The organism is Kribbella qitaiheensis (assembly GCF_014217565.1).
Taxonomy (GTDB): Bacteria; Actinomycetota; Actinomycetes; order Propionibacteriales; family Kribbellaceae; genus Kribbella; species Kribbella qitaiheensis_A.
Window position 1 is genome coordinate 6393927 of the sequence record NZ_CP043661.1, and the last position, 457163, is coordinate 6851089.

General features: G+C 67.6%; 404 protein-coding genes, 5 tRNA genes and 18 pseudogenes (2 of these 427 cut by a window edge). 234 read left to right on the forward strand and 193 right to left on the reverse strand.

The genetic code is table 11. From position 1 onward, the window contains the following. From F1D05_RS30555 to orn, 7 genes are all read right to left on the reverse strand, one after another. Positions 1–696: the 5' portion of an SIS domain-containing protein gene (locus tag F1D05_RS30555; RefSeq protein ID WP_185443851.1), read on the reverse strand. The gene continues 345 nt to the left of window position 1, outside the view; only the first 696 of its 1041 coding nucleotides appear in the window; it begins with the start codon at positions 694–696; its stop codon lies off the left edge, out of view. Between the two features lie 54 nt (positions 697–750). After that, positions 751–2307: a GMC family oxidoreductase gene (locus tag F1D05_RS30560; protein WP_185443852.1), complete on the reverse strand. Its 1557-nt coding sequence runs from the start codon at positions 2305–2307 to the stop codon at positions 751–753. 21 nt (positions 2308–2328) lie between these two features. Continuing rightward, a complete protein-coding gene (locus F1D05_RS30565) occupies positions 2329–3084 on the reverse strand; it encodes a DeoR/GlpR family DNA-binding transcription regulator (RefSeq protein ID WP_185443853.1) in 756 nt (251 codons plus the stop codon). A 15-nt stretch (positions 3085–3099) separates the two neighbouring features. Continuing rightward, positions 3100–4551, reverse strand: a complete 1452-nt coding sequence (locus F1D05_RS30570; RefSeq protein WP_185443854.1) for an APC family permease — start codon at positions 4549–4551, stop codon at positions 3100–3102. Positions 4552–5105: 554 nt separating this feature from the next. After that, complete coding sequence (locus F1D05_RS30580) at positions 5106–6260, reverse strand: IS30 family transposase (RefSeq protein WP_185449627.1); 1155 nt, start codon at positions 6258–6260, stop codon at positions 5106–5108. A 525-nt stretch (positions 6261–6785) separates the two neighbouring features. Beyond that, a tRNA-His gene (locus F1D05_RS30585) sits at positions 6786–6858 on the reverse strand. 59 nt (positions 6859–6917) lie between these two features. Next, a complete protein-coding gene (gene orn, locus F1D05_RS30590) occupies positions 6918–7526 on the reverse strand; it encodes an oligoribonuclease (protein ID WP_185443856.1) in 609 nt (202 codons plus the stop codon). Positions 7527–7704: 178 nt separating this feature from the next. Between orn and F1D05_RS30595 the strand changes: the two genes are divergently transcribed. From F1D05_RS30595 to F1D05_RS30605, 3 genes are all read left to right on the forward strand, one after another. Next, on the forward strand, positions 7705–10923 hold the full coding sequence (locus F1D05_RS30595) for a tetratricopeptide repeat protein (protein ID WP_185443857.1): 3219 nt from the start codon (positions 7705–7707) through the stop codon (positions 10921–10923). Between the two features lie 33 nt (positions 10924–10956). Beyond that, positions 10957–11322, forward strand: a complete 366-nt coding sequence (locus tag F1D05_RS30600; RefSeq protein ID WP_185443858.1) for a M23 family metallopeptidase — start codon at positions 10957–10959, stop codon at positions 11320–11322. 116 nt (positions 11323–11438) lie between these two features. Beyond that, entirely contained in the window at positions 11439–11933 is a 495-nt protein-coding gene (locus F1D05_RS30605) for a GNAT family N-acetyltransferase (RefSeq protein WP_185443859.1), read from the forward strand. Between the two features lie 74 nt (positions 11934–12007). On the opposite strand, the gene F1D05_RS30610 is transcribed toward F1D05_RS30605, so the two are convergent. Together F1D05_RS30610 and F1D05_RS30615 are read right to left on the reverse strand one after the other, a co-directional pair. Continuing rightward, on the reverse strand, positions 12008–12211 hold the full coding sequence (locus F1D05_RS30610; protein ID WP_185443860.1) for a cold-shock protein: 204 nt from the start codon (positions 12209–12211) through the stop codon (positions 12008–12010). A gap of 230 nt (positions 12212–12441) precedes the next feature. Continuing rightward, a complete protein-coding gene (locus F1D05_RS30615; protein WP_185443861.1) occupies positions 12442–12777 on the reverse strand; it encodes a hypothetical protein in 336 nt (111 codons plus the stop codon). 49 nt (positions 12778–12826) lie between these two features. Between F1D05_RS30615 and F1D05_RS30620 the strand changes: the two genes are divergently transcribed. Together F1D05_RS30620 and F1D05_RS30625 are read left to right on the forward strand one after the other, a co-directional pair. Then, positions 12827–13747, forward strand: coding sequence for an FAD/NAD(P)-binding protein (locus F1D05_RS30620; RefSeq protein ID WP_185443862.1), 921 nt, complete (start codon positions 12827–12829; stop codon positions 13745–13747). After that, the gene (locus F1D05_RS30625; protein WP_185443863.1) at positions 13699–14079 is read left to right on the forward strand and encodes a hypothetical protein; all 381 of its coding nucleotides are present in this window, start codon (positions 13699–13701) and stop codon (positions 14077–14079) included. The genes F1D05_RS30620 and F1D05_RS30625 overlap by 49 nt, the downstream gene beginning before the upstream one ends. A gap of 54 nt (positions 14080–14133) precedes the next feature. Here the strand turns inward: F1D05_RS30625 and F1D05_RS30630 are convergent, their stop codons facing one another. The 5 genes from F1D05_RS30630 to F1D05_RS30650 form a co-directional block, all read right to left on the reverse strand. Further along, entirely contained in the window at positions 14134–15876 is a 1743-nt protein-coding gene (locus tag F1D05_RS30630; RefSeq protein ID WP_185443864.1) for a glycoside hydrolase family 35 protein, read from the reverse strand. A 141-nt stretch (positions 15877–16017) separates the two neighbouring features. Continuing rightward, the gene (locus F1D05_RS30635; protein ID WP_246486102.1) at positions 16018–17262 is read right to left on the reverse strand and encodes an ABC transporter substrate-binding protein; all 1245 of its coding nucleotides are present in this window, start codon (positions 17260–17262) and stop codon (positions 16018–16020) included. 31 nt (positions 17263–17293) lie between these two features. Beyond that, positions 17294–18712 carry a ricin-type beta-trefoil lectin domain protein gene (locus F1D05_RS30640; RefSeq protein ID WP_185443865.1) on the reverse strand — a complete coding sequence of 473 codons (1419 nt, stop codon included), beginning with the start codon at positions 18710–18712 and terminating at the stop codon, positions 17294–17296. Positions 18713–18744: 32 nt separating this feature from the next. Next, positions 18745–19611: a carbohydrate ABC transporter permease gene (locus tag F1D05_RS30645; protein WP_428995042.1), complete on the reverse strand. Its 867-nt coding sequence runs from the start codon at positions 19609–19611 to the stop codon at positions 18745–18747. Next, complete coding sequence (locus F1D05_RS30650; RefSeq protein ID WP_185443866.1) at positions 19605–20471, reverse strand: carbohydrate ABC transporter permease; 867 nt, start codon at positions 20469–20471, stop codon at positions 19605–19607. Before F1D05_RS30650 ends, F1D05_RS30645 begins: the two co-directional genes overlap by 7 nt. 102 nt (positions 20472–20573) lie before the next feature. On the opposite strand from F1D05_RS30650, the gene F1D05_RS30655 reads away from it, so the two are divergent. Continuing rightward, a complete protein-coding gene (locus F1D05_RS30655; RefSeq protein ID WP_185443867.1) occupies positions 20574–21605 on the forward strand; it encodes a LacI family DNA-binding transcriptional regulator in 1032 nt (343 codons plus the stop codon). 98 nt (positions 21606–21703) lie between these two features. Here the strand turns inward: F1D05_RS30655 and F1D05_RS30660 are convergent, their stop codons facing one another. The 10 genes from F1D05_RS30660 to F1D05_RS30705 all read right to left on the reverse strand — a co-directional run bounded on the left by F1D05_RS30660 (position 21704) and on the right by F1D05_RS30705 (position 35535). After that, positions 21704–22231, reverse strand: coding sequence for a hypothetical protein (locus F1D05_RS30660; RefSeq protein ID WP_185443868.1), 528 nt, complete (start codon positions 22229–22231; stop codon positions 21704–21706). Between the two features lie 144 nt (positions 22232–22375). After that, a complete protein-coding gene (locus F1D05_RS30665) occupies positions 22376–23116 on the reverse strand; it encodes a GntR family transcriptional regulator (protein ID WP_185443869.1) in 741 nt (246 codons plus the stop codon). A gap of 182 nt (positions 23117–23298) precedes the next feature. Further along, a complete protein-coding gene (locus F1D05_RS30670) occupies positions 23299–24252 on the reverse strand; it encodes a PKD domain-containing protein (protein WP_185443870.1) in 954 nt (317 codons plus the stop codon). Next, on the reverse strand, positions 24167–28813 hold the full coding sequence (locus F1D05_RS30675) for a PKD domain-containing protein (protein ID WP_185443871.1): 4647 nt from the start codon (positions 28811–28813) through the stop codon (positions 24167–24169). The genes F1D05_RS30670 and F1D05_RS30675 overlap by 86 nt, the downstream gene beginning before the upstream one ends. Before the next feature lie 343 nt (positions 28814–29156). Next, positions 29157–30212, reverse strand: coding sequence for an acyltransferase family protein (locus F1D05_RS30680; protein WP_185443872.1), 1056 nt, complete (start codon positions 30210–30212; stop codon positions 29157–29159). Positions 30213–30302: 90 nt separating this feature from the next. Next, positions 30303–30983, reverse strand: a complete 681-nt coding sequence (locus F1D05_RS30685; protein ID WP_185443873.1) for a YdcF family protein — start codon at positions 30981–30983, stop codon at positions 30303–30305. A 205-nt stretch (positions 30984–31188) separates the two neighbouring features. Next, complete coding sequence (xylA, locus tag F1D05_RS30690; protein WP_185443874.1) at positions 31189–32352, reverse strand: xylose isomerase; 1164 nt, start codon at positions 32350–32352, stop codon at positions 31189–31191. 26 nt (positions 32353–32378) lie between these two features. Continuing rightward, positions 32379–33263: a carbohydrate ABC transporter permease gene (locus F1D05_RS30695; RefSeq protein WP_185443875.1), complete on the reverse strand. Its 885-nt coding sequence runs from the start codon at positions 33261–33263 to the stop codon at positions 32379–32381. A 1-nt stretch (position 33264) separates the two neighbouring features. Then, positions 33265–33834: a carbohydrate ABC transporter permease gene (locus F1D05_RS41225; protein WP_246486103.1), complete on the reverse strand. Its 570-nt coding sequence runs from the start codon at positions 33832–33834 to the stop codon at positions 33265–33267. Positions 33835–34188: 354 nt separating this feature from the next. Further along, positions 34189–35535, reverse strand: coding sequence for an extracellular solute-binding protein (locus tag F1D05_RS30705; protein WP_185443876.1), 1347 nt, complete (start codon positions 35533–35535; stop codon positions 34189–34191). A gap of 265 nt (positions 35536–35800) precedes the next feature. Between F1D05_RS30705 and F1D05_RS30710 the strand changes: the two genes are divergently transcribed. Then, positions 35801–38197: a glycoside hydrolase family 3 N-terminal domain-containing protein gene (locus F1D05_RS30710; RefSeq protein ID WP_206685896.1), complete on the forward strand. Its 2397-nt coding sequence runs from the start codon at positions 35801–35803 to the stop codon at positions 38195–38197. Between the two features lie 4 nt (positions 38198–38201). Beyond that, on the forward strand, positions 38202–39245 hold the full coding sequence (locus tag F1D05_RS30715) for a LacI family DNA-binding transcriptional regulator (protein WP_185443877.1): 1044 nt from the start codon (positions 38202–38204) through the stop codon (positions 39243–39245). Here the strand turns inward: F1D05_RS30715 and F1D05_RS30720 are convergent. After that, entirely contained in the window at positions 39242–39637 is a 396-nt protein-coding gene (locus tag F1D05_RS30720) for a DUF1707 SHOCT-like domain-containing protein (RefSeq protein ID WP_185443878.1), read from the reverse strand. The two genes, F1D05_RS30715 and F1D05_RS30720, sit on opposite strands and share 4 nt — an antisense overlap. Next, positions 39634–40368, reverse strand: a complete 735-nt coding sequence (locus tag F1D05_RS30725) for a PadR family transcriptional regulator (RefSeq protein ID WP_185443879.1) — start codon at positions 40366–40368, stop codon at positions 39634–39636. The genes F1D05_RS30720 and F1D05_RS30725 overlap by 4 nt, the downstream gene beginning before the upstream one ends. Positions 40369–40519: 151 nt before the next feature. Between F1D05_RS30725 and F1D05_RS30730 the strand changes: the two genes are divergently transcribed. Further along, positions 40520–41788 (forward strand): MFS transporter, encoded by a 1269-nt coding sequence (locus F1D05_RS30730; RefSeq protein WP_185443880.1) that lies wholly within the window; start codon positions 40520–40522, stop codon positions 41786–41788. A gap of 124 nt (positions 41789–41912) precedes the next feature. Here F1D05_RS30730 and F1D05_RS30735 read toward each other — a convergent pair whose 3' ends face one another. Beyond that, positions 41913–42116 carry a hypothetical protein gene (locus F1D05_RS30735; protein WP_185443881.1) on the reverse strand — a complete coding sequence of 68 codons (204 nt, stop codon included), beginning with the start codon at positions 42114–42116 and terminating at the stop codon, positions 41913–41915. A gap of 198 nt (positions 42117–42314) precedes the next feature. Between F1D05_RS30735 and F1D05_RS30740 the strand changes: the two genes are divergently transcribed. The 3 genes from F1D05_RS30740 (at position 42315) to F1D05_RS30750 (ending at position 44474) form a co-directional block, all read left to right on the forward strand. Continuing rightward, entirely contained in the window at positions 42315–43253 is a 939-nt protein-coding gene (locus F1D05_RS30740; RefSeq protein WP_246486104.1) for an aldo/keto reductase, read from the forward strand. Between the two features lie 59 nt (positions 43254–43312). Further along, positions 43313–43567 (forward strand): hypothetical protein, encoded by a 255-nt coding sequence (locus F1D05_RS30745; protein WP_185443883.1) that lies wholly within the window; start codon positions 43313–43315, stop codon positions 43565–43567. Positions 43568–43964: 397 nt separating this feature from the next. Beyond that, complete coding sequence (locus F1D05_RS30750) at positions 43965–44474, forward strand: methyltransferase family protein (protein WP_281388796.1); 510 nt, start codon at positions 43965–43967, stop codon at positions 44472–44474. Between the two features lie 5 nt (positions 44475–44479). On the opposite strand, the gene F1D05_RS30755 is transcribed toward F1D05_RS30750, so the two are convergent. After that, complete coding sequence (locus F1D05_RS30755; RefSeq protein WP_185443885.1) at positions 44480–44917, reverse strand: GNAT family N-acetyltransferase; 438 nt, start codon at positions 44915–44917, stop codon at positions 44480–44482. 10 nt (positions 44918–44927) lie between these two features. After that, on the reverse strand, positions 44928–45836 hold the full coding sequence (locus F1D05_RS30760) for a LysR family transcriptional regulator (protein WP_185443886.1): 909 nt from the start codon (positions 45834–45836) through the stop codon (positions 44928–44930). A gap of 86 nt (positions 45837–45922) precedes the next feature. On the opposite strand from F1D05_RS30760, the gene F1D05_RS30765 reads away from it, so the two are divergent. Next, entirely contained in the window at positions 45923–46705 is a 783-nt protein-coding gene (locus F1D05_RS30765; protein ID WP_185443887.1) for a class I SAM-dependent methyltransferase, read from the forward strand. 124 nt (positions 46706–46829) lie between these two features. Here F1D05_RS30765 and smpB read toward each other — a convergent pair whose 3' ends face one another. Beyond that, positions 46830–47309, reverse strand: coding sequence for an SsrA-binding protein SmpB (smpB, locus tag F1D05_RS30770; protein WP_185443888.1), 480 nt, complete (start codon positions 47307–47309; stop codon positions 46830–46832). A gap of 80 nt (positions 47310–47389) precedes the next feature. Beyond that, positions 47390–47466, reverse strand: a tRNA-Arg gene (locus tag F1D05_RS30775). A 241-nt stretch (positions 47467–47707) separates the two neighbouring features. On the opposite strand from F1D05_RS30775, the pseudogene F1D05_RS41230 reads away from it, so the two are divergent. The 6 genes and pseudogenes from F1D05_RS41230 to F1D05_RS30795 all read left to right on the forward strand — a co-directional run. Then, positions 47708–48487, forward strand: a pseudogene (locus F1D05_RS41230) (PrsW family intramembrane metalloprotease); the annotation flags it as partial. 49 nt (positions 48488–48536) lie between these two features. After that, positions 48537–49205, forward strand: coding sequence for a hypothetical protein (locus F1D05_RS41235; RefSeq protein WP_246486978.1), 669 nt, complete (start codon positions 48537–48539; stop codon positions 49203–49205). Positions 49206–49294: 89 nt separating this feature from the next. Continuing rightward, complete coding sequence (locus F1D05_RS41240) at positions 49295–53257, forward strand: dynamin family protein (RefSeq protein ID WP_246486105.1); 3963 nt, start codon at positions 49295–49297, stop codon at positions 53255–53257. Beyond that, positions 53254–54048 (forward strand): GTPase, encoded by a 795-nt coding sequence (locus F1D05_RS41245; RefSeq protein WP_246486106.1) that lies wholly within the window; start codon positions 53254–53256, stop codon positions 54046–54048. The genes F1D05_RS41240 and F1D05_RS41245 overlap by 4 nt, the downstream gene beginning before the upstream one ends. Before the next feature lie 37 nt (positions 54049–54085). Then, a complete protein-coding gene (locus F1D05_RS41250) occupies positions 54086–54925 on the forward strand; it encodes a hypothetical protein (protein ID WP_246486107.1) in 840 nt (279 codons plus the stop codon). 192 nt (positions 54926–55117) lie between these two features. Next, positions 55118–55612, forward strand: coding sequence for a single-stranded DNA-binding protein (locus F1D05_RS30795; RefSeq protein ID WP_185443889.1), 495 nt, complete (start codon positions 55118–55120; stop codon positions 55610–55612). Positions 55613–55665: 53 nt separating this feature from the next. Here the strand turns inward: F1D05_RS30795 and F1D05_RS42305 are convergent, their stop codons facing one another. Further along, complete coding sequence (locus tag F1D05_RS42305; protein WP_281388797.1) at positions 55666–55794, reverse strand: hypothetical protein; 129 nt, start codon at positions 55792–55794, stop codon at positions 55666–55668. 245 nt (positions 55795–56039) lie between these two features. Between F1D05_RS42305 and ettA the strand changes: the two genes are divergently transcribed. Further along, entirely contained in the window at positions 56040–57722 is a 1683-nt protein-coding gene (gene ettA / locus F1D05_RS30800; RefSeq protein ID WP_185443890.1) for an energy-dependent translational throttle protein EttA, read from the forward strand. Between the two features lie 40 nt (positions 57723–57762). Here ettA and F1D05_RS30805 read toward each other — a convergent pair whose 3' ends face one another. From F1D05_RS30805 to F1D05_RS30815, 3 genes are all read right to left on the reverse strand, one after another. Continuing rightward, the gene (locus tag F1D05_RS30805; RefSeq protein ID WP_185443891.1) at positions 57763–58071 is read right to left on the reverse strand and encodes a hypothetical protein; all 309 of its coding nucleotides are present in this window, start codon (positions 58069–58071) and stop codon (positions 57763–57765) included. Between the two features lie 85 nt (positions 58072–58156). Next, entirely contained in the window at positions 58157–58912 is a 756-nt protein-coding gene (locus tag F1D05_RS30810) for a hypothetical protein (RefSeq protein WP_185443892.1), read from the reverse strand. Positions 58913–58976: 64 nt separating this feature from the next. Then, complete coding sequence (locus tag F1D05_RS30815; RefSeq protein ID WP_206685897.1) at positions 58977–59420, reverse strand: MarR family winged helix-turn-helix transcriptional regulator; 444 nt, start codon at positions 59418–59420, stop codon at positions 58977–58979. Positions 59421–59534: 114 nt separating this feature from the next. On the opposite strand from F1D05_RS30815, the gene F1D05_RS30820 reads away from it, so the two are divergent. Continuing rightward, positions 59535–60896, forward strand: coding sequence for an FAD-dependent oxidoreductase (locus F1D05_RS30820; protein WP_185443893.1), 1362 nt, complete (start codon positions 59535–59537; stop codon positions 60894–60896). Here the strand turns inward: F1D05_RS30820 and F1D05_RS30825 are convergent. Together F1D05_RS30825 and F1D05_RS30830 are read right to left on the reverse strand one after the other, a co-directional pair. After that, positions 60877–61266: a GDSL-type esterase/lipase family protein gene (locus F1D05_RS30825; RefSeq protein ID WP_185443894.1), complete on the reverse strand. Its 390-nt coding sequence runs from the start codon at positions 61264–61266 to the stop codon at positions 60877–60879. The two genes, F1D05_RS30820 and F1D05_RS30825, sit on opposite strands and share 20 nt — an antisense overlap. Positions 61267–61280: 14 nt before the next feature. Continuing rightward, complete coding sequence (locus F1D05_RS30830) at positions 61281–61739, reverse strand: MarR family winged helix-turn-helix transcriptional regulator (protein ID WP_185449635.1); 459 nt, start codon at positions 61737–61739, stop codon at positions 61281–61283. Positions 61740–61878: 139 nt separating this feature from the next. Here F1D05_RS30830 and F1D05_RS30835 point away from each other — a divergent pair, with 139 nt between their 5' ends. Then, on the forward strand, positions 61879–62442 hold the full coding sequence (locus F1D05_RS30835; RefSeq protein ID WP_185443895.1) for a YceI family protein: 564 nt from the start codon (positions 61879–61881) through the stop codon (positions 62440–62442). A 58-nt stretch (positions 62443–62500) separates the two neighbouring features. Here F1D05_RS30835 and F1D05_RS30840 read toward each other — a convergent pair whose 3' ends face one another. Beyond that, positions 62501–63145, reverse strand: coding sequence for a TetR/AcrR family transcriptional regulator (locus F1D05_RS30840; protein ID WP_206685898.1), 645 nt, complete (start codon positions 63143–63145; stop codon positions 62501–62503). 76 nt (positions 63146–63221) lie between these two features. Here F1D05_RS30840 and F1D05_RS30845 point away from each other — a divergent pair, with 76 nt between their 5' ends. The 3 genes from F1D05_RS30845 to F1D05_RS30855 are packed head-to-tail and all read left to right on the forward strand — an operon-like array spanning position 63222 to position 66374. Further along, on the forward strand, positions 63222–64367 hold the full coding sequence (locus F1D05_RS30845) for an acyl-CoA dehydrogenase family protein (RefSeq protein ID WP_185443897.1): 1146 nt from the start codon (positions 63222–63224) through the stop codon (positions 64365–64367). Between the two features lie 31 nt (positions 64368–64398). Continuing rightward, positions 64399–65619 carry an acetyl-CoA C-acetyltransferase gene (locus tag F1D05_RS30850; protein WP_185443898.1) on the forward strand — a complete coding sequence of 407 codons (1221 nt, stop codon included), beginning with the start codon at positions 64399–64401 and terminating at the stop codon, positions 65617–65619. After that, positions 65619–66374 carry an SDR family oxidoreductase gene (locus F1D05_RS30855; protein WP_185443899.1) on the forward strand — a complete coding sequence of 252 codons (756 nt, stop codon included), beginning with the start codon at positions 65619–65621 and terminating at the stop codon, positions 66372–66374. The genes F1D05_RS30850 and F1D05_RS30855 overlap by 1 nt, the downstream gene beginning before the upstream one ends. Positions 66375–66383: 9 nt before the next feature. Here the strand turns inward: F1D05_RS30855 and F1D05_RS30860 are convergent, their stop codons facing one another. From F1D05_RS30860 to F1D05_RS30880, 5 genes are read right to left on the reverse strand one after another with little or no spacing between them, the layout of a single operon-like run. Beyond that, the gene (locus F1D05_RS30860) at positions 66384–66926 is read right to left on the reverse strand and encodes a hypothetical protein (protein WP_185443900.1); all 543 of its coding nucleotides are present in this window, start codon (positions 66924–66926) and stop codon (positions 66384–66386) included. Between the two features lie 38 nt (positions 66927–66964). Continuing rightward, on the reverse strand, positions 66965–67681 hold the full coding sequence (locus F1D05_RS30865; protein WP_185443901.1) for an ABC transporter permease: 717 nt from the start codon (positions 67679–67681) through the stop codon (positions 66965–66967). Positions 67682–67683: 2 nt separating this feature from the next. Continuing rightward, entirely contained in the window at positions 67684–68598 is a 915-nt protein-coding gene (locus tag F1D05_RS30870; RefSeq protein WP_185443902.1) for an ABC transporter ATP-binding protein, read from the reverse strand. Then, positions 68595–69488: an ABC transporter permease subunit gene (locus F1D05_RS30875; protein ID WP_185443903.1), complete on the reverse strand. Its 894-nt coding sequence runs from the start codon at positions 69486–69488 to the stop codon at positions 68595–68597. Before F1D05_RS30875 ends, F1D05_RS30870 begins: the two co-directional genes overlap by 4 nt. After that, positions 69481–70380, reverse strand: coding sequence for an ABC transporter ATP-binding protein (locus tag F1D05_RS30880; protein WP_185443904.1), 900 nt, complete (start codon positions 70378–70380; stop codon positions 69481–69483). Before F1D05_RS30880 ends, F1D05_RS30875 begins: the two co-directional genes overlap by 8 nt. A 130-nt stretch (positions 70381–70510) precedes the next feature. Between F1D05_RS30880 and F1D05_RS30885 the strand changes: the two genes are divergently transcribed. From F1D05_RS30885 to F1D05_RS30895, 3 genes are read left to right on the forward strand one after another with little or no spacing between them, the layout of a single operon-like run. Continuing rightward, positions 70511–70708: a hypothetical protein gene (locus F1D05_RS30885; protein WP_185443905.1), complete on the forward strand. Its 198-nt coding sequence runs from the start codon at positions 70511–70513 to the stop codon at positions 70706–70708. Then, positions 70708–71598, forward strand: coding sequence for a GNAT family N-acetyltransferase (locus F1D05_RS30890; RefSeq protein ID WP_185443906.1), 891 nt, complete (start codon positions 70708–70710; stop codon positions 71596–71598). The genes F1D05_RS30885 and F1D05_RS30890 overlap by 1 nt, the downstream gene beginning before the upstream one ends. A gap of 52 nt (positions 71599–71650) precedes the next feature. After that, on the forward strand, positions 71651–72538 hold the full coding sequence (locus F1D05_RS30895) for a GNAT family N-acetyltransferase (protein WP_185443907.1): 888 nt from the start codon (positions 71651–71653) through the stop codon (positions 72536–72538). A 58-nt stretch (positions 72539–72596) separates the two neighbouring features. Here the strand turns inward: F1D05_RS30895 and F1D05_RS30900 are convergent, their stop codons facing one another. Beyond that, the gene (locus F1D05_RS30900) at positions 72597–73049 is read right to left on the reverse strand and encodes a MaoC family dehydratase (protein WP_185443908.1); all 453 of its coding nucleotides are present in this window, start codon (positions 73047–73049) and stop codon (positions 72597–72599) included. 15 nt (positions 73050–73064) lie between these two features. Continuing rightward, complete coding sequence (gene fabG, locus F1D05_RS30905) at positions 73065–73823, reverse strand: 3-oxoacyl-ACP reductase FabG (RefSeq protein ID WP_185443909.1); 759 nt, start codon at positions 73821–73823, stop codon at positions 73065–73067. 181 nt (positions 73824–74004) lie between these two features. Here fabG and F1D05_RS30910 point away from each other — a divergent pair, with 181 nt between their 5' ends. The 7 genes from F1D05_RS30910 (at position 74005) to F1D05_RS30940 (ending at position 78053) form a co-directional block, all read left to right on the forward strand. Continuing rightward, positions 74005–74376, forward strand: coding sequence for an acyl-CoA thioesterase (locus F1D05_RS30910; RefSeq protein WP_246486108.1), 372 nt, complete (start codon positions 74005–74007; stop codon positions 74374–74376). Beyond that, the gene (locus tag F1D05_RS30915) at positions 74373–74792 is read left to right on the forward strand and encodes an acyl-CoA thioesterase (RefSeq protein ID WP_185443911.1); all 420 of its coding nucleotides are present in this window, start codon (positions 74373–74375) and stop codon (positions 74790–74792) included. The genes F1D05_RS30910 and F1D05_RS30915 overlap by 4 nt, the downstream gene beginning before the upstream one ends. Before the next feature lie 13 nt (positions 74793–74805). Next, positions 74806–75225: a globin gene (locus tag F1D05_RS30920; protein ID WP_185443912.1), complete on the forward strand. Its 420-nt coding sequence runs from the start codon at positions 74806–74808 to the stop codon at positions 75223–75225. 23 nt (positions 75226–75248) lie between these two features. Then, a complete protein-coding gene (locus F1D05_RS30925) occupies positions 75249–75680 on the forward strand; it encodes an OsmC family protein (protein WP_185443913.1) in 432 nt (143 codons plus the stop codon). Between the two features lie 157 nt (positions 75681–75837). Then, a complete protein-coding gene (locus F1D05_RS30930) occupies positions 75838–76326 on the forward strand; it encodes a MarR family winged helix-turn-helix transcriptional regulator (RefSeq protein WP_246486109.1) in 489 nt (162 codons plus the stop codon). Positions 76327–76337: 11 nt separating this feature from the next. Continuing rightward, on the forward strand, positions 76338–77726 hold the full coding sequence (locus F1D05_RS30935; protein ID WP_206685900.1) for an MFS transporter: 1389 nt from the start codon (positions 76338–76340) through the stop codon (positions 77724–77726). Between the two features lie 33 nt (positions 77727–77759). Beyond that, complete coding sequence (locus F1D05_RS30940; RefSeq protein WP_185443915.1) at positions 77760–78053, forward strand: DUF1330 domain-containing protein; 294 nt, start codon at positions 77760–77762, stop codon at positions 78051–78053. 488 nt (positions 78054–78541) lie between these two features. Here the strand turns inward: F1D05_RS30940 and F1D05_RS30945 are convergent, their stop codons facing one another. Next, positions 78542–79756 (reverse strand): ROK family transcriptional regulator, encoded by a 1215-nt coding sequence (locus tag F1D05_RS30945; protein ID WP_185443916.1) that lies wholly within the window; start codon positions 79754–79756, stop codon positions 78542–78544. A gap of 91 nt (positions 79757–79847) precedes the next feature. Next, positions 79848–80684 (reverse strand): mechanosensitive ion channel family protein, encoded by an 837-nt coding sequence (locus F1D05_RS30950; RefSeq protein ID WP_185443917.1) that lies wholly within the window; start codon positions 80682–80684, stop codon positions 79848–79850. Positions 80685–80763: 79 nt separating this feature from the next. Between F1D05_RS30950 and F1D05_RS30955 the strand changes: the two genes are divergently transcribed. The 3 genes from F1D05_RS30955 to F1D05_RS30965 all read left to right on the forward strand — a co-directional run bounded on the left by F1D05_RS30955 (position 80764) and on the right by F1D05_RS30965 (position 85194). Beyond that, positions 80764–81744, forward strand: coding sequence for a DUF2157 domain-containing protein (locus tag F1D05_RS30955; protein WP_185443918.1), 981 nt, complete (start codon positions 80764–80766; stop codon positions 81742–81744). Between the two features lie 67 nt (positions 81745–81811). Further along, positions 81812–83929: a 4-alpha-glucanotransferase gene (gene malQ, locus F1D05_RS30960; protein WP_185443919.1), complete on the forward strand. Its 2118-nt coding sequence runs from the start codon at positions 81812–81814 to the stop codon at positions 83927–83929. A gap of 224 nt (positions 83930–84153) precedes the next feature. After that, positions 84154–85194, forward strand: coding sequence for a helix-turn-helix transcriptional regulator (locus tag F1D05_RS30965; protein ID WP_185443920.1), 1041 nt, complete (start codon positions 84154–84156; stop codon positions 85192–85194). Here the strand turns inward: F1D05_RS30965 and F1D05_RS30970 are convergent. From F1D05_RS30970 to F1D05_RS31000, 7 genes are all read right to left on the reverse strand, one after another. After that, entirely contained in the window at positions 85186–86817 is a 1632-nt protein-coding gene (locus F1D05_RS30970; protein ID WP_185443921.1) for a hypothetical protein, read from the reverse strand. The two genes, F1D05_RS30965 and F1D05_RS30970, sit on opposite strands and share 9 nt — an antisense overlap. Then, a complete protein-coding gene (locus F1D05_RS30975; protein WP_185443922.1) occupies positions 86814–88502 on the reverse strand; it encodes an acyl-CoA dehydrogenase family protein in 1689 nt (562 codons plus the stop codon). Before F1D05_RS30975 ends, F1D05_RS30970 begins: the two co-directional genes overlap by 4 nt. Next, on the reverse strand, positions 88502–90217 hold the full coding sequence (locus tag F1D05_RS30980; RefSeq protein ID WP_185443923.1) for an AMP-binding protein: 1716 nt from the start codon (positions 90215–90217) through the stop codon (positions 88502–88504). The genes F1D05_RS30975 and F1D05_RS30980 overlap by 1 nt, the downstream gene beginning before the upstream one ends. Positions 90218–90316: 99 nt before the next feature. Continuing rightward, a complete protein-coding gene (locus F1D05_RS30985; RefSeq protein ID WP_185443924.1) occupies positions 90317–91084 on the reverse strand; it encodes a 4'-phosphopantetheinyl transferase family protein in 768 nt (255 codons plus the stop codon). 1 nt (position 91085) lies between these two features. Beyond that, positions 91086–92870 (reverse strand): fatty acyl-AMP ligase, encoded by a 1785-nt coding sequence (locus F1D05_RS30990; protein WP_185443925.1) that lies wholly within the window; start codon positions 92868–92870, stop codon positions 91086–91088. 29 nt (positions 92871–92899) lie between these two features. Next, positions 92900–94654 carry an acyl-CoA dehydrogenase family protein gene (locus F1D05_RS30995; RefSeq protein ID WP_185443926.1) on the reverse strand — a complete coding sequence of 585 codons (1755 nt, stop codon included), beginning with the start codon at positions 94652–94654 and terminating at the stop codon, positions 92900–92902. Continuing rightward, positions 94654–94965: an acyl carrier protein gene (locus F1D05_RS31000; RefSeq protein ID WP_185443927.1), complete on the reverse strand. Its 312-nt coding sequence runs from the start codon at positions 94963–94965 to the stop codon at positions 94654–94656. Before F1D05_RS31000 ends, F1D05_RS30995 begins: the two co-directional genes overlap by 1 nt. 735 nt (positions 94966–95700) lie before the next feature. On the opposite strand from F1D05_RS31000, the gene sbnA reads away from it, so the two are divergent. The 16 genes from sbnA (at position 95701) to F1D05_RS31075 (ending at position 130944) form a co-directional block, all read left to right on the forward strand. Beyond that, the gene (gene sbnA, locus F1D05_RS31005) at positions 95701–96705 is read left to right on the forward strand and encodes a 2,3-diaminopropionate biosynthesis protein SbnA (protein WP_185443928.1); all 1005 of its coding nucleotides are present in this window, start codon (positions 95701–95703) and stop codon (positions 96703–96705) included. Further along, entirely contained in the window at positions 96702–97691 is a 990-nt protein-coding gene (gene sbnB, locus F1D05_RS31010) for a 2,3-diaminopropionate biosynthesis protein SbnB (protein ID WP_185443929.1), read from the forward strand. Before sbnA ends, sbnB begins: the two co-directional genes overlap by 4 nt. 16 nt (positions 97692–97707) lie before the next feature. After that, complete coding sequence (locus tag F1D05_RS31015) at positions 97708–97926, forward strand: MbtH family protein (protein WP_185443930.1); 219 nt, start codon at positions 97708–97710, stop codon at positions 97924–97926. A 37-nt stretch (positions 97927–97963) separates the two neighbouring features. Further along, entirely contained in the window at positions 97964–99013 is a 1050-nt protein-coding gene (locus tag F1D05_RS42310; protein ID WP_206685902.1) for an AMP-binding protein, read from the forward strand. Then, the gene (locus F1D05_RS31020) at positions 98925–102869 is read left to right on the forward strand and encodes a non-ribosomal peptide synthetase (protein WP_206685903.1); all 3945 of its coding nucleotides are present in this window, start codon (positions 98925–98927) and stop codon (positions 102867–102869) included. The genes F1D05_RS42310 and F1D05_RS31020 overlap by 89 nt, the downstream gene beginning before the upstream one ends. Before the next feature lie 3 nt (positions 102870–102872). Continuing rightward, the gene (locus tag F1D05_RS31025; protein WP_185443931.1) at positions 102873–112001 is read left to right on the forward strand and encodes a non-ribosomal peptide synthetase; all 9129 of its coding nucleotides are present in this window, start codon (positions 102873–102875) and stop codon (positions 111999–112001) included. Between the two features lie 72 nt (positions 112002–112073). Continuing rightward, complete coding sequence (locus tag F1D05_RS31030) at positions 112074–113000, forward strand: ornithine carbamoyltransferase (protein WP_246486110.1); 927 nt, start codon at positions 112074–112076, stop codon at positions 112998–113000. A gap of 185 nt (positions 113001–113185) precedes the next feature. After that, a complete protein-coding gene (locus F1D05_RS31035; protein WP_185443933.1) occupies positions 113186–114415 on the forward strand; it encodes an MFS transporter in 1230 nt (409 codons plus the stop codon). A gap of 580 nt (positions 114416–114995) precedes the next feature. After that, positions 114996–115934, forward strand: coding sequence for a hypothetical protein (locus F1D05_RS31040; protein WP_185443934.1), 939 nt, complete (start codon positions 114996–114998; stop codon positions 115932–115934). After that, entirely contained in the window at positions 115931–116680 is a 750-nt protein-coding gene (locus F1D05_RS31045) for a DUF6182 family protein (RefSeq protein ID WP_185443935.1), read from the forward strand. Before F1D05_RS31040 ends, F1D05_RS31045 begins: the two co-directional genes overlap by 4 nt. Positions 116681–116753: 73 nt before the next feature. Further along, on the forward strand, positions 116754–117704 hold the full coding sequence (locus F1D05_RS31050) for a TauD/TfdA family dioxygenase (protein WP_185443936.1): 951 nt from the start codon (positions 116754–116756) through the stop codon (positions 117702–117704). A gap of 32 nt (positions 117705–117736) precedes the next feature. Continuing rightward, positions 117737–118747 carry a TauD/TfdA family dioxygenase gene (locus F1D05_RS31055; RefSeq protein ID WP_185443937.1) on the forward strand — a complete coding sequence of 337 codons (1011 nt, stop codon included), beginning with the start codon at positions 117737–117739 and terminating at the stop codon, positions 118745–118747. Further along, positions 118744–119481, forward strand: coding sequence for a thioesterase II family protein (locus tag F1D05_RS31060; protein ID WP_185443938.1), 738 nt, complete (start codon positions 118744–118746; stop codon positions 119479–119481). Before F1D05_RS31055 ends, F1D05_RS31060 begins: the two co-directional genes overlap by 4 nt. Beyond that, a complete protein-coding gene (locus tag F1D05_RS31065) occupies positions 119478–119678 on the forward strand; it encodes an MbtH family protein (protein WP_185443939.1) in 201 nt (66 codons plus the stop codon). Before F1D05_RS31060 ends, F1D05_RS31065 begins: the two co-directional genes overlap by 4 nt. A gap of 84 nt (positions 119679–119762) precedes the next feature. Next, positions 119763–129899: a non-ribosomal peptide synthetase gene (locus F1D05_RS31070; RefSeq protein WP_185443940.1), complete on the forward strand. Its 10137-nt coding sequence runs from the start codon at positions 119763–119765 to the stop codon at positions 129897–129899. Positions 129900–129948: 49 nt separating this feature from the next. Continuing rightward, positions 129949–130944 carry a TauD/TfdA family dioxygenase gene (locus tag F1D05_RS31075; RefSeq protein ID WP_185443941.1) on the forward strand — a complete coding sequence of 332 codons (996 nt, stop codon included), beginning with the start codon at positions 129949–129951 and terminating at the stop codon, positions 130942–130944. A gap of 641 nt (positions 130945–131585) precedes the next feature. Here F1D05_RS31075 and F1D05_RS31080 read toward each other — a convergent pair. Then, positions 131586–132200: a TetR/AcrR family transcriptional regulator gene (locus F1D05_RS31080; RefSeq protein ID WP_185443942.1), complete on the reverse strand. Its 615-nt coding sequence runs from the start codon at positions 132198–132200 to the stop codon at positions 131586–131588. 116 nt (positions 132201–132316) lie between these two features. On the opposite strand from F1D05_RS31080, the gene F1D05_RS31085 reads away from it, so the two are divergent. Beyond that, positions 132317–133063, forward strand: coding sequence for an SDR family oxidoreductase (locus F1D05_RS31085; protein WP_185443943.1), 747 nt, complete (start codon positions 132317–132319; stop codon positions 133061–133063). A 281-nt stretch (positions 133064–133344) separates the two neighbouring features. On the opposite strand, the gene F1D05_RS31090 is transcribed toward F1D05_RS31085, so the two are convergent. The 3 genes from F1D05_RS31090 to F1D05_RS31100 form a co-directional block, all read right to left on the reverse strand. Beyond that, entirely contained in the window at positions 133345–134448 is a 1104-nt protein-coding gene (locus tag F1D05_RS31090; RefSeq protein ID WP_185443944.1) for an amidase, read from the reverse strand. A 100-nt stretch (positions 134449–134548) separates the two neighbouring features. Further along, positions 134549–136393 (reverse strand): AfsR/SARP family transcriptional regulator, encoded by a 1845-nt coding sequence (locus F1D05_RS31095; RefSeq protein ID WP_185443945.1) that lies wholly within the window; start codon positions 136391–136393, stop codon positions 134549–134551. Between the two features lie 27 nt (positions 136394–136420). Then, positions 136421–136600 (reverse strand): hypothetical protein, encoded by a 180-nt coding sequence (locus F1D05_RS31100; RefSeq protein ID WP_185443946.1) that lies wholly within the window; start codon positions 136598–136600, stop codon positions 136421–136423. Positions 136601–137233: 633 nt separating this feature from the next. Here F1D05_RS31100 and F1D05_RS31105 point away from each other — a divergent pair. The 6 genes from F1D05_RS31105 to F1D05_RS31130 all read left to right on the forward strand — a co-directional run bounded on the left by F1D05_RS31105 (position 137234) and on the right by F1D05_RS31130 (position 140525). Further along, complete coding sequence (locus F1D05_RS31105; RefSeq protein WP_206685905.1) at positions 137234–137830, forward strand: lytic polysaccharide monooxygenase auxiliary activity family 9 protein; 597 nt, start codon at positions 137234–137236, stop codon at positions 137828–137830. A 106-nt stretch (positions 137831–137936) separates the two neighbouring features. After that, a complete protein-coding gene (locus F1D05_RS31110; RefSeq protein WP_185443947.1) occupies positions 137937–138440 on the forward strand; it encodes a hypothetical protein in 504 nt (167 codons plus the stop codon). An 88-nt stretch (positions 138441–138528) separates the two neighbouring features. Continuing rightward, positions 138529–138822 (forward strand): aa3-type cytochrome oxidase subunit CtaJ, encoded by a 294-nt coding sequence (gene ctaJ, locus F1D05_RS31115; RefSeq protein ID WP_185443948.1) that lies wholly within the window; start codon positions 138529–138531, stop codon positions 138820–138822. After that, a complete protein-coding gene (locus F1D05_RS31120) occupies positions 138809–139207 on the forward strand; it encodes a DUF5130 family protein (protein ID WP_185443949.1) in 399 nt (132 codons plus the stop codon). The genes ctaJ and F1D05_RS31120 overlap by 14 nt, the downstream gene beginning before the upstream one ends. 82 nt (positions 139208–139289) lie before the next feature. Beyond that, on the forward strand, positions 139290–139808 hold the full coding sequence (locus F1D05_RS31125) for a GNAT family N-acetyltransferase (RefSeq protein WP_206685906.1): 519 nt from the start codon (positions 139290–139292) through the stop codon (positions 139806–139808). Positions 139809–139898: 90 nt separating this feature from the next. Next, positions 139899–140525 carry a response regulator transcription factor gene (locus tag F1D05_RS31130; protein WP_185443950.1) on the forward strand — a complete coding sequence of 209 codons (627 nt, stop codon included), beginning with the start codon at positions 139899–139901 and terminating at the stop codon, positions 140523–140525. Here the strand turns inward: F1D05_RS31130 and F1D05_RS31135 are convergent. Further along, positions 140522–141979 carry a dynamin family protein gene (locus F1D05_RS31135; protein ID WP_185443951.1) on the reverse strand — a complete coding sequence of 486 codons (1458 nt, stop codon included), beginning with the start codon at positions 141977–141979 and terminating at the stop codon, positions 140522–140524. The two genes, F1D05_RS31130 and F1D05_RS31135, sit on opposite strands and share 4 nt — an antisense overlap. Further along, positions 141976–144234 carry a dynamin family protein gene (locus tag F1D05_RS31140; protein WP_185443952.1) on the reverse strand — a complete coding sequence of 753 codons (2259 nt, stop codon included), beginning with the start codon at positions 144232–144234 and terminating at the stop codon, positions 141976–141978. Before F1D05_RS31140 ends, F1D05_RS31135 begins: the two co-directional genes overlap by 4 nt. 160 nt (positions 144235–144394) lie before the next feature. On the opposite strand from F1D05_RS31140, the gene F1D05_RS31145 reads away from it, so the two are divergent. Continuing rightward, positions 144395–146473, forward strand: a complete 2079-nt coding sequence (locus tag F1D05_RS31145) for an Hsp70 family protein (RefSeq protein ID WP_185443953.1) — start codon at positions 144395–144397, stop codon at positions 146471–146473. Here F1D05_RS31145 and F1D05_RS31150 read toward each other — a convergent pair. Beyond that, complete coding sequence (locus tag F1D05_RS31150; protein WP_185443954.1) at positions 146459–147988, reverse strand: Ig-like domain-containing protein; 1530 nt, start codon at positions 147986–147988, stop codon at positions 146459–146461. The two genes, F1D05_RS31145 and F1D05_RS31150, sit on opposite strands and share 15 nt — an antisense overlap. Further along, on the reverse strand, positions 147988–148812 hold the full coding sequence (locus tag F1D05_RS31155; RefSeq protein WP_185443955.1) for a hypothetical protein: 825 nt from the start codon (positions 148810–148812) through the stop codon (positions 147988–147990). The genes F1D05_RS31150 and F1D05_RS31155 overlap by 1 nt, the downstream gene beginning before the upstream one ends. Positions 148813–148888: 76 nt before the next feature. Between F1D05_RS31155 and F1D05_RS31160 the strand changes: the two genes are divergently transcribed. Next, on the forward strand, positions 148889–149986 hold the full coding sequence (locus F1D05_RS31160) for a DUF7577 domain-containing protein (RefSeq protein WP_185443956.1): 1098 nt from the start codon (positions 148889–148891) through the stop codon (positions 149984–149986). A gap of 26 nt (positions 149987–150012) precedes the next feature. Here the strand turns inward: F1D05_RS31160 and F1D05_RS31165 are convergent, their stop codons facing one another. Beyond that, on the reverse strand, positions 150013–151560 hold the full coding sequence (locus F1D05_RS31165; RefSeq protein ID WP_185443957.1) for a fibronectin type III domain-containing protein: 1548 nt from the start codon (positions 151558–151560) through the stop codon (positions 150013–150015). 198 nt (positions 151561–151758) lie between these two features. On the opposite strand from F1D05_RS31165, the gene F1D05_RS31170 reads away from it, so the two are divergent. Together F1D05_RS31170 and F1D05_RS31175 are read left to right on the forward strand one after the other, a co-directional pair. Continuing rightward, complete coding sequence (locus tag F1D05_RS31170) at positions 151759–152421, forward strand: DUF4255 domain-containing protein (protein WP_185443958.1); 663 nt, start codon at positions 151759–151761, stop codon at positions 152419–152421. Beyond that, positions 152418–154478 (forward strand): ATP-binding protein, encoded by a 2061-nt coding sequence (locus tag F1D05_RS31175; protein ID WP_206685907.1) that lies wholly within the window; start codon positions 152418–152420, stop codon positions 154476–154478. Before F1D05_RS31170 ends, F1D05_RS31175 begins: the two co-directional genes overlap by 4 nt. A 19-nt stretch (positions 154479–154497) precedes the next feature. Here F1D05_RS31175 and F1D05_RS31180 read toward each other — a convergent pair whose 3' ends face one another. Beyond that, positions 154498–155310, reverse strand: coding sequence for a hypothetical protein (locus F1D05_RS31180; RefSeq protein ID WP_185443959.1), 813 nt, complete (start codon positions 155308–155310; stop codon positions 154498–154500). Positions 155311–155613: 303 nt separating this feature from the next. Between F1D05_RS31180 and F1D05_RS31190 the strand changes: the two genes are divergently transcribed. The 7 genes from F1D05_RS31190 to F1D05_RS31220 all read left to right on the forward strand — a co-directional run bounded on the left by F1D05_RS31190 (position 155614) and on the right by F1D05_RS31220 (position 163657). Beyond that, positions 155614–159567 (forward strand): phage tail protein, encoded by a 3954-nt coding sequence (locus F1D05_RS31190; protein ID WP_206685908.1) that lies wholly within the window; start codon positions 155614–155616, stop codon positions 159565–159567. Positions 159568–159693: 126 nt separating this feature from the next. Beyond that, entirely contained in the window at positions 159694–160542 is an 849-nt protein-coding gene (locus tag F1D05_RS31195) for a DUF4157 domain-containing protein (protein WP_185443960.1), read from the forward strand. 74 nt (positions 160543–160616) lie between these two features. Further along, the gene (locus F1D05_RS31200; RefSeq protein ID WP_185443961.1) at positions 160617–160778 is read left to right on the forward strand and encodes a hypothetical protein; all 162 of its coding nucleotides are present in this window, start codon (positions 160617–160619) and stop codon (positions 160776–160778) included. Positions 160779–160993: 215 nt separating this feature from the next. After that, positions 160994–162550 carry a phage tail sheath family protein gene (locus F1D05_RS31205; RefSeq protein WP_185443962.1) on the forward strand — a complete coding sequence of 519 codons (1557 nt, stop codon included), beginning with the start codon at positions 160994–160996 and terminating at the stop codon, positions 162548–162550. Between the two features lie 41 nt (positions 162551–162591). Beyond that, positions 162592–163035 (forward strand): phage tail protein, encoded by a 444-nt coding sequence (locus F1D05_RS31210; protein WP_185443963.1) that lies wholly within the window; start codon positions 162592–162594, stop codon positions 163033–163035. Continuing rightward, complete coding sequence (locus tag F1D05_RS31215) at positions 163035–163502, forward strand: hypothetical protein (protein ID WP_185443964.1); 468 nt, start codon at positions 163035–163037, stop codon at positions 163500–163502. Before F1D05_RS31210 ends, F1D05_RS31215 begins: the two co-directional genes overlap by 1 nt. Then, positions 163499–163657 (forward strand): DUF6760 family protein, encoded by a 159-nt coding sequence (locus F1D05_RS31220; protein ID WP_185443965.1) that lies wholly within the window; start codon positions 163499–163501, stop codon positions 163655–163657. Before F1D05_RS31215 ends, F1D05_RS31220 begins: the two co-directional genes overlap by 4 nt. A 1246-nt stretch (positions 163658–164903) precedes the next feature. On the opposite strand, the gene F1D05_RS31225 is transcribed toward F1D05_RS31220, so the two are convergent. Continuing rightward, a complete protein-coding gene (locus tag F1D05_RS31225; RefSeq protein WP_185443966.1) occupies positions 164904–165350 on the reverse strand; it encodes a hypothetical protein in 447 nt (148 codons plus the stop codon). A 795-nt stretch (positions 165351–166145) separates the two neighbouring features. Between F1D05_RS31225 and F1D05_RS31230 the strand changes: the two genes are divergently transcribed. The 9 genes and pseudogenes from F1D05_RS31230 (at position 166146) to F1D05_RS31265 (ending at position 172699) form a co-directional block, all read left to right on the forward strand. Further along, a complete protein-coding gene (locus F1D05_RS31230; protein WP_185443967.1) occupies positions 166146–166529 on the forward strand; it encodes a hypothetical protein in 384 nt (127 codons plus the stop codon). A 25-nt stretch (positions 166530–166554) separates the two neighbouring features. Further along, positions 166555–166698, forward strand: a pseudogene (locus F1D05_RS43245) (hypothetical protein); the annotation flags it as partial. A gap of 82 nt (positions 166699–166780) precedes the next feature. Beyond that, positions 166781–166996, forward strand: a complete 216-nt coding sequence (locus F1D05_RS42315; RefSeq protein WP_281388802.1) for a phage tail protein — start codon at positions 166781–166783, stop codon at positions 166994–166996. Continuing rightward, complete coding sequence (locus F1D05_RS41265; protein ID WP_185443968.1) at positions 166996–167730, forward strand: peptidase M23; 735 nt, start codon at positions 166996–166998, stop codon at positions 167728–167730. The genes F1D05_RS42315 and F1D05_RS41265 overlap by 1 nt, the downstream gene beginning before the upstream one ends. Further along, positions 167730–169481, forward strand: a complete 1752-nt coding sequence (locus F1D05_RS31245) for a VgrG-related protein (RefSeq protein WP_185443969.1) — start codon at positions 167730–167732, stop codon at positions 169479–169481. Before F1D05_RS41265 ends, F1D05_RS31245 begins: the two co-directional genes overlap by 1 nt. Before the next feature lie 10 nt (positions 169482–169491). Beyond that, positions 169492–169773, forward strand: coding sequence for a PAAR domain-containing protein (locus F1D05_RS31250; protein WP_185443970.1), 282 nt, complete (start codon positions 169492–169494; stop codon positions 169771–169773). A gap of 1 nt (position 169774) precedes the next feature. Beyond that, positions 169775–170209, forward strand: coding sequence for a GPW/gp25 family protein (locus F1D05_RS31255; RefSeq protein WP_185443971.1), 435 nt, complete (start codon positions 169775–169777; stop codon positions 170207–170209). A 1-nt stretch (position 170210) separates the two neighbouring features. Beyond that, the gene (locus F1D05_RS31260) at positions 170211–172157 is read left to right on the forward strand and encodes a putative baseplate assembly protein (protein WP_185443972.1); all 1947 of its coding nucleotides are present in this window, start codon (positions 170211–170213) and stop codon (positions 172155–172157) included. Further along, the gene (locus F1D05_RS31265) at positions 172157–172699 is read left to right on the forward strand and encodes a phage tail protein (protein WP_185443973.1); all 543 of its coding nucleotides are present in this window, start codon (positions 172157–172159) and stop codon (positions 172697–172699) included. Before F1D05_RS31260 ends, F1D05_RS31265 begins: the two co-directional genes overlap by 1 nt. On the opposite strand, the gene F1D05_RS31270 is transcribed toward F1D05_RS31265, so the two are convergent. Both F1D05_RS31270 and F1D05_RS31275 read right to left on the reverse strand, forming a co-directional pair. Then, positions 172665–175397: a winged helix-turn-helix domain-containing protein gene (locus F1D05_RS31270; protein ID WP_185443974.1), complete on the reverse strand. Its 2733-nt coding sequence runs from the start codon at positions 175395–175397 to the stop codon at positions 172665–172667. The genes F1D05_RS31265 and F1D05_RS31270 overlap by 35 nt on opposite strands. Positions 175398–175498: 101 nt before the next feature. Next, positions 175499–177523 carry an NlpC/P60 family protein gene (locus F1D05_RS31275; protein WP_185443975.1) on the reverse strand — a complete coding sequence of 675 codons (2025 nt, stop codon included), beginning with the start codon at positions 177521–177523 and terminating at the stop codon, positions 175499–175501. A 134-nt stretch (positions 177524–177657) separates the two neighbouring features. On the opposite strand from F1D05_RS31275, the gene F1D05_RS31280 reads away from it, so the two are divergent. Then, positions 177658–179991 (forward strand): Hsp70 family protein, encoded by a 2334-nt coding sequence (locus tag F1D05_RS31280; RefSeq protein WP_185443976.1) that lies wholly within the window; start codon positions 177658–177660, stop codon positions 179989–179991. Positions 179992–179998: 7 nt separating this feature from the next. Here F1D05_RS31280 and F1D05_RS31285 read toward each other — a convergent pair whose 3' ends face one another. The 3 genes from F1D05_RS31285 to pepN form a co-directional block, all read right to left on the reverse strand. After that, positions 179999–180562, reverse strand: coding sequence for a hypothetical protein (locus tag F1D05_RS31285; RefSeq protein ID WP_185443977.1), 564 nt, complete (start codon positions 180560–180562; stop codon positions 179999–180001). Positions 180563–181088: 526 nt separating this feature from the next. Further along, positions 181089–181619 carry a hypothetical protein gene (locus tag F1D05_RS31290; protein WP_246486111.1) on the reverse strand — a complete coding sequence of 177 codons (531 nt, stop codon included), beginning with the start codon at positions 181617–181619 and terminating at the stop codon, positions 181089–181091. A gap of 57 nt (positions 181620–181676) precedes the next feature. Beyond that, entirely contained in the window at positions 181677–184250 is a 2574-nt protein-coding gene (gene pepN / locus F1D05_RS31295) for an aminopeptidase N (RefSeq protein WP_185443979.1), read from the reverse strand. A gap of 184 nt (positions 184251–184434) precedes the next feature. Here pepN and F1D05_RS31300 point away from each other — a divergent pair, with 184 nt between their 5' ends. The 10 genes from F1D05_RS31300 to F1D05_RS31345 all read left to right on the forward strand — a co-directional run bounded on the left by F1D05_RS31300 (position 184435) and on the right by F1D05_RS31345 (position 192248). Continuing rightward, positions 184435–185031, forward strand: a complete 597-nt coding sequence (locus F1D05_RS31300) for a DsbA family protein (RefSeq protein WP_185443980.1) — start codon at positions 184435–184437, stop codon at positions 185029–185031. 109 nt (positions 185032–185140) lie between these two features. Further along, positions 185141–186178 carry a hypothetical protein gene (locus tag F1D05_RS31305; RefSeq protein WP_185443981.1) on the forward strand — a complete coding sequence of 346 codons (1038 nt, stop codon included), beginning with the start codon at positions 185141–185143 and terminating at the stop codon, positions 186176–186178. Positions 186179–186289: 111 nt separating this feature from the next. After that, on the forward strand, positions 186290–186763 hold the full coding sequence (locus F1D05_RS31310; RefSeq protein ID WP_185443982.1) for a ribose-5-phosphate isomerase: 474 nt from the start codon (positions 186290–186292) through the stop codon (positions 186761–186763). Positions 186764–186910: 147 nt separating this feature from the next. Further along, positions 186911–187741, forward strand: a complete 831-nt coding sequence (locus F1D05_RS31315; RefSeq protein ID WP_185443983.1) for an Fpg/Nei family DNA glycosylase — start codon at positions 186911–186913, stop codon at positions 187739–187741. Between the two features lie 102 nt (positions 187742–187843). Beyond that, complete coding sequence (locus F1D05_RS31320) at positions 187844–188989, forward strand: SpoIIE family protein phosphatase (protein WP_246486112.1); 1146 nt, start codon at positions 187844–187846, stop codon at positions 188987–188989. Between the two features lie 41 nt (positions 188990–189030). Further along, a complete protein-coding gene (locus F1D05_RS31325; protein WP_246486113.1) occupies positions 189031–189486 on the forward strand; it encodes a hypothetical protein in 456 nt (151 codons plus the stop codon). Positions 189487–189587: 101 nt separating this feature from the next. Beyond that, a complete protein-coding gene (locus F1D05_RS31330) occupies positions 189588–190025 on the forward strand; it encodes a nitroreductase family deazaflavin-dependent oxidoreductase (RefSeq protein ID WP_185443985.1) in 438 nt (145 codons plus the stop codon). 54 nt (positions 190026–190079) lie between these two features. Then, complete coding sequence (locus tag F1D05_RS31335) at positions 190080–190517, forward strand: nitroreductase family deazaflavin-dependent oxidoreductase (RefSeq protein ID WP_185443986.1); 438 nt, start codon at positions 190080–190082, stop codon at positions 190515–190517. Positions 190518–190646: 129 nt separating this feature from the next. Further along, entirely contained in the window at positions 190647–191378 is a 732-nt protein-coding gene (locus F1D05_RS31340; RefSeq protein ID WP_185443987.1) for a CDP-alcohol phosphatidyltransferase family protein, read from the forward strand. Then, positions 191379–192248: a hypothetical protein gene (locus F1D05_RS31345; RefSeq protein WP_185443988.1), complete on the forward strand. Its 870-nt coding sequence runs from the start codon at positions 191379–191381 to the stop codon at positions 192246–192248. Here F1D05_RS31345 and F1D05_RS31350 read toward each other — a convergent pair. Together F1D05_RS31350 and F1D05_RS31355 are read right to left on the reverse strand one after the other, a co-directional pair. Then, positions 192245–193441, reverse strand: coding sequence for an AAA family ATPase (locus F1D05_RS31350; protein WP_185443989.1), 1197 nt, complete (start codon positions 193439–193441; stop codon positions 192245–192247). The genes F1D05_RS31345 and F1D05_RS31350 overlap by 4 nt on opposite strands. Before the next feature lie 33 nt (positions 193442–193474). Further along, the gene (locus tag F1D05_RS31355) at positions 193475–194395 is read right to left on the reverse strand and encodes a LysR family transcriptional regulator (protein WP_246486114.1); all 921 of its coding nucleotides are present in this window, start codon (positions 194393–194395) and stop codon (positions 193475–193477) included. Positions 194396–194445: 50 nt separating this feature from the next. On the opposite strand from F1D05_RS31355, the gene F1D05_RS31360 reads away from it, so the two are divergent. After that, entirely contained in the window at positions 194446–195393 is a 948-nt protein-coding gene (locus F1D05_RS31360) for a Gfo/Idh/MocA family protein (protein WP_185443990.1), read from the forward strand. A 51-nt stretch (positions 195394–195444) separates the two neighbouring features. Here F1D05_RS31360 and F1D05_RS41270 read toward each other — a convergent pair whose 3' ends face one another. The 3 genes and pseudogenes from F1D05_RS41270 to F1D05_RS31370 form a co-directional block, all read right to left on the reverse strand. Then, on the reverse strand, positions 195445–195699 hold the full coding sequence (locus F1D05_RS41270) for a hypothetical protein (RefSeq protein ID WP_246486115.1): 255 nt from the start codon (positions 195697–195699) through the stop codon (positions 195445–195447). 64 nt (positions 195700–195763) lie between these two features. Next, positions 195764–197302, reverse strand: a pseudogene (locus F1D05_RS31365) (ABC transporter ATP-binding protein); the annotation flags it as partial. Next, positions 197299–198963 carry an ABC transporter ATP-binding protein gene (locus tag F1D05_RS31370; RefSeq protein WP_246486116.1) on the reverse strand — a complete coding sequence of 555 codons (1665 nt, stop codon included), beginning with the start codon at positions 198961–198963 and terminating at the stop codon, positions 197299–197301. The pseudogene F1D05_RS31365 and the gene F1D05_RS31370, both read right to left, overlap by 4 nt. A 429-nt stretch (positions 198964–199392) precedes the next feature. Between F1D05_RS31370 and F1D05_RS31375 the strand changes: the two genes are divergently transcribed. The 6 genes from F1D05_RS31375 to F1D05_RS43250 all read left to right on the forward strand — a co-directional run bounded on the left by F1D05_RS31375 (position 199393) and on the right by F1D05_RS43250 (position 205220). Next, on the forward strand, positions 199393–200454 hold the full coding sequence (locus tag F1D05_RS31375; RefSeq protein WP_185443992.1) for an AAA family ATPase: 1062 nt from the start codon (positions 199393–199395) through the stop codon (positions 200452–200454). Between the two features lie 4 nt (positions 200455–200458). Next, positions 200459–202231 (forward strand): vWA domain-containing protein, encoded by a 1773-nt coding sequence (locus F1D05_RS31380; protein ID WP_185443993.1) that lies wholly within the window; start codon positions 200459–200461, stop codon positions 202229–202231. A gap of 83 nt (positions 202232–202314) precedes the next feature. After that, the gene (locus F1D05_RS31385) at positions 202315–203553 is read left to right on the forward strand and encodes an MFS transporter (RefSeq protein ID WP_185443994.1); all 1239 of its coding nucleotides are present in this window, start codon (positions 202315–202317) and stop codon (positions 203551–203553) included. 27 nt (positions 203554–203580) lie between these two features. Further along, positions 203581–204306 carry a transporter substrate-binding domain-containing protein gene (locus tag F1D05_RS31390; RefSeq protein ID WP_185443995.1) on the forward strand — a complete coding sequence of 242 codons (726 nt, stop codon included), beginning with the start codon at positions 203581–203583 and terminating at the stop codon, positions 204304–204306. Next, the gene (locus tag F1D05_RS31395; RefSeq protein ID WP_185443996.1) at positions 204303–204803 is read left to right on the forward strand and encodes a GNAT family N-acetyltransferase; all 501 of its coding nucleotides are present in this window, start codon (positions 204303–204305) and stop codon (positions 204801–204803) included. The genes F1D05_RS31390 and F1D05_RS31395 overlap by 4 nt, the downstream gene beginning before the upstream one ends. A 93-nt stretch (positions 204804–204896) precedes the next feature. Continuing rightward, complete coding sequence (locus F1D05_RS43250) at positions 204897–205220, forward strand: tyrosine-type recombinase/integrase (protein ID WP_185443997.1); 324 nt, start codon at positions 204897–204899, stop codon at positions 205218–205220. A 154-nt stretch (positions 205221–205374) separates the two neighbouring features. Here F1D05_RS43250 and F1D05_RS31405 read toward each other — a convergent pair. After that, positions 205375–205445 (reverse strand) — tRNA-Gly (locus F1D05_RS31405). Between the two features lie 123 nt (positions 205446–205568). On the opposite strand from F1D05_RS31405, the gene F1D05_RS31410 reads away from it, so the two are divergent. From F1D05_RS31410 to F1D05_RS31440, 7 genes and pseudogenes are all read left to right on the forward strand, one after another. Continuing rightward, positions 205569–205641, forward strand: a tRNA-Pro gene (locus F1D05_RS31410). Between the two features lie 77 nt (positions 205642–205718). Then, positions 205719–207110, forward strand: a complete 1392-nt coding sequence (gene tig / locus F1D05_RS31415; protein ID WP_185443998.1) for a trigger factor — start codon at positions 205719–205721, stop codon at positions 207108–207110. 232 nt (positions 207111–207342) lie between these two features. After that, positions 207343–207966, forward strand: a complete 624-nt coding sequence (locus F1D05_RS31420; RefSeq protein ID WP_206685909.1) for a ClpP family protease — start codon at positions 207343–207345, stop codon at positions 207964–207966. Between the two features lie 28 nt (positions 207967–207994). Continuing rightward, positions 207995–208607: pseudogene (locus tag F1D05_RS31425) on the forward strand (ATP-dependent Clp protease proteolytic subunit). 176 nt (positions 208608–208783) lie between these two features. Beyond that, on the forward strand, positions 208784–210079 hold the full coding sequence (gene clpX / locus F1D05_RS31430) for an ATP-dependent Clp protease ATP-binding subunit ClpX (protein WP_185443999.1): 1296 nt from the start codon (positions 208784–208786) through the stop codon (positions 210077–210079). Between the two features lie 132 nt (positions 210080–210211). Continuing rightward, complete coding sequence (locus F1D05_RS31435; protein ID WP_185444000.1) at positions 210212–210538, forward strand: ArsR/SmtB family transcription factor; 327 nt, start codon at positions 210212–210214, stop codon at positions 210536–210538. Beyond that, complete coding sequence (locus tag F1D05_RS31440; protein WP_185444001.1) at positions 210535–211053, forward strand: SRPBCC family protein; 519 nt, start codon at positions 210535–210537, stop codon at positions 211051–211053. Before F1D05_RS31435 ends, F1D05_RS31440 begins: the two co-directional genes overlap by 4 nt. A 274-nt stretch (positions 211054–211327) precedes the next feature. Here F1D05_RS31440 and F1D05_RS31445 read toward each other — a convergent pair whose 3' ends face one another. Further along, complete coding sequence (locus tag F1D05_RS31445) at positions 211328–211969, reverse strand: hypothetical protein (RefSeq protein ID WP_246486117.1); 642 nt, start codon at positions 211967–211969, stop codon at positions 211328–211330. A 130-nt stretch (positions 211970–212099) separates the two neighbouring features. On the opposite strand from F1D05_RS31445, the gene F1D05_RS31450 reads away from it, so the two are divergent. After that, positions 212100–213836 (forward strand): hypothetical protein, encoded by a 1737-nt coding sequence (locus F1D05_RS31450; protein WP_185444002.1) that lies wholly within the window; start codon positions 212100–212102, stop codon positions 213834–213836. 159 nt (positions 213837–213995) lie between these two features. On the opposite strand, the gene valS is transcribed toward F1D05_RS31450, so the two are convergent. Further along, a complete protein-coding gene (gene valS / locus F1D05_RS31455) occupies positions 213996–216551 on the reverse strand; it encodes a valine--tRNA ligase (protein ID WP_185444003.1) in 2556 nt (851 codons plus the stop codon). 72 nt (positions 216552–216623) lie between these two features. Here valS and F1D05_RS31460 point away from each other — a divergent pair, with 72 nt between their 5' ends. From F1D05_RS31460 to ndk, 3 genes are all read left to right on the forward strand, one after another. Further along, complete coding sequence (locus tag F1D05_RS31460) at positions 216624–218000, forward strand: bifunctional folylpolyglutamate synthase/dihydrofolate synthase (protein WP_185444004.1); 1377 nt, start codon at positions 216624–216626, stop codon at positions 217998–218000. Continuing rightward, positions 217997–218332 carry a DUF4233 domain-containing protein gene (locus tag F1D05_RS31465; RefSeq protein WP_185444005.1) on the forward strand — a complete coding sequence of 112 codons (336 nt, stop codon included), beginning with the start codon at positions 217997–217999 and terminating at the stop codon, positions 218330–218332. Before F1D05_RS31460 ends, F1D05_RS31465 begins: the two co-directional genes overlap by 4 nt. 64 nt (positions 218333–218396) lie before the next feature. Then, positions 218397–218807 carry a nucleoside-diphosphate kinase gene (gene ndk / locus F1D05_RS31470; protein WP_185444006.1) on the forward strand — a complete coding sequence of 137 codons (411 nt, stop codon included), beginning with the start codon at positions 218397–218399 and terminating at the stop codon, positions 218805–218807. 28 nt (positions 218808–218835) lie between these two features. On the opposite strand, the gene F1D05_RS31475 is transcribed toward ndk, so the two are convergent. Together F1D05_RS31475 and F1D05_RS31480 are read right to left on the reverse strand one after the other, a co-directional pair. Then, positions 218836–220500: a tetratricopeptide repeat protein gene (locus F1D05_RS31475; protein ID WP_185444007.1), complete on the reverse strand. Its 1665-nt coding sequence runs from the start codon at positions 220498–220500 to the stop codon at positions 218836–218838. Further along, entirely contained in the window at positions 220394–221599 is a 1206-nt protein-coding gene (locus F1D05_RS31480; protein ID WP_185444008.1) for an AfsR/SARP family transcriptional regulator, read from the reverse strand. Before F1D05_RS31480 ends, F1D05_RS31475 begins: the two co-directional genes overlap by 107 nt. A 375-nt stretch (positions 221600–221974) precedes the next feature. Between F1D05_RS31480 and F1D05_RS31485 the strand changes: the two genes are divergently transcribed. From F1D05_RS31485 to rodA, 6 genes and pseudogenes are all read left to right on the forward strand, one after another. Further along, complete coding sequence (locus tag F1D05_RS31485; protein WP_281388811.1) at positions 221975–223000, forward strand: rod shape-determining protein; 1026 nt, start codon at positions 221975–221977, stop codon at positions 222998–223000. 13 nt (positions 223001–223013) lie between these two features. Beyond that, entirely contained in the window at positions 223014–223934 is a 921-nt protein-coding gene (mreC, locus tag F1D05_RS31490; RefSeq protein WP_185444009.1) for a rod shape-determining protein MreC, read from the forward strand. 1 nt (position 223935) lies between these two features. After that, the gene (mreD, locus tag F1D05_RS31495) at positions 223936–224466 is read left to right on the forward strand and encodes a rod shape-determining protein MreD (protein WP_185444010.1); all 531 of its coding nucleotides are present in this window, start codon (positions 223936–223938) and stop codon (positions 224464–224466) included. A 107-nt stretch (positions 224467–224573) separates the two neighbouring features. Next, positions 224574–225071 (forward strand): annotated as a pseudogene (locus tag F1D05_RS41275) (penicillin-binding protein 2); the annotation flags it as partial. Between the two features lie 82 nt (positions 225072–225153). After that, a complete protein-coding gene (locus F1D05_RS41280; RefSeq protein WP_246486118.1) occupies positions 225154–226422 on the forward strand; it encodes a penicillin-binding transpeptidase domain-containing protein in 1269 nt (422 codons plus the stop codon). Between the two features lie 122 nt (positions 226423–226544). Continuing rightward, the gene (gene rodA, locus F1D05_RS31505; protein WP_185444011.1) at positions 226545–227711 is read left to right on the forward strand and encodes a rod shape-determining protein RodA; all 1167 of its coding nucleotides are present in this window, start codon (positions 226545–226547) and stop codon (positions 227709–227711) included. 52 nt (positions 227712–227763) lie between these two features. Here rodA and F1D05_RS31510 read toward each other — a convergent pair whose 3' ends face one another. From F1D05_RS31510 to F1D05_RS43255, 3 genes and pseudogenes are all read right to left on the reverse strand, one after another. Then, the gene (locus F1D05_RS31510) at positions 227764–228612 is read right to left on the reverse strand and encodes a hypothetical protein (RefSeq protein ID WP_185444012.1); all 849 of its coding nucleotides are present in this window, start codon (positions 228610–228612) and stop codon (positions 227764–227766) included. After that, positions 228609–228884: an RNA polymerase sigma factor gene (locus F1D05_RS39190; RefSeq protein WP_206686422.1), complete on the reverse strand. Its 276-nt coding sequence runs from the start codon at positions 228882–228884 to the stop codon at positions 228609–228611. The genes F1D05_RS31510 and F1D05_RS39190 overlap by 4 nt, the downstream gene beginning before the upstream one ends. Before the next feature lie 130 nt (positions 228885–229014). Then, positions 229015–229203 (reverse strand): annotated as a pseudogene (locus tag F1D05_RS43255) (RNA polymerase sigma factor); the annotation flags it as partial. Positions 229204–229422: 219 nt separating this feature from the next. On the opposite strand from F1D05_RS43255, the gene F1D05_RS31520 reads away from it, so the two are divergent. Then, positions 229423–230187 carry a sensor domain-containing protein gene (locus F1D05_RS31520; RefSeq protein WP_185444013.1) on the forward strand — a complete coding sequence of 255 codons (765 nt, stop codon included), beginning with the start codon at positions 229423–229425 and terminating at the stop codon, positions 230185–230187. Between the two features lie 183 nt (positions 230188–230370). Here F1D05_RS31520 and F1D05_RS31525 read toward each other — a convergent pair whose 3' ends face one another. Beyond that, positions 230371–231336: an asparaginase gene (locus F1D05_RS31525; protein ID WP_185444014.1), complete on the reverse strand. Its 966-nt coding sequence runs from the start codon at positions 231334–231336 to the stop codon at positions 230371–230373. Between the two features lie 36 nt (positions 231337–231372). On the opposite strand from F1D05_RS31525, the gene pcaD reads away from it, so the two are divergent. Together pcaD and F1D05_RS31535 are read left to right on the forward strand one after the other, a co-directional pair. Then, on the forward strand, positions 231373–232131 hold the full coding sequence (pcaD, locus tag F1D05_RS31530) for a 3-oxoadipate enol-lactonase (protein ID WP_185444015.1): 759 nt from the start codon (positions 231373–231375) through the stop codon (positions 232129–232131). 93 nt (positions 232132–232224) lie between these two features. Further along, positions 232225–234157 (forward strand): annotated as a pseudogene (locus tag F1D05_RS31535) (TIGR03960 family B12-binding radical SAM protein). Between the two features lie 10 nt (positions 234158–234167). On the opposite strand, the gene F1D05_RS42320 reads toward F1D05_RS31535, so the two are convergent. Next, positions 234168–235511 carry an HAD-IA family hydrolase gene (locus F1D05_RS42320; RefSeq protein ID WP_185444016.1) on the reverse strand — a complete coding sequence of 448 codons (1344 nt, stop codon included), beginning with the start codon at positions 235509–235511 and terminating at the stop codon, positions 234168–234170. A 93-nt stretch (positions 235512–235604) separates the two neighbouring features. Continuing rightward, entirely contained in the window at positions 235605–236915 is a 1311-nt protein-coding gene (locus F1D05_RS31545; RefSeq protein ID WP_185444017.1) for a M28 family metallopeptidase, read from the reverse strand. 30 nt (positions 236916–236945) lie between these two features. Here F1D05_RS31545 and F1D05_RS31550 point away from each other — a divergent pair, with 30 nt between their 5' ends. Continuing rightward, the gene (locus F1D05_RS31550) at positions 236946–237140 is read left to right on the forward strand and encodes a hypothetical protein (protein ID WP_185444018.1); all 195 of its coding nucleotides are present in this window, start codon (positions 236946–236948) and stop codon (positions 237138–237140) included. A gap of 64 nt (positions 237141–237204) precedes the next feature. Here F1D05_RS31550 and F1D05_RS31555 read toward each other — a convergent pair whose 3' ends face one another. After that, positions 237205–239430 (reverse strand): M43 family zinc metalloprotease, encoded by a 2226-nt coding sequence (locus F1D05_RS31555; RefSeq protein WP_246486119.1) that lies wholly within the window; start codon positions 239428–239430, stop codon positions 237205–237207. 298 nt (positions 239431–239728) lie between these two features. Between F1D05_RS31555 and F1D05_RS31560 the strand changes: the two genes are divergently transcribed. Further along, the gene (locus F1D05_RS31560) at positions 239729–240277 is read left to right on the forward strand and encodes a hypothetical protein (RefSeq protein ID WP_246486120.1); all 549 of its coding nucleotides are present in this window, start codon (positions 239729–239731) and stop codon (positions 240275–240277) included. A gap of 49 nt (positions 240278–240326) precedes the next feature. Here the strand turns inward: F1D05_RS31560 and F1D05_RS31565 are convergent, their stop codons facing one another. The 7 genes from F1D05_RS31565 to F1D05_RS31595 all read right to left on the reverse strand — a co-directional run bounded on the left by F1D05_RS31565 (position 240327) and on the right by F1D05_RS31595 (position 248543). After that, a complete protein-coding gene (locus F1D05_RS31565) occupies positions 240327–240953 on the reverse strand; it encodes a GNAT family N-acetyltransferase (RefSeq protein WP_246486121.1) in 627 nt (208 codons plus the stop codon). Between the two features lie 235 nt (positions 240954–241188). Further along, positions 241189–241536, reverse strand: coding sequence for a hypothetical protein (locus tag F1D05_RS31570; RefSeq protein ID WP_185444019.1), 348 nt, complete (start codon positions 241534–241536; stop codon positions 241189–241191). After that, entirely contained in the window at positions 241536–244091 is a 2556-nt protein-coding gene (locus F1D05_RS31575; RefSeq protein WP_185444020.1) for a CHAT domain-containing protein, read from the reverse strand. Before F1D05_RS31575 ends, F1D05_RS31570 begins: the two co-directional genes overlap by 1 nt. A gap of 61 nt (positions 244092–244152) precedes the next feature. Further along, on the reverse strand, positions 244153–245148 hold the full coding sequence (locus F1D05_RS31580; RefSeq protein ID WP_185444021.1) for a GNAT family N-acetyltransferase: 996 nt from the start codon (positions 245146–245148) through the stop codon (positions 244153–244155). Between the two features lie 171 nt (positions 245149–245319). Then, positions 245320–246198 carry a prephenate dehydratase gene (locus F1D05_RS31585; protein WP_185444022.1) on the reverse strand — a complete coding sequence of 293 codons (879 nt, stop codon included), beginning with the start codon at positions 246196–246198 and terminating at the stop codon, positions 245320–245322. A gap of 39 nt (positions 246199–246237) precedes the next feature. Then, positions 246238–247041 (reverse strand): lysophospholipid acyltransferase family protein, encoded by an 804-nt coding sequence (locus tag F1D05_RS31590; RefSeq protein WP_185444023.1) that lies wholly within the window; start codon positions 247039–247041, stop codon positions 246238–246240. A 521-nt stretch (positions 247042–247562) separates the two neighbouring features. Next, positions 247563–248543: a quinone oxidoreductase family protein gene (locus F1D05_RS31595; RefSeq protein ID WP_185444024.1), complete on the reverse strand. Its 981-nt coding sequence runs from the start codon at positions 248541–248543 to the stop codon at positions 247563–247565. A 122-nt stretch (positions 248544–248665) separates the two neighbouring features. On the opposite strand from F1D05_RS31595, the gene F1D05_RS31600 reads away from it, so the two are divergent. From F1D05_RS31600 to proB, 6 genes and pseudogenes are all read left to right on the forward strand, one after another. Further along, positions 248666–249493: a TIGR03936 family radical SAM-associated protein gene (locus tag F1D05_RS31600; protein WP_185444025.1), complete on the forward strand. Its 828-nt coding sequence runs from the start codon at positions 248666–248668 to the stop codon at positions 249491–249493. Between the two features lie 145 nt (positions 249494–249638). Then, complete coding sequence (locus F1D05_RS31605) at positions 249639–253169, forward strand: Rne/Rng family ribonuclease (protein WP_185444026.1); 3531 nt, start codon at positions 249639–249641, stop codon at positions 253167–253169. Between the two features lie 129 nt (positions 253170–253298). Further along, the gene (gene rplU / locus F1D05_RS31610; RefSeq protein WP_012919954.1) at positions 253299–253616 is read left to right on the forward strand and encodes a 50S ribosomal protein L21; all 318 of its coding nucleotides are present in this window, start codon (positions 253299–253301) and stop codon (positions 253614–253616) included. Positions 253617–253628: 12 nt separating this feature from the next. Then, entirely contained in the window at positions 253629–253889 is a 261-nt protein-coding gene (rpmA, locus tag F1D05_RS31615) for a 50S ribosomal protein L27 (RefSeq protein WP_185444027.1), read from the forward strand. A 168-nt stretch (positions 253890–254057) separates the two neighbouring features. Next, the gene (gene obgE / locus F1D05_RS31620; protein ID WP_185444028.1) at positions 254058–255713 is read left to right on the forward strand and encodes a GTPase ObgE; all 1656 of its coding nucleotides are present in this window, start codon (positions 254058–254060) and stop codon (positions 255711–255713) included. Positions 255714–255718: 5 nt separating this feature from the next. Further along, positions 255719–256832, forward strand: a pseudogene (gene proB / locus F1D05_RS31625) (glutamate 5-kinase). A 196-nt stretch (positions 256833–257028) separates the two neighbouring features. Here the strand turns inward: proB and F1D05_RS31630 are convergent. Genes F1D05_RS31630 through F1D05_RS31645 form a run of 4 tightly spaced genes read right to left on the reverse strand, consistent with a single transcriptional unit; the run spans position 257029 to position 260498 of the window. Next, a complete protein-coding gene (locus F1D05_RS31630; protein ID WP_185444029.1) occupies positions 257029–257421 on the reverse strand; it encodes a universal stress protein in 393 nt (130 codons plus the stop codon). A gap of 1 nt (position 257422) precedes the next feature. Then, positions 257423–258937: a tripartite tricarboxylate transporter permease gene (locus F1D05_RS31635; protein ID WP_185444030.1), complete on the reverse strand. Its 1515-nt coding sequence runs from the start codon at positions 258935–258937 to the stop codon at positions 257423–257425. Then, complete coding sequence (locus F1D05_RS31640) at positions 258937–259428, reverse strand: tripartite tricarboxylate transporter TctB family protein (protein ID WP_185444031.1); 492 nt, start codon at positions 259426–259428, stop codon at positions 258937–258939. Before F1D05_RS31640 ends, F1D05_RS31635 begins: the two co-directional genes overlap by 1 nt. Continuing rightward, positions 259428–260498: a Bug family tripartite tricarboxylate transporter substrate binding protein gene (locus tag F1D05_RS31645; protein WP_246486122.1), complete on the reverse strand. Its 1071-nt coding sequence runs from the start codon at positions 260496–260498 to the stop codon at positions 259428–259430. The genes F1D05_RS31640 and F1D05_RS31645 overlap by 1 nt, the downstream gene beginning before the upstream one ends. Positions 260499–260580: 82 nt before the next feature. On the opposite strand from F1D05_RS31645, the gene F1D05_RS31650 reads away from it, so the two are divergent. The 3 genes from F1D05_RS31650 (at position 260581) to F1D05_RS31660 (ending at position 264300) form a co-directional block, all read left to right on the forward strand. Beyond that, positions 260581–262200, forward strand: coding sequence for a sensor histidine kinase (locus tag F1D05_RS31650; RefSeq protein ID WP_206685910.1), 1620 nt, complete (start codon positions 260581–260583; stop codon positions 262198–262200). Beyond that, complete coding sequence (locus F1D05_RS31655) at positions 262197–262874, forward strand: response regulator (protein WP_185444033.1); 678 nt, start codon at positions 262197–262199, stop codon at positions 262872–262874. The genes F1D05_RS31650 and F1D05_RS31655 overlap by 4 nt, the downstream gene beginning before the upstream one ends. A gap of 166 nt (positions 262875–263040) precedes the next feature. Then, positions 263041–264300, forward strand: coding sequence for a glutamate-5-semialdehyde dehydrogenase (locus tag F1D05_RS31660; protein WP_185444034.1), 1260 nt, complete (start codon positions 263041–263043; stop codon positions 264298–264300). 32 nt (positions 264301–264332) lie between these two features. Here F1D05_RS31660 and F1D05_RS41295 read toward each other — a convergent pair whose 3' ends face one another. The 3 genes and pseudogenes from F1D05_RS41295 to F1D05_RS43260 all read right to left on the reverse strand — a co-directional run. Further along, positions 264333–265040, reverse strand: coding sequence for a 4'-phosphopantetheinyl transferase family protein (locus F1D05_RS41295; RefSeq protein ID WP_185444035.1), 708 nt, complete (start codon positions 265038–265040; stop codon positions 264333–264335). Continuing rightward, positions 265037–265294 carry a hypothetical protein gene (locus tag F1D05_RS41300; protein WP_246486124.1) on the reverse strand — a complete coding sequence of 86 codons (258 nt, stop codon included), beginning with the start codon at positions 265292–265294 and terminating at the stop codon, positions 265037–265039. The genes F1D05_RS41295 and F1D05_RS41300 overlap by 4 nt, the downstream gene beginning before the upstream one ends. 94 nt (positions 265295–265388) lie before the next feature. Then, positions 265389–265637 (reverse strand): annotated as a pseudogene (locus F1D05_RS43260) (PadR family transcriptional regulator); the annotation flags it as partial. Between the two features lie 66 nt (positions 265638–265703). On the opposite strand from F1D05_RS43260, the gene F1D05_RS31675 reads away from it, so the two are divergent. Continuing rightward, positions 265704–266591 (forward strand): alpha/beta fold hydrolase, encoded by an 888-nt coding sequence (locus tag F1D05_RS31675; RefSeq protein ID WP_185444036.1) that lies wholly within the window; start codon positions 265704–265706, stop codon positions 266589–266591. A 99-nt stretch (positions 266592–266690) separates the two neighbouring features. Here F1D05_RS31675 and F1D05_RS31680 read toward each other — a convergent pair whose 3' ends face one another. Beyond that, positions 266691–267575, reverse strand: a complete 885-nt coding sequence (locus F1D05_RS31680) for a winged helix-turn-helix transcriptional regulator (RefSeq protein ID WP_185444037.1) — start codon at positions 267573–267575, stop codon at positions 266691–266693. A gap of 84 nt (positions 267576–267659) precedes the next feature. Here F1D05_RS31680 and F1D05_RS31685 point away from each other — a divergent pair, with 84 nt between their 5' ends. Beyond that, positions 267660–268844 carry an MFS transporter gene (locus F1D05_RS31685; protein WP_246486125.1) on the forward strand — a complete coding sequence of 395 codons (1185 nt, stop codon included), beginning with the start codon at positions 267660–267662 and terminating at the stop codon, positions 268842–268844. Between the two features lie 39 nt (positions 268845–268883). On the opposite strand, the gene F1D05_RS31690 is transcribed toward F1D05_RS31685, so the two are convergent. Further along, on the reverse strand, positions 268884–269333 hold the full coding sequence (locus F1D05_RS31690) for an Lrp/AsnC family transcriptional regulator (RefSeq protein ID WP_185444038.1): 450 nt from the start codon (positions 269331–269333) through the stop codon (positions 268884–268886). A gap of 148 nt (positions 269334–269481) precedes the next feature. On the opposite strand from F1D05_RS31690, the gene F1D05_RS42325 reads away from it, so the two are divergent. The 6 genes and pseudogenes from F1D05_RS42325 (at position 269482) to F1D05_RS31715 (ending at position 272241) form a co-directional block, all read left to right on the forward strand. Continuing rightward, entirely contained in the window at positions 269482–269610 is a 129-nt protein-coding gene (locus F1D05_RS42325; protein ID WP_281388817.1) for a hypothetical protein, read from the forward strand. A 99-nt stretch (positions 269611–269709) separates the two neighbouring features. Continuing rightward, positions 269710–269868, forward strand: coding sequence for a hypothetical protein (locus F1D05_RS31695; protein WP_185444039.1), 159 nt, complete (start codon positions 269710–269712; stop codon positions 269866–269868). A gap of 21 nt (positions 269869–269889) precedes the next feature. Beyond that, on the forward strand, positions 269890–270507 hold the full coding sequence (gene nadD / locus F1D05_RS31700; RefSeq protein WP_281388818.1) for a nicotinate-nucleotide adenylyltransferase: 618 nt from the start codon (positions 269890–269892) through the stop codon (positions 270505–270507). A gap of 14 nt (positions 270508–270521) precedes the next feature. Next, positions 270522–270881 (forward strand): annotated as a pseudogene (gene rsfS / locus F1D05_RS31705) (ribosome silencing factor); the annotation flags it as partial. 164 nt (positions 270882–271045) lie between these two features. Then, positions 271046–271690 (forward strand): histidine phosphatase family protein, encoded by a 645-nt coding sequence (locus tag F1D05_RS31710; RefSeq protein ID WP_185444042.1) that lies wholly within the window; start codon positions 271046–271048, stop codon positions 271688–271690. A 478-nt stretch (positions 271691–272168) separates the two neighbouring features. After that, a tRNA-Ala gene (locus F1D05_RS31715) sits at positions 272169–272241 on the forward strand. 433 nt (positions 272242–272674) lie between these two features. On the opposite strand, the gene F1D05_RS31720 is transcribed toward F1D05_RS31715, so the two are convergent. Further along, the gene (locus F1D05_RS31720; RefSeq protein ID WP_428994975.1) at positions 272675–273412 is read right to left on the reverse strand and encodes a YaaC family protein; all 738 of its coding nucleotides are present in this window, start codon (positions 273410–273412) and stop codon (positions 272675–272677) included. Positions 273413–273710: 298 nt separating this feature from the next. On the opposite strand from F1D05_RS31720, the gene F1D05_RS31725 reads away from it, so the two are divergent. Beyond that, a complete protein-coding gene (locus tag F1D05_RS31725) occupies positions 273711–273866 on the forward strand; it encodes an ATP-binding cassette domain-containing protein (RefSeq protein ID WP_428994976.1) in 156 nt (51 codons plus the stop codon). A gap of 48 nt (positions 273867–273914) precedes the next feature. Next, positions 273915–275486: a recombinase family protein gene (locus F1D05_RS31730; RefSeq protein ID WP_246486851.1), complete on the forward strand. Its 1572-nt coding sequence runs from the start codon at positions 273915–273917 to the stop codon at positions 275484–275486. A 524-nt stretch (positions 275487–276010) separates the two neighbouring features. Here F1D05_RS31730 and F1D05_RS31735 read toward each other — a convergent pair. From F1D05_RS31735 to F1D05_RS31755, 5 genes are all read right to left on the reverse strand, one after another. Further along, positions 276011–277831: an FtsK/SpoIIIE domain-containing protein gene (locus F1D05_RS31735; RefSeq protein WP_185444045.1), complete on the reverse strand. Its 1821-nt coding sequence runs from the start codon at positions 277829–277831 to the stop codon at positions 276011–276013. Between the two features lie 71 nt (positions 277832–277902). After that, positions 277903–278250, reverse strand: coding sequence for a hypothetical protein (locus F1D05_RS31740; RefSeq protein ID WP_185444046.1), 348 nt, complete (start codon positions 278248–278250; stop codon positions 277903–277905). A 188-nt stretch (positions 278251–278438) separates the two neighbouring features. After that, positions 278439–278606 carry a hypothetical protein gene (locus F1D05_RS31745; RefSeq protein WP_206685912.1) on the reverse strand — a complete coding sequence of 56 codons (168 nt, stop codon included), beginning with the start codon at positions 278604–278606 and terminating at the stop codon, positions 278439–278441. A gap of 674 nt (positions 278607–279280) precedes the next feature. After that, the gene (locus F1D05_RS31750) at positions 279281–279637 is read right to left on the reverse strand and encodes a hypothetical protein (RefSeq protein WP_185444047.1); all 357 of its coding nucleotides are present in this window, start codon (positions 279635–279637) and stop codon (positions 279281–279283) included. Next, a complete protein-coding gene (locus tag F1D05_RS31755; protein WP_185444048.1) occupies positions 279634–280008 on the reverse strand; it encodes a hypothetical protein in 375 nt (124 codons plus the stop codon). The genes F1D05_RS31750 and F1D05_RS31755 overlap by 4 nt, the downstream gene beginning before the upstream one ends. A gap of 302 nt (positions 280009–280310) precedes the next feature. Here F1D05_RS31755 and F1D05_RS31760 point away from each other — a divergent pair, with 302 nt between their 5' ends. Genes F1D05_RS31760 through F1D05_RS31770 form a run of 3 tightly spaced genes read left to right on the forward strand, consistent with a single transcriptional unit; the run spans position 280311 to position 283218 of the window. Then, on the forward strand, positions 280311–281528 hold the full coding sequence (locus tag F1D05_RS31760) for a helix-turn-helix domain-containing protein (RefSeq protein ID WP_185444049.1): 1218 nt from the start codon (positions 280311–280313) through the stop codon (positions 281526–281528). Positions 281529–281530: 2 nt separating this feature from the next. Beyond that, positions 281531–282472, forward strand: a complete 942-nt coding sequence (locus F1D05_RS31765) for an ATP-binding cassette domain-containing protein (RefSeq protein ID WP_185444050.1) — start codon at positions 281531–281533, stop codon at positions 282470–282472. Beyond that, a complete protein-coding gene (locus tag F1D05_RS31770) occupies positions 282469–283218 on the forward strand; it encodes an ABC transporter permease (RefSeq protein ID WP_185444051.1) in 750 nt (249 codons plus the stop codon). Before F1D05_RS31765 ends, F1D05_RS31770 begins: the two co-directional genes overlap by 4 nt. On the opposite strand, the gene F1D05_RS31775 is transcribed toward F1D05_RS31770, so the two are convergent. Beyond that, entirely contained in the window at positions 283179–286334 is a 3156-nt protein-coding gene (locus F1D05_RS31775) for a BTAD domain-containing putative transcriptional regulator (protein WP_246486127.1), read from the reverse strand. The genes F1D05_RS31770 and F1D05_RS31775 overlap by 40 nt on opposite strands. A 60-nt stretch (positions 286335–286394) precedes the next feature. Then, positions 286395–287273 (reverse strand): sigma-70 family RNA polymerase sigma factor, encoded by an 879-nt coding sequence (locus F1D05_RS31780; protein ID WP_185444052.1) that lies wholly within the window; start codon positions 287271–287273, stop codon positions 286395–286397. An 80-nt stretch (positions 287274–287353) separates the two neighbouring features. Between F1D05_RS31780 and F1D05_RS31785 the strand changes: the two genes are divergently transcribed. Next, a complete protein-coding gene (locus tag F1D05_RS31785) occupies positions 287354–287734 on the forward strand; it encodes a DoxX family protein (RefSeq protein WP_185444053.1) in 381 nt (126 codons plus the stop codon). A gap of 23 nt (positions 287735–287757) precedes the next feature. Here the strand turns inward: F1D05_RS31785 and F1D05_RS31790 are convergent, their stop codons facing one another. Continuing rightward, a complete protein-coding gene (locus tag F1D05_RS31790) occupies positions 287758–288624 on the reverse strand; it encodes a LysR family transcriptional regulator (protein ID WP_185444054.1) in 867 nt (288 codons plus the stop codon). Positions 288625–288698: 74 nt separating this feature from the next. Here F1D05_RS31790 and F1D05_RS31795 point away from each other — a divergent pair, with 74 nt between their 5' ends. Further along, positions 288699–289214 carry a cysteine dioxygenase family protein gene (locus F1D05_RS31795; protein WP_185444055.1) on the forward strand — a complete coding sequence of 172 codons (516 nt, stop codon included), beginning with the start codon at positions 288699–288701 and terminating at the stop codon, positions 289212–289214. A gap of 22 nt (positions 289215–289236) precedes the next feature. Here F1D05_RS31795 and F1D05_RS31800 read toward each other — a convergent pair whose 3' ends face one another. The 3 genes from F1D05_RS31800 to F1D05_RS31810 all read right to left on the reverse strand — a co-directional run bounded on the left by F1D05_RS31800 (position 289237) and on the right by F1D05_RS31810 (position 291496). After that, positions 289237–289686: a GNAT family N-acetyltransferase gene (locus F1D05_RS31800; RefSeq protein WP_246486128.1), complete on the reverse strand. Its 450-nt coding sequence runs from the start codon at positions 289684–289686 to the stop codon at positions 289237–289239. A 21-nt stretch (positions 289687–289707) separates the two neighbouring features. Then, on the reverse strand, positions 289708–290400 hold the full coding sequence (locus F1D05_RS31805) for a hypothetical protein (protein WP_185444056.1): 693 nt from the start codon (positions 290398–290400) through the stop codon (positions 289708–289710). 94 nt (positions 290401–290494) lie between these two features. Beyond that, positions 290495–291496 carry a helix-turn-helix transcriptional regulator gene (locus F1D05_RS31810; RefSeq protein ID WP_185444057.1) on the reverse strand — a complete coding sequence of 334 codons (1002 nt, stop codon included), beginning with the start codon at positions 291494–291496 and terminating at the stop codon, positions 290495–290497. Between the two features lie 917 nt (positions 291497–292413). On the opposite strand from F1D05_RS31810, the gene F1D05_RS31815 reads away from it, so the two are divergent. From F1D05_RS31815 to F1D05_RS31825, 3 genes are all read left to right on the forward strand, one after another. Then, positions 292414–293310 carry a phospholipase D-like domain-containing protein gene (locus tag F1D05_RS31815; RefSeq protein ID WP_185444058.1) on the forward strand — a complete coding sequence of 299 codons (897 nt, stop codon included), beginning with the start codon at positions 292414–292416 and terminating at the stop codon, positions 293308–293310. Positions 293311–293513: 203 nt separating this feature from the next. Beyond that, entirely contained in the window at positions 293514–294950 is a 1437-nt protein-coding gene (locus F1D05_RS31820; protein ID WP_185444059.1) for a GuaB1 family IMP dehydrogenase-related protein, read from the forward strand. 90 nt (positions 294951–295040) lie between these two features. After that, positions 295041–295805 (forward strand): SDR family oxidoreductase, encoded by a 765-nt coding sequence (locus F1D05_RS31825; protein WP_246486129.1) that lies wholly within the window; start codon positions 295041–295043, stop codon positions 295803–295805. On the opposite strand, the gene F1D05_RS31830 is transcribed toward F1D05_RS31825, so the two are convergent. From F1D05_RS31830 to F1D05_RS31850, 6 genes are all read right to left on the reverse strand, one after another. Continuing rightward, positions 295776–296444, reverse strand: a complete 669-nt coding sequence (locus tag F1D05_RS31830; protein WP_246486130.1) for a formylglycine-generating enzyme family protein — start codon at positions 296442–296444, stop codon at positions 295776–295778. The genes F1D05_RS31825 and F1D05_RS31830 overlap by 30 nt on opposite strands. Before the next feature lie 7 nt (positions 296445–296451). Then, positions 296452–297219: a class I SAM-dependent methyltransferase gene (locus F1D05_RS31835; RefSeq protein WP_185444061.1), complete on the reverse strand. Its 768-nt coding sequence runs from the start codon at positions 297217–297219 to the stop codon at positions 296452–296454. Positions 297220–297263: 44 nt separating this feature from the next. Then, entirely contained in the window at positions 297264–299366 is a 2103-nt protein-coding gene (locus tag F1D05_RS31840; RefSeq protein ID WP_185444062.1) for a PQQ-dependent sugar dehydrogenase, read from the reverse strand. Positions 299367–299586: 220 nt separating this feature from the next. Then, positions 299587–300117, reverse strand: coding sequence for a zinc-binding dehydrogenase (locus F1D05_RS41305; protein ID WP_246486131.1), 531 nt, complete (start codon positions 300115–300117; stop codon positions 299587–299589). 83 nt (positions 300118–300200) lie between these two features. Beyond that, positions 300201–300614: an alcohol dehydrogenase catalytic domain-containing protein gene (locus F1D05_RS41310; RefSeq protein ID WP_246486132.1), complete on the reverse strand. Its 414-nt coding sequence runs from the start codon at positions 300612–300614 to the stop codon at positions 300201–300203. A 103-nt stretch (positions 300615–300717) separates the two neighbouring features. Continuing rightward, on the reverse strand, positions 300718–300942 hold the full coding sequence (locus F1D05_RS31850) for a DUF6458 family protein (protein WP_185444063.1): 225 nt from the start codon (positions 300940–300942) through the stop codon (positions 300718–300720). Positions 300943–301281: 339 nt separating this feature from the next. Between F1D05_RS31850 and F1D05_RS31855 the strand changes: the two genes are divergently transcribed. Continuing rightward, entirely contained in the window at positions 301282–302259 is a 978-nt protein-coding gene (locus F1D05_RS31855; RefSeq protein WP_185444064.1) for a TerC/Alx family metal homeostasis membrane protein, read from the forward strand. Here the strand turns inward: F1D05_RS31855 and F1D05_RS31860 are convergent. After that, the gene (locus F1D05_RS31860) at positions 302213–303475 is read right to left on the reverse strand and encodes an MFS transporter (RefSeq protein WP_185444065.1); all 1263 of its coding nucleotides are present in this window, start codon (positions 303473–303475) and stop codon (positions 302213–302215) included. The two genes, F1D05_RS31855 and F1D05_RS31860, sit on opposite strands and share 47 nt — an antisense overlap. Positions 303476–303854: 379 nt before the next feature. Here F1D05_RS31860 and F1D05_RS31865 point away from each other — a divergent pair, with 379 nt between their 5' ends. Continuing rightward, entirely contained in the window at positions 303855–304844 is a 990-nt protein-coding gene (locus tag F1D05_RS31865) for a collagen-like protein (protein ID WP_185444066.1), read from the forward strand. Between the two features lie 214 nt (positions 304845–305058). Here the strand turns inward: F1D05_RS31865 and F1D05_RS31870 are convergent, their stop codons facing one another. The 3 genes from F1D05_RS31870 to F1D05_RS31880 form a co-directional block, all read right to left on the reverse strand. Continuing rightward, complete coding sequence (locus tag F1D05_RS31870) at positions 305059–305439, reverse strand: hypothetical protein (RefSeq protein ID WP_185444067.1); 381 nt, start codon at positions 305437–305439, stop codon at positions 305059–305061. Positions 305440–306091: 652 nt separating this feature from the next. Next, positions 306092–306331: a hypothetical protein gene (locus F1D05_RS31875; RefSeq protein WP_185444068.1), complete on the reverse strand. Its 240-nt coding sequence runs from the start codon at positions 306329–306331 to the stop codon at positions 306092–306094. Between the two features lie 25 nt (positions 306332–306356). Continuing rightward, positions 306357–306842: a PaaI family thioesterase gene (locus F1D05_RS31880; protein WP_185444069.1), complete on the reverse strand. Its 486-nt coding sequence runs from the start codon at positions 306840–306842 to the stop codon at positions 306357–306359. A 440-nt stretch (positions 306843–307282) separates the two neighbouring features. Between F1D05_RS31880 and F1D05_RS31885 the strand changes: the two genes are divergently transcribed. Continuing rightward, the gene (locus tag F1D05_RS31885) at positions 307283–307975 is read left to right on the forward strand and encodes an endonuclease/exonuclease/phosphatase family protein (RefSeq protein ID WP_246486133.1); all 693 of its coding nucleotides are present in this window, start codon (positions 307283–307285) and stop codon (positions 307973–307975) included. A gap of 34 nt (positions 307976–308009) precedes the next feature. Here F1D05_RS31885 and F1D05_RS31890 read toward each other — a convergent pair whose 3' ends face one another. Genes F1D05_RS31890 through F1D05_RS31900 form a run of 3 tightly spaced genes read right to left on the reverse strand, consistent with a single transcriptional unit; the run spans position 308010 to position 309959 of the window. Then, the gene (locus tag F1D05_RS31890; RefSeq protein WP_185444070.1) at positions 308010–308654 is read right to left on the reverse strand and encodes a response regulator; all 645 of its coding nucleotides are present in this window, start codon (positions 308652–308654) and stop codon (positions 308010–308012) included. Continuing rightward, on the reverse strand, positions 308647–309756 hold the full coding sequence (locus F1D05_RS31895; RefSeq protein WP_206685913.1) for a sensor histidine kinase: 1110 nt from the start codon (positions 309754–309756) through the stop codon (positions 308647–308649). The genes F1D05_RS31890 and F1D05_RS31895 overlap by 8 nt, the downstream gene beginning before the upstream one ends. Next, positions 309753–309959, reverse strand: coding sequence for a hypothetical protein (locus F1D05_RS31900; RefSeq protein ID WP_185444071.1), 207 nt, complete (start codon positions 309957–309959; stop codon positions 309753–309755). Before F1D05_RS31900 ends, F1D05_RS31895 begins: the two co-directional genes overlap by 4 nt. A 186-nt stretch (positions 309960–310145) precedes the next feature. On the opposite strand from F1D05_RS31900, the pseudogene F1D05_RS31905 reads away from it, so the two are divergent. The 11 genes and pseudogenes from F1D05_RS31905 (at position 310146) to F1D05_RS31955 (ending at position 323627) form a co-directional block, all read left to right on the forward strand. Next, a pseudogene (locus F1D05_RS31905) lies at positions 310146–311826 on the forward strand (sodium:solute symporter family protein). 18 nt (positions 311827–311844) lie between these two features. Then, positions 311845–312102 (forward strand): hypothetical protein, encoded by a 258-nt coding sequence (locus F1D05_RS31910; protein WP_185444072.1) that lies wholly within the window; start codon positions 311845–311847, stop codon positions 312100–312102. A gap of 314 nt (positions 312103–312416) precedes the next feature. Then, positions 312417–312899 carry a hypothetical protein gene (locus F1D05_RS31915; RefSeq protein ID WP_185444073.1) on the forward strand — a complete coding sequence of 161 codons (483 nt, stop codon included), beginning with the start codon at positions 312417–312419 and terminating at the stop codon, positions 312897–312899. 8 nt (positions 312900–312907) lie between these two features. Next, the gene (locus F1D05_RS31920) at positions 312908–313447 is read left to right on the forward strand and encodes a GMC oxidoreductase (protein ID WP_185444074.1); all 540 of its coding nucleotides are present in this window, start codon (positions 312908–312910) and stop codon (positions 313445–313447) included. 355 nt (positions 313448–313802) lie between these two features. Then, a complete protein-coding gene (locus F1D05_RS31925; RefSeq protein WP_185444075.1) occupies positions 313803–315614 on the forward strand; it encodes a hypothetical protein in 1812 nt (603 codons plus the stop codon). Positions 315615–315734: 120 nt separating this feature from the next. Then, positions 315735–316502 carry a phytanoyl-CoA dioxygenase family protein gene (locus tag F1D05_RS31930; protein WP_185444076.1) on the forward strand — a complete coding sequence of 256 codons (768 nt, stop codon included), beginning with the start codon at positions 315735–315737 and terminating at the stop codon, positions 316500–316502. Next, positions 316499–317407 (forward strand): helix-turn-helix domain-containing protein, encoded by a 909-nt coding sequence (locus F1D05_RS31935; RefSeq protein ID WP_185444077.1) that lies wholly within the window; start codon positions 316499–316501, stop codon positions 317405–317407. Before F1D05_RS31930 ends, F1D05_RS31935 begins: the two co-directional genes overlap by 4 nt. A 196-nt stretch (positions 317408–317603) precedes the next feature. Beyond that, positions 317604–320093: a leucine--tRNA ligase gene (leuS, locus tag F1D05_RS31940; protein WP_185444078.1), complete on the forward strand. Its 2490-nt coding sequence runs from the start codon at positions 317604–317606 to the stop codon at positions 320091–320093. Positions 320094–320104: 11 nt separating this feature from the next. Then, entirely contained in the window at positions 320105–320524 is a 420-nt protein-coding gene (locus tag F1D05_RS31945; RefSeq protein ID WP_185444079.1) for a YjbQ family protein, read from the forward strand. A 116-nt stretch (positions 320525–320640) separates the two neighbouring features. Further along, positions 320641–320868 (forward strand): hypothetical protein, encoded by a 228-nt coding sequence (locus F1D05_RS31950; protein ID WP_185444080.1) that lies wholly within the window; start codon positions 320641–320643, stop codon positions 320866–320868. Positions 320869–321116: 248 nt separating this feature from the next. Then, complete coding sequence (locus tag F1D05_RS31955) at positions 321117–323627, forward strand: ATP-binding protein (protein ID WP_246486134.1); 2511 nt, start codon at positions 321117–321119, stop codon at positions 323625–323627. Between the two features lie 712 nt (positions 323628–324339). Here the strand turns inward: F1D05_RS31955 and F1D05_RS31960 are convergent. Further along, positions 324340–324852, reverse strand: coding sequence for a pyridoxamine 5'-phosphate oxidase family protein (locus F1D05_RS31960; protein WP_185444082.1), 513 nt, complete (start codon positions 324850–324852; stop codon positions 324340–324342). Positions 324853–324905: 53 nt separating this feature from the next. Here F1D05_RS31960 and F1D05_RS31965 point away from each other — a divergent pair, with 53 nt between their 5' ends. The 4 genes from F1D05_RS31965 to holA all read left to right on the forward strand — a co-directional run bounded on the left by F1D05_RS31965 (position 324906) and on the right by holA (position 330307). Beyond that, positions 324906–325748, forward strand: coding sequence for a DegV family protein (locus F1D05_RS31965; protein ID WP_185444083.1), 843 nt, complete (start codon positions 324906–324908; stop codon positions 325746–325748). Between the two features lie 105 nt (positions 325749–325853). After that, positions 325854–326756: a ComEA family DNA-binding protein gene (locus tag F1D05_RS31970; protein ID WP_246486135.1), complete on the forward strand. Its 903-nt coding sequence runs from the start codon at positions 325854–325856 to the stop codon at positions 326754–326756. 85 nt (positions 326757–326841) lie between these two features. After that, on the forward strand, positions 326842–329193 hold the full coding sequence (locus F1D05_RS31975; protein WP_246486136.1) for a ComEC/Rec2 family competence protein: 2352 nt from the start codon (positions 326842–326844) through the stop codon (positions 329191–329193). Between the two features lie 130 nt (positions 329194–329323). Further along, positions 329324–330307 (forward strand): DNA polymerase III subunit delta, encoded by a 984-nt coding sequence (gene holA, locus F1D05_RS31980; protein ID WP_185444085.1) that lies wholly within the window; start codon positions 329324–329326, stop codon positions 330305–330307. 140 nt (positions 330308–330447) lie between these two features. Here holA and rpsT read toward each other — a convergent pair whose 3' ends face one another. Both rpsT and F1D05_RS31990 read right to left on the reverse strand, forming a co-directional pair. Further along, positions 330448–330708 carry a 30S ribosomal protein S20 gene (gene rpsT, locus F1D05_RS31985; RefSeq protein WP_185444086.1) on the reverse strand — a complete coding sequence of 87 codons (261 nt, stop codon included), beginning with the start codon at positions 330706–330708 and terminating at the stop codon, positions 330448–330450. A gap of 210 nt (positions 330709–330918) precedes the next feature. After that, positions 330919–331338: an SRPBCC family protein gene (locus F1D05_RS31990; RefSeq protein WP_185444087.1), complete on the reverse strand. Its 420-nt coding sequence runs from the start codon at positions 331336–331338 to the stop codon at positions 330919–330921. Between the two features lie 11 nt (positions 331339–331349). Here F1D05_RS31990 and F1D05_RS31995 point away from each other — a divergent pair. Both F1D05_RS31995 and F1D05_RS41315 read left to right on the forward strand, forming a co-directional pair. Continuing rightward, positions 331350–333212, forward strand: a pseudogene (locus F1D05_RS31995) (S8 family serine peptidase); the annotation flags it as partial. A gap of 151 nt (positions 333213–333363) precedes the next feature. After that, the gene (locus F1D05_RS41315) at positions 333364–333783 is read left to right on the forward strand and encodes a hypothetical protein (RefSeq protein WP_246486928.1); all 420 of its coding nucleotides are present in this window, start codon (positions 333364–333366) and stop codon (positions 333781–333783) included. A gap of 56 nt (positions 333784–333839) precedes the next feature. On the opposite strand, the gene F1D05_RS32000 is transcribed toward F1D05_RS41315, so the two are convergent. The 3 genes from F1D05_RS32000 to F1D05_RS32010 form a co-directional block, all read right to left on the reverse strand. Further along, positions 333840–334814, reverse strand: a complete 975-nt coding sequence (locus tag F1D05_RS32000; protein WP_185444088.1) for a hypothetical protein — start codon at positions 334812–334814, stop codon at positions 333840–333842. Between the two features lie 246 nt (positions 334815–335060). After that, positions 335061–335582, reverse strand: a complete 522-nt coding sequence (locus F1D05_RS32005) for an RNA polymerase sigma factor (protein WP_246486137.1) — start codon at positions 335580–335582, stop codon at positions 335061–335063. Positions 335583–335620: 38 nt separating this feature from the next. After that, positions 335621–336526: an aminoglycoside phosphotransferase family protein gene (locus F1D05_RS32010; RefSeq protein WP_185444090.1), complete on the reverse strand. Its 906-nt coding sequence runs from the start codon at positions 336524–336526 to the stop codon at positions 335621–335623. 217 nt (positions 336527–336743) lie between these two features. Between F1D05_RS32010 and lepA the strand changes: the two genes are divergently transcribed. Then, a complete protein-coding gene (lepA, locus tag F1D05_RS32015) occupies positions 336744–338630 on the forward strand; it encodes a translation elongation factor 4 (RefSeq protein WP_185444091.1) in 1887 nt (628 codons plus the stop codon). Then, complete coding sequence (locus F1D05_RS32020) at positions 338630–339541, forward strand: aminoglycoside phosphotransferase family protein (RefSeq protein ID WP_185444092.1); 912 nt, start codon at positions 338630–338632, stop codon at positions 339539–339541. Before lepA ends, F1D05_RS32020 begins: the two co-directional genes overlap by 1 nt. A gap of 2 nt (positions 339542–339543) precedes the next feature. Here the strand turns inward: F1D05_RS32020 and F1D05_RS32025 are convergent, their stop codons facing one another. Further along, on the reverse strand, positions 339544–339729 hold the full coding sequence (locus tag F1D05_RS32025) for a DUF4253 domain-containing protein (RefSeq protein ID WP_185444093.1): 186 nt from the start codon (positions 339727–339729) through the stop codon (positions 339544–339546). Between the two features lie 167 nt (positions 339730–339896). Here F1D05_RS32025 and F1D05_RS32030 point away from each other — a divergent pair, with 167 nt between their 5' ends. After that, the gene (locus tag F1D05_RS32030) at positions 339897–340523 is read left to right on the forward strand and encodes an MOSC domain-containing protein (protein ID WP_185444094.1); all 627 of its coding nucleotides are present in this window, start codon (positions 339897–339899) and stop codon (positions 340521–340523) included. 173 nt (positions 340524–340696) lie between these two features. Here the strand turns inward: F1D05_RS32030 and F1D05_RS32035 are convergent, their stop codons facing one another. The 5 genes and pseudogenes from F1D05_RS32035 to kduI form a co-directional block, all read right to left on the reverse strand. After that, positions 340697–343777, reverse strand: a complete 3081-nt coding sequence (locus tag F1D05_RS32035; RefSeq protein ID WP_185444095.1) for a glycosyl hydrolase 2 galactose-binding domain-containing protein — start codon at positions 343775–343777, stop codon at positions 340697–340699. Between the two features lie 776 nt (positions 343778–344553). Beyond that, the gene (locus F1D05_RS42330) at positions 344554–344838 is read right to left on the reverse strand and encodes an IclR family transcriptional regulator domain-containing protein (RefSeq protein ID WP_343066655.1); all 285 of its coding nucleotides are present in this window, start codon (positions 344836–344838) and stop codon (positions 344554–344556) included. Positions 344839–344908: 70 nt separating this feature from the next. Continuing rightward, positions 344909–345316, reverse strand: a pseudogene (locus F1D05_RS43265) (IclR family transcriptional regulator); the annotation flags it as partial. 11 nt (positions 345317–345327) lie between these two features. Next, on the reverse strand, positions 345328–346104 hold the full coding sequence (locus F1D05_RS32045) for an SDR family oxidoreductase (protein ID WP_246486138.1): 777 nt from the start codon (positions 346102–346104) through the stop codon (positions 345328–345330). Next, the gene (kduI, locus tag F1D05_RS32050) at positions 346101–346940 is read right to left on the reverse strand and encodes a 5-dehydro-4-deoxy-D-glucuronate isomerase (protein ID WP_206685914.1); all 840 of its coding nucleotides are present in this window, start codon (positions 346938–346940) and stop codon (positions 346101–346103) included. Before kduI ends, F1D05_RS32045 begins: the two co-directional genes overlap by 4 nt. 154 nt (positions 346941–347094) lie before the next feature. On the opposite strand from kduI, the gene F1D05_RS42340 reads away from it, so the two are divergent. The 3 genes from F1D05_RS42340 to F1D05_RS32060 all read left to right on the forward strand — a co-directional run bounded on the left by F1D05_RS42340 (position 347095) and on the right by F1D05_RS32060 (position 348593). Then, positions 347095–347220, forward strand: coding sequence for a hypothetical protein (locus F1D05_RS42340; RefSeq protein ID WP_281388820.1), 126 nt, complete (start codon positions 347095–347097; stop codon positions 347218–347220). 241 nt (positions 347221–347461) lie between these two features. Then, entirely contained in the window at positions 347462–348352 is an 891-nt protein-coding gene (locus F1D05_RS32055) for a sodium:solute symporter family transporter (RefSeq protein WP_246486139.1), read from the forward strand. Positions 348353–348407: 55 nt separating this feature from the next. Next, entirely contained in the window at positions 348408–348593 is a 186-nt protein-coding gene (locus F1D05_RS32060) for a tautomerase family protein (RefSeq protein WP_185444097.1), read from the forward strand. 46 nt (positions 348594–348639) lie between these two features. On the opposite strand, the gene F1D05_RS32065 is transcribed toward F1D05_RS32060, so the two are convergent. Next, the gene (locus tag F1D05_RS32065) at positions 348640–348786 is read right to left on the reverse strand and encodes a hypothetical protein (protein ID WP_185444098.1); all 147 of its coding nucleotides are present in this window, start codon (positions 348784–348786) and stop codon (positions 348640–348642) included. 242 nt (positions 348787–349028) lie between these two features. Here F1D05_RS32065 and F1D05_RS32070 point away from each other — a divergent pair, with 242 nt between their 5' ends. Continuing rightward, on the forward strand, positions 349029–350057 hold the full coding sequence (locus tag F1D05_RS32070; RefSeq protein WP_185444099.1) for an aspartate-semialdehyde dehydrogenase: 1029 nt from the start codon (positions 349029–349031) through the stop codon (positions 350055–350057). 131 nt (positions 350058–350188) lie between these two features. On the opposite strand, the gene F1D05_RS39205 is transcribed toward F1D05_RS32070, so the two are convergent. Both F1D05_RS39205 and F1D05_RS32075 read right to left on the reverse strand, forming a co-directional pair. Then, positions 350189–350548, reverse strand: coding sequence for a hypothetical protein (locus F1D05_RS39205; RefSeq protein ID WP_206685915.1), 360 nt, complete (start codon positions 350546–350548; stop codon positions 350189–350191). After that, positions 350517–351845: a peptide-N4-asparagine amidase gene (locus tag F1D05_RS32075; protein ID WP_206685916.1), complete on the reverse strand. Its 1329-nt coding sequence runs from the start codon at positions 351843–351845 to the stop codon at positions 350517–350519. Before F1D05_RS32075 ends, F1D05_RS39205 begins: the two co-directional genes overlap by 32 nt. A gap of 108 nt (positions 351846–351953) precedes the next feature. On the opposite strand from F1D05_RS32075, the gene F1D05_RS32080 reads away from it, so the two are divergent. After that, positions 351954–353795: an AMP-dependent synthetase/ligase gene (locus tag F1D05_RS32080; protein WP_185444100.1), complete on the forward strand. Its 1842-nt coding sequence runs from the start codon at positions 351954–351956 to the stop codon at positions 353793–353795. 65 nt (positions 353796–353860) lie between these two features. Then, complete coding sequence (locus F1D05_RS32085) at positions 353861–354718, forward strand: amidase family protein (RefSeq protein ID WP_206685917.1); 858 nt, start codon at positions 353861–353863, stop codon at positions 354716–354718. A gap of 40 nt (positions 354719–354758) precedes the next feature. Here F1D05_RS32085 and F1D05_RS32090 read toward each other — a convergent pair whose 3' ends face one another. Then, positions 354759–355094: an ArsR/SmtB family transcription factor gene (locus F1D05_RS32090; protein WP_185444101.1), complete on the reverse strand. Its 336-nt coding sequence runs from the start codon at positions 355092–355094 to the stop codon at positions 354759–354761. Positions 355095–355214: 120 nt separating this feature from the next. Between F1D05_RS32090 and F1D05_RS32095 the strand changes: the two genes are divergently transcribed. Continuing rightward, a complete protein-coding gene (locus tag F1D05_RS32095) occupies positions 355215–356657 on the forward strand; it encodes an MFS transporter (protein ID WP_185444102.1) in 1443 nt (480 codons plus the stop codon). Positions 356658–356720: 63 nt separating this feature from the next. On the opposite strand, the gene F1D05_RS32100 is transcribed toward F1D05_RS32095, so the two are convergent. Next, positions 356721–358739, reverse strand: a complete 2019-nt coding sequence (locus tag F1D05_RS32100; RefSeq protein WP_185444103.1) for an MDR family MFS transporter — start codon at positions 358737–358739, stop codon at positions 356721–356723. A gap of 106 nt (positions 358740–358845) precedes the next feature. Here F1D05_RS32100 and hemW point away from each other — a divergent pair, with 106 nt between their 5' ends. The 3 genes from hemW to F1D05_RS32115 all read left to right on the forward strand — a co-directional run bounded on the left by hemW (position 358846) and on the right by F1D05_RS32115 (position 362725). Beyond that, positions 358846–360057 (forward strand): radical SAM family heme chaperone HemW, encoded by a 1212-nt coding sequence (gene hemW / locus F1D05_RS32105; RefSeq protein WP_185444104.1) that lies wholly within the window; start codon positions 358846–358848, stop codon positions 360055–360057. Positions 360058–360282: 225 nt separating this feature from the next. Further along, a complete protein-coding gene (locus F1D05_RS32110) occupies positions 360283–361605 on the forward strand; it encodes an extracellular solute-binding protein (protein WP_185444105.1) in 1323 nt (440 codons plus the stop codon). A 100-nt stretch (positions 361606–361705) separates the two neighbouring features. Further along, entirely contained in the window at positions 361706–362725 is a 1020-nt protein-coding gene (locus F1D05_RS32115) for a LacI family DNA-binding transcriptional regulator (RefSeq protein WP_246486140.1), read from the forward strand. Positions 362726–362728: 3 nt separating this feature from the next. On the opposite strand, the gene F1D05_RS32120 is transcribed toward F1D05_RS32115, so the two are convergent. Further along, positions 362729–363571, reverse strand: a complete 843-nt coding sequence (locus tag F1D05_RS32120) for a hypothetical protein (protein ID WP_185444106.1) — start codon at positions 363569–363571, stop codon at positions 362729–362731. A 4-nt stretch (positions 363572–363575) separates the two neighbouring features. Continuing rightward, positions 363576–364154, reverse strand: coding sequence for a hypothetical protein (locus tag F1D05_RS32125; protein ID WP_185444107.1), 579 nt, complete (start codon positions 364152–364154; stop codon positions 363576–363578). Positions 364155–364309: 155 nt separating this feature from the next. Between F1D05_RS32125 and F1D05_RS32130 the strand changes: the two genes are divergently transcribed. Then, entirely contained in the window at positions 364310–366895 is a 2586-nt protein-coding gene (locus F1D05_RS32130; RefSeq protein WP_185444108.1) for a DUF3376 domain-containing protein, read from the forward strand. A gap of 9 nt (positions 366896–366904) precedes the next feature. Here F1D05_RS32130 and F1D05_RS32135 read toward each other — a convergent pair whose 3' ends face one another. The 12 genes and pseudogenes from F1D05_RS32135 to F1D05_RS32185 form a co-directional block, all read right to left on the reverse strand. Beyond that, on the reverse strand, positions 366905–367729 hold the full coding sequence (locus tag F1D05_RS32135; RefSeq protein WP_185444109.1) for a DUF3097 domain-containing protein: 825 nt from the start codon (positions 367727–367729) through the stop codon (positions 366905–366907). After that, on the reverse strand, positions 367722–368096 hold the full coding sequence (locus F1D05_RS42345) for an AMP-binding protein (protein WP_185444110.1): 375 nt from the start codon (positions 368094–368096) through the stop codon (positions 367722–367724). The genes F1D05_RS32135 and F1D05_RS42345 overlap by 8 nt, the downstream gene beginning before the upstream one ends. A 22-nt stretch (positions 368097–368118) precedes the next feature. Further along, positions 368119–368259, reverse strand: a complete 141-nt coding sequence (locus F1D05_RS32145) for a hypothetical protein (protein WP_185444111.1) — start codon at positions 368257–368259, stop codon at positions 368119–368121. A gap of 115 nt (positions 368260–368374) precedes the next feature. Beyond that, positions 368375–369016 (reverse strand): annotated as a pseudogene (locus tag F1D05_RS43270) (AMP-binding protein); the annotation flags it as partial. Continuing rightward, positions 368911–369252 (reverse strand): AMP-binding protein, encoded by a 342-nt coding sequence (locus F1D05_RS32155; RefSeq protein WP_185444112.1) that lies wholly within the window; start codon positions 369250–369252, stop codon positions 368911–368913. The gene F1D05_RS32155 and the pseudogene F1D05_RS43270, both read right to left, overlap by 106 nt. Beyond that, on the reverse strand, positions 369249–369497 hold the full coding sequence (locus F1D05_RS32160) for an acyltransferase domain-containing protein (RefSeq protein WP_185444113.1): 249 nt from the start codon (positions 369495–369497) through the stop codon (positions 369249–369251). Before F1D05_RS32160 ends, F1D05_RS32155 begins: the two co-directional genes overlap by 4 nt. 65 nt (positions 369498–369562) lie before the next feature. After that, a complete protein-coding gene (locus tag F1D05_RS32165) occupies positions 369563–370144 on the reverse strand; it encodes a hypothetical protein (RefSeq protein ID WP_185444114.1) in 582 nt (193 codons plus the stop codon). Then, on the reverse strand, positions 370132–370584 hold the full coding sequence (locus F1D05_RS42350; protein ID WP_281388821.1) for a beta-ketoacyl synthase N-terminal-like domain-containing protein: 453 nt from the start codon (positions 370582–370584) through the stop codon (positions 370132–370134). The genes F1D05_RS32165 and F1D05_RS42350 overlap by 13 nt, the downstream gene beginning before the upstream one ends. A gap of 16 nt (positions 370585–370600) precedes the next feature. Further along, a pseudogene (locus F1D05_RS43275) lies at positions 370601–370918 on the reverse strand (acyl carrier protein); the annotation flags it as partial. 213 nt (positions 370919–371131) lie between these two features. Further along, a complete protein-coding gene (locus F1D05_RS32175) occupies positions 371132–372721 on the reverse strand; it encodes an HNH endonuclease signature motif containing protein (protein ID WP_185444116.1) in 1590 nt (529 codons plus the stop codon). 151 nt (positions 372722–372872) lie between these two features. After that, positions 372873–374195: an NCS1 family nucleobase:cation symporter-1 gene (locus F1D05_RS32180; RefSeq protein WP_246486142.1), complete on the reverse strand. Its 1323-nt coding sequence runs from the start codon at positions 374193–374195 to the stop codon at positions 372873–372875. A 358-nt stretch (positions 374196–374553) separates the two neighbouring features. After that, positions 374554–375438: an MBL fold metallo-hydrolase gene (locus F1D05_RS32185; RefSeq protein WP_185444117.1), complete on the reverse strand. Its 885-nt coding sequence runs from the start codon at positions 375436–375438 to the stop codon at positions 374554–374556. 213 nt (positions 375439–375651) lie between these two features. Here F1D05_RS32185 and F1D05_RS32190 point away from each other — a divergent pair, with 213 nt between their 5' ends. The 5 genes and pseudogenes from F1D05_RS32190 to F1D05_RS32210 all read left to right on the forward strand — a co-directional run bounded on the left by F1D05_RS32190 (position 375652) and on the right by F1D05_RS32210 (position 380427). Next, positions 375652–376293 (forward strand): ThuA domain-containing protein, encoded by a 642-nt coding sequence (locus F1D05_RS32190; protein ID WP_246486143.1) that lies wholly within the window; start codon positions 375652–375654, stop codon positions 376291–376293. Continuing rightward, a complete protein-coding gene (locus F1D05_RS32195) occupies positions 376278–377381 on the forward strand; it encodes a Gfo/Idh/MocA family protein (RefSeq protein WP_185444118.1) in 1104 nt (367 codons plus the stop codon). The genes F1D05_RS32190 and F1D05_RS32195 overlap by 16 nt, the downstream gene beginning before the upstream one ends. Positions 377382–377511: 130 nt before the next feature. Beyond that, positions 377512–378531 (forward strand): heat-inducible transcriptional repressor HrcA, encoded by a 1020-nt coding sequence (hrcA, locus tag F1D05_RS32200; RefSeq protein ID WP_185444119.1) that lies wholly within the window; start codon positions 377512–377514, stop codon positions 378529–378531. Between the two features lie 31 nt (positions 378532–378562). Continuing rightward, positions 378563–379706 (forward strand): annotated as a pseudogene (dnaJ, locus tag F1D05_RS42355) (molecular chaperone DnaJ). Positions 379707–379710: 4 nt separating this feature from the next. Further along, entirely contained in the window at positions 379711–380427 is a 717-nt protein-coding gene (locus F1D05_RS32210; RefSeq protein WP_185444120.1) for a 16S rRNA (uracil(1498)-N(3))-methyltransferase, read from the forward strand. On the opposite strand, the gene F1D05_RS32215 is transcribed toward F1D05_RS32210, so the two are convergent. Continuing rightward, complete coding sequence (locus tag F1D05_RS32215) at positions 380428–380916, reverse strand: YybH family protein (RefSeq protein WP_185444121.1); 489 nt, start codon at positions 380914–380916, stop codon at positions 380428–380430. A 65-nt stretch (positions 380917–380981) separates the two neighbouring features. On the opposite strand from F1D05_RS32215, the gene F1D05_RS32220 reads away from it, so the two are divergent. Further along, positions 380982–381308, forward strand: coding sequence for an ArsR/SmtB family transcription factor (locus F1D05_RS32220; RefSeq protein WP_185444122.1), 327 nt, complete (start codon positions 380982–380984; stop codon positions 381306–381308). On the opposite strand, the gene F1D05_RS32225 is transcribed toward F1D05_RS32220, so the two are convergent. From F1D05_RS32225 to F1D05_RS41345, 3 genes are all read right to left on the reverse strand, one after another. Continuing rightward, entirely contained in the window at positions 381295–382395 is a 1101-nt protein-coding gene (locus tag F1D05_RS32225; RefSeq protein WP_185444123.1) for a Gmad2 immunoglobulin-like domain-containing protein, read from the reverse strand. The genes F1D05_RS32220 and F1D05_RS32225 overlap by 14 nt on opposite strands. Next, positions 382392–382901 (reverse strand): SigE family RNA polymerase sigma factor, encoded by a 510-nt coding sequence (locus F1D05_RS32230; protein ID WP_246486145.1) that lies wholly within the window; start codon positions 382899–382901, stop codon positions 382392–382394. The genes F1D05_RS32225 and F1D05_RS32230 overlap by 4 nt, the downstream gene beginning before the upstream one ends. A 312-nt stretch (positions 382902–383213) precedes the next feature. Further along, complete coding sequence (locus F1D05_RS41345) at positions 383214–383360, reverse strand: hypothetical protein (protein ID WP_246486146.1); 147 nt, start codon at positions 383358–383360, stop codon at positions 383214–383216. On the opposite strand from F1D05_RS41345, the gene F1D05_RS32235 reads away from it, so the two are divergent. From F1D05_RS32235 to F1D05_RS32260, 6 genes are read left to right on the forward strand one after another with little or no spacing between them, the layout of a single operon-like run. Next, positions 383359–384285 carry a PhoH family protein gene (locus F1D05_RS32235; RefSeq protein WP_246486147.1) on the forward strand — a complete coding sequence of 309 codons (927 nt, stop codon included), beginning with the start codon at positions 383359–383361 and terminating at the stop codon, positions 384283–384285. The genes F1D05_RS41345 and F1D05_RS32235 overlap by 2 nt on opposite strands. Beyond that, positions 384282–384761, forward strand: coding sequence for an rRNA maturation RNase YbeY (ybeY, locus tag F1D05_RS32240; protein ID WP_185444124.1), 480 nt, complete (start codon positions 384282–384284; stop codon positions 384759–384761). Before F1D05_RS32235 ends, ybeY begins: the two co-directional genes overlap by 4 nt. 7 nt (positions 384762–384768) lie before the next feature. Further along, positions 384769–386079 (forward strand): hemolysin family protein, encoded by a 1311-nt coding sequence (locus F1D05_RS32245; RefSeq protein WP_185444125.1) that lies wholly within the window; start codon positions 384769–384771, stop codon positions 386077–386079. Between the two features lie 18 nt (positions 386080–386097). After that, on the forward strand, positions 386098–386433 hold the full coding sequence (locus tag F1D05_RS32250; RefSeq protein WP_133977235.1) for a cytidine deaminase: 336 nt from the start codon (positions 386098–386100) through the stop codon (positions 386431–386433). Beyond that, positions 386417–387355: a GTPase Era gene (era, locus tag F1D05_RS32255; RefSeq protein WP_185444126.1), complete on the forward strand. Its 939-nt coding sequence runs from the start codon at positions 386417–386419 to the stop codon at positions 387353–387355. Before F1D05_RS32250 ends, era begins: the two co-directional genes overlap by 17 nt. Before the next feature lie 33 nt (positions 387356–387388). Beyond that, positions 387389–388045, forward strand: coding sequence for a GNAT family N-acetyltransferase (locus F1D05_RS32260; RefSeq protein ID WP_246486148.1), 657 nt, complete (start codon positions 387389–387391; stop codon positions 388043–388045). Here F1D05_RS32260 and F1D05_RS32265 read toward each other — a convergent pair. After that, positions 388017–388721, reverse strand: a complete 705-nt coding sequence (locus F1D05_RS32265) for a nitroreductase family protein (RefSeq protein ID WP_185444127.1) — start codon at positions 388719–388721, stop codon at positions 388017–388019. The genes F1D05_RS32260 and F1D05_RS32265 overlap by 29 nt on opposite strands. 70 nt (positions 388722–388791) lie before the next feature. Here F1D05_RS32265 and F1D05_RS32270 point away from each other — a divergent pair, with 70 nt between their 5' ends. Then, entirely contained in the window at positions 388792–389691 is a 900-nt protein-coding gene (locus tag F1D05_RS32270) for a LysR family transcriptional regulator (protein ID WP_185444128.1), read from the forward strand. A gap of 75 nt (positions 389692–389766) precedes the next feature. On the opposite strand, the gene F1D05_RS41350 is transcribed toward F1D05_RS32270, so the two are convergent. From F1D05_RS41350 to F1D05_RS32280, 3 genes and pseudogenes are all read right to left on the reverse strand, one after another. Next, the gene (locus F1D05_RS41350; protein WP_246486979.1) at positions 389767–390330 is read right to left on the reverse strand and encodes a hypothetical protein; all 564 of its coding nucleotides are present in this window, start codon (positions 390328–390330) and stop codon (positions 389767–389769) included. 145 nt (positions 390331–390475) lie between these two features. Continuing rightward, positions 390476–390757, reverse strand: a pseudogene (locus tag F1D05_RS41355) (GNAT family N-acetyltransferase); the annotation flags it as partial. A gap of 67 nt (positions 390758–390824) precedes the next feature. Then, positions 390825–391229: a PPOX class F420-dependent oxidoreductase gene (locus F1D05_RS32280; protein WP_185444129.1), complete on the reverse strand. Its 405-nt coding sequence runs from the start codon at positions 391227–391229 to the stop codon at positions 390825–390827. A 438-nt stretch (positions 391230–391667) separates the two neighbouring features. Here F1D05_RS32280 and leuA point away from each other — a divergent pair, with 438 nt between their 5' ends. Both leuA and F1D05_RS32290 read left to right on the forward strand, forming a co-directional pair. Beyond that, on the forward strand, positions 391668–393386 hold the full coding sequence (gene leuA, locus F1D05_RS32285) for a 2-isopropylmalate synthase (RefSeq protein WP_185444130.1): 1719 nt from the start codon (positions 391668–391670) through the stop codon (positions 393384–393386). Positions 393387–393454: 68 nt separating this feature from the next. After that, complete coding sequence (locus tag F1D05_RS32290; RefSeq protein WP_185444131.1) at positions 393455–394447, forward strand: GNAT family N-acetyltransferase; 993 nt, start codon at positions 393455–393457, stop codon at positions 394445–394447. Positions 394448–394475: 28 nt separating this feature from the next. Here F1D05_RS32290 and F1D05_RS32295 read toward each other — a convergent pair whose 3' ends face one another. From F1D05_RS32295 to F1D05_RS32305, 3 genes are read right to left on the reverse strand one after another with little or no spacing between them, the layout of a single operon-like run. After that, entirely contained in the window at positions 394476–395177 is a 702-nt protein-coding gene (locus F1D05_RS32295; protein ID WP_185444132.1) for an ABC transporter ATP-binding protein, read from the reverse strand. Then, the gene (locus tag F1D05_RS32300; protein WP_185444133.1) at positions 395174–396019 is read right to left on the reverse strand and encodes an ABC transporter ATP-binding protein; all 846 of its coding nucleotides are present in this window, start codon (positions 396017–396019) and stop codon (positions 395174–395176) included. The genes F1D05_RS32295 and F1D05_RS32300 overlap by 4 nt, the downstream gene beginning before the upstream one ends. Beyond that, positions 396016–398835, reverse strand: coding sequence for an FtsX-like permease family protein (locus F1D05_RS32305; RefSeq protein ID WP_343066656.1), 2820 nt, complete (start codon positions 398833–398835; stop codon positions 396016–396018). Before F1D05_RS32305 ends, F1D05_RS32300 begins: the two co-directional genes overlap by 4 nt. A gap of 518 nt (positions 398836–399353) precedes the next feature. On the opposite strand from F1D05_RS32305, the gene F1D05_RS32310 reads away from it, so the two are divergent. From F1D05_RS32310 to F1D05_RS32335, 6 genes are all read left to right on the forward strand, one after another. Continuing rightward, positions 399354–400343 carry an aldo/keto reductase gene (locus F1D05_RS32310; protein WP_185444134.1) on the forward strand — a complete coding sequence of 330 codons (990 nt, stop codon included), beginning with the start codon at positions 399354–399356 and terminating at the stop codon, positions 400341–400343. Next, positions 400340–401239, forward strand: coding sequence for an SDR family oxidoreductase (locus tag F1D05_RS32315; RefSeq protein WP_185444135.1), 900 nt, complete (start codon positions 400340–400342; stop codon positions 401237–401239). The genes F1D05_RS32310 and F1D05_RS32315 overlap by 4 nt, the downstream gene beginning before the upstream one ends. A 135-nt stretch (positions 401240–401374) precedes the next feature. Then, a complete protein-coding gene (recO, locus tag F1D05_RS32320) occupies positions 401375–402124 on the forward strand; it encodes a DNA repair protein RecO (protein WP_185444136.1) in 750 nt (249 codons plus the stop codon). A gap of 106 nt (positions 402125–402230) precedes the next feature. Continuing rightward, a complete protein-coding gene (locus F1D05_RS32325) occupies positions 402231–402806 on the forward strand; it encodes a hypothetical protein (RefSeq protein ID WP_185444137.1) in 576 nt (191 codons plus the stop codon). Between the two features lie 212 nt (positions 402807–403018). Continuing rightward, entirely contained in the window at positions 403019–403837 is an 819-nt protein-coding gene (locus F1D05_RS32330) for a hypothetical protein (RefSeq protein WP_185444138.1), read from the forward strand. Between the two features lie 369 nt (positions 403838–404206). Then, positions 404207–405037 carry an isoprenyl transferase gene (locus F1D05_RS32335; RefSeq protein WP_185444139.1) on the forward strand — a complete coding sequence of 277 codons (831 nt, stop codon included), beginning with the start codon at positions 404207–404209 and terminating at the stop codon, positions 405035–405037. Between the two features lie 174 nt (positions 405038–405211). On the opposite strand, the gene F1D05_RS32340 is transcribed toward F1D05_RS32335, so the two are convergent. Continuing rightward, a complete protein-coding gene (locus F1D05_RS32340; RefSeq protein WP_185444140.1) occupies positions 405212–405799 on the reverse strand; it encodes a GNAT family N-acetyltransferase in 588 nt (195 codons plus the stop codon). Positions 405800–405963: 164 nt separating this feature from the next. Between F1D05_RS32340 and F1D05_RS39210 the strand changes: the two genes are divergently transcribed. Both F1D05_RS39210 and F1D05_RS32345 read left to right on the forward strand, forming a co-directional pair. Continuing rightward, on the forward strand, positions 405964–406299 hold the full coding sequence (locus F1D05_RS39210) for an LLM class flavin-dependent oxidoreductase (RefSeq protein ID WP_206685918.1): 336 nt from the start codon (positions 405964–405966) through the stop codon (positions 406297–406299). Next, positions 406256–406831: an LLM class flavin-dependent oxidoreductase gene (locus F1D05_RS32345; protein ID WP_206685919.1), complete on the forward strand. Its 576-nt coding sequence runs from the start codon at positions 406256–406258 to the stop codon at positions 406829–406831. The genes F1D05_RS39210 and F1D05_RS32345 overlap by 44 nt, the downstream gene beginning before the upstream one ends. A 6-nt stretch (positions 406832–406837) precedes the next feature. Here F1D05_RS32345 and F1D05_RS32350 read toward each other — a convergent pair whose 3' ends face one another. Genes F1D05_RS32350 through F1D05_RS32365 form a run of 4 tightly spaced genes read right to left on the reverse strand, consistent with a single transcriptional unit; the run spans position 406838 to position 410485 of the window. Further along, positions 406838–407482, reverse strand: a complete 645-nt coding sequence (locus F1D05_RS32350) for a response regulator (protein ID WP_185444141.1) — start codon at positions 407480–407482, stop codon at positions 406838–406840. After that, positions 407479–408774 (reverse strand): sensor histidine kinase, encoded by a 1296-nt coding sequence (locus F1D05_RS32355; RefSeq protein WP_246486150.1) that lies wholly within the window; start codon positions 408772–408774, stop codon positions 407479–407481. The genes F1D05_RS32350 and F1D05_RS32355 overlap by 4 nt, the downstream gene beginning before the upstream one ends. Beyond that, positions 408774–409598 carry an ABC transporter permease gene (locus tag F1D05_RS32360; RefSeq protein WP_185444142.1) on the reverse strand — a complete coding sequence of 275 codons (825 nt, stop codon included), beginning with the start codon at positions 409596–409598 and terminating at the stop codon, positions 408774–408776. Before F1D05_RS32360 ends, F1D05_RS32355 begins: the two co-directional genes overlap by 1 nt. Continuing rightward, positions 409598–410485, reverse strand: a complete 888-nt coding sequence (locus F1D05_RS32365; protein ID WP_185444143.1) for an ABC transporter ATP-binding protein — start codon at positions 410483–410485, stop codon at positions 409598–409600. Before F1D05_RS32365 ends, F1D05_RS32360 begins: the two co-directional genes overlap by 1 nt. A gap of 158 nt (positions 410486–410643) precedes the next feature. Between F1D05_RS32365 and F1D05_RS32370 the strand changes: the two genes are divergently transcribed. Together F1D05_RS32370 and F1D05_RS32375 are read left to right on the forward strand one after the other, a co-directional pair. Then, positions 410644–411738, forward strand: coding sequence for an S-(hydroxymethyl)mycothiol dehydrogenase (locus F1D05_RS32370; protein ID WP_185444144.1), 1095 nt, complete (start codon positions 410644–410646; stop codon positions 411736–411738). Next, positions 411738–412343, forward strand: a complete 606-nt coding sequence (locus tag F1D05_RS32375; protein ID WP_185444145.1) for an MBL fold metallo-hydrolase — start codon at positions 411738–411740, stop codon at positions 412341–412343. The genes F1D05_RS32370 and F1D05_RS32375 overlap by 1 nt, the downstream gene beginning before the upstream one ends. Here F1D05_RS32375 and F1D05_RS32380 read toward each other — a convergent pair. The 5 genes and pseudogenes from F1D05_RS32380 to F1D05_RS42635 all read right to left on the reverse strand — a co-directional run bounded on the left by F1D05_RS32380 (position 412336) and on the right by F1D05_RS42635 (position 415550). Next, complete coding sequence (locus F1D05_RS32380) at positions 412336–412731, reverse strand: Fur family transcriptional regulator (RefSeq protein ID WP_246486151.1); 396 nt, start codon at positions 412729–412731, stop codon at positions 412336–412338. The genes F1D05_RS32375 and F1D05_RS32380 overlap by 8 nt on opposite strands. Positions 412732–412821: 90 nt before the next feature. Beyond that, positions 412822–413826: a metal ABC transporter permease gene (locus F1D05_RS32385; protein ID WP_206685920.1), complete on the reverse strand. Its 1005-nt coding sequence runs from the start codon at positions 413824–413826 to the stop codon at positions 412822–412824. Next, the gene (locus tag F1D05_RS32390; RefSeq protein ID WP_185444147.1) at positions 413823–414587 is read right to left on the reverse strand and encodes a metal ABC transporter ATP-binding protein; all 765 of its coding nucleotides are present in this window, start codon (positions 414585–414587) and stop codon (positions 413823–413825) included. Before F1D05_RS32390 ends, F1D05_RS32385 begins: the two co-directional genes overlap by 4 nt. Further along, positions 414584–415090 (reverse strand): annotated as a pseudogene (locus F1D05_RS32395) (metal ABC transporter substrate-binding protein); the annotation flags it as partial. The gene F1D05_RS32390 and the pseudogene F1D05_RS32395, both read right to left, overlap by 4 nt. A gap of 16 nt (positions 415091–415106) precedes the next feature. Next, complete coding sequence (locus F1D05_RS42635; RefSeq protein WP_343066546.1) at positions 415107–415550, reverse strand: metal ABC transporter substrate-binding protein; 444 nt, start codon at positions 415548–415550, stop codon at positions 415107–415109. A gap of 86 nt (positions 415551–415636) precedes the next feature. Here F1D05_RS42635 and F1D05_RS32400 point away from each other — a divergent pair, with 86 nt between their 5' ends. The 3 genes from F1D05_RS32400 to F1D05_RS32415 are packed head-to-tail and all read left to right on the forward strand — an operon-like array spanning position 415637 to position 420083. After that, positions 415637–417550 (forward strand): YibE/F family protein, encoded by a 1914-nt coding sequence (locus F1D05_RS32400; RefSeq protein ID WP_246486152.1) that lies wholly within the window; start codon positions 415637–415639, stop codon positions 417548–417550. Further along, positions 417547–418692, forward strand: coding sequence for a metabolite traffic protein EboE (eboE, locus tag F1D05_RS32410; protein WP_185444149.1), 1146 nt, complete (start codon positions 417547–417549; stop codon positions 418690–418692). The genes F1D05_RS32400 and eboE overlap by 4 nt, the downstream gene beginning before the upstream one ends. 17 nt (positions 418693–418709) lie before the next feature. After that, a complete protein-coding gene (locus F1D05_RS32415; RefSeq protein WP_185444150.1) occupies positions 418710–420083 on the forward strand; it encodes an alkaline phosphatase family protein in 1374 nt (457 codons plus the stop codon). On the opposite strand, the gene F1D05_RS32420 is transcribed toward F1D05_RS32415, so the two are convergent. Then, on the reverse strand, positions 420064–421059 hold the full coding sequence (locus F1D05_RS32420) for a LacI family DNA-binding transcriptional regulator (protein ID WP_185444151.1): 996 nt from the start codon (positions 421057–421059) through the stop codon (positions 420064–420066). The two genes, F1D05_RS32415 and F1D05_RS32420, sit on opposite strands and share 20 nt — an antisense overlap. Positions 421060–421289: 230 nt before the next feature. Between F1D05_RS32420 and F1D05_RS32425 the strand changes: the two genes are divergently transcribed. The 3 genes from F1D05_RS32425 to F1D05_RS32435 all read left to right on the forward strand — a co-directional run bounded on the left by F1D05_RS32425 (position 421290) and on the right by F1D05_RS32435 (position 424920). Beyond that, positions 421290–423026: a discoidin domain-containing protein gene (locus F1D05_RS32425; RefSeq protein WP_185444152.1), complete on the forward strand. Its 1737-nt coding sequence runs from the start codon at positions 421290–421292 to the stop codon at positions 423024–423026. Then, positions 423023–424282 (forward strand): DUF1996 domain-containing protein, encoded by a 1260-nt coding sequence (locus tag F1D05_RS32430; RefSeq protein ID WP_185444153.1) that lies wholly within the window; start codon positions 423023–423025, stop codon positions 424280–424282. Before F1D05_RS32425 ends, F1D05_RS32430 begins: the two co-directional genes overlap by 4 nt. A 77-nt stretch (positions 424283–424359) precedes the next feature. After that, positions 424360–424920, forward strand: coding sequence for a DUF305 domain-containing protein (locus tag F1D05_RS32435; protein ID WP_185444154.1), 561 nt, complete (start codon positions 424360–424362; stop codon positions 424918–424920). A gap of 60 nt (positions 424921–424980) precedes the next feature. Here the strand turns inward: F1D05_RS32435 and F1D05_RS32440 are convergent, their stop codons facing one another. Continuing rightward, positions 424981–426060 (reverse strand): FAD-dependent monooxygenase, encoded by a 1080-nt coding sequence (locus tag F1D05_RS32440; protein ID WP_206685922.1) that lies wholly within the window; start codon positions 426058–426060, stop codon positions 424981–424983. Positions 426061–426334: 274 nt separating this feature from the next. On the opposite strand from F1D05_RS32440, the gene F1D05_RS32445 reads away from it, so the two are divergent. Then, positions 426335–426874, forward strand: coding sequence for a TetR/AcrR family transcriptional regulator (locus F1D05_RS32445; protein WP_185444155.1), 540 nt, complete (start codon positions 426335–426337; stop codon positions 426872–426874). 6 nt (positions 426875–426880) lie between these two features. Here the strand turns inward: F1D05_RS32445 and F1D05_RS32450 are convergent, their stop codons facing one another. Continuing rightward, positions 426881–427189 carry a DUF6703 family protein gene (locus tag F1D05_RS32450; RefSeq protein WP_185444156.1) on the reverse strand — a complete coding sequence of 103 codons (309 nt, stop codon included), beginning with the start codon at positions 427187–427189 and terminating at the stop codon, positions 426881–426883. A gap of 133 nt (positions 427190–427322) precedes the next feature. On the opposite strand from F1D05_RS32450, the gene F1D05_RS32455 reads away from it, so the two are divergent. The 4 genes from F1D05_RS32455 to dusB all read left to right on the forward strand — a co-directional run bounded on the left by F1D05_RS32455 (position 427323) and on the right by dusB (position 430861). Continuing rightward, entirely contained in the window at positions 427323–427619 is a 297-nt protein-coding gene (locus tag F1D05_RS32455) for an antibiotic biosynthesis monooxygenase family protein (protein ID WP_185444157.1), read from the forward strand. Positions 427620–427691: 72 nt separating this feature from the next. Continuing rightward, positions 427692–429077, forward strand: a complete 1386-nt coding sequence (locus F1D05_RS32460) for a glycine--tRNA ligase (protein WP_185444158.1) — start codon at positions 427692–427694, stop codon at positions 429075–429077. Positions 429078–429079: 2 nt separating this feature from the next. Beyond that, positions 429080–429736 (forward strand): hypothetical protein, encoded by a 657-nt coding sequence (locus tag F1D05_RS32465; RefSeq protein WP_185444159.1) that lies wholly within the window; start codon positions 429080–429082, stop codon positions 429734–429736. Positions 429737–429739: 3 nt separating this feature from the next. Next, positions 429740–430861, forward strand: coding sequence for a tRNA dihydrouridine synthase DusB (dusB, locus tag F1D05_RS32470; protein WP_185444160.1), 1122 nt, complete (start codon positions 429740–429742; stop codon positions 430859–430861). Here the strand turns inward: dusB and F1D05_RS32475 are convergent. Further along, positions 430815–434234, reverse strand: a complete 3420-nt coding sequence (locus F1D05_RS32475; protein WP_246486153.1) for a hypothetical protein — start codon at positions 434232–434234, stop codon at positions 430815–430817. The two genes, dusB and F1D05_RS32475, sit on opposite strands and share 47 nt — an antisense overlap. Before the next feature lie 46 nt (positions 434235–434280). Here F1D05_RS32475 and ligD point away from each other — a divergent pair, with 46 nt between their 5' ends. Both ligD and F1D05_RS32485 read left to right on the forward strand, forming a co-directional pair. After that, positions 434281–435252, forward strand: coding sequence for a non-homologous end-joining DNA ligase (gene ligD / locus F1D05_RS32480; RefSeq protein ID WP_185444161.1), 972 nt, complete (start codon positions 434281–434283; stop codon positions 435250–435252). A gap of 61 nt (positions 435253–435313) precedes the next feature. Continuing rightward, entirely contained in the window at positions 435314–435541 is a 228-nt protein-coding gene (locus F1D05_RS32485) for an alpha/beta hydrolase fold domain-containing protein (RefSeq protein WP_428995043.1), read from the forward strand. Here F1D05_RS32485 and mug read toward each other — a convergent pair. From mug to F1D05_RS32505, 4 genes are all read right to left on the reverse strand, one after another. Beyond that, on the reverse strand, positions 435535–436038 hold the full coding sequence (gene mug, locus F1D05_RS32490) for a G/U mismatch-specific DNA glycosylase (RefSeq protein ID WP_185444162.1): 504 nt from the start codon (positions 436036–436038) through the stop codon (positions 435535–435537). The genes F1D05_RS32485 and mug overlap by 7 nt on opposite strands. Positions 436039–436290: 252 nt before the next feature. Then, the gene (locus tag F1D05_RS32495) at positions 436291–436986 is read right to left on the reverse strand and encodes a hypothetical protein (RefSeq protein WP_185444163.1); all 696 of its coding nucleotides are present in this window, start codon (positions 436984–436986) and stop codon (positions 436291–436293) included. 2 nt (positions 436987–436988) lie between these two features. Next, positions 436989–437273 (reverse strand): hypothetical protein, encoded by a 285-nt coding sequence (locus F1D05_RS32500; RefSeq protein WP_185444164.1) that lies wholly within the window; start codon positions 437271–437273, stop codon positions 436989–436991. A gap of 69 nt (positions 437274–437342) precedes the next feature. Continuing rightward, on the reverse strand, positions 437343–437669 hold the full coding sequence (locus F1D05_RS32505; protein WP_185444165.1) for a hypothetical protein: 327 nt from the start codon (positions 437667–437669) through the stop codon (positions 437343–437345). 89 nt (positions 437670–437758) lie between these two features. Between F1D05_RS32505 and F1D05_RS32510 the strand changes: the two genes are divergently transcribed. From F1D05_RS32510 to F1D05_RS32555, 10 genes are all read left to right on the forward strand, one after another. Then, the gene (locus tag F1D05_RS32510) at positions 437759–438349 is read left to right on the forward strand and encodes a hypothetical protein (RefSeq protein WP_185444166.1); all 591 of its coding nucleotides are present in this window, start codon (positions 437759–437761) and stop codon (positions 438347–438349) included. Positions 438350–438359: 10 nt separating this feature from the next. Then, positions 438360–439592: a serine/threonine protein kinase gene (locus F1D05_RS32515; RefSeq protein WP_185444167.1), complete on the forward strand. Its 1233-nt coding sequence runs from the start codon at positions 438360–438362 to the stop codon at positions 439590–439592. A gap of 64 nt (positions 439593–439656) precedes the next feature. Continuing rightward, positions 439657–440385: a Clp protease N-terminal domain-containing protein gene (locus F1D05_RS32520; protein WP_185444168.1), complete on the forward strand. Its 729-nt coding sequence runs from the start codon at positions 439657–439659 to the stop codon at positions 440383–440385. Next, on the forward strand, positions 440342–441139 hold the full coding sequence (locus F1D05_RS32525; RefSeq protein WP_185444169.1) for a serine hydrolase domain-containing protein: 798 nt from the start codon (positions 440342–440344) through the stop codon (positions 441137–441139). Before F1D05_RS32520 ends, F1D05_RS32525 begins: the two co-directional genes overlap by 44 nt. A 562-nt stretch (positions 441140–441701) precedes the next feature. After that, a complete protein-coding gene (locus F1D05_RS32530) occupies positions 441702–443099 on the forward strand; it encodes an ATP-binding protein (RefSeq protein ID WP_185444170.1) in 1398 nt (465 codons plus the stop codon). Positions 443100–443101: 2 nt separating this feature from the next. Beyond that, on the forward strand, positions 443102–445069 hold the full coding sequence (locus F1D05_RS32535; protein ID WP_185444171.1) for a vWA domain-containing protein: 1968 nt from the start codon (positions 443102–443104) through the stop codon (positions 445067–445069). Between the two features lie 295 nt (positions 445070–445364). Beyond that, entirely contained in the window at positions 445365–448031 is a 2667-nt protein-coding gene (ppdK, locus tag F1D05_RS32540; RefSeq protein WP_185444172.1) for a pyruvate, phosphate dikinase, read from the forward strand. Between the two features lie 157 nt (positions 448032–448188). Continuing rightward, positions 448189–448980, forward strand: a complete 792-nt coding sequence (locus F1D05_RS32545; protein WP_185444173.1) for a class I SAM-dependent methyltransferase — start codon at positions 448189–448191, stop codon at positions 448978–448980. Positions 448981–449131: 151 nt separating this feature from the next. Beyond that, a complete protein-coding gene (locus F1D05_RS32550; protein ID WP_185444174.1) occupies positions 449132–449407 on the forward strand; it encodes a YciI family protein in 276 nt (91 codons plus the stop codon). 51 nt (positions 449408–449458) lie between these two features. Continuing rightward, a complete protein-coding gene (locus F1D05_RS32555; protein WP_185444175.1) occupies positions 449459–450604 on the forward strand; it encodes a Fic family protein in 1146 nt (381 codons plus the stop codon). A gap of 4 nt (positions 450605–450608) precedes the next feature. On the opposite strand, the gene F1D05_RS41360 is transcribed toward F1D05_RS32555, so the two are convergent. After that, positions 450609–451172, reverse strand: a complete 564-nt coding sequence (locus F1D05_RS41360; protein ID WP_246486154.1) for a hypothetical protein — start codon at positions 451170–451172, stop codon at positions 450609–450611. 53 nt (positions 451173–451225) lie between these two features. Here F1D05_RS41360 and F1D05_RS41365 point away from each other — a divergent pair, with 53 nt between their 5' ends. The 3 genes from F1D05_RS41365 (at position 451226) to F1D05_RS32565 (ending at position 453521) form a co-directional block, all read left to right on the forward strand. Continuing rightward, positions 451226–451462, forward strand: a complete 237-nt coding sequence (locus F1D05_RS41365; protein ID WP_246486155.1) for a hypothetical protein — start codon at positions 451226–451228, stop codon at positions 451460–451462. A 59-nt stretch (positions 451463–451521) separates the two neighbouring features. Continuing rightward, the gene (locus tag F1D05_RS41370) at positions 451522–451788 is read left to right on the forward strand and encodes a hypothetical protein (RefSeq protein ID WP_246486156.1); all 267 of its coding nucleotides are present in this window, start codon (positions 451522–451524) and stop codon (positions 451786–451788) included. A 206-nt stretch (positions 451789–451994) separates the two neighbouring features. Further along, positions 451995–453521 carry a helix-turn-helix domain-containing protein gene (locus F1D05_RS32565; RefSeq protein WP_185444176.1) on the forward strand — a complete coding sequence of 509 codons (1527 nt, stop codon included), beginning with the start codon at positions 451995–451997 and terminating at the stop codon, positions 453519–453521. On the opposite strand, the gene F1D05_RS32570 is transcribed toward F1D05_RS32565, so the two are convergent. Further along, entirely contained in the window at positions 453486–454358 is an 873-nt protein-coding gene (locus F1D05_RS32570) for an alpha/beta hydrolase family protein (protein WP_185444177.1), read from the reverse strand. The genes F1D05_RS32565 and F1D05_RS32570 overlap by 36 nt on opposite strands. Further along, positions 454355–454981: a TIGR03086 family metal-binding protein gene (locus F1D05_RS32575; RefSeq protein ID WP_185444178.1), complete on the reverse strand. Its 627-nt coding sequence runs from the start codon at positions 454979–454981 to the stop codon at positions 454355–454357. The genes F1D05_RS32570 and F1D05_RS32575 overlap by 4 nt, the downstream gene beginning before the upstream one ends. A 120-nt stretch (positions 454982–455101) precedes the next feature. Here F1D05_RS32575 and F1D05_RS32580 point away from each other — a divergent pair, with 120 nt between their 5' ends. Further along, positions 455102–455773: a TetR/AcrR family transcriptional regulator gene (locus F1D05_RS32580; protein ID WP_185444179.1), complete on the forward strand. Its 672-nt coding sequence runs from the start codon at positions 455102–455104 to the stop codon at positions 455771–455773. Here the strand turns inward: F1D05_RS32580 and F1D05_RS32585 are convergent. Next, positions 455710–456999 (reverse strand): MFS transporter, encoded by a 1290-nt coding sequence (locus F1D05_RS32585; protein WP_185444180.1) that lies wholly within the window; start codon positions 456997–456999, stop codon positions 455710–455712. The genes F1D05_RS32580 and F1D05_RS32585 overlap by 64 nt on opposite strands. Then, on the reverse strand, positions 456996–457163 hold the end of the coding sequence (locus tag F1D05_RS32590) for a winged helix-turn-helix domain-containing protein (protein WP_185444181.1). It continues 444 nt past the right edge of the window; only the last 168 of its 612 coding nucleotides appear in the window; its start codon lies beyond the right edge, outside the window; the stop codon is at positions 456996–456998. The genes F1D05_RS32585 and F1D05_RS32590 overlap by 4 nt, the downstream gene beginning before the upstream one ends.

Sequence of the window (457163 nt, forward strand, 5' to 3'; positions counted from 1 at the left end):
TGCGGCCTCCTTCATGATGAGAGCGGCATAGAGCGCTGTGGCGGTTGCGTCCCGCTTCCCGACCGCCACCAGACGCGGGGCCGCGGCGGAAAGCATCGTCGACCCGATGTCCGCCGCCAGACGGTTCTGCACCACCACGGCAACCTGTTCGGTCGCTCCTGCCAGTTCATCGTCCAGTTCGCTGGCGGAGGTCTGCCGGAAGATCCCGGTCAGGCGGTGATGGACGCCGAGCGTGTTGAGGTAGCTCTTCGTGCTGACCGTCGCCTCCGGCCCGCTGTGCAGCAGAACAGCAAGGTCCGCGGTATCGGCGAGTGGGCTCGTCGCATCCGCGGTGATGCCGAGAATGCCGATCCGGCTCGACCACCGCTCTCGTAGCCGGCTCGTCGCCTCGACCACTTCGCCGCTGGCACCCGACTGCGACGTCGCGATGACGAGTGTGTTCGGCGTGACAAGTTCTGGCGTCTCGAGGAGCGTCCCCGCATCGACCAGCCAGCACGGCAGGCCGAGTTGGGTGAGTGCGCGCCAGGTCGGGATCCCGGCGAAATGGCTGCTCCCCATGCCGGTGAGCACTACTCGGTCCCAGCCGCGACGAATGAAGTCGTCGGCGCCGGCCGTCGGCCCTGCGCCGAGCAGGTCGGACAGAGCGCCGGGCTGCGCGAGCATGTCTTGTTCGAACGGAGTCAGCTGAGGGGACATGGAGAAGCACTCATTTCATGACGTCGACGAGGTGAGGACGAATTACACGTTCGGCTATCGCAGGGTGCGCTGGTGAAACAGACCGGCCACGCGATCGGGGGACACGCCCGCGAGTTTCGCCGCGATGTTCGCGCCGATCATCGCCGTGGGCAGGTTGATGTTCCCGCGGGTGATCGCCGGCATGATCGACGCGTCGGCGACGTACAGGCCGGGTACGCCGTGGACGCCACCGTCGGCGGAGACCACGGCCGCCGGATCCGACGCCGGGCCCATCTTGCAGCTGCCGGCCGGGTGGCAATAGCTCACGATTCGATCGAGTGGATCCGCTCCCTGCTGGACTCGCCGGCCAAGAATCTCGGCCAGTCCAGGTTGAGCGACCATGCTCTCGAGGAGTTCGAGAGCCTCGGCGAGGACGACCCGGTCGTGGCCCGCGGGATCGGTGCCGTAGCGATGGTCGATCACTGGCGAACCGTCGGCGGCGAGCGTCACGGTTCCTTCCGACTGACCTCGCATCGCGCCGCCGTACAAGCTGATCGGAGGCAGACCGGGGTGGCCGCTGTTGGCGCCGGCGACCATGAAGACGTGGCCGTCGTAGGGGCCCGGGTCGCACACGCTGGAACGGAATCGTCCGATCGACTGTTCGTCCGGGCTCCAGGCGCCGAGGCTCAACTCGTCGACGAGACCGGGCCGGCCGGCGAAGTCGAGTTGCACGCAGACGTGGTCGAGCAGATGCTTGCCCACCCCCGCCAACTCCGCCGTCACGTCGATCCCGAGCTGCTCGAGCCGAGCTGCCTCGCCAATGCCGGACCGCAGCAGCAGGGCCGGCGAGTGGTAGGCGCCTGCGGCAACGACAACCTTGTCCGAGGCAATGAACGTGGGTTGCTGGTGGGGATCGTCCGACGTTGCCACCAGTACTCCGGTGACGCGTCCTCCTTCGATGACGAGCCGCACGACCTCCGTACCGGGGAGGATCTCGAGGTTGCGGCGGTGCCTGACGCTGTCCAGGAACGCGAACGCGCTGTTCCACCGGACGCCGTCGACGATGTTCACCGGCATCGGGCCGATCCCGACAGCTGCCTCGATATGGTCCAGGTCGTCCGCGAACGGGAGGCCGACGCCTTGGCCGGCTCCCACGAAGGCCCGTTGTGGTGCGGTCAGTTCGTCCATCCCGTACCGGCGTACGCGGAAGCGATCGTGGACCCAATCGAGCAAGGGCTCGACGTCCGCTGCCGACCAGCCGTCATTGCCCCAGGTGGCCCACTCGTCGTAGTCGTAGCGCGCGCCGATCGAAGCGGTGCAGCCGTTGTGCGCCGAACAGCCGCCGAGAATGCGGGCTCTGGGCAGGTCCAGGGGTGGTGTGGCCGCCGACAGTAGTTCGTAGTCGTGGGACAGCGGGATCGAGCGTGCGTCGAGCATGTCGGCCGGCCACTGGCCTTTGCCGAAGGGGCCGTAGTCGGGTCCTGCTTCGATGAGAAGAACAGACGTGTCACCCAAAGCAGCCAGCGTGGCGGCGCAGGCGGCTCCGCCCGAGCCTCCGCCGATCACGACGACATCCGCGTGTCTCGGAAGCTCTGCCTGGCGGGATTCCTGCTCGGGGGATGGGTTGTCCATGGTCTGCTCTCCTCGGGTGTGTCAGGCGATGACGAGTTCGGTCCCGGCCATCGTGAGCCGCCGGTGTTCCGCGGCATCGACTGCTGTGTCGGTCACCACTAGGTCGACGTCGGCCGGACCGCAGAGCCGGGCGAACGCCTCGCGGCCGAACTTGGATGAATCGACCGCGACAACGGTGCGTTTGGCGCTCCGCAACGCGGTTCGCTTGACGGCGGCGTCGTCGAGGTTCCATTCGGTGAAGCCGTTGATCCCCACGCCCGACGCCGTCATGACGAACTGGTCGAACCTGAAGTTGCCCAGCATCGCCTCGACCTCGGCGCCGATGACGCTGAGCTCCCCGGTGCGAACGATTCCACCGGGGACCATCACCCTGGTAGCGCTGTCGGCTGCCAGGATCTCGACGAAGCGAAGGTTGAGGACGCAGACGGTGATGCTGCGCCCGACCAACTGCTGAGCCACCGCCAGGCCGGTCGTCCCACCGTCGAGGATGATCGTCTGACCGTCGAGCACCTGCTCGGCGACCTTCGCGGCGATGCTCTGCTTGGCCTCCACCTGCTCGCGGGCACGGAGCGCGAACGGGGGTTCGAAACTGCCTCTGGCTGTCAGCGCCAGCCCGCCCCGGGTGCGCACCGCCAGCCCTTCGGAGGCCAGTTGGTTCACGTCGCGGCGGATCGTCATCTCGGACACGTCGAACCGCTTGCTCAGTTCGCCGATCGTCAGCTCGCCGCGCGAGGTCAGTTGGTCGAGTATCTCCTGCTGCCGTGCCTTAGAGTTCATCGATTCCCTCTCCGTTCAGTCGACGTCCGGGAGTTGGCCGGCTTTTGCCATCCAGCCTGTTCTCCCGGGCTTCAGATTACGGACGTAGAGAACGGTGAGGCCTGCCGCCGCGTAGGCGATCGCGAGGACGGGTGCGAGGCGGATGGGGAAGTCGGGGAGCGGGTTCAGGCTGTAGCCCGCGATGAGCAACAGAGCGGCAGTCGAGATCACCGGTGCGACCACGTGGGCGAGCACACTGAACTCGGCCGGGAAACGGCGGCGGAAGAACCGGAAGGCCGCGATGTTCATCAGGATGAAGATCGGGATGTAGACGAAGGTCCCGGTGGCGCCGAGCAGGTTGAACAGGTTGTACGGGCCGATCGGAATCCCGACCGCCAGACAGATCCCCAGCGCGATTCCGGACTGCAGGAGCACTGCCGCCACCGGGGTCCGGTGAGTGGGATTGACCTTGGCCAGCCAGGCGGGAAGTGCGCCGGTGCGGGCGATTCCGAAGACGGTGCGGGTCGCGCTCGTCGTACAGGCGATACAGACACCGAGGCCCGAGTTCACCAAGGCGATCAGGACCACGACCGAGGCGCCGTTCCAGAGCCGGTCGGCGAGGACGAAGGCCGGAGCGGTCGGGGACGCGGCCAGTTCGTCCAGGTTGTCGGTTCCCCAGCCGATCTGGAGGCCCCAGGCGGTGACGACGTAGAAGGCGCCGATGAGGATCAGCGAGCCGAAGATCGCCAGCGGAATGATCCGGCGCGGATCTTTGGACTCCTCGCCGACGACGGCCGCGCTCTCGAACCCGGTGAAGGCGAAGATCGACAAGACGATGGCGAGGAAGAACCCTGAACCGTCGGTGATGTTGGCAGGGTTGAAGCCGCTCATGTTCACGCCCCCCGGTCCGGGATTCGCCAGCCCCGTGAAGGCGAGCCCCAGCCCGACCAGCATCTCGAAGCACGTCATCACCACCAGGAACCTGATCGAGATCGAGATACCTCGGTAGGCGCAGGCGAAGCAGACCGCCAGGATCGCCGTGGAGTAGATCCACCAGGGGATACCGATGCCGTACTTGCCGTCGAGCTCGTCGTGGATGATCGCGCCGGTGAAGGATGCGAGTGCCGCGGGAACGACGGTCACCATCAGCGCGTACAGCCAGCCGGTCATGAACCCGGCTTTGGGGCCGATACCGGCGGAGATGTAGGTGTAGAAGCCGCCCGCCGACGGCAGATGCCGGGCCAGGCCGAGCATCGGGACGGCGATCGTCAGACAGACCAGGAACGCCGCGAGATAGGTCAGCGGAGCGGCCACGCCGGCGTGACTGGTGGTGAAAGCGATCGTGTAGAAGATGCCCAGCGTCGGCGAGATCTGCGCGATGGACTGCATCAACGCACCGGGCAGCCCGATCGCATCCCGCTTCAGTTGGACGTCTTCTGCTGGGTGGCTCGGAACACGTACGCCCTGAGCAGGAGCCGAATCCGCCATTTTGGTCCTCCGATGAGCATTCGATCCCCGAGCTGGTTCACACTCTATTTGAGAGTTTTAACATATTTGATGTCCAGTTGTCACCTACTGGAACAGGATTCCGCACAGATTGAGAGGTGCTCTTTTCGGACTCGGCCCAAGGTGCACGAGTCCCAGCGAAGGCTGAGGCGGTCGGAGAGTCGAGAGTTGAGACCCTTGTCAGAAATCGGACGGGGGGCTTCTGGTGCAAGCCGGCACTGCCGATCGAGTAGGCACCGCCGACGGGATCGGCAAGCGGGCATGAGGTTCGGAGAGCTTCTGCTTCGTCATCGACGAGCGGCACGGCTGACCCAGGCGGCTCTGGCCGAAACCTCGGGGATCAGCATACGGGCGTTGCGAGATCTGGAGAATGGTCGCGCTCAGGGGGCTTGGCAGCACTCGGCAACGATCGTGGTTGTCGGCCAGCCCGGTGTCGGCAAGACGACCCTGGCGGTCTTCGCTGCGGACCGGTCGCAAACCTCAACCCCAGCAAGGGGGGGCGGTTTCTAGGGGTCGTTGCAACACCGTGTTGGTTTCTAGGTAGTGAGTAGATCACGTAAGCGCTCGGCTGGGGTGTCCCAGCCGAGCGTTTTGCGTGGTCGTTGGTTGAGTTCTTGGGCGACGTGTTCGAGGTCTTCGGGTCCGTGGACGGACAGGTCGGTGCCTTTGGGGAAGTACTGGCGGAGCAGCCCGTTGGTGTTCTCGTTGGTGCCGCGCTGCCAGGGCGAGTGCGGGTCGCAGAAGTAGACGGCCATGTCGGTAGCGATGGAGAACTGTTTGTGGCGCGCCATCTCGCAGCCTTGGTCCCAGGTCAGTGAACCGCGCAGATGCTCGGGCAGGGTCTGCATCGCTTTGATGAGGCCGTCACGGACCGGTTCGGCCTCGTGGCTGCCGGGCAGGTGAACCAGCAGCGTGTAGCGGGTAGTGCGTTCGACCAGGGTCGCGATCGCGGACCGGTTGCCCTCGCCCATGATCAGGTCGCCTTCCCAGTGACCAGGGACCGCGCGGTCTTCGACCTCGGCAGGGCGCTCAGAGATCATGATCATCTCGTCGACGAACCGGTGCTGGCGCTGGCCTGGTTGGCGTTGGGGTTTGCGGCGGGTCCGGCCGGTCCGCAACGCTGTCTGAACTTCGCGTTTCAGGCCGCCGCGGGCCTGGAAGTAGAGCGCCTGGTAGATCGTTTCGTGGCTCACACGCATGCTCTCGTCGTCGGGGAAGTCTTTGACGAGCCTGTGCGAGATCTGTTCTGGTGACAACTTCGTCTCCAAGCCCTGCTCGACCCGCTCCCGTAGTACCGGATCAACGGCCAGCTTGGAGGTCTTGGGCCGGGCCCTGGCCGACGCGGCGTCACGGTGGGCCTGGTGCGGCAGGTAGATGCCCTCGACGCTGTGCGCGCGGATCTCGCGGCAGATCGTGGACTTGTGCTTGCCGATACCGGCCGCGATCGCGGTCAACGTGTGCTTGTTGACCAGCCCGTCAGCGATCGCCAGCCGATCGTCCAACGACAGGTAACGGTCACTGATCACAGCATCAGCCGGTCGGGTCATGGAAATGAAGTACCGGGTTCCGGTGCCGTAGTCCACGACCATCCCATCCGGACGGACCCGCGTGTTGCCCACCTTGCGGACCCCTCGACGCCAGTCCCGCCCGGTGCGCACGTTCACGCCCACCTCGCCGGCCGCACGAGTGATCGACCAGCCCGCCTCAACCAGCTCTGCGAACCGCGCCTTGGCCCGCGCCTTGCCATACCCAGCCTTCGCCGCGCCGACCAGCCCGGCCGCGACCAGGATCCGCCGGGCAGCGTCATGACTCAACCCGCCGGCGATCGCGGCCCGGTTGATACTCCCCGACCGGCCGAACACCGCCACCACCTGGCCACGCAACTCCTCGGTGATCACGGTCTTCCTGCCCCGTCCACGCCCCAGAGCCCGCAACATCTCATACCCACGACCACGCGTGATCTCCAACGACCCACACGCCGCAGCTACTCCCACACCCGCATCCACCAACCGCAACAACGCCTCACCGTGACGCTCAAGGTCCTCCACAAACAACATGGCCGCCGCAACTCCTCAGATCGAGGTGTTGCGACGACCACGTGAACCCGCCGGGGTGCGGGTGGCGAAGCCCCCGCTCGCGCGGAGCGAAGCGACCGCGCACCAAATGACGAGGCCGACTGATGTCTGCGCTTTCCGCAGACACAGTCGGCCAATTCGGGTGAGTAACGGGACTTGAACCCGCGGCCCCCTGGACCACAACCAGGTGCTCTACCAGCTGAGCTATACCCACCATGTTTCGGTACTGCTACCGCCCTGACTGCAACGGCTCGGTAATCATAGCGACGATCGTCAGTTCCCTGAAATCGGCCCCGAGATGGCGCTGGCGGCGGCCTTCGCGGTGTCGGTGTCGGGGCCTGGCTGGGGCACGAACACGGTCTGCCGGTAGTACCGCAGCTCCGCGATGCTCTCGGTGATGTCGGCCAGCGCGCGGTGGTTGCCGTTCTTGGCGGGGGTCGCGTAGTAGACGCGCGGGTACCACCGGCGGACGAGTTCCTTGATCGAGCTGACGTCGACGTTGCGGTAGTGCAGGTGGGACTCGACCTTCGGCATGTCCCGGACCAGGAAGGTGCGGTCCGTGCCGACCGAGTTGCCGGCCAGCGCGGCCTTGCGCGGGTCGGCCACGTAGCCGGAGATGAAGTCGAGCACCTGCTGCTCGGCGTCGGCCAGCTCGATGCCGTGCTCCAGTTCGGCCAGCAGGCCGGAGCCGGTGTGCATGTCGCGGACGAATTCGCCCATCTGTTCCAGTGCCGCCGGGGGCGGTGCGATCACCAGGTCGATCCCTTCGCCGAGCACGTTCAATTCGTAGTCGGTCACCAGGACCGCCACCTCGATCAAGGCGTCCGCCACCAGATCGAGTCCGGTCATCTCACAGTCGATCCACACCAGCCGGTCGTTCATGGGCACCCACCTTACGGCGACACGCCGACACGCTCGCACGCGGCAGCCTCAACAGCCGGGCGTGGCGCACCGTGGGATCAGCGGCGACACTGTTGCAGACCGGCTACTCACGGTGCTGTTGTATCTGAAGCCCCTGTCGCGACACTAATCTGCCGACAGGGGATAGGAAGGTGACCAGATGCCTGGGGACGGGGCGACTCTGCAGGGGACTGTCGCGCGGCCGCGCCTGCTCGCGCTGCTCGACGAGGGTGCGCAGCGGCGGCTGGTGACGGTTGTCGCCGACGCCGGGTTCGGCAAGTCCACCCTGCTCGGTTCCTGGGCAGCCGGACGCCCTTGCGCCTGGCACACCGTGCGCGCCGAGGACCGCTCCCTCGTTGCCATGGTCACCGCGCTGGCGGAGGCTCTCCGGCGCCAGGTCCCGGCGCTGTCCGCAGTGCTGGCCGAGCTCCAAGGGCCTCGCGGGCCCGACGCGGACGCGGAGCAGGAGACCAGGGCACTCGCGTACGCCGCTGTGCTGGCTGAGGCGCTCGAGCAGAACCTGAACGACGACCTCGTGCTCGTCCTGGACGACCTCCACGAACTCCACGTGCACGACCCCGCAGCCAAGTTGATCGAGGGGCTGGTCCGGGTCGCGCCGTCGTCGCTGCACCTCGTGGTGGCTTCCCGTACTGCGATGCCGTTCGGGATCGACCGCCTGCGGGGGCGCGGCCAGGTGCTCGAGATCGACGCGACCGCGGTGGCGTTCACCGTGCCCGAGACTGCCGAGGTGCTCCACGCAGTACTGGGTGAAGGCGTCGAGGAGCTCGCAGAGCCGCTCCAAGCCGCAGTGCAGGGGTGGCCTGCGGCTACGCGCCTTGCAGTGGAGGCTTTGCGGACTGTGCCGGCCGCCGAGCGCTCGATCCGCTTGAGGCGCGCGCTGCGTTCGGACGGGCCGCTGTACGACTACCTGGCCGAGGAGGTCTTCTCTGTCGAGCCTCCTTCCGTACGTCGACTGGTGGCCGCCGTCGCAGTGCTGCCCCGGTTCGGTGCCGAGCTGTGCCAGGCCATCGGTCTCATCGACAGCGCCGAAACCCTTCAACAGCTTCGTACGAGAGGCCTGCTCGTCTCTGCCGGCGAAGCGGATGGGTACGAGCTCAACCCGCTGGTCCGCGACTTCGCCACCGACCGGTTGGCCACTGACGACGCGGAGATCACCGAGCTGACCCTGCAGGCAGGCAACTGGTTCGAGTCGGTCGGGGATCACCGGGACGCGCTCGCGTGCTACCAGGCAGCTGACCCGGCGCAAGCGGCTCGCATGCTGGCCGAGCGCGGGCACGCGATGGTTTCTGGCGGCCTGGCCGAGATGGTGGTCGCTGCTGTCACCATGCTGCCGCAGGAGCTGCGGGACGGCGCGATGGACCAACTGGAAGGCGAAGCCAGACAGGTCCTGGGTGACTGGCAAGGTGCCGAGGACTGCTTCGACCGGATCATCGAGCCCGACGGTGAGATCCCGGTTGCCATCGCCTGGCGGCTGGGGCTGATCCATCACCTGCGCGGCCGGACCGATGTCGCCATCGCCACCTACCGGCGGGGCAGGATCGACGGCGGGCAGCCGACTGACGAGGCCCTGCTGCAGGCGTGGTGGGCCGGCGCGCACTGGTTGCGTGGCGAGTTCGACGACTGCCGCAAGCTCATCGAAGCAGCTCACCAGGCAGCCAAGGTGTCTCGTGACGACCGTGCGCTGGCGATCGTCCACACGGTGCTTGCCATGTTGGCCGCTGTCGACAGCGACCCACGCGGCAACGCCTCCCATTACCTACGGGCCTTGGACCATGCAGAGCGCGCCGGCGACCTACTGCAGTCGATCCGCATCCGGGTGAACCGCGGATCCCATCACATCGCCGAAGGGGACTACACGCTTGGTCTGGAGGAGCTGGACCGTGCACTGGAGCTAGCGGACCGCGCGGGCTTCGCCGTGTTCCGCGCACTGGCTCTGAACAATCGCGGTGAGGCACTGCTGAGGCTAGGCCGGCTGGACGAGGCTATCGGTGAGCTGGAAGGTTCTCGGGCGCTCTACCAGAAGCTGGAATCCAAGCGGGTCGCGCAACCTCTGTCTGTCCTGGGCGAGGTGTACCGCGAGCGTGGCGACCGTGCCATGGCCAGAGCCTGCTTCGAAGAGGCAATCACGATGGCCGACGACACCAAGGACATGCAGTCGCTGGTGCCGTCCCTGGCGGGGCTGGCGCGAGTGCTGGCAGGGGAGGAGCCCGAGAGAGCAGCAGAGCTGGCCGAGATCGCCAAGCAGGCGGTCGCTTACGGGCCGGTGCTCGGTCAGTCCAGCGCACTGGTTGCCCTGGGCTGGGTGAGCTTGCATGCAGGCGACATGGGCGAGGCGGCAGCCGCTGCGGAGCAAGCAGCCGCTCTCTGTCGCAAGCGACGTGACCGGGCCGGCCTGGCCGATGCTCTGGAGCTCCTCGCAGCAGCAGACGGCGGCGCCGAGCCGCTGCACGAAGTACTGAACATCCGTACTGAGCTTGGGGATCCGCTAGGGCAGGCGCGGGCCGAGTTGATGCTGTCCCGGCGGACGCACGGTCCCGAGGCGCGGGACTTGGCTCTGCGTGCCCACAAGCAGTTCCTCGCCGCAGGAGCGACCCGCTACGCCGCAGCAGCTCTGGCTGCCGGTGAAGAGACAGGCCCCGCTCCGGTGCGCATCGAGTGCCTTGGCGGTTTCCGCGTACTGCGTGCAGGCAAGCCCGTGCAGCTGGGTGAGTGGCCGTCCAAGAAGGCCCGTGACCTGCTGAAGATCCTTGTGGCTCGTCGCTGCCGGCCAGTTGCTCGCGTGCAACTGCTCGACCTGCTCTGGCCCGACCAGGGTGAGTCGGTCGCGTCGCCGCGGTTGTCGGTGGCGCTGTCGACCGTGCGCTCCGTGCTGGACCCCGGCAAGTCGTACGGCGCAGATCACTTCATCGGCGCCGACCGCGCGACCATCTGGCTGGACGGCGAGCGGACTGCCGTCGACGTAGAGGGCTTCTTGCGGGATGCGCGAGCCGGGCTCGACAGCAACGAGCTGGCTCTGTGCCGCGCGGCAGAGGCGTCGTACAGCGGCGACTTCCTCGAAGAGGACGTGTACGCCGACTGGGCGGCGGGGATGCGCGAGGAAGCCCGTGCCCTGTACGTCCGAGTCGCCCGAGTGCTGGCCGATCGCAGCAAGCGCGACCCCGACGTAACAGCCGGCTATCTGCTCCGGATCCTCCAGCGCGACCAGTACGACGAGCGGGCGCACCTGGGACTCGTAGCGGCGTTCCAGGGCAGCGGCGCCCACGGAGAAGCACGCCGGGCCTACCGCACCTACGTGCAGCGAATGACCGAGCTGGAGGTCGAGCCGGCCCCCTACCCGACCGCCCCGGTCCGCCTTTAAGGATTTCTGAAGGTCGGTCCGCAGGATCGAGACATGGCGGCGCCGGTGCACAACCCGAGAGTGACCTGTGAGTTCGGGGTGTCGGGGGAGCACGGGCCACACTCGGGCCGGGATTACGGGGCCGAACCGGGTACGCCGGTCAGGGCGACTCTTGCGGGGGTAGTCGTCCGGACGGGGGGCGACGAGGTCGTGGTCGAGTCGAACGCGATCTGGCACTTCTACGGTCACCTGTCCGAGGTGGAGGTCAGGCACGGGGACACGGTGGAGACGGGGGATCGCCTGGGCGTCGCGACGGGACCGCACCTGCACTACGAGGAGCGGATCACGCCGTACCGGCCCGGCGACCACCGCAGTCCCCGGTTCGACCTCCATCCGAACGCCCGGCTGCCGTCGAAGTAGCAACAGGGGAGAAGTAGTAACGGGGGAGTGGCGTGGGGCGGATCGGCCGTGGAGGGAGCGGCCGGACCGCTCGGCGTGAGTGCCCTGCGTCGGACGCGGGGCACTACCGTTCAGCGATGATCGCTACTGAGGTCGAGACCGCGCGACTGGCTCTGTTGCCGTTGCGGGTGGAGTACGCCGAGGAGATGGCCGGCGTACTGGGCGCTCCTGAGCTCTATGAATTCACCGGTGGTGAGCCGCCGACAGTGGCGGACCTCACAGCGCGGTACGGGCGCCAGGTGGCTGGACCAGACCGGCCCGGCGAGTACTGGCTCAACTGGGTGCTGCGGTCACTCCAGGACGATGCTCTGGTGGGCTACGTGCAGGCGACGGTCACCAGCGACGAGGCAGAGATCGCCTGGGTCGTCGGGACGGCCTGGCAGGGCCACGGGTATGCCAAGGAGGCCGCAGCGGGCCTGGTGAGCTGGCTGGAAGCACACGGCGTACGGCGGATCGTCGCGCATGTCCATCCGGAGCACGGGGCGTCGGCAGCAGTCTCAGCGGCAGCGGGCCTGAGTCGCACCGAGGTGGTCCAGGACGGCGAGTATCGCTGGGAACGCGACCTGCTGTAACGGGCCGTGGGAGAACTGCAGGGGAAATGAAACAGGCCCGGCCGAAGCCGGGCCTGCTCACGTCATGCGGTGATTCAGAGCGGGCGGACGTTCTCCGCCTGCGGGCCCTTCGGGCCCTGGGTCAGGTCGAACTCGACCTTCTGGTTCTCATCCAGCGAACGGTAGCCGTCCGTCGTGATCGCCGAGTAGTGCACGAACACGTCGGCGCCGCCGCCGTCCTGCGCGATGAAGCCGAAGCCCTTTTCGCTGTTGAACCACTTCACTGTTCCGTTAGCCATGATCTGCTCCTTTGTGGGGCGAGTTGACGAGTCCCGGCGAATACCGGTTCCCGGGCTGCCGAACGAGCCCTCCCACATCGGACCAAGGCCCGGAAATGAGAAAACGCCCTGCGGATCACAAACTCCGCGGGCGTCTCAAAACGAACGTGGAACTGCAAAACTGCAACCGGAGAAAACGGTAGCACACAATGCCGGGCGAGCTACCGGCAGCACGCACAGCGCGTCGGGGATCACCAGGAGCCGCGATGGTCGGGCACCAGGAAGGTGAACGGAACGATCAGCAGCAGCACCGCGGCGAAGATCGTGAAGGTGTGCGCTTGGGTGCCGCCGGGGTCGGTGCTGTGCGCGAGCAGCGTGGTGGTGATCGAGACCGCGATGATGCCGCCGGACTGACGGAACATCCCGCGCAGCCCGGCGATCGCCGAGATCTGGTCGGGCGCGGACTGCAGGCCGGCGTTGTTCGAGGCCGGGATCGACAGGTCCGGACACCCGACGACGGATCCGGTCGGCGCCCGTAGTACGGGCAGGACCTGCTGGCGATAGTGGTCGGGATCGGCTACCTTCAACCCAGTAAGTCTATTGATTCAGTGCAGTTTTACGCCTGTGGGGGGCAGCATGACCGAAGGGGAAGCCGGCTGTACGGTGGCGGTGATCGGCGCGGGGGCCGTCCGCTGGTTGCACGCGAACGTCGACGCCGGGATCAAGCCTTCGACCTTCGTCGCAAGGGCCCGGTACGGCGACTACCTCGCTGACCACCTCGCCGCCAGCGCAGCCCACTCTGCCGATTCGCTGGAGCGCATCCACGCCCGCGTGACCGCAGTCGACCACGTTGGCCGCCGTGTAGCCCTGCATCTCGACACTGGCGAGACCCTGGTCGCCGACGCCGCTGTAGTAGCCAGCGGTACGGCGCCTGGCGTCGCTTGGGCTCCTGCGGACTTGCAGACCTCCGACCGCTTCGTCGCGAACCCATGGCTGCCAGGTGCGCTCGACAACCTGCCCGACGCGGATGTGTTGCTGGTCGGCACCGGGCTCACCGCGATCGACGGGCTGCGGCCGATCACCGCGCGAGTGTGGAAGCGCCTGTCAGCAGGGGACAAGCAGGAGTTCCTCCGCATCGATGCGCGGACCTGGGATGCGCACCGGTATCGCATGGCGCCGATCACCGCGGAACGGCTGGCCGTACTACGCGAGTCCGGGCGGCTCTGCCAGCACACCAGCGAAGTCGTAACAGCCGAGGACACCGGCGACGCCGTCAGGGTGTTGCTCAGCGACGGCACGGTCATGACGGTCGGTGCCGTGGTCAACTGCACCGGCCCTGTCGGCGACGCCACTGCCGATCCGTTCCTGCGTGGGCTGCTGGCTTGCGGCCTCGCCAGGGCCGGTGAGGTCGGGCTTGGCCTCGAAACGGCCGATGATGGGCGAGTCCTGGGAGCTACTGGACGTCGTGCGCCGCTCTGGACGCTCGGAGCCCTGCGACGCGGCAGCCTGTGGGAGTCGACCGCGATGCCGGAGATCCGCTCGCAGGCGCCGACGTAGCGAAGGCCGTCGTCGCCCACCTGAGCCTTCCCGCCGTACGCCGGCAGCTGGATGTCTACGGCCAAGGCCTCACCACGACGGCCGATGCGGCAGCCACCTACAATGAGGCGCTGGGCCGCTTGCTGCGGTTGCAAGGCGGTGCCGAGGAACTGGTATCGCAGCAGTCGAGGAAGACCCTGACTTCGCAGTGGGGCATGCAGCACTGGCCCTGCTCGGACACGAGTGGGGCGCAGGCGTTGACGTTGCAGCGGCGCTTGCCAATGCGCAGACTGCCGCAGAGCGTCGCCTGCTCGACGACCGCGACGGAGTCCTGCACCGCACCGCCTGAGTAAGGAACGAGGATGCGTGACCTGCCAGCCCCCTCGGACTCACCTGTTCCAAGCCGGCTACAGCTCGAGCGGTCCCAAGGACGGGCCTGGTACGAAGCGAGCGGTCGGGTCGGACACTGCATTGAGTTCCAGGACGACGAGTTCGTTGCTGCCGGCCCGGATGATCGGGCCTGGTACGAAGAGGGTCTGCTGCGGACCGCGGCGCCAGTAGCGGCCCAGACAGAAGCCGTTGATCCACGCCAGACCCTTGCCCCAGGCATCGGTTCGCAGGAAGTGGTCGGTGGCTTCCGCGGCTGAAAAGCTTGCCCGCCAGGCAGTAGGGCCGACGCCTGGATCGGCGGTGTCCGCCGAGTCCCACAGTCCAGGGACAGCGTCCAGGTCGATGGCGCAGACCGACCAGTCGGACAACGCCTCCGGACCCAGCCGGATCGGACCGATCAGACCCTTGGGCTCGCCGATCCGCGGGCCGTAATTGACCCGGCCTTGGTCCTCGACGACGAGCTCGAGCCGGCCTCGCCCGCGCGGCAGGAAAATGGTCTGATCATGTTGTTCACGGTCGAGGACACCGACCGGGTCCCCGTTCAGGAAGACCAGTGCTCTGTCCCGTACTTCGGTGACGCTGAGCGCCACGGGACCGTCAACGTCGATCTCCGTCCGGAACAGAGCCAGCCGCGCGGCGAGTTCGTCGAGAGACGGCGCGGTCTCATGGTCACTCCAGTCACCCCAGCGGCCCGGATTCGCCAGCAGGCGGATCGGTTCACCGAGCGGCACCTCGAACGCCGGTGCCGGTGCGGCCGGTCGCACGGTCGCGGGTGGAACCTCGGCGTACCGCGAGATCACCTCGCGGAACGCGTCGTACTTCGGAGTCGGGTTGCCGGCCTCGTCCAGCGGAGCGTCGTAGTCGTAGGACGTGACGGTCGGCCGGTAGACGCCCTTGTCGTTGGCCCCACTGGTCAGGCCGAAGTTCGTTCCACCGTGGAACATGTACACGTTGACCGACGCGCCGGTCGCCAGCAACGCGTCCAACTCGGCCGCGGCCTCCGCCACCGAGGTCGTGTGATGCGGACCGCCCCAGTGGTCGAACCAGCCGTCCCAGAACTCCATGCACATCAGCGGTCCTGAGGTCTGGTGAGCCCTCAGAGTGCGGAGCCGCTCGGCGCTTCGCGACCCGAAGGATCCCGTTCGCAGTACGCCGTCCAGACCGCCGGCGGCCAGCATGGCGTCGTTCGGCTGGTCCACCGTCACGAGCGGCACCGTGATGCCCGCCTGCCGGGTGACCTCGACGAGGAACTTCAGGTACTCCGGGTCGTCGCCGAACGCGCCGTACTCGTTCTCGACCTGGACCAGCAGCACCGGTCCGCCCTGGTCGACCTGGAGCGGCCGGACGATCCGCAGTACCTGCTGCAGGTACTCCTCGACCGCTACCAGGAACTTCTTATCGTACCGGCGGACCCCGACGCCTGGCTCGGCGAAGAGCCAGGCGGGGAGCCCACCGTTGTCCCATTCCGCACAGATGTAGGGACCTGGGCGGACGATGGCATACATGCCGGCCTCGGCGACCTGCCGCAGGAACGACCCGAGGTCGAGCATCCCCGCGGTGTCGAACACCCCGCGGACCGGGCTGTGGGCGTTCCAGGGCACGTAGGTCTCGATGGTGTTGAGCCCCATCAGGCGGGCCTTCTCGATCCGGTCCGCCCAGGACTGCGGGTGGACCCGGAAGTAGTGCAGCGCACCGGACAGGATCCGGAACGGCTCACCGTCGAGCAGGAAATCGGACTCACCGATCGCGAAGTCGGACATGCGTCTCTTTCTTCAGTACTGCGGGGAGGTCAGCCGTTGACCTGGAAGCCTTGCTGATTGCCGTAGCTGACCAAGGCGTCCTGCCAAGCCTTCAGCCCGGTGTTCAGGTCGGACTTGGACTGGTACGACTTGCCGACCGTGTCACCGAAGATGCTGTTCGCATAGAGCTGGAACGGCAGGTAGCTCCAGTCCTTGACGACCGAACCGGCCCGCGCCGGTCAGGACCTGATTGATCTGCTGACCGCCGAAGTAGGCGCTCTTCTTGTCGAGGAACGCGGGATCGGCGAGATCGGCAGTCGTGGACGGGAAGCCGCCGCTGGCCAGGAACGGCTTCACGCCACCGTCGTGGTTGAGCCACCGGACGAAACCGGCTGCCAGCGCCGGGTTCGCGCTCTGCTTGAGTACCGATTCGGTGCTGCCGCCGTTCTCCGCGGTGGCCGGCTGACCGTCGTACGTCGGCAGCGGTGCGACCTGCCACTTGCCGGCCCCGGCCTTGACCGACGACTCCAGGACGCCCGGCATCCAGGCGCCGATGGCGAGGGAGGCGATGGTGCCGTCCCCGAGCGCCTTGAACCACTCGTCCGACCAGCCCGGGATGTTCGCGACCAGGCCGCCGGTGACGAGCTGGTTCCAGACGCCGGTCCACTTCTGCGTGCCGGCGTCCTCCAGGTTGACGGTGACGTTCTTACCCGCCGTACTGAAGGGCTTGCCGCCGGCCTGCCAGATCATGCTGGTGGCGAAACCCGCGTCGCCGGTGTCGTTGGTCAGGTACTTCTTCGGGTCGGCCGTGTGCAGCTTCTTGGCCGCGGCGATGTACTCGTCCCAGGTCTTCGGTACGGCGATGGCGTACTTGTCGAAGACCTCCTTGTTGTAGAACAGGGCCATCGGGCCGGAATCCTGGGGCAGCCCGAAGAGGCCGTCACCGGCATTTACGGCCGTCCAGGTCGACGGTGTGTAAGCGGACTGGAAGGTGTCGAAGCCGTACTGGCGCAGATCGACCAGCGAGCCCGGCAAGGCGAACTGCGGCAGCGCCTGGTACTCGATCTGGGCGACGTCCGGCGCGCCGGAGCCGGCCTTGATGACGTTCTGCAGCTTGGTGTACTGGTCGTTGCCGGTACCGGCGTTGACGTAGTTCACCTTGACGTTCGGATAAGCCTGCTCGAAGGCCTTCACCTGCGCTTCGGCGGACGGCGTCCAGCTCCAGTAGGTGAGCGTGCCGCCCTTCTCCAGCGCGGCGTTGACGGCATCCGGCGATCCTTGCGCCTGCCCACTGCTGGTGGGGGTCTTGTCGGAGCCGCCGCAAGCGGCCAGCAGAACCGACGCGGCCGTGACGGCGGCGCCGACGGCGACGAGTCGCCTCAGGCCGTGCCGATGACTGGTCTTCATGGGTGTTCCTTTCACTGATGAAGGACGAGCGCTACGAGCGCGTCCACTGCTGATTTGCTTGCCCGTTGCAGGTCCCGACCGCGACCGGCGTTCCGTTGTCCGTACCGACGGCCTCGAGGCAGAGCGCCGGGTGGCCGACACTGACGACCGACAGGTCCGCGCGGACATCCCATGCCTGGATCGACGCGCCGGTGCAGTTCTCGATGGTGACCGGGCTGCCTGCGCTCGATCCATCGCCGCCGATCGTCAGGCACTTGTCGGCGTAGACGGTCAGCTGCTCGGCGGCCGTGTAGTTCCACGACTGGTTGCCGCCGTTGTTGCAGTCCCACAGATCCAGCGCCGTCCCGGGAGCCGTCGAGAAACCTGGTACGTCGGCACAGCGGCCGCCGGCCACGCTTCGCAGCGGTTCACCCGGAGGCGCCGGCGGCAGGTTGTTGGACGGCTCCGTTTTGAGCAGTCCCCATCCCCACTGCAACTGCGCGAGACCGCTGCGGCTGTTGACCACGAGGTCCTTCTCGGCCACCTGGGTGGTCATCGAGTACGAGTCGCCGTTGCGCAGGCCGGGCCAGTAGACGATGCCCATGCCCTGTTCGCGCGCGGTCTGGGTGAGGGCGCCGAGGTACGCCGTGTACACGTTGCCCTCGTGGTTGCCGTAGTTCAGGCCGATGGTCATCGGTGAGCCGGCTTCGTCGATGATCGTCCGCCAGCCGTACGAACCGATCCGGGGCCGCAGGTTCGCCAGCCACGCGGCCTCGGTCGTGTCGGAGGCCCAGAAGCCGTAGAAATGCAGCGAGAGCAGGGTCCCCTTCAGTTCCGGGGCCGCACCGACGCCGGTGACGTTGTCGTTGTAGCCCGTACCGGAGATGACCACCCGGCCGCGCGGGACGTCCCGGTGCCGTGCCAGCCAGGACGAGGTGAGACCGACCCACTCGTCGAGGGAGTAGCCGAACGGCTCGTTCATCGGCTCGAAGTACACCCGCGGGTTCTTCGCGTACTTCTTGACCACCGTGTCCCACATACCGGCGTACGCCGTGGGGTCGTCGACCCGGCCGTCCTTGGCATCGTTCGCCTCCCAGTAGCTGAGGATCACCTTGAAGCCGTTGTTGACGGAGGCATCGATCGCTGCCTGGTAGGACCGCCACCAGGCGGTCCCGACACTCGACGGATTGATCGGCAGCCGGATCGTGTTGGCCTTCAACTCGTGGCGGAACTCCAGCACGATGCCGGTGGCCTTGCGGTACGTCGTGGCGTAATCGTCCGCGCTGTCGAGCCCGGACGGGACGACCGCGTCGGACGCGTAGTTGTCGCGCGGGTCCGCCCAGTTCACGCCCCGGAACTCACTCGTCCCGGCCGGACCGGTACTCGGCGCCGCGGCTGCCGCAGGGATCGCTGCCGTGGTGGTCACCAGGACGACCGCGGTCAGGACTCTTCGCCAAACTGCAGTTTTCATCAGAACTCGGATTCCCTTCACTGATTGACACCTCACTGTTTGACGCCGCCCGCGGCCAGGCCCGACTGCCAGAACCGCTGGAGCAGCAGGAAGGCGACGACGAGGGGCACGATGGTCAGTAGCGACCCTGTGATCACCAGGTTGTAGATGGGATGTGCGCCCACGCCGCTCGCCTGATTGCTCCACTGGGTCAGGCCGACGGTGAGCGGGTAGAGATTCGGTTTGCTGAGCATGATCAGCGGCAGGAAGTAGTTGTTCCAGGTCGACACCACCGCGAACAGCAGGACCGTGACGATGCCCGGGGCAAGCAGTCGCAGCGCGACCGTGAAGAAGATCCGGACCTCGCCGGCGCCGTCGATCCGGGCCGCCTCGAGCAGGTCGTGCGGTACGGCGTCGGAGGCGTAGACCCACATCAGATAAAGGCCGAACGGGCTGACCAGGGACGGGATGATGATCGCCCAGATCGTGTTCGTCAGGCCGAGATTGGAGAACATGAGGAAGGTCGGCACGGCCAGCGCCGTACCGGGCACCGCCACGGCGCCGAGCAGGACAGCGAAGACGGCACGCCTGCCCGCGAACTTGTACTTCGCCAGTCCGTAGCCGGCGGCGGTCGCGAGCAGTGTTGCCCCGCCCGCGCCGACAACCACATAGAGCAAGGTGTTTCCGAGCCAGCGAAGGAAGATGCCGTCGTCGTACGTCAGCGTGTCGCGGATGTTGGCGAACAACGCGAAGCGGTGGCCGAACCACAGCCCGGGGCTGGCGAGCAGATCGCCCTGGGTCTTGGTGGCGCTCAGGAACAGCCAGAGCAGCGGGACCAGGGTGTAGATCAGGTAGAGAAGCATCAGCCCGGTCAGTAGCGGGGAACGCTTGGGCCGCAACGGCGACGTCCTGCTCACAATGCCTCCCGCGAGCCGCGCAGTTGGACGACGTACGCGATCACGGCGGTGATGACGCCCATCACGATGGCGACTGTCGCGGAGTAGTTGAACTGCTGGCCGGCGAAGGAAAGGTTGTAGGCGTACATGTTCGGCGTGTAGTAAGTCGTGATCACGTTGGGCGCCAGCGGGCGCAGGATGTTCGGCTCGTTGAACAACTGGAAGCTGCCGATGATCGAGAAGATGGTGGCGATCACGACCGCGCCGCGCAGCGCCGGCAGCTTGACCGCCCGGATCGTCCGCATCGCTCCCGCGCCGTCGATCGCGGCCGCCTCGTACAACTCCTCCGGCACCGTCCGCAGCGCCGAGTAGAAGATCAGCATGTTGTAGCCGACGAACTCCCAGGTCACGATGTTGGCGATCGACGGGAGCATCCAGTGGCCGCTGAGCGGCTGGATCGCGGTAGTGCCGAGCAGGTCGTTGAGGTCGGCCGCCAGCCCGAAGTTGTTGCCGTAGATGAAGCCCCACATCAAGACGGCGACGACACCCGGTACGGCGTACGGCAGGAAGATCACGATCCGGAAGAAGTTCGCGCCGTGCAGCCGGGCGCTGTCGATCGCGAGCGCGGCCAGCAACGCCAGGATGAGCATCACCGGCACCTGGACGACCAGGAACGCCAGCACGCGGAGGAACGACTCCCAGAACTTCGAGTCGCCGATCGCTTCGGCGTAGTTGTCGAGGCCGACGAACACGTTCCCGCCGAAGAACGCCTGCTCGCGGAACAGGCTCAGGTAGATCGCGTACCCGATCGGGGCCAGGAACGTGAGCGTGAAAACGGCCAGGAACGGGCCGACGAAGACCCATCCCTTGGTATCTCGGTGCATCTGGTCGCCGACCTCCGATGTTTACGTCAACATGACTCGCCGGGACGCTAACGTGTTTACGTCAACATGTCTATAGTTCGGCTGGAGCGAAAGGAGCCGCCGATGACAGCGGACGAAACGCCGGTCCGCCGCCGGCGCGGCCCGTCGATGGCCGACGTCGCCCAGCTCGCGGGGGTCTCCGGGCAGACCGTTTCACGGGTGGCGAACGGGCGGCGCAACGTCGACGAGGCCACCCGCGACCGGGTGCTGGCAGCCATGCGGGAGGTCGGCTACCGGCCGAACAGCGCGGCTCGCGCGCTCCGCAACGGGCAGTTCCGCAGCATCGGCGTGATCGTGTTCGAGCTGTCCAGCTTCGGTAACACGCGCACCCTCGACGCGATCGCCAGGGCGGCGACGGCCAGCGGCTACGCGGTGAACCTGATACCGGTGCTGGACGCCACCCAGGGCGCCCTGTCGGGTGCCTTCGATCGGCTCGGCGAGCAGGCCGTGGACGGCGTGATCATCCTGATCGAGGCGCACCAGCTCGACGAGGCCGAGGTGCTGTTGCCGGACGGACTGCCGGTGGTCGTGGTGGACTCGAATGCCGACTTCGACTATCCGATCGTCGACACCGACCAGGCCCAGGGCGCCCGGCTCGCCACCGAGCATCTGCTCGACCTCGGGCACCGGACGGTGTGGCACCTGGGCGGACCGGCTGAGTCCTTCGCCGCCTCGCGCCGGTTGCGATCCTGGCGGCAGACGTTGACTGATCGCGGCTGCCCGGTGCCGCCGGTGCTGACCGGCGACTGGTCAGCCGGTTCCGGGTACGACGCCGGCCGCGAGCTCGCCGCGGATCCAGAGGTCACCGCGGTCTTCGTCGCCAACGACCAGATGGCCCTCGGCCTGTTGCGGGCGCTGCACGAGCACGGCCGGGCGGTCCCCGGCGACATCAGCGTCGTCGGTTTCGACGACATGGAAGAGGCCGCACACTTCTGGCCTCCGCTGACCACGATCCGGCAGTCCTTCGCGGAGGTCGGCCGCCGCAGCGTCGATGCCCTGGTCAACGAGATGCAGGCGGGCGAGCATCACCACCAGCCCGTCGCTGTGGCGACGGAACTGGTGGTGCGGGCGAGCACAGCGCCACCTCGTAGCTGACGAGTTTGCTGCCGGCCTGGCTGCCCAGGCCGATCCGCCCGGGACCGGCGATGTCGGGCCGGGACGATCCCGGCGTTCGCGCGGCCGGGGCTGTTTGGCTACGCGTCGGGTGCCTTGCGGCGACGGAACCTCGAACGGAACTTCGAGTCGTACTCCAACTGCACATAGCCCGAAGAATGCACTCCGGTCGCGACGAACCCCATCGCCAGGAACACGATCCCCGTCAGCATGGAGATATGCCAGAAGGCCGCCGTGATGCCGGCGAACGCCGAGCCTTGCGCCACCGCCCTGGCCAACTCGACGAACGGCGATCTGGACGCCCGCCGACGAAACGCCTCCTGCCGATTCAGCACCAGGAGCGCTGCGAGCAACGGAATCGAGACAGCGAACGCAACAACGCATACCGTCGCAGACGGATCGAGCGAGGACTCGGTCAGGAACGGCTGCACCACCACCAACCCCGCGGCCGCCAGCCCGCCATAAACCAGGTTGGACTGCCGAATCGACTCTTCCTGAACCGCCGGATCAGCTGCGGTGTCCTCAGTCTCCTGCCTGATCCGCTCAGCTTCAGCATCGGCTTCCATCAGCTGAGCCTGCGCGGCCTGAAAGTCCTCATCCTCGTTCATGCGCACATCTTCCCCCGAACCCCGTCATTCACGGCGCCGGAAGTCCAGGGCGACCGCCGACGCCGCCGGCCCGCAGTTCGCGGTCGGAAGACTCCGCATCAGTTGAGGGATCGGGGCGCGGCGGCGTTGCCGACGTACGAGGTGTCAGCGGCGGCGGGTGGTGGGTTTCTTGTCTGTCGCGGCCGGGGCGGGAGCGTCGTTGCTTGCCTGGTACTCGTGGTACGCCTTGCGGGTGTGTTCGGTGTGCTCGCGCATGATCTGGGCGGCCTTGTCCTCGTCGCCGTCGCTGATCGCTTTTACCAGGCGGGTGTGCTCACGCCAGGAGGCAGCGCCGCGGACGGGGGCGAGCGGGGTGTAGTACCAGCGGACGCGGCGGTCGACCTGACCGGCAAAGTCGACCAGGAAGCGGTTCCCGGACAGCTGGGTGATCAGGCTGTGCAGCTCGCCGTTGGTCCGGACGGCGCCGTCTGTGTCGCCGGCCTCGTGGAAGGCGGCGCCGACCTTGCAGAGGTCCTTGAGCTTCGCGAGGTTTTCCTTAGTGGCGTGCCGGGCGGCCAGCCGGGCCGACTCCGACTCGAGCGCCGCGCGGGCGGCCAGCAGTTGGTCGACCTCGTCTTCCGCGGGCACGTGCACCATCGCGCCGAAACCGGGCCGCAGATCGACCCAGCCCTCGTTGTTGAGCCGCTGGAGCGCCTCGCGGACCGGCTGCCGGGAGACACCGAGGATGCCGGCCAGCTCAACCTCGACCAGGTGCCTGCCGCGCTCCAGGGTGCCGTCGATGATCATCTCGGTGAGTGCCTCGTAGACCGACTCACGCAGCGGCGTCGGCCGCTTGACGTGGCGCACACCGGGGGAATCGGCGGATTCCGTGCTGAGAGCGGTCATGAGGTCCTTCCCCGGTGTTCCGCGGACGTTCGGTCGAGAAAATCACCAGTCTGGACCACACCTGATGGCACTTGGTAGACAGTCTACCAAGTGCCATCAGGTGTTTTTACGGGTGAGCCAGGCGTGCGAGACATGGAAGAGGGGGCGCCGTCACCGGCGCCCCCTCCTTTGGATCACTTCAGTCAGACGGTCACCTGCCTGGTGATGCTGGCAGCCTTGCCCCAGCCGTCCGTCGTGGTCAGCGTGACCGTGTAGGTACCGGCTGCCGGGAACGTGTGCGACATGGCCGAGGCGGTGCTCGTGGCCGTACCGTCGCCGAAGTTCCACAGATAGGTGAAGGTGTCGCCGACGTTGGAGTCGGTGGAACCCACCCCCGAGATGTTGCAGGACAGCCCTGCGCAGGAAGGCGGGTTGATCACCGGGGTCGGAGCAACGTTGTTCGTCGGCTCGGTGATCGTCAGCGTCTGAGTCGCCGTTCCAACTGCGCCCCACTCATCGGTCGCCGTCAGGACGACGGTGTAGGTGGTGGCACTGGTGTAGGTCCTGGTCGCCACCGCGCCGCTGCCGGTGCCGTTGCCGAAGTTCCAGGAGTAGGTCAGCGCCGTGGGGTTCTCGTCGGTCGAACTGCGGCCGTCGAAGGTGCAGACGTTCTGGTTACACGCGATGGTGAAGGCCGCCACCGGCGGGTTGTTGCCCGGCGGGATCGACACCGTCACATGCCGCACGGACGGGATCGGCGTGATCTGGTCGTGCTGGTCGACCCCCCGGACTTGCACGGTGTACGAGCCCGCTGGGATGACCGGCGTGGTGTAGGAGAAGTTCGACCCCGGCGTTCCCGGGCTGGTGAGGAACGACGTCCGCCAGCTGGCCGTAGTACTCGTGAATGTTCCGGTCGAGCTCATGTACCTGCCCAGGGAGTCCACGACGGCGATCTCGACCCGCTGCATGGCCTGGTCGTCCTCGGCGCGGCCGCTGATGAAGATCTTGCCGTCGGTGAATGCCGTGCCCTCGGTAGGCGTGAGCAGGGACTCGTTGAGCACCGGCGGGTTGTCACCCGGGTAGACCGGGTAGCGCGACGTCGCTCCGGTGCTCGAGATGTCCTGTTGCCCTGCGGTGTCGAAGGCATAGGCCGTCACCGCCCAGTCGCCTGCCGTCGGCAGGTCGATCGGTAACGTCCAGGTCGTAGAAGTGGCGTTCGGCGATGCCAGGCTGGCCGGCAGCGTCGCGAAAGCGGCGGCCATGGTGCCGTTGGGCTGCAGGTAGCGACTGGTGTCCTGGTCCCGCAGCGAGACCCGTACCTCCGCCACTCCCTGGCCGTCGGTGGCCGAACCGGTCAGGTCGAGGTGCAGCACCTGGACACCCGTGATCGTGCCGGTCGGCGTGATCGTGGTGTCCGGGGGCGTGTCGCCGGGGATCTGGGCGTTGATCGTGAGCTTGCCCTGGTTGGTCGATGCCGTGATCAGACCCAGTTCGTCCGTGCCCCGGACCGAGAAGGTGTACGTGCCGGGCTTGAGGTTGAACGGTGTCGTGTAGGACCAGTTGTAGCTCGGCGCGCTGACGTGCACCGGTGAGACCCGGTACCAGCCCGCGGTCACATCGGTGCTCCAGGTCCCGTCGGAGGCCAGGTTCTCGCGCGTGGTGGTGTTTCGCAGCTGAATCTCGACGGTGTCCAGCGACTGGTCGTCGTTGGCCGAGCCCGCGAACGTCATCGGGCTGCCCGGCGCCACTGTCAGCGGCTGGGCCGCGGTCGGTGGCACCATCGTGACCGGCGAGCTGATCGACACCGATGGTGCGATACCGGTGGTGGAGACGATCCAGGACCGGTCGGCGGTGTCCAGGGCGGCCCTGGCCGGTGGTGTCAGTGGCCCTGGCCTGTGCCTGCCAGGTGCCCTCGAACGGCACCGTCACCTCGTAGGACCAGGTGGTGTTGGTTCCGCCCACGACGTCCGGCGTGATCCGGAAGGCGTTGTACGTCGCCGAAACGGTCCCGTCGTCCTGCAGGTAGCGGTTGCTGGAATCGCGGAGCGTCAGGCTCAGGGAATTCACGCCCAGGTCGTCGGTGGCCCGGCCGGTGATGACGAAGGTGGTCGTCGAGACGACGTTCGTGGTCGGCCCGGTGATCGTGGCGATCGGTTGCGCATCGGTCGTGCCGAACGTCTCGAACTTCTTCGTCGCCTTGGAGGTGTCCGCGGCATTGGTGTTCGCGATCGTGCGGGCAAGTACCTTCAGCGCCCGGTTCTGCGGGATCGTCAGCGGCAGCGACCAGCCGGTCGACGCCGCGTTCGGCGTCGCCAGGGTGGCGTTGATCGTGTTGCTGGTGGTCGTTCCCCAGGTCGTCAGGTCGTCGTTGAGGTAGCGCCGGCTGTCCCGGTCCTGGATCTCGACCTCGACCCGCTGGACGGTCCGGCCCTGGTTGGCCGAGGCATTGCCGGTGATGGTGAACTCCTGGTTGATCGGCTTGACCCGGCCCTCGATCGGATCGGTGATCGTCGTCTCGACCCCGTTCGTCGCCGGCACCGAGTTGAAGTCGTAGAACGCCATCCGTCCGACGTTGTACTCGCCCTGCGTGGTCGCGTCACCGCCGGTGATCAACCCGCGGGGAGTGACCTCCATCGCCTTGTTGCCCTCGAAGGAGTTCGATCCTGGATTGAACTCCAGCGCGGTACCGTCCACCGGATTCAGCGCGCCGATGTGCTCGCGGTGGACCACGGAGTCACCGAGCCCGTAGCCGGACAGGCCCTGGCCGGTGCCATAACCGACATCGTCCAGACCTGGCCACGGCTGCGGGGACGTCGGGGATTCGTTCCAGGCGAAGTGGCCGCCGATGTAGACCGCCACCTCGGAGATCGCGATGGAGTAGGTGCTGTCGAAGTTGCGCGAGATCCACAGCGGCTGGGCGTTGTCGCCACCGGCGAAGGAGTAGGCGACCACGGTGTCGTTGATCGGCGGACGGTCGCCACCTGAACCGCTGGTGACGGCGAAGTACGAGTCGTCAGGCGAGATGTCGCCGCCGTAGATGCGCTGGATGCCGCCGACGAACTGCAGGTTGTCGTCCCAGAGCCTGGTCCGCCAGGGCAGCAGTTTCTGAGTGCGGGCGTTGATCAGCGCGATGCCGTACCGATCCTGGCCGTTGACCTGGCGACCGGTGTGCACCACCATCAGCGTGCCCTCGTCATGGGTCAGCTTGAGTCGCTGCACCGTGAGCTCACCGTTGCTGCCGATACCGCCGGTGATGTTGTTGACGAAGTCGGTACGGACCACGCCGGTGTTGCCGTCGACCGCGGCCAGCGCGTTGCGCGGGACGCCGTTGACGGTGCTGAACCGGCCGCCGATGTAGACGGTCGAGTTGGTGACGGCCAGTTCGGTCGCCTTGATGTCGGTGTTGGCCGTGAAGGTCGTCACCGGTGCGCCGGTGGCCGGGGTCAAGCGGGCGACGCCGCGCTTGGTGACCCCGTTGACGGCATTGAAGCTACCGGCGACGTACAGCTTGGTGCCGTCGGGCGAGGCCTCGACAGACTCGACACCACCGCCGCCGAAGGTCGGCCGGAAGCTGGTGTCGACCAGGCCGGTGGCCAGGTCGTACGCCGCCAGGTTCGCCTGCGGGATCGAGGTGGTGGTGCCGGTGGTGTTGCGGATCGAGGTGAAGCCGCCCGCGACGTAGACGCGATTGCCGACGATCTCGATGTCCCAGATCTCGCCGTCGTCGATCTGCGGCATGTTCGTCCGCGGGATGTCCGGCACGATCCGGTTGTGGCCCGGGCCGGGCAGCTTGGCCGTCGTGACGGCCGTGCCGGTCTTCGTGGCGGTGTGGGTGCCGTCGCTGACCGTCAGGGTGACGGTACGGGTGCCGACGGTGGAGTAGGTGTGGGTCGGGCTGTCGCCGGTCCCGGTCTGGCCGTCACCGAAGTTCCAGCTGTAGGTCAGCGGGTCGGCGTCCGGGTCGTAGGAGCGGCTCGCGTCGAACTCACACGTCATCGTGGCGCAGCCGAGGGTGAAGTCCGGGATCGGCGCCTCGTTGGTCGCGGTCTGGTCCGGACCCGGATCCAGGACGACGGAGAAGTCGATGTCGCGTGAAGTCGCGGCGCTGGTGGTCGCGGTCCGGGCGGCAGCGGTGCCGATGGCGATCGGGGCGTTCGAGTCGCCGACGACCGAGCTCACCTTGCCGGTGCCGGTGCTGGCTCCGGTACTGCGCTGGGTCACGCCGGCCGGCAGCGTCCAGGTCTGGTCGACCGAGGACTTCTCGGACCATACGTTCACCAGCCACGAGTTGCCCTTGGCCACCGGGGCCGTCGGGCTTACGTGGCTCGACGTGGAGGTGTCGAGCCCGCGAACGGCCGAGGCCGACACGGAGGCGACGCCGGTACTGCGGTACGCCGCGACGCTGATCACGGACTTGGTGAGCGCGCTGCCGTCGACGGTCACGTCGGTGCCGGCATCGGTGGCAGTGGCCTGCCTGGTCCAGACGCGGCCGCGAACTCCGTTGCCGTCACGCGACTGCAGCAGGGTCCAGCCCGGCACGGTGTCGGTGATGGTGCTGGCGGTGTCGTTGGTCGTGAGGAAGAGCAGCAGCCGGTCCTGGGGCCGCACGTTCGCGGGGATCTTGACCGAGTGGGACTGCCGGTTGCCCGCCGTACTGGCCGCGCCGACGTAGGAGACGTCGCCTTGGTTGACCGTGGCGATCGGGCTGACCGTACCGGTGACGGCGTTGGTGAGAGAGCCGTCGCTGACCGTCAGGGTCACGGTCCGGGCGCCGTCGCTGGCGTAGGTGTGGTTCGGATTGACGCCGGTGCCGGTCTGGCCGTCACCGAAGTTCCAGGCGTAGGTGAGCGTGTTGCCGTCCGGGTCGCTCGAGCCAGACGCGTCGAATCCGCAGAGCAGCCCGTTGCAGCTGGAGACGAAGGCGGCATGCGGAGCCTGGTTCACGGGGTCCGCGACCTGGCCGGGACTGATCGCGATCGAGAACTGCACGTCCCGTGAGGTGGATGCGCTGGTGGTCGCGACCTTGGCTGCCGCCGTACCGGCCGGCACTGCGCCTGCGGAGTCGGCGAAGACCGAGCTGATCTTGCCCGAGCCGGTGATCGCGGCGGTGGTCCGCTGGGTCGAACCGGCCGGCAGGGTCCAGGTGAGGTCGACCGAGGACTTCTCGGACCACACGTTCACCAACCAGGAGTTCGTGTCGGCCACTGCCACGGCCGGAGCCGTGTGGCTGGTGGCCACCACGTCCGATCCGGCGACTGCCGAGGCGGACACCGTCGCGTTCCCCGTACTGCGGTACGCGGCGACCCCGATCACGGACTTGGCCGCGAGGCTGGTGGTCACCGTGACGTTGGCGTTGACGTCGGCGGCGACAGCGGTCTTCGTCCAGAGCCGGCCGCGAACTCCGCTGCCGTTCCGGGACTGCAGCAACGTCCAGCCGGTCACGGTGTCGCTCATGACGCTGGTCGTCTCGTTGGTGGTGATGTACAGCAGCAGTGCGTCCCCGGCCTGGGCCGTCGCAGGCACCCGGACCGTATGAGCTGTTCGGTTTCCGCCGTTGCTGGTGGCCGCGACAAAGGACAACTGCCCTGCGGCCGCCGAGGCGGACCCCGCGAGCACAGTGGTCAAAGCGACCGCCGGCACGAGCGCGACTAGCGCGGCGAGCAGCAGGCTGACGGGCCGCCTTCGGCCGCGAACGGATCGAGCGAAGAGCTGGGACACAATCACTCACCAACCAGATTCAGAGAACAGGACGCGGCCCGGCATGCTGCCGGGCCGATGGTGGAGTTCCCTTTGGTGAGGCGTCTTGAATGGAATGTGCCGAAGCTGTGGATTCAGGCACGCGTGTAACAACGACGTCGACAAACATTGCCCGTCACCCCCCAGTGACCACGAATCCCACCCCAAAGATCCGCCCCCGGATCCCCAGGGCTGACTGTGGCAGTCCGCCACGCTGCGTGCAAGTCTTCCGGCGGATATTGGGCATTCCAACCCGTTATCGCTACCGAGCGTGAGGGTTTTGGCGGCTCCTGTTAGGTCACTCGGTACCGAATCCACCGGTATTTCAGGTAGTGACTTTCGCCCGCTGGGGCAGTCTTTCGAGCAGCTGCTTGAGGCGGGGTGCCAGTGGCTTTTCGACGCCGTAGTGGAGTGCTGCCGCGACGCCGATCATGAGCGCCATCGTCGCGAGGACGAGGAGAATCGCGTTCACGTGCGGGCCGACGCGCTCGAAGATGATGAAACCGACGTGCGCGTGGACCAGGTACAGGGGATAGGTCAGGGCGCCCAGTACTGCGAACCACGGCTTGCCGAGGTTCTGGGTCTTGCCCAGAGCGACCAGCAGCATGACCGCGAAGATCACCACGACGATGGTGACGACCACCCAACTGTGGAGCGTGGTCTGGTAGCGGACGCCGACGCGGTCCGCGAACCCGATGGCGCGGGGGACGGCGTTGCCGAGGGCAATGACGAAGATGGCCAGCGACTGCAGACCGGGTCCGTTGCGGTAGATCATGCACAGGGCCATGCCGGCGATGAAGTAGTGCGAGAACTGGGTGTTCAGGACCAGGTCCGCAGCGTGCGGAAGGACGCCGGTCTCGAAGATGAAGGTGGCGGCCAGCCAGCCCCAGAGGAAGATCGTGACCCGCTTGGTCGTGACGCCGATCCAGGTCAGGACCAGGATCATCGCGTAGAACCTGAGCTCGGCCCACAGCGTCCAGTAGACGACGTCGACGTTCTCGATGTTCGGCAGCGAGTTGAACATCGTCAGGTTGGCCAGGTACTGCCCGATCGATACCGGGAACCTGCCCTGACTGAAGGCCACCGAGACGACCGCCGTGACCGTGACCGCGATCCAGTACGCCGGGTAGAGCCGGACGATCCGGGAGATCAGGAATGATCGCGGCGGCCGGTTCCACGCGCTCAGCAGCACGACGAAGCCGCTGATGGTGAAGAAGAGGTCGACACCGAGGTAGCCGTACCGGGCGATCGGGTCCGCGTGCGGGAAGTGGAGGCCGGACAGACCACCGGCGTACGCGGAGAACAGGTAGTGGTAGGCCATCACGGAGATGGCCGCGATGATTCGGAGCAGGTCGATCTCGTGCAAGCGTGGGCGGTTCACGACGGACACTCCATCGTATTGACGGCCTGAGATCAAACCACCACGGCCTGATCTCGGCCCACGACCATCGGATGATGTCGGCACGGCGGGTCAACCTCCGGGTGGACGGACGAGTTCGGGATGCTCCGCCGCGACGTTGCGGTAGGCAAGGAGTACATGGGGTGGGACGTCGACATGGCCGATATGGTTGGCGCCGCGCGGACCGTATCCCTCGGGCGTGTCGTGCAGCCGCCGGATCTCGCCGAGCACGAGCGAGACGAATCGCCGGCCCGACCAGCCGTCGGGGATGACCGGGGCGAAGCTGATCAGCTCGGTGCCGGGGAAGGCGCGCTCGAAAGACGCGTGGGTACGCCGCTGCATGGTCGGATCCTGAATCAGCAGCAATGACGTCGCGGTCTGGACCAGTTGGCGGGAGAATTCCGCGTTCTCCCCGCAATTCGTCGACCGGTCCTCGACCTCGATCGCGGCGGGGCTGACTCCCCTTCCGATCAGCAGGTCCCGGAAGATGTGCGACTCCGGCCGCCCCGCGGTGTCCACCTGGCCGAGCCCACGCAGCTCGATCGCCTCGATCAGATATCGGGTCGAGTGCCCGATCCCGCCGCTGATCAGGATGCGCTCGGTCACCTTCTGATGGAACGCGCTCGCCGTGACCTCGACCGACTCCAGCACGGCGCTCCCCATCAGCACCAGCAGATCGACCTTGCGGCCCAGTTCGTCGATATCCCGCCTCGCCAGATACCGCCCAAGAGTGCGGAGATCGTCGTCAATCATCCGAACCAGCATGCCGAACCAACAGCCCACATTCCACCCCCGACGGGTGGGACCTACAAACCAGCACCCACCAACTTGCCGTTCCCGCCCCGGAAGCGGTCCGCGCAGGCTTGGCCGAATCCAAGCAGCGGAGGTTGGTGAGTGCTGGCAGTTCAGGTCCACCCCGACGACCTAGGAGGTGCGACGGGGTGGGCGCTTGTAGGGGTTAGCGGGTGCCGTAGAGGTGGTCCAGGGCTAGTTGGTCCAGGTGTTCGAAGGCCATGCCGCGTTGGCCGGCTTCGTCCGGGTCGAAGGAGTCGGTGCGGAGGGTGGCGATGGTTTCGTCGGGGGCGAGGGTGGGCTGGGCGAGTTGGTCGAGGCGGGCGTCGAGGAGGGCCTGCTGGACCTCTGGGTCGGCGCGGAAGGCTTGCACCTTGGCGCGGAGGACGAGGTAGTTGTGCATGCAGCCCGCGGCCGAGGCCCAGACGCCGTCCATGTCCTCGGTCCGGGGCGGCTTGAAGTCGAAGTGGCGAGGGCCGTCGTAGCCGCCGTTCTCCAGGATGTCGACGGTCCAGAAGGCGCCGCGGGCGTTGCCGGCGCCGAAACGGAGGTCCTGGTCGTAGCGGGGACCGTTCTGGCCGTTCAGGTCGGCATGGAAGAGCTTGCCGTGCCACAACGCCTGCGCGATCCCGTGCGCGTAGTTGAGGCCGGCCATCTCCTCGTGCCCGACCTCGGGGTTCAGGCCGACCCGCTCGGAGTGTTCCAGCGACTCGATGAACGCGAGCGCGTGACCGATCGTCGGCAGCAGGATGTCGCCGCGCGGCTCGTTCGGCTTGGGCTCGATCGCGAACCGGATGTCGTAGCCCTGCTCGATCGCGTAGGAACCCAGCACGTCGAAGGCTTCCTTGTACCGGTCGAGTGCCGCCCGGACATCCTTGGCCGCACCCGATTCAGCGCCTTCGCGGCCGCCCCACGCCACGAACGTCTCCGCGCCCAGTTCCGCCGCGAGGTCGAGCTGGTCGGCCGCCTTGCGGATCGCGTACCGGCGTACGTCGCGGTCGTTGTTCGTGAAGCCGCCGTCGCGGAAGACCGGGTGGGCGAACAGGTTCGTCGTCACCATCGGTACGGCGAGTCCGGTCTCCTCCAATGCGGCCCGGAACGGCTTCAGGTGCGCGTCGCGCTCGGCGATCGAACTACCGAAGGGAAACACGTCGTTGTCGTGGAAAGTGATGCCGTAGGCACCCATATCGCTCAACCGGCGGACAGCCTCGGCCGGGTCGAGCACCGGCCGGACGGGACCGCCGAAGACATCGACGCCTTGCCAGCCGACGGTCCACAAGCCGAAGGAGAACTTGTCCTCTCGGGTGGGCGTGAAGTCGGCATCGGTCATGGTGGTTCCTCCTACCAGGAATGGGATTACCGGCTGAAGCCGGCCGTGAGTCCGCTCAGCAGTTGGCGACGGCCGAGCGCGTAAAGGATGACGATGGGAAGTGTGGTCAGTACGACGGAGGCCAGCACTGCGGGCACGTTGACGCTGTACTGCCCCTGGAATGTCCACAACGCCAGGGGAAGTGTCCGTTTGTCCGGGCTCTGGGTCAGGATCAGCGGCAGCAGGAACCCGTTCCAGACACCAAGCCCGTTGTAGATGCTGACCGTCACCAGCGCCGGCCTGGTCAGGGGAAGCGTGAGCTTGCGGAGCATTCCCCACTCGGTGGCGCCGTCGACGCGCATCGACTCGAAGAGTTCCTTCGGCACGTCGCGGATGAAGTTCGTCAGCACCAGCACGGACAGCGGGATCGAGAACGCGATCGACGGCAGGATCAGCGCCAGCAGGCTGTCGTACAGATGCATTTTGATGATCAGCAGATAGACCGGAATGATCGTCGCCTGCAACGGGATCGCCAGTCCCATCAGGAACAGACCGTTGATCCCGGCCAGGAACCGGCTACCGGCGCCGCGGACGATCGCGTACGCCGCCATGAAGGAGATCGCCACCGCGGGCAGGATCGTGCCGGCCGTGACGATCACGCTGTTCACGAAGTACCGCGGGAAATCGGACTCGATCACGAGCCGGTAGTTCGCGATGGTCGGATCGGTGGGCAGCGCGAACGGGTTCTGGGTGAAGAACGCGCCCTGGTCCTTGAAGCTGGTCACGACGATCCAGTAAAGCGGGATCAACACGATCACCAGCCACAGCCAGCCCGCCGCACCGCCGAACCAGTTCAGCTGGGTGAGCCGGCGCAGGCCCAACGGCCTCGCGCCCGACGGCCGGGTCGCCGTGCTTGTGGTCAGCACTGCCATCTCATGCACCTTCCTGCTGGCTGGCCGTCGTGCTGCCGCCGAGTCGTCGCAGCAGCAGGGCGAGCAACAGGCCCAGTACGACGAGAAGCACGGCGATCACGCTGGCAGGACCCATCAGGTTCGCCTGGAACCCGCGTTTGTACATGTCGAGTGCGAGCACGCGGGTGGCATCACCAGGTCCACCGGCGGTCAGCACGAAGATCAGGTCGAAGAAGGTCAGCGAGCCGACCACCATCAGCGTCGACGACGTGATGATCGTGTACTTGAGTTGCGGCACCGTGATGCTGAAGAACTGCCGGATCCGCCCGGCCCCGTCGATCGAGGCCGCCTCGTACATGGTGGTCGGGATCTGCCGGACGCCGCCTTGATAGATCAGCGAGTGGAACGGGATGAACTGCCAGGAGACGACGAAGATCACGACGCCGACAGCCAGATTGCCCTTGCCCAGCCAGTCCTGGCTCAGGAACTCCAGGTGCAGCCCGGCCCCCAGCCCGAAGTTCGGGTCGAGCAACGCCTTGTAGGTGATCGCGATCGCCGCCGAGCTGAGCAGCAGCGGAACGAAGTAGAGCACCGCCAGCAGCGCGCGGTACCGCTGGCGGCCCGGCCAGGAAGACCCCGAGCAGCAGGCTCAGCGGGGTCTGCACGGCCCACGAGAGGAACATGATCTCGAACGTCACCAGGACCGTGTGCGGCAGCGCGGGATCGCGAAGAACCGTGCTCCAGTTGGACAGACCGGCGGTGTGGATGTCACCGAGACCGTCCCACTGGGCAAAGCTGAGCAGCAGTACGCCGGCCAGCGGGACGACGCCGAACATGACGAACATGATCAGCGCCGGGACCACCATCCAGCCGACCGAGCCGCTCCGCCCGGCGCGCGAGGAGGAAGGCCGCAAGACAGCCGGTACGCCGGGGGGAGCGGCCGCCGTCACTTGCCGATCACCAGGTTCATGCTGTCCGCGAACTGCTGCGGCGAGATCGACAGCTGGAAGAGCTTCGCGATGTTGTCGAGCAGCGTCTCCGCGGCGGTCGGGCTGAGCGCCTGGTCCCAGGACTGGGCGAAGTTCTTCGCGCCGGACGAGGTCTCGTACACGAACTTCAGCCAGGCGGCGTCGTTCGGGTCCGTCACGCTAGCCAGCTTGTCCTTGGCGCTCTTGACCACCGGGATGTTGCCGGACTTGACCCAGGCGTCCACCGATGCGTCGTCCAGGGTGGAGGTGGACAGGAACTTCTTCGCGGTGTCCTTCTCGGCCTGGCTCGCCTTGGAGGAGATCGACAGGTATTGGCCCGGGTTGCCGACGGTGTCGCTCGGGTCGCCCTTGCCGCCGTCGACCGGCGGGAAGTTCATGTAGCCGAGATCGCCGCCGGTGACGAACTTGCCGCCGGCGCCCTTCATGCCGCCGTAGGTCCAGGCGCCGTGCACCATCATCGCGGCCTTGCCCGTGTAGAGCAGCGCCTGGTCGGCGTTGGAGTCCGCGGTGATCGAGGAGAAGCCCTTGATGAAGCCGTTCGCCTTGATCAGCTTCTGCATCTCGTCGAGGGCCTTGAGCGCCGACGGGTCGGACCAGGCCTTCGCCTGGCCGTCGAAGATGTTCTGGAACACCTCGCTGCCGCCGATCCGGTCGAACAGGAACTCCAGCCACATCATGTTGGTCCAGCGCGATTGTCCACCGAGGGAGAAGGGCGCGATCTTCTTCTCGTTGAACTTGGGGACCAGGTCCATGATGTCGCCCCACGACTGCGGTGGCTGCGCGCCGATCTGATCGAAGGCCTTCTTGTTGTAGAACAGGACGATCGGCGTGGTGGTCTCGACCGGCATGGCGTAGATCTTGCCGCCGACCGTGGCCGCGCCGAAGGCGGACGGGAAGATCGAGTTCTTCAGTTCGGCGTTCTCACCGAACCAGCCGGTCAGGTCCTCGACCTGGTTGGCGTCGACGTAGCTCTTCAGCCCGCCACCGCCCCAGCCCCAGATCAGCGTCGGGCCCTGGCCGGCGCCGATCGCCGTCTTGATCTTCTGCTTGAACGCGTCGTTCTGGAACTCGGTCTGCTTGATCTGGGTGCCCGAGTTCGCGTCGTTGAACCGCTTGACCTGCGCCTCCCGGATGGCCTGCTGGGGAGCGCCGGTGAGGGACCAATAGGTGGCCCCGGAACCGCTCGCGGTGCCGCCGGTCGAGCTGCCGGAACTTTTCGGGCCGGAGGTGCCGCAGGCCGCGAGCCCCGCGGCGACGGCGCCGCCGGCGGTCAGGCGGAGAAAGGTACGCCGGGATGTCGTCATGGGATCCACTGTGATCTCCGTACTCCGTGCCGAAGCACTAACCGGTTAAGAACTGCGATGTTTCGTAACGTAGGTTTCGAGCGTGTTGCTGTCAAGGTCTTGAACTCAGGACAATCACGAGTCAGAGTTACGATGCGGATACGCCGTATGAGCAGGGGAAACACAGCGTTGCTCTGGAGCCGCTCGGTATTCACAGCATGCACGCAAAGTCTCGAAATGTTTCGATACTTTCTTACTGCCTCGGCCGACAACTAGGGAGAATTTCGTGACGACCTCTGTTCCGCCGGTGATCCCGGACGAGCGTCCGTGGCAGAACGTCTCGCTGCCGGCCGAGAAGCGGGCCGACCTCCTGCTGGAGGCGATGACGCTCGCCGAGAAGGTCGCTCAACTCGGTAGTCGCTGGGCCGGTAACGACATGGCCGAGGCCGAACTGCCCTCCGACGAGCAGCTCAACGTCGCGCCGATGCAGGACGTCTTCGCGGCCGGCGGATCGGTCTCGCTCGAGGACGCGAGCCGGCACGGACTCGGCCACCTCACCCGGGTCTGGGGGAGTGTCCCGCTGACGGTCGAGGAGGGCGTGGCGGAGCTGGTCCGTCAGCACGAGGTCGTCCTCAAGGGATCGCGGCTGGGTGTCCCGGCGTTGGTTCACGAGGAGTGCTTGACGGGCTTCACGGCGTACGGCGCGACTGTCTACCCGACCGCGCTCGCGTGGGGTGCGACCTTCGATCCCGAGCTGGTGCGGCGGATGGCCGCGACGATCGGGCGCGACATGGCCGCTGTCGGTGTCCACCAAGGTCTGTCGCCGGTGCTCGACGTGGTCCGCGACTATCGCTGGGGCCGGGTCGAGGAGACGATGGGTGAGGATCCGTATCTCATCGCGATTCTCGGCTCGGCGTACGTGCGTGGTCTGCAGAGCGCCGGCGTCATCGCAACGCTGAAGCACTTCGCGGGCTACTCCGCCGCCCGCGGTGGGCGCAACCATGGGCCGGTGTCGATCGGGCGCCGCGAGCTGCTCGACATCATCCTGCCGACCTTCGAGACCGCGATCGCGACCGCCGGCGCGGATTCGGTGATGAGCTCGTACTCCGATGTGGACGGACTCCCGGCCGGTGCGGATCCGTGGTTGTTCACCGAGCTGCTTCGAGACCATTGGGGTTTCGAAGGCACCGTCGTCTCGGACTACTGGGCGGTCCCGTTCCTTGCCACCATGCATCGCGTCGCCGCCTCGACCGATGCCGCGGGCGCCCTTGCCCTGACCGCCGGAACCGACGTGGAGCTGCCCGACACGATCGGTTTCGGAGCGGGTCTGATCGAGCGGGTCGAGTCGGGGGAGCTGTCGGAGGACCTCGTCGATCGAGCGGCCCGACGCCTGCTTCTGCAGAAGATTCGGCTCGGCCTGCTCGATCAGGACTGGACCCCGGCCGGCTCCGTCGCCGACGGGGTGGACCTCGACTCGCCGGCGAACCGTGCTCTCGCTCGTGAATTGGCCGAACGCTCGATCGTCCTGCTCGACGCCGGTACCGCACTTCCGCTGCTCGGTGACGATCGCCCCGCGCTGCAACGGATTGCCGTCGTCGGGCCCTGTGCCGACGACCCGCGGACGTTCATGGGCTGCTACGCCTTCCCCAACCATGTCCTACCTCGCTATCCCGATCGCGACCTCGGCATCGAGGTCCTGTCCGCAGTAGATGCCCTGGGCAATGAGCTTCCGGGCGCTGAACTCCTGTACTCAAAAGGATGCCCGGTTCTCGGTGATGATCGATCGGGATTCTCCGAGGCTGTGGACAAAGCCCGTGACGCCGATCTCTGCATCGCCTACGTCGGTGACCTGTCCGGCCTGTTCGGGCACGGTTCGTCGGGCGAGGGATGCGACGCCGAGGACCTGCGCCTCCCCGGCGTACAGGCTGAATTGCTCGCACAACTCCTGGACACCGGTACGCCGGTGCTCGTGGTGGTCGTGTCCGGTAGGCCCTACGCGTTGGGCGACATCGCGGAGCGCGCGGCCGGCCTCGTCCAGGCCTTCATCCCTGGCCAGGAAGGCGGCGCTGCGATCGCGGGCGTGCTCAGTGGAAGGGTCGTGCCTGGCGGCAAGCTTCCGGTGCAGATCCCGCGCCACGTGGGCGGGCAGCCTGCGACCTACCTGCAGCCGCCGCTCGGCAGCGTGGAGAGTGCCGGGATCAGCGGTCTCGAGACCGTGCCGCTGTTCCCGTTCGGCTTCGGGTCGTCGTACACGACTTTCGAGGTCGGCGATCTGCGCCTCAGCGACACCGAGATCGCGACCGACGGCGAGTTCACCGCGACCGTCAGGGTTCGCAACACCGGTTCGCGGGCGGGCGACGAGGTCGTCCAGCTCTACCTGCACGACGTGGTGGCCCAGGTCGCCCGGCCGGTGAAGCTGCTGACCGGCTTTGCGCGGATATCGCTCGAGCCAGGCGCCGCGATGGACGTCACCTTCCACGTCCACGCCGACCGTACGGCGTACAGCGGGCCGGACCTTCGCCGCATCGTCGAGGCAGGCGACCTCGAAGTACTGGTGGGAACTTCGTCGGCTGATCTGCCGTGTCGCGCGAGCGTGCGGCTGACCGGAAATACGCGCGTCGTCGGACACGATCGTAGGATGATCACCCCTGTCGACCTGACGCCCATAACCCGAGAAGTGTGAGGAGGTGCCGCGCTTGACCGGCCGCCCAACGTTGGCCACCGTCGCCGCCTCGGCAGGGGTGTCGGTCGCGACGGTCTCCAAGGTGCTCAACGGACGCAGCGACGTCTCGGAGGCGACCCGCGCGCGGGTGCAGGACGTGCTCCGCGAACACGAGTACGTCGGGCGCCGGCCCGAGCCGGTCGAGCGGCAGACGGTCGAGCTGTTCTACCAGGGCTTCCTCAACAGCTATTCGGTCGAGGTGATCCAGGGCGTGGTCGAAGCCGCCCAGGCTGCCGATGTGGATGTGGTGGTGAGTTCCAGGCCGCCGCACCCGCAAGGGGGTGGTTCAGGGCGGGCACAGCCGTGGGTGCGCGCGATGGCGGCAACCGGGCGCCGTGCCGCGATCGGAATCACGTGTGAGCTGACGACCGCCGACCTGGCCGCGTTGTCGCGGGCGAGGCTGCCGCTTGTCGTCGTCGACCCGGTCAACATCGCGCAGCCGGACGTGACCAGCGTGGGCTCGACGAACTTCGCGGGCGGGATGGCGGCGACCCAGCACCTGCTGTCACTCGGCCACCGACGCATCGCGTACCTCGGCGGCCCACCGACGTCGGGCTGCAACCAGGCCCGGATGAACGGATTCCGCGGCGCGATGGAGGCAGCCGGCGCGCCGGTGCCCAAGGAATACGTGTGGCTGCGCGAGTTCCTGTACAACGACGGGCTGGCGGGCGGGGCGGCCCTGCTCGACCTACCGGAACCGCCGACCGCGATCTTCGCCGGCAGCGACGAGGTCGCCCTCGGCGCGATCGAAGCCGCTCGGGCGCGGGGGCTACGCGTTCCCGAGGAGCTCAGTGTGGTCGGCTTCGACGACACGCAGGTCGCCCGCCTCGCGTCGCCCCAACTGACGACCATCCGGCAGCCGCTGCGCGAGATGGGCGCTGTCGCGCTCCGGACCGCCCTTCAGCTCGCAGCCGGTGAGAAGGTCGACTCGCACCATGTCGAACTTGCCACCCGGCTGATCGTCCGGAGCTCGGCGAACGAACCTGCGTTGGAGTCTGTCGGCTCCTAGTGCGGCTGGTGGCGGCGGTAGCGGGCACGCGGGCCGCCGATCATGACGACCCAGAAGAGGATCCAGAAGACCCACGGCGCCGCGAAGGTGATGCTGGCGACGACCAGGCCCATCATCAGGATCGGTAGTAGCCAGAACAACGGCGGTGGGTTGAACCGCTGCGGACCAGGCCGCCCGGGGCGCCGGGCGACGGCGTACGCGAACTGTGGTTGCAGGGCGGCTTCCGGCCCGGGGAGGTCGGCGAACAGCGGCCCGAGGTCCTCGTCGTACCGGGCTCGCGTCGCCTGATCGCTGCGTTCCTCGAACTCCGTCTGGGTGATCCGGCCGGCCACGAAGTGTTCGCTGAGCGCGGCCACGGCTTGGTCGCGTTCGGCGTCGCCGATCCGGATCATGACCGGCCCCGGTCGTTCGGTCGGTCCGACGCGTCCGAGTCGTCCGGCTCGTCGTCGGCGAGGATCGAGTAGAGGGTGCGACGGAGCTCGGACAGGGCCTTGCGGGCCTTCTCCTGCTGGTCGGGGTTACCGGCGGCGAGGATCTGCCAGAGCGCGGCGCCGACCTGGCCGAGAAGCGGCTTCAGGCTGTTGTCGTCGTCGCCTTGTGGCGCGGCCATCGCTTCCCATGGCGCCGATACCTCGTCGGCGTGCTCGGCGACGTACGCACGGCCCTCGTCGGTGAGCGTGAACGTCCGGCGCCCGACCGCGGCATCCGCCGTCACCAGGCCTTCGTCCTCGAGTTGCTGCAGGGTCGGGTAGATAGAGCCTGGGCTGGGCTTCCAGGCGCCGCCACTGCGCTCGGCGACCTCCTGGATGATCTGGTAGCCGTTCATGGGCTGCTCAGCCAGTACTGCGAGGATCGCGGCCCGCACGTCGCCGCGGCGAGCCTTCGGCCCACGCCCCCAGTTGCGCTGTCCACCCCAGCCCGGGCCTGGACCTGGACCGAAGCCAGGGCCGCCGCCGAACATGGCGCCCCATTGCCCGAACGGGTGCTGCCCGGCGAACGCGCTGTGTCCGCGCCGCCCGCCGCTCATCGCGGCGAACCATTCCCTCTTGATGTCGTCGACGAACGAACAATGCTGTGCCATCCGCTGCCAGGGCCACCCGGCCGCGTACGTCGATCCGGTCATGCTGGACCACCGTTCCCTCAGGAGCTGTTCCGATACGTCGACGATATATCGCGAACCAATCGCAACCAAGGAATCAGCCGGTCGAATCTCCTGTCGAGTACGTGTTGCCGGCTCCGACGTTGCAGGTGACAACGCGACCGAGGAGATCCTGATGAGAGCCGATCAGCTTTTGCGGACGTACGTGACGCTCACGGTGGTGTCGACGGGGGCCTCGTCGATGATCTGGGGGATCAATACGTTGTTCCTGCTCGATGCCGGGCTGAGTGTCGGCGAGGCATTTGCGGCGAATGCGTTCTTCACGGCGGGGATGGTGCTGTTCGAGGTGCCGACCGGAGTCGTCGCCGATACGGTCGGCCGGCGCGCGTCGTACCTGCTCGGTGCAGCGACTCTCTCCGGATCGACGCTGCTCTACCTGTTGTTGTGGCAGACGGGTGCGCCGTTCGCAGCGTGGGCGGGTTCGTCGATCCTGCTCGGGCTGGGGTTCACCTTCTTCAGCGGTGCCACGGAGGCCTGGCTGGTCGACGGTCTGGCCGCTACCGGGTACACAGGCTCGCTCGAGTCGGCGTTCGCCAAGGGCCAGATCGCGAGTGGTATCGCGATGATGGTCGGCACGATCGCGGGCGGCGTACTGGCTCAATCGACCAACCTCGGCGTTCCGTACCTCGTCCGGGCGGTGCTGCTCGGGGTCACCTTCGTGGTGGCTTGGCGGTCGATGTACGACGTCGGCTTCGTGCCGAAACCGCGGGTCTCGATCGGCTCCGAGATGCGCGGCATCGTGCGGTCGTCGCTGGATCACGGTCTGCGGAACCCACCCGTGCGCTGGCTGATGCTCGCCGCGCCTTTCAGTATGGGCGTGAGTGGATACGGCTTCTACGCCGCTCAGCCCTACCTGCTCCAGTTGTACGGCAGCCGCGACTCGTACGCCGTCGCCGGCTTCGCTGCCGCGTTGATAGCAGCAGCGCAGATCATCGGCGGAGCTTCGGCGCCCTTGGTGGCTCGTGCATTCAGACGCCGTACCTCGGTATTGCTCATCACCTCGATCGGCACGGCGGCCGTGCTCGCGCTGATGGGATTGGTCCACAACTTCTGGGCAGTGCTGGCACTGCTGGCGGTTTGGGGGATCATGTTCGCCGCCACCGGGCCGGTGCGGCAGGCGTACCTCAACGCGCTGATCCCTTCGGCGCAGCGGGCCACTGTTTTGTCGTCGGACAATCTGCTGGCGTCCGCCGGAGGCGTGGTCATCCAGCCGGGTCTCGGCAGGGCCGCGGATGCTTGGAGCTACGGACCGTCCTACCTGATCGGTGCCGGCGTTCAGTTGTTCGTCCTGCCATTCATCCTGATGGCCCGGGCCGAACGCGCCAGTGCCGAAGCCCCGGCCGACAGCAAACCCGCGCCCGAGCGCATCGCCGTACCGGCCTAGTGCCCCGAGTCCGAAGTTCTTTGACATGGACCGGCGCCCAGGCAAGCACCCCGATGCACGCACCTGGGCACCGCCCACTGTCAAACAACTTCGAACTCGGGGCACTAGTTGCTAACGGCAACTGTCAGAGATCCTCGGGGGAAGGCAGTGGCTTCTTGCGTTCGGTCTGGACCTGGATCTCGAGGTGCGACGCAGCGGCGGTCGGGTGCCACATCTCGTCGAAAGGTCCCGTCATCGAGCCGCTGATCCCACGCCGCCGGGCGCGAGCCGCCGCCTTCGCGAGCAGACCGAGAAACCCCGTAACCACTACCAGGCTGGCGAAAAGCATCCAGATACCGTTGATTGCCACCACCCCCTTTGCTGCGGAACGCTGAGCTCCGGCCGGTCGTTCCCGCGACTGTCGCGGCCTCGTTGAAAGCGTCCGATCCGGACCCTGCTTTGACGCAGGGCTTTGATTCGCGGCAGAAGAATTTGGGTCCGGAGCTGGACCGGAAAGGCAGCTCTGACGTACCCTGCAAGGATGCATATGAGTGAATTGGGCAAACAACTCATTCCAACCATATCACTTGAATCCGAAGAGTACAAATCGCCACATGCGGGGAGCTGGCGACTGGGGGACCTGACGGTCCGCCGGATCGGATTCGGTGCGAAGCGGCTCGGCGGAGGCGAGGGCGACGCCAACGCCGCCGAGCAGGTGAGAAGCCTGCTTAGGCGGGCTGTTGACCTCGGCGTCAACCACATCGACACCGCCGCCTTTTACCCGACCTTCGGACACCTCGGCGAGAAGCATGACTTCACCGGCCTGAACTGGGCCAACGACGCCATCGGGCAAGCTCTCGCCCCATACTCCAGCGACTTGGTCATCGCGACCAAGGTGGGCCCTACCGAAACCGGCCTCGCGAAGCCGGATCAGCTGCGCGGGCTGGTCGAGGAGAACCTGCGCCAACTCAGGCTGGACTGCCTGGACCTGGTGTATCTGCGCCAAACCGGCTTGGAGTCCGTCGCCGAGCACTTCGGAGTACTGGCTTCGCTCCGTGAGGCCGGGATGATCCGGAACCTGGGGCTGTCCAACGTGCGTTCGGAACACCTTTCGCAAGCTCAGGAGATCGCGCCCGTGGTCGCAGTACAGAACCGGTACGGCGTCGACTTCGGTCGTGTCAACGACGCGATGCTGACGTCGTGCGGCGAACAGGGCATCGCCTTCGTTCCGTTCTTCGCCCTGACCGGCGTTGGTCGAGAGGCCGGCGGAGTCAACCATTCCGACCAGGTCCGAACCATCGCAGACAACCACGGCGCGACACCCGCCCAGATCCGGATCGCCTGGACCCTCGCCCAGGGTCCCCACGTCCTCGCCATCCCAGGCACGGGAAACCCGGACCACCTCACCGAGAACGTCGCCGCCGGCACGATCCAGCTCACCGCCGATGAGTTGGCCATCCTGAATGCTCTGCCCAGCATCGACTAGCAAACCACTTCCCGGCATACGCTGGGATGAAGAGTAGGGACGACGGGAAGGGATCGGGTATGGATCCCCTTCCCTTCGTCGACGGGCGCGCGGGTCTGGCGTTCACGATCGCGGTCGGGCTCTTCGTCGTACTGCAGGCGGGTTCTACCCTGGTGGCAGCCGTACGGCGGGGGAGGTCGCGGGCGAGCCACGTCCGGATGGATCGCGGCACCTTGCCGCTGGTGATCCTGTTCGTTGCCGCCGGATTCATCGGCGCCGCGCAAAGCGCTGGCCGGGTCGGAGGCGCGACGATCGCGCTAGTGCCCTGTTTCTGAAGTTCGCTGGATAAGTTGGTCTCGGGTGTTTTGTCCTGTGCCGCATTGGCGGTAGCGGCTTCGGCTGCGTGGCAGTAGTCCTTCGCCCGCCGGGATCGGGTGGGAGTTCGTTCGCCGTCGGGGCACCGGGGTCTGGTGGGGTTGGTCAAGTGCGCGGAGCGTGATTGGGCGGGTCGGCTGGCTCCGAGGCTGTGTGTGTCTGGGATGCTCGCTGTTGCCTGCGGTGTGGGCGTCTTTGTGCATCGGCTGAGTGTTCCGGGCCGATCGCGTGCTCAGGGCGTGCACAAGGGCGCGGAACGCCCGCGTCGGTTGCCGGCCTCTGTGCATCCGCTGAGCGTTTTCCGCGGGTGGAATACTCAGCCGGTGCACAAAGACGCCCGCACTTGGGGCGTCGGGGTTGGCTGCCATCGGTGCGGCCTCAGACACCTTCCGGGGAGCGGGGGGGGCCGGGGGCCGGGGAAGGCCTCGTCCCCCGCGCCCGGCATGGTGTCAGACTTATCCAGCGAACTTCAGAAGCAGGACACTAGGTCATCCCGCCGTCCGATGGACGGTCTTTGCCCTAGGCATCGTCATGATCCTCGTCGGAGCCGCTCTGAGACTCTGGGCGATCGTCACCCTGGGCAGGTGGTTCACGTACGACGTACGCGTGACCGCTGGTCAGCCGGTCGTTCAGTCCGGTCCCTATCGGTGGATTCGGCACCCGAGTTACACCGGGATCGTGCTCCTTCTCCTTGGCGTCGGCCTCACCTTGGGGAACTGGCTCTCGTTGCTGCTGATCGCCTCCCTGCCCACCATCGGCCTCGTTGTCCGCATCCGCGTGGAGGAGGCTGCCCTCCTCGCCAGACTCGGCGCACCCTACGAGCGGTACGCCGCCACCAGGCGCCGTCTGGTCCCCGGCATCTGGTGATCAGCTCAGGACGGACGAGCCAGGTAGGCCGTTTTGGCATCGGCCGAGAAACCACAGGCGCGGTAGAAGGCGTGCGTCGCTGGTGTGCGTGAGCCAGTCATCAACATCGCCTTGTAGCAACCGGCATCCCAGGCGGCTGCGAGCGTGCCGGCCATCGCCTGCTTACCCAATCCCGTGCCCCGCCGGGACTTCTCCACGACGACGTTCTCGATCACGGCGTACGGCGAAGCTGAGCGGGTGAGATTCGGGATCACGTTCAAGTAGGTCGTGGCGACGGCCGCACCGTCCTCCTCGAGCAAGAAGATCCGCAGTCCGGGGGTGGCGAGGATCTGCTCGAAGGCCGCCGCGTCGGACCCGTCCAGCAGGACTGGATCGCCCGGATGCAGCTGACGGTAGAGACGGACGATGTCGTCGAAGTCCTCAAGCCGCGCCTCTCGGAACATGTCCCGAACCCTATCGGGGCTCGGCATCGCCCAGCTCGGCCGACTTCGCGGCGACGATCGCTGCGATTTCGATGGCTCGTTTGGTGAGGGGTGACTGGGTGCGTCCGGCTCGCCAGAGCAGATAGATCTCGCGTTGTGGTGGCGCGGGGCGGAGCTCGTGAATGGACAGGGCCGGGTCGACGGCGGCGCTGCCTAGGACGAGCCGGGGGAGTACGGCGGAGCCCAGGCCCGAACGGACCATCGCCAGGACAGCTTCGTTGCCGGCGGCGCGAAACACGATCTGGGGCTGGACGTCGTTGTGGGCGAACATCTGCTCCACACGGGGCTGGTCGCAGGTCGGCGGCCAGGCCACCATCGGTGCGCGGTGGAGGCTGCTGAGCTGGACCGGGCCCGCCGGGAAGGCGCCGCGCGGGGCGACGAGGACGTACGGATCGTCGAGGAGTTTGAGATGTTCGATGTCGCCGCCCTCGAGCCGGCTGTCGTGGAACATCAGGTCCACTTTGTCGACCGGCGGGGAATCGGATTCGTCCTCCGATAGCCGGATGTCGCAGCCGGGGTGCTCCTCGCGCAACTGGCGGATGACGAGCGGCAGCAGCACGTTGGAGACACTTTGGAAGGTGCCGATGTCGATGCGCCCGTCGCCGGCCTTGAATCGTTCGACCGCGACGGTCATCGCCTGGCTCCTGTCCAGCAGGTCCCGGCCATGGGAGAGCACGACCGAGCCGAGCGGAGTGAGCCGTACCGGTTTCGGTCCACCGGGCCGGTCGAACACCGTGCCGCCGACGACCCTTTCCAGTACGGCGATGTGCTGGCTCACCGTCGATTGGGTGTATCCGAGCCGGGCGGCCGCCCGGCCGAACGACCCCTCGTCATCGATCGCGGCCATGGTCGCCAGATGACGTAACTCAACCTCGGACATGCGTCGACGGTATATCGGATCCTGCGATCGGATCAATCGAAACCAATCGCTTTTCCCAATGCAGTCGTAGGCCTAGGGTCGAAGCCATGACCGGAGAACACGAGAGCCGCCCGTTCGACTACGACGCCGAGCTGCGTCGCTATCACCAACGGCTGCAGGCGGCCGCGGCGGTCGGACCCGATGACCACGTGCTCGACATCGGCTGCGGCACCGGGCTCACCACCCGCGAAGCCGCTAGCGCAGCCGTTCGAGGAAGTGCGGTAGGAGTCGACATCTCCGCCGAGAGGTTGGCGACTGCCCGCCGGCTCAGCAAGCTGGACGGCCTCCGCAACATCCACTTCGAACAGGCCGACGCGCAGACTCACCCTTTTCAAGCTGATCTCTTCTCCGTCGCCGTCGGTCGCTTCGGCACGATGTTCTTCAGCGACCCACAAACCGCCTTCACCAACATCGCCCGGGCGCTGCGCCCCGGAGCACGATTTGTCCAGTTGGTGTGGCAGGACAGCAAGCACCAGGACTGGTACGCCGTGTTCCGCCAGACCCTCGCAACAGGACGCACCTTGCCCGGACGCGGCGGCGCCTTCTCCCTAGCCGACCCAGCAACCGCGGAACATCTCCTCACAACCGCCGGCTTCACCAACATCCAGATCACCGACACCCGCGAGCCCGTGTACTGGGGGCCAACCCCCGAAGCCGCCCTCGCCGCCGCACACAGCCTCGGCATGACCCAAGACCTCCTCGCAGACCTCACCCCACCCCAACGCGACGAGGCCCTCCAGCATCTTCACGCCAGCGTCGCCGCCCACCACACCCCCGACGGCGTCTGGTTCAACTCCCGAGCCTGGCTGATCACCGCCCACCGCCGGTGAGGACGGGCATGAAGACCAACTGCCGCTTGCCGCAGCGAGAGGGAGGTGCTCTCGACGGTGATGATCGTGCCATTGCCCACGGCAACTACTGCGCCTGTGTGAACACTGTCGCGCAGGCGCTGATTCAGTCCGTGCGACCCTTCAGCCGACGGCTGACCGCGCGCTCGACCTCCCGGCCCGCCTCCCGCTCGGCGAGCGCGTGCCGCTTGTCCCAGTTCTTCTTGCCACGGCCCAGGGCGATCTCGACCTTCGCGCGACCGTCCTTGAAGTAGAGAGTCAACGGGACGATCGTCAGCTCGCTCTCGTTGACCTTGCGCTCGATCTTGTCGATCTGGGCACGATGCAGCAGCAGCTTCCGCTTGCGGCGTGAGCCGCCGTCGAACCAGCGGGCCTGCGAGTACTGCGGGATATGCACGCCGTGCAGCCAGATCTCCCGGTCCTCCACAATGGCGAAGCCTCCGACCAGAGACGCCCGCCCGGCCCGGAGCCCCTTCACCTCCATCCCCTGCAACACGATCCCCGCCTCCCAAGACTCACCCAACTGATATTCATGGGCAGCCTTACGATTGCGCGCGACCACAGGGTCGACCTCAGCCTTCTTCACACGCTGATTCTGCCCCGCCACCCCGACCTCCGACCCAACCGAGGCCGAGCCGAGTTGCACGGGTGACCTGCGGGTTTGGTTGGCGCGCCCGGCAGGATTCGAACCTGCGACCCACAGATTAGAAGTCTGTCGCTCTATCCAGCTGAGCTACGGGCGCATTGCCGGGCGCTGGGCCGCGGCAGGATCAGAGTCTCTCAGATCCGGGGGCGATCGTGCTTGTAGGTTAGGGGGTGGGTCGGTGGAACCGGGCGCCGGGCGGGCGTGCGTAGTACAGGAAAGATCGGGAAATGTGGGTTGGGGCGGGCACGGGGAGTGAGATGTACCGGATGTCGTTCCATCCCGGTAACGCTGAGTGGGCTGTTCTGCCACCTTGAGCGCTCTACAACTAGGCTGCGGGCATGAGTTACCCCTCAGGAGGCCCGGCCGAGTCGCCACAAGCGGCGGCAGGGCCGACTTACCCGCCCGGTGGCCCCCAACCGCAGCCGAACGTGCTCGGGACCCATCCGGTCCCCGGTCAGCGGCGGAATCAGGGTGTCCTGATCGGTGTCGTGATCGCCGTGGTGTTCGCCGTCGCCGGGCTGCTGATCTTCGGGATCGTGGCCAGGTCGACCGGCCTCGGTGGGTTCGCCTGGGGTCTTCTGTTCGCGTTCGTGCCGGTCGTACCGGTGATCGCGCTCTACCTGTGGCTCGACCGGTACGAGCCGGAGCCGGCCAAGACCATTCTGTTCGCGTTCTGCTGGGGTGCGTTCATCGCGACCCTGGCCGCGATCTTCATCAACACCCGGGTCGCCGACCTGTTGCATGAGGCGCATAGCGGCGGGAACAGGTCGGCCGTGTTCGTCGCGCCGGTCGTCGAGGAGTTCGCCAAGGGGTCCGTGATCCTGCTGCTGGCGCTTGTCCGGCGGAAGGAGTTCGACGGGATCATCGACGGGCTCGTGTACGCCGGGATGGTGGGCGTCGGCTTCGCCTTCACCGAGAACATCCTGTACATCGGCCGCATCTTCGACGAGCTCTCCAAGGAGTCCGGGAGCGCCGCCGGTTTGCGGGGCGCGTTCCTGCTGTTCCTCTTGCGCTGCCTGGCGACACCGTTCGCGCACCCACTCTTCACGTCGTTCACAGCGATAGGTATCGGCGTCGCGGTCCGACATCGCAGTACTGCGGTGCGCTACCTGGCCCCGATCGTCGGATACCTGACCGCAGTACTGGCTCACGGGCTGTGGAACGCCGGTGCGGGCTGGGGCCGGCGGTGGCGGCTTCATCGCCGTCTACCTGGTGCTGATGGTCCCGATCTTCATCGCGATGGTTGCCTTCGCCCTCGTGATGCGGTCCCGCGAGGGGCAGATGATCGCGTCCCGGCTGTACGACTATGTGCGGTTCGGCTGGCTCATCCCGCAGGACGTGCCGCTGATCGCCACCTTGCGCGGTCGCAAGGCGCTCAGGCAGAACGCCAAGCGGTACGGCTCGCAGGCGGAAGCCGCGGCCAAGGCGTTCCAGCACAACGCCACCGAGCTGGCGTACCTGCGGGACAAGATTGTCCGCCAGGTGATCGGCCCGGACGCGCTGGAGACCGAGAAGCAGCTGCTGGACGAGCTCCGGACCCGGCGGGCGAGTGTGCCGTTCCCGCCGATGCCGGCGTTCGCCCAGGCGGTGCCGCAGGGGGTCGTTGGGTACGGCGGTCCGGGTGGTCCTGGTCCTGGTCAGGGTGGTCCTGGGCCCGGGGGGCCTGGTCCGGGCACCGGTGGATATCCGTCAGGGCCGGGGGGATATCAACCCGCCCAGCAGGTTTATCCGACGGGCCAACCCGGCTACCCTGCGACCCAGCCCGGTTACCCACAGGGACCCCCTGGGGCACAAGGATCGCCGGGAGGATACGGTCCGTATCCACCGTCGCAGTGAATGCCACCCGTCCACGCCGCCAAACGGGATCAAGATGACTTTGCTTCTGCGCTGTCCGACCGGGCACTCTGTGCTCGTGGGCGGAAGCCGTGGCTGACACCAGGTCAGCAGCAGGCGAGGGTTCGGAGCCGAAAGCTCCGGCCCAGGTCGAGCCTGCCCACGATCTGGCGAAGTTGATCGCCGAGTCGGATGCCAAGAGCAAGGGCTTCTGGCGCCGCCTACGCAAACCGAAGGCCGGTACTACGTCCGCCACGCCCCCGTCGGCCGAGCCGGCAGACGCGACCGCGCCGCCGAAGCCTGACGTCGACGAGGCGAAGGGTGCCGTCGACGAACTGAAGCCGGCTGTCGACGATGCGAAGCCGGTAGAGGCGTCGGGGTCGAGCGCGGAGCCTGGTACGGACAAGACCGACCCGACAGCCCCGGACGCAGGTACTGCCGCTGCTGAGTCGAAGGCTGGAGCAGAGCCCGAGGCCGACTCGAAGCCGGAAGCCGAGGCCGCCGACGCAAACGCACCGGCGAAGTCGAGCCAGGAGTCCGGCGCTGAATCTGCGGCGAGGCCTGAGCACGCGGTTGACGCCGGAGCTGAAGCGGAGTCGGACCAGGAATCTGGAGCCGAAGGTGTCGCGAAGCCCGCGGTGGAGTCTGGCGCTGAAGCTGCCGTGAAGTCGCAGCAGGACGCTGATGCTGAGGCGGAAGGGTCTGACGCCGCTGCCCCGAAGTCGGGGCAGGAGCCTGAAGCCGGAACTGGCGCGAAGACTGAGCTGGATGCTGACGTGCAGGGGTCCGACGCAGAGGCGGGGGCCGGCCAGGCGTCTGGCTCGAAGTCGGCTGCGGCGGATGTCGAGGCTGGATCTGGGTCTGGGTCTGAGTCAAAGGCTGGATCGGAATCGGCTGAAATGCCTGACGTGAAGTCTGGTGTGGAGTCGGGGGAGTCTGCCGAGGTAGTGGCGGGAGGCAACGACTCTGAGAGTGGCGGGTCTGCTGGCGAGGGCGCCGGGGCTGAGGCGTCTGCTGGTGACGTTTCGGCGGAGACGGCCGCGAGCGAGGGTTCCGTTGGGGACAGCGCTGGCGAGAGGGCTTCTGCTGAAGAGTCTGCTGGAGTAGTTGCCTCGGACGGCTTGGTTGCCGAAGGTGAGTCGGTCGAGCTTGAGGACGAGCCGCGGCCGACTGTCGGTGTGGTGTACGAGCCGGACGAGTCGCCTGATGGGTTCCCGCTGGAGTTCGGCGACATCATCATCGGGCTGCCGAAGCCGCCCGAGCCGCAGAAGAGAAACGCCAAGCACACTCCTGACGACTCCCCGAGTTCCGCCCAGCCGGGCAGCGAGGCAGAGCCCGAGAAATTCGGTGCGGACGCCGATCTCGCCGAGGCGGAGGCCGAGCAGGCGGAGATCAACCAGGCCGCGAACGAGCAGGCTGACCCGGCACCGGAAGCTGCCGACGCAGAGCCTGAGGCAGCCGAGGCCGACGCCCAGCATGAATCGGCTGAGATGACGGCCGACGCTGCTGAGGTTGAGGCTGACGAAACAGCGCCGGAGGGTGCGGAGGTCAAGTCCGAGACGGTCGAGGCAGAAGGCGAGCACACCGAGGCGGAGGCCGAGCAGGCCCAACCGACGGCTGACGGCGCCGAGGTGGAGGCAGAGCGCGCCGGAGACGCGGCTGAGGCCGAGGTCGGCGGCATGGAGTCCGAGGACGCTGACGCGGCGTCTGAGGGCCCGGGGGCGGAGTCTGGGCGGGACGAGGCTGAGCCGGAGAAGGCTGAGGCGGAAGTTGAGCGTGTGGAGCCGGAAGGTGCGGCGGCCGCGGATTCAGCTGATGCAGGCGAGTCTGAGTCGGACGACGACTCGGCGCCAGAAGGTGCTGTGGCTGAGCAGGGTGCAGAGCATGAGCAGGTAGACGGCTCGGCTTCGGAAGACGGCGAGCAGGCGTCAGAGGCCGGCGCGGAGGATGGCGCCGCTGACGAGGACCCTGTCGGCGAGAGCGAGAGCGAGAGCGGGACCGCGGTCGAGGGTGAGTCTGCTGGCGAAGTCGCAGCGACCGCAGAAGCTGGGTCGGCGGGAGAAGGTAACCCGGCCGCGGAGGGTAACCCGGGTGCTGAAGGTGAGAAGGGCGCTGAAGGCGGGTCGGTTGCCGAGGGGGCACTGGCTGGCGGAGGTTCCGTAGTACCGGGTGGTGAGGCGGCGGGGGCCAGCGAAGGCGTGGCTACTGCAGAAGCTGGGTCGAGCGAGGACACGGCTGCCGAAGCTGGGTCTGGCGAGGACGCGGCTGCCGAAGCTGGGTCTGGCGAGGACGCGGCTGCCGAGACTGAGTTCAGCGAGGATGCGGCAGAGGCGGCGGGGAGGGCGGCTGCTGAGCAAGCCGCTATGGCGTTGATTACTGCGTTGATGCGGTTGCGGGGGGCTCTTGCTAGTAGCAAGTTGCCGATTGATGTGGTTGGAGCCGATGAGGCTCGGCAGCAGCAGAAGGCGATGCTGGATCAGCTGGACGACTACATTTTGCCGCGGCTGGTGCAGCTCGAGGCGCCGGTGCTTGCAGTTGTCGGTGGGTCGACCGGGGCCGGCAAGTCGACCCTGGTGAACTCCCTGATCGGTCAGGTCGTCAGCGAGCCTGGCGTACTGCGGCCGACTACGCGTTCCCCTGTGCTGATCCACAACCCGGTCGATGCCGAGTGGTTCACCGGCGATCGGGTGCTGCCCGGGATGGCTCGTTCCAGCGGTGAGAAGCCGGGCGGGACGGAGGACCCAGGCCAGATCCGTTTGGTCGCCGCCGACACCGTTCCGCAGGGGCTGGCGATCCTCGACGCACCCGACATCGACTCGGTGGTCGAGGCGAACCGCGAGCTCGCGACGCAGTTGCTCGCGGCTGCCGACCTCTGGCTGTTCGTGACCACCGCCGCGCGGTACGCCGATGCTGTCCCGTGGGAGTTCCTGCAGAGCGCGTCAGATCGCAGTACGGCGGTAGCCGTCGTGCTGGACCGTGCTCCGGCCGACACGATCGACGACATCACCGGTCACCTCGCGCAGATGCTGCTCGAGCGCGGTCTGGGTGACTCGCCGCTGTTCAGCATCAAGGAGACCGTTGTCGACGGCAACGGCATGCTGCCGGCCGAGACGGTTGCCTCGATCAAGGACTGGCTGGTCGACCTGGCTGCTGACGCCGAGGGCCGGTCGGCCGTAGTGCGGCGTACTCTGCACGGCGCCGTCACGGCGATGACGAAGAAGACGCCCGCGTTCGCGACCGCAGTACGGGCTCAGGCTGACACCGTGGTCGAGCTGCGCTCCAACGCTGAGACGGCGTACGAGCGCTCGGTCAAGGACATCGCGAAGGCGACTCAGGACGGCACGATGCTGCGCGGTGAGGTGCTTGCCCGCTGGCAGGAGTTCGTCGGCACAGGTGAGTTGCTGAAGGGCCTGCAGACCAACGTAGGCCGACTGCGCGACAAGGTCCGTACTGCGGTGGTCGGCAAGCCGCCGCCGACGCGTGACCTGAACGATGCGGTCGAGTCCGGCCTGGAGTCGCTGCTGCGCGAGCACGCTGAAGCAGCGGCCGAGCGGGCCGAGGAGTCCTGGCAGTCGTTGGCCGCTGGACGCCAGTTGCTCGCAGCGGGGGACAAGGACATGGGTCGCATGTCCAAGGAGTTCCCTGCAGCCGCTAGCCGCGCAGTACGGGACTGGCAGGGCTACGTGCTCGACCTGGTCCGCAAGGAAGGCGCAGACAAGCGGTCCACCGCCCGGCTCCTGGCGTACGGCGTCAACGGCCTCGGCCTGGCGCTGATGATCGTCATCTTCGCCAGTACCGCGGGAGTGACCGGCGCCGAGATCGGCCTGGGAGCTGGTACCGCTGTGGTCGGGCAGAAGCTGCTGGAGGCCGTCTTCGGCGACCAAGCGGTTCGGAGCCTGGCCGCGAAGGCCCGCGACGATCTTGACGGTAGGGTTCATGCGTTGATGGATGCCGAATTCGCCCGGTACCTGGCAGTGCTCGACCAGCATCCGGTCGATCCCGATGCACCCAGGCGACTGACTGAGGCCGCGCGCGCGGTGGAGGACTGCACGTGACGGGAATTGTGGATACGGTCAAGGGCCTGGTGAGGGGCTCTACCGATGTCCTGACGAAGATCGAGGCACTCGAGGACGCCGCGGCAGCCGGTCAAGGCCGGCTGGACCCCGTCGTACTGAGTGAGGCCTCGCAGATCGTGGACCGGGCCAGCCAACGGCTCCGGATGTCCGGCGACCTCACCGTGGTGGCTCTGGCCGGTGCGACCGGTTCTGGGAAGTCGTCGTTGTTCAACGCGCTCACCGGGCTCGACCTGGCAGCGATCGGTACGCGACGGCCGACCAGCTCGATGCCACTGGCCTGTGTGTGGGGCGAGGAGCCTGCCGGTGAGCTGCTGAACTGGCTGGGGATCCCGCGACGTCACCAGGTCTCGCACCGCAGCTCACTCGAAGACGCGCTGTCGGAGGACCTCGACGGCCTGGTGCTGCTGGACCTGCCGGACCATGACTCCACCGAGGTAGAGCACCGGCTGATCGTGGACCGCCTGGTCGAGCTGGTCGACGTACTGGTGTGGGTGGTTGATCCGCAGAAGTACGCGGACGCCGCACTGCACAACCGCTACATCAAGCCGTTCGCGTCGCACTCGTCAGTGATGGTGTTCGCGCTGAACCACGCCGACAAGCTGACCGACGAGCAGCGCAAAAGCTGTGTGGGCGACCTGACCCGACTGCTGAAGTCGGACGGGCTGAAGTCGCCATCGATCGTTGCCACCTCTGCAGTGAGCGGTACCGGCCCTGGACGACCTGCGCACGCTGCTGGTCAAGCGGGTCAACGCCAAGCGCGCGGCGCGTGAGCGGCTAGCCGCGGACGTCGACCGGGTGTCCGACCGGATGGCGAGCCAGTGTGGCAACGCCAAGACGCCGGAGATCGCCAGGTCCGATATCGCCGAGCTGATCGAAGCACTGTCCGATGCCTCTGGTGTTCCGGTGGTTGTCGAGGCTGTTCGCCGGTCGTACCTGCAGCGGGCTCGTGCGGCGACCGGCTGGCCGGTCACCAAGTGGCTCGGGCGGTTCAAGCCGGACCCGCTGCGGCGGCTCCACCTGGACCAGAGCACCAAGCAGCAGGGCAAGGCGGCGCGGAAGTCCGCCTCCAACGAGGTGTCGATCGCTCGGTCCTCGTTGCCTGCGGCAACACCCGTGCAGCGCGCCCGGATGGACACAGCGGTCCGCAACATCACCACCAAGGCCGCGGACGGGCTGTCTCGCCCGTGGGCCGATTCAGTCCGTACGGCGATTCGCCGGCGGGAGGAGTCGCTCGGGGATGAGCTGGACCAGGCAGTAGCTCGTACTGACCTCGGATCGAACAACAGTCCGGGGTGGTGGACCGCAGCCCGGTTCCTGCAGTGGCTGCTGTTCTTGGTGGCACTGGGTGGTGCTGTGTGGCTGGCACTCGTCGGGTTCCTGCAGATCGGTGACCTGGTGCTGCCGAGGTGGGAGAGCATCCCGTACGCGACGATCATGTTGGTCGGTGGCGTCGTGCTCGGTGTGGCCGTCTCCATCGCCTGCAGGCTCTTCGCCAGCAGCGGAGCGAGCCGCCGCGCCCGGCTGGTAGCGAAGGCTCTCCGTACCGAGCTGGAAAAGGTTGCCGACAGCCACGTTGTCGCACCGGCACGCGAGGAACTCAACGCCTACAGCCTCTGCCGCGACAAACTGGCCATCGCCCGCCGGTAACAGTACGCCCGCGCGGTACGGCGGATCAGTCGTGGGTGCCGCCTGCCTGGTTTGAGTTCGTCGGTGGTCGGTTGAACCACCGCTGGATGAAGTTGGTTATCCCCAGTTGCGAATTCGCCGGCCGGAGTGGGCGGTGCCGGGTGCATCTTCTCTGTCGACAGGACTTCTGCGACTGAAAGGAAGGTGACCGGCGTGAGCGTCAACGAGACCACTGTGACCGTGCTCGGCTGGGTCGGCGGAGACGTCGACTATCGGGAGGTGTCGGGCGGCGTCGGGGTGGCGAACTTCCGGGTCGGTACGACGCCGCGGCACTTCGACAAGACCGTCGGCGGCTGGGTCGACCGGCCGACCACCTGGTTCCAGGTCGAATGCTGGCGGGGCCTGGCCGAGCATGTGCGCCAATCGGTCCAGCGCGGCCATCCGGTGCTCGTCACCGGCCGGCTGAAGACGACCGAATGGGACGATGGGGAAGGGGGCAAGAGGACCAAGACCGTGATCGATGCCTTCTCCGTCGGTCACGACCTCGCCCGCGGCACCGCTGCCTTCACCAAGGCGGCGCGACGGCCTTATCGCACCGAAACCAGCTCCCTCGACGAGGACCCGACGGAGTTCCCGGAAGAACCCACGCCGGACTTCTCCACCACCGATTCCACTGACCCCTACGAGTCTGTGCCGAAGGCGGCCTGACTCTCCCTTTGCCCCGAGCTACTGGCGGTGGCGCTGTTGGTGGGTGCCGCGAGCTACTGGTGGTCGGCGGCGTCAGTGGGTGCCGCGAGGTGCTGGCGGTGGCGCCGGCCGGCGGCAGCCGGAGTACCGGCGCCGCCACCGCCGTCGCCCTGCGCGCAGGTATGGGCGTCATCCTCACCCACCACAACAATCCTGATCGGCGGCGGACGTCGTCGGCAGGATCGCCGAACAGGGTGGTACGGCGGTGGCCCTGCGCCTCGACGTCGGCGCCCTGGAGCACGGCTTCACTACGATCCGCGCTACTACGCCGCCAACGTCCTCGACCCGGACGGCCACAGTCTCGAATTCGTCTACCAGAGCTGGCAGCACTGGCCGGGCGTGGACGTCGGTTGGGTCCGGGTGGGGGTGTGGACATAGGCTCTGGGGTATGGCGGAATTCATCTACACCCTTCGCAACGTCCGGAAAGCGCACGGCGACAAGGTCGTTCTCGACAACGTCACGCTGAACTTCCTGACCGGGGCGAAGATCGGCGTGGTCGGGCCGAACGGCACCGGCAAGTCCTCGTTGTTCAAGATCATGGCCGGGCTGGACCAGCCCTCCAACGGTGAGGGCAGGCTGGCCGAGGGCGCGACGGTGGGGATCCTGCTGCAGGAGCCTCCGCTGACCGAGGGCAAGACGGTGCTGGAGAACGTCGAGGAAGGCGTCGGCGACACCAAGGCGAAGCTGGATCGCTTCAACGAGATCTCCGCCGAGCTCGCGGATCCGGACGCCGACTACGACACGCTGCTGGCCGAGATGGGTGACCTGCAGACCGAGCTGGACCACCGCAACGCCTGGGATGTGGACGCGCAGCTCGAGCAGGCGATGGACGCACTGCGTTGCCCGCCGGCCGACGCGATCGTGGACACGCTGTCCGGTGGTGAGCGCCGCCGGGTGGCACTGTGCAAGCTGCTTCTGCAGCAGCCCGACCTGCTGCTGCTCGACGAGCCCACCAACCACCTCGACGCCGAGTCGGTGCTGTGGCTCGAGCAGCACCTGCAGAAGTACCCGGGCGCCGTCCTGGCGATCACCCACGACCGGTACTTCCTGGACAACGTGGCCGAGTGGATCCTGGAAATGGACCGCGGCAAGACGTACGGGTACGAGGGCAACTACTCGAAGTACCTGGAGACCAAGCAGCAGCGGCTGGTCGTCGAAGGCGCGAAGGACGCGAAGCGCGCGAAGATCCTGGAACGCGAGCTCGAGTGGGTCCGGTCGAACGCGAAGGCGCGGCAGACCAAGAGCAAGTCCCGGCTGGCCCGGTACGAGGAGCTCGCGACCGAGGCCGAGCGGTCCAAGAAGCTGGACATCGACGAGATCAACATCCCGGCCGGCCCGCGCCTGGGCAGCACCGTTCTCGAGGTCAGCAAGCTGGAGAAGGGCTTCGGCGATCGCAAGCTGATCGACGGCCTGAGCTTCTCGCTGCCACGGGCCGGCATCGTCGGCATCGTCGGTCCGAACGGCGTCGGCAAGTCGACGCTGTTCCGGATGATCGTCGGCGAGGAGACCCCGGACAAGGGTTCGCTGCGGCTCGGCGAGACGGTCCGGATCTCGTACGTCGACCAGTCGCGCGGCGGCCTGGAGCCGAAGAAGACGGTCTGGCAGCAGGTGTCGGACGAGCTCGACTACATCAAGGTCGCCAACTTCGAGATGCCGAGCCGCGCGTATGTGGCGTCGTTCGGGTTCAAGGGCCCGGACCAGCAGAAGCCGACCGGCGTACTGTCCGGCGGTGAGCGGAACCGGCTGAACCTGGCCCTGACGCTGAAGATGGGCGGCAACCTGCTGCTCCTCGACGAACCGACCAACGACCTGGACGTCGAGACCCTGCAGTCGCTCGAGGACGCGCTGCTGGAGTTCCCGGGCTGCGCTGTGGTGATCTCCCACGACCGGTGGTTCCTCGACCGCGTCGCGACCCACATCCTCGCCTGGGAAGGTACCGACGATGACCCGTCGAACTGGTTCTGGTTCGAGGGCAACTTCGCCGCCTACGAGGCGAACAAGGTAGAGCGCCTAGGCGCCGAAGCCGCCCGCCCCCACCGAGTCACCTACCGCAAACTCACCCGCGACTGATCGACCTCGTCCGACCCCAGGCTGGATTGCCTGGGGTCGATCAAGTTTTGAGCTTGCCGAGGGCATCCTGCAAGGCGGAGCCGATCGCGTCCTGGCTGGCCTTGTTGACCGGCAGCAGGCCGAGCAGGGCCGGCAGGAGCAGGCTCAGCTGGATGGTGAACAGACTGTCCGGATCGATCCCCGGCAGGTAACCGACCGCGAACGCGGCGACGACCAGGATCAGCGGCACGACCGATCGGCCGAGCCATCGCTTCACGGTCAGGCGCGGCTTGGCATCGCCGACGGCCTCGAACGAAGCCCACGAGTCGCTGCAAAGCTCGATGGTCTGCCGCCGCACGGTCGCGATCAATTCGTCGTACTGCGGGGTGCGGTCGATCTGCAGCAGCAGATGACTGTGGTCGTGCAGTGATCGGGTGAGTCGCCACGCATAGGACTCAGCCCAGAGCCGGGCGCGGGCCGTCGTCGCTGTTCGCCCGAACAGAGCGGTCGATCCGGAGCGGCACCACCTCTTCCAGGGCGGCGAGCCTGGCCAGCAGGTGTCTTCTGATCACCGGGCGGCGCCAGTACGGCCGGTTCTCCCGCAGTAGGTGCCATTCGTCGACGAGCACCAGGGCGGCGGTGTGGTTCAGCCCCTGAGCGCCGACAGCTCGCCGGCGTTTCGCGTCCGTCCGGACGATGCCCGCCACGGTCGTCAGGGTGATCGCGAGAACGAGGACGGTGGCGGCGAAGACGGCACCGGGAAGGACGGCCTCCGATCGGCGCAGCTGGTTGAAGAGCACGATCAGGCCGGCGGTGGTCACGGCGATCAGGACGGAGGTGATCACCGATCCGCGGTTCGGCCAGCCCTCGGACCAGACGGTACCCATTCCCAAGGCGATCGTCCCCACGACGAAGGCCACCACCAAGACGAACAGCAGATACAGCAGATGGATCCGGATCAGGTTGGAGACAGTGAGCTCCCGTCCCGCCAGGATCATCGTGACGGTGGGAAGTCCGATCCACAGCAGAAACAAGGGGATCAGCTTGAGGTCGGAGTCACGGCCGAGCTGAGGCCTGGCTCCGTCCAACACTGCCTTGCGCCGCAGGACCGGGACGAGGGCGCGTCGCTCCTCATCGGTAGCCCCGAGCTCCGCGATCCGTTCCCTGGCTGCGGCCCAAGCGATCCGGGCACTCTCCAACCCGGGCCACATCCCCGGCTCCTCAGGTGCTGGTACAGCAGCCGGAACCACAGGATCCACCATCACCCTCGCCCCCTCAGTCCATCGGTTGGGCGTTGGTGGTGGCGTCTGCGAGGAAGGTGGAGATGGTTTGGAGTTCGGATTCGGTGCGGGTGGCGAGGACGGCTTGGATGCGGCGGCCCTGTTCCTCGTAGAGGGGGATCAGTTTTTCCTGGATGGCCTCGAAGCTCGGGGTTACCAGGACTTTGCGGCGGTCGTTCGGGTCGGGCTGGCGGGTGATCAGGCCTAGGGATTCGAGGCGGTCGATCACGCCGGTGACTGTGCCTGAGGTTAGGCCGGTGTGTTCGGAGAGTTGGCGTGGAGTGAGGGGGCCGTGTGACTGGAGCAAGGTCATGAACTGGGAGTCGCTCGCGCCCAGGCCGAGCTTGGCCGAGACCGCGTGGTTGAACAGGATCACGTTCGCGATGAAGCGGATCATCCGCTCCTGCAGTTCGGTACTGATCTCTTCCCTGCTGCTCATGGCGCACACCTCGCTGGAAGTCTGACTCTTGCATTTCTCTCGGATCTCCAAGATACTCGGTTTACCGAGATACTTGTGAAGCCGAGAGAACTGATCTTAGAGGAGTTGAGTGGGATGAAGGTGCTGGTGATCGGTGGTGGGACCGGCGGACTCGCGCTGGCGCACGGGCTGAAGCGGGCCGGCATCGGCGTGACGGTGTTCGAGCGCGACGTACTGCGGACCGATGGGCTGCACGGCTACCGGGTGGGCATCGACCCCGACGGCAGCCGGGCGCTGAACGCGTTGCTGCCCAAGGACCTGTACGACACGTTCGTGGCCACCAAGGCCCGCGACCCGAAGTACTTCAACATGCTGACCGAGGACCTCAAGGAGGTGCTCTCGATGGACATCCTGCCCTCGACCGACCCGGTGGAGAGCGAGAAGTCGATCAGCCGGATGACGCTGCGGCAGGTGCTGCTGACCGGTCTGGATGAGGTCGTCGAGTTCGGCAAGGAGTTCGTCCGCTTCGAGCAGCGCGCCGACAGTGTCACGGCCTACTTCGCGGACGGGTCGGAGGCGACCGGTGATCTGCTGGTGGCCGCGGACGGATCAGGCTCGCGGGTACGCCGGCAGTACCTGCCGCAGGCGAAGACCGAGGAGACCGGCATCATCGCGATCGCCGGCAAGCTCGCGCTGACCGACGAGAGCGCGAAACTCGTTCCGCCGAAGGTGTTCGAGGGCATCTCGCTGGTGAGCGCGCCGCATGGCATCGCCTGCATCATCCACGTGATGGAGTTCCAGTGGGACCGCGACGGCAAGGTCAAGCAGGGGATCGGCGGCAACACTGAGGATCTGATCCGGCAATGGCCCGGGCTGCAGTTCGACAACACCCGCGACTACATCAACTGGGGCCTGTCGGCGACCGCGGACAAGCTGCCGGCGAACGTGATGGACCTTCGCGGCCAGGAACTGATCGACCTGGCACTGCGGATCACTCCCGATTGGCACCCGAACTTCCGCCGGATGCTCGAGCTGACCGACCCGGGCACCTGCTTCCCGGTGAACATCTCCACCTCGGTGCCGCTGGATCCGTGGCCGAGCAGCAATGTGACCCTTCTGGGTGACGCCATTCACACGATGACGCCAGGTCGCGGCGTCGGTGCGAACACCGCGCTCCGCGACGCGCTGCTGCTGTGCCGCAAGTTGATCGAGGTACGCGACAACAAGGCCGAACTGGTCGCTGCCGTCCATGAGTACGAGGCGAAGATGATCGAGTACGGCTTCGACGCGGTACTGAAGTCGCGCGCCCAGATGAGCGCGAGCGACCCGATGCACAAGCCCGTGATCGGCCGGATCGTGCTGGCAGGCATGCGTACTGCGATGCGCACGATCAACCATCTGCCGCCGGTGAAGCGCCGGATGCGCGACTCGATGATGGCCTACCGCGGCGAAGGCCGGGACGAAGCAGCCTTCGAGATCACGCCACCGGTGAGCTGACCGCATCGAGCCAGGCATCCGCGAGGATCCGCTGCCCGGCGTACGTCGGATGGATTCCGTCCCAGATCCAGTGCGATGCCGGGGCGCGATCGGCGCCGGCATCGTTGGCGCCGATCAGAATGCTCAGTACTGCGGGTCGCAGGTCGACCGCGTCGCGCTGGCACCGAGATGCCATCGCGGCCACCGTGTCGCCGCTGACCCCGCGGTTGACGAATCGCCAGCCGCTGCCCGGGGCCTGGGCGCCGGCCTCGCCCGCGATCAGGAACGGGTACGAGTGACCGAGGATGTGGTTGGGGTCATCGGTAGGACCGCGGCCGCCGCGCGTGATCGAGTCGCCCTGGAACAGCACCAGGGCGCCCGGCTCCAGCACCGCGGTCAGTCTGGTCAGCGTTGGCCGACGTGTTCGGCGACAGCGTCGAAGACGCGCCCGATCGCCGCGAAATCCTCGGGTGAGGCCACGTCGACCAGGTTCTCGCGCACACCGTCCACGTGGTACGGCGCGGCTTGCTCGAGCAGCGACATCCCGGCGTCGGTGAGCTCGGCCCAGACGCCGCGCTTGTCGCTCTTGCACGACGTACGCCGCACGAGCTCCGCGGCTTCGAGCCTGCCGACGGTGTGAGTCAGGCGGGAGCGGCTCTGGTGCAGCCGGTCAGCCAGTTCAGCCATCCGTAGTCGCCGATCGGGCGTCTCGGAGAGCCGGACCAGGATCTCGTAGTCGTTGATGCCCAGGCCGAACTGACGTAGGTCGTCGTCGAGCTTGGCCATCAGGCGCGCGGTGCCCAGCAGGTACGCGCGCCACGCCACCTGCTGTTCGGAGGTCAGCCACCGGGTCCCAGTCGTCATCGTCACGGGACCAGTGTACCGGGAATGTAATTGACTTTTAAACCGTTTCTGTCTACCGTCGTAGCCATCGGTTGATGCATCAACCCATTGGTTGAGAGTTACGACGCCCCCACCCAGATTTGCTCGAGAGGAACCAGTAATGACTGAGACCGCGACCGCTGCCAACACCATCCCCGGCCTGGTGACCGGCACGTACGCGCTGGACGTTGCGCACACCGAGATCGGCTTCACCGTCCGGCACCTGATGACCAAGGTCCGTGGCGTCTTCAAGGACTTCTCCGGCGAGATCGTCGTCGACGACTCCCTGGAGCAGTCGACCGCCAACGTCACTGTCGAGCTGGCATCGGTGTCCACCCGCAGCGAGCAGCGCGACGGGCACCTGCGCTCCGGCGACTTCTTCGACGCCGAGAACAGCCCGAAGATGACCTTCGTCAGCACCGGCTTCAAGCCCGAAGGTGACGACTACATCCTGGCCGGCGAGCTGACCGTCAAGGACGTCACCAAGCCGATCGAGTTCGGTGTCGAGTTCCTCGGTGTCGACCAGAACGCCTACGGCCAGACCATCATCGGTTTCGAGGCCTCCACCTCGATCAGCCGCAAGGACTGGGGCATCGACTTCAACATCCCGCTCGAGGGCGGCAAGCTCCTGATCGGCGACAAGGTCGACATCCACCTCGACGTCCAGGCCGCACTCCAGGCCTGATCTTCCGTACGCCGAAAGGCCCCGCCCTCCCGATTCCTGGGGGCGGGGCCTTCGTCGTCTAGACCTGGACCATCCGGAGCGCCAGGTCGGCATAGAGCGCACCGAGTTCGGTGGGGTCCTGGCGGGCCGGTGAGTACCAGCGGGCCACGTCGATCGAGAGGGAGAGTACGGCGAGCGTCGTACCGTGCAGGTCGTCGACGGCGAAGGAGCCGTCCGCGATGCCGTCGGTCAGCACCTGCTCGATGAGCGCCGAGATCGCTCGCCTGATGGTCGCCACCTCGGCGAAGTGCTCGGGGCTGAGCGCTGCCAGCTCGTACTGCACAACCCGGGCGATCGTGTGGTGCTCGGCATGCCACGCAGTAAAGGCCGAAACCATCGCCCGCAGGCGATCGGCGGGCGTCCGGCCGGATCCGGCGGTTACTGCGAGGGGGGCGCTGCCGGACGCATCGCCAGATTCCGCCTGGCTAAGGATTTCTAGCGCGGCTCGGTGGCCGTAGAGGCTGATTTCGAAGAGGAGGCGTTCTTTGGAGGGGTAGTGGACGTAGAGGGCGGCTGGGCTCATGCCGGCGCGGGAGGCGATGTCGCGGGTGGTGGTGGCCTGGAAGCCGCGTTCGGCGAAGGCGTCGATGGCGCCGGTGAGCAGCCGCCGGGCTGCCGGCGGCTGGACATGCTCCCAGACGAGGGGACTGGTGACGGCGGACACGTTGACACCCTGCCCTAGATTGGTAAAGCTAAGCAAGCGCTTAGCCACAGATCTCAGAGTTCGGGGAGGCCCAACGATGGACCGCATCATCTTCGGCGAAGACCACCACGCCTTCCGGGCCAGTGCGAAGGAGTACGCCGACCGCTCGCTGGTGCCGCGGATGGAGCAGTTCCTCGAGGAGAAGACGATCGAGCGGGCCGCCTGGCTCGAAGCCGGCAAGCAGGGCTTCCTCGGTCTCGACGTACCGGAGGAGTACGGCGGTTCGTCCGTCGGCGACTACCGCTTCAACGCGGTGTTCGCCGAGGAGGTCTCGAAGGTCTCGGCCTCTTTGTCGAGCTGCTTCGGCATCCACTTCGACTGCGCCGCGCCGTACCTGGTCGACCTGGGCACCGAGGAGCAGAAGCAGCGTTGGCTGCCGAAGTTCTGCTCCGGTGAGCTGATCGCCGCGATCGGGATGACCGAGCCGTCCGGCGGCTCCGACCTGGCCGCGCTGAAGACGACCGCGAAGAAGACTGACGGCGGTTGGGTGGTGAACGGGTCGAAGACCTTCATCACCAACGGCGACATGGCCGACCTCACCATCACCGCCGCCCGGACCGATCCGAGCAAGGGCGCCAAGGGCATCACCTTGTTCGCGATCGAGGAGGGGATGGAGGGCTTCGCCCGCGGCCGCAAGCTGGACAAGGTCGGCCAGACCGAGTCCGGTACGTCGGAACTCTTCTTCGAGGACGTATTCGTCCCGGACGAGAACGTGATCGGCGAGATCGACCGCGGCTTCATCCACATGATGGAGCGGCTGGCCCAGGAGCGGATCGGTGCCGCGGTGTCGAACATCGCGCACGCGACCCAGATCCTCGACGAGACGATCGAGTACGTGAAGCAGCGCAAGGCCTTCGGTCAGCCGGTCGGCTCGTTCCAGTACAACAAGTTCGTGATCGCCGAGCTCGTCACCAAGGCCGAGGTCACCCAGGCGTACGTCGACAACGCGATCGTCGCGCACGACGAGGACCGGCTGTCCGCGGTCGACGCGGCCAAGGCGAAGTGGTGGAGCGCGCAGATCCAGAACGAGATCCTGGACGCCTGCGTCCAGTTGCACGGTGGCTACGGTTACATGAACGAGTACCGGGTCGCGCGTGCCTGGCGGGACGCCCGGGTGACGAAGATCTGGGCCGGTTCGAACGAGATCATGAAGGAACTCATCGGCCGCGATCTGGGCCTCTGAAGTCAGTGCACTCTGAAAAGGAAGGCTGAAGATGCCGGAAGCAGTCATCGTCTCCACCGCGCGGTCGCCGATCGGCCGGGCCGGTAAGGGTTCGCTGAAGGAGATCCGGCCGGACGACCTGGCCGTGCAGATGATCAAGGCGGCCGTCGAGAAGGCCGGCCTGACCGGGGACCAGATCGAGGACCTGATGCTCGGTTGCGCCGAGCCGCACGACGAGCACGGTGGCAACATGGCCCGCCGGGTCGCGATCCAGCTCGGCTGGGACACCACCGCGGCCACCACGATCAACCGGTTCTGCGCCTCGTCGACGCAGACCGCGCGGATGGCATTCCACGCGATCAAGGCCGGCGAGGGCGACATCTTCGTCAGCGCGGGCGTCGAGTGCGTCTCGCGATACAAGAACTTCGGGTCGGCGGGCGTCGGTGATCCGAGCTCGTTCAACGAGGCCTTCGCCGACGCGGTGCAGCGCACCGAGAAGTACGCCGAGACCAACGAGACCTGGCACGACCCGCGCGAGGACGGCCTGATGCCGGACGTCTACATCTCGATGGGCCAGACCGCGGAGAACGTCGCGACGCTCAAGGGGATCAGTCGCGCCGACCAGGACGCGTTCGGCGTACGGTCGCAGAACCTTGCGGAGAAGGCGATCAACAACGGCTTCTTCGAGCGCGAGATCACGCCGGTGACGCTGCCGGACGGCACGGTTGTCAGCAAGGACGACGGTCCGCGCGCCGGTACGACGCTGGAGAAGGTCAGCCAGCTGCAGCCGGTGTTCCGGCCCGACGGCACGGTCACGGCCGGCAACTGCTGCCCGCTGAACGACGGCGCCGCGGCAGTCGTGATCATGAGTGACACCAAGGCCCGCGAGCTCGGTCTGACGCCGCTGGCGCGGATCGTCTCCACCGGCGTGAGCGGCCTGTCGCCGGAGATCATGGGCCTCGGGCCGGTCGACGCGACCAAGCAGGCGCTGGCCCGGGCCGGGATGAGCATCGGCGACATCGACCTGGTCGAGATCAACGAGGCCTTCGCGGTCCAGGTGATCGGCTCGGCTCGCGAGCTCGGCATCGACGAGGACCGGCTGAACGTGCACGGCGGCGCGATCGCGCTCGGCCACCCGTTCGGCTCGACCGGTGCGCGGATCATGACGACGCTGGTCAACGGACTGCAGTTCGAGGACAAGCAGTTCGGCCTGGAGACGATGTGCGTCGGTGGCGGCCAGGGTATGGCCGTCATCCTGGAGCGCCTCACCTGATGAGTCTCAAGGACCGTACGGCGATCGTCACCGGCGCCTCCCGAGGAATCGGCCTGGCGATCGCCCAGCGCCTGGTGGCCGATGGTGCCCACGTGGTGATCACCGGACGTACGCAGGAGACGCTGGACCAGGCAGTGGAGTCCCTTGGCGGCAGGGAGAACGCACTGGCCGTTGCAGGGAAGGCGGCCGACCCGGAGCATCGGGCAAGCGTCGTAGCCGCTGCGGTAGCGACGTACGGATCGGTGGATCTGCTGGTGAACAACACCGGCATCAACCCGATCTACGGTTCGCTGCTGGATGTCGACCAGGCCGTGGCGACCAAGATGGTCGATACGAACGTGCTGGCGACCATCGCTTGGGTGAAGGCCTGCCGGGATGCCTGGATGGGCATCCATGGCGGTGCTGTGGTGAACCTGTCGTCGGTGGCCGGACTGTCGCCGTCACCCGGCATCGGCTGGTACGGCGCCACCAAGGCGATGCTGTCCCGGGTGACGAGCGAGCTGGCCGTCGAGCTGGCGCCGGTGATCCGGATCAACGCGGTCGCACCGGCGGTGGTGAAGACCAAGTTCGCGGGCGCTCTCTACGAGGGCCGCGAGGACAAGGTCGCCGCGTCGTACCCGATGAAGCGTCTCGGCCGGCCCGAGGACGTCGCCTCGCTCGTGTGGTTCCTGCTGTCCGACGAGGCCTCCTGGATCACCGGCCAGACCATCACCATCGATGGCGGCCTGACCCTCAACGGCGGCATCGTCGGCTAGTCGCCTGTACTACGGACTGACGGCTGCAGCGCGGCGGGCGGCGAAGCGCTGGCGGACGATGACGGTGCCGTCGGGTGCTTCGTCTTCGTTGCGCCAGTTGAAGGTGCTGTCAGTCAGGTCGGTGAAGATCCAGCGGGTCTTCGTCGACGTGGGGTCGTTGGTTTCGAGGGTGATCGAGTTGTCGCCGGCACGGGCGACGAAGGTCTTCACCATGGCGTACTTCGGGCCCATCCAGGTGGAGCGGAAGGCGTTCAGGTCGGGGTCGTGGAGGCGGACGCTGAGCCCCCATTCGCCGTCGCCGTCGAGCTCGCGCCGGGCGCGGCTCGGGGTGATCCAGATGTCGGCCACCGCGCGGCCGTCGAGGGCCCAGGCGAAATGCCATTCGCCTTGGGTCTCGCGGATCGGCCGGCCGTCGTCGTCGTACCAGGAGACGTCGAGATCCCAGCTGCCGATCAAGGAGGCGAAGGGTTCGAAGACTTGCTCGAACTCGGGTCGCGGCCGGTCGGAGACCATCAGACTTGCCAGGACCGAAGCTGGGTTTGCTGCTGTCATGGAGACAGTGTGCCTCGAAGTCCGCCTGGGTGCAGAGGTTATTCCGCAGTTGAAAGGCTGAGGGACCGGAGCCGGGTGATGGCGACCGTGATGCCGATGGCGGTGACCGCGATGAGCAGGATCAAGGCGATCGGGAGTTTGACGGCCGACGTCACGTGCGGGGCGTCGGTGAGTTGGTGGATGACTGCCAACGACCACTGCTGGACGCTGAGGGCCTTCGCGCCGCCGACGTACTGGCCCATCACGCCTTCCCAGAGCAGCGCGTAGAGCAGGCCGATCGTCACCGCGTTGCCCGAGGTCGCCGACAGGGCGATGAAGATGGCGGTGTAGGCGATCCCGGCCACCACGGTGCCGGCGCCGAAGGCGAGGGCGGTCTGCGGATCGTGTACGTCGAGGATCAGGGAGGCGATCACCATCGGCACCGCGCCGAGGGCGACGATCACCGCGATGGCGACGAGCGCCTTGGTCACGATGATGGTGGACCGCTTGATCGGCTTGCTGAGCAGGTAGACGATCGAGCCGTCGTCGATCTCGGACGACAGCGCACCGGTCGCCGCGAGCAGCGAGATCAGCGGGACGATCACCGCCAGGCCGAACATCTGCAGCAGCGCCGTACTGAAGTCGGGGGAGTTGTCGACCGTCAGCGCCAGCAGCACGCACAGCGCGAGCAGAACGACGGGCAGGATGAAGAGCAGCAGTCCCCGCCGGTGCCCGAACAGGGTGGACATCGTCAACCGCGCGATCGTCGCGTTCATCGTCAGCGCCTTCCGACCAGGTAGGAGAAGACGCTTTCGAGCGACTCGTCGGTCGGGGCGACCTCCAGCAACCGGATGCCGAGGTCGCGTGCCGTCGACGGCACGATCCGGCTGAACCGTTCGAAGTCGGCCACCTGCACCTGCAGCGCGTCACCGTCCAGATCGGCCCCGGACGTACAGGGGTCGGCGATCAGTGCGGACGCCAGCCGGCGGTCGTCGGACGAGCGCAGCCGGTAGAGCACCGGCCGGTCCGTCATCAGGGTGCGGATCGCCCGGTAGTCGCCCGAGGCCGCGTGCCGCCCGGACACCACCACCTCGATGTGGGTCGCGACCTGCTGCACCTCCTCGAGGATGTGCGAGCTGAACAGAACAGTCCGGCCGTCCGCGCCCATCTTGCGGAGCAAGTCCATCAGGTGCAGCCGCTGCCGCGGATCCATTCCGTTGAACGGTTCGTCCAGCAGCAGTACTGACGGTTCGTGCACGAGTGCCGCGGCCATCTTGATCCGCTGCTTCATGCCCTTGGAGTACGTCGAGATGCGGCGCTTGGCCGCGTCGACCAGCTCGACCGTCGCGATCGCCGTCGTGGTCGCGGCCGCTGGGTTCGGCAACCCTTGGAGCTCGGCATTGGCGCGGACGAACTGGGTGCCGGTGAGCGTGTCGTAGACCGCCTCGGTCTCGGGCACCAGGCCGATGTGCCGGTAGGCGGCCTGATTCCGCCAGACGGGGACACCGTCGAGGGTGACGGTCCCGGTCGACGGCGGCAGGAAGCCGGCCATCATGGTGATCAGCGTGGACTTGCCGGCGCCGTTGGGCCCGAGCAGGCCGGTGACACCCGGGCCGATCGTCATCGTGACGTCGTTGACCGCCACGACATTGCCGTACCAGCGGGAGACTTTGTCGATCTGGATCACGCTCATCCGCGCGCCACCTTGGCGTAGCGGGCGTTGACGCCCCAGCTGCAGATCCCCACCACGGCCACGTAGACGGCCGCGAAGACGAGCCCCTCGCTCGTGCTAGGCACCCAGTCGCCGCCGCCGCGCAGGATGAACGTCGACAACACCTCGACCAGGCTGAACGGCGAGCCCAGGTTGGCGTACCGGGAGGCGACGCTGCGGTGTGTGCCCTCGGGATCGAGGATCGCTGTGACGACGATGACGGCGGTGAACGACACGATCAGGACCGCGATGATCGCCGCGACGGCGAAGCCCCGGCGCGGAGTCGCGGCCGCGATCAGCCCGCCGATCGCGGCCAGCAGGATCGACAGCAGCAACGCGGTGACCAGGCCGCTGAGGAACTCCTTCGTCATCAGCGTGAAGTTGAACTTGGCCAGCAGCGCACCGGCGTACAGGATCACCATCGGCAGGCCCATCAGGACCATCAGCGCGAGCACCAGAGCGCTCAGCTTCGCCAGCGCGTAGTCCGTCCGGCGCAGGGGCCTGGCCAGGTAGAGGACGATCGAGCGGTAGCGCAGATCCCTGGAGAACAGCTGCGGTGCTTGCGAGGCCAGGTAGAGCGCGATGACGGCCTGCAGGAAGAAGATGTACCGCATCTGGGACAGCGGCGGGTTGTCGAAGTCCAGTGCGTTCTCGATGCCGACCATGATCGCGACCGGGACGACCATCACCGCGAGCAGCAGCAGCGGCATCACCTTTGACTTGCCGGATCGGCCCAGCCCGTACGCGTGCCGCAAACTGCTGACGGTCAATGCCTGGGCGATCGCGAACCGGCCCAGCCGAGGACCGTCGTAATGCCGGTAACCGATGTCGTGGATGACACCAACTGCGGGCGGAGGCAGCTGATCAGACACTGAAGACCTCTTCCAGCCGATGTCGATGCTGCTCGATCCGGACCAGCCCGAGCCCCAACTCGGCCACGGTGTCGCGGACCACGTCGTACGTCGCCTCGCCACTGATCTCGACCAGCACCAGCGGACCGTCGGCCCTGGCCCGCGCACCAGCACGCGCCAGCGCGGCACTCAGCCGATCCCGCCCGCTCAGATCCCGTACTTCGACAGCCAGTACGCCGGTCACGCCGGTCAGCGCCGCCTTGGACTCCGACCGGAGCAGCCGGCCACCGTCCAGTACGACGATGTGGTCGCAGACGTGCTCGAGCTCGCCGAGCAGGTGCGAGGTGATCAGGACCGGGATGCCGAACTCGGTGCCGATCCGGCGGACCAGCGTCAGCATCTCGTCGCGGCCGGCCGGGTCCAGGCCGTTGGTCGGCTCGTCGAGGAGAACCAACTGAGGATCGTGGGTGAGTGCCTGGGCCAGCTTGACCCGCTGCTTCATACCGGTCGAGTAGCCGCCCATCGGGCGGTAGCGCGCCTCGTCGAGCCCGACGTGCCGCAGTACGTCGGCCGCTCGTTCGCGAGCCGCGGTCGCGGGCAGGCCGGACATCTGGCCGAGGTGGACGACGAACTCGGTCGCTGACACGTCCGGCGGAAGGCAGTCGTGCTCTGGCATGTAGCCGACGAGGGCTCGGACCGCCTCGCCGCCGGTGACCACGTCGTGTCCCAGCACGATGGCACTTCCGGCGGTCGGGGCGATCAGTCCGAGCAGGATCTTCAGCAGGGTCGACTTGCCGGCACCGTTGGCTCCGACCAGTCCGGTCACGCCGGACCCCACCTCGACTGTCAGCTCGTCCAGGGCCGTGACGCGCGGGTAGCGCTTGGTCAACGCAGTGGTCGCGATCACGGGCACCGGCCAACCCTAGTGCCCCTACGGCTCCGGACAGAATCACAGCCACCGCACAGCTGTTGCGATCACGTTCCAACTGCCCGATCTGGTTATTGCGTGGCGACTCCCCGGGCTGGTGGTTATCGTCCGAAGCATGGAAATCAGACCGGTCGTGGCGGATGACGCTGAGGAGATCGCCAGGCTGCGCCGGGAGACCTTCGCCTACAAGGTGATGTCGCCCGCGGCGGCCCGGAACATGATCGACGACGAGAACGGTCCGATGCTTGCCATCAACAACTGGCTCGGCTATCGCCGGATCGCGACGGAGCACGGACTGCTGAGGACGCTCTGATGCCGGTCAGGTCCGGCCGGCCGACGGACGCTGAAGGACTACTGACCTTGCGGAGCCGGGTTTTCCCGTACCGCGTGATGGCGCTGGCCGATGTCCGCAGCGGCCTGGACGAGGCGGCCGCCGATGAGCGCTTCGGCAGTTTCGCGGTCGAGGACGGCGACCGGCTGATCGGCTGGGGAGCGGCTTCGCCGGGGACCTGGTCGCCGGATCCGGGGGAGTTCCACGTGTTGCTGGTGGTCCATCCGGAGTTTCGTCGGCAGGGCATCGGTACGACGCTGGCCGAGGCCGTCGATGCGCACCTGGCCAAGTACGACGCCCGGCGCACGCTCTCCAGTGCGACCGAGGACGGCGTGGAATTCGCGCTCCGGCAGGGCTTTCAGGCTACCGACGTGCTGCACTACGCCAGGACCGATCCGCGGCTCGTACCGGACCCGCCCGCGGCTCCGGCCGGCGTCGAGCTGACCAATCTGGCCGCGCTCGACCTGGAGTCCGTGTATGCCGCGTTCGTGGCGACCGCGGCCGACGTACCGGGGGACCAGGACTTCGGCCAGATCCCGCTGGAGGTGTTCGAGCGGGAGGTCTGGAAATCGGCCGGGCTCAACCGCGAGCTCAGTACGGCGGCAGTTGCCGACGGCAAGGTCGTCTGCTTCACCACGGTGCTGACCACCGGTGACCGGCTCTGGACCGACATGACCGGCACGCTTTCGGCGTACCGGGGCAGGGGATTGGCGAAGGTGGTCAAGACCATCGGCCTGCGAGCCGCCGCCGCGGCGGGGATCACCAGCGCCTACACGGTGAACCATGACGTGAATCGTCCGATGCGGGCCATCAACGAATGGCTCGGATACTCGCGGGTCGCGAGCCACACCGGTATGGTCCGGATGAGCTGACTTTGCCGCTCGCAAGGGTTATCTTCGCCAGAACTTCGCAGAAGGAGTTCCGATGCAGATCAGGCCTGCGGAACTGAGTGACGTCGAGAGCGCGATCGCACTGCACGACGCCCTCGTGCCCTACCTCGCCTACACCAGCACCGCGTTGCGGCACCGGCTGAGTCGCGATCCCGTGCCCGGCCGCGCCACCTTCGCCGCGTTCGCCGACGACGGCGAGCTGGTCGGCTGGGCGGTCACCGGGGTGATCCCGGGGTCCTACCCGCTCGACGGCGAGCTCAGGGTGCTCGTGCATCCGGACCACCGCGGCCACGGGATCGGGACGAAGTTGCTGGCGGCAACGCACGAGGCCCTGCAGACCGCCGGGGCGACCAGTGCCCGGGTATTCGCAGATCCGGCGTCGGTCGACTGGGCGGCCCCCTGGGGATATGTGCAGACCCGGCAGGTGCACTACGCGGAGATCGATCCGAGCACGGCGCCCGCACTGCCCCCGGTGCCGGCCGGGGTGAGCCTGGTGGCGTTGGACGAGCTGGACCCGCGGCTGGTCTACGAGGCCGACGTGGTGGCCCAGCGGACCAAGCCGGGCGACGCGAAGATCACCGCGCGCCCGTACGACGACTGGTTCGCGACCGTCTGGCAATCGCCGGCGGTAGTGCTGGACCTGAGCATGGCCGCGGTCGAGGGCGGCAGAGTGCTCGGGTTCACGCTCGGCGACGGCGACCACAGCAAGATCTGGTCGAAGATGACGGCGACGATGCCGGAGTACCGCGGGCAGGGGCTGGCCAAGCTGGTGAAGTGTGCCGCTCTGCATCGGGCCGCCGCGGCCGGCGTACGAGGTGCTTACACCGCGAACTACGACGGCAACCGACCGATGCTGGCCGTCAACGACTGGCTCGGCTACCGCCGTACCGCGACCCACTCGGTGCTGATCTGCCCGCTCTGACATCGCTTACGTCCGAAGTACCCGAGGTCCTGCCCCTCGGTTGTTCGGACGCAAGGCTTTAGGGGACGAGCAGTACTACGGTTTCGGCGACGCAGGCCGGCTTGGTGGAGTTCTCCAGCTCGATCACCCATTGCAGCGAGACCTGGACGCCGGCCGGGGTCTCTTGCGCGCCGGCGATCGACGCACCGGCGCGGACCCGGGAGCCGACCGGGACAGGGGCCGGGAAGCGGACCTTGTTGACGCCGTAGTTCAGCTTCGCGGTGACGCCGGAGACGGAGAACAGCTCCTCGCCGAAGCGCGCGATCAGGCTCAGCGTGAGGTAGCCGTGCGCGATCGTCCCGCCGTACGGGCCCTTCGCGGCGCGGTCCACGTCGACGTGGATCCACTGGTGGTCGCCGGTCGCCTCGGCGAACTGGTTCACCTGCTCCTGGGTGATCTCCAGCCACTGGGTCTCGCCGAGCTGGGTGCCGACCGCGTGAACGACCTCGTCGACACCGGTGAAGGTCTGCATCTTCTGGAACTCCCTTTAGTTTCTGGGTCCGCCGGCGACGTACAGGACCTGGCCGGAGACGAAGCCGGCCTCCTCGCTGCAGAAGAACGACGCGGCGGCGGCGATGTCCGCCGGCTTGCCGGTCCGGTTCACCGGGATGGCCGCCGCGGTCGCCTTCTTGAACTCCTCGAAGTCGACCCCGACCCGGGCCGCGGTGGCAGCCGTCATGTCGGTCTCGATGAAGCCCGGCGCGATCGCGTTCGAGGTGACGCCGAACTTGCCCAGCTCGATCGCCAGCGTCTTGGCCAGCCCCTGCAGCCCGGCCTTGGCGGCGGCGTAGTTCGACTGGCCGCGGTTACCCAGCGCCGAGGTGGAGGACAGGAACACGATCCGGCCGTAGGCGGCCTCGACCATGTGGGCCTGGCACGCCTTCGACATCAGGAAGCTGCCGCGCAGGTGCACCGACATGACGGTGTCCCAGTCGTCCTCGGTCATCTTGAAGAGCAGGTTGTCGCGCAGTACGCCGGCATTGTTCACCAGGATCGTGGGCGCGCCCAGCTCGGCGACGACCCGCTCGACCGCGGCGGCGACCTGGTCGCTCTTGCTCACGTCGCAGCCGATCGCGACAGCCTTGCCGCCCGCGGCGGTGATCGCGTCGACCGTCCCGGCGCAGGCCGCCTCGTCGAGGTCCAGCACCGCGATCGCGTTGCCGTCGGCGGCGAGCCGCTGGGCCACGGCGGCGCCGATTCCCCGGGCCGCCCCGGTCACGATCGCCACCCTCTGCTGCTCGCTCATCCGCCGAACTCCTTCGTTAGCTGACTACAGGTCCGGGATGCACACTACCGACGCCAGCTCGGCACTGGTGTGCCCCGGATGGGATGATCGTCGTGTGCATGATCACAGCGCTGATCACGATGCTGGTCACGAGGGCCCCCTCAACCGGCACGTCTATCACTGTCCGCTCCGATGGGGCGACATGGACGCACTCGGTCATGTGAACAACGGCCGGTATGTCGACTACCTCCAGGACGCCCGGGTGGATTTCCTCTTCCGGACGGCCAAGGAGCTCGGCGCGGACGACCTGGAGACGGGCCTGCTGGTCGCCCGGCACGAGGTCCAGTACCGCGCGCCGCTCGTGTTCCGGGCCGAACCGGTCCGGATCGAGCTGTGGATCAGCGAGATCAAGGCCGCGTCCTTCATGGTCGACTACGAGATCCTGGACGCCGAGCCACGGCGTACGTACGTCGAGGCGCGGACCCGGCTGGTCCCGTTCGACTTCGCCGCCAACCGGCTGCGCCGGATCACTCCGGTCGAGCGCGAAGCGCTGTCGAAGCTGGTGGGCCGATGACCTTCACGCATCCGGTCCTGGTCCGCTGGTCCGACATCGATTCCTACGACCACGTCAACAACGTCCGGTACTTCGACTACTTCCAGGAAGCCCGGATCCTGTTCCTGGCGGAGGCTGCCGGGACCGGGCCGGACTACTTCGCCAAGTACCCGTGCGTGCTGGTCAGCCAGACGATCGACTACCTGCGGCCGATCCTGCTCCGGCACCCGCCGTACGACGTGGATGTCTGGGTCGAGTCGGTCGGCAATACGTCGTACACGCTGGGTTCGAGGATCGTCGATCGCGACGGTGAGACCGAGATCGTCTATGCCCGGGCCGCGTCGGTGATCGTCGCCGTTGACGCCGAGACGCAGGCCAAGCGGCCGCTCGGCGCGGTCGAACGGGAGTCCCTCGTCCGGCACGTTTCGGCGACTTGAGACACTGTTGGTGATGACCGAATCGATGAGTTTCTACGACGCCGTCGGCGGGGCGGACACCTTCCACCGGCTGGTGGCGGCGTTCTATCGCGGCGTCGCCGCCGACCCGGAGCTGCGGGCGATGTACCCGGAGGAGGACCTCGGCCCGGCCGAGGAGCGCTTCCGGATGTTCCTCGAGCAGTATTGGGGCGGCCCCCGGACGTACTCCGAACAGCGTGGTCACCCCCGGCTGCGGATGCGGCACAACCCGTTCGCCGTCACCCCGAGCGCGCGGGACAGCTGGCTGGGCCACATGCGGGCCGCGCTCGACGAGATCAAGCTCGAGCCGGAGCGCGACACCGAGATCTGGACGTACATGGTGATGGCCGCGCACAGCATGGTGAACACCGACGAACCGCAGTACCCCGGCGCGATCGACGTGTCCGGCAAGTGACCTCTTAGGGAGACACAAAGAGCATGGCTGCTATTCGCACCGCCAAGGCCCACTGGGAAGGTTCGCTGCTGGAGGGGGCCGGTCAGGTCAACCTCGAGTCGTCCAACCTGGGCTCCTTCGACGTCACCTGGGCCGCCCGGTCCAACGACAAGGCCGAGGGCAAGACCAGCCCGGAAGAGCTGATCGCGGCCGCGCACTCGACCTGCTTCTCGATGGCGCTCTCGCACGCGCTGGCCGGCGCCGGCAACGCGCCGGAGGCGATCGACACCACCGCCGACGTCACCTTCGTCCCGGGTGAGGGCATCACCGGCATCAAGCTGTCGGTGAACGGCAAGGTCCCCGGCCTGACCGCCGACCAGTTCGCCGAGTTCGCCGAAGAGGCGAAGAAGAACTGCCCGGTCTCGCAGGCGCTGACCGGCACCACGATCACCCTGGACGTCACCTTCACAGCCTGACGCTCCTTGCGAGGCGCCGGAACCTGTCATGGCTCCGGCGCCTTTCGCTTGCCGCGCGAGGGAGGCTTTCGCCCACCCCGACTCGCGTTCCGGGAGAGGCGTTGTGCCCACCGACCATTTCCATAGACTATGAATATAAAAATGCTATGCTTCGAGCATGAGTCGTCAAGACACCGCTCCTGGAGCGTCCGCCGCCATCGGGGCAGCCCTCTACGGCCTGGCCACTAGGGCCGCGAGACGCCTGCCCCGGGATATGAGCCTGACGTCCGCCGCCACCCTGGCCACCCTGGACCGGACCGGCCCGCGGCGCATCACCGATCTGACCGCGGTCGAGGGCATCACCCAGCCCGCGATGACCACCCTGGTCCGGGTGATGGAGGAGTCCGGACTGGTCGAGCGGCGGGGCGACGCGTCCGACAAGCGGGTCACGCTGGTGTGCCTGACCGAGGCCGGCGCCTCCTATGTCCGGACGCGGCGCCAGGCGGGCGTCCACGCGTTCGAGCGGTTGATCGGCGAGCTCACCGGCGACGAGGTCGAGGCGCTGGTGGCGGCCCTTCCGGCGCTGAAGCATCTGGCAGAGCTCGAAAGCCAGGACCGCGAAGGGCCGAAGCAGCTACCGGGCAGCCGGTCGGCGGGGTCGCGGTGAAGGCGTTCCCGGTGGCGCGTTCCGAGGCGCGGCTGCTGGTCCCCGCCCTGATGTTCGTCGCTCTGGTCGTGGCGGCGGTCGCCAGCCTCGGGACGCCGCTCATCACCAGCGTGGCGACCTCGTTCCACGTCTCGCTCGGCAGCGCGCAGTGGACGCTGACCGTCGCGCTGCTCAGCGGCGCCGTCGCCACGCCGCTCCTGGGCCGGCTCGGAGCCGGCCCGCACCGGCGGGCCACGATCCTCGCCACGCTGGCGGTCGTCGTCGCCGGCAGCGCGCTCACCGTGCTGCCGCTGCCGTTCGCGTGGCTGCTGGCCGGCAGGGCGGCCCAGGGCGTCGGGCTCGGGCTGACGGCGCTGATGATGGGCGTGGCCCGGGACCACCTCCCCGAGGAGCGCAGCGCGGCCGTGATCGCCCTGATCTCGGTGGTCTCGATCATCGGGGCCGGCGTCGGCTACCCGCTGGCCGCACTGCTCGCCGAACTCGGCGGGGTACGGGCCGCCTACGGCCTCGGCCTGGTCGTCACCGCCGCCGCCCTCCTGACCGCGTGGCGCTCCATGCCCGAAGCCCCCGAAGGCCGCTCCGCCCACGTGGACGTGGCAGGCGCGGTCGTCCTGTCCGCTGCGCTGCTCCTGGTGCTGTTCCTCGCCGGCGAACGGAATCTGTGGAGCCGGCACCTCGCCGTGGCGGCGGGCCTCGCCGTCGTCGCGGTGGTGCTGCTCTGCATCTGGGCCGTCATCGAGCTGCGCAGCACGACGCCCCTGATCGATGTACGGGCGCTGCGGCACCCGGCGGTCGCCGGGACGAACCTCGCCATGTTCGTCGGCGGGATCGGCATGTACCTCCTGCTCACGCTCATCACCCGGTTCGCGCAGACGCCGCACGGCGCCGGCTACGGCTTTGGGCTGACGACCTTCGTCGCCGGGCTGGTCCTCATCCCGTTCTCGGTGCTGGGGTTCGTCGCAGGCAAGCTCACGCCGCGGGTCCGGACGCGGATCGCCGACCCCCTGGTCCTGGCCGGCAGCGCCGTCGTGGTCGGCGGCGGGTTCGCCCTGTTCGCGGCCGCCCGGTCGGACCTGGCCGAACTGTTCGCGGCGATGGGCGTGCTCGGCTTCGGCGTCGGCGGCTTCTCGGCCGCGATGCCCGGCGTCATCCTGGCCGTCACCCCCAAGAGCGAGACGTCGAGCGCCATGAGCTTCAACTACGTCGTCCGCAGCGTCGGGTACTCCCTGGGCAGTGCCATCGGCGGCCTGATCCTCGCCGCGGGCACCGGCCCCGGCCACCTCTTCCCCGACGACAGCGCCTACACCACCGCGGCGCTGGTCGGCATCGGCGCCATGGCGATCGCGACGCTGACAAGCCTCGCTCTCGCCCGCCGACGGTCGTCCGAGACCAACCCGTAAGTCAGATGCACTCATCCCAACACTGGAGGTTCCATGCCCAAGGGCTACTGGGTCAGCGCCTACCGCACCATTTCAGACCCTGAGAAGCTGGCTGCTTACAACAAGCTGGCGGCTCCGGCCGTCAAGGCCGGGGGCGGTCGGACCCTCGTCCGTGGCAGTCGGGTCGTGGCGTATGACGCCGGAATCGCCGAGCGCACCGTCCTGGTCGAGTTCGACAGCTTCGAGCAGGCCGTCGCGGCGCACGAGAGTGCGGCCTATCAGGAGGCGCTGGTCGCCCTCTCCGACGGCGTCGAGCGCGACTTCCGCATCGTCGAAGGCATCGACTGACCGAGGTCCCAGTCGGATCTTCACTGAAGGACCAGGCGAGCTGTCCCAGTCGGCATCTGGTACGGACAAGTGGGTCAGCTCGCCGACCAGTTAGTGCGCTGGCCGACCTCCGCCCGGCCCGTCAAGGGAACCATCGTGTGGTGTGGAATGCGGTCGCGGCTGCTAACGGGCTTGCTAACAGTGGCCACGAATCGGCAGGACAGCCCTGGACAGTCCGCAAATTCGGCGGGTGCTCTCAGGAGCGCTGTGATCGAGGACGAATCCTCTGAAATCGACTACGGCTCCGGCCGGTCAGTAACGGTCACTCTCCAGCCGAACCCCACACCCATCACTGCACCGCTCACCTAGGCGCAACAGCTCGTTTTGCCATAGTACGGAGAAGGATCAGAGGCGACGCGAGTTTGATCGGCGTGACCGCCGCCCCGCCATGGGGCCGGGTGGGCACAACGCCGCCGCCCGCGACGTGAGTCGGGGTGGGCGAGAGGCGCTCAGCTGGGGACGGCAGCGGGCTGCGGGGAGGTAAGTGCCGCCAGCAGGCGGTCTTGTACTGCGGTGGTCGCGGAGCTCACCGCGCCGAGGAGGACGGCGTCGCCGGTTACACCGGTGACCTCCAACTGGGTGCCGAGTGGGGAACGAGCGGCCAAGGCGTCGACGACCTCGTCGCGCAGGGCCGTGCCGCCGGCCTGGGAGACTTCGCCTGCCAGCACGATCAGCGGTGGGTCGATCAGCGTGATGACCGACATCAGCCCGATCGCGACCCGCTCGGCCAGGACCTTCAGGAACTCGCGGGCGCGGTCGTCGTCGAGCGCCTCGACGGCCGCGGCGACCACTTCCTGCGGCGTACCGCCGGTGAGGCCGAACTGCTCACCGAGGTCGAGGACCGGACCGCCACCAACCAGGTCGTGGAAGTCGCGTGCTTCGGTCCCGATCGCCGGGACGGGCATGTAGCCGAGCTCACCCGCGCAGCCGTGAGCTCCGCGCATCAGCGTGCCGCCCTGGTCGATCGCGAAGCCGGAACCCCCGGCCAGCCAGAGCACCGTGAACGCGTCGACGTCAGCCGCGACGCCGTGCGAACGCTCGGCGATCGCCGCCAGGTTCACGTCGTTGTCGACCATCACCTCGGTCTCCAGCCGGGCCCGGATCTCGTTCACCAACCCGGGCCGGTCCAGCCCCGGCACGTCGATGTAGCGGATGTCGCCGGTACGCGGATCAGGCGAACCCGGTACGCCGAGTTGCACCTGCAGCAGCAGGTCGCGTGGGATCCGCGCCTGCCGGCAGAGCTCGCTGACGATGTCCGCCACGATGTCGACCGGGTCCGCGCCGTCGAAGGTCACATTGCTCTCGACGGTCGCCCGCACCTCGCCGGCCAGGTCCGCGATGATCGCCGAGACCGACGGCTGGTGGCTTCCCCCGACATCGCGGCCGCTGACATCGCGGATCGACAGCGCCGCGATGTAGCCGGCGTCGGCGTTCGCGGCGTACATGGCCGCGTTGGGCCCGGGGCCGCCGCTGGAGTGCCCGACGACGATCGCCAGCCCGGCATCCTCCAGCCGCCGCAGCACCTCGGACGCGGTCGGCTTCGACAGCCCGGTCAGGTCCCGTAAGTCTGTCCGCGTCAACGGCCCGCGCTCGAACAGGTACGCCAGGGCGGCGGCCTCGTTCATTCCGCGCAGCAATCGCGCCGAACCTGCCGGTCGAGCCACCCCGAGTCCTTCCGCCAACCAAAGTCACCAGTCGGTCAACGATATCCCGCTGAGACCGCTCTCAAACCGGAATCGCTCCCGGACGCGCTGGTCAGCTCTCCCGTTCGTGCCCACCGACCCCGCGATGCGGTGCGGCCGGGTCGGACGCCGTACTGCGGCTCTCGGCCGGCTCGTCACTCGGTGTGTCGATCGAGACCAGTCCGTCGGCGGCCTCAGCGGCGCTACCCACGCCGGTCGTCGACGACCGCGGAGCGTCGGGGTCACGGGTGGTCAGGTTGCCGACCCGGAGCACCTCGCCGTTCCGCACGTACCAGGTGGTGCCGTCCTCGCCGCGCAGCTGGGTGACGCGCAGGCCGACCGCCTCGACGACGCCGGTGGCCTTCTCCATGTCGACCAGGTCGCCGACGGCGTACTGGTCCTCGAAGATCATGAACACGCCGGCCAGGAAGTCCTTCACCAGCGTCTGCGCGCCGAATCCGAGCGCGACGCCGATGATGCTCGCCGACGCCACCACCGGCAGGATGTTGAAGCCGAGCTCGGCCAGCACCATCACCACCAGGATGGCGGTCAGGATGATAGTGACCGTGCTGCACAGCAGCGACCCGATGGTCTCGGCGCGCTGGGTCCGGCGCTCGTTCAGCAGGTTCTGCTCGACGAACTCCTGGCCGCGCTTGGACCTGGCCAGGACGCCGGCCACGGCGCCGTTCCCGGTCCGCCGGGCGAATCGCCGGATCGCCTTGTGCAGCACCCATCGGATCACGAAGAAGGCCACGATCAGCCCGGCGATCCGGGCCGGCACGGCGACGATCTGATCGGTCACTTCCAGCTTGCCGTCGTTGCCTCTACGGAAGAACGTCGGGAACGCTGCTGGGAGCGAAAACAGGGGGTGACTGAGCAGGGACACGGGGTGACTGAGCAGAATAGGCATCTCGCCGCCCTACTGTAGTGATCCGTTCGCCGCTCAGGTTCCCCCACCCCGAGAAGTCCGCGAGGAGGAAGACAAGGTCATGCCGACCCGGCTGGATGACGAGCTGCGCAGGCTGGTGAGTGCGGGTGTGCTCCGCGAGTACCAGGCGGACGCACTGCGCGACGCAGCCGAGGCCGACTCCTCCCAGCCCAGCTCCGGTACTGCGGACGCGGAGCCGCGTGCGCCAAGGACGCCACCTGCCGCCACCCACTCGTCCGCGTTGACCGAGGTGCTCGGCTACCTAGGCGGTGCGCTCCTCCTGGGCGCTGTGGCGCTCCTCACGCTCGCGAACTGGGGTGAGATGAGCCGCGCCGCCAGGATCAGTACGGGCGGCAGTGCGGCAGTCATCCTGCTCGGAACAGCCGTTGTCCTCGCCGTGCTCCAGCGCCGCGAACAGCTCAGCTCCGCGTTGGCTTCACTCGGCTGCTGCGTCGCCGGCTTCGCCACGTACGTCGCCGTCGAGGGTGAGGCGGGCCGGGTCATCGGCGTCGCCGTCGCGCTCGCCCTGGCCGCCGTCGGGCTCTGGTGGCTCGCGGGCTCATCGTTGCTAGTGGCAACTTTCGCGGTGATGGGCGTCGGGGTCGTGGTGCTCACCGCGGACGTGTTGACACCCGACAACGGCACGGCCACCAACTCGGCCGGTATCGCCGGGACGGGGTTCATCCTGGTCGCGTTCGTGATGTCCATGCTCGGCCTGGTCCGGGATCAGGTGACCGCGTGGGCGCTGGGTGGGGCCGCGATGTTCAGCTCGTCGATCTGCTGGCTCATCCAGGAGCGCGGCGAGGTGATGGCCCTCGCTGTCGGTACTGCGGGCCCGGCGGCTCTCCTGGTCGCCTACGGTCGCCGCCACGCGTCGGCGTACGCGGTGGTCGGCTGCTCGATCCTGCTGGTCATCTGGCCAACAGCGCTCTACCAGTTGACCGACAACGTCGCCGGCGTCGCCATCGGCCTAGTGGTCGCCAGCGCTGCCTTGCTCATCTCAGTACTCCTCCTGACCCGCCGCCAACGCCAGGTCACCTGATCGAGACGACACCCCGGTTGCTGTGGTCTGTTCACCGGGGCGGCCTCCATACGGCAGACTCGCTCGCGTGACTGCTCCTACTCCTGACCTTGTCGAGCTCGCCGTCGCCCATGGGGTGGCGACTGAGTACTGGGACTGGCAGGGGGAACATGTGCTGGTCTCCAGCGAGGTGGTCGCCGCTGTGCTGGCCGCGCTCGGGGTGGATGCGTCGACGCCACAGCGGGCCGCTGATGCTCTGGCGGTGCACCGCCAAGTTCGCTGGCGCCGGGTGCTGCCCGCCACTGTCGTGCTGCGAGAAGGCTGGACGCCGTGGTTCGCCGTACACCTGCCGCATGGCTCGACGGCCGAGGTCTGGCTCGATCTGGAGGACGGCGGTCAGCGCCGGGATATCGCGCAGCAGGACCACCTGGTCGAGCCGGAGTGGGTGGACGGCGTGCAGATCGGCGAGGCCACCTTCCAGTTGCCCGGTGATCTACCGCTCGGCTACCACCGGCTGTGCGCACGGATCGGCAGCAACCCGGAGATCTCCGTCGGCACGGTGATCGTCACCCCGCAGAAGCTCGAGCCGCAGAAGTTGCAGCGGACCTGGGGATGGGTGCTGCAGCTGTACTCCGTTCGCTCGCGCCGCTCCTGGGGGATCGGCGACCTGCACGACCTCGCGGATCTCGCCGCCTGGTCCGCCAACGACCTCGGCGCCGGCTTTGTCCTGATCAATCCGCTGCACGCCGCCGAGACGGCCGGCCGGATGGAGCCCTCGCCGTACCTGCCGGCGTCGCGGCGGTTCTCGAACCCGCTGTACCTGCGGATCGAGGACATCGACGAGTACGGCGATCTCGCGCCGGCCGAGCGCGATCAGGTCCGGGCGCTCAGCCTGCAGACCCGCGCGCTGAGCGAGGACGCGAACGCACTGGACCGCGACACCGTCTGGGCCGCCAAGCGGGAGGCGCTGCAGTTGCTGTTCGGCGCCCGACCGTCGATCGGCCGGATCGCGGAGTACGGCGCGTACTGCGACCGGGAGGGCCAGGGGCTGATCGACTTCGCCACCTGGGCCGCGATCGCCGACGTGCACGGGCCGGAGTGGAGCAAATGGCCCGAAGAGCTGCGCGATCCGTCCTCGGGACCAGTGGTTGCCTTTCGCAACGACAATCCGGATGCGGTCGAGTTCCACTGCTGGTTGCAGTGGCAGCTGGACGAGCAGCTGGCCAGGACCCAGGCGCGGGCGAAGGGCGCGGGAATGTCGCTCGGGATCCTGCACGACCTCGCGGTCGGCGTGCACCCGGACGGCGCCGACGCGTGGGCCTTGCAGCGGGTGCTCGCCGCTGGAATCCACGTCGGCGCTCCGCCGGACGCGTTCAACCAGCAGGGCCAGGACTGGTCCCAGCCGCCGTGGCGGCCGGACGCCCTGGCCGAGACCGGCTACGCGCCGTGGCGGGACCTGGTCCGGGCGGTGATCCGGCACGGCGGCGGCCTGCGGATCGACCACATCCTGGGGATGTTCCGGCTCTGGTGGGTGACCTCGCCCGAGTCGCCGACCGCCGGCACCTACGTCCGCTACGACCACGAAGCCTTGATCGGGATCCTCGTCCTCGAAGCGGCCCGGGCCGGCATCGTCGTGGTGGGAGAGGACCTCGGCACGGTCGAGCCATGGGTGCGCGACTACCTCACCGAACGCGGCATCCTCGGTACGTCGGTGCTCTGGTTCGAGCGCGACGCCGATGGTCAGCCGCTGGCACCCGAGAGGTGGCGGGAACTCTGCCTGGCAACGGTGACGACGCATGACCTTCCGCCCACAGCGGGTTACCTGGCCGGCGATCATGTCGAACTCCGCGATCGCCTCGGCCTGCTGACCCGGCCGGTCGCCGAAGAGCTCGCTGTGGACGAGGCGGATCGCGATGCGTGGCTGAACGCCTTGCGGGAAAGGCATTTGCTCGGCAATGCCGACGGTGACGTGGAACGGATCGTGGAAGCCCTGCACCGGTACGTCGCGCACACCCCGGCCAAATTGGTCGGTGTCGCGTTGACCGACGCGGTGGGCGAACGGCGTACGCAGAACCAGCCGGGCACCACCGACGAGTACCCGAACTGGCGGATCCCGCTCGGCGGCCCGGACGGAATGCCTGTCATGCTTGAGGATCTGCCCACCAACCACCGGTTGCGGCGACTGATCGGGACTTTGTCCATATAGCCCGAAACCCCCACCCTGCAAGCTTTTCGATCCTGATCGAATCGTTGTCACACCAGTGCCGCCCGGGTCTGATCAAATGCGCGCGATGGCCCGGCGGGTCAGTACTGTCGTTCGTAATGGCTCTTGGAGTTGATGCGAAGAGGCGGTCGAGGAAGGTGTCCGTCGACCGGGAGCCGGCTGCTTGGGGAGGCATATCGGTGAGAAGCGGATCCGTGGACGAACACATGCTCAGACCGTTGGGACTGTCGGCCGACGCCGAGAAGATCTACCGGTGTCTGCTGGAGGACCCCCGGACCGAGATTCCACCGCTGGCCGCCCGGGTGGGCTGGCCGGTCGACCGCCTCGAGGTCGGCGTCAACGAACTGCTCGAGCTCGCCCTGGTGCGCTACTCCTGGGAACGCCCGCACGAACTGCATCTGGTCAGCCCCGAGGTCAGCCTGGTGCCGCTGCTGACCCAGCAGGAGCTGGCGCTGCTGGACAAGCAGAAGGAGGTCGTGGCCAGCCGGGTCGCGATCGAGGAGATCGTCGCCGAGTACGGCGACCGCGCCGCCGCCAGCGGGTACCACGACGCCGAGCGGCTGGTCGGGCTGGACAATATCCGGCTCCGGCTGGAGGCGCTGATGGCCGGCGTCGAGACCGAGATTCTGGCCTTCTCCGACGGCGGTCCGCAGTCCGCGGCCAGCATGGAGGCGGGCCGGCCGCTGGACGAGTCGATGCTGGAGCGTGGGGTCCGGATGCGGGGTGTCTACCTGGACAGCCTGGCCAACGACGGTCCCACCGCCCGCTACGTCGGCTGGTTGCACGAGCGGGGTGCGCGGATCCGCACCACCGCGACGCTGCCGTTGCGGATGCTGATCACGGACCGCAAGTGCGTGATGGTGCCGATGGACGTCACCGACAGCGCACAGGGCGCGCTGCTGATCCGCGACACCGGTGTCGTCGCGGCTCTCTGCGCCCTCTTCGAAGCCGTCTGGGAGAAGAGCGCCGCGTTCGGCGGCAGCCGGTCCGGCCGCGACGACGTCGGTCTGACCCGGCAGGAACGGGCGGTCGTCCAATTGCTCGCCGAGGGTCACACCGACGAGGTGGTGGCTCGCCGGCTCGGTGTCTCGGTCCGGACCAGTCGCCGGCTGACGGCCGACCTGATGGTCCGGCTCGATGCCCGCAGCCGTTTCCAGGCCGGGGTCCGGGCGATTCGCGCCGGCTGGCTGCCGGTCGACGACGACGACCAGTTCCTGCCGGCGCCCGCGAGCTCCGACTCAGCCTGAGCCGAGGTGGCAGGCGGCAAGGTCGAAGGCCTGCCGGTCGCGGTGCCGGGCGAGCAATTCGGTCATCACGCGGTTCTCTACGTCGGCCGGCAGGCTGGGGGTCGACTCGCCGAGCCGCTGCACCAGCCGATGCAGTGCCGCCGTCAGCCAGGCCGGGTCCTGGACGAAACCTCGCTGGTTGTGACGCCAGACCCCGATGCAGGAAGCCGCCGCGACCAGCACCGCATACCGTCCGGCCAACGCGAACGAGTCCGGGGTGGCCAGCGGCGTTCTGTCCCTCGGGGGCAGCGTCCTACTCCGCGCCTGCACCTGCCGTACGCCGGTGGCGAGCTGATCGCCGTACGACGCGAGCAGGTCCCCGGGGAGCAGCTCGGCTGTGATGGCGGCCAACGGATCTCCCGGACTGGCCCGGGCCCTCGCCAGGTGGGCGAAGTCGAGATCCGGCAGCGGTTCGCCGAGACCGAACAGCGTGGCCGGGTCGGGGGAGTCGCGCTCGGACGCACCACCCGGTAGCTCCGGAATCAGAGCTGATCGACGCCGGGCGCCACCTGTCGCGACCAGCGGAGCGGCCTGCAGATCGCGCCGGTGCTTCTGGAAGATCGCGTACCGCCCGTCCCGCCGATGCGCCTCAATTCCGAGGACGCCGTCGAGTGCGGCGATCACGTCACGAGCCAGTACGACGGCCAGTCGGTCTACAGCGTCCAGATAGCTCGCGGGGCGCCCAGGCATCAGGTGCAGCGCGCGTCCCGCGACGGTGGCCAGACAGTCGAGCACCAAGAGATCGACGAAAGCTCCGGCCAGCGCGGACCGTACGTACGGCAGGCGCTGCCGTCGTTGAGCCGACTCGACAGCTGCCCGCAGTTGCGTGTCCAGCAGTCCAACGGTGGCGCCGGCCAAGGTGGTCCGGGTGACAGCCAAGGCAGTCCTGGCCAGCTCGATGCCGCCGTTGAAGCCGCCGACCAGCTGTGCGTCCTGCCGCTGTTCTCCCAGGTCCAGGTCGCCGAACCGCAGTCCTCGAACGCCTGTGTGTTGCCGCGGTGCCGGAGGCGTCTGCCCATGCGGCAACAGCAGCACCGAGTACTTCGTACTGCCCAGCGCGGAGCCTGTTCGCGCTACGACGGCGACCGGCGCATCCCAGCCGGTCAGGCCCGACACCGCGGGGCGCGATCCCTCCAGCGCCAGCTCGTCGCCGTACCGGCGTGCCACCAGCTCCGACCCGGCCAGCTGGCTGTCGGGCTCGCCGTACGACGCCAGCGGCAGGCGGTTGACGAGCATGGTCTTAGCGAGCGGCTCCTGCTGACTGGGATCGCCGGAGGACCAGACGAGCGATGAGCTGAGTAGTGGCGCTATCCCGGCACCGAGGCCGACTGTGGCGTCTCTGCGAAACAGCGGGCGCAGCAACTGAACCAGACGATCGGTCGTGCTCAGCCGTCCGCCGTGGATCCGCGGCACCAGCTCGGCACTCCAGTTGATCGCCTTCAGGAGTTCACTGGCACCAGGCAGCGGTACGGCGGCCTCGTCGGCACCGATGACAGCGTCGAAGCTGAACGGGTTGTGGGCGTCGGCCGCATCCCCGAGGGCCGACTCGACCTCGGCAGGCTGCAGTGTCGCGGTCGACGTCATGGCCGGCTCTCTTCGGAAAGGGGGTAGGGGAACAGGGACAGCAGCCGGCCGGAGCGCAGTTGCTGAACCATGGCAGGCATCAGCCGGCCGTAGGCGATCTGCACGGTCTCGGCGAGTCCCGCCGGCGGGACCCGCATCAGGCCGAGCAGCCGGACCAGACAGGCCTCCAGCCAGACGCCGCCGGTCCAGAGATCGTCTTTGGGATGGTCCGCGTAGTTCCGCAACCAGACCTGCAGGCAGGCGGACGCGGCGAAGCAGAGCGAGTACCTCTTGCCCAGCTCCAGCGCGACCGTCGGGTCGATGGCGTCGGCCAGCTGACAGTGCAGGTCGTTGGCGACACTCAGTACTACCTCGGCGCTCCCGGCGAGCTGATGGCTGACCACTCCCGCGTTGGCCAGCGATTCGAGCTCGGCCACCGCGACCGGCAGACCGTTCATCAGTGACGAGCCGTTGCGGGACAACAGTTGCAGTTGATCCGCACGCAGCTCGGGCAGGTCGGTGGTCAGGGCCGCGGCAGGTGCTAGCGGCGCCGGTTGTCCATAGGTGCGGACCAGCAACGGCAGCTGTCCCGCAAGGCTTCGCAGCACCCGGACCCCGCCAGAGACGGCACCGGCTGTCTGGTGATCGCGTAGCGCCTTGCCGACTCTGCCTTCGTCCGTCGTGAGTTCCGCGGCGAGCCGGATCAGGTCGTCGGCCCGGTCGCGAAGGAACACTGTCGCGGCCGGTCCGACCACCGCCAGTTCGTCCGTGCTGACCTGCACGCTCCTGGTGGCGACCAACGCCACCGCCTCGGCCGCGAGCAGATCCGCATAGGCCTCGGTGAGTCGCCGGCGCACCTGCGGCAGGTCGACCAGACGAAGGTCGTAGACGGTGTCCTCGATCACCCGGTCGAGGGCCAGCCGCAGTACCTGGTCGATGCCGCCCAGCGAGACCGCCGCGTCGACGATCCAGGTCAGCTGCCGGCTCTTCATGGCCAGCTCGACGCCTGAACCCTCGGTCCCGATCAGGTCGGTGGCCGCCACCTCGGTGTCGTGCAGGGTGAGGCTGCCGTGGTCCGTACCGCGAATGCCGTGCAGCCGGGCGGGCGGCGCGAGCTGAGCGCGCTCTGTCTCGACCAGGAACATCGACATTTCCATGAGGTCGTCACCGGTTCGAGCCAGCAGCCCGGTGAGCCCGCCACGAGTCCGCGGCGCTGCCGGTGTTGTTCCGGTCAGTACGTAGCCGGCCGGCGAGGCCGCTGCCACAGGTGGACCGATCGGATCCGGTGGACTGCTGGCCATGTCCAACGCGTCGCCCACCCCACCGCCCCGGAACCGCCGCTCGGCCCTGTGACCTCGCACCAGTTCGACCCCGAGTCGCAAGGCCAGCGGGGGTGCGGCGGCGATCCAGGTCGGCACCGCATCGACGTACGCCGCTCCGTGGGCGACCGCGACAGTCATGTCCCGCCGAGCCACCGTGCGCAGCAGCTGGAAGAGGTCCTCGTAGTTCTGCAACGCGCCGCCGTACTGCGGTGGCACGTAGTACGTCGATAGGCCCAGGCCGTCGAGCTGGTCGCAGATGGCGGCCGGGAACTCGTCCCGTGCGTCCAGGCCTGCGCAGTTCTCGTACGAGAAGAGCTGATCGGGGTCGGTGGGGTCGCCCAGCCTGGCCTCGAGCTCGGCAGCCAACTGGTGCGGCTTGAGCATCACTGCGCCGCCACGGCCGGGACAGCGGCGTTCCTGCGTCGGGCCGGCACCGCGGGTGCCGGCAGTGGCTCGGTGAAGCGGAACCGTTGACGGGTCTGACGGCCCAGCACCTCGTAGACGGGAGCGAGCGCGTCACTGCGGAACAGCTCGCGCATCAGCGTGCGCTGCACCCGCCCAGCGACTCGGTGGATCTGCCCTGGCCTCAGGAAGACGACATTGGCGACCCGCACCCGGTACCGATCCCGTAGCGCGTCGCGGACGGCAGTCGCCAGCGCGGTCAGATCTCCGTTGCTGGTGCGTGCCGGGACCTCCTGCAGGACAACGAGTTCTTCCCGCGGTACGTCGACCGCGCAGACGCAGCCGGGCAGGTCGGCGAAGGCAGGCTCGAGCTGGCTGAGCTCCTGCTCGATGTCGTGGGCGTAGAGGCTGCGGCCGTCGATGGCCAGCCGGTCGTTGACCCGGCCGGTCCGGTACAGCTGGCCGCCGTGGATCACGCCGAGATCGCCGGTCGGCGCATAGCCGTCCAGCCAGATCTCACCGACCAGGCCGTCCAGCAGCTCGGTCTGGGTCGCGGAGTTGAAGACCTGCAGCCCGGTGCCTTCCACGGGACCGCAGCTGACCAGGTCGAGTCCACCGGCCGCGGGCTGCAGGGTGTCGCGTTCGAGGGCCCAGCGATCGGCCGGCGTGACGAGCGGGCCGTCGATCCGGTCGCCGGGTGGGGAGACGGTGATCAGCCGGGCGCCGTCGGCCGGACCGTAGGCGGGCGTGAGCGCACGCGGGTTCAGCCCGGACGGCGCGAAGCGCTCAGCGAAGGCAGTCAGGGTGGCTGCCGAGACCGGCTCCGGCCCGTTCACCGCAGTACGAAGCCTGGACAGGTCGAAGATGCTCGCGACCTCGGCGGAGATCCTGCGGACGCAGTGGTCGTAGGCGAAGTTCGGCGCCGCGGTCAGCCGGATGTCGAAGGTGTCGATCAGCTGCAGCCACCGCTGCGGGTGCTTCAGGAACTCCGTCGGGGACATCAGCACGCTGGTCGCGCCGACCGCCAGCGGCGCCAGCAGCAGGCCGACCAGGCCGAGGTTGTGGTGCATCGGCAGCCAGCCGCCGATCGTGCCGTGCGCGGCCAGGTCCAGCGTGTTGTCGAGCATCTCGATGTCTCGGGCCAGGCCCGCATGCGAGATCGAGTGCCCGGCCAGGTCCGTGCCGGTCGAGGTGTACTGCACGAATGCCGGCGACGACCCGTGCACCTCGATCGGTCCGGCGGCCTGCACCCGGGACAGGTCGACCAGGTCGGTGGCGAACAGGGCCAGCTCGTTCAGCCGGTCCTGGATCAGCCAGTCCGCCACCCCGTCCAGGTGCTCGGTGTCGGTCAGCACCAGCCGCGGCCCGGCATCCAGGGCGATGCCGGTGGTGAGCGACAGGTGATGACCGAAGGTGCCGGGCAGCGGAGCCGGTACCGGCACGCAACCGGCGTACAGACAACCCCAGAACGCCTTGGCGAAGTCGATCGAGGACGGGTAGAGCAGCAGCACCCGGTCGCCGGGGACCGCGTGGGCCCGCAGCCACCCGGCGATCGCCCTGGCCCCGTCATGCAGTTCCCCGTACGTCGCGGTGCCGGTGGCGGCCCGCCCGTCCCGGTGGCTGACCTCGATCAGCGCCGGGCGGGACGGGTCGTCCCGCACCTGCCGGCCGAACCTGGTGACCAGATCCTCGTTCACGTCATCGCCTCCTACCGAACTGTTACGACTGGTGTGGCCGTTCGTCGTCCTATCGGTGAGTATTGACGACTTCATCAGCTCGAAGTGCGGTTCCGACTGTCATGAAACGCCGACTGCAAGTTGCTGCCAATCGATCGCCGGCCAGCTGATCTCGACCGGTGGCAGACCCGCTTGAAGTGCCAGTGCGGCGACACAGCGCGACCCCGCGGACAGGTCCTGGACCGACCAGGCAGAGGCGCCGACGATGGCTTCGTGGGACACCGTCACCAGCCCGTTGGAGGCAGGCTGGACGTCGATCTCGCGCAGTGGTGCCATCAGACCGATCCCGCTGGCTTTCAGCACCGCCTCCTTTCTGGTCCAGCAGCGCAGGAACAATGCCTTCCGGGCCTGTGCGTCAGGTTCGGCGCGCAGCGCTGCCAGCTCGGCAGGTGTCATCACCATCGGCGCGACCCGATCGAAATCGACCGCGGCGGCACCTTCGATGTCGACCCCGACCAAGCGGTCCTTGGTAACCGCGAGCAGCCAGTCGTAGTCGGATCTGGAGAGGCTGAACGCCAGCCCTGTCCGTGGCTTGATCAGCTCTGGCGGTCCGTGGTCAGGACTGCCACAGCCAGGACAGATCCGTCGACCGAAGCCCAGCCGGCCCGGCGTCTCCCGGACGTACGCGGCCAGGATTCGCCGTACCGCGGCCCGTGAACCGGCGAACTGCGCGCCGGCCGACGGCACCATCCGGGCGAACCGCTCCAGCTCGGCGGCATCCAGCACCGCCAGGTCGGCCGCGTCCGGCTCGGTCGGGGCCCTGCCCCGGAACAGGTGCACCGCGCCGCTTGTCGGCGGTGGTGGGAACCCATGGGTGTACACGGTCATCTCACACTCCGGCTCCGGCGAGTGCCTCCATGACGCTTGCCCGGTGCAACTTCTTGACCGAGGGCTCGAGGTCCTCGAAGTGCGGCTGCAGCCGGTCGGTGACGAACAACTCCCGCATGCTGGTCCGGCGGACCTTGCCGCTGGTGGTGCGGAGTACGCCGCCGCGCTTGACGAAGCACACGTTCGCGACCGGGCTGCCGGCGTACGCCGAGAGCTCGGACTTGACCAGATCGGCGAGCTGCTGGAGCTCGGTCGGCGCGGCCGCTCCGGCGGTCCGGATCTCCTGGATGACGACGATCCGCTCGGCGCCGTCACCGGGAACACCGAACGCGGCGCTGGCACCCTCGGACAGGGCCGGGTGCAGCAGGCCGAGCTTGCGCTCCAAGTCCTGCGGATAGATGTTGCGGCCGTTGACGATGATGAGTTCCTTGATCCGGCCGGTGATGTAGAGATCGCCGTCGTGGCAGACGCCCAGGTCGCCGGTCCGCAGGTACGGGCCTTCGTCGTCGTTGGTGTAGGCGTCGAACACGGCCGCGCTCTCGTCCGGCTTGCCCCAGTAGCCCAGGGCGACACTCGGACCGCTCAGCCAGATCTCGCCGATCCGGCCGTCCTCCAGCGGGGTGCGGGAGTCCGGATCGACGATCCGCAGGTCGAAGCCGGTCGGGACCGGCCCGCTGCTGGTCAGCTCGCGGCCGGCGGCCACGTCGTCGGTGGGAGTGAACAGGCGGCGCTCGATGTCGGCGGCGTCGACCCGGACCGGTTGCGCCCGCCGGTTCTCGTCGGTGCCGGTGACCAGCAGGCCGACCTCGGCCATCCCGTAGCAGGGCCGGATCGTCTCCGGCCGCAGGCCGGCCGGGGCGAAGTGCAGCTCGAACCGCCTCAGGGTGGCGGGGTCGACCGGCTCAGCGCCGTTGAGTGCGTGCCGCCAGCGGCTCAGGTCGAGCTGCTCGACCTGAGCCGGCTTGATCCGCCGTACGCAGAGGTCGTAGGCGAAGTTCGGCGCCGGGCTGATGTGGATGCCTTCTTGGTCGATCAGGTCGAGCCAGCGGTACGGGTCGCGCAGGAAGCTCATCGGCGACATCAGCCAGAGCGTGCCGCCGAGGAAGATCGTCGACAGTGACCCGCCGATCAGGCCCATGTCGTGATAGTGCGGCAGCCAGGACGCGACCTTCGCGCAGGTCGGCAGGCCGAAGGTCCGCTTGATCAGGTCGAGGTTGGCCCAGAGGCTCTCGTGCGAAACCATCACGCCCCGTGGCTCGCTGGTCGAACCCGACGTGAACTGCAGCAGGGCAAGCGTTTCCGGCCGGATCACCGGCTCGCGCCAGCCGTCCGGGTCGCCGAGGTCGTCGGCGTCGGTGGCGGCGCAGAGGATGTCGTGGTCGATCAGTTCAGCGAGCTGCTCCTGCAGGTCGGCGAGGTTCGCGTGGTCGGTGAAGAGCACGGAACAGCCGGCCGCGTTGACGATCGTGCGGAGCCGGTCGACCTTGCCCTTGCCGTCACCGGCGGGCAATGGGGCCGGCACCGGGATCATCCCGGCGTACAGGCAGGCGAAGAAGGCAGTCACGAAGGCGGCACCGGGCGGATAGAGGAGCAGCACGCGGTCGCCCGCGGCGCGGTGCTCCTGCAGCCAGGAGGCCAGTCGCCGCGACCGGAGGTCGAGCTCGCCGTAGCTGAGCTCGGTCCGTACCGCCGAACCGGGACCGTCGGGCAGGAAGACGATCGCGTTCTGATCGCCGATCACCTGCGCGTACTCCCGGGTCGAGTGGAAGATGTCGTTGTGCTGCATGGGTTTCCTTCCTAGGGGCGTCGGTCGGGTCAGGCAGCCGCGGTGCCGCCGAGCCGGAGCGGGACGAGGGAGAAGAGCCGCTCGTCCTCCCAGCTGCTGAGCATCTCGGCCTCGACCACGACGAGGCTGTCCGGATCGAGCTGCTGGTCGGGGATGAGCCGGGTGAGGATCCGCTGCAGGGCGAGCACGACCCACTCGGGCCGGCCGACGAATCCGCCACGGCCCGCGTTGGCGTTCCAGGTGTGCAGACAGGCCGCCGCCGCATGGACCAGGCAGTGCTGTCGCGCCAGGGTGAAGCCGCGTGAGTTGGAGTGCAGGTCATTGCCCTGCTTCACCAGTTCCCGGACGCCTTGCTGCAGTTTCTCCTGTACCGCAAGGACTTCTCCGGCCACCTGCTCGAGCGTCACGTACTCCGCCGGGATCGCCGCGACGACGTCCGGAAGGCTCTGCGTGATCTCGTCCAGGCCACCGTTGGTGAGCTTGAACCGGTCGAAGCGCAGATCCCACTCCGGCGGCTCGTACTCATGGTCGTAGAGGTCCTGCAGCAGGGCCTCGGTGTTCAGGTCGTACTCGGGCCGCAGCAACAGCGAAGGTAACTGGCTGGCCACCACGTGCTGGTGGACGTGGCTGGTTCCTTCGAAGATGCTGACGATCCTGTTGTCCCGCAGCATCTTCTGGAAGATGCCGTCGTTCACGCCCTCGCGCATGAAGTGCCGCGCGGCCAGGACCGAGCCGAGACTGCTCAGCACCTCGTCGATCAGACCAGGGACCAGGTACTTCGTGACCGACGACCACAGGCTGAGCCGCGCCGGCATGACCGAGATGGCCCGTGCCGTGGCTGCCGTGGTGCATTCGGCGACCAGCAGATCGACGTACGCCGCCAGTACTTGTTCGCGGATCACCTGGATCTCGTGCACGGTGCGGCCGTAGAGCCGGCGGCCGCGGATGTGGTCGAGAGTGGTGCGGAGACCGGTGTCGGCGACTCCCATCGACATCGCGGTCACCAGGGTCCGGCTGATCTGCAGGGTCTTGATGGCCTCTTCCATCCCGCGACCACGGCTGCCGATGACGGCACTGGCCGGGACCGGGCAGTCGTTCAGGGTGATCCCGGAGACGTCCGCGCCGCGCAGGCCGAGCGTCTTCACCCGCGGCTCGGTTGCCCAGTGCAACGGGTTGAGATTCTCCTTGTCCACCAGGAAGGCGGAGAAGCCGCGCGGTCCGGCCGGCCCGGTCCGGGCGAAGATGGTGGCGAACGTACTGCGGATGCCGTTCCCGATCGGCCACTTGGTCCCGGTCAGCAGGTAGCCCGCCTCATCGCCGCCCTCGGCGAGCACCTCGCCGGCCACGACGTCACAACCGTGATCAGCCTCGGACAGGCCGAAAGCTCCGAACGCACCGCCCTTGATCAGCTCGGCGACCCGGGCCCGCTGGGCATCGTCACCCCAGCCCCAGACCGGCATCGCACCGAGGAAGGTGGCGCCCGAGCTCAGCGCCGGGGTCATGTCACGGCGGGCCAGCGAACGGATCAGCCCGAACATCCGCTCCATGTCGTGGAACCGGCCACCCTCGGCCGCCGGTACGTAGTGCAGTGGATAGCCCCACTCGGCCAGCGCGTCGAACGCCGGGACGGCCTTCTCCTCGCGCTCGTCGTACTCCATCTGCTCCGCGAACGTGATCCGGGAGCCCGGGGCGCGCGGGTCGCCGAGGAACTCCTCGAAGTCCTCGACGGTTTCGTGTACCGAGCTCCGGCCCGCTCTCACCTCCGGGTGAGTGGCGGTGGACATCAGGCGAGGCTCTCGGCGCTCGCCAGCTGCTCGGAGATCAGCGCGATGGTCGGGTAGGACCAGGCCAGGTGGTCCGGCACGTGCGTGCCCAGCCACTCCTCCAGCTCGGCCACCAGCTCCATCGCGTGCACCGAGTCGACGCCGATCGACGCCAGCGGTGCCGTCGGGTCCACCTCGTCCGGCGTCACCCCGATCATCCGCGCCACCCGGCCGCGCAGGAACTCGCTGAGTTCGGCGGCGGTGACCACCCGGTTCACGACCGGGGTCTCGGTTTCCCCCGGCGTAGAACCTTTCCAGTCTATCTGCGACATGTCGTCTCGCTCCTTCTGCGCACACCTTCGTGCTTTCGGCTACTCGGATGCCGAGCACCATCCAGGGGTCTCCGGCCGGACCCACGATCCAGAGCGCGCCTATATTCCGCCGATAGCTCTCGGAGCGGCGGGGGAGGTAAAGGGCCTCTCCTGACGCATGTGCGGATCAGAGTCAGCGGCAGGCACGCCGCTCGTCCGTCCTGTTTTCACGTTCTGTGGCCGGGTGGCTGGACCTTGGACAGGATGTCGGGGGCTCGGACAAGCTATTTCGTGTCCCAGCCGCCGGCAGGGTGTCCCAGCCCCCGGCAGGGTGTCCCAGCCCCCGGCAGGGTGTCCCAGCCCCCGGCAGCACGTCCCGGGTTCGGGCGGGGTGCGACTTTGTGCACCGGGATCTGTGATTGCCCGGCCGGTATCTGCTCAGACCGTGCACAGAGTCTCGCTGCGGATGGCTGACGCCGGTGGGGGTCGGTGCGGCGGCTGGGCGGCGTACTGGTCCGGCGGGGTCGACTACCAATTCCGACCTCAACGCCTTTATCGCGGCACTGGCCCACCGGAGTGGTGTACGACGTCCGGCTGAACGGCGGTTCTGGCCCGCATGTACGTCAGGAGAGCCCGTATAGGGGCGATATGGCGGTGCCGGTGAGTCTTCAAGGGAGTTCGTGAGTCCCCTGAAAGGTCGCCCGGGCACTGTCCCGGCCGGCCACCGGCGAAGCAGTGAGGTTGGTGGTGACAAAGATGACGCGAAAAGTTGTGCCGAGCATTCTCGACAGCATCGGTGACACGCCTCTGGTGGAGCTGGGGAACCTGATCCCCGGTTTCCACTCCCGCGTTTTCGCGAAGATGGAACGGTTCAATCCCAGCGGCAGCATCAAGGACCGGACGGCTTACAGCATGATCCGGGCGGCACTGGCGTCAGGCGAGCTGGTTCCCGGGCGGTCGGTGGTGGTGGAGTCGAGCTCGGGCAACCTCGCCATCGGGCTGGCCCAGATCTGCCGGTACTTCGGCCTGCGGTTCATCTGCGTGGTCGACCGGAACACGACGGAGCGCAACCTGGCGATCCTGGACGCGTTCAAGGTCGAGGTGGAGGTGGTCACCGAGCCCGATCCGGCCGGTGGGCTGCTCGCCGCCCGGCTGCGGCGGGTCCGCGAGCTGGCCGCGACCGTCCCGAACGCCTACTGGCCGAACCAGTACGCCAATCCGATGAACCCCCGCGCACACCACGAGACGATGCGCGAGATCGAAGAAGCCCTGGCCGGCAAGGTCGACTACCTGTTCGCCTCGGTGAGCACGTTCGGCACCCTGCGCGGCTGCGCCGACCACATCCGCCGGGCCGGCCTGCCGACCACGGTGGTCGGGGTCGACGCCGTGGGCAGCGTGATCTTCGGCGGGTCGCCGGCGTCGCGACTGCTGCCGGGGCACGGCGCCTCGGTCCGGCCGCCGCTGGCCGACAACTCGATGGTCGACGAGGTGGTGCACATCTCCGACCTGGAGGCGGTGGTCTCCTGCCGCCGGCTGCTGATGACCGAGGCGATCCTCGGCGGCGGTTCGTCCGGCGCGACCGTGGCCGCGCTGGAGAAGTTCTCCGACCGGGTCCCGGCCGGCTCGAACTGCGTCCTGATCTTCCCCGACGGCGGCGACCGCTACGTCGACACCGTCTACTCCGACACCTGGGTCCGCCGGAACTTCGGCGAAGTCTCCCACCTCTGGAAGGAACCCTTTGAGATGAGCGTTCCCGCATGATCATCCTCGGTCATTCGGACGTGCGGGAGATCCTGTCCGGCAGCGAGCAGCAGACCCTCGAGGTGGTCCGGTCGGCGTACCGGCGGCACGACGAGGGCCGCTCCGCGGTACCGCACTCGGTCTTCCTGCGATTCCCCGGCGACAACCGCAACCGGATCATCGGGCTGCCTGCCTTCGCGGGTGGCGACAAGCCGGTCGCGGGCATGAAGTGGATCGCCTCCTTCCCTGGCAACGTGGAGCGGGGGCTGCAGCGCGCCAGCGCCGCGATCTTGCTCAACTCGCTGGAGAACGGTCACCCGGAAGCCCTGATCGAGGGCTCCCAGATCTCTGCCCGCCGTACGGCGGCGAGCGCGGCCGTCGCGGCCCAGGAGCTGACCGCGGGCGACCCGCCGACCGGCGTCACGCTGATCGGCACCGGCGTCATCAACCTGGAGGTGTTCCGGTTCCTCACCGAGGCGTTGCCCTCGATCGAGGAGCTCACCGTCTTCGACACCGACGCCGAGCGGGCCGCGTCGTTCGCCGAGAAGTGCCAGGAGATCAAGCCGGTCAAGGCCAACCAGGCCGCCACCATCGACGAGGCCATGGCCGCGCAGAAGCTGATCTCCTTCGCCACCACGGCGATCGAGCCGCACACAGGTCTTGACGCCTGCCAGCCGGGCACCGTCGTACTGCACCTGTCGCTGCGTGACCTGTACGCCGACGCGATCGTTGCCGCGCGCAATGTTGTCGACGACGCGGACCACGTCTGCCGGGAGGGCACCTCGCTCTACCTGGCCCAGCAGCAGACCGGCGGCCGCGCCTTCATCGACGCGCCGATCGGCGCCCTGCTCCGCGGTACGGCGAACGTCGACCGTGGCCCGGACGAGATCGTCGTCTACTCGCCATTCGGCCTCGGCGTACTGGACATGGCGCTGGCCGACTTCGTCCGGACAGAGGCGGAGCAGCGCGGTCTGGGCGCGACCTTCAACGACTTCATTCCTGCCTGAGAGAGGAGCAAGAAAGATGCCTGAAGCAACTGACGACCGCTCCTATCTGGTGGTCCGCAACGACGAGGAGCAGTACTCGCTACTGCTCGCTGACCGGCCGCTTCCGAAGGGCTGGCGGCCGGCTGGGTTCGAAGGCGACCGTGAGGCCTGCCTGGCGCACATCGGTGCGACCTGGACCGACCTGCGCCCGCTGAGCCTGCGCCGCCGCCTGGCGAGCGCGTCCACCACTGCCTGAAACCCGTTCCATCCTTTCCCGCCAGGAGACGACTGCCATGAGTGTGCAGACCACCGACAACTCTTTGATCCCTGCCCTCGTGGCCCAGCAGGCGGCGAGCTCGCCGAACGCGACGGCTGTCGTCGACGGTGATCGTGAGCTCAGCTATGCCGAGCTGGACCAGCGGGCCGGCCGGCTCGCCCACCTCCTGCTGGAGGAAGGCGCCGGGCCGGAGACCGTGGTCGGTGTCGCGCTGGAGCGCGGCATCGACCTGGTGGTCGCACTGCTCGCGGTGTGGCGGACCGGGGCCGGCTTCGTGACCATCGACCCGTCGTATCCGGCCGCGAGGTTGCAGTGGCTGCTGAGCGACACCGGCGCCGAGCTGGTGCTCGCCGAGCACCAGCTCACCGAGGCGATCGAGAGCACCGGCGCACGAGTGATCGTGCCGTCCCGGCTGGTGACCGCGATCGCCGTCCGGCCGATCGAGCCGGCCCGGACGCCGGACCCGGACGGGCTCGCCTACGTGATGTACACGTCCGGTTCGACCGGTCAGCCCAAGGGCGTCGCGGTCACCCATGCCGGGATCGCGAACCGGGTCCGCTGGGCCGTCGACGCGCAGGCGCTGACCGAGAACGACCGGATCCTGCAGAAGACCCGGATCACCTTCGACGCCATGGTGTGGGAGTTCTTCGGACCTCTCGTCAGTGGCGGCACCGTCGTACTGGCGCCCGCGGGCTCCGAGAGCGACCCCAAGGCCTTGCTGGAGGCGGTAACCCGGCAGCGCATCACCGTGCTCCAGGTCGTCCCGTCCGTACTGCGGTTGCTGGTGGACGAGTCCGGCTGGGATGCGACCGGTTCGCTGCGACTCGTGTCCTGCGCGGGCGAACCGCTGCACGCCGAGCTGGCTCAGCGGTTGCTGAAGTGCACCGATGTCGAGCTGTGGAACACCTACGGACCGACCGAGTGCTCGATCGACGTGACGGCGTTCCGTTTCGACGCGGAGCAGAAGACGGGGGCCGGTGCCGATCGGCCGGCCGATCAAGGGCATGCGCGTGCTGGTCCTCGACCCGGTCACCGGTTCGCCGGCAGCGGTCGGTGCCGTCGGTGAGCTGTTCGCCGGTGGTGTGGGCGTGGCCCGTGGCTACCTGAACCGGCCCGACCTGACTGCCGAGCGGTTCGTGCCGGACCCGTACGGCAAGGACGGCTGGCGGCTGTACCGGACCGGCGACCTGGTCCGCTGGCGCGAGGACGGCAACCTCGAGTACGTCGGCCGCACCGACGACCAGGTCAAGATCAACGGAGTCAGGTTGGAGCCGGGCGAGATCGAGGCCGCGCTGACGGCTCACTCGAATGTCGCGGGAGCAGTAGTCACCGCGAAGGCCAAGGCGGACGGCAGCACTCAGCTGATCGCCTATGTGACGGCAGTCAGCACCGACGGGCTACGCAACCACCTGCTGGACCGCCTTCCCGAGACCCACGTACCGAGCGTGTTCGTTGCCGTCGACGAGTTCCCCCTGACGCCCAACGGCAAGGTGGACAAGCAGGCCCTGCCTGACCCGTTCAGCCGCGACGACCGCGAGTACATCGCGCCGCGGACGACCGCGGAACAGTTGGTCGCCGACGTCTGGCGGCAGTTGCTCGGCGTCGAGCAGATCAGCGTCCACGACAGCTTCTTCGAATTGGGCGGCACCTCGCTGACCCTGACCCGGTTGGCCAACCAGCTGCGCGCGACCGCGGGTGGCGAGATCCAGCTCCGCGGGTTGCTTCGGGCAACGACCGTCGAGGCCCAGGCGAAGCTCATCTCCGTCGTGATGGACGACGGCACCCAGCTCACCGCCGTACCGCGGACCGGCGCCCTGCCGCTGTCCGCGAGCCAGCGACGCCTGTGGTTCATGGAGCAGCTGGAGACGGGTAGCAGCGAGTGGGTCGCCCCGACCTTCCTCCGGGTCCCCTCGGACACTCCCTTCGCCGCCGTTCAGAAGGCCGTCGACGCATTGGTCGCCCGGCACGAGCCGCTGCGTACCCGCTATCACGTGGTCGATGGTGAACCCACGCAGGTGATCGACGCGCCGGTGCCAGTCGAGCTTCGCGTGCTGGACATCGAGGTCGACGAGTTGGCCGCCATCCTGACCGAGGAGTTCAGCACCGGCTTCGACCTGGTCAACGGCCCTGTACTGCGGGTGCTGCTGACCCGTTCGAGCCGCGAACACCTGCTCACGCTCGCGATTCACCACATCGCCACGGACGGCTGGTCAGCTTCTGTCCTTGCTCGCGACTTCGCTGCCCTGCTGGAAGGCAAGACGCTCGAGCCGCTGGAGTTCCAGTACGCCGACTACGCGGCCTGGCAGCAGCGGACCCTGACCGAAGAGGTCGTCGCCCAGGAGCTCGACCACTGGCGCACCGCGCTCGACGGGGTCGTCCCGCTCGACCTGCCGACCGACCACACCCGGCCGCTGACTCGCGACCCGCACGGCGCGATGGTGACCTTCACGATCCCCGCCGAACTGGCCACCGCGCTCGACGCGCTTGGCCGCAAGCACGGCTGTACTCCGTTCAGCACCCTGCTGACCGCGTACGCAGGAGTGCTCGCCCGGTTCAGCGGGACCTGGGACGTGACCGTCGGCGCACCGGTCGCCGGTCGTGACCTCGGTCAGCTGGAGGACCTGGTCGGCTTCTTCCTGAACACCGTCGTACTGCGCTGCAAGCTGACCGCCGACGTGTCGTTCGACGAGGCGCTCGACCTGGTCCGGGCCTCCTGCGAGGACGCATTCGCCCACTCGGGTCTGCCCTTCGACCGGCTGGTCGACGAGCTGGCCCCGGACCGCGACCTGTCCCGTACGCCGCTCTACCAGGCCGCCTTCGACTTCCACGGTGAAGGCTTCTCCGGTGCCGAGGGCGACGAGGCGGACCTGGCCACGATCGAGGCGGCCCTGCAGGTGGCCAAGACCGACCTGACGCTGAACATGCGCAAGCTCGCCGACGGTTCATTGCTAGGAGCAATGGAATACGCGACGGCCCTGTTCGACCGCGGCACCATCGAGCGGATCACCGCGGCCTTCCTGCAGTTGCTGGAAAGCTTCGCCGCGGCGCCGGCAACGGCACTCGGAGCGGTGGATCTCCTCTCGGCGGCCGACCGGCACCAGCTGATCGTCGGTTGGAACGAGACGACCATCGAGGTACCGGCTCTGACCGCCGCAGAGCGGTTCGAGGCACAGGCTGCCGAAACGCCGGACGCGATCGCGGTCTCGAGTGAGACCGGCGAAAAGTCGTACAAGTGTCTGGACAGGAACGCCAACCGGGTAGCGCATCACCTGGCAGCTCGTGGAGTCAAGCCGGGCGATGTCGTAGCCGTCCTGCTCGATCGTGGTCCGCTGTTGCTTGCCTCGATGCTGGGCGCATGGAAGGCGGGTGCGGCGTACCTGCCGATCGACCCGTCGACTCCGGACGACCGGATCGCTTACCTGCAAGAGGATGCGGCCGTCCACACCACCATCAGCCAGAGCCGGTACGCCGAGGTTGCCGGGAGCAACGTATTACTGGTCGACCAGGATGCCGACCTGATCGCCGCACGATCGAGCGAGCCGCTTGAGGTCGAGGCCGACCTGGATGCGGCGGCATACGTGATCTACACGTCCGGCTCGACCGGCAAGCCGAAGGGCGTCGAGGTTCCGCATCGCGGCCTGGTGAACCACCTGGACTGGGCGGCGCGGGAGCTGGCCGGTGCGGGCACGGGCGGAGCGCCGGTGTTCTCGTCGGTCGCCTTCGACCTGGGCGTGCCGAACCTCTGGGCACCGCTGCTGGCGGGACAGACCGTGCACATGATGCCGGCGGACCTCGACCTCGGCGACCTTGGCAAGGCGATGGCCGACCACGCGCCGTACAGCTTCGTGAAGCTGACCCCGTCGCACCTGGAGATCCTGTCCGCACAGCTGACCGCTGAGCAGGCACAAGGACTGGCCGAAGTACTGGTAGTAGCCGGGGAGCCGTTCACCCGCCGCGCGCTGGAGGCCTGGCGCGCACTGGCGCCGGACGTCCGGGTCATCAACGAATACGGACCCACCGAGGCCTCGGTCGGTACTTCGATCTACCCGGTGCCGGCGGACGACAAGTCCGACGTCCTGCCGATCGGGCTGCCGCTGCCGAACATGGCGATGTACGTCCTTGACGCCAACCAGCACTTGGTGCCGGTCGGAGTGGTGGGGGAGCTGTACGTCGGCGGCACCGGCGTCGCCAACGGCTACATCAACCGCCCCGAGCTGACCGCCGAGCGGTTCGTCAAGAGCCCGTACGGTCGTCTCTACCGCACCGGTGACGTGGTCCGGCGCCGGCCCGATGGGAACGTCGAGTTCCTCGGCCGGACCGACCACCAGGTGAAGATCCGCGGCTATCGGATCGAGCCGGAGGAGATCCAGATCGTCCTGGCCGGTCACGCCGGCGTCACCGACGCCCTGGTGATCGCCCGCGAGGACAAGCCCGGCGACCTGCGGCTCGTCGCGTACTACGTGGGCACGGCCGGCGAGGAAGACCTGGCCGCGCACGCGACCAAGTCGCTCCCGGACTACCTGGTCCCGGCCGCGTTCGTGGTGCTCGACAAGCTGCCGCTGAACGCCAACGGCAAGGTCGACCGCGCCGCACTGCCGGTCCCGGAGAACACTGCGGCCGGCGAGCTGGAACTGCCGGGCACCGTCGTCGAGGAGCGGATCGCCGAGATCTGGGCCGAACTGCTCGACCGCGAGGTCGGCATCCGGGAGAACTTCTTCCGTAGCGGCGGCAACTCGATCCTGGCGATCCGGCTGATCGCGAAGCTCCAGAACGCGTTCGAGATCGACCTGCCGGTCCGGGCCGTCTTCGAGGGCCCGACGGTCGCCGAGTTGGCAGCAGCCGTCGAGGACCGGATCCGGGCCGAGATCGAGGCACTTACCGACACCGAAGTAGCACTCGCATCCACCGTTGAGGAGAACTAGGCGATGAGCACCGCTGACGCCCGCGAAGAACTGCTCCGCCGCCGGCTGGCCGGCGCGCGGGGAGGCAACCGGTCCACGATCGCCCGTGCGGACCGGGACAAGCCACTGCCGTTGTCCTTCGGCCAGCAGCAGATGTGGTTCCTGAACCGGCTCGACACCGACAGCTCGGAGTACCTGCTGCCGGCGGCCCTACGGATGCGTGGGCCGCTCGACCTGGACGCCCTGCGCCGGGCATGGTCGGAGCTGCTGGCCAGGCACGAGATTCTCCGCACCCGGTACGAACTGCGCGATGGCGAGCCGGTCCAGGTCGTCGACGTTACCGGCGGGAGCGAACTCGGCCTGGTGGACGTCAGTGATGTACCGGCCGCCGAACGCGAGGCCAGGCTGACCGATCTGGTCACGCTGGAGACCTCGGCGGGCTTCGACCTCGAACGGGAGTGGCCGGCCCGCGCGACTCTGTTGCGTGCGGCAACCGACGATCACCTGCTGGTCGTGGTGTTGCACCACATCGCCGGTGACGCCTGGTCGACCGAGCAGCTGTCGGCCGAGTTGAGCGAGCTGTACGGCGCTCACGCAGCCGGCATCACGCCGTCTCTCGACGAGCTGCCGCTGCAGTACGCCGACTTCGCCTCCTGGCAGCGGTCACAGGATCTGACCAAGGAGATCGGCTGGTGGCGTGAGCAGCTGGCCGGTATCCGACCGGTGGACCTGCCTTCGGACCGGCCGCGTCCGGCGGTCCGGAGCAAGGCCGGTGCCGACCTTCCCTTCGCCCTGCCGGACGGCCTGGCCGGGAAGGTGCGCGAGCTGGCCAGGAAGCACGACACCACGCCGTTCGTGGTCATGCTGACGGCGTACCAGCTGATGTTGTCTCGCTACACCGGCGAGCAGGACGTTGCCGTCGGCACCGTTGTTTCCGGCCGCACCCGGCCCGAGCTGCAGCAGATGATCGGCTACGGCATCAACACGCTGGTGATCCGCAACCAGTGGTCGGGCGACCCGACCTTTGACGCGCTGGTCAAGGAAACGCGGGCTCGCGTGCTCGACGCCCACGACCATCAGACCGTGCCGTTCGCCAAGCTGGTGGACGACTTGCGGCCCGAGCGGGACATGTCCCGGCCGCCGCTGTTCCAGGTCGCCTTCATCGTGCGGCAGGCGCAGCCCGACGCGTTCACGCTGGGCGAGGTGGTGGTCGAGCCGGTTCAGAGCGACTTCACCGTGGCGAAGTTCGACCTCAACCTGAAGCTCACCGAGACGACCGACGGTGCGCTGGACGGCGTACTGACCTATGCGACCGCGCTGTTCGACCAGTCGACCGTGCAGCGGATGGCCGGTCACTTCGTCCGGCTGCTGGCCGCTTCGGTCGAAGCACCGCAGACCCGGCTGTCTGCACTGGAGATGTTCGGCGCAGACGAGTTCGACCAGCTGACCATCGGCTTCGCGAGCAGTGGCGGCGAGCTGGAGATCACCGAGCCGGTGTACCTCCAGGTGGCTCGCCAGGCTGCCGGCGAACTCGCAGTCGTCGACGGCGAGTCCCGGTTGTCGTACGGCGAGTTGAACGGCCGCGCCAACCGGTTGGCCCGGTTCCTGGTCGACGAGGGCGTCGGACCCGAGTCGCGGGTCGCTGTCGCGATGCCGCGGTCCGCCGACCTGATCGTTGCCGTACTCGCCGTTCTCAAGGCCGGCGGCGCTTATGTTCCGATCGATCCGGACTACCCGGCCGACCGGAACAGCTACATCCTCGAGGACTCCGACCCGGAGCTGATCCTGGTCTCGGGCGCTTCGACTTCGGGGCTGCCGGCAACTTCCGTACCGACCGTGGCCGTCGACTACCAGGCCCGCTTCGCCGGCTTCTCCACCGAGGATCTCGGCATCACGGCCGGCCCCGACAACCCGGCTTACCTGATCTACACCTCCGGCTCGACCGGGCGGCCGAAAGGCGTAGTGATCGAGAACCGGCAGCTGTCGGGCTACCTCGCCTGGTGCGCCCGCGAGTACGACGGTCTGGCCGGCTCCTCGCTGCTTCACTCGTCGGTCTCGTTCGACCTGACGGTGAACGCATTGTGGGGCCCGCTGGTGCTCGGCGGGCACGTTGTCATCGGCTCCCTGGACGGCAGCGCGCCCGCCCCTGCAGTGGCACCCACGTTCGTCAAGGTGACCCCCAGCCACCTGCCGTTCCTGGTCGAACTGCCGGCCGGGTTCTCCCCGACGGTCGACCTGATGACCGGTGGTGAGGCGCTGACCGGCGAGTCGGTCGACGCGTGGCGGGCCAAGTTCCCCGGCGTCACGGTGATCAACGAGTACGGGCCGACCGAGACGACCGTCGGCTGTACCGCGCTGCGGATCGAGCCGGACGACGAGCTGCCCGCGGGCGGACTGGCGATCGGCAAGCCGATGCCGAACTCGCGCATCTACGTGCTCGACGCGTTCCTGCGGCCGGCCCCGGTCGGCGTCGTCGGCGAGGTCTACGTCGCCGGTGACTGCGTCGCTCGCGGCTACCTGAACCGTCCCGATCTGACCGCGGAGAAGTTCGTCGCTTGCCCGTGGGGTGCTCCCGGTGAGCGGATGTACCGCACCGGCGACCTGGCGGCCTGGGACCTCGACGGCACGCTGACCTGCCCGAGCCGGGTGGACAACCAGGTCAAGATCCACGGCTACCGCATCGAGCTCGGCGAGATCGAGACGACGCTGCAGCGGCATACCGGGATCAGTCAGGCGATCGTGATCGCTCGCGACGGGCTGGCCGGCGACAAGCGGCTGGTCGCGTACGTCGTACCGGCGGCCGGTGTGGAGCTGAACCAGGCCGGGTTGCGTGGGCACGTGCAGGAGTGGCTGCCGGAGTACATGGTGCCGTCGGCGTTCGTCGTCCTGGACGCGATCCCGCTGACCGAGAACGGAAAGTCCGACCTTCGCGCGCTGCCGGCTCCGGGTGCTCCCGAGCAGACCTCGGCGCAGACGGTCGTTGCCCGGACCACGACCGAGGAGCAGTTGGCCGCGGTCTGGGGCAAGGTGCTCGGCCTGACCGAGGTCGATGTCCACACCAGCTTCTTCGAGCTCGGCGGCGACTCGCTCAGCGCGGTCGCGGTGGTCGGCGCACTGCGCGAGACCGGCGTGGACGTGGCGGTCTGGGACGTCTTCGAGTACCGCACCGTCGCGGCGCTGGCGGAGAAGCTGACCGGCCGGGCAGCGAAGGGGGAGACGTTCGTCGCTCCCTTCGCGCTGATCCCGGCCGACGACCGCGAACAGCTGCCGGAGGGGGTGACCGATGCCTATCCGTTGTCTCAAGCGCAGACCGGCATGGTGGCGGAGATGCTGGCTGGAGAAGACGAGGCGCACTACCACAACACGACCTCGCACCGGATCCTCGACGATCAGCCACTCGCGCCCGCCGCGCTGCAGCGAGCGGCCGACGTACTGGTCGAACGACACGCGAACCTGCGCACGTCGATCGATCTAGGCACCTACTCACGACCGCTGCAGCTGATTCACGCCACCGCCGCGATGCCGATCGGGATCACCGACCTCGGTGCCGTGACGGCCGAGCAGCGGGACGAAGCGCTGCGGGCGTTCCGTGCCGCGGAGCGCTCCAACCCCTTCGACCTCACATCGCCCGCCCTGCTGCGCTTCCACGTGCACACGACGGCGGAGACCGACGGCTGGTGGCTGACCAGCACCGAGTGCCACGCGGTTTCCGAGGGGTGGAGCTACCACTCGCTGCTGATGGAGCTCGTGACCACCTACCGCGCGATCCGCGACGGCGTCGAACTGGAGCCGGTCGAGACGCCGAAGGTCCGGTACGCCGACTTCATCGCCGGCGAACTCGCCGCCGTCGCCTCCGAAGAGGACAAGGCCTACTGGCTGAACGTTGCCACCGGCTACACCCCGGTCGAGTTGCCCGCGGGCTGGGGCGAGCAGGGAGAGGCCCACGTCCTGTACGCCGGTGCGCGCAGCATGGATCTGGAGGACGGTCTCCGGGCGCTGGCCGCAAAGGCCGACGCGTCTCTCAAGAGCGTGATGCTTGCCGCGCACATCAAGGTGATGAGCCTGCTGAGCGCCGAGACCAGCTTCACTACCGGACTGGTCTGCGACGCCCGGCCCGAGGCCGCCGGCGCCGACCGCGTGCACGGGATGTACCTGAACACGTTGCCGTTCCCGGTCGAGCGTGGCGCCCGGACCTGGCTCGAGCTGGTCGAGCAGACCTTCGCGCGTGAGCTGGAGCTCTGGCCGCACCGCCGCTACCCGATGCCGCAGATCCAGCGCGACGCCGGCCAGCGGCTGATCAACGTGTTCTTCAACTACCAGGACTTCCGTCAGCTCGACGACAACCTGGTCGACCCGTACGCCGGTGAGACCTACGAGTCGATGGACGACATGCCTGTCGTCGCCTCGCGCCGGACCAGCCTGCAGAACGAGAGCATCACCGAGGTCCCGCTGACGGTCTCGTCCCGTGGCGGCTACATCATCCTGACCGCCGACTCCCGCGTCATCAGCCGGGAGAACGCCGAGCGGCTGGCCGGCATCTACCGGTCGGTGCTCGAAGCGATGGCCGCCGATCCCGATGGCGACGCGCGTCTCGGTCACCTGCCGGCCGGTGAGGCTGCCCAGGTGTTGAAGGAGTTTGCCGAGGGGCCGGACGGCGACCCGGAGCCGCCGATCCTGCTCGACCTGATCGAGCAGTCGGTGCTGCAGAACCCGCACAAGACCGCGCTGCTCGCGCCCCGGCTCGAGCTGACGTATGCCGAACTGGACGAGCAGGCGAACAAGCTGGCCCGGTTGCTGATCACTCGTGGCGTCGGCCCGGAGTCGCGGGTCGCCGTGGCGCTGCCGCGGTCGCCTGAGCTGATCGTCGCGCTGCTCGCGGTGATCAAGGCCGGTGGCGTCTACGTGCCGATCGACCCGGAGAACCCGGCCGATCGGGTGGAGTACGTCCTCGCCGACTCGACGCCGCTCCTGCTGCTCACGGCCGACAACTTGCTCGACCGGCTGCCCGTCGGCGACGTACCGGTGCTGCTGACCGACGCAGCGTCGTACGCCGATCAGTCGGGTGAGCCCGTCACGAATGCGGACCGGCTGCAGCCGCTGCGGCGGGAGAACGCGATCTACGTGATCTACACGTCCGGCTCGACGGGCAAGCCGAAGGGTGCCGTCCTCGAACACCGCCAGGTCGCGAACTACCTGGCCTGGGTGGCTCAGGACTGCGCCGCACTCGGCGAGTCGTCGCTGCTGCACTCGTCGGCTTCGTTCGACCTGACGGTCAACGCCCTCTGGGGGCCGCTGATTCTCGGTGGCACCGTGATCGTCGGGGTGCTGGACGGGACCGAGGAAGAGCCGATGGCCAAGCCGGCCTTCGTCAAGGTGACCCCGAGTCACCTGCCGATGCTGGCCGAGCTGTCCCAGGACTGGTCGCCCGCTTGGCATTTGATGACCGGCGGAGAACCCCTGCTCGGTGAGGTCGTGCAGACCTGGCGGGCGGCCAACCCCAGAGGTGTCGTGACCAACGAATACGGCCCGACCGAGACCACGGTCGCCTGTACGGCGATCACCTTCGCGCCGGGCGATCCGCTGGCCGACGGCCCGGTCGGCATCGGCCGGCCGATGCCGAATATCCGGATCTACGTGCTGGACGCCAATCTGCAGCCCACGCCGATCGGCGTGACAGGCGAGATCTACATCGCCGGACCGCAGGTCGCTCGTGGCTACCTGAACCGCCCGGACCTGTCGGCGGCCAAGTTCGTCGCCTGCCCGTGGGGCGCGCCAGGGGAGCGGATGTACCGCTCGGGTGACCTCGCGGCCTGGAACGCGGACGGGACGCTGAGCTGCCCGACCCGGGTGGACGACCAAGTCAAGATCCACGGTTACCGGATCGAGCTCGGCGAGGTCGAGACGACGATCCTGCGGCACCCGGCGGTCGGGCATGCGACGGTGATCGCCCGTGAGGACCGGCCCGGCGACAAGAAGCTGGTCGCGTACGTCGTACCGGCGGGGCCGCCGCCTCCCGCCTTCCTTCCCTCATCTTCGCCACGCACTGGACTAGCGGAGCTGCGTCCTTTGGATCTCGATGAGTTGCGGGACGTCGTGGCCGGCTGGGTGCCGGAGTACATGGTTCCTGCCGCCTTTGTGCAGTTGCCTTCGCTGCCGCTCACCGCGAGTGGGAAGCTCAACCGGGCCGCCTTGCCGGCGCCTACGTTCACGGTCGAGACGACCGAGTTCGTGGCACCGCGGACCGCGGCTGAGCAGCAGGTGGCGGCAGTCTGGCGCAAGGCACTCGGGATCGACCGGGTCGGTGCGTACGACAGCTTCTTCGACCTCGGTGGCGACTCGATCAGCGCCGTCTCCGTCGTCGGTGGACTTCGCCGCGCCGGGCTCGACGCCGGCGTACGGGATGTCTTCGAGCTGCGCACTGTGGCAGCCCTGGCTGAAAAGATCACCGGTCGGCCTGCTGTCGTGGCCGAGGCCGCGGTCGAGCCGTTCGCGCTGATCGACTTGGCGGATCGGGCGCTGGTGCCGGCGGGGGTCGTGGATGCGTACCCGCTCTCCGAGGCGCAGACGGGGATGATGGTCGAACTGCTGTCGAGCGAGACGCCGCGGAACTACCACAACGTTGTCTCGACGCGGCTGACCGACGAGAAGCCCTTGTCTGTCGAGGCTTTGCGGCAGGCGGCTGCTCTGCTGCTGGAGCGTCACGAAGTACTGCGGACCGGCGTCGACCTGGAGAACTTTTCCGTCCCGATGCAACTGGTGCACGCCACGGCGGAGCTTCCGCTGCACGTGGAGGACCTCACCGGTCTTTCCTCGGCCGCACAGGCAGAAGCCATCGCATCCTTCAAGGCTCGTGAGCAGGCGACGCACTTCCAGCACGAAGCGCCGCCGCTGCTGCGGCTGGCTGTGCACAAGATCGACGAGCACAGCTGGGAGGCGACCGTCACCCAGAACCACGTGATCCTGGAGGGCTGGAGCCACCACGGCCTGGTGATGGAGCTGCTCGACTACTACCTGCGCTTCCGCGACGGGGTCTCACAGGAGGCATACGAGGCTCCGCCGGTCCGGTTCGCCGATGCGATCGCAGGCGAGCTCAAGGCGCTACGCTCCGACGAGGACCGCGCGTACTGGTCGAAGGTGGCCGCGCTGCAGAAGTTCTCCATCCCGGCGGGCTGGGCCGGTGACACGTCGGCCGAGCGTACGGCGTACCGGATCGAGGTCTCGTACGCCGACCTGGAGCAGAAGCTGCGCGCGGTCGCGTCGGAGGCGCAGACGTCGCTGAAGAGCGTCTTCTTCGCTGCCCACCTGGCAGTGCTCAGCTCACTGACGGACAGCCGCGAGTTCCACAGCGGCCTGACCTGCCACATCCGGCCGGCCATCGAAGGTGCCGAGCGGGTCTACGGCATGCACCTCAACATGCTGCCGGTGCCTCATCGCCGCGAGGCGGGAAGTTGGCGGGAGCTGGTTGCCCGGACCTTTGCGGCCGAGTCGGACCTGTGGCCGTACCGGTTCTTCCCGATGCCTGTCATCCAGCGGGACCTGAGCAAGCAGCGGCGACTGCTGGACGTGTTCTTCAGCTACCAGGACTACTCGTCGGTGGCGGCGAAGGCCGCTGGGACCGGGATCGAAGGACTGGACGCGAGCGTTGCCAGTGGGACGACCGAGTTCCCGCTGTCGGTGGCGACCGGGCCGGGGTACCTGGCCGTTCGCTCCAACACCCACGCACTCGACCGGGTGGCGGCCGACAAGCTCGCCGCGATGTACCGGAAGGCGCTCGAGGCGATCGTCGAAGCACCTGATGCTCGCTGGGACACCTACGAGTTGCTGCCAACCGCTGACCGTGCCGGGCTGACGGCCGCACCTGTGGAGAAGGCTGAGGCAGGTCCGGCGTTCGTGCCGCCGCGGACGGAGACGGAGCGGATCCTCGCGAAGATCTGGGCGAAGCTGCTCGACATCCCGCGGGTGGGTGCGTTCGACCACTTCTTCGACCTGGGCGGCTACTCGATGCTGCTGGTGAAGACGGTCTCGAAGGCCAAAGCGAAGGGGCTGCCGCTGTCCCTGTTCATGTACTACGACAGTGACCGGCTCGACCACCTCGCACTGGCCGTCGACGCCGCCATCGCCGCCGAGCGCGGCACCGCGCCTGCCAGTTGGTACGGCGTCGGTGTCGACATGTTGCCTCAGGCAATGGAAGAGCTGAAGGTGCCTGGTGCGACGGTCGCGGTGATGGAAGGCGGCGAACTGGTCGCGGTCAGGGCGTTCGGCACGGTGTTCGAAGGTGGCGAGGCGGTGACGGGGGAGACGCTGTTCACGGTGGCGTCTGTCAGCAAGCTGGTCTCCTCGGTCGGTGCGCTCAAGTTGGTCGACGACGGTGTGCTGGATCTCGACGAGGACATTCACACCTACCTGACCAGCTGGGAGGTGCCTGGTCGTCCGCGGGTCAGCTTGCGGCAATTGCTCGGGCACCGGTCCGGATTCACTGCGTCGCCTGGTGGCGGGGTTGCTCCCTCTGAAGAGGCGCCGACGCTGCTCGACGTACTGAACGGGAAGGCGCCTGCGACGAACGATCCGATCCGGTGCGAGCACCAGCCGGGGGAGAAGTTCGTCAAGGCCGGTGCCAACTTCGTCGTACTGCAGCAGGTGATCGAGGACGTCACCGGAGAGTCCTTCGAGACGGTCATGCGCCGGCTCGTACTGGACCCGCTCGGGATGGCGGGATCGAGCTACGACCCGTCGTTCCCTGTTGTCTCCGGACGGACTGTTGCCCTCGGCCACCTTGCCGAAGGGGAGCCGCTCGAGGGTGGCTGGCGGGTGCGGGCGGATGCCGCCTCGGGCGGTCTTTGGACCACGGCCGGTGACATCGCCACGCTGACTCTGGAGATCCGCCGGTCCTACCTCGGCCGGCCGCGGGCGCTGCTCTCGCAGGCGATCGCGCGGCAGATGCTGACCCCGTCCGGGGACGGCTCGTTCGGTCTCGGCGCTACCGCGGAACTGAACGGCGACGACGTGCAGTTCGGCCACGGCGGCGAACCGCGCGGGTACTACGGCGGCACCATCTGCCGCACCGGTCCCGGCCACGGCTTCGTCCTGCTGGCCAACGGCACCGCCGGCAAGAACCTCGCCCAGGGGCTGGCCAGCCGGCTCGCCTCTTCCTAATCGGCACGGCCCCTAGGGAGTATTGAAATGCATAAAGACAAAGGGAAAGACAAAGGGAAGGCGGGGGTAGGGGTGCGACACCTGATCTCGACTGACGACCTGACCGACGACGAACTGCGGTACGTGGTGGACCGCGGCGACGACTTCTCATCCGGCCGGGCCACGCTGGACCTGCCGCTGGCCGGTCAGATCGCCGGGATCTACTTCCGCAAGACCTCGACCCGGACGCGTACGGCCTTCTCGGCCGGCGCGCTCCGGCTCGGCGCGCAGATCGTTGCCTACGGCCCCGATGACCTGCAGCTGAACACCGGCGAGACGAGCGAGGACACCGGCGCGGTGTTCTCCCGGATGCTCGACGTCCTGGTCGCCCGGACCGCCGGCGACCCGGCCGAGATGCGGGCCTGGGCCTCCCAGGACCGGATGTCGGTGATCAACGCGATGAGCTCGGCCGAGCACCCGACGCAAGCGGTGACCGACCTGGTCACCTTGCAGCGCCGCTTCGGCAAGATCGAGGGACTGCGAGTCCTGTACGTCGGGGAGGGCAACAACTCGGCTGCTTCGATCGCGCTCGCCGCCACCCGCTACCCCGGCGTACACCTCGAACTCCGAACGCCGGCCGGCTACGGCCTCGACCCGGAGATCGCGGCCCGCTCGACCGCCCACGCCGAACGCTGCGGCTCGACCCTGATCGAACGCCACGACATGAACGACCTGCCGGACAGTCTGGACGCGATCTACACCACCCGCTGGCAGACCACCGGCACCACCAAGCCGGACGCGAACTGGCGCGACATCTTCGACCCGTTCCAGGTGAACGCCGCCCTGTGGGACCAGAACCCGCAGGCGATCTTCCTCCACGACCTCCCGGCCCACCGCGGCGAAGAGGTCACCGCCGAAATCCTCGACGGCCCGATGAGCATCGCCTTCGACCAAGCAGAAAACAAAATGCACGCCGCCATGGCAGTCCTCGACTGGTGCCGCCGCGGGACAGTGGAATGACCACCCCGGCCGACCAACACCCCCCACTCCCACCCCCGGGCCCCCTCCCAACCTCCAGCGCCCCCACTTCCAGCACTCCCACTTCCAGCACCCCAACCCCCAGCACCACCACCATCACCCCAACGGTCACCTCTGCCTTCCCTACCACCACCACCACCACCACCGAAGGTGGGGGTGGGGAGCCCTTGGCTCTGTGGAAAAACAAAGACTTTGGGTTGCTTTGGTCCGGTGCGGCGTTCTCGATTCTGGGGATGCGGGTCAGCTCGATCGCCTGGCCGTTGCTGGTGATCTTCGACGGGGGATCGCCGGAGCGGGCCGGCCTGGTTGGCTTCGCCGCGTTGCTCCCGCAGTTGGTCATCCAGTTGCCGGCCGGTGTGGTGGTCGACCGCTGGGATCGCAAAAAGGTGATGATCGCCTGCGACGTGATCGGTATGGTCGCCATCGGCAGTGTGCTGGCCGCGCTGTTCATGGGCGGCCTGTCCCTGCCACACCTCCTGATCGCCGCCTTCTTGGAGGGCAGCGCGGCGATCGGCTATCAGCTGAGCGAGCGCGCCGCAGTACGAGCTGTCGTGCACCCGGAACAGTTGCCTACAGCCCTCTCCCAGAACGAAGCGCGGAGCAAGGGCGCTGGTTTGCTGGGGCAGCCGATCTCGACCGGCCTGCTGTCGCTCGCGCTATGGATGCCCTTCATCATCACGGTGCTCGGTCACCTCTTCTCGCTGCTGACCCTGCTAGCCATCCGTACGCCGTTCCAGAAGGAGCGTCGCAAAGCCCCGCGAAGCGTGCCGACCGAACTTGCCGAAGGCCTCCGCTGGATGCACGGCCAGAAGCTGCTCCGCAGTGCCTTGGTACTGATCTCGGTCACGAACATCATCACCCAGGTACTGAGCCTCTCGATGGTGCTGATCATCCGCGAGAGCGGCCGCTCCGTGGCGACGATCGGCGTGATCGGAGTCGCCAGCGGCATCGGCGGACTGCTAGGCGCCCTGTGTGCCTCATGGTTCATGTCCCGCCTGTCAATGAGCACCCTGTTCGTCGGCACCCTTCTGCTGCGCTTCCTGATGATCCCGACGATCGCCTTCACGGACAGCCCGCTCGTACTCGGTGCGCTGTTCGCCGCGATGAGCTGGGCAGGTGGCCTGATGAACGTGGTCGGCGGCGTCTACCAGGTCCAGATCACCCCAGAAGAGATGCAGGGCCGAGCAGGCAGCGTCAGCTCCCTGGTCACCTCCGGCGCGAACTCCCTAGGCCCCCTGACAGCCGGCCTCCTCCTAGGCGCTGTCGGTACTACGCCAACGGTCCTCTCCGCTGCCGTAGTAATGGCCGTCCTCGCCGGCGCCGCCGCAGTAGCCGCCTACCGTTTCCGCCCAACCCCCGAACCGGCCACCAACCATGCACTCCCAGTGCAGGTCTGACGCCGGCCTGGTCACCAGCTGCCCTTACGTCCGAAGAAGTGGAGCACACGTCCCCTTCACTTCTTCGGACGTAAGCGTCTCGCGGGGGGATGTGGCGGGCCGCCCGCCGTCGATGACCCACCCCCCACCCATCGTGCCCGGGCGTACCGCGGGTCGAGACGGTAGGTGTAAGTGGGGAGTGCGGTCCGAGCAGTTGGGCCGTATGAGTGGGACCTCAACTGAAGCTTGGTCGCCCGGTACCGGCCTGATCGGGTGACCTTGTGCATGAGCTGAGCAATCCGCCGCGCGGAACTACTCACGTCATGCACAAAGTCGCCCCCAACTGGCTCCCGTCGCCGGCCCCGTCGCCGGCCCCGGCCCCGGCCCCGGCCCCGGCGGTGCGGTGGGGCGGCGGGGCGGGTGCTGCTCGGCAGTGGTGCCGGCGTCGTGGTCCTGGACGACCTGGCGATGAGCAACGGTGTGCCGCCCGTCGGCCCTGGGGCTGCGGGTGATCTGTCTGCCTTGTATATAAGGGAAATGTATGGGCGGTGCTGGCACCGTCGGGGGTCCGGTAAGAACGGACTCCGCGGAGGACAGACCCATGACACGAGCTGTGACTCAGCGCCGGCCCCGAACCGCGACCAGGGTCGCGGTTGTGGGCATCGACGGCGCCGGGCGTACGACGATCTGCCGGCTGCTGCAGGATGGCGCCTTCGTCAAACAACGCCGGATCGACCAAGACCTGACCGTGGTTCACGCGCTCCGGCCCTACGAGACGCCCGGGGCACCGTTCCGGCATCTCTCCCGCAAGCTCCATTCGCTGGCTACCGCGGCGGAGCTGCTCGGCCAGCCTGAACTCAAGGCCGCGGCGCTGTACCTGCAGCTGTCGACGTACGCGCCGGTCGAGCACTTCCTCTGTGAGGCGTACCTACCGGAGACGCTGGTCACCGCCGGCCATCCGCTGGTCGACACCCTCGCGCATCTGCCGATCCAGCGCCCGCCGGCGGTCGCGTCTGAAGGCGACTGGCAGCACGCGATCGATCCGGACGTGCTGGCGGCCGCTGAGGCCTGGGCCGACGGGATCGGTTGTCCCACAGACCTTCGCGCTCTCGGCCACGACGTGTTGTCGCTGTACGGCCTTCCGGTGGAGCAACTGCTCGAGCGCTTCCGTCGCCGCTTCCGGGTGAACCTGCCCGAGGTCGTCATCCTGCTCGACGTCGACCCTGCTGAAGCCGTACGGCGGTTGGGCGGCGAGGGCGACGGTGATGCGTTCGCGCTCGCCCAGCGGCTGGGCGGTCGGGACGTGTCCGAGGCCCGGCTGGCGATCCTGCGTGAGCAGTACCTGCGGACTGCCGACTGGTTGGAGACGACGGGAGTGGTTGTGCACCGGATCGACGTGACCGGCCGGTCGGCTCCCAGAGTGGCGAACCTGGTCCGCGGCAAGCTCCCGCGCTCGTGGTCCGTGCCGATCAGTCCGCCGCGGCAGGAGGCACCGCACCTGCAGTGGGCCGGCGACCTCGTGGCCGGAGTACTGGCATGAGCGCCAAGTCGAAGCCGCTGCCGGCCCGTGGCGAACCGGGCGGTCCGCTCGAGCGGCAGATCATCCTCCGCAAGATCTCGCAGCGCCGCTGCGACCGGGCCCGCCGAGGCCTGCCAGCAGCCACCCCGATCGAATGGCTCGGCTGGGAGCCCCGCCGCCCACCGGCGGCAATGCCGGGCGCGTCGGCGCTCTCGGTGATGGCTGTGGTCGGCGATGTGGACTGCGAAGGCTTCATCGCCGGCCTGCTCGAGTTCGTTCACACCGTGCCGTTGGAAGACCGCGACTCCTGGTGGCGGAACCTCACGAAGACACTGTTTTTCAGAGGAAGCCCGACCGAGCACGGCGCGATCGCATGGCTCGGGCCGGGTACGGCGGAACAGTTCGCCGACCTCGGCCTGGAGCGGTTCCACGAAACCTTGAAGCTGCCCGACGAACTCGAGCTCTACGTCCCCGGCGGTCCGCCCACCGGGCGGCGGATGTCGTTGCGAGTGGCAACGAAAGAGGTCACCGGCCGGGCGTATCTGACGCATCTGCAGCACGTGCTCAGCGAGGCCTACCTGCGCAGCTTCCTGCGGCCGGGGGATCGGCTGGAGGTACGGCACGAGGACAACCTCGACCCGGTCGAGGAGATCCCGGCCGGCAATCGCGACTTCGAGGCGCGGATCGCCAGCGACCCACGCAGTCCCGGCTGCCTGCGGCTGTACGCGAACCTCACGGTCGTCCCGGCGCTGCACGGAGCCCCCTGACGCAGTAGCGAAAAAGTATGGCCGCGCTGATGAGAGTGGAAGCAGGAGAGGGACCGATGGAAGGGCTGGACAGATGAGCGCAGTGCAGCATTGGGAGCCGCGGGTGATCACGCCCGCCGAAGCCGGCGTGGCGCCGAGCGCGGCCGGGCTGATCGACTATCTGCGGGACCGCACCGATCAAGGGACCCTGGACCAGCTGCTGGTCGAGGAGAAGGCGCTGGTGTTCCGCGGCTTCGGCGTGGACCCCGACCACCTGGACCCGGTGATGGACCTGCTGCTGCCGGGCCGGCTGGCCTACGTGCATGGCAACTCGCCGCGGACCAAGGTCGGCGACAACGTCTACACCTCCACGGAGTACCCGCCGGAGTACACGATCTCGATGCACAACGAGCTCTCGTACGCGCACTCCTACCCGTCCCGGCTGATGTTCTTCTGCCAGCAGGCGGCCGAGACCGGCGGCGCCACCCCGGTGGTGGACGGCGTGCGCTGGCTGGAGGCGCTGGACGACGAGATCACCGCCGCCTTCGCCGATGGCGTCCGCTACCTGCAGAACCTGCACGGCGGGATGGGCCTGGGCAAAAGCTGGCAGGACACCTTCGAGACCTCCGACCGTGACGAGGTGACCGCCTTCCTGGCCGAGTCCGCCGCCCAGGTGGAGTGGACCAAGGACGGGGGGCTGCGGATCATCCAGTTGCGTCCGGCAACGATCAAGCATCCGGTGACGAACACCGAGGTCTGGTTCAACCAGGCCGACCAGTGGCATCCGGCCGGCCTCGGTGACGAGACCGCGCGGGCACTGGCCCAGATCATGCCGGCCGAGGAACTGCCGCAGGCGGTCACGCTCGCCGACGGTACGCCGGTTCCGGACGCCTGGGCGGTGCAGATCCGCGACCGCGGCCTGGACTCGGCCGTCGACGTGAACTGGAACAGCGGCGACGTGCTGCTGATCGACAACCTGCTGGTCGGCCACGGCCGGCGCCCCTTCACCGGCGCGCGACGGGTTCTCGTCGCCATGTCGGCCTGAGAATCCCGAACCCTGAGTAGGAGAGAAGAGCCATGAGCACCCTGCCGTACGTCATCACCGGCACCCCGGACGGTCCGGGCATCGTCGAGCGGCTGACCGCCGACGGCGCCGAGATCCGCAAGCTGCTGACCACCCACGGCGCGGTGATGCTGCGCGACTGCGAGGTCGAGGGCGTCGAGGGGATGGAGGAGGCGGTCAGGGCGCTGTCCGGCGAGCCCCTCAAGTACGCCGAGCGCTCGTCGCCGCGGCGGTCCATCAAGGGCAACGTCTACACCTCGACGGACTACCCGCAGACCGAGGAGATCTTCCTGCACAACGAGAACTCCTACCAGGCGGCGTGGCCGCGGCTGCTCTACTTCTACTGCGACATCGAGCCGGAGACCCAGGGCGCGACCCCGCTGGCCGACATCCGTCGTGTGTACGACGCGATCGACCCCGCAGTACGCGAGGAGTTCGCCCGTCGCAAGTGGATGGTGGTCCGCAATTTCCACGAGGACTTCGGCGTCGCCTGGCAGCACGTGTTCGACACCGACAGCCGCGCCGACGTGGAGGCGCACTGCGCCAAGAACGACCTGAAGGTGGAGTGGATCGGCGCGGGCGGCCTGCGCACCACCGCGGTCCGTGAGCCGATCCGGATCCACCCGGACACCGGCGACCTGGTCTGGTTCAACCACATCACCTTCTTCCACCACACCACGCTGCCGGCCTCGATCCGCGAGGGCCTGCTGGCCTTCCTGACTGAGGACGAACTGCCGACCAACACGTACTACGGCGACGGCGGCAAGATCCCCAACGACGTGATGGACCACCTGCGCGCGGCGTACCGCAAGGAGTGGACCCGGATCGACTGGAAGCAGGGCGACCTGCTGCTGGTGGACAACATGCTGTCCTCGCACGCCCGGGAGCCGTTCACCGGCGCGCGCAAGATCGCGGTCGCGATGGCGGAGGCCTTCCAGCCGGACGCCACCTCGGTGCCGCCGATCGAGGCCGTCACCGGTCCGTCCGCCCGTGCCGCGGCCGCCGGAGTCGGAGCGCCGGCGTGAGCTGGTTCCGCACCTACACCCCGAGGCCGCAGGCCATGCTCCGGCTGGTGTGCTTTCCGCACGCCGGCGGGGCGGCCAGCGCCTATCGCGAGTGGGCCACGCTGCTGCCGGAGTCGATCGAGCTGGTCGCGGTCCAGTACCCCGGCCGGCAGGATCGTTTCCACGACCCGCTGCTGACCGACTTCACCACCCTGGTCGACGGCATCGTCGCTGAACTGCCCCGCCTCCAAGGCCCGACCGCGTACTTCGGGCACAGCATGGGCGCGACAGTCGCCTTCGAGGCCGCCCGCCAGATGGATGCCCTTGGCAACGGACCGCGTCGGCTCTTCGCCTCGGCCCGGATCGCTCCAGCGGTGGCCACCCGGCTAGGGATCAGCTTCGACACCGAGGACGAGGTGATGGCCTACATCCGCAGCCTGGGTGGGGCCGGCCTGGAGTCGCTGGAGGACCCCGACCTGCGGGAGCTCGCGCTGCCGATGCTGCAGGCGGACTTCAGGCTGATGGAGAGCTACGACTACAAGGCCGGCACCCGGCTCAGCTGCCCGATCACCGTGCTCGCGGGATCCGGCGACCACACCTTCGGTTCCGCCGATGCCGAGCACTGGGCTCAGCACACCAACGCCGGGATCGTCACCGAAACCCTGCCGGGCGGCCACTTCTACACCGAAGAGGTGCCCGGGCTCGTCACCGACCTGATCGCCCGCACGTTCACCACCGAGGGAGCACACCCGTGAGCACCAATCCGTTCGAGGACGACAGCGCCACCTATCTGGTGCTGCGCAACGACGAGGGCCAGTACTCGCTCTGGCCGGAGTTCGCCGGGGTACCGGCGGGCTGGCAGGTCGCGCTGGACCGCACCGACCGCGTCGCCTGCGTCGACTTCATCAACGCCCAGTGGACCGACATGCGGCCCGCAAGCGTCCGCGTCTGAGTCTGCACCGCACTCCGAACACACCCCTGACCATTCATTCCGCCCTTCTGCCGAAGTGGCGGCACCGATCGTGCGATGAGGATCATGGCTGAGAATTCGATCGTCCGTCTGCCGCTGTCGGCTGCTCAATCAAGCGTCTGGTACGCCCACCAGCTCGACCGTTCGGGGCACCGCTACACCATCGCCGAGTGCGTGGAGATCCACGGCTCCGTGGATCCCGCACTCTTCGAGCAGGCCTGGCGCCGGCTGGCGCACGAGGCCGAGGCCTGCCGCGTCCGCGCCGTCCACAACGACGACGGTCTCTCCCAGGAGCTGCACACGCAGGTGCCGGACTCGATCGTCGCGACCGTCGACGTGACGGCCGAGGCCGACCCGCGGGCGGCCGCGTTCGCGTGGATGCGGGCGGACCTGGCCCGCCCGGTCGATCTGACCACCGGCGACCTCACCGCCACGGTCCTGTTCACCGTCTCGGCCGACTCGGCGATCTGGTACCAGCGCGGCCATCACGTGACCTTCGACGGCTATTCAGGTGGCGTCGTAGCGAAACGGCTGGCCGCGCTGTACGACGACCTGGTGGCCGGCCGCCCGTTCGGGCCGTCTCCGTTCGGCACCCTCACGCAGCTGATCGAGGAGGAGCAGGAGTACCGCGGCTCCGACGCCTTCGTTGCTGATCGCGACTACTGGATGGACCAGCTGGCCGACCTGCCGGATCCGGCCCGGCTGAGCTGGCGGACGCCGGGTCGCGACCGCACGGACGAGGTGCCATTGCGCAGCTCCGGTGCGTTGACGAGCGACGACACCACTCGCCTGAGGAAGGCGGCCCGGTCGGCCGGCACGCACTGGTCGATCTGGACGATCGCGGTCACAGCGGCGTACCTGCACCGCGTGACCGGTCTGACGGACCTGGTCCTCACTCTCCCCGTCACCGCTCGTACTACGGCACTGACGCTCGCGACCCCCGGAATGCTGTCCAACCACGTGCCCCTGCGCGTACCGGTGTCACCCCGCCAGAGCATGGCCGAGCTGGTCCCGGTCGTCACCGAGGCGCTGCGTGCGGCGCTCAAGCACCAGCGGTACCGCCAGGAGGACATCCGGCACGACCTCGGCCTGCCGGCCGACGGCGGCGGGATCGCCGGTCCGATGCTCAACGTGATGGCCTTCAACCACGACCTGCGGTTCGGCGGCCACCGGACCACCCTGCACAACCTGTCGCACGGTGCGATCGACGACCTGGCCATTGCCGTGTACGACGACGGCGCCGGCCTCCGCATCGACATCGACGGCAGCGCCGATCGCTATGACACCGACGAACTGGACAGTTACCAGACCCGCTTCGTCAGGTTCCTCGAGTGCGTCGTGGCCGAGCCGCAGTTGCCGATCGGCCAGATCGAGCTGGTCTCCGCCGACGAGCGCCGCAAGGTCCTGGTCGACTGGAACCAGACCGCCGTCTCCCTGGACGGCGGCTCACTCGCGGATCTCTTCGAGTCCCAGGTACGCCGTACGCCGAACGCGACCGCCTTGCGCTACCACGGCACCGAGGTGACCTATGCCCAGCTGAACCGCCGGGCCAACAAGCTTGCGCACCACCTGATCAGCGAGGGTGTCGGCCCCGAGAAGGTCATCGGGCTGGCCCTGCCCCGCTCGATCGACCTCCTGGTTGCCATGTACGCCGTGGTGAAGACCGGCGCGGCGTACCTGCCGATCGATCTGAGCTACCCGGCGGACCGGATCTCGTACGTCGTCGAGGATGCCGAGCCGGCTTTCGTCATCACCACCGAGTCGGCTGCGGCCGCGATGCCGAACGGCGTGCGGTTGCTGCTCAGCGACAGCCACCTCGAGGACTTGGTCGCAGCGCGGCCGGACACCGACCCGACCGACGCCGACCGGACGATCCCGTTGACGCCCGAGCACCCGGCGTACGTGATCTATACCTCCGGCTCGACCGGCCGACCCAAGGGCGTGCTGGTTCCGCACGCGGGAGTCGTCAACCGGCTGCTCTGGATGCAGGCCGAGTACCGCCTGAAGGCGGGGGACCGGCTGCTGCAGAAGACCCCGATGGGCTTCGACGTGTCCGTCTGGGAGTTCTTCTGGGGCTTGCAGGTCGGCGCCTGTTTGGTGATCGCGAAGCCCGAGGGGCATCGCGACCCGGCGTACCTGGCGAAGCTGATCCAGGACGAGGGCGTCACCACGGTGCACTTCGTGCCGTCGATGCTGACCGCGTTCCTGGCCGACCCGGGTGCTGCCGGCTGCACGGGGCTGCGTCGGGTGTTCTGCTCCGGCGAGGCGCTGTCGATGGAGCTTGCCGAGGATTTCCGGTTCCAGTTGCCCGACGTACCGCTGCACAACCTGTACGGGCCGACCGAGGCGTCGATCGACGTGTCGTACTGGCAGCACGCCGGCGAGACCGCCAGCACTCTGCCGAAGATGTTCGCGGCGCAGGTTGCGCGTGTTCCTGGCCAGCCCGCTGTGGTTTCGGCTGACCGTCGGATGAGCTACGCCGAGCTGGACGCCGCGGCGGACCGGATGGCGCGCGTGCTGCTCCAGCACGGTGCCGGACCCGAGCGCTTCGTGGCCGTCGCTCTGCCGCGGACGCCCGAATTGCTGGTCACGCTGCTGGCTGTGGTGAAGACCGGGGCGGCCTACCTGCCCATCGACCTGACCTACCCAGCCGACCGTATCGCCTACCTGCTTGAGGATGCTCGTCCCGCGTTGCTGGTGACGGAGGAGTCCGTCGAGCTGCCGGACCACGACGTGCCGACCTTGTTGTTGGAGGCGCTGATTGACGCGGGCCCCGCTTCGGCCCCGAAGATCGACGTGTCGCCTGGCTACCCGGCGTACCTGATCTACACCTCCGGATCGACCGGCATGCCGAAGGGTGTTGTCGTCGAGCACCGCGCGCTCGGGCAGTACCTGCGCTGGGTCACCGAGATGTACGGCGGCCTCAGCGGCCAGACGCTGCTGCACTCGCCGGTGTCGTTCGACCTGACCGTGACGTCCATGTTCGGCGCGCTCGTCCGGGGTGGCTGCGTCCAGCTCGGTGCGATCGACGACGGCGTCGCCGGAGCCGAGGACCCGCTGACCTTCGTGAAGGCGACTCCCAGCCACCTGCCGATGCTGGAAGGCCTTGCGGCCGATCGGTTCGGCAGTGGCGAGTTGCTGCTCGGTGGTGAGGCGCTGCGCGGCTCTGCGCTGACCGAATGGCGTAAAGCGCACCCGGACATCACCTTGGTCAACGAATACGGTCCGACCGAGGCGACCGTCGGCTGTGTCGAGTACCGGCTCGAGCCCGGCGACGAGATCCCGGCCGGCGTCGTACCGATCGGCCGGCCGGTCTGGAACACCCAGGTCTACGTGCTCGACGACAACCTCCTCCCGGTGCCCCCGGGCTTCTCGGGAGAGCTCTACCTGGCCGGCGTCCAGCTGGCTCGCGGCTACCTGAACCGTTCGAGCCTCACCGCGGAACGCTTCGTGGCCAACCCGTACGGCGTCCCCGGCAGCCGGATGTACCGCAGCGGTGACGTGGTCCGCTGGAACGCCGACGGCGTGCTGGAGTACCTCGGCCGCGCCGACGACCAGGTGAAGATCCGCGGCTTCCGGATCGAGCTCGGTGAGATCGAGTCCGCGCTGCTGCATCAGGCGGACGTGGCAAAGGCCGCCGTGATCGTGCACAAGTCGAGCTCCGGGGACCAGCAGCTGGTCGCCTACGTGGTTGCGGACGGCAATGACCTCGACCCGGTCGCGCTCCGCGAGGCGGTCGCCGGCCGGCTCCCGGAGTACATGGTGCCGAGCCTGGTGATGCAGGTCGACGATCTGCCGGTCACGCCGAACGGCAAGCTCGACCGCAAGGCGCTTCCCGAGCCCGACTTCTCCTCGCTCACCACGTCGCGTGGACCGCGGACGCCGGAGCAGGAGATCCTCTGCGGCCTGTACGCCGAACTGCTCGGCCTGGTCCGGGTCGGTATCGACGACAGCTTCTTCGAACTCGGCGGCAACTCGTTGATGGCCACCCGGCTGATGAGCCGGATCCGGGCCACCCTCGGCGTGGAGTTGTCGGTGCGAGCCCTGTTCGAGCACCCGACCGTTGCCGGGCTGTCGACGCAGCTCGACGGCGTGACGGCGGCGCGACCGCCCATCCAGGTGAGGGAGCGGGAAGAGCAGGTGCCGCTGTCGTTCGCGCAGCGCCGGCTCTGGTTCATGAACCGCTTCGAGGGTCCGTCGGCGACCTACAACAACGCCTTTGCGGTATCGCTCGACGGCACTCTGGACATTGAGGCACTGCAGGCCGCACTGGCCGATGTGGTGGAGCGGCACAAGACGCTTCGGACAATCTTTGCCGATGACAACGGAACGCCGCACCAGGTCGTACTGGAGCCGTCAACCGTCCCGTTGCCGGTGGCCCGCATCGACGAGGCCGAGTTGGCCGAGCGACTCGACCAGGGCGCCGGCTACGCGTTCGACCTGAGTGTCGAGACGCCGCTGCGGACAACCCTGTTCGCCTTGGCGCCTGAGCGTCACGTCCTGCTGATCACGCTGCACCACATCGCGTGCGACGGTTGGTCGACTACGCCGATGGCCCGCGACATCGCCACGGCGTACGCGGCCCGGGTCTCTGGGGCGGCGCCGGCTTGGACGCCGCTGCCTGTCCAGTACGCCGATTATGCCCAGTGGCAGCGCGAGTTGCTCGGGGACGAGGCCGACCCGGACAGCCGCGCTCGTCAGCAGATCGAGTACTGGAGCGACCAGCTTGCCGGCCTGCCCGACCAGCTGGAGCTCCCGACCGACCGGCCGCGCCCGGCCGTCGCGAGCAACCGTGGCGACGTCGTACCGGTTGCGGTTTCTCACGACCTGTACGCAGAACTGTCGGCACTCGCGCAGGCCAATCACGTCAGCCTGTTCATGCTGCTGCAGGCCGCCTTGGCGACGCTGCTCACGCGGCTCGGCGCCGGCACCGACGTGCCGATCGGTACGCCGAACGCGGGCCGCACGGACGAGTCGCTCGACGATCTGGTGGGCATGTTCGTCAACCCGCTCGTACTGCGAACCGACACCTCCGGCGACCCGACTTTCGAGGAGCTGCTGGCCCGGGTGCGGGAAACGAACCTGTCCGCCTACGCCCACCAGGACCTGCCGTTCGACCGGCTGGTCGACATCGTCAACCCGGTCCGGTCGACCGCACGGCACCCGCTGTTCCAGGTGATGATGCCGTACCAGAGCGACGACCCGGCGGCCGTGGAGCTTCCCGGCCTGACCGTCTCGCATGCTCCGGTGGACTCCGGGATCGCCCAGTTCGATCTGCAGCTCGCGCTCCGCGAAGGTGTGGACGGTCTGTCCGGTCACCTGGAGTTCGCGCTGGATCTGTTCGACCGCGGTACCGCCGAGCAGTTGGTCGAGCGGTTCGGTCAGGTCTTGCGCCAGGTCGCGGAAGCGCCGGACCAGCGGATCGGCGCACTGGAGGTGATCGGAGCCGCCGAGCGCGAGCTCTTGGTCGCCGGGCGCAACGAAACCGATCGGGAGATCGATTGGTCGACAATTTCGGAGCTGGTGGAGCGCCAGACCGTCCGTACGCCGAACGCCGTCGCCGTGCACGACCACGGGTCTGAACTGAGCTACGCGGAACTGAACGCCGAGGCCAACCGGCTCGCGCATCACCTGCGTGAGCTGGAGGTCGGGCCGGATGTGGTGGTCGGCGTCCACGTCGATCGCTCTGCTGGGCTGATCATCGCAGCGCTCGCGGTACTGAAGGCCGGTGGCGTCTATCTGCCGCTCGACCCGGACTATCCCGCGAGTCGGCTGGCCTACCTGGTCGAGGACGCTGAGGCGTCGTTCGTGATCAGCAGATCGGACCTCGCCGGCGACCTCCCGGCCACCGACGCCCGCGTAGTACTGATCGACTCGAACGACTGGGCCGAGGCGCCTGCGACCGATCTGCCGGCAGTTGCCGGGCCGGACGATGTCGCCTACCTGATTTACACGTCCGGGTCGACCGGACGGCCGAAGGGAGTGCTGGCAACTCATCGGGGCGCGGTCAACCGGTTCCACTGGACCCAGCGCGCGTACTTCCGGTACACACCGGAGGACTCTGTACTGGTCAAGATCCCGACCGGCTTCGACGTGTCGGTGGGAGAGATCTTCGGTCCGCTGAGCCAAGGCGCCAGGTTGGTGATCGCCAAGCCAGGCGGCCACCTCGACACGGCGTACCTGCGGGAGACCATCAAGGAACAGCAGGTCACCCAGGTGTACTTCGTGCCGTCGATGCTGGCGGTGATGCTCGCTGAAGGCGGGCTGGAGGAGTGCACTTCCCTGCGGGTGCTGCTGTCCGGTGGCGAAGAGCTTCCGGCGGCGCTGGCCCGGCAGGTGCTGGATCGCCTGCCCTGGGTGGAGTTCTACAACCAGTACGGACCGACCGAGGCCGCGATCGATTCGACGGCCTGGCGCATCACCTCCGACAGCCTGGAAGGGCTGCACCGGGTGCCGATCGCTGCCGTGTCCGGTCAGGTCGGACTGCACGACAACGTGCGGCTCTATGTCCTCGATGACGCCATGGCAGTCGTCCCGACCGGGGCACCTGGCGAGCTGTTCATCGGCGGTGCCGGTGTGGCACGTGGGTACCTACGGCGGCCGGAGCTTACCGGCGAGCGGTTCATCCCGGATCCCTTCCGCGATGGGCGGCTCTACCGGACCGGTGACCAGGTGCGCTGGACCACCGATGGCCGGCTGGAGATCCTCGGCCGCGTCGACGACCAGGTCAAGCTGAACGGCGCCCGCGTCGAACTCGGTGAGATTCAGGCCGCGCTGGCCTTGCACCCCTCGGTCCAGCACGCAGTGGTGATCGTCCGGGACAAACGACTGGTTGGTTACGTCGTCGTCACCTCGAGCGTTGACCTCCGGGGGTACCTGGCCGAGTCGCTGCCGGAGTTCATGGTGCCCAGCACCATCGTGCCGCTCGACTCGTTGCCGTTGACACCCAACGGAAAGCTGGATCGCGCCGCACTGCCCGCGCCGGCTGCCGCCGTGCAGGCTTCGCGTTCGGTGCTGAGCAGTTCGGTCGAACAGACCCTGGCCGAGCTGTACGCCGAGGTGCTGAGCATCGAGCTGGTCGGACCGGAGGACGGGTTCTTCGAGCTGGGTGGCGACAGCATCATGTCGATCCAGTTGGTGAGCCGTGCTCGCAAGGCCGGGTTGATCTTCACGCCGCGGGATGTCTTCCGGCACCAGACCGTCGCCAAGCTCGCGGCTGTCACCACCGTTGACGAGACCGTCCAGCAGAAGCCGGCCGAGAAGCTCCTCCGGGCGCTCTTCGCCGAGGTGCTGAGCATCGAGGAGGTCGGTCTCGACGACGGGTTCTTCGAGCTGGGTGGCGACAGCATCATGTCGATCCAGTTGGTGAGCCGTGCTCGCAAGGCCGGGCTGATCTTCACGCCGCGGGATGTCTTCCGGCACCAGACCGTCGCCAAGCTCGCGGCAGTCTCGACCGTCGACGCCGCGGCTGGATCGGCCGGGGCTGCTTCGGCCGGGGCCGGATCGGCGAGGGTTGCTGAGGTCGGGCCGGTCCAGTTGACACCGCTCCAGACTGCGCTAGCCGCAACCGGCGAGGCCTGGTCAGGGTTCCACCAGTCGGTGCTCATCCAGATCCCTGCGGATCTCGGGCTCGACCGGTTGACCGGGGCTCTCCAGAAAGTGGTCGACCACCATGACGCGCTGCGGTTCGTAGTGCGGAAGGACGGCGGATCTTGGTCGCTGGAGTCGCGGGCTGTCGGTTCGGTTGATGCGACTGCCTGCGTGACGCGGGTGGACATTGCCGGACTGACGGCTGACGAGCAGGACGCGGTCCAGGTCGAGGCGGCCGAGGCGGCACGCGCTCGGCTGGCGCCGTACGACGGGACGATGCTGCAGGTGGTCTGGTTCGATGCCGGGCCGGCGGAATCCGGGCGGCTGCTGGTGCTGATCCACCACCTGTCGGTGGACGGTGTGTCCTGGCGCATCCTGCTTCCGGATCTGCTGTCCGCCTGGCAGGGCGAGGCGCTCGACCCGGTCGGTACTTCGTTCGCCGCCTGGAGCAAGCAGTTGCCTGCAGCAACTGGATTTGTGGTCGCCGAAGAGCCGTTGGTGGGCAGCCGGGCGCTGGAGTCGACCGACATTGTTGCCAACGCCGGCAAGCTGGAGGTTGTTCTTCCGGTTGCGACCACCCAGCCGTTGCTCACCAAGGTGGGACAGGCTGTCCATGGCGGGATCAATGACGTACTGCTGGCTGGCCTCGCGCTGGCGGTGAAGCGCTGGCGTGGTCACGAGTCGGTGCTGATCGACCTCGAAGGGCACGGTCGCGACGCCGTACCGGGGGCTGATGTCTCCCGCACAGTCGGCTGGTTCACCGAGATCAAGCCGGTCCGGCTGACGGCGGTGGACGACGATCCTGGTGCGACGCTGAAGGCAGTGAAGGAGCAGTTGCGCACGGCAACAGATCCAAGGGAAGGAAGGAGAGAAGGGGAAGGCGGGGAAGCGAGGCGTGGAGGACGGGCGCAGCTCGTTGTGAACTACCTCGGGCGGGTGGAGTCGCCGGTGGCTACGGACTGGTCGCTCGTGCCGGGCGGTGCTGGACTGGTCCCTGGTGCGGACCCGCGGATGCCGCTGGGCCACGCGATCGAGCTGAACGCGATGGTGCTCGACGGCCCGGACGGTCCCGAACTGCGCGCCGAATGGACCTGGGCGGACGGCGTACTGACCTCCGACGAGGTCGCCGAACTCGCCCAGCTCTGGTGGGACGCACTGGCCGGCCTGGTCGGCGCGGAAGCCTCCGGGCACACGCCGTCGGACTTCCCGCTGGTCGCGATCGACCAGGAGCGGCTGTCCTTGCTGGAAGCGAAGCACCCCGACCTGGAGTCGCTGCTGCCCGTCACCTCGCTGCAGGAAGGCTTCCTCTACTACTCCCTGCTGGAGGGGGAGGGGATCGACCTCTACACCGGCCGGATCTGGATGGACCTGGAGGGAGCGCTCGACGTACCGGCGCTACGCCGCTCGGCCAAGAGCTTGCTGGTCAGGCACCAGACCCTGCGGGCCGGCTTCACCCACGACGCGCTCGGCAATCCCTTGCAGATAGTGCACGAGCAACTCGAGCTGCCGTGGACCGAGGTCGACCTGAGCACGCTCGACGAGCTCAGCCAGGAGGCCGAAGTACTGCGGCTGCTTGAGGCCGAGCAACTGACGAAGTTCGATCCCGAGCGGCCGCCGTTGCTGCGGTTCGTGGTGATCAAGCTCGGTCCGGCACTGCATCGGCTGGTACTGACGAACCACCACCTGGTGCTCGACGGCTGGTCGATCCCGGTGCTGCTGCGCGAACTGTTCGCGGCGTACGCCGAAGGTGGCGACGGGACCAAGCTGCCCCGCGTGGCGCCGTACCCGGACTACCTGGAATGGCTTGCGGAGCACGATCTCGAGAACGACCGCACCGCGTGGAACGCCGCGCTGGAAGGTGTCACCGAGCCGACCCTGGTCGCGCCCGGTATCGCCGAAGGCCATGCGGTCCTGCCCGAGCGGGTAACGGAACACCTGACTCCTGAACTCGGCGAAGCTGTTGCAGCGCTGGCGCGGCGTACCGGGGTCACGGTGAACACCGTCATCCAGTCGGCCTGGGGACTGTTGCTGTCCCGGCTGACCGGCCGCGACGACGTGGTCTTCGGTACTACGGTGTCGGGCCGGCCGCCGGAGATCACCGGCATCGAGCAGATGGTCGGGCTGTTCGTGAACACCATCCCGGTGCGGATCCGGACCCGTTCCGACGACACCGTCGGCGCGTACCTCGGCCGCCTCCAGGACGAGCAGACCGCGCTGTCCGATCACCACCACCTCGGCACCAGCGAGATCCTCGCCGGCGCGGGACTCGGCCCGCTGTTCGACAGCACGGTCGTGTTCTTCAACTACCCGATCGACGCCGGCGTGATGAAGCTGTCGGTGAACGGGGTCCGGCTGGTGCACATCGACGCCCGCGACGACACCCACTTCGCGCTGCGGCTCAGCGTGTTCCCGGGCGAGGACGGGTTCCAGCTCAACCTCGACTCCCGGCCGGACGCGTTCAGCCGCGCCGAGACCGAAGACCACCTGCGCCGCTACATCGAGCTGCTGCGGGAGATGACCGCCGCCGGGACCAGTCCGGTCGCCGAGCTCGGCGCGGTCAGCCAGGCCGAGCAGGACCGGCTGCTCGTCGAGTGGGGTGGTTACGGCGACTGATCCGCACCACCTGCGTCACCCAAGCGAAATCCTCTAAGGAGTGCACACGATGAACTCGCTGTTGCAACAAGTGTTCGAGACCAGGACCGCGGGTCCGGTGATCCTCGGCCCGGCCGATCACGAACTGGCCGAGCAGGTCGCTCGCCGGGTCGTGTCGGATGGCGACGGCTGGGTCAACTCCGACGCCTGGGTGGACGCCGCCCGGGACGGCTACCACGACCTGCCCGCCGTACTCCGGAAGGCGCTCGCTGAGTTCCGCCGCGACTCCGGGCCCGGCGGCGCCTTCCTGGTCCGCGGCCTGCCGGTCGACGAGAGCGCGGTGCCCGACACCCCGGCGTACAGCGGCTCGGTGCAGAAGGAGGGCACCGTTCCGGCTGCACTGCTGACCCTGGTCGCGAGTGGACTGGGCGATCCGGCCGCCTTCCTGGCGGAGAAGTCCGGCGCGCTCGTGCACGACGTCGTACCGGTGCCGGGCAGCGAGGCGTTCCAGGGCAACGAGGGCTCGGTGATGCTGTCCTTCCACAACGAGAACGCGTTCCACGCCCACCGGCCCGACTACGTCCTGCTGCTCTGCCTGCGCGCGGACCACGAGAAGGTGGCCGGCCTGCGGGTGTCCTGCATCCGCAAGGCCCTCGACAAGCTCAGCAAGGAGTGTGTCGAGGCCCTGTTCCGGCCGATCTACATCACCTCCCCGCCCCCGTCCTTCGGCGACGCCGGCCAGCTGACCGAGCCACACGGCATCCTCACCGGCGCACCGGACGACCCAGACCTCTTGGTCGACTTCGCCGCGACGAAGCCGCTCGGCCCAGACGCGGTAGAAGCAATGCGCGAACTCCAACGCACCTTGGCCGCCACCGCCGACACGATCTACCTCGAGCCCGGCGACCTGGCCATCGTCGACAACCGCGTCTCAGTCCACGGCCGCACCAGCTTCACCCCCCGCTACGACGGCCACGACCGCTGGCTCCAACGCACCTTCTCAGTCCGAGACCTCCGAGCCTCCCGCTCCCTCCGCCCCAACGACTCCCACGTAATGATCCGCTGACCCCCCACAGAAAAGAGGAAACCCCGGGCGTCTCCCTCCGCGCCCGGGGTTTCCGCCTGCTAGTGCCCCCGTGCCGGAAGTGCCGTTGCGCTACCGCGATGGACGCACCCGACCACCGCTATCGTTAACGGAACTTCCGATACGCGGCGTCCTGCTTCTGAAGTTCGCTGGATAAGTCGGTCTCGGACGGGTTTGTCCGGTGACGCATTGGTGGTATCGGGGGTTTCGGCTGCTGGGAGATCTCATGGCAGGCGGCGCACAGCGCGGACAGGTCGTCGGCACTGATGTCCTGCGCGGCGGTAGTACTCCGGCCTGCCGGAGTCGGCCGGCCACCCGTTGCCTGCGGTATGGACGTCTTTGTGCATCGGCTGAGTGTCCCAAGCCGATCGCGTGCTCAGGTCGTGCACAAAGCGCGGAACGCTCGCATCGGTTGCCGGGCCTCTGTGCATCCGCTGAGCGTTTTCCGGGGGCGGGATACTCAGCTGGTGCTCAGAGACGCCCGCACCGGGGGACGAGGGCGAACTATGGAAAGGCATGACATCCTCCCTCCGCCTTGCGAACCACCCACCTGAGCACCGGAGCTGACGCACGAACTGCGGACGCAGCTGAGTCGTACAACATCATCGTTCGACGGATGGGGCTCAAGGCAAGACGAGGCGTTCGGCGGCGGCGATCATCAGGTCGGCGACCTGGTCACTGGGCAGCGCTCGACCTGTATAGAGCTGATCGAAGAATTCGAAGCCAGTGACTGCCCACAGGAGATTTGCGGCCTCGGCCGCAGTGACGCCAGTTCGCAGCGCATTCTGTTCGGCGAGCCGATCCGTGTGGTGGGCGATGCCCGCGGCGCGCGCTTCGCCCATCCGCTGGATGGCACCGCCGACAGCCTCTGGATCGAGTTGCGCCATCGAGTACAACACTCGCAGCACCTCACGGTGCGAGGCGAAGACCGGCACTGAGGCGCGGATCGATTCGCGCAGGCTCTCGCGGGCATCAGGCCTGTCGGTGCTGCCGACGGTCCGATCGAAGCCGCCTCGCCGGCGGAGGTCGTCACCGAGTGCGTCGAACAGTCCGGCCCGCGAGCCGAACACCAGGTAGATCGTCGACCGCGAGACCCCGGCCATCGCCGCCACCCGCTCGATACTGACCGCTTCGGTCGGGGCTTCGCGCAGCCGTCGGTAGACCGCGTCGAGGATCCGGCGACGAGTTACCTCAGCGGTGTCGGCGCGCAGGCGCTGCTCGTACTGGCGCGTCGTCATGGTCGGGAATTCTACATTTTGACTTGACAGTATGTCCACTCAAAGACACTCTGTACATCGAAAGACGCCCTGTCCAGTGAAATATCCCGGACTCCGAAGACGGATCAGGAGACTCCTTGCCCCAGCTCAGCAACCGCGGCAGCGCTGCCATCGTGACCGGCGCCTCGCGTGGCATCGGCCGCGCCATCGCCGAACGGCTCGGGTCGAACGGCGCGAGCATTGTCGTCAACTACCACTCCAATGTCGCGGCAGCCGAAGCCGTGGTATCTGCCATCGAGAACAGCGGTGGGAAGGCGACGGCGGTGCGCGCCGACGTTGCGGTGCCAGACGATGTCCGCCGCTTGTTCGACATCGCCGGTGACCTCTACGGCCCACCGGATCTCGTCGTGCACAGTGCCGGCATCACCCGCTTCGCGCCTCTTGCCGAGGCTACGGACGACGACTACGACCACGTTTTCGACACCAACACCAGATCTACCTTCGCCACCCTGCGGGAGGCCGCGAACAGAGTGCCGGACAACGGCCGCATCGTGGTCATCTCGAGCGGCGCGGCCGTCTCGCCCCGGCCCGGCGCCGGTATCTACGCCGCCAGCAAGGCGGCCTGCGACCAAATGGTCCGGGTCCTCGCTAAGGAACTCGGACAGCGGGGCGTCACTGTCAACAGCGTGCTTCCGGGACCGACCAGGACCGAATCGATCGCGGCGACCCTGCCGGCAGAGATGGCCGCCGCGATCGCGGCTCAGACTCCGCTTGGTCGACTCGCCGAGCCCGCAGACATCGCCGACATCGTGGCATTTCTCGCCTCCGATGACAGTCGGTGGATCACCGGTCAGGCGATCCATGCCGGGGGCGGGATGTTCTGACCCTGTGGTGGCCAGCAGGCAGAGCGAGCACCCGCCGCGCGCCTCGGCTGGGAGCAGGTGCAAGACCTCCTCGGCCGATGGGAGCTTCCCGGCGAGGTTGGTGAGGACGGTGTCGACCACGCCCTGCCAGACGGCCGGGATCCGCGCTGTGTTGCGAACCGTGGCGTACAGGTTTCCATGCCTCCGACGTCGTGGCGGGCGAAGGACCGGCGGGGATCGTGTTCGGCTTCGGTGATGTCCACGAGAACGCGATCGGACAGGGGATCGCGGCCATCGGTGACCTACTGCGTGAAGGTGGCGGCCAGCGACAGTAGGGAGGACTCGGAGTTGGGTGGGCCTATTAGTTGGAGGGATGGGGGGACTGGGCCGGTGGTGGGTTGCAGGGGGAGGGCTACGGCGGGGAGGCCGGCCAGGTTTACCGGGGCGGTTAGGGCGGTGAAGTCGTAGCGGGATTCGTCGCCGAGTTTTGGTGGGGGCGCGATCATCGTGGGGAGGGCGAGTACGCCATACCGGTTGAGGAGGACGTCCAGTTGGGTGCGGAACTGGCGGCCTAGTTCGCGGGCGTCGGCGACCATTTCGTCGTCTAGGTACTTGCCTCGGGTGATCCAGTCGCGGACTCGGTCGCTCATGCGGCCGCCATCGAGTAGGTGCTGGTGGGCCTTGTAGCCCTCGGCGTTGATGATCAGGCCGGCGGCGACACCGGCGCGTAGCCAGCCGGTGAGTGGGACGTCGACGACGTTGCTGTCGGAGTTGGCGAGTGCTTCGTCGACGGCCTGATCCACGGCCGGGTCGACGGTGACGTCGGGCAAGCGGAGTCGTGCGATCTCGCCGTCGTACGGGGTGGTGGTGAAGCCTGGTTCGAGGAGGGTCATCGCCTGGGCCAGGCCGGCAGCGTTCGGGGCGATCGCGCCGATGGTGTCCATGGTGGGGGCGAATGCGAACACGCCGTCGAGGGGGAGGCGGCCGGCGGTGGTTTTGAGGCCGGCTACTCCGCAGCAGGCGGCGGGCAAGCGGCTGGAGCCGCCGGTGTCGGTGCAGATCGCGATGTCGGCTTCGCCCTTGGCGACTGCCACGCCTGAGCCGCTTGACGATCCGCCGGGGACCAGCGAGCGGTCGAGTGGGTTGCGTGGTGTGCCGGTCCACGGGTTGACCCCGTCCGGTGGGCGGCAGAGCTCGGTCAGGTTGGTCTTGCCTACGAAGACCGCACCGGCCGCGCGCGCTCTCGCGACGACCGGTGCGTCGGCGAGCGCAGGTTTCGCGTCGTCACCGACGGCCGGACAGGCCGCGGTGGTCGGCAGGCCTTCGATGTCGATCGCGTCCTTCACCGCAACGCGCGGCCCGGTCGCGATGGCCGGAGGATCAAGGCGGACAAGCCAGGTGGTCATGAAGCCCACTTCGGTTGACGGATAGACGATCGGGCCGCCCTGGCTGGCGGGTCGGGCGGGCGGTGGTCGGGCCGCTCTGCTGGCGGGCAGGCGGACTGGGTCAGGCGGCGGGTTGCCAGACGTGTGGGCCGTGGTGGATGCGTTCCAGCGCGGCACCGCGCTCGTGCGGTGCTTCCTCGGCCAGTGCGCGTTCTCTGGCATAGGCCCGCACCAGCGGGTGGATCGTGTACAGGTCGAGCTGCCCGATACGGCTGCCACTGACTTCTGCCAGACCTCGATCGGCCAAGCCGTTCAGCAGGTCGTGCACCTGGGCCAGGGGAGCATCCAGCAGTACTGCGGTGTGCCAGACCGAGAACTCGCCGGTCAGGCCGATCGCCATCAGCCGCAGCGCTCGCCGACGCGCGGTCGGGAGCTGCTCGTAGCTCGATTCGATCCGGGCACTGACGTCCAGGTCGCCCAGCCTCAACTGGTCGAACGGCTGCATGCCGTACGTCAGCCGGCCGACCACCTGGGTCACCGTCAGATCTGGGTTCGCGGCCAGCCTGGAGGCGACTACCCGGATGGCCAGTGGCAGCCGACCAGTTGCTGCTAGCAACGTTCGGACGGAGGCCGGCGAGTCGGAGCCGTGCCGCGGACCTGCAAGCGAGTCGAGCAACCGCACAGCCTCAGCCGTGCTGAACCCACCCAACGGGATCCGGGTCGCGCCCTCCAGTGCGGCCAGCCTGGCCCGCGAAGTCAGCAGCACGCTGCTCTTCCCACCACCGGGCAACAGCCAGCGAACCTGGTGCTCGTCGGCAACATCGTCCAGTACTACGAGCAGCTGTCGGCCGGCCACCAGGTGCCTGAAGAGCTGAGTGCGTTCGGACGGTCCGGCGGGCAGCTCGGCTTCGGTCACCCCTAGGGAGTGCAGTAGCTCGGCCAGCGCGGTCGACGGCTCCATCGGGTCCGGCGTACTGCCGGCCAGGTCCAGGTAGAGCTGTCCGTCCGGGAACTCGTCGCGGATCCGGTCAGCGACGTGCAGGGCGAGTGCGGTCTTGCCGGTTCCTGCCAGGCCGACTACAGCGGCCGTTCCGCCGCCGGCCCGTAGTACGGCGTCGAGTCGGTCGGCCATCGCGGTACGGCCGGTGAAGTCACTGGGTGCGGGTGGTAGCTGGGCCGGCGCTGTCGGCGTCGGTCGGCTGACCACCTCGACCACGGTCGGGGCGGTGAGTTCGGCGTTCTGCTCCAGGATCGCCTGGTGCAGTTCCTTCAGCTCCTCGCCCGGATCGATGCCGAGCTCTTCGGCCAGGTGGCGGCGGCAGGCGTCGTACGTCGACAGCGCCTCGGCCTGCCGGCCACAGCGGTAGAGCGCGAGCATCGAAAGTCCTCGGACCCGCTCGGAGAAGGGGTGCTGGTTGACCATCGCGGCCAGCTCCGACACCACTCTTTGATGATTGCCGCGAGCCAGTTCGGCCGTCATCAGCGCCTCGCCGGCGGCGAGGCGGGCCTCGTCGAGGCCAGGCTGCTCGATCGCGGCCAGGTATTCGGTGGCGCCGACCAGCGCGTGACCGCGCCAGAGGGCCAGCGCCGAGCGCAGCGAGGTCACCGCTTCGGCGTACCGGCCCGCGGTCAGCGCCGCGTGTCCCGTCGTGGCATGTGCCTGGAACTCGTCCAGGTCCACCCACGCCCCCGGCGCCCGCAGCAGGTAGCCGCCGCGCTGGCGGACGAGTTCGACCTGGGGGCCGAGCTGGTTGCGTAGCCGGGAGACGTAGGTCTGGATCTGGGCGTTCGAAGTGCTCGGCAGCTTGCCGCGCCAGAGCATCTCGGAGACTGTCGAATCGGAGACCACCTGGTCGCGGCTCAGCAGCAGCGTGGCCAGCACGGTCTGGATCTTGGACCCGCCGAGGGCGAGGCGTTCACCGCCCCGGGTCACCTCGATCGGACCGAGGAGCTGGAACCTGATCATCGTCGTCTCTCGGCTCGGTCGGTCCGGTCAGTCCCAGCAACCGATGCAGGCCGGCTGGTCCGGGCCCGCCAGCGTCACGGTTGCCGGGATTCCGGTGCTGTGGTGGTCGCCCAGCGAAGCCGCCGAGGAGATGGTCGCGCCGGCCCCCACCAGCAGGATCGCGGTGGCGACGATCGCAATTCGGGCGGTGTAGAAGACATTCTTCACGGTGTTTCCCCCAGCTTGGTCGTGTTTTTCTCGATGCCTCGACCTTGCCTTTGCCCGGGGGCTATGTCACCAGTATTCGACTGTCCTGAAGTTACGTTGGCAACACCCTGAAGGTGATCATTCGGGCGTTTGGACCGCACCGATGAGCGGTCACATCAGGGCTGCCACCCCTTGTTCACCTGGTTTTTCCAGGGCCTCTACCGGAGTCGCCAGTACGGGCCTGACCAGCGCGATCACGCACTGTGACCGATTGAGGCGTTTCTTGTGACAGGTGAATCCGGTCACTATTCGATGGTGCTGGAATTGTATTAGTCGTGAATGACCTACATTGCTGATAATTGTTCAGTTTGTTATTTCCATCTGCTTTTTGAACGTTCGACAAAATCCAATTGGTGACTATCCGGCATAGACCGGATCGGTCGCGACTCGGTCGCGACTCGGTCGCGGGTTGATCGATGCCTGATCGCCGACCGTGGTCGTCGCCGTCCGTGCTGCCCGGATCACGGAAAGTCAGAAGAACAGGCTCCGAGCCGTTGACAATAGAATGGAACGGTTGTTATCTATTGCCACCGAAGGCGCCTTCCTTCCATTCCTGCCGCCCCCAGCTTCACGGGAAGAAGAAGGAGTGTCCGCATGATGCGAACACGCAAACTCAGCATGGCTGGCATTGCCGTCGGCGCCCTGGCGCTGACGGTCAGTACCTCGATCCCGCTGGCCTATGGCCACGGGTACACCACCGCACCGATCAGTCGCGCGAAGAACTGTGCCAACGGCACGGTGCAGAACTGCGGCCAGATCCAGTGGGAGCCGCAGAGCACCGAGGGGCCGAAGGGCTTCCCCGGTGCCGGACCGGCAGATGGCAAGCTCTGCTCCGCGGGGCTGTCCCAGTTCGCTCAGCTGGATGATCAGCGCGGTGGTGCCTGGCCGGCCACCCAGCTGACCGCCGGTGCGACCTACACGTTCCGGTGGCATTTGACCGCCGCCCACGCCACGACCGACTTCAAGTACTACGTCACCAAGCAGGGCTGGAACCAGAACGCCCCGCTGACCCGCTCCGCGCTCGAACTCACGCCGTTCCTGACCGTTCCGATGGGTGGCGCCCGCCCGGCGTACGACGTGGCGCACGCCGGCACGCTGCCGAACCGGACCGGTCGGCACATGATCCTCGCGGTCTGGACGATCGCCGACACGGCGAACGCCTTCTATCAGTGCTCCGACGTCAGGTTCTGACCCACCTGTTCCCCTTACGGACCCTCGAGTTCGGGTTTGGTCAATAACTTTCCTGGGCAAGGCACTCCTTGAAACCTTCCGCCCCGAGTTTCAAGGAGTGCCGCCCATGAAGTCCCTTCTTCGCCGCGTCCTCGTGCCCGCCGCCGCGCTGATCGTCGGGCTGCTGCCCGGTGTGATCGCGATCGAGCAGGCGTCGGCCGTCACCAAGCTGAGCCAGTCCACGGCCGCCTCGATCCTGAGCGCCGCCGGTATCACGTGGTCCTCGTCGGGCGGGTGCACGACCCGGTCGAACTCGAGTTGCACCTCCTTCGAGCAGATCAACGACAGCACCGTCTACGGCGTACGGACGCTGAAGCAGGCCAGCGGCTGCGCGATCAACATCACCGGTGGTACCGAGGTCGGCCACGCCTCGGGCACGTACAGCCACTACAACGGGTACAAGGTGGACATCAGCAAGTACACCTGCGTCGGCAACTACATCCACAACAACTTCACCCGGATCGCCAATCGTGGCGACGGGTACGCGCAGTGGCGGGCCGCCTCGGGCAACATCTACGCCGACGAACTCAGCCATTGGGACATCACCTACTACAACTGCGGCGGCTGCTGAGCGCGGCGCACCGTAGTGCTAGCAGTCCGTGCCCGTCCGGGGTGAGGCCCTGGGCGGGCACGGTGCCGTGCAGGCTAGGCTTGCGGTCGTGACTCCATTGCTTTCCGGCCACACCTTGCTGGTGTTCGTCGGCATCCCCGCACTGGTCATCGCGGTGGTGGCGCTGCTCGTGTTCGCATCGTCGATCGCGAGTGGTCCGCGCTACCGTCCGGGCCTGTCCTGGTGGGCTCCGCCGGTCTGGATCGGCGGCCCCGAGCCGGTCAAGCCGAACCCGGCGAACCTGCCCGAGCTGCCGACCGCGTCCACGCCGGCGACTGGTACCCCCGCGACCGCCGGCACCGGCATCGCCCGCACGACCGGAGGCGCAAGTGCCAGCTGGTGACGCATTCACCCCGGAGCAGCTCTACGACATCGAGCGCGCGGTCCGGCACGCGGAAGCGTCCTCGGGCCTGCACTTCTCCGTGTACGTCGGTGGCGCCGACTCCGAGACCCGGCCGTTCGCGCTCGAACTGCTGAACGAGTTGCCGGACCCCGACCACAGCGTCCTCGTGTACGTCGACCCGGCCGGCCGGCGGCTCGAGATCGTCACCGGTTCGCAGGCGCGGCGGCAGCTCACCGACACCGAGGCCGGCCTGGCCGCGCTGGCGATGCAGACCTCGTTCGCCACCGGTGATCTCGCCGGCGGTCTGGTCACCGGTGTCCAGCAGCTCGGGACCCACGCGCACCAGGCGCCGCTGCTGCACGCCAACGAGCCGCACAAGCAATAGATCTTGCCCGCGCTGGAGCCTCGCCGACTCGCGGTGGACGAGCTGGTACTGCGCCCGTTCACGGCCGACGACGAGCCGGCCCGTGGCGGTGGCGCTCGAGGATCCGGGCATCCTTCGCTGGACAGCCGGTACCGCGGTACTGCGGACGCCGGCCGACCAGCGCGCGCTGAAGTGGCTCGAAACCCGGATCGACGGGTGGGCCCGAAGCAACGCGGTCTTCGCGGTCGCCGACGCCGGTACGGATCAGGTGCTCGGCTCTGTCACTCTCAGGGATGTGAACCGGGTGCCGGATCAGGCGGTCTGCGCCTACTGGGTCAGCCCGATCGCCCGCGGCCGCCGCATCGCCGGCCGTGCCCTGGACGCGGCTGCGCTGTGGGCCTTCGGCCCGGCTTCTGCGGGCGGCCTCGGTCTGCATCGGCTGTCCCTTGACCATGCCTTGGTGAACGAGGGCTCCTGCAAGGTCGCTACCCAGGCCGGCTTCCTTCTCGAAGGGACCATGCGCGACTACTACGTCGAGCTCGACGGCCGCCGCCACGACTCCCATCTGCACGCCCGTCTCGCCACCGATGACGGTTCGCACCTTCCTTTCGGCCCACGATGACGGCTTGTAGAGCGCGCGTAGAACTCGTGTAGAACCGGCGTGGAGCGGGGTGCGGGACGGTAGGGGCCTTGTCCTTGGGGAGGGGTTCCGATGAGTGTGCCGATCTTGACCTACGTCCACGGCAGTGATCCGATCTCGCGGGCGGGGGTGATCAGCCAGCTCCGGGCCCGGCCCGAGATCCGTCTCGTCAGCGAGATGGAAGTGGACGAAGCGGCCGTCGCGCTCGTCGTCACGGACGTTCTCGACGAGGAGACCGCCCGGGCGATGCGGGCCCTGCGTCGCGGTGAGACGCCGCGGCTGCTGCTGGTCGCGACCGTGCTCGACGAGGCCGCACTGGTGGTCGCCGCGGAGATCGGGGTCGGTGGCCTGCTGCGCCGGATCGACGCGACCCCGGAGGCGCTGGTCCGGACGATCACGCGGGTAGCGACCGGCGACGGCGAGATCCCGTCCGACCTGCTCGGCCGGCTGATGGAACAGCTCGGCCGGCTGCAGCGCCAGGTGCTGGCGCCCCGCGGTCTGACCTTCACCGGCCTCAGTCCGCGCGAGGTCGACGTACTGCGCCTGGTGGCGGACGGACTCGACACCGGCGAGATCGCCGACTCGCTCAACTACAGCGAACGTACGGTGAAGAACGTCCTGCACGAACTCACCACGCGGCTCCAGCTCCGCAACCGCTCGCACGCCGTCGCGTACGCCGTCCGCGAGGGACTGATCTAGCCGGCGAGCAGGCCCTCCAGCGTCCGGGTGGCTACCCGGGCGGCGAGTTGGGCCGGGCGGCTGGTGAGCGGGTGGTTCGCGAAGCCTTGCCAGGAGGACAAAGCGGCCAGGGCTGCTTGCCGTACGTCGTCCTCGCCTGCGTCCTCCGGCAGTCCGAGCCGCGAGGTCGGGCCGTGCCCGGAGCCGCCGAGCAGTCGGTCGAGCTGCTCGGTCCGCTCGGGCTTCAGCGTGATTCCGCCCGACCTCAGGTCGGACAGCAGCCGGATCTCCTGGAACTCGTGCGCTCCGGCGCCGATCTCCTCCAACCGGGCCTGGAGTCCGGGCTCGAAGTTCCCGGAGCGGAGGAGGTCGGTGAGTGCGGCGACCGCGGAGTACGCCTTGAGGACCCGGCTGCGGGCCTCGAACTGACGGACCAGGATCGCCCGGAGCCGGTTGAGCCCGCTGCGTTCGGTCAACTCCGTGCTCAGCTCGGACGAGGTCGACACGACGCCGCTCCGGATCAGCTCGACACTCAGACGTACGCCGTACAGGCCGAGTCGTCCGAGCAGGTGTTCGCGTTCGAGCTCGGTGACGGGCAGGCCGCTCGGCGTCGAGGCGAACCGGTCGGCGGTCAGCAGCAACTCGGAGACCTCGTCGACGGGCGCGTGGGCGATCGCGGCCAGCAACGCGTACTCCGCCTCGCGCAAGGTGGTCGCCGTGTGGCCGAGCAATCCGTTGACCGGCACGATCACCGGGCACAGCCGGTGCAGTCTCGGTTCGGCCTCGTACCGTTTGGCGACCCGCTCGGCGACCTCCATCGAGTCGAGCCGGCAGGAACCGATCTCGTCGGCCCGGGACAGCACGCCGATCGCGTTCATCGGCGTACCGTGCGCCAGTTCGTCGTCGTGGAACGACTCGAGGAACCGGATGTCGCTGGAGTGCGTGTGGCGGAGCAGGTAGAGGATCGCGTCCGCCACCGGCACCCGGCCGTCGTCGGCGGCCAGCACCCGTTGGGTCCGCGCGGACACGTCGGCCGAGATCGACGCGATGCCAGGGGTGTCGAGGATGGTCAGCTCGCGCAGCCGGCTGGTCGGCCAGCCGACCTCGAGATGGTCGACGTCGGACGGCTGCAAGCCGCCGAGATCCACCTGCAGGGCACCGCCGTCACGATCGTACGGGCGTTCGCGCGGCTCGCCCTCGATCGGGAACAGGGTCGCGTGCGGACGGTCGTCGAGGGAGTACCAGGTGACGATCTGGGTGCACTCGCCGGCGTCGGTCGGCGCCAGTTCCTCACCCAGCAAGGCATTCAGCAGGGTGGACTTGCCGGCCTTCACCTTGCCTGCGATCGCCAGCCGGAGTGGTCCGGTCAGCCGGGCGCGGATCTCGTCGAGCTGTTGCCGGTCGTCGTCGGTCCCGGCCGCGCGCTGGGCGTCGTCGATGACGGCGAGGATGTCTGCCGACAGATCGTCGGTCAATTCCCGCCTCCCGTCTTGCCGGCGAGTGCGACCTCGCGGAGTCCGGAGCGCATCGACCGCAGCCGCTCGTTCTCGGCCGACAGGTGGGCCGCTCGCGCGGTTTGCTCGGCAGGGGGCAGCTTGGCGGTCCGATCCGCTGCCGTCAGCGCTGCGCTGGCGGAGCGGTGGATCAGGCCGGCTCGCTCCTGGAAGTCGTCGCGCAACTGGCGCTGGGTCTTGCGGAGACTGTCGCGGGTGTCCTTGTTCATCACGAACGCCACCTCGTCGATGTACCGGCGGACGGCGGCCTTGGCCTGCTGCTGGCGGTAGGTGCGCTGGCGTTTCTTCTCGTCCTTCAGCAACTTGCCGCCGATGCCCGCGCCGAGGGTGGCCGCGATCGCGATGGCCCCGATCGGCGTGACGATCAACGAGCCGAGGCTGAAGGCGATCATCGGGACGAAGATGCCGGTCCGGCCGGCCATCATCAATGACTGGAGCCGACCGCCTGGCATCGACAACGTGGTGACCGAGGCCAGCTCGAGCTGGTCCAGGTCCGCGCTGAACTGGGAAAGCTCGACCTCGATCTCCGTCCCGGCTTCCAGGTCGAACGCCTCGGCGACCCGTTCGCCCAGGCCGCGGGCGCGTTCGATCAGCAGGTCGCGGTTGGCCACTCCGACGACGGCGACCTGGCGCCGCAACCAGACCTCGGTGTCGGTCCAGGTCTCGTTCGGATCGCCCTGGTCGACGATCGTCTCGACGTCCCGCATCACCGCGCGCAGGCGGCTCTGCAGGTCGTGCTCGACATCGGCGACGAGGTCCGCGATGCCGTCGGACAGGGTCTGCTGCCAGGTCGCACTGGCTGCTGTGAGTCCTGCTGCTTGGTCGCGGGCGCGGGTCAGCTTCGAGAGCACTTCTGGACGGCTGTGCGGCTTGGTCAGTACTACGCGCTCGGCGTCTGTCTCCTGTGCGAGCTGGGTGGCGACGAAGTCGACCTCCTGCGCGATGGTGGCCGCTGCGCGCGTAGTACCCGGTACTACGACTGCAGTGGCGAGGAACTCGACCAGTGGCGCGAATCCCGACTCCTGGTTGAGCTCTGGGCGTTGGGCGGCACGTAGGCGGAGGAAGGACGAGACCGGCAGGATCGGCAGGTCTATGCCGGCCTTGGCGAGGTGTCCTCGGTTCAGCTCGACTATGCGCCGCCAGTGGCTGTAGAGGTCGGTCTTGGTGATCACAATCGCGGCTGCCGAACAGCGGGCGATAGCTGTCTTGAGGAACTCGAGCTCGGGCGCCGTCAGCTCTTGTGCCGCGTCGGTGACGAACAGGATCGCGTCTGCCAAGGCGAGAGAGGCGAGGGTGAGCTGGCCGTGGACGGAGTCGAGGCCGCCGACGCCTGGCGTGTCCAGCAGGCTGAGGCCGGAGCGGAGCATGCGGTGGGGGACTTCCACCGTCACTGATTGCAGCCGGCCCTGCTCGCCGGCGTCGGTGGACTCCGAGACCAGCCGTGCGATCTGGTTGAGCGGTGCTGGGTAGCCGACAGGTGCTTCGCCGGGGGAGGTCTGCCGGTACGCCGTGAGGCCGGGGCGCTCGCCGTAGCGGACCAGTGTCGGCACTGCGGTCACGATGTCCGCGTCTACTGGGCAGACGGCGGTTTGCAGGAGGGCATTCACCAGGGTGCTCTTGCCGCGCTTGAACTCACCGACGACGACCGCGGTGATCGTGCGGGAATCGAGCTTCGCCTTCGCGGTCTCCAGGCGGGCGGTCAGGTCTGGGCGCTGTCGGTCCTCGGTGAGGGTCCGGCCTTGGTCGATTGCCGAGATCAACTGGCTCACGTTGGTCCGCGGTCGCGGTGGTTGGGCGGCAGTGGGCTGAGGTTTGGGAGCGATGGGCTCGGGCGCAGGCGGGATCGGCTCCGGGGCGGGCGGCTCTGGTGAGGGCAACACCGGCCCGGGCTGCGGGACCGGAACCGGAGCGAAGGGCTCGAAGGGGACGGGATCCGGGGCGAGCGGCTCGGGCTCTGGGACGGGAACCGGGATGATCGGTTCGGGCTCAGGGACGACCGGCTCCGGGACGACCGGTTCGGGCTCAGGGATGATCGGCTCGGGCTCCGGGACGATCGGTTCGGGCTCCGGGGGGACCGGCTCTGGGGCGGTCGGTTCGGGCTCGGGGGGTTTGGGGGTGGCCGGTTTGTCGGCGGACCAGGCCAGGTAGTGGTTGCACGACGTACAGAAGGTCGCGTCTTCGTCGTTCGCGCGTCCACAGTTGTCACAGCTGATCATCGACCGACGGCACCCCCTCCGAATTCGGCGTCGTCCCCAAAGGCTAGTGCGTCGCCGTCCCAGCTGCCCACGGATTGCTCGCGACTCGTCGCGCCGACCGGCGGACAAATGCCGGATCGGCGCGCAAACTGGACCCTATGGGGCCGGTGGCGCACTAGCGATGGGGTACCGATTGGGCGTCGACCTGGGCACGACGTTCTCAGCCGCCGCTGTCGCGCGCGGTGGCGTCGCCGAGGCGATCTCGCTCGGCGACCACGGGCACGAGATCCCGTCGATCGCGCTCAAATCCGCCGACGGCTCCCTGCTGTTCGGCGTACAGGCGCTGGCCGATGCCGAGGATCAGCCCGACAGGGTGGCGCGGGAGTTCAAGCGCCGGATCGGGGACAAAACCAGCTTCTACCTCGGCGGTACGCCGATGTCGCCGCACCTGTTGTCCGGGAAGCTGCTCGGCTGGGTGGTGGCGCAGGTTGCCAGGGGGCAGGGGAGTGGACCGGACGAGGTGGTGGTGACCTGCCCGGCCAACTGGGGTCCGTTCCGCCGCGAGCTGATGGATCAGGTCGTCTCGATCAGTGGCCTCCCGGCTGCCAGGATCTGTACGGAGCCTGAGGCTGCCGCCCTGCATTTCGCCTCGACCGGGCAGGTCCGCGAAGGCGACGCGATCGCGGTCTACGACCTCGGTGGCGGCACGTTCGACGCGGCTGTACTTCGGCTGGAGCGGCAGGGGTTCAGCTTCCTGGGCAGGCCGGAAGGAATCGAGCAGCTCGGTGGGCTGGACTTCGACGACGCCGTGTTCGGTCATTTCCGGCGCTCGCTCCAGCTACCGGAGGACCTGTCCGACGACCCCGAGTTGATGCACGGGCTGCTGCGGTTGCGGCGGGAATGCTTGGAAGCCAAGGAGAAGCTCTCCCACCAGACCGCCGTCACCATCCACGTCGGCCTGCCAGGCGTCCGACCGAGCGTCCGGATGACGCGTGCCGAACTCGAAGACCTGATCGGCCCGTCGATCGAGCAGACCGTCGACTGCCTGGAGCGTGCAGTAGAGCACGCGAACCTCTCGGTCGCTGACCTTGCGGCCGTAGTCCTGGTCGGCGGCTCGGCCCGCATCCCACTCGTCTCCGAACAGGTCGCCCGCCGCCTCGGCAGACCAGTAACAATCAGCCCACACCCCAAACTCTGCGTCGCCATGGGCGCCGCCCTACTACCAACGCTCTCTCCCGTCCCCACCTCCGCTCCCTCTCCCGCCTCCGCAGGCGCCCCTGCGCCGACCGCTGGCGCCCACGCTCCCGCCGGTGGCGGCCTCGCTCCGGGGGCCCCCGCGCCCACCGCGGGCGCTCTCGCCCCCGACGTTGCCGCCCTCGCGCCCGGCGCAGGCGGCCCCGGGCCGGCCGCTGGCGGCCCTGGCCCTGGCGCTCCCGCCTCCGCCGCTGGCGGCCTCGCCCCTGGCGAACCCGCCCACGTCGCTCCCGGCGCTGCCGGCCTTGCTCCCACCGGCAACTCCGACTCTCAGCCGTTGGTTCCTGCTGACACCGGCCGGGACGCCGGCCCGCCGGCTTCGGGTGCTCGTCGGCGTCGAGCCGCCTCAGCTGGAGCGCGGCGGCCCGCCAGATACGCGCTTGCGGCGACGATTCTGTTTGTGGGGGGAGTTGTCTTCGCTTTGATCGGGCCCACCAGCGCGGTGAGCAAGGAGCTGAGCTGGGACGTGGACTCCGCGCGGACCACGGCGCTGCCTGCAGGCACGGCGGCGGGCGCGCAGCTCACGCCGACGCTCCTCGGCGTCGATCTTCCCGGCGATCCGATGAAGCTCGACCGAGCGACGCGGACCTTCGAGATCGGCGGCTACAAACTCTTTCTGGCCGGACCGGTGGTCGGCGTCGTCGAACCACCCGGCGGCAAGGTGTTGCTGACGCGCTCCGGCGGCGCGTGGTGGTCGCCCTTCGCGACGATCCCTGGCGGGGCCCTGATCCTGGGAGTCCTGTTCAGCATCGCGTACGCCGAAGCGCTGCTCCGTGAGCTCAGGTTGCAGCGCGGAACAGTTCGCCTGGGCCAACTGGCCGGGATGATCGGCGTCGGGCTGGTGGCCGGCCTCGTGGCCGCAGTGGCTACCTGGCTGGGCGGGCGGTTGCTGGCACCCGTGTCCGCGGTCCTGACGGTGGTGAGCATCGCCGGCTCAGCCGGGCTACTCGCCTTCGCCGTCGGGAGCGGGCGCCGTCGTACCGCGCGGTCCTTACCGGAACGGTAGCTCGACGCCGAGGTTTCCGAGACCGCGGACGATCGACCCCCCGAGCAGTACGAAGAAGGCAAGAACGGCCACGGTCGTCACGCCCGCCGCGCCGGCCGTACCCATGGCCGCGGTGACGCCGACGACGTCGACGGTGGCCGTCGTCGAGCTCCCGGCACAGCTGGCCTTGACCTTGTGCCGCCCCAACGGCAGCTCAGGAAGCGGAGCGACCACCCGATAGTCCCCGGCGCTGTCTGCCCGGGTGCCGGCGAGTGCGAAATCCCCGATCGACAGCTCGATCCGACCGTTGGCAGGGCAGCCGCTGCCGGTCAGTTTGAGGTCGCTACCCGGATTCACCACATCAGAGTCGAGCCGAAGCGTCCCCGCGGCCGACGGCGGCGTCGCTCGATCGGTCCACGCATGGACGATGCGCTCACTGAGCCCGGTTCCGTCGACGCTGACGCGGGCGTGTACGGCATCCGATCCCGCGGTGTTCCGACGGTAAGTGAACTGCGCTTTGCCCTCGTCGTCGGTGGTAGCCGTCCTGCTGATCGCGCCTTCCCCACGTTTCGTGCTCTCGAAGGTCACCAGCCGATCCGGCACCGGATCACCCGATCTGGTGGTCACCGCGGCAGTCACCGTGAAATCGCGCCCGACCGCAGTACTGGTGTTGTTCGGGGACAGATCGAGCGAAGCGCGAAGCGGGGTTGGGCTGTCGGACGGCGTACTCGGCGTCGAACTGTCGGACGGTCCAGTGGGATCCGAAGGCGGCTGCGAGGAGACGGGCGACGTTGGTGTCAGCGTCGGCGACGTCGGCGACGTCGGCGGGGTGGAGGGTGGTGTCGGCGGGGAAAGGCGCCAGCGTCTGATCAGGCTGGCTGCCCCCGACTGTCCTTGCCAGCTTGCGGTCACCACGATCTCGTCCTCGCCGGCCGTCTGACGGGTGTAGGTGAAGCTCACCGATCCGTTGACATCGCTCGTGGCAGTACGGCTGATCTGCGGCTGGCCGGACATGGAGCTCGTCAGTTTGACGGCCGTGTTGCGCAGGGGCTTGCTGTCCAACGTCAGGTGGGCCTGCACAGTGAAAGACGATCCGACCTCGCCCGATGTGCCGTTCGGCGAGGCGGCGACCGTCAGAACCGGCCGCTTGACCCAGAGGTGTTCGATCGTCGGTGACTGGAACGGATAGCCCACGTCATCCCCGACGGCATAGATCTCGTCCGTCGCCGGGAGAGCGCGGCCCGGATCCAGCTTGTAGGTCAGGCTGACTTCGCCTGCCTCCGAGACAGTCGCCTTTTCACTGTCGTTGACGAAGATCGTCAGACTGGTCGCGTCGATGACCTCGTCGTCGTCCCGGAACTGGGCGGTGATGGTCACCGAATCGGTGGAATAGCCGTGGTCCGTGCTCTGCTTGATGCAGGTCTCCACGCTGCCTCCGGTGCAGGCCCACTCGGTGTCTGCGTTGGCCGCAGGCGACGGCCAGGCTGGCAAGACGACGAGGAAGGCGACCGTGAGCAGGAGGAGTGCTCGTCGCATCACGGGGGTGAGTCCGCCCTGGCGACGGCTGCCTCTGGCTCTCGCGCGAGGTAGGAGGGCTCGTCGAGTGCGCCCGGGCGGTGGGTTCCCAGTGGGAGCAGGTAGCCGATGGCGAAAGCGACCGCTCCCAGGACGAGGACGAGGGTGAGCCAGGCGGCTGCGCTGGGGGCCAGCAGCCGGGTGGCCGACAGGGTGAAGGTCAGGGTCAGTCCGATACCGATCCCGGCCGCCAGGAACTTGAGCGCCCGGTTCCAGCGGTTCCGGGACAGCCGACGACGGGCGATCGCCAGCAACAGCGAACCCAGCAGAATCGCCGTGATGCCGGCGACGGCGAGGCCGAACAGGCCGTAGACCGAGGTCGGACGGCCGTCGACGTCGACCGGGAAACTGTCCTCCCGCAGGACCTTCCGGTTGGTGTCGAGCAGTTGCAGACGCGCGGGGATCAGGCCGACCGCCTGGTCGGTGAGGTCATCGAGTTCGAGGTCGAAGCGGCGTTCGGTCGAGGCTCCCGGCGCGAGCTCGATGTCGAGGCGGGTGTTGTACCGGAAGAAGGTCATCGTCATCACCCGGCCCTCGAGCCGGATGGCGCGCACGATGATCGGATCCGAACCGGTGTTGGTCAGCGCGAGCACGACCGGCGTTTGCTTGTCGCGACCGAGTTTCAGCGGTTTGTTGGAGTCGACGTCGCCGACAGCCCTGCCGTTCACGGTGGCGGACCACTCCAGGCCAGGCGCAGCCGTCGTGGCGGCCGCGGCCGGGATCGCCTGTGTTCCCAGCGGGAGCGCAATAATCGCCAGAACGGCGCCCAAAAGCGTTCGCTTCATAGGATCCCCCCGAATCACTTCCAAACTACGCTTGGCACCACCTGCTGGCCAGGCATAATCAAGGTCCGAGGGGGAGGTGGCGATCATCGAAGACGTCTGTACCGCGTGCGGGGAACGCAATCCCGCCGGTTCGGCCTTCTGCCTGTACTGCGGGGTGTATCTCGGCTGGGACCAGGCGACCGCCGAGGAGCGCCCGCCGGTGCGTCAGGCCGCGGGCGAACCGACGCTGATCGCATCCCAGCACCCAGACCAGTCGAGGCAGCCCACCTCCCAGTCGGGGCAGCCCACCTCGCACTCGGACCAGGCTCTGCGACCGGCACCACCGGTCAGCGAACCGCAGTACGAAGACACCTCCGGGCGCCCGAAAGCGGGGGAGGTCGCGTGCCCTCAGTGCGGTGTGCCGAATGCGGTGACACTCCGCTTCTGCAGCAAGTGCGGCAAGACGCTGCGACCGTCGCTGTTTACCAGCCCAGGGCCGACGGCCGTTGCCGGCCAGAGTTGGTGGCAGCGGTTATGGGATCCCAAGGATCGCAAGACCCGCCGCGACTATCGCCGTAGCCTTCCGCCGCTCTACCGCTGGCGCCGCGTCATCGTCGGCGTCGGCGGGATTGCCGCTGTAGTGGTGGTCTTGTCGGTCGTCGGCAAGAACCCTGTGGGCTGGGCCAAGGACCGGGTGAACGACGTACGCGGCGCGTTGGTAGCGGTCGACCCGGTCGTATTCGCAGGGGCTCCGCCACAGTCCGTTGCCCCTGACTACAACGCTCTCGCGCTCGGTACTGCGCCGCTCGACGATGCCTGGGCCACCCCCTGGGTTCCTACGACCCTCGCCCCGCTCGACGGCTGCACGGGGAAGGCCGCGGCGAAGGGCATGGTCACCTTGACCTTCAAGGACCCCGTCCGCGTTCGGCGGTTGGATGTCCGCGCAGGACTGCCCGCTGCCAACGCCAAGCGCGCGCTGCAGTTCCGGCCGAGCGTGCTGCTCGTCATGTACGAGGGACGCTGTAGCGAACTGCAGGTCAAGGACAGCAGCGATCTGCAGCAGCTCAAGCTCGACACTGGTGTACCGGTCAAGCAACTGCTGATCGCGGTCGGCAGTACCTACCCGGCCCGGGCTGACGCCGCTGAGAACCTGACTGCACTCACTAGCATCACTGTGCAGTCGCGTCCCCACTAGCGCGACGGACCTGCCGTCACGGCCGACTAGCTCGGCGCCACAGCCGGTTGGTAGGTGAGGCACGGCGACTTGTGGATCGCCTGCACCTTCGCGGACTGACAGGCGGCTTTCACCTGGTCCGACGAGGATCCCGGGCCGAGGTAGACCACCCAGTCGTCGCTCATCGGCGCCTTGTTGGCCCTGAAGATCCCGGGGTATTGACCGGCGGCGTGCAGGACCTTCGCGTCGACTCCGCCGCCCTTCAGTTGCGCGGCCAGATCCTTGGCGGTCTGTTCGGCGATCCCGGTCGCTCCGGGCTGCAGCTCTATGGCCGCGATCCAGCCGCCGGGCGCGAATGCCGGTGTATCCGGTCCGACGACCACGGACGGCTGACCGGGCTGGCTCGGGCCCGTGGCAGGAGGTGTCGAACTGGTCCCGCCCGGCGGCGCACTGGTGGGTGCGCTCGACGGCGGAACGCTACTGGGCGGGACGGAAGTCGGTGTCACCGGCGCCGCGGCAGTCGTAGCGCAGACCTTGGCGGAGAGCGGACCTTCGAGTTTGCCGTTGACGGCACTCAACGCGAAGCAGTAAGCGGTGCTGGGCTTGAGACCGTCGACGCTCTTGGCCGTGTTCTTCACGTCGATGCCACGGTCGGTCTTGTTGATGTGGTCGCCCTGATCGACGTAGTGGAGCGCATAGGAGTCGATGTTGGGCAGGGCGGCCCAGACGAGCGCGACAGAGCTGGGACCGGCCGCAGTCGCCGTCAGCACAGGCTTGCCGGGCAAGGTCGTACCGTCGCCTGTCGGGGTAGCTGCCGCGCCGCCGCGGGTCAGGGCGAAGGCCAGGATGCCGATCAGGGCGGCTCCTGCGACCGTGGCTGCCATGACGACGCCGCGGGTGAGGATGGGCTTTTGGTTGAAGGCTCCGTCGACTACTGGGCGGGACGGGTCGGCGCCGGCAGGGGTTGGTGTGCCGAAGGGGCGTGGGGGATCTGGCTCCCCTACGACCTTGAAGGGCAGGCGCGAGGGCGAGCCGCGGAGTACGGGCTTGCGGGTGCGGGCCTTGATGCGGGCCGTCACTGTGGAGCCCAGCGGTACGTCGACCACGTCCGGGCGGATCAGGAAGCCGAGGGCCTGGTCGGGATCGGACGCGACGATCCGCAACCGGGCCGGAGCATTGCCCCAGTTGCTGAACTGGATCGTGTGCAGCCCGCGCCAGCGACCGGAGGACGTGACCGGCGTCAGCTTGGCCTGTAGCCCGAAGACCTGACCGATCTCGAGTTGGCCCTCCACGACCGCACTGTTCGACGGGTCGACCGCTGACTTCGCGCGGATCCCGAACGGCACCGTGCCGGCCGGCCCGGTCGGACCCGTGGGCGGGTTGAAGACGACGACGGCCGTCTCCTGCTGCTGCGGGTAGACGGACAGCACCGGCGGCGTGATCTCGGCCCACGGGATCGGCTGCTCGCCGACGATGTCCAGCGCGTAGCTCTCGACGATCGTGCCCGGGTTGAGGACGGTGAACTCCGCCCGCGCCTGCCCGCCGGGCTCGACGGTCAACTGCGTCGTCTCCAGCCGCAGTACTGGGTCCGTCACTCAGGTCTCCCCCTGCTCCGTCGCCCGGCTCGTTCACCGGCGTCGGTCCCAGGCTAAGCCCGTACCGCGTACCTCGTGGAGGGCTGGCCGTATGACTGCCGGTGCAGCCGGGATTGCCCGATCGGGCAGTCGACGGTGCCCCCGCCTCGACACCTGCTCGCTGCCGGCCGATGCGGTCGGGGCAGAAGACTCGTACCCGTGATCCAAGAGGTGGACTCGGCGCTGCAGGCTCTGATCCAGCGCGAAGCGGTCGGTGCGCGGGACGTCGAAGTGGTGTTCGACGCCCCTACCAAGGATTGGTCGAGCCGCCGGAACGCGCCCACGATCGACGTCTACCTGTACGACATCCGCGAGGACCTGCGCCGCCGCGAGCGCGGGCTGCTGAACGAGTACGACGAAGATCAGCGGATCACGGCACGACACCTGCCGCCCCGCTACTTCAAGCTGTCCTACCTTGTGACGGCCTGGACCCAGCGGCCGGAGGACGAGCACCGGCTGCTGTCTGGGCTGCTCTCCTGCTTCCTGAGGCACGACGCACTGCCTACTGACCTGCTCACCGGCCCACTGGCCGAGCTGGGCCTGTCGGTTCCGGTCTCTATCGCGCTGCCGCCGCCAGAGGACCGTTCCTTCGCTGATGTGTGGTCTGCACTGGGCGGCGAGCTCAAACCGTCCCTGGACCTGGTGGTCTGTGCACCGACGCCGACCGGTCGCGTCTACGAGGCGGCCACGTTGGTGAACCAGCCGCCGCGGGTATCGATGGGTGGCACGGACGGCTGGCCGCCGCGCGAAGAGGCAGGACGCGGCCCTGCGAACGAGCAGCCTCGCCCCAATCCCCGTCGAGCCCGCAAGAGGACCGGGTGACCGCGCAAGGGCTGGACTATCTCCTGGCGCGCCTGGGCCTGGTCGAGGACCGGATCCGGGCGCTCGTGGCGCAACGCCGGGCGGACGATCCCGCGATGGACGACCCGTTCCGGGGGCTGTACGTCAACGACGAACTCGTGGATCGGCTGCTCAGCGGTCAGGCCCATACGGCCGTCGTGGATCACGAGGCGCTGGCGGAGCTGGAACGCTCGGCCGACCTCGTTGCTGAGGGCAACATCATTCGGCTGCGCCGGTTGGCCGCCGTCGCGGGGTTGTCGGAACTGGACACCGAGTTGCTGGTGATCGCGCTGCTGCCCGATCTGGACAGCCGGTTCGAGCGGCTCTACGGCTACCTCAACGACGACGTGACCCGGCGGCGCCCGAGCGTCGGGCTCGCGCTGGAACTCGCCGGTGCCTCGTCGATGTCGTCGGTCGCGCGCGGGCGGCTGCTGGCGAGCGGGCCGCTGGTGGATCGCGGGCTGCTGATCGTGGAGGATCCCGAGCGACCTTTCCTGACTCGCGCGGTCCGGGTACCTGACCGGGTTGCCGCGCATCTGCTCGGGGACGATCTGCCCGACCATCGGCTGGTGCCGATGCTGGAAGAGCTGACGGCGTACAAGACCGATGCGAGCGCGGATCTCGGTCGCAGCTTGGCGGCCGGCGTACGGCTGGTTCATCTGCGTGAGCACGAGGCCGGCACCGGGCAGTCCATCGCGGCTGCGGCTCTGGCCGCTGCCGGGCGTGGTGTGGTCGCTGTCGACTTGAGTCTGCTGGCGCGCGATGCCGATCCGCTCGGCTTGGCCGTGATCGCTGGTCGGGAGGCGTTGCTGCAGGACGCGGGGCTGGTCGTCGGGCCGGTGGAGGCGCTGGCGGAGGCGTCGCTCGAATCGCTGCACCGGCTGAGCCGATGGGAGGTACCTGTCCTCTTCATCGGTACTACGACGTGGGATCCGCGGTGGAGTCCGGAGACCCCGTTGACCGTCGATGCGCCCGTACTCGGAGCGCACGACCGGATCGAGCTGTGGCGCGAACACCTGCACGATTCGGACCTCGATCCCGAGATCTTGGCGTCGCATCTCGCGCTGGGGCCCGGCCAGGTGCGGAATGTGTTCAAGACCGCCGCCGCCTCGGCCGTGCTGGCGGGCACCGCGATCACCGCAGACGACCTGCGCCGCGGAGTACGGGCTCAGAACGCGGCCGGACTCGAGCGACTGGCGCGACGGATCGAGCCTGAGGTCGGGTGGGACGATCTTGTCCTGGCTCCGGCCGTACGGCGTGCGCTGCAAGGGCTTGCGGCCCGGGCGCGGCATCGCGACACCGTGTTGACCGACTGGCGGATGCGGCGTGGTGGGGGACGTGGGCGTGGCGTCACGGCCTTGTTCGCGGGCGATTCCGGCACCGGCAAGACGATGTCGGCCGAGGTGATCGCGACGGAGCTCGGGCTCGATCTGTACACGGTGAACCTGGCCACCGTGGTGGACAAGTACGTGGGGGAGACCGAGAAGAACCTGGAGCGGATCTTCAGCGAGGCCGGCGGGGTCAACGCTGTGTTGTTCTTCGACGAGGCCGATGCGATCTTCGGCAAGCGGAGCGACGTCCGTGATGCGCACGATCGCTATGCCAACATCGAGAGTGCCTATCTGCTGCAGCGGTTGGAGAGCTTCGACGGATTGGCCATCCTGGCGACCAACCTGCGGGCCAACATCGACGACGCCTTCACCCGGCGCCTCGACGCGATCATCGACTTCCCGGCCCCGACGCCGGACCTGCGACTCCGGCTCTGGCAGCAATGCCTGGCCCCGCCACTGCCGCTCGGCGACGACCTGGAGCTGGAGTTCTGCGCGCAGTCCTTCGAACTTGCCGGCGGGAACATTCGCTCAGCCTCGGTGAGCGCCGCCTATCTGGCCGCCGAATCAGGCCAGCCGGTCCGGATGGCCGACCTGATCGCGGCAGTAGGCCAGGAGTACCGAAAGCTCGGCCGGCTGGTCCTGGAACGCGAATTCGGCCAGTACTACGAAATGCTCGACGGGCAGGCGCAGGAGATGCGGGGACGATGAGGATCCGGGCGGACGGACTTCATTGATCGAGGTCGAAGACGAAGCCCGCGATCACCAGCGAGGACAGCGCCTCAAGGTTCTGTGGCAGGGCGTAGACCGAGAAGGACTGTCGCCCGCCGTCGTCGTACCTCAGCAGGAGGGTGTTTTCGGTGACGCTGTATTTTCCCGATCCTCGGGGATTCTCGGTGGTCAGGAGGCCGGTGTCGGCGGTGATTCCGGTGTCGGTGAACCGCTTGCCGGATCTGAAGGAGATCCTGCCGCCGCTACCGCCTGAAGCGCGACGATAGGTCCCACTCAAAGTCACACCCCCCAAGTCGTCGAGCAGTCCGTAGTCGGTCCCGTACATCACGAAATGACCGTCCTGCCCGGGCCGGACCTCAACCCGTTCGCCGGCGGACCAGGTGATCTCGAGCGTGGTTCCGTCGGAAGTGAAGGTTCCGGTGTCCGGAACACTTCTGCTGCTGACTTCGTAGCCGGACGGCCCTTCTGCCGGGAGCCCACGCAGAACCGTGCCGTCGGCATAGAGCGTCACGTACGAATTGCTCGTACCAGGCAGGTAGGCGTTGGGATCTCCGGAGTACTTCAGCCCGAGGTAGACGAGGACGGTCGCGTGGCCGGCCGCCGGCTCGGATGGCTCGGTTGGCTCAGTGCTCGCGGGCCGTGCCGTTGTACTCGTGGGAGCAGGCAACGGCGTCGACGATGCCGAGCCTTCCGGCGCCGACCGCGAAGAGATTGTGCGAGGTGGGTCGGAGATCGGGTGCTCGTTGTCGCAGCCCGCTCCGGCCGCCACTGTCAGTAGTACCAGTGCTACCCACACGGCGTTTTGCTTCATCTGTCCCCCTGGAGACGTTTTGAAGCTACGCCCGCGTCGGCCGGATAGCTATCTCCGGCGTGCGCCGCGCCAGTTCTGGGCGATGTAGCCGGATTGCACGCAGGTCCGTGGCCGCGCTCGATATCGGCGAGCTGGACGAGCCGTGGGCGGTTGGCGTGCGGACCCGGATCCGAGCCGGCCTGTTCGAACACATCACCACCGAGACCAACCGCTGAGGCGCGGTCCTTTCGGGCAGAGTTGGTTGCCCGTGGGAGTGCCTGGCAGGAGCCGGTACGGCGTACGCGAGCCGATCACGCTCTGGAGATGGCCTCCGCGCGTCCGACGGGTCCCTCTGTGAAGGCCGAGGTCAACGACGCCTTGGCCGACGGCAGGCGCCGGGCCACGGCTGATCGCGCGCGCGGTGGTGCCGTTCCGCCGGGCATGCTGGCGTTGCAGCGGAAGGCGGGCAACGCGGCGGTCAATGCGTTGCTGGCCGCGAAGTTCAAGGCTCCTGGTGGCGACGCTGTCGGTGAGATCGACGCGGCGCTGGTGGAGATCCGGCGTGACGAGCCGGCCATCGACACTGTCGAGAAGGGGCTGAAGGCGGCGAAGGCTGCCGGCGTACCGGTTGATCTTGAGGGGCCCAAGCCGCCTGCCTCGGCGCTCGCGGTGACGACGACCGGGTTCGGGCCAGGGTCTGTCGCGCCGAAGAAGCCGGTACCGCCGCCGAAACCCGTACCGGCTGTGAGTCCGTTGGGGAAGGCCGGTGCTAAGGCCGGCGGGGGTAAAGGCGGGGGCGGCGGTAAGGCTGGGAAGGCTCCGGGTGGAGGGGGCGGCGCAATTGGAGGCGGGGGTGGCGGAGGGGCGGTTGAGCTGGCGCCGCTGTCCGGAGCGCAGTTGCTGGAGCCGCCGGCGCCGCCTACCGGCGTACGGCCGGAACAGGATGCTGCCTTCAAGGGTGTGACCGGCAATGTGAAGGGCTTCGCCAAGGCGAAGCGTGCCCATCCGCCTGCTGCCTTGAAGGCCAAGGAGGCGCAGGGCGCGGCGCTTGCGCCGACAGACGACCTCAGCGGGCAGGCCAAGGCGGCCAAGGCCGACACGATGGATGCCCAGCAGGCCGGGACCTTCGACAAGAAGGCCTTCATCGCCGCGGTGAAGACGGCGATCGAGGCCAAGTCGCCGAAGACGCTCAAAGAGGCCGACGACTACAAGGAGTCCGGCAAGGCCGGTGAGGTCAAGGGCGATGTCAAAGGCATGGTCGGCCAGGGCAAGGAGGGCCAGGCCAAGGACATCGAGACTGCCACCGCCGCGGCGCCCGACACGTCGAAGGGCGTCGCGAAGCCCGTTACACCGATGGAGACCGAGGATCCAGGCCAGGCCGCCGTGATCCCGGCTGCGGGGGCCGCTCCGAAGGCGGCGCCGCCTGAGCAGACGAACTTGGCGGCCGGTAAGCACGAAGCCAATCAGGAGATGGCTGAAGCCGAGGTCACGGACCAGCAGTTGGCGCAGTCGAACGAGCCACAGTTCCAGGGCGCACTCGCCGACAAGCAGACCGCTGCTACACATGCTGATACCGCGCCAGCTGCTTTCCGTGCGCAAGAGCAGCAGACCATCCAGCAGAACAAGACCGAAGCGGCTGCTGAGACGAAGACCGGAGTCGCCGGGTTGCAGGGCTCCAAGGCCGCAGCGCTCGCCAAACTCGTTGCCGACAAGGGGAAAACCAAGTCGAAGGACGAGGCCAAGCGCGCCGAGGTCACCACCAAGATCCAGGGCATCTTCACCGCCGCCGAGGCCGACGTGAAGACGATCCTCGACGGTATCGATCCGCAGGTGGACGCCGAGTTCGAGCAAGGCGAGAAGAAGGCGCGGGGCGTTTTCGAGAACTACGTTTCGGCCAAGATGTCGGCGTACAAGGAGGATCGGTACGGCGGCTGGCTCGGTGGGCTGCGCTGGGCCAAGGACAAGCTGGTCGGGATGCCGGACAAGGTCAACGAGTTCTACGAGGCCGGGCGCGAGCTCTACCTGCAGCAGATGAACGTGGTGATCTCCAAGGTCGCGGACATCGTCGGCGGCGAACTGACCAGGGCGAAGACCCGGATCGCGACCGGCCGGACCGAGATCGCGGCGTACGTGAAGAGCCTGCCGACGGATCTGCAGAAGGTCGGGTCCGAGGCGTCGAAGGAGATCGGGGAGAAGTTCGCGGACCTGGAGGGTGAGGTCGACTCCAAGCAGGACGCGATGGTGGAGGCGCTGGCGTCGAAGTACAGCGAGGCCCGCAAGGGGCTGGACGACCGGATCGAGGAGCTGCAGGCCGAGAACAAGGGCCTGGTGGACAAGGCGATCGGCGCGATCAAGGCGGTCATCAACACCATCCGCGAGCTCGTCGGGATGCTGAAGAACGTGCTCGCCCGGGTGGCCGGGGTCGTCGGCGACATCGTGAAGAACCCGGTCGGCTTCCTGTCCAACCTGATCGACGGGGTCAAGGGCGGCATCCTCAAGTTCAAGGACAACATCCTCGACCACCTGCGCAAGGGCCTGATGAGCTGGCTGTTCGGCGCGCTCGCCGAGGGTGGGGTGCAGTTGCCCGACAAGTTCGACATGAAGGGCATCCTGCAGTTGCTGCTGTCGCTGTTCGGTCTCACCTGGGCGAACATCCGCAACCGGCTGGTGAAGAACATCGGCGAACCGGCGATGGCGGCGATGGAGAAGGGCGTCGAGATCTTCCAGAAGCTCCGCAGCGAAGGCATCGCGGGCCTGTGGCAGATGCTGATCGAGAAGCTCGGCGACATCAAGGAGATGATCCTCGAGCAGGTGAAGGACTTCGTCATCACCAAGATCATCACCGCCGGCATCACCTGGCTGATCGGCCTGCTCAACCCGGCCGCCGCCTTCATCAAGGCCTGCAAGCTGATCTACGACGTGGTCATGTTCTTCGTCAACAACGGCAGCCGCATCCTCAAGTTCGTCAACACCGTCATCGACTCGGTAGCCGACATCGTCAAGGGCAACGTCGGCGGCGTGGTCAACAAGATCAACGACGTCCTGGGCCAGATGGTCCCCATCATCATCGGCTTCCTGGCCAGCGTCATAGGCCTGGGCGGCATCGGCCAGAAGATCCGCGAGATCGTCGACAAGCTCCAAAAACCAGTAAACAAGGCCCTCGACTCCGTCATCAAAACCGGCCTCAAACTGGCCGGTCCGGTCATCCGCGGCCTCAAGAACATCGGCGGCAAGGTCAAGAAGAAGGTCGCCGCCGGCAAGGCCTACGTCAAAGGCAAGGTCGAAGCAGGCAAGGCCTACGTCAAGGACAAGCTTCGTGGCAAGCCGACCGAGACCGACAGCCCACGGAGCAAGGCGGTCAAGGAGTCGGCGCACCGGCAGGTCCTCGAACGGATGCGCGCGCCGTTCAAGAAGCCGGAAGAGATGAAGGCGATCGCCGCCGAGATCCTTGCCAAACTGCGGCCGCAAGGTCTGCAGAACCTCTTCACCAAGCCGGTCAGCGGCAAGCCGGGGGTCTACAGCATCGTCGCGGTCGCGAGTCCGGAGGAGCCGGTCGGCACCGCGGTCGTGTCGGACGTGGACCCCGCGGCGGTGCGGACCGCGATCGCGACCGCCCATCAGGAGAAGGCCGCCGCTGTCGCACGCCACGGGCAGGAGGGCGGCGGTAAGGACGTCGTCTGGGCCAGCGGGGGTGGACGGGTCTTCCGGCAGGGCGCGGGCGAGGCGCCCGAGGGCGATGCGCCGGTGACCGAGCTGACGCCGTACATCGCCGCGAAGATGGCGAAGTTCACCGAGCTCGGCGAACATCACGACATCACGGCGATGACCACGATGACTCCCGAGGCGCAGGCAGCGGTCGATCGGCTGCGCAAGCACCAGAAGACGCTCAAGACCACGCGCGGCAAGGACAACGTGGAGCGCAAGATCCAGAAACTCCTGCGCAGCGTCACGAGCTACGAGCACGGTGCCGCCTACGCGGGCGCGACCCAGGACCAGCGCCAGGCGGAGAGCGCTGCGACCGGCAGATGGCTGCCGAAGCGCTCTGCCCGCGACTCGGGCGTCCCCGGGTACGCGGACCTCGTGCATGCCGAGAAGAACGTCTACCGAGTCACCCAGGCGCAGGCCATCGGGGTATCCACCCTGCCGCAGTGCGGGCAGTGCGTCCTCTGGTTCAAGGACCAGGCGATGTCAGGGCAGCGGTTCATCGTCGTGGTGTCCGAGGTGACCAGAGTGTTCCTGCCGAACGGCGACATCCGCGACGAGTCGGGCTTCCAGTGAACGGGCTCAGCAGGCTGGGCCGTCCGGCGATGCAGTCTCGGACAGCTGGAGGTGACAGGTCGTCAGACGTTGTTGGTCAGCCCAGTTGATGGGACTTTGAAGTAGGGATCGTCAGGAGGTCTGGTTATGCGCGAGCACGGTTTCGATACCGAGGAAGCTGCTCTTCGCCCGAAGGCGGGACGGGTTGAGGAGCAGGTTTCGGATCACATGGGGAAGGCAGCTGCTGAAGGGCGCAGTGATGTGCTTGGTGGGGCTGGGATGTTGGGGTTGCAGCGGGCGGTGGGGAACAGCGGGGTTACCTCGATGATCGAGGAGGAGAAGTCGCCTGTGCATGGGGTGATCTCCTCGGGTGGGCAGGCGCTGGATCCTGAGGTGCGGGGGGAGATGGAGGGGCGGTTGGGGCATGACTTCTCGGATGTGCGGGTGCATGACGACTCGGCTGCGCATGATTCGGCCAAGGCGGTCAATGCGCATGCGTACACCGTGGGTAGCAATGTGGTGTTTCAGCGGGATAAGTACGACCCGGGGTCGGTTGATGGGAAGACGATGCTGGCGCATGAGTTGACGCATGTGGTGCAGCAGCGGAGTGGGCCGGTGGATGGGTCTTCGGCACCGGGTGGGATCAAGGTGAGTGATCCGTCGGACCGGTTTGAGCGGGAGGCTTCGGCTAACGCGGAGAGGGTGATGGCGGGGCCGGCACCTGTTGCTGCTGCGGCGCCGGGGGTTCAGCGGCATGCCGAGGATGAGGGCGACGTGCAGCGGCATGCCGAGGATGGCGCGGAGGTGCAGCGGCACGCTGGGGATGAGGCTGATGTGAGGCGGCACGCTGTGAGTGACGTGGACGTGCAGCGGCATGAGGAGCATGAGGAGGACGTGCAGCGGGCTGAGGGGCCGGCTGAGGAGGAGAAGGAAGAAGAGGTGCAGGGCGCGTTTGTGCAGCGCGAGGAGGAAGAGGCTCAGGAAGAGGAGGCCTGACGGGCGGGGTGCGACGCCGCTGGTAGACAGCGGCGGGGTTCGGCGGGTGCACTGGTGATGTGCATGCCTGCAAGATGTCTGTGCCCAGCGGCGCACGGAAGGCGCCGGGTACTGCGGTGCTCGCGGCGGACGTCGGGTTCGCAGATCGCGGACTCCCAGGCCATCAGTACGGCAGCCCAGCAGCCACCGCCACGCTCGGCACCAGAGTCGTTTACGCCCTGAACGCCGTGTACTGATGGGCCGGCGGTCCGCCCAATCCCACGGACGGCAGCAGATGCCCGACGAAGGAGGAGGCGAAGCGGGCGGGTCGTCGTACGGGGGTCTTGCCCTGTTGGTACGAGCGGGTTCCCCTTCGGGCAGATCACAGTGCCCTGGACAGCGTCCGGTTGGCCGGGTGGGTAAGCAAGGGGGGCGGTCAGGCTGGAGCAAATCCTGATCGAGGAGGGGCAGCATGCCGACGTACCTGTCACCAGGTGTGTATGTGGAAGAAGTCGAATCGGGCGCACGCCCGCTCGAGGGTGTCGGTACGGCGGTGGCCGCGTTTGTCGGGCTCGCCGAAGGCGGCCCCTTCAACACCGCGACGCTGATCAGCAACTGGACCGCGTTCACGGATACGTTCGGCGGTTTCGTCGCCGGGTCCTATCTGGCGCAGGCCGTCTACGGGTACTTCCTGAACGGCGGTGGGAACTGCTACGTCGTACGGATCGGCGGTGGAGCTGATGCCAGCGACAGCAAAGGCGGTGCTCGCGGGCGTAAAGAGTTGCCGGCCGGGCCGCAGGCGTTGCTGGGGCGGTTCCGGGTGGTCGCGATCGACGCGGCTCAGACGCCGGGCGAGGTGAGTGTCGAGATCGCCGATGCCGGCGGGGACAACCCGTCCGAGGACATGTTCAAGATTGTCGTGAAGCAGAACGGCAACCAGGTCGAGGAGTTCGACCGGCTGACCGTGTCGCGGGGCAAGACCAACGTCGCCACGGTGGTGAACGCGAACTCGAAGCTGATCAAGATCGAGGAGATCACCGGCGCCGCGCTGGAGAAGCCGGCCCACGGTGAGGTCGCGCTCAACCCGCCGCCACCCGCGCCCGCAGTACCGTCGCCGCGGTTGACCGCCGAGGACTACGTCGGCGATGTCTCCGACCGGACCGGGTTCGGTGGGTTGGAGGCGGTCGACGAGATCACCATGCTCTGCGTGCCGGACCTGATGAGCGCGTACCAGCAGGGCTCGATCGACCTCGAGACAGTCCAGGCAGTGCAGTTGGCGATGCTCGCGCATTGCGAGCTGATGGGTGATCGGATGGCGATCCTCGACTCGCCGCCCGGGCTCAACGCCCAGCAGGTCAAGGAGTGGCTGGTCGACAAGGCCGGCTACGACTCGGCGTTCGGGGCTCTCTACTACCCGTGGGTCAAGACGGCCGATCCCGCCACCGGGCAGCTCGGCTTCATGCCGCCGTGTGGGCACATGGCCGGGATCTGGGGTCGCAACGACGACACCCGCGGCGTCCACAAGGCGCCCGCGAATGAGGTCATCCGGGGCGCGGTGAGCCTCGAAGTACAGATCACCAAGGCGGAGCACGATCTGCTCAACCCGGTCGGCATCAACGTACTGCGGACCTTCCCGGGCCGGGGCAACCGTGTCTGGGGCGCCCGGACCCTGTCGTCCGACCCGGCCTGGCGCTACCTGAACGTACGGCGGTTGTTCAACTACCTCGAGGAATCCATCCTCAGCGGCACCAACTGGGTCGTGTTCGAGCCGAACGACGAGGCGCTCTGGGCCCGGGTACGCCGGACCATCTCCGCGTTCCTGGTGAACGAGTGGCGCGCGGGCGCCCTGTTCGGCCAGACCCCGGACGACGCGTTCTTCGTCAAGTGCGACTCCGAGACGAACCCGTCCGAGGGGATCGACGCCGGCCAGGTGGTCTGCGAGATCGGGGTCGCGCCGGTGAAGCCGGCCGAGTTCGTCATCTTCCGCCTGTCCCAGTTCTCCGGCGGCACCAGCCTGGTCAGCGAGTGACCACCACCATCTGTCAAAGCCAGCAAGAAAGGTAACCAGTCATGGCTCTTCCGGACATGGACTCCGGTGTCGGTCACTCCTTCGGGCTGGAGTTCGACGGCATCCAGATCAAAAGCATCACCGAGATCAGCGGCCTGAAGATGGAACAGGACGTGATCGAGCTCAAGGAGAACGGTGCCGACGGCAAGTATGTGATCAAGAAGCTGCCCGGTCGCTGGAAGGCGCCGGAGATCACCCTGACCCGCGGCCTGTCGTCGGACACGAGTTTCGACAAGTGGATCAAGGATTCGCAGTTCGGCAAGATGGGTGCGGTCCGTAAGGGCGGCGCGATCATCGTGTTCGACTACGAAGGTGCGCCGCTGAAGCGGTACAAGCTCACCAACGCCTGGCCGAAGAGCCTCGAGATCGGCACCATGAAGGCCGGCGACACTTCGGTGATGACCGAGAAGCTGGTCGTCACCTGCGAGCGGCTCGAGGTCGAGTGATGCGCCGCACCACGTCCGCCACGCTCGACCAGGTACCGGAGTACGCATCACCAGCCGGTACTACGGACCTCGAGGCGAAGCCGGCCGAACGCGACACCCTCCGGACGGAGTTTCCGTTCGTGCTGCCGCGGGGGTACGTCGACTCGGCGGGCGTGGTGCATCGCGACGGAGTGATGCGGCTGGCGACAGCGCGGGACGAACTGGTGCCGTTGCGGGACGACCGGGTCCGCGAGAACCCGGCGTACCTGACGGTGGTCCTGCTCGGCCGTGTCGTCACCAGGCTCGGGAGTCACACCGACATCCATGCCGGGGTGATCGAGGACCTGTTCGCGGCGGACCTGGCCTTTCTTCAGGACTTGTATCGCCGGGTGAACCAGGAAGGGCACACCCGCGCCGGGGTGAACTGCCCCGAGTGCGGTCACGCGTTCGCCATCGACCTGGCCGGTGGTCGCCTGGGGGAATCGTGACGTACGCGCCCGAGCAGCTGTACTCCGAGGTCGCGTACGTCGCCTACCACTTCCACTGGTCCCGCGAGGAGATCCTCGACCTCGAACACCCCGAACGCCGCCGCTTCGTCGACGAGATCGCCGCCCTGAACACCCGCACCCAACCTGGAAGGTGACCCGATGCGCTGGCCCTTCCGCCGCACCGCCCCCGAGCCGTCAACGGTCGCCGGGGGCAATGGTGTTGGGGCTGGGGTTGCCGGGGGCGGTGGTGATGTTGGGTCGGGCAGGTCCGGCGCGGGTTCCGGGGGTGATGCCGGTCCGGGCATGGCCGGGGCGGGTGCTGGGGAGAGCGGGGCCGCGGCGGGTAGTGAGTCCACCGGGGGGCGAGCTGGGTGGATGGACTTGCCGGCGTTGCAGCGGTCGACGGAGGATCTTGTGCCGATCGCGCGGGCTGCTTCGTTTCGGGAGTCGCTGTCGGCGCATCAGGATCCGCGGTTTCTGGCGCCCCTCGGTCATTCGCTGACGGTGGACGCGCCCGCTGGTGAGATCAGCAACTACGCTCAGCCGGCAGCGGTTGAACAGCGGCAAGAGTTCGTGCTGCCGCCGAGTGCGGCAAGCTTTGGTACTTCGGGGAGCGGCGCTCCGGCAGCCGTCCAGCGTTCAGAGGCCTCCGATCCGGTTGTCCGCACCTTTTCGTTGCCGTCAGCAATGTCGTCGACAGCGGATCACGGATCGCCAGAGGTCTCCGCAGGACAGCTCCCGCCGATTGAAGCGCGTCCCACGCCGGTTGTTGCGGCACCTGTGGTTCAGACTTGGCTTTCCCCGTCTGAGGTGTCTCCTGCGGTGCCGGACCTGCCGGTGGTGTCGCGGGCGATTGAATCTTCGCAGGTTCACCACGATCACACGACCGACCACGGGACTGCCGATCACACGACTGCCGATCACTCGGCGGAGCAGGTACCGCTGGTTGGGCAGTCGGCCTTTGTGTCGGCGCTCGGTGGTCCGCCGCCGGAGTCTGAGCCGGAGGTCGTGCAGCGATCGGCCGAGTCCGGACACGCAGTACCTGGCGTGGTGGGCAGCGGGCTGGCGGTGCAGCGATCGGCCGAGTCCGGGATGGCAGCGCCTGGCGCGGCGGTGCCCGGCGTGGCGGGGAGTGGGCCGGCGGTACAGCGTGATGGGGGAATGGGTCTGCAGCGCGACGCGGAGGTTCCCCCGGGTGTCCGGGGTGGAGCGGAAGTATTGGGCGTGCAGCGTGCTGTGGAAGTAGAGCGCGGCGTGGTGTCTGGTCCGGTGGTTCAGCGGGCAGGTGATGGTTCTGAGGGGCAGGTTGGGCTGGTTGCTGGCCGGGTGGCTGAACTTGGGCCGGTGGCGCAGCGGGCGGTCGAAGCGCAGTCCGTCGCACAGCGTGCAGCAGAAGGCGAATCAGTTGCGCAGCGGACCGTGGGCCTGCAGTCTGCGGCGTCGGGAGCAGCAGTTGGTACGCCGGTGGGGCAGCGGGCCGTGGATGGGCTGGGCGTGGTGCAGGGAGCTGTGGACGGGCTGGGTGTGGTGCAGAGGTCGGGTGAAGGCGCAGCAGACTTGCAGCGGGTGGTCGATCGGCAGCCGGGCCCACCGAGTATGCCGGTCGTGCAGCGGGCAATCGACGCGGCACGAGTAGCGCGGGCGGTAGTAGGCAGCCCGGTAGCGCGGCAGGTGGCGGAAGGCGGGCCGGTAGGGCAGCGGGCGGGAGAAGGTGCGCCGGCAGCGCTGCGGGCGGCACAAGGTGCGCCGGCAGCGCAGGGGGCGGCCGAAGCGGAGCCGGTGGCGCAGCGGGTTGCGGGAGGGGAGCGCGTGGCGCAGCGGCCGCTTGTTGGTGACTCGGTGGTGCAAGGCGGGGTTGGGCTGCAGCGGTCGATTGTGGGCGAATCTGCGGTGCCGCGGGGTGATGCGGTTGCGGCTGGCAGTTCTGGAAGTGGCGAGGTGGTGCAGCGGTCGCAGGCCAGCCCGTCGGCCGTTGAGCATCGGGCGGTAGGGCAGCCGTGGTCCGGCGATCTGGGGGCAGTGGTCCAGCGAGCGGGAGCGTCGGTGGCCGGATCGCCTGCAGGAGAGGCGTCGGCGGGCGCGTCCGTGCAGCGGGCTGGTGGTGCAGAGCCGGGGTGGCAGAGGGCTGGTGGTGAAGGGCCGGGGTGGCAGAGGGCTGGTGGTGAAGGGCCGAGGTGGCAGGGGGACGGTGGTGACGGGCCGGGGTGGCAGGGGGCTGGTGGTGAAGGGCCGGGGTGGCAGGGAGGTGGCGGTGACGGGCAGGGATGGCACGGGGATGGTGGGCAGGGAGCGGTGGGGGTTGGGCTTGTGGGGGAGCGTGGGTTAGGCGTGCAGCGCGCTGCTGACAACGAGCAGCTGGCGCAACGACCGGCGGTGGTGCAGCGGGCGGGGGAGTCCACTGGAGCGGCTGAGTTGTTGTGGCCGCCTCGGGAGGGGGCGGCAGCGGGGAGGGTTGTGCCGTTGTCTAGCTCGGCCCCGTTGACTGTGCCGGAGGGGCAGCGGCCGGTTGGCAGTGTGCCGCCTGCTGTGCAGCGGGTTGTGTACGACCACCCGGGGCTTCGTACGCCTAGCAGTAGCCGAACGACAACAGCACCGACCGCCCAGCCGAGCGCAGTACAAGCGCCTGCTGTGCAGGAGGAGCAGGTGTTGGCGTGGTCGGCGGGGGAGAGTTTTCACCAGGAGCCGGCCGTTCAGCGGGCCGAGACCGTGCGGTCCGTCTCGTTGCAGCAGATGTTCAGTGGATACGCGGCATCAGAGCAGACCGACCAGGCGCATACCGGGCAAGAGCACACCGCAGCCCCAGAGCAGGTAGTACAGCGAGACGAAGCCCCGGTAGAGCAGCCGGCCGTGCAGACCGCTCCGCAGGCTGCAGCTGCTGCACCGGCAGCGCAGGCACCTGCCAAGGCTATGGGTGCGGCTGAGGTGGAGGAGCTGGCGAAGAGGTTGTACGAGCCGTTGACCGCGAAGCTCCGGGCCGAACTCTGGCTGGATCGTGAACGCGCCGGGCGGGTGACTGACAGATGGTAGGACCGACTGCAGTGGGGGTGGCGGGATGAATCCGCAGTATCCGGAACCAGCCGTGAGTGTCTGCTTCGGGGTGACCATCGACGACAAGCAGCTGGGTGCGTTCAGCAGCTGTGAGGGGCTCGGGCTGGAGGTCGTGCTGGAGCAGCGCGAGGAGGGCGGCCAGAACGGATTCGTCTGGCAACTGCCGACCCGGATCAAGTACACCAACATCAAGCTGACCCGGGCCGCTGTGCCAGGACACCACCGAGGTGATGGCCTGGCTGGCAAGCATGACGTCGGGGGTCAAGCAGTCGACCGGGAGCATCACGGCGATGACGGCCGGACTCCAGCGGGTCGCTCAGTGGAAGCTGACCGGCGTGATCCCGGTGAAGTGGAGCGGCCCGGGGATGAACCTGGATTCGCCGAAGGTGGCGATGGAGACGCTGGAGATCGCGCACCACGGGTTCAGCGCGGAGCGGGTGTCCTGATGACCAATCCGATCGCGCTCAAGGCGTCCGGCGGGGCCGGCAGTTCGGCCCCGGAGGACAAGAAGTCGCTGCAGAAGGCGAAGCTGAAGCTGTTCGACCCGACCAAGGCCGGTGGTCAGGATCGCGGCGAGATCCCGTTCCAGTTCAACCCGAAGGAAGTGACAATCCAGAAGTCGGCCAAGTGGGAGCGCAAGCCGGCCAAGAAGGCGAAGTCGGCCGGGTCGGTGGAGTTCAGCGGCGCCGAGCCGTGCAAGCTCACGGTCGAGATGTTCTTCGATGCCTCCGGCAACCAGGACAACAGTGTCGTGACCGCGGTTGAGAAGCTGTTCAGCTGTTGCGTGCCGACCGAGGAGAGCCGTGGCAAGGACAAGCCGACGCCGCCGCTGGTGATGTTGCAGTGGGGCAAGATCGCCAGTTTCCCGGCCTTCGTTACCTCGGTGAACGTGAAGTACACGCTGTTCAGCTCCGACGGCGTCCCGATCCGCGCGGTCTGCACAGTCGCGATGGAAGAGATGCCGAACGAGCCGTGGCGGCAGAACCCGACCTCCGGTGGTCAGTCGGTACGCCGCTCGCACCGGATGATCGACGGCGACACGCTCGCGTCGCTGGCCTACGCGGAGTACGGCGATCCGGGCATGTGGCGCACGATCGCGAAGTACAACGGGATCGACGATCCGATCCGGATCGCGAGTGGCTCGGTCGTCGTATTCCCGGGCGCCGAGGAGCTGGTCTGATGTCGATCATCAACAGCTGCCTGGTCGAGATCAACTCCTCGCCGCTGCCGGCGGATGTGGTCAATCTGATGAGCACGGTCTACGTGGACGACAGTCAGCGGCTGCCGGATCTGTTCGAGATCAGGTTCCGCGACGGCGACCACGAAGTACTGAGGAAAACCGGCGCGAAGATCGGATCCGCGGTAAGGATCTCGGTGCTGGCCAGTACCAGCCAGGCCCCGGTCCTGTTGATGGCCGGGGAGATCACTGCGCTGGAAGCCGAGTTCGACACCGGTGGTTCGTTCACCGTGCTCAGGGGCTACGACCCCGCTCATCGGCTGTTCCGCGGACGCGGGACCGCCAGCTACCTGCAGATGACGGCGTCGGACATCGCGCAGAAGGTGTCCCAGCGGGCCGGGTTCACCAACGGCACGATCAAGCCGACGACGACCGTCTTCGAGCACGTGTCGCAGGCCGGTACGAGCGACTGGGAGTTGCTGGACGCGCTGGCCGCGGATTCCGGCTACGAGGTGTCTGTCCGCGACGGCAAGTTCAACTTCGGTCCACCGGCCACCGCGGCCGGTGCCCCGAGCAACGAGCAGAACCCGCTGGTGCTCAAGCTCGGCACGGACCTGCTCAGGTTCCGCGCGGTGCTCACCTCGGGCGGGCAGGTCAAGGAGGTCGAGGTCCGCGGCTGGGACACCTCGACCAAGCACGCACTCACGACCAGGCACCCGGCCAAGACCACCAGTGCCGAGCTGCCCCAGGCGAGTCCGGCCGAGTTCGCGCACGCCTTCGGCGACAAGGTGTATGTCGCGACCGACGTGCCGCATCGGACCCAGGCCGAGGTGGACGCGGCCGCCGCCGCGATCTCGGCGGAGATCGCGGGCTCGTTCGCGGAGTTCACCGGGGTCGCCCAAGGGAACCCGGCGCTGAAGGCGGGCGTGGCGATCACCGTCGACAACCTGGGTGCGCCGTTCGACGGCAAGTACACCGTGACCACGACCAGGCATCGGATCGACCCGACGACGGGCTACACGACGTCGTTCGCGGTCACCGGCGCCCATGACCGCAGCCTGCTCGGGCTGACCGGTTCGAGCGGGGCCCAGCGGGCGCCGTCGGGAGTCGTCATCGGTCAGGTCAGCGACAACAACGATCCCGAGAAGCTCGGCCGGGTGAAGGTGACGCTGCCGTGGCTGTCGGACGACTACGTGAGCGCCTGGGCCCGGACCGTGCACGCGGGTGCCGGTAAGGATCGCGGCGCGCTGATCATCCCCGAGGTCGGTGACGAGGTGCTGGTCGTCTTCGAGCAGGGCGACCTGAGAAGGCCTTACGTCCTTGGCGGTCTGTACAACGGCGTCGACAAACCGGATGCCAAGGGCATCGATCCGATCGACTCGGGTTCGGGCGCGGTCAACCGGCGATCGATCGTGTCGAGGAAAGGTCATCGCATCGACCTGCTAGACCAGGATGGCCAGAAGGAGGGCATCACGCTGGCCACCGGCGACGGCAAGCTCAGCGTGACGCTCGACTCGACCAGTACGACGATCACCGTCCATGCCGACGGCACGGTGAAGATCGAGGGCAGCCAGGGCATCGTGATCGACGCGGCCGCCGCCAAACTCGAACTCAAGGGTGGCGAGGTCTCGGTCACCGCCACCGGCAACCTGCAGCTCAAAGGCGCCAACACGACCGTCGAAGGCAGCGCGAACACCGAGGTCAAGGGTGGCGCGATGTGCTCGGTCTCGGCCGCCCTGGTCAAGATCAACTGAGGAGACAGCCATGCCCGCAGCAGCCCGGGTCGGCGATCCGACCGGACATCCCGGCGTGATCGGGCCCCCCGGGGTACCGACGGTCCTGATCGCCGGGATGCCGGCGGCGACGGTCGGAACGCCGCATATCTGCTCGTTCCCGCCACCGGCCGTGCATCCGCCGACGGTGATCGCGCCGCCAGGTTGCCCGACTGTGCTGATCGGTGGCATGCCGGCGGCGCGGATGGGCGATATGGCCGCATGTGGTGCGCCGATCGTCATGGGCGCACCGACCGTCATGATCGGAGGATGAGATGAGTACCGACTTCATCGGCGCCGGCTGGGCCTTCCCGGTCAGTACGGACGCCACCGGCGGGATCGCGCTGGTCACCAGGGAACGCGAGATCGAGCAGGCGATCCGCCTCATCCTCGGTACTGCCAGGGGCGAGCGGCCGATGCGGCCCGAGTTCGGCTGCCGGATCCACGACCATGTCTTCGGCCCGGCGAACGCAGCCATCGCGGGTCAGATCGCGTACGACGTCCGGGAGGCGCTGGAACGCTGGGAGCCGCGGATCTCGGTCGAGGACGTCGGCGTCGGTTACGACCGGATCGACCACGGCCGGGTGCTCGTCGACGTCGGTTACGTCATTCTCGGCACGAACGATCCGCGCAACCTGGTCTTCCCCTTCTACACGATCCCGGACGAAGAAGTCACCGGTACTACGCTGCCGGCCGAGCTGGGGGTCTGACATGTTGCCCGCACCGAATCTGGACGACCGAACCTTCCAAGGCCTGGTGGACGAGGCGAAGCGGCTGGTCCAGCGGCGCTGCCCGGACTGGAGCGACCACAACGTGTCGGATCCGGGGGTGACGCTGATCGAGGCCTTCGCACAGATGGTCGATCAGCTGATCTACCGGCTGAACAGGGTGCCCGATCTGAACTACGTGAAGTTCCTCGAGCTGATCGGGGTCGAGCTGCGCCCGCCGGCCGCGGCTCGTGGCGGGGTGACGTTCTGGCTGTCGTCGCCCCAACCGCAGAACGTGCTGGTCCGGGCCGGGACAGAAATCGCGACGCCGCGGACGGACATCCACGAGCCGATCGTCTTCACCACCACGCAGGACCTGGAGATCATCCCCTGCTCGTTCTCGCGGGCCGGTGCTGCGCCGATGGAGGGTACGCCGGCCGATCTCACCACCGCGTTGTCCGGCAAGAACGGATTCCCCTGCTTCTCGGACGTACCGGCTCCGGGCGATGCGCTGCTGATCGGTCTCAGCGAAGCGGTGCCGTCCTGCGCGGTGACGATCCGGCTGAACTGCAGCGTGTCCGGCGTCGGCGTGGATCCGCGGCACCCACCGCTGGTCTGGGAGGCGTGGACCGGCTCCGGCTGGACCGAATGCGATCTCGACAAGGACGACACCGGCGGACTGAACAAGGCCGGCGACGTCGTCATCCACATCCCACCGCAGCACGAGACGTCGATCATCGCCCGCCAGCGGGCCGGCTGGGTCAGGTGCCGGCTGCTGCCCGTGGACGAGCACCGCCCGACGTACACGGCGTCGCCCCGGATCCTCTCGGCGTCCGCCTTCACCATCGGCGGCACGGTCCCGATGATGCACGCGGAGGTGATCCGGCACGAGTTGCTCGGTCGCGCCGACGGGACGCCCGGGCAGCGGTTCGCGCTGAAGCGGCATCCGGTGGTGCCGTCCGAGGAGCCCTGCACGGTCGAGGTCACCGATGACGACGGGGTCGAGACCTGGGAGCCGGTGACGAGCTTCGCCGACTCCACCGAGACCGATCGGCACTTCCGGATCGACGCCTTCTCCGGCGGTGTGCACTTCGGCCCCGCAGTACGGACGTCCGACGGCCGGCTCCAGTACTACGGCGCCACACCGCGCTCGGGGACCAGTGTCGCGATCTCGTCGTACCGGACCGGCGGTGGGCGGCGGGGCAACGTGGCGCGCGGGCAGGTCCGGGTCCTCAAGACAAGCGTGCCGTACGTCGCCCGGGTCGAGAACCGTGCACCCGCCATCGGTGGCGCGGAGGCGGAGACGCTGGACGAGGCCAAGGTCCGTGGGCCGATGCTGCTCCGGTCGCGGGGCCGGGCGGTCACGATGGAGGATTTCGAGGAGCTGGCTCGTGAGGTCGCCCCGGATGCGGCTCGAGTCCAATGCGTCCCGGCGACGGAGCCTGCCGACGCGGGCGGGATCCGCGTCCTCGTCGTCCCGCATGTTTCCGGCGATGTCGTCGGACGGGTCCGCCGGGACGACCTGATCCCGCCGGAAGGGACGCTGGAGCGGATCACCCAGACCCTCGACGAGCGCCGCCTGGTCGGCACACGCCTGCTGGTGGCGCCGCCGGAGTACGTCGGACTGACGGCGGTGGTCGACGTGAGCGCGCGGTCCCGGTTCGACCCGGAGGAAGTGAAGGAGGGCGTACTCAAGGCCCTGTACGAGCTGCTGCATCCCTTGACCGGTGGGCCCGACGGGACGGGCTGGCCCTTCGGGCGTTCGGTGCAGTCGCACGAGGTGCACGCTGCACTGGCGCGGATCCCGGGAGTCGACATGGCCCAGGAGATCAGCGTTGCGCTCTTCCCGGCAGACCCGGTCACCGGGCGTCGCTCGGCACCTGTGCAGCGGCTGGACCTTCCGGCGACGGCACTGGTCTTCTCCTACGAGCACCAAGTGCGGGTGCGCTGATGCGCGGCGCACTGGGAGCACTGCCGAGTCCACACCCGATCGGCGAGATCCTGCCGTCGGTCTACCGCACAGACCAGTTCACCCAGCAGCTCTGTGCGAGTTTCGACGACGTACTGGCGCCGGTGATCAGTGCGCTCGACAACCTGCCGGCGTACCTGGACCTCGGTACTGCGCCCGAGGACATGCTGCCCTGGTTGGCGCACTGGCTCGGACTGGCGGTGGATCGCGGCGACGACCCAGTACGCCAGCGCGAGTTGCTGCGCTCGACCAGTGACCTGCATGGTCGCCAGGGGACGCGCCTGGGGATCGAGCTCGCGATCAGCGCGGTACTGGGCGTGCGGACCGAGGTGGTCGAGTCAGGTGGCGCCAGTTGGTCCGTGGACCCCAACGACCCGCTGCCTGGAGAGGCGCTGCCTGCCGTCGTAGTACAGGTGTTTCCGGTAGCAGGTCAGGAGATCGACGAGGAGCGGTTGAAAGATGCGGTGGCGGCACTGAAGCCGGCACACGTCATCCATCGCGTCCAGGTCGTTCCCGCGGACTGACGGGAGCAGCCAGCTCCGCACAGACCCTGGCGTACTCGCGGCGGGTGGCGGCCGCAGCGGTCGGATCACCTTGCTCTGCTTGCAGATCGGCCAGCAAGAGCCAGGAGGAATCCCGCAACGAGTCGAGCTCGACCGCACGATGCGCTGCCCGCAGTGCCTGGGCATCCTCGGCCAGACCGGCTACCTGTACTGCGGCGTCGGCAGCGGCGAGGCGGTAGCGTTCCCGCTCGGACAGGACCCACTCAGCGGCACCTACCTCGGGCAGTAACTCGCCCACATAGAGGTCCAGCACTCTGGACCAGTCCGCCAGCGTCCCGGATCGCCTGGCCTGTCGCAGCTGTCGCTCGAACTCGGTGAGGTCGATCCAGGCGTCGGGCAGCACCAGCCGGTAGGCATCGCCGTTCCGCTGCACGGCGTGGTCGCTCAAGCCGACAGCAGTCAGACATTGCCGCACGTTGGATGCCGCTACCTGGAGGCGATGCGTTCCCGCTTCGGCAGGAGCGTCCGGCCAGAGCGCGTCGATCAGCCGCTCACGGTGCAGATCCTTGCCCGGGTTGATTGCTAGTAGCAACAACAATGCCCGCGCCCGAGGCCGCAACGGTGGCCATTGCACCGCCTGGCCTCCGACCTCCAGCCGGAAGCCGCCGAGCGTGTGCAGCCGGGCAGGACTGTTCGCAATCGGTGTCGAACCTCCAGGGCTGGTGTGGTCGATCGCTGCGGCTTCGGCCAGCTGGCGGGCTTGGTCGAGGAGCCGGTGGGCGCCCGGTACTGCTGCTGACCGGATCAGGCTTTCGGCCTCGGTCAGCTGGGCAGCCGCGCCCGGCTGTCGCAGCTGGGCCATCGCGACCGCGCCGAGCGCGAGGATCCAGGCTTGCGGCACCCGCGCCTCGAGCCCGGCGGCCTCCGTCGCTGCTCGCCTCAGCCACGTGGTGGCGACCTGGTCGTTGCCGGCCTTCAACTGCGCCGCGCCGACGAAGGTGGCCATCAGCAACGATCCCCAGTGGTCGCCGTCGCGGGCGCAGTCGTCGGCCATCGACGAGCAGCCGTCCAGCCGCCAGTCTTCCGGACGCGTCGCCAGCAACACCGCGGCCTGCAATCCGCGGGCGACCCGAGCGAGCCAGGGGAGTTCGTCCAGCTCGGCCGAGAGGGCGATCTCCTCCAGCGGCACCTCGGCATGCGACCAGTTCCCCAGCGCGAGATCCGTCACGACCACGGCGATCGCTGCCCACAGTCGCCCGGCCGACCGGACCGAGGAGTCCGCAGCTACCCGCAGCAACAGCTCCCGCGCCAGTTCGAACTGGCCGGCCAGTAACGCGATCGTCCCGACCGCGAGCGGGGCGACGCCAGGCCCGGCATCGACGCCAGGCCCGAGACCCGGCAACCGCCGCATCGCCTGCCGCATCGCTTGCCCTGTACGGCGTACGGGAACCGCCTGTGCGGGCGGCTGCGGCATCCACACTTCGGCCTGGGCACGCTCGTTCGCGCAGCGCGACTGGAAGTCGGGGTCGTCGAGCAAGGCCTCGGCGGCTCGGTAGGCAGCAACTGCCGCGGCGACGGACCCAGACCTGAACAACCGCCGCGCCCGAGCCAGCGCTAGCCACGGATCGTCGTCAGGTAAACCCGATCGGGCGACCCAATCGTGCGCGACAGTGTTGCCCTGTTGTAGCAGGCGTGCCACCGACGCCCAGTCGTCCGCGAGCGCATAGGCCCGCATGGCCTCGCGTGGATGGCCCGCCTTCTCCAGCAGTTGCCCACTGCGGCCGTGGATCTCCCGTGAGGCAGTCGCGCCCAGCTCGTCGATCAGCAAGCCTTCCAGATGCGTCTGCAGCACCTGGTGATACTTGTACGTCGCGCCGTCGTCAGTAGACGTCGTGAAGAACTGCAGCGTCTCCAGCTCCTCCAGCACGACAGCACTGCCGGGCTGTTCGAGCAGCTCGTCGCACAGCGGCCCGGTGAGCCTGCCTAGCGCGCTGGTGACGAGCAGGAACTTCCGCCGCTCAGGAGCCAGCCCCGCGAGCACGTTGCGAGTCAGATACGCCCGTACCAAGCGCGACCGGCCGCCGAGCTCGGTCGCCGCCCGGATCCGCTCGGTACTGGACTTGCCCATCGTGGCCAGGTGGAACAACTGCAGCCCGGCAGCCCACCCGCCCGTACGACGGGTAAGCGCGGCTGCTGCCTCAGGCGACAGCGGTTGCCGGTACACCGACCGGAACAGCTCCTCGACCTCCCACGACCGGAAGCGCAGGTCGTCGCTGTCGAGCTCCAGCAGGTCTCCCGACACGATCAGCCGCGGTGTGTTCAGCGCGAGCGGCCGGCGCGAGCCGAGCAGCAGCCGCAGATGCCGTGGCCGGAACTCCAGGAAGCGTTCCAGCGCGAGCTCCGCAGGGCTACCGGCCAACTCGTGCACGTCGTCCACGATCAACTGGACCGGCGCGGGAACCCCGTTCTCGGTGGCGAGAATCAGCTGATCGACCGTCGTCGAGTGAGTGAGTGCCGTCGGCAACACCACCGACAACGCCTCGGTCACGTGCTGGACAAGTGCGTCCTCGGTCCGATCCTCGGGGCGAGCTCTGTACCAGGCAGTCGGCCGGAGCGGAGTCGCGGCGACCTGGGCGAGCAGAGTGGTCTTCCCCGAGCCGGCCGGCGCCAGCAGCAACCCGACGCTGGGCCCCGACTCGTCGAGCAGTGGCCGCTCCAAGCGGTCACGAGAAAGACCGGTCGGCTCCGGTCGACGGACCTTCTCCCTGAACACCACTGAACCCACAACACGCCCCCCGGCCTGATGACAGACATCAGGTCTCAGTGTGGGCCAACATCGGGTGTCCCGCCCAGCCCTTCTGCCCCATGGATTCCGTCGGCACCGTGATCCAGGCCGTCCGCCCCGACCCCGCCGGGCACTCCGGCCCCCGCCGCGGCCCCCAGGTCGCCACCCAGACCGCCCTTCAGCGGATCGGAGCCGAACTGGACCTCGAGCGAATCGCTGATCCCGTCCTGGTCCGAATCGAGCACGGCCGGGTTCGTACCCAGCGACAGTTCGGTGTTGTCCGAGAGCCCGTCGGCATCGGTGTCCATGCTGTTCGGATCGAGACCGGCCCTGGTCTCGTAGGTGTCGGTCAGGCCGTCGTGGTCGCTGTCCACCACGCCGTTGCGGATCACCTCGGCGAACTGGCCCTGTCCACCGACGCCAGCGACGCCGGGGATCTTGCCGGGATCGCTGCCGGCGGACAGCTCGAACGGATCGGAGATCCCGTCGTGGTCGGTGTCCGCGGTCAACGGGTCGGTGTGCGACTTGATCGCCTCGAACGCGTCCGGCAGACCGTCCTTGTCGGTGTCGGCCGAGGCCGGATTCGTGCCCGCCAGCTTCTCGAACGCATCGGTGAGGCCGTCGTGATCGGTGTCCGGTGGCGCGGCCATCGACGTACCGAGGTCGATCTGGTCGTAGTGGTTGGTGGCTACCGCGGTGTTGACCGGCAACGTATCTGCGACGGGGCTGGCCGGCGGCGCCGAGGAGGAGTCGAGCCCGGGGATCACGCCCGCGTAGTTGAACCGATTGTGCGCGGTGAACTCACCCACGCCGTACTTCGTGCCCTTGGCCTCGATCGTGCGCCCGTCGCCGAGGCTGATCGCGACGTGCGCCCTCGACGGCCGGCCGCCGCCGGGGGTCGGCTCGTTCGAGAAGTAGAACAGCAGCGCGCCCTTGGTGTGCATGGCCTTATCGACCGAAATCAGCGAGTCCTTCTGCTTGAGATCCAGGTACTGGTACATCGCGCCGTCCGGGATCTCCACCCCGGCCTGATGTGCGGCCCATTTGGTCAGCTCGGAACAGTCGAACTTCTCCGGGTTCGGATCGTCCAGCTTGGCCCGTACGCCGAAGACGTACTTGTCGCCCTCCTGAGCGAGCGCGACATCGACGAAGCGCCCGACCTTCGTGCTGTCGCCGCCACCGCCGAGTCCCGGCGTACCAGCGGCTGCCAGTGTCTGTACTACGGGTTGCTGCACGGCAGGCTGCGCCAGTGTGGGTTGGGGCGGGCCGGGGATCACACCGTCGCCGCTGTCGGCGTGCTGCGGATCCGAGCCGTACTGCACCTCGATCTGGTCCGACAGCCCGTCGTTGTCGCTGTCCCACTTCAGCGGATCGCTGCCCAGGGAGGCTTCCGTGCTGTCCGAGAGGCCGTCCAGGTCGCCATCGCCGAGCTTCGGGTTCGAGTGGCTGACAGCGACCTCGTACCCGTCGGTGAGCCCGTCGTGGTCCGTGTCCGCCAGCTTCAGGTCGGTCCCAGCCGACCGCTCGAACGCATCGGTGAGCCCGTCGTGGTCGGTGTCCTGCTGCATCCCGACGGCCTGCCCGGTGTCGATCTTGTCGTACGACGCGGCAAGCGCTCCGGTCGGATGCGCGGGGCCGCCGGTGGACGGCAACGGCGGCGGGAGGTGCGAGCTGTAGCCGGCGACCCCACGGCCGTCGCCCTGCACTCCGGTGACGGCCTCCACCTTGTCCAGGTAGGTCCGGTAGTCGGCAGCGGTGCCCTTATGGGAATTGTGCGTCGTGGTCCACGGGCGCATATCTGTGCCCTGATGGGAGATCGCGTACGCCGCTCTCGCGTTCGCGCGCGGATCGTTCAGGTCGCCGTACTTGGTACCGCGGCTGCCGTCGGAGGCGACATTGATCTGCCACAGGCCCATCGAGTGCTCGCCGTGGTCGTTGAGCGCACCGGTCCGGCCGCCCGACTCGGCCATGGCGATAGCAGTCCACGTGGTCGCCTGCTGCGGCGTGAATCCCGCGGACAGCGCGGCGTCGTAGATCTCCGCGATCGACAACTTCGGCATCGCAACCCCCTGGCCCTGCAAACTACCGGCAGCCTCTGCAGATCTGAAGCCCAGTTTAATCCTGTTGCCCTACCATAAGGGCACCGTCGGGCTGATACTTCAGGGCCGCGAGGGAGGTTATCCGAGGTGGGGGAATGGGATATCGGCTCGGCGTAGATCTGGGGACGACTTTCACTGCCGCGGCGATGCGCAACGGCGGTCCACCGAGCATGCTCGGGCTCGGCAACCGCGCGCTGCAGATCCCGTCCGTGCTGTATCTGCAGGAGGACGGCCAGTTCCTGGTCGGTGAGGCGGCCGAGCGCCGCGGCGCCACCGACCCGTCCCGGGTGGTCCGCGAGTTCAAGCGCCGCATCGGTGACCCGATCCCGCTGATGGTCGCCGGTACGCCGTTCTCGGCGCAGGCGCTGTCCGCCCGGCTGCTGTCCTCGGTGGTCGCGACGGCCACTGAGCGTCGCGGAGCGCCACCGGACGAGATCGTCCTGACCTACCCGGCCAACTGGGGCGCCTACAAACGCGAACTGGTCGACCAGGTGATCGCCCTGGCCGACATCGGCCCCACAATCACCTGCCCTGAGCCACAGGCCGCCGCCATCCAGTACGCCGCGCAGGCGCGTCTGCAGGCAGGCGATCGGGTCGCCGTCTACGACCTCGGGGGCGGCACCTTCGACGTGTGCGTGCTGGAGAAGACCGGCAACGGATTCACCATCCTGGGCAATCCCGAGGGCATCGAGCAGTTGGGTGGCGTGGACTTCGACGAGGCCGTCTTCCAGCACGTCGTCGGCGCGCTCGGCCCGGCGATGGAAGACCTCGATCTCGACAGTCAGGATGGACGGAGCGCGCTGATGCGGCTTCGTCGCGACTGTGTCGAGGCGAAGGAAGCGCTGTCGGTCGACGTCGACACGATGATCCCGGTGACCTTGCCAGGCCGCAGTACGTCGGTGCGCCTGACCCGCGCCGAGCTGGAGACCCTGATCGCACCAGCGCTCGAGCAGACCGTCGAGGCGACCGGGCGGGCGTTGCGAGCCGCCGGTACGACGAGCGAGCAGTTGAAGGCGATCGTGCTGGTCGGGGGCAGCTCGCGGATCCCGCTGGTCAGCCACCTGCTGCAGTCACGCTTCTCAACCCCGACCGCACTGGACACCCACCCCAAACACGACATCGCTCTGGGCGCAGTGCAGTTCTCGGATGCCCCGGCGGAGGCGACAACCGCGTCGCTGGCCGCTGTCGGCGCGCCCGTCATCGGTACTCCGCCCGGCCGGCTCCCGAAGCCTGCCAGGACGCCGCTGTCGGGCGAGACCCGCCGCCGGATCGCTTTGGCAGCCGGGGCACTGGCAGTGCTCGCGGTCGGAGTGGTCGTGGCGATCCAGCTGACTTCCGGTGATTCGAACAAGGCGTCGGATCAGCCGGCCGGCCCGGCGACCAGCAGCGTGAGCAGTTCCGCGCCGACGTCCGTCACGCCGACCGTGTCCGTGCCGACCCTGAAAGCGCTGCCGGTCGCGGCGGCTCCGCTGAGCGCCTCCGAGCTCATCATTCCGCTGGAGAACGGGTCGGGCGCGAACAAGGGACAGAGCCTGTACCGGGTCGACGTGAACGCCCCTGGTCAGTCGACGAAGCTCAGCAAGTTCGATGGCAACGCGAACGGCGTCGACAACGGTCCCGCGCTGTCCCCGGACCGCAGATCGATGATCTTCACCCGCTTGAAGCCGGCTAAGAATGTCGGCCTCTGGGTGTCCGGAGTGGACGGCGGTAGCGCGCGCCCACTGTTCACCAAGACACCGGCGCAGTGTGTGGACAACATCAGCCGGCCGGCCTGGAACAAGGCGGACCCGAGCCAGATCGTGGCCGCGTGCGTCGCGGGCAAGACCACGGGTCTCTACCTGATAGACACCGGCGGCAAGGTGATTCGCACCCTGTTCACGCTGCAGGTCAAGCCCGGGCTGGTGATCAGTGATCCCGCTGTCTCGCCGGACGGCACCCGCGTCGCGTTCCAGGCTCAGGGAATGCCGGGCTCCGGGATCTACACGGTGCCGCTCACCGGTGGCACGCCTCGCCAGCTGACGACGGGGGCCGACGCGGACCCGGCCTGGTCGCCGACGGCGCCGGGCCTGATCGCCTACCGGCATCTCCTGGCAGAGGGCTCGTGGGCGATCCTCCTGACCAACGCCGATCCCGTTGGCTCGGTCACCGACAATGCCTGGAACAGCAAGCTGCGCGAAGGCGACGTTGTCTGTAGCAAGACCGGGGCCGACAACCCGCTCGGCGGTGGCAAGCTCTGCCAGCTCACCGACGGGAGCACCCTCGACCAGGATCCGAGCTGGTCACCGGACGGGAACCAGATCGCCTTCAGGCGAGGGCCGGTCACGAACGCCCGCATCTACGTGACCTCGCTCAACGCGAAGGTCGCGCCGCGAGCGGTCTGGACGGACGGCCGAGCCAATCAGAGCGCCTCGTCCTGGACCTCCCGCTGACTCGCGGTCAGTTGTGGGCGGTGGCCGGCTCGAAGGTGGGGCAGGCGAGGAAGCCGCCGTGCGCCCGCTGGGTCTTCGATGAGGTGCACAGCGTGTTGGCTGCCGCGGCGGAGCTGACCGGACCGAGGTAGACGATCCAGGTGTCGCGGATGGGCTCGAAGCTGCTGTTCGCGAGTCCTGGGTACTGCCCGGCGGCGAGCAGGGCCTTGGCCGGGACGCCTGCCGCGATCATCTTGCCTGCCATCGACCTGGCCAATTGGTCGGCCTGCACTCCGGAGTCCGTCGTGAAGGAGTCCACCAGGGCGATCCACTGACCGCGGCGGAAGGCCGGCGACTGGGAGCCGGTGTTCGGCGTCGCGGCCGGTTTCCCCGCGGTGGTCTTGCCGGTGGTCGTCTTCCTGGCCGGAGGGTTGCGATCGGCCTTACCGGAAGCTGTCGACGGCGCCGTATTCGCCTTCGGCTGCGAGGCCGGCGTACTGGGCTGTGCCAGCGACCCGGACCGGAGGTTGCCGTCGGTCGTCGACGAGCCGGAGTTGCCGTTGGTGAGGATGAACGCGAAGGTCGCCACCATCGCGGCACCCGCGACGACTGCGGCACCGACAGCACTGTGCGACCGCTTTGCTTTCTTCCGGACGGTCCTCGTAGCCCGGGCAGGCGGCTTTCGGTGATCCAGGTGTGTCACGACAAAGCCCCTCCCCGGTTCCGTCGGGCATTTCGATGTCGCCACCTTAATGCCGATCCGCGGAGAAATGAGCACTCCTCAGGTGTTCAGAATCTCCTTACCCACCAAGCGTCGCACCCCGGAACCAACCCACCACAATAGGTGCCCGAACAGTCGTTTGAATGTCACCCCCGGCGTCTGCCCTGCCACTGTCCGGCTGCGCAACCGAAGGTGCTGATTTCCCACCACTGAAAGCACCACGGTTATTAATTGACCAATTGTCCAAGAGATTCCATCGCGACCCCGACCAGCTAGTGACAATCGGTGTCCCGAGCGACAGGTAATAGCCTTCGAATCCGCCCCCGGCGCCGCTCGCCTGAGCGTGACACTCAGGCCACCGGCCCACCATTACCTGTCGCTCGGGACACACCGCCTCCTAGGTGCCGGAGGGGATACCTTCGGGGTGGGGGGTGGGGCGGGTGTCGAGGGCGTCTTCCAGCCAGGACTCGACGTCGACCTCGGCGTTGAGGATGTGGTTGACGTACGAGGCGCGCTCGTGGCTGAGGACCTCCAGCTCCCAGACACAGGGGGCGGCGCCGATCGGGGCGGGGCGGAAGTCGTCGACGTCGAGGCCGCTGAAGATGCTCAGCCGGGACTGGAAGTCCTTGGCCCAGGTCTGGACCACCAGGTAGACGCCGTCGTCGCCGAGGTGCAGGACGACCACGCCGAGGCCGATGCCACCCATCGCGTCGTCGAAGTCGAGCTGCCGGGAGGCCGCCGTACGGGCGATCCCCACCATCTGGTCGTCCCAGGAGCGCCCGCGGGCGGTGACGATGTACGGCTTCACCAGCCGGTTCGGATAGCGCCAGGGAAGCAACGGCGTGATCGGCCGAGGCCGGTAGGCCTCGGCCAATCCAGTCAGAGCAACAGCAGCAGCACCAGCAAGGGCAGGATCAGGGGAAGCCACCCGCATAGTGTCCCGGATGGGAGCTCAGCACACTATCTCCGGAGCCCAGCCGGGCCACTACCCAACAGCGTCGCGCTGTTGTGCGTCCAGTGCGCGGAGCAGGTCGGCGCGGGCTTCGCCGACGTAGCGCAGGGTCGGGGCGTCGACCGACTCCGCTTCGGTGTCTAGCCAGTCGGTGAGTGCCTGCAGGGTGGAGTCCTCGGGCAGGTTGCGCGGCGACAGGTAGACCAGCACGTTCTCGCCCATGGACGAACCCAGCCGGGTGTAGACGTCCTTGGCGGCGGTCAGGTACTTGTCGATGTACGGCCGCAGCAGCTCCTCCTGGCCCGGCTGCTGGAAGCCCAGGATGGTCCGGAACTGCGTCTCGTTCGGGGTGTCGCCGGACTCCACCGCGATCCGCCAGGCCTCCGCCTTGGCCTCCGCGCTCGGCCGGGCGGCGCGTGCCTGTGCGGCCCGCTCCTGCCCGGTGATGGTGGTGTCGCGAGTCAGCTCGTCGTCGATACCGTCCGCGTCGATCCGGCCCAGCCTGGCCAGCGCGACGATCAGCGTCCAGCGCAGATCGGTGTCGACCACCAGTCCGGCCGGCAGCTCCCGGCCGTCCAGCCAGGCGGCCAGCCGGTCAGCGCCGCTGGCGGAGAAGACACCGGCGATGAAGGCCCGCGCGAACGCGAGCTGGTGGTCGCTTCCCGACTCGGCACCGGCAACCAGTTCCGCCAGCGCCTGCTCGTACTGCGCTCGCAGGTCGGCCCGGTTCGCGGGTGCCGAGTAGCTGTTGATCGCGGACGACGCCTGGCCCAGCAGCGAACGGACCCCGGTCAGATCGGTCTCGGCGCGAATCCCGCGCAGCACCATCCCGACGTACTGGCTGGCCGGCATCTCCGCGTCGCGGGTCATGTCCCAGGCCGCACCCCAGGCGAGCGCCCGGGCCAGTGAGTCGGACAGCTGGTCGATCGAGTCGACCAGCGTCGCGCGCGACCGCTCGTCGAGCCGGATCTTGGCGTAGGTGAGGTCGTCGTCGTTCAGCAGCACCAGATCGGGCTGGCTCGCGCCGACCAGCTCGGCGAGCTCGGTCCGCGGGCCGTCGATGTCCACCTCGAACCGCTCGGTCCGGACCAGGCCGGCGTCGGTCTTGCGGTACAGGCCGACGGCGAGCCGGTGCGGCCGCAGTACGGGGAACGCCGCCGCGGCGGTCTGCTCGATCGCGAACGTCTTGAAGGCGCCTGCCTCGTCGACGGTGAAGTCGGCGCGCAGCGTGTTCACCCCGGCGGTCCGCAGCCAGCGCTCGGTCCAGTCGTCCAGGTCCCGCCCGGACGCCTTCTCCAGCGGCTTCAGCAGGTCGGCCAGCTCGGTGTTGCCGAACGCGTGGTCGGCGAAGTACTCCTTCAGCGCGGCGATGAACGTGTCCTCACCGACGAACGCGACCAGCTGCCGCAGCGCGGAAGCGCCCTTGGCGTAGGTGATCCCGTCGAAGTTCACCTCGACCGCGTGGAAGTCGACCATGTCCGCGGCGATCGGGTGCGTCGAGGGCAGCTGGTCCTGCCGGTAGGCCCAGTTCTTGCGGGCGTTGCAGAAGGTCGTCCAGGCGTTGGTGTACTTCGTCGTCGCGGTCGCCTGGGCCCAGTGGCTGGCCCATTCGGCGAACGACTCGTTCAGCCACAGGTCGTCCCACCAGGTCATCGTGACCAGGTCGCCGAACCACATGTGCGCGAGCTCGTGCAGCACCGTGTTCGCGCGGCTTTCCAGCTCGGCGTGGGTGGTGCGGCTGCGGTAGATGTACTCGTCGCGGATCGTCACGCAGCCGGCGTTCTCCATCGCGCCCATGTTGTACTCCGGCACGAACGCCTGGTCGTACTTGTGGAACGGGTACGGCGTACCGAAGGCGCGCTCGAACAACTCGAAGCCCTGCTTGGTGACCTCGAACAGGTCCTCGACGTCCAGCGAGTCGGCCAGCGACGGGCGGCACAGCAGCGACATCGGGTAGGTGCCGTTCGGGCCTTCGTAGGCGTCGGTGACGACGTGGTACGGGCCGGCCACGACGGCGGTGATGTAGGTCGAGATCGGCTCGGTCGGGGCGAAGCTCCAGGTCGCCAGCTCCTCGCCGTTCTCACCCTTGTACGGCGTGGGCTCGGGGGTCGGCGAGTTCGAGATGACGACCCAGCGGGCCGGGGCGGAGATGGTGAAGGTGAACGGCGCCTTCAGGTCCGGCTGCTCGAAGGTGGCGAACACCCGACGCGCGTCGGGGACCTCGAACTGGGTGTAGAGGTAGGTCTCCTTGTCGGCCGGGTCGACCGAGCGGTGCAGCCCTTCACCGGTGCGCGAGTAGGTGCAGTCGGCGACCACCCGCAGCTCGTTGCTCTCGGCCAGGCCGTCCAGCTGGATCCGGGCGCCGTCGTACACGCTGTCCGGGTCGAGGGTCCGGCCGTTCAGGATCACCTCGCGCACCGACGTCGCGATCAGATCCGCGAAGGTGCTCGCGCCGGCTTCGGCGGCGAAGGTGAGTACTGTCGTCGACGCGAACGTCGGGGTTCCGGCGGCGGCCGTGGTGAGGTCAAGCTCGATGGTGTAGCTGACATCACTGATCAGGCCGGCGCGGGTACGCGCTTCATCGCGCGTCAGGTTGGTTCCAGGCATGTCGGCATCCTATGCACCTGGAGTGCAGCTTCGCCGAGGGTTTCCCCGCGACTTGCAATAACGATGTGTGAGCCCGAAAAAAGGTTGCTTCCATCGTTTGCCCTGGCGTCACCCCGAGCTGTCCGTCGGTGACGGCGCCACGCCGCCCGGTGACCGTGTTGGTTGCATTTTGTACGATCGAATCATGACCGCCACCGCAGATTTCTGGTTCGACCCGGCCTGCCCCTGGGCCTGGATGACGTCCCGCTGGATGCTCGAGGTCGAGCAGGTCCGGGACGTGAAGACGACCTGGCACGTGATGAGCCTGGCCATCCTGAACGAGGACCGCGACGAGCACGACGAGAACTGGCAGCGCAAGCTGGGGATCGTCCGGGTGCTGATCGCGGCCGAGCAGGCGCACGGCAACGAGGTGCTGCTGCCGCTCTACACCGCGCTGGGCAATCGGATCCACGTCGAGCGCCGCGGCACGAAGTACGCCGACCTGCTGCCGGAGGCGCTGGCCGAGGCCGGCCTGCCCGCCGCGCTGATCGAGGCCAAGGACACCGACCGCTACGACGACGCGCTGCGCAAGTCGCACCTGGCCGGGATGGAACTGGTCGGCATGGAGGTCGGTACCCCGGTCATCGCGGTCGAGGGCTCCGCGTTCTTCGGCCCGGTCGTGACGCCGGCCCCGAAGGGCGAGGCGGCCGGCAAGCTCTGGGACGGCGTCCGGCTGGTGGCCGGCACCGAGGGCTTCTTCGAACTCAAGCGCACCCGCGATCGCGATCCTGTCTTCGACTGATCGCGCTCGGTCACCACAGTTCGGCCACCCGTACAGGGCTTGAACGATCAACTGGATGGCGCGAAGGTTGCTCACCAACAAATTTCCCCTCTGGTGAGCAGGTTTCACAGTGAAGCTTCTTCGCGCCGTCAGTGATGTCGTGGTGGTCCCAGCAGGAGTCACTGCGGGTATCGCCGTGTTCGACCGGGAGACCGGGCAGTTCACGGAGCAGCTGAATCCCGATCTGCGGTTCCGGTCCGCGTCCGTGGTGAAGCTGCTGATCGTGCTGGACTACCTGTGGGACCGCGGCCCGGAGTACGTGGTCACTGCCGCCGACAAGGCGCAGCTCGACGTGATGCTGCGCAGCAGTGACGACGATGCCGCGAGCCACTACTGGGACCAGCTGGGTGGCGGGCAGATCGTCGACCGGATGGTGCAGCGGCTCGGTCTCACCCACACTGCACCTCCACCGGCGACCCACCCGGGCTTCTGGGGGTACGTCGCGCTGACAGCAGCCGACACCGTGCGGATCTACCGCTACCTGCTGGACCAGGCGCCCGCGCCGGTCCGCGACTACGTACTGGGCAACCTGCACCACGCCACTCGCTACGGCACCGACGGCTTCGACCAGTACTTCGGGATCGCGTCGGTGTTCGACCCGCATTTCGCCATCAAGCAGGGCTGGTCGGGGTTCGTGGGATCGAGCGGCTTCGGATCCGATCGCGCCAAGCCCAAGGTGAACGTGGTGGACCTCATCAGCGAGGCGCTGCACACCACCGGCACGGTTGGGACGGGGGACCGGACGATCATCGCGGTCTACACGCTGCACCCCGACGGAACGGCGTACGGCAAGGCCTACAGCGACATCACGCGGTTGACCCGCACGTTGAACGTGCCAGGCGGCGTACCTGCCGCTGGTAGCTGGCTGATGACCAGCGGTTCCGGCGTACGGGTTCGGGCCGAGCCGACCACGTCCGGCGACATCCTGGGTAGCCTGCCGTCAGGTGTGGAAGTGTTGGTGACCTGTCAGAAGAAGGGGCAGCTCATCGACGCTCCGCCGCGATCCAGCGAGTGGTGGGCCTACCTACCGAAGTACGACGGCTATGTCACCAACGTGTACGTCGGTTCGGGCGCCCCGAAGCTCCCCGGAGTCCCGGACTGTCAGTGATAGCGGTCTGGGGTGGGACTCAGCCGGCGCTTGCGGCGCCCAGGCACGCACCTGAACACCGCAATCACTCGGCTGAGTCCCACCCCAGACCGCTATGTCAGACTTCACGCCATGCGAGTGCACATCGGCTCTGATCATGCCGGCTTCGAACTGAAGAACCACCTTGTCGAGCACCTGACCGGTGCCGGCCACGACGTCGTCGACCACGGCCCGGCCGTGTTCGACGCGGTCGACGACTACCCGCCGTACTGCCTGCGTACGGCGGAGGCCGTCGTCGCGGACGCGGGCAGTCTCGGCATCGTGATCGGCGGCTCCGGCAACGGCGAGCAGATCGCCGCGAACAAGGTGAAGGGGGTCCGGGCCGCGCTGGCCTGGAGCACCGAGACCGCGAAACTCGGCCGCGAGCACAACAACGCCAACGTGATCAGCGTCGGCGCCCGGATGCACAGCGAGGCGGACGCGACCTCGTTCGTCGACCTGTTCCTGACCACCGGCTACTCCGGCGAAGAGCGGCACACCCGCCGGATCGAGATGCTCGACGGCTACGAGGAGACCGGCGAACTGCCGCCCTTGCCGTCGTCCTGAGGTGGCTGAGCCGGTCGCTCCGCCGACGGCTCTGAAGGGCGCGGCCGGGAGACATCCCGGGCGCGCATCGAGCGGCCGGTACCGACCACCGCCGGAGTGGGCGCACCGCCCCGGCCTTTGCCTGCTGTCACACCCATAAGAGGAATCATGCCCGAAGGTCACACCCTGCACCGGCTGGCGAATGACGTCTGGGACGCCTTCGGCGGCCGGATCGTCCAGGCCTCGAGCCCGCAGGGCCGGTTCGTCGACGGCGCCGCGCTGCTGAACGGGCATGTCCTGCGGCAGACCGAGGCACACGGCAAGCACTTCCTGGCCGAGTTCGAAGGGGCCGGCTGGCTGCACATCCACCTCGGCCTGATCGGCAAGGTCGGCTTCGGTCCGGCGCCGGTACCGGACCCGGTCGGCCAGGTGCGGCTCCGGCTGCAGAACGCGACGTCGTACGCCGATCTGCGCGGCGCGACCGTCTGCGAAGTCTTGACCGATGGTGAACGCGACAAACTGATCTCCCGGCTCGGCCCGGACCCGTTGCGCGACGATGCCGACCCGGAGTTGGCCTGGAAGCGGATCCATCGCAGCAAGCTGCCGATCGGCCGGTTGCTGATGGACCAGGAGGTGCTCAGCGGGGTCGGCAACGTGTACCGCGCCGAGGTGCTGTTCCGGGCCAAGCTGAACCCGATGACGACTGGCAACGTCGTCAAGAAACGTGAGTGGCAGGGCATGTGGGACGACCTGCTGGAGCTGATGAAGTACGGCGTCGAGACCGGCCGGATCGACACCGTCGCCGCCGACCATACGCCCGAGGCGATGGGCCGCGACCCGCGCCGGGACGACCACGGTGGTGAGGTCTACGTCTACCGGCGCCAGGGGCAACGGTGTCACGTCTGCGACTCGGTGATCCGGACCGAGATCCTGGAGGGCCGCAACCTGTTCTGGTGCCCGAAGTGTCAGCGCACCGGGCTGACCCGAAAGAAACTGTGACAACTTGATGCGCGGACCGTGCGGTGCCGTTACATTCATCTCACCATGAGTAGCGGCGGGGATTTCGCTGGCTTGCGACGGGCCCGCCGGCTGGCGCGCTCGATGGTCAGGCGCGCACGGAAATCGCACCTGCTGACCTTCGTGGGTCTGCTGGCACTGACGGTCACCCTCGGCTCTGCCGCGCTGGCGATGTCCACCTTCATACCCACTTCCGTCCTGATCATTCCGCTGTTGCTCGGCGGGTTGCTGCTCAGATTCCGGCCGCTGGTGGCGCTGACCCTGGTGACGCTGGCGATCGGTTCGTACGTCGTGTCCGACCGCGCGCAGGGCATGCCGAAGATCGGGTTCGTCCTGACGCTCGGCCTGGCGGCCTGGATCGTGCTGACCGGCGCCAGGGTGCGCAGCCGGCTCGGCGTCCAGGGGACTCGTGGTGAGTCGATGCTGATGGAGTTGCGGGACACGCTGACGGCGCAGGGCGAGCTGCCTCGGTTGCCGCCGGGATGGCGCGCCGAGGTGGCGATCAGGTCGGCCGGGGGAGCGTCGTTCTCCGGCGACTTCGTGGTCTCGACGATCCGCGACGGCGAGTTGCTCGAGGTGGCGCTGGTCGACGTGTCAGGCAAGGGAATCGACGCCGGGACGCGGGCGCTGCTGTTGTCCGGGGCATTTGGCGGGCTGCTCGGGGTGGTGCCGGTCGAGGAGTTCCTGCCGTCGGCGAACCAGTACCTGCGTCGGCAGGACTGGGACGACGACTTCGCGACAGTGGTGCAGGTCGCGGTGAATCTCAGGACCGGCGACTTCGAGGTACGGACCGCCGGGCATCCGCCGGCGATCTTGTTCGACTCGTGGTCCGGGCGGTGGCAGAGCAGGGATTCCGAGGGGCCGCTGCTGGGGCTGGTCGAGATCCCTGAGTTCAAGGTGAACAAGGGGCAGCTCAAGCAAGGGGATGCACTCTTTCTGTACAGCGACGGAATGGTGGAGACCCCGCATCGCGAGATCGGTCAGGGCACGGATCGCCTGGCAGGGCATGCCGAACGCCTGATCGCGCAAGGCTTCAAAGGCGCCGCGAAGGAGCTGGTCGTAGAGATCGGCGGCCGCGGCGACGACTCGGCCATCGTCGTCATCCACCGCCAGATGAACCCCGCCGACCTGGTCGTCCCCACCTGCCCCACCACCACCCGCACCACCTCCCGCCCGACCACCCTCCGCCGCCGAGGCAACACCCTCCTGAAAACCTTCCGCCCAGCCTGACCGCAGTCCACAGCCCCGCCTTGCCTGTAGCGTGCTCGGTCGTGGCGATTGATGGGGTGGACGAGTCGGATCTGAGTGCGCCGGACGTGTCGTTCGACGAGTTGCTGGCGATGACGCCGGAGTCGATGCGCGAGGTGTTCCCGCCGACCCACTGGCAGCTGGGCAAGCTCTTGGCCCTGGATGTACGAGTGGAGCCGGTCGAGGTTGCCGACCTGGTCTGGATGCTCGACCTGCCGCTCTGGCAGCTCAACGGCGAGCGTTTCAAGGTGACGCCGAACCAGGTCGCCGCCACCCCGATGAACTTCCGCGCCCACTACGAGCGGGTGATGAACGCCGACCTCGACTTCCCGATCAACCTGGTCGCCTACCGCGGCCGCCTGGTCGTCCTCGACGGCATCCACCGCTTGCTCAAGGCCCACTTCCTCCGCCGCCGCTGGATCGAGGGCAAGATCGCCACCGCGGCCCAACTGGCTGAATGCGGCCCCGACCAGCTCTAGCCCGACCCCGCGGCCGCGATCACCCGGGTCAGGTTCTGGTGCAGAGGCCGCGCGACACGCGGGGGCTTCCCTGTGATGACATGTCAACCTATGGTGGTGATATGTCATCAGAAACGGAATATGCCCCTAGTCCGACGCCTTTCGTCCGGGACATGGTGGCGCAGATCGAGCAAGCGGGAACGACCGCGGTGATCTCGCACGGCAAGGGTGTCGTGCTGCTGACCACGCGAGGCGCCAAGACCGGCAAGATCCGCAAGGTGCCGTTGATGCGCGTCGAGCACGACGGCGTGTACGCCGTGGTGGCGTCGCTCGGCGGCGCGCCGAAGCACCCGGTCTGGTACTTCAACCTGAAGGCCGACCCCAAGGTTCAGTTGCTGGACGGTGAGGTCACCCGCGAGTTCGTCGCCCGGGAGCTCGAGGGCGCGGAGCGCGACGTCTGGTGGGAGCGATCCGTCGACGCGTGGCCCGACTACGCCAACTACCAGACCAAGACCGACCGGCTGATCCCGGTCTTCGTCCTGGAGCCCGCCGGCGACTGACCGGTGAGGGAGACGCTCCAGTGCCGTTGACATGTCACCGGTACTATCGGTGACATGTCAACCGAAAACGAGTACGCCCCCAGCCCGACCACCTGGGTTCGCAGTGCGGTCGAGAAGATCGAGGAGACCGGCAGCACCGAGTCGGCCGGCTTCGACGGCATGAGCGTCATCCTGATGACCATGCGCGGCGTCAAGTCCGGCAAGATCCGCAAGGTGCCGGTGATGCGCGTCGAGCACGACGGCGTGTACGCCGCGGTCGCGTCGCTCGGCGGCGCCCCGAAGAACCCCGTCTGGTACAACAACCTCAAGGCCGACCCGAAGGTCGAGGTGCTGGACGGCACCACCACCAAGCAGTTCGTCGCCCGCGAGATCGAGGGGGAGGAATACGACCTTTGGTGGAAGCGATCCGTCGCCGCCTTCCCGACCTACGCGGAGTACCAGAAGAAGACCACCCGCGTGATCCCGCAGTTCGTCCTAGAGCCCGTCCAGTAAGACACTGGCAGGCGGTGGCGGGAGGAGCACCCCGCTTGTGAGACGCTGGCGGCGGCCGGTTTTTGTCGACCTGGCACGACGCGTTGCGTCGACCGAGTTCTGGGAGCCCTCCTGACCACACACGACGCGGTGCGGGAACCGTTCGTCGGGTCGACGCGCTTGCGTCTGGCCGGACTTGCACTGCATGCCTACACAGCGAGCGGAACGGTGCTCGCGCTGCTCATCGTGATCGCGGCGATCGACGGCGACGCCGTCCGCGCGCTCTGGCTCGGCCTGGCCGCGCTCTGGATCGACGGCACCGACGGCATGATCGCGCGCCGGCTCAGGGTGAAGGAGACCATCCCCTGGTTCGACGGCGCGATGCTCGACAACATCGTCGACTACCTGACGTACGCGTTCGCGCCGATCGTTTTGCTGTGGACCGGCAACTACCTGCCGCACGGCTGGTACGGCGCGGTGCTCGCCGCGCTGCCGTTGCTTGCCTCGAGTTACCAGTTCTGCCGGGTCGACGCGAAGACCGACGACCACTTCTTCCTCGGCTTCCCCAGCTACTGGAACGTGGTCGCCTTCTACGTGGTGATCCTCGGCCTCGGCCACACGGCGACCGCGCTGATCCTGCTGATCTGCTCGATCCTGGTCTTCGTCCCGGTGAAGTACGTCTACCCGTCGCGGACCAAGGCGTTCCGGTCGATGAATCTGCTGACCACGCTGGTCTGGCTCGCCGCGTACGCCGTACTGCTGACCCAGATGCCGAACCCGAACTCGATCGTGATCGGCATCTCGCTCGCCTATCTCGTGTACTACGCGGGGCTCAGTCTGTATCGGACCTTCTGGGTGCCGCGCCGGACGAAGGCCGTCTGAGTGGTACCCGGACTAGGCGCGGCGCTCGGAGCCGCGGTGCTCTTCGGCATCGCGGCCATTCTGCAAGCGGTCGGCTCCCGCAAGGTGCCGACCGATTCGGAGCTAGACCCGCGACGGCTGGCGGGTTTCGTCGGTTCGCTGCTCAGGCAGCCCACGTTCCTCGGGGCGCTGGCGCTCAACCTGGCCGGCTTCGGCCTGCACTTCGTCGCGCTGCGACTGCTTCCGCTCTACCTGGCCCAGGCGGGGATCGCGGCGAGCCTGGTCGTCACCGCGCTGTTGGCCACCCGGTTGATGAGTGATCAGTTGAGCGCGATCGAGTGGTCGGCGGTGATCGGTGTCTGCGTCGGACTCGGCCTGCTCGCGGTGTCGGCCGGTGACGCGGGGGACAGCGCCCAGCACCACGGTCTGACGGTCGGGTTGATCATCGGGCTGGTCTGCATCGCAGTACTGGGTGGATTGCTGAGTCGTTCCAAGCACGGCATCGCGACCGCGGGGCTCGGCCTGCTGGCTGGTCTCGGGTACGCCGGTGTCGCGATCTCGGCGCGACTGTTGCAGGACGGCTCGATGAGCGACCTGCTCAGCGGCCCGACGACGTACACGCTCCCGGTCAGTGGTGCGCTCGCCTTCGTCCTGTACTCGCTCGCTCTTCAGCGCGGCTCGGTCACCCTGGCGACCACTCCGATGATCGCGTTGCAGACGATCACCCCGGCGGCTGTCGGTGTCTTCCTGCTCGACGACAAGGTCCGCTCGGGCTGGACGCTCGGCGCTGTCGGCGGCTTCGTCGTGACTGCCATCGGCGCGCTCATCCTGGTCCGCTTCGAAAGCGTCAAAGACCCCGAAGAGCAGGTCCCCGCGGAGAACGTGCACTAGCGACTCGGCCATTTCCAGGGTGGTTCGTCCAAGGGGCCCTGGCCTTCGATCGTGGTCTCGCCGAAGGACTTCACCAGCTCGGTGGTCCTCAGATCGAGACCGGTCTCGTCGGCGCCGGCCTGGAGCGCCGCGAGGAACGGTCTTGAGTGGGTGACGACGATCGCCTGGGCGTCCTTGGCCGCGGTGACGACGAGATTGGCCAACGCGGGCAGGAGATCCGGGTGCAGGCTGGTCTCGGGTTCGTTGAGGACCAGCAGGGCCGGCGGTCTCGGAGTGAGCAGCGCGGCGACCCAGAGCAGGTACCTGAGGGTGCCGTCGGGGAGCTCGGCACCGGACAACGGGCGGAGCAGACCGTGCTGGTGGAAGGCGATCTCGAACCGGCCGGCGTTGTTGCGGATCTCGACCTTGCTGCCGGGGAACGCCTGCTCGATCGCGTAGTCCAATCCACCCCGCGGGCCGATCTCGCGGATCGTCTGGAGCGCGGCGGCGACGTCGGCGCCCTCGGGACCGAGGATCGTCGTACGGGTCCCTATCTGTACCTGGCGCGCGGGCGCGTCGGCGTCGGTCCGGAGATGGTCGTAGAACCGCCACGACCGCATCCGCTCCCGCAGCGTCAGCAACTCCGGCGCCCGCTCCGGATCGGCGAACTCGCTCAACATGCTGTCGAACGACTGCAGCACATGCCCCCCGTCACGCCACTTGCCGTCGCCGTCGCGGATCCGCACGCCACCGCCACCACGCTCGACCAGCAGCGACGCCGGTCGCAGGAACGGGCCCGCCCAGAGTGCCTCCCGCTTGATCTCAGGATCGAGCCCGAACGCCGAGGGCCGGTTGAACTCACCGAGCGACGGTTGCGGCAGCCCGAAATCCATCGCGTACCCGTAGTCCTCGGACGCGTATCCCATCCGCAGACTGACCGGCCCCGACCGCACCGTCCCTTGCAGAGGCTGCTCACTCCGCCGAACGGCCTTCGAAATAGTCTCCGGCCCCGCCCACAAGGTCGACGGCAACCCACCTTCCCTGGCCAACGCCGCGATCGCTCCGTTGCGCGAGGCATCAGCCAGCAACCTGAGCGCCCTGTACAGACTCGACTTCCCAGTCCCGTTCGCCCCAGTCACCACGTTCAACCGCCCCAACGGCACCACCAGCCGCCGCAATGAGCGGTAGTTCTCGATGGCCAGCGTGGTGAGCATGTCTGCCAAAGTACCGACCGGCGCCGACAGAACTCAGCCGGCTGCTGCGGCCAGGTGGTCGAGAACCGTCCGCAGCAGAGGCGAGCCCTGTGCGCCCGCCGGGATCGCGGCGAACAAATGACGACGAGGTTCCTGCCGGGCGACCGGACGCAGTACGAGGTCCGCCGGGAGGTCGCGCTGGGCCAGCCGGGGGAGCAGGGTGACTCCGTGGCCGTGCGCAACGAGTTGAGCCACCGCGAGCCAGTCGTCGACCTGATGCCGTACGTCGGGGGTGAAGCCCGCAGCCGCGCAGGCGGTCGCGGTGATGGTGGCGCAGCAGCCGCCGGGGCTGCCCGTGATCCAGGCGTCGGTGGCCAGGTCGCGCAGCTCGATCGCCGGGTTGTTCGCATGGGGATGGGAGGCCGGTACGGCGACGTCCAGGATGTCGGGTCCGAGCTCGACGCGGTGATAGCGGGGATCGCCGATCGTGGGCGAACCCTCGAAGCTGACCGCGATCGCGAGGTCGACCCGGCCCGCGTCCAGTTGGTCGAACAGTGTGGGCGGCTCCGCCTGCCGGAGTGAGACAACGAGCTCCGGTGCTTCGATGGTCAAAGTGTCGAGGACCGTCGGCAGCAGCCCGGTCAACGCGGTGGAGAAGGCGCCGATGGTCACCGTGCCCCGGAGCGTTCGGTCCCACGTCTGCAGGTCGTGCCGGGCGTGTTCGAGCTGGGCGAAGACCACATCGGCATGGTTGAGCAGGGCCTCGCCACGAGGTGTCAGGGCGATCCGCCGGCCGGTCCGGTGCGTCACGGGGAAGCCGAGGTCGTGGGAGAGGCCGGCCAGTTGCTGCGACACCGCGGACGGGGTCAGGTGCAGTGCCTCGGCTGTCGCCGTGACCGTGCCACGCTCGCGGAATTCACGCAGCACACGGAGCCGCCGCAGGTCATCCATGAAGTCGTGGCTTAACTTATCCATGCACTAAATGTAAATGGACTGAATGATCGCATCAGCGGCAGGATGAGGACATGAGCACTGATCCGATCCGCCTCGGCATCGTCGGCCTGGGGGCGATGGGCCGCCGCGTCCTCGAAGTCGGCCTCGGGCATCCTGAATACGCCGTTACTCACGCCGCGGATCTGGACCCTTCGGTGGTCTCGCGGTTGCGGGCCGAACACCCGGGGGTGAGGTTCAGTACGACGCCTGCTGACGTGATCCACGCGGATGTCGACGCGGTGTACGTCGCGACGCCCCCCGCGACGCACGCGGGCCTCGTAGTAGCGGCTCTCGAAGGAGGGAAGGCGGTGTTCTGCGAGAAGCCGCTCGCGATCTCGGCGGCGGATGCGGAGGCGATGACGGTGGCGTCCGCCGGGCGGCCGACCGCGGTCAACTTCGCGCTGTCCGACCGGCTCGCCACCCGGTACGTCGAGCAGGCGCTGGCGGACGGCCGGGTCGGGGACGTCCTCGGCGTCGAGATCCGGTTGCACTTCCCGGTCTGGCCGCGACCGTTCCAGGCGGACGCGACGTGGGTGGCAGGCCGGGCGCAGGGCGGCTTCGTCCGCGAGGTGCTCTCACACTTCGCCTACTTGACCGACCGGCTGCTCGGGCCGCTCGAACCGGTCCACGTGCAACTGGGCTTCGGCGGCGCGGGCGAGAGTACGGCGTACGGGCTGCTGCGAGCGGGCGATGTCCCGGTCCAGCTGATCGGCTCGGCGGGGTCGCCGGGACCGACGACCTACGAATGGATCCTGCGCGGCACGAACCAGTCCTATCTACTCCGCGACTGGCGCGACCTCTTCGTGGCCGACAGCAACGAATGGGTTCCCGTCGAGCTGTCCGGAACGGAGGGCTCGGAGGACAACCGCCTGTCCCTCTTCGCCCACCTGATCCACGGAGCCCCGTCCCCCCACCTCGCCGACTTCGCCAGTGGGCGACGAGTCCAGCGCGTCGTCGAAGCCTTCCACGCCACAGAATGAGCGAGGCCCCTCTCCCCGGTTGGGGAAGAGGAGCCTCGTCTGTTGCCAGGGTCAGGCCAGGGAGTCTTCCCAGGCTTGGTGGAGGCCGGCGTAGTTGCCGCCGGTGGTGACGAGGTCGGTGGGGGAGCCGTCCTCGAGGATGTGGCCGTGTTCCAGGACGATCACCCGGTCGGCCGTTTCCACGGTGGAGAGCCGGTGGGCGATGACGATGGCGGTGCGGTCGGCCAGGATCGTCCGGAGCGCGCGCTGGATCAGCCGCTCGCTCGGGATGTCCAGGCTGGAGGTCGCCTCGTCCAGGATCAGCACGGGCCGGGTCCGCCAGGAACGCCCGGGCGAACGCGACCAGCTGACGCTGACCCGCGGACAGCCGGTTGCCGCGCTTCTCGACCGCGGTCTCGTAGCCGTTCGGCAGCTTGCTGATGAACTCGTGCGCGCCGATCACCTTGGCCGCGTCGACGATCTCGTCCATCGTCGCCGTCGGCTTGCCGAACCGGATGTTGTCCGCGACCGAGCCGGTGAACAGGAAGTTCTCCTGCGTCACCATCACCACCCGGGTGCGCAGATCGTCCTCGGTCAGCTGCCGCAGGTCGATCCCGTCCAGCAGCACGTGCCCGCCGGTCGGGTCGTAGAACCTGGACACCAGCTTGGCGATCGTGGTCTTGCCCGCGCCCGTCGTACCGACCAGAGCAAGGGTCTGCCCGGCCGGTACGTCGAGGTCGAGTCCGGGCAGGATCGGCACACCGTCGACGTACGAGAACTGCACGTTGCGCAGTTCGAGGTGACCCCGCGCGCCCTTCGGCCGGGCCGGCTCGACCGGCTCGGCGACGTCGGGCTTCTCGTTGAGTACGCCGGACAGCTTCTCCAGCGCGGCACTCGCGGACAGGAACGTGTTGTAGAACTGCGAGATGTCCTGCAGCGGCTCGAAGAACTGCCGCAGGTAGAGCAGGAACGCCGTCAGCACGCCGACGGTGACGTGGCCGTGGTAGGCCTGCCACCCGCCGTACGCCAGGATCGCGACGATCGTGATGTTGCCGACGCCCTTGATGGACGGCATGAAGATCGCGTTGATCCGGAACGACTCGAGGTTCGCCTCGCGGTACTTGTCGTTGACCCCGTGGAAGATGTCCTCGTTGCGCGGCTCCCGCCGGAACGCCTGTACTGCGCGGATGCCCTGCATCGACTCGACGAAGTGCACGATCACCAGTACTACGGCCTCGCGCGTATGCCGGTAGACCACCGACGACCGGCGGCGGAACCACGCGGTCAGCAGGAAGAGCACCGGGAACGACAGCAGCGCGAGTAGCCCGAGTCGCACGTCCAGTGTCAGCAGCAGAATCGCAGTACCGACCAGTGTCAGCAGTGCCGTCACCAGGCCGTCGAAGCCGGTCTCCAGCATCTCGTCGATGACATCCACGTCCGAGGTCATCCGGGAGATCACCCGCCCCGACGTGTACTTGTCGTGGAACGACGGGCTGAGCCGCTGGAAGTGGTCGAACACCCGCCGCCGCAGGCCGAGCAGGATCGTCTGGCCGAGCCGGCCCGACCGCATCAGGAAGACCTGCCGGGCGCCCGCCTGGATCAGCGCGGACGCCAGCACCACGAAGACGATCGTGACGAGCGTCTTGTTGCCCTCTCCCGCCAGGATCGGCGGGATGCCCTTGTCGATGCCGAGGTGGACCAGGTACGGCACCGACAGCCGGGCCGCGTTCTCCACCACGACGATCACGACCAGAAGCCAGATCAGCTTCTTGTACGGCCGCAGCAGTTCGCCGAGCAACTTGCGCGACTGTTCCTTCAGCCGCACGGTCGTTGCCCTCGACAACTCGTCGTTGCCTTCTTCGGCGTACCCGCGCCAGGAGTCGTTCTGCCGTTCGGCCGTGGGCTGAGGTGGTTGCTGGGTCGTCGTCATGCGTGCACCTCCTCCTCTTCGGCCGCCAGCAGTGTCCGGTACGCCGGCACGGTGGCGAGCAGTTCGCTGTGGGTACCGACGTGGGTGATCGTGCCGTCCTGCAGCAGGGCGACCTGATCCGCCAGCATCACTGTCGACGCGCGGTGTGCCACCACGATGCCGGTGGTCTCGGCGAGCACGTTGCGCAGCGCCTCTTCGACCAGAGCCTCGGTGTGGACATCGAGCGCGGACAGCGTGTCGTCCAGCACCAGTACTGCGGGTCGCGCGAGCACTGCACGAGCCAGCGCCAGCCGCTGCCGCTGACCGCCGGACAGCGACATGCCCTGCTCACCGACGCGGGTGTCCAGACCCCAGGGCAGGTCGTTCGCGAAGGTCGCCTGGGCGATCTCCAACGCCTGCTGCACATCCGCCTCGCTGGCGTCCGGGCGGCCGAGCGAGATGTTCTCCCGGGCGCTCATCGAGAACAGCGTCGGGTCGTCGAAGGCCGACGCCACCGCGCTGCGCAGAGACCGGAGAGTGAGGTCCCGTACGTCGTGCCCGTCGATCGTGATCCGTCCGCCGGTCACGTCGTACAGGCGGGGGATCAGCGCGGTCAGGGTGGTCTTGCCGGATCCGGTGGCGCCGACCAGGGCCAGCGTCGTACCGGGTGGCAGGTCCAGGTTGATGTTGTGCAGTACGTCCGCCGAGTCCGGGCTGAACCGGAAGCTGACGTTCTCGAACCGCAGGTGCCCCCGTGGGCGCACCAGCTCGTCCGGGCCGTCGATGATGGTGGACTCGGTGTCCAGGATCTCGCTGATCCGGTCCGCGGACGTCATCGCTTCCTGGGCCATCGCCAGGATCGTGCCGAGCGACTCGACCGGCCAGATCAGCGACAGCATCAGCGTGATGAAGGCGACCAGCGTGCCCAGCGTGATCGAGTGCCGGCCGACGGCGAGCGCGCCGAGCAGCAGCACGATCACCAGCGTCAGGTTCGGGATCACTTCCAGGAAGGTCCAGAAGCGTGACGCCAGCCGGACCTTGTCCACCGACGTCTCGTAGAGCTTCACCGCGCCGTCGTCGAACTGCTGCTTGACGTGCTCGCGGCGGCCGAACGCCTTGATCACCCGGAAGCCGACCGCCGACTCCTCGATCCGGGTGGCCAGGTCGCCCTGCTGGTCCTGCACCCGGCGGGAGATCGCCAGGTACTTCTTCTCGAACTTCAGCGACACGACGATGATCGGTGCCGCGGCCACCAGGACGACGACGCCGAGCGGCCAGTAGAGCCGCAGCAGCAGGATGGTGACGACCACCAGCTGCAGGATGTTGATCACCAGGAACAGCAGGCCGAAGCCCATGAACCGGCGAATGATCGACAGGTCGGAGGTGACCCGGGAGAGCAGCTGGCCGCTCTGCCAACGGCTGTGGAACTCCATCGGGAGCGCCTGCAGCCGGACGTACAGGTCGTGCCGGAGGGTCGCCTCGAGGTCGCTGACCGCGCGGGACTGCGCCCAGCGGCGCATCCAGACCAGCAGTACTTCGCTGATGCTGAGGCCGAGAGCGAGCAGGGCCAGCGGGAGGAGCAGATCGATCTCACGACGGGTGACCGGTCCGTCGATGATGGCTCGCGTGACGAGCGGGACGGTCAGGCTGACGCCCACGCCGAGGACGGCGGTCGTGAACATGATCAGCAGGCGCCAGCGGTGCGGGCGCAGGTAGGGACGGAGTCGCCAGAGGTTCTGACTCCGCCGGTGGTTACGGCTGGAAGGGGCAGCAATCGACGGCGCTTTGACAGGTGGCTCAGAGGGCATCTGGAGGGGCGCACTTCCCAACATGCTCGGCACGGAAGGGGCTTGCAACCGGAAAACGGCGCAATTTCAAGTATCCCCCAATCGGTAACCGATGTCCCCCGAATTCCATTCCCCGGTGAAGCATTTGCCGCTAGTTGCAATGGGTGGATCGTCTCCTCTCGCGGCGGCAGGGGTCACACTCATCACAATCCGCAATGAGTGCTGCCGGGGTGTGACCCATGCGTGACACGGGTTATTCGGGTGACAGCGGGGATCGGGGTGCGGGACGCTGGGATGTCTCGTCCTTCGGCTGGAAAGGAACTGATGCAGGCTGCGATCACGGTGACGCCCGAGCAGTTGCCCGAGGTGTTGCTGCATGTTGCCGTCGTCCGCCCGGTCTTCCTGTGGGGAGCGCCCGGGATCGGCAAGAGCAGTCTGGTGCGTTCGTTCGCCGACTCGCTGGGGCTGGAGTGCGTGACGCTGCTCGGTACCCAGCTCGCGCCCGAAGACCTGATCGGCGTACCGCAGATCGTCGACGGCCGGAGCCGGTTCGCGCCGCCGGTGAGCATCGCCCGGGACGAGCCGTACTGCCTGTTCCTCGATGAGCTGAACGCGTCGTCGGCAGAGGTTCAGAAGGCGTTCTATTCGCTGATCCTGGACCGCCGGATCGGCGAGTACGAGCTGCCGGCCGGATCGGTGGTGATCGGGGCCGGGAACCGCGCGACCGACAACGCGCTGGCGCGGCCGATGGCGAGCGCACTGGTGAACCGTCTCGTCCACGTCCACCTGCGCGCCTCGGCGACGGACTGGCTGCGCTGGGCCGCCGGCGCTGGGATCCACTCCTGGGTGCTCGACTACCTGCGCAACCGGCCGGACCACCTGTGGATCGCGCCGCCGAAGACCGAGGAGCCGTTCTCGTCGCCGCGGAGCTGGCACATGCTCTCGGACGCGCTGCACTCGTACGGCGACGGCATCGAGGACGAGACGCTCCGGGTGCTTGCGTTCGGCACCTTGACGGCCGGGCACGCGTCCAGCTTCCGGGCGTTCGTCAAGACGGTCCGGAACGCCTTCGGGCTGGACGCGATCCTCAAGGGCGAGGCGGGCTGGCCGGCCGCTGCCGAGGATCGGGACCTGCTGTATTTCCTGGCCGAGACCTTCCGGGCGCGGCTGGTGAAGGAGTTGGCCGCGGACAAGGCGTCCGCGAGTCCCGCGGCCCGGCTGCTGGCGCATCGGGGCAAGGCGCTGCTGGTCCAGCTCGCGGAGATCTCGCTGGAGATCGCGCAGATCGTGATCGCGACCGACGACGACGGCAACGCAGTACTGCCGTCGTGGTTCCTGGTCGAGGTGACTCGCGACCTGCCGCGGCTCGTCGCCGCCCGGGCCTAGGCGCATGGCCAAGCGTTCGGCGTCGAAGAAGGACCCGGCGCTGGAGGCGATCCAGACCGGGTGGCGGATCGTTGCCATGCATCCGCTGTTCGCTGCCATGGGGCGCGGTGGGCCGAGCCGGAGTTCGTCGGTTCCCTCGGACGGCTGGGCGACGATCGACTCCGTCGGCGACATCCGGGTGCATCAGACCCGGCGCGGTACGCCGGAGGAGTGGGCGTGGGTGTTCGCTCATCTGTTGATCCATCTGGGCCTGGGGCACGGGTCCTGGCCGGCACCGGATCATGCGGCGGCCGCTGCCTGCGATGTGGCGGTGAACCGGTTCCTGCAGTCGCTGAAGATCGGCCGACCGGTGGTGGATGTGCCACTGGCGCTGCCCGGGACCTCGGAGGAGGTGCTGGCTCGCCGGTGGCGGCGGGACGGCGTACCGGCTGAGTTCGCGGCCTGCGGGGTGGCTGGGGGTCAGGCTGATGTGCTGATCCGGCAGTGGGCCGGGTGGGGCGATCCGCCTAAGTGGGAAGAGCGGTTCGCCGCCGGGCTGTCTGCTGCCGCTACAGCCGCTGTCGACGTCGCTGGTGGAGCGCGCTCGTCGCTGTCGGACTCTGGGCGTTCACTTGCCTTGTGGGACACGGCGCTGGGGTGGTTCGTCTCGTCATACCCGTTGCTGGGGGCAATGGCCGCGACGATGAAGGTGGTCGCGTCGACGCCACTGGCGCAGCAGTGGGACATCCGGGTCGCGGCGGTGAACGCCGAGGCGGGGGAGATCTACGTGAACCCGCTGGCCTCGCTGACGTCGAGTGAGTGGCGGTTCGTGATGGCACACGAGATGCTGCACGCTGCCCTGCGCCACGGTGCGCGCGTAGGCGGGCGGGACCACTACCTGTGGAACGTGGCTGCTGACCTGGTCATCAACGGCTGGCTGCTGGAGATGGGCGTCGGCGCGATGCCTGACGGGGCTCTGCACGATCCTGAGCTCAAAGGGCTGTCTGTCGAGGCGGTGTACGACCGGATCGTCACCGACCTGCGCCGCTACCGCAAGCTGGCGACACTGCGCGGTGTCGGGCTCGGTGATGTCCTGGGCGAGCCACTGCCACACCCTGGTGAAGCAGCGCGTGCTGCTGGGCTTGACGACATCTACCGGCGGGCTTTGACCACAGGGCTCGCGTACCACGACTCCTCGCGCGGGCTGCTGCCCGCTGGGCTTGTAGCCGAGATCCGGGCGCTGGACCATCCGCCGCTGGCCTGGGATGCGCAACTGGCTCGCTGGTTCGAGGAGTTCGTCCCTTCGGTGACTCCGCGGCGGACGTACGCGCGCGCCTCCCGTCGTCAGGGGTCCACTCCCGACATCCCGCGGCCCGGGTGGATCCGCCCGGTCGAGCGCGAGCAGCTTCCGACGTACGGGGTGGTGCTGGACACCTCAGGTTCGATGGATCCGGTGCTGCTCGGCAAGGCGCTCGGTGCGATCGCGTCGTACTCGATGGCGCGGGACGTCCCGGCTGCACGGGTGGTGTACTGCGATGCGGTGGCGTACGACGCGGGGTACCTGCCGGTCGACTCGCTGGCCGGGACGGTGCAGGTGCGTGGACACGGCGGGACCGTTCTGCAGCCGGGCGTGGATCTGCTCGAGCGTGCTGACGACTTCCCCGCGGACGGTCCGATCCTGATCATCACGGACGGCCATTGCGATGTCGTCCGGGTACGCCGGGACCACGCCTGGCTGATGCCGGCCGGGGCTTCTTTACCGTTCACACCTCGCGGTCCGGTCTTCCGGGTGTCCTGACCAGCCGGTGGCTTTCGCCTTGCGGGGTTGAGGTTTTGCGCCGACGGTGAACAAGCTTCGCTGCCGGTGAACGAGGCTGGCTGATGAACCTTGCCGGCTGGAACGTTCTGGGGATGCGAGTGATGTGGAGAAATCGCGACTTCCTGAAGCTGTGGGTCGGCCAGGCGGTCTCTGCATCGGGTAGTGCGATCACAACAGTCGCGATGCCGCTCGTCGCGGTTGTGTCGCTGGGTGCGTCACCGGTCGAGATGGGGTTGCTGTCGGCACTGACTGTCGTGCCGCACCTGGTGTTCGGTCTGCCGGCGGGCGTTTGGGTGAACCGGCTCTCTCGTCGGCGAGTGATGATCGTTGCCGACCTCGGCCGCGCTCTGCTGCTCGGGGCGATCCCGGTGCTGTCCGCTGTCGGGTTGCTGCGGATGGAGCACCTGTACGTCGTGGCTGTGCTTGCCGGCGTACTGACGTTGCTTTCCGACACAGCCTCGATGACGCTGCTGCCGGCTCTGGTTCCCCGTGACGACCTGATGCAGGCGAACAGCGCGTCGATGCTGACCCAGACTGTCGCCTCCACTACTGGTCCATCTGTCGCAGGTGTGCTGGCACAGGTGGCGAGTGCGCCGTTTGCGATCGCAGTAGATGCCATGTCGTTCGTGGTCTCTGCTGTGGCGTCGTTCCTCATCAAGGAGCCTGCTCGGCCGGTTGTAGTTGGTCGGCGGTACCACCTGTTGGAAGGACTGCGCGAACTGTTCGGTAATCCTGTGCTGTCGGCGCTCACGTTGTCCGCCGCCATCGCTGCCATCGCGGGAGCTGCGCAGGCGCCGCTGGTCGTCCTCTACCTCGTCCGCGACCTCCACTGGCCGCCACTGCTGGTGGGCGTCACTATCACAGTCGGTGGAGTCTCGTCAGTCGTTGCAACGATGGTGGCGCCGTCCTACAGCAGGAAGCTCGGCGTAGGTCGCGCCTACCTCAGCGGCCAGTTCCTGGCCTCGCTGGCCGGAGCCGCTCTTGCTGCCGGCTGGATGCCTTTGGTCTTGCTCTCCCAGCTACTTACGGGCGCCGGGATGCCCTTGTACGGCGTACCGCAGCGCACTCTCCGGCAAGCGCTCGTGCCCGCCCACCTCCTCGCGCAAGTCACCGCGTCCTGGCGGACCCTCGTCATCGGCGGCCAAACGGTTGGAGCGGTAATGGGTGGTCTAGCCGCTGCGCACTTCGGCGTACGGCCGACTCTTGTCCTCAGCTCTCTGGGCATGCTTGCTGGCGTGGCTGTGGCTGCGTGGTCTCCGCTGCGCGGTCTTGTTGGCCTTCCTGCCAAGCTGACGTCATGACCGACGGGTGCTTATAAGGTCGTCGGTATGGCGAATGCGAGTGATGACGTGGTCAAGGATCTGGCCCCGGCCGGCGTACTGCGAGCCTCGATCAACCTCGGGAACCCGGTCATGGCGCAAGGCACCCCCGAGGCGCCGACCGGCGTGACGGTCGACATCGCGCGCGAGATCGTGGCGCGGTTGGGCGTCGGGTTGGAGCTGATCTGCTTCGACGCCGCGCGTAAGTCCTTCGAGGCGATGACGTCGGGCCAGGCGGACATCTGCTTCCTCGCGATCGACCCCGCCCGCGAGGCCGAAGTGGCTTTCACCGCGCCGTACGTGGTGATCGAAGCCGTGTACGCCGTACCGCGTGACTCCGCCCTCACCAGCGTCGCCGACGTCGACACCGACGGCATCCGAATCGGCGTCAAGCGCGGATCGGCGTACGACCTCTACCTCTCTCGCACCCTCCAACACGCGACCGTAGTACAGGGCGACGAAGGCACCACCGCCTTCCGCACCGAAAACCTCGAGGTGGCAGCAGGCATCCGCCAGCCCATCACCGACTACGTAGCCGCGAACCCCGACCTCCGCGTGATCCCCGACCGCTTCATGCAGATCCAGCAGGCCGTCGGCACCACCAAATCCCGCTCCCCAGAAACCGTGACGTTCCTCCGCACCCTGATCGAAGACCTGAAATCGACCGGCTTCATAGCCACCTCCCTCCAAACCTCCCACCGCCCCGACGCCACAGTCGCCCCACCCGCCCAGTGATTCTCGAGACGGAGCGGCTTCGGTTGGTGCCGTTGGGGCCGGAGCACGCAGTCGACCTGTGGAGCGTGTACTCCGATCCTGAGGTCGCGCGGTATGTCGGCGGTGAGTCATTGACCCCCGAGTCCACCCGAGAGCAGACCGAGCGCTGGGCGCGGGCCTGGGACGAACGCGGTCACAGTCAGAGCGCGGTCATCTGGCGAGAGACCGGCGAACTGCTCGGCCGGATCGGCTTGTCCTTCTGGCCCGAGTGGAACGAAACCGAACTCGGCTACGCCCTCAGCCGCGCAGCCCAAGGCCGCGGGATAGCCCAGGAAGGCGCCCGGGCCTGGATCGACTGGGCCACCACCAACCTCGCCGATGACCACCTCATCGCGGTCATCAACCCCCACAACACCCCCAGTACCCGCCTCGCCGAACGCCTGGGCTTCACCCCCGACCGCCCCGAAACAGTAAGAGACGTAGAAGTCGTAATACACCGCCTCACCTTCCCCCGCTGAGGCGGTCGGCACAAAAAAAGCCGCCGTGAGGCGGCTCTTCTTCTCGTAGTACAAGTTGGAGCGGGTGACGAGAATCGAACTCGCGTAGTCAGTTTGTGCCATGGTCTGAAGCGCGGATCGCGGCATGAGAGTGCGATTCCATCGAGTGGGACGGGCAATCAGTGCTCGTGTTGGTCCATAGCGATCTCGACAGCGACGAAGCCCTCATCGGCAGATTCGTTCGTTGGTCGACTCCCCCAAGTGGTCGCGGACGCGGGCCTGCCAAAGGGATTCACCTTCCATGACCTGCGTCATACCGGCAACCACCTCGCGTCTCGGAGCGGGGCGTCGACCAAGAAGCTGATGGGTCGGATGGGGCACTCAACGATGCGAGCTGCCCTGATCTACCAGCACGCGACCGATGAACGAGCGTGCTGAGCGGAGCCCGGCCAGCGAGGACGACGACGGGACCGATGGAGTCCCCGCACCGACTCGTTAGGGCACATGGAGGGCACAACGCCCGATCGACACCGGAACGAAATGAAGGCCCCTACCCGCAGATTCCCTGTGGCTGGGGGCCTTCGTGGTGTTGAGCGGGTGACGAGAATCGAACTCGCGTAGTCAGTTTGGAAGACTGGGGCTCTACCATTGAGCTACACCCGCGTACGCCCGTTCGGTGAGCGCACGGACATGATTCCACATTGCCGGGGCAGGTCTCAAACCGGTTCCCGATGGGGGCTGATTGTGGGCTGAGGGGTTGCGTCCACTAGACTCGTGCGGTCACTGCGGGGCGTAGCGTAGTGGCTAGCGCGCCTGCTTTGGGAGCAGGAGACCGCAGGTTCGAGTCCTGTCGCCCCGACAAACCTCTGCAGCACCGTGCAGAGTGGCCTGCCCGGCCACGGCTGTGAACGTCACCAACCAAGGAGAACCGCCACCGTGAAGAGCACCGTCGAGTCCTTGAGCCCGACCAAGGTCAAGCTCATCGTCGAGGTGCCGTTCGAGGAGCTCAAGCCGAGCCTCGACGCGGCGTACAAGAGCATCGGTAGCCAGATCGTCGTCCCGGGCTTCCGCAAGGGCAAGATCCCGCCGCAGGTCATCGACCAGCGCGTGGGCCGCGGTCCGGTGCTCGAAGAGGCGATCAACGACGCGCTGCCGAAGCTGTACTCGCAGGCTGTCCAGGACAACCAGGTCAAGGCGATCGGCCGGCCTGAGGTCGACGTGACCGAGTTCAACGACAAGGAGAGCCTGCAGTTCTCCGCCGAGGTCGAGGTCCGCCCGGAGATCACCCTCCCGGACCTGGACGGCATCGAGGCCGGCGTCGAGGACATCGCGATCGGTGACGACGAGGTGACCGAGCAGGTCGAGGCGCTGCGGCAGCGGTTCGGTTCGCTGAACCCGGTCGAGCGCGCGGTCGCCGACAACGACTTCATCACGATCGACCTGTCCGCCACCAAGGACGGTGAGAAGATCGAGGAGGCGCAGGCCACCGGCCTGTCGTACCAGGTCGGCAGCGGCCAGCTCCTCGACGGTCTCGACGAGGCCGTGATCGGCCTGTCCGCCGACGAGTCCGCGACCTTCACCACCCAGCTGGTCGGTGGCGAGCTCAAGGGCGAGGACGTCCAGGTCGAGGTCAAGGTGACCGCGGTCAAGGAGCAGGAGCTGCCGGCGTTCGACGACGACTTCGCGCAGACGGCGTCGGAGTTCGACACCGCCGAGGAGCTGACCGCCGACGTCCGCACCCGGCTGGAGCGTGGCAAGCGCCTCGAGCAGGCCGGCGACGCCCGCGACGCGGTGCTCGAGAAGATCCTCACCCTGGTCGAGGTGCCGGTCCCCGAGGGCCTGCTGACCGACGAGCTGGCGGCCCGCCGGGAGAACCTCGAGCAGCAGCTCGGCTACTCCGGGATGACCTTCGCGCAGTTCCTCGAGGGCGAGGAGCAGACCGAGGAAGAGTTCGACGAGGACCTGAAGAAGCGTTCGGAGGACGCGATCAAGGCCCAGTTCGTGCTCGACCTGGTCGCCGAGCAGCAGGAGCTGAGCGTCAACGACCAGGAGCTGACCGAGCACATCGTCCGGCACGCGCAGCGTTCCGGCGTCAGCCCGGACCAGTTCGCCCAGCACGCCGTCGAGAACAACCTGGTCCCGAGCCTGGTGTCCGAGGTCGTCCGCGGCAAGGCGCTCGCCCACCTGGTCGAGAACGCCAAGGTCACCGACGCCTCCGGCAACGAGGTCGAGCTGAAGACCCTGCAGCCGGACGGTACGTACGCCGACGACGCTGCCGACGAGTCCGCTGCCGACGAGACCCCGGTGGAAGAGCCCGCGAAGGCCTGACGCTCCAGTAACAACCGACCGGCCCGGAGCCCCAGCGGATCCGGGCCGTTCGCATGCCAGAACCACCCCGTACTCCGGTGCGCTGCCCTGCCGCACGTCGCAGCGGGCGGCCCGTGGCGCCGCCCCCGCGCAGTACCGGCAGGGATTCGCTCAGAGCAGACACAGTGCGCCGTGAGCGAACACTTGCCGACCGGCCTCCGGTCTGTCGACGCCGACCAGTAATGTCGGCTTCGTGAACGAGACATTTGCAGCCAGCCCCACCGCCGCGGGCGGCAACGGATCCGGCGGACTCGACGACCACATCTACCAGCGCCTGCTGAGCAACCGGATCATCTTCTTGGGGTCCGAGGTTCGCGACGACAACGCGAACGCTATCTGCGCTCAGATGCTGCTCCTCAACGCCGAGGACCCCAACAAGGACATCTGGCTGTACATCAACTCGCCGGGTGGCTCGGTGGACTCCGGCATGGCGATCTACGACACCATGCAGTGGATCTCCAACGATGTCGCCACGGTCGGGATGGGCCTCGCCGCGTCGATGGGGCAGTTCCTGCTCTGCGCCGGCGCGAAGGACAAGCGGTTCGCCCTCCCGCACGCGCGGATCATGATGCACCAGCCGTCCGGCGGGATGGGTGGAACGGCCTCCGACATCAAGATCCAGGCCCAGCAGTCGCTGCACATCAAGGCGCAGCTGTTCAAGCTGATCGCCGAGCACACCGGTCAGGCACTCGAGCAGGTCGAGACCGACGCCGACCGCGACCGCTGGTTCACCGCTGACCAGGCGAAGGACTACGGCTTCATCGACCACGTCGTGGCGAGTGCTGCTCAGCTGAGCACCGGCAGCCCGAACTCCTGATCTCCCACTCTGTAGTAAGGACACGAGCATGAACTACTTCATCCCGCAGTGGGAGGAGCGCACGTCGTACGGCATGCGCCGCGTCGACCCCTACACGAAGCTGTTCGAGGAGCGCACCATCTTCCTCGGTACGCCGATCTCGGACGAGATCGCGAACGCCGTGATGGCGCAGCTGCTCTGCCTGGAGTCGATGGACCCCGACCGCGACATCAGCATCTACATCAACTCGCCCGGTGGTTCCTTCACGGCGCTGACGGCGATCTACGACACGATCCGTTACATCAAGGCCGACGTCCAGACGGTCTGCCTCGGTCAGGCGGCCTCCGCCGCCGCGGTGCTGCTCGCGGGCCGGTACGCCGGGTAAGCGGATGGCGCTGCCGAACAGCCGGATCATCATCCACCAGCCGGCCACCGAGGGCACCTACGGCCAGTCGAGCGACATCGAGATCCAGGCGAACGAGATCCTGCGGTTGCGGGCGCTGCTGGAGAAGATGCTCGCCGACGCCAGCGGAAAGTCGCTGGAAGAGGTCTCCCGTGACATCGAGCGGGACAAGTTCCTCACCGCTGAGCAGGCCGTCGAGTACGGCCTGATCGACTCCGTCCTGGAGTCGCGCAAGACGCCGGTCGCGATCGGCGCCTGAAATTCCGGTATTCCGGTAGTACCGCCGCCTGGAGGCCCTGGACGTTCGCCACAGGCGTAGTCACGACGCGTGGGAGAGGGCGGCGTTCGGACTCCAGGCGCGGTACGGTCGGAATCTAGGTTCGAGACGAACTCGGCTCGGCCGGCCTCAGCTAGTGAGAGAAGGGATCTGTCCCGGTGGCACGCATAGGTGACGGCGGCGACTTGCTCAAGTGCTCGTTCTGCGGGAAGAGCCAGAAGCAGGTCAAGAAGCTCATCGCCGGTCCCGGCGTCTACATCTGCGACGAGTGCATCGATCTCTGTAACGAGATCATCGAGGAGGAGCTGAACGAGGGCTCCGAGGTCGGCCTCACGGAGCTGCCCAAGCCCCGCGAGATCTACGACTTCCTCAATGCGTACGTCGTCGGACAGGACGTGGCGAAGAAAGCCCTCGCGGTGGCTGTCTACAACCACTACAAGCGGGTTCGCGACGGGCAGGCGTCCTCGACCGCGGGCCGGCACGCCAAGGACGAGGCGGTCGAGCTGGCGAAGTCGAACATCCTGCTGATCGGCCCGACCGGGTGTGGCAAGACCTACCTGGCCCAGACGCTGGCGCGGATGCTGAACGTTCCGTTCGCGATCGCCGACGCCACCGCGCTGACCGAGGCCGGCTATGTCGGCGAAGACGTCGAGAACATCCTGCTGAAGCTGATCCAGGCCGCTGACTACGACGTCAAGAAGGCCGAGACCGGCATCATCTACATCGACGAGGTCGACAAGATCGCCCGCAAGAGCGAGAACCCGTCGATCACCCGCGATGTCTCCGGCGAAGGTGTCCAGCAGGCCCTGCTGAAGATCCTGGAAGGTACGACGGCCAGCGTCCCGCCGCAGGGCGGCCGCAAGCACCCGCACCAGGAGTTCATCCAGATCGACACCACCAACGTGCTGTTCATCGTCGGGGGCGCGTTCGCCGGGCTGGACCACATGGTCGAGCAGCGGGTCGGCAAGAAGACCCTCGGCTTCAGCATGTCGCGCGAGACCGAGAAGCCGCGCGAGGCCGGAACGTACGCCGACGTGATGCCGGAGGATCTGCTCAAGTTCGGCCTGATCCCCGAGTTCATCGGCCGGCTCCCGGTCATCACCACCGTGTCCCCGCTGGACCGGGGCGCGCTGATCCAGATCCTGTCGGAGCCGAAGAACGCCCTGGTCAAGCAGTACCGGCGGCTGTTCGAGATCGACAACGTCGAGCTGGAGTTCAGCGAGGACGCGGTCGAGGCGATCGCCGACCAGGCACTGCTGCGGGGCACCGGCGCCCGCGGCCTGCGCGCCATCATGGAGGAGGTGCTCCTCAACGTGATGTACGAGGTGCCCAGCCGTGAAGACGTCGCCAAGGTCGTAGTCACCGGCGAGGTCGTCCTGGAGAACGTCAACCCGACGCTGATCCCCCGCGACCAGATCGAACGCAAACGCGAACGGCGCGAAAAGACCGCCTGACCCACTCTCACAAGGAGGCCGGAGTCCGCTGAAAAGCGAACCCCGGCCTCCTTCTCGTTGTGCGGACCGTCGGGACGCGACGTCCAGGTATGTAGCTTGACGGGTACGTAACCAGCTTGGTACAAATGCAAGATGGAAGCCGCTCTCAGAGCCCTCGCGGACGACAGCCGACGGACGATCCTGGAGACCTTGGTTGCCGGTCCGGCGACCGCAGGTGAGCTGGCAGCTCTCCTGCCGATTGCCCGGCCGGGCGTCTCGCGGCACCTGCGCGTGCTGCGGGAAGCAGGTCTGGTCGACGTGCGCCAAGAATCGCAACGGCGGGTCTACACCCTCCGCCCGCAACCGCTCGGCGAGATCAACGAGTGGCTGAATCGTCACCTGATGCTGTGGGAACAGCGTCTGGATGCCCTGCACACCGAGATCGCACGCGGCAAGCGTGAGCGAAGGAGCACCAAATGACCACCAACACGCCTGGCGGCGTGCGGACCTTGGGCACGCTGCGAGCAGCGGACGGGAAGGGCATCGTCCGTCTTGAGGACCGGTTCGACACTGACCTGGACGACCTGTGGTCAGCTCTCACCGATCCCGACCGGCTCGCTCGCTGGCTCGGCGAGGTTGACGGCGATCTGCGGCTGGGCGGTGAGTTCCGCGCCCACTACTTCGCCAGCGGGTGGGAAGGCATCGGCCGGGTGGAAGTGTGCGAGCCCCCGCACCGGCTACTGATTCTGACCAAATCTCCCGACGAACCGGACGGCGTCATCGAAGCGACGCTGACCGGCGACGGTGACCAGACCATCCTGGTCATCGAGGACCGCGGCTTGCCCCTACAGCAGATCGCCGCCTACGGGGCCGGAGATCAAGTCCACATCGAAGATCTCGCCGCCTACCTCGCGGGGCGGGATCGCTGCGACGCGCGAGCGCGATGGCAAGAACTCCACCCAGCCTATCGGCAATTGGCCGCCGACGTCCTCTAAGCCCTGGGCTTGATCTCCTGTATCCGCCGGCCGTTGCCTCGAACTCGGGAAGGTTCAGCGAAAGTTGCTGAGGGCAACATTCCGGCAGGTTGGGGTCGCTTGGGTAGGCGTAGGCATATGCGCCTTCTCGGCCCGGTTCGGCGGCGGGGTTGTAGCGGCGTGAGGCGACCGCCCGTACGCCGACATGTTCCCGGTTGCGCGAATGGTGACGTTGAACGGCTGGGGACACACGACGATCGGGGGAGTAGTTCTGCGGCCCCTCGATGGTCACGGCCTACCTGGCCGGGCTGAGGTCAGCTGCTGCTGGGCCTACTTCATTGCGTCGAAGGCGTCGTCGGAGACTGCGGCGACATCGTCGACTGCTACTCCGTCGTTCGCGGGCCTGGGCGATGATCGTCAGGGTGTTAGAGCCTCGGTAGCACTGGGTCGGCAGGTTGTCGATCGATTCCACACAGGTGGACTTGCCCGCGACCTTCACCTTGTCGGGTGTCGCGCCCGAATCCTTGATCGTCTTGTCGATGTTGACCTTGCCGCGCAGCGCGATCAGGATGAACATCCGCTTGCCGTCGAGGTTCCCGTATGCCTCGACCGTCACCTGCTTGCCATCGTTGATCCGGCTCAACGCCTCGCGAGTCTGATCCAACTGCAGTTGACCGCGAACGTCCTGATCGGTGATCCGATCAAGCCCAGCCAACTTCGCCGGCGGGTTGATTCCGCGGGCGGTATTCAACCGGCTGAGCGGCCCAAGCCCACCGAAGTACCCGAACCCGGCCAACAGCAACAACACCACAACCACGCCACCCACAGTCACCCACGGATTTCTCCGCAACTGCACCTTCTTCTTCTCTTTCTTCTTCCCCTTCCCCCCACTGCCCTCGGCAGGCGCCTTCCCACCCGGCACCCCACCGGCACCCACACCAGCTGCTCCGCCACTCGCCCGTGCACCAACTGCTCCACCGGCAGCCCCTGCACCAGGTACTCCACCAGCCGCCGCCACACCAGCCGCTCCTGCAGCCGCACCCGCGCCGCTCGCACCCGACCGCGGCGTGGAACCACCAGCTGCCGCGATGCCGCCGGGCGCCGAGCTGGTTGAGCTGGCCGTCTTGCTGGCGGCACCTGCCCCCGAGCCAGGCGTGCTGCTGCTCGGCGTCCGTGCGCTCGCACCCGGCGCGATGCCGCCGACCGCCGCGGCAATTGAACCTACTGTGCTGCCGCCCGAGGTTGGTGTGGTGCTGCTCGGTGTGCGTGCACCAGTACCTGTCGCGGTGCTGCCGGGCGCCGCGGTAGTTGAAGCGCTGCCGCTGCCGCTGCCGCTGCCGCTGCCGCTGGCGCCTGCGCCCGAGCCGGGTGTGGTGCTGCTCGATGTGCGTGCGCTAGTACCTGGCGCGATGCCGCCGGGTGTGACGGTGGTTGAGCCGACTGTCGTGCTGGTCGCGTCTGCGCTTGAGCTGGGTGTGGTCCCGGCGCTCCCCGCCGGTGCGGTGCCGCTGGGAGTGCGCGTGGTTGAGCTTGCCGCGGTGGTCGCGGGGCCGGCGCTCGTGCTTGGCGCGGAGGTGCTGGGCGTACGCGGGGTTGTGCCTGGCGTGGTGCCGCTGGCAGGGCCAGCAGACGAGCTGGGGGTGGTCTCAATCGGTGGCGGCGAGGTTGGGCGGGGAGAGGTGGTGGACGGACCGTCCGGAGTCGTGCCTGGCGTGCTGCTGGGGGTTCGCGGGGTGGAGCGCGCGGTGCTGGCTGCGGCTGCGCTGGAGCCCAGACTCGGACCGCCGGAAGCCTCCGTCGCCGGTGCGGGCGTGGTGGCGCTCGGGGTCGCGGGAGACGAGCCCGCCCGGCTGTCGCTGGAAGCCGGCGGCGGCGTCGTGCTGCCAGAGCCTCGGCTTGTCGAGCCCGTCGCACCTGTCGAGCTTGGCGTGGTTGCGCTCGGGGCTGCCGGGGAGGGGCTCGCAGAAGTGTTGGGCGTACCTGGGGTCGAGGCAGTGGTGCTGCCGCTCGCCGCCGGTCGCGGCGTGGTGCTGCCGGTGCCACTACCCGGAGTGCCCGGCGCAGTTGCGCCGGAGGCTGCCGGGGATGAGTTCGCGGCAGTGCTGGGTGAACTCGAGGTCGAGGCAGGTGTGGTGCTGCTGGGAGTGGCCGAGGTTGGGCGGGCGGCGCTGCTCGGGGCACCTGCGGTTGTTGAGCCTGGTGTGTTGGCGCTGGGGGTTGCTGGCGGCGGGACCGCGGCGGTGCTGCTGGTGCCGCTGTCCGTGGAGGGCGACGTGGGTGCGGTGGGGGTGTTTGGGCGGAGTGGGGTTTGGGTGGGGAGTGGGGTTTGGGGCGGTAGAGGGGTTTGTTTGGGGAGGGGGGTTTGGGGTGGCAGGGGGGTTTGTTGGGGGCGGGTCGGCGGCTGGTCGCTCGCACCGCTGGGGGTGGGGGACTTGGAGGTGGTGGGGGGAGGTGGGGTTGCCTTCGCGTCGCGGGTGGGGGTGGCGAAGGGGAGTTCTTCGGAAGGCGGTGGGGTGGGGGGTGCGGCCTTCTTGGTGGTGCGTTTGCGGGGTTCTGTGGAGCTGGCCGCCGACTTGGTGGCGGCGGGTTTTCGGGGCGCGCGTTTGCGGGGGGTGGCGGCTTTTTTGGCCGCGGCTTTCTTGGCCGGAGCGACCTCGGGCGGGGTGTCGGACGCCGGGGTGGGGCGGTCCGATTCGGCCGGGGTGTTCGGGTCGCTCATCAGGCATGCTCCTCGGGACAAGTCACGGTCTAGCCGGTGTCAGCCCGATGGTTTCACATCGGGACAAACTGGTCCCGCAGCGTAGCTGTTCGGTTCATAGCAGTAGCGCCCGCCTCCGGAGAAGCGGGCGCTACAAGTGTCTACAGCCGATGGAACAGGCCGCCCAGAGGGCGCACCCAGGAGCAGCAGTCAGCAAGCCGCAGTCGAGTGCTGCGGTCAGAGTGCTGCGGTCAGAGGGCCGCGGTCAGAGGGCCGCGATCACCGAGACTGCGTCGGACTCGTCGGGGCTCCAGACGATCTCGCCGATGATTCGGCCGGCGGCGCGTAGGTCGACCTCGGCTTGTTCGGCGAGGGCGAGACGGTCGGCGGGGCCGCTGACCTCGACCTTGGAGACCTCGGTCTTCATCGAGACCTGCGCGGTCGACTTGGCGCCACGGATCCCGGCGAGGACCTCGGCTACCGCATCCAGAACGGCCGGGTCGTGCGCCGTGGAAGCGACGTCGACTTCCGCGACCGGCCAGCTGGTCAGGTGGATCGAGCCTTCCTGCCACCACGACCAGACCTCTTCGGTCGCGAACGGCAGGTACGGCGCGAGCAGCCGCAGCTGGACCGACAGCGCGACCGCCAGCGCGGCCTTTGCCGACGAGGCACCAGCCTCGCCGTGACCGCCGTACGCGCGCTCCTTGACCAGCTCGACGTAGTCGTCGCAGAAGGTCCAGAAGAACCGCTCCGCGATCTCCAGCGCGCCGGTGTAGTCGTACCGGTCGAAGGCCGCGGTGGCGTCGTCGACGGCAGTCCGGAGCTGAGCGAGCATCGCGAGGTCGACCGGCTCGGTGACGGCGGACGCGTCCGCCGACGTGGCTCCGAAGCTGAGGACGAACTTCGACGCGTTCAGGACCTTGATGGCCAGCCGGCGGCCGACCTTCATCTGCGACTCGTCGAACGGCGAGTCCATCCCCGGCCGGGCCATCGCGGCCCGCCAGCGAACGGCGTCCGAGCCGTACTTGTCGAGGATCTCCGACGGGACGACCGCGTTGCCCTTGGACTTGGACATCTTCTTGCGATCCGGGTCGACGACGAAGCCCGAGATCATCGACCGCGCCCACGGCAGCGTGCCGTTCTCGAAGTGGGCCCGGACGACGCGGGAGAACAGCCAGGTGCGGATGATCTCGTGCGCGTGGGTGTTCAGGTCCATCGGGAAGGTACGCCCGAACAGGTCGGCGTCGCGCTCCCAGCCGCAGACGATGTGCGGGGTGAGCGACGAGGTCGCCCAGGTGTCCATCACATCGGGGTCGGCCTGGAAGCCGTCCGGCTTGCCGCGCTGGGATTCGTCGTACCCGGACGGGACCTGCGAGGTGGGGTCGATCGGCAGATCTTCCTCGCGGGGGACCAGCGGGTGCGCGTAGTCGGGCTCGCCGTCGCGGTCGATCGGATACCAGATCGGGAAGGGGACGCCGAAGAAGCGCTGCCGGGAGACCAGCCAGTCGCCGTTCAGCCCGCCGACCCAGTTCAGGTAGCGGTGCTTCATGTGCTCCGGGACCCAGGCCAGCTCGTTGCCCAGCTCGACGAACTCGGCCTTCAGGTCCTCGCTGCGGCCGCCGTTGGTGATGTACCACTGGCGGGTCGAGACGATCTCGAGCGGCTTGTCGCCCTTCTCGAAGAAGTTCGCCATCCGCTTGGTCGGCTTCGGCTCGCCGTCCAGGTCGCCGCTCTCGCGCAGCTTGCCGACGATCAGCTCGCGGGCGCTGAAGACCGTCTTGCCGGCCAGCTCGCCATACAGATTCGATGCAGTCAGCTCCGAGCCCTCGAGCCACTCCGGGGTCTCCCGCAGCAGCCGGCCGTCGCGACCGATGACCGTGCGGATCGGCAACTGCAGCTCACGCCACCAGATCACGTCGGTGAGGTCGCCGAAGGTGCAGACCATCGCGATGCCCGCGCCCTTGTCCGGCTCGGCCAGCGGGTGCGCGAGAATCGGGACCTCGACGTCGAACAGCGGCGAGCGGACCGTCGTACCGAACTTGTCCTTGTAGCGGTCGTCGTCCGGGTGGGCGATCAGCGCGACGCAGGCGGGGATCAGCTCCGGCCGGGTGGTCTCGATGTAGATCGGGCCGTCGGCGCCGTGGAAAGCGATCCGGTGGAAGGCGCCGGCGTACTCCCGGGCCTCCAGCTCGGCCTGGGCGACGGCGGTCTGGAAGGTGACGTCCCACATCGTCGGGGCCTCGGCCAGGTAGGCCTCACCGCGGGCGAAGTTGCGCAGGAAGGCGCGCTGGGACGTCCGGCGGGAGTCCTCGGAGATGGTCGTGTAGAGGTAATCCCAGTCGACGCTGAGGCCGACCTGGCGCCACATCGCCTCGAACGCCTGCTCGTCGATGTGGGTCAGCTCGCCGCACAGATCGACGAAGTTCTGCCGGCTGATCGGGACCTGCTTCTTCGGGTCCGGCTTCTCCGGCGGCACGAACGCCGCGTCGTACGGCAGCGTCGGGTCGCAGCGGACGCCGTAGTAGTTCTGGACCCGTCGCTCGGTCGGCAGGCCGTTGTCGTCCCAGCCGATCGGGTAAAATACCTTCTTGCCGCGCATCCGCTGGTAGCGCGCGACCAGGTCGGTGTGGGTGTAGCTGAAGATGTGCCCGACGTGCAGCGAACCCGAGACGGTCGGCGGCGGCGTGTCGATCGAGTAGACCTCTTCACGAGAAGCGGTCCGGTCGAACGCGTACGTCTGCTGCTCCTTCCATACGGCAGCCCACTTCTCCTCGAGGCCTTCGAGGGTGGGCTTGTCAGGAACGCGGGACGTCTCGGTCATGCCGACAATCCTAGTGGTTGTCAAGGGGTGCTCACGACCGGTTATCCACAGCCCTCCTAGACTATGAGCCTGATGAGTGACCTCTCGTACGCCGAAGTGTCGGCGAAGCTCCAGGCGCGCTGGCCGGAGACCAAGATCGACCCGACCCTGGACCGGGTCCGGCGACTGGTCGAGCTGCTCGGCGACCCACAGAAGACCTACCCGGTCGTGCACCTGACCGGAACCAACGGCAAGACCTCCACCGCCCGGATGGTGGACTCCTTGCTGCGCGAGGCCGGACTGCGCACCGGCCGGTTCACCAGCCCGCACCTGGAGTCTGTCCGGGAGCGGATCACCCTGAACGGCGAGCCGATCGACGAGCAGCGCTTCGTCGAGGTGTATGCCGAGATCGAGCCGTACGTCGATGTGGTCGACTCCGAGAACGAGCACCCGCTGTCGTTCTTCGAGGTGATGACCGCGATGGCGTTCGCGGCGTTCGCGGACGCGCCGGTGGACGTGGCGGTCGTCGAGGTTGGCCTGGGCGGCACCTGGGACTCCACGAACGTTGCCGACGGCATCGTTTCGGTGATCACCCCGGTCGCGGTCGACCACGCGCACATCCTGGGTGCGGATCCGGTCACGATCGCCCGGGACAAGTCCGGCATCATCAAGCCCGGCGCGACGACGGTGATCTCGCAGCAGAGCCTCGACGTACTGGAGGTCCTGCAGCGTCGCGCTACCGAGGTCGGGGCGCAGGTCGCCCGCGAAGGCCTCGAGTTCGGCGTCACCAGCAGGACGGTCGCGGTCGGCGGGCAGCTGATCTCGATCCAGGGACTCGGCGGCACGTACGAGGAGATCTTCCTGCCCTTGTACGGCGAGTACCAGGCGCACAACGCCGCCACGGCACTCGCGGCGGTCGAGGCGCTGCTCGGTTCGACCGCCCAGACCGAAGGCCGGATCGACAACGAGCTGGTCCAGGCGGGCTTCGCCGAGGTGACGAGCCCCGGCCGGCTGGAGGTCGTCCGGACCAGCCCGACCGTCATCGTCGACGCCGCGCACAACCCTCATGGCGCAGAGGCGACGGCAGCCGCGGTGACCGAGGCGTTCGCGTTCAACCCGCTGATCGGCGTACTGGGTTGTATGAAGGACAAGGACGTCTACGCGATCCTCGAGGCGTACGAGCCGATCATGGAGACCGTCATCTGCACCCGGAACTCGTTCGACCGGTCGATGCCGGCCGAGGAGCTCGGGGAGATCGCCGCCGAGGTGTTCGGCGAGGATCGGGTACTGGTCCGGCCGAAGCTGCTCGACGCGATCGACGACGCGATCCGGCTGGCCGAGGAGAATGCGATCGCGATGGGCACCGGCGGCGTATTGATCACCGGCAGCGTGATCACCGCCGGGGAGGCCCGCACGTTGCTGGTCCGCAAGCCGAAGGGCTCGCAGAACCCGTACGAGGACCAGAGATGAGGTCTCTCGCGTCGATCGTGCTCGCCTTCGAGGCGCTGTTGCTCGCCCTCGTCACGCCGGTGATGATCTCGGTCGCCGACGTGAAAGCCAGTACTGCGATCCCGCTCTGCCTCGGACTCGCCGTACTGGCGATCGTCGCCGCGGGCCTGCTCCGCAACCAGGTCGGCTACATCCTCGGCTGGGTGATCCAGGTCGCCGCCGTCGGACTCGGCTTCGTCGTACCGGTGATGTTCGTCCTGGGCCTGGCCTTCGCCGCGTTCTGGGTGATGGCCTTCGTCCTGGGCAAACGCATCGACGAAGCGAAGAAGGCACAGCAGGCGCAGGCCGGTTAGGCTCGGCCGCCCGCAAGACCCGAAGTCAGCAAAGAACTGCCGCCCAAGAAGAAAGAGTGGAGATATGTCGCAGCGCACCCTGGTCCTGCTGAAGCCCGACACGGTACGCCGTGGCCTGGTCGGCGAGATCCTCGGCCGGTTCGAGGCGAAGGGCCTGAGCATCGTCGCGATGGACCTGCGCACGATCGACGGTGAGACGGCCGACCAGCACTACGCCGAACACGTCGAGCGGGACTTCTACCCGCCGCTGCGCGCGTTCGTCACCAGCGGCCCGCTGGTGGCCCTCGTACTCGAGGGTGACGAGGCGATCGAGGTCATCCGCGGTCTGAACGGCGCGACCGACGGCCGCAAGGCAGCACCCGGCACGATCCGCGGCGACCTGTCGCTGTCCAACCGGGAGAACCTCGTGCACGGCTCCGACTCGCCCGAGTCGGCCTCCCGCGAGATCAAGATCTGGTTCCCCGACCTCCCGTAACCACTCGGTCGGTACTGCGCTCGGTCGGTCAGGAATCGATCGAGCGCAGTTTGCTAGCCACGGTCTCGGCACTGGGATGGTTGAGCTCGGTCAGGAGGTCCAGGGCAAGCTCCCACCAGCCGCCGGCGGCTTCGAGGTCGCCCAGCTCGTGGTCGACGTCGCCAAGGTTCTGCAGCATTAGGGCTTGGTAGTAGCGATCGTTGAGTTCCTGGTAGAGCTCCAGCGCCTTCCGATAGCAGCGTGCAGCTTCAGCCTGGTTCCCTAGTCCGCGCTGGGCATAGCCGAGGTGGTCCCAGGTCGCGGCTTCGCCGAGCTTGTGGTCGACCTCCTGGTACAGCCGCTGGGCCTGGGTGCAGTACTCCACGGACTGGTCGTACTCCGCGAACGTAGAAGCGTGCAGCCATCCCAGTGAGTTCAGCGCGAGTGCCTGTCCGGTCCGGTGCCCACTGGCCTTGAACAGCTCGGACGCGATCAGGTCGTGGTCGTACGACTCCTTCAACCGCTCCTGCTGAGCCAGCACGAACGCAACCACCCGCTGGCACCAGGCCTGGGCTACTTGATCACCAGACCGTACTGCGAGGTCCAGGGCGGTCTCTGATTCCGACAGAGCCTCGTCCAGGCGACCCTGCCGAGCCAGGGCGTGGGCTCGGTACCGGTGAGCCATCACCTGGCCTTGCAAGTCACCGGACCGCTGGGACGCTTGCGCTGCCGTCCACATCACGTCGACCCACGTGTTCCACAGTCCGCGCCGTTCGAGGAAGCCGGTGATCGTGCGGGCGAGATGGGTAGCGTGGCTGTCGAACCCTTCTCGTGCAGCGTGCTCGATCAGCACCACTAGGTTGGGATGCTCGGCCTCGAACCAGTCGAACGCCTCCTGGTAGCCACCGAAGCTCAGCACATACGGCGATCCGGCGGGGTCAGGCAGTACTGCGGGGTCGCGATGCGGCCGCAGCCACTGGTCGCCGGCGTCCGCAGTGCGGAGGTAGTGGTCGAAGAGTCGCCACAACGCCTGGCGGCACTCCTTCTCCTTGTCGATCGAGCCGGCCAGCTCTCCGGCGTACACGCGTAGTAGATCGTGGGAGGCGTACCGCTCGGGGGCGAGCTGGCTGATCAGGTGTGCGCGCTCCAGCTCGGCCAGGGCAGGTCTGACGCGCTCCGGCGTAGTACCTGCGAGTGCAGCTGCAGCAGCGACGGGTAGGTCGGGTCCGGGGTGCAGACCGGACAGCCGGAAGACCCGGGCTGAGCTACCGGTCACCAGTTGGTAGGACCACGAGAACACCGCACGCAGGTCGGTCATCTGATCCTCACCAGTGAACGCATCCAGGCCCTGCCTTGTACGGCGTAAGTCCAGCGCCACGGTCTCGAGGGGCCAGGTCGGGTGAGCCGCTGCGTGGGCCGCCACAAGTGACAGCGCGAGCGGCAACCGAGCAGAGAGCGCTATGAGCGACTCAGCAGCCAGGGGCTCAGCAGCAATGCGTTCGGCTCCGAGCGCACCGACCAGGAGCGAGTGAGCCTGCTCCCAATCCATCAGGTCGAGCGACACCGTCCGGGCACCCTCGCTGGCCAGCAATCCCGGCAGGCGGTTCCTACTGGTCACCACCACGCGACAACCACGCCCACCGGGAAGCAGCGGTCGCACCTGCTCCGCAGTACGGGCGTTGTCGAGCACTATCAACAGCCGTCGGTCCGCCACCAACGTCCGGTAGAGCGCGGGCCTGTGCCGGCGACCCGAACGGAATGCGGCCAGGTGCGGTCTGCAGCGCATCAAGGAAGCCCCGTACTGCGTCCTCCGGCGACACCACGTCACCTGAAGGGTCGAAGCCGCGCAAGTTCACATACAGCTGCCCATCCGGGAACTCCGCCGCTACCCGCTCGCCCCAGGCCACCGCCAGCGCGGTCTTACCCACCCCGGCGGTTCCGGAGATCACAGCGACCGAGGAGGTCGGGCCGATCGATCCCAGCAGAGCCTGGTCCAGTTCAGCCAGCTCCCGGCCTCGCCCGACGAAGCCGCGCCCGACAGACGGCAGCTGATGCGGGACCACCTCGCGAGAAGTCCGTACTGCGGCCGCTCGCGAGTCTGTCGCGAGCACGGCTTGATGGAGGCGGCGCAGAGCCGGCCCGGGATCCAGCCCGAGCTCGTCTGCCAGCCGCCGCGAGGCCTCGCTGTAAGTGGCCAGTGCACCGGCAGGACGCCCGGCCCGGATCTGTGCCTCCATCAGCAGAGCCCAGAGCGGCTCTCGCAGGGGATGACGCTTGGTAAGGCCGCTCAGCTCGGAGGTCACCTGCGCGTGTTCGCCCAGCTCGAGGCGTGCCCCCAGAAGGAGCTCAATCGCGTGCAGGCGCTCTTCGGCCAATACCGGCACAACCTCCCGGATCAGTGAGCCTGCCGTCAGTCCGGCGAGCGGCTCACCACGCCAGAGGCTCAGGGCGTCGGTCAGCAGGCGCTTGCGGTCCAACAGGTCGGCCGTCTCCACAGAGGTCGAGACCAGCGCGCGGAAGCGGGCCAGGTCAATCTGCTCCGCCTGCACGCTGATCATGTAGCCGGCCGGCTCGGTACTGATGATCGGCGTACCGAGCATCGTCCGCAGGCGCGAGATGTAGGTCTGCAGGGCGGACCGCGGCCGGGCCGGCAGTTCGTCCTCCCAGAGGGTGTCGACCAGTGCCTGGGCGCCGACCACCCGGTTGGGCTGCAGCAGGAGGGCGGCAAGCAGCACCCGCAGCCTGTTCGCGGCCAGCTCGATCCGGCCGGAGTCGTCGACGACCTCCACCGGACCCAGCAGCCGAAACTCCATGCGGGCCATTCTCACCGGGAAAGGCCCACCGCGCCCCGGATCCGGGTGAAAGCGCGGCGAAAGCCGGATGAAGGAACGCCGGGTCAAGCTTGCGCACGCGGGGAGAGTGACCAGGTCCGACCGTACCCGGACCACACCTCATCCACACCGTGGGGAGGAGCAGCGCTCGCCCGTCAGGGGAGGGGCGAGCGCTGGGGGCGAGTGGTACCGCTGCACGCGAGTAGCGGTACCACTCGATTCTTCTCACCCGGAAGTTTGCCAGTAGTGAGGCAGCCGATACGATCTGTGCCGGGCGGACGGGGAACGTGTCGGTCCCTCGGTGGCGCCGGCTGCGCGCTTAGCCTGAGATCCACGAAGCAGCAGGAGGCGCCTGCGATGGCGAACAGCATGCTTGGCCGCGACATGGCGGTCGACCTCGGCACAGCCAACACCCTCGTCTACGTCCGCGGGCGGGGCGTCGTCCTGAACGAGCCCTCGGTGGTCGCGACCCGGACCGACGAACCGCGCGAAGCGGTCGCGTTCGGGCACGAGGCGAAGAAGATGATCGGCCGTACGCCGGGCAACATCACCGCGATCCGGCCGCTCAAGGACGGCGTGATCGCCGACTTCGACGCCGCCGAGCAGATGCTGCGCTACTTCATCCAGCGGGTGCACCGGCGCCGGTACTTCGCCAAGCCGCGGATCGTGGTCTGCGTGCCGTCCGGGATCACCGCCGTCGAGCAGCGCGCGGTCCGCGACGCGGGCTACATGGCCGGGGCGCGCAAGGTCTACATCATCGAGGAGCCGATGGCCGCGGCGCTCGGGTCCAACCTTGAGGTCCGCGACGCCACCGGCAACATGGTGGTCGACATCGGTGGTGGCACCACCGAGGTGGCGGTGATCTCGTTCGGCGGCATCGTCACCAGCCAGTCGATCCGGGTGGCCGGCGACGCGATCGACAAGGCCGTCGTGAACTACTGCAAGAAGGAGTACTCGCTGATGCTCGGCGAGGCCACCTCCGAGCAGATCAAGATGACCATCGGCTCGGCCTTCCCGACCTCCGACGGACCCGACTCCGAGATCCGCGGCCGGGACATGGTCACCGGCCTGCCGCGGACCGTGAAGGTGTCGTCGGCCAGCATCCGGCAGGCGATCGAGGAGCCGATCACCGCGATCGTCGACGCGGTCAAGGCGACGCTGGACAAGACCCCGCCCGAGCTGGCCGGGGACATCGTCGACCGCGGCATCGTGCTGACCGGCGGCGGCGCCCTGCTGAAGGGGATGGACGAGCGGCTCCGGCACGAGACCGGCATCCCGATCCATGTCGCCGACAACCCGCTGGACGCCGTCGTCCTCGGGGCCGGCAAGTGCGTCGACAACATCGAGACGCTGAACCGCATCCTCGTCACCGACCGCCGCTGAACCGGTACTGCGCATGCTCAAAGACCTCGGTACTCCCGCCAAGGGCCTGGTCAGGGCGGCCGGTCTGCCGCGGGAGATCCGCCGCCGCCGGGCCATCCTGGCGCTGGTGATCCTGGCCTCGTTCACGCTGATCGTGCTCGACGCGCGCCGCTCGGCCGGCTCGCCGGTGGAGCCGCTCCGGCACGCCGCCGCGTCGGTCTTCGGCCCGCTGGAGTCGGCCGGGTCCTCCGCCCGGCAGCCTGTGGACAACCTCCGGGACCGGTTCGCCGAAGTGGATAGGTTGAAGGCTGAGAACGAAAAACTCCAAGCCGACAACGAGAAACTGACCACCGAGCTGCGCAGTACCGACTACGCGCGCAACCGCGCCGCGGAGCTGGACCGGCTGCTCGAGGTCGCCCCGAACTACACGATCACGCCGGCCCGGGTGATCGGGATCGGGGGCGCGCAGAGCTTCAACCACACAGTGACCATCGACGCCGGAACAGCGGACGGAGTGAGACCGGACATGACAGTACTGAACGGGGACGGCCTCGTCGGCCGCGTCGTGCGGGCGACCGAGGGCACCTCGACCGTGCTACTGATCGGCGACCGGAACTCCACCGTCGGCGGCCGGCTGAACTCGACGATGGCGCTGGGATTCGTCTCCGGCCGCGGCGACGTGACCGGCTCGCTGGACTACAAACTGGTGGACCTGAAGGCCCGTCCGAAGGTCGGCGACCGGATCGTCAGCTGGGGCTCGAGCGGCAACGCGCCGTACGTGCCGGGCGTTCCGATCGGTGAGATCACCGCCGTCACGCCGAACGAGGGCACCCTGGGCTCGACCGCGCTGCTGAAGCCGTTCGTCGACCCGACCCGGATCGACACTGTCGGTGTGGTGACAGGACCGCCGGCGCGACCGCCGCGAGCCACGGTGTCGCCGGAGAAGGGCGGCTGAGATGACGCCGCTCCGGATCGGGATCGCGGCCGTCTTCCTGCTGATCGCCGTCACCGTGCAGACCTCGATGCTGCCGCAACTGGCGGTCGCGGGGGTCACCTGCGACCTGGTGATGATCGTCGTAGTCGCGCTCGCGTTGGCGCGCGGCCCGGAGTGGGGCGCGATCGCCGGCTTCATCGGCGGCCTGCTGCTCGACGTGGCTCCGCCTGCCGACCACACGGCCGGGCGCTGGGCCCTCGCGCTGGCGCTGGCCGGCTACATCGCGGGGATGATCCGGCGGGAGGCGTCGGCCGGCCCGGTAGGACCACTCGGCGTCGCGCTGACCGTCGTGCTCGGGGCCGCGGTGTCACTTCTCGTGTACTGCGCGACAGGCTCGCTGCTGCATGACCCGGCCGTCGACTGGGGTGAGTTCGGCGTCCGGCTCGGCATCGCCGCCGGTTACGACGTGGTCGGTGCGATCGTGGTGATCCCACTGGTGCTGTGGGTGATGCGGCGGTTCGTGCCGGTTCGGGAGCGGCGGGTGCTGCCGTGAGTTTCGACAGTTTCAACCCGGCCCCGCTGAAGCCGCGGCTGCGTCTGTTCGTGATCGGCGTGCTGGTCTTCTCGCTGCTCTGCACCCTGTTCGCCCGGCTCGTCTACATGCAGGTGCTGTCGTCGGCGGACTACTCCCAGGCCGCCACCTCGAACCACACCCGCGAGGTCCTCGTCCCGGCACCGCGCGGGACGATCGTCGACGCGGCCGGCCGGACACTGGTCGGCAACAGGGTGTCGCTGGTGATCACGGTCGACCGCTCGGTGCTGGCCAAGCTGCCAGACGCACAGCAGCAGGCGATGCTGGCCCGGCTGGCCAAGGTGCTCGGCCAGAAGCCGGCCGACCTGAAGGCTCGCATCATGCTCTGTGGCGAGCCCGGCGCCTCGAAGCCGCCGGCCTGCTGGAACGGCACGCCGTACCAGCCGATCCCGGTCGCGAAGGACGTCAGCGAGCAGGTCGCGATCGAGGTGATGGAGCGCCGCGAGGACTTCCCCGGCGTGGCCGCCGAGTCGACCGCACTCCGTGCCTACCCGGCGCCGTACGGCGTGAACGCGGCGCACATGCTCGGCTATCTCTCGCCGATCACCACGAACGAGCTGGACGCGCTGGACAAGGCCGGGCAGGACTCGGTCGGGCACCGGTCGGACCTGGTCGGCCGGGCCGGCCCTCGAGCGCACGTACGACGCGATGCTGCGGGGGACTCCGGGCGTCAAGAGCGTCATCGTCGACGCCGTCGGGTACACCACCGGTCTGCAGAGTCAGACCGCGCCGGTGCCGGGATCGACGCTGATGACAAGCATCGACGCCCGGGTCCAGGCCTCGGTCGAGAGGGAGCTCCGCGGCGCGATCATGACCGCGCGCAAGCAGACCGACCCGGTCACCAAACGCAAGTACGTCGCGGACTCCGGCGCGGCCGTGGTGATGGACACCAAGACCGGCCAGATCGTCGGGATGGCCAGCTACCCCAGCTACGACCCGGGCGTCTGGGTCGGCGGGATCTCGCAGCGCGAGCTCGACCAGTTGTACGCGTCCGGCTCAGGGACGCCGCTGCTGTCGCGGGCCTTGCAGGGTCAGCTGGCACCTGGGTCGACGTTCAAGCCGATCACCACCGCTGCCGCGCTGGCGAACGGGTACACGGCGAAGACCAAGCTGGACTGTTCACCGTCGTTCACGGTAGGCAATCGCAAGTTCAAGAACTTCGAGACCACGCCGTTCGGCATGATCGGATTCCAGCAGGCGCTGGCGATCTCCTGCGACACCTTCTTCTACCAGATCGCGTACGCCCTCTGGCTCAAGGAGGGTGGCAACTCCGGCGACATCAACGTGCGCGATCCGCTGGTCGAGATGGCCAAGAGCTTCGGCCTCGGCAAGCCGACCGGAATCGACCTGCCCGGCGAGGCATCCGGCCGGATCGCGGACCGGAAGTGGAAGAAGCAGTACTACGACGCGCAGAAGGACTACTACTGCAAGCTGGCCGACAACCCACCGGCCGGGACGTCGAGCTTCCTGAAGCAGTTCTCCCGGGAGTTCTGCGTCGACGGCTACCGGTACCGGGCCGGCGACGCGGTGAACTTCTCGATCGGGCAGGGCGACACCACCCTGACTCCGTTGCAATTGGCAACGATGTACTCGGCGCTGTCGAACGGCGGCACGCTGTGGGAGCCGCGGGTGGCCAAGAAGGTGATCGGGCCGAACGGGAAAGCCACGGCGATCCCGTCCAAGGTCGCGGCCGGACTGCCGGTGGCGGCCTCGACGCTGAAGCTGATCGACAAAGGTCTGCTGGAGACCACCCGGACCGGTACGGCGGCGTGGAAGTTCATCGGGTTCCCGCTGGACCAGGTCCCGGTGCGGTCCAAGACCGGTACGGCCGAGGTCTACGGCAAGCAGACGACGTCCTGGTTCGCGACCTACACCGATCGCTATGCCGTGGTGATGATGATCAGCCAGGGCCGGTAGCGGGTCGGGTGCCTCGGGAACGGCCGTCCGGCACATCTACGAGACCCTCTACAACATCAAGCCCGCGGCGCCGCCGGCGAAGAAGGCCAAGCAATGAGCCCGACCTCGAAGCGGGTGCGGCTATGAGTCTGCTGACGCCGCTGCGGTCGTCCCGGCCGCTGATGGATCGCCGGTCGGCGTTGTGGCAGGCCGACTGGGTGCTGGTGATCGGGGTGCTCGCGTTGTCGGCGATCGGCAGCCTGCTGATCTGGTCGGCCACCTACCAGCGCGGCTCACTCACCGGTGGCAACCAGCGCGAGTTCCTGGTCCGGCACGCCCTCAACTTCGCCATCGGCCTGGTCCTTGCCATCGGCGCGGCAGTGATGGATCACCGCCGCCTGCGCATCCTCGCGCCGGTCCTGTACGCCGGGTCGGTGGTGGGGCTGATCCTCGTCCTGGTGCCCGGTGTCGGCGCGGTGATCAACGGGTCCCGGTCGTGGATCCAGCTGCCCTGGATGTCGGTCCAGCCGAGCGAGTTCGCCAAGCTCGCGGTGATCGTCGGGATGGCGCTGCTGATCGCCGAGAAGGGCGAGACGAACCACCGCGAGGCCCGGACGATCGACATCACCCAGGCGATCGGCGTTGCCGCGATCCCGGTGATGCTGGTGATGCTGCAGCCCGACCTCGGCACCGTGATGGTGCTCGGGTCGATCGTGTTCGGCATCATCGCCGTCTCCGGGGTGCCGAAGCGCTGGCTGCTCGGCATCGTCACCGCGGCGACGGTGATCGGGACGCTGGCGATCCAGTTCAACGTGCTGAAGAAGTACCAGCTGGCCCGCTTCACCGCGTTCGCCGACCCGTCCCAGGACCCGCAGGGCACCGGCTACAACGTGCACCAGGCCCGGATCGCGATCGGCAACGGCGGCATCTTCGGCCAGGGCCTGTTCCACGGCTCGCAGACCCAGAACGCCTTCGTGCCCGAGCAACACACCGACTTCGTCTTCACCGTCGCGGGGGAGGAGCTCGGCCTGATCGGCGCCGGGGCGATCATCGTGTTGTTCGCGGTGATCCTCTGGCGCGGACTGCGGATCGCCGTCAACGCCCGGGACGCCTTCGGCCGGCTGATCGCCACCGGCATCGTCTGCTGGTTCGCCTTCCAGGCCTTCGAGAACATCGGCATGACGCTCGGGATCATGCCGGTCACCGGCCTCCCACTCCCGTTCGTCTCCTACGGCGGCTCATCGATGTTCGCCGGCCTCCTGGCCGTAGGCCTGCTCCAGAACATCCACCTCCGCTCCCACCAGGTCTGACCAAGAAACTGACAGCGGGCGAGCCCGTGGCCCGCCCGCTTCTGTCAGCTGGTCAGCGCTTCGGACTGGCCCAGACCAGGACTTCGTCCGGGCTCCACGGGAGCGCGTCCGGCACATACCAGTTGTCCGGCACGGTTTGGGCGGCGTCGGTGCTCGACCGCCCCCCGGGGGGCTTCACATCCACCCGGAACTCGAAAATCTTCGCGTTGCGCTGGGCCAGCATCGTCCGTACCTCGCCCACTGTCTTGCCTCGCCACTGCAGGCCGTGCAGAAGTTCACCAGGTGCATCGACCTGGCCGGTGCGGTCGAATGTCTCCCCGGCATCGGCCGGCCGGCCGATGCCGAGTTCGGCGTGCCCTTTGAAGTCCTTCGGGATCCGGAAGACCGGCACACACGGCTTGGCACCGGTCTTCCAGCAGTTGGCCGGTTCGGTACTCTCGCCGATGACCTCGCCCCCTTCGATGCGCGTGCCGGTGTCGGTCCCCACCAGCGAGGGGGAGACGGCCGGGAGGGTGATCTGGATGTTCAGCCCGTGGTCGGCCAGTTCCTTGTTGATCCGGGCCGGATCGGCTGCCGGGTCGACGACCTTGATCACCAGATACTTGCCCTGCGGGACGAACTGCAGGACGCTGGCGACCGGGATCGGCGACTGCCCGGTGGGTAGGGTTTCGTGCCGGGCGACGATCACGGCAGCCAGTACGCCGGCCGCGACCAGCGCCGGCAGCGCGGTACGGACTGCCAGCCGGATGGCCTTGCGCCGTCGCCGCCCGGAATCGGAAGCGGCGGTGGCGAGGAGGTCGTGGAACCTGGCCTCGCGTTCTCCAGGGGGCAGGGAGGCCGTCACCCGGTCGTCCGTGATCGGGTTGAGGCTGCGGAGGTGGTCGAGCGTGGTCTTGTTCATGAGCGTTCTTCTTTCAGGGCTGCGAAGCGGGGAGCAGCGGCCGGAGTGAGGCCGACGGCGCGGCCCGGGACGTCTTCGGCGGTCGAGAGCAGGCGCTCGAACCGCGCGCGGGCTCGATGCAAGCGGATGCGGACCGCATTGCGTGAACAGCCGAGGACTATTGCGATCTGGGCGGTATCGAGGCCTTCCCAGGCGGTCAGCGACAGCAGTTCGCGATCCTGGTGGGACAACTCGCGCCAGGCCCTGCGTGGCGATGGCCTTCTCGCCGGCATCGAACGAGAGCGCGCCGGGATCGACCAGCAACTCGGTCGATTCGTCACGGAGGCGGGCGGTCAGGGCTAGTCGCCGGTTCTCGCCTCGGCGGTGGTTGGCCAGCAGCCGGCGGGCGACGGCGTACAGCCAGGGCAGGGCCTCGGGACCGGCTGGTACGTCGGCAAGGCGTCGCCAGGCGACCAGGAAGGTCTCGGCGACCAGATCACCGGCGTCGTCGCGGCTGCCGACCCGTCTGAGCAGGTAGCCGAGGATCTTGTCGTGCTGATCCAGGAACAGTTGCTGGAACCGGACCTGGGCGGCAGCTGATGGATCGGTCATGCCGTCTCCAATCCCGCGGGCCGGTGCGGTTTTCGTTCGGTGGGGTGTGCGGGGTGCCTCATACCTGGTCTATGTGCGGGTTACGAGCATCATTTCGCGCGGTGGGGTGACGTTCGCCGATCGAAGCGTGGACTCCCGGTGCGGCTCGCGGAAGGCTGTCGGCGCAGGGTTGTAGGCTGCAGCGATTCTGGTTGCGGGATGCCGGCCCTGGAAGGGACCATGTCGAAAATCGCTTCGTTCTCGCTCGCCGCGCTGGTCGCCCTGTCGCTCGCCGCCTGCGGTGACGACAAGAAGACCGGTACGCCGGCTCCGTCAACGACCCCGTCGGCATCGAGCTCCGGCACGCCGTCGGCGCCGAGCACGCCCACGGCGGACCCGTCCACCGGGAGTGAGTCGGTGCAGCGGACCAAGGCCGAGCTGACCAAGGCCCTGCTGGCGTTGCCGGACCTGCCGAGCGGCTTCTCGCTCGAGACCGACGATCCGGGCGACGAGGCGGAGAATCCGCTCTCCTCCAAGGACCCCAAGTGCAAGTCCCTGGTGAAGTTCCTCAACGCCGACCAGGCGCCGGGGTCGAAGGTCTCCGTGACCCGATCGTTCTCCGGCGGACAGGAGGGCCCGTACATCGACTTCGGCGTGGACGCGATGGGCGACTCGCAGAAGGTGCTCGCGCTGCAGTCGTCGTACCGGGCCGCGGTGCGGTCGTGCAAGAAGATCACGATGAAGTTCGATGGCCAGGGCAGTTCGGCGATGGATGTCCGCGAGGTGTCGGCACCGCAGTTCGGCGACGACCCGTTCGCGTTCCGGTTGACCAGCATCAGTGGTCCGCAGGAGGGCCTGGAGGTCGTCTTCGCCACGGCCGGCGTGAACGATGTGGTCGTCTCGGTCTCGATCGTCGCCGGCCAGCCCGGTGAGCTCGACAGTGCGACCGAGGCCGCGGTCGGCAAGGCCAAAAAGGTCCTCGGCGGCAAGAAGAGCGGCACCTGACCGACTACATGTGATCGGCGTCACGTCGTGACCTGTCGCGCCAGGCCTCGCGCGTTCCGTCGTACGGGGCCCGGCGATCTATCTGCACCTCGACCGCACCCGGAACCTGCTGACCCCTGCAGATCGAGGCCGGTCAGGTGATCGGCGTACGGGTGGTCGCGAACCCGGAGAAGCTGTCAGCGTTCAGATCTTGAGAAGGATCCGGCCGACTGCTTTGCCGCCGCCTAGTACGGAGATCGTGCGGAGTTCCGAAGCGGCAGAGACATCGACGCCGCACTTCTCCAGCAGGGCGAGCCCCAGAGCGGTGGTGGCGCGAGGGTTGCCGTCGATCACCTTCACCGCGACCGCGTGACCGTCCGGAGCGGCCATGCCGATCACGCCCTCGGCGCCGCCCTTCGCGATGACGCCGGGGAGCAGGCGCATCACCTCGCTGTTCAGATGGTCGTGTCCGCCGACGAGGTCCGGGTGTAGGCGCATCGCGGCCGCCACCCGGCCGTCCGGCGTACCAGCTGTTGCTGTGGCCAGGCGGCCGAAGGCGCGGGCCACGCCGTCCAGTGGCATGCCGAGCAGGGGAGCGCCGCAGCCGTCGACGGTCACGATGCCGGTGTGGGCACCGGTAAGCCGCTCGATCTCGGCGGCGATGGTGCGCTGCACGGGGGAGTCGGCGTCCAAGTAGCCGGCCGGATCGTTGCTGCCAGCGACCGTTGCCATCAGCATCGCCGCGTGTTTGCCGGAGCAGTTCATCCGGACCCTCTCCGGACCGATGCCTTCGGTGATCAACCGGAACCGGGTCGGCTCATCCTCCGGCCGGTCCGGTGGGCACCCCAACGCGTCCCGTCCGACACCGGCCGAGGCCAGCATCTTGTCCACCAGCGCGACGTGCCGATCTTCACCGGTATGGCTGCCGGCCGCGATCGCCGCCTCCTCGACCGCCAGTTCGGCTCCGGCCACGATGCTGCCGACCGCTTGCAGCGGCTTGGCGGTGGACCTGGGCAACACGACCGCGCCCACCTGCCCCGCGGCGTACACCCGCGCCCCGTCCGGATCCAGCGCGATCGCCAGCCCGAAGTGCCGGCTTTCCACGAAGCCGTTCCGCGCCACCTCGGCCAACTCCACGACCTGACCCAGCCCGGGCACACCGTTGATCATGTCGCGCAGGCTAACAACGTCCGTAGGGTGGGGAGCATGCGACTCGACTATCAGGTGACCGGCCCGGAGAAGGCGCCCGTTGTGCTGCTCGGCTCGTCGCTGGGCGTGACACGGGCGATGTGGGCGCCACAGGTGGAGGTGCTGGCCGAGCGGTTCCGGGTGATCGCCTTCGATCATCGGGGCCACGGCGGTTCCGACGTACCGGCCGGGCCCTATGCGATCGAGGATCTCGGCAGCGACGTCATCGAGCTGCTCAACGAGCTGATGATCGAGCAGGCGGCGTACGTCGGGATCTCGCTCGGTGGGGCCGTCGGCCTCTGGCTGGCCGAGAACGCGCCCGACCGCTTCAGCCGGTTCGCCCTGCTCTGCCCACCGGCGTACCCCGCCGCGGGCGCCCAGATGTGGACCGACCGAGCCGCCCAGGTCCGCGCCGACGGCACCCAGTCGATCACCGAGGCCACCCTCGCCAAATGGTTCCTCCCGGCGTACGCCGACGCGCACCCCGCCGAGGTCGACCTGGTCCGCCAGCAACTCCTCAACACCCCCGCCGAGGGCTACGCCGCCTGCTGCGAAGCCCTAGGCGCGATGGATCTGCGCGCCAACCTCGCTGACATCACCGCGCCTGTCCTCCTCATCACTGCGGAGGACGACACCTCGATCCCACCCGAAACAGTCATCCCACTCGCCACGGCCATCCCCGGCGCCCACCTCGAGATCCTCGACCAAGCGGCCCACCTGGTCACCTACTCCGACCCCACCCGCGTCAATCCCCTGCTCCTCGCCCACCTGAGCTGACCCCCATCTCCTTCCCGAAGTGACGGATGCGGGGGTCCGGGGAGGGCGGCGTTAGGCTGGTAGGCGGTTTGTCCTCTGATCTGGAAGTGTCTGATGACTGTTGAGTCCCTGTTCTCGCGCCTGGAGCCGCTGCTGCCGACGGTGCAGAAGCCGATCCAGTACGTGGGGGGTGAGCTCAACTCGGTCAGTAAGGACTGGGACTCGGTCAGTGTGCGGTGGGCGCTGATGTATCCGGATGCCTATGAGGTCGCGCTGCCGAACCAGGGCGTCCAGATCCTGTACGAGGTGCTCAACGAGCGCGAGCACACGCTCGCGGAGCGGACGTACTCCGTCTGGCCGGACATGGAAAAGGTGATGCGGGACAACCAGATCCCGCAGTTCACGCTCGACAGCCACCGGCCGGTCCGGGCGTTCGACGTGTTCGGGCTGTCGTTCTCGACCGAGCTCGGCTACACCAACATGCTCACCGCGCTGGATCTGGCCGGCATCCCGCTGTACGCCGTGGACCGGACCGACGCGGACCCGATCGTGCTCGCCGGCGGTCACGCCGCGTTCAACCCCGAGCCGATCGCGGACTTCATCGACGCGGGCCGTGCTCGGTGACGGCGAGGAGATCGTGCTGGCGATCTCCGAGGTGATCCGGGAGTGGAAGAACGAGGGCAGCCCGGGCGGTCGCGACGAGGTGCTGCTGCGCCTGGCGAAGTCGGGCGGGGTCTACATCCCGAAGTTCTTCACCGTGGACTACCTCGAAGACGGCCGGATCAAGCGCGTAGCACCGAACAAGCCGGGAGTGCCGTGGCGGACCGCCAAGCACACCGTGATGGACCTGGACGCCTGGCCGTACCCGAAGAAGCCGCTCGTCCCGCTCGCCGAGACCGTCCACGAGCGGTACTCCGTGGAGATCTTCCGCGGTTGCACGCGTGGCTGCCGCTTCTGCCAAGCCGGGATGATCACCCGCCCGGTGCGCGAGCGCAGCATCACCACCATCGGCGACATGGTCGAGAACGGCCTGAAGCAGTCCGGGTTCGAGGAGGTCGGCCTGCTCAGCCTGAGCTCGGCCGACCACAGTGAGATCGCCGAGGTCGCGAAGGGACTTGGCGACCGGTACGAGGGCAGCAACGTGTCGCTGTCGTTGCCCTCGACAAGGGTCGACGCCTTCAACATCACGCTGGCCAACGAGTTCTCCCGCAACGGCCGACGCAGCGGTCTGACGTTCGCCCCCGAGGGCGGCTCGGACCGGATGCGCAAGGTGATCAACAAGATGGTCAGCGAGGAAGACCTGATCCGCACCGTCGCGGCGGCGTACAGCCATGGCTGGCGGCAGGTGAAGCTCTACTTCATGTGCGGGCTGCCGACCGAGACCGACGAGGACGTGCTCGCGATCGCCGACCTGGCCAAGCGGGTCATCGCCACCGGCCGCGAGGTGTCCGGCCGCAACGACGTCCGCTGCACCGTGTCGATCGGCGGGTTCGTGCCGAAGCCGCACACGCCGTTCCAGTGGGCCTCGCAGCTCGGCGTCGAGGAGACCGACGCGCGGCTGGCGAAGCTGAACGCCGCGATCCGGTCGGACAAGAAGTACGCGAAGGCGATCGGCTACCGCTACCACGACGGCAAGCCGGGCATCATCGAAGGCCTGCTGTCCCGCGGTGACCGCCGGGTCGGCCGGATCATCGAGCAGGTCTGGCGCGACGGCGGCCGGTTCGACGGCTGGAGCGAGCACTTCTCGTACGAGCGCTGGATCGAATCGGCCGACAAGGCGCTGGCCGACGAGCCGGTGGACCTCGCCTGGTACACGACGCGCGAGCGCGAGTACGCCGAGGTGCTGCCCTGGGACCACCTGGACTCGGGTCTGGACCGCGATTGGCTCTGGGAGGACTGGCAGGACGCCCTCGAGGTGGACGGCGGGATCGAGGTCGAGGACTGCCGCTGGACTCCGTGCTTCGACTGCGGCGTCTGCCCGCAGATGGGCACCGAGATCCAGATCGGCCCCACCGGCAAGAAGCTCCTGCCGCTCTCCGTGCTCTGAACCCTGACCGTCAGCCCGGTGTGAGGCTACGAGCGGACACCTGGAACAGGACCTGGCTCAGGGTCAGTTCCGCGGCGCTGCCGAGGACAAGATCGGCGTGCCGCACGGCCTCGGCGGCAACGAACGGGTTGGGGATGGCGACTGTCCACATCCCGGCGGCGGCAGCGGCGGCAGCGCCGTGGGCGGTGTCTTCGACAGCGACCGCCTGCTCGCCCTTCAGCCCCAGTCGCTTGAGTGCCAGCAGGTAGATCTCCGGATCCGGCTTGTGCCGCGACACCTCGTCGCCGGTCACCACCAGGTCGAACAGGTCAAGAGCGCCCACCCGCTCCAAATGCCCGACCACCCAGTCCCGCGCCGAGCTGCTGGCGATCGCGACCCGCAGCCCCGCGGATCGGGCCTCCGCGATCCAGTCCCGGATCCCCGGCAGGAAGTCCAGCTCGCGGTGCAGATCCTCGCGATGCGCCGTCCGCCGATCCAGACTCGCCTCGGGATCGAACTCCGGCCCGACGGCGTCGGCGAGCTGAGCCAGGTGCGACTCGAAGGTGTCACCACCGTGCCCCGGCCAGAACCCGTCGTCGAGGTCCAGCTCCAGCCCGTGATGGCGCCATTCGGCCTGCCAGCTCGCGACCAGCGTCGTCTCGGTGTCCATCAGCAACCCGTCGAAGTCGAACACCACCCCCTCGACCAGCACGTGCACCAGCCGGGCCGCCAGCCTATGGCTCTCACCCGCAGACAGTCCGCACCAGGCGAGGTACGCACGAACCCCGCCGTACTCCGAATCCACGTACGCCAGCGAGGTCAGGATCGTCTCCGGCGCCGTCCGCTTGAACAGCTCAGCCTCTTCCAGCCCGAGCCGTACCTCGCTCACCGCGTAGTCCGCCGCGATCACGTCCCGCGGCACCCCGGCCAGGTCCAGCAGCAACGCGATCAGCAGCCCGGTCCGATCCTTGCCCGCTCGGCAGTGCACCACCACCGGCAGCTCGGCGGGCGCCTCGGCCACAGCGCGGAGGATCCGGACGATCTGAGCCCGATTCCGGCCGAGACTGCCGCAGTACACCTCGGCCAGGTCGGGCGAGTGCACGAACTCCGGCTCGCGGACCGGATCGATCCAGGAGATCCGCCGGTACGCCGGATCGTCGGCGAGCGGATGCGGTTCGTCGAGCTCCCAGTCGGCGCGAAGGTCGAGCACCAGCCCGGCGCCGACCTCCGCAAGGCTGGCCCGGCCGGCCGGATCCAGCAGATGCAGCGAATCGGTCCGGATCAGCGCCCCGGCCCGCGTCCTCCCGCCGTACCGGGTCGGAAGTCCCCCAAGATCGCGCGTATTCCGGCAGCCACTCCAGTCCAGGTGCGTCACCCCCGCTAGCTTATTACGCCTCTTGGGTCGTGTCCGGTAGCCCCTGCGTGCTGCACGGCACTCGGCACGGCACCTGCTCGCGACTGCAGGGGACTACCAGACACGACCCAGGGACTCGTAGTCGGACCAGGTGTTGCCGTTCCAGGACTTGTGGTGGAGGGCGGAGTCGGGGCCGGTCACGAAGACGTCGAGCCGGTCCGGGCCCCAGGCAACCACCGGTCCGGCCACAACGGGCCGCCGGGCGACAGCGGGAACCAGCCAACCTGCCAGCGCTGCCGCGTTCATCCGAAGGATCTCCGACGCCAACGACCAGTCGAGGAAGTTGAGCGTGTCGTTGGCCGAGTGGATGTGCCCGTTCGCGCTGTCCGCGCCCTCGATAGTCAGCACAGCGGGCATCGCCGCATTGATGAACGGCACATGATCGCTGGCAAAAGGATTGAGTGAGGTTTCCACCTTCAATCCCGTGTACGTCGCGGCCGCGGTCGTCAGGGCGGCGATCTGCCCCGACGAGACTGCTGCCCCTTCCAGCAATACGGTCGGAACCGCCGAGTTCTTGGACGCGATCATGTCCATGTTCAGTACGGCGCGGATCCTGGCCCGCTCGGCAGCCGGTAGCGCCGCGACGTACTGCTTGCTTCCGAACAAGCCCTCCTCCTCACCACCGAAGAGGATCAGCCGTATGTCGTGCTGCCAGCCCTGGCCGGCGAGGATCCGGCCGAGTTCCAGTACTCCGGCCGAGCCGCTCCCGTTGTCGTCGGCACCGGGCGCGTTCCCGGTCGGCCCACCCGCGAGATTGATCGAGTCCAGATGCGCGGTGATCACCACCAGCCCTCGTGGCCCCGGCCCGGTCCCAAGACGGTCGCCGATCAGGTTCTCCGAATGCCCTGCTCCCACAGTGATCGGCATCCGGGTGATGTTGTAGCCAAGGGCAATCATCCGGGCGGCCGCGAAATCCACCGCGGTGGTGAACGACGCGCTCAGCGAGTGCCGGGTCGGCAGACTCGCCAGCCAGGTGAGGTCCGCCTGGTACGACGTGGGTGAAAGCCGGCCGAGCAGGTTCGTCACCGTCGGGTCGACCCGGGCTGCCGCGGCCGAAGCGATGCCGACGAAGGTCCCCGGCCGGAGTGGATCGGTCCGCCAGCAGTGGTTCGATCTCTTCCGGGGCTTGTCGGCGGCCGAGATGACCAGGTGCCGGCCGTGATCCAGCAACGGCGTCACGTCGGGGTACTCGTCCTGGAAGGTCCGGCCGACCTGGGTGACGACCAGCAGACCGGGGACGGTCCGGGAGGCCCGGCCGAGTCGCTCCTCGGCCGGGACCCACAGGATCGTCTTGTCCCCGAAGGTGGCCGCGTCGGCGCCGGACGCGGCATCGGCGGTGGGTACGACGAGATAGCGGACGGTCATGTCATTCCTGCCAGTTCAAGAAGGTCGGGCGTGACGGTGACGACGCGCACCGAGCCGGGCATCGCGTTGGCGCGGGTGATCGCCCCGGACGGCTGCCAACGGCCGGCCCGGGGTTCCGGAGCATCGCCCCGGCCGATCGCCCATTCGACGAAGGCGCCGTCCGGGCCGAACTCCACCCCCCGCCGGCCACGGGCCGGCGGGAAGGCGAAGTCGTCGCGGCGGTAGACGGTCAGCCCGTCGTGGTCCTCCTCGAAGGAGTTCGTCCACCGCCCGATCAGGTCGGCGGTGTTCAGCTCATCACCACCTGCCGGCCGGTCTCCGCCGGTGCCCCGACGGGCAGCGCCAGCTTGAAGTCGGCGATCACGCCGCCCAGTGGTTCGTAGCCGGTCAGCGACGGTCCCCAGTTCGAGCCGTCCCACCACTTGTGGTAGAGCCCGCCGTCGGTTCCCTCGACGAACACGTCCAGCCGGTCGGAGCCCCAGGCGGTGACCCGCGGCTCACCGACGCAGACACCGCCCATGTACTCCCAGTCGGTGACCGACGGTCCCCAGCCACCGGCGTACCACTTGTGGTACAGGGCCGAATCGGTGCCGATGACGAAGACGTCGAGCCTGCCGTCACCCCACGAGACCACGGTCGGCGCGCTCGCGCAGACGCCACCCATGTACTCCCAGCCGGCCGACCACGACGACCCGTCGAACCACTTGTGGTACAGCGCGGAGTCGGTGCCGATGACGAACAGATCCAGCCGGTTCGGTCCCCAGGCGACCGCGGTCGGGGGAGAGACACAGACCCCGCCGAGCGACTCGAAGCCGCTCCAGGCCGAGCCGTCCCACCACTTGTGCCAGATCGCGTTGTCCGTGCCGAGGACGAACACGTCCAGCCGATCGGGGCCCCAGGCAACCACTTCCGGTGGGCTCATGCAGACGCCGCCGAGGGACTCGAAGCCGCTCCAGCCCGATCCGTCGTACCACTGGTGCCACAGCGCGCGATCCGTGCCGAGGACGAAGGCGTCGAGCCGGTTCGGTCCCCAGCTCGCCAGCCGTGGCGGACTCATGCAGACGCCGCCGAGGGACTCGAAACCGCTCCAGCCCGATCCGTCGTACCACTTGTGCCACAGCGCGTGATCCGTGCCGAGGACGAAGGCGTCGAGCCGGTTCGGTCCCCAGGACGCCACTTCCGGTGCACTCATACAGACACCACCCAAGGATTCGTAACCGCCGATCGACGGTCCCCAGTTCGAGCCGTCCCACCACTTGTGCCACATCGCGCGATCGGTTCCGATGACGAACGTGTCGAGCCGGTCCGCGCCCCACGACAGCACCGACCCGGCCGGCTCCGGCGTACCGGCGGCGGCGTTCGAACCCTGGTTCAGGTTCGGGCGGGCGGTGTCCAGACAGGCCTCCATCCGCGCCACCTGGTCGTTGGTGAACATCACCATGCCGCGGTCGTCGGTGTAGTCCATGTAGTTGACGAACAGGTCGCCGTTCGGTCCGTTGCCGCAGGACAGCTTCGGGAACGTCGGTACGCCGAAGTTCGGGCCGCCCTGGTTCGGGGTGTCGGCGACCTCGTCGCTACCACTGCAGCCGGTGCCGTCGTCGCCCCAGATGTGGAACAGGTTCAGGTAGTGCCCGATCTCGTGGGTCGCGGTCCGGCCCAGGTCGAACGGCGCCGCCGCCGTACCGTTGCTGCCGAAACCGCTGTGCAGGACCACCACGCCGTCGGTGCTCGCCGGACCGCCCGGGAACTGCGCGTACCCGAGCAGGCCGCCGCCGAGCTGGCAGACCCAGAGATTCAGGAACTTGTCCGGGTTCCAGGCATCGATGCCACCCGTGGCCGTCTTCTTCACCTTGTCGTCCGTGCCGAACGAGGCCTGGCTGGTCTGGGTCCTGGTGACACCCGTGGTCGGGTTGCCGTTCGCATCCTCGGTGGCCAGGTAGAACTCGATCCGGGAGTCGGCGACCAACCCGGCGTACGGCGCGGGGACGAAGCCGATGTCGGTGTTGGTGGCGCGGAAGTCGCGGTTCAGAACGGCGATCTGGCTGTCGATCTGCGCCTGCGAGATGTTCTGCGCGGCGGTGTTCCAGACCACGTGCACGACGACGGGGATCTTCGCGATACCGGCAAAACGTTGCTGGCGGCCCACGTACTGCGTTGTCGCGTTCTCCAGTGCGGACCTGGCAGCGGCGTACTCCGCCGAACTGCTCAGCAACCTGCGGTGCACGTCCATCACGCCGCAGACGCGCCTGGTCGGCGGAGAGTTCTCGCGGCCCGGATCGCCACCGCCGCCGGTCATGCCGCCGCCGGACATCGCGTCGCCGCCACCGCCGCCGGTGGTCATGGCGTCACCGCTGCCACTGCCGCCGGACATCGCGCCGCCGCTGTGGCCATTGCTGTTCATGCCGTCGCTTGCCGTGCCGTTGGCGGCCGGCGCTGACATTCGCCCGTCCCCGCCTGGCATCTGGTCGTCGGCCGGGTGGGTCATCTCTGCTCGCCCGTTGGCCTTCCTAGGCATTTTGTCCCCCTTGCTGATGCAGGGGCGAACAGCAGTGCGGAACCGGCCGCGCGATCTGAATCGCACGTACCCACGGTCCCGGACCGAAACGCTTTCCCGTTCCCCCAGACCCACGCATCAGCCGAAGCCGGCGGTTGCCGGCTTCCCCCACCGAACAGGCTGCCCCCAAGGCGCTGCTCGCTTCCACCTTCCTCCCGTCACCGCTGGTACACAACCCCGCGGGGCTCGGTAGTCAGTCCCACCAAAACCTTGGCCGGCGTAGGAGAATTGCTTGAATGCGCAAGGGGAGGATGACTGGATGCGACGAGAACTCACGGTGCCGTTCGAGGTCCGGGGTGAACGCGGGCTGATCAACGTCCGGGTGCAGCCCAACGACGATCCCTGGGCATCGGGGCACAAGCTCCTCGTCCCCGATCTCGACCCGGAGGCTTTTCGTGGCTTCCCGATCTGCCTCGCGACGCTGCGGTACCACGGCCAGGGCATCAACGCGATGATGGGCTGGGTCCAGGTGATCACCCGTCAGTTCGACCACGACGTCTCGGTCGACGTACTCCCGTTCCTCGCCGAAGCCGGCCCGCTCTATGCCTACGGCCACCTGCCGACCTTCTTCGACGCCCCGGCCAATCCAGGCCACCCGGACGGCGAGTGGCGGGCCGACACCTTCCTGGTGATCGCGCCGGACGTCATGCACACCCGTGCCCTCGAACCGGTCGCCGCGTTCGGCTGGGGCTACCGGATCGTCGGCGGCTACCCGGACACTCTCGACCCTGTACGCCGGGACGCCACCGGCTGGGGCGGCCACCATGCCGCACTGGCCCTCGCCTACCCGACCTGGAGCTTTCTCTGACCGCTTGCGTCCGAAGAGGTGAGGGTCCTGCCCCTCGCTGTTTCGGACGCTAGTGCCGTTCCCAGGCGCTGCGCCGATCGGCCGGCCGGAAGCCGAGCTGGTCGTTCACCCGGATCATCGGAGCGTTCTCGGGCGCGTTCCAGGTGTGCAGTACGGCGGTCCGGCTCAGATCGGCCTGCAGCGAACGCAGGTTGGGAATCTTCACCGCCATCCCGAGCCCCTTCCCGCGATGCTCCGGAAAGACGAACGTGTCCCACTGATAGAGCCGCTCGGGATTCGCGGTCGCTCCACCCATCTGCGTGTACGCCGCCAGCCGGCCGTTCGCGTTCACGGCCACAGTCGCGTGGCAGAACCGTCCCTGCTTGATGCGCCGAGCCTCGACCTCGACGATCCGGTCGGGCGTCCACCGGCTCACCTCTTGGTCGCGTTCGCCGCGCGGAGTGTCCTGGGTCGCGCCGGTCAGGGCCACCGCGAACTGCTCGATCCACTCGTCCGGCGTGTGCTCCCGCCACCGCATGAACTCGTAGCCGTCGACCGGCCGCTCCAATGCGGCGATCCGATCGGCCGCCAATGGCAACTCGATGACCTGATGAAGCTCCTCGTGCTTGCGCGCGAACCCACGAGCCGCGGCGAACGCAGTACCGGCACTTTCTCCTGTCGCCGCGTCGCCGACCACTGACGTGGTGAGCAGTCGCCGGCCAGCCCGTCGACCCGTACGTCGCGGTGCTCGTCCGCGAACAATACCCGAGCCTCCGCCAGCCCCAGACCGGCCGGAAACTCCTGCTCCGCGACGCGAACCCGGTCCCGCAGCTCGAAGAACCGCCCGAACACCTCGGCATCACGCCCGTCCACCACCACAAGATCCATCCCGCGACCCTATGCAGCTCACGTCGGCATCGCGCGGCAATTTGTCAGTCCGACGAGCTTTCGATCAGCTCCCGCAGGGTCTCCGAGGTGGCATCGGAGATGTTCAGTTCGAGCCGGTTCACGTTCTTGATGACGATCGTGGGGGGCGGCGTGGCCGGCTTCTCGAGCCGCTTCTTCAGGTCGAGCAGCGCATTGACCAGGGCTACCGCGCCGGCCGCGATGGTGAGGATGGTGACCACTTCGCGGGTCTGGCCCCAGCGCTGCGGCCCGACCTCGGCCAGCGCCTCCTCGATCGCCCGGACGGTCGCTTCGTCCGTGCTGTCGATCTCGATCTCCAGCATCACGTCGTCGGCCATCGTCGGTCCGCCTTCCCGGTCGGTTGTCGCTGCCATCAGATCACGCCGTAGTAGCCGAAGGCAGCCCAGTCCTCGGCCCGATGTCCGTCCTCGCGAAGCTCCGCACAGGCCGTTCGAAGGCTGAGGTCAGGACTTTGCGTCGTCGTCCGCAGCTTGCGGTGGAATCGCGCCATCAGCGCGGCCGCGGCCCGGTCGTCGACCGGCCACCGGCTGCCGACGATCGCACGAGCACCGCACCGGAACAGACTGCCTGCCAATCCGTGGAAGGAGTTCGTCCGGCTGTCAGCGGTCACCACGGATGAACAGGCGGACAGGACGACCAACGGCCCGGTGCTGAAGTGCGTAGTCATCAACAGATCCCGCGCAGAGACCGAGCGCGCGGCGTTGTAGCGATCCGCGGTGAAGTGGAGGGCGGAATCCAGCGGACTCGCCTCGTCGAACGACCCGTGACAGACCGCGTGGATGATGTCGAACGGCTCGGCCAGCGCCCGCAGTACGGACTCTTTCGTGCAGTCGGAGCCTTCGATGACGGTCAGCTGGTCGCCCCAGATCTCCCGCAGGCTCGCCAGCTCTTCGCTCTGGGCGGGAATGTCGTCGCCGTCGTACCCAAGGGCGAGGACGCCGGCCGCGCGCAGATCCCGCTCGGCCGCTCCGACGCCGCCGACGAGATCGGCGCCGAACCGTACCGACGGCAGGTAGGTGAACCTGAGCCGGTCGGTCGCGAGCTGTTCGTCGGCAATTACGCCGAAGGCCTCGAGTGGCAATCTGGTCAGGACTCCGGGCAGGCTCACGATCACCCGTTCGACGCCTGCCTCCTCGAGTAGTTCGGCAAGCGGCTCGAGGAGAGCCCGGGAACCCGACGTCGAGGCCGTTCTCAGCAGCCGCTCGCGGAACGGCCCTGGATCGAAGTACCGCTGCGCTGACAGGTTGGCCAGTTCCGCGTCCGGCACGAGCCACAGGTGCCGCTTGTTCTGCCACTCGTCCGGCCCGGACAGGTAGCAGAGCAGGGCGGTGGCCACCGGGTCGGTGCAGCCGTAGTCGGAGATGAAGACCGACAGGAACGCGGTCGGTACGTCGGCATGTGCCCGCAGCAGGGCCTTCACCGGCGGCCCGATCGGGTCCTGCTCGAAGCTGGAATCCAGCTCTCCGGAGATCCACCCCTCCCGGTCGTCGGCAAGCCGGGAGTACAGCCGGATCGCCGAGCCGCGGGTGATCTCGACAGCCGACAAGGCCTCGTCGTTCCAGGAGACATCGGCGTAACAGGTGGCCAGCAACTCGAAGACGTGGACGAACTGTTCGGCCTGGTAGAGGAGTTGACGCTCGTCGGCGATGGCCGAGAACTGCTGCTTGGCCAGCGCTGCCGCCTGCTCCAGTTGATGCATCGTGCCGATCCTGTCATCGGCGTACCGGACCATCAGCTGACCCAGGTAATAGGCCGATCGCCAGCGCTCGGAGTCACCGCTACCGGTCCCGAGAATGGTCTGCAAGTCTGCTATCGCCTGCTGGAGCAACTCGTCGCTAGGGTGGGCAAGCTGCATGACTGTGTGGGCCCGGGACTCGCGGACGCCGCGGCCGAGGTTCTGCTCGACCCACGGATCCGTCAGCGCCGCGTCGAAGTAGGTCAGCGCGGAACGGCGTTGGTCGTCGTCGCTGGTGCCCACTCGCAACAGGTCGCCGATCACGAAGCGGACGCGAGCCAGTTGCGCACCGACCTGCTCCGGTGCTTCGGCGAGGTACCCGGCAAGGGTCTGTTCCGCCTCCAGAGCAAGCTCGATCGTCGCCTGGCGGAGTCCCGTCCGACCGGTCAACTGCTCCAGATAGTCCTCCGGCCAACGGGCGAGCAGGCTGTAGAGACCCATCGCATAGCTGTGCTGCGCGATGGCCCGGTTCGGCTCGTCGGGCGCGAGAGCGATCAGCTGCTCGAACAGGTTGAGAGCCAGCAGTCCGATCTCCAGTTCGCCGACTGCGCGCAGGTGCCCCTGGCAGAAGTTCGCGGCAACCTGCGTGATCAGGTACAGACCCTCGTCGTCGTAGTGATCGCCGGTCTGCAAACGCACGGCGAGCTGGATCAGCAAGTAGATGTAGCGATGCGCCTCGGGAAGGAGGCCGGCAGCGTGGCTCTCTGCCACCAGCCGCTGCGCGTCGGTGCTGCCCGACCGGCCCCAGACATAGGGTCCGTCGTCTCTCAGCATGTAGAGCGGCGTCTCGACCTCGCCGAACTCGACGGGAAATGGCGGCTCGACCGTCTCCTCACGGGCCACCAGGCGAACTGAGGAGCACACCGGGCAGGGGACCCGGACAAGGTCGTGCTCGACTTCCAGCCAGGACCACGACCCGCAGTCCAGACATTCGCCATGGACTCGCAGCCGATGCGGAGCAATGCCGAGCCCTCGGGTGTCGCCGCAGCTCAGACACGGCCGGCGGATGGTCTCGCCCACCTTCGCCGCCGTGTAGTTGCCGACGAGTTGCACGCGATGTTCCCAGCCGCAGGCCTCACACACCCCATAGATCTGGCCATCGGCCGACAACATCGCGAACAGGTCCGGCGCCAGCAACTGCGGTGGCAGCCGAGATTGATACACGCTGCGCATGGCGATCCCCCCAAAGCTGCGATCCGACTGCCCCAGCCACAAGTCTGCGCCGGTTGAACGCCTAGGTCAGGAGGTCAGGCACAGTGAGTTGCAGGACCCAGATGTGTTGGTGTTCGAGCGGGCGGAAGCCGAGGTGGTCGTTGACGGCGATCATCGGGGCGTTCGTCTCGGCGTTCGAGGTGTGGATCGTGGCCGGATTCGCGGTCCGGGACTGGAGGGCCTGCAGGTTGGCGATCTTGAGGGCGAGGCCGAGGCGGTGGCCGCGGTGTTCGGGGCGGACCAAGGTGTCGTGCTGGTCGAGCCGCTCGGGGTGCTGGGGTTTGCCGGTCAGTTCGGTGTAGCCGGCGAGTGAGCCGTCCGGCGCGATGGCGACCGTCGTACTGGTGAGGTGGCCTTGCGTACGCCGGCGCGCTTCGACCGACCGGAGGCGTTCGGGGGTCCAGCGCTTCGCCTCGAGCTCCAGGTCGTCGAGCGGGACTTCGTCGTCGATGAGGCTGAGCAATTCGCAGTACTGGTCGACGTGCTCGTCCGGGCAGCCGTCCGGCCAGGTCGCGAGCGTGTAGGGCTGGTGGTGCGGAGCGATTTCGGCGGCCTTCGCGTCGAGTCCGGCGACGGGGTAGTCGATCACTTGGTGCAGAGTGGCGTGCTGCTGGACGAACCCGCGGGATTCGGCAAACGCTGCGCCGGAACCCGGTCCCTCGCCGTACGGGCTGATCGTCGCGCCGAGCAAGGCGTTCCGCCCGTCCGCGACAGCCGCAGCCTTCGTCGCGTCCAACAGCGCGGACCCGACGCCCTGCCGCCGACGGCTCGCCTCGACCCCGAGCTCAGCCACCAGCAGTTGCCGGTTCTCCGCCAGCGACCACGTCAGCCACGCGGCCCCGACGACCTCGCTACCTTCGACGGCGGCCAGACAACTGAACCTGTACTCCGGCGGCGGCGACTCCAGCAGCGTCCACGCCTCGTCGAGCGGGATCGCCGTCGGGAACTCCTGCGCCGCTTGGATCACCCCGTACGCAACCCGGAACAGCTCCCGCCCACCGACCCGCACAATCTCCATCCGCCGACCCTACGCATTCCCACCCCTCTTTCACCCAAACCCACCCGTTACGTCCGAAGAGGTGAGGGGCAGGACCCTCGGTTGTTCGGACGTAGGCGATCGGCGGTGGTTGCGTCCGAAGGAGTGGGGGGCAGGACCCTCGGTTGTTCGGACGCAAGCGACCTGGCGGGCTCAGTGGTGGGGACGGAGGGCGCGGTTGGCGGCCGGTTCGGCGATCTGCTCGCGGAAGGGGTGGGCCGGGTAGACGCCGAGGAGGCGGACCTCGACCGAGAAGAAGGCGAGCTCCTCCAGGGCGAGCGCGAGGTTCGGGTCCTCGGGGTGTCCTTCGACGTCGGCGTAGAACTGGGTCGCGAAGAACGAGCCGCCGAGCTGGTAGCTCTCCAGCTTGGTCATGTTGACGCCGTTGGTCGCGAAGCCGCCCATCGCCTTGTAGAGCGCGGCCGGCACGTTGCGGACCCGGTAGACGAAGCTCGTGATGGTCGGTCCCGAACCCACCGGCGGGAGGTGCGGCTCGCGGGACAGCACCAGGAACCGGGTCGTGTTGTGGTGCTCGTCCTCGACGTCCCGGGCGAGGATGTCCAGCCCGTAGAGCCCGGCCGCGGCGATCGGCGAGAGCGCGGCGACGGTCGGGTCCTTCAACTCGGAGACCTCGCGGGCGGCGCCGGCGGTGTCGTCGGCGACCACCGTCGACCAGCCGTGTTCGCGGATGATCTTGCGGCACTGCCCGAGCGCGTGCACGTGGCTGCGGACGGTCGTGATCGACTCGATCGAGGTGCCCGGCGTGACCATCAGCTGGAAGTGGATCGGCAGGAAGAACTCGCCGATGAGGTGCAGCCCGGAGTCCGGCAGCAGGTGGTGGATGTCCGCGACCCGGCCCGCGATCGAGTTGTCGACCGGGATCATCGCCAGCCCGGCCCGGCCGGTACTGACCGCCTCGAGGGCGTCCTCGAACGTCGTACAGGGTAGCTGTTCACGGTCGGGAAACATCTCGGTGCACGCCATCGCCGAATTGGCTCCTGGCTCACCCTGGTACGCGATCGGTCCGTCCACGGTTTCCCAGCCTAGTGCCACCCTGTCTCACCCCTTGAATCAGGTGTCCGACTTGCGGACCTTCTTGGGTGCGCCGGTGGTCGCCCGGCCCTCCAGCGACTTGGCCTTGGTGGCGTACATGTCGACGTACTCCTGGCCGGACAGCTCCATGATCTTGTACATGATCTCGTCGGTGACGGCGCGCAGGATGAGGCGATCGCCCTCCATCCCGTCGTACCGCGAGAAGTCCAGCGGTTCGCCGAACTTGATCGTGGGGGAGGCGAGCGAGGCGACGATCTTGCCGGGCGGCGCGACCACGTCGGTCCCGATCACACCGCACGGGATCACCGGGACCTTCGTCTCCAGCGCCAGCCGGGCCACGCCGGTCCGGCCCTTGTAGAGCTTGCCGTCGTGCGACCGGGTGCCCTCGGGGTAGATGCCGAACAGGTCGCCGCGCTCCAGCACCTTCATCCCGGCCCGGATCGCGCCCTCGGACGCCGAGCCGCCGGAGCGGTCGATCGGGACCTGGCCGGTGCCCTTGAAGAAGCCGCGCTGGAAGGTGCCCTTGATGCCGGCGCCGGTGAAGTAGTCGGACTTGGCCACGAAGGTGATCCGGCGGCGCACTACCAGTGGCATGAAGATCCAGTCGGCGTACGACAGATGGTTGCTGGCGATGATCGCCGGACCCAGCTCCGGGATGTGCTCGGCGCCTTCCACCTTCGGCCGGAACAGCCGGCGGACCGGCGGGCCGACGACGACGTTCTTCAGCATCCAGTAGATGCCCTTGCCGTCGCCTTCGCCCGGGTCGTCGACTCCGGTGGTGCGGTCCGGTTCGGGCCGCGGCGACTGCGCCGGTTCCGTCATCGATGTCCTCTCCCTCACGTTCCCCGAGCCCTCATGATGCCGTATCGGCCGCCGGAGAGCGTCAGTCCAGCGGTGCGGGCGCGGAGCGCACCTCCAGTTCCCCGCGCAGCGCCGCCACAACCCCACGCTTCCGAATCGCGTGCCGGATCCCGTACCGCGGGCAGCTCGGCAGCCGCTTCGCCGGACACCCGCACCTGGAAGGCCGGGTACGTCGTGCCAGAGTTCCGGGTCGACGGCGACGGTCGGCACAACTACTAAGGCTCCAGGTCGAGTGCCGCGCGACTGATACCTCCGGCAACATCAGTACGCCGGAACGCTTCGCCGTCACGCTGTTGCGTCCAGCACCGACCTGCACCGAAATCATCACCGGAACGCTGAACGGCCCACTGTCATTGGGTTCTGGCGTCACGTGCCTGGTAGGTGCCTCGATCAACGGCCCAGGTCGGGCCGCCGATCAACTACGCACTGTCCTGACAGGCAGGTCCACCATCTAGGCCAGATCCGTCAGACGGCCAGATCCTTCACACGCGGACGACGTACTTGCCCTTGCCGCGCCCTTCGGCCAGAGCCTGCTGGGCTTCGGCCGCGCGCTCGAGACCATCGACAGGCGTCAGCTCGATCGACAGCTCACCCGCATTCGCTTTGCCAAGCACCTCCGCAAGCGCCTCGCCGACCAACTCCGGCGCGTTCGCGGCGTACCCGCGGATGCTGAAGCCGCCGATCGACACATTGCCGCCGAACAAGCGACCGGCCGCCGGCAGCGTCATCGGAGTACCGCCGGCATTGCCGAACAGCACGATCCGCCCGCCCGCGGCGACCAGCTCGAGGTCGGTATCGATCCATTCCGTCCCCTGTGGATCAAGAATCAGATCCACGCCCCGCCCGCCCGTCCGCTCGCGCACGGCTTCCACCAAACCCTCACCACGAACCAGCGCAGCGTCGTACCCCGCCTTCTCAGCCGAACCAGCGCGACTCGCGCTCCCCACGGTCCCCAGCAGCAGGCCGGCGCCATTCAGCCGAGCCAGCGACGCCAGCGCCTGCCCGACACCGCCGGCAGCCGAGTGGACGAGCACGCTGTCGCCCTTACGCAGCCGCCCGGCCGGGCCCAGCAACAAGGCTGCTGTGGTCAAAGTGCCGGGAGCAGCCGCTGCTTGCTCGAACGACAGCCCCTCCGGAATCGCAACGACCAACTGAGCCCGTACGACAGCGACTTCGGCGAGGCCGCCGGATCCGGTGAACGCGGCGACCGGCGTACCGACGGCTGGGCCGCTCACGCCCGCCCCGAGCGCGCGAACCGTGCCCGCGACCTCCAGCCCCGGAACGAACGGCCACCCGGTCGCATAGCCCGGGTCGCCTCGCCGGGCCATCACATCGATGAAGTTCACCCCGGCCGCGCGGACGTCGATCGAGACCTCGTTCGGCCCGGGCTCGGGGACGGGCACCTCCGCGACCCGGGTCGTGGCCGTGTCGGCAGCCGGTTCGTCGAAGAGCAGCGCGCGCATCGGTGATTCCTTTCGAGGACCGTCGGATGTCTAGGTTCCACTACCCCGGACCGCAGCCACTCATTTGCTCCCCGCGGAGCGGGGGTGTGAATGGACGGTCCGGCGGCTGCCAGAATAGGGGCGTGGCACCAGTTCAGGCTCCGCCGTCCCAGCAGCTCCCCGCCGTACAGAAGCTGCGGGTCCGCTTCGCCAAGCGCGGGCGGCTGCGATTCACCTCGCACCGCGACTTCCAGCGCGCGTTCGAGCGTGCCGTCCGGCGGGCGGACCTCCCAGTGGCGTTCTCGCACGGCTTCAGCCCGCACCCGAAGATCTCGTACGCCGGTGCGGCGCCGACCGGGGCCGCCTCGGAGGCGGAGTACTTGGAGATCTCGCTCACACAGGAGCGGGATCCCGAGCAGGTCCGGGCCGATCTGGACGAGGCGCTGCCAACCGGGCTCGACGTCGTCGAGGTGGTGGTCGCGGGCGCCGGATCGCTGGCCGAGCAGCTGGAGGCGAGCGAGTGGTTGATCGCGTTGCCAGGCGTGGATCCGGCCGACGCCGAGCGGGCAGTGGAGGCATTCCTCGCCCGGGAGGAAATTCTGGTCGAGCGCATGACCAAACGAGGACTTCGCTCGTTCGACTGTCGGGACGCCGTTCTCCGACTCGCGGTCGGTAGTGAACGGGGGTCGGTTGAGACGTGTGCGATACTGCAAGTGGTGTTACGGCACGGAACCCCGGCCGTGAGACCCGACGACGTTCTCGCCGGCGTGCTCGAAGTAGCGACGCTTCCGGTGACGGGCCCGGCTCTTCTGACCAGGCTCGCCCAGGGCCCGCTTATCGCGGCAACCGGCACTGTGGACGATCCGCTCGCTCGTGACCGCGACGCCACCCAGGCGACCGCGACCGGCCAGGCGGTCGACCACCAGACGCATTCAGCGGAGGGCGACGCCGCCGCTCCATCTGTGCCCTGACGAGCGCGGGGGAGCGGACCCAGAAGGCTTCCGCCGTACCGGCAGCAATTTGCCGGCAGCGGCGAGACCGAGACCGCCAGCTGGCAGCGCCGGACCGTGACAGGGTCGCAGGGTGCGCCGGAGGGCCAGAGGAGACCCGCACCACATGCTCGAGAACGAGCCGAACGACACCCAGGCCGCCGATACGGCTGCCTCCGCCCCCGAGCAGCCCGCCAAGAGGGCGGCTGCCAAGAAGACGGTCCGCAAGCGCCCGGTCAAGAAGACCGCCGCCAAGGCCGCCGAAGCTCCCGTGCCCGACGCTGCCGACCAGCCGGTCGAGACCGCGGTCAGCACCCAGTCCGACGCCGCGGCCGCCGATCCGGCGCCCGCTCCGGCCAAGCGTCAGCCGGCCAAGAAGGCCGTCGCAAAGCGGACCGTGAAGAAGGCCGCGGCCAAGCGCCCGGCGAAGAAGGCCGCCACGAGCCAGGACGCGTTCCCGGAACTGACCGATGAGTCAGCGCCCGAGGCAGCCGTACAGGTCCCGGCGGCTGAGGCGGAGACCCAGGCGCCGGCGAAGAAGACCACCCGCAAGCGCACCCCCCGCAAGAGCGCCGCCGCGCGCCAGGCGGATCTGCTCGCTGAGGAGGCCGCCGTCACCGACGGCCCGGTCGCCGACGCCGAAGAGGACGAGGAAGCCCTCGCCGAAGCAGCCGCCGCGCTCGAGGCCGCCGCTGCCGAGGCCGCAATGGCTCCCGCCGAGACCACCCGCCGTCGCCGGCGCGCGCCTGCCGCTGCTGCCGTGCTGTTCCAAGCGCCTACCGACGTACCGGCCCAGGCGGCCGCGACCAGCCCGGTCGAGGCCACCCCTGTCGAGGACGGTTCCGTCAAGGCCCCCTCCACGAAGCGCGTTTCCACTCGGACCCGTAACGCCAAGGTCGTGCCGGTCGAGGCTGACGCCGACGAGGTAGCGGCCGAGCCGGCCGAGGACGAGCAGCCGACCGGCAGCCGCCGTCGCCGGAGCCGTCGCAGCCGGGACGCCGAAGAGGTCGCCACCGACCGCGCCGAGCCGGTGTTCGAAGCGGCCCGCCAGATCGAGCCGGAAGACGCCGCCGACGACGCCGAGTCCGATGCCGATGACGTCGATGGTGAGGACGGTGCCGAGGGCACCCGTCGCCGCCGTCGCCGCCGCGGTGGCCGTCGTCGCCGCAAGCCAGGGGACGGCTCCGAGGACAGCGCCGACGAGAACGACGACGAGTCCGAGGACGACGCGGAGAACCAGTCCGACACCGACGAGCAGGACGACTCCGAGGACGACTCGGAAGCCGGGAGCTCCTCGCGCCGCCGTCGCCGTCGTCGCCGCCGCAAGGGCGAGGACAGCGGCAGCGCCGCCGACGACCCGGACGAGACCGTCGTACGGGTCCGTGAGCCGCGCAGCAAGACCATCTCGAACGAGATCACCGCGGTCGAGGGCTCGACCCGGCTGGAGGCGAAGAAGCAGCGCCGCCGCGAGGGTCGCGCCGCCGGTCGCCGCCGGGCGCCGATCGTGACCGAGGCCGAGTTCCTGGCCCGGCGCGAGTCGGTCGAGCGGACGATGGTGATCCGGGCCCGCGACGACCTGACCCAGATCGCGGTCTCCGAGGACAACGTGCTCGTGGAGCACTACGTCACCACCGCCGAGCAGAGTTCGCTGATCGGCAACGTGTACCTCGGCCGCGTCCAGAACGTGCTGCCGAGCATGGAGGCCGCGTTCATCGACATCGGCAAGGGCCGCAACGCGGTCCTGTACGCCGGTGAGGTCGACTGGTCCACGCTCGGCGCCGGCAACGGCCCGCGCAAGATCGAGTCGGTGCTCAAGTCCGGCCAGGCGGTCCTGGTCCAGGTGACCAAGGACCCGATCGGCCACAAGGGCGCCCGGCTGACCAACCAGATCAGCCTGCCCGGCCGGTACGTCGTGTACGTGCCGCGCGGCGGCAACGGCGGCATCAGCCGCAAGCTCCCCGACACCGAGCGGAACCGCCTGAAGGGCATCCTCAAGGACATCGTTCCGGACGAGGCGGGCGTGATCGTCCGGACCGCGGCCGAGGGCGCCACCGAGGAGGAGCTCACCGCCGACGTCACCCGCCTGCAGGCGTTCTGGGAGGACATCGACAAGAAGTCGAAGTCCGGCCAGGCGCCCGCGCTGCTGCACGGCGAGCCGGATCTGCTGATCCGGGTGGTCCGCGACCTGTTCACCGAGGACTTCACCAAGCTGGTCATCTCCGGCGACGACGCCTTCGACCAGGTCAGCGAGTACGTCTCGTCCGTGGCCCCGCACCTGGCCGACCGGGTCCAAAAGTGGAGCCCGTCGCCTAATGAGCAGAGCGACGTCTTCTCGAACTACCGGATCGACGAGCAGATCAAGAAGGCGCTCGACCGCAAGGTCTGGTTGCCGTCGGGTGGTTCGCTGGTCATCGACCGGACCGAGGCGATGACCGTCGTCGACGTCAACACCGGCAAGTTCACCGGCTCCGGGGGCAACCTCGAGGAGACGGTCACCAAGAACAACCTGGAAGCGGCCGAGGAGATCGTTCGCCAGCTCCGGCTGCGCGACATCGGCGGCATCATCGTGATCGACTTCATCGACATGGTGCTGGAGCTCAACCGCGACCTCGTACTGCGCCGGCTAGTGGAGTGCCTGGGCCGGGACCGGACCAAGCACCAGGTCGCCGAGGTCACCTCGCTGGGCCTGGTCCAGATGACCCGCAAGCGGATCGGTACCGGCCTGCTCGAGGCGTTCAGCGAGAACTGCGACCACTGTGGTGGCCGCGGGCTGGTCCTGCACGACGAGCCGAAGGAATCGCGCCGTCGCGCCGACGACGGCCGCAGCCGCGGCGGTCAGCAGAACCAGGGCGGCCAGAACCAGGGCGGCCAGAGCCAGGGCAGCCAGAGCCAGGGCAGCCAGAACCAAGGCCAGAACCAGGGCGGTCAGCAGAGCAACGGTGGCCAGAACGGTCACGACGGCGAGCAGAAGAGCGGCGACGGCGACGGCGACGGTGCGAAGAAGAGCTCGCGCAGCCGGAACCGCGGTCGTGGGCGCGGTCGCGGTGAGGGTTCCGACGAGCACACCGAGTCGACCGAGACCCCGTCGAACGGTGACGCCGCTCAGCGCGTCGCTCAGATCGCCGCAGCCACCCTCGCCAGTGGCGAGAAGGCCAACGGCACCGATCAGCACGGCACCGACGAGAAGGTCACCGGAGCCGAGCACCAAGGCAACGACCAGCAGGCCAGTGGCGACCAGCAGTCGTCGTCGGGTGCGGATTCTGCTGAGCGCAGGGACGGTGGCGAGGCCGCCCAGAGCGAGGAGCGGGCGCCGGGTAGCCAGCGCAGCAGGCGTCGCCGCGGCGGTTCCGGCCAGGCCGGCACCGCCGTAGCGGAGCAGGACGGCGCGCAGAGCTCGCAGGAGCCGGCTCGCGGCGACAGCAGCGGGCGTGGCGGCGAGCAGGTTGCCGCCGAGCAGGGCAACAGCGCTGCTGAGCAGGGCCAGGACGGCGCTGAGCAGGAGAAGGCAGAGCAGACCGGCTCCGGCCGGAACGGCAGCACCAGGAGGCGGCGTAGCAGCCGTGGCCGGGGTGCTGCGAGCAGTAACGAAGGTGACGCGGGCAACAGCGGGACCGACCAGCCGGTCAGTGCCCAGGAGCTGGCGTCCACCCCGGTTTGACCCACCCGCGACGCGCGCCGTAAACTCAAGCTTCGGCGCGCGTCTCGCGTGCCTCATTTGTGTGGGCCCACAGCTGTAGGTCTGTGCAGGCCCGGTAAGACTTCCGAACAATAGAGAGTGAGACCCACGGTGTACGCGATCGTGCGCAGTGGCGGCACCCAGCAGAAGGTCGCCGTCGGCGATGTCATCGAGATCGACAGCTTGACGGATCAGGTCGGCGACACAGTGTCGCTGTCCGCGGTCCTCGTCGTCGATGGCGACACCGTGACGACCGATGCAGCCGCTTTGTCCAAGGTGGCCGTGTCGGCCGAGGTCCTCGGCCGTACCAAGGGCCCGAAGATCCACATCCTCAAATACAAGAACAAGACCGGTTACCGCAAGCGCCAGGGGCACCGCCAGCACTACACCCAGGTCAAGGTCACCGCGATCGACGCCAAGAAGAAGTGAGCTGATTCAGACATGGCACACAAAAAGGGAGCAGCGTCGACCCGTAACGGTCGCGACTCCAACGCACAGCGCCTCGGCGTGAAGCGCTTCGGTGGCCAGCTGGTCAACGCCGGCGAGATCATCGTCCGCCAGCGTGGCACCCACTTCCACCCGGGCAACCTGGTCGGCCGTGGCGGCGACGACACCCTGTTCGCGCTGGCCGAGGGCCACGTGGAGTTCGGTGTCCGTCGTGGACGTCGCGTCGTCAACATCGTCCCGGCCCCGGCGGAGTAGTACCGCCACCCGGACGAGTCACAAAGGCCTTTTCGAAGGGCGGGTCGCGGAATAGCGCGACCCGCCCTTCGGCTATGTACAGAGGAAGTGCGCACCCGCGGTACGAGGGACCGCGCACCGCAGTACGGCAGTCAGAGCAACAATCGAGTCAGCAGGAAGTAGATACCGATGGCGATCCCCAGCTTTGTCGACCGTGTCACGGTGCACGTCACCGGTGGCAACGGCGGAAACGGCTGCGCCTCGGTGCACCGGGAGAAGTTCCGGCCGCTCGGCGGTCCCGACGGCGGCAACGGCGGTGACGGCGGCAGCATCATCCTGCGCGTCGACCCCGACCTGACCACGCTGGTCGACTACCACCGGTCCGCGCACCGCTCCGCGACGAACGGTGTCCAGGGCAAGGGTGACCACCAGATCGGCAGCAAGGGCGGCGACGTCGTCCTTCCCGTCCCGGACGGCACGGTCGTCAGTACGCCGGAAGGCGAGCTGCTGGCCGACCTGATCGGCGCCGGCTCGGAGTACGTGGCAGCCGCCGGCGGTAAGGGCGGCCTCGGCAACGCGGCGCTGGCCAGCTCCACCCGCAAGGCCCCCGGTTTCGCGCTGCTCGGTGAGAACGGCGAGGAACGCACGATCGTCCTCGAGCTCAAGGTCGTCGCCGACATCGGTCTGGTCGGCTTCCCGAGCGCGGGCAAGTCGTCGCTGGTCGCCTCGATCAGCCGGGCCCGGCCGAAGATCGCCGACTACCCGTTCACCACCCTGATCCCGAACCTGGGGGTCGTCGTTGCCGGTGACAACACCTTCACCGTCGCCGACGTACCGGGCCTGATCGAGGGTGCGAGCCAGGGACGCGGGCTCGGACACGACTTCCTGCGGCATGTGGAGCGCTGCGCCGCGCTGGTGCACGTGATCGACTGCGCGACGTACGAGCCCGGCCGGGACCCGCTGAGCGACCTCGACGTGATCGAGGCCGAGCTCGCGGCGCACGGCGGGCTGGAGGACCGGCCGCGGCTGGTCGCCCTGAACAAGGTGGACGTGCCGGACGCCAAGGAGATGGCCGAGATGGTGACGGCCGAGCTCGAGCAGCGCGGCCTGCAGGTGTTCTCGATCTCGACCGCCAGCCACGAAGGCCTCGACGCGCTCAAGTTCGCGATGGCCGACATCGTCGCCAAGCGGCGGGCGGAGACCGAGAAGCCGGAGACCACCCGGATCATCATCCGTCCGCACGCGACCGGTGGCTCCGAGTTCAAGCTGAAGAAGACCCCCGAAGGCACCTGGCTGATCCAGGGCGAGAAGCCGGAGCGCTGGGTCCGGCAGACCGACTTCGGCAACGCCGAGGCGACCGGGTACCTGGCCGACCGGCTGAACCGGCTCGGCGTCGAGAAGGAGTTGCTGGAGCGCGGCGCGATGGAGGGCGACGGGGTGATGATCGGCGACGGCCCGAACGCGGTCGTCTTCGACTTCCAGCCCGAGGTCCAGGCCGGTGCGGAGAACCTGGCCCGGCGTGGTGAGGACCACCGGCTCGACCAGCCGCGTCCGTCCATCGTGCGCCGCCGCGAGAAGGACGGGGAGTACCACGCGTTCCGCGAAGGGGAGCGCGCGGTCGACTACTCGGAGTACGGCCAGGGTTGGGTCGAGGACGAGGTCGACCTCACGCCGGCCGAGGCCAAGGCGGCGCAGAAGGCTGCCGAGAAGCTCGCCCGCAGGGAAGCCCGCGAGCTGGAGGCACGGCTGGAGCTCGAGGCCGAGCAGCGCTACATCGCGGGCGAGGACATCGACATCGAGGCCGAACTGGCCGCCGAGCGGGACGCTTCGTCTCAGGACGTGTGAATGCGATGACCGAGCGCGCGGAGGTCGTCAAGGCTTCGCGGATCGTGGTGAAGGTCGGTTCGTCATCGCTGACCCAGCGAGGACGGATCGACCTGGAGCGCCTGCGCCTGCTGGTGGACGCGCTCGCCGCCCGCCGGGTCGAGGGCACCGAGGTCGTGCTGGTTTCGTCCGGTGCGATAGCGGCAGGCCTTGCCCCGATGGGATTGCGCTCGCGTCCGAAGGACCTCGCCACCCAGCAGGCGGCGGCCTCGGTCGGCCAGGGGCTGCTGATGGCTCGCTACAGCGACGCGTTCGCGGCGCACGGACTGCAGGTCGGTCAGGTCTTGCTGACCATCGACGACGTCACCCGGCGGAGCCACTATCGCAACGCCTACCGGACTTTCGCGCGCCTGCTGGAGCTCGGCGTCGTCCCGATCGTGAATGAGAACGACACCGTCGCGACCACCGAGATCCGCTTTGGCGACAACGACCGCTTGGCCGCGTTGACCAGCCATCTCGTGCACACCGATCTGCTGGTACTGCTGTCGGATGTCGACGGCCTGTACGACGGGGATCCGCGCAAGCCCGGCACGACGATGATCAGCGAAGTCCGCGGATCGGCTGACCTCGCGAAGCTGAAGATCGGCCGCACGGGGTCGTCGGGCGTCGGTACGGGCGGTATGCAGACCAAGGTCGAAGCGGCCGCGATCGCTACCGAGGCAGGGATTCCGGTGGTGCTCACCTCCGCGGCCCGCGTCGGTGAGGCGCTTCGGGGCGACGCTGTCGGCACGCTTTTCCATCCGACCGGCCGGCGTCGCAAGACCCGGCTGCTGTGGCTCGCCCATGCCACATCGGGTCAGGGCCGGCTCCAGCTCGACGAGGGCGCGGTCCGCGCGGTGACAGAACGCCGTACTTCGTTGCTTCCGGCCGGCATCAGTTCGGTCGAAGGCAACTTCTCCGCAGGCGATCCGGTCGACCTCGTCTCGCCCGCCGGCGTGGTGATCGCGCGCGGCCCTGGTCAACTACGACGCAGCCGAACTCCCGGACCTGCTCGGCCGCTCCACCCGCGACCTGGCCCGCGAGCTCGGCGCGGCGTACGAGCGCGAGGTGGTCCACCGCGACGACCTCGTCCTGCTCTAACGCCACACCCCCGCTTACGTCCGAAGCGCAGAGGGTCCTGCCCCACAGCTCCTCGGACGCAAGGTGACCCCCGGCTAACGTCCGAAGAAGCGGAGGGACGTCAACTCCACTTCTTCGGACGTCAGCAAACACGGCTGGGGACGTCCGAAGCGGTGAGGGTTCTGCCCCACGGTTGTTCGGACGCAAGCAAGCCGCTCTAGGTGGACTTCACTGCCAGGACAGGGCATTCGGCTTCCAGCAGGATGGTCTGGGCCTGGCTGCCGAGGATGAGCTTGCCGACCGGACTGCGGCGGCGGAGGCCGATCACGATGAGTTCGGCGTTGAGGTCGTGCGCCAGGGCGAGGATCTGGTCGGCCGCATCCTTGCTCTCGACCAGTTGGGTGAGTTCGTGGTCGACACCCGAGGACGCCAGCCGGTCCTCGACCGAGTGCCATTGCGTCCCGGTCGCGAACCGGCTGTCCACCAGCGATTCACCGCGGCTGGAATTCACCACGACCAGCCGTTGGCCGCGGCGCTGCGCCTCGCCGATCGCGCTCTCCAGCGCGGCGACACCTTCCGGAGTCGGTACATAGCCGACGACGATCGCCATCTCAGCCTCCTACCTCGGTCAGTTCCCGGTCCGTACTGCGCTTGCGCAGCCGGGAGACGATCGGCGGTACGACCACCACCAGCAGCATCACGAGGTACACGATCTTCGAGAACCAGGTGTTGGTGAGCCCGCTGACATGCCCATCGCTGATCTGGAGCGCGCGGCGCAACTGCTCCTCCGCCGTCGGCCCGAGAATGATGCCGATGATCGCCGGTACGACGGGAAGCCCGAACCGGCGCATCCCGAAGCCGAGCGCGCCCAGCAGCAACAGCAGCCACAGGTCGAAGGTGGACAGGTTGGCGGCGTACGCGCCGATGCTCGCGAAGAACAGGATGCCGGCGTACAGGTAGGGCCTGGGGATCCGCAGCAGCTTGGCCCACATCGGCGCCAGCGGCAGGTTCAGCGCCAGCAGGATCACGTTCCCGATGAACAGGCTGGCCACGAGTCCCCAGACCAGTTCCGGCTGGGTCTGCAGCAACCGCGGCCCGGGCTGGATGCCGTAGCCCTGGAACGCGCCGAGCATCACCGCGGCGGTCGCGGTGGTCGGGATCCCCAACGTGAGCAGGGGAACCAGACCACCCGCGGCCGACGCGTTGTTCGTCGCCTCGGGACCGGCGACGCCCTCGATAGCACCGTGGCCGAACTCCTCCGGGTGCTTGCTCAGCTTCTTCTCGATGACGTAGGACAGGAAGGTCGGGATCTCCGCGCCACCGGCCGGGATCGCCCCGAACGGGAAGCCGATCACCGTGCCGCGCAGCCACGGCTTCCAGGACCGGCGCCAGTCCTCCCGCGACATCCGGGCCGCGCCGACGGTGATGATCTCGGCCGGCGTACGGCGCAGGTGGGCGGCGATCCACAAGGCCTCGCCGACCGCGAACAGCCCGACCGCGACCACGACGACATCGATGCCGTCGGCAAGTTCCGGCAGCCCGAGGGTGAGTCGTTGCTGGCCGGAGGTCGGGTCGATGCCGATCGTGCCGATCAGCAGGCCGATCGCCAGCGCGGCCAGGCCACGGATCTTGGACGATCCGAGCACGGTGGTGACAGCGATGAAGGCGAGCACCATCACGGCGAAGTAGTCGGGCGCACCCATTTTCACGGCCAGCTTGACGATCACGGGAGCGAGCAGGGCCAGGCAGAGGGTGCCGATCGTGCCTGCGATGAACGACCCGATCGCCGCGGTGGCCAGGGCGGCGGCCGCTCGACCCTTACGGGCCATCTTGTTGCCTTCGATCGCGGTGACCACCGACGCGCTCTCACCGGGGGTGTTGAGCAGGATCGAGGTGGTGGAGCCGCCGTACATGCCGCCGTAATAGATCCCGGCGAACATGATGAAGGCCTGGGTCGGTTCCAGCGTGTAGGTGAGCGGCAGGAGCAGGGCGATCGTCATCGCCGGGCCGATGCCCGGCAGGACGCCGATCGCGGTACCGAGCAGGACGCCGACGAAGGCGTACAGCAGGTTGGTGGGGTGCGCGGCGGTGGCGAACCCGTTCAGCAGTTCGGTGAAGGCGTCCATCAGAGGATTCCCTTGAGGATCCCGACCGGGAGCGCGATGCCGAGGCCGAGGTTGAACAGGTACCAGGTGCTGACCGACAGGGCGACCGAGATGATCGCGTTGCGGATCAGGTGCCGACTGCCGAGGGCGTACGTCGTACCGAAGAACAGCACGGCGCCGGAGACCGGCCAGCCGAGCCGCTCGATCAGCAGGATGTTGGCGACGAAGGCGACCACCAGCAGGCCGAGAGTCTTCCAGTCGCTGCCCTGACCGAGCTCGACGTCCTCACCGGCCTCCTGCTCGCCGCGGCCACCCCGCAGGATGTCGATCGCCAGCAGGACGGCGGTCACCACGAGCAGGATGCCGACCGCGATCGGCACCGTCGTCGGCCCGACCGGCCCGCGGGTCTCGACCTCCGGCAGCCGGAGCGCGTCGATGATCGCCCAGCCGCCGAGCAGCAGGAGGAGGAGGGCCACTCCGAGTTCGGAGCGGCCCTGCTTCACGGCGGCCATCAGACGACGAGACCCAGTTCCCGCAGGACACCGGCGACCCGGTCGTTCTCCGCGGTCAGGAAGGTCTTGAACTCGTCGCCCTTCTGGAAGGCGTCGGTCCAGCCCTGGTCGGCCAGGGTCTTCTTCCACTGCGGCGAGTCGTGCATCTTCTGGAGCAGGTCGACGTACTGCCGCTTCTTCTCGTCCGACAGCCCGGGCGGGCCGACGATGCCGCGCCAGTTGGTGAAGACCAGATCGACCTTCAGGCTCTTCAGGGTCGGTGCGTCGATCCCGTCCACCGGCTGCTCACTGGTGACTGCCAGGATCTTCACGTCACCGGTCTTGGCCTGCTCGGCCACCTCGCCGATCCCCGTGGCGGCGAAGGCCACCTTCTTGCCGAGGATCGCGGTCAGCAGCTCGCCACCACCGTCGTACGCGACGTAGTTGACGTCCTTCGGCTGGACACCGACCGCCTTGGCCACCAGCATCGGGGTCAGGTGGTCCGGCCCACCCGCGTTCGAGGCGCCGCCGACAGGCAGCTTGCCCGGATCCGCCTTCCAGGCGGCGACCAGCTGGTCGAGCGTCGTGTACGGCGAACCCTTCGGTACGACGATCGCCTCGGCCTCCTCGATCATCTTCGCGACCGGGACGGTGTCCTGCAGGGTGGCCTTGGACTTGTTGGTGAAGACGGCTCCGACGACGCCGAGACCCATCTGCATCAGCAGGTCTTCTTTGCCCTTCTCGTTGACGAGCCGCTGCAGGCCGACCGTGCCACCGGCGCCGGCGGTGTTGAACACCTCGACCGTGTCGGCCAGCTTCGCGTCCTGCATCGCCTTCGCCGCGGCCCGGGCGGTGGTGTCGTAGCCGCTGCCGGGGGAGTTGGGGACGAGAATGCGCAGGCCCTTGATCGGGCCGGAGCTGGCTCCGCCGGAGGCATTGTCGTCGGCGCTCACGCCGCAACCGGTGGCCGCGACGGCGACGGCCAGGACGGCGGTGATGCTGGTGAACCATGTCCGTGCTTTCACGGCGGTCTCCTTGGTGTTCGGTACTGCGGTCGCCGTCAGCGTTGCGGGTACCGGATCAGGTGTCACGATTACGAACGCAAACTCAGTTCTGTTCATTGTGCTCACGCGATGATGGCCAGATCTGGCCCTGCCAAGCACAATCAGTCCCGTGAAGGCTAGCTGGAGCGCATTACCCGGGCGGCGTCGGTGGACGCTGGCCGGGCGGATGCTCGCCGTCCAGTTGCTGATCGTGCTGGTGGTGCTGATCGGCGTCGCGGCGGCGTCGGTGGCGCAGTCGAACGCCCGGTTCCGCGAGACCGAAGGGCGGCGCGCCCAGGCCATCGCCGAGCAACTGGCGGTGACGACCGGCGTACGGCAGGCGGCGGCGACCCAGACACCGGGCCTGATCAGCCAGGCGCAGTCACAGGTGGAGTCCGGCCGGATCTGGTCGGGTTCGACCTACATCAAGGTCGCGCTGCAGAACCGCCGCATCATCGTTTCCACAGATCCGCTGCCGGTGACGTCGGTGTCGTACGCCCAGGAGACCGAGGCGTTCCTCGGCCGCGGCTGGATCGGGCAGGACGAGGTCACCGGGGCGGCGCTGGGGATGGCGCCGATCATCAACGAGAAGACCCGGGAGACCGACGGCGTGGTGATGGTCGGCCGGCAATACCCGTCGCTGCCGGCCAACCTGGCGGCGGCGCGGCCCAACCTGCTCACCTATCTCGGCATCGCGAGCATACTTGGCGTCCTCGGGTCGTTGCTGTTGGCAAGAACCGTGAAGCGGCAGACGCTCGGGCTGGAGCCGCGCGAGATCACCGGCCTGGTCGAGCAGCGGGAGGCCCTGCTGCACGGGATCAAGGAGGGCGTGCTCGCGGTCGACCTGGAGCGCCGGATCACGATGGTGAACGACGAGGCGGCGCACCTGCTCGGCGTACCGGTGGCATCGACGGGTAGGGCCCTGGCCGAGGTGGACGAGACCGGGCGGCTGGTGGAGATCTTCGACGGGACCGACGCCGCCACCGACCGGATCCTGCCGCTGCACGGCCGGGTACTCACGCTGAACCGGATGCCGGTCCGCAGCCATGGAAGGCACATCGGCTGGGTCGCCACCTTCCGGGACCGGACCGAGTTGCTCGAGCTGCAGCGCGAGCTCGATCTGACCCGCAACACCACCGACACGCTGCGCTCCCAGGCCCACGAGTTCAGCAACCGGATGCACATCGTCAGCGGGCTGATCGAGTTGGGCGAGTACGACGACGTCCGCCGCTACATCCAGCGGGTCGCGGCCGACCAGACCGAGCTCACCGCGGGGATCACCGCCAGAGTCGCCGATCCGGCCGTCGCCGCCCTGCTGATCGCGAAGTCCAGCCAGGCCGCCGAGCGCGGAGTCAGCTTCCTCGTCGACCAGGGCACCTGGTTGCCACGACTGGATGAGCGGCTGGCCACCGATGTGTCGACGGTGCTCGGCAACCTGGTCGACAACGCGCTCGACGCGGCCACGGGCGCCTCCGATCCGCTCGTCGCGGTGGAGGTGCTCGAGCAGGCGGGCGCGATCCGGATCCAGGTGCGCGACTCGGGGCCCGGCGTGGACGGCGCGATGCTGCATCGCGTCTTCACGCACGGCTTCAGCACGAAGGCGGGCGAGGCGAGCGAGAACTACGGCATCGGGCTGGCCCTGGTCCGGGTGATCTGCCGCAAGCGTGGCGGCGACGTGGCGGTCCACAACGACTCCGGTGCGGTCTTCGTGGCGACGCTCCCAGTACTCAGTACGGCGGTGACGACGTGATCCGGGTGCTGGTGGTGGATGACGACTTCATGGTGGCCCGGCTGCATTCGAGCGTCGTCGGGCGGCAGTCAGGGTTCGAGGTGGTCGGTGCCGCGCGGACCGGTGCGGATGCGCTGGCCGCCGTACGGAGCCTTCGGCCGGACCTGGTGCTGCTCGACATCTACCTTCCGGACATGAACGGGCTGGAGGTGCTCCGCCGGTTCCGGGAGTCAGCCGGCGACTATCCGGTCGACGTGATCGTCATCAGCGCCGCCCGCGACCTGGACACCTTGCGTACCGCGCTCCGCGGCGGCGTCTTCCAGTACTTGGTCAAACCGTTCGAGGTCGAGTCCCTCCGCGCCCGGCTGAACGACTACGCCGCCCACCGGTCCGAGCTGCATCGCCTGACCGAGGTGGACCAGGAGGAGGTCGACCGGGTCTTCCGCACCCAGAGCGGCCGGATCGCGGCCCCCAAAGGCATCAGCCCCGAGACAACTGACCTGGTACTACGGGCGCTCGGCAAGGCGACTGCCGACGGTCTCTCCGCCACCGATTGTGCGGAGGTCACCGGCCTGTCTCGCAGCAGCACCCGCCGCTACCTCGAACATCTGGTCACCGTCGGCCGGGCCGAGATGCGGCCCCGCTACGGCACCGCCGGCCGGCCCGAACGCCGCTACCACCCGCTACCCCGCTGAGCCAGGAAGTCTTTCCCCGATCGCGGCGATCGCGGCGTCGCGGGCCCGCAGCACATGCACCTCTGAGAGCACTTGGCAGAGCCTGGTGGAGCTCTCGGCCGCAACGAAGGTCAGCCTGCCGAGGAGCACGCCGAGGTCTGCTGAGACGGCCGCGCAGGCGGGCTGCGTGCCGTCCTACGATGGGACGGTGATCATCGAACTGTGCCAGCGGGCCCGCGAGGCGTCGTACGCGTTGTCGGCCGCGTCCCGGGCGACCAAGGACGCGGCGCTGCAGGCAATGGCGGCCGCGCTGCGGGAGAACACCGAGACCATCGTCGCGGCCAACGCGAAGGACGTCGCCGCCGCGCGCGAGGCCGGTACGCCGGAGTCGACCGTGGACCGGCTGGCGCTCGACCCGTCCCGGGTGGATGCGATGGCGGCCGGGCTCGAACAGTTGGCCGGCCTGGTGGACCCGGTCGGCGAGGTCGTCCGCGGCTACACGCTGCCGAACGGGCTGGAGCTCCGCCAGGTGCGGGTGCCTTTCGGCGTGGTCGGCATGATCTACGAGGCCCGTCCGAACGTGACGGCCGACGCGGCCGGGATCTGCCTCAAGTCAGGAAACGCGGTGTTGCTGCGTGGGTCGTCCTCCGCTGCCGAGTCGAACGTCGCGATCGTCGACGTACTCCGTGCCGCCGCCGCGTCGGCGGGCCTTCCTGCCGACGTGATCCAGGGCGTCCCGGGCGATCGGGCCGCTGTGAAGGAACTGATGCAGGCGCGCGGGCTGGTCGACGTACTGATCCCGCGCGGCGGCGCCGGCCTGATCCAGACCGTGGTGTCCGAATCGACCGTGCCGGTGATCGAGACCGGTGTCGGCAATTGTCATGTGTACGTCGACGCCGAGGCGGACCTGGATCTCGCGCTGAAGATTCTGCTGAACGCCAAGACGCAGCGCCCGAGTGTGTGCAACGCGGCTGAGTCCCTGCTGGTGCACGAAGATGTCGCGGCCGAGTTCCTGGCTGCGGCGCTGCCGGCGCTGGCCGATGCGGGCGTCACCGTGCACGGTGATCCGACGGTGGTTGCTGCGGGCAAGGATATTGTCGCGGCCACCGATGAGGACTACGGCACGGAGTACGGCTCGCTGGATCTGTCGGCGGCTGTGGTGCCGTCGCTGGAGGCTGCGGTCGAGCACATCCGGAAATACAGCTCGAGTCACACCGACGCGATCATCACCAAGTCGCAGGCTGCGGCCCGGCGATTCGTCCAGGCGGTCGACTCGGCTGCGGTGGTGGTCAATGCGAGCACTCGCTTCACCGACGGCAGCGAGTTCGGCTTCGGTGCCGAGATCGGCATCTCCACCCAGAAGCTGCACGCCCGCGGGCCGATGGGGCTGCCGGAGATGACCTCGACGAAGTACGTCGTGATCGGCGAAGGCCAGATCCGGGGCTGAGCAGCCGATCGCCGGGAGCTGGTCGCCCGTCGCTAGTTCGACGGTTGGCCGCTGAGTAGGGGAGCGGCGTCGATTGAGTGGACGGTGACCGGGCCGGCAGTCAAGATCGCGAGCGCGGCGGCGTAGTCGGACCCGGCCTCGAGATCCACGAGTTGCACGCGTCCGTCGTACCCGGACCATTCGAGCAGCGCGGCCGGCTGATCGGGTGGGCTGACGACAACGCGCCGCAGGTCGGCTCGCATCCCGTCGCCGGTCGCCTTCACGATGGCCTCCTTGCGAGTCCAGTACGTCGTGAAGGCGCGCGCCCGATCGGCCGGCTCGTACTTCGCGAGCTCCATCGCCTCCACCTCGGCCAGGCTCACCGTTGCCAGCGAATCCGCGTCGATGCCCGGATCGACCTTCTCCACGTCGACGCCGACCGGCGTACTCGGGTGGAATGCGACCGCGATCAGATCACCTGAGTGCGACACGGACAGCTCCATGCCCTCCACGCGCACCTTCCCGTGCGGGCGGCCGCAGTCCTCGCAGGTCCGGTCGAGTCGCACCTCCGCCGGTGGAATCATCAAGTGGTTCCCGAGCACCCGTCGCGCCACCGCGCAGCCGAGCAGGAAGCGGTCCTTGTCCTCTTGCCTGGCGTACGCCGTAAGCCGCCCTCGCTCGGCAGCATCGAGCTCGGCAACCAGTTGCCATCGAACGTCGCCGATCTTCGCCCACCACACCTCCACGGCGGCATGGGTCACGCCGTAACCCCCTGCTCGGGCACGGTTTCCCAGGTCAGTGCACCGCTTCGCAGGTCGTCGAGGACGGCAGTGATCCAGCGCGACTCGGCCTCGGCGAGCGCACGCCCGTACTCGGTCTCGAGCAGCACCACCCTGGGGATCGGCGCACCCTCGTACTCCGAAGCCAGCTCCGCGTCGAGCTCGGTGATGCGTTGCGTGAGGTGGTCGCGACGTTCCTCGAAGAGCCCGATCGTGGTCTGTGGGGGCAACAGCATCAGGAACGACAGGGCCGCGGGGAACTCGGGGAACTCGTTGCGGGGTGTGCCGACGATCTCCGCCAGCCACTGCCGGGAGGCAGCGCGGGCCGGCGTCGGTCAGGTTGTAGGTGGTCCGCTCGGGATAGCGCTCGTCCCGCTCGGTGTCCCCGGCGGCGATCAGGCCTTCGTCTTCGAGCCTGGCGATCATCCGGTAGAGGCTGGTCCGCTGGCCGACGTTGACGACCTGGTCCTTGCCCCACTGCTTGATCAGCCGCTGGATCCCGTACGGATGCATCGGGCCGTTCTCCAGCAGCCCGAGGATCGCCAGCGCCAGCGGCGAACGGCGGAATGTCGGTTTCACCCGGCCAGCCTACGTCTTTTACGACACTAGTTGCAATGTAACTATTTACTGTGTCACTATCCATTCATGACGAATCTTCAGCTCCCAGCGTTGATCCAGGGCTCGGTCGCCTCCCAGGACGGAACCCCGATCGGCTATTGGAAGACCGGTCGCGGACCGGCCCTCGTCGTCCTGCACGGCAGCATGGAGTCGGCCCGCACTCACACGCTGCTCGCCCAGGCGCTGGCCGACGACTTCACTGTCTACCTGCCGGACCGGCGCGGGCGCGGCCTGTCCGGTCCGCATCGGCCCGACCACAGCGTTCGTACGGAGGTGGGGGACCTCGAGGCCGTCCTGCGCGAGGCCGATGCGAGCTTGGCCTTCGGAGTCAGCGCCAGCGGTGCGATCGTACTGGAAGCCGCGCGGACCCTTCCCTCGCTGCGCAAGGTCGCCGTCTACGAACCGGCGCTGGTCGCGGATGCCGCCCGCCATATCGCCTGGCTGGCACGCTTCGACCAGGAGATTGCCCAAGGCAACGTTGCTGCCGCGATGATCACCAGCATGTACGGCCTGGAGCTGGCGCCGGCGGCATTCAAGGTGATGCCGCGCCGGCTACTGGCGTCGATCACCGAGAAGATGCTGAAGAAGGAGGATCGGCAGGCAGGCCCTCACGACCTCACCCTGCGCAAACTCGCGCCGACCGTGCACTACGAGGGCGCGCTGATCGTCGAGCTGGCCGGCCGGATCGACGAGTTCCGTTCCGTCGCTGCCGAGGTGCTGCTCCTTGGTGGCAGCAAAGGGCTGCCCTTCCTCAAGCCCTCGCGCGACGCGCTCGAGAAGGTGCTTCCGCACTGCCGGCGGGTCGAGTTCGACGGCTTCGACCATGGCTCGTCCAGCGATCCCAGCGCGATCAACTCCACCGGCAGCGCGAAGGCGATCGAGCGGATCGCGAGCGAGATCCGTTCGTTCTTCTGATGCGCGCGGGGCCGTCGAGGGATCGCGCTGCCCCGAACGGGGGCAGCGCTCGATGCCAACCAGGGCGGCACCGACCGGGTGCCGGTCGAGATCCAGCTGTCAGACCAGTTGCCGGGCGGTGTCGTAGGCCCAGCTGACGGCTTCGGGGATATCGGTCACCGGGTAGCGGACCGCTGCGACCGTGCGGTTCGGTCCCGCGATGATGACGATGCGCTTCAGTCGCTCGTAGCCGCCGGCGCGGAAGGTCGGCAGGCGCAGCGCGGCGGCCAGTGTCAGGTCGGTGTCGGAGAGCAAGGTGTGAGGGATGTTCTCCAGCTCCGCAAACCTTTTCTGCTCATCCGGGCGCTGAGTGCTCACACCGTGTACTGCGATGCCGGCTGCGGCGAAGTCGGTCGCGCGCTCGGCGAACAACTTGTTCTCCAGCGTGCACCCCGCCGTACCGGCGATGTCGCTCCAGCCTTCCGGCAACGGCGATGGCCGCCCGGTCGCCGGATAGCCGAAGATCACCGTCGCGTTGTTGTCGGCAGCAACCACATCCCGCAGTACGGAATCCGAATTGGTTGCCGGTAGCAAGAGGTTTGCCGGAATCTGCCGTCCTACGAGCTCGTGGACGCGATGGGCCGGCGCTTCGTCCGCGGTATTGGTGCCGGTGAGCTCGCCATCGCCGAGCAGCCAGCGGTCGCCCCAGTCCTGCAGAGCGACGAGGACCGGCAGCAACGCGCGCCCTCGTGGCGTGAGGTGATACGAGTGCCGGGTCGGGCGCTCCTGGTACGCCGTGCGCTCGACGATGCCGCTGTCGAGCAGCCCGTTGAGGCGCTCGGTCAGCACCTTCCGGGAGATGTGCAGCGACTCGGCCAGCAGATCGAACCGATCGACCCCGCGAGCCAGGTCCCGGACGATCAACAGCTCCCAGCCGTCGCCGATCACGCCGAGGGACTGCGCGATCGCACAGTCCGGCTCGGGGGAGTAGCTGCTGCGCCGCACAGGACTCTCCAATCGGGTTGCCACCACGCTATCCGGCCAAGTAAGTTTCTAAAAGGAACTCACTCGATATTTCTGGGAGTGTCGATGCGCGGGTACTGGCGGCGAGTGGGGGAGTTGCCCGGGTGGTTGAAGGCGGTGATGCTCGGGCAACTGGTCAGTTCGGCCGGGGCGTTGGCGTGGATCTACCTGACGCTCTACCTGGTCCAGGACCGCGGGATGTCTGCGCAACGCGCCGGGCTGGCGGCTTCGGCGTACGGCGTGGGCCTGTTGCTCGGGAACCTCAGCGGTGGCTGGTTCGGCGACCGCTTCGGCCTGCGCACTGCAGCGGTGAGTAGCCAGCTCGCGTGGGTTGCCGCATGCCTCGCGATGCCCGCTGTCCCGACCAGCAGCCTCCCTGTCCTGGCCGCCGTCGCCGGACTCTGCGGAGGTGCTAGTAGGCCCAACCTGAGCGGCCTGGTCGCGACAGCGCTTCCCACTGAACGCCGCCGCGAGGGGATCGCCCTGTCGAGATCGGCGAGCAACGCCGGCTTCACCATCGGCCCACCGCTCGGCGGCTTACTGGCGGCGTACAACTTCTCTCTGGTCTTCGTACTCGACGCGGCGAGCAGCCTGGTACTTGCAGCTGTGGTTTGGCGCTATGTGCCGGCCGGTGTCCGCACTGTGAGTGCAGCGGCCTCGGGGTTGTGGCGAGCTCTCCTGCGCGACCGTTCCGTGCTGGTGCTGCTTGGCGCGATCGTGGTGGTCGACACCGTCTACCGCCAGCTCTACGCCACCTTGCCGCTCCTACTGCACGACACTGGTTCACCCGCGGTCGCGTACGGCGTACTGATCGGCCTGAGCTCGGTAGTCATCGTCGTACTGGAGGCACCGCTTGCTGTTCACCTCCGTAGCCACCACGCCCTACGGGTGATCTCTGCGGGCGTCCTGCTCGTCGGGCTCGGCTACGGCGCCCTGGGCGCTTGGCCGGTACTCGGGGGTGCCGTGATCGCGGCCGTGTTCATAACTGCAGGCGAGATGCTCTACAAGCCGACAGCCACCGCCCACGTCGCTGACGCTGCACCGGAAGGAATGGTCGGACGCTACTCAAGCCTGTACGCCGCTGCTTCCATCAGCGGCATGTTCCTGGCCCCCGCCATCGGCGGCACTGTCTACCAATACGCGCCGCACCTCCTCTACCCAGGAGGCGCAGTACTGGCCATCGCCGCCGCAGCCATCCTCTACGCCCGCCGAGAGCCGGCCGCTCTCCCCGAACCGGCTTCCCAGGTCTAGCTGGGCTCCCACCTGCCAGCGGCGCCCTAGTACCGGCTGTCAGTCAGGAAGGGGAGCTGGGCGGGCTTCCCAGCGGGTGGAGAGGACGACGGTGGTGCGGGTGCGGACCACGCCGTTGACGCGGCGCAGGCTGCCGACCACCGCCTCCAACTGCGTCACGTCGGGCACGCGGACCTTCACCACCAGTTCCTGGTCGCCCGCCACGAACCAGCAGTCCTCGACCGCCGGGATCTCCCGGACCCCGTCGACGATGTCGTCGGTCTCCACGTCGTCGCGCTGGAACAGCCCGATCAGCGCGCTCGTCCCCAGCCCGACCTGCTCCGGCGCTACAACGGCGCGGTAGCCGAGCAGTACGCCGCGGTCCTCCAGCCGCTTGACCCGCTCCTGGACGCTCGGCCCGGACAGGCCGACTACCCGCCCGAGCTCGGCCCAGCTGGACCGCCCGTTGGCCCGCAGAGCCTCGACCAGCTGCCGATCGATCGCATCCATCCGGGGTTGCTCCTTCGTTCACCAGAGATTCGTAGGGAGATCCGCTGATCTGCCTTTAATTCGTTTGTGTAGAGACTCTTCTTATCGTATAATTCAAGTGCCGGGGCCCACCAGCACCGACATCCACCACAGACCTTGCGAAGGAATCATGATCACCCCTGAAGTTGCCCGTGCCCACATCGACGAGATGCACCGTGTCGCCGCCATGCACCAGCGTGCGGCTGCTGTGCCCTCCGCATGGCGCCGGCTGCTGACCCGCTACATCCGGCACAGCTGACCCACCTCCCGCGCGACCGGCCGGCTCGCCGCCCCACCAGGGGCGGCCAGTGCCCACCGGTCGCGCTCTTGTATCCCGGCAGGAGATAGGCTTCGCCTCATGTCTACGTTGCTCCTGCCGCAGTTGGCGGCTGTCGAAGAGGCCGCCGGCGAGGCGTCACACATCTCGCCCTGGTGGTACGGCGGGTTCGCCCTGTTCGTGCTGGTCTCGCTGCTGCTAGTCACCGTGATCCTGGGTAAGGGCCGGCCGCACAGCTGAGCGGCTGAGCGGCTGAACACGATGGTGGATTCCGGGGTACGGCCTGGCCGCAGGGTCGGGGTGATGGGCGGTACCTTCGACCCCATCCACCATGGCCACCTGGTGGCAGCGAGCGAAGTACAGGCGTACTTCGATCTGGACGAGGTCGTCTTCGTCCCGACCGGGCAGCCGTGGCAGAAGCTCGACCGTGAGGTCTCGCCCGCCGAGGACCGGTATCTGATGACGGTGATCGCCACCGCCTCGAATCCGCGGTTCTCGGTCAGCCGGGTCGACATCGACCGGCCCGGGCCGACGTACACGATCGACACCCTGCGGGACCTGTCCGGACTGTTCCCCGATGCCGAGCTCTTCTTCATCACCGGCGCCGACGCGCTCGCCCAGATCCTCACCTGGCGGGACGTGGACGAGATGTTCAAGCTCGCCCAGTTCGTCGGCTGTACCAGGCCCGGTACGGAGTCGCTCGAGCTGCCGCTCGACAAACTGCCGCCCGACCGGGTGACGCTGCTCGAAGTACCGGCGCTGGCGATCTCGTCCACCGAGTGCCGTCGGCGGGTCGCGAAAGGCAACCCGACCTGGTACTTGGTGCCGGACGGGATCGTCCAGTACATCGCCAAGCGCGACCTCTACACCAACCATTAGTAAGTAAGGAACACATGCCTGCCACCGAACGCGTCGTCGAGCTGCTCAAGGCAGCAGCCGAGGCGGCCCACGACAAGAAGGCCGAGAACGTTCTCGCGTTCGACGTCTCCGAGCAGCTCGCCATCACCGACGCGTTCCTGGTCGCCTCCGCGTCCAACGACCGTCAGGTCCGCGCGATCGTCGACGCGATCGAGGAGAAGCTCCGGGTCGACTTCGACGCCAAGCCGGTACGCCGGGAGGGCGCTCGCGAAGGTCGCTGGGTGCTGCTCGACTACCTCGAGGTCGTCATCCACGTCCAGCACGACGAGGAGCGCAACTTCTACTCCCTCGAGCGGCTCTGGCGCGACTGCCCACTGATCCCGATCCCGGGCCCCGACGGCAAGATCCCGGAGCCCGCGCCGGTCCAGCCGCGCTCGGGCGAGGAGGATGTCCCCGCCCTTGGATCCGACGAGGCATCGGTAGCTGACGACGCGGCGGCCGCCGAAGCCGGCTCGCTCGAGGCAGACGCCCAGGTCGCCGCCCCCTCGGCACCGGCCGAATGACCGCGGGCCGGCTGATCGTCTGGCGACACGGCCGGACCGAGTGGAACCTGCAGGACAAGATCCAGGGCCAGGCCGACATCCCACTGGATGATGTCGGCCTCGCCCAGGCACGGGCAGCCGCGGCCCGGCTCGCCTCCTTGGCGCCGACCCGCCTCTTCTCCAGCGACCTCAAGCGCGCCGCCGCCACCGCCGGTGAGCTGGCCGCGCTGACCGGCCTCAAGGTCGAGTACGACGAGGCCCTGCGCGAGATCAACGTCGACGACTGGGCAGGCATGACGATGGAGGAGCTGGCGGCCCTCAACCCCGAAGCCGCCGCCCGCATCCGTTCCGGCGAACCCCAACGCCGCGGCACCGCCGGCGAAACCGTAGAAGAAGTAGCCGCCCGCTTCGCCCCAGCCCTCCAACGAGCCGTAGAACACGCGGAGTCCTCCGACACGGTGGTCGTGGCCACCCACGGCCTAGCAGCCCGCGTAGGCATCTGCCTCTTCCTAGGCATCCCCAAGCCCCACTGGCCCGCTTTCGGCGGCCTCTCCAACTGCAACTGGGTCTCGCTCCTCCCCGGCCGCTCCGGCTGGCGCATAGAAGAATGGAACGCCGGCTCCCTCCCCGAACCAGTCCTAAGCGACGACCCCCAACGCTGACCCACCAGCCGTCGCGAACCTCTTCCACACCACGGAACCGCAACCCTACCCCCACCCCCGGCGCCATCTCCCCACACCGCGCCCCCGGACCTTGTACAACGACCCCCAACCACGCACGGCGAACTGGCATGCACCTCGTACGACGAACCGCGACCTCGTGCGATGAACCGAGCCTTGTACGACAGGCCGAACCGGCACCTCGTACTACGGGCCCCGCCGCTCGTACTGCGGACGTCGGGCCTCTCGCCGCACCTCGTACTACGAACCCCGCCGCTCGTACTGCGGACGTCGGGTCTCGCGCCGCACCCGCGCCCCCGCCTCGTACTGCGAACCCGCGCTGACCTATCACCCCACGCCCCACCCACACCGCTCCAACCCACTCCTCTCACCCGTGCTCTTCCTCACCTCCCTCCCCACCCCGCCGATTTTTCTTTGCAGCCCCCCATCCGCTAAACTTCCGGAGTCCGCAAGACACCGCGGGGCTTTGGCGCAGTTGGTAGCGCGCTTCCATGGCATGGAAGAGGTCAGGGGTTCGAATCCCCTAAGCTCCACAAGCAGTATCCGCAGGTCAGGAGGCAGTCCCGCCCCTGATCTGTTTTGGTTTCTGGAGCCCGTGGGAGAGAATCGGTCGCCTCCCACCATCTTGGCAGCTAGCGAAGCAGCCTCTGCTTGAGCCTTCTCGATGGTGGTCTTGATGACGGGTACCCAGGCAAGAAGCTTCTGCCGCTCATCCTCCTCCAGGGCAAGGACCGAGCTACCCAATGTCCGACTGTGGCCGACTGCACCCGTCTGCCGGTGGGTTCCCGCATCGCCCCGCTCGCAATCATGGAAGGCACGGCCCGGCACGGCACGCGTCAAGGGCGCCTACGGCGTCCCTTCGGGATCTCCGACCCTTGACCCGCGCGCACCGAACTTAAGGTCGGCAGCTATCAGGGCGATGCGGGACGACTGCCCGCGCGCTTGACACGTGACCGTCAAGCGCCGTTAACCCTGGGTCGCGTTCAGCTTCTCGCTACAACGAAGACCCGCCACGACGATGGCACCTGCGGCTGAGACGAACACAACGGCAAACCATCCTATGGCCCGGATCACCGAATCGTTGGCTTCGATCGCCTGAGTGGAGAACAGCGACAGGACGACGCCCAGAGTCGTGAAGCTAACCGCGGCCCGGGGCACGACCTCGGCTGCCTTGGGCTGCCGTGTCACGAGGTAGCGCGCCAACCACTGGAACGGCATGGTAGTTCCAATCGCTACGAACGCCGCCGTCGCCCCGAACGCAAGGTAGGCAGGAGCGTCAAGAACGACGGCCATTACCCCAATGACAACCGCGCCGATCACACCAACAATGAGAACCCAGCATCTTCTGAGGCACAGCGCAGACAGTACGTGGAATCCCGACATGCCGCCAAGATCGCATCGCGAGGGGTGCTCAACAGCATTTGCATCCGGCGACGCGTCGATCCGAATTGTTCGTGCCGACCGCCGTGGTTCGTATCTGGCCATCGAGGAGAGCGCCAGCAGGACTGCCCACCAAGCCAGGAGCGGGTGCAATGGCTCTGTCATTGACCCAACCGTGGGAAATGCCCACCAGTCTTCGGATCCTCGACACCGCGTTGCTCGGTAGGTTCTCACAGGAACTCCACGCAATGGTGAATCTTCGTCGGCGAACGGCCAGCGCAACGGGAAATACCAGGAGTTGTTGTCTCCGCTCCCCAGTCCCATGCCGGCCCAGAGCGCCGATTCGGCGTGCCGTTCCGCGTCGTTCGACGAGACCTGCCACTCGACCGAAGGCGGCCGTTCGCCGCGCGTGGTGAGGAACTCTTTAACCGCATCCCCTGCACTCGGGCGCGAGCCGCGGCGGAGGAGCGGCGGATAGGGGTGTGGGTGGGAGCGCCGGAGCGGGAGTGAGGGAGGAACGAGCGCGCAGGCGCGTGGGTGGCTCTCCCCCGCAGTACACGTGTCAGGAGCCGTGTCAGCGGCGTGTCAGGGCTGTGTCTGGGGCGGCGCTGAAGCTAGCGGCATGAGAGATTTTGCGATTGAGGTTTCAGGGCTGCGGAAGGCCTATGGGGACAAGGTGGTCCTCGACGGCATCGATCTGAAGGTTCCGGCGGGCACGGTGTTTTCGCTGCTCGGCCCGAACGGAGCGGGTAAGACGACGACTGTCCACTTTCGGTAGACGCTCCCTTCCGTGTCCTAGTCTTCGAGGTACGGGAGGTTGAGCGAGATGACGGTTGTTAGTGCGCTGGGTGTGTCTATGTGGGCCGACAAAATGGCGTTGATGCTGGGCGGCGCGAAAGTAATGGCGTTGAGCTATGCGCGGGCGAGTAAGGATCAGAAGCGCAAGAGCTATTCGGTTGACCAGCAAAGCGACATGAACAATGAGGAGATCGAGAAAAACGGGTGGACCAAACTCGGCGAGTACTCGGATAACGATGAATCGGCTTCGCGATTCAGGCGTAAGGCGGCTGGGCGGGAAGATTTCGCCGAGCTTTTGAAGGAGATCAAGACGGGTAAGGCTAATGTCTTGGTGCTTGTTGATGTTTCGCGGTCACAGCGAGATCTTGAAGTGTTCGCGATGCTGCGGAATCTGTGTTTTGAGAACGGCTGCTTCTTCTGGCTGGTCAACGGAAACCTTTATGACCTTCGGGTGACGGCGGACCGGAATTCACTGGCTAATATGGCGGTTCAGGGTGAGACGTTCTCGGATGCGGTGAGCGACGGCGTGAGCCGTGGATTGGCCAAACAGAAGAAGGACGGCCGTCCGGCGTCGCGTTGCCCGTATGGGTATGAGCGTTTCAAGGATCAGAAAACAGGCGCTTTCGACCGGCAGGTGTTTGACGTGACCGAGCGGACCGCTGTTCATACCGAAACCGGCACGGTAGAGGAATACACAACGTCCGATGTGGTGGAGAACATTTTCAGGCAGTTGCGTAAGTTGACGACTTCGGGTGCTATCGCCAGGGATCTCAACTCGCGGGGTATTCCGTCGCCGGGTGGTTTGCTGTGGTCGCGGCAGACAGTCGAGTTCATTGCGAGGAACGCGGCCTATATGGGGAAGCGGGCCAGTTACGGCACTGTGGTTTCTGATGGGCAGTGGGAAGGGATCGTGAGCCCTGCCGTATTCATGGACGTGCAGCGGATTCTTGATCGTGACGACAAAGGTCATGACAGGACCGGCAGGAAAGCGAAGGACAAGCCGGATGCTGAATGGCTGTTGTCGTATGCGGCTCGGTGTGCCGAGTGTGGCGCGTGGCTGGAAAGCAAGCACAAGTCCGCGAACAACGGTGCAGCGGTTGTTTACCGGTGCAGCAAGAAATACTGTTCGTCGGTAAACTTCGCGAAGTTCGATTCCTATGTCGAGTCGGTGCTGGTTGCTTGGCTTTCCCGTCCGGATGTTTACCAGCGGCTCATTTCACAGCGTCGGGTGAACGATGCGAGCATTAAGGCCCATGAGGACGACATTGCTTTAGCGGAACGGCAGTTGGGTGAGAACAAGGCTTTGCGGATGTCCGGCGCGATGCACCCGGATGATTTTGTGGACATGCAAAAGGATTTGCGTGACCGGATCGAGTTGGCTGAGAAAACGATCCGGGCTGCTGCCGTCCCGGATATCATTCAGGATTTGGTCGGGCCGGACGCAGCCGAGCAATGGGCTGCTATCCCGGAAGTAGCGACCCGCCGCGAGATCATCAAAATGGTATGTGCGCCGTTGCTGCACAAGGCGAACAAGAATCCGCGTATGCCGATTGAGAAGCGTGTTTCGTTCGGCGGTTTCATGAAGGATCTCGCCGCCTGAACTATCTAAAAGCCGACGCCCGCTGTTCCCCCGAGATGCTGAGGGGACAGCGGGCGTCTTTGTGTGTCAGTCGTCAATGATGCCAAGCACGCGGGCTAGCAGGGCAGCTAAGGCATCGTCAGGCAGTGGCCATTTTGCGGCTCTCGCGATGATGTCGGGATCGGTGGGTTTGTGGGGTTTGTCTTTCCAGTAGTCTCCGAGTTCGCGCGGCGAGGTTTTCGCCGCGCGTTGTTTCTGTGTGTTCTCCTTTCTCGCCTTTGCGGCGGGGTTTGAGGGACGTTTCCGGTTTGGCGTTGGTGATCGCCTCCTGCGGTCGGCGGTAAGGTCAGTTGCGCGTTAGTTCGCGCGAAACGTTGCCGGGTCACCCTGGTTGTGTTGCGGGCCGCGCGGGCTGGGCCGACGCGACCACCCCCGTCGTTGTCGGCCCAGCCATTCCGAGCCGGTTCACGGCACCGGCAATTTGGTGACTGTGTGTCACCGGAGTGGAAGTGTCTCGGAAGTGTTCGCGCCCCGGAGCGTGTGCCTCAACGTGCGGGCGCGCGCGAGATTCGTGCACAACTGGGACACCTGCGAACACTTACGTAACGTGATCCTGCGGGCGGGTGGTGGCCTTCCACCGGCCGTAGTCGGGGTTGGTCACGGTGCCGTCGGGCCTGCCCCGCCTTGAGACGCCGGTAGATCCACGGGCGGCCCTTCCCGGTGGCCGCCTGCAACACGGCCAGGGTCACCCCCTCGCGCGGGGCGTCCCGCAGCGCGGCCCAGAGCGCCATTTCCGGCCCTGAGACGCCCAAGGGTGCCCCTGTGGTCTCCCGACCCCCTGACCGGCCGTCAGAACGGCTCTCAGAGGTTCCGGCCCCGGCTGTGTCGGCAACCGACCCGGTCCGGGCATAGGTCCGGGCCGTCGCGGTCACGTCAGCGTCGGTGATCAGGAATGCACGGCCCCTGCGCGGCGTGTCCATTCCCGGACCGGACACCAGGAATTTCCCGGCACCATCAAACCCGGTCGTGTCCCACCCCGCCGACAGTTTCCCGGCGCCCAAGATCAGGTCAACGTCTGGCCGCTCGTTCACCTTGAGACAGAACCGGATATTCATCTGGGACCGGATCGCGGAATTTTCTCCCATCGTTTTCTGCGTCGGCCGCTGGGTCGCGATGATCAGATTCACACACACTGCACGGCCACGCCGCGCAATCGAATCCGCATACCGTTGCCCAAGCGCGGACAGTTCCGCGTATTCATCGATGATGATATACAAAGCGGGCGCGTCGGATTTCGGATACCATTCACGCCGGCCGCGGCCCATTAGAAATTCCGCGCGTTTCTCCAACTCATCCACGCCCGCTTTCAGCAGACGTTCGGCGGAATCATTATCGGTTGCCAATCGCAGAAGGACGCTCGACCAGGGCGCGAGTTCCATTCCTTTCTTGAGATCGATACCCCACATGACCGCATCTGAGCATTCCGCGATCCGGCCCAAGATCACATTCAGCAGACCTGATTTACCGGAGTCGGTAGCGCCGCCGATCAGGACATGCTTCCGCAAGAGCGGCACGGTAATGGGCGTGCCGTCCTCGAACAACCCGACCGTGACGGGTTGCGTGATGGACAGGTGCGGTTTCCCGGTCACCGATACCGGACGTGGTTCCCAATTTACTGGCGCGGCGTGCGGGTCGGTTTCGACCAGCCGCAGCGTGAATTGCGACGCGTCTTCCATGACCGGTTCGGCGCGGGTTCCACCAACCCGCGCGCCGAGCGCCGATTCCAGTTCCGGTAGTTGTTTCACCACATCGGTATAGGTCTGGCCGCGCCGGAGTTTAATCCGTGCGGTCCACCCCCACCGGTCCATGATCGCCGACACCATCTTTGCGCCGGTCAGCCCGGCAGCATCAGCAGTGTCAGGGAATTTGTCGCGGACAATCCGAACGCGGGTCAGGCGTCGCCGGTCCTCTCGCCACAACCACGGACCAGCGAAAACCCCGGCACCCAAGAGAGCGAAAGATTCCATCGGCCCAGCGGTCGCGCCGTAAATGGCCGCACAAGACAGCCATGCCGACACGTAACCGATAAAACCGCCACCCCACAGCCGTACCCGCCACCGGGCCAGCAACGGAAACCGCTCGACCAAACGGGCCGGACGAATCGCGACAGTGGCAATTCCAGCGATACCGGCCAGTGTGGTCACTGGCCACCAATTGGGGTGCACCGCGTGGAGCCATGCCCCCGCGATAAAGCACCCTGCCAGCCAATACAGCGGGGCCAGCTCCGCGCGGTAACGCCACAACACGCGGAACAACTCGCCCACCCAATAGGCATCACTACCGCGCCCGTAATTGACGGGGATCATGAACATTTCGTCCCGGCGGCCACGACGACCGCCGGGGCGGCCCCGGTAAGGGGCCGCGCCACGGCGACGCATCAAAGCTGTTCACCTCCCCAAAAGATCAAGGGGAGAACATCGGCCAGCGGGTGAAAGACCGGGGGCGCGGCGAGGGCATCCGTGACGTAAAGCCACGGCGAGTCCAGCACCCACAACGGGGCAGGACGAGAGTCGTTCTCGACCGCTGCCAGCAACCCGGCACGGCACGCGGCTTCGAGAACGAAATAGCGGGAACGGAGACGCTTGATTTCCCGGACCAAGTCGGCAACATCAGCCGAAGAGATGACGAAAGCATCCACGCCGGTATCGGCGGGAAGGTTCAGGGGAGCCGCGCGCAAAGTCGCCTCAAATCGGGCGCGGGCTGCATCTACTTGCTCAAGAGACATACGACGTGCGGAATGCACGTTCAGAACAAATCACCGACCTTTGATAGACAACATGAACCCTGCAAAGACATAGAACTACTCCAAACGTGTTAGGACACGATAGATACTGCTGGGAGTGGCCGGGCCACAAACTGCCTCCCTAGACAGTGGCCCGACCGTGTCAGCTACTCAGACACCGGACACGGCAGTTACTTTGCGCCGAGGAACTCGGACAGGAACTGCCGGATATACGGCGCGAACTCGCTGGATGCCAGGAAGAACCCGAACAGAACACAAATCACAGCCTGAATGACCGTGAGACTCGTGTAGCGGATCAACACAAAGACACCGACAGCAAACGTCAGCAGCAGTGACACCGAAATAATCAGTACTCATCACCCCCTCTCGATTCTCCTCGGATAGTGAAGAGAGAGGGCAATGTCCCCGTGGATTGCCGGTCCGTGAGATTCACCGGCAACCTTTCGTCTGGCCGTTCCGCGCATAGGCGTAGCGGCGCAAACACTTCTCACAGCCAGCCCGGCCCCTATCCTTTCGCGCAAGACATGCACAACGAGTCAGGTACCGCATTTGCTGACCGAGCTTCAAACAACCACCTCCGCATGAGTGACGAATCGTTCTCTATTGCCCAACACAACCACCTCTCGAATGTATTCCCAAGCTAATTGCAACTTGTTGCAAGCCCCCTAACACACCGACGCAAATCGGGCTGTAACCGCACGATAGGCCCGCGACCGGCGCACGGAACACTTACCCCTCGGGGGGACGGGTAAGTGTTCCGTGAGTTGCGGTCACGGGTTACGTGTAAAACTATTCATTTATTTCAGCAGTCCCCCGCTCGCGTGTGAAGTGCCATACGCAATCGAATGGGCACGAGCGAGGGACTGCCGTCTAGTGGATACGGCGGGGCGCTACATGGTTCTCTTTTCCGTTGTGAGGGGCGGAATGGTTACGCCACGCCGCGCCCCGCCGAAGCCAGGATGACCGGGCAGAAACCTTGATGCTGCCCACCGGCCAACCTGACCGGTCAGAGTTATTCGACGTGTCCGGCAATCAGCACCTGAACCCCGTCAGCCGTGAAAGCCTGCAACGCGACCAGCGGTGGAGAGCCCAAACCGGCGAGATGATGCACGCCCGGCAGGATCACTACACGTTCGCCCGTACCGTGCAGTTTCTCCGCCATGCGCGCGAAAGCGTCAGGGACCGTCTCCAACTCTTCGACAAAGATTTCGGCGATCTCCAACCCCCTCGCTCGCGCGAAAGCGATGATGCCCTGCTGGGCCTGCGCCATTTCCCGTGGCGTCATCAGCACATGCCGACGGATATACGCCGCCACATACGGTGCCGGTTTCTGCCCAGTGCTCACGCTGTTCTCCGCAAGAATCGTCATTCACCTTCCCCGCTCGAAAGACTGCTCTTCCACTTCAGAACCGAAACCAATGGTAAAACTCTCACGTCCACATCAAGTTCTTTGAACCTGTTAACCACCGACACGGCCGGTTCACTGTCCGGGAAATAGTTCGCCTCGGGCATAAGCACGACCCTGATCCCGCGCGACTCGACCCGCTTAAGCAACGCTTCCAAAGCCACCGAAGAATCTCCCGGCTTCTCAACGAACAGGCCGACCACCTGCACGCCGCTCTCTACAGCGAACCGGCGCATAACCCCTTGCAGCGAATACACATCAGCCTTACTCAACGGCGGCACATGCCGCAGATAGACCAACGCATACCGCTTGAGCCAGTCCCCGTAGTCATCCATTACGCCCGACCAGATCCCGACTGCCTACGCGGGCCCGAGCACAAGCCGCGCAAGAACCACCGCGAAGTCAGCCAACGCCGCAGCACCGAGAAATGCCGCGCACCAATTGGCGACAGTCTCGAAATCCATCAGCTATCCGGCCTCCTTCCATCACGCCATCTCCCTAGGCTTCGATCGGCCTGGTTACTACCTTGCAGGGTGTTGGACACCGAATCCAAGGTCCTGCTGTCTCCATCGGAGCGCTGCGCTAGATTGGAGACAGTTCCGACCAGCGGGACGGGCGAGGGTGAGGCGAGGCGACGATGTCTGAGACAGGTGGCGTAGATCTCGGTAAGGCTCTCGCATCTGCGCGAGCCGAAGCCAATTTCTCCTTAGCCGACCTATCAGCAGCCACCTTCACCTCGCGTGGCTGGATCAATAACGTGGAGGCAGGTCGAAGGTGGCCTCAACGAGATTGGATCGAGCTAGCTGATCGTGAATTGAAGACGGATGGCGAGCTCTTATCAGTCTGGGAGCTAGCAAAATCAAAGCGAGATCGAGAAGCCGCAGTGAAGGGCCTCTTGCAAAAGTCGGAAAGAGAGTCTCGGCTACTCGCTGCCGCGCAACCAGACAATTCCGATCTAGACACCATGAATGAAGCAGTGGCCGATCTGGCAGTCGCCTACCTGTCCAATCCACCTGAACCAATGCTCAAGCAGGCCGCGTCGCTAAGGGAGGAACTAACTCGACGCGTCACGGTGGGGGGGTTCAGACCGAGTGAAATCTCAGACCTGTATCTAGCGTTATCGCGCGTTTCGGGTGTGCTTGCATATGCGGCCCTTGATCTGGGAAATACTAAAATCGCGTTTACGCATAGTGCGGCTGCTTGGAATATGGCTGATCTTGCTGGAGACAACGAACTTAGAGCTTGGACTCGCGGCACTCAGTCGCTCATCGCACGATTCGATAAGGACTACGAGCTAGGCAGGAAGTTCGTTGATGATGGCATGCGATACCAAGGCCCCGGAACTTCTGAGGTTCGGCTACTTTGCGGCGCTGCTCAGTGCGCGGCAAATCTAGGTGATAGTCACACTGCAATGACACTGCTCGCAGAAGCCGACAGAGCCCGCGAGCGTAGCACCTCGGATTCAATACAAGGACTATTTGGCTTCTCGCACGCGAAACAGGCGTACTACTCGGCGTCATCGTTGATGTGGCTTCCTGACCGCGAAGCGCTGCAGATTGCTGCAAGTAGCGCGGTGCTTGCTATCGAAACTTGGGCACATGAACCGCCCGAGCATCGTTCGCTAGATGATGAGGCGCTGGCCCAGGTCTATCTAGCGACGGCTCGACTCAAGCTCGGTGAAGTCGAGGGCGCAATGGATGTAGTGCGCACCGTTTTGCATCTTCCAGAGGAACGACGAATCTCGTGGATCGTAAATCGGATTTCTGATCTGTCGGATTTGTTGGGTGGTGATCGATTCAAAAACTCACTCCTTGCCCAGGACGCGAGAGATGAACTGCGCTCCTATCGCGTGTAGGCATGGAACGCTGGTCAGGGCCGCCATCACCGGCTAGGCCCCGGCCGCCGGGCCCTCATGCTCTCACCGGCACTGAGCGGCCTGGCGCTCCGAAACTGCCGCCTGACCTGCGAAAACGCCAAGAGTGTCCGTCTGGCAACTTGACTACGGTGAACGTGCTCACCACGTTGCTGACGGCCGACGCCGGGACGGCGAGGGTGGCTGGGCATGACGTCGCGAACGAGGTCAAGCAGGTACGCCGGGCGATCGGTGTCACCGGTCAGTTCGCGGCGGTGGACGAGTTGCTGACGGGCCAGGAGAACCTGCAGCTGATGGTGGATCTGCGCCGGGTCGGCGACGGCAAGCAGGTCATCGCTGGGTTGCTGGAGCGGTTCGATCTGGTGGAGTCGGCGCAGAAGCCCGTCTCGACGTACTCCGGCGGCATGCGCCGAAAGCTCGATCTGGCGATGACGCTGGTCGGCAACCCACAGATCATTTTCCTCGACGAACCGACGACCGGGCTGGACCCGCGCAGCCGCCGCACGATGTGGGCGATCGTCCGCGAACTGGTGGCCGACGGTGTGACCATCTTCCTCACCACCCAGTACCTCGACGAAGCCGATCAGCTCGCCGACATGGTCGCGGTTCTCGACCAGGGCAAATTGGTTGCCCAGGGCACCCCCGACGAGCTCAAACGCCAGATCCCCGGTACGCATGTCCGGCTCCGGTTCGACTCGGTCGGCCAACTCGACACGGCCGCCCGGATCTTCACCGACTCCACCCGTGACGACGAGGCACTGGCCCTGCGAGTGCCCAGCGACGGCGGGACCAAGTCACTGCGGGCCGTCCTCGACAGGCTCGACGAATACGCACTCAGCGCCGAGGAATTCTCGGTCCACACCCCCGATCTCGATGACGTTTTCCTTGCCCTGACAGGCCGTACTGCGGAGGTAGTCGCGAAATGAGCACCCAGTCCCACTCCATCGTCATGCTGCGTCGCGACTTCAAGCACATCGCCCGGAACCCGACCTCGGTGTTCAACGCGGTGCTGATGCCGATCGTGATGATGCTGATGTTCGTCTACGTGTTCGGAGCCGCCTTCGACGTCGGCGAGGACTACATCAACTACGCGACGCCGGGCCTGATGCTGCTCGCGGTCTGCTACGGACTCAGTGCCACCGCGGTGGCGGTGAACTCAGACATGACGAAGGGCATCATCAACCGGTTCAAGGTGATGGACGTCCCTCGCGGCGCGGTGCTGAGCGGTCACGTGGTCGCCAGTGTGATGACCAACCTGCTCGCCAACGCGGCTCTGCTCGGCGTCGCCTTCCTGCTCGGATTCAGCCCGTCGGCCAGCTTCCTCGACTGGCTCGGCGTGGTCGGCATCATCGTCCTGCTCGGTATCGCGGCAGCCTGGCTCACGGTCGCTCTGGGCCTGGCGGCGAAGTCTCCCGAGACGGCAGGGCTGGCCGCCGTACCGCTGATCATGCTGCCGTTCTTCAGCAGCGCGATCGTGCCGGCGGACAAGATGGGCCAGGGCGTGCGGCAGTTCGCGGAGTACCAGCCCTTCACGCCGATCATCGAGTCCCTGCGCGGCTTCCTCAACGGCGCGCCGCAGAGCAGCGACGTGATCCCCGCACTCGCCTGGTGCGTCGGGATCGCCATCGTCGGCTACCTGTGGGCCTCGGCCACCTTCAAGAAGCGAGCGTGACCTCGACCAGCTGAGACCAGTCTGTCTGCTTTCCCTCCTGAGCCGCCTCGGCGTACTGCGCGTCGCCGAGGTGGCTCAGTGCCGTGTCGGCGATCCGGGCCCTCGTCCGGGTGGGACTGATCAGGCAGCCCTCGTACGCCGATGGCTGCCGCGACCAGTCGCGCAGCCTGCTCGTACTGCGCGCGCCGCAACGCCAGATCCGCCACGCCGATGATCACCTGGGCGATCAAGGACGCGTGCCCAGCCTCGGCCGCGGCCTGATAAGCCGCGGTGTGGTGCGTACGGGCGTCGTCGAGATCGGTGGCGAGGTGCCCGAGCAGGCTTTGTGTTCCCGCGCGGATGCTCGGCAGCTCCGCCTCATCGCCGAGAGTGGTGGTGGCGACGCCGAGCTGGTGAAGCGCCGCCTCGGTGTTGCCACTCCAACGAGCCAGTACCGCCTTCGCGAGGGCCAGTAGTCCCAGTGCTCCGGGCCAGGTGACCCGATCGGCGTACCGCTGGGCGTCGGCCATGGCAGCGTCACTGGATTCCACAGTGCCGAGCAGCCAGTACAGCTGAGCCTGTCGCGAGCGCATCGGGAGCACGTCCTCGAAAGCACCTACTTCGATAACTACCGCGATCGCCTGTTCGTAGTACTCGCACGCGTCGGCGAAATCGCCACGCACGGCCATCCGCTCCGCCAGCTCGGACAGGGCGAACGAGATCCCGAACCGTTCGCCGAGGGCTCGGAACTCGGCAAGCGCCAGCTCGAGGCAGTCGTCCGCCTCCCGGCCCGGATGGCCGAGCACGATCCGCATCTTGCCGAGTTGCAGCCGCGCCATCGCGCGGACCCAAGGGTCTTCGTTGTCGAGCAGCGGTTCCCACGCGGGGAGGAAGGAGCCCGGCTCTCGCAGCATGCTTTCCAGCGGGTTCACCAGCTCCAGGAACGGGGCAGGATTCTGGAGGCGTTGCCTGATGCGATAGGTCTCGTGGATCCATTCCTTGGCCCGGTGTTCGTCGCCCGGCCCGGAGCTCAGGAACAGGACGACCAGCGCGTACACGATGGCCCGGATCCCGTCGGTCACTTCGCCTGGCGTCTTGGTGGCAGCCATCACCAGTTCGTTGCCCTCGACCTTGTGACCGCTGAGCCACCAGTACCAGCCCGCGTACGCCGCGAGCCGCATCGCCGCCTGGCCCTCGCCGGCCGCGACTGCTCCGCGCATCGCAGCACTGAGGTTGTCGTGCTCGGTCCCGAGGATAGCGAGCCACTCCAGCTGGTCGGCGCGGCGCAAATGCGACTCCGCAGTCTCGGCGAGCTCCGTGAAGTAGGCGAGATGAGCATGTCGGGCCAGCTCCGATTCGCCCGCCGCCGCGAGCTGCTGCGCGGCGTACTCCTTGATGGTGCCGAGCATCCGGTACCGCGGCGCGTCGTCGCTCTCGGCAACTACCAGCGACTTCTCGGTCAGGGCGGTCAGCAACTCGAACACGTCGCCCGACTCGACCGTGTCGCCGGTGCAGACCCGCTCGGCTGCTTCCAGACTCGCGCCACCGGCGAACACCGCGAGCCTGCGCAGGACCACCCGCTCGGCTTCGGTCAGCAGCTCCCAGCTCCAATCGATCACCGCGCGCAGCGTGCGTTGCCGGGGCAGCGCCGTCCGGCTGCCGCCCGTCAGCAGCCGGAACACGTCGTCGAGCCGGTCGGCGAGCTGATCGAGGGACATCGTGCGCAACCTGGCCGCGGCCAACTCGATCGCCAGCGGCATCCCGTCCAGTGCCCGGCAGACGCGCGCCATGGTCGCCAACGTGCGGGCATCGGCGGCGAGATCTTTCCGTACTGCGCTCGCTCGATCACGCAGCAGCCGGACAGCCGGTGATGACTCAATCGCTTCCGGGGCCGCGTCGCCGGCGGGCAGGGCCAACGGCATCACCCGCCAGAGCGCCTCACCGGTAATACCGAGCGGTTCCCTGCTGGTCGCGAGGATCCGCAGCCGGTGACACTCGCCGAGGACCCGATGGGCGAAGGTCGCCGCGGACTCGATCACGTGCTCGCAGTTGTCCAGGATGAGCAGCGCCTCCCGGTCCCGCAGCGCCGCGATGACCCGGTCCGTCGGCGGCAGATCCGAGGTGTCGCTCAGCAAGGCGTCGCGTAGACCGAGCGCGGCGAGGGTCGCCTGCGCCACGTCGCTGTCGACACCGACTGGGGCGAGTTCCACCAGCCAAGGGCCGTCGGGTAGGTCGCTGAGCGTTCGTGCGGTTTCCGTTGCCAGCCTGGTCTTTCCCGCACCGCCCGGACCGATCAGGGTCGTGAGCCGATGGACGGCGATGAGTTCGCGGACCGTGCTGACGTCTGCGTCCTTGCCGACGAAGCTGGTCAGTTCTGCGCGCACATTGGTCTTCCGGGCTTCCTCCCCGCGTACCAGCTCACCGCGGAGCAACGCGACGTGCACCGCGGAGAGCTCCGCTGACGGGTCGACGCCGAGCGCGTCGGCCAGGGCTTCTCTGGTGCGCTGGTAGACAAGCAACGCTTCGCTGTCGCGACCGGCTGCGGCAAGGACACGCATCAGGGCGGCGACAAGGCGTTCGCGCATCGGATGCGCGGCCACGAGGTCGGTCAGTTCGGTGATCAGCTCCGCACCGTGGCCGAGCTCGACGTCCGCATCGAACCGGTCCTCCATGGCTGCCAGGCGTAGGCCCTCCAGCCGGGTGACCGCCGCGTCGAACGCCTCGCTGTCCTGTAAACCGATGTCCTGCATGGCCGCACCACGCCACAACGCAAGTGCCTCGCGCAACTGCCCAACCCGCTCGCCGCCGCGAGCTTGAGCTCCTCCGGCGAGGCGTTCGAACCGTACTGCGTCGACGGCATCGGGTTCGATGTTCAACCGGTACCCGTCCGGCTGCCCTTCGACCGACCCCTCCGGCAGCACCTTCCGCAGCCGGGAAACCAAACGCTGCAAGGCATTCGCCGCCTCGGCGGGCGGCTGCTCACCCCAGATCCAGTCGACAAGCGTCGCCTTCGGCACCACCTGCCCCGGTCTCAACGCCAGCGCAATCAACAGCCCCCGCAACCGGGCGCCCGGTACGTCGACGAGGACGCCGTCACCCGCGCGAACCTCGAACGCCCCAAGCATCCCAATCTGCACCCGCCGATCTTGCCACGCCGTGAGCCCCACGACGCGAACAGAACCCAAGTAGCCGCCGCCCTACGAATCCTTGGGGGTCGAGGGTGGGAGGTCGAGGGTGGCCAGGTGGGCGGGGTCGGTGATGGAGAGGATGTCGGTGATCCGGCCGTCGGTGATGGTGCAGGCCATCAGGCTGAGGGGGTTGCCGTTGGGGGCCCAGGACATGATGCCTGGCTCGCCGTTGACGAGTACGCGGCGTGCGGTGATGTTCGTGTTGGCGCCGCGCTGGACCCGAGTCGCAACCTCGGTGGCGCCGAGCCTGACGACCACGCCGCGCGGGGTGTGGGTGCGCAGGGTGACGTCCGGATCGAGCACCCGTAGCAGCCCCTCGAAATCGCCGGTTCGCGCTGCGGCGAGGAAGGCATCGAGAACCGTGCGCTGCTGTCGACGTTCGTCGGTCGGACTGTGCGGACCCTGGACCTTCCGGCGAGCCCGGCTGGCGAGCATCTTGCTGGCGTCCGCGGATTTGCCCACGATCTGGCCGATCTCCTCGAACGGCACCGCGAACATGTCATGCAGCACAAAGGCCAACCGCTCGGCCGGTCCGAGGCTGTCGAGTACTACGAGCAGCGCCAGCCCAACCGCGTCAGCGAGCACTGCGTCGTCCTCGGGCGCACCGTCGAGGTCCTCGGTCACGACCAACTCCGGTAGCTGGTCGTCGTACGACGCCTCCGGCTTCGCTTTGCGAGTACGCAGTACATCAAGGCAAACCCGCCCCACCACAGTGGTCAGCCAGCCGGCGAGATTCGCGATCGCGTCAGCATCCTGGCGGGCGAGTCGCAGCCACGCCTCCTGTACTGCGTCCTCCGCGTCCGCCCGCGAGCCGAGCATCCGGTAGGCCAGCGCCACCAGGCGTCCGCGCTGCTCCTCGAAGGCAGCCGCTACAGCCTCTTCCGTCATCTTGTTACCTCTCACCAGCGGGCTCCGTCATGGGTGATGACGGGCCCGGAAGGGCCGAGGTAACAGACAAGGAGAAACCCATGAATCTCGCTCTGTGGATCATCGCCGGCCTGCTGGCAGCGGTCTTCCTCCTGGCGGGCGCCAACAAGCTGATCATCCCGAAGGAGAAGCTGGCCAAGGCTCCCGGCGGAGGCTGGGTCAACGACTTCAGCGCGGGCTTCATCAAGACCCTCGGTGCGGTCGAGATCCTGGGTGCCATCGGGCTGATCGTACCGGCCGCGTTCGACGTCGCGCCGATCCTGGTGCCGCTGGCGGCTGTTGGCCTGGCCGCGATCATGACCGGTGCGGCGATCGTGACGTCGCGCCGCCACGAGTCCAAGCACGCGATGCTGAATCTGACCTATCTCGCCCTGATCGCGATCGTGGCGATCGGCCGCTTCGGGCCCGAATCGTTCAGCTGATCGACTGCGCGTAGTACGGGATGTCAGGCGGTAGCGGCATTGGTCAGCGCGGCGAGCAGGGCGGCGGTGGCGGGTGGATCGGGCGGTTCGCCGTACGTGGCCGCGTAGATGTGGCGATGGGAGCCCGGCAGCCGGGTGGAGATGATCTTCTTCGCGCGGTGGGCCTCCAGCGCCAGACCGGGGATGGTGGTCACGCCGAGGCCGGCAGCGACCAGCTCCTGCATGACGACCATGTCGTCGGTCCTGTAGCGGATGTCGGGCTCGAAACCTTCGGCGTCGCACACCGACAGGAGATGGCCGTTGCAGCGCTCGCAACCGGCGATCCAGGTGGCGTCGCGCAACGCGGCCAGGCTTTTCGTACGCCGGGTGGTCAGCAGGTAGATCGGGTCGTCGAGCAGGTGAAGCAGGCGTACGCCGGGCGGCTCGGGCTCGCTTTCGTCGTACCGGAAGACGATCGCGACGTCGATCCTGCCCGCCCGCAGCAGGTCCAGCGCTTCGAGCGGATGCGTGTCGGTGAGGCTGATCTGCAGACCCGGATGATCGGCCGCGAGCGCTGCCACCGCCCGGGTGACGAAGGACCCGATCGCGGTCGAGAACCCGGCCAGGCGCACGCGTCCAGCGCTCAGCCCTACGTGGGCGGCGAGTTCCGCGTCGGCGGCGTCGACCCGCCCGATGATTTCGGCGGCCCGGTCGGCCAGGAGTTGGCCTGCCTGCGTGAGCCGTACGCCGCGGCCGACCCGCTGCAGCAGTTGCGCGCCGGTCTCCGCCTCGAGCCGGGCGAGGTGATGGCTGGCCGTGGGCTGCGAATAGTGCAGCTCCTTGGCTGCCGCCGTGACGGACCCATGCCGAGCGAGTGCGTCGATGACGCGGAGCCTGGTGACATCCAACATGTATCGACTTTATCTATAAATCGGCACGAAAACTGGCATTGGACGTATGAATCTGGCGAGCGCACGCTGCGGGTATGACGATCACAGCGCAACACCTCCCGGTCAGCGAACTGACCGATCTGATCGACGGCGTCCGTACTGCGATCGCCGTCCACACCGACTGGTCCGCCACGGCCGACCTCGTCGCCGACCAACTGCGCCGGAACCTGCCAACGCCCGCAGTACTGACTGCCGAACAACGACTGGGTTCGCCGGACAAGTACTGCAGCCACACCCTGTACGCCGATCCGGACGGCTCCTTCTCGATCATCGCGTTGGTATGGCGACCAGGGCAGCTCACGAGGATCCACGACCACGTGACGTGGTGTGTGTTCGGCGTCATCCAGGGCACGGAACACGAGGAGCTGTACGACGAAGACCTCAACCTCGTCGGCCGCAGCGACAACCACGTCGGCGACGTCAGCGGCTTCGCCCCTCCCGGCGACATCCACCGAGTCCACAACACCGGCGACACCACCGCGATCTCGATCCACATCTACGGCACAGACGTCACCCGAATAGGCTCCAGCGCCCGCCGCTTCTACAACTAACCCACCCAGGTGGGCAGGCGGCCTAGCCGGTACTGCGGGGGAGGCGGGTCATGAAGACGTCGATCGGGTCTTCGGAGTCGAGGGTGAAGCCGTGGCGTTCGTAGAGGTGGCGGGCCGGGCTGCCCTGTAGGACGTTCAGCCGGACCGCCATGTTCTGCGCGTCGCTCTGGTCCAGCAGTGTGCGCAAGACTGTCGATCCGAGGCCGCGGCCCTGGAACGCTGGAGCGACGTAGAAGTGCTCCAGCAACAAGCCATCGTCGGCGGGCCTCAGCGTGACGCATCCGGCGAGCTCGCCGTCGATCTCGATGATCGACGAGTACTGCGTCGAGAAGGAATCCCGCAGCCGTTGCCGCACCCGGTGCTCGTCGTACCGCCCGAGCCGCTCCAGATCCGCACGCATCACCACGGCCCGTAGCTCCGCGACCTTCTCGACATCCCCAGCCACCGCGGCACGTAGTACCGAACCATTCACAAGCCCCAGTATCCCAACCAGCTAGACGTCCCGGCCCAACCAGGTGCCCCCTTCGGGATCGCCGCGGACGTACTCGGTGCCGCCGGGATAGTGCTTGAACGCCCCCAGCCAATAAGTTGCCTGGTCGCCCTTCTCCGGATCGGCCAGTCGCGGCGGCTCCAGCAGCACCTGAAAACCCGGGACCGCCGTGGCCGGCAAACTGCCCCTGCCGAGGTGATGCCGCGCCAGCCGCCCGACAATCCGACGAGCCAGTTCGCCACTGTCTTGGTGCTGGTCCAGCAAGAACCGGAGAGTGCAATCAGTCGGCATTTCCGCGCCTTCTTCCAGTTGCTCCATCACGACGACCAGTGCGCCTTCGTTCAGCGAGCTCGGCCGGTAGCCGACCGAATGGATCCACGGGTAGCGCAGATGGCCGACCCACCTGGTCCGCGCGTCGACCGGTTCGTCGACCACGACGACGATCCGGGCATCGGTCAGATAGAGGCTCACGTCGAAGTGATGCCAGTCGGTCTCCTGGCTGACCGAGAGATTGAACCCGTTGAGTGACATCAGCGCCCGGACCCAGCTCACTCCACGAACCGCGATCGGACCGTCGACCTGCCCGTCGTACGAACTGAAATGCACCGACCCGTCGGCGGTCAGCCCCGGATACAACTGGTCGGACTCCGTGGCGATGCTGCCGTGCGCCTGCTGGGTGATCATGCCGAAGTGCATGGCGCTGACTGTCCCAGCCGGGATGATTCGTTGCCTATTGCCCGAGGGACCACTGCGAGCGTGAACCAGCCTCGCCCGGAGAACGAGGCGCCGGCTAGCGGGCGAGGTAGCGGCGGACGTCGTCGGCTACCTGGGCGCGGCTGTCCAGGTCGTACTTGCGCAGGATCGTGCTGAGGTGCGACTTGACCGTGTTGAGGCTGATTCCGAGTTCGGTCGCGAGCTGGTCGTTGTCGTAGCCATCCACCAGCAGGACCGCGACGCCCTGTTGTGCGCTGGTGAGGCTGGTGAACCGGCGCTCCGGCCCCTCGTCGACGTCCAGCATCATCTCGATCAACTCGGACTGCGTCTGCTCGGCCGTCCGGATCAGGGCCTCCAGTTGGTCCTTCACCGGATCCGCCATCTCGCCCGCGGTCAGCGCATCCGCCGCCATCGTCCGCAGTGAGGCGATCCGGTTCGAGAGGTACTCCATCACGTGATCGGACGTGAGCGAGTTCGGACTGTCCTCACCGGCCGGGAGCAACCGCAGCGCATCGCGGTCCTCGGCCCCTCGGGTCAGCACCCGGGCGATCATCCCGGCCAGCCACTCGAACGCCCGTACCGCGTTGTCGTCGTAGCTGTCCGGCGCGTAACTGTGCATCGACACCATGCCGAACAGCTGATCGCGCGACCCGTCGTCGGCCGGGCGGAAGAGGGGCACCGTGACAGCGTCGGCCGACTGCTTGCTGGTGTCGCCACACGCCACTCCGCCCTGCAGCACAGCGCCGTTGTCGTAGCCGAAGCGATAGGTCTGCCGATGCTTGAGCAGCCAGGCGGTCTGACCGCTCGGACCGTAGATGTGAGTCGCCGGATCGTCGAACTTCCCGCTGTCGTACCCGTACGGGTAGCGCACCCTGTTCGAGCCCTGCAGGAAGCCGACATAGAACGTGTCGACCCGGGCGAGCTTGCCCGCGACCGCGCGGACGTAGTCGTACAACCCGTGGTGGTCGGTGCGGTACTGCGCCTCGATCTTGTGGAACGCCTCGCGAAGGACGATGGCCGTCTCCGCGTCGAGCCGGAGCGATCCGGTCGACGGCGGCACAGATTTTCCGCTCGGCACCCCGTTCCCCCTCCTGCCTCCGGAAGTAAGCACTATCCCGCGACTACACCACGTTGCCAACAGTTGAGCAGCGCGTTGATACCGAGGTCTCGCTTCGCCCGCCCCCGCGCAGTACGGTTTTGACTGGGTGGTGACTGACAGTCAGGTCGCCGTGGGGGCAGTTGGGGGAGCTATGCGTAGTCGCGCGGGTGTTGCCGGTGGGTTGAAGGTGCACGCGGTCGCGGGCACCTATGTCGTGCTGCTGGGGCTGGACATTCCGAAGACCCGGACCAAGGGCTTGCTGGGGTTCGCGATCGAGCGGTTCGATCCGGTCGAGAACGAGCGGTACTGGTTGCGCGGGATGAAGGTGTTCAAGGAGACCTCGGCCGGGATTCCGGCGGGATCCTCGGTGAGTCTGCTGGAGCATCCGCTGCAGAGCTTTCTCTGGGGCGACTACACCGCCAAGCCCGGGCGCGACTACGAGTACCGCGTGGTCGGTCTCTACGGGAAGCCGAAGAACCTCGAGATCCGCCAGGACGTGACCGTGAAGGTGACGACCGAGTCCGTCGACGCCGGGATGCACGCCGTCCACTTCAACCGCGGCGTCGCCGGTAGCCAGGCATACGCGCAGAAGTTCGGCCGGCCGCCGCGGCCAGGAGATCGCAGCGATCCGGCGTACGACTGGCTGTCCCGAGGGCTGGAAGAGGCGCTGCTCGCCTACATCAGCAAGGCGAAAGGACCCGGATTCGCGCTCCGGGGCGCGGTCTACGAGTTCACCTATCCGCCCGTGCTGGAGGCGCTCGCCGCTGCCGCCGCGCGCGGCGTCGACGTACAGATCGTGTACGACCGGCGCGGCAAGGCCAGTACCGATCCGAAACGCAAGAAGGTCTGGCAGCAGAGCGAGCCCGCGATCGAGGCGGCCCGGCCTCGGCCCGAACATGATTCCGCGCAAGACCAACAGTTCGATCGCGCACAACAAGTTCCTGGTGCTGCTCCACGACGACGTACCGCAGGAGGTCTGGACCGGGTCGACCAACATCACCTGGGGCGGCGTCTTCGGTCAGTCCAACGTCGGCCACCTGGTCCGGGACGCCGCGATCGCGAGCCAGTACTTCGACTACTGGCAACGGATCGCGGTCGATCCGCAGTACGACCGGCTGCGGCCCGCCGATACCGAGGCCACGCCGACGCCGACGATCCCACCACCGGCCGGGCTGGCGCCGATCTTCAGTCCGCGGACGACGCTGGACCTGATCGACTGGTACGCGGGGGAGGCGGCCAAGGCGAAGAAGTCCTTCTTCATGACGGCGGCCTTCGGGGTGCACGACAAGATCGCCGCGGCGGTCGCGCCCGAGTCCGACGTGATGCGGTACTTCGTCCTCGAGAAACCCCAGGGCGCCGGCGGCGTGCGGTTCGAGACCGATCATGACGTCAAGGTCGCCGTCGGCTCGTTCCTGCAGACCGCGATCCTCGACCGCTGGACCAAGGAACAACTCACCGGCCTCAATCCGATGGTGCAGTACACCCACACCAAGTTCATGCTGATCGACCCGCTCGGCGATCAGCCGCTGGTGATCTCGGGATCGGGCAACTTCAGCGATCCGTCGGTGCACGAGAACGACGAGAACATGCTGGTGATCCAGGGCGACAGCCGGGTGGCCGACATCTATCTCGGCGAGTTCCTGCGGATCTTCAACCATTTCTACTTCCGCTACCTGGTGCAGAAGTTCAAGGACTCGGACGCGACGGCGTACCTGAGCCCCGACGACGGCTGGGTCGGCCGGTACTACGACAAGACGACCCCCAGTTACCGCCAGCGACTCCTCTTCCACTAGCACTCAAGACGCTTGCGTCCGAAGACCCGAGGGTCCGGACCCTCGGGTCTTCGGACGCAACGCGTTTCCTTCGACACGCAGGGTCACAGTGGTGTGGGATTGGCGGCAATCGCTGCTTTCCTGGGGTGCGGACTGGGTACCGTGTGAGGTCGCGGTGCTGTGGAACGGGTGGCCGTGGTTGCCGGGTGTGTGAGGAGTGTGGCGTGCGTTTTCTTGGTGAGCGGGTTCCGGAGCAGGATCTGACCTTCAACGACGTGTTCCTGGTGCCGAACAGGTCCGCGGTCTCGTCGCGGCTGGACGTGGACCTGTCGACCGGGGACGGGACGGGCGCGTCGATCCCGATCGTCGCGGCGAACATGACGGCGGTGTCCGGCCGGCGGATGGCCGAGACGATCGCGCGCTGCGGCGGGCTGGCGGTGATCCCGCAGGACATTCCCGTCGAGGTGGTGACCGAGGTCGTCTCCTGGATCAAGAAGCGGCACACCATCTACGACACACCGCTGGTGCTGACGCCCACCGGGACCGTCGGCGATGCGCTGAACCTGTTGCCCAAGCGCGGCCACGGAGCCGTCATCGTCGTCGACAACGGCCGTGCCGTCGGGGTCGTGACCGACGCCGACTGCGAGGGCGTCGACCGGTTCACCCAGCTCGAAGGGATCATGTCCCGCGAACTGCTGACCCTGCCCGCCGGGATCGCCGCGGAGGACGCCTTCAACCAGTTGCACGACGGGCGGCATCGGCTGGCGCCGGTGGTCGACGGCGACGGCAGCATCGTCGGGATCCTCACCCGCCAGCGCGCTCTCCGCGCAACCCTCTACGAACCCGCGGTCGATGCCTCCGGCAACCTTCGGGTCGCGGCAGCGATCGGCATCAACGGCGACGCCGAACTGAAGGCGAAAGCCTTGCTGGACGCGGGCATCGACGTACTGGTGATCGACACCGCGCACGGTCATCAGGAGCGGATGCTCGACGTACTGCGGGTCGTCCGTGCCCTCGATCCGCAGGTGCCCATCGTCGCGGGCAACGTCGTCACCGCCGATGGGGTCAGCGACCTCGTCGAGGCCGGCGCCGACATCGTGAAGGTCGGAGTCGGGCCGGGCGCGATGTGTACGACCCGGATGCAGACGGCCGTCGGCCGGCCGCAGTTCTCGGCCGTCCTCGAGTGCGCGACCCGGGCTCGCGAACTGGGCAAGCACGTCTGGGCCGACGGGGGAGTCCGGCATCCGCGAGATGTCGCGCTCGCCCTGGCCGCCGGTGCGTCCAGCGTGATGGTCGGTTCGTGGTTCGCGGGCACGTACGAGTCACCCGGCGATCCGCATCGCGACAGCGACGGCCGGATCTACAAGGAGAGCTTCGGGATGGCGTCCGCCCGCGCGGTCCGGTCCCGTACGTCGGAGGACACGCCCTTCCAGCGAGCGCGCAAGGGCTTCTTCGGCGAAGGCATCTCGACCGCCCGGATGTACCTCGACCCGGAGCGACCGAGCGTCGAGGACCTGCTCGACTCCATCGTCTCCGGCGTCCGCAGCTCCTGCACGTATGTCGGCGCGACGAACCTGCAGGAGTTCCACGAGCACGCGGTCGTGGGCATCCAGTCGGCAGCCGGCTACTCCGAGGGCAAACCGCTCAACACGAGCTGGTGACGGAGGGCACAAATCCGGCCAGTCACAGTCTCCTCAGTGGATCCGTCGAAGAAGTAGATGCAGACGGAAACGCTGAGGAGATGAGTGGACATGACGATTCTGGTGACCGGTGGGACCGGGACGCTGGGCAAGCTGGTGCTGCCGCAGTTGAAGGCCGCGGGGTACGACGTACGCGTGCTGAGCCGGCGCGGTGGAGTGAGCGGCGACGGCGTCGAGCACGTCCAAGGCGATCTACTCAAGGGTGAGGGGATCGCGCTCGACGGCGTCGACATCGTGGTTCACCTGGCCGGTGGCGCCAAGGGCGACGCGCTCGCGGCGGAGAACCTGGCCCGGGCAGCCGCGGCAGCCGGAGTAGGGCATCTCGTGCACATCTCCGTGATCGGCGCGGACAAGATGCCGATCGGCTACTTCCGGGAGAAGTCCGGCGCCGAGAAGGCCGTCCGGGAGTCGGGAGTGCCGTGGACGATCCTGCGCGCGGCCCAGTTCAACAGCCTGACCTACGCGGTGGCGCAGAAGATGGGCGGCCTGCCGATCGTGCCGGCGCCGGGCGGTCTGCGGTTCCAGCCGGTCGACGAGCGCGACGTCGCGGACCGCATCGTCGAGCTCGCGCTGGGAGAACCGGCAGGCGCCGTACCGGACCTCGCCGGACCGACCGTCTACGACCTGCGCGAGCTCGTCGACGGCTATCTGCACGCCCAGGGCAAGCGCCGCCCGAAGCTCCCGATCCGCCTCCCCGGCAAGGTCGGCCGCGCCTACCGCAACGCCGACAACCTCACCCTCACCGGCGCCACCATCGGCAAGCACACCTGGGAGGACTACCTGGTACTACGCGCCGCGGGCGACCCGAAACCCTAGATCGTCGATGTGGAAGGTCGGATGGCTCTTCCGCCGGCACGACGCCCGGCAAGCCCGTGGTTCGTCATAAGCGCCACCGCCCCGAAACACCCGATACGGGCCGTACACCTTGGGATCGAAATGATCCCAACACCATTCCCACACGTTCCCGATGGTGTCGTACAGCCCCCACGCATTCGGCAGCTTGGTCCCGGCAGCGTGGACCTGCCCGCCGGAGTTCTCCCGATACCAGGCGATCTCGTCCAACTCGCCGTACCGTACGGCCGTGCTTCCGGCCCGGCAGGCGTACTCCCACTCCGCCTCGGACGGCAAGCGGTACCCATCGGCTTCCCAGTCGCAGACGACGTCGAGCCCGTCGCGATCGTCGCCGATGCCATAGGCGGGTTCGATTCCCTCTACTCGCGACAGGTCGTTGCAGAACCGGACGGCGTCCAGCCAGGACACATCCGTCACGGGTAGCTGCGGATCGACCGGATCCGGTTGACCTGTGACAGCGCAGTACAAGGCACGGGTGACCGGACGTGCTGCGAGCCGGTACGCCGGTACGTCGGACCGCCAGTTCGTCCGACTGCCTTCGTCCCGCAACTCGATCTCACCGGCGGGGATGCCGATCAGGCCGATCGACAGATCCAGTCTCACGGCACCATCAGACCGGGCTGGTGGCGGTGATCAGGACCGTGTGCTTGCGGATCGGGTAGGTGCCGGTGGCGTCGATCGTGGGCTGGATCTCGGCGCGGGCGGCGGCTTCCTGGGTCGGGGTGAGCGGGCTGCCGATGAGGCTGGCGAGGTAGGCGAGGATCGGGTCCGCGCTCGGTACGGCGAGGTCCGACGGGTAGCGCTCGACCTCGACGTCGGAGAAGTAGCGGGCGATGTAGCCGGGGCCGGCCTCGGCGGTGAAGTCGTTCATGGTCAGGCCGCGGGCGAGCTCGGGGTGGCCGATGACGGACGTGAGGGCGAAGAGTTCGGCCATGTGGGTGCCGCCGTTGACGGCGACGGCCAGCTTGCCGCCAGGGCGCAGTACGCGGGCGAACTCGCGCAGGGCACGAGCCGGATCGTCCACGTGGTACAGCATGTGGTTGGCGATCACTGTGTCGAAGCTGCCGTCTTCGAAGGGCAGTTCCAGCGCGCTGGCCTCGTGGACCTCGGCGGCAGGGACCTTCTGCAGTTCTGCGCACATCGCGGGGGAGAAGTCGACCAGCGTGAGCCGGAGACCGAGCGCCACGTGGTCGATCTCCGACCACAGCTTGCCGGTCCCGGCTCCTACCTCCAGCACGTCACCCTGCAGCGGCAGCCGCTCCTTGAGCCAGGCGAACCAGTCCTGCGGGTTGGTGCTGTAGGCGTGCAGCGCGATCCGCGCCGCAAGATTTTCGGTGGTCTCCGCGTATTGGCTGACAGCGTGCGCCGAGGGCTTCATTCCGCCAACCCTATCCAGCACACGCTGCCCGCCACCAGAGCCGGTCAGGGAGTGGGGAACTTGAGCCGGACTATGTAGTTGTCGATGGTGCTGGGGGAGCCGCCGTTCATGTCGTTGTTCGTGGAGGTGACCCAGAGGGCTCCGTCGGGTGTCTTGGTGACACTGCGCAGGCGGCCCCAGCGGCCGGAGAAGACGGCCTGGGGGGTGCCGACGCCGGTGCCGGCGGAGTTGATCTGGGTGACCCACAGCTGCTGACCGGTGACGCCGGCGATGTAGATCCAGTCGTTGACGATCTCCACGCCGCTCGGTCCGGCCTGCGAGGTCGACCAGGTGCGCTTCGGCGCGATGTACCCGCCGCAGTCACCGATGGTGCCCTCACAAGCGGGCCAGCCGTAGTTGCCGCCCTTCTGGATCAGGTTGAGCTCGTCCTGGCTGTTCTCGCCGAACTCGGCCGCCCAGAGCTGGCCGTGGGAGTCCCAGGCCAGGCCTTGGGGGTTGCGATGGCCGTAGCTGTAGACGTAGCGGGCGTTACCGCCGGTGCTGAAGAACGGGTTGTCGCTCGGCGGCGTACCGTCCGGGTTCATCCGCAGGATCTTGCCGTTCAGCGAGGCCTTGTTCTGCGAGTTGCCGCTGTTCTTGGCGTCGCCGACGGTCGCGTACAGCTTGCCGTCCGGGCCGAACCGCAGCCGGCCGCCGTTGTGGTACCGGTTCTTCGCCAGCCCGGTCAGTACCGGCTCCGAGGTCGAGGCGAGTACACCGTTCTCGTACTTCATCCGCACGATCCGGTTGTCGTTCGCGGCCGTGTGGTAGAAGTACACCCAGTGGTCGGTGGGGAAGTTCGGCGACAGCGCGAGGCCGAGCAAACCGCCTTCCCCAGTGGTCGTGACGACACCAGGAACCTTGCCCAGCGTGGTTTTCTGACCCGCCGCCGTCACCAGCAGTACTTCGAACCGGTCCCGCTCGGTGACGAGTGCCGACCCCGAATTGTCCGGCAGGAACGCGACGCTCCAACCGAGGTCCACCCGCGCGATGTCCTTCTCGTACTGCGGGATCCCGCCGGTGCCCGTACTGGCGGTCCGGACCGACACCGCGTTGCTCGGGCCGGACACGTTGCCGTCGGGGTCGCGGGCCTTGACGGTGAACGTGTAGGCGGTGTTCGCCGTCAGGTTGGTGATCGTCGAGGTCAGCGAGGACGTGGTCGAGACCTTGGTGGATCCCTGGTAGACGTCGTACCCGGCGATGGCGCCGCTGTTGTCCGTGGACGCGTTCCAGGCAAGGGAAACGCTGTTCGAGCTCACACTCGTACTGCGAAGGTTGCCGGGCACCGTTGGCGGCTGGGTGTCGCCACTGGTCGGGGTGGTGAAGGTGACCACGTTGCTCTGCTGCGAAGCGTTGCCGGCGGCATCGAACGCACCGACCGACACGTCGTACGCGGTGTTGGAGGTGAGCGTGTCCACGGTGGCGGTCAAGGTGTTCGCGTCGACCACCTTGAGGACGTTGCCGCCGCGGTTGATCTCGTACCGGACGACGCCGACGTTGTCGGTCGCCGCGGTCCAGCTGAAGGTCGCCGCGTTCGACTTGATGTTGCTGACGGCAAGGTTCGAGGGCGCGGACGGCGGCTGGGGGTCGTCGGTGGTCGGGGTGACGGTCAGCTTGTCTGCGTTCGGGCCGCCGTCGGCCGTGGTCGCGCGGGCGCGGATCTTGTTGGTGCCGGCGGCGAGGGTGAGCCGCATGGTCTTGGTCTGCCAGCTGGTCCAGTCGCCGGTGCCGGGGAAGGTGATGCCGACGGCGCCGGCCACACCGTTCACGGTGAAGTCGAGCGGCCGGGTGGCGGTGGTCCCGTTGGCGTAGCGAAGGGTGACGTCGGCCGGTCCGCCGGGTGCCGTGATCGTCCACTCGACGTAGCTGCCGACGAGGTTGTCGTAGTTGACGAACCCGCTGCCGGTGTACCCGGCGTGGTTCGACTCGACGACACCTTGGGAGATCGTGGCGTCTTCGGCCTGATAGTCGGTCGCCGCCGCGGGCGCCGCGACGGTTCTGGGCTCGGCGGCGGTTGCCGATTGCGGGGTGGTGGGCGCGAGCGCGAGGACGACTGCGAGGGTGGCCGAGCCGGAGATGACGGCACGCCAGACCGATCGAGGTGTCACTGTGGCCTCCTGGGATTCCTGGGGCGGACGCAGGCGCGGGGAGATTCTGTTAGGAAACTTTCCTAACTATGCCCTGCATCACATCACCCCGGGAATTCCACTGTCAACCCCTCTGGAATGCGCTTGCCCAGCCAGTTTGCACTCTGACCGTGATCGCGTCACCACGATCAGTAACCCAAACCACCTCTGTCCACGTCCAGGCGACAGGGCTGGCGTGAGGCTACGACTGGGAGACGGTGATCAGGACCTTGCCGGTGGCGCCGGATTCGACGGCCTCGTGAGCCGCCGCGGTCTGGTCCAGGGTGAAGTGGTGGAGCGGGAGGCCTGCCTGGTCGCCGACGGGGAGTGCGCCGGCCGCGATGGCGGCGTTGATGTCTTCGGCGGCGGTCTTGAGCAGGTGCCAACCCACTGAGTAGAGCAGGACGAACTGGTAGCGGGCGTTCAGGCCCATGTTCGCGCGGATGTCGACCTCGAACGGCTGGTCGCCGTTGTTCGCGTAGACCGCGATCGTGCCGCGCGGCCGTAGTACGGCGAGGTCGAGCTCCTGGTTCGCCCCGATCGCGACCTCCACGACGATGTCGACGCCGTCGGGCGCGTGCGAGCGGATCTGCTCCGCCGCGTCCGCGTCCCGGTAGTTGACGACGTACTGCGCGCCTGCGGCGGTCGGGTAGGCCGCCTTCTCCGCAGTACTCACGGTCGCGATGACTGTGGCGCCGGCCCAGCGTGCGAGCTGGATCGCCGCGTGGCCCACCGCACCGGCTCCACCCGCGACGAGGACGACTTTGCCGTCCAGTGCGCCGGGAGCCAGTCGGTCAGGACCGTCTTCCGCGACCGTCAGTGCCCGGTGCGCCGTGATCGCAGGGACCCGATGCTCGCGCCGAGATCGAAGTCGGCCCCCTCGGGCAACGGGAAGACCCGGTCGACCGGTACGACGGTGTACTCCTGCGCGGTACCGCTGCCAGGTCGCTGGAACGCGGCCAGCGAAAGCCAGACCCGGTCTCCGACCGCTACACCTTCGACGTCGGCTCCGACGGCGTCGATCACGCCCGCGCCGTCCTGGTTCGGCACCGACTCGGCCGCAGGCTCGCCGCCGTACATGCCGGTGCGCGCCTTCCAGTCGGTCGGGTTCACGCCTGAAACCACCACCCGGATCCGCACCTCGCCGCCGCCGGGCTCGGCAACCTCCCGATCCACCAGCCGAAGGACAGAGTCGGCGGCGCCGTGCTGATCATGAACGATTGCCTTCATCAAATCTCCCAGGAAGAACGGTCGCGTACTCCGGCTACAGCCGAAGCCGCCCCGGCTTCATTCCCCAGAGGTGCCGCGCGCGGTCGAAACCTGGTGGACCAGCTCAGATGCGGGGGTCGCGGGGGTCGCGGCGCTCCTCGACGACGGTGGTGTGCGAGCTGCGCGAGCGCTGGCCGTTGAGCAGGAGGACCAGCGCTAGTCCGAGTGCGCCGGCGCCCATCAGGATGTAGCCGACCACGGTCAGGTCGACGCCGCTGATCCGGTCCGATACGGCGAACGCGAGGATGCCGCCGACCGCCAGCAAGAAAACTCCTGCACCGATTCCCATCACATGCCTCCACAGGTTGATGCGCCGGACTGCGTCCGGCGGCACCTGATCCGGGTACCCGGCTGTTCGAATCCACAAACGAGGGCGCGGGCCGCTTGGAATCTGTATGCGGTATACGATATTGAACAGAGCGGTCCTACTGTGACCCGGGGCACGGCGGTCGGTGCCGTTCACGGGTAAAGTAGGGTCGTTTGTGGAGGGGAGTATTCCTTCGCGGCAGCGTCGTCATCACGGAAGACCCCAGGTCGACCCGGTGCTGCCGGTCCGAGTGAGTCGGGCGGAAGAGACCTCCGGACCCGCTGTTGCCGCCCGTCCGGAGGTATACCCGTGGTATCCCATATGTCCCCGACCGTCTGGATCCTCACGATCGTCGGTCTGCTGGCGATCGTCGCCTTCGACCTGGTTGTGATCGCGCGCCGCAAGCACAGCGTGACGATCAAGGACGCCACCCGCTGGGTACTGTTCTACATCGGTCTGGCCGCGTTGTTCGCGGTCGGCCTGTTCGTCTTCAGTCCCGGTGCGTCCGGCGGCGAGTTCGTGGCCGGCTACATCACGGAGTACAGCCTCAGCGTCGACAACCTGTTCGTCTTCGTCATCATCATGGCGAGGTTCGCGGTCCCGACGCTGGCGCAGGACAAGGTGCTGTACATCGGCATCGTGGTCTCGATGCTGCTCCGCGCGGTGTTCATCCTGGCCGGCGCGGCGGCGATCTCGGCGGCGAGCTGGGTGTTCTACATCTTCGGCGCGTTCCTGGTCTACACCGCGGTCCGGCTGGCGCTCGAGGGTGAGAACGACGACACCGACTTCCAGGAGAACGTCGTGATCCGCGGGATGCGCCGGATCCTGCCGCTGCAGCACGACTACGACGGTGCCAGCCTGGTCACCAGGACCGACGGACGCCGGATGCTCACGCCGCTGGTGGTCGTGATCGCCGCGATCGGGATGGCGAATGTGATCTTCGCGCTCGACTCCATCCCGGCCATCTTCGGTCTCACCCAGGACGCGTACATCGTGCTGACCGCGAACGCCTTCGCGCTGATGGGCCTGCGCCAGCTGTACTTCCTGATCGGCGGGCTGCTGGAGCGGGTCATCTACCTGAACGTCGGGCTGTCGGTGATCCTCGCCTTCATCGGCGTGAAGCTGATCATCGAGGCCTTGCACGGTTCGCACATCGACGACATCGGTGCGATCCACCTGCCGCACATCGGCATCGCCACCTCACTCGGCTTCATCGCCGGCACCCTGTTCGTCACCACGGTCGCCAGCCTGGTCAAGTCCGGCCGCGACCGCCGCCGCGTCGAGGTCGAGACCGACTGACCCGCAGATAGAGGGGCGGGATCGGGGTCAGGATCAGGCCGGACACGACCAACGCAGTACGGAGTGAGGTGCGGCCCGCCAGGGCGCCGAGCGGAGGTCCGCCGATGACCTGGCCGATCGCGTTCGACTGGGACACCATCGAGATCACCGTCGCCCGCGATCGCGAGTCCACATTGCGGTTCAGCCAAGCGGACTCGACCGGGTAGGCGATGGTCTCGGCGATCCGGCAGACCCACATCGCCGCCAGCGCGAGCCAGAGGTGACCCGCCTGCGCGAAGCCGATCACGCCGGCCACCTGGAACACACTGAGCACGGCAAGCAGACCGCTCGGGTGCTGCGCACTCATCCGGTCGGGCGAGATCTTGTTCACCAGCAGCGAGGCCACCAGCGACAGGAAGGTCCCGACCAGCGCGAGCACGGTGAACCAGACCGCCGGATCCGACGTCCCGAACACCGTCGGGAAGCTGAAGCCGGTGAGGATCTTCACCGACCACAACCGGTCGAACGCCTCGCTGGACAGCCCCGAGATCAGACTGATCAGCGCGAGATTCCGGACCACCGCGCGGGTCCGGGCGACGGCCAGCCCGGCCTTGAACGTCTCGCTCATGTTCCGGAACGTCTCCCGCTCCGCCTTCGGGGTCGGGTGGAAGTTGTCCTCCCGCATGACCACCGCCAGCACGCCGGCCATCAGGATCACACCGATCCCGGACAGCTTCATCGGCAGCGACAAGCTGACCAACCCGAGCAGGCCGGCGACCACTGTGCCGCCGATCTTGCTGGCCAGGTCGATCTGCTGGGCCCGGACGAACACCTTCCCGACCTCCTCCTCGCCGACCTCGTCGGTGATCCAGGCCTGGTCGGCGCCGGAGGTGAAGGTGTAGCCCAATCCCCACAGGAGTTGGGCGATGAGTACCGCGAGGAAGGCCGGGATCAGACCTTGGAGCAGCAAGCCGGCTCCGATCAGCATGAAGCCGATGATGACCGACAGCCGGCGGCTGTACAGGTCGGCAACGATGCCGGTCGGGATCTCGAACGCGAAACAGGCGATCTCGAGGACAGTCCCGACCAGGACCATCTGCAGTGGGCTCAGGCCCACGTCCTTGACGAAGTAGACCATGCTGAGCGTGAAGGCCAGTCCGGCGAAGAAGGCCCACCCGCCCCGGAAGGCGTAATAGGTACGGACCGGATCAGCGGCCCGGTAGGCAGGCAAAGACATCGTTGGTCGCTCCTGAAAGCATCACGTGTGCGGGCATGACGAAGCCTCGACCGGGTCGCCGCCGGACTCGACAGTCGACGGGTCGACGGGTCGACGCTGGACGTGACGCACGACGGTCCTTCTGGAGGCGAAGGCGGTGGTGCGCTTTCAGGAACGAGTTTGCATACCGATCAGGCTAGGGCACCGTCGGCTGCCTACGCCTTCAGTTTTGTTTCACCTCAGGACCTTCGGCCCTACTGACGCCTGATTACGCACCGTAAGTTGGCGACCGCGCCTAGGAAGCGTCACAGGAGCAGCGGCCCCACTCGGGGGGGGTGGCCGGGTTCGACTCCCGCCCGCTGCACGCTTCGGTCGAATGACCGGACTGGAAGGGTGCGTTATGAGTGTCAAAATGGGGCGTATCGGAGTGGCAGGTCTCGCCGTCGGGGCAGTCTTGCTGGGTACGACGGGATCGGCCACGGCAGTCGTGGCACCGGGTCAGCAGGCGGCCGCGACCCCGCCCGCTCCGAACAGCATCACCGGCGCGATGGTGAAGGACGGCACGCTGTACGCCGTCGACATCGCGCCGGCGGTGGTCGCGTGGTTCACCACGATCTACGACAACTCGGTGACCAGTGGCAGCGTGAAGGACGGAACGCTGGTGCTGAACGACTTCTCGGCCGGAGTGAAAGTCGCTCTCAAGGGTGACCCGGGCGCCGCCGGCCCAGCCGGCACCACCGGTGCGGTCGGTCCCACGGGTGAAACCGGTCCGCAAGGCCCTGCCGGGGTCTGGTCGGGAGCGCACTGGGGCACCGTCCTGCGGAATACGATCGGCGCGGGGAGCGCCGAGATGAGGCCGACCTCGACGCTCGCACCGGTAGGCGTCGGAGCATTGGAGCTGAACACCGGCACGTCCACGGACAAAGCCGCCTTCGGCAACGAGGTCGACTTCGTCGGTGACCAGGTGAGTGCCATCACGGCTCTCGGGTTCACGGTCTACACGACCGGAGAGAACAACGCGCGGGCGACGAACAACATGCCGTCCATCTCGTTCGAGATCAATCCGAATCTGGCGGCCTCGACCAGGACCTACTCCTCGATGGTCTTCGCGCCGAACAACACCGCGCCCGGGGCCTGGACCGCGCTCGACGCCAGAGACGACAGCCTCGGCAAGGTCTGGGGGCTCACCGGCGCTGACATGCCGTGCAACATCAACGGCGCCAGGTGTACCTGGACGGAACTCCAGGCGGCACTGAATGACGGTGGACCCGGCGCGACCGTGTACTCCTTGTCCATCACCAAGGGACGCGATTTCGAGTTCCACGGCGCCGCCGACAAGCTCGTCTACAACGGCAACGTCTTCGACTTCGAACCGACCGGCGTCAAGTGATCCGCTGACCGTCAGCACCAGGTGAGCCGACGATCGGCACCAACGGACCTGGCTGCCAGCAGCACGGAAATTGGCGGCCGGGCTCCCGGTTCGAAGAGCTACGCACGGGTACTATCGAGTTAGCCCGGCCCGGCCGTTCCCCCGTGATGGTCGGGTCGGGTCTTTGACCGCAAGTAGTTTCAGAGCGTTTTGCGATAGCGGGGTTGCCGGATAGTCACGCGATATCCGGCCTTTTCGTACAGCGCCACGCTTCCGGTCCGGTTCCCGGCGATGGTCCACAGCCCTGTACGCCGGGTTGCCACAGCGACCGATGATCTGCCGGTCCGGCGGGCCTGATCTCGACGCCGGCCGGGAGTGCGACCTCGCCGGGCTCGTCCAGCTCCAGGTCATCCGGACCCGGGTGAACGCGATCTCGTAGCCCGCGGCGACCACATCCGGCGTACGGAGTCGTCATCGGCTCCTCCCACCAGACATTCTTGGCGCAGCCGATCGCCACACCATTGCCCTCAGCAACAAAACTTGTCGCCGGGTCCAGCCCGAAGCCGACGCCTTCGAAGCTCTCCCCGTCCCGGTAGCCCCGCAGCCGCAAGTTCATGGCCTGAAGTATCACCGCGCCCTCCAGCTCCCGGTCCATGCGAATGAGGACTCAAGTCTTGCCATAGTCGGCGGGGAGCAGTTGACTGGCATATAGTTCACAAAGGAAAATAATCCGGTCCGGTCCGGAAGTGGTCAGCTCAGAACCCCTTCCCCGGTCGAGATGTGGTGCCTGGGTCCCATGGCTCGCCATGGGACCCGTCGGCGTCCCCGCCCGTTTAATTGCCAGAAGCAACTTCTCGGATCGCTGCCAGGCAAGGAATCTGGCGGATCTGAGGCCAATCGGTCAAGGTCTGGCCTCGACCGGCGTGGTTGCTCTTCCACTCCGAAGTCTTCTGTGTCATTCTCCGGGTGGAAGCCAAGATCCTATCGGATATCGGCTTAGCTTCAAGTAGTCACGGTTTGTCACGGCGGGTAGGACAGAAGGAAAGTAGTGTGAGTGGAACGATCGAGGTGAAACCGGCGCCGCCGGCACCGGTGCTGAAACAGGTGATGTCAGCTACCCGGGTCATCAAGCCGCCGAGCCGCTGGACCGAGGCGCGGCGCAGCCTTCGCCGGCACTGGCAGCTCTACCTGCTGATCCTCGTCCCGCTCGCGTACTTCGTGATCTTCAAGTACATCCCGATCTCGAACGCGGTGATCGCGTTCAAGGACTACAGCCCGGTCAAGGGGCCGTGGGGCAGCGACTGGGTCGGGTTCAAGAACTTCGACCTGTTCTTCCACAACCCGGTCTTCTGGACGGGTGCCGGCGCGATGTCCTGCAGCGCGTCCATCACCGCCGTACCGGAGCCGCCGTCGACCGCCTGCAGCACGGCGAGCCCGCGCTCGCACCGGGCCTTGTCTTCTTCGCTGTCGATGGCCGGCACGTGGTCGAACTGCTCGGTTCCGCTCATACCGAAAAGGTATGCGAAGGCGAGGTCAGCGGGCGGAGCGCACCAGCAAGGTGCTGGTTGCTGTCGCCACCAGGTCGCCGGCGCTGTTGGTGACGTTGCCCTCGGCAAATATCACCCGGTTGCCGCCTTTGATCACGTGACCCGTGCTTTTCAGCAAGCCGGTGTCGGCGAGGACCGGGCGCAGGTAGTTCACCTTGATCTCGACCGAGGTGTAGCCCACTCCGGCCGGTAGCGTGGTGTGCGCGGCGCAGCCGGTCACGGTGTCGAGCAAGGTGCAGACCAGACCGCCGTGCACCATTCCGATCGGGTTGTAGTGGGCGTGGGACGGCTGGCAGCCGAACACCACCTTGCCGAACTCGACCTCAAAAGCCGAGAACTGCATCAGTACGGCGATGGGTGGTGGCGGCACAGTTCCGTCCTGGAGCCCTTGCACGTACTCTAGTCCGCTCAACTTCACGGTGTCCGCCAGTACCTGGGCCGGATCGACCCACCGGAAGGTCTGCTCATCCATGTGGCGACCCTAACGACCACCGTTCGTCCTCCGTTCGGCCGGGTTCGTCCTTCGGACGGATGAAATCGCGGTAAGACCAGGACGAGAGAGGCCTCCTGGGCTTTGGTGTACGGGCGATGTCGTGAACAATCGGGGCATGTCCCACCCTAAGACGGCTGTAGCCAGCCACAAGCCGACCTCGCGCTCGACCTCGCGGCGGCAACGTCGTGCCGGCAAATGGCGCCGCGGCTGGGTGATCGCCGTCCTCGCCGTGCTCTCGGCGCTGCCGATGGCCTTCCACCGGCATGTGCCGAACTCGATCGGCAACCTCGGCAGTCTGCTGGACACGTTCCTGCCCTGGGTCGGGCTCGCCATCCCCGTTCTCGCCGTGGCAGCACTGGTCCGCCGGTCCGCCTCGGGCCGGGGTCGCGCTGCTGGTCCCGCTCGCCGTCTGGGGAATGATGTTCGGGAACGCCGTGATCCCAGGCAAGGGCGGTGGCGCCCACGATCTGCGGGTGCTGTCGCACAACGTCGACGCGGCCAACCCGGATCCGGCCAAGACGGCACAGGAGCTGATCGCGGCCGACGCGGACGTGATCGCGCTGGAAGAGATCACCTCGGCGGACCTGAAGGTCTACAAGTCGCAATTCGCCGCGAAGTACCCGCACGTCGTCGCCCGCGGCACGGTGGCGCTGTGGTCGAAGTACCCGGTGGAGGAGAGCGAGTCGGTCGACGTCGGCTTCGCCTGGACCAGAGCACTGCGAGCGGAGGTCAGTACGCCGCAGGGCAAGGTGGCCTTCTACGTCGCGCATCTCGCGTCGGTCCGGGTCGGCACGAGCGGGTTCACCTCGAACCAGCGCAACGAGACGATCAAGCAACTCGGTCAGCAGATCGCCCAGGAGAAGCTCGCCGGGGTGGTGGTGATGGGCGACTTCAACGGCACGGCGAACGACCGCAGCCTGGCCCCGATCACCGTCGGTCTCCGCTCGGCCCAGGGCGCGGCCGGCTTCGGTTTCGGCTTCACCTGGCCCGCCAAGTTCCCGATGGCCCGGATCGACCACATCATGGTCCGCGGTGTCGTCCCGACCAAGGCCTGGGTAATGCCCCCCACCGGCAGCGACCACCGCCCAGTAGTCGCAGAGATCAGGATTTAGCCGGGCACCCCACGCTTTCCTTCTTTCCCTTTGCTCAGCTTTCCGCCAGCCCATTCATGTACGCGTAGCGGACTGCTTCGGCGCGGTGGCGGGCGCCGATTTTCGCGAAGGTGTTGTTGATGTGGGTCTTCACTGTCGTCTCGCTGATGAACAACAGTCCTGCGATCTCCGAATTACTCAGCCCACGAGCGATCAGTTTCAGCACTTCGGTCTCCCGGCTCGTCAGGCCGTCGGTCGACTGCGGGGGAGTCGGTGTCATCGCGGCCACCAGGCGACGCGACACCTCCGGGTCGAAGGTCGCCTGCCCGGCCGCGGTCGACCTCAGCGCCGCGCCGATCTCCACCCGGCCCGCGTCCTTGGTGAGGTACCCACGCGCCCCGGCCCGGAGCGCCATCGTGATCGACTCGTCGTCGGCGTACGTGGTCAGCACCAGGACGGCCACCTCGGCGTACTCGGCGGTGATCCGCGCGGTCGCCTGGATGCCGTCCAGTACCGGCATCCGCAGATCCATCAGCACCACGTCGACGTTGCCCTGCGCAACGAGTTCGACGGCCTCGGCGCCATCGGCGGCGGCGCCGACCACCTCGACCCCGTCGATCAGCCCGAGCAACGCGACCAGCCCTTCCCGGACCACCTGCTGATCATCGGCCACCACGACCCGCACCGCGCCCTCACTCATCAGCCACCGCCGCGACTACCAGCCAGTCGTCCCCGTCCGGACCGGCCTCCAGCTTGCCATTCACCAGTGCCAACCGCTCCCGCATCCCCGCCAGCCCGAAGCCCTTCTCGCCGACCGTTGCCCCCGCGTTCCTGATCGTGAGCCAAGCACCGTTCCGCCCATCGAGCCGTACGTCGACAGCCCGGCCGGGCGCGTGTTTCGCCGCATTGGTCAGTGCCTCCCGAGCTGCCCCGAGCAGAGCCACGACCACCTCGGGGCGCGGCGTCCGAACCTCGTCGACGGTCAGCGTCACCTCGGCCCGATGATCCTTCCGATGCTGCTCGACCAGCGCGGCCAGCGCCGCCGGCAGCGCCGGTACTTCGTCCGCCCGGAGCGCGGCCACCGCGTTCCTCGCTTCGACCAACCCCTGGACCGCGAGCCGCCGCGAACGCTTCACCCGATCGAGCGCACCGGCCGTGTCGTTGCCTTCGTCAAGCAACGCCTCCGCCAGCTCCAGCTGGACGCTGAGCGCACCGAGCGAATGAGCCAGTACGTCGTGCAGCTCCCGCGCGAGCCGGCCGCGTTCCTCGAGAGCAGCAGCGCGAGCGTGCTCCTGCTGGGCGAGCCGGGTCTGTTCCAGCAGCTTCTCCGTCTGCCGGGCCTGCACCTCGTACTGCCGGCGGTTCAATCCGAAAGCGGCCAAGATCGCCGTCCAGGTCAGCTGGCCGACGTACCAGATGTCGGACCGGTCCCACCACCAGCCCGACAGCGCGTAGCAGGTCGCATAACCGATGCCGACGGCAATGATCGGCCGATAGCCCTGGGGGAGCACCATGACAGCGATGTCGGCGACGGCCATCAGGCAGAGCACCAGCGAGTTGGAATCCGGCATGCCTGAGATCAGGGCAGCGCTCAGTCCGGCGTACGAGAGCAGTGTCAGCGCAAGCAGCGGCCGGCGGTTCATCAGGAAGGTGCCGGACAGGAAGCTGAGCAGACCGGCGCCCAGCACCGCCCAGACCCAGGGCTCGGCTGGCCGGGCGGTGGCGAGAACACAGATCGCGACGACGGAGGCGAGACTCCGGCCCAGCCAGCCGGTCTCGCCGTGCATTCTCGCTCTGATCACCTGGTCGCGTACTCCTCGGCATCACGATGTGCTTTGGCCTGGACCACCAACGACTGCACCAGCAGGTTGGCGCCCACGGTCAGCAGGATCGACCCGCCACCCGAAGTGATCGTCGCACCCAAGAGGTGCCCGAGCCAGGACAGTCGGCGAGCCAGGACGGCGATCACGATCGCGACCACCACGGCAGCGTTCAGCAGAGTCATAGCCCCGAAGTTAGGCTCGCGGGCCGTCGCCCAGAACCTACCGCGGGTGGAGAGCGGGGTGGAGAAACCGGAGCACCAGACGGTGATGAAACCGTGCGCGCGGCCCGGCGGGAATGTCGGTGGGCACAGGAGTAACGTTCCTCACCGGTAACACCACCTTGCGTCACGACGACGAGCGGAGGGCCGATGCTCGCGCAAGATTCGATCCTGCGGTTGGATGCCACGGCAATCGACTACATCATCATTGCTACGTATTTCACTTTCGTGCTCGGGATCGGATATCTCGCCAAACGCGCGGTATCGAACAGCCTCGATTTCTTCCTGTCCGGCCGGTCGCTGCCGGGCCTGGGTGACGGGCCTGGCTTTCATCTCGGCCAACCTCGGCGCGATCGAGATCATGGGGATGTCGGCCAACGGCGCGCAGTACGGGCTGCCGACGGTGCACTACTTCTGGATCGGCGCGATCCCGGCGATGCTGTTCCTCGGCGTCGTGATGATGCCGTTCTACTACGGCTCCAAGGTCCGCAGCGTGCCGGAGTTCATGCTCAGACGCTTCGGGAAGCCTGCGCATCTGGTGAATGCGATCAGCTTCGCGCTCGCCCAGGTCCTGATCGCGGGCGTGAACCTGTTCCTGCTGGCGACCATCGTGAATGTGATGCTCGGCTGGCCGATCTGGCTGTCGGTGATCATCGCCGCGGTCATCGTGCTCAGCTACATCACCCTCGGCGGGCTGTCGGCGGCGATCTACAACGAGGTGCTGCAGTTCTTCGTGATCGTGGCGGCGTTGCTGCCGTTGACCATCGTCGGCCTGCACAAGGTCGGCGGCTACCAGGGCCTGATCGACAAGATCACCGCCACAGCGAACGGCAATCAGCAGGCGCACGCGTGGCCGGGCACCAACCTGAGCGGCTTCAACAACAGCTTCCTGTCGGTGATCGGGCTGGTCTTCGGCCTCGGCTTCGTGCTGTCCTTCGGTTACTGGACCACCAACTTCGTCGAGGTCCAGCGGGCGCTGGCCAGCAAGAACATGTCGGCCGCCCGGCGGACGCCGATCATCGGCTCGTTCCCGAAGATGTTCATCCCGTTCATCGTCATCATCCCGGGGATGATCGCGGCCGTCGCCGTACCGGAGATGAAGCAGTTCAAGCTGGACGGCAGCGGCTCGGTGACCTACAACGACGCGTTGCTGCTGTTGATGCGTGACCTGCTGCCCAACGGCATGCTCGGCCTCGCGATCACCGGTCTGCTGGCCTCCTTCATGGCCGGGATGGCGGCGAACCTCAGTTCGTTCAACACCGTGGTGACCTACGACCTGATCGAGCGGTACCTCATCAAGGACCGCGACGACGCGTTCTACCTGCGGACCGGTCGCTGGCTGACCGTCGGCGGCACGGTCATCGCGATCGGTACGGCGGCGATCGCCTCCGGCTACAGCAACCTGATGGACTACCTGCAACAGCTCTTCTCGTTCTTCAACGCCCCGCTGTTCGCGACGTTCATCCTCGGTATGTTCTGGAAGCGGATGACCGCCGCGGCCGGCTGGATCGGCCTGGTCAGCGGTACCGCTACCGCGGTCGTGGTCTTCGTACTCTCGGAGAACGGCGTGATCAACCTGCCGGGTCAGGGCGCGAGCTTCGTCGGGGCCGGCGCTGCCTTCGTCGTCGACATCCTGCTCAGCGTGATCGTCAGCATGGTGACGAAACCGAAGACGGACCAGGAACTGAAGGGCCTGGTGTACTCGCTGACCCCGAAGGAGGACCGGACCGAGGTCGCGCAGGAAGGCGACCACGGCTGGTACCGCAAGCCGACGCTGCTGGCGGGGATCTCGCTGGCGATGGTCGTCGTCCTGAACCTCGTCTTCGGCTGACCCGGAAGGAGAATCGAGATGGCTGAGCAACGGAAGAAGAAGGCCGGAGCTTTCGACATCCGGGTGGTGATCGCGCTGCTGATCGGGATCTACGGTGTGGTGCTGACGATCCTCGGCATCATCGCCGACCCCAAGGAAGTGGACAAGGCCGCCGGGATCAACATCAATCTCTGGGGCGGCATCGCGATGCTGGTCTTCGCCGCCATTTTCGTCGGTTGGGCCCGGCTGCGGCCGATCGCGGTACCGGTCGAGAAGCCCTCCGAGGAGTCGGCGTGACCCGCAGTACGTCAAAGCTGTGACCTACGGCACCGCTGGTCGTTGTAAGACCAGTGGTGCCGGTGGTCCCGCAGCGATGGGAAGCCGGCCCGGCCCCGTCCCACTGCGAAGGATCACCCTGCCGGGACCGGACGCGTACTCGCGCACCCAGGGCGTTTCCAGCCGTACGCCGGGCGCGATGAGGCCGGCGCGACCGACTTCATGATCAACGCGCTGGACAACTTCGACCCGTCCCCGACGCACTCGCCCAGCCGATCGGCGCGGCCCTGGTCACCGGTCTCGCCGATACCGGGCTGGCCCTGCCGGGGCTCGAAATGCTGCCGGTGGAGCTGCGCAGCCTGGATCGCGCGCTGGCGGCGTACCTGCAAAGTGACCAAGCGCTGCCGCTGTCCTTTCCGATCGCCGGTCTGCTGAACCTGATGGCGACCCGGGTGAATCCGCTCGCCGTGAACGGTGTGCACCTGTCGCCGTTCGCCCGGCTGACGTACGCCGAGAAGGCAAAGGCGTTCAAGCTGATCGAGAAGACCGACTCGGACCTGATCGAGTTGCTGGACGTGCACTTTCCCGAGCCGCTGAAGGCGTCGGTGTCCGGTTTGCTCAAGTTCGTCGGTGGCGCGCTGATCGAGTTCGCCACCTTCGGCGCGTACGGCGAGTTCGCCGTCTACGACCAGGCGACCAGGACGCTCAAGTCCCGGCCGGTCGGCTGGGACCTCACCGGCTATCAGCCGGACGGACCGGTCGAGGGCTGGGACGACTTCATCGGCTACTACCAAGGGCGTACGGAGGTGCAAGACTGAAGGAGTTGATGGCCGGCGGCATCGACAAGCTGCTGACCGTGCTGGTGATCACCGACGACGACGTCGAGGCGCAGAACCGGGTCACCCTGTCCGCGCTGCCGGCCGACGAGAACGGGCCGATCCCCAAGGTCACCTTCAAGCAGCGCAAGCGGACTCCGCGGACGCTGAAGAACCGGGAGTTCATGGCTCGCAAGGCGGCCGAACTGCTGCGCGGCGCGGGCGCCAAGAAGGTCTACCGGATCGACTGGGCTCCGCTGATCCTGCACGTCCAGTCGTCGATGCGGATGGGAGAGTCGGAGAGCAACTCGGTGGTCGACGCCCGTGGCGAGACGCGCGCGGTGAAGGGTCTGTTCATCGCCGACAACTCGGCCCGGTCGAACGGCCTCGGCGGCCCGAACCCGACCCTGACCTCCCAGGCGCCGGCGACCAGGACCGCCGAGCACATCTTCCAGTCGTACTTCGACGGGGACCCGTGGGTTCACAAGGAGTCTCCGGTGGTTTCTACGGACCCGCGGATCAGCGTCCGGCTGGGCCAGCTGGGGCTCTGAGGCCGCGCAGCCTCTCGGCTCCTTGCCTATCGCGACAGAGTGTCGCGCTGCCGCTCACTGCGACCCCACGGCGTCGGGCTGCCGTCGTAGTCCGCGCCAAGCCCGGTTCGGAGAGTCCGGCGGGCACTCCGAAAGCCGGCCGGAGTTCGTCGCACCTCGCGACGGGCTGGGCGCGGGCTGCGCGATGTCCAGTCCCCGGGAGCGCTCCTGCGGCTTTGAATCCCGCCGTGTTGCCGAAGGCTCGCCTACACCTCTCTACCCTGTTCCCCCGTGTGAGGTTTCCCCTTGTGGATAAGGCGAAGGTGGCCCTCTAGCGATTTGCCGTGGTTGTTCGGATCGGCGTATAGTCGAACACATGTTCGCCACCGATTTCACTGGATGCGACGCTGCGCAGACCCTGGCCGCGGCGTCAGCTGCGTACGAGCAGCAGCGCCAAAGTGAACTCAACCTGATCCTCGCCGCGCAGCACCAGGCCGACCTGCACCCCGCACCCGGTCGCAGTCACGGCCGCCCCGGCGGTGAACAGGCCCGCGTCTACGGCGGCGACGGCAACCCCGAGATCGCCGAATTCGCCGTCGCCGAATTCGGGGTCGTGATCGGCCGCTCACCAGGGTCAGCAGCCAGGTTCGTCGGACAGTGCGTCGCGCTACGGCACCGGTTCCCCGCCACCTGGGAACGTGTGAAGTCCGGCCACGCTACCGGGTGGAGAGCACTCCAGGTCGTTCAGGAATGTGTCGAGCTGTCTGCCGAGGCCGCGGCGATCGTGGACCGGCGCGTCGCCGATCTCGTCGACTCGGTCACCTTGGCGCAGTTGCAGAAGATCATCAAAGCCGCGTCCTGGCGGGCCGACCCCGAAGCAGTAGACGCGAAAGCGAAAGCATCCGCGAAAGAACGCGGTGTGTGGGTCGGGCGTACCGACGAGCACGGCAGCACCAAGCTGTACCTCAAAGCCGCGACCGGTGACGTCATCCAGCTGTACGCGACCATCACCCAACTCGCCGAAGCCCTCGCGGCACTAGGTGACACCGGCACGATCGACCAGCGCCGCGCCAAAGCCGCCGGTCTACTGTCCGACCCCGCCCTGGCCGCCGACCTCCTCACCGCCACCCAACACCTCGCCACCACCAAGGCCGCTACCAAGCAGCCCGCCACCCAGTCCGCCGGCGGCCCTGCCGCCACGCAGACCGATGACCCGGCGGCCGCAGCCTCCGAGGACACCGGCCAGCAGGATGCTGTTGCGGAGCCTGGCCTCGATGACGAGGCCGACCGCGACACCCCACACCCCGACACCCTGGGCCATCCACTCGACCACGACGACCCGGCCACGACTGTCGCCGCAGTCGTAGCGCCTGGCGCTGGTGACGACAACTCCGTCGACCCGGCCCGCCCAGACCGGCCGCCCGGTCAGCGACCATCACTGCTGGGCAGCAGCCCCGTACCGGTAGACGACCCTGCCCGCGCGGGCAGGGACACTGCCGCACGCCTCGAACTACGCCGCAAAATCGACGCCACCCGCCAAAGCCACCCCGAACGAGGACGGCGGATCTACCAGACCGTCGTCAACCTCCACATCACCGACGAAACCCTGCTGGCCGGCAAAGGCACGGCCCGGGTCGAAGGCTACGGACCCGTCTACACCGACCGGCTCGAAGAACTCCTCGGCCACCACCGCATCGTCCTGCGCCCTGTCATCGACCTCAACACCGCGCTCAGCGTCCACGCATATGAGATCCCCAACCGGATCAGCGCCCACGTCAACCTGCGCTATCCGATCGAACAGTTCCCCTACGGAGCCACCGAAACCCGCACCACCCCCAACTACACCGGCACCGGCCGTGCCTCGACCGACCTCGACCACATCGAGCCCTACCGGGCAGGAGGACCCGCGAACCAGACCTCGACCGACAACCTCGCACCCCAAGGCCGGTTCGGCCACCGCCTCAAGACCCACGACGACTGGCGCCTGCGCCGTATCGACAACTACACCCTCGAATGGACCACCAAACACGGCTACAAATTCCACCTCGATCACACCGGAACCCACCCCATCCCCAAAGACAGAGACCACGACGGCCGAAACCGCCTCAGAACCCGGACGCCTGCTGGCGCGATCCGATGCCCTGGGAGAACTCCGCTCCCGCGGCCGAGTCGTCCAGCGCCTCACTGACCACGGCTGCGTAGTGCTGGGAGTAGATGTCCGTTTGGCGAACATGGCTGTCCGGTGTGGTCCTGCCGTTCGGCGGCTGTGGTTCCTAGGCTCGAAGTACCCGAACAGGAGGATTTCGAGATGACGATCACGCAGGGTTCGACGGACCTGCCGGCGCTGGCGTCGCAGTACGCCGAGCAGGGGTTTGTGCTGGTGAAAGGCCTGCTCAGCAAGGAGGAGGCGGCGTCCTACCGGGAGACGAGCCATGCGTTGCTGGGCCGGCTGAACCGGCACGACGACCCGACCTGGCAGTCCGCGACGGGGATGGCCGGCGGGAAGACCCGGCTGCGGCACCTGCACGACGCGCAGTTCTACGACGCGGCGTTCTCGCGGTTGCTGGTGGATCCGCGGTTCACCGATGTGGCCGCTGCGGTGATGGGTGTGGAGGATGTGCAACTGCACCACACCAAGCTGTTCGTGAAGCCGCCGGAGAACGGGTCGCCGTTCCCGCTGCACCAGGACTATCCGTTCTTCCCGCACAAGTACCACCGGGTCGGAGCGGCGATCTTCCACTTCGACGACGCGCCGGAGGAGAAGGGCTGCGTCCGGGTGATCCCGGGCAGCCACAAGGCCGGGCCGCGCGAGCACGACCCGGAGGGCTCGTACCACCTGCCCGACGTGCCGTTCGACGACGCCACGCCGCAGCCCGCTGAGGCCGGCGACGTGCTGTTCTTCACCTACCTGACCGTGCACGGCTCGGGAGTGAACGTCAGCAACGAGCCGCGGACGACCTGGCTGGTGCAGTACCGCGACCCGTCCGACCCGCCCACGGTGAAGACCCACGACCACTCGCTCGGGCAGGGCATGATTCTGAGGGGAGTGGACCCGACCGGCAGGAGTGGCGTTTGAGTCTGACGGCTGTCGCTGCGGCGGACCGGTTCGTGGACCTCGCGGGGCTACTGGAGTCCTGCGAGGTCGGCGGCTTCCGTGCGGACTTCGTGAGCTGGGGGCACTACCGCCCGGAGTACTGGCGGAACTACTGGCACAGCCACTCCTTCCACGAGGTCTGCCTGGCGTACTCCGGCGAGGGCCGCTTCAACTCCGGTACGACCGAGTACCAGATCGGTCCGGGCGACGTGTTCCTGGCTAGGCCGGGGGACGTCCACGAGATCGAGTCGAGCCGGTCGGCGCCGCTGGGAATCGCGTTCTGGGGCTTCACCTTCCGTTCGGTGTCCGGTGCCTCCGGTGCGGGCTGGTGGTCGGGGCTGACCCGGCCGGACGGTCCAGTGGTCTCCACTGCTCTTGGTGGGTTGCCTGCAGTCATCGCTGCGCTGGCGGCGGAGGCTGCGGCACCACGGTCGGGGTACGAGTCGTCCCTGGACGCTTTCGGCGCTGCACTCGTGCTGGACACGGCTAGAGCGTTCGCACTCGAGGACGACCTGTCGGTGGAGCCCATAGTGCGCGACCGCGGCCCGGTGGTGGTCGAGGCGATGCAGCGGCACCTGCTGGACAACCTGGCCCGACCCGTAACGGTGCGAGAGGTCGCCGCTGCCGTGCACCTGTCCGAGCGGCACGCGGAGCGGCTCTTTCGTTCGGTCACCGGGGCTTCGCTGATGTCTACGCTCTGGCGGATGCGCCTGGAGCTCGCGGCCCAGCTCCTGTTGGACCACACGCTCACTGTGACTCAGGTGGCGCGCGCCTGCGGGTACTCCGACGTACGGCCGTTCTCTACTGCCTTCCGCCGGCACTACGGCAAGACCCCGAGCGCCCACCGTCGCACCGGCGGAACAGAGTTCCTGGTTCGCCGGAGTTAACCCGGTCACATCGGGGTGGGGACATGCGGTAATCTGGGGGTATGCGAGCAACCCTGCTTCTTAGTTAGCCGTACTGGCATCCAGGCGCCTTCTGCGCCGGTCAGTGTGGCGACCCCTCCTGTGTGAGGGGCTTTTTCATTTAGAGGCATCTTTCTGGCAGGGTTCCCATGACATCTCAAGACGCAGGAGTACGACGGTGAGCGAGCAGGTGGAGCACGAGGCGGACGGCGCGATCGACCGCGGCGGCTACGACTTCAATGCCATGCAGGCCAAGTGGCGGCCGGTCTGGGAGAAGCTCGACCCGTTCAAGGCGCGCGACGACGGCTCGGCCGAGCGCCGCTACGCGCTGACGATGTTCTCTTACCCCTCCGGTGACCTGCACATGGGCCACGGCGAGGTGTTCGCGCTGCACGACGTGCTGTCCCGCTTCTGGTTCCAGCAGGGCTACGACGTGATGAACCCGATCGGCTGGGACTCCTTCGGGCTGCCCGCCGAGAACGCGGCGATCAAGCGCAACGAGCACCCGGCGACCTACACGTACGCCAACATCGAGACCCAGGCGGAGTCGATCCGGCGGTACGCGCTGAGCTTCGACTGGTCCCGCCGGCTGCACACGTCCGACCCGGAGTACTACCGGTGGACGCAGTTCCTGTTCCTGCGGTTCTTCGAGCGCGGGCTGGCCTACCGCAAGGCGTCGTACGTGAACTGGTGCCCGAACGACCAGACCGTGCTGGCCAACGAGCAGGTCGTCCAGGGTCGCTGTGAGCGCTGCGGGTTCGAGGTCACCAAGCGCGAGCTGACTCAGTGGTACTTCAAGATCACGGACTACGCGCAGCGGCTGCTGGACGACATGGAGCTGCTGAAGTGGCCCGAAGAGATCCTGCTGCAGCAGCGGAACTGGATCGGCCGCTCCGAGGGTGCCTTCGCCTCCTTCGAGGTCGAGGGTCGCGACGTGCCGATCAAGGTCTTCACGACCCGGCCGGACACGCTGTTCGGCGCCACCTTCCTGGTGGTCGCCCCGGACGCCAAGCTGGCCGATGAGCTGGTCACACCCGACCAGCGCACGGCCTTCGACGAGTACCTGAGGGCGGTCAAGGCCTCGACCGAGATCGAGCGGCTGAGCACCGACCGGGAGAAGACCGGCGTCTTCCTGGGCTCGTACGCGACGAACCCGGTGACCGGCGAGCGGATCCCGATCTGGGCGGCCGACTACGTGCTGGCCGACTACGGCACCGGCGCGATCATGGCCGTGCCGGGGCAGGACTCGCGGGACTGGGAGTTCGCGGAGAAGTTCGGCCTGCCGATCGTCCGGACCGTGCAGCCGGAGGAAGGCTTCGACGGCAAGGCCTACACGGGTGAAGGCCCCGCGATCAACAGCGCCAACGCCGAGATCAGCCTGGACGGTCTGGGTGTCACCGAGGCCAAGGCGAAGATCAGCGACTGGCTGCAGGACAAGGGCCTGGGCGAGCGGACGATCAACTTCCGGCTGCGCGACTGGCTGCTGAGCCGGCAGCGCTACTGGGGTGCGCCGATCCCGATCATCCACTGCCCGGTCGACGGCGAGGTGCCGGTGCCGGACGACCAGTTGCCGGTGGAGCTGCCCGACCTGCGCGGTGCGGCTCTCTCTCCCCGGGGTGTCTCGCCACTGGCGTCGGCCCGGGACTGGGTCGAGGTCGCCTGCCCGAAGTGTGGTGGACCCGCCGAGCGGGACACCGACACGATGGACACCTTCGTCGACTCGTCCTGGTACTTCCTGCGGTACACGTCGCCGGAGTACACGGATGGGCCGTTCGATCGCGCCGCCGCGGATCGCTGGATGCCGACGTACCAGTACGTCGGTGGCAAGGAGCACGCGGTCCTGCACCTGCTGTACGCGCGCTTCTTCACCAAGGCGCTGCACGACATGGGCATGCTGGACGCCGTCGAGCCGTTTGCCCGGCTGATGAACCAGGGCCAGGTGATCAACGAAGGCAAGTCGATGAGCAAGTCACTGGGCAACGGGGTCAACCTGGGCGACCAGCTGGACGAGTTCGGTGTCGACGCGATCCGGCTGACGATGGTCTTCGCCGGTCCGCCGGACGACGACATCGACTGGGCCGACCTGTCCCCGGGTGGATCGCTGCGCTTCCTGCAGCGGGCCTGGCGGCTGAGCGGTTCGGTCGAGTCCCCGGTCGGCGCCGATGTCTCCACCGGTGACGTGGCGCTGCGCAAGCTCACCCACCGCACGGTGGCCGACGCGACCGAGCTGATCGAGTCGTACCGGTTCAACGTGATGGTCGCCCGGGTGATGGAGCTGGTGAACGCGACCCGGAAGGCGATCGACTCCGGACCGGGCGCGGCCGACCCCGCAGTACGGGAAGCCGCCGAGACGGTGGCGATCCTGCTGAGCCTGGTCGCGCCGTACACGGCCGAGGACATGTGGGAGAACCTGGGCCACGAGCCGACCGTCGCGAAGGCCGGCTGGCCGAAGGTCGACCCGGCGCTGCTGGTCCAGGACTCGGTCACGGCCGTGGTCCAGATCGCCGGCAAGGTGAAGGAGCGGCTGGAGGTGTCCCCGGACATCACCGACGCCGAGCTGGAGAAGCTGGCGCTGGCCTCCGAGGCGGTTCAGGCCGCGCTGGACGGTCGTGGGATCCGGAAGGTCATCGCCCGCGCGCCGAAGTTGGTCAACATCGTTCCGGCCTGAGACGCTGCCGTATGCGTTCCGAGCTGATCGATGTCGGTACCGGTGACCAGCAGGTCGTTTTCGATCTGACCAGCAAGTGCGAGCAGTTCGTCGCCGCTGAGGCCCATCAGGCCCAGGGCGACGGGCTGCTGCACGTCTTCGTGCCGCACGCGACGGCCGGAGTGGCGATCCTGGAGACGGGAGCGGGCAGCGATACGGATCTGCTCGCCGTACTGGAGCAGCTGCTGCCGCGGGACTTCGAGTGGCAGCACCGGCACGGGTCGGCGGGGCATGGGCGCGATCACGTGCTGCCCGCCTTGATCCCGCCGTACGCGACGGTGCCGGTGATCGGTGGCCGGATGATGCTCGGCAGCTGGCAGTCGATCTGCCTGGTCGACACCAATGTGGACAACCCGCGCCGGCAGGTCCGGCTGTCCTGGCTGCCAAGCTGACGTTTCAAGCTGTTTGTGGACTACCGGGTAATGAAGAATTCCGGTGTTTGGTGACTTATCGTGATGTTGCCTGTCACGTTACGTTCGCGAAACACATCTCCGGTTGACTGTTGCGCATGGCGGCGACGGGGAACTTCCGGGAACAGTGGCTCGGTCTTGGCACCGAACTGGTGGTCCGCGCGACCCGGAGCATCTGCGCCGGCAGCCTCCTGAACGCTGATTCGGGGCGTGCGGTGACCGCCGCCCGGATAGAGGAGTGGGCCGGAGTGCTTTCTCTCTACGAGCCCCAGCTTTCCCTTGTCGAGCCCCAGAACGAGTCCGTGGCCGTACGCGCGACCGCCTGACAATGACATTCTTGCGGCGTCAGTAATTACCTCTCCTCTTTCCTCTGCGTGGTCGGGTCGGACGAAATTCAACCATTCTGTCCGGATCCCGGCGGGACGCTGTGCTGGCGTCCGGGCGGCAGCCGCGTCCAGAATCTGAGAAGGTGTCACGCTATGTTGTGCGAGGGACGTGTGAGGCTCTGAAGGGGTGACGGGCTTTGTCGGACGCGGATGGCCGGGCTGAGGGACGGCGCGACTTTGCTGACCTCTTGCTCGACTTGAGGGTTCAGGCAGGGCTCTCCCAGGAGGAGTTGGCCGACCGGGCCGGACTGAGTGTCCGCACCATCCGTGAGCTCGAGGCAGGCCGGGTCGCGCGGCCACGGAAGGACTCCGCGCGGCTGCTCGCCGAGGGCCTCGGCCTGCGTGACGGCGACGCCGGCAAGTTCCTCGTCGCCGCTGGTCACGCCACTGTTCGGCCCGTGATCGCAGTGGCTGCCCCGGCTCCGGCAGGGCTGCGCTGGCGCGGCACCAGGCCGATCCCGGACGGCCTCGTCGGTCGCGAAACCGAGTTGATCGAGCTGGAGGGGCTGCTGCGGCAGAACCGCCTCGTCACGCTGGTCGGTCCGGGCGGCGTCGGCAAGACCGAGCTGGCTCTGGCCGCGGCCGACCGCTTCTCGGGTGCCGACACGACCGTGGTCGTCGTCGACCTGACCACGGTCCAGCGCGACGCCGCAGTAGCGTCCGCGATCCTCGACGCCTTCGGGACCGCTCCCGGGACGTCCGACCTCGACGATGTACTGGCCGGCCGGAAGCCCGGCGACCTGGTGATCGTGGAGGACAACGCCGAACACGTGCTCGACGGGGTCGCGACGGTGGCCAACCGGATGGTTCGCAGCTACCCCGGCATCGGCGTACTGGTGACGTCGCGGATCCCGCTCGGTCTGCCTCACGAGGTCGTACGCCGGGTGCAGGTGCTCGGCGTACCGGCGAACGACAAGGACTTTGCCGAGATCGCCGCGAGCCCAGCCGTAGAGATGTTCGTACGGCGCGCTGCCCGAGTGCGTCCGGGCTTCCAGCTGACCCAAGAGAACTCGGCGACCGTCGCCCGGCTCTGCCAGCGGCTGGACGGGTTGCCGCTGGCCTTGGAACTGGCGGCCGCGCGGGCCGGGTCCCTGTCCGTGGAGACGATCCTCGCTGCGTTGGACGACAGGTTCCGGCTGCTGTCGGGGCCACGGCGGTTCGGCGCTCCACACCAGCGCACGCTTGCCGACACGATCGCCTGGAGTGTGGACGCGCTGTCCGACCCGGCGCGCCAATTGCTGTATCGCGCGTCGATGCTGGGCTCGCCGTTCACGCTGGACGCGGTGGTCGGCGTCTGCACGGGGCTGCCGATCGAGGCCGCCGACGTACCGATGCTGCTGGCCGAGCTGGTGGACAAGTCCCTGCTGCAGCCGGTGCTGGAGTTCGAGGCGCTGTACGGCGCGCGGTACAAGATGCTGGAGACGATCCGCGAGCACGCGTACGCCGGGTTGTCGTCGCAGGATGAGGACCTGACCGAGTTCCGCGATCGGACGGTCACCTGGTGCTCGACGTACGTGGAAGGGCTGGACGGGGCCTGGTCGAGTCCGGACCGGGACCGGCGGTACCGCGCCGCCAATGCGAACTCGGCCACTTTCGAGGTGGCGCTGGAGCGCGCGGCGGAGTTGGGGGAGTGGGACACGGTTGCGCGGATCGTGCTCGGATTCCGGGTCGCCTGGCAGTACCAGGCAAGCGTTGCGGAGAGCGGGATCCAATGGGCCGGCGCTGCTGCGGAACACGTGACCGACAAGGAGACCAGCGGTCGGTTGCTGGCGATCGCCGGTCGGCTCTCCAACCTCACCGGCGACGTCCGGGCCGCGCGGCGGCACTACGGTGAGGCGCGGACGTTGATGCCGCCCGAGTCGGAGATGGGCTTGGTGGCGCGGGCCGGCTGGGTATCGTCCGGCTCAGTGCTGCTCGACACTGTGAGCCTGGCCGAGATTCCGACGCTGGTAGAGGATGCACGCGGGCATGGTGACCCGCAGCGATCCGCGACCGTGCAGGCGATCTGCGGGCTCGCGCTAGCTCGCTGGGGACGGCTGCCCGAGGCCAAGGAGCTGCTGCTGGCCTGGGCGGCCGCGCTGTCCAACCCGGGGGTCTACCCGGACGAGATCGCGTACATGGCCCTGAGTCGGGTCGAGCTGGAGCTGGGCAACCTGGACGAGGCCCGCCGCTGGGCGGAGCTGGCCAGGGACAGCCAGGCCTCGGACGACCCGGAGCGGACCAAGGTGGCCGGCTGCCTGGCCATGGTGGAGTTCCAGGCCGGCAAGTACGACCAGGCCCGTTCTCTGCTGGACGAGGCGGACGCGGACATCCGTGGCCATCGGGGCTACTTCGACTACCTGGTGATGCTGTACCGCAGCCGGTTGGCCCGGCAGAACGACGACGCGGAGCAGGCTCGCCTGTCGATCCGGGACGCCGTGAGCCGGCTGCTGGCCGAGGGGCGGGTCGTGTACCTGCTGGACGTGCTGCCCGAGGCTGTGGCGGTGCTGCACGCGCTGGGGCAGCACGAGCAGGCTGACCAGCTCTGCGGGCAACTGCTGGCCTGGCAGCGCACGATGGACCCGCCCATGCTCCCGACGGCCTGGGAGGTGCTGCAGGAGTCCTGCGCCCACGCCCCGGTGGCCGACGGCTGGCCTGAGCCCGACCCTGCCGAGTCGGTCCAGCGGCTGGCCGACGACGTACTGACCGCGCTTTCCTGACGCGGATCCCGCCAAGCTGCCGGAGAACTGCCGGTACTTCTGCCTCGTCCTGACATACGGCCGGACACAAGAATTACAGCCGTAGGACAGGTTCCACGAGACAGAGATCCGAGACCGGGTTCGGGCTCACGGCAGGGATTGGGGTGGTGGGCTGTGACGAGGCAAGCGCAGTTCACCGCAGTGCCGGAATGGCTCGAGCAGCAGGAGCAGGCGACGCGGAGTACATCCGGCAACCGGACGGTGGGGGCGCCGATCGGTTGCCGAGAGCTCCGGAGTGCTGCGTCGTGCGGATCTGTCCTACGCGAAACCGGGTGCCGTGCGCCGTCAGGGCACCGGACCCGGGGCGAGGTCCCAGCAGCGGTCAGGCACACGACACAGGGGACGAGTGCTGACTCGGTCGATACGGGAAAGCCGGTGGGTTTGGTCACCCGCCGGTGGGTCGACCGCTGGGATCTCCCGGGGGGAATCGCGGTGAATCGCACAGGGGACGAGTCGCCGCACAGCCGGTACCAAGCGTTGAGGAGCTGACACCGAGGGGGAGTCAGCTCACGGTGAGGTGGAGGCCAGCGGAGGGGTTGGCCGCCACCTCACCGCGCTGCTTTCGCGCCCACCACCCTCCGTCTTCCTCCCGCCCTACCACTCTCTTTCCTCCGGCCCCTACCACTCTCTTTCCTCCGGCCCCACCACTCTCTTTCCTTCCTTCCCTTCGTCTTTATTGCTTCTTGAACAAGGCCGCCTTGTCGAAGGCGTAGCCGACCATCCAGCTGGGTTGCAGCCGGCAGTAGGCGATGTCCGGACCCCAGCTGCTCGGCGAACTCCCGTAGTGCGCGGTCAGATGCGCCTCGATCTCGGCGAAGTCCGGATGCTCGGGGGTGAGGAATTCCACGTCCCCATGGCTGAACACCCCGATCCGCTCGCCGTCGACGTACGAGAGGCTTGCGGCGGGCCTGGCTCGCAGATGCCGCACCTTGGCCGCCGTACCGGAGGTCGTGAACACCCACCGCGTGTGCAGGAAGTGTCCGTCGACCGCGCTGATCCGCGGCTCGTTGTGGGCCGTCACAGTGGCCAGATTGAGCGTGCACATGCCGGTCAGGACCTGAACCAGTTCCTGGGCGTCCAGGTGCCGCTCGTCCTTGATGATGTTGCGGAGACGCTCGGTCGACCTCTCGTAGGCCGCATCCAGTAGGCGCTGCAGGTCGGCGATTTCCTCGGGGGTGTCCAACATGCTTCGCAGTCTGACACCAGGCACGGACGAAAACTGTCCGGTAACCTCGCTGCATGTCAGCCCGCGTGCACGTCGTCACCGACTCCACCGCGGGTCTGTCGGCGCACGAGGTGCTCCGGCTCCCGCTGACCGTCGTACCGCTCCAGGTCGTGATCGGCGGGATCTCGTACGACGACGGTGCCACCAGCGCGGATGCGGTCGCGGAGGCGCTCAAGACGTTCACCCCGGTTTCGACCAGCCGGCCGGCTCCGCAGTCGTTCGCCGATACGTATGCCGCATGCGCCGCCGACGGCGCTGAGGCCATCGTTTCGATCCACTTGTCCGGGGACATGTCCGGCACGTTCGAGGCGGCGATGATCGGCGCGAAGGAGTCGCCGATCCCGGTCCGCGTGGTCGATTCGCGGTCGCTCGGGATGGGGCTCGGGTTCCCGGTTCTCGCGGCAGCCGCTGCCGCTGCCGCCGGCGCGGACCAGGCCGGCGTCGAGGCGGCCGCCCGGGCCCGGATGTCGGCGGTGTCGTCGTACTTCTACGTGGACACCCTCGAGTACTTGCGCCGCGGCGGCCGAATCGGTGCCGCCCAAGCCCTTTTCGGTACTGCGCTCGCGGTCAAACCACTCCTGACCATCAGCGGCGGCCGAATCGTGCCACTCGAAAAAGTCCGTACGTCGAGCCGCGCGATCGCCCGTCTGGCCGACATCGCCGTCCAGCGAGCCGGCGACGGCCCGGTCCAACTGGCAGTCCACCATCTCGCCAACCTGGACAAGGCCCAAACCCTCGCCGACGGCCTCGCCGACCGCCTGCCCCAAGCCGACGAAATAGTCCTCCGCGAAGTAGGCGCCGTCATCGGCGCGCACGTGGGCCCCGGCCTCCTCGCCGTCGTGGTAGCCCCGCACTAGCACCGCCCACCTCGGCCCCGTCCTCGGGCGCCCGCCCTCGGTTGCGTTTTCCACAGGCTTGAAATTGATCCGGCCGGAGGGCCGAACCCTCGTACTTTCTCTGGCGTGAAGGTCAGACGCCGCACCCCAGCACCCGACCCAGGCGGTCGCCTGCGTGCCCTCGCCCGGCTGAACGCGGCCACGCCGGGAGCGGTGCGACGTGTGCCGCCGGCGAGCGTCGAGCAGCTGCAGAGCGTCGAGCTGCTGGCGAGTGGTGGGCAGAGGGCGAGCGCTGGGCTGCTGGGGAGTGATGACGAGGTGGGGAGTGATGAGGAGGTGCGAGGTGGATGGATTCCCGAAAGCGTGGTGCCCGAACGACTCCGCGGCAGCCGATGGGCCCTGGCCCCGCGGCACGTCGCCGTGGTCGCCATCATCCTGCTGCTCGGCTTGGTCTGGGCAGGCTGGTCGCTCTTCCACAGCCGACCCGAAGTCATCCCCGACGCACACCCGTCACCGCCCTCAGCAGTGGGCGGATCACCCGTCACCCAACCATCAACTCCCGGTGCCCCAACCCCATCTCCATCGCCCCAGGAGCTCGTCGTGGACGTAGCAGGCAAAGTCCGCCGCCCCGGCCTGGTGCGAGCCAAGCCCGGCTCCCGAGTAGCCGACGTGCTCGCCCTGGCCGGCGGAGCCCTGCCCGGCGTCGACCTGACCAGCCTCAACCTCGCCCGCCAGGTCTCCGACGGCGAACAAATCCTCGTAGGCATCCCAGGCAACGCCCCACCACCCACAACCCCAGGCCCCGCCACCACCCCCGGCGCCGAGCCTCCAACCGCAACCCCCGTAGACCTCAACAAAGCAACCCTCGCCGACCTGGAGGCCCTCCCCGGAGTCGGCCCAGTCCTGGCCCAGCGAATCCTCGACTGGCGAACAGAACACGGCCGCTTCACCACAATCGACGAACTCCAGGAGGTCACCGGAGTAGGCGAGAAGAAATTCGAATCCCTGAAACCCCATGTCCACGTCTAACCCCACCCCACCACCGGACGAGCCACCCGCTGTACCCGTGCCCTCGCTGGGGGAGGTGGCGGACCGATCCACTTCATCGCCTGTGGTGTCTGGGCAGGCGGAGGTGGAGCCGTGGGATGTGCGGCTGCTGGTTCCGGCGGGTGCGGGTTGGGCGACCGCGGTGATTTTGATCGGTCAGCACCCACTGGCGGGGGTGCTGACCGGCACAATCGCGCTCCTGCTCGCCGGTGTCCTGTTCGTGGGATTCCGGCGAGGTCCGGTCGTCGTGACGGCTGTCGGGGTGACTGTCGTAGTGGCGGGCATGGCGTTCGCAGCCGCCTTGCAAGTGCAGAGCCTTCGAGCCGGGCCAGTGCGGGAGCTGGCATCGACCGAGGCAGCAGTGAAGGTCCGGTTGAAGATCGACGGCGACCCAGCCGTCCGGAGTACTACAAGCAGGCGACCGCCGTACGTGGTGGTTCGTGCGACGATCGAGGAGATAACTGGGCGAGGACAGACAACGCGAGTGCGTACGCCGGTGCTGGTGATCGGATCAGTTCAGTGGAAGGACGTCCGGTTCGGCCAACATCTCGAAGCGGGCGGCCGATTAGGACCGGTCGAGTCGGGTTCCGACGTCGCCGCCATGCTCTCGGCACGAGCAGCCCCGAAGGTTCTCGACGAACCATCCTGGTGGCTGCGAGCCGCCGAACGAGTACGACTCGGGCTCCGGCAAGCAGTCGCCGGCGAGCCGGAGGCCGTGCGTGGCTTGGTTCCAGCCCTGGTGATGGGTGACGAATCCGCCCTGCCGACCGAGCTGGCCGACGACTTCAAAGTCACCGGCTTGACCCACCTGTCGGCCGTCTCGGGTACGAACCTCACCCTCCTACTCGCGTTCGTCCTACCGCTTGCCCGGCTGCTCGGAGTCCGCGCCCGCGGGCTCAACATCGTCGGCCTCGCGATGGTGGCCGTGTTCGTCGTACTCGCACGCCCCCAGCCAAGCGTCCTGCGCGCCGCCGTCATGGGCTTGGTCGCATTGGCCGCGATGACAAGCAGCGGCGGTCGACGAAGAGCGGTGCGCACCTTGTCGGTCGCAGTTCTCGCCCTACTCCTACTCGACACCTCACTAGCAAGATCTGCCGGTTTCGCCCTGTCGGTACTAGCCACCGCCGGCATCGTGCTCCTCGGCCCAACCTGGCGCGACGCACTGGCCACCTGGATGCCGGTACGCTTAGCTGAAGCGATCGCCTGCCCGCTAGCCGCGCAGATCGCCTGTACTCCGGTGGTCGCGTGGCTGTCGGGTCAGGTCTCGCTGGTGGCAGTAGCGGCAAACCTCCTCGCCGGACCAGCCGTAGGCCCCGCCACGATCATCGGATTCGGCACGGCCGGTATCGCCTTGCTGAGCGCAGATCTGGCTCGCCTGGCCGGTTGGGTCGCGGGCTGGCCGGCGCGCTGGATCATCCTCATCGCTCAGCAAGGAGCAGATCTCCCAGGCGCCGCGAGTGCTTGGCCCGCCACGGTGATCGGCGTCGGCGTACTCACGCTGCTCTGCCTCGCCCTGATCATCGGCCTGCACCGCATCCTCGCGAAGCCGATCGCCGTGGTGCTGGCCGTAGTACTAGTTGCTGTCGTCGTACTTCGCCCAGTCGGTTCGCTCACCTGGCCGCCAAAGGGCTGGCTTCTCGTGGCTTGCGATGTGGGCCAAGGCGACGGCCTCGTACTGCGAATTGGCGGCGACGCAGCGATCGTCGTGGACACCGGCCCGGATCCCGCGGTCATGGACCATTGCTTGCGCGAGTTGCAGGTGACGCATGTGCCCGTGCTTGTCTTCACGCACTTCCACGCGGACCACGTCGGGGGACTGGCCGGAGTACTGCATGGTCGCAAGGTCGACGAGATCGAGATGACGCCGTACTTCTCACCTGCTGCCGAGTACAGGCGCGTTGCCGAGTTGGCGGAGCTGCATCGGATACCGCTGCGGACGGTCGCGTTCCACGAGCAGCGGTCGGTCGGTCCGGTGAGCTGGACCGCTCTCTGGCCGGCGCGGGTTCCCGCTCTGCCGCAGTCGGGCCGATCTTCGGCGACGCCGACCGATGAGGGGTCGCCGGAGAACAACGCCAGCATCGCGATGATGGTCCAGGTCTCCGGCCTGCGTCTGCTCCTGACCGGCGACCTCGAACCAGAGTCCCAACGAGCCGTCCTGGCCACGGGGGTCGACCTCAGAGCCGACGTACTCAAGGTCCCGCACCACGGCTCCGCCCAGCAGGACCCCATTTTCATCCAGTCCACCGGCGCCAAACTCGCCCTCATCTCCGCCGGTATCGACAACGACTACGGCCACCCGGCCCCCCGCACCCTCGACCTCCTCACCCACGCAGGCATGACCATCGCCCGAACCGACATCCAGGGCTCCCTCGCCGTCCTGACCACCGACCAGCACCTCTCCCTCACCACCCACCGGTGACCTCCTCGCTGTTGACCGCCGACCAACACCTCTCTCACCGCCCACCGGTGACCTGTCCCGCCTCCGATCAGCAGGCGGGCCGTGGGGGTGTCGTGGATTGTCGGCGCGGCGTGGGATGCTGACGGGCGTTATGGCAGCTCGAAAGAATTCCGCGCCCAAGCTCGGCGACGTCCTGCTGGTGACGGGCGCCGAGACGTTCCTGGCCGACCGGGCGGTCCGTTCCGCGATCGTGGCAGTGTCGAAGGACACCGCCGACGTGGAGGTGACCGACGTCGCCGCGGCCGATCTCGATGTCGGGGTGTTCGCCGAGCTGACCGGCCCCTCGCTGTTCGCGACCGAGCGAGTCCTCGTACTGCGGGCGCTCGAGACCCTGCCTGCGGAGATGGTGCCGCACCTGTTGGAGTACGCAGGTTCGCCGGCTGACGATGTGCTGGTGGTCCTCGTGCACTCAGGTGGGCAGAAGGGCAAGGCGGTCCTCGACAAGTTGCGGAAGGCCTCGGTCAACGAAGTGGTCGCGACCGCGCCGAAGACCTGGGAGCTGCCCCAGTTCGTGCTCGGTGAGGTTCGGCTTCTGAAAGGGAGCATCGACGAGCGTGGTGCGACCGCTCTTGTCGATGCCGTTGGACACGACCTGCGGGCGCTTGCCGGTGCGTGTTCGCAACTGGTGTCGGACTCCGACGGGCAGCCGATCAACCAGGACCTGATCAGTCAGTACTTCGGCGGTCGCGCCGAGGTGACCAGCTTCGCCGTTGCCGACGCCGCGATCGCGGGCCGGACGGAGCCTGCGCTCGAACAGTTGCGCTGGGCGTTGGACTGCGGAGTCGCGTCAGTCCTCGTCACCAGCGCGATGGCTGGTGGGCTCCGCGGGCTGGCGAAGTACACGAGTGCGCCAAGTGGTCTTCGCGAGGCAGACCTGGCCCGCGAGGTCGGCGTACCGCCGTGGAAGCTGAAGACCCTGAAGCAACAAGCCCGCGGCTGGACCGCAGGCGGCCTGGCCACCGCCATCAAGGCGGTCGCCCAAGCAGACGCCGACGTCAAAGGCGCCTCCGGCGACGCCGGCTACGCCCTCGAGCGAATGGTGATCACAGTCAGCCGCGCCCACGGCCGCCGCTAACCCCCTACAGATTTAGGGGACCGACCGCCACTGAACCCAACAGGTTCAGGGTCCAGCCGGCGCTGAACTCAGCAGGTTTTTGGGGACGCAAAAACGATCGGCCTGGTCCGGTGGCGGATAGGCCGATCGTCAGGGCGCGATCAGAGAGAAGCGGCCTTCTTGAAGATGGACGACTTCCGGTTGGCGGCCTGGTTGGCGTGGATAACGCCCTTGCTGGCAGCCTTGTCGAGCAGGCGAGCCGCCACGCGGGCGTTCTCCTGCGCCTTCGGGGCATCGCCGGCGTCGGCGGCCTCACGGAAGCGGCGAACTGCCGTCTTGAGGGTCGACTTCACAGACTTGTTGCGAAGCCGCGCATCCTCGTTCTGGCGGTTGCGCTTGATCTGGGACTTGATGTTCGCCACGGAGCAGAGCCTCGATCAGGAGTTTGCGGTTAAGACAGGAAAGGTGGTGCGTGCACGGGTGAGTAGCAAACGCACACGCGCGAAGAGACAGACTAGCAAGAAGCCCTGATCAGCACCAAACCGAGCAACGCTACCGACGCCTGCCTTCGACACCCCCAACCCTACAGCCGCAGCCTAGAGAGACCGCACCGCCAACCGCAGCCTGGCCGCTCACAGAGGCGAAGGTGGCCTGCCGCCTGCCGCCTGCCGCCTACCGCCTGCCGCGAAGGTGGATGCCGCGCTGCCGGCGGTGGTGAGCTGATGGTGAGGGCTAGTGGTCCCTGGGGGAGGTGGGGATTCGGCGGTGGATTTCAGGGCGTTGAGGGTGTGATGGATGCCGGTGACGTTGCGTGTGTTGCGGTTGCCGAAGATGAGGCTGAACGGGCGGCGGAGGACGGCGGGGCGGTGGGTGCATTCGGGGCTCCATTCGCCCATTCGGGGGAGGTCGCTGACCAGTGCGTAGAGGTGGTCCGGCGGGGCCTCGACGGTGATGGATGCCTCGAAGTCCGGCGTGTCGGTCCTTCCGTGGTGACGGTGATTCCCCGTGACACGTACTGGACTGAGCGTGACATCGGCGAGGGGCAGCGGCATACTCGGCCCCCATGTCGTCCTCCGCCCGCGTACGTCGTACGGCCGGTCTGCTGATTTTCGCAGTCTTCGCCGCCACCACCACAGCCCTCGCCGTCGCCGGCTCCGCCACCGCGTCGAGCCAGAGCGTCGCGGCGAGCCAGAGCGTCGCGGCGAGTCAGGGGCGGGCGCAGGTGGAGCGGGTCGGCCAGGGAACCGGTGTGCCGGAGTCGGTGACTGGGGTTTATCTGGTTCAGCTCGATGATTCGCCGGTTGCGGAGTATGACGGCGACATCGGCGGGCTGCCCGCGACGCGGGTTGTTCCTGGTGGCAAGTTGTTGAGGCAGGCCGCGCCGGTGCTCTCGTATGTGGAGCATCTCGCGCGGGAGCGGGCGGAGGTTCTCGGTCGAGTCCCGGGCGCCACCAAGCTGTACGACTACAACTACACGTACGCCGGTTTCTCGGCTCGGATGTCGCACGACGAGGCTGTGCAGTTGGCTGAATCCTCCGGGGTGAAGAGCGTCGAGGCGAGCGGATTCCAGCACCAGGACACGGTCGACACCCCGCGGTACCTGGGCCTCTCCGGCAGGGGCGGCGCCTGGCAGCAGGCGGGCGGAATCGACAAGGCCGGCGACGGGGTGATCATCGGCATGATCGACACGGGGTTCGTCCCCGAGCGGCCCAGCTTCGCGCCGATGAAGACCACCAAGCAGTCGGATGCCCTGGTCGCCCGCAAGTGGAAGGGCACCTGCCAGGTGGGCGAGGAAGCGCCGGTTGCCTGCAACAACAAGGTCATCGGCGCTCGGTACTTCGACGCAGGCATCGGCAACCGCCCGATCCCGGAGGAGTTCCGTTCGCCCCGCGACTACGGCGGTCACGGCACCCACACGGCCAGTACTGCGGCCGGCAACTACGGCGTCGACATGTCCGTGCAAGGCCGGCACTACGGCAAGGGCTCCGGCATCGCGCCCCACGCGCGCCTGGCGATCTACAAGGTGCTGTGGGCAGTAGACGCGGCAGGAGGCGGCACTGGAACCGATGCTGACATCGTGGCCGGTATCGACGCGGCAGTCGCTGACGGTGTCGATGTCATCAACTACTCGATCTCCGGTCCGGGCAACACCTTCGTCAACGCAGTAGGTCTGGCCTTCCTCCGTGCAGCGCGCGCAGGTGTGTTCGTAGCCACCAGTGCGGGCAACACCGGCCCAGGAGTGAGCACAGTCGGCAAGAACTACCCCTGGGTGACGACTGTTGCCAACGGCACCCACGACCGCGAGATCCAGACCACGGTGACATTGGGCAACGGCAAGTCGTACACGGGTGCGGGTATCGGCGCGGGCACCCCCGAGGCTCCCGTAGTACTGGCCAAGAACGCGGGTCTCCAGGACGCGAAGCCGACCAACCTCACCCTCTGCATGCCCAAGACGCTCGACCCGGCGAAGGTGACCGGCAAGATCGTCGTCTGCGACCGCGGCGTCAGCGCCCGGGTCGACAAGAGCCTGCAGGTGAAGAACGCCGGCGGCATCGGGCTGATCCTGGTCAACCCCACACCGAACACACTCGACTCCGACCTCCACTCGGTGCCGACCGTCCATCTGGATCACGTCGCGGCGCCCGAGATCAAGGCGTACGTCGAGGGGACCACTTCGCCGACTGCCAAGATCGGCCCAGGCCGGCCGGTTCGGGTGAACGCGCCGAAGGTGGCAAGCTCGTCGAGCCGCGGCCCGGCCCTCGCTGGGAACGGGGATCTGCTCAAGCCGGACATCATGGCGCCGGGCACCAACATCCTGGCCGCGACCAGCGCGTTCGCCGCGGCCGGCGGCCAGTACGCGTTCCTCAGCGGCACTTCGATGTCGACGCCCCACATCGCCGGAGCAGCCGCCGTCCTGAAGGGCCGGTATCCGAACTGGTCACCGATGGCGATCAAGTCGGCCCTACTGACCACCGCAAACTCCAACGACACCGACGGCGATCCGATCAAGAACGACTCGGGTTCGCCGGGCAATCCCGTTCGGGTACGGCGCGGGCATGGTCCAGCCGAAGCTCGCGATGGACCCCGGTCTGGTCTACGACTCCTCGTACGACGACTGGGCGCGTTTCGTCTGCGGCTCAGGCCAGGTGCGAGACACGCACGACCTGTGCGCCAAAGGCAAAAGAGACCCGAGCGACCTGAACTACCCGTCGATCTCGATCGGCGACCTGGCCGGCAAACAGACGGTCACCCGAACCGTCCGCAACGTCGGTCTACTCCCAGAGATCTATACCCCGAAGATCGAGGGCCTGACGGGCCTCAAGGCAACCGTCACCCCCAAGCTCCTGGTCGTCCTCCCCGGTGCTACCGCCACCTACCGAGTCACCTTCGAGCGCGTCGACGCGCCCCTGGACCAGTACGCCTTCGGGAAACTCACCTGGCGCTCGGCCCGCCACACAGTCACCAGCACCCTGGCGATCCGCACCCACCCCAGCTGACCCACCCAACCCAAAGCCGGCCGCACACCCCCAGAGCGCAGCCGGCTTCAGCTTGATCAGGGCCGGCCGAGCTTGATCCGTACTCCGGTCGGCGTGGTGAACACCAACTTGCAGTCTCCCGAGGTGACGTCACAGCGGATGACCGATATTCCGGCGGTCACGGGCGAACCGTCCGGGCCGATGGACGGCGGCGTCTTCGGCGGCTGTTTGTCCCTGAGACCGGTGCCGGTGAAGAGGAGGTGCGTGTCATCTTCGAAGACCGGAGCGGGGAGGTCGGAGATCGGCCGCGGCAGCCGCAGTTTCGTCGCCTTGCCGGTGGCTACGTCGATCACCACCGGTTGCGGTTGGACCTCGGTACGGCTGTCGGCAGACAATGACGAGCCGGGGTGCACCATGGTCCGGCCGTCCGGAGACACCACCGGATAGAACGCCCTTCCACCGCTGCCGCAGTACTGGCGATCGACCGCGAAGCCCGTGCCCTGGGCTGAGCCGAGCTTCATGCACCAGGACTCGCCCTTGTTGGTCCGGGTGACGACCTGCACCTTGTCGGAGTCGGTCGCACCCTCCAGGCCGAGGTCGAAGCCGGGGATCGTCAGCTGGACCGGTTGCCCCTGGCCGGGCTGCCAGAGCAGCGGTTGAGCGCCCACCTTGTAGTCCTCGCCGAACCAGAGGCCGGCCTGGTTCCAAGCCCAGAGCACTGTCGTCTGGTGGGGCAGCGTCACCGAAGCGATCTCCTTCCTCGTTGCGACGTCGAGCACCAGCACCTTGGTCTTGCCTTTGCCGGCCGCAAGTGTGACGGCGACCTTCGAACCGTCCGGCGACTTGAGGATGCCCCTCGTGTTCTGCGGACCGAGCGGCTGGAATTTGCCGTCGGCCTGCAGGGTGCCGGTCTGGAACGGGCCGCCAGCTTCGCCCTTGATGAACAGCCAACCGCCCGCCACCCTGCCGCTCGGGCCGATCACCAATGAGTCGTCGATCTTCACCGTCTGCTTGCCGTCGTGCAGAGTTTTGGTGGTGCCGTCCGACAGCACGTAGGGGATCCGCAGTTCGGTGCTGGGCTTGTCAGCGGGTGGTGGGGGTGTCTTGTCCTTGCCGGACAGGTGGATTGCGACTGGGACGGCTACTACCAGGATCGCGGCGATTGCAGCGGCGGCGATGACTATCGGCCAGCTGCGGCGGTGGTGGCTTACCAGCTCCAGGCCTTGGGGCTCGTGGTCGTCGGGGATGGTGGCGGCCCTTGGTGTCCAGGTAGTCGCGCAGGCGGGATTCGGTGTCGTTCATCGGGCTTCCTTCAGCTTCTTCGTGAGGGCGACGAGGCCGCGGGAGTTCGTGGCCCGGGCGGTCGACTCGCTGATCCCCAGCGTCTGGCCGATCTCGGCGTACGGGAGATCGAGGTAGTACCGCAGGACGAGCACCTCGCGGGACCAGATCGGCAGCGCCTGCAGGGCTCGCTGTACTTCGCGGCGGCTTTCGCCGACCTCGGCCGCGCTCTCCGCCGAGTCGCCGGACCGGGAGGAGGGCGGGACGTAGAGCCGGGCCACTCTGCGTCTGCGCAGTACAGAGCGGCTTCGGTTCAGGACGGCTGTGCGCAGGTAGCTCACGACCTTGTCGCCGTCGGTCAGCGGCCACGTGCGGTAGAGCTCCGTGAAGACTTCCTGTACGACGTCCTCCGCCGACTCCGGGTCGTCGACCATCAGCACGGCGAGCCGGATCAACCCGACCCGGTGCTGCCGGTACAGCTCGGAGATGGCGGCAGGCGCTTCTTCGGACTGCGCCAAGGCCACGATGTGGTTCGTCACACCCCCTAAGACGCCTCGCGGGGTGAAACGCTGCATCGTCAGCTCAGGCGTTCGCGGAGCCAGTCCAGGTGAACCAGGGCCGTCTCCCGCTGCCAGGCGCGGATCGTAGGCAGCCCAGGTGGCGCCGGCTGGCTACTGCCCCACCAGAGACCACCAGCGATCCCAGCGAGGAACCCGGTGATGCCGTCGTCAGCAGGCAGCGTCGGTAGCTCCACTGATCCACGCATGTCCGCGTGCAGGATCACCGTGTCGGCCCAGGGCGCAGCAAGTGCGGCGTGCGCCCAGTCGATGAACACGACCCGCGTCTCGGTCAGCAGGATGTTGTCCGCGCGCAGATCCCAGTGCGTCAGCCCGTCGCCCTTCGCCAGCGCGGCCAACCCGGTCCGGGCAAGCTCGGCCAACTCCTCCTCACGCCCCGACACCCACTCCGGTACTGCGAGTCCGTCGGTGATCACCTGGTCCCACCGGCTCAGGAACGTCTCACTCCGTACTGCGGCGACCGGCGCCTCCGGCCACGGGGACGGCTGCAGCGCCTCGGTCAGCTCCGCCAGCCCGTCCAGCACGCGGGCCGCATCGTGCGGGTGCCACGGATGCGGTGGCAGATACCCCTCGATGTCCTCCAGCAGCAGCGCGACCCAGTCGCCGTCGTCGTACACGTCGTACAGGAAAGGGGTGTGCGGCAACGAGTGGGCGGCAAGCCCCTGCATCGCGGCGATCTCGTTGCGGAACAGCGTCGGGGTATCGGGGTTCAGCGCCAACCCGACGGCCTTGATGAAGGCACGCCGCCCAGAAGCGGTCACCAGCCGGGCCGCGACACCAGGGGAGAAGCCACCCTGCTGAGTGGTTGCCGACACCACCGATGACCCGAGCGAGCGCTCCACCCACTCCCGCACCACAGCAGGCACTTGTTCGAACGGCATCCGAACCCCCAGAGCATGCGCCATACCTCCTGAGGGTAGACGGCACCGGGCCGCCCCGCAGGCGATTCCGCCGGCCGGACCTCCTCACCGGTCCGTTGAGCTGGGTGATCGTGATCTCACGCTCAGCGACGGCTGCGGCCGTTCATCGCTCGGGGGATCGGCTGGATGCGGAAAGGATTGGTCTGTCATGGGATGATTGACAGGTTGCCCGCATCACTCCTGAGATGAACTGGATCCCTCCGTGCCCGTTGGCCCCACGACCGTGCCACAGCCGGGTCGTACCGACCCGTCGCTGATCCGGAACTTCTGCATCATCGCCCACATCGACCACGGCAAGTCGACGCTGGCCGATCGGATGCTGCAGATCACCGGCGTGGTCGACGGCCGCGCGATGCGGGCCCAGTACCTGGACCGGATGGACATCGAGCGCGAGCGCGGCATCACGATCAAGTCGCAGGCGGTCCGGCTGCCGTACGCGCCGAAGCCGGACAGCCCGGGCGGGCTGCTCGCGGCCGACGGTACGACGTACATCCTGAACATGATCGACACCCCCGGCCACGTGGACTTCACCTACGAGGTGTCCCGGTCGCTCGAGGCGTGTGAGGGCGCGGTGCTGCTGGTCGACGCGGCGCAGGGAATCGAGGCCCAGACGCTCGCCAACCTGTACCTGGCGCTCGGCGCGGACCTGCAGATCATCCCGGTGCTGAACAAGATCGACCTCCCCGGCGCCATGCCGGAGAAGTACGCCGCCGAGCTGGCCCACATCATCGGCTGCCGTCCCGAGGACGTACTGCGGGTCTCGGCGAAGACCGGCGAGGGCGTCGAGGAACTGCTCAGCGAGATCGTCGCCCAGATCGAGCCGCCGAAGGGCGTCAAGGACGCCCCGCCGCGGGCACTGATCTTCGACTCGGTCTACGACACCTACCGTGGCGTGGTCACCTACGTCCGGGTGGTCGACGGCGAGCTGAACCACCGCGACCGGATCAAGATGATGTCCACCGGCGCCGTGCACGAGATGCTCGAGGTCGGTGTCATCTCGCCGGAGCCGATGAAGTCGAAGAGCATCGGGGTCGGCGAGGTCGGCTACCTGATCACCGGCGTGAAGGACGTCCGGCAGTCCCGGGTCGGTGACACCGTCACCGCCGCGATCCACGGCGCGACCGAGGCACTCGGCGGCTACAAGCACCCGCAGCCGATGGTGTACTCCGGGCTGTTCCCGATCGACGGCGACGACTACCCGACGCTGCGGGACGCGCTGGAGCGGCTGCAGCTCAACGACGCGGCTTTGCAGTACGAGCCGGAGAGTTCGGGCGCGCTCGGCTTCGGCTTCCGTTGCGGCTTCCTCGGTCTGCTGCACATGGAGATCGTCCGCGAGCGGCTGGAGCGCGAGTTCGACCTCGACCTGATCTCGACCGCGCCGAACGTGGTGTACCGGGTCGAGATGGAGGACGGCAAGGAGCACGTCGTCACCAACCCGAGCGAGTTCCCCGAGGGCAAGATCGCCGGCATCTTCGAGCCGGTGGTGCGGGCGACGATCCTGAGCCCGAAGGACTTCATCGGCGTCATCATGGATCTGTGCCAGACCAAGCGGGGCAACCTGCTCGGGATGGAGTACCTGTCCGAGGACCGGGTCGAGCTGCGCTACACCCTGCCGCTGGCCGAGATCGTGTTCGACTTCTTCGACCAGCTGAAGTCGAAGACCAAGGGCTACGCCTCGCTCGACTACGAGCCGACCGGCGAGCAGGCCGCGGCGCTGGTCAAGGTGGACATCCTGTTGCAGGGCGAGACGGTGGATGCGTTCTCCGCCGTCGTGCACCGCGACAACGCCTACTCGTACGGCGTGGCGCTGGCCGGCAAGCTGAAAGAACTGATCCCCAGGCAGCAGTTCGAGGTGCCGATCCAGGCCGCGATCGGGTCCCGGATCATCGCGCGGGAATCGATCCGGGCGATCCGCAAGGACGTGCTGGCGAAGTGCTACGGCGGTGACATCACCCGGAAGCGCAAACTGCTGGAGAAGCAGAAAGAGGGCAAGAAGCGGATGAAGATGGTGGGCCGGGTCGAGGTCCCCCAGGAAGCCTTCATCGCCGCGCTGAAGACGAACGAGCCGTCGGAGAAGGCCAAGAAGTAGTGCCGGTCGAGATCCCGGCGGAGTTCCTCAAGGTCGGTTCGCGCGGCCCGGAGTGGGTCGCGTGGATCGACCAGTTGCCGCGGCTGACCCGCGACCTGCTGGCCGAATGGGGTCTGCGGGTCGACGGCGAACCGACGTACGGGAACTGTGCGCTGGTCGTTCCGGTCCGTACGCCGGATGGCGTGGCGGCGATGCTCAAGGTCCAGTTCCCGCACTGGGAGGCCGAGACCGAGCATCTCGCGTTGCGGATCTGGGACGGCAATGGCGCGATCCGGCTGCTGCGGGCGGATCCGCGCCGCTTCGCGCTGCTGCTGGAGCGGGCGCAGCCGCAGGACCTGACCAGCATCGACGAGATCGAGGCGAGCGAGACCATCGCGTCGCTCTACAAGCGGCTGCACGTGCCGGCCGGGCCGCAGTTCAAGCTGCTGTCCAGCCAGACCGAGCGCTGGTCACGCGAACTGCTAGCACTTCCCGCCTCGGCACCAGTGCCCCGCCGGTACGTCGAGCAAGCTGCTGCGCTGGCCCGCGACTTCGCCTCCGACTCGGCCTGCGACGGCACCCTGATCCACACCGATCTGCACTACTTCAACGTCCTCGCGGCCGACCGCGAACCGTGGCTGGTAATCGACCCGAAGCCGTTGTCAGGCGATCCGCACTACGAGGTGGCGCCGCTGCTCTGGAACCGCTGGGACGAGATCGCCGCGCACCGCGACCTCCGCTTCGCCCTCCGCCGCCGCTTCTACGCCATCATCGACACGGCCGGCCTCGACGAGAACCGCGCCCGCGACTGGATCATCGTCCGCCAAATGGTCAACGCCCTCGGCGCCGTCCGAGACGCGGGCTCCGACGAATCTCTCCCGATGGACTGGCTCACCCGCAACATCGCCATCACCAAAGCCATCCAGGACTGACTTCAGTCCCACCAGGCTGACCACACCTGGTTGTCCTTCAGCTTGGCGGCGAGGTTGGGACGGGTGCTGGAGCCATACCAGTCGTAGGCGCCGTCGTCGTACGCCTCGTACAGCCTGGCTGCGACGAGCGCTTCCTCGTCGGTGCGCGGCGGTCGTTCCAGGGCCAGATCCAGGGTCCTGGCTGACAACGTGGCGGGCATGGCTCCGGACAGGGAGGATGTCGTCGGAGCGTGGCAACTCCTCCTCGTCGGCGAAGGATGCTGCATGGCGGACAGCATGGCGTACGCCGGGGACAAAGCCGGGTGGACGGAAAATCGGTGGCGATCGGCCGAGCGATCGGGAGACGATGTCGGGTATGCGGCTGCTGACGGTGAATGTGGTGGAGGAGTTGATTCCGGGCCCGAAAGAGACCGGGGTGACGGCGATCGACAAGCGGCCGCAGGTGGGGCGGGTGCCGGTGGGGGAACTCGGGCTGCGCGGGGACTCGGTGTGCGACACCAAGAACCATGGCGGGCCGGACCAGGCGCTCTACGCGTACGCCGCGGAGGACTCCGGGTGGTGGGCTGACCAGCTCGGGCGGGAGATTCCGCCCGGACTGTTCGGGGAGAACCTGGTCACCGAAGGGCTCGACATCACCAGCGCGTTGATCGGTGAGGTGTGGCGGCTCGGTGACGAGGTCGAGGTGATGGTGCGGGCGCCGCGGATTCCGTGCGTCACTTTCCAGCACCGGATGGAGATCCCGGGCTGGATCAAGCGGTTCCACCGCGAGGGGCGTCCGGGCGCCTATCTGAAGGTGCTGAAGACCGGCACGCTCGGCGCCGGTGACGAGATCACGGTGCTGGACCGGCCGGCGCACGAGGTGACCATCGGCGTGATGTTCGCTGCCCAGGACTCGGCGAAGATGCAGACGATGCTCGATGCCGAGGTCGATCTCGTGGACGAGCTCCGTGCACAGGCCGAGCGCGTCGCAGCCCGCGGCTGATGGCGTCGCAGGATCCGAGCAGGCGAGTGAAGCGCGGCTGAGAGGCTGCTGTCGGCGGTTCCGCTCGGCCACCTCGCCGACCGGCGTGGCCCACGCACCCTGTTCGTGATCCTGAGCCTCACGGTCCGCTGCCTGGCCGCCGCCCGGCGTACCGAGGCGGCGGCCCAACTCGTCTAACCCACTGTCAGCTTGTCCATATTCGGACCGCCGTCCGAGGTGGTGGCAGTGGCCTTGATCTTGTTGCTACCGGCAACCAGGTTGACGCGGACCGTCTTGGTCTGCCAGGTGTCCCAGTTCCCGGTCCCCGGGAACGTCAGGCCCGATGACACCACCGTCCCGTTGAGCGCGATGTTCATCGGCCGGTTCGCGGTGGTGCCGTTGGCGTACCGCAGTACGACGTCCGCCGGGCCGGCCGTGGCAGCGTTCACCGTCCACTCGACGGCGGACCCGACCGCGTTGTCGTAGTTCACGAATCCGCGCCCGGTGAAGCCCGCGTGATTCGACTCCACCAGACCGGCCGTGATCGTCGCGTCCTCGGCCTCGTAGACCGATGGGCCAGGACCAGGTCCACCGTTGTCCGGAACGGTGTTCCAGCCGGCCACCCGAACCGAAGGCGTCGCACCTTGCAGGTCGGAGGTCCGGTACGTCGCCCGCAGTACGACGCTTTCACCCGGCCAAAGGCTGACCGCGTTGTCGTTCCACTGGACCGGCAGGACGGGCTTGCCGCCGGCGCCGATGATGTGCGCGTCGACGAAGAACGCCGGGATCTTGCCGGTGGTGGTGTTCTTCAGCGTGACCGTGGTGACGGTATCCGAGCCCGACGCCGTCGAGGTTGAGGTCGACGAGACAGGCACCTGGGCCAGCGACGACAACCCCTTCAGATCGGCGTAGCTGGTGGTCGGCGTGTAGTACCAGTCGGTGTTGTTCCAGTCCAGAGTGTCCGCCTTCGTCGACAGCCAGTAGATGTTGCGGCTGACCTCGACACCGGACGAGTTCGTCAGCACCAGCTTCGCCAGGTACGTCGTCGACAATCCGCTAACCGCCGGGATCGTGAGCGCGGTCGTCTTCCCGCCGTCACCCGGCACCGAAACCCCCATGGACTGGAAGAACTTCTCCGTCCCGTCGAGGTTGTAGAGCTTGACCGACGCGGTCAGCCCGGACGCCGTACCGTGCGATTGGTTGACAACGGCAACGGACTTGGTGTCGTAGGAGTACTGGATGTGCAGCGGCTCGTTCGCCTTCTTAGCGCCGTAGTACGCGCCGTTCTGGTCGAGGTAGGTGTCGAACAGCTGCCAGTGCAGCGAGGTCCAGCCGCTGTTGAGCATCCAGTAGATCAACCCGGTCGACGGCTTCGACGAGTCGGTGAAGTTCCGGTTGTGCGACTCGAACTCGGCGCGCACATTCTCGTACTGCGTCAGCTGGGCCTTCTTGACGTAGTCGGTCAGCCCGGTCGGAGCGCCGTACCGGCCGGTCAGGGCGTTCCCGAACAGTTTCAGGTTGCCGAAGGTGGACGATGACGACCGGTGGTACTGGGTCGCGTTCGGGTTCTGCCAGAGCACATCGAGCTCGGCCGGGGTCAGCATCCGTTGCAAAGTGTCGATCGTGGGGATGTCCGGGCCCGCGCTGGTCTCGGAGTTGAAGCCCCATGCGCCGCCGGAGTCGGTGTGCGCCTTGTCGTACCAGTAGTTCGGCGGTATCCAGTCGTACGGGCCGTTCATCTTCATCCCGGAGCTGCCGAGCTGCGGTGACGACTTCGCCGACGCGGCGGGGATCACCGGAGTCTGCCAGTCGGCCGCGTTCAGCGCGTCCAGGTAGTTCTTCTCGATCGTGGCGTCGGGTGCGAAGTCGCTGCCGATCAGGAAGGTCAGCACGCTCGGGTGGTTCCGCAGCCGCTCCGCCTCGCCGGTCATCGACGCCTTGGCGGTCACGTAGTCCTCAGCGGTCCAGGAGTTGCCGTTCTCGCCGCCGTTGACCTGGCCCTCCCACTTGTCGCAGCACTCCCAGCCGGGCATCGTCAGGATGCCGAGCCGGTCGGCCAGGTCGAAGAACTCGTCGGGTTCGATGTGACCTTCGAGCCGGACGGTGTTGAGGCCGAGATCCTTGACGTACTTGAGCTTGTCGGCCGCGTAGGTGGCGTTCCAGCGCAGGAACAGGTCTGGTGACCAACCGCCGCCGCGCACCAGCAGAGGTCGCCCGTTGATCGAGTACGCGCGCCCGCCGCTGCTGTTGAGCGGCGCCTTCACCTCCCGTACGCCGAAGTCGGCGTGCGCCGTGTCGGACGGCGTACCGGCTGTGGTGGCGGTCAGGTCGAGCGCATACAGCGGTTGACCGCCCATGCCGGCCGGCCACCACACGTTCGGGTTGTCCAGCCCAATTGTCGGGAAGGTGACGGTCTTCTTCTCCTTGACGGCGAGCGAGACGGACTGGCTGACCGGTATGCCGGCGACGCTGCCCGCGACGGTGGTGGTGACCGCGGCGGAGGAGTCGTTGCGCACGTCGACCTTCGCCGTCAGGTCTGCGTGGTCCAGGGAGGGCAGCTTGGTGACGACGTGGGCGCCGCGGAGGGCGACCGGGCCGCTGCGGCGGACGAGGACGTCGCGGACGATGCCCATGTTCTGGTCCGGCGGGGTCTGCGCCCAGTCGATCCAGCCCATCGTCAGGTCGTTGTTCGGGTCGTTCGGGTAGACCTTGAAGGCGATCGCGTTGCTGCCGGTGTGGATCTGCGCGGTGACGTCGAGGTCGTGCCGGGTGTAGGCGCCGGCGGTCTGGGTCTTGTCGGCGACCTTGGTCCCGTTGACCCAGACGTCGGTGCGCGAGAGCACGCCGCTGAAGTCGAGGTAGGTGCGCTGGGTGGTGTCGGCGACCTGCAGTTCGGAGCGGTACCACCAGGGCACGGTGAACTGGTTCTTGTCGACGTTCTTCATGTTCGTGGAGAAGAACGGGTCGGGGTACTTGTTGTTCTGCAGCAATCCGGCGAACACGGTCGAGCGGGCCGAGACAGGCAGCCAGCCGCTGGTCGGGAAGCCGGGTCGGGTGACCGCCGCGTCGTTGGAGACCTGTGCGGAGGTCTGCAGCAGGAATCCAGGGATCGGGCTGGCCGCAGCGCTCGCGAACAGGGTCGCGGTGGGGGATGGCGGGGCGGGATCTCGGTGCGGGGCGCTGGTGGCGGGGAGCGCTGAGCAGAGCGCGGCGGCGACGGCGGCGACTGTGAGCAGACGGATACTGCGCTGAATTGTGGGCTGCCTGAATTTCATCGGCGGGGCCTCCTGGGACACGGGGCGGTGATGGGGCCACAGATGTTAAGAAGGTTTCCTATTAATTACTCGTGATGCTAACCCCGCCGAAGCCCCACTGACAACGGATCGCGCTGGATTGCGCGGAGCGTGGACAACACGCCGCCGCTTCGATGGTGGCCCCGCAAGGTTCACCTGGTGCGCGGTCTCCGCTGCGGGATTGTGCTGGTCGCAGCTACGCGGATCCCGCGGAGAGCTCTGAGCCGCCCGGTGGAGTGGGGGTCGGATACGCCGAGGGCGCGGCGGTCGGCCAGACCGCTCAAGGGGTGGGCGGACCCCGGGTCGAGGGGTGTACCGAGCGACAGGTAATAGTCGGTCCCTCGGCTGAGGGGCACGCTCAGCCAGGCGGTAACCGGGCCGCTCGCGGGACCTACTACCTGTCGCTCGGGACACCGGTTGGGCATTCCTGTGCGAACCAGCGTTTCCGGAGCGAATGGCACGCGACGGCTGGTTGGAGCAGGGGACGCCCATGAGCAGGAACCGGACTGCTCGGCGACGCCGAGCCAGGCAGTGGTCGGGGCATTGGCGGTCGATGAGGCCCGTGCCGGCGGCGGTCGCGCTCAAAATCGCCATCGCCGCCGCGGTCCGGGCGGGTTGTCCGGATGCACTGCTCGGCTGGAGGTACCAAGTCGCAGGGCTGCCGACCCGAGTGACAAAGAACCAGGTCCGCCTTGTGCGCCAGGTGCCAGGGCCACTTGGGTGCCGGGGACCGGTTGTATGACGGCGAGGTTGGGAACTCAGATGGGTTCGCGGTAGCCGAGAGCGGCGGAGATTTTGCGGGCTGCTTCGATCGCCGCCGGAGCCATCAGGGCTACCTGGGCGATGGACTGCTCCAGGGAGAGGGTGGAGATGCTCACCGCGGCGATCGCGGTTGCCGTGTGGTCGTGGATGACCGCCGCTACGCAGCGGATGCCGGGCTCGTTTTCCTCGTCGTCCAAGGCATAGCCACGGGAGCGGACTTGGGTCAGGTCCGCCTTCAGGGAAGCGGCGGTGGTGTGGGTGAGCGGCGTACGGGCCGGCAGGGCCGGTGCGGGTGACGAGTGCGTCGAGCGCCTCTTCGTCGCGCTCGGCCAGGAGTGCCTTGCCGATGCCGGTGCAGTGCAGCCAGAAGGCCTTGCCCACGCGCGAAGGCATCCTGTACGGCTTGGGGCCGTCGAGACGCGCGACGTAGATCGCCTCGTCCCCGTTCAGCAGCCCGACGTGCACAGTGCACCGCGTCTGCGCGACCAGGTCGGCGAGCACCGGCCGGGCCACCGTCGCCAGGTCCACGTTCGTCAGCGCGTGCCCGGCAAGCCGGAGCGCCTTCGGGCCGGGATGGTACGAACCGTCCTCGGCCTGCGCGACGAAGTCGTGTTCGACCAGCGACGCCATGATCCGGTGCACGGTCGATTTGGCCAGGCCGGTGGCCGTCACCACGTCGGTGAACCGGGAGTGCTCGAGCACCGCGTCGAGCACCATCAGCGTCTTGTCGATGGCCGAGGGCGAACTCATGTCGCTCATCCTGTCACCTCTTATCTCGCTAGCCAGCCACCGTCGACGGCCAGCACGTGGCCGTTGACGTAGTCGGACGACGCCGAGGCCAGAAAGACCGCGGCGCCGACCAGGTCCTCCGGTCGCCCCCAATGGCCGGCCGGGATGCGCTCCCGGATGGCTGCCTCCCGCTCCAGGTCGGCACGCAACTCAACAGTGTTGTCGGTGCTGATGTAGCCGGGAGCGATCGCATTCACCTGTACTCCGGACGCTGCCCACTCGTTCGCCAGAGCCTTCGTGAGACCCGCGACCGCGTGCTTGCTCGCGGTGTAGGCAGGCACGGTGATGCCGCCCTGGAAGCTCAGTAGCGAGGCGATCGTGATGATCTTGCCCTCGCCCTGGGCCACCATCGCGGCACCGATCGGCCGGGTCACCGCCCAGGTCGAGTTCAGGTTCACGTCGATCACGTGCTGCCAGTCGGCCGTCTGGGTCTCGGTGGCCGGCGCCCGGCGGATCGTGCCGGCGTTGTTGACCAGGATGTCGACCCGACGCTCGCTCACCAGCGCGGAGGCAACGCCCTCCACCTCGGCCGGGTCGGCGAAGTCCGCGGTGATCACGGTCGCCTCGCCACCGCCGTTCAGCTTGATGGCCTCGAGGGTGTCCTCCAGCGCCGCGTCCCGGGCCAGCAGGATCAGGTCGGCTCCCGCCGCGGCGTACCCGGCGGCGATCGCTGCCCCGATTCCGCGTCTGGCTCCGGTGACCAGCGCAGTACGGCCCTGCAGTGAAAACCCAGCCAGGGCAGGCTGTTCGAGGGTCACCGAAGGTCCTTCACGTCAACGTCGTCCATGTCGGCGAACGCCTGGTTCTCGCCGGCCATCGCCCAGACGAAGCTGTACGCCGAGGTGCCGACGCCGGAGTGGATCGACCAGCTGGGAGAGATCACCGCCTGGCGATCCGCGATCACCAGGTGCCGGGTCTCCTCGGGCTTGCCGAGCAGATGCACGATCCGGTCCGACTCCGGCAGGCCGAAGTACAGGTAGCACTCGGTGCGCCGGTCGTGGGTGTGGGCGGGCATGGTGTTCCAGGTGCTGCCGGGGTGCAGGGTGGTGACGCCGAGCACGATCTGGCAGCTCTGGATCCCGCCCGCGTGGATGTACTGGTCGATGGTCCTGCGGTTCGCGGTCTGCTGGTCGCCGAGCTCGAGCCGGTTGCCCTCGCCGGGCTGGACCAGCGTGGTAGGGAAGTCGGTGTGGGCCGCGGCCGAGAAGAGGTAGAAGGCGGCCTCGGTGCCCTCGAAGACGACCTCGCGCGCACCGCGTCCGGCGTACAGGCAAGCGCCTGTCGTCAACTCGAACTTGGTGCCGTCGACGGTAACCGTGCCGGGGCCGCCGACGTTCACGATGCCGGCCTCGCGGCGCTCGAGGAAGAACTCGCTGCGCAGCTCCGGCCAGGTCCCGAGCGTGAGCGGGCCGCTGACCGGGCGGGCGCCCGCGAGCACGATCCGGTCGTGGTGAGTGAGCACCGCGGTGACCGTGTCGGGGGTGAACAGGTGGTCGACCAGGTACGTCTCGCGCAGTGCCGCGGTGTCGAAACCGGGGACCTGGTCGGGGTGGGTGGCGTGCCGGACCTGGAGAGGTTGCTGAGCTGAGTTCACAGAACAAGGTTTTACTCGACGGAACATCCTGTCAAACCTGGACCGTGTCATGGGCTGAAGATGGCGAGTTGAGGGCTCTAGGTGTTCCGCCCTTTGACACGTTGTTCTGGCCAGTGGAACCTTCCAGGCATACCCGCCCCTCTGGAGGATTCACATGACAGCCCTCGACTGGACGGTCCTGGCCGGCTACTTCGTACTGATGGTGGCGATCGGGCTCTGGTCCCGCAGCAAGATCAAGACCGTCGTCGACTACTTCACGACCGGCGGCCGGATCCCCTGATGGTTGTCCGGGATCTCGCACCACATGTCCGGCTACAGCGCGGTCATGTACGTCGCCTTCGCCGCGGTCGCCTACAACTACGGCATCACGGTGTACGTCTGGTGGGCGATGTCGATCGGCGTCGGCGTCGGCATCGGCGCGTTCATCTTCGCCGCGCGCTGGAACCGGCTCCGATCCAAACACGGCGTCGTCTCGCCACTGGAGTACCTCGCACGGCGCTACAACTTGCCGACCCAGCAGGGTGCTCGCGTACTCCGGTGCGCTGCTCAAGGTGGTCGACATCGCCGCGAAGTGGGTCGCGATCGCCGTCCTGCTGACCGGATTCACCGGCGTACCGATGCGCTGGGGCATCCTGCTCACCGGTGTGGTCACGATGCTCTACGCGACCCTCGGCGGGCTGTGGGCCGACGTACTCACCGACTTCGGCCAGTTCATCATCCAGGCCGCGGCCGGGATCGCGATGTTCGCCGCGCCGCTGCTGGTCCCTGGTCTGGCCAAGCCCGAGCAGTCGTACGTCGCGATGTCGCAACTGCTGCTGCCGAGCGGCCTGATCGGGCTCGTGCTGGCCGGCTTCTTCTCGCACACGATGGCGATGGTGGCCTCCGACGCGAACGCGATCTCGTCGGTGATCACCCGCGACCTCGGCCCGGTCCTGGTCCCGAAGCTGCGTCAGCTGACCGACGCCGGGATCCTGAAGTTCGCCCGGATCGTCACCGTCAGCTTCGTCACGGTGAGCATGCTGATCGCGATCATCACCAACGGGCAGGGCGTCGTGCTGAAGATCGTCGTCGACCTGGTGGCCGCGACGATGGGCCCGATCGCGATCCCGTTGATGCTCGGCCTGCTGCCCTGGTTCCGGCGCAGCGGGTCGCGAGCGGCGATCGCTTCCTGGGCGATCGGGTTGATCGTCTGGACGGTGGTGAAGTGGGGACTGGGGTCCACCGACACCACGCTGGTCGTCGCGTTGCCGTTGGTAACTTCCCTGGTCGTGTACGTCGGACTCGGCTGGCTGTTGCCGGAGCGGAGGCCCGAGGTGGACGAGCTGCTCGACTCCCTGAACTCCGACCCGGTGGACGCCGACGAGGTGGACGCCGACGAGGTGACCGCCAGGCGAGCAGCTGCCGTCGGCTGATCGCGTTCATGGAACAATGTTCCGCTAGACAGAACCTTTGCTGAGGAGATCCTTTATGCCGAACATCACCGTCGAACTGCTCTCTGGCCGCACGATGGACCAGCGTCGCGAGTTCGTCGCCGCCGTCACCGACTCCGCCATCGCCATCCTGGGCGCCAAGCGTGAGGCGGTCCGGATCGTGTTCACCGAGATCGAGAAGTCCGACGTCGCCAACGGCGGAGTACTGGTCTCGGACTCCTGACCCACGTGTCACGCCGGCCCCGCCATGTGCGAGGCCGGCATACGGGTCAGTTGTCGAAGGCAGCAGCAACCGACTGCTGAGCGACCGCAGCGAGCTGCGGCTCGGCGCCCGCCACCAACGCCGTACGGGGAGTGCGCCGGGCCGCAAGCTCATGCCCGGTCCGCGCCCGCGCGGTGCCCCCGCGGACCGCCACGCCATCAGTACGCGGCGATGCCGGTCACCCTGAGCAGGGAAACGCCCGCTTCCACCCGGGGCCGGTAGCCCGCCGTCGTTCTACTGATGGCCTGGCGGTCCGCCCCGAGCCGCTGACCTGGTGCACGAGGCGCTCGGCGAGGAAGCACACCACGCCAGCGGAGCCTGGTCGTTCGCCCTCGGTCGGCACCCGGATGGTGGACTGGAGGCGTTCGGGGGAGCGGGCTCACCTAGGCTTCTTCCATGCGAGTAGGAGTGTTTGGAGCGACAGGGCAGGTCGGCGGCGTGATGCGGGAGCTGCTGATCGAGCGGAAATTCCCGATCGACGAGATCCGGTACTTCGCGTCCGCGCGATCCGCCGGCAGTCAGCTGCCGTTCGGGGACGCCAAGGTCACCGTCGAGGACTCGGCCACGGCCGACTTCTCCGGGCTCGACCTGGCGCTGTTCTCCAACGGGAAGACGGCCTCCAAGGAGTTCGCCCCGAAGGTCGCCGCGGCCGGAGCCGTTGTCGTCGACAACTCGTCCGGCTGGCGGATGGATCCCGAGGTGCCGCTGGTCGTTGCCGAGGTCAACCCTGGCGACCTCGACCAGCTCCCCAAGGGCATCGTCGCGAACCCGAACTGCACCACGATGGCCGCGATGCCGGTGCTCGCCCCGCTGCACCGCGAGGCGCGCCTGACCCGCCTGATCGTCTCCACCTACCAGGCCGTCTCCGGCTCGGGCGGCGTCGGCGTACGGGAACTCGAGGACCAGACCCAGGCGCTCGCTGCCGGAGCCGGGCGACTTGCCCGGGGCACCGACGGGATCGACCTCCCGCAGCCGCAGGTTTACGCCGGGCCGATCGCGTTCAACGTGCTCCCGCTGGCCGGCTCGATCGTTGCTGACGGCACCGGTGAGACCGATGAGGAGCAGAAGCTCCGCAACGAGAGCCGCAAGATCCTGCACCTGCCGGATCTCCCGGTCGCCGGTACCTGCGTCCGCGTCCCGGTCTTCACCGGCCACTCGCTGAGCATCCACGCCGAGTTCGCCGACCCGATCACCCCGGAGCGGGCGACCGAACTCCTCGCCGCCGCGCCGGGTGTCGAGCTCGCCGATCTCCCCACCCCGCTACTTGCCGCCGGCAAGGACCCGTCGTACGTCGGGCGCATCCGCCAGGACCAATCGGTCCCGGACGGACGCGGCCTCGTCCTCTTCGTCTCCAACGACAATCTCCGCAAGGGCGCAGCCCTCAACGCGGTCCAGATCGCGGAGCTCCTTCAGCAGCGTCGCTAGCGCCCCAACCGCCAACACTGATCAAGCGCCGCCAACACTGACCAAGCGCGCCGACTGCTCAGGCAGTTGCGCTTGGAACCCGCCGGAAACCGGTGAGAAGCCGCGGAAGGTCAGTGTTGGCGGTTCGGCGGTCAGCAGCCGTAGAAGTCCTTGACGTAGACGCCGTTGATCGCGCTCAGCGTGTGGTCGTAGCAGCTGCCGGTGCCAGTAGCGCGGTAACGGACGGTCTGGTTGCCCATCGCGTGGCGTTGGTCGCGCGGGACGTTGTAGATCCAGGATGCCCGCCCGTCGTAGGTCTCTTCGGTCCGGCGGTCAGCGACGAGGTGCCGGCCGACCGTGGTGGTCAGGTGGCTGCGGTCGTAGATGTCGAGGTCGGTGACGACGTCGTACCCGTTCGGGATCGTTGTGTTGGGCAAGAAGCTGAGGTAGCCGGACTTGCCGTAGCTGAGATCGGTCCGCTCAACCCTTGCGCCGCTGGTGACGACCGACACGTCGCGCCACGAGGCGTCCAGGGTGTCGCGGGACTCGCCCGCCTCCCAGACGTGATCGGAGTTGTTCGAGAGGGTCCGCTGCACCGTGGTGCGGATCCGTCCGGCCGACGTGTCGACGTACCCGCTGATCTTGAGCGACCGCGACGCCGTCATCTTCACAGAACCTGCCGCGCCACTCGCGCCCGTGGCGTCTTCCGACTTGGTCAGCGGCGATACGTCGTACGAGGTGATCGCGCCGCGGGTCTGCTGGTGGAATTGGTCGGTCCAGACTTGCAGGTTGGGGACGGTGAACCAGCCGCTCTGCCCGGGCCGGTACGCCGGCGACGTGGACGCGGAAATCGTGCGGCTTCCCGTCGCTGACCAGGCCGGCGAAGGGCGTGAGGTCGTAGTACAGGGGCTTGATGTCGAAGGCGCGCGGTGCGGGGGAGGGGCGCCAGGAGTACGGGTTCGACCAGCCGCCTGTGTAGATGTACGGATACGGCAGGGCGATGCCGGCGAGCTTGCCGTCAACCAGTACGTCGACCTCGCGGTACGGGGAGCCGTCGGGGCAGGAGTAGCCCGTCGTGTCGGGTGCGGAGGTGTCCCAGAACTCCTCGCAGCCGCCGCCCGACCCGGTCACGTAGACCTCACCGAGCAGGCGCGATGTGTTGCGCGGCAGCGTCGCAGTACCGACGAGGTCCGAGTCCTCGCGTCGCTGGTCCTGGAGCGGCAGCACGGCGTTCGCCGTACGGGCTGGTGGGGCGCCGTGGCCGGCCAGGTAGAAGTCGAGGGTGACGACGATGTCGAGGACACCGGTGTACGTGTCGTTGACCACATTGCCCAGTTCCATGACGACGGGCTGTGGGGTGCGCAGCAGCGGGATGTAGGAGGTGACGTCCTTCTCGACCTTCCAGCTGATGCCGTCCGTGCTCGGCTCCGGCGTGGAGGTGCGGAAGACGCCGACCCCGCCGATCGTGATGTGCCCGAGCCGGTCGTACTGGACGCCCTTGACCGACCCCTGCATCTTCAGGACGACTTTGGACCATGGTCCGCGGCAGCCGGCCGGTGGGGTATAGGTGGAGGTGTAGGGATCGAAGTTCTTGAAGCCGTTCCGGACGATCTCGACCGAGCAGTGCCGGGTGTTCGGTACGGCGACCGGCGGCGCCGGCGTACGGGGGTCGTCGTAGTCGGTCCCGAATTCGGACGGCGGGACGACTTGGGCCGCTGCCTGGACCGGCGGCGGCGCGGCGTTTGCCGGGGACAACAAGCCGAGGAGTAGGACGGATAGTGAGACGAGAGCCACAGACCGTGCGCGCATGTTGCGGAAACGTAATCGAGATGGTGCGGACGGGCAAGCGATGACCATGGTCAGGGTTGGCTGCGTCTATTACCGTTCGGTTCACTTGACCCCCGATGGAGGCCAGCCATGATGCCCGTTGCCGACGGTCCTCAGCTCGCGTTGCTCAGCTCCCGCAAGGAGCACCTCGCCCAGATGTTCCTCGACCGCGTCGCCGCGCAGCCGAACCGGGAGGCGTTCCGCTACCCGGTCGGCGAGGAGTGGGTGTCAGTCAGCTGGCAGGAGACCGACGAGCTGTCCCGCCGCCGCGCCGCCGGCCTGATCGCGCTGGGGGTCGAGCCCGAGCAGCGGGTGGCCGTGGCCGCCAGCACCCGGCTCGAGTGGGTTCAGTCCTACCTCGCCGCCATCCTCGCGGGTGCGGCGACCACCACGATCTACCCGACCACGATGGCCGTCGACGTCGCGTACATCGTGGCCGACGCCGAGGTCCAGGTCGTGTTCGCCGAAGACGCCGGCCAGGTCGACAAGCTGCGCGAGCACAAGTCGGAGCTGCCTTCGCTGCACAAGGTGGTGCTGATCGACGGTTCGCCTGACGAGCGCGACGGCGACTGGGTGATCAGCCTCTCCGCGCTGGACGAACTCGGCGCCAAGGCATTGGACGAGCACCCGGAGATGGTCGACGCGCGGATCGCGCAGATCCGGCCGGAACACCTCTGCACGCTCGTCTACACCTCCGGTACGACCGGCCGGCCGAAGGGTGTGCGGCTGCCGCACTCGGTCTGGACGTACGAAGGTGCTGCGGTGGAAGGGATCCGGGTGCTGAGCCCGGACGATCTGCAACTACTTTGGTTGCCGTTGTCACACGTGTTCGGTCAGGTGCTGCTCGCCGTTCAGTTCCAGATCGGCTTCGCGACCGCGATCGACGGCCGGGTCGACAAGATCGTCGCCAACGCCGCCGCCGTACAGCCGACCTTCATGGCTGCCGCGCCGCGGGTCTTCGAGAAGGCGCACGGCCGGATCGTGACGATGATGGAGGCCGACGGCGGCGTCAAGGCGAAGCTTTTCCACTGGGCGTTCGGGATCGGTGCTTCCGTGTCTTCGCTTCGGCAGCAGGGCAAGGAGCCGAGCGGCGTACTCGCGGCGCAGTACGCGGTGGCCGACAAGCTCGTGCTGTCGAAGATCCGGGACCGCTTCGGTGGGAAGATCCGGTTCTTCGTCTCCGGCTCCGCGGCCTTGGACAAGAAGCTCGCCGAGTGGTTCCACGCGGCCGGGCTGCTGATCCTGGAGGGCTACGGGCTGTCCGAGACTGCCGCCGGAGCATCGTTGAACCGGCCCGATCAGTACCGGCTGGGCAGTGTCGGCCCGATCTTCCCGGCGGCCGAGTTCAAGATCGCCGAGGACGGCGAGATCCTGATCAGGGGTCCCCTGGTGATGAGCGGCTACCACAACCTGCCCGACCAGACCGCCGAGGTGATCGACGCCGAGGGCTGGTTCCACACCGGCGACATCGGGCACTTCGAGGACGAGTTCCTCTTCATCACCGACCGGAAGAAGGACCTCTTCAAAACCTCCGGCGGCAAGTATGTCGCCCCGCAGGTGATCGAAGGCCGCTTCAAGATGATCTGCCCGTACGCCAGCCAGTTCCTGGTCCACGGCAACCAGCGCAACTTCGTCTCCGCGCTGGTCACGCTCGACCCGGAAGCCATCGAGGGCTGGGCCGACCAGAACGGCCTCGGCGGCAAGCCGTACGCCGAGATCGTCACCTCAGAGGCCGCGCGGACGATGGTCCAGGGCTACGTGAACGAACTCAACACCGGCCTGAACCGCTGGGAAACGGTCAAGAAGTTCACCATCCTGGAACGAGACCTGACGGTCGAGTCCGGCGAAATGACGCCCAGCCTGAAGCTCAAGCGCAAACACGTAGAAGTAACCTACGGCGACCTCCTGGACAAGATGTACGAAGCCGAATGACCGGTGACAAGAGAGAGCCGGTAACCCCCTGAGCTGCACGAACCAGTCCTCGCTGGATAAGTAGCGTGGGCGCTACCGCGACGGTAGCCGCAAGGGGCTGTCCCGACGCGGCGATCCTGCTCGGAGCGTTGGTCAGGGTGGACAAGCGCGATCCGGCCACCTCAGCGAGCCGCGGGCACTTCCGTCCCGACTACACGCGATTCCTGGACGCGAACGGATTGCGAGGTGCGCGGATCGGCATACCGCGGGAGGTGTACTTCGGCTACAGCAGTCATGCCGACGAGATCGCCGAGCAGGCGATCGAGGTGATCCGGAAGGCCGGTGCCACAGTGCTCGACCCGGCCGACATCCCGACCGCACAACAACTGGAGGACACCGAGACCTCCGTGGTGGTGCAGGCCTACGAGATCAAGCAGGCGTTCAATGCCTACCTGTCCCAAACTCCCGGCGATCATCCGCGCAGTCTGTCCGAGCTGATCGAGTTCAACCGCAGGCACGATGACCGCGAGCTGCGCTACGTGCGGCAGGACGGACTCGAGGCCGTGCAGGCACTGAACTTCACCGAGGCGGAATACCGTGCCGCCTTGGCCACCAACCATCGACTGTCTCGTACCGAAGGCATCGACGCCGTACTGCGCAGGCACACTCTCGACGCGCTCGTGATGCCGACCGGTGCGCCCCCGGGCAAGATCGACCTCGTCAACGGCGACAGCTACCTCGGTGGCAGTTCCACTCCGGCCGCGCTGGCCGGCTATCCGGCGATCAGCGTGCCTGCCGGATTCGCCTTCGGGCTGCCGGTCGGCATCACTTTCATGGGGACGGCGTGGTCCGAGCCGGTGCTACTGCGGCTTGCCTATGCTTATGAGCAGCACAGCAAGGCCAGGCGCGCCCCGACGTACCGGCCTTGCGACATCGGCTTCTGAGGGCTGGTCACCTGCCCGGCCAATCTGCCTGGTCGGGGCCCTAGGCGCCGGGCTCGCCGGCGGCGTCGATTGCGCGGCCGGTCAGGATGCTGTCGAGCAGGCCGGGGTAGCGGGCGTCGAGATCCTCGCGGCGAAGGGTCAGTGCCGTCTCGCGGCCGGAGGGGCGCTGCCAGATGATGCCGCTCTCGCGTAGCACCCGCCAGTGATGCGTCATCGTGGATTTCGACGCGATGCCCACCTCGGTCTGCAGCATCGAGCAGTTGTGATCGCCGCCGCCGTTCAGGATCCGGACGGCCTCCAGGCGCACCGGGTTGCCGAGCGCGGTCAGTACCTCGTCGATCCGGAGCTGCTCCCGGTCCGGGTGTCGGTAACTCATGGTTCGACCGTACCAAAACAGTCCAACAGTTGATCCTTTCGCGTCCTGACTTGCATTGATGGTTCGATTGTACGAAAGTAGCCGTACATTCGAACCATCGCCTCGAGGAGACGCAGCGAGATGACCGTTACGCCCGTACGACGAGAAGTGACCACGGCACCGTCCAGGCGACTGGGCTGGGTGCTGGCCCTGCTCGCCCTCGGGCAGCTGATCTTCGCGCTGGATCTCAACATCGTGTTCGTCGCGCTGCCCGAGATCGGACGGGAACTCAGCTTCCCCGGCCAGACCCAGCAATTGGTGGTGAGCGCGTACGTCGTGGTGGCAGGCGGCTTCTTGCTATTCGGCGGTCGCGCGGCCGATCTGCTCGGCCGGCGCCGGATGTTCGTGCTCGCCCTGACCATCTACGCGGTCTCGTCGCTGGCCGGCGGACTGGCTGACAGCTCAGCGATGATCATCGTCGCCCGGGTCGTGCAGGGTCTGGGCGGCGCGCTGCTGTTGCCGTCGACTCTGGCGCTGCTCAACACGCTGTTCGAGGAAGGTCCACGGCGTAATCGCGCGCTAGCGGTCTGGGGTGGTTCGGGGGCCAGTGGCCTGACCCTTGGCGCGCTGCTGGGCGGTCTGCTCACCCAGCACTTCGGTTGGCCGGCGGTCTTCTTCGTGAATGTCCCGCTGGCGGGCGCTGTCGCGATCGCCGCCCTTTTCGTCATCCCGCGTGATCAGGCCCACCCCGTCCGCCGCAAGTTCGACCTTCCCGGCGCCTTCACCGTCACGGGCGGAGCGACCCTGCTGGTATTCGGCCTGGTCGAAGGCCCCGAGCTCGGCTGGCGTGATCCGGTGATCGTCGCCGCGCTGATCGCCGCGGTCGTACTGCTGGCCGGCTTCGTACTGATCGAGTCGCGCAGTGCGGATCCGCTGGTGCCGTTCCGACTGTTCCGCAATCGCAGCCTGACGGCCGGCAGCATCATCACCTTCGTCTTCATGGGCACGTTCGGCGTGCTGCCCTACTTCCTGACCGTCTTGCTGCAGACCGTGCACGGTTACAGCGCGCTGAAGACCGGCCTGGCGTTCCTGGTTCCGTCGGTGGCCATCGCCGCCGGGACCCAGCTGGGCGAACGCCTCGCCACCCGGATCGGCACCCGCACCACCTTGCTGATCGGCTTCGGCATCGGGGTGATCGGTACTGCGGTACTCGCGCTCGGGTTCGACGTCGACGCGGGCTATGCCTTGCTGCTGCCCGGTCTGATCGTCTCCAGTATCGGACAGGGCATCGTCTGGACCGGGATGTGGATCGCCGCCTCCTCCGGTACGGCGGCCACCGAGCAGGGCGTCGCCAACGGGATCGCCTCGACCATGTTGAACCTGGGCAACGCGATCGGCCTCGCGGTGTTCACGGCGATTGCCGCGATCGGCCTCGACGACCGGGTGGGCGGCGACCTGCGCCGAGCTACCGCGGACGGCGAGGCTGTCGTCGTCCTGCTGGCGGCCGTTGGGATGGCCCTCGGATTCCTGGTCGCGCTGAGCTTCAGGCGGGAGCGTGCCAGTTCGGCGCGGGAGACCGAATAGAAGCTCGTCGGCCCGATCGTCCTTGTGTCGACCTCGCGATCAGATCGTTACCGCACTGTCAGGCTAGACCCCGGCCAGCTCCGCGTGCTTGCCCGTCGTCAGGTCTTGGCCGGTTTTGATCATTTGTTCGGCGATTCGGTCGACGGCTGCGGAGAAGTCTTCGGCGTTGTCCATTTCCCAGTCCTGCAGACGGGCCAGGAGCCAGACGCGCCAGGCGCCGACGAAGCGCTGGAACATTTCCAGGCCGGTCGGGGTGAAGCGGTAGTGGCCGAGGGTTTCGCTGAGGTAGCCGTCGGCAACCAGTTGGCCGGCGAGGGGTTCGAAGACGCCCGGCGGGACCTTCAGGTCGCCGGTGATCTCCTGCAGGGTGGCCGAGCCGCTGTCGGCGCCGCCGCGGAAGACTCGCATGATCATCCAGGTCTGGGCCAGCGAGAGCGGAAGGCCGGACGCGGCCAGTACTTCGGGGCCGGGGTGCCCGCCCTTGTGCTTCTGGACCACCAGCGCGACCAGCTTCTGCAGTTCGTGCTCGGAGTCGAAGGACGCCGGGGCCGCGAAGCTTTCGCCGACGCCGGAGTTGCCGCCGGCCGACACCCGGGCGGTGTCGCGGAGCGGAACCTCCTTCAGCAGCAGGGCAACGAGGAATCCGACAGCGGCGACCGGTACGGCGGCCAGGAAGACCACGTGCAGCGCGTCGGCGTACGCGGCTGTGATCGGTTCGCGGGCGGCCGCAGGCAGGGAGCGTACGCCGTCGACGGACAGCGCGAGTCGCGGATCGATGCCGGGGGCAACGGCTCCGGCGAGCTTCTCCGGGAGCTGGGTGGCGTAGATGGAGCCGAAGACCGCGACGCCGAAGGAGCTACCCATGGTCCGCAGGAAGCTGACGCCGGAGGTGGCGACACCGAGGTCCTTGTAGTCCACAGTGCTCTGGACGACCACCGTCGGCACCGGCATACAGAGGCCGATGCCGAGCCCCAGAACGACCATGTCGCCGGCCGTGTGGAGGTAGCTGGTGTGGTTGTCCAGCAAGGAAAGCAGGTAGAGGCCGCCGCCGATCAGGATCGTTCCGGCGACCGGGAACCACCGATAGTGGCCGGTCTTGCTGATGAGTTGACCGACGCCGATCGAGGCCACCAGCAGCCCGACCACCAGCGGCAGCATCTGCAGCCCGGACTCGGTCGCGGAGGCGCCGTGCACATACTGCAGGTACGTCGGGAGGAAGGTCACTCCGCCGAGCATCGCGAAGCCGATGATGAAGCTCAGCAGCGCGCAGACCGAGAACACTCCGGACTTGAACAGCCGCATCGGCAGTAGCGGTTCGGCCGCTCGGAGTTCCACCAGGACGAACAGGATCAGCGCCATGATCGAGCCGACCGCCATCGCGATGATGGTCGGTGAGGTCCAGTCGTACTCGTTACCGCCCCACGTCGTGACCAGCGTCAGCCCGGTCGCACCCAGCCCGATCAGCAGGATGCCGAGATAGTCGATCGCCGGTTTCACCGCGGCCTTCACCGAGGGCAGCGTGATCGCGGCGATGACCAGCACCAGGACGCCGAGCGGCAGGTTGACGTAGAACGCCCAGCGCCAGCTCAGCTGGTCCACGAACAGACCGCCGAGCAGCGGGCCGGCGACCGTCGAGACACCGAAGACCGAACCGATGAAACCCTGGTACTTGCCGCGCTGGGCGAGCGGTACGACGTCAGCGATGACTGCCGTCGCGGTAACCATCAGGCCGCCCGCGCCGAGCCCCTGGACGGCGCGGGAGCCGACCAGCCAGAGCATCGAGTCGGCCATCCCGCACAACGCGGACCCGGCCAGGAACAGCACCACGCTGATCAGGAACATCCGCTTGCGCCCGTACAGGTCGCCGAACTTGCCGATCAGCGCGGTCATGATCGTCTCGGCGAGCAGGTAGGCCGTCACCACCCAGGACAGGTGGTTCGCGCCCCCGAGGTCGCTGACGATGGTCGGCAACGCGGTCGCGACGATCGTCTGATCGAGGGCAGCGAGCAACATGCCGAGCATGATCGCGACCACGACGGCGTTCTTGGTGGCGTTTCCGACCGGCTGGGCCTCGGTGTCCATGAGCTGAATGTAGTGGTCCACTGACAGAGCGCTACCACAGAAACACCGCGATCGCGTCTCGAAAGGTCCGTTCGAGAGGCTCAGGTGGTTTCCGTACGATGGGTGGGTGCCATCGACATTGCCCGAGGGGGAGGCTGGGCCCGCGGACGGGTCGCTGCCCGAGCAGGCGGTCCGTGAGGCCGCCGGACGGCCGTTCGGGTTCTACCTCCATGTCCCGTTCTGCGCGGCCCGCTGCGGGTATTGCGACTTCAACACCTACACCGCCAAGGAACTCGGCGGCGGCGGGTCCCAGGCGTCGTACGCGCGGACCGCGGTCGAAGAGGTCCGTCTCGCAAGGCGGGTGCTCGGCGACCTGGACCGGCCGGTTGAGACGGTGTTCTTCGGTGGTGGTACGCCGACGCTGTTGCCGGCCGCTGATCTCGGGTCGATGCTGGCCGCCGTACGGGATGAATTCGGGCTCGCGCCGGACGCGGAAGTGACCACCGAGGCGAACCCGGAGTCCGTGGATCCTCAGTATTTGGAGGATCTGAGAGCGGCTGGATTCACCCGCGTCTCGTTCGGAATGCAGAGCGCGAGCCCCCACGTGCTGCAAATCCTGGATCGAAAGCACACTCCCGGACGCGCTTTGCAGGCAGTGAAAGAAGCCACCGCCGCAGGATTCGAGCACGTGAATCTGGACCTGATCTACGGCACGCCAGGGGAATCGCTAGAGGATTGGCGGACTTCGCTGGAGTCCGCATTGTCAGCCGATCCCGACCACGTGAGTGCCTACGCGTTGATCGTGGAAGACGGCACGCAGTTGGCCCGCCGGGTACGCCGTGGCGAGTTGCCGATGCCGGACGACGACGACCTCGCCGATAAGTACCTGCTCGCCGACGACCTCCTGACCAGCGCGGGCCTCGGTTGGTACGAGGTATCGAACTGGGCCCGTACTACGGAAGCCCGCTGCCGCCACAACGAGCTCTATTGGCGCGGCGACACGTGGTGGGGGATCGGCCCGGGCGCGCACAGCCACGTCGGCGGGGTGCGCTGGTGGAACGTGAAGCACCCGACCGCGTACGCCGATCGGATCGCCTCGGGCGCAAGTCCGGCGTACGCGCGGGAGGTTCTCGACGACGAGACCCGCCGGGTGGAGCGGGTCCTGCTCGAGATCCGGCTGCGGGCCGGCCTGCCCCTCGAAGTACTCGATGACGGTGGTCGCGCGGCCGTCGCGGAAGCCGTCGGCGACGGGCTGCTGGTCGAGGCCGAGGGGCAGCTCGTTCTCACTCTGCGTGGTCGGCTACTGGCCGACGCGGTCGTCCGCGACCTGCTGCCGTAACCAGATAGTTGCTTGCGACAACCCAGCCATTTGCCAGGAATCTACGCGGTCCGTCACCGGCGTGGTTCACACAGTGACAATTCGGGCTGCTATGTACTGACCTAATCAGGTCGGTGTCTCAGAGTAACGATGTGGTGCTTGACACACTCAGTTGAAACGCTCGAAACTCAGCTCACTTTCCAAATCGAGAGCGCTCTCAACCCGTCCATAACAGGGAGCATTCAAATGCGGCCCAGTGCCGGCTATCGCACCGCAGTTGTCGTCCTTGCCTGCAGCCTCACTTTGCTGGCCTCGGCGTGCGGTGGAAACGACCAGTCCTCCGCCTCCTCCGGATCAGGCGACGACGGTCGGAAGATCGAACTGACCATCGCCACTTTCAACGAGTTCGGCTACAGCGACCTGTACCGCGAGTACGAGGCGGCGCACCCGAACGTCAAGATCACCGAACGCCGGGGCGCCACCGTCGACGTGCACATCAAGAACCTCGACGACAACCTCGCGGCAGGTTCGGGGATGGCCGACATCGAGGCGATGGAGGTCAGCTGGATCTACAAGTACCTGGCGAAGGCCGACAAGTTCGTGGATCTGCGCCAATACGGCGCCGACGACCTGAAGTCGCGGTGGCTGGACTGGAAGGTGGCCGGGGCGACCACCGGCGACGGCCGGATCATCGGTTACGGCACGGACATCGGGCCGATGGCGATGTGCTACCGCAAGGACCTGTTCGCCAAGGCCGGCCTGCCGACCGACCGGGCCGAGGTGGCCAAGCTCTTCCCGGACTGGGCCTCGTACTTCTCGTACGGGCGGAAGTTCAAGCGTGAGGTGCCGAACTCGGCCTGGTACGACTCTGCGACGGTGACCTGGGACGCGATGCGCAACCAGCTGATCCAGGCCTACTACTCCAACCAGGACCGGTACCTGGGCGCGGAGAACGAGAGGCTGAGGCGGACCTGGAACCAGGTCATAGCCGGCACCGAGGAGGGCTTGTCGGCGCGGCTGCCGGCCTGGACCGATGCCTGGACCAAGGGTTTCCGGACCGACGCGTTCGCCACCATCGCCTGCCCGGGCTGGCTGCTCGGCGTGATCCAGGACAACGCGGGCAGCTTCGGCAAGGGCAAGTGGGACGTCGCCGACGTGTTCCCCGGCGGTGGTGGCAACTGGGGCGGGTCCTACCTGACCGTGCCGACCCAGTCGGCGAACCCCGAGGAGGCCGCCAAGCTGGCCGCCTGGCTGACCGCGCCGGAGCAGCAGATCAAGGTCTTCAAGAAGGTCGGCTCGTTCCCGTCGACCACCGACGCGTACGACTCGCCGCAGGTGAAGTCGCAGGTCAACCCGTACTTCAACAACGCGCCGGTCGGCAAGATCTTCATCAACCGGGCCCAGAACGTGATCCTCAAACAGCACAAGGGACCGCGCGACGGCGAGATCAACCAGGTCTTCTCCGAGGCGCTGCAACGCGTCGAGGAAGGCAAGCAGTCCCCGGCGGCCGCGTGGAAACAGGCACTCCGAGACAGCGACAAGGCCGCGAACGTCCGTAAAACCGGCTGAGTGAGCTTTGCCGAAATCGCTCGAAACATCCCCGTAAAGACCACTGACGACAACCCGAGGTACTACGGTGTGAAGGTCCAGCACCGTCCGGGGAGGTCCGTTGCCGAAGCAAGCCCACGAGTCGATGTCCCCGACCCTGGAACAGGTGGCCGCGCTCGCCGGGGTTTCGCGGGCGACGGTCTCGCGGGTGGTGAACGGATCGCCGAAGGTGCTGCCGGACACGGTGGCCGCGGTCGAGCGCGCGATCGTCGAGCTCGGATACGTACCGAACCGGGCCGCCCGGGCGCTGGTGACCCGTCGTACGGACTCGGTCGCGCTGGTGGTGCCGGAGCCGGACAGCCGGGTGTTCTCGGACCCGTTCTTCGCCGGCATCCTGCGGGGCGTGAGTGCGGCCCTGGCGCCGACCTCGTCGCAGCTGGTGCTGCTGATCGAGCCGTCCGCGGGGGACGACCAGCGACTGCTGCGGTACCTGCGCGGCGGTCACGTGGACGGCGCGATCATCGTCAGCCACCACGGCCGCGACAACGTGCTGCAGGAGCTGGCCCAGTTGCCGCTGCCGATCGTGTTCAGCGCCCGCCCGCTCGGGGTGGAGGTCCCGGTCGCGAGCGTCGACGTGGACAACGTGGCCGGTGCCCGGACGGCAGTGGAGTACCTGCTGTCCAAGGGACGTCGCAAGCTCGGCACAGTCGCCGGCCCGGTCGACATGACGGCGGGAATCGACCGCCTCACCGGGTACCAGCTGGTGATGGCCGAGGAAGGTCTGCCCGAAGCCGTTGCGTACGGCGACTTCACGGCCGACGGTGGTGAACAGGCCGCGCTGAAACTCTTCGACGAGCATCCCGACCTCGACGGCTTGTTCGTGGCGAACGACCTGATGGCGACAGCCGCCCTGCGGGTGATCTCGCAACTCGGCCGGCGGGTGCCGCAGGACGTGGCCGTGGTCGGTTTCGACGACTCGGTGGTGGCTACCACGACGACGCCGAAGCTGACGACCGTGCGGCAGCCGGTGGTCCAGCTCGGCACCCGGCTCGCGGAGATCCTGCTGGCGAAGATCAACGGCGCGGACCTGACCGGCCCGGAGATCTTCAGCACCGAGCTGATCATCCGCGGCTCCGCCTGACAGCTACGGCGGGTCGTTCTGGAACTGGAACTGCACCCGGATCGAGCTGTCCAGCGGTAGTACCAGCGTGGTGTTCGCGGCGTTCCATTTCTGCGGTACGAGGAACAGCCGGTTCTCGCCGACCACGAGCAGCCGGAGCCCGCGGTACCGGTAGTTGAAGGTCTGACCGGCGCCCGGCCGGAGCACGGTCTCCTCGAGCCCGGGGGACCGCAGTTGCAGGCGTTCCTTGGTGTCCAGGATGACGACCGGGAACTGGCCGAGGTCCTTCGCATTGGACTTGGCCAGCCCGCGCCCGGAGTACTGCGCTGTCGTCGCGGTCGCCCAGAACGCACAGGTGATGGTGACCACCGCCAGCAGGCCGATCAGGACGGCTTGCTTCCCCACCTCTGGCTGGGCCTTGCTCGCCAGGTAGGACAGGTACCCGAGAGCCGCCGCGGCCAGGCCGATCACCACCGGCACCAGCAGCGCGTAGTACGGGATGCCGCCGATCAACGGATACGCGAGCAGGCCGAGGATGCCGAGGACCAGTACTGCGCTCGCCACGATCCGCGCGCGGCGTAGGGGATCTGCGCCAAGCCGGGCCCGGATCACGTTGTGCAGGAACAGTCCTGCGACCGCCAGCAGGGTGAAGATGAGCAGCGGAACCAGCAGCGGCTGCGGACTGCGCATCACGTAGTCCTGGGTGCTCAGGCCGATCGTGTCGACGTCGATCCCGAAGTACTCGTACTGCGATCTCGCGGACACGTAGCCGAAGTAGAACAATAGCCCGCTGATCAGGGTCACCGGCGCGACGATGCCGGCGGCGAAACTCACCCAGCGCTCGGCCGGCGACCGCTCGGCAGCCATCTCGTCAGCCGGTCGGGGACGTCGTGGGGAGGTCCCCGGGGCTGAACGCGATCTGGCTGCCGGGCTGGTCACCGGCCAGGCTCTTGCAGTCGGCTCCGGTGTTGCAGGTCGCGCGGATCGGCATGATCAGGGCGATGTCGTCGGTACCGGCCGCGACCTGGCGGGCGCCGACGAAACAGGGCTGGAAGTCGCCGGTGACCCACTGGACTTCGGGACACGGCCGGGCGTCGGCAGGGCAGCCTCGCTGGTCGATCTCGAAGACACCGCCGGGCTCGACGTGCGGGGAGCCGGTGACGATGGTGGTGCCGGCCGGGATCGGGCTCCGGCCGAGCCAGTTGACCTCGGCACAGCGGTAGATCCCGTTCTCCACGACGTTGCCGCCGATCGGCGCGGAGGCCAGCTCGATCGACGGTTTCGGCTGCACCTGCTGGGACGACTCGGGATCGGTCGGCTCGATCGACGGCTCGGCGAAGGTACCGGTCGGCGCCGAATCGTCCGGTGTTCCGGGGCCGGCGGTGGGGCCGCCGCAGCCGGCCAGTACCGCCAGCAGTCCGGTGGCCAGCGCTCTTCGCCATGGGCTCATGACGACCACCCCCGGCTTCAGAATGACTCCGGCCGCTGCCCTCGGCAACAGTTCGGGTACCTCTTTGTTCACTCTCCGCTGCGATGGGTGTCTCAGCGGGTCACCCACGTGATATCTCTGGATGCGAGGACCGCGACGGGGGGGAAACCGAATCAATGTCGGACCATGAGATCCGGATCGCGCTGGTATTGAACGGCGGGGTCAGTCTGGCCGTCTGGATGGGCGGTGTCACGCACGAACTCGACCTGATCCGGCGTGCTTCCGGTGGTGGCTCGAGGCCCGCTGCGCAGCCGTACGACGAAGTCCTGGCAGCGCGCTGGAAGGAGCTGTGCCATCGCGATGGGGAGCAGCGCCGGCTCGTCGTCGACGTGATCGCGGGCACCAGCGCGGGTGGGCTCAACGGGTCACTCCTCGCGACCGCGATCTCGCACGGGTCCACACTTGATCCAGATGGCGACAACGGACCGTGGTTGCGGCAGCGCTGGGTCGGGCTCGGCTCGCTCGAGGTCGGCAAGCTGGTCCCGGCCGCGGGCAAGCCGTCGTCGTCGGTGCTGGACGGCGACTTCTTCCTGAAGGAGCTGAACAGCCTCCTCGAAGGCGTCGCCGATGCGGGCAAGGCGTCGGCCGCCGAGCCGGTGACATTGTTCGTGACCGCCTCGGGGCTCGGCATCCAGCAGTTCGAGGCGAAGGACGCGGCCGGCCAGCGCTTCGTCGTACCGGACCATCGGTACCTGTACTGCTTCACCAGCGAGCGCGCCGCGAAGTACGACGGGAAGAACCGGTCGTTCTCGGTCAAGGAGAACAACGGGCTGAAGAACACGAACCTGCTGGCCCGGGCCGCTCGCGCGTCGGCGTCGTTCCCGGTGGCCTTCGGGCCGGTGCTGGAGACGCCGAAGATGGGCGACGCGCCGCCCCGGATGCAGCCCGGACCACATCAGGAGTCCGGCGCCTGGCTGGTCGACGGCGGCGTGCTCGACAACGCGCCGTTCGCGCCCGTCCTCGATGTGGTCGCGCGGCGGCCGGTGACCGGACGCGCGACCCGGTACGTCCTGTACGTCGTACCGTCGGCCGGGATCGGTTCTGCCGAGACGCGACTCGTGGATGCGAACCAGCCGAATTGGCGGGTGGCCGCGTTGTCCGCCGTCCAGTACCCGCGCGAGGTGGACTTCAGGTCGGATGTCGAGCAGTTGGAGCGGCTGCTGCTGGAGGCGGACGCATCCTGGTCCGACTCCCAGCGGCTCTTCGATCGTTGCATCCAGCAACCGCCTGAGCGGGACCGGTTGCGGGCGGCGGCGCAGATGCTCCTCCCGGCGTACTCGCGGGGCCGGGCCGCCGGTGGCGTCTGGGAGGCGGTGACCATCGCGACCCACGACCAGTCGACCGTGCTGGACGCGGCGACCGCGTTGTCCGAGGCGCAGATCGACGACATCCTCGCCACCAAGCATCCGTGGGTGCCCGGGCCGGACGGGTCGATGCTGCCGCTGCGCATCGAGGCCGGAAACCCCTGCTGGGATTGGGGAACGGGCGCCGCGGAGCGCGTAGTACGGCTGGTTCTGCGGTCGCTGCGGACTCAGATCGACAGCGCGGCCAGGGAGGAGCGGGCGGACCTCGATCGGCGGTTGAAGGCGACCAGCGACAGCCTGCAGCGGGTTCTGGCGGTGCGTGACGAGTTGTCGGACGAGCTGGCGAAGGCGGACCTGGATCTGCAACCTGCCGGTGGAGCCGAGGCGGTCGCGGTCGGGCTGACCGACATCTTCGAGCTGCTGCAGGTTCAGCGGGCGCTCGGCGACGAGTTTGCCGCGCTGATCAAGGTCGTCGGGATCGACGTCGTGGAGACGGCGCTCGAGGTCGAGGTCGTGTCGCGGTGTACGTCCGCTCGTACGCCGCAGCAGCGCAGCGCGCCGTTCCAGTTCCTGCGACTCGGACCGGATATCCCACTGACGCTGCTGGACGAACTCCCCGAGGGCTCGATCGCGAACGATCTGAAGGACCGGATTCTGTACGGCACCCAGGTCGGGCACTTCGGCGCTTTCGGCGCGGCGGACTGGCGGCGCTGGGATTGGCTGATGGGCCGGCTGCACTGCGTCGCGCACCTCGGCGCGATGCTCGGCGCCGACCCGGACTGGATCCGCGAGACCCAGCGTCAGGTGCTCGAAGCCGAGGACTGGAAGATCGGCAAGGTGTTGGAGCGGATCCAGCGGCTGGCCAATGACTTCCCGGCCGACGCCGGGATGGGCGCGCTCACGACGATGCGGAACGAGCTCAACACCACTCGCGAAGGCATCGCCACCACCAAGGGGCTTGCCGACCGGATGGTTGCTGTGTCGGGTGGGCTCAGTCCTGTCTTCGGCAACTGGGTGAAGGCGGTCGCCGGGCGCAAGCAGCAGCCGGGGTCGTGGTTGTTGCAGTGCGCGCGGTGGTTCACCGAGCCGGCGCGGCAGACCGCTTGGCATCGACTGGTGAAGAGCGCGGATCTGACACCGGCTCGGCAGCCGTTGATCTTCCAGCGGTGGTTGCCGGTGGCGTTGCTGGCCGCGGTGGTGTTGCTGCTGGTGGCTGCGGGTGTGGTCGACGTGGCGGCGGTCCGGATCATCTTTGCGTTGCTGGCTGGGCTGGTGCTGGCCGTCGGTGCCGCGGTGATGGCCGGAACTTGGTATGTCCGGCGGCAGCGGAAGCGGATCCAGTTGTGGATCGAGAACCGGCTGCCGCCGATCAGTCCTGAGCCGCGTGATCGGTCTTGAGGCCTGTTTTCAGTCCTGGGTTACGAAGTCGATGAGCTCTTCGACCCGGCCGAGGAGCTCCGGCTCCAGGTCGGCGAAGCTCTTCACCTTCGACAGGATGTGCTTCCAGGCCGCCGCCACGTCGGCTTGATCGGTCGCGGGCCAGCCGAAGGTCTCCAGTACGCCGTGCTTCCAGTCCGTGCCGCGCGGGATCTTCGGCCACGCCGCGATGCCCAGCGACGACGGCTTCACCGCTTCCCAGATGTCGATGAACGGGTGCCCGACGACCAGCACGTTCCGGTTGTTCACCTGGGCCGCGAGCTTGGACTCCTTGGACCCCTCGACCAGGTGATCGACCAGTACGCCGAGCCGCCGGCCGGGACCTGGCTGGAATCGGTTCACGATCGCCGGTAGGTCGTCGATGCCTTCCATGTACTCGATGACGACGCCTTCGATCCGGAGGTCGTCGCCCCACACCCGCTCGACGAGCTCGGCGTCGTGGCGACCCTCGACGTAGATCCGGCTGGCGCGCGCGACCTTGGCCCGGACGTTGCTCACGGCGACCGACCCGGAGGCGGTCTTCGTCTTCTTGGCCGGCCCCGGCCGCTTCGGCGGCTGCAGGCTGACGGGCTTCCCGTCGACCCAGAACCCCGGACCCATGGGATAGGTCTTGATCCGCCCGTGCCGATCCTCGAGATCCACGACTCCGTGTTCCCACCGGACGACAGCGCCGACGAACCCGGACGACGGTTCCTCGACCACCATCCCTTTTTCGACCGCTATCTCAACGGTCCGCCCGTTCTTGGGCTTCCGCCAGTCACCCGACAGCACGTCGTTCCCATACCGATCAGCCACTCCTGCACCCTAGTCGTTGAGCAGGAACCAATCGCGCGTTGCCTGCCGGGCGAGTTTGCCGCTGGAGGTCCGCTGGATGCTGCCGGACGCGGCCTGGCCTGAGCCGGGAATGGGCCGCGGCGACGATCGCCTCGATGTCTTGCGGGTGGTGGTTCTGGCCGTCCACGATGATCAGGTCCTTGAGGCGACCGGTCAGATACAGCTCGCCGTCGTACAGGGCGCCGAGATCGCCGGTCCGCAGCCAGGGCCCGGTGCCATCGGCAAGGGTCGCACCGAACACTTCCGCGGTGCGTTCCGGGTCGGCCCAATACCCGGCGGCAACGTTGGGCCCGCTGAGCCAAACCTCGCCGACGACACCTGCTCGCAAGGCATGCAATCCGGATCAACAATCACCAGCGGTGCCCAGCCGGCAACCCAAGAGACACCAACTCGACCTCGCGCTCGACCGAAGCGCGTAGTACTCCCTTGCTCAAAGCCTCCCGGTCGAACGAGCGCGCGGTCGGCGGCGCGTCCACCCGAGCGCTGGTCACGAAGACAACCGCCTCCGCAAGCCCGTACGCCGGCGTGTGGGGTGGCCGGGGCCAAGTTGAACGTGCGGTTGAAGTTCTCGATGGTGGCCGCACGGACCGGCTCGGCGCCATTGAGAAAGACCTTCACACGAGACAGATCGAGCGAATCCTTGTCGCTGATCCGCTTGACGCAGTAGTCGTAGGCAAAATTCGGCCCCGCCGTGTACACGTCCAAGGAGCTCTGACCGAGCTTCCACCAGCGCGCGGGGTGCATCAGGAATGCCATCGGAGCAATGAACACCGACTGATCGCCGTGCAGGATCGGTACGCCGAACGCCAGTATCAGTCCCATGTCATGCCACAACGGCAACCAACTGACCGTCATCGACCGCCCGGGCTCAAACCGAAAAGCCTCGATGAGCTGCCGAATATTGGCAACAAGATTGCCATGAGTAACCAGCACCCCAGCCGGCTCCCCAGTAGCCCCCGACGTGTACTGCAGATAGGCAACATCATCCGGCCCGACACGTCCGAGATCCCGGTCAGCCGGGTCATCGGTGCTATCGGGCTGCCGCGTGTCTGGTTTGCCGATGCGCTGGAGGTTCCAGTCGGATGAGTCGATCACTGGGCAGACGGCGACTTGTTCGGTCGCGGCGCGGAGGGCGCGGGTGGTCAGCGCGCAGGCGGGTGCGCTGTTGGCGAGCGGCTCCTGAGCCGCGATTGATGGCCGGGCAGCTCGGGGGAGAACAGCGGAACCGCGATCGTACGGGCATAGCAGGAGCCGAGCAGAGCGACGAGGTAGTCCAGCCCTTGTGGCGCAAGGATGGCGACGCGATCGCCCGGTTCGGCGTACCGGCGAATCGCGGCAACAGCAGCGCGGGCTCGACGATCAACCTCAGACCAGGTCAGCGTCTCCCTCGTCCCATTCCGGTCGGCCTGATAGTCGACGAAGGTGTAGGCAGGCGCGTCGGGCTTCTCCGCGGCCCAGCGTCTGACCAGCTCGACGATGGTCACCAGCGACGCCAGGACGCGAGCGGCAGCTCGACCACGCGGCCGGCTCGGCGTTCAAGCGGATAGCCGTGAACTTCGAGAGTCGCGAGCTGACCGCCATCCGCAACCGCGGCAATCACCCGCGCCCCGTCCGTGACAGACACCACCCCCGCGAGCACCGCGGCCGCTACCTCACCGACCGAATGCCCAACAACCCCACCCGGCACCACCCCACGCCGCCGCCAAAGCAACCCCAACGCAACCTGCACCCCAAACCCCGCCGCCACGTTCTTGTACGGAGTATTCGGTGGGATGCCGGTGAGGACCGCGTTTCTTAGGGAGAGGCCGTTGCCCAGTGGAGGAGGGGGGCTAGTTCGTCGATGATTGCGGCGAACTCTGGTTCGCTTTCGGCGAGGGTGCGGAGGCTGGTCCAGTTCGGTTGGTGGCCGGAGAAGACCCAGACCGGTGCGGGCGGTGGATCGATGACCTGGCCGAAGACCACTGCCGGATGTGGGCGGTCCTCGGCGAGCGCGATCAGGCCCGCCACCAGCTCGGCGCGATCCCGGGCGACCACGGCCGTTCGGACTGGACCACGGCCGACCAGTCTCGCCAGGGCGTAGGCGACATCGGCCAGGCCGTCACCACCGCAACGGAGCTGATTCGCAAGCGCAGCGGCGTACGGGCGGATGCGATCGAGCGAGCTGTCGGAGAGGAGGAAACGTCCAACGCCGTGCAGTGGTGATTCGGCCAGCGGCTGGCGGACCCGCTGTACGACGAACTGGTTGGTGCCATCTGAAAGCGTCGTGAGCTTTCTGCCGGTGTCCAGCACCGTCTTGATCAGGCTGTCGAATTCGGTCGCGGTGTCGGCGGACTCGATCTCGCCGGGTGTCGCGGTGTCGTTGATCAGGGCAAGCACCCGATCGCCGTCGCGTTCGGCGTCGGGGAAGCGCTTGAGTACGACGACCGCGCAGCCCGCATCGGACCGTTCGACTGCCGCCAGGGCGAGATCCGACTCACCCGCGCGAAGACTCTCGACCGCCAGACCGCCAGACCGGCCGCGGCGAGCGGCGACGAATCCGCGAACTCCACCACCCGGCTGCGATCAAGCCCCCACGGCGCGATCCCCGCCCGCTCCAACGCCTCCCACCCAACCTCCAACACCAACCGCTCCCGCGGATCCATCCCCTCGGCCCCAAAAAACTCCGCATCAACCCTGGTCGCATCAACCTCGACCGTGGCTGCCCCGGCGGCGGCAACGCCTGTCTCGGCGACGTCGGTCGTGTTCGTGCCGGGCTGGCGGCGAGCGAGGCCTACGACGGCGATCTGCTGCGCCTCGGTCAGCAGGCCATGGACCATCTGGTTTGATCGTCGGATATCGCCAGAGACTCGTTGGCTGCAGCGGCCGATCGAGCAGTTCCTCCAGCTCCCCGGTGACCGCGATCGCATCCCGCGACGCCAGCCCGTACTCCGCCAGCAGCCGATCCGGATTGATCTCGTCGAGGGCCAGGTCACAATGCCGGGCCAGCCGTTCGATCAGAAACTGCCTGAGTTCCTGCTCCCCGATGGCCAAGCTCACGCCTCGAGGAGGGCAAGGTCGGCCAGCCGCCACGGCGAGACATGGAGGTCCAGCAACAGAGGGGCCGCGTTCACGAGGCGTGGCCGAAGTCGGGCGATAGGTGAGGCGTCGCATTAACGGGCCGTAGGTGAGTCTTCGCGCCAAGCAGGGCGTACTGCGCAGGAGTCCCACTCACACTCGTACCCCCTAGCGCTGACCGGTTGGGTAGACCCTAGACCGGCTCGCTTCGGTCTTGGGAGATACACGGCCGCGGGGTACCAGGGGGTGTTACCGCACAGGCTCGACCGACCCGCCGCCCGGTGATTCCTGCCGGTCGACGGTTGTGGGTCAGGCGGCGTGGGGTATGGCTGGTGGGTCGATGTAGGCGCGGTCGGTGGGGCTGATCCAGATCAGTGATCCGGTGTCGGTGGTGAAGATCTGCCAGTTGCCGTGGTGCTTGAGGCGATGGTGTTGGCGGCAGAAGGCCTCGAGGTTGTCGGCGTCGGTCAGGCCTTTCGGGAACGGGACGCGGTGGTCGAGGTCGCAGTATTTGACGCGTGCGTTGCAGCCGGGGAACCGGCAGCGCCGGTCCCGGTCGCGGACGTGCTGGTCCAGTCCCGGACTCGGTGTGTACCGGGCGGGATCGGACTTCGGGGACCGGTCGGTCAACCTGTATCTGAACTTGGCGCGGGTGAAGGCCATCGCGAGGGCGTCTTGGGGCAGGGTTCCGTAGCCTTCGAGTTCGCCGCCGGTGCAGACCGCGCCGGTGGCGAGTGCTTCGGCCTCGGCGTAGGTGCAGTGGATCACCACCTGGACCCCGACCGCCGGGTTCAACCCCGATTCCGGCAACACCCCAACCGCACCAGCCACACCCGGCGCACCCGGCGCCACACCCGCCGCAACACCCGGCGCACCCGGCGCCGTACCTGCCGCACCTGCCGCACCTGGCGCACCTGGCGCCGCAGCCGAGGCTGTACTCGGTGCGGTCTCCGCGTCAGCAACTCGGCCGGCGGTCGCACCTCGATCATTCGCGGCGTCCCCGGACGCGGGCTCAGAACCCGGGTGGGCGCTGTTGGTGTGGTCGGGGTGGGCTGTGGAGGGGCCGGGGTGGTTCGGTGCCTCACCCGCAGCGGCGCCGGGGGCCGCGGTGGCTTGGTCATGGCCGAGGAGGCGGGCAACGGCCAGGTCGGTGCGGAGCTGGTCCAGGGTGCGGGGATCGCCTTGGCGTTGCAGCTCGATACAACGCGCGGTCAGGGCCGCCATGATGGCGGTGATGTCGATCGCCGAGGTCGACACCACCAGATCGGCCATCCCGCCATCGTGGGACACCGTGTAGGTGGTGCGTTCCAGCTGCCGCTGCGCATGCAGCAGCGACTCGTACTCCGCGAGCACTTTGGCCGCTTCGCGGTGTGCGATCTGCTTGATCCGCGCCCAGCCATAGCGTTGACCCCACGCGAGCACGACCTTCTCGACGCCGGCGCGGAGATCGCCGTCGGCAATGACTGCCAGTTCGTGGGCGATGTGCTGCGCTGCGGCCGCCGGCAACCCGCCGGCGCGCAGCAGCGCGAGGGTGGTGGGGAACCGCTCGACCAGAACAGCCGCCCGGTTCAGCCACCGCGCCGCCGTCCGGCGGTGAGCGCCCAGCACCAGCCCGATCTCGTCCGACACCGACCGCAACACATCACCCGACCAACGCCGCTCCGCCGGACCCGCCGCCCGATCCCCGGGCCGCGGCGACTCATGACCCAGATCAGCCGACGTCCCCGCCAACACGTGATGCAGCCCGACCATCCGCTCGGCCTTCCGGGCAGCCAGCACCGACTCCAACTGCGAGATCATGGACAACTGACCCAGCAACTCGTCCGCGTCCAGCACAGCAGCGTCCGCGCCGACCACCGAGGTCAACGCGTCCACCATCTCCGCAGGACTATCGAACATGCTAGCGACTATAGACCCTTCTGGCGACAGTGAGTGACACCAGAGAAGGGCTGTGGACAACCTCAAAACCCAACCCAGCAAGGGAAACAGGCTCTCCATGGATCAGGCCGAGCTGCTTGTCCTTGGTGGCGCGAAGGGGCGTAGTACGGATCTAGAGGGTGGTGGCCGCGGCGGCGGCGGCGGGGGTGCGGTGGGGGGAGGTGATGGTTAGGCCCAGGAAGGTGACGAAGCCGGCGACGAGGCCCACAATCCACGAATAGTCGTAGAGGGGCTTGAGGAAGGGGATCAGGCCGTCGGCGGGGAAGGGGCCGGCGCCTGGGTTGGAGTAGGCGCCGCCTACTGCGAGGACAGAGCCGACGAGGGTTGCTACGACGGCTCGCCAGTTCCAGCCGGCGGCGTACCAGTAGCGGCCGTTGGGGAGGTAGAGGTCGGCCAGGAAGAGGTTGGTGCGGTCGACGAACCAGTAGCCGGCGATCAGGACGCCGGCGACGGAAGCGAGCAGGCCGCCGTAGAAGGAGAGCCACACGAAGATGTAGATCGACGGGTCGGAGATCAGCCGCCAGGGCTGGATCAGGATGCCGATCACGCCGGTGGTCAGGCCCGCCGTACGGAAGTTCAAAAGCTTCGGTACGGCGTTGGCGAAGTCGTACGACGGGCTGACGACGTTCGCGGCCACGTTGCAGGACATGGTCGCCAGGATCGCCATCACCAGGCCGATCGTCACCACGACCGGGTTCTCGAAACGGCGGGTGAGTTCGACCGGGTCCCAGATGGCGGAGCCGTAGACGATTACCGTGCCAGACGTGGTGATGATCGAGACCAGCGCGATGAACGACATCGTGGTCGGCAGACCGATGATCTGGCCGATCACCTGCTGGCGCTGGCCTTTGCCGAACCGGGTGAAGTCCGGCATGTTCAGCGACAGCGTCGCCCAGAACGCGATCATCCCCATCAGCGACGGCGCGAAGATCTTCCAGAAGTCGGCGTCCCAGCCGAGTTTCGACGGTTGCGACAGGATCGGGCCGAAGCCGCCGGCCTTGACCAGGATCGCGATCATCAGCGCGAGGAACGCTACCGTCACCAGCGGGGCGGCCCAGTTCTCAAAGCGGCGCAGGCCCTCGATGCCGCGCCAGATCAGCACCATCTGCAGCGCCCAGAAGAACGCGAAGCTCAGCCACATCGTCCACGGATGCCCGCCGACGACAGAAGCTTTCGTCCACCCGTCACCGGCCAGTTCGCCGACGATGACGTAGATCGCCTGCCCGCCGATCCAGGTCTGGATGCCGAACCAGCCGCACGCGATGAACGCGCGCAGCAGCGCCGGGAAGTTCGCCCCGCGTACGCCGTAGAAAGCGCGCGCGAAGACCGGGAACGGGATCCCGTACTTCGTTCCCGCGTGACTGTTCAGCAGCAGCGGGACCAGCACGATCAGGTTCCCGAGGGTGATCGTGAGGAACGCCTGCAGCCAATTCATCCCCAGCGCGACCAGCCCGGCCCGCGAGCAGGTAGCTCGGGATGTTGTGCGCCATCCCCATCCACAGCGCCGCATAGTTGTACGTCGTCCAGCGGCGCTCGGGCAGCCGGGTCGGTGCCAGTTCGGCGTTCCCGTACGGGCTGGCCGCGATCGCTGCCGGATCGGTCAGTTCGACACGTCCGTCCGGGTGACAGGTCTGCTCTGTGCTGGCCATCGGTCCCACCTCATCCCGTCGGTGCGGCAAGCGCTTCGCAACAACGTGCGGGATGGGCTGTCTTCGTGTCAACGGATAACCCCGCAGAGCACCTCACCAGCCGCTACGCGAACGGGTAGTTCATCCCTGCGTCTTAAGGCATCCTCAGGCCTGGCCGAGGATGGGGAGCGTCGGGCGACGCGGGATCCCCAGCGTCGCGTACCCACGGCGTACGGCGTGTTCGACGTGCGCAGCAGGCCACGGCCAGTCGTCGGTGTGAGCCAGCGCGTCCTCCAGCGAAGTGCCGGCGTGGTGCAGCCCGGAGATCGTGTTGGCGACAGTCCCGAGGTCGCCGGCCTGGTCGCGGACGAACTCGGCGTCCACCACGGCGCCATGACCCGGAACGACCTTGGCGGTCGCCGAGAGCAGCCCGATCAGCCGGTCGACGGTGTCGGCCCACTCGAGCGGGTACGAGTCGTCCCCGTACGACGGGGGAGCCGACTCCTCGATCAGGTCGCCGGCGAAGAACACGTCGACATCCGGTACGACGGCCACCACATCGCCGTCGGTGTGCCCGTTGCCGAGGTGCAGCAGTTCGACCCGACGGTCGCCGAGGTCGATCACCTTGGCGACCGCGAAGGTGTTGTCGACGGCAACCAGTTTGGTGTTCGCGACCTCGGTCAGTACTGCGGGCGCGATGTCGGGGAAGTCCGGATCCGCGGGATCGTGGGCGTACCGCGACTGCAAGGCGGGCCCACGATCGGCCAACGCCGCGGCAGCGTTCTCCTGCGCGAAGCTCGTCGCGCCGGCCTCGGTGAACACCCCGTTCCCGAAGGTGTGGTCGAAGTGCGCGTGCGTGTTGACGACCCAGCGAACCGGTACGTCGGTGAGTTCGCGGATCTCCGCGAGCAGCTCAGCAGCCTGGGCCGCGCTGGCCCTGGTGTCGATCACCACGGCGCTCTCGCTGCCGACCACCAGGCCGACGTTGAGGTCCCACTCGCGATACCGGCGGACCCAGCATCGATCACCCAGCTCGGTCCATGCACTCATACCGCGACCTTAACCGGGCAGCTGAAAGGGCAAAGGGGTGGGCATCAGCACCTGGTCGCAGGCAAGGCGAGGCGGGCGTGGCGGACCGGTTAAGCGGCAAGCCCTATCCGAGCGGTGGGAAAGGGCTTGAAGGGGCTCGGAACGACGCCTAGGGTCGCAGGGCGGCAAGCATTCATCCGATCTCTGAGACGGGCATTCTGAAGGGCGGACGGCGTGACCACACGACGGGCACTGGTGACCAGAGGCGGCTGGGAAGGCCATCTTCCGGTCGAGGCGACCGAGCTTTTCATCCCGTTCCTGCGGGAGAACGACTTCGAGGTGGAGGTGTCGGACGACCTCGACAGCTATCTCGACCTGGACGGCACCGACCTGGTGCTGCAGTGCATCAGCATGGGCGAGATCACCGCCGAGCAGGTCAAGGGACTCGAGGCCGCGGTCCGGTCCGGGACCGGCCTGGCCGGCTGGCACGGCGGCATCGTCGACTCGTTCCGCGGCGACACCGACTACAGCTTCATGACCGGCGGCCAATTCATCTCGCACCCGGGCGGCTTCGTCGACCACCGGATCGAAGTGGTCTCCGACGACCCGATCGTCGAGGGCATCACGCACTTCGACCTGCACACCGAGCAGTACTACGTGCATGCCGACCCGACCAACAACGTGCTCGCCACCACCACGTTCCGCGGCCACCCGGACTTCCCGTGGATCGCCGGCGCGACGATGCCGGCCGTCTGGACCCGCGGCTGGGGCGAAGGCCGCGTCTTCGTCTGTACGCCGGGCCACAGCCTCGCCGACCTGGACGTGCCCGAGGTCCGCACGATCATCGAACGGGGGCTGCTGTGGGCGAGCAAGTGACCGGCATCGGCATCGTCGGTACCGGTGTCATCAGCGGCACCTACCTCGACCACCTGGCCAAGCTGCCCGGCGTCGAGGTGGTCGCCGTCGCTGACCTGGACATCTCCCGCGCCCAGGCCATCGCGGACCAGCGCCCGGGAGTCCGGGCCCTGTCATCCGACGACTTGCTGGCAGACCCCGCGGTCGACATCGTCCTCAACCTGACGATCCCGGCCGCGCACGCACCAGTCCACCAAGCCGCGCTGCAGGCGGGGAAGCACACGTACGGAGAGAAGCCGCTCGCGGTCGACCGGGCCGAGGCGGAGCCGCTCCTCAAGCTCGCGGCCGCCAACAACCTCCGCATCGGTTGCGCACCCGACACAGTGCTCGGCACCGGCACCCAGACCGCACGGGCCGTCCTGGATCGCGGCGACATCGGCGTACCGACTGCTGCGTCGGCCTCCTTCGTCACACCCGGGCACGAGCTGTGGCACCCCGCACCGGAGTTCTACTACCAGCCCGGTGGCGGCCCGCTGCTCGACATGGGCCCCTACTACGTCACCAGCCTCGTCACGCTGCTCGGTCCAGTACGCCGGGTTACCGGGCGAGCTGGACGCTCCCAGGAGCAGCGCAAGGTTCACACCGGTCCCCGGGCAGGTGAAACCTTCCCTGTGGACGTGCCGACCCACGTAACCGGCGTACTCGAGCACGAGTCCGGCGCACTCACCACTGTGCTGATGAGCTTCGACGTCTGGGCCGCGCGACTTCCACGGATCGAGGTGTACGGCACCGAGGGCAGCCTGTCCGTGCCGGACCCGAACGGCTTCGACGGCAAGGTCGAGCTCGTCACCGCATCCAACCGGGAGTGGACAGAGGTCCCAGTAGCCGGCGGGTACGCCGGAGCGGGCCGTGGCGTCGGCCTGGCCGACATGGCGCGCGCGATCCGTACCGGTGAGCCGCATCGGGCCAACGGCACGCTGGCCTACCACGTGCTCGACGTACTGGAGTCGCTGCTCGAGGCTGCCGCTCAGGACCAGCCTGTGGACGTGGCAAGTACTGTCGACCGTCCGGCGGCCGTACCGTTGGGAGCGTCACCCGAAAGCAGCTGAGACGGGGCCCACGCCGCTTCGACGGGGTAACTGTCGCTACGGCTCGGTAGACTGGCACTCGAATTGCGGGAGTGCCAAGCCCGAAACGTACGGGCGAGCGTGGCCGACGGCCGGAGAGAGGGTGGTGTGCGTGCTGGACGAACGCAAACTGGACGTGCTCCGGGCCATCGTCGAGGACTACGTGGCGACCCATGAGCCGGTCGGTTCGAAGACACTGGTCGACCGGCACAACCTGGGCGTCTCCCCGGCGACGGTGCGCAACGACATGGCCGCGCTGGAGGAAGAGGGGTACATCACGCAGCCGCACACCAGCGCCGGCCGGATCCCGACCGACGCCGGCTACCGGCTGTTCGTGGACAAGCTGAGCACGGTGAAGACCTTGTCGGCGGCCGAGAAGAAGGCGATCTCGTCCTTCCTGGTCGGCGCGGTCGACCTTGACGACGTCGTACGCCGGACGGTGCGGCTGCTCGCGCAGATCACCCGGCAGGTCGCGATCGTGCAGTACCCGACCCTCAGCCGGTCCAGCGTGCGCCACATCGAAGTGGTCACGATGACGCCGCGGCGGTTGCTGCTGGTCCTGATCACCAGCACCGGGCGGGTCGAGCAGCGGATTGTCGAGACGCACGACGACGTCGACGAGAAACTGATCGCGGACCTCCGCTCCCGGCTGAACTCGGCGCTGACCGGCCAACGGCTGACCGACGCGGCGACCTCGCTCGAGAGCGTGACCGAGAACTTCGCGCCTGCCGACCGGCCGTTGGTCGCCGCTGTCGTGACCAGCTTGCTGGAGGCCTTCACGGTCGAAGGTGAGCAGCGGATCGCGGTCGGTGGCGCGGCCAACCTGACCCGCTACGGCGACGACTTCGAGCGCAACGTGAAACCGGTGCTGGAGGCACTCGAGGAGCACGTGATCCTGCTGAAGCTGCTCGGCGAGGCGACCAACCCGCAGACCCTGACGGTCCGGATCGGCCACGAGAACCCGTACGAGGGCCTCGTCACCACCTCGGTCGTCGCGACCGGTTACGGCTCGAAGTCGGAGGCGCTGGCCACCCTGGGCATCGTCGGCCCGACCCACATGGACTATCCGAGCACGATGGGCGCCGTCCGCGCCGTCGCGCGCTACGTCAGCCAGATCCTGGCCGACTCATGAGTGAACACACCACCTACCGTTGGTCTGGAGTATGAGCACCGATTACTACGCCGTCCTGGGCGTCAGCCGAGACGCCTCACCGGACGAGATCAAGAAGGCCTACCGCAAGCTGGCCAGGCAGTACCACCCGGACGTCAACGACTCCGAGGACGCGCACCACAAGTTCCAGGAGATCGGCCGCGCGTTCCAGGTACTGAGCGACCCGCAGAAGAAGCAGGTGCACGACCTCGGCGGTGACCCGTTCGCGAGCGGCCCGGGCGGGGGAGCAGGCGCAGGCTTCGGCCAGGCGTTCACCTTCACCGACATCATGGACGCCTTCTTCGGCCAGACCGGCGGGGCCACCCGCGGGCCGCGGCCGAGGACCCGGCGCGGCCAGGACGCGCTCATCCCGCTCCGGATCGATCTCGCCGAGGCGGCCTTCGGGACCACCCGCGAGCTCAAGGTCGACACGGCGGTGCTCTGCCCGACCTGTTCGGGGTCCGGCGCGGCCGCCGGATCCGAGCCGGTCACCTGCGAGATCTGCCACGGGCCGGGGCGAGGTGACGCACACGCAGCGTTCCTTCCTCGGTGAGGTCCGGACGATGCGTCCGTGCCCGACCTGCCGCGGCTTCGGCACCACCATCCCGAGTCCGTGCATCGAGTGCTCCGGTGACGGCCGGGTCCGCTCCCGGCGTACGGTCACGGTGAAGATCCCCGGTGGCGTCGACAGCGGCACCCGGGTGCAGCTGTCCGGCCAGGGCGAGGTCGGCCCCGGCGGCGGCCCGGCCGGCGACCTGTACGTCGAGATCGAGGTCGAGCAGCACGAGATCTTCAGCCGCAACGGCGACAACCTGCACTGCACGGTGACGCTGCCGATGACGGCCGCGGCGCTCGGTACGACGATCGATCTGCCGACGCTCGAGGGCGAGACCATGCCGCTGGAGATCCGCGCCGGCACCCAGTCCGGTACGACGATGACGCTGACCGCGCGCGGTGTCCCGCGACTGCGGCACGCGGGTCGTGGCGATCTGATCGTCCAGGTGATCGTCGAAACCCCGACCAGGCTGGACGAGAGCCAGTCGGCGTTGCTGACGCAGCTCGCGCAGGCCCGTGGCGAGGAGCGGCCGCAGGGGCAGATCCAGGCCACCCACAAGGGCGTCTTCGGGCGCCTGCGCGACGCTTTCGGCAACCACTGAACAGATGGGACTCGCGGTCTTCTACCTGGCTGACCTCGACGCGCCCGAGCTGGTGCTCGACGGCGCCGAGGGTCGTCATGCTGCCGTCGTACGCCGGATCGGGCCGGGCGAGCGGCTCCGGCTGACGGACGGGCGCGGGTCCTTCGCCGAAGGGCCCGTGACGGCTGCCTCGAAGACCGGGGTGACCGTGTCCGTGGAGCAGCGGGGGACGGTACCGGCGGCGAGTCCGCGGCTGGTCGTAGTACAGGCCTTGCCGAAGGGCGAGCGGGCCGAGCTCGCCGTCGAGATGCTCACCGAGGTGGGTGTCGATCTGGTCGTGCCGTGGAACGCGGAGCGGTCGCAGTTCCGGTCGAATCCCGAGCGGGTCGCGAAGACGCTGACCAAGTGGCAGGCATGGGCGTTCGAGGCCAGCAAGCAGTCCCGTCGGTCGTGGTTCTGCGAGGTCGCTCCGATCGCCTCGACCGCCGAGGTGGCCCAACTCCTGGCCCACGCCGCGCTGCGGGTGGTGCTGCACGAGGAGGCGAAGACCCGGCTCTCCTCGCTGCCCTTGCCCACGAGCGGCGATATCGTATTGGTCGTCGGCCCTGAGGGAGGCATCTCCCCAGCTGAATTGGAGGCATTCGCGGTCGACGCAGTTCTCCTTGGCGACACAGTTCTTCGTACTTCGACCGCAGGCATCGCCGCCGCTGCGGCCTTGCTCGCCCGCTCCCGCTGGAGCTGACTAGCCGCGCGCGGCCTGCTGGTAGGCGCCGAGGGCTTCGGCGTTGTCGATGCTGCCGTGGTGGTGGAGTTGGGCCCAGCGGCCGTCGTCGTAGCCGAAGATACGGGTGGTGCGGATTTCCAGCGGGACCTCGCCACGCTGCGGGTGCTGGTAGGTGCCGCGCTCGCGACCGGCGAAGACGACCGAGTCGGCGCGCCAGTAGGTGACCGCGTCGCCGAAGGTGACCTGTACGTTCAGGCCGCCGGTGAAGACCTTGCGATAGAGGTTCTCCACCGCGGACCGCGAGCGCAGGATCCCACCGATCGGGTTGTTCAGCTGGACCAGCTCATGATCGGCCCAGACAGCTGTCAGTACGTCGAGGTCTTGCTGGTTCAGCGCGTAGTAGAACGTCTCGAGCGCCGCGAGTGCACCTTCCCGCCCGGCCTGCTCCGCCTCGGCCAGCCGGTTCCGGACCTCCGGACCGAACTGGTAGTCGACGAGCTCGATCATCACGCCACCTCCGCTAGAGTGTTCGATGTGAACCAAACACTAGTGTATGACGAAGGTCGAACACTATGAGTACGGCCCGGTCCCGCTCACTGACCCACGAGGACCCGGCCGACGTCGACCTGCAGACCGCGCTGGAGGCACTCGCCGATCCGGTCCGCCGGATGATCCTGCAGGACCTCGCTGCGCATGAGGACTGGGTGCGGGCGTGCGGCACGTTCGACCTTCCGGTGACCAAGGCGACCCGCAGCCACCACTTCGCCGTACTGCGGGGCGCCGGGCTGATCGAGCAGCGCGACCAGGGGCCGCGTCGCGTCAACCGGCTCCGGCGGTCCGAGTTCGACCAGGCGTTCCCCGGCCTGCTGGCCGCAGTACTGGAAGCTAGCGGACGCTGACCGTCTTCGAGTCGAGGTCGGTGATGCGGCCGTCCTGGGGGGAGATCAGGTAGGCGTCGACCTGCCAGCGGCCGGGGGCGAGCTTGGTGGTGAAGGAGAACGGGGAGAAGCCCTGGCCCTGTTTCGTCGTCGTCTGACCTTGGACCAGCTGCTTGGTCTTCGGGTTGCTGGCGCGCCAGTTCACGGTCGCCTCGAAGGTTGCGGCGATGCCGTCGACCGTCACCAGGTTCGACACAGCCTCGCCCTCAGTGGGCGAGTTGATCCAGACCAGCGCCTGGACGTCAGCGGCCTGCGCGCGGCTGAAAGCCTGGCGGGTATCGACCTGACCGAACAAGGTCACTCCGGAACGCCCTTGCAGGGTCACGCGGACCTGTGCGCTTTGGTCGCCGAGCGCGCCTTGGACGGTGTAGACGAGCTGCTGGACGGCGACTTGTGCGATGCCCGCTTCCAGCTTCTGCTGTGGCAATGTCTTGAAGTCGACCGTCACCACGCCATCGGCCTGTGTCACCGAGCTGGGGGTCGCGTCCTGCCACAGCGAGTAGTAGTCGGGATCTTCGGTCTTCCCGCTGCTCATCATGCGGACCGCCTCCAGTGCCGGGCGCCCACTGACCCGGGCGAACGTCCGGTAGAGCCGTACGCCGGCGCCGGTGTCGTTACCTGTTGATTTGCCGAGCCAGTAGACGGAAACAGCCCTGCTCTTGACCATCGGTTCAGGCGTGCCACTGTCCTTGGCAACCGACGCCTTCTCGGTCGGCACGGCGCTCGGCGGCACGGTCGCCTGCGAAGGGAGTGTCGTAGCAGGGGCGGTGGCCTTCGAGCTGGTCGTGCCCACCGGTGGGCCGGCCACCTCGGGCTCGCCGGTGTTGCGGGCGTCGTCGCCGAGCATCGTGAAGGCGCCGATCGCGGCGGCGGTGCCGATCGCGGCCGCACCGGCCGTGATCACCCACGGGCGCCGGGTGACGACCTTGCGCTGGGAGCGGACCCGGGACTGGATCTCGTGCAGGCTGTCCGTCGGCTCGACCCGGTCGGCCTCCGCGGACAGGGCGCGACGCATCAGCTCGTCGAACTGGTCGTCGGGGTTGGTCATCGGCTCTGCTCCAGGACCTGGCGCAGCGACTTGCTCGCCCGCGCGGCGTGGCTCTTCACGGATCCGCGGCTGATCCCCATCGTGTCGGCGATCTCGGCCTCCGAGAGCTCACCGTAGTACCGCAACACCATCACGGTGCGCTGCTTCTCCGGCAGCGTGCGCATCGCTTCGATCACCCGGTCGGTCTCGGCCGTCCGGAGCACAGCCTGCTCCGCACTGGGCTCCTCCGGCAAGGACTTGGGCATGTGCTTGTCCACCACGACGAGGTGCCGCTGCCGGGACCGGCAGCGGTTCACGACCGCGGTGCGTAGGTAGGCCAGAGCCTTGTGCGGATCGCGCAACCGGTGCCAGCGAGCGTGCATCGCCACGAAGGCGTCCTGCACGATCTCTTCCGCCGAACCGGTATCACGCAGCAGCAGGGCGCCCAGGCGGACCAACGACGTGTAGTGCGCCGTGTAGACAGCCGTCAACGCCTCGTCTGCGTCCCACGAGGACTCATGTGCCACGCACTCATCGAACACCACAACGGGTTGTGCCACGCAACGGAGACGCCAAGGTCCCGTCCCAGGTTGACAACCTCTTCATGAGAACCTGACATTGCCGCAGGTGGGAGGACTCTTCGAAGCTGCGCGGTGACGCTCAGTGGTCAGCGTGCCGGGTGATCAGCTACACGGCGGCCGACCGGCTGTCGACGAGCTGGCCCTGGAAGACGCATCCCGCGTGCCCGCGCGCTGGATGAGGGTTTCGGGAGGGTTTGGAGGGGCGGCGGGGGTTTTATCGGATGAGGGTGTCGGGTGGGACGGCTAGCATGGGTGGAGTCACACCATCTGCATCAGGAGGAAGAGCCTGTCCAGGCCACGCAGTATCGAGCCGTCGCACCCGGATGCGACGCGCGCCGGCAGCGGCGCAAGCGGTGCCGGCCACAAGGCGTCCCACAAGATCGTCGTACCGAACAGCATCGACATGGTGGCGCTGCTCGGAGCCCGGGACGAGTTCCTCCGGATCGTCGAGAAGGAGTTCACCGCCGACATCCTGGTCCGCGGTAACGAGGTCAGCATGTCCGGTGAGCCGGCCGAGCTGGCCCTGGTCGAGCGGCTGATCGACGAGCTGATCGCGGTCGTCCGGACCGGTCACGGGCTGACCGCCGACTCCGTCGAGCGCAGTATCGCGATGATCAAGGCGCAGACGGCCGAGAGCCCGGCCGATGTACTGACCCAGAACATCCTGTCGAGCCGCGGCCGGACGATCCGGCCGAAGACGCTGAACCAGAAGCGTTACGTCGACGCGATCGACAAGAACACGATCGTCTTCGGCATCGGCCCCGCCGGTACCGGCAAGACGTACCTGGCGGTCGCCAAGGCGGTCCAGGCGCTGCAGGCCAAGGAAGTCAACCGGATCATCCTGACCCGGCCGGCCGTCGAGGCCGGCGAGCGGCTCGGGTTCCTGCCCGGCACGCTGTCGGAGAAGATCGACCCGTACCTGCGGCCGCTGTACGACGCGCTGCACGACATGCTGGACCCCGAGTCGATCCCGCGGCTGATGACGGCCGGGACGATCGAGATCGCCCCGCTGGCGTACATGCGCGGCCGGACCCTGAACGACGCCTACATCATCCTGGACGAGGCGCAGAACACCTCGCCCGAGCAGATGAAGATGTTCCTCACCCGGCTCGGTTTCGGCTCCAAGATGGTCGTCACCGGTGACGTCACCCAGGTGGACCTGCCGACCGGGACCAGGTCGGGCCTGCGGGTCGTCCAGGACATCCTGGAAGGCGTGCGGGATCTTGAGTTCTGCCGGCTGACGTCGCACGACGTGGTCCGGCACAAGCTGGTCGGCCGGATCGTGTCGGCGTACGAGAACTATGAAAGCGACGCTGAGCCCAGAGCATGAACGTAGAGGTCAACAACGAGTCCGGCGTGGAGATCGACGCCCACGGACTGATGCGGTTGAGTCGTTTCGTGATGTCGTCACTGCGACTCCACCCCGAGTGCGAACTGTCGATCAAGCTGGTCGACGAGGACACGATGGCGCGGTACCACGTCGAGTTCCTGGATCTGCCGGGACCGACCGACGTGATGTCATGGCCGATGGACGAGCTGCGGCCCGGGACCAATGACTCCGACGAGGGCGACATGCCGCTGGGGCACCTCGGCGACATCGCGCTCTGCCCGACCGTCGCGGCCGCACAGGGCGCGAAGGCCGGGCACGGCACCTGGGCCGAGCTGGAGTTGCTGACGGTGCACGGGATCCTGCATCTGCTCGGCTACGACCATGCCGAACCCGCCGAGAAGGCGGAGATGTGGGACGTTCAGGGGCGGTTGCTGGAAGCATGGCGAGCCCCCGGAAACAGGCTCGGACAGGAGTGACGTTCCAGTGACCTACCACGACGGCGTTCTGCTTGTTGTGGCCGCGGTGCTCGTACTCCTCGCCGGATTGTTCGCCGGCGCCGAAGCGGCATTGTCGTCGTACTCCAAGGTGCGCGCGAACGAACAGGTCGAGCAGGGCAACCTCCGGGCGACCCGGCTGCGCGACCTGCTCTCCGACGCCCCGCGGTACCTGAACTCCCTGCTGCTGGTCCGGCTGAGCTGCGAGATCACCGCGATCGTCTTGGTGACCCAGGCGCTGTCGAACATCTTCTCGGTCACCTGGGAGCACATCGTGATCACCGCCGTCCTGATGGTGGTGGTCTCCTACGTGATCATCGGCGTCGCGCCGCGCACCCTCGGCCGGCAGCACTCGGACCGGTTCGCGATGATGTCGGCCGGCCCGACGATGGCGCTGACCAGGATTCTCGGCCCGTTGCCGAAGCTGCTGATCCTGCTCGGCAACGCGCTGACTCCCGGCAAGGGATTCGCCGAGGGCCCGTTCGCGACCGAGGCCGAGCTGCGCGCGCTGGTCGACCTGGCCGAGAAGTCGTCGGTGATCGAGTCCGGCGAGCGGCAGATGATCCACTCGGTCTTCGAGCTCGGCGACACCATCGTCCGCGAGGTGATGGTGCCGCGGACCGACATGGTCTACATCGAGCGGCACAAGAAGCTCCGTCAGCTCACCTCGCTCGCCCTGCGCAGCGGCTACTCGCGGATCCCGGTGGTCGGTGAGTCGCTGGACGACATCGTCGGGGTCGTCTACCTCAAGGACGTGATGCGCCGCGTCTACGACAACGCCCAGGCCGAGTCGACCGAGCGGGTCGAGTCGGTGATGCGGCCGTGCATGTACATCCCCGACTCCAAGCCGGTGGACGAACTGCTTCGGGAGATGCAGGCGGCCCGGATGCATGTCGCGATCGTGGTCGACGAGTACGGCGGAACGGCCGGCCTCGTCACGATCGAGGACATCCTCGAGGAGATCGTCGGCGAGATCACCGACGAGTACGACGAGGCGCCGGAATCGGTGCAGGCGTTGTCGGACGGCGCCTACCGCGTCTCGAGCCGGTTCCCGATCGACGAACTCGGCGAGCTGTTCGGCGTACCGCTGGACGACGACGACGTGGACACGGTCGGCGGCCTGATGGCGAAACTGCTCGGCAAGGTGCCGATTCCCGGTGCCGAGGTCGAGATCGAGGGTCTCGGGCTGTCTCTCACCGCGGAACGCCCGTCCGGCCGGCGCAACCAGGTCGGTACGGTGCTGGTCCGGCGCGGCGAGCCCGCCGGCCAGCCGCAGGACAGCAGTCATCAGACTGCCTGAAATCCATGGAGCCGTGTTTTGTCTGCTGACCTGTCCGCCGAGGACGCCAAGCTCGTCACCCTGGCCCGGGCCGCCCGGGCCAGGACCCGGGCCGCCGAAGGTGCCGCTGTCCGGGACACCGACGGCCGGACTTATGCTGCTTGCACGGTGCAGCTGGACACCGTCCTGCTGAGCGCGCTGCAGTTGGCGATCGCGATGGCGGTGTCTTCCGGCGTCAAGGGGATCGAGGCCGCCGCGGTGGTGACCGAATCACCGGACGTCGATGTGGAGGTGGTGCGCTACTTCGGTGGCGCGGCCCTCCCGGTAGTCGTTGCCAATGGCAACGGAGAGGTTCGTGATGTCGTCCACACCTGAGAACGCGCCGGAGTTCCGGTCCGGGTTCGCCTGCTTCGTCGGGCGCCCGAACGCGGGCAAGTCCACGCTGACCAACGCGTTGGTCGGCCAGAAGATCGTGATCACCTCGTCGAAGCCGCAGACCACGCGGCACGCCGTACGGGGCATCGTGCACCGGCCGGACGCCCAGCTGATCCTGGTCGACACCCCCGGTCTGCACAAGCCGCGGACGCTGCTCGGCGAGCGGCTGAACGACATCGTCAAGACGACCTGGGCCGAGGTCGACGTGATCGCGATCTGCCTGCCGTCGAACGAGAAGATCGGGCCGGGCGACCGGTTCCTGGTGACCGAGGCGGCCAAGGTTGCCAGGACGCCGAAGATCGCGCTGGCGACCAAGTCCGACCTGGTCGGCCCGGACCGGATGGCCGAGCACCTGTCCGAGATCGCCGCGCTGGGCGAGTCGGTGGGCATCGAGTGGACCGCGGTAATCCCGGTGTCGGCCACCGACGGCTTCCAGACCCAGCTGGTCGCCGACGAGCTGGTGAAGCAGCTGCCCGAGGGCCGGCCGCTGTACCCGGACGGCGACATCACCGACGAGCCCGAGGAGATCCTGGTCGGCGAGCTGATCCGGGAGGCGGCGCTGGAGGGTGTACGCGATGAGCTGCCGCACTCGATCGCCGTCACGATCGACGAGATGGGGCTGCGCGAGGACCGGCCGGCGGACAAGCCGCTGATCGACATCTACGCGAACCTCTACCTCGAGCGGGACAGTCAGAAGGGCATCATCATCGGCCACAAGGGCGCCCGGCTGCGTGAGGTCGGAGCGAACGCGCGCCGCCAGATCGAGGCCCTGCTCGGTACGCCGGTTTACCTCGACCTGCACGTCAAGATCGCCAAGAACTGGCAGACGGACGCGAAGCACCTTCGCAAGCTCGGCTTCTGATGGGCGTGCTGAAGAACCCGGTGTACTACGCCCTTGAGGGGGCGCACGCCGGTCTTGCCGAGGTGCGAGGGCCGGGCCCGTCGCTACCCGTCCCAGGTCGCGCCGTTCCTCGGTCTGCCGGACGAGATCACGTCGCAGGACTGGGCGGACGCGGCCGAATTGGTCGGCGTCGGTCATACGGCGGCGTTGATGCGCCCGGACCTGCCGATCCCGGAGCCCTTCAAGCTCGTTCAGCAATTCGACCTGGTCCAGTTGGTGGCGCCGGAGTCGTTCGGCGCCGAGGACCCGGCGGCCGTAGTACTGGGTGTCGAGGACGTGCCGGAGATGCTGGCGCTGACCGAACTCACCGAGCCTGGGCCGTTCCGCACTCGGACCATCGAGTTCGGCGGCTACCTCGGGCTTCGCTCCGGTCAGGGCGAGGAGGGCAAGCTGATCGCGATGGCGGGGGAGCGTTTCCGCCCGCCTGGTTACGTCGAGATCAGCGCGGTGTGCACCGACCCGGCGTACCGGGGCAAGGGGTTGGCGACTCGCCTCGTTCGTGCGGCCGCGGCTGCCATCGAGCGCACCGGCGCCCGCCCGTTCCTGCACACCGGCGGGACGAACACGACCGCCATCCGCCTGTACGAGGGCCTCGGCTTCACTGTCTCCAACCGGATGAAGGTCACGATCGTGGAGCCGGTCGCCGCCTGAAGGTCAACGCCTCCGCGAGCGGCTTGCGATCCAGTACCGGTACTTCGCAGTCGTCAGCGGGGTAGCCGACCGGGAACAGGATGAACGGCCGTTCGGTCGCCGGCCGGTCGAGGACCTGGCTGAGGAACGCCATCGGGTTCGGGGTGTGGGTGAGTGTCGCGAGGCCCATCGTGTGCAGCGCGGCAATGAACAGGCCGCAGGCGATGCCGACGCTCTCGCTCACGTAGTAGTTCTTCTGCAGGGTCCCGTCGGGCAACGGGGTGTGCTTCTGGGCGAACGCCACCACCAGCCAGGGTGCGACGTCGAGGAACTCCTTGTGCTCGTCCGTCTCCAGCCGGGCCAGCGCGCCGTGCCAGTCCGGAAGCTCGCGTTCGAGGTAGAAGCGTCGCTCCTCTTCCTCGGCGGCGAGCCGGATGCGGTGCTTGAGATCCGGATCGTCCGTGGCGACGAAGGTCCACGGCTGCTGGTGTGCTCCGCTGGGCGCGGTGTTGGCGGCCCGGACCGCAAGTTCGATCGCCTCGACGGGCACCGGGTCGGGGGAGAACCAGCGCACCGACCGGCGCTGGTCGAGTTCCTGGAAGAACTCCTCGCCGCGCCGCAGGCTCTCCTCCACCGGCAGGCGTGGCAGGGCGTACGGCTCGAACGGATGCTGATGGGGTCTCGTCGACGACGTCACAGGTCGAAGGTGACAGACGAGCGGTCATGAGTCCACCTTGGAAAACTGCACCAACCCATAAGCTGAACTCATGGCACTTCCTGCCGTTTCGCCCCGGCAGCTCGAGTACTTGGTGGCGATCGCCGAGACCGGTGGCATCACCGCGGCCGCTGCTCGGTGCCACGTCTCCCAGTCGGCGGTCTCATTGGCCGTGGCCGAGCTGGAACGTGCTTTGCAGGTCCGGCTCGTACTGCGCGGCTCGCGGCGCGGCACCCGCTTGACTCCTGCCGGAGCGCAGGTGGTGACCGACGCCCGCAAGGTGTTGGGTGCCCTGTCCGAGCTGGCGGCCGGGGCTCGGAGTCTGGGGCAGGATCTCGATGGAGGGTTGACGGTCGGGTGCTACGCGCCGATCGCGCCCTTCCATCTGCCGGCAGCGATCGCCGGGTTCCGGCAGGCGCAGCCGCAGGTGGAGATCCAGTTCACCGAAGGCACGCTGCCGGAGGTGCAACGGGATCTTCTGGATGGCCGGTGCGAGCTGGCTTTCCTTTATCTGCAGAATTTGCAGCCGGGGATCGAGTACGCAGTACTGCATGATCGGCCGCCGGCTGTGCTGCTTCCACCCGACCACCGGCTCGCTCGCCGGCGGTCGGTCGCTCTGGCCGAGCTGGCTTCTGAACCATTGGTCTTGCTGGATGTCGCACCTAGCGAGCATTACTTCCGCGCGGTGTTCGAGGCGGCCGGTCTGGAGATGCGGCCCGCGTATCGGGCCGGCAGCGTGGAGTTGGCCCGGGCTCTTGTTGCTCGCGGTATCGGCTACTCCCTTGCCGTGCAGCGCCCGCGGGTCGACCTCAGCTATGAAGGCCTTCCATTGGTCACCCGACCTCTGAAGGACGTCGTACCGACTACCCCAGTAGTCCTGGGGTGGGCCGCTGGAGGCCGCCTCACCCGCCGAGGCGAGGCGTTCCTCAAGTTCTGCAGGAAGACCTTCTAGAGCGACTTCTGGAAGTCCAGAGCTCTGGCGACTATGTGGCCCCCACCCACCCCGCTTTCCTTCCCTTAAGTGCAGCTAGAGGGACTTTTGGAAGTCCAGGGCTCTGGCGACTATGTGGTAGTTCAGCTGTTCGTTGATCGCGATCATGTGGGAGTTGGACTCTGCGTTCCAGGTGTCGAGTTGGGTGATGGCCGGCTCGGCCTCGCGCAGCCACAGGAGCATGCCGGTCTTGACCAGCGCGCCGAGACGATGGCCGCGGTGATCGCGGGAGACAGCGGTGTCGGCCTGTTCGGCGATGTGCGGACGCTCTTGCTCGACGGTCACCGTCGAGTGGCCGGCCAGTACGCCGGTGGCTCGTTCGCGCGCGATCACGCGGTAGATGCTCCGTTCGCGCCCGAGCTGGGCCTCTTCGTAAGCGCGCAGCCGTTCCGGGCTGTACTCGTCGTCCTCGATGTCGAGCTCGTCCCTCGGTGCGTCGTTGATCGACTCCGTCACCGCGACCATGTCGGCCAGCATCTCCTCCGGCAGCCGGCCGGTGATCCGGATCAGTTCGTACGCCGACGAGGCGCGGACCGCGTCGTCGTACAGGGCCTCGACCAGCGACCAGTCCAGACCCGCGATGTCCTGTCGCCGATTCACCTCGATCGCCTTCTGCTCGAACCCATGATGCTCGGCGAACGCGGGCCGCCTTCGGCAGATCCCAACTGCTGATACCGATCGAGCTCCGGCCGACCCGGCGCGCCAGCTGCTCGGCGTACCGGATGAGCTCGCCGCCGATGCCGCGGCCGCGGTAGTCCGGGTGAACCTCGATCTCCAGCCAGGCGAGGTTGGTGTTGTCGTAGTTCGGCAGATCGACCGTCAGCAGGCCGGCCGCGAAACCGTCGGTGTCGCGGGCCAGGTAGGCCTGCGGGGGTTCGCCGTCCCACCCGTACCTCAACTGGCCCGAGAAGCCACGAGCTGTCGGCAGCACCTGTTCCGGGCAGTCGAGTTTCGCGGTGGCGGTGAGGAGGGCCACCGCTTCGATGCAGCCGGCCTCGTCATCGGGGGAGAGCCTGGTGATGTCCACCCTCCCAGGGTGCGCCCTACCCGCCGGTCACCGCGAGTCGATTACGACTGGTGAAGAATTTCCCCGCTCACATCGCCGCCCCGTAGGAGTGGTCGACTGTCATCGAGAACAGCAACCGCTTGTCGGCAACCATCGCGCGCCGATAGTCATCCCAATCGGGATGCTCACCGGACGCCTCGCGGTAGTAGGCGACCAGTTGGTCCACGGTGTCGTCGTGCTCGTCGGCCGCCACCGGGGTGAGCTGTGCGTTGCCCTCGAGTACGACGTACGAGCGCCCGCCCGGCCCGTTCACGTACAAGCTCGCCCGCGGATCCCGGCGCAGATTCTTGGTCTTCGCCCGCCCGTCGGTGAGCGAGATCCGGATCGTCTCCCCGTCGTACAGATACGTGACATTGGACAGCTGCGGCCGCCCATCCCGCTTGACGGTGACAAGCACCCCAAGCCCGGTCTTCCCAACCACCTCAGAAGTCATACCTGCAGCTTAAGTTTCAATCAACCCGGGCGCACGCCGACCCACTTCGCGTACGCCGACCCGATTCCCGCTTCCTGCGTCAGCGCTCGTCCCACCCGCCCGGTCGCCGCTCCTGCGTCGCGGCTCGGCGACTACGGGGTGATCGCGGGTGACTGCGCTTCGACGACGCAGGAGGCGCGACGGGTGGGCGCTTCTCCCGCGCAGCACCCACCGAAGCGCCAACCCCCGTCACTCTCCGTCTCAAACGGCGAGACCCCCGGTTCGACCTGCGGATCGGCTTGTGCATAGACTCACCAGCACTATGCGGCACCAGCTTCTTCTCCTTCGCTGCCGCGGCGAGGCCTGACGTAGGCCGGTTCCCTCGCCGCGGAGTTTTGTCGTACGCCGGTCGCATCCCGACCCCCGCAGTACAGACATCCCGCGAGGAGAACCCGCATCATGGCACCGAAGAACCAGCCCAAACCCGTTCAGCAGAGTTCCGGTATGCCGATCGGCCGCTACAGCGCGTTTCCGCCGATCGAGCTGGCCGACCGCACCTGGCCGGCCAAGTCGGTCACCGCTACGCCGCGCTGGCTGTCCACCGATCTGCGTGACGGCAACCAGGCCCTGGTCGAGCCGATGTCGCCGGCCCGGAAGCGGCGGATGTTCGATCTGCTGGTGAAGATGGGCTACAAGGAGATCGAGGTCGGCTTCCCGAGCGCCAGCCAGTACGACTTCGACTTCGTCCGCAGCCTGATCGAGGGTGACGCGATCCCCGAGGACGTGACGATCTCCGTCCTGACCCAGGCCCGCGAAGAGCTCATCGAGCGGACCGTGCAGTCGCTGCAAGGGTCGCCGAAGGCAACGATCCACCTCTACAACGCGACCGCGCCGCTGTTCCGCCGGGTCGTGTTCAACGTGGACAAGGCCGAATGCCGCAACATCGCGGTCCGCGGCACCGAGACCGTGATGAAGTACGCCGACGAGATGCTGGGCGACTGCGAGTTCGGCTACCAGTACAGCCCGGAGATCTTCACCGGCACCGAGATGGAGTTCGCGCTCGACGTCTGCGAGGCGGTCAGCGATGTCTGGCAGCCGGCCGAGGGACGCGAGATCATCCTGAACCTGCCGGCCACCGTCGAGATGTGTACGCCGAACGTCTACGCCGACCAGATCGAGTGGTTCGGCCGGCACCTGACCCGGCGCGAGCACAGCTCGATCAGCCTGCACCCGCACAACGACCGCGGTACTGCGGTGGCCGCGACCGAGCTGGCCCTGATGGCCGGCGCGGACCGGGTCGAGGGCTGTCTGTTCGGCCACGGTGAACGGACCGGCAACGTCGACCTGGTGACGCTGGGGATGAACCTGTTCAGCCAGGGCATCGACCCGCAGATCGACTTCTCCGACATCGACGAGATCCGCCGCACGGTCGAGTACTGCACCCAGATGCGGGTGCCCGAGCGTCAGCCGTACGCCGGTGACCTGGTTTACACCGCCTTCTCCGGCTCGCACCAGGACGCGATCAAGAAGGGCCTGGAGGCGCTCGACAAGCAGGCCGCGGCCGAGGGCAAGCCGGTCGGCGAGATCCACTGGGAAGCGCCGTACCTGCCGATCGACCCGAAGGACGTCGGCCGGTCGTACGAGGCCGTCATCCGGGTCAACTCCCAGTCCGGCAAGGGCGGCATCGCCTACATGATGAAGTCGGAGCACCGGCTCGACCTGCCGCGCCGGCTGCAGATCGAGTTCAGCCGCGTGATCCAGCAGTACACCGACGCCGAGGGTGGCGAGGTCGGCCCGCAGCAGATGTGGGACATCTTCTCCACCGAGTACCTGTCGCCGGGCAAGCTGTCGCTGCTGACGGTGAACTCGACGTCCGGTGAGGGCCAGGGCGACCAGCTCCGCGTGCAGGTGTACGCCGACGGTGTGCCGCACGAATTGGTTGGCGAGGGCAACGGTCCGGTCTCGGCCTTCGTCGACGCGATCAAGCCGCTGAAGTACGACGTACGGGTGCTGGACTACCACGAGCACGCGCTCTCGTCCGGCGGTGACGCCCTGGCCGCGGCGTACGTCGAGTGCGAGGTCGGCGACGACGTCTACTGGGGTGTCGGCCGGGACGCCAACATTCTCACTGCGTCCTTGAAGGCAGTCGTCTCCGCGATCAACCGCGCCGGCCGCTGACCGTTGGAAGGGTCGCCCGCTGCTCTAAATGAGTAGCGGGCGACCCTTTCGTTGGACAGACTCGGCCGATGATCACCGCCCGCGAGATCGATCCGTACAACGAACCGCTCTTCGACGAGTGGTACGCCGTACTCCGCGAAGGCGCGTCGGCGGACAGCGAAGCGGCGATCGTCACCAGCCATGAGGCGATGGCCTTCTCGCTCCGCGACCCGACCACGGTCAAGACGAGGGTCCCGGTCGGCGCCTTCGACGGCGAGCGGATCGTCGGCTCGATGTTGTTCGAGTACCGCCTGCAGGACAACCTGGACACCGTCGAGGTCGAGATCGACGTCCCACCGGCCGAGCGCCGCCGCGGTGTTGGTACCGCGTTGTGGGCGTGGGCGACCGCCCGAGCCGAGGAGCTCGGCCGGACCATCTTCCAGACGGAGTTCGGCGCAGCCGACGAATCCGCGCCCGGCATGGTCTTCGCCACCGGCCTCGGCTTCAAAGTCGAACACGTCGAGGACCACTTCGTAGTACCGCTGCCGTACGACGAGGCGCGGCTGGAGGCCCTTCGCAAGACCGCCGGCGAGCTCGACGGCTATCGGCTGACCTCCTGGGCTGGGATCTGCCCGCCGGAGTACCTGCAGATGTACGCGGACCTGCGGACGGCGATGGACCGGGACGTGCCGACGGGTGGGATGACGCACGAGCTCGTGCCGTGGACGGTGGAGCGTCTGCAGATCAACCAGGATCGAATGTTCAAGAACTACCTCGCTCTCGTCACGATGGCGCAGACCATGGACGGCGCCCCGGCCGGGTACACGTTGATGTTCCTGCCCCGGGAGAGCGCCGAGTTCGCCCAGCAGGACGACACGCTCGTACTGCGGGATCACCGCGGCCACAACCTCGGGACCCACCTGAAGCTGGCGAACCTGGACCAGCTCGCGAAGCACCGTAGTACGCAGGTCTGGTTGCACACCTGGACCTCGCTCACGAACGCCCCGATGCAGAAGGTCAACGAGCGCTTCGGCTTCCGCCCGGTGGAGCGGTACTACGAACTGGAACTGACTGCCGGATGATCGTCGGCCGCGAGCTCGAGGACAGCGTCTACAGGCGGCGTTGCCAGGTGAAGTGGCCTTCGTCCATGGTGGCGTGGCCGTCGGCGCCGGCGGCGACGTTCGGGTCGTGGGTGGCGATGATGACTGCGGCACCACGGTCGGCTTCGCGGCGCAGGAGTTCGAGCACGCGTTCGCGGTTGGTGCTGTCGAGTTCGCTGGTGGATTCGTCGGCCAGGATCGCTTTGCCCTGCTGAGCGAGGCCGCGCGCTACCGCGACCCGTTGCTGCTCACCACCGGACAGCTCCTCGACCAGGTGGTCGCCGCTGTCCTCGAGTCCGACGTCCTTCAACGCTTTCTCGATCGTCGCCTCGACGGTGTCCAGAGCGTTCTCGCGCTCATCATCGCCGTCCTCGTCCCGCCGAGCCAGTACGCCGGCCAGCGCGCGATCCGCGAGGAGTGGCATCGACAGGTTCTCGCGCGCGGTGAGCACCCGCGCGAGCCCGTTCCCCTGCGGGATCAGGACGACACCGTGCGCCGCGGCCTCCGGGCGGTGGGTGATCTTCAGCCCGTCCACCTCGACCGTGCCGGACGTCGCCCCGACCGCGCCGGCGATTGCCCAGAGCAACGAACTCTTCCCGGCTCCCGACGGTCCGCTGACGGCCAGCACGCAACCCGGTGGGACCAGCAGCGACACGTCCGCCACGGCGAGCAGTTCGCCGTACGCGACGGTGAGATTGGTGACGGTGATCATGACTGACCTTCTTGCTCGACCGGGGTGAGGTGGACACCGCCGCTGCCGTCCTCGGAGCTGGTGACGCGGACCAGAGTGCCGGGTGGCAGCAACTCGGCGACGTGCGGTGGCAGCGGCAGCGAACCATCGGTGGCGACGACCGCGAACTCCTCGCCGGAGCGGCCTTCGGAGGCGATCCGGCCGTCGCGGATGGTGATGGTGCGGGGCAGTAGGGCGGCGACCTCGGGGTCGTGGGTGATCAGCAGCACGGTCATCCCGGTGCTGGAGTTGATCGCGGAGATCGCGGCCAGCACCTCGTCGCGGGCGTGGTGGTCGAGCTGGCTGGTCGGCTCGTCGGCCAGCAGGAGCCCGGGGAAGGTGGCGACTCCCACAGCGACAGCGCAGAGCTGGATCTGCCCGGGCGTGAGGCGGTCGAGCGGCGTACGGGCGTGGTCTTGGAGGCCGACGAGTTCCAGTACTTCGGCTGGGCTGGGCAGGTGTCTGCCGCGAGCCGCCGCGCGCTGGGCGTAACGGATGTTGTCCTCGGGCGTGAGGTACGGGATCAGGTTGCGGCCGGCGCCTTGCAGCACGATGCCGACGTCGCCGGACCGCATCTGGTCGAGCTCGGCGTCGGTCATCGTCGCGATGTGGTGCTCGCCGATCTGGAGACGTCCAGCGCTCGGGGTGAGCAGGCCGCCGCACAACTGCAGCAGGGTTGACTTGCCGGCGCCCGACGGGCCGAGCAGCCCGACGAGTTCGCCCGGGCGTACGGAGATTCCGATACCGGACAGGGCTGCGACATCGTGGCCCTGGCTGCGATAGATGTGCACCAGGCCGCTGGTGCTGATCGCCAGCCCGCTCATGACAGCTCCTCCCTGATCCGGTTGTAGCTGGCTCGCCGGTTCACGCCGGTGCCGAGCAGCAAGGTCGTAGTCGTCAGTACTGCGGTCCCGATCAGCCACAGCAGGAGGGCGACGGCCCAGTTGGTGTGCAGGTCGAGCGGGATCGGCGAAGCCTGCAAGGTCTCGGCGAACAACGGGATCAACGGCAACGCGATCTGTGCGCCGATCACCCCGCAGGCCGACCCGAGCAACGCCGCCAAGGCGACCGGTCCGGTCTGCTCCCAGCGCGCGGCCCGGCCGGTCGTGCTCGCCGGTACGCCGGTGATCCGCAGGCTCGCGTAGTCCTGGGCACGGGACCGCCAGGAGGTGACCACCATCAACAGCAGCACGATGATCGCGAGCGACCAGCCGGCGATCCCGACCACCGGCGTCAACTGGAGAGCCAGCGCGCTCGCCGACCGGCCGTAGCCGGCGATCCGGTCGCTGTGCCGGTCGATCAGGGTCGCGGAGATGCCGGCCTCGCCGAGTCCGTCGATCACCTTCTGCGAATTCGACAGCCCGTCGGCATTCAGCCAGACCTGGAACTCGGCGGCGGTCTGGTCCACCGAACCACCGAGCCGGCGGACGTTCTCCAGATCCAGCACCGCGGTGTTCAGCGTTTGGCGGTTGATCGGTCCCTGCGGCCGGTCCAGCTTCTCGATCGGTACGGCGGTGCCGTCGATCCCCGGCACCGTGCTCGCGTCGCTGAAGACGTACCCGGGGCTGATCAGCGCCGGCATCAGGATCGGCACCGAGGTGTGCTGCACGATCTGGTCGTTGCCGGTGTTGGTCAGGTCGAAGGTGAGGCCGCCACCACTGCGGTCGTCGATCGCGAGGGAACCGGTCGTCCCGTCGATCACCTTGATCGGCTTCCAGCCGGCGGCCGGGCCGAGCGCGACCGTCTGCCCACCCTCCGTCGTGAACTTGCTGATCTCGATCTGGCCCTTGAAACCGCCCGGGTCGTTCAGGCCCCGGGTGATCCCGAGCCGGGTCAGCTGGCACCCCTGCAGACAGCCGATCGACGCCTTCAGCTCGAAGGTCTTGCCCGGCACCAGCGGCATCGGCGGGAACCGCACCAGGAAGCGGGCCCCGCCGACCAGGCTGACCACGTTCGCCTGGAGGATCACCGATTTCGCCGCCGGTGGCGGGCCCACGTCCGCACCGTTGAGATTCGGCGGTGCGACCGGCGTCAGCTCCCCCGGCGTCGCGGTGATGGTGAGGTCGTGGCCGCGAATGTCGATCCGGGCGGGCTTGGCGGATGCCTTGAGGGCAGCGAAGCCGGCCGCGTCGGTGAGCTGATCGCCGCGGAACGCGACCCTGCGGAAGCTGTCCGGTTCGATCATCATGTCGGTGAGCGCGTCCGGTGACGGCGGCCTGGACAGGATGACCGGAGTGAGCCACCTCCGGTCCGGGTCGATCTTGTCGATCGTCTGGGTGAAGGTACTCAGATCGGTGACCTTCATCGACAGCACGCCCTCGGCCCCGGCTTCGTACCCGGCCCGCAGGTCCCGGTTGTCCCCGGCCACCGAGGAAGCCTGTCCGGCGAACGACGCCAACGCCGTCGCCACTGCGACGACTGCGACGATCCGGGTCACAGCGGGCCTTCGGGAGACCTGCAGGGCACCCAGCGCGAGGCCAAGCCGACCGCGGCGCAAGGCCCGTCGGCTGATCAACCCTGCAGTGGGAAGCAGCAGGTGGGCGAAGGTCAGCCCGACGGCCAGAGCGAGCAGCGTTGGCGTGAGGACCGGCAGCGGACCGCGGCCGCTTCCAGTGAGTGCTGCGATCAACCCGGCCGAGGCCAGGACGATGATGGACAGGTCGATCATCCCCAGTGCTCGACCGCGACGCCTCGGGACCACGCGGCGCAACAGCGTCGAGATGGGCTGCTGCACGACGGCCCGTACGGACCAGGCGACGACAGCGAGCCCTACAAGCACGGCCAGCGCGACAGCGGCCGGCACTGTCCACGGGACCTCGAGCGGCGCACCGTCGTTCAGCCAGGTGGCCCGCACGACCAACAGCAGCAGGAATCCCGTACCCATCCCCGCGAGCAGTCCGACCAGTACGGGCGCACCAAGCTCCACAGCCAACGACCGCCCAGTACGCCGTGCGCTGGACCCACGAAGCCGGGCTACGGCCAACTCCGGCCTGCGCTGGTCCACCACAGCGGACAGCGCCAATGCCAGGACAACCACGCCGAACAGAGCGACCTGGACCATCACCAGCGGGATGATCGTGGTGGCCTGCTTCCGCTCCGCCTGGATCTGGTCGATCACTCCGACCAGACCGGACGCGTTCCTGGCCTCCAGCTCCAGTTGCTCGGCGTTTCCGTCGACCTGCGTGGTGGCGTCCTCGATCCGCTGCAGGTCGTCGGCCCGGACCGTTCCCGGTAACGGCCGGGTGTCCAGCGTCGACCGATGTCCCCAGATGCTCTTGGTGAACGTACTGCGGTCCGTGAGCAGGTAGTCGCCGGTCCCAGGGTCCGGGAACTCGCCGGCATGGGACTGGCCTACCGGCGTACGGCCGAACCAGTAGTCGCCGAGCGGGTCGACCGGTCGGTAGACACCGACCACTTTCAGGTTGCCGCCACCGACGACGTAGTCCGTCGGCTTCGCCAGCAGTACCGAGCCGAGCTTCGTGTTGAGGTTCGCCTTGTCAGCGGTGGAGACGGCGACCTCGTTGGCAGCCTGCGGGCAGCGCCCTTCGGTGATGACCAGTTGGCCGCAGTACCCGCTCCGCCAGGCCAGCCGGGCGACGACCTTGATGTCCGCCGGGTCGGTGGGGTGCCGCCATTGCATGTCCACGGCCTGGCCGTAGACCGGCGGGCTGAAGAGCGGTTTCAGGTCGGCGGGGAGGAGTTTGGCCAGCTCCTCCGGTGCCTTGGCAGTGGCCGCACCGACAGAGGGCCGGCGGCGTGGCCTCGATCTGCCAGGCCGCGGACTGCCGCTGGCTGTGCAGCGTCTCGGTAGTCACCGTCTGTTCGACGGCTCGCGCGAACCAGGGTGCGAACGCGGCGCAGGTGCCGATCAACACGGAGACCCCGGTCAGCACCAGGGCCTGGGCATACCGATAGCGCAGCGCGCGCCGAAGAAACATCTATTGAACCCCCAGGAACCAGCCGGACACCTGAGCTGCTGACGATACGAATCCGGGAGTCGATCGGGTTCAGAAGGCCTGAAAAGACATGAAGTTGTTGCAGGATCGGCCGGACTACCGCCTGGTGAGGCTCGGCGGCTGCGGAGCGGGCAGGATCGCCTACCGTGCGTGTTTCCGGGCCCATCGCGACCCGTCGGCGTGGCACAGGTAGGTTCGGATCATGCGTGAATCCCAACTCGGAGAACTGACCGTTTCCGGCCTCGGCCTTGGCTGCATGGGGATGTCCCAGTCCTATGGCGTCTCCACCGACGAAGCCGAGTCGATCGCTACCGTGCACGCAGCGCTCGATGCTGGCTGCACCTTCATCGACACCGCTGACGTGTACGGCAGTGGCGCCAACGAGGAGCTCGTCGGCCGGGCGCTCGCAGGCCGCCGCGACGAGGCGGTGCTGGCGACCAAGTTCGGTTTCCAGTGGTCGAGCGATGACGGCATCGTGCCGACCTCGGTGAACGGCACCCCGGAGTACGCGCGGTCCGCGCTCGACGCGTCGCTGCAGCGGCTCGGGGTCGAGCACGTCGACCTCTGGTACCTGCACCGCCGCGATCCGGAGGTCCCGATCGAGGAGACCGTCGGGGCGATGGCCGAGGCCGTGCAGGCCGGCAAGGTCCGCTACCTGGGGTTGTCGGAGGTTTCCGGGGAGACGGTTCGCGCGGCTCACGCCGTACATCCGATCAGTGCCGTGCAGAGCGAGTGGTCGCTGTGGACGCGCGACCCGGAGACCGGTGTGCTGCCGACGCTGCGGGAGCTGGGCATCGGGTTCGTCCCGTTCAGCCCGCTTGGTCGCGGCTTCCTGACCGGCCAGCTCAAGTCGCCGGACGACTTCGAGCCGGACGACATGCGGCGCGGGTTGCCCCGGTTCAGCGGCGAGAACTTCCAGCGCAACCTGGACCTGGTGGAGAAGGTGCGGTCGCTGGCCGCCGCCAAGGGTGTGACCGCGGGACAGCTCGCGCTGGCCTGGCTGCTTGCCCACGGCAACGATGTCGTGCCGATCCCGGGGACGAAGCGGCGCAAGTACCTGGCTGAGAACCTCGGCGCGCTAGACGTCACACTGTCGGCCGAGGACCTCGCTGCACTGGACGAGGCGTTCCCGCCGGACGCGGTCGCGGGGAATCGCTACAGCCCCGAGGCACTGAAGGCGGTCGACCGATGAGCACACTCGACCCAGAACTGAGCCCGGTAGAGGTTGAGCCCGGTACGGCGTCCCTCGGGCTGATCGGGGTGACCGGGGCGACGGGGCAGCTGGGATCGCGAGTCGCTCGGCAGCTCGCGGAGTCCGGGATCGCGCAGCGCCTCGTAGTACGGGACCCCGCGCGCGCTCCCGAACTGTCCGGCGCCGAGGTCGCGCAGGCGGCGTACGGAGACAGTGCGGCGCTGCTGAACGCCCTCGACGGCGTGCACACCCTCCTGCTGGTCAGCGCCTCCGAATCGGCCGACCGCGTCTCCTTGCACAAGGCAACAATTGACGCGGCGGTCGCGGCCGGCGTACGACGGATCGTCTACACCTCCTTCGTCGCCGCGGCCCCGAGCGCCACCTTCACCTTCGCCCGCGACCACTGGCACACCGAGCAACACATCATCGGCACCGGCGTCGACTACACGTTCCTGCGCGACAACCTGTACCTCGACTTCATCCCCGGTTTCGCGGGGGAGGACGGAGTGATCCGCGGCCCCGCCGGCGACGGCCGCGTCGCAGCAGTCCTCCGAGAAGACGTCGCCGAAGCAGCCGCGCGAGTAGTTGCCGACCCGTCGCACTCAGGAAAGACCTACGACCTCACCGGCCCCGCAGCATTCACCCTCGCCGAAGCCGCAGCCATGCTCAGCGACGCCTGGGGCAAACCAATCCGCTACGAAGCCGAGACCCTCGACGAGGCCTACCGCTCCCGCGAATCCTTCGGCGCCCCCGCCTGGGAAGTAGCCGGCTGGGTAACCTCCTATGCCGCCATAGCCAGCGGCGAACTAAGCACCCCAACCACAGCCATAGAAGAAATAACCGGCCGGCCCCCAACCGCCCTATCCACCTACCTGGCCCGCCCACGCCCAAGCTAGCTGCAGCCGCCGACACCCACCGCTGCACGGTCTCGATGTTTCGCCGGCCCGCCTTCGCCCCCGCCCCTGGCGCGGTCAGGCGGCGCCCCGGCTCGGCTCGTGGGGTTGGTTCGGGGTGGATGAGAGACTGGGTGGGTGCCGCTCTACCGTGATGAAGCGATCGTGCTCCGCACCCAGAAGCTGGGTGAGGCCGACCGCATCGCCACGCTCCTGACCCGGACCCACGGCAAGATCCGGGCCGTCGCGAAGGGCGTCCGCCGTACGTCGTCCCGGTTCGGCGCGCGACTCGAACCGTTCAGCCACGTCGATCTGCAACTGGCGACCGGCCGGACCCTCGACGTGGTCACCCAGGCCGTCTCCATCTCGGCGTACGGCGAAGGCATCGTCAACGACTACGCGCGCTACACGACCGGCACCGTCCTGCTCGAGACCGCGGACCGCCTGGTCGTCGAGGAGAAGGAACCAGCCACCCAGCAACACCTCCTGCTGGCCGGCGCCCTCCGCGTCCTGTCCACCGGCGAACGCGAACCAGCCCTAATCCTCGACTCGTTCCTCCTCCGCTCCCTGGCGATCTCCGGCTACGCCCCCTCCTTCGCCGACTGCGCGAAATGCGGCGAAGAGGGCCCGCACCGAGCCTTCAACCCAGCCGCCGGCGGCGTCGTCTGCTCCACCTGCCGCCCCCCAGCCTCCGCGATGCCGGCCCCCACCACCATCGCCCTCCTCTCCGCCCTCCTCACCGGCGACTGGCCCACCGCCCAACAGTCCGACCCCCGCGCCCGCCGCGAAGCCAACACCCTGGTAGCCGCCTTCGTCGCCTACCACCTAGACCGAAACCTCCGCTCCCTCCCGTACCTGGACCTAACCCCGGACCCCGCAACTTCCTGAGGCCGCCGACGGGGACCGCTGCCTGTGGACAACCTCAGATCCAAGGACCGCCCGTGTGGCAGAGTTACACACTCAGTAATCGATGAGGTGTGACCGGAGGCAACAGATGAGCAGGCGAGTCCTGGCACGAGTGACAGTTGGATTAGCTGTCGTCAGCCTCGTCGCAGCCTGCGACAACGCTCCGTCCGGCAGCGCCACCCCGCCGCCCTTCACCCCATCTCCGGCCCCGACAAGTGCAGTTACCACGTCAGCGGCCCCGCAAGCAGCGGCCGCAGCCGGAGCTCAGGCCGGCTATCGCAAGTACATTGAGGTGAAAGATGCGACTCAGGCCAGCGGTGGATCAGATACCAAGGGCCTGTCCCAGGTGGCGATTGGCGCGATCCTGGGGTCTGAACTCAATCAGGCAGCGACGTTTCGAGCCCGCAAGTGGCGAGGAACCGGCAAGGTCGAGGTCATCTGGACCAAGGTGTTGAAATTCGGTCCGACAGGAACTGACGGTCAGATCAGTGAGGTGACTGTTCAGGCCTGTTACGACTCCTCCAAGTCGGTGGCTGTGGATGCGTCGGGGAAGAGTGTGAAGAAGCCCGGGACGCCGACAAGGTGGCTTGACGAGATGCAGATGCGCGCGAACGGTGGCGCTTGGAAGGCATCCTTTGGACTCAACAAGGCCGCCGCATGCTAGCCAAGGTCATCGGCGCCGCGGTGATTCTGCTCGCGACCTCGGTTCTACAAGTGACAGGCTGTGCAGGTGCAGAGGCATCTGTCACGCGAACCACCGGTACAGAGCCGCCAAACTGCAGAGTCAATCCCACGACTGGCCTTTGTGAGTTGTCCGTTACCGATGAGCAGCAGTGGCCGGGGCCGAAGAAAGGGGGGAAGAAGGCGACGAAGGTGGTGAAGTCGTCCTGTCGGTACAAGGGGCAGGCGATTCCGTGTTCCACGCCTGAAGGGTTCTGGGATGCATCTTCAAGTTGTTACCTGACCGCTGTCGCGACGCCGAGGACTCTGGGGGATGCCAAGAGCATTCCACCCGGCAGCCGGTTCTATCGGTGCTGGTTCGTCTTCGATGTAGTCGACGGGAAGCCGGTGGGTGAGGAGACCTTCGAGTCGATCGTGCGGCAAGGTGGACCCACGCAGACCATGGATCCGCGGGAGGCTGCCCGGCTGGCGGTCGAGCAGATGAATTTCGAGGCACCACAGCTCGGGCTCTCGCCGTACCAGCAGAGTGCCACGCACGAGGCGATCGTGAATGTGCCGATCTGGATGTGGGTGACGGACCCCGGGAAGTCGACAACAGGCCCGCAGACCAAGAGCGCCCTAATCGGCGGTGTGGGCATTGAGGCAACCGGGACGGTTGACCGGATCGAGTGGTCGATGGGCGGCGGTGAGGTGGTGACCTGCAAAGGTGCGGGTACGCCGTTCAACCGCGCTGCCGTGATAGGCAAGTCGCTCAAGCAGATCCCGGACTCGCCGACCTGCGGGCACAAGTACCGGAAGACTTCACGCTGTGAGAAGGGCGGAACCTTCGCGGTGTCCGCAACCGCCTATTGGAATGTCCACTGGACCGGCGGCGGCACGCAGGGCGACATCCCGCTGGACTTCACCCGAGCAGCCCCGCTCCGCGTTGTGGATCTCCGGCCGGTCCTGGTTGCCCCAGACGGGACCGACAACGTGCCGCAGAGCACCGCCGTCCCTGAGCGCCCGTGCCCCTGACAGAGCTCTGCTAACGCGCCCACCGAAGGCTGCTGGCGAGCGCCACGTGCGCACTTCGGTACCTGCGGGTCGGCGAATCCACCGTCGCGGGGCGAACTCGATCAAATCCTCTGCCGCGCCAGCGCTTGGCTAATTTGCGTCTTCCTTGGCCTTGGTCCCTCTGGCTGCGGCGGCCTTCGGCAGCAGAGATTGCTCCTTCGCGTCGGCTTAGGCAGGTCGCGTGCCAGCTGGCAGGAGGTTGGGGAGGAGAGCGTGGGAGAGCTGGGATGGACTGAGACGTCCTGTGCGTCGACGTCAGCTGATGGCTGCGGGGCGGGTGGGTGTGTGGGTGGTTGGTGGGTGGTGGGGGTGATGAGGGAGGATCGGGGTATGTCGCCGTTGGGTCGTCGTCGTGGTCGGGGTGTTGGGCAGAGGGTGGGGGCGGTGGTTGCGCCGGAGGGGCATCCGTCGGGAGCCAGGGCGCCGGGGGTGCCTGCTGAGCTGGTGCCTCGGCATGTGGCGGTGGTGATGGACGGGAACGGGCGGTGGGCCAAGGCGCGGAATCTGCCGCGGACCGAGGGGCACAAAGCCGGTGAGGCCTCGCTGCTGGATGTGATCAAGGGCGGCATCGAGATCGGGGTCAAATACCTGTCGGTATACGCGTTCTCGACGGAGAACTGGGCCCGGTCGCCGGAAGAGGTCAAATTCCTGATGGGGTTCAACCGCGAGGTGATCCATCGGCGTCGCGATGAGCTGGATGCGATGGGGGTCCGCGTGGTGTGGTCGGGGCGCCGGCCGCGGTTGTGGAAGAGCGTCATCTCCGAGTTGGAGGACGCGCAGGAGCGGACGAAGAACAACGACACGATCACCCTGCAGTTCTGCGTGAACTACGGCGGGCAGGCGGAGATCGCCGACGCGATGAGGTCGATCGCGCAAGAGGTTGCCGCTGGCAAGCTCAGTCCGGACCGGATCACCGAGAAGACGATCGCCAAGCACCTGTACGCACCCGACATCCCGCCGGTTGATCTGTTCGTCAGATCGTCGGGGGAGCAGCGCACCTCGAACTTCCTGGTCTGGCAGCTCGCGTACGCCGAGATGGTCTTCCTCGACACCCTCTGGCCGGACTTCGACCGCCGTCATCTGTGGCACGCGATCGAGCTCTACGCCCAGCGCGACCGCCGCTACGGCGGCGCCATCCCCAACCTCGTCGAACCCACCTGACCCGTACTCTGGGTCTAGGGACCGTTGGGTGTTCGGCTTGCGGATCAGTTGCGAGAGCCCGCCGTAAGGTCCCACGAAAGTGTGCAGGTACGCGCAATCGTGGAGAAAGTCGAGCGACTCGTAAAGACGGCGCGGTGCCGGGTAGCCCGCGGCTCCGCGTGGAGCTGGACCGGTTCAGGCGCGCGTGCTCGGGGCTATCTCGCGCACCATCACGCAGTTGCCCTGGCCCTTGGGCCGGTCGTAGGTGAAGCCCTCGCGCTCGTACATCGTGCGGGTGCCGTTGTAGAGGAACGAGGAGTTCTTCTTCCGGACCCCGCCGGTGTCGTGCGGGTAGCCCTCGACCAGGCCGCCCCCGGCCTGCGCAATCAGCACGACGGCTCCGCGCAGGGCGATCGCGGCCAGGCCGTGACCGCGAAGGCCGCGCTCGACCAGGATGCAGGTGACCCGGTAGTCGGGCAGTCGCTCGGCAGTGGCGACGTACTCCTTGCGGTGTTGGATGTTGGGCAGCTCCTCGGGAGATCCGTACTCCGCCCAGGCGACGGCCCGGTCGCCGTCGTAGACCAGCGCCGCGTGCGCGATCCCGGCGGCCACCAGACGTTGTTTGAGCGCCCGGTTCCCCTCGGCGCTCTGGCCCTTCTCTGCGCAGTCGGGATGGAAATGTGTGCACCAGCAGCTGGCGAACATGCCCTTGTTCCGCTCGACGAGAGCGGCGAAGTCGTCGAACGTCTCCGGCGTGAGCGCCTTGATCGTGAAGTCGGACATGCCAGCAACGTACTCCTGATTGTGGACGTTCGGCGTCGGTAGCTCACGCTGCCAGGGCGGGGTACGCGCCGTCGCGGCCGAGGAGCTCGGCCGGCATGCCGTACTCCGGCGGCCGGTACGCGCGGAAACAGGAGAGTGTCGGTGGGGGGTTCTAGCTTGGAGAGATGTCGAATGATCTGAGACTTGGACTGACGTTTTCACCTGGGCTCGCACCGGAGGCGCTCAGGGGGTTCGCGGCGTCGGTGGAGGCGAGTGGTCTGGATGATCTGTGGATCTCGGAGGACTGCTTCAAGGAATCCGCGATCGCAAGCGCGGTGACAGCTCTGGCGACCACAGAACGCATCCGCGTCGGCGCGGCCATCCTGCCGATACCACTGCGCAATGTGGCGCAGGCGGCGATGGAGATCGCGACGATCGACCGGCTCTTCCCGGGCAGGTTCGTCGCGGGTATCGGCCATGGGGTTCAGCCCTGGATGGAGCAGGGCCGGCGTCAAGGCTGAGGCGCCGCTCACGCTCCTGCGCGAGTACGCGACAGCTCTGCGTCAACTGCTGGACGGCGAACGCGTCACCACATCAGGTCGCTACGTGATCATCCAAGACATCGCACTGGAGTATCCGCCGCTGAAGCCTCCGCCCCTGCTGATCGGGGTCGCTGGGGCGAAGTCGCTGGCGGCTGCTGGTGAGCTCGGCACCGGGACACTGCTGGCGCTCGGTCTGGATCTGGACGCGATCAAGGAGGCGTCTCAGACCACGCTGAAGTCGGCCGGATCCGACCATGAGGTGATTGCGAGCGTCCTCGTGGCAACTGGCCCGGATGCACGGGCCCGAGTGGATGCCGAGCTAGCGGAGTACGGGATGAAAGGCACTCCCGAGATCGGTGCCGTTGGCAACGCGGAGGAGATTGCCCACCGGCTGCTGCAGGTCGCCGCGGCCGGAGCAACGTCGATCTCCGTCATGCCCACCCGGGACGAACCGGACTTCGACGCCTTCGCCCACTTCCTCGGCCAGGAGGTCCGCCCCTTGCTCGCCTGACAGAAGTCACCGTCGTGGTGAAGGCAACAATCCTCGCTCGATGGCAACGGTCACCGCGCGGGTTCGATCATCCACGTCCAGCTTCGTGAACAGCCGCTGCAAGTGGGTCTTCACGGTCGCCTCGCCGATGAACAGTTCCCGCCCGATCTCCGCATTGCTCAACCCCCGCGCGACCGCGGCCAACACCTCAAGCTCGCGAGGCGACGGTTGCGCAGCGGCGGGCGCGACCGGAGTACGCAAGCGCGACATCAATCGAGCGGCAACAGGCGGCGCCAAAACCGTCTCACCGCGCGAAGCCGCCCGGATCCCGTCCAGCAACTCAGCATGCGGAGTGTCCTTCAACAAATACCCAGCAGCGCCCGCCTCGACGGCGTGCAAGATGTCGGTGTCCGTGTCGTACGTCGTCAGCACGAGCACCTTCGTCGCCGGATACCCGGACACGATCGCGCCCGTCGCCGAAACGCCGTCCCGCCGAGGCATCCGCAGGTCCATCAGTACGACGTCAGGCCGGGTCGACTCCACCAGCACCAAGGCTTCCTCGCCATCACCCGCCTCGCCGACCACCTCGATGTCCTCGGTCACGGCGAGCATCCCGATCAGCCCGGACCGGACCACCGGGTGGTCGTCCACCACCAGCACCCGAACACTCACGAACTCTCCCCAGACGTCGAAGGAATCAACACAGCCACCCGGGTCCCTCGACCGGGCGCACTCTCGACCGAGACCGTCCCACCGGACTCCTCGACCCGCCCGCGCATGGCCGTCAGCCCAAAGCCTTGGCCGGCCGCATCCACGGCGAACCCGGACCCGTCATCACGAATCTCGATCCCGACCCCGTCGGCAGACATCCCCAACCGGATCAGCACCGAAGTCGCCCCCGCATGCTTGCGCACGTTCGCCAACGACTCCTGCGCCGCCCGCAACAACACCACCTGCTGCGCCTGCGGCAACGCGGCCACTTCGTCATCAGCCATATCAAGAGACACCTGTACGTCGACGCCCGTCTCCGCGGCGAATCGCTCAGCCTGCCGACGCAGTACTTCGGCCAGCGTGGCCCCCGTCAACGCGACCGGTGTAAAGGCAGCCACCAAGGCGCGAGCCTCGGCCAGGTTCTCCCGGGCAGTGTCTTCGATCGCCGCCAACCGACCGGCGACAGGCTCAAGAGATCCTCGTTGCAGCTCCACAGCAGCCGTCTGCGCGAGCATCACCACGCTCGTCATGCCCTGGGCCAACGTGTCGTGGATCTCCCGCGCCATCCGCTCCCGTTCGGCCATCACCCCTGCCGTGTGGTGCGCCTCGGCGAGTTCGTCGCGGGCCGATTCGAGTTCCTCGATCAGCTCGGCGCGCTGCTGGCTCTGGGCGATCACCCGGTCGATCCAGATCCCGAGCATCAGACTCACGACCAGGCTGATCACCATCCAGGGCAAGATGTCCCAGAAGGCGTCCGTGGTCCAGCCGGCCGACCACAGCTGAGCCGTCCCGACGGCGAAGAGCAGCAGTAGACTGAGCAGTGCCGCGTCCCGGATCCGCCCGCTCAGCAGCCAGATCTGCGGCGAGACGATGAAAAGGATGAAGACCGACTGCGGATAGAGGGCCACCAGCCCGGACACGCAACCGATCATCAGCAACCGGTACGCCGTGGCCGGCAGCCGCTTCCGCGAGGTCATCGCCGGGATGGCGAGGACCCGGTAGCCGACGGCCAGGACGACGCCCAGCGCCAGGAACGCGATCCGTTCCCGGCTGTCGAGGTCAGACGTCGTCAGCGCGGTCACCAGGGTGACGCCGAGCAGGACGTAGAACACCACGTGCCAGCCGATCAGGGAGCGAACCCAGACCGGCTGATCGTCGCGGGATTGGAGCTGCATGGTCACCATCTTCCTCCAGCCCTCCCGGACGGCGTTCAGCACGCCGCCGGGAGAGCCGGAGAAAGCGTGGGTGACCATCAGCCCGCGTCCCGGCGGGTCCAGCGGAACACCCGCTGCGCGATCACCAGCCCGGCGACCAGCCAGACAGCCAGTACTACGGCGCCCAGCCCCAGGTGCCAGGAGCCACCCGGCTCGTTCACCTGGAAACCGTCCGGTAGGAAGACCGATCGCATGCCCTGGGCCAGCCACTTCAGCGGGAAGATGGAGGCGACACCGCGCATCCACGACGGCAGGTCGCTGTAGACGAAGTACACGCCGGACATGAATTGCAGCAGCAGGACGACCGGCGTGACCACCGCGGAAGCAGCCTTGCCGGATTTGGGTACGACCGAGAACGCGATCCCGAGCACCGAACCGGACGCAGTACCGAGCACGAAGATCCACAGGAAGTTGAGCCACTTCGACGGGTCGGTCGGGATGTCGACGCCGAGCACGAGACCGGCGATCACCAGCAGCAGTCCGAACTGGGCGATCGAGGTGCACAGCACCAGCCCGATCTTGCCGATGAAATAGGACTGCGGCGACATCGGCGTACCGCGCAGCCGCTTCAGCAGGTCCTCGTCGCGTTCCATCGCGATCGTGATGGCGAGCGACTGGAAGCTGGTCAGGAAGATGCCGGACGCGATCATGCCCGGGGTGAAGTAGGTGGCGGCGTTGACGCCGCCGGAGAAGTCGGTGCCGCTGAAGACGGCGGAGAAGATGCCGAGGAAGATGATCGGGAAGAAGAAGGTGAAGATCAGCTGCTCCTTCTCGCGGAAGAACTGCTTCACCTCCAGCTTGGTCCGGGATACCCCGACCTTGACGGTCGAAGGCAACGGCTTCGGCGCAATCAGCGTGCTCATCAGGCAACTCCAGCTTCTACTGCAGCGGCGGCAGCGACGTTCGCCTTGCCGATCAGATCCAGGTAGATGTCTTCCAGACTCGGCCGCCGTACCTCGAGCTCAGGCACCTCACCGTTGAACCGCGCCATCAGCGCCGCGACCTCGGCGGTCGGGGAATCGGTCCGTACTTCGTGCGCTCCGTCGGCGTCCAGCCAGGACACCCGCGCGGTGCGGGCGCCGCGGCCGCCGAGGGTCTCGGGGGTGGCGATCTCGAGCATCCGGCCGTCCGCGATCACACCGACCCGGTCGGCCAGGTGCTCGGCCTCGTCCAGGTAGTGGGTGGTCAGCACGATGGTGGTGCCCTCGGTCCGCAGGTTCTCGATCAGCGTCCAGAACTGGCGGCGCGCCTCCGGGTCGAACCCGGTGGTCGGCTCGTCCAGGAACAGCAGCTCCGGGTTGCCGATCACGCCGAGCGCGACGTCGAGCCGGCGCCGCTGGCCACCGGACAGCTTCCGGGTCCGCGCCTTGCGCTTCTCCTCCAGCCCGACCGAGGCGATCACCTCGTCGGGGTCGCGCGGGTTGGGGTAGTAGCCGGCGTAGTGGTTCACCAGTTCCGCGACCGACAGTTCGGCCTCGTCGCGAGACGACTGGGCGACGATTCCGATCCGGGCCCGCCAGCTCCGGTCGCCCCGCGCGGGGTCGACGCCCAGCACGCTGATCTCACCCTCGTCAGCCTGGCGGTACCCCTCCAGTACCTCCACGCTCGTCGTCTTACCGGCCCCGTTCGGGCCGAGCAGCGCGAACACCTCACCGCGGTGGATGTCCAGGTCGACGCCCGCGACGGCGACCTTGTCCGGGTAGCGCTTGACGAGTCCGCGGACCCGTACGGCGTTGTCTTTGTCGGTCATGGCTCAACCTTCCCGTCCCGGCCCGTACTCGGGGGAGCACCGACCGGCGTACCGGCTGTCCCCCGACCGGTGGACAGCGGTGTGTCAACCGCCCGATTCTGCCGCGACGACGCGCGTGGGGGCTGACGCGAAGTTGTGGCGGCAGTTAGCGTCGGGGCATGAGTCAGACCGTGCGTGGAGTCGTGGCCCTCAGCAAGGGCGCCCCGGTGACGATCGAAGAGATCACCATCCCCGATCCCGGACCGGGGGAGGCGGTGGTGAAGGTGCAGGCCTGCGGGGTCTGCCATACCGATCTGCACTACCGGGAGGGCGGCATCAACGATGATTTTCCCTTCCTCTTGGGCCACGAAGCCGCGGGGATTGTGGAGAGCGTTGGTGAAGGCGTCACGGACGTCGAACCCGGCGACTTCGTAGTACTGAACTGGCGGGCCGTCTGCGGCAACTGCCGGGCCTGCCTGCGCGGGCGCCCGTGGTACTGCTTCAACACGCACAACGCGAAGCAGAAGATGACCCTTGCCGACGGCACCGAGCTGTCGCCCGCACTCGGCATCGGCGCGTTCGCGGAGAAGACCCTGGTGGCCGCCGGGCAATGCACGAAGGTCGACCCGGCCGCGAAGCCCGAGGTCGCCGGTCTGCTCGGCTGCGGCGTGATGGCCGGCCTCGGCGCCGCCATGAACACCGGCAACGTCGGCCGCGGTGACACCGTCGCCGTGATCGGCTGCGGTGGAGTCGGTACTGCGGCCGTCGTCGGCGCGCGGCTGGCCGGAGCCGCCCGGGTGATCGCGATCGACCTCGACGAGCGCAAACTCGACGTTGCCAAAGAGCTCGGCGCGACCCACACCGTGCACGCGAAGGGCCTCGATCACGACGGCGTGGTGAGCGCGATCCAGGAACTCACCGGCGGCTTCGGCGCGGACGTGGTCGTGGATGCCGTCGGCCGCCCGGAGACCTGGAAGCAGGCGTTCTACGGCCGCGACCTGGCCGGGACCGTCGTGCTCGTCGGCGTACCGACGCCGGAGATGCAGCTCGACATGCCGCTGCTCGACTTCTTCGGTCGCGGTGGTTCGCTCAAGTCGAGCTGGTACGGCGACTGCCTGCCGAGCCGCGACTTCCCGCTGCTGATCGACCTCCACCTGCAAGGCCGGCTCCCGCTCGACCGCTTCGTGTCGGAGACGATCGCGCTCGACCAGGTCGAGACCGCGTTCGAGAAGATGCACGGCGGCGACGTACTCCGCTCGGTGGTGCTCTTCTGATGGCGGCCCGGATCGAGCGCGTCATCACCGCCGGCACCTTCAGCCTCGACGGCGGCGACTGGGAGGTCGAGAACAACGTCTGGCTGATCGGCGACGACGAGGAAGTGCTCGTCGTCGACGCGGCCCACAACGCCGAATCCATCATCAAGGCGGTCGGCGATCGCCGGCTCGCGGCGCTGATCTGCACCCACGGGCACAACGACCACATCAACGCGGTCGGCGGGATCCGCGACTACCTCGACACGCAGGTCTGGCTCAGCTCGGCCGACACGATGTTGTGGGAGACCCTGTACGACGATCGCCCGGACCACGACCTCGTCGACGGCACCACGTTCGAGGTCGCTGGTACGACGATCCGCGCGATCCACACTCCGGGCCACAGCCCCGGCAGCACGTCCCTCTACGCGGAGGACCTCAACGCGGTCTTCACCGGCGACACCCTTTTCCAGGGCGGCCCGGGCGCGACGGGACGCTCGTACTCCGACAAGCCGACGATCCTCGACTCGATCCGCACCAAGCTACTCACGCTGCCCGCGGACACAGTCGTCCACACCGGCCACGGTGACACCACCACGATCGCCGCCGAGACGGGCAATATCAGCTAGGCGGGAGGCACTCTTTGCAGGTGCCGAAGATCTCCAGGGTGTGACTGATGTCGGAGTAACCGTGCTCGGCCGCGACCTTGTCCGCCCAGCGTTCGACGGCCGGGCCCTCCACCTCGACGGTCCGGCCGCAGTTGCGGCAGACCAGGTGGTGGTGATGACCCTTCGAGCAGCGCCGGTACGCCGTTTCGCCGTCCGCGGTACGCAGTACGTCGACCTCGCGGGAGTCCGCGAGAGCCTGCAGGGTGCGGTAGACCGTGGTCAGGCCGACGGCCTCACCCGCGCCCCGGAGCTCCTGGTGGATCTCCTGGGCGGTCCGGAAGTCGTCGAGGTTGTCGAGCGCCGAAGCGACTGCCGCGCGCTGACGGGTCGAGCGTGTTCCGATGGCCACCGTGCCTCCTGTCATCTCGTCACCGATTCTCCCCGGCAACCCGGGCATTCTTTCATGCGCCAAACCTCTATTCTCGCACTTGGCAACAAGTCAGTGCTCATCCCAGTGATCTCCGTGCGCCGCGTGCAGGTGTCCGTCGTGGACGTAGTCGACGTGGTCGTCGTGCTCCACCTTCGGGTGACCGCACGCCGGGTTGTGGGCGTGCGCGTGGACAGAGCTGACCACGTGCGGTGCTGGCTCGGGGAGATCGACCTCTGGCTCCTCGTCGGTGAGCGGTGCATGTACAGCCTGGCGACGGCGGAGCAGCGTGCCGATCGTGGCCGACACCACGAACCCCGCCAGCGCCAGTACGACGATGGTCGCGCCCGGCGCTACATTCGCGTTGTAGGACGTGATGATGCCGGCCACGCACGCAGCCACCCCGATCGCGCAAGCGGTGACGAACGTACTGCGGAACGACCGCGTCACCTGCTGCGCGGTAGCAACCGGCACGACCATCAGAGCGCTCACCAGCAGCAGCCCGACGGTCCGCATCGCCACTGTCACGGTCACTGCGGCCATCACCGCGATCAGCAGGTTCAGCAACTGCACCCGCAGCCCAGTGACCCGCGCGAACTCTTCGTCCTGGCACACCGCGAACAGTTGCGGTCCGAGCCCGATCGCGACCACCAGAACAGTCACGGCCAGCCCGACTACGACGTACAGGTCGGACGGCGACACAGTGGTGAGTGAGCCGAACAGATACGTATTCAGCGTCGCTGCGCCCTGCCCTGCCAAGCCGATGAGCAGCACACCACCCGCTATGCCGCCGTAGAAGAGCAGTGCGAGCGCGACATCGCCACTGGCCTTCCCACGAGCCCGGACGAGCTCGATAGCAGTTGCACCAGCGATAGCGACCAGTACTGCGGTCAGCACCGGCGCTGTGCCGGTCAGCAGACCAAGAGCGACACCGGTGATCGCGATGTGCCCGATCCCGTCGCCCATCAGCGACAACCGGCGCTGGACCAGGTACGTGCCGATCGCCGGCGCCGACAATCCGGTCAGCAGCCCCGCGATCAAGGCCCGCTGCATGAACTCGAGCTGGAACATCGTCACGACAGCCACCCCGGCTCGTCTTCCGCGCTGTGCGGGTGGACATGGGCATGCGTCTGGGACGCGTGCGGCGGGCCGTCGTACACGATCCGGCCGCGGCGCAGCACCACCGAGCGGTCGATCAGCGCGTCCATCGGCCCGAGATCGTGGCTGACCATCACCACCGTGGTGCCGCCGGCGACCCGTTCGCGGATCGCGTCGGCGAAGATGCCCTGGCTGGCCAGGTCGACCCCGGCTGTCGGCTCGTCGAGGATCAGCAGGTCCGGGTCCGACACCAGCGCCCGGGCGATCAGCACCCGTTGCTGCTGCCCGCCGGACAACTCGGCGACCCCGTCCTTACGCCGGTCGGCCATGTCCACGAGTTCCAGCGCCTGCTCGACGGCATCCCGGTCGGCCGCCTTGAGCGGGCGGAACAACCGCCGCTTCGACAACAGCCCGGACGACACCACCTCTTGCACAGTCGCCGGTACGCCGCCCGCCGCGGTGATCCGCTGCGGCACGTACCCGACGCGATGCCACTGCCTGAACCGTGGCACCGCCTGCCCGAACAGCTTGACCTCACCCCGTACTGCGGGGAGCAACCCGACCACGGTCCGGATCAGGGTCGACTTGCCGGAGCCGTTGGTGCCGAGAACGGCGACTACCTCACCCTGGCGAATCTGGAGATCGACACCCCGCAGTACGAGACGACCGCCCAGGTCGACCGAGAGATCGGTGACCTGGACGGCGGGCGTCGGGGTGGAGCGCTGGGCTGGATCCGTCACGCGCAACTGTTCGCCTTCCGGAGTTCCTGCAGGTTCTCCCGCATCAGGGAGGGGTAGGACTCCTTCGAGTTCACGTCCGAGAGCCCCTCGATCGGGCTCAGGACCGCGGTCTTGACGTGGACGTCGCGGGCGATCGACTCGGCCACCTTCGGGCTGACGAGCTCCTCGTAGAAGATCGTGGTCACCCGCTGCTCGCGCACGATGTCCTGGACCTCCCTGATCCGCTGCGGGGTCGGCTCGGCGTCCGGGGTGAATCCGGCGATACCGACCATCTGCAGACCGTACCGCTTGGCGAGGTACGCGAAGGCCTCGTGACTGGTCACGAACGTCTTGAGTCTGCAGTTCGCCAGGCCGGTCTTGAACTCGTTGTCGAGCTTGGTGATGTCGGCCAGGAGAGCTGTCGAGCGTTCCCGGTACCCCTCGGCGTGGGCGCTGTCGGTCTCGACCAGCTTGTCGGTGACGGCCTTGACCACGCCGGCGTACCGGACCGGGTCGAGCCAGAAGTGCGGGTCGAGGGCGTCATCGGTGAAGGCGGCAGGCTCGACCTTGCCCGCGGGAGCCTCGGCGCCGTCCTCCTCGAAGTTGGCGCCGGTGGCCTCGAGCTGCGCGGGCCGGGGCCACGTCGAAGCCGGTCTTCTTCGCGTTCTGATCGATGGCCTCGTCGACGGCCGGCTGGAGGTTCTTCTCGAACACGACCAGCTTGGCCTGCGCGATGTGGCCGACCTGCTTGGGCGTGAGCTCCAGATCGTGCGGCTCGACGCCGGGGGCGGTCAGGGTGGTCACCTTCACGGCGTCGCCGCCGACCTGCCGGGCGATGAACTCCAGCGGATAGAACGATGCGACCACGTCGACCTTGCCGCCGCTCCCCGCGGGGCCGTCGGCAGCTGAGCCGCCACAACCTGCGAGAGTGGCGACCGTCAGAGCGGCGACGCCGGTGACAACAGCTCGAGTGACGGGTCTCATGACAATCATTTTCATTTAATTGGGGATGGTTGTCAAAACAGGAGAGAATCCAACGGTTGCCGAAGAGGAAGAGAAGGTACTGACGGATGCCGAGGCGGAACGTCGGGCGCAGGCGGGCCGACACCAGGTCGAACCGCGGCGGCCGGATCGAAATTCCGCCGGGCCACGGTCACGGCCACGGTCATGGGCACGGTGATCACGTGGTCGATACCTCGGTGGTCGACTCGGACGCGATCGTCGCTCGACGCGTCCGGATAGTCGTCGCAGCCTTCCTGATTCCGCTGATCGCCGCGGCCGTGATCGCGATGATCATCCTCTGGCCGGGCAGTGACCTGAAGGTTCCTGCCGCAGCTCAGCAAGGCGCCCGCGGCACCGTGAACGCGATCGCTCCCTGTCCAGAGACGCCGGCCGACTGCGACGAGGCCACGGTGCATCTGACCGACACCCCTGGACTGAACGACAAAGGCCTCGACGTACCGGTCCAGGTGCCGAAGGCCGCCCAGGTCGCGCTGCCGATCAAGGTCGGTGACCGCCTGCTGCTGAATGTGAAGCAGGGTGCCACTATCGACACCCGCTACGACTACGTCGACCACGACCGGAAGTTGCCGCTGCTGTGGCTGGCGGGCATCTTCGCGGTGGCTGTGATCGCGCTGTCCCGGTGGCGGGGCGTGTCCGCCCTGATCGCGCTCGGCGTGACGGCGGTGACGCTGACCCAGTTCATCCTGCCGGCGATCGTGAAGGGCTCGAATCCGCTCCTGGTCGCGGTCGTGGGCGGCTCGGTGATCATGGTCATAGCTCTGTTCCTCACCCATGGGGTGAATGCGCAGTCCTCGGTCGCGCTGGCCGGGACGATCTCCGCGCTGGCGCTGACCGCGTTTCTCGGTTGGGCATTCGTGAAGCTCAGTGCGTTCAGCGGGCTGGCCAGTGAAGGCGCCTCGGCGATCAATGGGCTGGTCCCGGGGATAGATCTACCCGGCGTACTGGTCGCCGGCATCGTGATCGGAGCTCTCGGCGTACTGGATGACGTGACCGTGACCCAGGCGAGTGCCGTCTGGGAGTTGTCCGCGGCCAATCCGGCGGCCAGTCGCTCGGCATTGGTCGGTGCGGGGCTGCGCATCGGTCGCGCCCACGTCGCTTCGGTGGTGAACACCCTGGTCCTCGCGTACGCCGGTGCGGCGCTGCCGTTGCTGATGGTTTTCGCGATCGGCGGGGTCTCGAGCGGCTACGTGGTGACGACCGAGGTCGTGGCGGCTGAAGTTGTCCGAGGTCTGGTCGGGAGTCTGGGGATCATCGCGGCCGTCCCCCTTGACGACGGCGCTGGCCGCAATGGCTGTCGCCGATCGGTCCCGGGATCTGGTCGCCGCGCCCGAAATCCTTGCAGGCACAGGAGAATCTTCCGTCGACGACTAGTCCGGAGTTTGGATGGAATCTGTCAGGCGGTTCTTCCCAAGAGGTCCGATGTCGATCTAGAGTTCCTGCAGTCACTGAAGGTCCGCCCAAGATTACCTTCCGTGGCCGTTGATCGTGAGGAGCAACGGATGCGACGTCTGGTCCACACGCCACACCGCGACAAGACGGCCGGGACCACTCGCACGCTCGACGTGATGAAGGAGTCCGGCCTCGCGCCCGAGCTGGTCGTGGTGGGTCACCTCAACGAGGTGACGGTCAAAGAGGTCGCCGACTCCGGTTGCTGGATGGGGTTCTCGATCTACCCGGACACCAAGATGGATCCCGACCGCATGGTGGTGATCCTGCAGGAGTTCGGCACCGAGCGGATCCTGGTCAACTCGGCCGCCGACTGGGGCAAGTCGGACCCGCTGCGGACGTATGCGACCGGCCAGGCGATGCTCGCGGCCGGGTTCACCGATGACGATGTCGACCAAGTGCTCTGGCGCAACCCGGTCGCCTTTTACGGCCAGTCCGGCCGGCTCGACCGGGCTGCCGCCGAAGCCGTGGACAGCTTCGAAGGGAACTCGATCCTGCGCGGAGCACAATCATGAGGTTCCGGCATCCCGACGGCTCGATCGTCCATCTCGCGTACTGCACCAACGTGCATCCGGCCGAGGATCTCGAAGGCGTGATCGCCCAGCTCGACGGCTGCGCGTCACTGGTCCGCAAGCATCTCAAAGTCCCCGTCCTCGGCGTCGGTCTATGGCTCGCGAACACCCTCGCCGAACGGCTTTCCAACTCCCCGGTCGCCCTCGGCAGACTCGCTCGCGCGCTCGATCGCAACGGCCTGGAAGTCGTTACGCTGAACGGCTTCCCGTACTCCGGGTTCCACGACCGCGTGGTCGGCAAGAAGGTCTACCAGCCGGATTGGACGGAGTCGGCGCGCCTCGAATACACCCTCGACCTGGTGAAGGTGCTCGGCGAGCTGATGCCGGCCGACGCGTCGTACGGGTCGATCTCCACGCTGCCATTGGCCTGGCGTACGCCGTGGACCCGGAGCCGGGACGCGCAAGCGCGGCGTGCGTTCGACAAGCTCGACGAGCACCTCGCCCGCGTGCAGACGAGAACAGGTCGTCGCATCCGGGTCGCCGTAGAACCCGAGCCGGGCTGCGTCCTCGAAATGGTCCCCCAGGCAGCGAACTGGCTCACCCCGTACGCCGGCGGCGGCCGCGTAGGGATCTGTCTGGACACGTGTCATCTGGCAGTGCAGTTCGAGGAGCCGGCCAAGTCGTTCGCCGTCCTCGCCGACGCGAACGTGGAGATCGTGAAGAGCCAGGTCTCGGCCGCGCTGCACATCGCGCAGCCGTGGGACCCGGCCGCTCGCGAACTACTCGCGGAGTTCGCCGAGCCCAAGTTCCTGCACCAGACTCGCGAGTACGGCGGACCGGGTGTCGACGACCTGGATCTCATCGGGGAGCTGTCCGGGCATGCGTCCTGGCGAGTGCATTTCCACGTTCCCGTGCACGCCCCGCCGCGTCCTCCGCTGACCAGCACGACCGACGTGCTCGACGAGAGCCTGAGGCACCTTGTCGGTGGTCCCCACCCGCTGACGCACCACCTCGAGTCGGAGACCTACACCTGGTCGGTCCTCCCGTCGCCGCCCAAAGGTCAGCAGCGACTGGCCGAAGGAATCGCCGGAGAGCTCGCCTGGCTCCGCGACCGTCTGCTTGCTCTCGGCCTGACTCAACTCTGACAGTGAAGGAGGCCCCGATGACTCAGCAGGTGCTTGTGATCGACGTCGTCGGCCGCACTCCACGCTTGCTCCGGAAGATGCCGAGGCTGCGGTCCCTGCCGTTGTCCCGCACGCTCGGAGCGGTCCTGCCGGCGGTGACGTGCTCGGCACAGGCCACCTTCCTCACCGGGAAGCTCCCCTCGGACCATGGCATCGTCGGCAATGGCTGGTACTTCCGCGACCTCGGCGACGTGTTCCTCTGGCGTCAGCACAACCAGTTGGTGCAAGGCGAGAAGATCTGGGACGTCGCCCGCCGCAGCAACCCGCAGTACAAGGTCGCTAACGTCTGCTGGTGGTACGCGATGGGCGCCGAGACCGATCTGCTCGTCACGCCGCGCCCGATCTACTACGCGGACGGCCGGAAAGCTCCCGACTGCTACACCCGCCCGGTGGAGCTGCACGACCGGCTGACGAAGGACCTCGGCGCGTTCCCGCTCTTCAACTATTGGGGGCCGACAGCAAGCATCAAGTCGAGCAAGTGGATCGTCGCCGCTTCGCGCAAGATCCTTGCCGAGGACGACCCGGACCTGCTGCTCACCTACGTCCCGCACCTGGACTACGACCTCCAGCGGTACGGCGCGTCATCGGTCGAGGCGACCCGCGCGGCGATCGAGCTCGACGCCGTACTCGCCCCGCTGCTCGACGACGCGGAGGCCCGTGGCGCGACGGTGATCGTGCTCTCGGAGTACGGAATCACCGACGTCGACCGGCCGGTCGACATCAATCGCGTACTGCGAAGTGAAGGCCTCGTCGAGGTGCACACACAGGACGGGATGGAATACCTCGACCCGTGGACATCGCGGGCCTTCGCGGTGGCGGATCACCAGATCGCCCGTGTCTATGTGAAGGACCCAGTCGATATCGATGCCGTGAGCAAGCTTCTCCAACGCGTCGCCGGCGTGGCCGAGGTCCTCGATGCCGACGGCAAGAAAGAGCAAGGTCTCGACCATGAGCGCGCCGGAGAACTGGTCGCCGTCGCCGAAGCAGACTCGTGGTTCACCTATTACTACTGGCTGGACGACGAGCGGGCGCCGGACTTCGCCCGAGCTGTCGAGATCCATCGCAAGCCCGGCTACGACCCGGCCGAGCTGTTCTTCGATCCGTCCGATCGCTTCGTGAAACCGCGAGCCGCGTCGTACCTGCTACGCAAGAAGGTCGGTCTCCGGTACGCGATGCAGGTCGTCCCGCTCGACCCGTCGATCGTGCGCGGCTCGCACGGCCGGTTGCCCGCCTCCGACGAGGACGGCCCGGTCTTCCTGAGCTCGGATCCGACCCTGGTGCCCGAGGGGCAGATCGCGCCGACCGCAGTACGAGACCTTGTCCTGAAGGCTTCTAAGCTGATTCCCGAATGATCAGCTCGGTCGGCAGGATGACGGAATCCGCGCTGCCGTTGGCAAGCAACTCCAGCAACAAGCGCGTGGTCCCAGCTGCCTGCTCACCCATCGGGCTGCGGACGGTGGTCAGCGGGGGAGCAGTGTAGAGCGCGGCCTCGATGTCGTCGAAGCCGACCACGGCGACGTCGTCCGGCACCCGTCGACCGGCCTCGCGCAGGGTCCGCAGCGCACCGATCGCCATCAGGTCGTTGGCCGCGAACACGGCGTCGAGCTGCGGATCGTCGTCCAGCAGTTGCCGCATCGCCTCGGCGCCGGAGATCCGGGTGAAGTCGCCGAGGGCAACGATCGACCGGCGGCCGGTGCCCTGCAACGTCTCCCTGTACGCCGTCAGGCGATCCTGCGCGGCCGTCATGTCCAACGGACCGGAGATGGTGGCGATCCGCTGCCGCCCCTGTTCCAGTAGGTGCTGCACGGCCTTCGTAGCCCCACCGATGTTGTCGTTGTCGACGTACGGCATCAATCCCGGCGAGGCCAACCGCCCGTGCGACACCACCGGCAACCCGGTACGAGCCAGTGCCGCGGGGAGCGGGTCGGCGCCGTCCATCGAAACCAGCATCGCGCCATCGACATGTCCGGCCGCCAGGTAGTGCTCCACTCGACGGCGACTCTCGTCGGAACCGGCCAGCACGAGCGAGACCTGCTTGCCTGCCGCTTCCAGCTCGCGGGAGGCGGCCCGGACCACCATCGCGAACATCGGGTCGTCGGAGACCAGCCCGGCCGGCGGATCCGAAACGATGATCGCGATCGTGTTGGTCTTCTGGGTGACCAGGTTGCGGGCCGCGCCGTTCGGCACGTAACCGAGCTCGGTGACGGCGGCCATCACGATCTGCCGGATCTCCGGGGCGACCGTGGGCTCACCGTTGATCACCCGGGACACGCTGGACTTCGACACCCCGGCCCGGGCCGCGACGGCGTGCAGGGTCGGTCGTCGCACGGGCACCCCCTCGGCCTCAAAACAGCAAACAGCAAACAGCAGACAGCTTGGGGAGCGCTCCCCAAGCACTGAGCATCCCGGCGGTTCCGGAACCTTGTCAAGCGCCCCGGCGGGTTACCGCGAGGTTGCGCCCGGATCACCACGAAGCCTTGACACCGTTCCCGGAGCACGCAAGCCTCAGACTCAGGGAACGTTCCCCCGCCTCTTCTCCCGCCCGCCCTGGAGATGCCATGAGACCGTCTTTCCGTCCCGCGCGCCTCAAAGCCGCGACCCTCCTCGCCGTCGCGATGAGTTTCGTCATCGCCCTGGTCGTCAGCCCATCGGCCGACGCCGCCGACTTCCTCCTTTCCCAAGGCAAGCCCGTCACCGCCTCCTCGGCAGAGAACATCGCGTTCCCGGCCACCTCGGCCGTCGACGGCGATCCCGGCACCCGCTGGTCCAGCGCCTTCAGTGACCCGCAATGGATCCAGGTAGACCTCGGTCAGACCGCCACCGTCAGCCAGGTCCAGCTCAGCTGGGAGTCGGCGTACGCGATTGCCTTCCAGCTCCAGACCTCTGCCGATGGCAACAATTGGTCCTCGATCTACAGCACGACCACCAGCACTGGTGGCAACCAGACTCTCAAGGTCACCGGCTCCGGTCGCTACGTCCGCCTGCTCGGCACGCAGCGCGCTACCCAATGGGGCTACTCGCTCTGGGAGTTCAAGGTCTTCGGTACGACGAGTGGCGGCCCTGGCCCCGGCCCGGGCAGCAAGTTGCTCTCGTACAACAAGCCCGGCTTCGCATCGACGCAGCAGAGTGACGGCAACTGCTTCGAATGCACCCCCGCCAGGGCGTTCGACCTCGACCCGGCCAGCCGCTGGGCGACCGCGACGGATGTCGGCTGGGTCGACCCGGGCTGGATCTACGTCGACCTCGGCGCGACCGCCCAGATCGACAAGGTGATCCTGCAATGGGATCCGGCGTCGGCGAAGTCGTACCAGCTCCAGGTCTCCAACGACGCGAACAACTGGACCGCGATCTACACGAGCACGACCGGACCCGGTTTCAAGGAGACGCTGAACATCACCGGCTCCGGCCGCTACGTCCGGATGTACGGCACGCAGCGCAATACGCCGTACGGGTACTCGCTGTGGGAGTTCCAGGTCTACGGCACCGGCGGCGCGCCGACCACACCGCCGACCCCGCCCGCCGACCCGGCGAACCCGCCGCAGCTGATCTGGTCGGACGAGTTCAACACGACGGCCGGCACGAAGCCCGACGCGAACAAGTGGCGTGCGGATCCGGGCACCGGCCAGAACGGCGAACTGCAGGTCTACACGGACAACAACAACATCCAGACCGACGGCCAGGGCAACCTGGTGCTCGAAGCGCGTCGTGAGGTGACGCCTGGCGCCGGCTGCCCGATCGACCCGGTCAGCGGTAGCGGGACGTGCCAGTACACGTCGGCCCGGATCAACACCGGTACGAAGTTCAGTACGACCTACGGCAAGATCGAGGCCCGGATCAAGGTGCCCAAGGGCAACGGCTTCTGGCCCGCGTTCTGGATGATGGGCTCGGACTTCCTGACCGGTCGCCCGTGGCCGTACAACGGCGAGATCGACATCATGGAGATCCTCGGTCGCGAGACCACCAAGGGCTACTCCACGCTGCACGCTCCGGCGTACAACGGTGCCGGCGGGTACGGCGGTAGCTACGGCCTGCCTGGCGGTGCGGATTTCGCGAACGATTTCCACACCTGGACGATGCTCTGGAACTCCACCGGCATCACCTACCAGGTCGACGGCACCACCGTCTTCACCGTCGACAAGGCCCAGCTCGAGGCGACGCGCGGTCCGTGGATCTACGACCACCCGTTCTACCTGATCCTCAACCTGGCCGTCGGTGGCGACTTCCCCGGCCCGCCGAACTCGGCGACGCCGTTCCCGTCCCGGATGCTCGTCGACTACGTGAGGGTCTACCGATGAAGGGCTCCGTACTCCGGTTCGGCACCTTGCTCACCGCTGTGCTCGCGTTGTTCGGTGCCTATCTGGTCAGTACCAGCCAGGACGCGCAAGCAGCTGAAACACTGCTGTCCCAGGGCCGTCCCACCCTCGCCTCGTCGGTGGAGAGCGCTGCCTTCCCGGCCGCCGCGGCAGTCGATGGCGACAACGGCACCCGCTGGGCCAGCAGCTTCGCGGACAACCAATGGCTCCGGATCGACCTGGGCTCGGTCCAGCCGATCAGCCGGGTGCTGCTGCGCTGGGAGGCGGCGTACGCACGCGGCTTCCAGATCCAGACCTCCAACACCGGCAACGAGTGGGTGGACGTCTACTCCACCACGACCGGCACCGGGGGAGAGCAGAATCTCGTTGTCAACGGCAACGGCCGGTACGTCCGCGTACTGGTCACCCAGCGCGCCACCCAGTGGGGCGCCTCACTGTTCGAGTTCCAGGTCTTCGCCGGTACGCCGGGAGGCGGCCCGATCGTCCGGGTCGCCGAGTTCCTCGCCGACTGCGCGTTCACCCACGGGCTGCCGGACGACCCGATCGTGTTCCCGAACCTGCCGGGCGCCTCGCACATGCACAGCTTCTTCGGTGCGACCGTGACGAACGCGAACACCACCGTGCAGGACCTGGCCAATTCGCCGACGACCTGCAACCCGGCGGAGGACAAGTCGTCGTACTGGGTGCCGACGCTGTACGTGAACAACCAGCCGGTCGAGCCGACCGGGACCACCTTCTACTACCTCGGTGAGGGTGTCCGGGACGACGTGATCGCGCGGACCCAGCCGCTGCCGTTCGGGCTGCGGATCGTGGCCGGCAACGCGAAGGCGACCGGACCGACCGACAACACCATCTCCCGCTGGTCCTGCCTGCACGCCGGTGACGCCGGTGCCGGGCACGACTTCATCAACTGCCCGGCCGGCAGCATGCTCGAGTCCTACCTGGACTTCCCGCAGTGCTGGAACGGGCGCGACCTGGACTCGCCGGATCACAAGAGCCACATGGCCTACCCGGTCAACGGCGACTGCCCGGCAAGTCACCCGGTACCGGTGCCGAAGCTGCGCCAGGTACTGCGCTATCCGGTGAACGGCCCGACGGCCGGCTTCCGGCTGGCATCGGGTGGTGGCTTCACCATGCACGGCGACTTCTTCAACGCCTGGCCAGTGGCCGAGATGGAACGCCGCGTCAACGACTGCATCCGCCCGATCATCAAGTGCGGGGCCGACGGTCATCCGTAGGCACACCTAGACTGCCGGGTGGGTCCCGTCCCAGGACCCGCCCGGCTCCCTCTCTTGTACTGAAGGAGTTTCTGCCGATGAAAGCCCTCGCGGTGGTCGCCCTGCTGCTCCTGGGTCTGGTCAGTGGCTGTGCTGGATCATCGGCCGCTTCCTCACCACCTCCGCCGGTCAACACCGTCGTCGAGACCGACCCGGCCTTCAACCCGACCGACCTGGCCTGGATCGAGCTGATGGTCCCGATGGACGAGCAACTCCTCCGTGTCCTGGCGCTGGCGGAGAAGCAGGCCGTGAGCCCCGCAGTACGGACGTTTGCCGCGTCCATCGCCACTGGGCATCAGGCCGAACTCACCCAGCTGATCGCGCTCCGCACCCGGTCCAAGGCGCCGACCGCCAACCAGCATGAGGGTCACGACATGCCCGGCATGATGACCGAGCCGGAAGTCGTTGCTCTCAGCAACACTGCGGGATCCGCCTTCGATCCGCTCTTCGAGAAGAACCTCGAGGAGCACCTCGAACAGTCGATCATCGTTGCCCGGAGCATCCGTACCGCGGGCCAGGAACCCGCCGTCAAGAAGCTGGCCGCGTCGATCGAGCACTCCCGAGCCGACCAGCTGAAGCAACTCACCGCACTGAGCTAGCGTCGAGACAATGAAGGGCCGAGAACCAGGACGGCTCGCGGCTGGCAGCCAGGCCTCCCCTCAACCGCCTCGCGGACGGAACGGTGCAGGACTGGTCACGACCAGGTCGGCGTAGTCCGGAAGGCTCAATGAGCCAAGGGCTTTGCCGACTCCGTTGGAGGACCAGACTCGCCGCTGGAGCCAAGCCGGCAGGTGGGGGAGGATGGCGAAGCCGATGGGGACAGCGCGGACCGCGAAAGCGTTGCCGGGGATGATCGTCTTCATCACGGTCGGGCCGATTGCCCGGCTCCGGTCGACGAGTTGACGGATCTTCTGCTCGTAGTTGCGTAGGCCCGAGGGAAGATCGCTTCGGGCTGCGGCCAGTTCACCTGCGAGGACGTACGCCGTGATCGCGGCGAGGCTGGTGCCACCACCGACTGCCGGGCCGGGGCAGTAGCCCGCGTCCCCGACCAGGCCGATCCGGCCGCGTTGCCAACTGTCCAAGGTGATCTGGGTGATCGAGTCGAAGTAGAAGTCGTCGGCCGCGTCCAGGTGCTTCAGCAGGCGCGGCACCTCCCAGCCGTAGTCCGCGAACTCGTCGGCGATGATCCGCTTCTGCTGCTCGGTGTCGCGATAGTCGTACTGCAACTCCTCGGCCCGGCGGAACAGGAAGCACGCCCGTGCCTGACCGGTCTGACGTACGCCGTACGTGCTGGCGCTCCGGCCGACCTTCAGGTGCAGCAGCATCCGGTTGCGCAGCAGAAGCTCGTCAGGCATCGAATAGACCGCGAGATACCCGCCGAGTGGCCGGCGCATCGACTCCTCGGGCCCGAATGCGAGCCGCCGGACCATCGAGTGCATCCCGTCCGCACCGATGACGAGATCGAACCGCCGCGGTTCGCCGTGCTCGAAGGTGACGTTCACGCCGTCACCGTCGTCGTCCAGGGTGGCGATCGAGTCGCCGAAGACGTACTCGACCCCCTCGCGGGTGGCGTCGTACAGGAGTTGGGTGAGTTCGCCGCGGAGGATCTCGACGTGTTGGCTCGAGATGCCCGCGGTGAGCTTGTCCAGGTCGACCGAGATCGGTCGCTTGCCGTCGCGGTACAGGATCAGCTGCGATGTTCGGGTCCGGGCTTCGTGGACGGCCTCGCCGAGACCCATCCGCTCGGCCACCTCGACGCCGGCCCCCGAACAGGTCGACCGCGTGCCCGCCGAGGCCGTGCCGCAGCTCGGGGGTGCGCTCGACGATCGTCACCTCGAACCCGTACCGCTCGAGCCAGTAGGCCAGCACCGGGCCGGCCACGCTCGCGCCGGAGATCAACACCTTCCGCATGACATACCTCCTCGAGAAGATCGTTTACTTAACGGAAGGTAAGTCAACGATCGAGGCCGTGTCAATGGTTTACTTAACGGTCGGTCAGCTAAACTCCCGGACATGCCGAGAGCGCGCAGCGGGGACACCAAGGCGAGGATCCAGGCGGCCGCGCTGGAGCTGTTCGCGGCCAAGGGGACGCAGCAGACCAGCCTGCGCGACATCGCCGACCGCCTCGGCGTCACCAAACCCGCGCTCTACTACCACTTCGCCTCGCGCGACGAGCTGATCCGCAGCCTGGTCCAGCCGATGAAGGAAGCCTTCGACACGTACGTCGACGCGCAGGAAGCGGCCGCTCCCGTCGAGCCGCGCGAGCTGCTGTCGTCGTACTTCGATCTGGCCTATGAGCACCGGCAGCTGATCCAGCTCGCGATCAACGATCTGAACGTGCTGCAGGAAGCGGGCTTGGCGGCACTCTTCGTGGAGTGGCGGCAGCGGCTCATCGCCTTGCTGATCGGCGCCGACCCGTCACTCGGTCAGCAGGTCCGCGGCATGGTCGCCTTCGGTGGGCTGTCGGACTGCGCGGTCATGTTCGACCACGTCGACCGCGACGAGCTCCGCCAAGCAGCGGTTGACGCGGCGTACGACACCGTCCGCCCGTAGTACAGGTCAGCTGTCGGCGATGCGCTTGACGGCGAACAGGATGATCACCAGGACCGAGAAGACCCGGATCGCCTTCTGGCCGGTGGTGACGACAGGCCAGGAGAGAAAGCCCAGCCAGCACAGCAGCAGCGCCAGCAGCAGAAGCGCGGGGACTCCGACTGTTACCGGGGCGAACACCCCGATCAGCGCGAGCACCAGCGTGATGCCGGGCAGGGTGAGCTTCGGCATCCCGTGCAGCCTGGCCACGATGGGGTAACTCGCCTTGGTGATCCGCGCCCGGAGCGGACTGACCGGCTGGCTGCTGGGGGAACTCATGCCCCCATTGTTCCTTGCGTCCGAAGAGGTGAGGGTCCTGACCCTCACCTCTTCGGACGCAAAGGCTGCGCAAGGGGTGGAAAAGGGGAGGTGAGGTAGGGATGGCGGAGAGTGACGCCGTACGCTTGCGCGGGTGTTCGTGGTGATCAGGTTCCGGGTGGAGGAGTCGGCCCAGCCGGAGTTCGTCGGCCGGCTGGAGACCGCTGTCGAGGTGCTGTCGCGGCAGAAGGGCTTCCTGGCCGCCCGGACCGGACGGAACGCCGACGATCCCGAGTTGCTCGCCCTGAGTATGGAGTGGGTGAACATCGGCAGCTACCGGCGCGCGCTCTCGCCGTACGAGGTGAAGCTGGCGGCCGTGCCGCTGCTCTCGCAGGCGATCGACGAGCCGTCCGCGTACGACGATCTGGACGAGTTCGCGCCGCACCGCTGAACCGATAACCTGGGCTGGTGCTTTAGCTGGCTAGCCTTGACCCTTCTCGTATCACCAATCTGGAGTCGAAAAGTGCCCGTGGATACCGTCGATGCCGTCGTCAGCCTGAGTAAGCGGAGAGGCTTCGTCTATCCGTGCGGCGAGATCTACGGCGGTACCAAGTCGGCATGGGACTATGGACCGCTCGGTGTCGAGCTGAAGAACAACGTCCGGACCCAGTGGTGGCGCTCGATGGTGACGAGCCGCGACGACATCGTCGGGCTGGACTCCTCGGTGATCCTGCCGACCAAGGTCTGGGAGGCGTCCGGTCACCTGCAGGAGTTCGTCGACCCGCTGACCGAGTGCCAGTCCTGCCACAAGCGGTACCGCGACGACCACCTGCGCGAGGAGTTCGCGCGCCGCAAGAACAAGGACCCCGAAGAGGTGAAGCTCGCCGAGATCGCCTGCCCGAACTGCGGTAACAAGGGCACCTTCACCGAGGCGCGGATGTTCAACGGCCTGCTGAAGACCTACCTCGGCCCGGTCGAGTCGGAGGAAGGCCTGCACTACCTGCGGCCCGAGACGGCCCAGGGCATCTTCATCAACTTCGCGAACGTGATGGGCACCGCCCGGAAGAAGCCGCCGTTCGGCATCGCCCAGGTGGGCAAGAGCGTCCGCAACGAGATCACCCCGGGCAACTTCATCTTCCGGACCCGCGAGTTCGAGCAGATGGAGATGGAGTTCTTCGTCGCGCCGGGCTCCGACGAGGACTGGCACGAGTACTGGCTGAAGGCCCGCTGGGACTGGTATACCGGCCTCGGGCTGAACCCGGACAACATGCGCTTCTACGAGCACCCGAAGGAAAAGCTCAGCCACTACTCCAAGCGCACCGTCGACATCGAGTACAAGTTCCACTTCGGTGGCAAGGAGTTCGACGAGCTCGAGGGCATCGCGAACCGGACCGACTTCGACCTGTCCACGCACTCCAAGCACTCCGGTGTCGATCTGTCCTACTTCGACCAGGAGAAGGGCGAGCGCTGGACGCCGTACGTGATCGAGCCGGCCGCCGGCCTGACCCGGAACGTGCTCGCCTTCCTGCTCGACGCCTACACCGAGGACGAGGCCCCGAACGCAAAGGGCGGCGTCGACAAGCGGACCGTCCTGCGCTTCGACCCGCGGCTCGCGCCGGTCAAGGCGGCCGTGCTGCCGCTGTCGCGCAACGCTGACCTGTCCCCGAAGGCGAAGGACCTCGCGGCCGAGCTGCGGAAGGCCTGGAACGTGGACTTCGACGACGCCGGTGCGATCGGCCGCCGCTACCGCCGCCAGGACGAGATCGGTACGCCGTACTGCATCACCGTCGATTTCGACACCCTCGAAGACCAGGCCGTCACCATCCGGGAGCGTGACTCGATGAAGCAGGAGCGGGTCGCGCTGACCGAGGTCACCGGCTACCTGGCCCAGCGTCTGGTGGGCTGCTGACGATGAAGACCTGGACGGTGCTGGGGACCGCGGCTGTGTCAGCTTCGCTGTTGACCGGTTGCTCGGACTCGCCTTCGAAGGACGCAGGTGGTATTCCGTCCACCGCACCCACCACTGGTTCGTCCTCGGCGCCGATCCCCACCGCGTCGACGCCTTCGCTGACCCCGTTGCCGACGCCGTCCAAGCCGTGGCCGACGCCGAAGGTGACCGGTCAGCCGGCCTCGGACGCGCCGCTGGCGCAGCGGATCCGGTTCGCGATCTCCAAGCAGGCCCAGATCGCCGCCGGCAAGGCCGCCACCACGACGGTCAGCTGCCCCGGCATCGAGAATGCGGAGGCGCCCGGCACGCACAATCTCACCTGCACAGTCACGTACGCCGGTAAGGCGTACCCGGGCAAGCTCACGGTCGACGCCAAGCAGTACACGGCGACCTACAAGTTCACCTCCGACTCGGTGCCGATCGTTCGCGCCAAGGTGGTGGACGCGATCCAGCGGACCGTCACCGACGCGTCCAAGGTGACCTGCACCATGGACGATGTCGCGGTCGTCAAGCACACCTCGCAAGGCATCTCCTGCGACGTCACCACCACCGGCAACGCCGTCCAGCCGTACCGCGCCCAGGTCTCCGGCAACGGCCAAGTACTGGTCACGAAGGCCTGACTCATGTTGAAGCTCGGCGACCTGACGATCGAAACGCCGGTGGTGCTCGCGCCGATGGCGGGGATCACCAACGCGGCGTACAGGCGGCTGTGTGCCGAGCAGGGCGCCGGACTCTACGTGTGCGAGATGATCACGTCGCGCGGCATCGTCGAGGGTGACCAGAAGAGCCTGGACATGCTGACGTTCGACGAGCGCGAGACGGTCCGCTCGGTCCAGCTGTACGGCGTGGATCCGGTCTATGTCGGGCGCGCGGTCGAGTTGCTCTGCTCGGAGTACGGGGTGGCACACGTCGACCTCAACTTCGGCTGCCCGGTGCCGAAGGTGACCCGCAAGGGTGGCGGCGCGGCCCTTCCCTGGAAGCGGAATCTGCTCGGCGCGATCCTGCGGTCGGCGGTGAAGGCTGCCACGCCGTACGGGATCCCCGTCACGATGAAGACGCGGATCGGGATCGACAGCGCGCACCAGACCTACCTCGACGCGGGCAAGATCGCCGAGGAGTCGGGCGCGGCCGCGATCGGGTTGCACGGCCGTACTGCGGCCCAGGCGTACTCCGGTCAGGCGGACTGGACCAAGATCGCCGAGCTGGTGTCGCATGTGAACATTCCGGTGCTCGGCAACGGCGACATCTGGGAAGCCTCGGACGCACTCCGGATGGTCGCCGAGACGGGCTGTGCGGGAGTTATCGTCGGGCGCGGCTGCCTCGGTCGGCCCTGGCTGTTCCGCGATCTGGCCGTGGCGTTCGATGGCGGTGAGGCGCTGAACCTGCCGGTCCTGGGCGAGGTTGCGACCGTGATGCGTCGGCACGGTCAACTGCTGGCCGACTTGATGGGGGAGCAGCGCGGGCTGCGCGACTTCCGCAAGCACGTCCCCTGGTACCTCAAGGGTTTCCCGGCCGGCGGCGAACTCCGCGCCGCCCTGGGAATGGTCGATTCACTGGCGCTGCTGGAAGAATTGCTCTCCCAACTCGATCCGTCCGCGCCCTTCCCGGTCCAGGAGCTGGGCGCTCCCCGCGGCCGCCAGGGCAGCCCCCGCGACCACGTCGTCCTCCCGCATGGCTGGCTGGACGACACCGACGGACTCACCGTCGACCTCGCCGACGCCGAAATCGGTGTTTCAGGCGGCTGATCACCGGCCGACCTCCGCCGGCGTGGACTGCGTGACCGTCTACTCCTCGGCGGTGGCCTCGCGGATCGCTACCTGCTGGACGTCGGCGTGGGGGTGGCGGCGGAGGGTGGCGAGGCGGGTGCGCCAGTCGGCCGGCCAACCGGCGTACGAGCCGACGGCGCTGACGAGGGTGCAGGCGAGTAGACCTGAGGCCAGGTCGCCGCTGCGGGTCAGGTCGTCCACCGGCTTGCCCAGAGCTGCCGGGTACCACGTGTTGGTAGCCAGGGCGTTCCTGACGAGGTCGCACAGGAAGGTGGCGGCGACAGGGCGATCGGTGACCAGGGATACCAGCTGCCGTAGGTCGTCGGCAGGTGAGGCCCACGAGGTAGCGGTGACCAGGAGCCGCAGTCGATGGGGAAGGAAGCTCGGAACGTCGGCCAGTTCGTCGGCGAGCACCCGGAGTCCGGCTCGACGATCCAGCGGTTGCTGACGTACGGCGTCGTCGACGCCATCCACCAGCAACGTCAGCCGACGCCAGGCCGGGCGATCCCGATCGGCCTCGGTGTCGGGCGCGGGCCGGATCGCCGTCGAGCCGCAGTAGCAGCCGGACGACCTCCAGTAGGTCGTCGAGTTCGCCGATGTGCTGCCGCCCTGACAGGAACGACAGTGCGCCGACCCCGTTGCGCCAGTTCGTGCTCCGCGACGAGAGGTCGGTGACGAACTCGCCGCAGACCTCTGCAGCAGCAGGGATCCAGCGACCCCACCGAGCCAGCGCCCACAGCGCCGCACCCACGACCGGCTGCTCCGACCTGGTCGTGACGGCGATCAGCAGATCGCCGTAGCGCGACCGGTACTTCTCTGCGATGTCCAACGGCAGCCGCTGAGTCAGAGCCGTCGCTGTCGCGTCCGAGTCGTGCACCGCCTGCTGTAACAACGCCCAACTGCCCGGCTCGTGCAGCAAGTACTGCGACGCCGTACTGGTGATCGCAGCCCGCACATCCCGATGCGCCCCACCCCAGGCATCAGCCAGTACTGCGCTCGCTCCCGGAGCGCGTAGCTCGCCCAGCAGCCGCGCAGCCTCCTTGCGAGATGTGACCTTCACACCTTCGCCGACCAGCAGCGGTTGGAGCGCAGTGGCGAGCAGGCTGGGCCGTACGAATCGCGCCGCCCTGGTAGCGGCGTAGATGGCGACGCGGGCGCGGTCGTCACCGGCATGCGCGAGTAGCGCAGGCAGAGCGAGGTCAGGCTGCGACGTCCAGGCCAGTGCACCCAGTGCCGCTTCCTGGAGCAGCACCTCATCACTGGTCAGGAACGGATCGACAGCAGCACGACCGATGCCGGGAATGTGCCCGAGCATCGACACGGCCGTAGCGCGAGACCAATCGGGCATCCGGCTGTCCCGCGCAGCAGCGGTCACCAGTTCGGCGTAACGGATGTGCTGGCGGGGCAGCCAGCGGCGCAGCGCGGAGTCGGGAACCTGCCAGGACGGCTGATCGCGATCGAAGCGATGGATACGGTCAGGCTTGGCGAGCACCGGATCGAGCAGATCGGTGCGCACCTCCGTGACGGCCCGCCAGACGGCGTCCCAGCGCGCCATCCCGACCTCGCGTCCGATGATCCGCCCGACCCGCTCGGCCCGGGTGGACGTGGGCTCCAGCCAGAGCTCCGCAGCCCGGCCGACCGTGTATTCCTTGTTCGACCAAAGCGCCTGCTCGAGTACGCCGTGCAGGTGCTCGTTGGTCCAGCCGCGACGCCCTAGCGCGGCGGTGATCGCGAAGGCGAGGTCGTACTCGCGACGGGCCGCGGCCGCGTCGACATACGGGCGCAGCGCCTCATAGACCTCCACCTCGCGGCCGCGCGGCAGCCCGTCGATCAGCCGGTCGAGGTTGACCGAGCCGGTGTTCTCGGTGAGCCGCGCATGCGACTCGATACCCCAGCGCACCAAGGCAGATTGGTTGCGTAGGGCACCTTCCCGTACTGCGTTCTCGGCCAGCTGGTTCAACGCGGACCGGACCACCCACGAGGTGTCGCGGGCCTCGAGCGAGTCGGTGAGCAGCGTCTGCAACGGGGGCACGTGCTCGTCGGCCAGCAACGAAGGCGGCAGCCCGGCGGCGGCGCTGAGGACGGCCTGGCGAACCGGCTCGCGGTCGTTGCGGACCCGCGTCGCCCAGGACAGCGCTGCCTCGACGGCGGCGGTCTGCCGGGCATGACCGGCGGACGAGATGATTGCCCGGTAGACGGCCGCCCGATCGTCGGCCTCGGGACGCCGGATCTCGGGCTCCAGCAGCGCGAACGCTTCGTCGTACGGAAGGTATGCCGTGATCTCCCAACTGCGACGGATGTTCTCGGCGACGCGGGGAAGCTTGAGGATCCGTCGGGCCTGGTCGTGCCGGAGGTCCCGGGGCAGGACGTCGAGGAGCACTTCCGGGAGCTCGGTCCGGCCGAGGTCGAGCGAGTCGGTGATGGCCTCGAAGACCGCGGAACGGCGCGACGGCGGCAGGTCGACGAGCAGGTTGGCCGCGTTCGGCCAGAGCAGGCGACCGAGCTTTCCGAGTTCGTGGTCGGAGAAGCGGTGCAGGCGACGACGGACGGCCGGGGTCAGCGCTCGGCCGAGCAGCGCCGAGCGATCCGGGGTGAGCAGGATTCGCAGTACCAACTGGCGGTCGACATCGATCATGCGGCCGAGCACGCCAATAATTGCCCCAGGCAACTGGTTGGCGGGAAGTGCGCGGTCGAGCAGACCGAGAATCCGCGCGGGGTCGATCTCGTCGCGATCGAGGAGGGCGACAACGCCGTACGCGATGCCTTTCCACCACTCCTGCCACTCGGATCCGGTCGGGACGGTCTGCTCCGCGTAGGCGAGGACGCCGGCCGGGTGCTTGCCTGCGAGGCGTTCCCAGTCGCCGGCGGACAGGCAGTAGGCCAGTTCGGGGAGGAGCCGTTCGACGGTCGCGTCGCCGGTGCTGCTCACCATGGCAGCGGCCGAGCGGTCGCCCCAGCGGTCCCGCTGGTCTTCGATCAGCCGGTCGGCGAGCTCGTCCCGCCCGGTCCGGCGGATCACGCGGAGGAGCTGTCCGCGCAGGATGGCCGGCGCATCGTCGTACAAGGTGTGGAGGGTTTCGTCGGAGACGGCGACGCCACGGGAGACGGCGACGAGCGCGCGGGCCTGGACTGTCGGGTCGGGATCGGCCAGCAGGTGCGCCACGTAATCGACCTGGCCCGCGATCTGGGCCAACTGCAGTCCAAGCAAGCGCTCGAAAGAGGTGCCGCGACTGAGCTGTTCGAGCAGGGTCACCAGCTCTTGCGTACCGCGCAGCCGCTGCGCCTCCTGGGCGATCAGCCGCGAGCGTTCGCCGTACGGAAGCCTGTCCAGAGAGCGCGTCAGCTCATGCATCCCCACATCCTGCCGTGGACCCGTGTCAGCACCTAAGGTCAGGGCCATGGCGAAAGAGCCGGATGAGACGCGTGACGGGGTACCGCTGACCAACCTCGACCAGCCGCTGTTCGACGGCGCGGACGCGACCAAGCGCGACCTGGTCGACTATCTGGACGCGGTACGGGAGCAGATCCTGCCTGGGCTGCGGGACCGGCCGTTGTCGGTGATCAGGGTCCGGCCGGGGCAGAAGCCGTTTATGCAGAAGAACGTGCCGAAGTACACGCCGGAGTGGGTGAAGACGGTGCCGATGTGGGCCGAGGCTTCCAAGCGTGAGGTGACCTACGCGCTGTGCGACGATCGCAAGACGCTGCTGTGGTTCGCGAACCAGCGGGCGGTGGAGTATCACCCGACATTGGTCCGGGCCGATCGATGGGACCGGGTCACTTCGTTGGTACTGGATCTTGATCCGCCCGAAGGCGAGACCTTCCGTGCGGCTGTGCAGGCGGCGTTCCTGGTCCGGGAGGCGCTGGCCGAGCTGGGGCTGACCGGCGCGGTCAAGACCAGCGGCGCCAAGGGTGTCCACGTCTATGTGCCGATCGACGACCAGGCGACGATCGAGGATGCGGCCGCGGCGACTCGGGCGATCGCTGCCCGGGCGGCGCGGATCGATCCGGCCATCGCGACGACGGCCTATGTGAAGGAAGACCGCGAGGGCAAGGTCTTCGTCGACTCGACCCGCGCCGGTGGAGCGACCGTCGTCGCGGCGTACAGTCCACGGATCCGCCCTGGCGCCACGGTGTCCTTCCCGGTCGGCTGGGACAACCTCGACCAGGTCACCCCGGCCGACTTCACCATCCGTACTACGCCGGGCCTGCTCGCTGACACACCTTCGTGGACAGACCAGCTTCCGGCGCCGCAGACCCTCCCCACGGACCTGATCGCAGAGGGCCACGAGATCCCCATCGCCAGGGTCATCGCCATGCACGAAGGCAAACGCCGCGCGGCTGCCAAGCGAGCTGCCGAGACGGACTCCTGACACCTGCGAGGCCGAGCGGAACCAGATCACCGCGTCGCCGCTGCGCGCGACACTCGACCAGCTGGCCGGTCTCCCCGACGCGCTGGTGATCACCGGCGAAGCCGACGTACTGCGTGACGAGGGCGAGGCATACGCCGCGAAGCTCCGCGCTGCCGGTGTCGAGGTCACCGCGGTACGGATCGGCGGAGTGATCCACGACTTCGTGATGGTGGACGCGCTCCGCGTCACGCACGGCGCCGAGACCGCGATCAACCTCGCGATCAGCACGCTGAAGAAGGCGCTTCAGTAGGCAGCGACGTGCAGTTCCGCGTACGCGGCCGCGAGTTTCGGGAGCGTGTAGTGGGCGTTCAGCCCGCTCGGGTTCGGCAGGATCCAGACTTGGGTCCTGCCGATTGTCCGTTCCTGCCGGCCCATCGCGGCCTTCCGCTCGCCGAACGCGTCCCGGTACGCCGTGACGCCGACGACCGCGAGCCAGTCCGGCTGGAAGGTGAGAACCTTCTTCACCAGGTTCTCGCCACCCGCGGCGAACTCCGCCTTGCTCAGCTCGTCCGCCTTCGCAGAAGGCCGATCCACCACATTGGTGATGCCGAGGCCGAGGGTGAGCAGCTCGGCTTGCTCGTCCGGCCGGAACTGTCGCGGGGTGAAGCCCGCTTGATGCAGCGCAGGCCAGAACCGATTCCCGGGCCGCGCGAAGTGATGCCCGGTCTCCGCCGACACCAGCCCCGGATTGATCCCACAGAACAAAACCTTCAGCCCGGGCGCGATCAGGTCAGCCAGCTCTTGCATCCCCGCAGCGTAGGTGCCGAACCGCCAACACTCACTAACCCCACCCGGAGGGCTGAGATGAACGGAGGCTGAGCGTGCGTACCCACCACCCACCCGTTACGTCCGAAGGAGTGAGGGGCAGGACCCTCGGTTCTTCGGACGTTGCCGCTGGACCCCGTGCCTCGCCGCCCCGGACCTTGGTGAGTGCTGGCGGTACACCGAGCGGCGCCATCCCCTGGGGCGGTTGGGGATGGCGCCGCTGTGGGAGGGCGGTCAGTCGTTCTCGTTGTTGAGGTTGGCCGGGAGCTGCGACTGGATGCAGCTGCGGGCGACGAACATCCAGATGGTTTCGCCGAGGGCGTTGACGCGGATCATCGAGGCGCCGTTGTCGTTCGTCGAGTAGCGGTAGCCGCCGCTGGTGGGCAGGGCGAAGCCGACCGGGTCGTGCAACCGGCCGCTGCTGAAGTTGCTGTCGACGAAGTAGTTGTAATACCCCGTGCAGGCGGACGGATTGATCGAGACGATGATCGCCCCGTCGCCGGTGTGCGGTGCCGCGTCGAAGTCCTTGCCGATGCTGCGCCGGTGCACCATTCGCGAGCTGGTGTCAGTGCTGCAACTGTCCGCGATCGTCGCCGAGTGGGAGGTGTCGAGCGCTCCCGGCACCAGCCAGGCGCAGTAGCTCGAACCGTCCCCGGCGCGCCAGCGGCCGAAGTGGAAGTTGCTGGCCGTCGTGCTGCTGACGTCGAACCGGGTGCCGGCGATCGCAGTACCCATCACATAGCCGCAGGACTTGTTCGCCAGCCAACCACCGGCGGGCATGATGCCGTGGTTGTTGCAGGCGGCCGGCTTCGGCACGTTGCCGATCGTCACGTACTGGTTGATGGCCTGCGCGGACTGGCTGGCGCCGACCAGCAGCAGTACGCCGGCGGCAACGGCGGTCAGGCCCTTCTTGACGATTGAGGACCTCATGGTCAGCAGAACCAGCCGTCCTGGACCCAGCCCCTGTGGTTGATGGTTCCGTAGGCGAACCCGTAGGCCCAGTCGCCCGAGATCTGCTCGACCAGGAAGGTCTCGCCGCGGTGCAGCGTGCCGGCCCGGGCGCCGCCGGGTGAGGTGCGGAACTGGAGGTCGTCGGCACAGACGGTTTCGCGGACCCCGACCTGTCCATCGGCGGCTTGGGCCTGGGCCGCGTTGACGGTCAGCCCGACGACCAGCAGGGCGCCGGCGGCGGCAGTGGTGCGCAGTACTCGATTCATTGCGGTTTTCTCCTTAAGGGGCGGGATGGAGAGAGAATGAAGAGCTTTTGAGGGGGATAAACAGCGGGATCACCAGCTGTTGTAGCCACCGATGCACTCTTCGCGGATGAAGCCCCAGTCGTTCGGGCCGAAGTCCTGGATCGAGGCCCAGCCGTTGTAGACCGGGTGCTTGCCCGGGGTGTGGCCGATCTTGTCGCCGTAGCCGAGGGTCCGGATGTAGGTGACCGGGCCGGGGATGGAGAAGTTGTAGTTCTCGTACATCGTCGCGCTCTGGCAGACGTTGATCGCATGCGTCGGTACTTCGACCGCGGTGGCGGCCGGTGCGCCTGCCGCGAGGGCTGCGCCACCGAGGGCGAGCGCCGCGGCGGCGATGGCGAGAGGAGCCTTGCGTGTCATCTCAACCTCCATTGGTTTGTCATCTGAGATGACGTTAAACCGTGTCGTCAGAGATGGCAATAGGTGTACTCCGTGGTTACGCTGGCCCGGTGAACGACATTCGACCGGCGCACGACGAAGAGGCGGCCGGCCAGGACTTCGGCGAGCCGGACCTGTCCCGCAAGGCCTTCTACGGGATCGCCGAGATCGCCGAGACGCTCGGCCTGAACCGGCAGTTGGTGACCGCGTGGCGGCGCCGGCGTAGCCACGGCATCCCGGAACCGGACGCCGAACTGTCGTCCGGGCCGATCTGGCGTGGCGAGACCGTCGAGCCGTGGATCGATGTTGTGCGTGACCGGCGCGAAGGCGTCGGCGGCCAGCCGTTGAGTGCTGAGGTCGCGTTGCGGGCCGGCCGCCGGATGCTGCGGGTCTCGGCGCTGCTGCTGGACCAGCCGATTCGTTCGCGGTTGCTGAGCCAGGCGCTGGCCGAGGCGCGCGAACTGCTGCCGGTGGTGGAGTCGGCTTCGGATGATCCGCTGGGCCGGGCCGTCGAGCAACTCCTGTCGCCAGTGCGCGGAACTGACGATCAACCCGTCGATCTGAAGGTCTTTCGTCAAAAAGTTCTGTCGGAGGTGGCCCAGCTGGAACCGCTTGTCCGGCTGGCGGCAGAATCCCTTCCCGATCCGGAGAGTGCGGGTTAGTGTGCGTGCCGTGATCGTCGAAGTACCTGGCTACCGCCTGGCGGAGCCGTTGGGTGCGGGCGCGACAGGGGTGGTGTACGCGGCGAACCGGCTGGCCGACGGGCGGTCCGTCGCGGTCAAGGTGGTGCATCCCGAGCTGGTCGACCCGCAGTACCGTGACCGGCTGCGCCGGGAGGCTCGACTGGCCGCGGCCGTCGACCATCCTGGGGTGGTCCGGGTGCACGCCGTCGGCGGCGACGGCGACCGGGCCTGGCTGGCGATGGATCGGCTGAGTGGTCCTGACCTGCAGCGGTTGCTCGACGACGGTGGTGCGTTGCCGGCTTCTCGTGCGGTGGCGCTGCTTTCGGAGGTGGCCGCCGCGGTGGATGCGATGCACAAGGCCGGGGTGATTCATCGCGATCTGAAGCCGGCCAACATCATCCTTGATGGCGATCGGCCGACGGTGGCCGATTTCGGCGTCGCGCGGCAGCTGGTGAGTCTGGAATCGAGCACTGGGATGGACCTCAGTGGCGGTGCTGACTGGCTCCGGAGTGGAGAGGCGTCCGGCCCGTCGCTCGGGGCGATGGCCGGCACGGTCGCGTACATGGCTCCCGAGCAGTGGCGCGGCGAAGCGGTGTCGGCGGCAACTGATGTGTACGCGTTGGGCGGCACGTTGTTCAGTTTGCTGACCGGTCGGCGACCATTCGATCGGCGGACGTTGCCCGAGCTCGCGTACGCCGTCGCGATGCTCCCGCCGCCGGCGCCGAGCGCGTACGGCGTACCGGCTGGGTTTGATGACGTCGTCCGTGCGGCGATGGCCAAGGAGCCGGGGGATCGCTATCCGACGGCCGCCGCCTTCGCTGATGCTCTCCGCGCCGCTGCTGTTGGCGAACCTTCCGCCGTACTCGAGAAGACCAAGGGCGTTTCGGCTGGTGGCGGGCCTCAGTTGGTTGTGAAGTCGGGTCAGTGGACGCGGCGGCGGATCGGGACGCTGGTCGCGATCGTGGCGCCGGTGCTCGTCATCGGGGGAGTCGGTGCGACCGTGCTCGCCCAGGGGGACGCGCAGTCGCCGGACCTGACCGTCTGCGCGCAGGACGCGACCGTCCGGGACGCACCCCGCAGCCGAACGGTGATCGCGACGGTCCATCACGGCGATCGATTGACTCCGATCGCGCCCCGCGATGGGGCCGCCTGGGTCCACGTCCGGCTGCCCGACGGCCGCACCGGCTGGTCTCTTACCGACTATGTCCGGCACCAGTGCTGAATTGCCCTTGGGGTGCGTCAACCCAGGGTTGACGATCGATTGTTGTCAACCTAAGGTTGACGGCATGACACCTGGACCCGGTCTGCAGCAACTCATCGACACGATCCGCCAAGACGCCGGTACCGACGACGTCCTCGTTCAGCTCGCCACCGCATCGAGCACGATCAACGACCTGACCAGTACCAGCGACGCCGCCCTCGGGTACTTCGTCGACCGCGCTCGGGGCGCCGGCAAGTCGTGGGTCGAGATCAGCGGCGTGCTCGGCGTCAGCAAGCAGGCCGCGCACAAACGCTTCGCCGACTCGTGGGCCGCCGCGCCGAACTTCGACCGCTTCACCAACCGATGCCGGGCGGTCCTCGAAGCGGCCGGAGTGGCCGCCCAGCGCCTCAACCACTCCTTCATCGGCACCGAGCACCTGCTCCTCGGGATGTTCACCGAACCGGTGTCGATCGCGGCCCGCGTCCTTCTCGCGCACGACATCACCGAGGAGGCGGTCGCGGCCGCGATCGAGCCGCTCAGCCCCGCGCGGGAGCCGGAGGCTGCTGGGGAGACGGGTGCTGCGGTGGACGACGGTTCACCGTTCACCCGGCGCGCCGCGCACGTTCTCTCGGATGCGGTCGCCGAGGCGCTGACATTGGGCCACAACTATGTCGGCACCGAGCACCTGCTGCTCGCCTTCTACCGAGGCCAGGCCACGATCGCGACCAAGGTGCTGCTGGAACTCGGCCTGGACGAGTCAACGGCCTGGAATGACATCCGCGCCATCCTCGACGAGCTCACGAAGAACAAGTAGGCACTCTGCCGAAGTCGGCGACATCCCCGATCGGGCCTCGGCGCCGCTGCCCGATCCTTTGGTCGCCGAAGGCCGGCTGTCGCTCGACGACCAGGTCACGAAACTGTTGCCTGAGGCATCGATCGATGAGTGGATCACCGTCCGGCACCTGCTCACCCATACCAGCGGCATCGACGGCGACATCTTCACCGACACCGGTCGCGGCGACGACTGCGTCTCGAAGTACGTCGCGCTGCTCGGCGACGTGGATCACCTGTTCGCGCCGGGGGAGGCGTACTCGTACTGCAACGCCGGATTCGTCCTGCTCGGCCGGCTCATCGAAGTACTGGATGAGCGGAGTTGGGACGAGTCCCTGCACGCTCGCCTGATCATGCCGCTCGGGCTTCGCGAGACCGTGACTCTGCCGGAAGAGGCGATCCTGCGCCGCGCCGCCGTCGGTCACCTCGCCGACGGAACCACGGTCAGCACCTGGCAACTCCCGCGCAGCCTCACCTTCCCCTTTCACCTTGGGTTCACCCCCCTCGTCTTGGGGTTCGCCCCCTCGTCTTGGGGTTCGCCCCCTTGTCTTGGGGTTCGCCCCCTTGTCTTGGGGTTCGCCCCCTTGTCTTGGGGTTCGCCCCCTTGTCTTGGGGTTCACCCCCTCGTCTTGGGGTTCACCCACTGTTGTGCCAATGGGGGAACCCCAAGACGAGGGGGGAAGCACACCGAACACCCCCGGAGGGCGCCGTCTGGGGGGCTCCGGCCAGTCGACTAAGGAATGTCTACCCGCAAAGGGCCTTACCGACGGACCGATGGTCACCTGAACCAGGCCGAGGGACGCGATCTTCGCCGGGTGGTGCGGAAACAACCCGTCAGTGGTCGAAGAACCCGCTAGCCGCCGAACAACCCGTCAGTGGTCGAAGAACCCGCTAGCCGCCGAACAACCCGTCAGTGGTCGAAGAACCCGCTAGCCGCCGAACAACCCGTCAGTGGTCGAAGAACCCGCTAGCCGCCGAACAACCCGTCAGTGGTCGAAGAACCCGCTAGCCGCCGAACAACCCGTCAGTGGTTGAACAACCCGCTAGCCGCCGAACAACCCGTCAGTGGTTGAACAACCCGCTAGCCGCCGAACAACCCGTCAGTGGTTGAACAACCCGCTAGCCGCCGAACAACCCGATGGCGGCCGAGCAGCCCGCCATCGGGCGAATGGTCGGCTGGGCGTGCGGCCGGGGGAGCTGTTGACAGGGATGGTGAGTGGTGGGGTGAGGGGGTGAGGGGTGTAAGCCGAGGGTGGAATTCAGTGCCGGGTTTGGGGTTGGCGAGCTAACGTCGTGTTCGTGACTAGTGCACCTGTTGAGCTTCCCCGGAACGTTGGCGAGCTTCGGGCCGCCGGATACGTTCCCCGTTCGATCAAGGCTGAGATCCGCGACAATCTGCTGACCGAGTTGCGCGCTGGGCGTGACCCTTGGCCGGGGATCGTCGGGTTCTCCCGGACTGTTATCCCTCAGTTGGAGCGTGCCCTGCTGGCCGGGCACGACGTAGTACTGCTCGGTGAGCGCGGCCAGGGCAAGACCCGCCTGCTCCGCACGCTGGTCGGGCTGCTGGACGAATGGACGCCCGTGATCGAGGGAGCGGAGCTGCCCGAGCATCCGCTCGATCCGATCACCCCGGCGTCGAAGCGAAGGGCGGCTGAACTCGGTGACGAGCTGCCTGTCGCGTGGTTGCACCGCAGCCTCCGGTACGCCGAGAAGCTGGCCACGCCGGACACCTCGGTCGGCGACCTGATCGGCGACGTCGACCCCGTGAAGGTCGCCGAGGGCCGCAGCCTGGGCGACCCCGAGACGATTCACTTCGGCCTGGTCCCGCGGGCGCACCGCGGGATCGTCGCCATCAACGAGCTGCCCGACCTGGCCGAGCGGATCCAGGTCGCGTTGCTGAACGTGATGGAGGAGCGCGACATCCAGGTCCGCGGGTACACGCTGCGGCTCCCGCTCGACGTGTTGCTGGTGGCAACGGCCAACCCGGAGGACTACACCAACCGCGGCCGCATCATCACCCCGCTGAAGGACCGCTTCGGCGCGGAGGTGCGGACCCACTACCCGCTCGACATCGACGCCGAGGTCGAGGTCGTACGGCAGGAGAGCCACCTGACCGCGGAGGTCGGGGAGCCGCTGCTGGAGGTGCTCGCACGGTTCGTACGGCATCTGCGTGAGTCGAACGCGATCGACCAGCGCTCGGGTGTGTCAGCCCGGTTCGCGGTCGCCGCGGCCGAAACGGTTGCTGCTGCCGCACTCAGGAGAAGCGCGATCACCGGCGAAGAGCCAGCCGTCGCGCGACCTGTCGACCTTGAGGCCGTTCCGGCCGTACTGCGGGGCAAGCTGGAGTTCGAGCCTGGTGAGGAAGGACGCGAGACCGAGCTGCTCGAGTACCTGCTGCGCAGATCCGTCGCCGACACCGCGCGCGAACGCTTCGCCGGACTCGATCTCACCCCGCTCGCGAATGCGGTTGCCGACGGCCACCTTGTGACCACCGGTGAGCGGATCCCCGGACGCGACGTACTGGCTGCTCTGCCTGAGCTTCCGGTGCTGCACGATGTCGCAGCCAGGGCCGGTGTGGAGCCGAACGATTCGCCAGGCCGGATCGCGGCCGCGGTCGAGCTCGCCCTGGAGGCGCTCTACCTGTCCAAGCGATTGGCCAAGGACGCCGACGACGACACGACCGTCTACGGGGTCTGACGATGACGTCGGCACTACCGGAAGGCTGGTCGTACGGACCCTGGCACGAAGGGCCGGATCCGCTGGCCGCGCCGGTGGATCTCCGCGACGCCCTGGACGAGATCGGCCGGGACGTGATGGCCGGCTCGTCGCCGCGGTCCGCGCTGGAGGAGATGCTCCGGCGCGGTACCCGCAACACCCAGGGTCTCGACGACCTGACCCGCAGACTGTGGGAACGCCGCCGCGAGATCGAGCAACGGCACAACCTCGACGGCACGCTGCGCGATGTGCAGCGGTTGCTGGACGAGGCGCTTGCGGCTGAGCTACACGATCTGTTCCCGAACCCGTCCGACGATGCCCGGTTCAAGGAGCTGCAGCTCGATGCGCTCCCATCCGGTACGGCGGCCGCCGTACGGGAGCTGGCGAACTACGAATGGGAGTCGTCGGAGGCTCGGCAGAAGTACGAGCAGATCCGTGAGTTGCTCGGCAAGGAGTTGCTCGGGTCGCGGTTCGAGGGCATGAAGGAGGCGCTGGAGAACACGACGCCGGAGGACATCGAGCGGATCAACGAGATGCTCGCCGACCTCAATTCGCTGCTCGCGGCGCATGCGCAAGGGCAGCCGCAGATCGATCAGTTGTTCGCCGAGTTCATGGCCAAGCACGGCGAGTACTTCCCGGAGAACCCACGTAACGTCGACGAGCTGATCGACGTACTGGCAGCCCGTGCCGCCGCGGCGCAACGGATGCTCAACTCGATGACTGCCGAGCAGCGGGCCGAGCTGGCTCAGCTTTCGCAGCAGGCGTTCGGCAATCCGCAACTCGCCCAGCAGTTGGCGAATCTCGATGCGCAGTTGCAGGCGTTGCGCCCTGGCGAGGACTGGACCGGGTCCGAACAGCTGAGCGGCGACGACCCGCTCGGGCTGGCCGATGGCGCTCGGGCGATGTCTGATCTGGCCGAGCTGGATGCGTTGGCCGAGCAGCTGGCCCAGTCGTATCCGGGTGCCCGGCTGGAGGACATCGATCTCGACGCGTTGACTCGCCAGCTCGGCGATGAGGCGACGGTCGACGCTCGGCGGTTGTCCGAGCTGGAGCGGCAGTTGCGTGACCAGGGATTGCTGGAACGCGCTCCCGACGGCTCGCTGCAGTTGTCACCGAAGGCGCTACGGCAGCTGGGTCAGACGGCGTTGTCCGACGTACTGCGTACTGCGCGCGGCCAGTCGGGTGAGCGAGACGCGGCCGCGGCCGGAGCAGCCGGCGAACTGGCCGGGTCGACCCGGCCTTGGCAGTTCGGCGATACCCAGTCGTGGGACGTGTCCCGCACGGTTCGCAACGCCGTACTCCGTACTGCGGGTGGCGGCCGAGGTGGTTCGGTCAAGCTGGACGTGGCCGATGTGGAGATCGCCGAGACCGAGCACCGGGCGCGAGCCGCTGTCGCGCTGCTGGTGGACACCTCGTGGTCGATGGTGCAGGAGGGCCGCTGGCTGCCGATGAAGCGGACCGCGCTCGCGTTGCACCAGCTGATCTCGACCCGCTATCGCAACGACGCACTTCAGCTGATCACCTTCGGCCGGTACGCCGGGGTGGTGGAGTTGCCGCAGCTCATCGGGATGGAAGGCACCTGGGAGCAGGGCACGAACGCGCACCACGCGCTCCTCCTCGCCGGCCGCCATCTCCGCCGCCACCCGGACGCCCAACCGGTCGTCCTGATGGTCACCGACGGAGAACCAACCGCCCACCTCGAACCCGACGGCACCGCCGAGTTCGACTACCCACCCCGCCCGGCAACCTTGCGCAAAACTGTCGCCGAGGTAGACCGCCTGGCCAAACTAGGCGCCTCCCTCACAGTCTTCCGCCTAGGCGACGACCCCCGCCTCAACGCCTTCGTAGACCTCTTGGCGAGGCGATCCGGCGGCAGGGTGCTGGCCCCTGACGCCGACGGCCTCGGCGCCGCCGTAGTAGGCGACTACCTACGCACCCGTCGAAGGCTCTAGGCCGTAGTTCGTAGTACCGGAAGCAGGCGGGTTCCCATCTCGAAGGTGGGCACCCGCCTGCTTTTGCGTTTCCTCGGGAAAACCTGGGTTTGTCCTGCGTTGTCAATGAGGTAAGGGTTTTCCGCCCCTGCTCATGTGGGCAGAGTCACCTTCTCAATGTGAGACCAGTGTGCAACTGGACTGTTTTTCTGCCTTACTCTGAAAAGACGTCCAGCGCCATCGGAGTCGTCGGGCCAGCGGTCACCACGCCGCGACCTGCCGCGAACAGTCGCCGCCCACACCTCAGGGAGTCACCGTGCCGAAACTCGTCTACGACTTCGCCGAAGGCAACAAGGACATGAAAGAACTTCTCGGTGGCAAGGGGGCCAACCTCGCCGAGATGACCAACCTGGGACTGCCCGTGCCGCCCGGTTTCACCATCTCCGCCGACGCCTGCAAGGTCTTCCTGAAGACCGGTTCGGTCCCGGCCGAGCTCGCCGACGAGATCGACCACCACGTCGCGGAACTCGAGCAGAAGATGGGCAAGAAGCTCGGCCAGGCCGACGACCCGCTGCTGGTCTCGGTCCGTTCCGGCGCCGCCGTGTCGATGCCCGGCATGATGGAGACGGTCCTGAACGTCGGCCTCAACGACGACTCCGTGAACGGCCTGGCGCACCACTCCGGCAACCCCCGGTTCGCCTGGGACGCCTACCGCCGGCTGATCCAGATGTTCGGCAAGACCGTGCTCGGGATGGAAGGCGACGTCTTCGAGGACGCGATCGAGGCGGCCAAGCAGGCGAAGGGCACCAAGAACGACCTGGACCTGGACGCGAACGACCTGAAGGCACTGGTCGAGAACTTCAAGGCCGCCGTCCACGAGCACACCGGCCGTGAGTTCCCGCAGGAGCCGCGCGCCCAGATGGACCTCGCGATCGAGGCCGTCTTCGGCTCCTGGAACTCCGGGCGCGCCATCCTGTACCGCCGCCAGGAGCGGATCGCCACCGACCTCGGCACGGGGGTGAACATCTGCTCGATGGTGTTCGGCAACCTCGGGATGGACTCCGGCACCGGCGTCGCGTTCACCCGCGACCCGGCCAGCGGCCAGCCCGGTGTGTACGGCGACTACCTGCAGAACGCGCAAGGCGAAGACGTCGTGGCGGGTATCCGCAACACGGTCCCGCTGGCCGATCTCGAGACGATCGACAAGACGTCGTACGACGAACTGATGGCGATCATGGCCAAGTTGGAGGGCCATTACCGCGACCTGTGCGACATCGAGTTCACCGTCGAACGCGGCAAGCTCTGGATGCTGCAGACCCGCGTCGGCAAGCGCACCGCGGGCGCCGCGTTCCGGATCGCCACCAGCCTGGTCGACGAAGGCGTGATCGACATCGACGAGGCGCTCCGCCGCGTCAATGGTGCCCAGCTCGCCCAGCTGATGTTCCCCCGGTTCGACTCCGAAGCCGGAAAAGAGCTGCTGACAAAGGCGATCGGTGCCTCACCGGGTGCCGCCTCCGGCAAGGTGGTGTTCACCTCCGCGGCCGCGGTCGAGGCAGCCGGCAAGGGCGAGAAGGTCATCCTCGTACGGCGTGAGACGAACCCGGACGACCTGCACGGCATGATCGCCGCCCAGGGTGTCCTGACCAGCCGCGGCGGCAAGACCTCGCACGCGGCGGTCGTTGCCCGAGGGATGGGAAAGACGTGTGTCTGTGGGGCCGAGGACCTCGACGTGAATGTTTCCGCCGGCAAGATCACGGTCAAGGGCAAGACGGTCGAGGCCGGCGAGGTGATCTCCATCGACGGCACCACCGGCGAGGTCTTCCTCGGTGAGGTCCCGGTCGTCCCGTCACCGGTCGTCGAGTACTTCGAGGGCAAGCTCGCGGCCGACTCCGGCGACGAGCTGGTCGCCGCCGTGCACAGGTTGATCAGCCACGCCGACGACGTACGGCGACTCGACGTACGGACCAACGCGGACACCGGTGACGATGCGGCCCGGGCGCGCCGATTCGGTGCTCAGGGCATCGGTCTCTGCCGGACCGAGCACATGTTCCTGGGGGAGCGGCGCGAAGCCGTCGAGCGGCTGATCCTGGCCGAGGACGCGACCGAGCGCGACGCGGCCCTCGCAGTACTGGAGCCCTTGCAGCGTGGGGATTTCGTCGAGCTGCTGGACGCGATGGACGGGCTGCCCGTGACGATCCGCCTGATCGACCCGCCGTTGCACGAGTTCCTGCCGCCGCTGACGGAGCTGGCCGTCAAGGTCGCGTTGGCGAAGGAGCGTGGTGAAGACCCGGGGCGGGACGCGACGTTGCTCGCGGCGGTCGAGCGGCTGCACGAGCAGAACCCGATGCTCGGTCTGCGCGGGGTCCGGCTCGGACTGGTGATCCCCGGGCTGTTCGCGATGCAGGTGCGCGCGATCGCTGCCGCCGCGGCCGATCTCAAGAAGCAGGGCAAGGACCCACGCCCGGAGATCATGATCCCGCTCGTCGGCGCGGTCCAGGAGTTGCAGCTCGCCCGCGACGAGGTGGAGGGCGTACTGCGCGACATCGCCGAGGCCGAAGGCGTCGAGTGGAGCACCCCGATCGGCACGATGATCGAGCTGCCGCGGGCGGCGCTGACCTCGGACCAGATCGCCGAGGCGGCCGAGTTCTTCTCCTTCGGTACCAATGACCTGACCCAGATGACGTGGGGCTTCAGCCGCGACGACGTCGAGGGCTCGTTCTTCTCCAGGTATCTGGAGAAGGGTGTCTTCGCGGTGTCGCCGTTCGAGTCGATCGACCGCGAGGGCGTCGGCGCGCTGGTCCGGATGGGGGCCGAACGTGGCCGCTCCACCCGCCCCGACCTGAAGCTGGGTGTCTGCGGCGAGCATGGTGGAGACCCCGACAGCATCCACTTCTTCCACGAGGTCGGCCTCGACTACGTGTCCTGCTCGCCGTTCCGCATCCCGGTCGCCCGCCTGGAAGCAGGCCGCGCCACCCTGCGCTGAAAATCAGGATGCGCTTCGCCCGGCAGGTACTAGTGCCCCGTGTCGGAAGTTCCGTTGCGCTACCGGCGCCCAGGCACGCACCTCGCGGCAGCGGAGCACGCACCTGATCACCGCTATCGCTAACGGAACTTCCGACACGGGGCACTAGCCTGCCGGGATGGGCCGACTGGAGTTGCGGAAGACGTTCGGGGAAGACGCGGAGCTGTACGACCGGGTGCGGCCGACCTACCCACCCGGTCTGTACGACGACCTGACCGCGTTGCTTGGGAACACCGACCGGCCGCGGGTGCTGGAGATCGGCTGCGGAACCGGTCAGGCGACCCGGCCGATGCTGGAGCGCGGCTGGTCGGTGAAGGCGGTCGAGCTGAGCCCGGAGCTGAGCGGAGTCGCGCGGGCGAACCTGCCGGGGCTCGAGGTGATCACGACCGACTTCGACGTCTGGCCGCTGCCGGCCGAGAAGTTCGACCTGGTCATCTCGGCGACCGCCTTCCACTGGCTCGACCCGGAGACGCGGGTGATCAAGTCGGCAGACGCGCTGCGACCCGGCGGAGTACTCGCAGTGGTGTCGACGCATCACGTCGCCGGTCGCGACCCGTTCTTCGGCGAGGTCCAGGAGTGCTACCAGCAGTTCATGCCGGGGACGGACAAGGAAGAGAAGTTGCTGGCGCCGGACGAGGTGCCGGCGGACTCGTCGGAGATCGACGCATCGGGGCGCTTCGGGCCGGTGGAGTTCCGCCGCTATGTCTGGGACCAGACCTACACGACGGCCGAATACCTCGATCTGCTCAATTCTTATTCCGGTCATCGAGCCTTGACAACGGTGGCACGTGACCGACTGTACGACTGTATCGGGGCTCGCATCGAGGCGGCCGGGGGTTCGGTCACGAAGAGTTACCTGACCCAACTAAGCGCAGCAAATTGCCTTAACCAACCTCTTGCATCCAGTTGATCCGCTGGTCCAAGATGTCGGAGCGGGAAGGGCGATCACCGTCGACTTTCGGGTCTGACCTGAACCAGCCGCTGTGGCGGCTCGTGACGCCCTTCCCGCACCAAATCCCCTTGTGGGATTGCGATTCCGGCCGGTCTTATAAGGTCGGGGTATGGCTACCTTCGCGCTCCAGCTGAAGTTCACCGATCCCGAACGCCGGATGGAGGTCCGCCCGGCGCACCGCGACTACCTGGCCGCGCTGAACGAAGCCGGCAAACTCGTCGCCGCCGGCCCGTTCGCCGACCAAACCGGCGCCCTGCTCATCTACAACGTCGCCGACGAGGCCGAACTGCGCGACATCCTCGCCAAGGACCCGTACACGACAGCAGACGTCTACGAGATCGTCACCCTGACCGAGTGGTCGATGCTCTACCCGATCACGGACTAACAGCAAAGCCATAGATTGACGTAATGATTACGTCAATCTATGATTACCTGCATGCTGTACCCCACTCCTGGGCTCACTCCTGACGATCATCGCGTGCTCGACGACGTCGAGCGCATGCGCGATGCACTTCGGCATCAGGTGCACGAGAGCCCCTCGAAATGGACCGACGGCCTGCGGAAGTTCCTCACCGCGGATGCGGTGGCGGCGTCCAACTCCATCGAGGGTTTCAAGGTGGCAACGGTCGACGTACAGGACCTGATGGAGGGCGAGCGCGACGTCGACGTCTCGGAGGAGAACCGCGCGGAGACCCTCGCCTACCAGCGAATGATGTCGTACATCCAAACCCTCCACGAGGCCGACGACTTCAGCTACGGCAAGGGTTTGCTCAATGCCCTGCATTGGATGCTGCAGGGTCACCGGCACGGCCCCCGCAAGCCCGCGGGCCAATGGCGTCGGGGCCCGGTCTATGTCACGGATGCCCGCGATCCCAGCATCGCCGCGTACACCGCACCCGATGCCGAACAGGTACCCGGGCTGATGCAGGAACTCATCGATTGGCTCAATGCCGGGGACGACGCCCACCCCCTGGTGCGAGCCGCGATGGCCCATCTGCACCTGGTGTCGATCCATCCCTGGGCCGACGGCAACGGGCGGATGTCCCGCTCACTGCAAACACTCATGATCGCCAGGGAAGGCGTTCTCGCGCCTGAATTCTCTTCGATCGAGAGCTGGCTGGGTCGCCCGGGCAACACCTGGGACTACTACCGCGAGCTGAACAGTCGTGGCAGCGAATACCTCCCCGACCAGGACGTCTCCAGTTGGATGCGCTTCAACCTCACGGCGTACCACCAGCAGGCTCAGGCAGTCCAAGGCCGCCTTGACCGGTCCGGACGGGTCTGGGAGGCGCTCGCCGACCATGCCCGGAGTGCCGGACTGGACGAGCGGGTTGTGACTGCCTTGCACGACGTGGCGATGGCGGGCCGTGTCCGGCGCTCCCGCTACGAACAAGCCGAAGGCCTCAATATGCAGCAGGCTCAACGCGATCTCCGTGACCTCGTCACAGCCCAGCTACTACAGCCCGTCGGGCGTACCCGCGCTCGCTACTACACCCCAGGTTCCCGCTTCCCCGAGTCGGCGTTGGGGATGGCGACTACGCCGATGGCGCTCGTCGATCCGTACGCCGGGATGCTCGGATAGTCGGTCAGGCTTCGGTGGGTTCCAGGTTCAGGTGGTCCACGTAGGCCCAGAGCCAGGAGAGGGGGGCCAGGACGAGTTCCGGCTCGCCGGCGTCGTCGGCTACGAAGAGCATGGAGCCTTCGCCGTGGCTGATGTCTTCGCAGACCGCGTCGCAGAGTTCGAGTGCGGCCTCGAAGGGGACCACGTCGGGCCCGTCCTCGGAGAGCGGGCGGGGGAGTGGCAGGACCGGCGCCTCGTCGGTGCCGTTCAGATCTACTGACACCTGCTGCAGCGCCTCGTACAGGTCGTACGAGATCAGCCCGGCCAGCGGGTGCCCGTCGATGCCGATCAGGTACGGGTCGTCCGCACCGTCCCGGAAGTTGTCCCGTACTTCGGGGAGCGCGGCGGCCAGATCCGCGAGCTCGACGTACGGCGCCTCGGACGGCTCGACCTCGTTGCTCTCCTCGTCGCCCATGCCGCCACTGCGCATCCGGTCGAACGAGTGCAGCAGGTCGACCAGCTCGTCGTACGCGCCGCCACCGGGAGCCGCCTGCGAGCGCTGCTCCAGGTCGCGCAGGTGCTCGACCAAGTCGTCCTCGAAGTGCAGGTCGTACCGCGGCAGGCCTGGCTCGCGGGCCGGCGTTGATCCGCGCGACGATCTGGGTAGAGACCGGTCCGAGCCGCTCGGCCAGCACCTCCAGCGGCGTGGTCGGCTTCTCCTCCTCGTCGTGCGCGCAGGAGTCGTCGTCGCCCTTGCCTTCGCTCTCCATCGCGAGCAGCACCGAGAAGGCCGGGAAGGCGATCAGCGCCGCGGTCGCCATCGGCCCGTCGCCGATCAGCATCAGCGGGTTCCCGCCCGCCTCTGTCCGGCGCAGATGATCGGGCAGCAGAACGGCGGCCTGCTCCACGTTGACCTGACTCGCCAGTGAGGACAGTCCGTGGTCGGTGTCGACGCCGAGTTGCTCGACCAGCGTCTCGGAGCTCATGTCGAAGGTGGAGCGCAGGTAGTAGCGCAGCCAGCCCGCGTCAACGGGGTTGCCGAGCAGTTCGGCGATCCGGCCACGGAAGTCGGCGAGGTCCGCGATCGCCAGCACGACCAGCACCGGCTGGTCGCCGTCGCCGATCACCAGCGGCCTGGTGTCGCCGTTCTGGAAGCCGTCGATGACCTGGTGCAGGCCCTCCGCGGCTGCCTCCAGCGGCCATGACTCCGCCTCGAACTCGGTCACACCTGCGGCGGTGTTGACGTCGTCGGGCATCTACTGGTCCTCTCCGGTGGCGGCGGCGGGGTGGCGCTAACTGTAAAGGTCGCGAGAGCCGACTGGGGCGGCGCCTCGGTGGGTCGTGACTTTGGCTACGCTGTGAGCGGTGGGTCGGCGCAGCGGTATCTCACATGTGAGATAAGGTCCGGCGCATGACTGACGACTACCTCGCCCGGATCGGCAATCTCATCCGGGACGCCCGGAAACACCGCGGTTGGACCCAGACTCAGCTCGCCGACGTTCTCGGCACGAGTCAAAGTGCGGTGAACCGGATCGAAAAGGGTCATCAGAACCTCACTCTCGAGATGCTCGCCCGGATCGGCGAAGCGCTCGATTCAGAGATTGTCTCTCTCGGTGGCGGTCCGGTCCACCTCCGTGTCGTCGGTGGCCGTGAATTGTCCGGTTCCATCGATGTGAAGTCTTCCAAGAACGCCGGCGTCGCGCTGCTTTGCGCCAGTCTGCTGAACAAGGGCCGCACCACACTGCGCAAGGTGGCCCGGATCGAAGAGGTCAACCGGCTGCTCGAAGTACTGAACTCGATCGGCGTCAAGACCACCTGGCTGAACGACGCCGGCGATCTGGAGATCGTCCCGCCGGAGCACCTCAACCTGTCCGGGATGGATGCCGAAGCGGCCCGGCGTACCCGCAGTATCATCATGTTCCTCGGCCCGCTGATGCATCGCGAGGACACCTTCCAGCTCCCGTACGCCGGCGGCTGCGACCTCGGCACCCGGACGGTCGAGCCGCACATGTCGGCACTGCGGCCGTTCGGTCTGGAGATCAAGGCGACCGCCGGTGAGTACCACGCGCTGGTCAACCGGGCGATCTCGCCGGCCAAGCCGATCGTGCTGACCGAGCGCGGCGACACCGTGACCGAGAACGCGATCATGGCCGCCGCCCGGCACGACGGCGTCACGGTGATCCGCAACGCGAGCTCGAACTACATGGTCCAGGACCTCTGCTTCTACCTCGACCTGCTCGGCGTGAAGATCGACGGCGTCGGCAGCACCACGCTGACCGTGCACGGCAAGCCGGAGATCGACGTCGACGTCGACTACGCGCCGTCCGAGGACCCGATCGAGGCGATGAGCCTGCTCACCGCCGCGATCGTGACCAGCTCCGAGATCACCATCCGCCGCGCGCCGGTGGAGTTCCTCGAGATCGAGCTGGCGCTGCTGGAGGAGATGGGCCTGGACTACAGCCGCTCCGAGGAGTACCTGGCCGAGAACGGCCGGACCCGGCTGGTCGACCTGACCACCCGGCCGTCCACGCTGCACGCGCCGATCGACAAGATCCACCCGATGCCGTTCCCGGGCCTGAATATCGACAACCTGCCGTTCTTCGCCGTGATCGCGGCGTCGGCGACCGGTCAGACGCTGATCCACGACTGGGTCTACGAGAACCGCGCGATCTACCTGACCGACCTGAACAAGCTCGGCGGCCGGGTCAAGCTGCTCGACCCGCACCGGGTGATGGTCGAGGGCCCGACGCACTGGTCCGGCGCCGAGATCATGTGCCCGCCGGCGCTCCGGCCTGCTGTCGTCACGCTGATCGCGATGATGGCCGCGAAGGGCACCTCGGTCCTGCGCAGCGTCTACGTGATCAACCGCGGCTACGAAGACCTGGCCACCCGGCTCAACTCGTTAGGCGCCCAGATCGAGACGTTCCGCGACATCTGAGTCAGCAATAGCGGAGCCCTCCGCGATGAAGGCGACGGCCTCGGTGATCACGTCAGGATCGATCATGATCCGGCGGTGACCGAGGCCTTTCGTCTGCAGGAAGCGCGCTTTCGGTCCGTACTGCGTCAGTAGCAGCTCCGCCTGTGCGGGATCCACCACGTCGTCCTCGTCGTTGTGGATCACCAGCAGGTCGAGGTCGTCCGATCCCACCGAGAATCTCGTCCAGACGTCGGCGATGCCCGGGAAGTAGTGGCGCTCGATCGCCTTGCGCAGCTCCTGATTGGTCGCCGGGCCGAGTCCTAGTTCGCGGCAGAATCCGTCGGTGAGGTAGCCGAAATCGGCGACGCCGCTAACGGTCACGAGTCGCTTGGCCACGACGCCCTCGCGTACGGCGTACAGGGCGAACGGGACGCCGAGGGAGTGCGCGATGACGCCTTCGAAGGGGCCGTGCTTGGCGGCGATTGCCTGGACGATCCGCTGGTGGTCGAGGATCGAACTCGCGACCCGGCCGCCAGCCGAGTCGCCGTGGGCGGGCGCGTCGTACGAGACCGGGCTGTAGCCGAGTTCGAGCAGCCGTTCGACGTACGCGGTGAAGCGGGAAGCGCGCGAGCGCCAGCCGTGCACGAGGAGGACCGGCCGGACGCCGTCGCCCCATGTGTAGGTGACGACGCCGTCGACGACCTCGATCGTCGCGGCGGCGTGGATCGCGCGCTCGGTCTCGCGGACCTTGCCGCGCCTCAACGGCCGCCGCCACAGTGCGAAGGTCAGCCGCCCGGCCAGCTTGGGCGAGATCGCCTCGGCCACCCGCAGTACCGCTCGCATCGTCGTGAGGATCATGCGCCACTCCATTTCGGGTCGCGGCCGACGAGGCCGAGCAGCCGCTCGCTCGCCGGCGCATCAGGATCGGTCGGTACAACGGGCGCGAACACGCCGTCGTCGGGCCGTTCGGCCGGGATCAGGGTGCCGAGCCGGAGCGCGATCTCCGCGAGGTCCTCCGGGATCGGGTTCGGCCGGCCGATCGACCGCGCCACGTCCCACCCGTGCACCAGGTAGTCGACGAAGTGCATCGCCACCGCGACCCGGCCCGGGAAGGTCCCGAACTCGCGAACCTCCACCGGCAGATCCAGCACCGCGTCATCCGCGTACGCCGCCCCGACGGCCTCGCTCGTCGCCCCGAACCGCGCCAACGTGATCTCATCCGGCGGCCCAGGTCGCCACATCCCCAACCCGAACCGCACGGCGTCGCCTTTCTGCGCGCTTCGGCTCGCCGCCACGGCGATGGTGGCGAAGCCGCGGTTCTCGGCCACCAGGTGGGCGATGAGTTCGCCCAGATTCCACTTCGCACATGGGGTCGGAAGGTCCAGCTGGTTCGGCCGCACCAGCTCGACGGCGCTCCGGCAGAGGTCGGTCGCTGCCCGATCCTCCGCACGCAGATCGAGGTCACTCAGCAGTGATGCCATGGCAGCTCCGTCTCGCCGGTATCCAAACTATACGAACGATCGTATTATTAGTTTATGAAGTGGTTCCGGTCAAGTGAGATCCCAGTAGGCTGGCGGCCAGAGCCGGCAGAGGAGGTGGCGATGGAACTGGAGACCGACCCCGCGACCGACACGGCGACCGGGACGCGGACCGATGGGCGACTGGTCCGTGGCGACCAGACCCGCCGGGCGGTACTACGACGCGCGGTCGACATCGCCTCCGTCGACGGCCTCGAGGGGCTGTCCATCGGCCGGCTCGCCGGTGAGCTGGAGATCAGCAAGAGTGGTCTGTTCGCACACTTCGGCTCGAAGGAAGAGTTGCAGCTGGCAACGATCCGCGCGGCCCGCCGGATCTACCACGATGCCGTCGTCGCGCCGGCCTTGGCCGTCGAGCCGGGCCTCGGTCGACTCTGGCGACTCTGCGAATGCTGGCTGGACTACTCCGAGCAGCGGGTCTTCCCGGGCGGCTGCTTCTTCGCCAGGGTCACGCACGAATTCGGTGCGCGCTCCGGCCCGGTCCACGACTCTCTAGTCTCGGTGGACCACGAGTGGATCGGCCTGATCGAGCAGTGCGTCCTGGAGGCTCGTGACTGGGGTCAATTGACTGCGGACCCGGCCCAACTGGCGTTCGAGCTGAACGCCTACCTGGAATCGGCGAACCTGGCGTCCCTGCTCCGCGACGACGTCACCACCGTCTTCGGCAAGGCCCGTCAGTCCGTCCGCACCCGCCTCGAACTCTCCGCCACCCCAGGCACCCCGCAGCCCTGGGCCTGACCGTCGAGCGGTAGATCCCGGACTCGCCTGATGGGGGAGAAGATCAGGATCAGGCCGGCCAGCGGGACCCCCACGGTACTGATCCACAGGGCGGTCCGGAGATCGAACGCAGTACCGAGCACGCCGCCGAGGGCGGACCCCAGCGGGATCGTGCCGAGGTTGACGAAGGACCCGGTCGCGGCGAGGCGGCCGCGGAACTCAGGCGCGCAGTACTCCTGCTGGAAGGTCGACTTGATCACGTTGCCCGCGACCACGCCGGCGCCGACGCAGAAGCCGCCGGTCAGATACAGCAGTACGCCGTACCCGCGGGTGGTGAGCGGGATCAGCAGCGCCGCGGCCGGCAGCACCAGTTCGAAAAACAAGGTGGCGCGCGCGGTGCCGATCCGGTCGGCGACCCGACGGGCGGCAAACGCTCCCAGGACGCCACCCGCGCTCGCGCCGGCGATCAGACCGCCGACCGTGCTCGCGCCGACACCGACCTCGCGGATCAGAAACACCACGATGATCGACTGGTAGCCCATCAGGGCGAGGTTCGAGGTGGCGCCGAAGACGATGAGCGTCCGGAGCCAGACATCGGCGCCGACCAATTGGATGCCCTGGGCAACATCACGGACGAGCGACTGCTCCGGCGGCGCGGGCTGCCGGGTCTCGCGGTAGTGGATCGCCGCGATGCAGGCGAAGGAGGCGACGAAGGTCAGGGCGTCGATCACCAGGCCGTTGACCGCACCGAAGAGTTGTACGGCGAGGCCGCCGCAGCCGAGGCCGGCGATCTGCGCGGCCGACGCGCTGCCCTGCAGTTTCGCGTTCCCTTCGGCGCGATCGGATGCCGTCACCAGGTTCGGCAGGTAGGCGGTGTAGGCCGTTTGGAAGAAGACCGCCGCGATGCCCGTCAGGAATGCGATCATGAACAGCAGTTGCAGTGACAGCAGACCGGCCGCGGCGGCGGCTGGTACGACGGCGAGCAAGACCGCTGAGAGTGCTGCTGAGATGAGCATGATCGGGCGGTGGGGGAGTCGATCGACCCACGCGCCGGCCGGAAGGCCGATCAATAACCAGGGCAGCCAGACCGTCGCGCCGAGGAGACCGATCGCGAGAGTGCTGGCCTGCAAGGTCGTCACGGCGATGAGCGGCAGCACCACGGTGGTGACGGAGCTGCCGAACTTGCTCGTCGTCTCGCCGATCCAGAGCAGCCGGAAGTCCCGATGCCGTAGCAGCAGGCTGTTCATCCGGTCGGGCGCCTCGGGAACGACTGGATCTGTACGACGACGGGCAGCGCGTCGGCAGGCGTCTCGGTGTCGGCAGGTTGCCCGTCGGCTCGTTGAGCATCGGCCGCTCGGGTGTCGGCTGCCGCCTTATGACGGTTGATGACCTCGCCGAGTTCGGCGTTCAG

What these genes read in the sequence shown, in the direction of transcription:
- F1D05_RS31730 (WP_246486851.1), top strand. Translation starts at nt 273,915, where the DNA reads ATGACGGTTGTTAGTGCGCTGGGTGTGTCTATGTGGGCCGACAAAATG.
- F1D05_RS31465 (WP_185444005.1), top strand. Translation starts at nt 217,997, where the DNA reads ATGAGGTCTCTCGCGTCGATCGTGCTCGCCTTCGAGGCGCTGTTGCTC.
- F1D05_RS42340 (WP_281388820.1), top strand. Translation starts at nt 347,095, where the DNA reads ATGACAGCCCTCGACTGGACGGTCCTGGCCGGCTACTTCGTACTGATG.
- F1D05_RS31385 (WP_185443994.1), top strand. Translation starts at nt 202,315, where the DNA reads ATGAACCTTGCCGGCTGGAACGTTCTGGGGATGCGAGTGATGTGGAGA.
- F1D05_RS32495 (WP_185444163.1), bottom strand. Translation starts at nt 436,986, where the DNA reads ATGAGGTCCTCAATCGTCAAGAAGGGCCTGACCGCCGTTGCCGCCGGC.
- F1D05_RS31025 (WP_185443931.1), top strand. Translation starts at nt 102,873, where the DNA reads ATGAGCACCGCTGACGCCCGCGAAGAACTGCTCCGCCGCCGGCTGGCC.
- F1D05_RS31960 (WP_185444082.1), bottom strand. Translation starts at nt 324,852, where the DNA reads ATGTTGGACACCCCCGAGGAAATCGCCGACCTGCAGCGCCTACTGGAT.
- F1D05_RS31275 (WP_185443975.1), bottom strand. Translation starts at nt 177,523, where the DNA reads ATGCCGAAGTTGTCGATCGCGGAGATCTACGACGCCGCGCTGTCCGCG.
- F1D05_RS30695 (WP_185443875.1), bottom strand. Translation starts at nt 33,263, where the DNA reads ATGGCAGTGCTGACCACAAGCACGGCGACCCGGCCGTCGGGCGCGAGG.
- F1D05_RS31750 (WP_185444047.1), bottom strand. Translation starts at nt 279,637, where the DNA reads ATGACGATTCTTGCGGAGAACAGCGTGAGCACTGGGCAGAAACCGGCA.
- F1D05_RS31315 (WP_185443983.1), top strand. Translation starts at nt 186,911, where the DNA reads ATGCCCGAAGGTCACACCCTGCACCGGCTGGCGAATGACGTCTGGGAC.
- F1D05_RS31000 (WP_185443927.1), bottom strand. Translation starts at nt 94,965, where the DNA reads ATGTCGCAGATAGACTGGAAAGGTTCTACGCCGGGGGAAACCGAGACC.
- F1D05_RS31090 (WP_185443944.1), bottom strand. Translation starts at nt 134,448, where the DNA reads ATGACCACCTGGCTTGTCCGCCTTGATCCTCCGGCCATCGCGACCGGG.
- F1D05_RS32130 (WP_185444108.1), top strand. Translation starts at nt 364,310, where the DNA reads ATGTCGGACCATGAGATCCGGATCGCGCTGGTATTGAACGGCGGGGTC.
- xylA (WP_185443874.1), bottom strand. Translation starts at nt 32,352, where the DNA reads ATGACCGATGCCGACTTCACGCCCACCCGAGAGGACAAGTTCTCCTTC.
- F1D05_RS32060 (WP_185444097.1), top strand. Translation starts at nt 348,408, where the DNA reads ATGCCGAACATCACCGTCGAACTGCTCTCTGGCCGCACGATGGACCAG.
- F1D05_RS41310 (WP_246486132.1), bottom strand. Translation starts at nt 300,614, where the DNA reads ATGAAGGCAATCGTTCATGATCAGCACGGCGCCGCCGACTCTGTCCTT.
- F1D05_RS30885 (WP_185443905.1), top strand. Translation starts at nt 70,511, where the DNA reads ATGGAAATCAGACCGGTCGTGGCGGATGACGCTGAGGAGATCGCCAGG.
- F1D05_RS32575 (WP_185444178.1), bottom strand. Translation starts at nt 454,981, where the DNA reads ATGGCATCACTGCTGAGTGACCTCGATCTGCGTGCGGAGGATCGGGCA.
- F1D05_RS32185 (WP_185444117.1), bottom strand. Translation starts at nt 375,438, where the DNA reads ATGAGTGCATGGACCGAGCTGGGTGATCGATGCTGGGTCCGCCGGTAT.
- F1D05_RS32415 (WP_185444150.1), top strand. Translation starts at nt 418,710, where the DNA reads ATGACTCAGCAGGTGCTTGTGATCGACGTCGTCGGCCGCACTCCACGC.
- F1D05_RS30760 (WP_185443886.1), bottom strand. Translation starts at nt 45,836, where the DNA reads ATGTCCGAGGTTGAGTTACGTCATCTGGCGACCATGGCCGCGATCGAT.
- F1D05_RS31945 (WP_185444079.1), top strand. Translation starts at nt 320,105, where the DNA reads ATGCGTTCCGAGCTGATCGATGTCGGTACCGGTGACCAGCAGGTCGTT.
- F1D05_RS32090 (WP_185444101.1), bottom strand. Translation starts at nt 355,094, where the DNA reads ATGAGTTACCGACACCCGGACCGGGAGCAGCTCCGGATCGACGAGGTA.
- F1D05_RS42635 (WP_343066546.1), bottom strand. Translation starts at nt 415,550, where the DNA reads ATGAGACCCGTCACTCGAGCTGTTGTCACCGGCGTCGCCGCTCTGACG.
- F1D05_RS31920 (WP_185444074.1), top strand. Translation starts at nt 312,908, where the DNA reads ATGGCCGGCGGCATCGACAAGCTGCTGACCGTGCTGGTGATCACCGAC.
- mug (WP_185444162.1), bottom strand. Translation starts at nt 436,038, where the DNA reads ATGCAAGAGCTGGCTGACCTGATCGCGCCCGGGCTGAAGGTTTTGTTC.
- F1D05_RS31765 (WP_185444050.1), top strand. Translation starts at nt 281,531, where the DNA reads ATGGAACGCTGGTCAGGGCCGCCATCACCGGCTAGGCCCCGGCCGCCG.
- nadD (WP_281388818.1), top strand. Translation starts at nt 269,890, where the DNA reads ATGGTGGATTCCGGGGTACGGCCTGGCCGCAGGGTCGGGGTGATGGGC.
- F1D05_RS31560 (WP_246486120.1), top strand. Translation starts at nt 239,729, where the DNA reads ATGCGACGAGAACTCACGGTGCCGTTCGAGGTCCGGGGTGAACGCGGG.
- F1D05_RS32565 (WP_185444176.1), top strand. Translation starts at nt 451,995, where the DNA reads ATGACTGACGACTACCTCGCCCGGATCGGCAATCTCATCCGGGACGCC.
- F1D05_RS32505 (WP_185444165.1), bottom strand. Translation starts at nt 437,669, where the DNA reads ATGACACGCAAGGCTCCTCTCGCCATCGCCGCCGCGGCGCTCGCCCTC.
- F1D05_RS31545 (WP_185444017.1), bottom strand. Translation starts at nt 236,915, where the DNA reads ATGACCGTCCGCTATCTCGTCGTACCCACCGCCGATGCCGCGTCCGGC.
- F1D05_RS31815 (WP_185444058.1), top strand. Translation starts at nt 292,414, where the DNA reads ATGATTCCGCGCAAGACCAACAGTTCGATCGCGCACAACAAGTTCCTG.
- F1D05_RS32425 (WP_185444152.1), top strand. Translation starts at nt 421,290, where the DNA reads ATGAGACCGTCTTTCCGTCCCGCGCGCCTCAAAGCCGCGACCCTCCTC.
- F1D05_RS30740 (WP_246486104.1), top strand. Translation starts at nt 42,315, where the DNA reads ATGAGTGAATTGGGCAAACAACTCATTCCAACCATATCACTTGAATCC.
- F1D05_RS31875 (WP_185444068.1), bottom strand. Translation starts at nt 306,331, where the DNA reads ATGAGCGGAACCGAGCAGTTCGACCACGTGCCGGCCATCGACAGCGAA.
- F1D05_RS31190 (WP_206685908.1), top strand. Translation starts at nt 155,614, where the DNA reads ATGGCCTCCGCGCGTCCGACGGGTCCCTCTGTGAAGGCCGAGGTCAAC.
- F1D05_RS31480 (WP_185444008.1), bottom strand. Translation starts at nt 221,599, where the DNA reads ATGGAGTTTCGGCTGCTGGGTCCGGTGGAGGTCGTCGACGACTCCGGC.
- F1D05_RS32400 (WP_246486152.1), top strand. Translation starts at nt 415,637, where the DNA reads ATGCCGAGGCGGAACGTCGGGCGCAGGCGGGCCGACACCAGGTCGAAC.
- F1D05_RS39190 (WP_206686422.1), bottom strand. Translation starts at nt 228,884, where the DNA reads ATGCCGGCGAGAAGGCCATCGCCACGCAGGGCCTGGCGCGAGTTGTCC.
- F1D05_RS31915 (WP_185444073.1), top strand. Translation starts at nt 312,417, where the DNA reads ATGCTGCCGGTGGAGCTGCGCAGCCTGGATCGCGCGCTGGCGGCGTAC.
- F1D05_RS31825 (WP_246486129.1), top strand. Translation starts at nt 295,041, where the DNA reads ATGACGATTCTGGTGACCGGTGGGACCGGGACGCTGGGCAAGCTGGTG.
- F1D05_RS31205 (WP_185443962.1), top strand. Translation starts at nt 160,994, where the DNA reads ATGCCGACGTACCTGTCACCAGGTGTGTATGTGGAAGAAGTCGAATCG.
- F1D05_RS31335 (WP_185443986.1), top strand. Translation starts at nt 190,080, where the DNA reads ATGTCAACCGAAAACGAGTACGCCCCCAGCCCGACCACCTGGGTTCGC.
- F1D05_RS31835 (WP_185444061.1), bottom strand. Translation starts at nt 297,219, where the DNA reads ATGAAGCCCTCGGCGCACGCTGTCAGCCAATACGCGGAGACCACCGAA.
- F1D05_RS30570 (WP_185443854.1), bottom strand. Translation starts at nt 4,551, where the DNA reads ATGGCGGATTCGGCTCCTGCTCAGGGCGTACGTGTTCCGAGCCACCCA.
- F1D05_RS31155 (WP_185443955.1), bottom strand. Translation starts at nt 148,812, where the DNA reads ATGAAGCGAACGCTTTTGGGCGCCGTTCTGGCGATTATTGCGCTCCCG.
- F1D05_RS30620 (WP_185443862.1), top strand. Translation starts at nt 12,827, where the DNA reads ATGACCGAAGGGGAAGCCGGCTGTACGGTGGCGGTGATCGGCGCGGGG.
- F1D05_RS31435 (WP_185444000.1), top strand. Translation starts at nt 210,212, where the DNA reads ATGGAAGCCGCTCTCAGAGCCCTCGCGGACGACAGCCGACGGACGATC.
- F1D05_RS30950 (WP_185443917.1), bottom strand. Translation starts at nt 80,684, where the DNA reads ATGCCTATTCTGCTCAGTCACCCCGTGTCCCTGCTCAGTCACCCCCTG.
- dusB (WP_185444160.1), top strand. Translation starts at nt 429,740, where the DNA reads ATGTTGAAGCTCGGCGACCTGACGATCGAAACGCCGGTGGTGCTCGCG.
- F1D05_RS32095 (WP_185444102.1), top strand. Translation starts at nt 355,215, where the DNA reads ATGACCGTTACGCCCGTACGACGAGAAGTGACCACGGCACCGTCCAGG.
- F1D05_RS30910 (WP_246486108.1), top strand. Translation starts at nt 74,005, where the DNA reads ATGGACGCACTCGGTCATGTGAACAACGGCCGGTATGTCGACTACCTC.
- F1D05_RS30755 (WP_185443885.1), bottom strand. Translation starts at nt 44,917, where the DNA reads ATGTTCCGAGAGGCGCGGCTTGAGGACTTCGACGACATCGTCCGTCTC.
- F1D05_RS31380 (WP_185443993.1), top strand. Translation starts at nt 200,459, where the DNA reads ATGGCCAAGCGTTCGGCGTCGAAGAAGGACCCGGCGCTGGAGGCGATC.
- F1D05_RS32365 (WP_185444143.1), bottom strand. Translation starts at nt 410,485, where the DNA reads ATGACCGACAAAGACAACGCCGTACGGGTCCGCGGACTCGTCAAGCGC.
- F1D05_RS31055 (WP_185443937.1), top strand. Translation starts at nt 117,737, where the DNA reads ATGAGCACCCTGCCGTACGTCATCACCGGCACCCCGGACGGTCCGGGC.
- F1D05_RS30860 (WP_185443900.1), bottom strand. Translation starts at nt 66,926, where the DNA reads ATGACAGCAGCAAACCCAGCTTCGGTCCTGGCAAGTCTGATGGTCTCC.
- F1D05_RS30745 (WP_185443883.1), top strand. Translation starts at nt 43,313, where the DNA reads ATGGATCCCCTTCCCTTCGTCGACGGGCGCGCGGGTCTGGCGTTCACG.
- F1D05_RS31555 (WP_246486119.1), bottom strand. Translation starts at nt 239,430, where the DNA reads ATGCCTAGGAAGGCCAACGGGCGAGCAGAGATGACCCACCCGGCCGAC.
- F1D05_RS32325 (WP_185444137.1), top strand. Translation starts at nt 402,231, where the DNA reads ATGAGCAGGCGAGTCCTGGCACGAGTGACAGTTGGATTAGCTGTCGTC.
- F1D05_RS30985 (WP_185443924.1), bottom strand. Translation starts at nt 91,084, where the DNA reads ATGACCGTGTACACCCATGGGTTCCCACCACCGCCGACAAGCGGCGCG.
- F1D05_RS31640 (WP_185444031.1), bottom strand. Translation starts at nt 259,428, where the DNA reads ATGGCCGCCGTGAAGCAGGGCCGCTCCGAACTCGGAGTGGCCCTCCTC.
- F1D05_RS30815 (WP_206685897.1), bottom strand. Translation starts at nt 59,420, where the DNA reads ATGAGCAGCAGGGAAGAGATCAGTACCGAACTGCAGGAGCGGATGATC.
- F1D05_RS30900 (WP_185443908.1), bottom strand. Translation starts at nt 73,049, where the DNA reads ATGCAGACCTTCACCGGTGTCGACGAGGTCGTTCACGCGGTCGGCACC.
- F1D05_RS32290 (WP_185444131.1), top strand. Translation starts at nt 393,455, where the DNA reads ATGATCACCGCCCGCGAGATCGATCCGTACAACGAACCGCTCTTCGAC.
- F1D05_RS31805 (WP_185444056.1), bottom strand. Translation starts at nt 290,400, where the DNA reads ATGCACTTCGGCATGATCACCCAGCAGGCGCACGGCAGCATCGCCACG.
- F1D05_RS32215 (WP_185444121.1), bottom strand. Translation starts at nt 380,916, where the DNA reads ATGATCGAGCTCGTCGACTACCAGTTCGGTCCGGAGGTCCGGAACCGG.
- F1D05_RS31860 (WP_185444065.1), bottom strand. Translation starts at nt 303,475, where the DNA reads ATGTCTTTGCCTGCCTACCGGGCCGCTGATCCGGTCCGTACCTATTAC.
- F1D05_RS30725 (WP_185443879.1), bottom strand. Translation starts at nt 40,368, where the DNA reads ATGACCGGATCGACGTACGCGGCCGGGTGGCCCTGGCAGCGGATGGCA.
- F1D05_RS32210 (WP_185444120.1), top strand. Translation starts at nt 379,711, where the DNA reads ATGGGACTCGCGGTCTTCTACCTGGCTGACCTCGACGCGCCCGAGCTG.
- F1D05_RS30565 (WP_185443853.1), bottom strand. Translation starts at nt 3,084, where the DNA reads ATGAACTCTAAGGCACGGCAGCAGGAGATACTCGACCAACTGACCTCG.
- F1D05_RS31780 (WP_185444052.1), bottom strand. Translation starts at nt 287,273, where the DNA reads ATGACGGAAGAGGCTGTAGCGGCTGCCTTCGAGGAGCAGCGCGGACGC.
- F1D05_RS32225 (WP_185444123.1), bottom strand. Translation starts at nt 382,395, where the DNA reads ATGACCAACCCCGACGACCAGTTCGACGAGCTGATGCGTCGCGCCCTG.
- F1D05_RS31460 (WP_185444004.1), top strand. Translation starts at nt 216,624, where the DNA reads ATGAGTGACCTCTCGTACGCCGAAGTGTCGGCGAAGCTCCAGGCGCGC.
- F1D05_RS30735 (WP_185443881.1), bottom strand. Translation starts at nt 42,116, where the DNA reads ATGCTTTTCGCCAGCCTGGTAGTGGTTACGGGGTTTCTCGGTCTGCTC.
- F1D05_RS30890 (WP_185443906.1), top strand. Translation starts at nt 70,708, where the DNA reads ATGCCGGTCAGGTCCGGCCGGCCGACGGACGCTGAAGGACTACTGACC.
- F1D05_RS30660 (WP_185443868.1), bottom strand. Translation starts at nt 22,231, where the DNA reads ATGAACGAGGATGAGGACTTTCAGGCCGCGCAGGCTCAGCTGATGGAA.
- F1D05_RS39210 (WP_206685918.1), top strand. Translation starts at nt 405,964, where the DNA reads ATGTCGAATGATCTGAGACTTGGACTGACGTTTTCACCTGGGCTCGCA.
- F1D05_RS30845 (WP_185443897.1), top strand. Translation starts at nt 63,222, where the DNA reads ATGGACCGCATCATCTTCGGCGAAGACCACCACGCCTTCCGGGCCAGT.
- F1D05_RS31390 (WP_185443995.1), top strand. Translation starts at nt 203,581, where the DNA reads ATGGCGAATGCGAGTGATGACGTGGTCAAGGATCTGGCCCCGGCCGGC.
- F1D05_RS32355 (WP_246486150.1), bottom strand. Translation starts at nt 408,774, where the DNA reads ATGGTCACCCACGCTTTCTCCGGCTCTCCCGGCGGCGTGCTGAACGCC.
- F1D05_RS31525 (WP_185444014.1), bottom strand. Translation starts at nt 231,336, where the DNA reads ATGATCAACGGTGTGCCCGGGCTGGGTCAGGTCGTGGAGTTGGCCGAG.
- F1D05_RS30665 (WP_185443869.1), bottom strand. Translation starts at nt 23,116, where the DNA reads ATGACCGCTCTCAGCACGGAATCCGCCGATTCCCCCGGTGTGCGCCAC.
- F1D05_RS31265 (WP_185443973.1), top strand. Translation starts at nt 172,157, where the DNA reads ATGCGCGGCGCACTGGGAGCACTGCCGAGTCCACACCCGATCGGCGAG.
- F1D05_RS30685 (WP_185443873.1), bottom strand. Translation starts at nt 30,983, where the DNA reads ATGATTGACGACGATCTCCGCACTCTTGGGCGGTATCTGGCGAGGCGG.
- F1D05_RS32345 (WP_206685919.1), top strand. Translation starts at nt 406,256, where the DNA reads ATGGGGTTCAGCCCTGGATGGAGCAGGGCCGGCGTCAAGGCTGAGGCG.
- F1D05_RS31755 (WP_185444048.1), bottom strand. Translation starts at nt 280,008, where the DNA reads ATGGATGACTACGGGGACTGGCTCAAGCGGTATGCGTTGGTCTATCTG.
- F1D05_RS30730 (WP_185443880.1), top strand. Translation starts at nt 40,520, where the DNA reads ATGAGAGCCGATCAGCTTTTGCGGACGTACGTGACGCTCACGGTGGTG.
- F1D05_RS31900 (WP_185444071.1), bottom strand. Translation starts at nt 309,959, where the DNA reads ATGACTCTGCTGAACGCTGCCGTGGTGGTCGCGATCGTGATCGCCGTC.
- F1D05_RS31015 (WP_185443930.1), top strand. Translation starts at nt 97,708, where the DNA reads ATGCCTGAAGCAACTGACGACCGCTCCTATCTGGTGGTCCGCAACGAC.
- F1D05_RS31110 (WP_185443947.1), top strand. Translation starts at nt 137,937, where the DNA reads ATGAAGTCCCTTCTTCGCCGCGTCCTCGTGCCCGCCGCCGCGCTGATC.
- F1D05_RS32375 (WP_185444145.1), top strand. Translation starts at nt 411,738, where the DNA reads ATGGCGGCCCGGATCGAGCGCGTCATCACCGCCGGCACCTTCAGCCTC.
- F1D05_RS41300 (WP_246486124.1), bottom strand. Translation starts at nt 265,294, where the DNA reads ATGCTGTTGCCCCCACAGACCACGATCGGGCTCTTCGAGGAACGTCGC.
- F1D05_RS31195 (WP_185443960.1), top strand. Translation starts at nt 159,694, where the DNA reads ATGCGCGAGCACGGTTTCGATACCGAGGAAGCTGCTCTTCGCCCGAAG.
- F1D05_RS31785 (WP_185444053.1), top strand. Translation starts at nt 287,354, where the DNA reads ATGAATCTCGCTCTGTGGATCATCGCCGGCCTGCTGGCAGCGGTCTTC.
- F1D05_RS32430 (WP_185444153.1), top strand. Translation starts at nt 423,023, where the DNA reads ATGAAGGGCTCCGTACTCCGGTTCGGCACCTTGCTCACCGCTGTGCTC.
- F1D05_RS42310 (WP_206685902.1), top strand. Translation starts at nt 97,964, where the DNA reads ATGAGTGTGCAGACCACCGACAACTCTTTGATCCCTGCCCTCGTGGCC.
- F1D05_RS31710 (WP_185444042.1), top strand. Translation starts at nt 271,046, where the DNA reads ATGACCGCGGGCCGGCTGATCGTCTGGCGACACGGCCGGACCGAGTGG.
- F1D05_RS31280 (WP_185443976.1), top strand. Translation starts at nt 177,658, where the DNA reads ATGGGATATCGGCTCGGCGTAGATCTGGGGACGACTTTCACTGCCGCG.
- F1D05_RS31285 (WP_185443977.1), bottom strand. Translation starts at nt 180,562, where the DNA reads ATGGTGGCGACCTTCGCGTTCATCCTCACCAACGGCAACTCCGGCTCG.
- F1D05_RS32335 (WP_185444139.1), top strand. Translation starts at nt 404,207, where the DNA reads ATGTCGCCGTTGGGTCGTCGTCGTGGTCGGGGTGTTGGGCAGAGGGTG.
- F1D05_RS31250 (WP_185443970.1), top strand. Translation starts at nt 169,492, where the DNA reads ATGCCCGCAGCAGCCCGGGTCGGCGATCCGACCGGACATCCCGGCGTG.
- F1D05_RS31930 (WP_185444076.1), top strand. Translation starts at nt 315,735, where the DNA reads ATGACGATCACGCAGGGTTCGACGGACCTGCCGGCGCTGGCGTCGCAG.
- F1D05_RS31095 (WP_185443945.1), bottom strand. Translation starts at nt 136,393, where the DNA reads ATGATCAGGTTCCAGCTCCTCGGTCCGATCGAGGTGACCCGGGGCGGT.
- F1D05_RS30975 (WP_185443922.1), bottom strand. Translation starts at nt 88,502, where the DNA reads ATGCTCAAGCCGCACCAGTTGGCTGCCGAGCTCGAGGCCAGGCTGGGC.
- F1D05_RS30915 (WP_185443911.1), top strand. Translation starts at nt 74,373, where the DNA reads ATGACCTTCACGCATCCGGTCCTGGTCCGCTGGTCCGACATCGATTCC.
- F1D05_RS32310 (WP_185444134.1), top strand. Translation starts at nt 399,354, where the DNA reads ATGCGTGAATCCCAACTCGGAGAACTGACCGTTTCCGGCCTCGGCCTT.
- F1D05_RS30765 (WP_185443887.1), top strand. Translation starts at nt 45,923, where the DNA reads ATGACCGGAGAACACGAGAGCCGCCCGTTCGACTACGACGCCGAGCTG.
- F1D05_RS41265 (WP_185443968.1), top strand. Translation starts at nt 166,996, where the DNA reads ATGACCAATCCGATCGCGCTCAAGGCGTCCGGCGGGGCCGGCAGTTCG.
- ybeY (WP_185444124.1), top strand. Translation starts at nt 384,282, where the DNA reads ATGAACGTAGAGGTCAACAACGAGTCCGGCGTGGAGATCGACGCCCAC.
- F1D05_RS31310 (WP_185443982.1), top strand. Translation starts at nt 186,290, where the DNA reads ATGCGAGTGCACATCGGCTCTGATCATGCCGGCTTCGAACTGAAGAAC.
- ettA (WP_185443890.1), top strand. Translation starts at nt 56,040, where the DNA reads ATGGCGGAATTCATCTACACCCTTCGCAACGTCCGGAAAGCGCACGGC.
- F1D05_RS32235 (WP_246486147.1), top strand. Translation starts at nt 383,359, where the DNA reads ATGGTGGCGCTGCTCGGAGCCCGGGACGAGTTCCTCCGGATCGTCGAG.
- F1D05_RS31865 (WP_185444066.1), top strand. Translation starts at nt 303,855, where the DNA reads ATGAGTGTCAAAATGGGGCGTATCGGAGTGGCAGGTCTCGCCGTCGGG.
- F1D05_RS31965 (WP_185444083.1), top strand. Translation starts at nt 324,906, where the DNA reads ATGTCAGCCCGCGTGCACGTCGTCACCGACTCCACCGCGGGTCTGTCG.
- rodA (WP_185444011.1), top strand. Translation starts at nt 226,545, where the DNA reads ATGAGTCTGCTGACGCCGCTGCGGTCGTCCCGGCCGCTGATGGATCGC.
- F1D05_RS31150 (WP_185443954.1), bottom strand. Translation starts at nt 147,988, where the DNA reads ATGCGACGAGCACTCCTCCTGCTCACGGTCGCCTTCCTCGTCGTCTTG.
- F1D05_RS32080 (WP_185444100.1), top strand. Translation starts at nt 351,954, where the DNA reads ATGATGCCCGTTGCCGACGGTCCTCAGCTCGCGTTGCTCAGCTCCCGC.
- F1D05_RS30895 (WP_185443907.1), top strand. Translation starts at nt 71,651, where the DNA reads ATGCAGATCAGGCCTGCGGAACTGAGTGACGTCGAGAGCGCGATCGCA.
- F1D05_RS30600 (WP_185443858.1), top strand. Translation starts at nt 10,957, where the DNA reads ATGGCGGCGCCGGTGCACAACCCGAGAGTGACCTGTGAGTTCGGGGTG.
- rpmA (WP_185444027.1), top strand. Translation starts at nt 253,629, where the DNA reads ATGGCACACAAAAAGGGAGCAGCGTCGACCCGTAACGGTCGCGACTCC.
- F1D05_RS31630 (WP_185444029.1), bottom strand. Translation starts at nt 257,421, where the DNA reads ATGGCGATCGTCGTCGGCTATGTACCGACTCCGGAAGGTGTCGCCGCG.
- F1D05_RS31260 (WP_185443972.1), top strand. Translation starts at nt 170,211, where the DNA reads ATGTTGCCCGCACCGAATCTGGACGACCGAACCTTCCAAGGCCTGGTG.
- F1D05_RS31145 (WP_185443953.1), top strand. Translation starts at nt 144,395, where the DNA reads ATGGGGTACCGATTGGGCGTCGACCTGGGCACGACGTTCTCAGCCGCC.
- F1D05_RS31720 (WP_428994975.1), bottom strand. Translation starts at nt 273,412, where the DNA reads ATGGGACTGGGGAGCGGAGACAACAACTCCTGGTATTTCCCGTTGCGC.
- F1D05_RS32360 (WP_185444142.1), bottom strand. Translation starts at nt 409,598, where the DNA reads ATGAGCACGCTGATTGCGCCGAAGCCGTTGCCTTCGACCGTCAAGGTC.
- fabG (WP_185443909.1), bottom strand. Translation starts at nt 73,823, where the DNA reads ATGAGCGAGCAGCAGAGGGTGGCGATCGTGACCGGGGCGGCCCGGGGA.
- F1D05_RS32300 (WP_185444133.1), bottom strand. Translation starts at nt 396,019, where the DNA reads ATGAGCGGGCTGGCGATCAGCACCAGCGGCCTGGTGCACATCTATCGC.
- F1D05_RS42350 (WP_281388821.1), bottom strand. Translation starts at nt 370,584, where the DNA reads ATGGTCCATGGCCTGCTGACCGAGGCGCAGCAGATCGCCGTCGTAGGC.
- F1D05_RS32315 (WP_185444135.1), top strand. Translation starts at nt 400,340, where the DNA reads ATGAGCACACTCGACCCAGAACTGAGCCCGGTAGAGGTTGAGCCCGGT.
- F1D05_RS30640 (WP_185443865.1), bottom strand. Translation starts at nt 18,712, where the DNA reads ATGAAAACTGCAGTTTGGCGAAGAGTCCTGACCGCGGTCGTCCTGGTG.
- F1D05_RS31850 (WP_185444063.1), bottom strand. Translation starts at nt 300,942, where the DNA reads ATGGGAATCGGTGCAGGAGTTTTCTTGCTGGCGGTCGGCGGCATCCTC.
- F1D05_RS32035 (WP_185444095.1), bottom strand. Translation starts at nt 343,777, where the DNA reads ATGAAATTCAGGCAGCCCACAATTCAGCGCAGTATCCGTCTGCTCACA.
- F1D05_RS30610 (WP_185443860.1), bottom strand. Translation starts at nt 12,211, where the DNA reads ATGGCTAACGGAACAGTGAAGTGGTTCAACAGCGAAAAGGGCTTCGGC.
- F1D05_RS31180 (WP_185443959.1), bottom strand. Translation starts at nt 155,310, where the DNA reads ATGAAGCAAAACGCCGTGTGGGTAGCACTGGTACTACTGACAGTGGCG.
- F1D05_RS31210 (WP_185443963.1), top strand. Translation starts at nt 162,592, where the DNA reads ATGGCTCTTCCGGACATGGACTCCGGTGTCGGTCACTCCTTCGGGCTG.
- F1D05_RS30810 (WP_185443892.1), bottom strand. Translation starts at nt 58,912, where the DNA reads ATGTGGCCCGGGTTGGAGAGTGCCCGGATCGCTTGGGCCGCAGCCAGG.
- F1D05_RS30635 (WP_246486102.1), bottom strand. Translation starts at nt 17,262, where the DNA reads ATGAAGACCAGTCATCGGCACGGCCTGAGGCGACTCGTCGCCGTCGGC.
- F1D05_RS31105 (WP_206685905.1), top strand. Translation starts at nt 137,234, where the DNA reads ATGATGCGAACACGCAAACTCAGCATGGCTGGCATTGCCGTCGGCGCC.
- F1D05_RS32270 (WP_185444128.1), top strand. Translation starts at nt 388,792, where the DNA reads ATGGCACTTCCTGCCGTTTCGCCCCGGCAGCTCGAGTACTTGGTGGCG.
- F1D05_RS32180 (WP_246486142.1), bottom strand. Translation starts at nt 374,195, where the DNA reads ATGAATTGGCTGCAGGCGTTCCTCACGATCACCCTCGGGAACCTGATC.
- F1D05_RS32010 (WP_185444090.1), bottom strand. Translation starts at nt 336,526, where the DNA reads ATGGCGCATGCTCTGGGGGTTCGGATGCCGTTCGAACAAGTGCCTGCT.
- F1D05_RS32585 (WP_185444180.1), bottom strand. Translation starts at nt 456,999, where the DNA reads ATGAACAGCCTGCTGCTACGGCATCGGGACTTCCGGCTGCTCTGGATC.
- F1D05_RS32340 (WP_185444140.1), bottom strand. Translation starts at nt 405,799, where the DNA reads ATGTCCGACTTCACGATCAAGGCGCTCACGCCGGAGACGTTCGACGAC.
- F1D05_RS30820 (WP_185443893.1), top strand. Translation starts at nt 59,535, where the DNA reads ATGAAGGTGCTGGTGATCGGTGGTGGGACCGGCGGACTCGCGCTGGCG.
- F1D05_RS31910 (WP_185444072.1), top strand. Translation starts at nt 311,845, where the DNA reads ATGGCTGAGCAACGGAAGAAGAAGGCCGGAGCTTTCGACATCCGGGTG.
- eboE (WP_185444149.1), top strand. Translation starts at nt 417,547, where the DNA reads ATGAGGTTCCGGCATCCCGACGGCTCGATCGTCCATCTCGCGTACTGC.
- F1D05_RS31200 (WP_185443961.1), top strand. Translation starts at nt 160,617, where the DNA reads ATGTCTGTGCCCAGCGGCGCACGGAAGGCGCCGGGTACTGCGGTGCTC.
- F1D05_RS32555 (WP_185444175.1), top strand. Translation starts at nt 449,459, where the DNA reads ATGCTGTACCCCACTCCTGGGCTCACTCCTGACGATCATCGCGTGCTC.
- F1D05_RS31245 (WP_185443969.1), top strand. Translation starts at nt 167,730, where the DNA reads ATGTCGATCATCAACAGCTGCCTGGTCGAGATCAACTCCTCGCCGCTG.
- F1D05_RS41250 (WP_246486107.1), top strand. Translation starts at nt 54,086, where the DNA reads ATGGCGAGCCAGTGTGGCAACGCCAAGACGCCGGAGATCGCCAGGTCC.
- F1D05_RS32110 (WP_185444105.1), top strand. Translation starts at nt 360,283, where the DNA reads ATGCGGCCCAGTGCCGGCTATCGCACCGCAGTTGTCGTCCTTGCCTGC.
- sbnA (WP_185443928.1), top strand. Translation starts at nt 95,701, where the DNA reads ATGACGCGAAAAGTTGTGCCGAGCATTCTCGACAGCATCGGTGACACG.
- F1D05_RS31370 (WP_246486116.1), bottom strand. Translation starts at nt 198,963, where the DNA reads ATGTTCACGACCGCCGTCCTCGGCGTGGGCGTCAGCCTGACCGTCCCG.
- F1D05_RS30930 (WP_246486109.1), top strand. Translation starts at nt 75,838, where the DNA reads ATGAGTCGTCAAGACACCGCTCCTGGAGCGTCCGCCGCCATCGGGGCA.
- F1D05_RS31695 (WP_185444039.1), top strand. Translation starts at nt 269,710, where the DNA reads ATGTCTACGTTGCTCCTGCCGCAGTTGGCGGCTGTCGAAGAGGCCGCC.
- F1D05_RS31255 (WP_185443971.1), top strand. Translation starts at nt 169,775, where the DNA reads ATGAGTACCGACTTCATCGGCGCCGGCTGGGCCTTCCCGGTCAGTACG.
- F1D05_RS32100 (WP_185444103.1), bottom strand. Translation starts at nt 358,739, where the DNA reads ATGGACACCGAGGCCCAGCCGGTCGGAAACGCCACCAAGAACGCCGTC.
- F1D05_RS31880 (WP_185444069.1), bottom strand. Translation starts at nt 306,842, where the DNA reads ATGGATGAGCAGACCTTCCGGTGGGTCGATCCGGCCCAGGTACTGGCG.
- F1D05_RS31215 (WP_185443964.1), top strand. Translation starts at nt 163,035, where the DNA reads ATGCGCCGCACCACGTCCGCCACGCTCGACCAGGTACCGGAGTACGCA.
- ligD (WP_185444161.1), top strand. Translation starts at nt 434,281, where the DNA reads ATGGCGAAAGAGCCGGATGAGACGCGTGACGGGGTACCGCTGACCAAC.
- F1D05_RS32500 (WP_185444164.1), bottom strand. Translation starts at nt 437,273, where the DNA reads ATGAATCGAGTACTGCGCACCACTGCCGCCGCCGGCGCCCTGCTGGTC.
- F1D05_RS31635 (WP_185444030.1), bottom strand. Translation starts at nt 258,937, where the DNA reads ATGGACGCCTTCACCGAACTGCTGAACGGGTTCGCCACCGCCGCGCAC.
- F1D05_RS31870 (WP_185444067.1), bottom strand. Translation starts at nt 305,439, where the DNA reads ATGAACTTGCGGCTGCGGGGCTACCGGGACGGGGAGAGCTTCGAAGGC.
- F1D05_RS31075 (WP_185443941.1), top strand. Translation starts at nt 129,949, where the DNA reads ATGAACTCGCTGTTGCAACAAGTGTTCGAGACCAGGACCGCGGGTCCG.
- orn (WP_185443856.1), bottom strand. Translation starts at nt 7,526, where the DNA reads ATGAACGACCGGCTGGTGTGGATCGACTGTGAGATGACCGGACTCGAT.
- F1D05_RS32450 (WP_185444156.1), bottom strand. Translation starts at nt 427,189, where the DNA reads ATGAGTTCCCCCAGCAGCCAGCCGGTCAGTCCGCTCCGGGCGCGGATC.
- F1D05_RS30925 (WP_185443913.1), top strand. Translation starts at nt 75,249, where the DNA reads ATGGCTGCTATTCGCACCGCCAAGGCCCACTGGGAAGGTTCGCTGCTG.
- F1D05_RS32440 (WP_206685922.1), bottom strand. Translation starts at nt 426,060, where the DNA reads ATGGGTCTCGGCGAGGCCGTCCACGAAGCCCGGACCCGAACATCGCAG.
- F1D05_RS31570 (WP_185444019.1), bottom strand. Translation starts at nt 241,536, where the DNA reads ATGGCAGCGACAACCGACCGGGAAGGCGGACCGACGATGGCCGACGAC.
- F1D05_RS32550 (WP_185444174.1), top strand. Translation starts at nt 449,132, where the DNA reads ATGGCTACCTTCGCGCTCCAGCTGAAGTTCACCGATCCCGAACGCCGG.
- F1D05_RS31375 (WP_185443992.1), top strand. Translation starts at nt 199,393, where the DNA reads ATGCAGGCTGCGATCACGGTGACGCCCGAGCAGTTGCCCGAGGTGTTG.
- F1D05_RS32545 (WP_185444173.1), top strand. Translation starts at nt 448,189, where the DNA reads ATGGGCCGACTGGAGTTGCGGAAGACGTTCGGGGAAGACGCGGAGCTG.
- F1D05_RS32220 (WP_185444122.1), top strand. Translation starts at nt 380,982, where the DNA reads ATGAGTACGGCCCGGTCCCGCTCACTGACCCACGAGGACCCGGCCGAC.
- F1D05_RS30650 (WP_185443866.1), bottom strand. Translation starts at nt 20,471, where the DNA reads ATGCACCGAGATACCAAGGGATGGGTCTTCGTCGGCCCGTTCCTGGCC.
- F1D05_RS30835 (WP_185443895.1), top strand. Translation starts at nt 61,879, where the DNA reads ATGACTGAGACCGCGACCGCTGCCAACACCATCCCCGGCCTGGTGACC.
- F1D05_RS32175 (WP_185444116.1), bottom strand. Translation starts at nt 372,721, where the DNA reads ATGTTCGATAGTCCTGCGGAGATGGTGGACGCGTTGACCTCGGTGGTC.
- sbnB (WP_185443929.1), top strand. Translation starts at nt 96,702, where the DNA reads ATGATCATCCTCGGTCATTCGGACGTGCGGGAGATCCTGTCCGGCAGC.
- F1D05_RS31045 (WP_185443935.1), top strand. Translation starts at nt 115,931, where the DNA reads ATGAGCGCCAAGTCGAAGCCGCTGCCGGCCCGTGGCGAACCGGGCGGT.
- F1D05_RS32475 (WP_246486153.1), bottom strand. Translation starts at nt 434,234, where the DNA reads ATGCATGAGCTGACGCGCTCTCTGGACAGGCTTCCGTACGGCGAACGC.
- F1D05_RS32030 (WP_185444094.1), top strand. Translation starts at nt 339,897, where the DNA reads ATGCGGCTGCTGACGGTGAATGTGGTGGAGGAGTTGATTCCGGGCCCG.
- F1D05_RS32535 (WP_185444171.1), top strand. Translation starts at nt 443,102, where the DNA reads ATGACGTCGGCACTACCGGAAGGCTGGTCGTACGGACCCTGGCACGAA.
- F1D05_RS32370 (WP_185444144.1), top strand. Translation starts at nt 410,644, where the DNA reads ATGAGTCAGACCGTGCGTGGAGTCGTGGCCCTCAGCAAGGGCGCCCCG.
- F1D05_RS31890 (WP_185444070.1), bottom strand. Translation starts at nt 308,654, where the DNA reads ATGAGTGAGGGCGCGGTGCGGGTCGTGGTGGCCGATGATCAGCAGGTG.
- F1D05_RS31355 (WP_246486114.1), bottom strand. Translation starts at nt 194,395, where the DNA reads ATGGATAAGTTAAGCCACGACTTCATGGATGACCTGCGGCGGCTCCGT.
- F1D05_RS30990 (WP_185443925.1), bottom strand. Translation starts at nt 92,870, where the DNA reads ATGCAGCACAACGACATCTTCCACTCGACCCGGGAGTACGCGCAGGTG.
- mreD (WP_185444010.1), top strand. Translation starts at nt 223,936, where the DNA reads ATGACGCCGCTCCGGATCGGGATCGCGGCCGTCTTCCTGCTGATCGCC.
- F1D05_RS32520 (WP_185444168.1), top strand. Translation starts at nt 439,657, where the DNA reads ATGACACCTGGACCCGGTCTGCAGCAACTCATCGACACGATCCGCCAA.
- F1D05_RS32125 (WP_185444107.1), bottom strand. Translation starts at nt 364,154, where the DNA reads ATGAGCCCATGGCGAAGAGCGCTGGCCACCGGACTGCTGGCGGTACTG.
- pcaD (WP_185444015.1), top strand. Translation starts at nt 231,373, where the DNA reads ATGCGACTCGACTATCAGGTGACCGGCCCGGAGAAGGCGCCCGTTGTG.
- F1D05_RS32580 (WP_185444179.1), top strand. Translation starts at nt 455,102, where the DNA reads ATGGAACTGGAGACCGACCCCGCGACCGACACGGCGACCGGGACGCGG.
- F1D05_RS32280 (WP_185444129.1), bottom strand. Translation starts at nt 391,229, where the DNA reads ATGACTTCTGAGGTGGTTGGGAAGACCGGGCTTGGGGTGCTTGTCACC.
- F1D05_RS32465 (WP_185444159.1), top strand. Translation starts at nt 429,080, where the DNA reads ATGAAGACCTGGACGGTGCTGGGGACCGCGGCTGTGTCAGCTTCGCTG.
- F1D05_RS41345 (WP_246486146.1), bottom strand. Translation starts at nt 383,360, where the DNA reads ATGTCGATGCTGTTCGGTACGACGATCTTGTGGGACGCCTTGTGGCCG.
- F1D05_RS31990 (WP_185444087.1), bottom strand. Translation starts at nt 331,338, where the DNA reads ATGCCGCTGCCCCTCGCCGATGTCACGCTCAGTCCAGTACGTGTCACG.
- F1D05_RS31595 (WP_185444024.1), bottom strand. Translation starts at nt 248,543, where the DNA reads ATGCGCGCGCTGCTCTTCGACGAACCGGCTGCCGACACGGCCACGACC.
- F1D05_RS31080 (WP_185443942.1), bottom strand. Translation starts at nt 132,200, where the DNA reads ATGACGACGCGCCAGTACGAGCAGCGCCTGCGCGCCGACACCGCTGAG.
- mreC (WP_185444009.1), top strand. Translation starts at nt 223,014, where the DNA reads ATGCTCAAAGACCTCGGTACTCCCGCCAAGGGCCTGGTCAGGGCGGCC.
- F1D05_RS31760 (WP_185444049.1), top strand. Translation starts at nt 280,311, where the DNA reads ATGTCTGAGACAGGTGGCGTAGATCTCGGTAAGGCTCTCGCATCTGCG.
- F1D05_RS31520 (WP_185444013.1), top strand. Translation starts at nt 229,423, where the DNA reads ATGTCGAAAATCGCTTCGTTCTCGCTCGCCGCGCTGGTCGCCCTGTCG.
- F1D05_RS31050 (WP_185443936.1), top strand. Translation starts at nt 116,754, where the DNA reads ATGAGCGCAGTGCAGCATTGGGAGCCGCGGGTGATCACGCCCGCCGAA.
- F1D05_RS31795 (WP_185444055.1), top strand. Translation starts at nt 288,699, where the DNA reads ATGACGATCACAGCGCAACACCTCCCGGTCAGCGAACTGACCGATCTG.
- F1D05_RS31770 (WP_185444051.1), top strand. Translation starts at nt 282,469, where the DNA reads ATGAGCACCCAGTCCCACTCCATCGTCATGCTGCGTCGCGACTTCAAG.
- F1D05_RS30830 (WP_185449635.1), bottom strand. Translation starts at nt 61,739, where the DNA reads ATGACGACTGGGACCCGGTGGCTGACCTCCGAACAGCAGGTGGCGTGG.
- F1D05_RS32075 (WP_206685916.1), bottom strand. Translation starts at nt 351,845, where the DNA reads ATGCGCGCACGGTCTGTGGCTCTCGTCTCACTATCCGTCCTACTCCTC.
- ndk (WP_185444006.1), top strand. Translation starts at nt 218,397, where the DNA reads ATGTCGCAGCGCACCCTGGTCCTGCTGAAGCCCGACACGGTACGCCGT.
- F1D05_RS31510 (WP_185444012.1), bottom strand. Translation starts at nt 228,612, where the DNA reads ATGAACAAGACCACGCTCGACCACCTCCGCAGCCTCAACCCGATCACG.
- F1D05_RS31790 (WP_185444054.1), bottom strand. Translation starts at nt 288,624, where the DNA reads ATGTTGGATGTCACCAGGCTCCGCGTCATCGACGCACTCGCTCGGCAT.
- F1D05_RS32435 (WP_185444154.1), top strand. Translation starts at nt 424,360, where the DNA reads ATGAAAGCCCTCGCGGTGGTCGCCCTGCTGCTCCTGGGTCTGGTCAGT.
- F1D05_RS30705 (WP_185443876.1), bottom strand. Translation starts at nt 35,535, where the DNA reads ATGACGACATCCCGGCGTACCTTTCTCCGCCTGACCGCCGGCGGCGCC.
- F1D05_RS41315 (WP_246486928.1), top strand. Translation starts at nt 333,364, where the DNA reads ATGGACCCCGGTCTGGTCTACGACTCCTCGTACGACGACTGGGCGCGT.
- leuA (WP_185444130.1), top strand. Translation starts at nt 391,668, where the DNA reads ATGGCACCGAAGAACCAGCCCAAACCCGTTCAGCAGAGTTCCGGTATG.
- F1D05_RS31885 (WP_246486133.1), top strand. Translation starts at nt 307,283, where the DNA reads ATGTTCGGGAACGCCGTGATCCCAGGCAAGGGCGGTGGCGCCCACGAT.
- F1D05_RS31590 (WP_185444023.1), bottom strand. Translation starts at nt 247,041, where the DNA reads ATGACGGAACCGGCGCAGTCGCCGCGGCCCGAACCGGACCGCACCACC.
- F1D05_RS31350 (WP_185443989.1), bottom strand. Translation starts at nt 193,441, where the DNA reads ATGCTCACCACGCTGGCCATCGAGAACTACCGCTCATTGCGGCGGCTG.
- F1D05_RS31320 (WP_246486112.1), top strand. Translation starts at nt 187,844, where the DNA reads ATGGTCAGGCGCGCACGGAAATCGCACCTGCTGACCTTCGTGGGTCTG.
- F1D05_RS31725 (WP_428994976.1), top strand. Translation starts at nt 273,711, where the DNA reads ATGAGAGATTTTGCGATTGAGGTTTCAGGGCTGCGGAAGGCCTATGGG.
- holA (WP_185444085.1), top strand. Translation starts at nt 329,324, where the DNA reads ATGGCAGCTCGAAAGAATTCCGCGCCCAAGCTCGGCGACGTCCTGCTG.
- F1D05_RS30720 (WP_185443878.1), bottom strand. Translation starts at nt 39,637, where the DNA reads ATGATCCGGATCGGCGACGCCGAACGCGACCAAGCCGTGGCCGCGCTC.
- F1D05_RS31440 (WP_185444001.1), top strand. Translation starts at nt 210,535, where the DNA reads ATGACCACCAACACGCCTGGCGGCGTGCGGACCTTGGGCACGCTGCGA.
- F1D05_RS32120 (WP_185444106.1), bottom strand. Translation starts at nt 363,571, where the DNA reads ATGGCTGCCGAGCGGTCGCCGGCCGAGCGCTGGGTGAGTTTCGCCGCC.
- F1D05_RS32070 (WP_185444099.1), top strand. Translation starts at nt 349,029, where the DNA reads ATGCGAGTAGGAGTGTTTGGAGCGACAGGGCAGGTCGGCGGCGTGATG.
- F1D05_RS31675 (WP_185444036.1), top strand. Translation starts at nt 265,704, where the DNA reads ATGACGAATCTTCAGCTCCCAGCGTTGATCCAGGGCTCGGTCGCCTCC.
- F1D05_RS30970 (WP_185443921.1), bottom strand. Translation starts at nt 86,817, where the DNA reads ATGACGTCGACCGCGACACTGCAGCCTGCCGAGGTCGAGTCGGCCCTC.
- F1D05_RS42315 (WP_281388802.1), top strand. Translation starts at nt 166,781, where the DNA reads ATGGCCTGGCTGGCAAGCATGACGTCGGGGGTCAAGCAGTCGACCGGG.
- F1D05_RS30865 (WP_185443901.1), bottom strand. Translation starts at nt 67,681, where the DNA reads ATGAACGCGACGATCGCGCGGTTGACGATGTCCACCCTGTTCGGGCAC.
- F1D05_RS31070 (WP_185443940.1), top strand. Translation starts at nt 119,763, where the DNA reads ATGGCTGAGAATTCGATCGTCCGTCTGCCGCTGTCGGCTGCTCAATCA.
- F1D05_RS32570 (WP_185444177.1), bottom strand. Translation starts at nt 454,358, where the DNA reads ATGATCCTCACGACGATGCGAGCGGTACTGCGGGTGGCCGAGGCGATC.
- F1D05_RS31485 (WP_281388811.1), top strand. Translation starts at nt 221,975, where the DNA reads ATGGCGAACAGCATGCTTGGCCGCGACATGGCGGTCGACCTCGGCACA.
- F1D05_RS30855 (WP_185443899.1), top strand. Translation starts at nt 65,619, where the DNA reads ATGAGTCTCAAGGACCGTACGGCGATCGTCACCGGCGCCTCCCGAGGA.
- F1D05_RS41280 (WP_246486118.1), top strand. Translation starts at nt 225,154, where the DNA reads ATGCTGCGGGGGACTCCGGGCGTCAAGAGCGTCATCGTCGACGCCGTC.
- F1D05_RS31140 (WP_185443952.1), bottom strand. Translation starts at nt 144,234, where the DNA reads ATGATCAGCTGTGACAACTGTGGACGCGCGAACGACGAAGACGCGACC.
- F1D05_RS30920 (WP_185443912.1), top strand. Translation starts at nt 74,806, where the DNA reads ATGACCGAATCGATGAGTTTCTACGACGCCGTCGGCGGGGCGGACACC.
- F1D05_RS31740 (WP_185444046.1), bottom strand. Translation starts at nt 278,250, where the DNA reads ATGTCTCTTGAGCAAGTAGATGCAGCCCGCGCCCGATTTGAGGCGACT.
- F1D05_RS31300 (WP_185443980.1), top strand. Translation starts at nt 184,435, where the DNA reads ATGACCGCCACCGCAGATTTCTGGTTCGACCCGGCCTGCCCCTGGGCC.
- F1D05_RS32295 (WP_185444132.1), bottom strand. Translation starts at nt 395,177, where the DNA reads ATGATCACCGTCACCAATCTCACCGTCGCGTACGGCGAACTGCTCGCC.
- F1D05_RS31735 (WP_185444045.1), bottom strand. Translation starts at nt 277,831, where the DNA reads ATGATCCCCGTCAATTACGGGCGCGGTAGTGATGCCTATTGGGTGGGC.
- F1D05_RS42325 (WP_281388817.1), top strand. Translation starts at nt 269,482, where the DNA reads ATGATCACCCCTGAAGTTGCCCGTGCCCACATCGACGAGATGCACCGT.
- F1D05_RS31685 (WP_246486125.1), top strand. Translation starts at nt 267,660, where the DNA reads ATGCGCGGGTACTGGCGGCGAGTGGGGGAGTTGCCCGGGTGGTTGAAG.
- F1D05_RS31580 (WP_185444021.1), bottom strand. Translation starts at nt 245,148, where the DNA reads ATGGAGATTGTGCGGGTCGGTGGGCGGGAGCTGTTCCGGGTTGCGTAC.
- F1D05_RS30965 (WP_185443920.1), top strand. Translation starts at nt 84,154, where the DNA reads ATGCTCAGACCGTTGGGACTGTCGGCCGACGCCGAGAAGATCTACCGG.
- F1D05_RS30850 (WP_185443898.1), top strand. Translation starts at nt 64,399, where the DNA reads ATGCCGGAAGCAGTCATCGTCTCCACCGCGCGGTCGCCGATCGGCCGG.
- F1D05_RS30560 (WP_185443852.1), bottom strand. Translation starts at nt 2,307, where the DNA reads ATGGACAACCCATCCCCCGAGCAGGAATCCCGCCAGGCAGAGCTTCCG.
- F1D05_RS30995 (WP_185443926.1), bottom strand. Translation starts at nt 94,654, where the DNA reads ATGTCCACCGCCACTCACCCGGAGGTGAGAGCGGGCCGGAGCTCGGTA.
- F1D05_RS30870 (WP_185443902.1), bottom strand. Translation starts at nt 68,598, where the DNA reads ATGAGCGTGATCCAGATCGACAAAGTCTCCCGCTGGTACGGCAATGTC.
- F1D05_RS31950 (WP_185444080.1), top strand. Translation starts at nt 320,641, where the DNA reads ATGGCGGCGACGGGGAACTTCCGGGAACAGTGGCTCGGTCTTGGCACC.
- F1D05_RS30955 (WP_185443918.1), top strand. Translation starts at nt 80,764, where the DNA reads ATGCCGACCCGGCTGGATGACGAGCTGCGCAGGCTGGTGAGTGCGGGT.
- F1D05_RS31130 (WP_185443950.1), top strand. Translation starts at nt 139,899, where the DNA reads ATGAGTGTGCCGATCTTGACCTACGTCCACGGCAGTGATCCGATCTCG.
- F1D05_RS31690 (WP_185444038.1), bottom strand. Translation starts at nt 269,333, where the DNA reads ATGGATGCGATCGATCGGCAGCTGGTCGAGGCTCTGCGGGCCAACGGG.
- F1D05_RS32525 (WP_185444169.1), top strand. Translation starts at nt 440,342, where the DNA reads ATGACATCCGCGCCATCCTCGACGAGCTCACGAAGAACAAGTAGGCAC.
- F1D05_RS30655 (WP_185443867.1), top strand. Translation starts at nt 20,574, where the DNA reads ATGACAGCGGACGAAACGCCGGTCCGCCGCCGGCGCGGCCCGTCGATG.
- F1D05_RS31855 (WP_185444064.1), top strand. Translation starts at nt 301,282, where the DNA reads ATGTCCCCGACCGTCTGGATCCTCACGATCGTCGGTCTGCTGGCGATC.
- valS (WP_185444003.1), bottom strand. Translation starts at nt 216,551, where the DNA reads ATGACCGAGACGTCCCGCGTTCCTGACAAGCCCACCCTCGAAGGCCTC.
- obgE (WP_185444028.1), top strand. Translation starts at nt 254,058, where the DNA reads ATGGCGATCCCCAGCTTTGTCGACCGTGTCACGGTGCACGTCACCGGT.
- F1D05_RS31605 (WP_185444026.1), top strand. Translation starts at nt 249,639, where the DNA reads ATGCTCGAGAACGAGCCGAACGACACCCAGGCCGCCGATACGGCTGCC.
- F1D05_RS31575 (WP_185444020.1), bottom strand. Translation starts at nt 244,091, where the DNA reads ATGCGCAGCGTGTATCAATCTCGGCTGCCACCGCAGTTGCTGGCGCCG.
- pepN (WP_185443979.1), bottom strand. Translation starts at nt 184,250, where the DNA reads ATGCCTGGAACCAACCTGACGCGCGATGAAGCGCGTACCCGCGCCGGC.
- F1D05_RS30630 (WP_185443864.1), bottom strand. Translation starts at nt 15,876, where the DNA reads ATGTCCGACTTCGCGATCGGTGAGTCCGATTTCCTGCTCGACGGTGAG.
- F1D05_RS31925 (WP_185444075.1), top strand. Translation starts at nt 313,803, where the DNA reads ATGTTCGCCACCGATTTCACTGGATGCGACGCTGCGCAGACCCTGGCC.
- F1D05_RS31360 (WP_185443990.1), top strand. Translation starts at nt 194,446, where the DNA reads ATGAGCACTGATCCGATCCGCCTCGGCATCGTCGGCCTGGGGGCGATG.
- F1D05_RS30595 (WP_185443857.1), top strand. Translation starts at nt 7,705, where the DNA reads ATGCCTGGGGACGGGGCGACTCTGCAGGGGACTGTCGCGCGGCCGCGC.
- F1D05_RS32445 (WP_185444155.1), top strand. Translation starts at nt 426,335, where the DNA reads ATGCCGAGAGCGCGCAGCGGGGACACCAAGGCGAGGATCCAGGCGGCC.
- F1D05_RS31330 (WP_185443985.1), top strand. Translation starts at nt 189,588, where the DNA reads ATGTCATCAGAAACGGAATATGCCCCTAGTCCGACGCCTTTCGTCCGG.
- era (WP_185444126.1), top strand. Translation starts at nt 386,417, where the DNA reads ATGTCGTCCACACCTGAGAACGCGCCGGAGTTCCGGTCCGGGTTCGCC.
- F1D05_RS30940 (WP_185443915.1), top strand. Translation starts at nt 77,760, where the DNA reads ATGCCCAAGGGCTACTGGGTCAGCGCCTACCGCACCATTTCAGACCCT.
- F1D05_RS31040 (WP_185443934.1), top strand. Translation starts at nt 114,996, where the DNA reads ATGACACGAGCTGTGACTCAGCGCCGGCCCCGAACCGCGACCAGGGTC.
- F1D05_RS30605 (WP_185443859.1), top strand. Translation starts at nt 11,439, where the DNA reads ATGATCGCTACTGAGGTCGAGACCGCGCGACTGGCTCTGTTGCCGTTG.
- F1D05_RS32305 (WP_343066656.1), bottom strand. Translation starts at nt 398,835, where the DNA reads ATGCAATGGCGGCACCCCACCGACCCGGCGGACATCAAGGTCGTCGCC.